This window comes from Desulfoluna butyratoxydans, assembly GCF_900699765.1.
Lineage (GTDB): Bacteria > Desulfobacterota > Desulfobacteria > Desulfobacterales > Desulfolunaceae > Desulfoluna > Desulfoluna butyratoxydans.
Genome location: NZ_CAADHO010000006.1, coordinates 57,672 through 465,183, shown reverse-complemented (window position 1 = coordinate 465,183; position 407,512 = coordinate 57,672). Strand labels below are relative to the sequence as shown.

Sequence of the window (407,512 nt, the reverse complement as noted above, 5' to 3'; positions counted from 1 at the left end):
GGAATAGGGAATAGGGAATAGGGAATAGGGAATAGGGAATAGGGAATAGGGAATAGGGAATAGGGAATAGGGAATAGGGAATAGGGAATAGGGAATAGGGAATAGGGAATAGGGAATGAAAACATGGAGATCGCCATCTTACAAGACTTTTGCAGCTTTTTTTGGGACCTTGAGACTGGCTTCCCGGAAAGTTTCGGTTTCCGGTACGTTTTAAAGAACCGCTGCCTTTCGGTTTCGGTGCGTGGAACGCACCCTACGGGCTGCGGAGCTTCCAGTGGTTCTGGTGTGTTCGGTACGCGCCGCAGGGTGAGACATCACTGCCAGTCCGATTTGGCTTTCTTCCCACCCCGGGGATTCAAATCAATTCGGGTATAAACGATCCCGGTCGTTAGGCGACGGCCCGTAGGGTGCACTCTGTGCACCATGGACGGATCCCCGGAAGGAAGCGGTTTCCGGCACGTTTTGAAGGACCGTTGCCTCTCGGTTTCGGTGCGTGGGACGCACCCTACGGGCTGCGGGGCTTCCAGTGGTCTGGAGCCTTCGGATCGTAGCCCGTCAGGAGTGAGAAACGCTTTGCCTCAGGGCCCTCACGCAACGGGTGATGTGGCCGTGGGGGCCTTTGCCCAGAAAGGAGTCCAGGGGCTCGTCGAAAAAAGGAAACGGGGCGGTGCCGTCGCAGGCAAGGGCGGTGAGACGGTCTGCCTCGGAGCCGAAAATACGTCCCAGCTCCGGTAAGTCCGTCTCCCTTATCGCGGCTTCCAGGCGGGCTTCCAGGCACCGGAAAAAAAGGCGGCGGCCCGAGGGGATCTCCATCTGGGACGCCATGGCACTCCAGCGGGCGGCCCCTTCCCGGTCCCCGGCCCGGAGGCTGCACAGGGCGCTCATCTCCGCCACCCGGGCATCTGCCCAGGCGTAACCCGGCGTCACCTCCACGCCCACGAGTTCACACACCAGGGCTTCAGGCCCCCACCCGCCCTCTTCCAAAAGGTCGGCGAGGCGTTCCGCCTCCCCCGGCTCCAGGGCTTGAAGCCGAATCAGACCATGGCGCACCTCGGCCTGCCTGCTGCGATTTTCCCAGAGAAGGTCCTCCACAGGATAGATCTCGGACATTCCCGGCACCACCATGCGGCAACATGGCATGCCCAGGTGGGTGGTTACCCAGCTGTAGATCTGAAACCCCTCGTCATGGATCCGCGACACCAGAAGATCGTACTCACGGCCCCTGCCGCCGTCTGTTCCTTCCTCCAGGCCCCAGGGGACAAAGGAAAAATCAGGGGTCTGTTTGAAAAAATCCCAGTGGAGCACACCCGCAGAATCCACGAAGTGCTCCTCTATATTGGTGGGAGACGCCACCAGCTCCGAATCAAAACTCGGAGCGGGAAAGCCTTTGATCTCGCTGCGTCCCTGGAGCATCTCGGTGAAGGTGCGCTCCAGGGCCACGCCGAACAGGGGGTGAGCACCGAAGGCTGCAAACACGCCGCCGTCCTCGGGGTTCACCGCGGCAATACAGATCACGGGCCAGCGGCCCCCCAGGGAGGCATCCCGTGCGTAAATGACAAGGCCCCTGGCTTCCAGTTCTGCCAGGGCGGCCTGCACCACCGGATACCGGCTCAGCACCTCCCGGGGGATATCCGGCAAGGCAATGCCCTCGGCAATGATCCGGCCTTTCACATAGCGTTCCACCACCTCGGAGAGGGCCTGGACCTTGGCTTCGAGAAGGGTGTTGCCCGCAGACATCCCGTTGGAGACATACAGGTTTTCCAGTACCGCCACGGGAAAGAGCACCGGAGCACCGCCCTCCTTTTCAAAGGGAAGACAGCACACACCCTGAGCACCGCCGGTGTTGAAATCCATGAAATGACGTACGCCGAGTTCTTCCTCCGGGTCGTAAAAATCCCAGAGCGCAGGGGAAAGCGCATCCTGCTTCAGGGATTCCATGTCGGCAGAAAGCCACACCTCCCCGGGTCCATGAAAAAATCCACCGTTTGCAGGCGGCTCAGGAAGGTAAAGGTCCGAGAGCAGGTACCCGGTGCTCAAACGCTCAAAAAGCTCTCCGTACGCGCTGGCAAGGGCCGCCCCTTCGGAGCTCCCTTTTCCGTTGGTATACAGGTTCGGGCAGTCCGAAAGGCGCAGGTTCACGGACCACGCTCCGTCCACAGGATGCAGCCAGGCGCGCTCCTCCACGGCAATCCCCAGGTCCAGCAGCTTTGCCCGCATCATATCAATGGACACCCCAAACCCGGCGTCCTTGCCCAGGGGCAATGTCATTGTCTCGTGTTTCATATCTCTGTCTCGTCCCATAAATAAACGGCTCCCTCCGGAGCCACCAGATTGCGCCTCATTCACCTTCAGCCCTTCCCCTTCAGCCCTTCCCCTTCAGCCCTTCCCCTTCAGCCCTTCCCCTTCAGCCCTTCCCCTTCAGCCCTTCCCCTTTAGCCCTTCCCCTTCAGCCCTTCCCCTTCAGCCCTTCCCCTTTAGCCTTTCCCCTTTAGCCTTTCCCCTTTAGCCTTTCCCCTTTAGCCCTTCGCCCTAAGCCTTTTAGCCCTTAGCCCCCCCTACCCACTATTCCCCACCCCTGCCGAATAATCTCCACTCCCCATCCCCTCTCACCTATGCCCTATCACCTGTCTTACCTGCTCACCCTCACCCAATACCAGACGCTCACCACGATAAACCAGACGGCCAGGCACTCGAAAAAAAGAAAGATCAGGTAATACCAGAGGCGGGTCACCAGGCCCAGGGGAAAGAGGATCCCGGCGGCCACCACGATAAGGCAGAACAGGGAATAGAAGGTGTAATAGTAGCCCTCGTCGATGACAAGGCCCGTTGCAAAAAAAAGAGAGAGGTTGGCCACCACCAGAAGGGCGTTGAGGTGGGACAAACCCGTCCAGTAGATGACGGCGTGCCGGGCAAAGGTGTCCGACAGGTGGCGATAGAGCGACATGTCCCGGTCTCCCATTTTTTTTGCAGGTATGGTAATTTAATGAACGACGCGGCCCACAGGGGTCCTCACCTGAAAAGAGCTCCGTATCACGGCCCTCACCGCAGGCCCGGCGTCCCACGGAGCCGTCTCACGACTGCCAACCCGCCTGCCGATCACGGGTGCCCGACCCCTTTTTACGAAACAAAAGCGTCCCACCAGAGCAAAAAAACGCTCCATTTCATGATTATAGTCAAGCCTTCAGGGGCCATTCAAGAAAAATACCGCCGAATTACGTCTTCTGGCACTGCCTTTGCTTTCACCATTTTTAACGCGCTTTGGCCGCAGCCCCTCTTCGGGGGACGGCCCACAACGCATCAACCAAAGGAGCCTGCCGCATGAACCGCCACATGAAACTCATCGTTATTCTTATCATCGCCATTCTGGTCGTGCTCTTTTTCGCCTTCGATGTCGGGGAGCTGCTTACCCTGTCGTCCCTGAAGGCAAAGCAGGCTGAGTTCGGAGCCTTTTACAAGGAACACGCCATCTTCACCCTCACCGTCTACTTTCTCATCTACGTGGCGGTGGCCGCCCTCTCCCTTCCGGGCGCGGCCGTGATGACCCTGGCGGGCGGGGCCCTGTTCGGCTTTCTTACCGGCCTTGTGGCGGTCTCCTTTGCCAGCACCATCGGGGCCACCCTGGCCTTTCTCGTCTCCCGGTTTCTCTTGAGGGACCTGGTGCAGACCAAGTTCGGGGACCGCTTAGGGGCCTTCAATGAAGGGATGAAAAAAGACGGGGCCTTCTACCTGTTTACCCTGCGCCTGGTGCCCATCTTTCCCTTCTTTGTCATCAACCTCGTCATGGGCCTGACCCCCATCCGCACCCTCACCTTTTACTGGGTGAGCCAGCTCGGCATGCTGGCCGGCACCATGGTCTACGTCAACGCAGGGACCCAGCTCGCACGCATTGACTCGTTGTCCGGGATCCTCTCACCGGGACTGCTCTTCTCCTTTGCCCTGTTGGGCGTCTTTCCCCTGGCGGCACGGAAAATCATCGATGTCGTCAAGGCCAGGCGGGTCTTCAAGGCCTACGACAAACCCAAGCGTTTTGACTACAACCTCGTGGTCATCGGAGCAGGATCGGCGGGCCTGGTTTCGGCCTACATCGCAGCGGCGGTCAAGGCAAAGGTAGCCCTTGTGGAACGGGACAAAATGGGCGGGGACTGCCTCAACACCGGCTGTGTGCCCAGCAAGGCCCTGATCCGATCATCCAAGATGCTCGCCTACACGAGGCGGGCCAAAGAGTTCGGATTCAAGGAAGCCAACGTCGAGTTTGATTTTGCAGAAGTCATGGAGCGGGTCCACACCATCATCTCCAAAGTGGAACCCCATGACTCCATCGAACGCTACACCAAACTCGGGGTGGAATGCGTCCAGGGCGCTGCCGAGATCATCTCTCCCTTTGAGGTGCAGGTGAACGGTCGGGTGCTCACCACCAAGAGCATCATCATTGCCACGGGCGCAAGGCCCTTTGTGCCGCCCATCAAGGGCCTGGACCTCATCACCCCCCTGACCAGCGACACGGTCTGGGGTCTCACAGAACTTCCCAAGCGCCTTGTGGTGCTGGGGGGCGGCCCCATCGGCTGCGAGCTGGCCCAGTGCTTTGCCCGCTTCGGCTCCGACGTCACCCAGGTGGAGATGGCGCCAAAGCTCATGGGCCGGGAAGACCCCGAGGTGGCGGAGATGATTGCCCGCAAGTTCCGGCGCGAAGGAATCCGTGTCCTCACCGGTCATGCGGCCACGGAGATCCGGGTAGAGGATGGCGAAAAGATCCTGGTCTGTGACGCCGAAGGCCAGGCCGTAACCGTTCCCTTTGACGAGATCATCGTGGCCGTGGGGCGAAAGCCCAACACCGAAGGATTTGGCATGGAAAAGCTGGGCATCACCCTTGATCCCCGGGGGACCGTGGAGACCGATCCCTTCCTGGCCACCTCCGTACCCAACATTTTCTGCGCCGGGGACGTGGCAGGGCCTTACCAGTTCACCCACACGGCCTCCCACCAGGCCTGGTACGCCTCGGTAAACGCCCTCTTCGGGTTTATCAAGCGATTCAAGGCCGACTACAGCGTGATCCCCTGGTGCACCTACACCGACCCGGAGGTGGCCCGGGTGGGCCTGTCCGAAACCGAGGCACAGGAGAAAAACATCCCCCATGAGGTGACGGTCTACGAAATCGGCGAGGTGGACCGGGCCATTGCGGACTCCGAAGACCACGGCTTTGTCAAGGTGATCACCGCCAAAGGAAACGACCGCATCCTGGGGGCCACCATCGTGGGCCACCACGCAGGAGACATCATCGCTGAATTTGTGCTGGCCATGCGCCACAAGCTCGGGCTCAACAAAATCCTGGGCACCATCCACATCTACCCGACCCTCTCCGAGATGGTCAAAGGCACGGCCGGCACGTGGAAAAACGCCCATAAACCGGAAAAGGTCCTCAACACCTTACAGAAAATCCACGCATGGAGGCGCGCATGATGAGCCATCACACCACACCCAAACGGCCCGTTCACCCAACTCGGCACCACACCCCCAAGATCCTGGCCCAGGCAAGGCCCGGCCCCTCACCGACCCTTGCCCTCTGGGCGGTCCTTTTGATGGCCCTTGTCTTTGCCCTGGTGACAGGCGCCCGGGCCGAAACATACGACCACGCCCCCTTTGACGACCTCCTGGCAACCCACGTTCGCGGCGGCGGCATCGACTACGACGGCCTGGCAGACGAGGAAGACAAGCTGGATGCCTACCTGGCTCCGGCCGCGTCTTACAGCGCGGAGGGGCTCTCCCGGGAAGAGGCCATGGCCTTCTGGATCAACATGTACAACGCCTGGACCCTGAAGCTCATCCTCACCAAATACCCGGAGATTGAATCCATCAAGGACCTGGGCTCGGTTTTCTCTTCTCCCTGGAAAAAAGAATTCGTCAAGATCGGGGGTAAGACCCTCACCTTGAATGAGATCGAGCACGCCATCCTGAGGGAAAAGTACCAGGATCCCCGGATTCACTTTGCCGTCAACTGCGCTTCCAGAAGCTGCCCCCCCCTGCTGGCGGAGGCCTACCTGGGCGATACCCTGGACGCCCAGCTTGACGCAGCCACCATCGATTTTATCAACAACAGCGCCAACACCCGGGTTGAGGGAAACCGGCTCGTCGTGAGCCGGATATTCAAATGGTACAAAGAGGACTTCGGAGACGACATTGCCGCTTACATCGGCCGATACGCCGAAGGCCCCCTCAAAGCAGCCATGGCACAGGCACAAGGAGACTTAAAGGTATCCTTCATGGCATACGACTGGTCCCTCAACGTACCGGATGCCTGAAAATGAAACATCACCACAACATGACAGAGACAAGCAAGACGATGAAACACACAGAGGTGACCCATGAACCTCAATAAATCGACATTAAAAACCTTTGCCATCATCCTGGCAATCTCTTGGACCCTTATCACAGGAGTCGCGCACGTCATGGCAACCGACACCCAAAAGGCCACCTTCGCCGGCGGCTGCTTCTGGTGCATGGAGCACCCCTTTGAATCCCTGGACGGTGTGATCTCCGTGGTTTCCGGATACATCGGAGGCCATGAGGAGGCCCCCACCTACAAAGAGGTCTCCGCAGGAAAAACCGGGCATGCCGAGGCCGTGGAGATCACCTACGACCCGGATAAAATATCCTACGAAGAGCTCCTTGAGGTCTTCTGGAGACAGGTGGACCCCACCGACGGCGGCGGCCAGTTTGTGGATAGGGGCAGCCAGTACCGCACCGGCATCTTCTACCATGACGATGCCCAGAAAAAGGCGGCCCTGGCTTCAAAAGAGGCCCTGGGTAAGAAAAGAATCTTCGGGAAACCCATTGTCACGGAGATCACCCGCGCCACCACCTTCTATCCGGCCGAGGAGTACCATCAGGACTACTACAAGGAGAACCCCATCCGGTACAAATTCTACCGAAGCCGCTCCGGAAGGGATGACTTCCTTGAAAAGCACTGGACCAAAGACGGGAAAGGCATCAAGCAAACCACCTGGACAGAGGAAGAGCTCAAAGAAAGGCTCACCCCCCTTCAGTACAAGGTGACCCGCAAAAACGGCACGGAGCGTCCCTTTGACAACGCCTACTGGGACAACAAGCAGGAGGGCATCTATGTGGACATCATCAGCGGCGCCCCCCTGTTCAGTTCCACCGACAAATTCGTCTCCGGCACCGGCTGGCCCAGTTTCACCCGTCCCTTGAAAACCGCCGACATCGACGAAGTGGAGGACTCCTCCTTTTTCATGAAACGGGTGGAGGTCCGCAGTGGCCACAGCGACTCCCACCTGGGCCATGTCTTCACCGACGGCCCGGCCCCCACGGGCCTTCGCTACTGCATCAACTCCGCGGCCCTGCGGTTCGTCCCCAAAAAGGACCTGAAAAAAGAGGGCTACGAGCATTACCTGCCTCTCTTCGAATAAAACCTGAACCTTAGCCTCCGGCACCCCTGCCGGAGGCTCTCCCCACAAATCAACGACCCAAAAAGGGTGCATGCCGTCAGCCCGTGGGGTGCGTTCCACGCACCAGCGCCAAAGGAAAGCAAATCAGAAACCCTATTTCACCATGTACCGACCAGCCATGATGCACAGAGTGCACCCTACGGATCGTTGTTTAGGGACTGGTATCGACATAATCCCGGGATAAAAAAAGCCGCACCGGAGTGCGGTGCTCCATCATGATGCGTCACCATGTGCGGTATGGTGCAAATCGATTTACCCCCTGGTCTGGGGCATGGCTTTAAGGACCGGCCCTTGGCCGTGTTCCGAAGGGGCCGCCTCGCCTGGGAGAGGGGTTTCGTGGAACCTGCCGAACACCCAGAAGGTGGCCAGGGCGAACAGGGCCGCAAAGGTGCCGATGGCTGCGCTCCAGAGGGAAGGGGCCACCAGGGCAATGAGGATCAGGACCGTGACCACGGCAAAGCCGGAATTGCGAAAGGCCACCCGGTAGTTGTGGCCGTGGCGCAGGGAGAGCAGCACAATAAGGATGTTGCTCAGAACCAGAAGGGTGTAGACGGTCTCAAAGGCAGGCGGGGTGGGAACGCCCGAAAAATAGCCCATAAGGCTGCGCAGGGCGATGAGGTGAAACGCCGCCAGCAGGGCCAGGGCAATGCACTTCTTGGCAGCGATGAAGCTCTGCCGGTCCTCCTCGTGCTCGGAAAGGGTAGAGCTTGTCTTGATCCTGTAATAGAGGGAGAGAAGAGCGAACACCACCAGGGCTCCGGTGACCGCCGCGGCAATGCCGGGCAATCCGCCTCGCAGGGATTCCCAGGAGAGGGGATTGTGGTGAGAGATCTCCTTAAAGACGTTTCGCAACAAGATCAGGGAAAGAATCTCCAGCTGACGCCCCACCGAGGTGCTCACCGAATGGACCATGCTGAAAACAAGGCCCATGACCTCGATGATGAGAAGCAGGGTCAGGGCGATGCCGATGGAAGCCAGATGATTTTTCGGAACCAGGTGGGCCAGGGCTTCGGGGAGCTCCAGGACGCGTCCCAGCTCCACGCTCATGAGGCAGATCAGAAAGGTTCCCACCAGAAGGCTTCCGGCTAGGCGATGGCCCGAAGGCCCCTCCCAGCAGGCTTCCAGGGTATCATACAGGGTCAGGACAGGTCGAATAAGGGACATGGCTTTTTTCTCCACAGGATCATTGTTACCGAGTCGTAAACATCAAACCGCAATCCTTGCACAGTTGCACATCCCGCGCCAGCCCCTTGATAAAAAGAAGAAAAACACGCCCCCCCTTGCCCTCTCCCCCTTGCCCTCTCCCCTTTAGCCTCTCCCCTTTAGCCTTTAGCCCTTTAACCTTTCGCCTTTCCCCTTTCCCCTTCCCCCCCTGTCCCCCCCTCCCCTGGGCCACCCCTGTCTCATTTTCAACCTGAGACACACATTTTACCCTGTATTTTCAAACTGTTTTTATGTTTCATCCGCCACACCTGCCGTATCACCGTGTCGAAGTACCACGGCGAGACAGGCGTTGATACACGTCGCGGCCCCCACGGAAGGCGCCTCCGGCACCACTCGACAGCATCCATATATATTCAAAAGGTTATGCATCACACACCAATTAATTTCACCCTCCACCGCATTTTTTATTTCACTTTGGCACAGCACTCGCATACTACCCAGACACAACGCGACGCTGCCAAGCTCGCATGAATGATGCAAACAAAACCAAAACGATCTGAAATCAACTTTTGACCATTGGATCTCGAATTCTTGAAGGAGAAATGAACCATGTCCAAGTATGTATGTACTGTCTGCGGTTATGTCCACGAAGGTGAAAACGCTCCCGAAAAATGCCCCCAGTGCGCAGCCCCCGCCGCCAAGTTCAAGGCGCAGGCAGAAGGCCCCCTGGCCTGGGCCGATGAGCACGTCATCGGTGTGGCCGAAGGCGTAGACCCTGAAATCGTTGAAGGCCTCCGCGCCAACTTCACCGGCGAATGCACCGAAATCGGCATGTACCTGGCCATGAGCCGCCAGGCCGACCGCGAAGGCTACCCCGAAGTGGCCGAAGCCTACAAGCGCATCGCCTTTGAAGAAGCCGAGCACGCTGCCAAGTTTGCCGAGCTCCTGGGCGAAGTGGTCACCGGCGACACCAAGACCAACCTCACCATGCGCGTAGAGGCAGAGCACGGCGCCTGTCAGGGCAAAAAAGACCTGGCCACCCGCGCCAAGCAGCTCAACCTCGACGCCATCCACGACACCGTCCATGAGATGTGCAAAGACGAAGCACGCCACGGCCAGGCCTTTGCAGGCCTGCTGAAGCGCTACTTCGATTAACGATCCCTGTTCCTTTCCTCTCCCAGACCCGGAACAGAAAAAGGGCCTGCGGCTTCCCCGGCCGCAGGCCCAACCATCTTTTGAACTATTTCGAATTACGTGATATAGTCCCGAAAGTTTTACGCAATACCGTTTTAACCCTATGGAGGTTTATCCATGAAGCGTGTCCCGACTGTCGAGCTTTCCGACTGCGTCCTCTGCGAATTGTGCACCGACCTCTGCCCCGAGGTCTTTGTTATCAACACCAACGATTACGTGCAGGTGACGGACCTGGACACCTACCCCCAGGCAGAGGTTGATGACGTCATCAAGAACTGCCCTGCGGACTGCATCACGTGGGAAGAACAACCCTGACGGAGGCACCCCATGGCTCTTTCCGTTGTTGATCTGTACCGTGATATCCTGCCCAAAACAAACTGCGGGGAGTGCGGCCACCCCACCTGCATCGCCTTTGCGGGCCAGGTGGTCGCCGATGGTCTCTCCCTTTCCGAATGCCCCTACCTCTCCGCCGAAACCGTGGAGCGCTGCACCGTTGAGCTCAAGGAACAATACGCCAAAGGCAAGTGGGTCCGAAGAGACATGGCCGAAGACGCCCTGGCCTGGGCAAGGGAGCGCGCCTCAAACATGGACCCCGCCACCTTTCCTGCCCGGCTCGGCGGCGAGCTGATCATGGAGGAAGGGAGGCCGGTGTTTCATCTCCCCTATTTTGCCGACACCCTCCGTATCCGGGAGTTGGCCATCGCCACCCGAACAGAGATCCCCCTCACCCGCTGGGAGCAGGTATTCATCCTCAACCACCTTGCCCAGGGCGGCACGACATCCCCCACGGGAAAATGGAAGGGGTTCATTGAGCTTCCCAACACCACCTCCAAAATCAAGAACATGGTGGACAGCGTGGAAAACCCCATTTCCAAAGCGTTTTCCGACAACCTCCTCCTGCTGAAGGAGAGGGCCCTGGACTTAGGTGGCATCGTGGAAACCGAACACGCCGGCTCTGCGGACATCGCCTTTCGCTTCTTTGCCTTTCCCAAAGTCCCGGTCATTCTCCTCTTCTGGGATGCCGACGTGGACGAGGGCTTTGAAGCCAAGGCAAAACTCATGTTCGACGAGACCGTCACCGATCACCTGGACATCGAGTCCATCGTATTTCTGGGGGAAGAACTTGCCAGGAGACTGGTGGAATCGACCTCATAACAACGACAGCCCCATTTTCTTCAAGTAAAAAAGTTGTAATTATTCAGCCTATGCCTCCGGCGGCCCTGTCGGGGGCTAAACCTTTAAAAAAGCTTAACAAACAGGTTATAAAAAAAGGGACATGAATGCCGTTTTAAATGCAGATGTGATTTGACCCGAGGAACGAGGGGCAAATGACATCTGCCATCTGCTTTCAAGGTGGCACACCTTGCCGCCGGAGGCTGTTTTTTGGAGCTGAATAGTTACAATAAGTTGTGCATTGACTTCATTTAGAGTAAACGCAATACGGTGGAATTTGAGAAATCTTCACGCCCTCCACACTCTTTTCATGAAGCAATGGAGAACACCATGCTCGACTACATCATTCGACCTGAACACGCCTTGATCCTTATCTGGAACCGGGGGGAGACGTCTCCAGAGGAGACCATCGAACAACTGGACATCATGCGTGCGGACCCCAATTATTCCCATGGGTTCGACACCCTCTCCGATATCACGGATCTGACAACAGACTTTACCCGGCAGGAGATCGTGCACATGGCACGATACGCCGAAGATCTCCCGCGGCCCGAGACTGCTGGCCCCACCAAAAACGCCATCGTCGCCCCTGCGGACCGTACCTTCGGCACCAGCCGCATGTTCGAACAGCTCACCAACGGATTCGTCCCCTTCAAGGTGGGCGTGTTCAGGGACCGGGCCTCTGCCCTCACATGGCTCGATAAAGACCCCGGGGCCATGGAGCATCTCCTGAGCATCGGCTGCCCCCATCCTTGAAGCAAGACACCTCTCCCAGACAAGCGCTCCTCATTTCGCCACGCCTTCCCTATCAATTTTTGTTTGCATTTCTCAGCGTTCCGGGCATAGAAATCTAAGACAGATTCCTGATGATGACCTTTGCCGTCGCGTCTTTCTCCATCACTGATTTTACCCGGAGGTTTGTGCCATGTCCGTCTTCGATCTCATCGATGTCCCCGCCCTTCTTGACTCCACCAACCAGTGCATCCAGTGCGAAGCCTGCCTGGAGGTATGCTGCACCTCCGATACCGCGGACGGCCCTGCCATGAACCCCATGGAGCGCCTCACCGTCATAGGCCGGAGCCTCAAAGGCTATGCGCCCCTGCCCGATGAGGTAAAGGCTCTTTACTACTGCACAGAATGCGGACGGTGCGACACGGTGTGCCCCCAGGAGATCCCCATCTCCCAGACCATTGCCGACGGAAAGGTGATGATGGTCAAAAAGGGATTCGGCCCCTTGGCCAAACACGAAAAAATGATCGCGGGCCTCCTTAAAAACCGCAACGCCGTGGGAAAACCTTCAGAAGAGCGCCTGGACTGGGTTCCCGAGCACCTCAGGGAAAAAATCCGGTTCGAAGACGCCGAAGGGGACACCCTCCTGTACGTGGGCTGCCTCTCCTCCTACATGGACAAGGCAACTGCCGCCGCCTCCCTTACGATCCTCCTGGCCGCAGGGGAAAACGTAAAACTTCTGCGGGATGAATACTGCTGCGGCATCTATCCGTACAACGCCGGAAAATGGAACGAGGCAAAAGCCATCTTCACGGAGATGGCCGAGACCTTTAAAAAATCCGGAATCAAACGCATTATCGTGCCCTGTGCGGGCTGTCACCGCGCCTTCTCCAGCTACTACCCGAGGCTCTTGGAGGACTTCGACATCAAGGTCCTGCACATCGCCGAGGTAATCAAAGAGCTCCTGGACGCAGGCCGCCTCACCCTGGCCCCGAAAACCCGAAACGTCACCGTCCACGATGCCTGCAAAATGGGTCGAAAATACGGCCTCTACGACATCCCCCGTGAGCTCCTGGCCGCCTGCGGCGCCACCCTCACAGAGCTTCCCGAAAACCGGGACCATGCCCTCTGCTGCGGCTCCGGTGCCGGGGTGCGCTCCCTTGACGCCCCCCTCTCCATGAAGATTGCAGGCAAGGTCCTGAGCACAGCCGAGGCAGACACCCTGGTCTCCACCTGCCCCTTCTGCATCTTCAACATGAACTACACCTCCCGAAAAACTGAGGCCGGCAAAAAAGCCGTGCATATCGCAACCCTGGTCCAATCGGCCCTGGTCCAATAGAGAAAAAACGATGACGGGCCCCGGTCGGGGCTCGTCTCCGCCCTGCTGTGCCCATGGTTGGCCCGCACTTCAAAACTGTGCCCACACCAAATCCCGGAAATTGTGTCTTTTCTCCCGGAGCATCCCGCAGTAAGGTAACAGGCTCACACCTAACCCGGATATTTCACGAGTCGAGTGCACCCATATTCAAAGCTCTGATAGCGCAGAAGATGGGTGAGAAAATCAAACAGCAAACGCTAATTTACATTTTGAATTTTCAAAATAGCTGATATTTTTTACTGTAGCTATTCGAAATTATATCAATTTTATTTTAATTAGTTGTTTTCTCATGAAATATCCGGGCCAACGATGGAGGAGACGACCATGGGCCCTGTGATCTGGTTCCCCGGCCATGAAAAGCTGCTGGGCACCATCGCCAGCGCAACAAACTGCAGCCTCTTCGACGAGAACGGCAAACGATACACAGACCTGGAGTCCGGGGTGTGGTGCACCTCGGTGGGACACGCCCACCCGCGAATCCTCGGGGTCATGGCCGAACAGGCCGCTCGCCTTGCCCACACGGGCTTCAGCTATTCGACCCGGGTGGTGGAAGCAGCCGCCGAAGAGATCCTTGCCCTCCACGGGTTTGAGGGCGGGGCCTGCACCTTCCTCTGCTCGGGCAGCGAAGCCGTGGAGTACGGGGTCAGGGCGGCAAGGCAGCTTTCGGAGCGCCCCCTCTTTCTCACCATGTCCGACTCCTACTTCGGCGCCTATGGCTCGGCCAGTACCCGGAGCACGGACCACTGGACCCTCTTTGACTGGTCCGGGTGCGACACCTGCCCCCACGCCGGTCCCTGCGACAGCACGTGCCCGACATGGAAAAAAATCCCCTTTGGCCGCATCGGAGCCTTTCTCTTCGAACCCGGCAGCTCCTCGGGGTTTGTGCGCTTTCCCCCGGAAAAGCTCATCAACGGTATTGCCCGAACCGTCCGCCAGAACGGCGGGCTGCTCATCGTCAACGAAGTCACCACCGGTATCGGCCGCACAGGCCGCTGGTTCGGCTATCAGCACTACGATGTGACGCCGGACATTGTGGCCATGGGCAAAGCCATCGGAAACGGCTACCCGGTCAGCGTCACCGCCTTATCAAGCACCGTCACGAAGCGGCTGAACGCCACCCCCGTCCCCTACGCCCAATCCCACCAGAACGACCCCCTGGGGGCCGCCATCGCACGTGAGGTGATCCGCATCATCCATGACGACAACCTCATCTACCGAAGCTCCGAGCTTTCGACACTCCTTACCCAGGAGTTACTGGCCATGCGGAAAAAACGCCGTCTCCAGGCCTTCCGGGCCAGGGGCCTCATGGTCGCCATGGATATAGAGGATCGCCCCGGCGCCCCTGTAACCGGCCGGATCCACCGCCGCCTTCTGGACGAAGGCTACGTTGTGGGGCGCAGGCCCGGCACCAACACCCTGCGCATCGACCCGAGCCTCACCATCGAAGAGGAGGACCTCCGGGGATTTCTCACAACCTTTGACGCCCTGCTCACCGCAGAAGAGACGGACCATGCCTGACTCATCCCCCGCACCGTTACACACAAAGGCCGGTATCGCCTGCCTCATGGTCATGACCGCCGTTGCCACGGTGTTCATGACCCAATCCATCTTCCTGGAGATTTCCCAGGCCTTTCACATGGACATCTCAAAGGCCCGGTTTGCCTTCAGCGGGGCGTCCCTGTGCTATGCGGCGGCCTTCTTCGTCATCGGCCCCCTGGCAGACCGCTTTGACCTGCCCAGAATGGCCCTCATGGGCCTTGGGGCCCTTTTGGCTGCCATCCTCTTTGCCTCAACGGCTCCGGGCTTTACCACCTTTGTCATAGCCATGGGGCTCATCGGCTTCAGCGCGGCCCTGGTCCCGGCCTCCATGATCCCCCACATGACCCGGCTGGCCCCTCCGGACAAGCGAGGCCTCTATGTGGGCGCAGTGGTGGCCTCCGGCACCCTGGGCATCGTCTTCGGACGCGTGGCCGTGGGACTCCTCACCGCCCACCTGGGCTGGCGCGTGGCCTTTCGCATCGTCGCCCTTTTTCTCCTGATCCTTTCCGCGGCAGGCTATGCCCGGCTGTTAGAGCCCGCCCCAAAGGAGAAACGCCCCGGGTATCCCCTTTGGGATCTCTACCTCAACGCCGTCCGCCTCGTGTGCCGTCCCCGGCCCCTGGCCCTTCTGGCCACCGGGTTCTTTCTCTTCTTCGGGTTCCTCGGCATGGTCACCTTCCTCACCTACCGTCTCACGGCCCCGCCCTTTCTCTTCACCGCAGGGGAAGTAGGCTGGATCAGCCTGGCAGGACTCACCGCCCTCATCGCCCCCTTTGCTGGAAGCCTCTCCCAAAAGGCAGGGCCTTACCGGATCAGCCTGCCGGGCCTTGGCATCTGCCTGGTGGCCATGCAGCTCATGGGCTGGTCCCAGTCCGTGCCCCTCATCACCCTGGGCCTGCTCCTGCTCTTTGCAGGCGCCTACTGCTGCCAGCCCCTGATCTTTCTCCTCATAGGCGCCAGCGTCCCGGACTCTGCCCTGGGCAGCGCCTCCTCCCTGTACATCCTCGTGTGCATCGGCGGCGGCAGCCTCTCCTCCATGGTCCTGGGTCCGGTTTGGGCCCACTGGGGCTGGACCGGCGTCACCGTTGCCTGCTCCCTCTCCCTGGCCGCCGCAGCAGGGGTCCTGGGCACCCTGGCCAGCCGGGAGCCCCACCACGGCAAGGATGCGGAGACCGTGCCATTGCCCCTCAAGTAAACAGTGACTTACGGTTAAAGCGACCGACAAAAAGAGTGCCTCCGGCGGCGAGGTGAGCCACCTCGAAAGCATATTGCCCCTGCGCATACGACCCGCCGGAGGCAACGGGACCGTTACCCGAACCGTTGCAAAAAACCTGTTGAACCCGCCCCGCAACTCACGTAGTATAAGTAAAGATATCAACAACAACCACTTCACTACCTTTCTGAGTTCCACCCACCGGGAATCCGCAAGGGCCATTCCTGATTCGGTGGGCCCCTTCACATCGTCGACATCACTCTTCATCACCCAGCCTGATGCGTCTTTGTCACGCACCATGGTCTCCCCCAGAGCTACCCACCTGCGGCAAGGCGCCGCCCCACGGGGAGTCCCACGTCATACCCTGATATTTTTCTGGTGATATGCCGGAGCCACCTCACCGGCAATGCACCCCTGTTACCCGCTATGTTTTCAGGAGGGATATCCATGCAGCACACCTACGATGCCGTTGTGGTGGGGTCCGGCCCCGGCGGAGCCACCGTGGCCCGGGGCCTTGCCATGGCCGGAAAAAAAGTGGCGCTCCTTGAAAAGGGAAAGGAGCACCGGAACCTGGGCACCTACGCAGGGGCCTTGAGCATTGTGGAAAAAGCCGGTTTCTTCAAAAGCAAAGAGGGCGTTGCCATGCTCATGGCCTCCTCCACGGGGGGGGCCACCACGGTCTACTCGGCCTCGGCCGCCATGCCGCCCCCCTGGCTCAAAGAGCGCTACCACATCGACCTTGGCCCCTATGCCGATCAGACCTGGACGGAACTCAAGGCAGCCCCCCTTCCCGAATCCCTTCTGGGGAACGCCTCCCGCCGCATCATGGAGACAGCCAACCACCTGGGCTACGACTGGACCCCCACCCCCAAGCTGTATAACCGGGACAAGGTGGAATCCGGGTGCCGGTGCGGGGCGGGCACCTCCTTGGGCTGCTCCTGCGGCGCCAAATGGACGGCCCGCGAGTACATCAAAGATGCGGTGACCCACGGCGCCCATTTACGAACCCGGGCCGAATGCACCGAGATCCTGGTAAGAAACGGCAAAGCCACAGGCGTGCGGGTACACCTTGCGGGCCGGGATACCGAAGAGTTCTACGCAGACAAAATCATCCTGGCCGCAGGGGGCATCCCCACACCGGGCCTTCTCCTCAAGGCGGGCATTCAAAGTGCGGGCAGGCAATGCGTCATCGATCCCACCGTACTTCTCTACGGCATCTCCCCCTTTGAAGGCTCCCACACCGACCCCCTGGTGAGCGTGGACACCTGGGAGTTCTGTGACAGCCACGGCGTCCGCATGGGCACCCTCATCGACCCGAAACTCATGACCCTCATCAGCCTGGGGAAAACCGGCCTCAGGCACCTGCCCAAAGGCCGCCACTACCATCACATGGTGGGCATCCTCATCAAGATCAAGGACACCCCGGGAGGCTGGGTGGACGCCTCCGGCCAGGTCTCCAAAGAGCTCACCAAAGCCGACTTCGACAAGCTTGCCATGGGCAAAGAGATCGCCTCAGAGATCCTCACGGCCTCGGGATGCCACCCCTCGACCCTCGTGGCAAGCCCGGTGCGGGGAGCCCACCCCAGCGGCACCTGCGGCATCGGCACCGTGGTGGACACCAACCTCCAGACCGCCATAGACAACCTCTATGTCTGCGACGCCAGTATCTTCCCCGAAGCCCTGGATCGCCCCACGGTCATTACCCTCATCGCCTTCGGCAAACGCCTGGTGGATCACCTGGTAAACGGAAAAAATGCGTAAAAACGCCATACCTGATGCAAAAAACAACAGGAGCCAAGCATGCACATCATGGAAACAGATACGGTGGTGATCGGAACCGGGCCGGGGGGAGCAACGGTGGCGCGGGAGCTTGCGAAAAAGGGGAAAAGCGTTGTGCTTCTGGAGAAGGGAAAGGCCCGGGACTGGTCCGTGGGCAACCCCCTGGCCTATGCGGCCATGTACGATATACGCAGATCACGGCAGGGAATTCTGGTGCGGCGGGGCATCACCCCGGGTGGTTCCACCATGATCTACTCCGGCAATGCCTACGATCCGCCGTCGTTTTTAAAAAGCGACTTCGGCATCGACCTGGCCACCGAGGTCGCCGTCATCAAAGAAGAGCTGAACATCCGCCCCGTGCCCGACCATTTTTACCAGCACTACCCGGGCACCCGGAGGCTCGTGGAAGCCGCCGGTGAGCTCGGCCATGCCATGAAACCCCAGGCACGGTTCATCGACTCCGACCTCTGCGATCCCCATTGCGACAGGTGCCTTTTCGGGTGCAAGCGGGGCGCCAAGTGGACCGCCCGATCTTACGTCAACGATGCGGTGGATGCAGGGGCCCGCCTTGTGACGGGCTGCGACGTCCGGGAGATCCTCCATGTCAACGGCACGGCCAACGGGGTTGCGGCCGAAACCGACCGAGGCCCCCTTGCGGTCTTCAGCCGCCGTGTCGTCCTTGCGGCAGGGGGCATGGGGACCCCTGAAATCCTCCACCGGTCCGGCATCAAGGGGGCCGGTACCCACTTTTTCACCGACCCCATGGCCGTGCTCCTCGGCGAAATGAGGGAGGGCCCGGGCACCTTTCGGGAGATCACCTACACCTTTGCCGACGAATCCCGCAAAGGGGAGTTTGTCTTCGGCAACGTGGGGGCGGTCAACGCCTTTGTGGCCCAGCTGGCCGCAAAAAATATCTCCTCCTGGCCCCGGGGCGTCCGCATGAAAAAGCTGACAGGCATGTTCGTCAAGCTTTGCGACGAGCCCTCAGGTGAAATCCGGGCCGACGGCTCCTTTCACAAGGCCTTCACCCCCAAAGATGAGGCCCTCATGGCCAAAGGCATTGAGGCGGCAAAGGCGGTCATGGTGCAAGCAGGGGTCCGGGCCGACACCATCGCGGTGGCCAAGGGCATCGGCGGCCACCCGGGGGGCACCGCAGCCATGGGTCGGGTGGTGGGCCCCGACCTGCAGACAGCCATCGAGAACCTCTACGTCTGCGACAACAGCATCATGCCTGTCTCAGGGGGCACGCCCCCGGTTCTCACCCTCATCGCCCTGGCCAGGCAGTTTGCCGCCAGGCTCGGTTGAAAAGCCGGACCATCGCAGCCAACATTACGTTGATAGCGCATTGAAATTAAGATATATTCATACATAACACACGAGATTACGCTGCGACCTCATCCGGCATCACGCGTTGTGACGGCCGATTCCATCGACCGGGCTTTCCATGCCTTCCCAAATGGCTCTCCGCCTCAACGGCCACGCCCCGCCGTTAAAAAACAGGCAATGTTCAATCACTAAAAAATCCGTTTTTCTTGAGCCCTCTTTGAGCTGCCCCGCATACCCGTAAACCATGACACACATGGGGAGGCTATGTGATGCCAAAGAAAATCATAGAAAACGCCGAGGCTCTGAACCTTTCGGAGCTGAAGAACATGATACTGGCAGCGGAGAATCATAATATTCCCATCATGCCGGCCGAAGGACCGTGTGGTGGCTGTGACCTTGTCATCAAAACACCTGTAAAAACAGCTGAAGGGCCCTGCGGCGGGTGCGATGTTGTGACCCCGCCAAAGAATCAGGCCGAGGGCCCCTGCGGCGGATGCGACCTGATGAAAACCGTGTAGTACCTTGATATCACCAGCAACACCCGGGGCAGCTCAAATCCTTATACCCAACCACCCGCCTTCTTTGAAAGGATCCGCCATGGACGCAAACTGGACCCATCCGCCGAAGATCTTCCAGTGGGACACCACCTCGTCGTGCAACCTCAATTGCCGCCACTGCCGAGCCAGCAACCTGGATCGCAACGACAGGGATCTCTCCTTTGACGAGGCCGTGGACATGCTCAACCAGGCAGACCAGATGGCCCCGGGCGCTGCCCTGGCCATGGCCGGTGGAGAGCCCCTCATGCGGGACGACCTCATTGCCCTGATGGACCACATCAAGACAAACCTCAGCCTCTCCATCGAGTTGCTCACCAATGCCACCCTCATCACAAAGGACAACGAAGAGGAGTTGTGCCGGTATGTGGACGGATTCAATATCAGTATGGAAGGGTCAACGGCGGAGGTGCACGATCCGGTGAGGGGCAAGGGATCATTTGCACGAACCCTTTCGGCCGTGGATCTTCTCACCGCCCGGGGGGTCCCCCTTGCCATTCGCATGACCTACTTCGGACAAGGCAAAGAGGAGGTGGAAAAACTTCTGGTCATGATCAAGGAACACGGCGTAACCACATTCAACTTCCGCTACGTGGTGCCCGTGGGCAACGCCGCCGGGGCCGTCTCCGATCCCCTGGAGCACAGGGACGTCAGCCGCTTTGTGTGGGAAAAGGGAAATGAGCTGGGTCTCACCGTGGGCTTCAGCGACCCCTTCCCGGAGCTCCTCGTAAGCCCCGGGCGCTTGAACGAAGTGGAGTCCGACGAGGAACTCTTTAACGGTGTGGCCGTCACAGGGTGCTCCGTGGCCTTCTCCCTCATGTACATCAACCCCCAGGGGGTGGTGCAGTTCTGCCCTTACTTCCCCGTGGTGGTGGACCGGATCCAGAACCGCCCCCTTAAAGAGATCTGGTTTGAAAACGAAAAATTCAACACCTTCCGCTACTCCCGCTCCTTTTTAAGCGGCCAGTGCGGTGAATGCCGGTACAAATTCGCATGCGGCGGCTGCCGGGGTGCAGCCTACGCCACCGGTGACTACCTGGGCTCGGATCCGCGCTGCTGGCTGACCAAAGAGGAATCACGCCAGCTTCAGGAGACCCTTCCCAAAGAGTGAAGAATAAAATAACGACCCGAAATCCAATGCCTCCGGCGGGTCGCTTTTTTGAAAAAAAGCTCCGCAAAAAACTTTCCGGTAGAAAGGTCAGAACAGTCAGAATCGCTGGAATTCATGGAAAAGCTGTCAAAGCCTGTTTGTCAAACTTTTCAAAAGCTTGGCCCCCGGCAGGGCCGCCGGAGGCTTTGTTGATCTGAATAGTTACGATAAAATCAAATCAATGCCGCCCCAGGGTCCCCAAAACTTGCTCGATGACGCTCGTGACACGGCTTTCAAGGGATTCCGCCTCTTCTCCGGGCTCTGACGACGCAGAGGTTTCGTCAAAGGGATTTTCCGGAGCCCCATGGCCATCACCATGGCCTGTCGCCGCATCCTCAATGCCCCTTTCCATTTTTTCATCACCCGCCCCAGGGATCTCCACGGCGTCTTCCCCACCTTGGGTCCCGTGCCAGTACCCGAACAACGCCTCCAGGCTCTCCTGCTGAAAGGCCCGCACCTTCCCCCGCACGCTTTCAGCCACCTTGTCGGCATTGACGGAGAGCAGCCAGCCACTGAGCTGATACAGAGGCAGACAGAGAAACTCCCGGGTCCTGCCGTCCGTGCCGTCCATGGCCAGGAAACGGCAGGTAAGCTTCGGGTCGTGCTTCAGGCGGCTCCGCTCCCCGGCCCAGCTCAGGCCCAGCCCCTCGCACAGGGGTTTCAGGGGCACCCAGTCCAGCTCGTCCTGTCGGAGAAGGGAAAGGGGAGCCCCATCCAGAATATGGGTAACCAGGGCGGGGCACAGGGCCGGTGAATCAACTGTTACCATGTGGTGTCACTCCTTGCAGGCGTTTGAAGGTCTTGTCGAGAGGTGTTCCTATCACAAATCGCCTGCGTTTTCATTTCCCTTCTCAGCCCCGCCCGGGCCATCAGCCCCTCACCTGCCTCCAGGCCCGGGTCCCCGGCATGCCCTCCTCCCACCGGTCCACCATGGCCGTAAACAACTCAACGGGAACGGTATAGGTGACCTCGCCTTTGCCCAGGTAACGCAGGCCGTTGGTGTCAAACCCTCCGATGACGGCCCACTGCCGTCCCTCATCGCGATACCGCCGCGGCCAGGTGATCATCCCGCAGCAGCTCTGGCCGAAGGGCACCCGCACGGCCTCTGTGTCTCCCGTCAGGAACACAGTCAGGGCGTTTAAGGCAACCATGGCCTCGCGCTGTGGAAACAGAACCACGACCTCCGGCATATCTCCGTCCTCAAAAAGGCTCAGGGGCTGAATCACAAGGTTTGTCCCCGAGGCCTTAGGGGGCTTGATCCCGTCGTAAAAGGCCTTTCCCTTTTCCGGGGAGTCCAGGTAACACTCGCCCTGCATCTCTCCTGGGATCCCCGTGGAGATCAGGGCGGGCTCAAAGGGCTCATAATAAGGCTTGAACCCCATGTAAAAGGCGGCACCCAGGCACCCGTAATGAGTCTCGTCAAAACAGGCCGGGGCCTTTTTCCGGCGCGCCCGCCTCACCGTACCCAGGGCGCACGACAGCCAGTTGATGCCCCCGTCTGACTCTTCCGGCAGGCGACTCACCGGTACCTGCGCCTTGGGAGACACCGCGCCAGGGGGTTTTCTTTCCGTGTAAAAAAGCCCCATGGGCTCTTCATTCAAACCAAGGACGTCCATAAACGCCCGAAGTCTCCCCTTAAACTCTGCGCTGTTTATCGTCTTTTTTTTCATTTCTCCTCCCCAATATTAAAGTGACCGGCCAAAAGCGTGCCTCCGGCGGCGAGGTGAGCCACCTCGAAAGCATATAGCCCTTGCGCTTTGTCCCTCGTTCCTCGGGTCAAAGCGCAAGGGCCTTCGGCTCGGGCTTCGCCCGACATAAACTCCGATGGTTTATGCGGGCTGGCTCTGCAGCCAGGCCATGGTTACGATGCAAAGAAAAAAATGGCCGCAAAGGCGCTGAGGATGCCCAGGCCTTCCTTGAGGGTCACGGGCTCTTTGAGCACAAGGCAACCCAGGGCCACAGTGATGATGGGGGACATGGAGGTAAACATCGCCACCACGGCCACCTTCCCGGACTTCACGGCAAAGAGAAACCCCAGGGCACCGGTGAGGCCGATGATCCCGGTGGTGATGCCGAGGCACACCCCTTTCACATGGACCTCCGGCCGAAAATCCACCAGGGTGAGGACAACCAGCCCCACGATGGCGGCCCCGATTGTTTCGTAGATCATGGCGCTCATGGGGCTGATGTACTGGGTGGTCAGCTTGGGGATAAATCCCCACAATCCCCAGCACACCAGGGTCACAAGCGCAGGTGCTATCCAGTTGGCACTCATCGGATTCCCCTCCTTACATGTCTGTGTACGATGATGTCGTGTTGAACCGTTTACTCCCACCTTAGCAGGCCACCGTCCCCCAAACGTCCCTGACCCGGACATTTCATGCCAAAGCAAACAGCCAGAATGAAAGCTGTATGATTTCAGAATACTACAACCAAAATGCCAGCTATTTTAAAAATGCAAAATGTAAATGAGGGGTTGCTGTTTGATCTTCTCACCCTTCGGGGGATCCGGGCTGAGAGGGTTTGGGCATGGAAAGCAAACCAAGGACGTGAAAAAAATTGTGAAACGCGGATCGTTAAGATACTTTCTCCACAGGAGAAAAGACCATGACGATGTTGCACATACACTGTTTTGGCGTTCCCCGGTTCACGGTGGACACAGAGCCCGTAAGGATTCCCCGGCGCAAGTCCGCTGCCCTGGCGGTCTACCTTGCCGTCACGGGCAGAGCCCATACCCGGGAAAAGCTGGCCGACCTGCTGTGGCCGGACCAGGAGCAGGACAAAGGGCGTGCCTCCCTTCGGCGCGCCCTGTCGGACATCACCCGGACCCTTGGGAGGTCCTGGCTGGCCGCGGACCGGGAGACCATCGGGGCCCTTGCCAGCGATCTGGTGCAGGTGGATGTGACCAGGTTCCGAACCCTGCTGGGCATGGGCCGGACAGGAAGCCTTTCGGCCATGGAAGAGGCGTTAAGCCTCTACACGGGCTCTTTTCTCTCGGGCTTTCATCTTAATGGCGCACCCGATTTCGATCACTGGCGGCTGGAGCAGGCCGAGCGCCTCGACCGCGAGGCCGCCGAGATCATGAAGGCCCTTTCCGAACGGTACATGACCCTGGGAAAAAAGGGAGAAGCCCTGGAGGTTGCCAGACGCCTGGCGGCCCTGGATCCCCTGGACGAAGAGGCCCACAGGCGGCTCATGGACCTTTTTGTGCAGGCCGGTCGGCGGGATGCAGCCCTGCGCCAGTATGAGACATGCAGGGCGCTGCTCCGAACCGAGCTGGCCGTCGACCCGGATCAAGAGACCGAGGCGCTGGCAGACGCCATCCGAAGCCACCAAAAACCCGTCAAAAAACAGAAGCCAAACCTGCCAATATCCAACCTGCCGGCCCAGGCCACAGCCTTTGTGGGGCGAGCAGGGGAGGTCACCGGCCTCGTGGAGCGAATCACCTCCCCGGAGGTAAGGCTCCTGACCCTCACCGGACCGGGGGGCATGGGAAAAACCCGGTTGGCCCTCCAGGTGGCCTCCTTGACGGCGGACCGCTTTGCCCACGGCGTCTTTTTCATCTCCCTTGCAGACCTTGACGCCAAAGAAGCCCTGGTACGAGAACTCATCAGGGTCTTCGGGCTCAGCGAAGGGGAGACAGCCCACCCCATGGGACGGATCGCGGATTTTCTGCGACCAAAAAAGATCCTGTTGCTCCTGGACAACTGCGAACACCTGCCCGAAGGGGCACTGGTGGCGGCTGAGTTGCTGGAGGCTGCGCCCCACCTCACCATCCTGGCCACCTCCAGGACCCGGCTGATGCTCAAGGGAGAGCACCTCTTTGCCCTCTCGGGCCTGTCCCATCCCGATATCGCGAAAAAGGCCCCGGACGGCGAAGACCTGAAAAACGCGGAGACGACCTATGATGCCCTGGCCCTTTTCCTGGCAACGGCCAGGATGGTCAACCCGGACACCGAGCTGACCTCCTCAAATTATCCTGCCCTTGCCCAGATCTGTGACATGACCGCAGGCATGCCCCTGGCCCTGATCCTGGCCGCCGGGTGGATGGACACCCTGACGCCTTCGGACATTGCCGGTGAGATCCGGAACAACCTGGATTTTCTCAACGCAAAAATGCAGGACCTGCCCCCGCGCCACCGGAGCATGCGCGCCGTGTTTGACTCCTCCTGGAAACGGTTGACGGAAAAGGAAAAAACGGCCCTGCAAAGGCTCACGGTATTCCGGGACGGCTTTACCCTGGACGCCGTGGCAAAGGTGACGGGCATGGATAAAGGGGCGGCTGCCGAGACAACGGCAAGCCTGGCGAGAAAATCGATCCTCAGGGCCGATCCGGAAACCGGCCGGTTCGGCATCCACCCACTCCTGAGACAGTACACCGACGATCACCTGGGAGACCCCGGCCACGGCCACCCCATGGAGGACGCCCATATGGGGTATTACCTCGCCCTGGTCCAGAGCCGCGAAAAAGAGCTGACGAGCCGGGACATGCCCGCCTGCAGACGTGCCATGGATGCGGACATGGCCAACATCCGTCAGGCATGGCTCCGCGCAGCAGCCACAGGGGCCTTGGACGCCCTGGGCCGGTCAGCCACAGGCCTGTATGCCTACTTTGACATGCACACCCGGTATCACGAAGGGGAGGCCCTGTTCCGCCCGGCCAAAGAGTGCGTGATGGATGCCTCATCAAACCGGCCGGATGCCCGCCTGTGCCTCGTTCTCTTGTGCTGGTTCGACATGCAGACCCAAGGATTCCCACCCAAAAACCAGGAAAACGCCCCATGCCCCGGAGATGAAGAGGCCCGGGTGGAAAGGGTCGCCCGAAACACCTTAAGGCAAGCCGTCTCAACAGGAGACATCCGCGGCAGGGCATGGGCCTTTCTGCTGCTTGGGGCCCTGGCCCACCGCCGGAAACGCCATGGGCAGGCCATTCGGCTCTTTCGCCTGAGCCTTACGGCCCACCCCGGTATTGAGCACGCCTTCTGGGTATCCCTTCGCATCGGGCTGTGCCTGCGCTCCCTGGGCAGAATCGGAGAGGCCATAGACAGGTTCCGGGCAAGCCATCAATGGGCAACCCGTACAGGAGACCACATCAAAACCGCCTGGGCCATGGGCAATATCGGCTCCGCAGCCCTGTGTCTGGGAGACCTGCACACCGCAGAGACCTGCCTTAAGGAAGCCGCAACCGCTTTCCGAAAGCTCAACGCCCCCATCGGCATGGTGATCTCCTGCGAAGAGCTGGGACTCATCGCTTTTTTGAAAGGAGACCTGGAGCAGGCCGCAGCCCTTGCCGAAGAAGCCCTTGGCGTTGCCAGGGCCTCGGGCTTTGCCCGGGCCAGGTATCAGAGGGCCCAGGCGTTAAAAGGGCTCATCTTGGTCGCATCAGGATCCACGGACAAGGCCCGCCCATGCCTTGAAGCGGTTCTGGAAACCGGCCTCTCCCGGTTTTCCGCCCACCTGGCCATGGTCTTCTGCGCCTGCCGGGCCAAAGACCGAGAAACCGCAACCACCCACCTGGCCCAGGCCCACCAGCTGGCCCCAAAGGTCCATAAAACCCACCTTCTTCTGCTCTTAACCCTTGCCCAAGCGTCTGTTTCGGCCCTTTCGGAAGACCACGATGAGGCAACACACCACCTCAATCAGGCACGGCATCACCCCGGCTTCGATGCAGGACTCTTTCAGGCATGGAGCATGGGTACAGAATCATAACGCCTTAAGGCGAATGTATGGAGGCAGTCATCATACAAACGCCTTCAGGGCATTCGCGTCGTGTGCGACCTATGGCTGCCGTTTTTGCAGAAGAGGCTCATTTCATTCTTCTGTAACCACGAGACACACTGCCCACCGACCAAGTAACCGACTAAGTAGCCGACCAAGTAGTCTCACTGAAGGATCCCCTCACGTGGCCACCACTCCATATGTACTTTTTCTCCTGCCTGTGAGATCATAAGGAAAGCCCGGACATCTTTTTTGCTGAGTCATTGAGACCTCATCCCTTATCAGGAGGCCCCATGCTTACAGCCTTTGTTGTTCTGCTGGTCTGTACCGTCACCGCCCTGGTTGCGCTGCGCCTGATCTATACCCCGGACGGCCCCCTCACCGGCCAGGATGACGAAGAGGAAATCCCCTTTCAGGTGATCATCACACCCCACGAGCTCTCCTGCGAGCACCCCATGAGGGAACGGGAGGCCGTTCCCTGGAGAGAAATCCACGAAATCGTTCTCATCAACGCCCAGGAAGCCCCGCCCATCCCTCCCTACTGGCTGGTCTTCGTGGGGGACGGCAAGGGATGCTCCGTCCCCACCGAGGCCCAGGGATTCTCCCGGCTCTGGGACGAAATCGAGGCCCGGTTTCCCGGTTTTGATTTCAATGCCGTCCTCGAACCGGAAGCAGGCATCACCAAGAAAAGCGTCTGGCGAAAACCCGAGGTTCCCCACTGACCATAGGGAATTAACCTTTCCCCGTCATAGCCATGTCCCTTTTGATCCGGTAAAGATCGAAAGGGTGCCTTGTGTACTTTTTTCTCCATGTATGAGAAAGTATATCCATACATTACCATCCCTTCGTGAATCACCCCCGTGTTCAACACAACCCAGCCCCGTCCCTGAGTGTTCCGACCGAGCCATGAAACGCCTAGCCCAAGACGGCTTGCGTGCCCCTTTGCCAGGAGGAGACATGAAAAAACCCGACAACGCCCCTAAAAAGACCGCCCATACGCACAGCCACAAAAAACTTGGGGACATCCTCATCGAAGCCGGAGTCATTGAACCCAAGGACCTCCAGAAAGCCTTGCACGCCCAAGCCACGTCGCCGAAAAAAATAGGCCAGATCCTCATGGACATGGGGATCGTGGATGATATCCAGATTGCCCGGGCCCTGTCCGAGCAGTTGAACATTCCCTACCTCCACCTGCCCGATATAAAAATCGCGCCGGAGGTGATCGCCCAGGTCTCCGCTGAAATCGCCGAAACCTATCTTCTCCTGCCCACCAAAGAGGAAAACGACGAGCTTGTGGTCACCATGGCCAACCCCCTGGAGTTCTACGCCCTGGACGATTTGCGCTTCATGACACAAAAGCGCATCAAGATAGCGGTCTCGCCCCAAAGCGAGGTGCTCACCGCCATTGACACCTACTACCCCAAAAAAGGGCTCCACCTTGATGAAGCCCTTCAAAACGAAGTCCAGATTGAGGTGATCAAAACCACCGAAGCCAATGAAAAAGAGCTGGACAAGGGCGCCCTGACCTCCATCGCCGAAGACCCGCCCGTGGTGCGATTTGCCAACAGCATCCTGGCCGATGCCGTGAAGCTCAAGGCCAGTGACATCCATATCGAGCCCCGACAGGCGTCGGTTATCATCCGGTACCGCATCGACGGGATCATGCGTGAAATCCTCAAGACCGACAAACTCATCCACTCCGCCCTGGTCTCACGCATCAAGGTGTTCTCCTCCATGGACATCTCCATCCGGCGCAAGCCCCAGGATGGTCGCGCCCAGGTAAAGTACGGGGGGATTGCCTATGACTTGCGGGTCTCCTCGTTTCCCACATCCTACGGCGAAAAAATCACCATACGGATCCTCAACCCGGAATCCGCCAAGATGAGTTTTGAAAACTTAGGGCTCCAGGGGACGCACTACAAAGATCTGGAAAGCAGCATTCAGTTGCCCCAGGGCATTATCCTGGTCACCGGGCCCACGGGCAGCGGAAAATCAACCACCCTGTATGCCTGCCTGAACCGCCTCAACTCTCCGGAGGTCAACATCATCACGGTGGAGGACCCTGTGGAGTACAAGGTGGACGGCATCAACCAGGGCCAGATCAATCCCAAGGCGGGCATCACCTTTCCCGCGGCCCTGCGGTCCATCCTGAGGCAAGACCCGGACATCGTCATGGTGGGGGAGATCCGGGACGGAGAAACCGCGGGTATCGCGTGCCAGGCGGCGCAGACCGGACACCTTGTCCTCTCCACCCTGCATACCAACGACTCGCCTTCGGCCGTCACCCGGCTCCTGGACCTCGGAGTGGATGCCTTTGTGGTGGCGGACTCCGTGGTGGCATGCATCGGCCAACGGCTGGTCCGGCGCATCTGTGATAAATGCAAAACCACGGACACCCTGTCGGCCCAGCTGCTTGAAAAGATTCCTTCGGGGGAAAACGGGGATGAAGATGTCAGGTACTACAAAGGGGAAGGGTGCGAAGCATGTCGGTATTCAGGGTATGTGGGGCGGATCGGCATCTACGAAATCCTGCGCATCACGCCGTCTATCCAGTCCCTCATCAAAAAAGACGTGTCAGCGGCCACCATCAAGGCCCAGGCCATGAAGGAGGGATTCCAGCCGTTTTTCATGGATGGGGTCATGAAGGCCCGGCAAGGCCTCACCACCTTAGGGGAGGTTCTCCGGGTGGCCGGCCCGGACACCTCGCCTACAGAGGCTGCAGCCCCGGCCTCGGCAGCCCCTCCCGACCCCGCAGCCGTCACGTCGATGCCAGCCTTTGACCCCACGTCCCATGTGACGGTGGTGGGGCACCCCACGGTCCTGGTAGTGGATGACAACGAGATCGAGCTGGAAATGATGTCCCACCTCCTAAAAACCCAGAACTATCGTATCGTCAAAGCAACGAACGGTGTGGAAGCCTTGAAATCGGTCTATCATGCCATGCCGGACCTCATCGTGACAGACTACGTCATGCCGGAAATGGACGGGTTCACCCTCATCAAAAAGCTGAAAGAGGAGATCGCCACCCGCATGATTCCCGTAATCATGCTCACGGCCAACGAGGACCTCAAATCCGAGGTGGAGGTGCTCAATGTGGGCGCGGACGATTACATGACCAAGCCCGTCAACTACGAACGGTTCATCGCAAGGGTCAACAGGCTCCTTCAGCGACGGATGGAGGCCCCCAAGGGGTGAGACGCCCTACTCGAAGGTATCCGTGGCAATGACCTCGACTTTGTCTATGAGGGTTCCCAGCCCGTTGCTTTGCCCTGCGATCTCCGACAGGGACAGATCAATGGGGTCGCCGGTTCCCGTCACCTGAACCGTGTACTCTTTCCACTCGTTGGTGGGCGGCGTAAAGGTCTCCACCTCATCGCCTCCCCATCCCACGGAAAAATCCGATGAGTTGGCGCGCCTGGCCCGGGCCGTGATTTTGATTTCATAGACCCTGCCCGCTTCGGTCTGCACGCTCTGGGAGATGGTATCATTGGCCCTGCCGCCGTCGAGTTCCACGATATGGCCTCCGTTGGGGGAGCTGTACCCCAAAAACCCATCCCTCCAGATTTCGATGGCCCCTGTGTTGGACTCCCATCCGTTGATCCTTCCGGTGGGCACCGGGGCCCATCGTTTCACGTTCCTGTTCACCGAATCAAAGGTTGAGTTGTCCAAAAGGTTCTCCCCTGCGGGGATGTCGGACTGAACCTGCGATGCCGACGTATGGTGCAACGAGCACTGCACCTGGCCGTACTCGGGCACCTCGATGGAAGAGCTGGACCAGGTATAGACGCCACCCCGGGGGCACTGGTAGGAGTCAATGAAGTCCGGCGTAAAGGCTTCATGCTCGAAGTAGTAACTCTGGGTCTGGGTCTCGATGTCTCTTCTGAGCAGGAGGCAGTTGGCGGCGTAGACCTTCTCCTTGTAGTTGAGATATCGCGGAATGGCGATGGAGCTCAGCACCCCGACGATGGCCACGGTCACCATGAGTTCCAGAAGAGAAAATCCGGCATTGTGCGTGGTTTGAGGGGTCATGGCACAAGCTCCGGTATGGGTTTGGCGGTGCTGATACGAACGTGGGAGAACCCGTGGCGATGGGCATTGGGACACTCCACGACATAGGCGCCCTTTTCCCGGTGGACTTTATAGGGGGCTCCGCTCACGGGGCAGGTAAAGCCCTCCACATCCGTCTCCCCGAGTTGCAGTGCCCGGACCACCTTCCACAGGTTGTGGACGCAGGCATCTGTCTGCATGTCGGTGTCTGCCGTGCCCACACGAAGGGGTTTTGCGTGTTCATGGCGCAGGGAGAATATCCTGGGGACCTGAAAGGCCAAAACCACGATGCTGAGGGCCAGGAGGACATAATAGAGGGGGCGGCGGTCTTTTTTCTTTTTTTTCTCCTGCTGCTGTTGCTCCCGCTCGGCCTCTCCTTTGGCAAAATCGGCGATGGCGTCCTTGGCAATATCCGTATCCTTGTGATCGTCCATAATAAATCCAAAATCCCATGGGTTGATGTGATGACGGAAAAATGCTCTCCAGGCTCGGCCTGAGGCACAGACATGTCATGAATGGAGGGAAAACACGGCGATCTTTCAATGGAATGGTTGCTTATCCACAAGTATACTGAACCAGAGGTGTTTTTTCAAAAAAATAAAGATCTTTGCGTCAGTCTTTATAGACAGTACTCATTCACAGGAGCCTCAGCCTGGGCACCGTCTGACCCGGTTCGACGCTTTTCTGTCCGGGTCCTTTCTTGATGATAGCGGTTGATTTGAACCCCGGATAACGGGATAAAGGGTATCATGCAACGACGACTCTGCCTTCTCTTACTGTTCGGGTTCCTCTGCCTGCCGGCCACGGTGCGGGCCGAACCCGCCGTCACCGTCAGGACGGAATATTACGACATCTACGGATGGACGGCGCAAGAGCTACGCCAGGAGATGGGGCGCCTGGGAACCGTATGGCGGGACGGAAAAACCTACGATGCCCTGACCACCTGGATGGCCAGGTGGTGGTTCACCTGGGAGTCCGGTCCCGGCAGCTGCCGGGTTACAGGCGTTGAGACCTCGGTGGAAGTACTGCACCGCTACCCCAGGTGGGCAAATCAGGATGAGGCGGCCCCCGAATTGCAGCATCACTGGGCCCGTTACATGAAAAACCTCAAGATCCATGAAGACGGCCACAAACGCATCGGCATCGCGGCAACGGCTGCCATTGAGGAGGCCATCCGGCAGATGCCCCCGCATCCCAGCTGCCGCAACCTGGAAACCGCGGCCAACGCCCTGGCTGACGAGATACTGGACACCTACAGGGCCAGGGAAGCCGACTACGACAAAAAAACCGGTCACGGAAAGACCCAGGGAGCGGTGTTTCCCTGACACACAACACACGGGGACCGAAGCCCCGGGCAGGACAACCCCATGAACATCACACAAGACGACAAACAGACCCTGAAGGTTGAAGAAAAGAACCGCACCATCGTGGCCATCGCAGGGATTGCCATCGCCTTTTGCCTGGTCCGCACCGCCTTTTCGGTGCACACCTTCGGCCTTGAGTACGCCTACTACCTCCACTGGATTTTCCTGGCGGCGGTGGCGGCCTTTGCCGGGTGGCGGTTCACCGAAGAAGTCACCTTCACCTTTGACCGCACGGCTAAAACCGTTACCTGGCGGCGTAAAAAACTCCTCGGCACGGCCCAGGAAGGGACCCTCGCCTTTGACGAGGTGGAGGATGTCCGGATCGGGTACCGCGGGAGTGGAAAACGCGCCTCCTACCGCATTGAATTCGTTGTCAAAGGCGCCCCTTTTCCCCTGTCCGATCTCTACGCCCAGGGCCAACGGGGTCAGGAAGCCTGTAACGCCGTTGCCCGGCGCATGCTGGAAGTGATGTCCCGAACCGTAAAATAAAACGCCACAAGCGCCCAAAACAAAACCCCAATCCATGGCACTGGATTGGGGTTTTTTCACGCGCAGGCAGATCGGGATGTGTGGGTTGACCTGCGCGGTCCTTCCTTAAACGTTTACAAAGGGTTCCTGTCAGGCCCGGCTGGGATCCAGGGTGGGCAGGTTGATGCAGGTGGCCGCCGCCTCCATGCCCCTGGGGCACTCCTGAAGGGCCATGGGCAGGGGATGGGCCGCAGATTGAAACCAGACCCCCACATGTGCCCCCAGGCGTTTCTCCAGGTATGCGTAATTTTTCTTGATGGCCGGATCCACGCGCACGGGAAACCGCAGCCAGGTCGGGGTGGCATCCGGCGACGGCTTCGGGGGCTCCAGACCGTTTCTCAGGCACCAGACCGCCCACTTTTCGGCCGCACGCCGCCTCTCGGCCAGCTGGCGGTCCACCCGGGAGAGTTGCTGCATCATCAAGGGCGCCACCGCATGGGGCAGGCTCCAGTGATATTGGCTGCACGGAGCGCCCGCCAGCTCTTCGTCATGCATCTGGGGCACAAGCCGGTCCGAAAGAAGCCCTTCGGCCAGGCCGGAGGTCACAAACCGAAACGGGCAGCTGTGGGTAAAATAGCTGTGGATGAGGGTCCAGAGAATCCGCCGGGTAAACTCCGGCGGGGCCGGGGTGAGGCGCGCTGCGTCCTCTTCCAGGCGGCGGCCGATCTCCGGGTTGTCGGTGACCACAAACCCGCCGTGGATGGTGTTGATGATCTTGGAACGCTCACTGCTGAAAAACCCGATATCCCCCAGGGTCCCCAGGAGTTTCCCGCGCCAGCGGCCGCCCGTGGCATGGGCGCAGTCCTCGATGACATAGAGACCGCGGCCCCTGGCAAGGGCAAGGAGGTTCTCCAGATCCCGACCGGGCATGCCGAAGGTGTGCTGGATGAGTATGGCGCGGGTCTTGTCCGTCAGCGCCCGCTCCACAAGGGAGGCGTCCATGCCGTAGGTGTCAAGTTCGATGTCCACGTAGACGGGTTCGATCCCTTCATACCGAAGGGCGTTGACCACGCACTGGCAGGTAAAGGCAGGAATAAGCACCTCGTCCCCCGGGGTAAGCCCCAGGGCGCGGACCACCGCACACAACGACGCCCTGCCCCCCATGTAAAACCCGGCGTGGGCCACGCTGAACCGCGCCTTCACCGCCCGGGCGAGCCGTTGCAGCCCATCCCCGCCTGAACGGGTTCCCGGACGCATCAGGGCCCTTGCCGCCAGAATCACATCGGCCATGCGCAAGGTGGCCGAAAGCAGCGGCACCGGCATCACGCGCTGGCGGCGCTTGAGTCGCTTCACATTGATCCCCTGCTGGCGGGCAAGGCATCGGATCGTACGTCCCAGCCTTTCCATGATCACCCTCCTTCGCTAAGCACTAACCAAACATCTCATGTTCTCATGGGGTAGCACAGTAAACCGGGATACTCAACTATCACAATATCGCTTGAAAACTAATTTCCTACCTATATCCCCAACCATAGCTCTTTAAAATCCAAGAGGATCCTGAATATCACAATCCCTTTTTCATATCCTCAAATAAATTCAGGATAATATTTTCCTATGGACAATTGTGCCATGCTTCTATATCAAATTACTTATCAGCACCTGGCTTGTATCACGATGCCAAAAACATTTACTCTTCGGAAGACATTCAAAATGTTCCCCGACACCTGTTTTTGCATTGTCATACAACCGACTTGAAGGGACAGGCACATACGTGAATCGTCCGCGCCATGCGAGTATTCCCAAGACGATTCGTATCGCACGACGCGATATCCCGCCGTTCGCACCCACGCGACAGGAAGCGATTCAAAGGAGCCATGTCCTCAATTCGCGACGCCATCATCACATCTTACGTGCTGCATCATGGGGAGTTGAAAGGCGACGCAGCGCCGGGCACCGCAATGCCGTACCGGACCGTTTTTAAGGCGACCAACCGCCCATGCAGGCAAAAACGCTCCTGACAAGCCCCGAAAGACATGACGTGATAAGCGGTTGTCGCAAGTCACACAATTTTTTGAGGAGGAGATGTGGATATTTTCAGCAACCGTTTCGAGATGAGATGGGCCGCCATCATCCTAACCATGTACGGCCTCATCATGATTCCCTTTCCCTGGTATTTCAACGAAACCTACGTGCCTGGTTTCGGGGGGGTCCCCCGGTTTGTGTATGCCTGGGTCCTTCACGGCATTGCCGTGCTGATCCTGGTCTGGCGCTTCAGCCGCGAGGCACTGAAGCGCCCCGAGTACCGGAACTTCGAAGACATTCAACCTGAGAAGTAGAAAGGAGCAAGCAATACCATGGCTGACCCCGCAACATTGGTGACCCCCACACCGGTCCCGTTTTTCGTATCCATTGCCATCTACTTTGCCCTCATCGGCTATATCGGCTGGCGAGCGGCCAAATCCACCAAAACCCTGAGCGATTTTTTCGTCATGAGCGGCAAAGCCGGCGCCCTGGTGGGCGGCTTTGCCTATTTCGCCTCCCAGTACAGCATGAGCACCTTCATGGGCGTGCCTGCGGTCACCTACTCCACAGGCTTTTCCGGCATGAGCATCTCGGTGCCGGGCCTTGCCTTCTCCATGATCATCCCCGCCCTCTTTGTGGGGCGCAAGCTGATGATCATGGGTAAAAAGTACGGTTTCCTCACCATGACCGACTACCTCTCGGACCGTTACGAATCCAACGCCATCCGGGCGGTTCACGCCGTGATGATGATCGCCTTTCTCGTGGCCATCATGGGGGCCCAGACCGTGGGCGCAGGCGTTATCCTCAACACCTTCACCGGCCTTCCCCAGTGGATGGGCGTGGTGGGTATGGGAATCATCGTCATCTGCTACTGCATGGCCGGCGGCATGAAAGGCGCCATGATGACCGACGTCCTCCAGGGCTTTCTCATGGTGACCACAGCCATCGTCACCTTTATCGTCTCGGTGAAGGCCGGAGGCGGGCTCAGCCAGATCACCACGACCCTTGCCGACGCCAACCCTGCTTACCTTACCCACCCCGGCGCCAAGGGCAACTTCCCCTGGGCCTCCTACATGTCCATGATCGTCATGTGGAGCTTTTTCACCATCGGGCAGCCCACCCTCTTCACCAAGTTTTTCACCATGAAAAACTACGAGACCATGTTCAAGGCTGTCATCCTGGGTACCCTGGGCATGCTGCTCTCCGCAACACTCATCGAGTGGGCCGGGGCCAACGCCATCGTCTCCGTACCCGGGCTTACCGGCAAGCAGACGGACTTCATCGTCCCCATGCTCCTCCAGGGCAATCTCAACCCCATCCTGGCCTCCATCCTCATCGCAGGGGTGGTCTCGGCCGGTATGAGCACCATCGACGCCCTGCTTGTGGTGGCCACGGGCGGCGTCACCCGGGATATCTACCAGAACCTCATCAACCCGAAGGCCTCCGAGAGCCAGATCTTTGCCCTCTCCCGCTGGGTCACCGTGGTCATCGGCGCCTGCGGCATCGCCATCGGCATCATCAAGCCCGCCACCATCTTCGGACTCATCAAGTTCGCCTTCGGCGGACTGGGCATCTGGGTGGCCCCCGTGATCCTTGGCATGTACTGGAAAAAAGCCTCCCGCACCGGGGCCATCGCCGCGGTGATCTTCGGGGAGGCCCTCTACATCTCCATGAAGCTCTGGTTCAAAACCTGGTCCTTCGGCTTTGACCCCCTCATCGTCTGCTGGGCCGCCACCATGTGGGTCATGGTTCTCATCAGCCTCTTTACCCGCCCCGCGGGCCAGGAGACCATCGAGCGCCACTTTGACCGGCTGGTTCCAACGGCCGGTGCCCCGGAAGAGGCCGCGGCCACCCCGCAGCCCAACGTCGCCTGACAGAATCCATGCGGGAGGGCCACGGCGCCTTCCCGCACCTTTACCCATAACAAAACACATTCAACCGTCGAGCCGCCGGGCTCAGTCTCCCGGGAGGAGTTGTGAAGATCACCATTGACAAAACCCTGCCTGTCTCCATATCCGTCCAGATCGAAGGCGCCGTGGAATTCGGCATCATGGCCGGTGCCTATCGCGAGAACAACCAGCTGCCCACGGTGCGAGCCCTGAGCAGCGAGCTCGGGGTGGCCCCCATGACCGTCACCAAGGCATACAAATCCCTGAAGGCCAAAGGCCTTCTGGAGTCGGTCACAGGCAGGGGGACCTTCGTGGTGAGGGATCCCAGGGAGCTCAAACACCAGAACCGCCTGGAGATCCTTCGCCGGGAGTTTCTGGCCCTGCTGGAAAAAGCAAGGATCCTGGAGGTGGACCCCGCGCTTTTCATCGGCATGTTCAACCAGCGGGAAGCCGAGATGGAAGCCCCGGTGCCCCTTCGCATTCTCATGGTGGGGAACTCCCGGCGCATCAACGAGTGCTACATCCGGAGAATTCGGGATTTCCTCGGCCGGGAGCCCCGGTTCGACAACATGGATTTCGCCCAATTCAACACGTTGACGGACACCAGGGCCCGCAACTACAACCTCATCCTCACCATCCCCCACTGCATGGCCCGAATCCGGCTCAAGGTGGGGGATACCGTCCCGGTGATGGCCCCGTACCTCATCCCCTCCAAGGAGACACGGGAAGCCCTCGCCGCCCTGCCCCCCGGCACCACCGTGGGAGCCATCTCCCATTTTGCGTCCTTTGTCCCGGCCATGGCCGAAGGGATCCGGCGTTTTGCCCCCCAGGTGGGAACCATCCGCATGGAACTGGCCAGCAGCCCGAAGCTGCAGGAGCTCGCCGATGTCACCGACGTCCTGATCTACAGCACCAGCAGCCTGGGGACAGCCAAAGCCTTAACGGGCGTACGCCTTATGTTCGAGTACGCCCACACACCAGAAACACGGTACCTGCGGGAGATCCTGGTCCCTGCGGTCCAACACATCCAAAAAGAAGTACAGCTATGAAGATCGCCGACATGAACTGGTTCCAGGTCGAATCCTACCTGAAAGCCGACGACCGGGTGGTCCTGCCCCTGGGAAGCACCGAGCAGCACGCTTACCTGAGCCTCTGCACCGATTTCATCCTCTCTAACAAACTGGCCGTAGAGACCGGTGAGGGGTGCGGTGTTCCGGTTTACCCGGGCCTGCCCTACGGCATCGCCCCTTACTTTTCCGCCTACCCGGGGACCGTCACCATCCGCCCAGAGACCTATGGCGACTTTGTGACGGACATCCTCAACAGCCTTGTAAAAAGTGGTTTCAGACGCGTGCTTATCATCAACGGGCACGGGGGCAACAGCCCGGTGGAGGAGATCATCCGCTCCCGCATGGCCACCGTACCCGAGTGCCAAATTCTCTTCCACAACTGGTGGTCGTCCGAGGATGTGATGGGGGCGGTCCACGCCGTGAGCCCCAACGCCTCCCACGCCTCCTGGATGGAGAACTTCCCCTGGACCCGCCTTGAGAGGGTCTCCCTCCCCCCCCGGGAGAAGGCCCCGTGCGATCCCCCGAACCTGAGACAGCTTCCCCCCACCGAGGTGCGCTCCCTTCTGGGGGACGGCAACTACGGGGGCGCCTACCAGGCCGACGATGATGCCATGCTCTCTATATGGCGCACGGCCGTGGCCGAGACCACGAAGCTCCTGGACACCGGCTGGGAGAACTGACCGTCCCGCCCCAGCCCCTGCAGGGGGCTGTTCCGCCCACAAAAAAACCCCGCCTCTTTTGCAAAAGGCGGGGTTTTTTCTATGGAGTCACGGGCCTGCGGTGGCAGGCCGCGGGATCTTTTTTACTTCTGGTCTTTGACCTCTTCGAAGTCGGCATCCACCACGTCGTCGTCGGCGGGTGCGGCCCCGGCGCCTTCGGCACCGGCCTGGCCCTCTTCGGCGGCCTTCTTGTAGGCAGCTTCAGCGATCTTGTGGGAGGCCTGGGTCAGTTCCTCGGTGAGCTTGGTGATCTCCTCGACGTCTTCCCCTTCCATGGCCTTCTTGAGCTTTTCGATCACCTCGGCCACATTGGCCTTGGTGGCTTCGTCAGCGCCCTCGCCCACTTCCTTGACGGCCTTTTCGGTCTGGTAGACCAGGGCGTCTGCGGTGTTGCGGGCTTCCACAAGGGCCTTCTTCTGCTTGTCTTCGTCGGCGTGGAGCTCAGCGTCCTTGACCATCTGCTGGATCTCTTCTTCAGAGAGACCGCTGTCGCTGGTGATCTTGATGGACTGCTCTTTGCCCGTGGCCTTGTCCTTGGCGGAGACGGAGACAATGCCGTTGGAGTCAATGTCAAAGGTCACTTCGATCTGGGGCACGCCGCGGGGTGCGGGGGGAATGTCAGACAAGTCGAAGCGGCCCAGGGTCTTGTTGGTTTCAGCCATCTCGCGCTCACCCTGGAGCACGTGGATGGACACGGCGGGCTGGTTGTCGGCAGCCGTGGAGAAAACCTGGCTCTTACGGGTGGGGATGGTGGTGTTCTTTTCGATGAGCTTGGTCATCACGCCGCCCAGGGTCTCGATACCCAGGGACAGGGGCGTAACGTCCAGAAGAAGCACGTCATCCACGTCGCCTTTAAGGACGCCGCCCTGGATGGCGGCACCAAGGGCAACCACCTCGTCGGGGTTCACGCCTTTGTGGGGCTCTTTGCCGAAGATGGACTTCACGCGGTCCTGAACAGCGGGCATACGGGTCATGCCGCCCACCAGGATGACTTCGTTGATCTCGCCTGCGGAAAGGCCGGCGTCCTTCATGGCGGTGACGCAGGGCTTGGCCAGGTTCTCCAGGAGGTCAGCCACCAGGGACTCCAGCTTGGCGCGGGAGAGCTTCACGTTCAGGTGCTTGGGACCGGAAGCGTCGGCGGTGATGAAGGGCAGGTTGATGTCGGTCTCCATGGCGGAGGAGAGCTCCATCTTGGCCTTTTCAGCAGCCTCTTTCAGGCGCTGCAAGGCCATCTTGTCGCCGCGCAGGTCGATGCCCTGCTCACGCTTGAACTCGTCGGCCAGGAAATCGATGATGCGAAGGTCGAAGTCTTCGCCGCCCAGGTGGGTGTCGCCGTTGGTGGACTTCACCTCGAACACCCCGTCGCCGATCTCGAGGATGGAGACGTCGAAGGTACCGCCGCCGAGGTCGAAGACAGCGATCTTCTCTTCGGACTTCTTGTCGAGGCCGTAGGCAAGGGAGGCTGCCGTGGGCTCGTTGATGATACGCAGTACGTTGAGGCCTGCGATGCGGCCTGCGTCCTTGGTGGCCTGGCGCTGGCTGTCGTTAAAGTAGGCGGGCACGGTGATGACGGCGTCAGTCACCTCTTCCCCGACGTACTCTTCGGCGGTCTTCTTGATGTTGGCCAGGATAAACGAGGAGATCTCTGCGGGGCTGTGCAGGCTGCCGCGCAGATCAATGCGCACGTCACCGTTGTCTGCTTTTTTCAGTTCGTAGGGCAGGATCTTTGCGTCACGCTGTACTTCGCCGGAGTCGAACTTGCGTCCGATGAGGCGCTTCACGCCAAACACGGTGTTTTCGGGGTTCGTGATGGCCTGACGCTTGGCAATCTGGCCCACGAGGCGCTCGCCGCTCTCAGAGACGGCAACGGTGGACGGTGTGGTGCGCCCCCCTTCGGTGTTGGTGATGACTTTGGCGTCTCCGCCTTCCATGATCGCGACACACGAGTTGGTTGTTCCCAGATCGATACCAATAACTTTACCCATTTTTTCCTCCATGCCTGTGCATCCGAGAGCAGGCTTCCAAATAAGTCTTTCCTGATAACTGTTCTGATGTGTATGGCCCGGGACTTGGTCTATTCGGCCTCGGCCTTTTCGTTTTCACCTGCGCTGAGAGCAGCCGCCTTTGAGACGACCACCATGGCCGGGCGAATAAGCCTGTCATGGAGCAGGTAACCCTTCTGCATCTCTTTCACAACGGTGTTTTCAGGGACCGCATTGGTCTCTTCCTGAATCACCGCCTGGTGAAAGTTGGGGTCAAAGGGCTTGCCTTCGGACTCCAGTGGCTTAAGGTGAAACTTTTCGAACACTTTCGTTATTTCAGTCAGGGTCATTTTGACCCCTTCAATGACGCCCTGTCCGGACTCGTCACTGCCATCCCCGGTGGACTCTACAGCCCTTTCGAGGTTGTCGATGACGGGAAGAAGCTGCTTGATAAACGCCTCGTTGGCGTACTTCTTCGACTCCTGAAACTCCCGGGCGGAACGTTTCTTAAAATTCTCAAATTCGGCGGTGGACCGAAGCAGGCGGTCGTAACTCTCAGCCGCCTTGGCCTCTGCTTCCTTGACTTTCTCTTCCATCAACTCCTCAGGGCTTTTGGCGACCTCTTCGGCCTCAGCTTCTTCGGCAGGGGCCTCGTCGACAGCGGTCTCCTCTCCGGTGACCTCTTCAACGGCCTCACTCGCCTGTGCTACGGTTTCTTCTCCAGGCGTCTCGCCTTTTGCGTCTGTATGGTTCTGACTATTTTTGGCCAATGCTCACTCCTGATTCTCTCGACCCGGAAAACTCCGTCGCGCTCCGTGAAACCACCTGACTGGGTCTCCAAAAACCATCCGGATTTTCAGCCGGACAGCCGCGTCTCACAAGCAACCGATTCACAGTCCCATGAATATGAGGATTCGGGGCCACGCAGTTGAACCGGGTCTTTCACCCGGATATTTATAAAGGACAAACAGTCGAACTTTTTGCCTAAACCATTAATGAACCGCCTGCATCATGCGATTCGAGCAAAAAGTAATACGTATTGATCAGTTGTCAATGGGGGATTTACGCAAAAAAATGGGGAAAAGGGCTCTGAAGGGGGCCTAGATGGGAGATCACCGGGAAAATACGGCAAAAAAAAACCTGACCGCATCCGCCGACCGGGATCGATCCACGACACAGACCACATCCCTTAGTGCTGCTTCCTTCCGGATCTGACACGGTTCGAGCGGGGCTGTTGCATGGCGGCCGGTCGGCAGGACACGGCCAGGAGAGATACATATACGTCGAACGACGGACCATTTCAAGCCCCTTTTTAACCAAAGGTGAGGTCTGAAGGAATCTTTGTCCCGTCCCGGAAGCGCTCCAATCAAGAGCATCCCCTTTAGAATCAAGCCACAAGGCACATTTCACTCCAACCTTCACACGCCTCCCCGGTTGACACCGGGCAGGGGGTATTCTACCCTCATCATCAGCCGGTGGGCCGCGTCACACAATACGGCCAAACGCCCTAACCCCAACCTCAACCCCCCAAAAAAACCGTTTCATGACACGACACCCCCAGACAAGGCCCGTACAGACCGTTCGCGACACACTGGCACGCCACGCCATGTGCCGGCCGGGCGATCACCTGCTGGTGGCCCTCTCAGGAGGCCCCGACTCCATGGCCCTGCTGCATATCCTTCACCTGCTGGCCCCCGGGCTGGACCTTACCCTTTCGGTGGCCCACCTCAACCACGGCATCCGGGGCGAGGCCGCGGACAGGGACCAGGCCTTTTCCAGGCAGGCGGCAGAAGACCTGGGCCTTCCCTTCGTCACGCAGACCATGGATGTCCCGGCCCTGGCCCGCCAGTCCGGCACGGGCCTGGAAGAAGCGGCCCGGGACGCCCGCCGCGCCTTTCTCCGTGAAGCGGCCCTCTCCTGCGGGGCCCGGCGCATTGCCGTGGGCCACCACAAAGGCGACATGGCCGAGCAGGTGTTGATGAACCTGTTGCGCGGCTCGGGCCTCAAGGGGCTGGGCGCCATGGACCCGGTGACCTCCGACGGCATCATCCGCCCCCTCATGGAACTCTCCCGAAACGAGATCACAGGCTGGCTGAGCCACCGGGGCATCGGCCATGTCACAGACGCCTCCAACAGCGACACCGCTTACACCCGAAACCGAATCCGCCACCGGCTCATCCCCATGCTGGAAGCCGAGTTCAACCCCTCGGCCGTGGACACCCTGGCACGGACAGCGAGCCTTCTCAGAGACGAGGAGGCCTGGCTCCGGGACCTGACCGAATCCCTGTTTAATGACTGCACCGTCTCCCGGGAAGACGGGCACCTGGAACTCTCCGCCTCCAAACTCAGGGGCCTTCACCCGGCGGCCCGTAACCGGGTACTGCGCCGGTCGGCGGCCGCCCTCTGCGGCTCCACCCGGACCCTCAGCGCCGCCCATATCCAACGCCTCACCGAGCTCCTGGACCGGGGGCAACCCGGTCACTATGCGGACCTTTCCCGGGGCCTCCGCGGTATCTTCACCCAAGGGGCCCTTCACCTCACCACGGAGACCGGCAACCTGAGGCACACCCGGCCCCAGCTCCTTTCAGGGGTTCCGGCCTTCTCCTATGAGGTACCCCGCCCTGCCCCCGGAGAGTCCTGCACCGTGCACATCGCCGAGACCGGAGACCGCCTGACCATCGGCTGGGCCCAGGCCCCGGATGAGCTTGCCACCAGCCGCAACGCCTGCAGGGTATACGTGGCCCCCGGGTCCGCGGACTTTCCCCTGACCATCCGAAACCCCCGCCCCGGGGACCGCTTCCGGCCCCAGGGCGGCAGCGGGGGCCGCAAGCTCGGCCGCTTTTTCTCCGACTGCGGCCTGGAAGCGTCGCTGCGGTCACGCGTTCCCCTGGTATTTTCAAAAAACACCCTCATCTGGGTGGCGGGATACCGCCTGGACGAGGCTGCAACCCCACCGTCTCCCGGTGCCCCTGCCCTTGAGATGGTGTTCCACCCGTATAAAAAAGGATAAATCCCCCCGGATGCGTCTCATTATGTCTTGCCTAAATTGCAATGATGATTAATATGAGGGTAACCCTGCGCTGAATTCAGGGATGAACCGATGACGAAAGATCATGGAGGACCCATTTCTTGAACCCATTCTATAAAAATCTCTCCCTCTGGCTGGTAATCATTCTGATGATGATCATGCTCTACAACATCTTCAATCAGAACCAACCCGGAGGCCAGACTGTCCCTTACTCGGAGTTTATCTCTCAGGTGGAAAGCGGGAATGTGTCCCGGGTGACCATCCAGGACCAGAACCTCCTGGTAACGAACAGCAGCAACGCCACCTACAAGGTATTTGCCCCCAACGACCTCCAGCTGATCCCCACCTTGCGGGACAAGGGCGTCATCATTGAGGCCAAGCCCCCGGCTGAGGCCCACTGGCTCGTCTCCATCATCGCCTCCTGGCTGCCCATGATCATCCTCATCGGGATCTGGATCTTCTTCATGAAGCAGATGCAGGGCGGGGCAGGCGGCAAGGCCATGAGCTTCGGCAAGAGCCGCGCCCGTCTTCTCTCCGAAGACCGTGAGCGTGTGACCTTCCGTGACGTGGCAGGGGTGGAAGAGGCCAAGGAAGAGCTCACCGAGGTGGTGGACTTCCTGCGCGACCCCAAAAAATTCACCCGCCTGGGCGGCCGCATCCCCAAAGGTGTCCTCCTTGTAGGCCCTCCGGGAACCGGCAAGACCCTTCTGGCCCGCTCCGTGGCCGGAGAGGCCGAGGTGCCCTTTTTCACCATCAGCGGCTCCGACTTTGTGGAGATGTTCGTGGGCGTGGGCGCATCCCGTGTGAGGGACCTCTTTGCCCAGGCCAAGAAAAACGCCCCCTGCATCATCTTCATCGATGAGATCGACGCTGTGGGCCGACAGCGTGGCGCAGGCCTCGGCGGCGGCCACGACGAGCGGGAGCAGACCCTGAACCAGCTCCTCGTGGAGATGGACGGCTTCGAAAGCAACGAAGGGGTTATCCTCATCTCCGCCACCAACCGCCCCGATGTTCTGGACCCTGCCCTTCTTCGCCCGGGTCGCTTCGACCGCCAGGTGGTGGTGGACCTGCCCGACATCAACGGCCGCAGGAAGATCCTGGAAGTCCACATGCGCAAGACCCCCCTGGCCGACGACGTCCACGCCCTGAACCTGGCCAAGGGGACCCCCGGTTTTTCCGGTGCGGACCTGGAGAACATGGTCAACGAAGCCGCCCTCCTGGCCGCCAAGCGGGACCAGGACAAGCTCCGCATGGTGGATTTTGAAGACGCCAAGGACAAGGTCTACATGGGCCTTGAGCGCAAATCCAAGGTCATCAAGGAAGAGGACAAGAAGACCACGGCCTACCACGAAGCGGGCCATGCCCTGGTGGCACGGTTCCTTCCCGGCACCGACGCGGTGAACAAGGTCACCATCATCCCCCGCGGCAGGGCCGCAGGCGTCACCTGGTTCCTCCCGGAAGAGCGGGACTTCAAGTACAAGGACCAGCTCGTCAGCGAGCTTTCCGTTGCCTACGGCGGACGCGTGGCCGAAGAGCTGATCTTCAACCGCATCAGCACCGGGGCTTCCAACGACATCAAGCAGGCCACGGGCCTTGCCAACAAAATGGTCCGGGACTGGGGCATGAGCGACTTAGGGCCCCTGTCCTACGCCAACTCCGACGACCATGTCTTCCTCGGCAGGGAGATCGCCCAGCACAAGGATTATTCCGAGCACACGGCCCGGCTCATCGATGAAGAGGTCACCCGTTTCATCACCGACAGCTACACCAAGGCCAAAGAGGTTCTCACCGAGAACATCGACGTGCTCCACGCCCTCTCCGAACTCCTTCTGGACAAGGAGACCATCATGGGCAAAGAGCTCGACGAGCTCATCTTTGCCATGCGCCCGGGCATCGTCCTCCCCTCCAACCCCCTGGACTCAGGCGACGATGCCGAGACACCCGACGAGGTGATCCTGGAGTCCGACAGCCAGGACGACTCCGGTACAACCGTTTAAACCGACGCTTCCAGGCGACGGGGCCTTGTTTTAAAGGCCCCGTCGCCCCTGCCCGGCCCCGTTCCGGGGCGAAAGGACCTCCCATTGCCATGATCCCCTTTGACATCTCCTGGAAAAACCACCGACTCAACCTCGGGCACCGCACCTGCATCATGGGTATCTTGAACGTCACCCCGGACTCTTTTTCCGACGGCGGCCAGTTTTTCAACGCGCAGCACGCCGTCAACCGGGCCCGCCAGATGGTGGAAGAGGGGGCTGACATCATCGACATCGGCGGCGAATCCTCCCGCCCCAACGCCGACCCCGTCTCCCTGGAAGAAGAGCTGCGACGCGTGGTGCCGGTGGTTGAAGAGCTTGTCAAACACATCGATGTGCCCATCAGCGTGGACACGGTCAAGGCAGAGGTGGCCCGGCAGGCCCTTAATGCAGGCGCCGCCATCATCAATGACATCACCGCCCTCACCGGCGACCCGGAGATGGCAAAGGTGGTGGCTGAGTTTGACGTGCCCGTGGTCCTCATGCACATGAAAGGGACCCCACGCACCATGCAGGACAGCCCCTCCTACCACGACCCCGTCGGCGAGGTCATCGCCTACCTGAAAGAGGCCATTACGCGGGCCGAGGCCGCGGGCATCGCACGGGACAAGATCATCGTGGACCCGGGCATCGGCTTCGGCAAAACCGTGGGCCACAACTACACCATCATCAAGCACCTGAAAAACCTGGAGTGCCTGAACGTGCCTGTTCTCATGGGCACCTCGCGCAAATCCTTCATTCGCAAGACCCTGGAAGAGGGCGTACGCATCGCCCCCATGGACGAGATCGAAATCGGCACCCAGGCCACGGTCTCCGCGTCCATCATGGGAGGCGCCCACATTGTCCGCGTCCATGACGTCAAATCCACGGCCGTCACGGTCAAGGTGATGGACAACGTCACGGCGGCCCGATAACCGAGCCGGGGCTTCCCGGCGAAGCCCCTTTTCCCCCACCTTCAAGAGCCCCGGAGACCACGGTGACCGCAGAGGAACATCACAACCGGAGAGACCTGTACCGATTCGCCCTGGGCTTTGGCCTTGCAGCCATTCTGGCCCTGTTCCTCCTGTCCCTTGTCCTTCTGACAGGACTTCGGCGCGAGGAGCACACCCTGGTCTCTCCCATTGAGGTCACCGGGATTCCCGAAGGCTATGTCATGGTCCGACAGTCCCACGCCCGGGCCAAGATCCGGGTAAGCGGGACGCCAGCAGACCTCGACCACATGGAGCTGCTCCGCCTCCAGGTGACCCTTCCCGACCACCCCGCCATGGAAGGCTCCTACCCCGTCACCCTGCGCCGGGAAGAAGCTCCCTCCGTGGAGATCCTTGAGATCACCCCGTCCGAAATCCATATCCGCCTGGCCGAATCCGTCCAGAAAAACATCCCGGTAACGGTTCGCCTGGTGGGCAGCCCGGCCCCGGGGTTCCGCCTGGGCGAGGTAACGGTCACCCCCGCCGTGGCCCGGGTTTCGGGCCCGTCCGAAGTGGTCCGGGACATCACGGCCATTCGCACCACCGCGGTCTCGGTCTCCGATGCCACGGCCCCGCTGTCCGTCAAGGTCCCTGCGGAACACGTCCCCGGAAAGGGCCGCCTCACCCTGTGCCCCGAGCTCTTCACCGTTCGCGTTCAGGTGAAGGAGATCCACGCCACCAGGCGCCTTGCCGGGATCCCCATCACCACCGGACCGGACGAATCCCGCCGCATCTCCATCACGCCTTCCACCGTGGACATCTCAGTGACGGGCCCGGCCCGGCTTGTGGACAAGCTCCGGGCAGCCACAGGGATCTCCGCCGTCATCGACACCCGCGGCCTGGCCTCCGGCATCTATGTTCGCAGGGCAGCCATCACCCTTCCCCGGGGCGTCGACCTCATCAGCGCCAGCCCCGAACTCTTCACCGTCACCGTTCCCGGATCCTGACTCCCGGCCCACTGCCACCACGAAAGCCCGCAACCTTTGCGCAGAAGTGTTGCCGGGGCCCGTCAAATGGGGTAGGATGCCGGGGTTTGTATGTTCCGGCAGACGGGCCCCTCGCCCTTGCCGTCCCTTGAGAAACGACGATAGAAAGAAACGGCAGCGGCGGCTTGCGCCCCAAGGGCCCTAAAGCCGCCATGATGAGGAGACTATGGTACTGGTTATCGATGTGGGAAACACCAACACGGTGATGGGCCTCTTTGAGGGCAAAACGCTGATCCACGACTGGCGAATCCGCTCCCAGAAAAACATGACGGAGGACGAATTCAACCTGCTGGTCAACGGCCTGTTCAAGGAGCGGGACATCAATCCCCAAAGCATCCGAAAGACCGTCATCTCCAGTGTGGTTCCCCGCGTCAAGGACATCCTCCAGACCTTCTGCACCAAGTACCTCGGCCACGCCCCCATCTGGGTGGACAACGAAACCACCAAAGACCTCATGCCCGTCCTCTACCGGAACCCGGCCGAGGTGGGTGCCGACCGCATCGTCAACGCCATCGCCGCCTACGAGAAATACAGCTGCGCCATCATCGCCATCGACTTCGGCACGGCCACGACCTTTGACATCATCTCCCCCAAAGGGGAATACATGGGAGGCGCCATCTCTCCGGGCGTCATGATCGCCTCCGAGGCCCTGTTTGCCAACGCCTCCAAGCTGCCCCGCGTGGAGATCTGCTCCCCGCCCGAACGGGTCATCGGCCTGGACACCGCAGAAAGCATGAAGTCCGGCATTATTTTCGGATACGCAGGCCTTGTGGACGGCATGGTGGAGCGCATCAAAAAGGAGCTGGGCTGCACGCCCAAGGTCATCGCCACAGGCGGCCTTGCCACCCTCATCAGCCACGTCTCCTCCACCATTGAGTCCGTTGAGCCCGAGCTCACCCTGGAGGGCCTCCGCATCATCAGCGAACGCCTTTAACCCGGGGAAGCGCAGCGCCTCCCCGCCATACCCTATCGGCCGAAAGAGCCCCTTTCGGCCGCCCCTTGTCCCCGGAAAACCAAAGCAAACCGTATTGATTCAGCCCCGCAGGGGCTGCTCACCTGAAACGGGATAACCCCCGAAAATTTCTGCGGAGCTTTTTTAAAAAGCACCCCGCCTAAACCAACCGATCCATAGAAACAAACCATACACGGAAGGAAAGACCATGGCCGACGTACTGAGCAACAACCTGTTTTTTGTCAAAGAGCATGTAGGCATGTTCAAGGCCGCAAGCAACTTTGATATCTTCGACCCCGAAAACGGCGACACCTGGATGGAGTGCAGGGAAGAGGGACTGGGCTTTTTCACCAAAATGTTCCGATTCACCAAATACAAGACCATGACCCCCTTTAACATCATCATCCGGGACACCGAAGGAAACCAGCTCATCCGAGTCTCCCGGGGGGTCTCCTTCTTTTTGTCCAAGGTAACGGTCTTTGATGAAAACGATGAGATGATCGGCGGGTTCAAGCAGAAGTTCCTCTCCATCGGCGGGGCCTTCAACGTGCTGGATGCCAAGGATGAAACCGTCTGTACCCTCAAGGGGAAATGGACCGGCTGGGATTTCCGTTTTCTCATGGAAGACAGGCAGCTGGCCCATGTCAGCAAAAAATGGGCGGGCATCGGCAAAGAGCTCTTCACCAGCGCCGATAACTACATGCTTGAGATCTCGGACTCGGTTCCCCAAGGCCACATCTCCCGCAAGCTGATCCTGGCAGCGGTCATGTGCATCGACCTGGTCCTCAAAGAGTAAAAGGCATCACAAAAAAACGCCGCCCCCGGGAGGACTCTCCCCGGGGCGGCGCCTTGATCTCTTCTCTGCAACATAACCTCAGGCACGGTACGGTCAGTCCATGCCCATCTCCTTTTCCAGCCGTGCGATCTCCTCTTCCAGCTCCTTCTTCTCTTCCGGGGCACATTCGCCTTGAGCCAGGCGTTTTTTCAGCCCCAGAAGCACCATCTCCTGGCGGTAATCGCCGCAGGTATACGGCGTTCCGGGTTTGCGCGGAGCCATATCACCTACCTTGAAAATTCGTTGTAAATCCGATAAAAAAGGGTATTTTCCCTTACCCCTTTCTGCAGAATCATGTCGATTTTATCGATATCCCGGTTGTTCACCACCATGTTCACGCTCTTATGGAACCCCACCATCTCATCGCGGGTGCGATGGGTGTCGGACATCAGGAACACCGTCATGTGACGCCGCGTCACCATGGGCTGGCGGTTCAGGTAGATCATCACGCCGTTAACGTCCGGGTTCCGGGTGTCGAACATGGCATCCAGCACCACCACGTCGTAGCTGTGGTACCGCATGCTCTTCAAAGCATCCCGGGTATCCGAGGCCTGGGTCACGCTGTACTCCAGAAGGTCCAGGGCAATGCGCACCTTCTCACGCCTCTCCTCATCCTTGACGCAGACAATGGCCGTGAGCCCGTCCTCCTCCATGAAGTCAAAGGGCCGCTCATCGTCGTCGTAGCTGTCCGCTTCTTTTTCGTCAAAACGGATGGCGGGCTTTCGCTCGTCATCTTCTTCAAACCCCATGGCAGTGCCCGCGGGCGTGCCCCCACGGGGCCCCACAGACAACTTGTTTCCGCACCTGGGGCAGCTCAGGGTCAGGGTCCGGTCTTCCGGGACCTTGTCATCGGGGAAATTGAATTTGCCGCCGCACTTTTCACACGTGATGTTCATGCTCGCCTCCCGGAACGCCTCACTTCATTTTCTCTTTGTACCCGTGATCGATCTCAAGGGAGTCGATGTCGGTGGTTTTTTCACCCCGGGCGCTCTTGACGGAATCGATGCCGCGTCCCACCACCGCCTTGTGGCTGGCGTAGACCATGGCGGTCTCCTGGGTGATCAGGCCCTGCTCATACAGCTGGACAATGTAATTGTCGAAGGTGGACATCCCGAAGTGCTTGCCCTGCTCCATGACGTCGTCGTAGGTCTTGCCGTCGGACTCGCCGTTTAAGATCAGGTCCTTGACCCGGAGGCTTGTGCCCAGGATCTCGAAGGCTGCCACCCGGCCGCCGCCCACCTTGGGCAAAAGGCGCTGGCAGATGATCCAGCGCACCGAATCGGCAAGCCTCAAACGAAGCTGCTTCTCCTCCTCGGACTCGAACATCCCCAGGATACGGTTGATGGTGGCACCGGCGTTGTTGGTGTGCAGGGTGGTGAGCACGAGGTGGCCGGTCTCGGCCGCCCGCAACCCGATCTCCACGGTCTCTTTGTCCCGCATTTCCCCCACAAGGACCACCTTGGGCGCCTGGCGAAGCGCCGCCCTCAGGCCGCTTGCAAAGTTTTCGAAATCGCTGCCCAGCTCCCTCTGGTTGAAGGTGGCCATCTTATGGGCGTGCTGGTATTCGATGGGGTCCTCAAGGGTGATGACGTGCACAGGCCGCGTGGCGTTGATCTCCGAAAGCACGGCGGCAAGGGAGGTGGTCTTGCCCGTACCCGTGGCCCCGGTTACAAAAACGATGCCGTTTAAAAGCTTGGGGATCTCGTAAAACGCCTTGGGCAGGTTCAGCTCCTTCACCGAAGGGACCGTGGTTTCCAGGCGACGCAGCACAATGGAATAGTTGCCCGACTGGGAAAAAATATTGACCCTGAAACGGGCCTTGCCCGGGAGGCTGTACGAAAGGTCGCATGAGCCTGTTCGAATAAGGACCTCGGTCAAGCGACGGTCCTGCCCGATGAGGTTCATGGCGATCTGCTCGGTCTGAAACGGGGTGAGCTCCTTGATGTCCGGCTCCAGGTCCACCTTGAGCAGCTTGCCCGAACTCTCCACCTGCAGGGGACGCCCCACGGTCAGGTTGAGGTCCGAGACGTTGTTGTGAGAATCGAGCATCCGCGAAAGGATGTAGTCCATCTCCTGTTTTCTCATATCCTACCCTCTATAGATGATGGCCTTGGAAAGCGACGGCCCGAGCCTCCACCACCCGTACGCAAAGCGGCGGAGGCAACAAAGCCACGCAAGGAAACGCCTTCGGCGATCGCATGGACTCCCATGGTCAACCGTCGGTGAAATCATCCGGCGCCCCTGCAAGAAGCGGCCTGAACCGCTGCTTGTCGTAGGACTTGCTGTAGGCCTCTTCGGAGCTGATCATGCCCTTGTTGTAAAGCTCCATGATGGAGTCGTCCAGGAGCTGCATCCCGAACTTCTGCCCCACCTGGATGGCCGAGGGGATCTGGTGGGTCTTGCCCTCCCGGATGAGGTTCCGAACTGCCGGGGTGGCGATCATGATCTCAAGGGCCACGCAGCGGCCCTTGCGGTCGGTACGCCGGAACAGGGTCTGGGCCACCACCGCGCGGATGCTGTCGGACAGGGTGGAGCGCACCTGGGCCTGCTGGTTGGCAGGGAAGACCTCCACCAGACGGTCCACGGTTTTGGGGGCGCTGGAGGTGTGCAGGGTGGCCAGGACCAGGTGGCCCGTGGAGGCCGCCTCAATGGCCAGGCTGATGGTCTCCAGGTCCCGCAATTCGCCCACGAGGATGATGTCCGGGTCCTCCCTCAGGGCCCCCCTGAGCGCGGCGCTGAAGCTCTGGGTGTGGTTGCCCACCTCGCGGTGGTTGATGAGGCACCCCTTGCTCTGGTGGACAAATTCGATGGGGTCTTCGATGGTGATGATGTGGTCCTGGCGCATGCGGTTGGCCACATCCAGAATGGCGGCCAGGGTGGTGGACTTGCCGCTGCCCGTGGGCCCGGTGACGAGTACCAGCCCCCTCGGCAGGGTAGCCAGGCGGGAGATCACCGAGGGAAGCCCCAGCTGCTCGGCGGTCATGATCTGGCTGGGAATCTCCCGGAACACAGCCCCGACCCCGTTTCGCTGCATGAAAAAGTTGGCCCTGTAACGGGCAAGGCCGGGGATTTCATAGCCGAAATCCACGTCGCCCGTCTCTTCAAACACCTTGATCTTGCTCTCCGGGGCGATCTCATAGATCATCCCCTTCAGGGTGTTGTTGTCCAGCACCTTGTACTTGACCCGCTCGATTTCGCCATTAATTCGCAGGGCCGGAGGCTGGCCCGCCGCAAGGTGCAGGTCGGACGCACCCTGATCGTGCATCAGCTTAAAGAACGCATCGATTTTTGCCATGGATAATCACTCCTGATTGTGTCAAATCCACGTCATACCGCCGGGGCCCCTTTGATACCCACCGCCCGTTGAGAGACGCTAAAATAAAAATGCGGCTACTAGCCAGGGGGGTTCTACATCATGCCTCGTGCCAGATGATACAAGGAATCCACCAAAAAAATTCTCAAGAAATAAATCGCGGCGATCACCACCAGGGGAGAAAGGTCGATCCCGCCCAGATACGGAATCTTCGAACGAACGCGGTAGAGGACCGGTTCGGTGGCGTTATGGATAAAGCGAACGATGGCGTTGTATGGATCCGGGTTGACCCAGGACAGGACAGCGCGGGCGATCACGATAAACAGGTAAAGGGTCAGGGCCATGTCAAGAACCACGGCCGTGGCTTTGATAAAATTGGCTAAAATAAACATAGCTTATTGGCAGCACCTTTCGAAAAAAACCTCTAACAGGGAAGACCCCGATGGCGGGGTCGGCGTGAATAGATATCTTGATAAAAATATGTTATATATCGGCGATAAGTCAAGGTATTTTGTCCGAAAACGCCAGGCTCCACCGCCACCGTCCACGCCGTGAAGCATCGGTTTTTTCCCGGAATTTTACCCCCTTTCCACCTTCAGCAACCCCTTCTCAAGGAGCAGTTCCATGAGCACATCTGACAGTCGCATCGGTTTCATCGGTGCAGGAAACATGGCCGAAGCCATGGCGGGCGCCCTGATCTCATCCGGAAACGTGCAGAGCCGGCAGCTCACCCTCTGCGATCTCAGGCAGGACCGACTCACCTACCTGGAGACCCAGTACAACGTCCACACCTCGACATCGGCCGCAGATACCTTTGCCCAGGCCACCACCGTGGTCCTGGCCGTCAAGCCCCAGGGCATGGCGTCCCTCCTCAAGGAGCTTCAGGACAAAGGGCTCACCCGGGTCAGCGAGCGAAAACAGATCATCACCATCGCCGCAGGCCTGCCCCTCTCCTTTTATGAAGAAACCCTCTATGACTGCCTCCCCGATGCCTTCGCCGCCCTCCTGCCCATCATGCGCGTCATGCCCAACACCCCGTCCCTGGTTCTGGCCGGCATGTCGGGACTCTGCGGCAACCGCCACGCCTCCGCCGAAGACATGGACCTGGCAGAGGAAGTCCTTTCGGCCATGGGCGATGTGCTGCGCGTCTCCGAAGACCAGATGGACGGGGTCACCGCCGTCTCCGGCTCCGGGCCCGCCTACTTCTTCTACGTGGTGGAGGCCATGATCAACACCGCCAGGGAGATGGGCTTTGAGGGCGAAGCCGCCAAGCGCCTTGCCTTAGGGACCATCAACGGCGCTGCAAAGCTGCTTCTGGCAAGCGACGACGAACCCGAGGACCTCCGCCGGAAGGTCACCTCTCCCGGGGGCACCACCGAGGCGGCCATCAACGAAATGAAAGCCCGGGGCGTGGCAGAGGGCATTCGGGAAGGGATGCTTGCCGCGGCACGAAGGTCCCGGGAATTAAAAGAAGAGATAGGATAGGGGCTAAAGGCTAAGGGCTAAAGGCTAAGGGCTAAGGGCTAAAGGCTAAGAGCTAAGGGCTAAGGGCTAAGGGCTAAGGGCTAAGGGCTAAGGGCGTAAATCTCATCGGCTGCGGCCTGTCAATGGAGCGTGCCTGGGTTTTCCTGCGGTTTCCACCAAGAGCCGAATGCAGAAAAGGCCACGGGATGTGAGGGTTGGCACAGGCACGGCCCTTTTATCCTCAGGGCAAACTTAAGAAAAGTTTGACAACCAGGCTTTGCTTTTATGGGCGCGTCGCAACCGTCCATATTTATTTTTCTGTTTTACCGGATTTACCGGAGAATATTTGCGGAGCTTTTTTCAAAAAGCGACCCGACGGAGGCAACTGAATTTTTAAATGCGTTGGCCCTGGCTTTTATCCTCCGGCCCTGTTGCCAAAAAGTGCGGCCTTCTATATGATCCCCGGACCGAATTGAGCGTGTTCGCACACCGTTATTAGTGTTTCACCAGGGACTCCGGGAGATCGACCATGGGATTCAAAGTGGCAGTCATCGCCGTGTACGCGGCCGTCATCGCCTTTGTGGGCATCATCAACCTCAAGAAAAACAGTTCCTTCGGGGATTTCTTCCTCGGCGGCCGGGCCATCGGCCCGTGGATGAGCGCCTTCACCTATGCCACCGCCTACTTCTCTGCAGTGCTTTTCATCGGCTTTGCCGGGAAAATCGGATGGGGCTTCGGCTACTCCGGCCTCTGGATCGCCCTGGGCAACGCCTTTGTGGGGGTCTTCGGGGTCTGGTACTTCATGGGCAGCCGCATCCGCCGCATGACCGAAGAGCTCTGCGTCCACACCATGCCCGAATTCTTCGAGGCCCGTTACAAAAGCCCGGCCTTCAAGCTCCTGGCCTCCTGCGCCGTCTTTGTCTTTTTCATCCCCTACACCTCGGCGGTGTTCATGGGGCTGAGCTACCTCTTTCAGTCTAACTTCCAGCTGCCCTACACCCTGGCCCTGGTTCTCATGGGCGGGTTCACCGCCCTTTACATGAGCATGGGCGGGTATCGCGCCATGGCCTCCCTGGACGTGCTCTTCGGCATGATCATGCTGGCCGGGGTCCTCACCCTCCTGGGCTTTACCGTCAAGGCAGGGGGTGGCTTTGAGAACCTCACCGCCTCCCTTGCCGCCGTCGATCCCAGACTCACGGCCCCTGTGGGCCCTCCGGGTGCCTGGCCCCTCTTCTGCCTGGTCTTCCTCACCAGCGCGGCCCCCTTCTGCATGCCCCAGCTCGTCCAGAAGTTCTACGCCATCCGGGACGACCGGGCCATCAAGGTGGGGATGGTTGCCTCCACCTTCTTTGCCCTGCTCATCGGCGGCATCGCCTACTTCACCGGAGCCACGGCCCGCGTCTTCCTGACCCCTGCCAACACCCCCGGGGCCTTCAAAGGCGGAAAACCCCTTTTCGACGCCCTGATGCCCGAGCTCCTGGCCAACATCATCCCCGACTCCCTGTCGGTCCTCATGCTCCTTCTGGTCCTCTCCGCCTCCATGAGCACCCTGGCCGCCCTGGTGCTGATATCCAGCTCCTCCCTGGTCAAGGACATCTACCAGGGGTTTCTCAACCAAGACGCCACGGAAAAAGGGCTCACCCGATTCATGCGCGGGGCCAGCATCTTTTTTGTGGTGGTCTCCGTGGCCCTGGCCTGGATGCGCCCGGCCACCATCGTGGCCATCCTCGGTATCTCCTGGGGCGCCATCGGCTCCCTCTTCCTCGGCCCCTTTATCTGGGGGCTCTTTGTCAAAGGATCCCCGGTCCACGGCAGGGGCGCCATGGCCGCGGCCCTGCTCTCCCTTGCCTTGTGTATCGGCCTCTACGCCACCGGCACCAGCTCCCCGGAAGCCGGCACCCTGGGCATGCTCTGCTCCCTGGCAGCAACACCCCTTTTGGGCCTTCTGCTGCCGGAGAAGTAAGCAACAAGCAGGTTGCGAATGCTATGTCCCCTTCGCTTCTCAGCGAAACATAGCATTCGCCTTTGGTTCAGATTAAATTCAATCTGTTTTTAAAACCTGTTTGTCAAACGTTTCGAAAGCTTAGCCCCCGGCAGGGCCGCCGGAGGCTTCTTTACACCATACCCCGTGCGTGGTATGACGGTTGTCACTGCTGAAGCAGGCCCTTGGCCCACGGGGCCACCCAACAGGCAGAACCCCTTACCGCACCACGGAGCCCCCATGATGTCTTCACGTCTCAACGGGTTTGGTTTCCTTGCCGGACAACCCCACCCCGACCCCAAGCGCAAAACCCTTCTCTTCATTCACGGTGCCGCACAGAACAGCCGATTCTGGGAGGCACAGGTCAGCGGGCTGGCCCCGGAATTCAACACCGTGGCCCTGGACCTTCCCGGCCACTGCCGCAGCCAGGGGCCCCTGTGCACCTCCGTTGAGGAGATGGCCTCAGCCGTCCTGGAGTTTATGGATGGGTCCGGGCTCCCCTCGGTGGTGCCCTGCGGCCTCAGCATGGGGGGCGGCATCGTCCTTCAGCTTCTCCTGGACCACCCGTCCCGGTTTCCCGAGGCCATCCTGGCCAACACCGGGGCGCGCCTTCGGGTCCTTCCCGACATCCTGGAGGCGGCACGGTCCAACTACGACGCCTACCAAAAGGCCCTGTTTCACTTTGTCGTGCCCGAACCCCGACGCACACCGGAGCTTAAGGACGCCCTGGACATGGCCACGGAGACAGGCAACGCCGCGGCCGTTACCGACCTGACGGCCTGTGACGCCTTTGACGTGATGGACCGACTCCCGGAAATCCGAAGCCGTGTGCTTGTCCTTGCCGCAGAAAAAGATATCTCCACTCCCCTAAAGTACGGACGCCTTTTGAGCGATAAGATACCCGATGCATCCATGAAAGTGATTCAAGGGTGCGGCCATTTCTCCCCCATGGAATCCCCGGAGGAGTTCAATAATCACATTGCGACGTTTCTCGCTTGATGCGGCATAAGGTTCGCGGCACATTCGGCCCGGCCCGGGAACCGCCCCTTTTTTTGAGCGTTTCCACCCTCGGGCGACACCATGATGTCCCCCCCTTGCGGCGTCGTCCTCTTTTGATCACCCTGGAGTGTCGAGTCAATGAAAGTCACATGCAGCGGATGCGGCAAAAGCTATACTGTAAACGATGAAAAAATCCCGGAGGGACGACAGATCGACATTCCCTGCCCGGGATGCAGCACACCCATCGTGGTGAAAAAACAGGAAACCGCACACACACACCACGGCCTGCCGGCCCACGGCGAAGCCCTGCTCAAAAAAATCGTCCGGGAATCAAGGGCCCTGCCCCCCATGCCCGAGGTCATGGGACGGGCCCTTCGCGTGCTGTCCGACGAAACCTGCGGATTCAACGAAATCGGCGCGGTCATCAACACCGATCAGGCCCTGGCCACACGGGTCCTGAAAATCGCCAACTCCGCTTACTACAGCTTAAGCGTTCCGGTCTCCACGGTAAAGCAGGCGGCCGCCATCATGGGCTGCCAGGCCATCTCGGACCTGATCACCGTGGTCAGCACCTCCAGGATGCTGGGAAAAAACCTGGCGGGCTACCGCATCTCCTCACGCCACCTCTGGGAACACAGCCTGGCCTGCGCTTACACCTCCCGGCTCATTGCCGAGGCCAAACACCCTGCCCTTGCCAACGACGCCTTCAACGCCGGATTGATCCACGACTCCGGCCTGCTGATGCTCGATCCCTTCATCGGCATGCTCAAGCCCGCCTTCGACGAAGCCATGAAGCGGAACCACACCACCTTCTGCGACGCGGAAAACGAGCTCTTCGGGTTCACCCACGCTGAAGTGGCCGGCCTCTTCTTCCAAAAATGGAACCTGCCAAAGGTTCAGACCGAAGCGATTTGCTTCCAGCACACCCCGGATGAGGGCAACAGCCCCCTGGCCCACATCATTCACGTGGCTGATGCCCTGGCCATGCGCACCATGGAGAGCCCCGACCCCACCGGTGTCCACAGCCGCATGAGCCCCGGTTCGATTCAGGCTCTCGGCCTCACCCCCGAAGAGCTGGAAGAGATCGGGGCCAAAGCAAAAGAGGCCGTGGCCTCGGTCACCCAGTCCCTGGCTTGAGGCCCCGGGCCCCTTTGAAGGGGCAAAACCGGAGGCAGGGCAAAAAAAATCACGCGCCACGCGTTGCCGGACAACCCGCTGTGGGAACGGGATTTTTGGCGTTTCCACAGCTGCCCCCACGGCATTTCGGGCCCTGGCCGCAAAAATTCCGATTGACAGACCCACCCCATTTTCCCTATGTAAAGAGCCACGCGTCACCGGAACATCATCATGGACGCCACCCGATTTCGGGGCTGTAGCTCAGCTGGGAGAGCGCATGACTGGCAGTCATGAGGTCAGGGGTTCGATCCCCCTCAGCTCCACCAAATACAAAAAGCCTGCTGATCAGACGATCAGCAGGCTTTTTTTGTTTGAGGCCACTCACAGGCTTGGGCCTCACCCCCCGCTCTTTTTAAAAAACACCCACACCGCAGAAAAAAAGTAGACCACCACCAATCCCATCAGGATGGCGACATCCTTTGCCACATCCCCAAGGCCCGCCCCCATGGTGGACACCCTCAAAAACCCGTCGATGCCAGCCGTACTCGGGATCACATAGGAAAAAATTCGCAGCCAGGGGGGAAAAACCTCCACCGGCCAGGAGATGCCGGAGAGAAAAATCGCCGGCATGGAGGTGCCGATGAGCACAAAGAGGCTGGTCTCCCGGTGGGGAAAGAGCACCGAAAGGGTCAGGGCAAACAGAATGACGGAAACGAGAAACAGGGCCATCACCACAGCCATCTCACACACCGCCCCCCGCGCCACAAACCGGTAAAACCGATGCAGCACCCCGAAATAGGCCAGGGCGTGGATGCTGTAGAGGAGCAGATAAGCCACGAGCTTGGACGACACCGCGGCCACGGCCCCCAAAAGCCCCGGTCCCGGGGAAAACCAGGAGCTGTCCCCGGCCTCGGACCGGGCACCGGCCACCATTCCCACCCCCATGAGCAGGGTCTGCTGGAGAATCAGGACAAAAACCAGGGGCACCACGTAGGTTCCGTACCCCCCCGCGGGGTTGAAGAGCTGCACCGTCTGCAGGGGCAGGGGCTCCGTGGCGGCAAAGGCAGCCTCTTCGGCGAGGCCTGCCGCCCTCAGGCGCTTGATCTCGATACCCGCCGACAGGGTCCCGGAAGCACTCAACAGCCCGGTGGCCACCTGGCGGTAGGTGAAAAAGCTCAAGGCCTCGCTCCAGACAGCCACCTCAGCCTTTGTCCCTTTGAGCACCTTGCCCTGGAACCCCTCGGGCACAAGGAAGATCCCCTGAACCTCTCCGGACCGGCACAGGGCCTTGGCACGGTCCAGGGTGGCGGCCCGGGCAGCCACCCGTACCCTGTCCCCGGCGCCTGCCATGCGGATCAACTGGCGGGAGAGACTGGTGTGATCCAAATCCACCACGACCACCGGCACATGGTCCTGCACCTCCGGTGAATAGGGATAAGGGTAAAAAAACGCGTACAGCACCACCGAGCCCAGCAACAGCAGGCGGGTGGCAGAGTCTCCCAAGGCCAGACTCAACTCCCCTGCAACCAGTCGAAACCAGTTCATGACAACCCTCCCGGTGCCTGGCCAGCGGCCCACAGTCTCTGGCAAAGCCTGGCCCAGGCCGGAACCCCGCACGCCAACCCGATGGCCACAAAGGCCAGAAGGGTGCCTACGGAACCTTCAAAGGCAAGGCCCTTCAAGGCCTGCTCGTTGATCAGCCGCACCATGTGCGTCAGCGGTAAGGTCGCGTGCCAGACCCGCGCAGGAAGAGGCATGGCCGCCGCCGGAAAGGTGACCCCGGCAAAGACAAAGGCCGATCCCGCGTAAAGGCTCATCATGCTCACCGCCTTGGCAAGGCCTCCGGTAAAGGCCACCAGAAAAAGGGCGGCGGCCTGGCAGGCCGCAACAAAAAGCGCGGTGCCCCCCATAAGGGTGACCACCCGCTGGGGACGCGGAAGCTCCATGGCCCCGAAAAAAAAGGCCAGCATGGCCCAGCACACCAGGGTAAACCAGAGCGTCTGGGGTGCGAGCTTTCCCACAAGGGCTGCATGGAGCCGACCTTCGGATGCCTGGAGCCAGACGGGCACGGTCTCTGATTTCATCTCCCGGCCCACGCTCCACACCGTGGCGCTCATGATGAAAATTTTCATGAGAAAGGGGCAGATGGCCGCATAAAGATACCACCGGTAGTCAAGGTTTGGGTTGTAAAGAACCCGTGAGGCCACATGGATGCCGGAAAGGCGCTCCCTGGCCCGGGCCTCGGGCATCCCCTTTGCCAGGTTCACCCTCAGCTTCACCCCGGTGGAAGCCCCGGTAAAGACCTTCAGCATGGCACGCTTGATAACCCCTGCCGGCAGCATGATCTGGTTGTTGATGTAAAACCGGGACACCGGCGCCCTTCCGGCCACCACCTCCCTCTCCATGCCCTCGGCAAGGATCAGAAGCCCGTAGGCCCTGCCGGAGAGGATGGCTCGATGCCCGGCCTCCGGGTCGTCCACCTGCACAACGGCCATGGACGAGGAGGCATCCACCATGCGAACCACCGAGCGGGAAAGGGTGCTCCTGTCCAGATCGCACACGGCCACCGGCAGGTCTTCCGGACTTCCCTGGCGGAACAGGGCGGTGAACAGGGCCAGGGCAATCAGGGGAAACCCCACGGCCAGCAGGCGAAAGAGCCGGTCGGAAAGAAGGGCGTCCCACTCCCTGGCCACCACCGTTGCAACACGCGTCATGGCCCCCACCTCAGCTGCCCATGTCCCAGGTCACCACCGCACTCATGCCGGGACGCAACCCCTCGATTCCGTCTTCGGGTACGGCCCGCACCTCAAAGGTCTTCATGTCGAAGTCACCGGTGGCCTTGGTGGCGTGCCAGGTGGCAAAGGCCCCCAGGGCTGCGATGTGATTGACTGTCAGGGTGACCTCCCGGTTGCCCAGGGCCGGAATCTCCGCACGCAGGGTACTGCCCATGCGGATCCCGGCCAGCAGGTCCTCCCGCAGGTTGAAGGTCACCCACACATCGGCCAGGTCCACCAGGGTCACAACCGGACACCCTGTGGCGGCGAGCTCCCCGGGGTCCACCACGATATCCGACACCTCGGCGGCCCGCGGCGCCGCAAGGCGGGTCTCCTCCTCAAAGGCCTCGGCCTCGGCCAGGGCGCCTGAAGCCCTGCTCACCATGGCCAAGGCCGCCTCCTTGTCCTCTTCCCGGGCGCCTTTTTCAGCCATTTCATAGGCTGCCCGTGCCGCCTCTGCGCTGCGGCGGGCCGCTTCGAGCTGGGCAAAGGCCTCGTCGAGCTTTTGGGCAGGAAGGACGCCGTCGGCGTGAAGCTTTGCCACACGGGCATGGGTCTTTTTGGCAAGGGTAAGCCCTGCCTCGGCTTTACGCCACAGGTTGCGCGCCGCCCGGACCTCCTCTTCCCTTGCCCCACGGTTTGCCTTGGTGAGCTGGGCGTTGGCCCCTTCCACCGCGGCCCGGGCCTGGCGAACCCTGGCCCTTATCTCCGGGCTGTCAATGACAAACAGGGGCTGCCCCTTGGCCACCCGCTCCCCGCGGGCAACAAGGACCTCGGAGACGCGCCCCGGAACCTTGGAGGCCACATCAATCCGGGTGGCATCCACCTCCCCCTGGACCACCAGGGGAGCAGGATTCATACCCAAAAGGCACACAGCCCCCACGGTGGCCGCCAGCCCCACCAGAACCATCATCCACGCTGCGTAGGGTTTCTTCATCAAAAGGTCACCTCCAGTTCCTTGTCATTGCGATAGGTATGAAACGCCTGGGTCAGCCCCGCCGTTTCCAGGAGCCGTGCCAGGGCCACGTCGTATTCGTAAACAGCCAGGAGCTGCCTGACCACCACCCCGGACAGGGTGAGCCGGGCATCCACCACATCCAGGGAGGTGGCATAGCCCTCCTCAAAGGCCCGGGTCCGGACCCGCACGGCTTCACTGGCCAGAGCCCGGGAGGTTTTCAAGGCGTCGTACTGCTCCACCTGAGCCACCACCTCGTGATAGAGCTTCTCCGTCAGGGTTGCGATATCCCGTTTTGCCTGGGCGGATATGTGCGCCACCCGGGAGGTCTGGACTTGGGCCGATCGAAGGCGATTCACCGAAGAGAGCCCCTCAAACAGTGACATCTCCATCCCGACACCCGCCGCCCATTCGGGCTCAAGCATGGTCAGGTCGTCTGTCACCAGCTCTTGCCGGGCAAAAAGATAGACCTTGGGGAGCAGGGCCCCTTTCTCCGCCTTGACCCCGGCCCTTGCCTGCACACCCTTTTCATCGATTTGCTGAAGCATCGGGTTCAAGCGAAGGGCCGCAGAGACAAAGTACTCCATGGGCTCAATATCCCGGGTCAGAAACAAAGGAGACACAGGGTGAATCGCCCCGCGCCCCCCCTGCTCTTCTGCCAGGAGATTGGCAAGGGCGGTCTCTGCGATGTCCCGGTCCCGCACAGACCGCTTCAGCAAACGCTCGGCTTCGGCCCGGGACACCTCGGCGTGGAGACGCTCCGACCGGGAAATCATCCCCTGGGCCTCCAGCTGCCTGGCCTCGGACACATGCTGTTCCATCCCCTTTAAATACGCGGCACGGGCATCCACCACCTTTTTCGCAAAACGAAGGCCGTAGTAACGCGTCACCATGTCCCGCATCAACCGGCTGCCTGCCTCCCGAAGCTGGGCATCCGCCTCCTGGACCCGGGATGAGGCCGCCTGGTTGGCCGCCTGGATCCGGCCCCCTGCGTACAGGGGCAACGACGCGGTGATACGCCCTTTGACAAAGGTGTCGTCCTGGACAGGCATGGTAAACGCGGGCACATACGCCAGTCGCGAATCTCCGGGGCTCCCCGTGGCAGGATTCGGCCCATGGAGAAAACTCATGGCGTCATGAATGCCGGACAAGTCGATCTCAATGGGCTCATCGATGCGCGTCCAGCGCATGGAGGCTTTCACCGAGGGCAGGTGAAGACCAAAGGCCGCCTCCTTTTCATAGGTTTTGGCTGCTTTCTCCTCCCGGGCCGCAGCCAGGGTGTCGTTGCCCGCTTCCATGCGGGAGAGAGCCTCATCCAGGGTCAACTCACCGGCTGCGGCTGCGGCAGACCAGCACCACGCCGCCGCCAGAAGCCACGGGAGCCATTTCCAACGCCGTCTAAAACGCCCCATCACACCAGCACTCCCCGCCGGATCATGGCCTTGATGTGGGTGCGCAGGATGGCCCAGTCGTTCCCCCGGTCACTCGTGACCCGCTCGTAGAGGGTCTTCCGGATGCCCCCCAGGATAAAGTCACAGATCACCTCCCCGGGAAGGTGGGGGTTCACCACCCCCTGGGCCTGCCCCTCCGTCAGTATGGAGAGAAACGCCCCCTGGAACTCGGTGTAGTGGCGAGCAAAGCTCACCTCTTTGTTTTTCATGAAATTATTGAATTCGTTGGCAAACACGATGATCAGATTCCGATCCCCGGCAAGCACGTCGAAGATCAGGTCGATGGCTGCTTCCAGCTTCTCCAGGGGGCTCAAGTCCTCCCGGGCGGCCAGGGGCATGAGCCCGGCCCAGTCCTTTTTCCAGAGCACCTCGAAAATCCGATCAAGGATATGGTCCTTGTCGCTGTAATAAGTGTAGAGGCTCCCCGCACTCACCCCGGCCACCTCGGCGATTTTTGCCATCTTGGCTTTGTGGAACCCGTACTCGCTGATCACCTGGATGGCCGCCTTGTGGATGGCCTGCTCTTTGTCGACACTGACTGCCACGTTTCTCTCCTCCCGACGGCTGGGGCTGTGCCGCCCCGTCATTGAACCGTCGTTCAATATACAGATACATGATGCCCCCATCGCCCCCGTGATCCCGGAAGGGATGCCCCCACGGAGCCCCATCAAGGGTGCATCATTTTCGTGCGTGATTAGAGTTCTGTAAGTTTAGACGTGATCCATGGTCCCCATGGCCCCTGTCATGATTCGGGCCACGGGAACATCACTGAACATTGAATCATGATTCAATCTAAGATCACCCGCTTCCCCTGTAAAGAGGCGAACGACGTTTTTTTTCTGGATCTCGGCTCCCTGATCCGATAGGCTCCCCCATGGATTCCCTGACGGGGAACCATTTTGTAATCCATCGGCCTGTGGTATGATGAATCGTACCTTTACTGAAAGCGCCACACCCCCTCTCCTTGGTTTCGGAAGGGACGAAACCCCACGGTTTCACCCAACAATGGTGCGCCTGATTCAGATGCGGTCCCCCCGACGCCGGTGCCCGAAATGCCTCAAGGGCACCCTGGCGGATTTTCCGCCGTTCGTGACCGTACCCAGCGGAGAAGCGACAGACACCGCTTCAGGCTTCCCAAGGCCATCACCGCCATACGCCGCGCGACAATCCTGAGGCCTTTTGAAGGAACGCACCATGGAGATGCAACTCAAAACCACCCGAATCCTGGTCGTGGACGACGACCCGGCAACCCTCCTGCTTCTCAAAAAAACCATTGAAAAACAGGGCGCCCAGTGCCTCACGGCCACCTCCGGGGAGGAGGCCCTTACCGTCATGCGCACAACGCCCATGGACCTGGTGCTCACCGACATCCACATGCCGGGTATGGGGGGGCTGAGTTTCCTGAAGCAACTCAAGGAAGAGATTCCCGTAGACGTGGTGGTCATGACCGGAGACATCAAGGGGTTTCGGTACGACACCATCATCCACATGGGCGCCGTGGACTTTCTGGTCAAGCCCCTGGAACTCAACGAGGTGGTCTTGAGACTGCAACGGGTGATCCGGGAGCGGCGCCTCATGCGCGAGTTGGAGATGGCCCACACCACCATCAAGCACTCTTACCTCGATACGGTACGGCGCCTCGTGGTGGCAGCCGAGCACAAAGACGAGGGCACCGGGGACCACATCGTCCGCATGGGCGACTACTGCGTTCTCCTGGCCAGCCTGATGGACCTCTCCGATGACTTCATCGAGCAGTTGCGCTACGCATCCCCCATGCACGACATCGGAAAAATCGGGATCCCCGACGCCATCTTGTCCAAACCCGGTCGCCTCACAGACGACGAGTTCGATATTATCAAGACCCACACCACCATCGGCGCCAAGATCCTTGCCAACTCCAGCTCCGAGGTCATCCGCCTTGGCCGGGACATTGCCTTGTCCCACCACGAGCGCTGGGACGGCACCGGTTACCCCAGAGGCATCAAAGGCGAGGCCATCCCCCTGGCCGGCCGCATCGTCTGCGCCGCCGACGTGTTCGACACCCTCACGTCGCGACGCCCCTACAAATCCATCTACCCGCCCCATGTGGTCTACGAATTCTTCGAAAAACAGCGCGAAGAACACTTCGACCCCGCCCTGGCCACCCTTATCCTGGACAACTTCGACCACTTCATCGCCCTGGCCAACCTGAACCAGACCGACCCCTACCCCGGAGACTCGGACCTCTTCCGCCTGAGCGAGCGGGATATCGCTGAAATGCGTTAACCCGGCCCTTTCAAAAAACCGGCGACAACAGAAAAATAATACGTCATTACAGGACTTTGCCCTGAAAGTTTTAGACATTTAATGTAACTATTCAGCTTATGTTTGCCTCCGGCGACCCTGCCGGGGGCCAAACGGTTGAAAAGTTTGATAAACAGGTCCTGACGCCTTTTGCATGAATTTCAGCGATTTTGACTGTTCTAAATCTTTCTGCTCACTCTCTTTCTGCCCCGCAGGAGCTGAAAGAGGGTGAGCAACCTGAAAGTTTTTTGCGGAGCTTTTTTAAAAAAGCGACCCGCCGGAGGCAAGCTGAATAGTTACTATTTAATAAATACAAACTATCATTCATCGTTTTCTGGTCACGTTTCTCTCCCTTCGGGCGAGCCGAGTGCCCCCATTCTGCGTTATAAGAGCTTTTATAAAACCACGACGTCTGCAGCTCTGATGCCTTGAATATGGGAGCACTCGGCTCGTGAAATATCCGGGGCAGGGTATCAGAATGGTACGAACAACTGTCCGGCTCCCGTGCCGGCAGGCGGTTAACGCCGTTCGTATCAACGATCCCGGATCACGCACTATCAACATAACCCCCCTGAAAAACAGCCACATACCAACTATTCATTTGCGTTCCCTGACCCTCCACTGTACTATATGGTTTACAAATCACAGCGCTTTTGATTGGTATATGAGCCATTCAATGCACCGCTGAAAAAAGGGTGCATTTATAAGTAACGAAATCAACGAATTGGTCCCCCCGGACAAACCATTCCATACAGCAGAGACTCGAAAACAACTCAAACCCCGGCTACTGAAAAAATGACTCCTAAACAACTCAACCCAATGGCAAGTGCTGCCCTTCGTTTTACGTTTTATATTCTTTTTCTTGGAACCATGGTCCTTCTGGTGACCTGGGAAGCCAGGAGACAGCCCGGAGAAGTTCTCTTTAATGAAAACTCTATTCTGGAAAGCCTCCAGGCCATCCTTCTGTTCCTCACGGCTGCCTCAGCCTACCTGGCAGGCCACATCAACGAATCCGACACACCCCTGGCCTCGCTCCTGGTGGGCATCGCCAGCATTGCCGCCATCCGTGAATTCGACTTTGCCCTGGACCGATATGTCTTTGACGGTGCATGGCAAGCCCTGGCTCTCCTTGTCGCCATCCTCACCTTTGCCCTTGCCTGGCACCACCGGAAGGAATTGAAAGAAGCTGTCCTCAGCTTTCTCAGCCGTCCCAGCTTCGGCGTCATGGCCTCAGGGGCCCTCACGGTCCTGGTATTCTCACGCCTCATGGGTCGCCAGGTACTCTGGAAGGCGGTGATGCACGAAGAGTACATACGGTCCGTCAAAAACGCTGTGGAAGAGAGCTGCGAGCTTTTGGGCTACAGCCTGATCTTCTTCGGAACCCTGGAACTTCTTCACGAAGCGTTCCTGTCCCGGAAAAAGGCCCGCCAAACCAGGTCCGAGCAGACGTCCCAGGCAACGAATCCGGACAAGGCATCGCCGTACCTTCGAAAGAACTCCGAGCTCCACGTGTAGCGGATCCCCCAGCCGCGATACCTCTCCGTTTCTTGTAAGAATACCAACAAGGTGAAATGCACCCGTGCATGCCGCGGGTGCAGGCACCGCCCCTACCGGTGTCTCCACAATTTCCCCATCCCTGCCACCGGCCCCATTCCCCCTTGATATTTCTATCTGCCAAAGATATGAGTTTACCGTTACACGTTCCAAACGTCATATGTTCACCCCCCTCTCAAACGGAGACACCCACCCATGAATCGATTCTTTCGACCGCTCCTTCTTTCGGCACTTATCTGTTTTCTACCGGCATCCCTTTGGGCCGCTCCCAAAGGCAAGGTGACCATCTTCCATGCAGGCAGCCTCACCGTCCCCTTTGCAAAAATCGAAAAGGACTTTGAAGCCCTCCACCCCGACATCGACATCCAGCGGGAAGCAGGGGGCAGCACCAAAATGGCCCGCATGATCTCCGAGCTGGGCAAGCCCGCCGATATCATGGCCTCCGCCGATTACGCCGTCATCGACAAGGGCCTTATTCCGGCCCATGCGGACTGGAACATCCGCTTTGCCACCAACCGCCTGGTCCTCTGCTACACGCCCCAGAGCCGCTACGCAGGCGAAATCAACGAAGCCAACTGGCATGAGATCTTAAAGCGCACCGACGTGGTGTGGGGCCACTCCGACCCCAACCTCGACCCCTGCGGCTACCGCAGCGTCATGGCCCTTAAGCTTGCGGAAACCCATTACGGCGAAAAAGGGCTCTTTGAGGCCCTCGTCGCCAATCGCCCCAAAAAGAACATCCGCCCCAAATCCGTGGAGCTCATCTCCCTGCTCAACACCGGCAACATGGACTACGCCTTTGAGTACCTCTCCGTGGCCGTGCAACACGGCCTGAAATACGTGGAGCTTCCCAGCGCCGTCAACTTAGGGGACTACCGCTACGACGACACCTACAAAACCGCTGAGGTCAAGGTCTCCGGCAAAAAACCCGGCACCTTCATCACCCGAAGGGGAAAATCCTGCACCTACGGCATCACCCTGGTCAAAGACGCCCCCAACAAAGAGGCGGCCGTTCTCTTCCTTGACTACCTCCTGAACCCCGAAAAAGGCCTGAAGGTCCTCGAAGAGATGGGCCAGCCTCCCTTTGTCCCCTGCCGGGTTCCCTCCGATGCAGCCTTGAGCAAGCTGCCCGCCGAGCTCAAAAAAAGGGTTGAAGTGAACATGTAGGGCAACCTTCTCTGGTTAAGGCGGGCAGAAAAGGCCTGCCTCCAGCGGCCTGGGGATAATCCCCTGGACCCCAGACTGCCAAAGCCCTCCCCCTTCGTTCCCCAGGGAGAGGGCTTTGGCGAAGGTTTCTGTAAAATTGAGCAAAAACTTGTTTTTCAAACGTTTGGCCCCCGGCAGGGTCGCCGGATGCTATGTTGAGCTCAACAGCCTCAAAAAAAAGGGCCATTTTCGTGAAACGATCCTTTTCCCGCGTTCATTCGGGGCCGGCACTCTGGCTTATGATCTCTGCCAGCGTGCTGGTGGCCCTGATGATCCTGTTGCCCCTGGTCCAGATGATCACCGGACCCACCCTTGCCAACCTGGCAGAAGCATTGAAGGACCCCGACGTGCGCGGGGCCATCGGCCTGAGCCTGGCCACCTCCTTTGGGGCGGCCGCCATCTGCCTGGTCTTCGGCACCCCCTTTGCCTACCTGCTGGCCCGGAAACATTTCCCGGGAAAACACCTGGTGGAGAGCATCGTGGATCTTCCCATCATGATCCCCCATCCGGTCATCGGCATTGCCTTTCTGGGCATCGCCGGCAAAGGGCATGTCATCGGCGACCTGATGCACGGCCTGGGCATCCGCATCATGGGGACCACCACGGGTATCGTGGCGGTTCTCACCTTTGTGGGCCTGCCCTTTTTCATCGGCAGCGCGGTGAGCGGGTTCAAAAAGGTGCCCCAACGCCTGGAGAACGTGGCCCGGAGCCTGGGCGCCTCCTTTCCCCAGACCTTCCTGCGGGTCACCCTGCCCTTGTGTTGGCGCTCCATCCTCGTGGGCTTTATCATGAGCGCGGCCCGCGCCTTGAGCGAATTCGGCGCCGTCATCATCGTGGCCTACCACCCCATGACCGCGCCGGTCATGGTCTACGAGCGGTTCACCGCCTACGGCCTCTCCTACTCCCAGCCCGTGGCCTTCTGGCTTATTGCGGCAAGCCTCCTTCTCTTTGTGGCCTTGAGGGTCCTTATCCAGCGCGGAGAAACACCGGAATGATCAAAATCAACAACCTCTCCATTGACCTTCCCGATTTTGCCGTCCGGGACGTCTCCCTGTCCGTCGCCCCCGGGGAGTTCTTCATCCTTTTAGGGCCCACCGGCGCCGGGAAGAGCCTGATCCTGGAGGCCCTTGCAGGGCTGGCGCCCATCACCCACGGGGCCCTGCACTTAAACGGCACGGAGATCACACACCTGCCCCCGGAAAAACGCCACCTGGCCATCGTCTACCAGGACGGCGCCCTGTTTCCCCACCTCACCGTGGAAGAGAACATCGCCTTTGGCCTGCGCTATCAAAACAAAAAGGCGGACAACGCCCGGCAGACGGTCCATGACCTCATGGACCGCCTGGGCATCACCCGCCTTAAGACTCGAAAACCCCCGACGTTAAGCGGGGGGGAAAAGCAACGCACGGCCCTGGCCAGGGCTTTGGCCGTCAAACCCGACGTCCTGCTTCTGGACGAGCCCCTCTCCGCCCTGGACCCGGCCACGCGAAGCGAAATCTCAACCCTTCTTAAAACCCTTCACCGGGACGAGGCCATGACCTGCCTCATGGTCACCCACGACTTTGACGAGGCCCGCTACCTCGGCCAGTCCATGGCCGTGATCCGTGACGGCCGCATCGAACAATCCGGCCCGGTCCAGGCCCTCTTCCACCACCCCGAAACACCCTTTGTGGCCCGATTCCTCAAAGCGACTCTGTGATGCCTCCGGCGGGCAGGGGATAAATCCCCTGCACCCCAGGTTCGCAAATGCTCCGCCCCTTCGTTCCTCAGGGACGTCACATTTTCTGACGGGCTGCGCCCGTTCCGGTCGTGTCTTCTTCGGCCGTACAGCACCGTTGGACTGAACGACAGAAGACGATGCATGTCCGATATGTTTACAACACTCGGCTGGCTGATATCTTTCGACCGGCCAGGGACGTTCGCAAGACCTGTTTGTCAAACTTTTTAAAAGTTTGGCCCCCGGCTGGGCCGCCGGAGGCAAGCATTTGCGAACCCGGGTTAGGCATAAGATGTAGCGGGCAGGCCGGTTTCGGTGCGGATGCGGGAGGCGATGGCTTCAAGGGAAGGAGCGTCAAGGGCCGTGACATGGGAAAGTCGGGGTTGCCGTGCCACGGTGTAGACCTGGACGCCCTCGATGGCCGCCCCGGCTTGGCTCAGGCGTTTCAGGCACGCAATATAGCTGTCCACGGCTTCTGTGGCCGGGGGCCTGCCCCAGCGTTTCATGAACATGGACTGGAGGGTGACAGGAAGGATCCGGCTGGCGTCAAAGATGTTCTCTTCCAGCTTTTCAAGGGAAAACAGGGTGCTGTTGATACGGGACATGGTCTCCTGGTCCCCGGCATCCAGTTTGATCCACACCTCGCCTCCTGCGGCGGCCAGCCGGGTCAGGGCCCGCTGCCCCCAGGGGCGGTGGATAAAGGTACCGTTGGTGATGACCACCACGGGAACGTCGGTAAAGCCCAGAGTATCAAGGGTTTCCGCAGCCAGGTCGATGCAGCGGTCCAGGCATCGCACGGCCATGGGCTCGCCGTTGCCTGCAAAGGTCACGTCCCGCAGGGCCGGGGAGTGGGGAGAGAGGTCGGAGAGCATCTGGTAGAGCTCCTGGCCCAGGGCTTCCGGATCCACCCGGCCCCGGGAAACCGGCGCGCTTCGGTCCACCTCACAGTAGAGGCAGTTGTAGTTGCAGCGGTTGTCCAGACTCAGGTTGACTCCGATGGAAAGACCGTGGGATCGGCGGGAAATAACAGGATAGATGTACGTAAAATGGCCGTAAGCCCGGGAGTGGCTCAGGGTGGACAGTTGAGAGCGTTGGGTAAACACGAGACATTCCTCACACATGGCAGACCCCTGGCGGGACCCGGAAAATCAATCATGCCGGAAGAGGCGGGCAACCCCGACCATCCTCCTCTTTTTTGATATCTGATATACCACACTACCCGGCCGCATGCCACCCTTTAACAACCTGACACAAAGGCCAACGCATTTAAAAAATTCCGTTGCCCCCGGCGGGTCGCTTTTTAAAAAAAGCTCCGCAAAAACGTTCCGGTAAAATAAAAAAACAAGCGGAGTTATGGAGGGTTGCGATGCGCTTCCCCAAAAAAGCCTGTTTGTCAAACATTTCAAAAGTTTTGCCCACGGAAGGGCCTCAGGAGGCAAAATCCAAATGCGTTTGCCCTGAATCTGGCACGCAGCGATTCAACACACAGCGCCCCACCCCGTCGCTGCCGTGTCTCAAGGGACCTTCCGGATCACCACGCGGTTCCTCCCCGCCTCCTTTGCTGCGTAGAGGGCTTTATCGGCTTGCCTGATCAGGGATTCCCTGTCTTCCCCCGCGCGGGGGCATACCACGGCCCCGCCGATGCTGATACTCACATGGCCCCACGGCAGGGAGGGATGCGTCAGCCCCAAAGCCCCCACACGCCGCCTCAGGGACTCCCCCAGCACAGCCAGGGCATCGCCATTCGCGCCGGGAAAGATCACGGCAAACTCTTCGCCACCGTAGCGAGCCACCATCTCGCCCTGACGCCGTACCCCGGCCTCCAGGGATCCGGCCACCTGTTTCAGGCAATCGTCCCCGGCCTGATGCCCGTAGGTGTCGTTGTAAGCCTTGAAAAAATCGATATCCAGCATCAACAGACCAACGGGCGTTCCCCCCCTCATGGCCCGGCGCCACTCCCCTTCCAGGCCTTCGTCAAAGGCCCGCCAGTTGCTCACTCCGGTAAGCCCGTCCACATACGTAATGGCCTGGAGCCTGCCGTTGGCCTTTAAAAGCTCACGATTTGTCTCCTTAAGCTGCCGGTGCTGCTCCTCCATGGTCCGACGTGTCAGGTACCTTCCCACGCGATCGGAAAACCGGAATCGCACCATGATCAGCCCCACCAGGGTCGTCAACACCACATCCCCGATATCAAACCAGGAAAAGCCCGGCCACCCGCCTGCCCATGCCGACCCCAGGAAAAAAAACAGCAGGGCCCCCAAGTAGAGCCCCCGGGAAAAGGCAGGGGTCATCACGATAAGAAGGGAGCTCAGGAGGAGAACCGATTCGAACACAAAGGGGGCCTGCACGAGAATGGCTGTCAGGGCCGCCCCGAACAAAAGAAGAATCAGGTTCGCCCGATGGCAGACAAAGAGCCGGGTCGACCCGCCGAGGAACTTCCGGGCAAAAAGGGAAATCCCCAGGGTTAAAAACGGAGGCAAAAAGACAACGCCGAAAAAAAGGCCGCGGGGCATGGCGGGCACCATCGCCGATAAAAGGGCACCAAGATCCTCTGTTCCCCCCACCCACACCAGGGAGAGAAGGTACTGACCCAGCACCAGCAGGGCGATGACCTGCTCCCGGACAATGTTGTCGCTGGCCGTGCGACGGTTGAAGCCAGGCACCTCCCCCGGCGGTATGTCCTTTCTGTTTTTCAGGTTGCACCCCATGGCATCCCCCCTTCTTTTTGCCGGATATTGTCAACCCTATCGGATGAATGCCCACGGAACATAAGAAGGTTTTTCCATGGCTTCCCCACAAAAAAATCACGGCTACGGCAGCGCCCCCCAATCCCACGATCTTTCGTATGAAACCCGTCATGTGGCCCCGGGGTTTCCAGGGAATTACCGGGCGGACACGGATTCGCATTGCAGGGACAAGTGGGCTGGAGTATGGTAAGAAAATACCCCCCGAAGAACCAAGGAGTGCATCATGGACATACATATCGGCATCGGCATCGGCCCTATACGGTTCGGTCAGGAAGAAGAGAGCGTCACCGAACACCTGGGCCTTCCCGAATCCCGGGAGTACATCGAATTCGAAGATGCCCTGGGCGACGGCACCAAAGTCCTTGGGTACTATGGAGACGGCCTTGTCTTCAACTTCGACTCCGACGACGACTTCCGTCTCTCCACCATCGCCGTTCGCGAGCCCGGCCACACCCTGTTCGGCAAAGACCTGTTCGGGCTCACCAAGCTGCAGGTCCTCACCCACCTTGCAGGCCATATCAACGAGGCGCCCCAGGAAGAGCTTCACACCGAAGACGACGCCCCGGATTACCTGTTGGTGGAGTACGTGGACCAGAGCCTCTTTCTCTGGTTCGATGCCGACACCCTGGTTGAGATCGAAATCGGATACAGGTTCGAAAATGACGAACCCGTCTGGCCGAAGAGCAGCTGAGGTAAATGATGTCGGCCCAGTCACCGATGCAACCTGCCCCACCTGGTTCATGATGATTGATTCGACCTAACCGTGGGAGCCAGAATCCCGCGGGTTTACCCAGGCCTTAGATCAACAAAAGCGATGAGATGGATCGTCGCTTTTTTTCTTGACAAAAATAGTTAAGCAGCTTTACCATTATCCCATGAAAAAACAAGAGACCCCCATAAAGGACCTGCTCCAGAAGATCACCCAGGTCCTGCACAAATACGAACGCATGGAAAAGCTGCCCCTTGTGGTCGACGCAGGGGAAGGCACCCCGCTGACCGTCTCCACCAAGGAGGTCCACACCATCGAGGTCATCGGCGATCATCAGGAGATCAACATCACCGATGTGGCCGGGCACTTCGGCATCACCAAAAGCGGGGCCTCCCAGATGATCGCAAAACTCGAAAAAAGAGGTTTGGTGGAACGCCGCCAGTCGGCTCACTCCAACAAGGAGTACTGGCTCTACCTGACGCGGAAGGGCTGGGCCGCTTACCATGCCCATGAACGCATGCACGGCGAGGACCGGGAGGTCCTTTTCGAACACCTCTCAGAGGTGCCTATTTCCGACCTGAAAAAAACGGCGCAGATCCTGGGGATGTTTGAACAAACCCTGGACGCGCGACTGAACCAGGCGGACATGAAAAAAACGTAACACGTAGCGCCGACGCCCCTCACGGTGACCAACCAGCGTGCCTTCCATGATTAACGTGGATAAAAAAACAGGTCTCCGGCGGCCACCTTTGGCCCCGGCAGGGCGCCAAAGGGCATACCCCCCAGCGCCTGTGCCAAGGGGGCGTTAACCGAACACGTCTCTTTTTTTAAAAAAATAGTTAAGCACATTAACAAAATAGATCACCACACGGCTCCAACCCCACAGCTTAGCCTGACAGTCGTGCGCCAGATTTTTTTGAGCCCCAACGTCAGTCGGCACGAACGTGCCGGGTACCCCGGTACCCCTGCGCCCTATTTTTGCACCATATTAGTTAAGTAAATTAACCTTTTTTTTTATTTCCATGACGCAGCCCTTTCCAGGGCTGCCCCAGACCAGAACCCTTTACCCTCAAGGATTTGGAGATCCCCATGAACGGCTTGAAACGATTCCTGATCAACGCGGCCATTATCCACGCCAAAAAGGTAGCCCTTCTCATCCTGGCAGCCACCCTTGCGGCGGCGGCCTTTTTCCCCCGGGTGGTCATGGACACCGACCCGGAAAACATGCTCAAGACCACCGAACCGGCACGTCTTTTCAACGATGAGACAAAAAAAAACTTCGCCTTAAGTGAAATTGTCATCGTGGGCATCGTCAACGAGGAGGATCCCGACGGGGTCTTCAACCCCGCCACGTTGTCCAAAATCCACACCCTCACCCGATTCGCAGAAACCCTCAGGTGGCCCGATGAATCGGACCCGGACACAACCCACGGGGTCATTGCAGCAGACCTTGTGGCCCCCTCTCTGGTGGACCATATGAGCCAGGACGCTCCGGACTCCCTTCGCTTTGACTGGCTGATGCCCGAGCCCCCCACGACCCGGGAGGCAGCACGGGCCATCCGGGACAAAGCCCTTTCCAACCCCCTTCTCAAAGGCCGCATGGTCTCTGAGGACGGGCGTGCCATCAGCCTCTACCTGCCCCTCACCAAAAAACTCATCAGCTACAAGGTCTACACAGCGCTCCGGGAAAAGATCGCCGAGATCAACACCTCCCCGGAAGGCGACGTCTTCCACATCACCGGCCTGCCCGTTGCCGAAGGCGCCGTGGGCGTGGAGATGTTCACCCAGATGAGCACAGCCTCCCCCCTGGCCATGGTGGTCATCCTGGGCCTTCTGGCCCTGTTCTTCCGGAAGTGGGAGCTCATCATCCTTCCCATGATCATCGCCACGGTCTCCATTGTCATCACCATGGGCCTGATGATCGGTGCAGGGTATCCCGTCCATATCCTGAGTTCCATGCTGCCCATTTTCCTCATGTCCATCGCCATGGTGGACTCGGTGCACGTCTTGTCCGAATTCTTCGACACGTACACCCCCAGGGCCGGCCGGGCCCACACCATCCGCTCCGTCATGGAGACCCTGTTTGCCCCCATGCTCTACACATCCCTCACCACGGCCGCCGGTTTTTTGTCCCTGACCCTGGCACCCATCCCCCCGGCAAAGGTCTTCGGCGGCTTTCTCTGCATCGGGGTCATGGTGGCCTGGCTGCTGACGGTTCTCTTTGTCCCGGCGTACGTCATGATGATACCGGAAAGGCGCCTTGCATCCTTCGGCCACACTCACCAGTCCGGCCGGGAAGCAAAGGGACTGGCACGCCTCCTTTCGGCCCTGGGCCGCTTCACCTTTGCCCACGCCAAGGTCATCCTGGCCGGTTTCTGCCTGGTGGTGGCCGTCTCCGTCTGGGGGATCACCCGCATCCAGGTCAACGACAACTACGCCAAACGATTCGACACCAGCCACCCCATCCGTCAGGCAGATACCGCCTTGAACCGGCACTTTTCAGGCACCTACACCGCCTACCTGGTCCTGGGCGACACCCGGGACGAAGCCCTCGGCCAGCAGGATATCCAGGCCCTTACACACCGGTTGGACCGCTTTGCAGAGGGGCACGAAAATCCCCTGGTCCGAGCTCTGGCAATGCAGATAGCACCGAAGCTCCCGGCACTGGGTCACGGGAACCCGTCCGCCCCTGAGCTGGCTGAGCGCATTGTCGCGTCCATTGAAACGGCATCGTCCGCGGCCAACGACGCCCAATACGATGCCTGGCTCGACATTCAGACCTTTCTGGAGGTCGAGCTCCAGAACCACGCGATTTTCAAACGGCCCGATCTCCTGGCCTATGTGGCGGGCCTCCAGGCCGTAATGGACGCAAAGCCATATATCGGAAAAACCGAGTCCGCCGCCGATGTGGTCCGCAAGGTCAACCAGGAGCTCACCACGGGCCGCACCCAAGACTTCACCCTCCCGGACACCCTTCCCAAGGTGGCCGAGTGCTACCTGCAGTTCCAGCAGAGCCATCGGCCCAACGACCTGTGGCACCTGGTCACCCCGGACTACAAAAACGCCGTCATCCGCCTGCACTTCAACTGCGGGGACAGCATGGCAACCCGCAAAGCCGTGGAAGCTGTCAGCGCCTACACGGCCATCCACCCGCCCCCTGTGCCCCTCTCCTTTGAGTGGGCCGGCCTGCACTACATCAACCGCGTTCTGGAAATCAAACTGGTGGGGGGATTTCTTCGCTCCTTTGCAGGCAGTTTTCTCATGGTGCTGGTGATGATGGCCTTTCTCTTCCGCTCCCCCTTATGGGCGATGCTGTGCATGGTCCCACTGGCCATTACCCTGCCCCTGATCTACGGGGCCACCGGCCTTGCGGGCAAAGACTACGACCTGCCCATTGCCGTGATGAGTGCCCTGTCCATCGGCATGGCCGTGGACTTTGCCATCCATTTTCTGGAGCGCAGCCGAAAAGCCGTTGCCGCCACCGGCAGCTGGGAGTCGGCACTGCCTCTCGTTTTCGGCGAACCCGCCCGGGCCATCAGCCGCAATGTCCTGGTCGTCGCCTTCGGCTTTCTGCCCCTGCTCGTCGCCTCCCTGGTGCCCTACAAAACCACCGGAGCCATGCTCTTTGCCATCATGGCCGCCTCGGGCCTCATCACCCTGGTGGTTCTGCCTGCGATCCTCACCGTCTGGGAAAAGCGGTTCTTCCCCGGGAAAAAAACGACCCACTCCGGTGCCTCGGCTCGCATTCACCCCAGAAAGGTGCCTTCCATAATGGAAATAAAGAAATAAACCGCGCCTCCGGGGTGCGCCCGCAAGTAGCGTTCAAGGTGACACCCCTTGCCCCCGGAGGACGTGCGGTTAAATCGATAATGGACAAGCAACGACATCGTATCCTGTTACGTCGAAGCTTGTGATCCAGCCGACACAGACCATCCGTGTTTATGTCGGGCGAAGCGCAAGGGCAATGAGCTTTCGAGGTGGCTCACCTCGCCGCCGGAGACTTGTTTTTTGAATCGACCTTGACCATAGAAGGCATCTTTTACGAAGGAGACACCATGAACACACACAGCAAAACAATCCCGGCCGTTTTCCTGGCCCTGTGGATCCTGATCCTCACCATCCCCTGTGGCCCGGCCCTGGCGGATGACCTCACCGACGCCGATGAAATCGTCCGGCGGGCAAACCATGCCGCCCTTTACCCCGGGGACGACACCAGTGCCAGCGTCCGCATGGTCATCACGGACAAGCTCGGCCGAACCCGGAAGCGGGCCTTCAACACCCTGAGGAAGAACCACCCGGCCGAAAACGGCGACCAGTTCTACCTCATCTGCTTCAAGTCCCCGGCGGACGTGCGCAAGATGACCTTTCTGGTGCACAAGCACGACAGCCCGGCCAAAGACGACGACCGGTGGCTCTACCTGCCCAACCTGGACCTTGTGAAACGCATTGCCGCAGGGGACAAGCGGACCAGCTTTGCAGGCTCCGACTTTCTCTACGAAGACATCTCCGGGCGAAACATCCACGAGGACCGCCACGTGTTAAAGGAGGTCACCGACCGGTACTATGTCATCGACAACATCCCCCTGCGCCCGGAGAGCGTCGCCTTTTCCCACTACACCGCCACCATCGACAAAGAATCGTTCCTCCCCGTCAAACAGCAGTTCTTCGATAAAACAGGTTCCGTCACCCGGGTCATCACGGCCACCCGGGTGGAAAAAATCCCCGCATCAGAAAACGGCCAGGAGCATCACTACCCCGTCATCACCTGCTCTGTGGCCACAAACATCGCCTCGGGCAGTGTCACGGAGATGAGGGTCTCCAACGTCCGGTTCAACACCGGGGTATCCGATACCCTCTTCACGGAGCGGTACCTGCGCCGCCCCCCGCGGAGGCTCCTGAGATGAAGGGATTCTGCAGCATCGCAGGTTTAATCCTCCTCTTCCTTTGCCTGGCCGTTACGGCCCGCGCAGGACAGGCCCTGCCTGCCTGGCTCGACCCCGTGGAGTTCCACGGCTACGCCGAAGCCCGGGCGGGCTGGCGGCCTGAAAAAGGCCCGGAAGAGACGGGGTGGTCCCCCCTGGAAGCCCGTTTTCAAGGGGACCTCTCGGCCATGTACGATGGGTTTGAGCTGAAGCTGAAGGGGGATATCTGGGCGGACGGGGTCACCGAAACGGTGGAGGATGACCTGCGGGAGGCCTGGGTGTTCACACGGGTGGGGGAGCACACCGACCTGACGGTGGGACGCCAGATCCTCACCTGGGGCACCGGGGACCTGGTCTTTCTCAACGACCTCTTCCCCAAGGACTGGCAGGCCTTTTTCATCGGGCGGGACGGCGATTACCTCAAGGCGCCGTCAGACGCGGTAAAGGTGAGCATCTTCACGCCCCTTGCCGGTGTCGACCTGGTCTACACCCCTCGCTTTGACCCGGACCGCTACACGGACGGCACCTATATCTCGCCGGGGAACACCAACCCTTCGGACACACCGGATGGCTGGTTCAAAGATGATGAGATCGCCCTGCGACTCAACAGGCGGGTGGGAACCTGGGAGGTGGCGGCCTACGGCTATAAAGGGTTCTGGAAACAGCCCTCAGGCACCACGCCCCAGGGCGTGGCCCGCTTCCCGGCCCTGGAGGTCTACGGCGCCAGCGCCCGGGGCCAGTTTGGCCCGGGCATCGCCAACCTTGAGGTGGCCTGGTACCGCTCCATGGAGGACCTCTCGGGCACCGACCCACTGGTGAACAACTCGGAGCGGCGCTACCTTCTGGGCTACGCCCGGGACATGGGCCGGGAGCTGACGATAAGCTTCCAGTATTACGTGGAAGAGATCCTCGATCACGGGGCGTATGGCCACGCCCCCGGAGCCACCCGCGACCGCTTTCGCCACGTGCTCACCTGCAACATGGAGCAGCAGCTCTTCAACCAGACCCTGAGCCTTGGGTTTTCCGGTTACTGGTCCCCCACGGATGAGGACGCCTATCTCCGGCCGCTGGCCGTCTACAAGGTGTCGGACCGCGTGCAGGTCACCACCGGGGCCAATGTATTCCTGGGGTGCAGCAACACCACGTTTTTCGGGCAACTGGAAGACAACACCAACATCTACACGTCAATCCGGTTTGCCTATTGAAACAACGCCGCCGGAGTTATTCCGGTTAAAGTCAGGTCAAAAAACGAGTCTCCGGCGGCGAGGGTGGCGAAGCCACAATAGCGAAAACACCTCGAAAGCTTATTGCCCTAGCGCTTTGCCCTTCGTTCCTCAGGGCAAAGCGCTAGGGCCTTCGACGCGGGCTAAACGGATGGTTTATACGGGCTGGATAGTAACGGAAGGGTTCCGTCAAATCTGATTCTGAGCCTGGAGTTCGGCCGTGATCCATTTCTTGAAGGCCAGGACCTTGGCGTCCTGTACCTTGATCTCCGGGGTGAGGAACCAGTAGGAGATGGGCGAGATGACCCCCACCTTAAAGGGGACCACCAGGGTCCCGGACTGGACGTGGTCATGGATCTGGATGGTGCTGCCCAGGGCCACGCCCTGGCCGTTGGCAGCGGCCTGGATGGCCATGTAGAGAAGGTTGAAGGTAGGCCCCTGCCGCATCTCCATGAGGTTCATGCCCACGCTCTCAAGCCACATGGGCCAGAGGCAGAGTTCGCTGTTGCGAATCAGCAGGTGGTGCTTCAGGTTCCGGATGGTTGTCAGGCCGTGGGCCCCTTCCAGGAGTTCCGGACTGCAGACCGCATACACCCTGCCGTGGGACAATTTGGTGCAATGCACCCCGGGCCACGGTCCGGCGCCGTAGCGAATAGCCACGTCCACATCCTCTTTGCCGAACTCCGTCCGCACTGCGGTGGCGTTTATTTTCAGGTCGATATCCGGATACTCCTGACAAAACAGGTGAAACCGGGAGAGCAGCCACTGGTTGGCAAAGCTCGGGGAGACATTCACGGACAAAACGCCCCGGGCATCTTTTCGGGAAAGTGACGCCGTGGAGATGCGGATCTTGTCCAGGGCTTCGGTGACGGACGGCAGGTAGTCCACACCGGCCTGGGTCAGGCTCAGGGACTGGTGCCCCCGTCGGAACAAAGGGAGTTCCAGAAAATCTTCCAGCTTCCGGATCTGCTGGCTTACCGCTCCCTGGGTGATGCAGAGCTCGCCTGCGGCGGTGGTAAAGCTCAGATGCTTGGCCACCGTTTCAAACACGACCAGGGCGTTTAAGGGGGGTAGGTTGTGAGGCATTAGTTTTTCTAATAGTTCGTTAAGTATTAATGGTTTGTGAATTTTCGGTCCGGGAGGTATCTCTTTTGTCACTCCAACATGTAACACCCCCTGCCGGCTTCAGCCATCCTTTTGCCGGCAGGGGTCAAGAACGGATTGATTCTCCTCCTAAGTAGATTTCTGGCCGCCGGCAACGCCGGCGGCGGCCAGAAATTTTTTTTTGCCCTGCCCCTTCATGTTTCTCTCTTTTATCCCGTAGATGTCGTTCGGTACCGTTGAAGGGCATGCAAATCGTGGCAACATACAACAGGACGCGATCCGTGTACACTCACTTCGTCGGAGGCCAGGGTTAACGCATTTAGATGTTTGCCTCCAGCAGCCCTTCCGGGGGACAAACTTTTGAAAAGTTTGACAAACAGGTCTTGTTTTTTGAGGATGCGTCCCTACAAGGCATAGCCCCTCTTCTTTTTTTATTTACCGGAACGTTTTTGCGGAGCTTTTGTAACTATTCAGCTTATGTTTGCCTCCGGCGGCCCTGCCGGGGGCCAAACTTTTGAAAAGTTTGACAAACAGGGCTTGACGGCTTTGGCTTGAATTTCAGCGATTTTGACTGTTCTAATTTTTCTGAACCTGAAAGTTTTTTGCGGAGCTTTTTTTTAAAAAAGCGACCCGCCGGAGGCAAGCTGAATAGTTACGAGCTTTTTTCAAAAAGCGACCCGCCGGAGGCACCATGCCGACCAAGGTCGTCCCCCGTCCTTCACCCTGGTTCCCACCATGGCAGCTATGGTATAATATCCCCCTGAAAAAAGCGATAAAAGCCACAGGTTTCCAGAGCCTGTCGGGCATCGTTTACCCACCATCCGTGAGGACCCTTCCCCCGAGCCCCCACGTTCCCGTCCCAGGGTTCTCCCAACGCATTTTCAAGGAGAAAACCATGAAACGTTTTTCCGGTATCTTCGGGCTGTGCATGGCATGGGTTGTTATCCTTTCGGCCCCGTCCGCCTTCGCCCACTGCCAGGTTCCCTGCGGGATTTACAACGATGAGATGCGCTTTGAGATGATTTTCGAGCACATCACCACCATCGAAAAAAGCATGAAGGCCATCAACGAACTGGCCCTCTCAGACAAGGGCAACACCAACCAGATCGTCAGGTGGGTCTCAAACAAAGAGCACCATGCAGAAGAAATCCAGAAAATCGCCACCCAGTATTTTCTCGCCCAGCGAATCAAGCCCCCCAAGGACACCAAAGAGATGCCCGGTTATGTGGAGAGCCTGAAGTACATCCACCAGCTGGTGTTTTTTGCCATGAAGGCCAAACAGTCCACGGATCTTGCCCACGTCAAGGCCCTGAAGGAGACCACCGAGGCTTATCGGGCTCTCTACCGCACCATGACGGGCCATTGAGACAAGGGGCCTTACCCGCACTCACAGGCCGGATCAGAGCATCCCCCGTGGCCTCCCCTGCCGAAAAGCACGAGGCCGAAGAGGACCAGTGCGCTCACCGTGCCCACAAAGGTTCGCCCGACATGTTCGGCGCCTGCCTGCCACCCGGCGCTGAGCCCGGTGACGGCGTAGACAGCGTCCACGGCAAATCCCAGGAGAAAGGAGGAGACCATGATGCCCACCAGGTAAAGGATCATGGACTTCTTTCCCAGAATACCGGTGATGACGGAAAGGGCCGCGGCATTGGTGGCGGGTCCCGCCAGCAGAAACACCAGGGCGGCACCGGGGTTGAGCCCCTTGAGCACCAGGGCGGCGGCAATGGGTGTGGAGGCGGTGGCGCACACGTACAGGGGAGTACCGACCACCAGCATCACCAGCATGGCCACCAGGTGATTGCCGAGATAGGCCTCCACCAGCTCAGGCGACACAAAGACGGTGATGAGCCCTGCAATGCCTACGCCCACAAAAAACCATCCCGAGATATCGGTGAACAGGTCGCCGAAAGAGAACCGCATGCCCGTGCGCAGCCGTTCCATGACCGTGGGCTTGTTGGCCGGAGCGCTGCACCCGCATCCGCAGGCGTCGGGCTCGGCGCTTGCCGGAGCCATGGGGAATGCCGCCCTGGGGGCAGGGGTGTCGGTCGTCTCCTTTACGTCCGGGTCCAGGGTACGCACCAGCTGCCCGGTGACCATAGCGGTCAGAAAGGCGGAAAGGGGCCGGAGCACTGCCATCAGGGGATCCAGAAGGGCCCAGGTCACGGCAATGGAGTCCACCCCGGTTTCCGGCGTGGAGATCAAAAAGGAGGTGGTGGCGCCTTTGCTGGCACCCTGCTTGCGCAGCCCCGCGGCAGCGGGCAGCACCCCGCAGCTGCACAGGGGAATGGGCACCCCGAAAAGAGAGGCTTTCAACAGGCTCGACCCGTTCTCACGCCCGAGGTGACGGGCCACAAAATCATCCGGAATAAAGGCCTTGAGAAGGCCTGCAACAAAAAAGCCGAACAGCATGTAGGGTGCTGAGAGGCACAGGACGTTCCAGCTTTCAGCGAGAATCCGTTCCAGTAAAATCATATCGTTTCCTCTGACGCATGTGTGACCACATGTTCACATGTTGTATTAAAAAAAAGCGGGAGACCCCTCCCGCATTCGATCTGTTCCTGCTATTCGTTCACGTGCTGAAGCCCTTGTTCAAAGAGGGTATGCACATGCATATCGTCCAGACTGTAAATCGCGTTTTTCCCGTCTTTTCGGTACTTGACCAGCTTGTGGGAACGAAGCACCCGAAGCTGATGGCTCACGGCCGAGGAACTCATGTCCAGGATATCGGCCAGGGCACACACGCAAAGTTCTGAAAAGGAGAGGGCATGAAGGATCCGAACCCTTGTGGAGTCCCCCAGCGCCTTGAAGAGCTCCGCCAGATGGAACAGGGTCTCTTCAGGCTCCATCCTGGCGCCCACTTCAGCGACGATTTCGGGGTTCATGCACTCGGTCTGACAGGCATCGGGTCTGTTGTCCATTGAGGCTCCTTACATTTGAATATATGCTCACATATTCCATTACGCAACCCCTGTCAACACAATCCGGGGCTACCCGATGAAAATAATTTAATTAATCGTCCATATCAATCAGAGGACAACACCTGGTCCAACTGAATATTTCGGGGATAAAACCTCAGGCGTTTGTAAAAGGCAAGGGCCGGTTCATTGCCGTACACCACGGAGAGACTGCGGCGGGTCACCTTGTTTTCATCCATCCAGGCAAGCCCGCGACGGGCCAGGGTCTCCCCCAGGCCGCAGCCCCTGTCTCTCTCCTCCACATAGAGAGAATCAATCTCCCCCACCCCGGAAGGCGAAATCGTGCAGACGCAGTACCCCACGTCCACGGCCCCCCGGACAGCCAGGTCCACCCGCACCGCGCCGCCGTGGCACAGGATATCGGCGGTGCGATCGGCAAAGGATCGTGTGGCCAGAAGCTCAGAAAAATGAGTGGAGCGGGACGCGTGGTAGGCCTTGAGTTTTTCCCACAAAGGCCCCACCCGCCCGAAAAATTCCTCACCGCCTGTATCAAACCTCATCTCGCCCATCCCCTTACTTCCCGGACTCCAGGTATTTCAACATCTGGCGCATGGTCAGGCTCAGGCTGGAAGGCCCGCTGCGCACATAAAAGGACTCTTCCTTTTTGTTCAGGAGAAACACGGGCCGGTCCGCCCGCTCGCATTCGATGACCAGAACCGTGTGGCCGTCGATGACACCGATGTAGAGATGAAGGTACTGGGTGAACTCCAGGCCGATGTGCTGGTTCATCAGGTTTCGGAAATGGAGCCGGCACTTGTCCTCGCTTTCGAACCCGTCCGGTGCCGTGCCCACGACCTGTCCGTCGTCGTCTACGCCGATGACGATGATCCCCCCGGCCGAGTTCATGAAGGCCACCACGGTTTTCAGCCAGGCGATCTCGATGTGCTTGTCGTTCTTCTCCGTCTTGAGGTTCATGCGCATGGTGGACTTGAACTCCAGGGAGGACCCCTCACCGCGGGTAATCAGGCGGCGAACATCGTCTTCAAAATGATCATCCCGGATCACCCGGTTCGGCATATCCCGGAGCTGGTGACGGTATTTCCAGGTCAGGAACCCGGCCATGACAAACCCCGCCCCCAGGATAATCAAGCCAATGAACAGGATGCCCCACCGCCGCTCCAGAACCTTCTGCAGAAAATCCGACTGGGGCACCACAACGCCGATCCAGAACTCTTTGGTATCTGCCGTGATGGGCTGCACACCGGCCCAGTAGGCCTTGCCATCGATGGTAAAGGTGAAGGCCGCCGAAGGCTTTCCCTTGGCGTGCCAGGCACCCATGGCTTCCCGGACGTCGGGGGCTTCCACGGCGGTATGGTGCAGAAAAAACTGATGGGTCTCGGCACGTTCTTCTCCGCTCACCGGATGATAGACCGAGGCGTCCCCGTCAAAGAGAAACGCCGTGCCGTTGGGGCCGACGTCGGTTTCGGTGATCTGGTTGAACAGGTCGTTGACGGGCACATCCAGGGCCAGCACCGAGGTGAGGGGGTCCTCCCCTTCCGAGGTCCAGGCCATGACCGCCGACAACCCGGGGACTTCAATGTAGTCCAGCATGTAGGGGGGCAGCCAGGTGACATCATCCTGTTTGTCCGAGGTCAGGGAGAGGCCCTCCCTGTACCAGAACCGATTCGTCACGTCGTAGGGTTTCTCTTCCTCCCGGGTATCGATGAGCTGGCCGTTCACCCACTGTTTCCAGGTGATGACCTTGGGGCGATGGGGGGAAACGGTCCGGGTGATCCAGATGTTCTCGTTGGCCGTGAGCAGGTAAGAACGCCCCTCGGTGTCCCCGAACTTCACCGCCGCCACCTGGGGCATGTTCTCCATCATGGGGATGAGCTTGGTGGTGATGGAGGCGATATCGTCCATCTGCCAGATCCCGGCAACCCCCCATTTCTGAATCAGCAGGGCGTTGCTCCGCACCGGATCGTAAAACTGGAAGATGGCGTCGGATGTGGCCCGAAGGTTCTGGCGGATATGCTCCTGGGCGATCTCCTTGCGTATGTTGGCCCCCTGGATCAGGGTCACCGCGGTGATGGCCCCGGTGGTCAGAAGGATCACCACGATCAGGTCGCGCAGCAGCCGTTGCCGTGTACCGGCAGGATTGAGGAGTGTTTTTATCATTGAAAACCTTTCGTTTCCTTATAGGTGGCATGCAAAAAAGGCCAGTATGCCATAAAAGAACAAGAGTCAAAACCTCGGGCCAAGGCATTTGGTTCTTGCCTCCGGCGGCCCTGCCGGGGGGCAAACGTTTATAAAGTGTGACAAACAGATCTTAAATTACCATTTCCAGGCTCCGCCGAAACAATCAGCTTTCGAGGTGGCTCACCTCGCCGCCGGAGGCATGCTTTTCGGGACGTCGTTGACCATAGAAGGCAAGGGAAGAAATCAGGCCTGGCCCGCCACCCAGCGCACAATGGCCCTCTCATGGAAATCCACGATGCGCCGTCGTCCCTCCGGGGTCATCAGGAGCTGACGGCACTCCTCTTCGTTGTCCATGAAAAAATTCTCCGTCAAAACGGCGGGCATGGCCGTATGCTTCAATACGAAAAAGTTCCTGTCCTTGTCAAAATCACCGTCCCTCAAATCCGCACGCAGGGGCTTGTCCGGAAACTCCCGGACAAACTCCTCGGCAAAACAGTGGGCTGCTGCATCGCTTTTCGTCGTCCCCATGGATGAGTACACTTCAAAGCCGGAACCACCCCCTGCGTTGGCGTGGACGCTCACATAAAGGGAGGGCTTGTCCCTGAAGCGGTTCGCCCGCGTGACCCGGGTCCCGAGGGTGACGTCCCGCTGCTCCGGGGCGATGAGGACATAGGGAATGCGCCTCTGGCCCAGGCGCTCGGACAGCCCGTTGACGATCCACCGGTTGAACTCCCCTTCAAAGAGCTGGCTCCCGTCCTCCCATCGGGGCGACCGCTTCCCCGAGGTCTGGTAAACGCCATCGATCACTCCGCCATGGCCCGCGTCCAGCAAAATCAGCATCTTTTCCTCCCTTCACCCAACAAAAACCGTTGTCCCACGAAAGCAGAAGCCGGCATTCCGGCTATGGGGTCTCCTTAAAGGCAGAAGCCGGAAAAAAGCAGTAGGGACAGGCCTCCGGGGGCTCGTCTCCCTGGTGGACGTAGCCGCAGACGCGGCACCTGAAGGTTTTGCCTCCGGGGTTTTCCAGGGGATCTGTATCGCGCTGAACGGGAAGATCTTCCAAGGGGGGCATGGCCGGCTTGTAGCCGGACAGGAGCCAGCCCGAGACAATGAGGCGCTGGATCTCGCTGGTGCCCTCATAGATCCTCAGCAGGCGGATGTCCCGCATGAACTTTTCCACGGGGAACATTTTTGTGTACCCGTACCCACCCAAAATCTGCATGGCCTCGTCCACCACCTCCCAGGCGGCTTCCGTGGCATAAAATTTGGCGATGGAAGCGGCGATGGTGGGGTCTTTTCCCTCATCGGCCTTCCAGGCGGCTTTCCAGGTCAGGAGCCGGGCTGTCTCCACCTTCTGGTACATCTCGGCAAGCTTGAACTGCACGGCCTGGAACCCGGAAAGGGGCGAGCCGAAGGCGTGCCTCTTCTTGGCATAATCCAGGGCGAATTCCATGGCAGAGCGGGCCGCGCCAACGGCAAAGGCGCCGATCATGGGGCGGGTGCGGGCAAAGGTCTTCATGGCCAGGACAAAGCCCTTCCCCGGCTCGGCCAGCACGTTGGTCTTGGGCACCTTGACCCCGTCAAAGCGTACCCCCACGGTGTTGGAGCATCGCTGACCCATCTTGGGAATGGGCTTGCCCACGGTGATCCCCTTGCACCGCATGTCCACGAACAGGGCACAGATCCCTTCATGGCTTGCCTTGGGGTCCACGGTGGCAAAAACCGACATGAAATCGCAGACGCCCCCGTTGGTGATCCAGTACTTGGTGCCGGTGAGCAGGTAGTGATCCCCGGCGTCCGTTGCCCGGCACTTGATGGCCGACACATCCGAACCCATGGTGGGCTCCGAAGTAGCAAAGCTCACCCGGGCCCCCTCCACCAGCACCTGGGCGAAAATTTTCTTCTTCAACGCCTCGTTGTCCGACAGGATCAGGGGCTCCAGCCCCAGGGAGCTGTCAAAGACACTGGTGGCAATACCGGGGCATGCCGCGGCCAGCTCCTCGGTGACAAGGGCCGCGTCCACAAGGCCGTACCCACGCCCCCCGTACTCGGAGGGGATATCCGCATTCATGAACCCGGCATCCAGGGCCTTTTCCAGCACCTTCACCGGTATCTCATCTTGTTCATCGTAATGCCAGGCCACGGGCAGCACATGGTCCGCAGCAAATCTCCGGGCCCGTTCCCGAAGGGCCAGCTGAGCGTCCGTCAGATGAAAATTGAGCATGAATCGTCTCCTGTCATGGGTTGAAGGGGAGGAAAAGGGCCTGATAAAAATGAAAAAAGTATACCACAGGCAAGATCCCCTGTGCAAAGCCGGGAGCAAGGAATCGTGGAAAAAGCCCGCCCCTGTCAGGCCCGGGGGAAAGAGCGTGTGAGGAGCTCTGAAAGGGAATCGGCCAGCCACTCCGCCGCAGGGGTCAGGGGCCGCCCCTTTTCCCGGATAAAGTAGATATCGCTTTGAAAGCTCCCCCCGGCAAAGACCACGGGGAGCTCCACCAGGCGCCCTGCCCGGACATCCTCGGCCACCTGGTGCCGCGCAAGGGCGGCCCAGCCCTGTCCCTTGAGAACAAGTTCCCTGATCACATGGCTGCTCTCGCACTGCCAGATCCGCCGCCCGAACCGAAAGGCTTCGGGCTCACGCTCCCCTTTCCGGCTCACCGTCACCAGTTGCCTGTGGGGGGCCATGTCCCGGGGAGTCACCTTTTCCAGCCGGGCCAGGGGGTGGTGGGATGCCGCCATCACCGCAAAATCCATGTGCCCCAGAAGGCGCCAGTCACAGGCATCACCGGGAGCCGTAAGGGGAAGCTCAATGCCTGCGTCTACCCGTCCCGAGGCCACCATCTCGCCCACATCCCCCATCACCCCGGTGAGCAGTTCCACCTCGGTGTCTGGAAAAACATCGGAAAACCCTTCCAAAAGGTCGGACAGGATCGATGAGGGCAAAAGCTCGTCCACGGCCAGGCGAATCATGGGTTCGGCCCCACCGGCCAGGCGGTCGGCATGCTCTGAAAAAGCCCGGCAGCGCTCACGGATCTCCCGGGCCTCCCGCAGGAGAGACTCCCCTTCAGGGGTCAGGGCCGGGTACTTGCCCGAACGATCGAAAAGCAACACCCCCAGGTCGATCTCCAAATTGGCGATGGCCGTGCTCACGCGGCTCTGGGCCTTGCCAAGCCGACGTGCCGCCGCTGAAAACGACCCGGTCTCCACCGCGGCGATGAACGCGTCTATATACTCCAGGCTGAATCCCATAATGTCTCCCCTTAAACACGTATTTCCCGTGGACTGAGCGCCAGTGCGATTTCGTAACCCCTGCCATGGGCCGCCTGTTGCCATCAATCCATCCGAATATCGGATAGTATCAAACTTTCATCCAACCGAAAATGCGATTATATAATACCCAAAACGACTACCCAGGCACCGCACACCGGCGGTGCCGCCAATCCATACGGCAATAAAACCAAAGGAAGAACCATGAACACCACCATGCGAAGCACAAAGGACAGGCTACGGCACGCTCTCCTTTTTGAAACCACTCTGCTCATGATCTGCGTCCCCCTTCTCTCCTGGGTGATGCACTCCCCCATGGAAAAAATGGGCGCCTTGAGCATCACCCTGAGCCTCATGGCCATGGCCTGGAACTACCTCTACAACATCCTCTTCGACCATGCGCTGCTTCGGGCGGGCAAGCCCCTGTACCCCCGTGGGCTGGGACTGCGAGCGGCCCACGCCCTGCTCTTCGAGGCCGGGCTGATGTGCGCCACCATCCCGCTGGTGATGTGGTGGCTCCACCTCTCCTTTTTCAAGGCCCTGATGCTGGACCTGGCTTTTCTGGTGATGGTGCCCGTCTACACGATTCTTTACAACGGGCTCTACGATCGGATCTTTCCGGTGGGTGGGCTTTCCGGCAAAGGCGGAAAGATGGCGGGAAAACCGGCAGGGGTTGGGGGATAAAAGGGTTTGGAAGGGGGCCGACGGCCGGAGGGGTTATTTCCAGAACTCCCACCACCGCTTTTCAGGGTAGAAGGTCCGTTCCATGTCGATGCGCGAGTCATCATAGGTCACGTCCAGCTCCCAGAGGGTATGCATGGCAACCTTCTGGGGGTTCTCGGGCGTATTCAGGGTCTTGGCCCGGAGCTCACCGTCGTGCCAGATTCGTGAGATGGCCTGGAGCTCGGCCTGCCTGGGGCTGTCCGCTTTGATGATCATGTTCTGGAAAAAGCCCTGCCGCACGGTTTTTCCATCCACCGCCATCAGATAATTGCTGCCGTTCATCAGTAAACGGTATTTTTTCATCGTCACTCGTCAATTGTATCGGGTTACGGAGCGTGGGGAAGGATCACCAATCAACGTTCCCAAGAAAAGCACAGATCGCCGCCATAACGAGGCGGATGATTTACCGCTGAAATGGTCCTTCTGCAAAATGGCGATCCATTGCTCATGTGCCCGGTCGTGCCCGGTCCCCCCCACCAAGGGAAATGGGTACATAGCACAAGATGACTTTTCAGAGAAGAAAAAAGGCAGTATCCCCAACCGTTACCATATCCGAAGGCCACCGTCTGCCAAACATCTTCACGTTCCTCTCAGAGGCAGGCCGTGTTCCCTTCTCCCTTTATAAGAACGAGAAAAAAGGCCCGGGGACACCGGGCCTTTGATATCTCTTTGATCCATGGTTCGACAGGCTCCCTGTGTCATCCGGACGACTCCCGGGTCAACTCCACCCCGGGGGCAAGGAAGGGGACCAGCACCCCCATCACCGCATACTCCAGTGTGGTGAGGGCCCAGGCCCTGGTGTGGGTCTCCGGTGCCAGAAACCACCGCTGCCCCACCCCCTGGTAGATGGCGGCAATGGAACGGGCCACCGGTTCGGGGTCCATCCCCACAAAGAGCCCCCGGGCCATGCCCTCCTTCAGGGTCCCGGTCAGGAGCGCCACGCAGCGTTCCGCCCAGCGGGCGAACAGGGGACGGTACTCGGGGTGGTGCATGGCCTGGTACATGAAGTCGGCCACAAGGGGATAGCCTGTTTCCACCTCCTCCCGCTCCCGGTCAAACAGCAGGTGGATACGGGCAAGGCGGGAAAAAACCGAGGGTTCCTGCTCAAGCTCCCGTTGTACGGCCCCGAAGACAGCATCAAAGTAGGCGTTAAACGCCGCTTTGATAAGGGACTCTTTGGAGGAGAAGTAGTAGGCGATGCCTCCTTTTGAGAGGCCGGAACGGTGGGCGATATCGTCCATGCGAACATTGGTGCTCCCTTTATCGGCAATGGTTCGCACGGCGGCATCGAGGATCTGAGACTTACGAATCGCTTCCAGCTCGGACAGGTGGGCCATGGGTCTCCTTTTGGGCGCATGAATACACGGCATCGTCGTATCTGTGGAAGCAGGGAGGCCCCTGCGTTACGGCTGAGGAGATCGCAGAACGGGTATCCGACCATCAGGTTGACAAAACGGCTGATCGAATTTCTCTGACGTTAACATCGTTCACGCCCGTATGTCAACCCAGGGACTTTCAACGTCATGGCCCTGGGAACAAAAAAAACCGACCCGTTTCACGGATCGGTTTTTTCCCACGGGCCCTCATCGGCGCAACGCCCTTACAAGGCGGCACATCCGGGCCCTTCCAAAGAGAGTTCGGGTGGTCCCCTGTTCTCCGGGAACCTCATCCCTTTTTTCTACCCGCCGAAGTTTCCGCCCCCGATGATGCCGTCGCTGTCATCCGGGTTGTAATCAAAACCGGTGAGCACACCGCCGGGCTCCATGACGCTCTCTGCGTTTTCTGGCCCCCAGAAGGCGGGGCATTGGGTTTTCAGCTGAGTGATGCGTTCGTCCATCTCAGCCTCAAGCATCCTCAGGTCCTCCACAAACGCCTGCATGGGAAGTTTGTCCGCCGAGGACATCTTGGAAATAATTTCGTTTTCCTTGTGGATGGCATCCCGCCATCGCTGGAGTTCCAGACTCAGGTTGGCACAGTATTGCTTGGTATCCATAGCCCCTCCTTGTTTTTGTCTCCATGGGCTTCACCGTCACGCTGGAAGAGAGCCTCCCGACGCGACGTGGGCAAAACACCCAACGGCCTGGTGACCGTCAAAAAAGACGCGCGTTTTTTTATCGCATGCGTCCGTCCTGGCGATGTGCCGGTGCAACGGAAGGAAAAAAGAGGTGATGCATCATGAAAATGAGGCCGTGGCGAAGTCGAGACAGGATGGCATGGAACCATGGAAGGTGTCTTCAAAACGCGAATCGTCCCCGCGGACGTAGCCCTTGGTATGGGGCCTCGCGGTTCCGCAGGCAAATGCGTTCGGGAAAAGAGGAACGAAGCGGTGAGCATGGCTGCCCTGCCGGTCACATCTGTCCTATTTTTAATCAGGGACGGGGGCAAGTCAACAGGAAAAGACAGCAACATCCAGCATTTATACTAAATTTAGTTTACCAACTCTGACAAAGATGACGAAGCGTTACACCACAGCTCGCACCATGGCCACAATAAAGGCATACCGACCCAGTTTCCCGATAAAGACAAGCAAAGCAAACCGGAAGAAAGGCACCCGGAAAAGGCCACCCACAAGGCAAAGGGGATCCCCCACAACGGGCACCCAGGATAACAGCAGGGACCAGCTTCCCCACCGCCTGTACAGGGCCCGTGCCCGGCTCTGGGCGGCGGGATCAATGCGCAGCACCCTCTCCATGAGAAAGGGCCCTCCCCAGACCCCGATACCCCAGGTGGTGAGGGCCCCCAGCACATTGCCCGCAGTGGCCGACGCCAGGAGCATTCCGGGGTGCCCCCCTTCCGCCAGCAGGGCCACAAGCAGCCACTCAGACCCCAGGGGGACCACGGTGGCCGCAAGAAAACTCACCGCAAAAAGTGACAGGACACCGTGTTCGACAAAAAATTCCAGCATGTGGGATGGAGACCTTTCCCTGGTGTGGTGGAGCGCACGGGAGCGCCGGTTTCACGCCGTGGAACCGGCGCAGGAGACACTTGGGGGCCAAGGATACATCACCCGGTCCCACAACGCAAAAGGCTTTCCTGGGGCCCGTGCAGAGGCCCATCCTCACTCAAGCAGCCGCACCCCGAAAACCAGGGAAACAGAGACATCGAGGATATCGATCTCACTGGTGCGGCCGATTCCCGTGGTGTAGCCGGTGCTGAAACGAAGGGCAAGATGGGGGGTCAGGGCCTGGTCCACGCCGATCCCCAGCCTCGCGGCCCCGCCTGACCGGCTGGACGTGGTCGCCTTGCCCTTGGGGTCCAGGTCCATCATCCCCCCGGCAAGGTCCACGAACCCCCGGGTCTTGCTTTCAGGATTGAACAGCCAGCGGGTCTGAAGCATCAGGGTGGAGATCTCCACCTCTCCGTCGGTGATGTCATTGTCGGCTTCAAAGTTGCCCGTCTTCATAAATATGGCGCCGATCTCCACATGATCCGTCACGCCGGCGGCATAGGCAATCTGCCAGCCCACCGAGGTATCGCCCTCGGACACGTCATAGGGGGCCAGAACCCCGCCGGACAATTCGATGGACCCCACGTCACCGTAAGCCGTGCACACAGATGCACACAGCCCCAGGAGACAGATCCAGGGGATCCAACGGGAAAAAAGGATGCGCTTCATGGCGTCCTCCGAAACAAAACCCGGCTGCCGAATCACTGGGAGCACACACAAAAAACCTCAAGGCAACACGCGGAAGGCACGGGCACCGTCAATGACTGCGGCACCGTCGACCGAATTCATGAAATCAATGATGATGGGGATACCCGGAGCCTGTGATGTCCACAGCAATCCGGGGTGGAAGGCAAGCAGGACAAAGCGGAGGGAACCAACGGAACGAAACGAAGGCAAAAGATATAAGCGGGTAACGATGGGCGACTAACGATGAAAAATCCTGTAAGCCTGACGATGGTTCATTTTCTCCCAAATCGCGCGCCCTGTCAACAATAACACACTGTCTTTCCATGACATAAAGACCGTTTCAACAAAGCAGACGGCACCCGTTCTTCCCGACGATGCGAAACGCTCCCATGCGGGGAAAAGCACGCGGTCCCCGAGCCATGCCACAGCCTTTACACCCCGACCATAACCTGTTAAAAATAAGCGTATTACAAAAATCGCCGCTTATTTCGCCGGAACCGAAACGGTGCTGAAACGGCGACCGAGGCGGCCCGCCCGTCAACGCCCCATAATGCTCCGGCAATGGTGCCCAGCAAACTCGCCGGTGCCAACCTCAGACAATCCAACAGACCCGGGTCTTGCCATGCTGCAAAAACCTGCCCACATGCTTGTCTGTTCCCACATGCTGCTCAGCATCGGGGGCCTTTGCCTCCACGCCGGCCTGCACCCGCCCGTCAAGAGCCTCTTCTTCTGGTGGGCCGCCCCTGTCAGCGTGTTCAGCCTCCTGCTGCTGCCCCCCCTCTTCCTGAGGTCCGCCACCGTGGGCGTGGCCGTCCTGATGAACGCCTTTGCCGTCACCGCTGGGGTCGTGGGCATGGTGTACTTCTCCCTTCTCAACCCACCGGTGCCCCTGACGCCGACAACCCTGCTGTCGCACTCCACCCTGGCTCCCGTCTGTATCCTCCTGGGAAAACTCCCCCTGGCCCAGGCCATCTTCCTGGTCATGAAACAGGAGGCACCATGACCATCCGCACGGCTCCCATCCAAGACCGGGGCGCCCGGTACGGCCTTATCATCGGGTGCCTGGTCGTGCTGTTTCTCCTCTTGTGCGGTGCCCTTGCCATCCCTTTTCTCTTTGAATCCTTTTCCATCAAGTACAAGTTCGGCCTGGCCAAAGCCCTTCTGCGGACAGGAAAACTGGCGGGCATGGCAGCAGCCCTCCTGTTGATGGTGCAACTGATCCTGGCCTCCCGCCTCACCTGGCTCAATCGCCTGGTGGGCATGGACCGCCTCCTGACCCTGCACAAGGCCAACGGCATGCTCATCGCCCTTCTGGCACTTGCCCACCCCCTCCTTGTCTTCGGCCCCGAAGAGGTGACCTCCCTGCCCCTGAAGGCAGCCTACTGGCCGGAAATCGTAGGGGCCGGTCTGCTCATGGGCCTTTTTTACCAGGCCGCATCCGCCCTGTTTAAAAAGGCCCTGGGATTTCCCTTCCACCTCTGGATGCGAGCCCACCAGCTGGGCGGGGGCCTTGTGCTGATCCTCCTCTTCGTGCATCTCCTCTTCTCCAGCGAAACCTTTGAGGTGGGGCTTCCCCGGGCCCTTGGCCTGCTCTTCGGCGCCCTCTGCTCAGGGGTGGTCATCCATCGCCACCTCCCTGTCCTGCGCCACCTCTCCCCCTGGCGGGTCGAGAAGGTCGCCCCTGCCGGCAAGCGCGCCACCCGCATCCACCTGCAGCCCGAAGGGAAACGCCCTTTCCGTTACCTTCCCGGGCAATTTGCCTTTCTCTCCTTTCCCTCTTCCGTGGTGTCTCCCGAAGAGCATCCCTTTACCATCGCCTCGTCCCCCACCCAGCCCAACGCCCTGGAGTTCATCATCGGAAAGAGCGGAGACTGGACCCGGGCCATGGATTGCGTCAGGGAAGGGGAGCCCGTCTTCATCGACGGGCCCTACGGCAGCTTCTCCCACCTGGTGCGGGCAGACGACGCCCCCCTGGTCCTCATTGCCGGGGGCATCGGCATCACCCCCATGCTCAGCATGATCCGGTACATGAACGACACCCGGGACAACCGACCCGTCATCCTCATCTGGAGCAACCGCACCCCGGACTCCCTGTTCAACGCCGAAGAGCTGGTGCGGATCAAACGCAACCACCCCGAGCTTTCCGTACACCTTCTCTTTACAGGGGCACCGGAAAAGGAGCGACTCACCCCAGAGACCCTGCACGCCTTTATGGGTCACCTCCAAGCGCCCCAGGTGTTTGTCTGCGGACCGCCCCCCATGATGACCGCCGTTGAGGCCATGCTCAGGGAAATCGGCGTCCCGGCGCAACGCATCCATACCGAAACCTTTGGTTTTTGATACATGTCACTTGTCTATATAAAAAGGAGACCATCGCCATGAAAACCAGGCACCTTGTCATCCCCATACTGTTTCTCTGCCTCACCGCAACCGCCCAGGCCAAACCCAGTGACTGGAAGCTGGACACCGCCCACTCGGGAATCTATTTCGACTCCCGGCACATCTTCTCCACGGTGCGCGGCCATTTTGAAGACTTCTCGGCCACGCTCACCATCGACCCCGAGGCCATGGAAAACTCCCAGTGCCTTGTCACCGTCAAAGCCAAGAGCATCACCACCTTCAACCGCAAACGGGATACCCACCTGCGGTCCGATGAACTGCTGGCCGCAGGAAAGCACCCCACCCTCACCTTTCAGAGTACCCGGGTCATCCCCAAAGGGGAGAGCCAGTACCTCATTGAGGGGGACCTCACCATCCGGGGTATCACCAAAAAAGTATCAGCGCCCATGACCTTCCACGGCATCGCACCCAACCCCTTCAAGCCATCCCAGCAGGTGGCGGGTTTCACCACCGAATTCACCATCAACCGCCTCGACTTCAAGGTGGGTGACGGCACCTTCTACAAAATGGGCGTCATGGACAAGGAGGTGACCATCATCATCTCCATTGAAGCCCTGAAATAACGGGCTGCACAGGGCCCGCTGCTCCGACACCGATGCTCGCCACCACAGACACCTCACCTGGGAGACCCCATGGATATCCACGCCCTCTTCAACGCCTTTGCAGCCGACGACACCGGCGTCCACCTCACCATCCCCGCCACCTGGCTCCAGGGCCGAACCGCCTTCGGCGGCCTCGTGGCTGCGGCGGGGCTTGCCGCCATGCGCCGCCAGGTGTCCGGGGACCTTCCCTTGCGCAACCTCCTCACCGCCTTTGTGGGTCCCACGGGCACCGACGGCATCCGGGCCGAGGCCTCCCTTCTCAGGCAGGGCAACTCCGTCACCCATGTCCAGGCCCGGGTGCTTACCTCAGGCAACGAGCTGTGTGCCACCCTCCACGGGTGCTTCGGCACAAGCCGCCCCTCACGTATCCGCCACTCCGGCCCTCCGGCTCCTGACTGGCCGGCCCCGGAGGCCCTCACGGAACTGCCCTTCATGGAAGGGCTCACCCCCAGCTTCACCCGCTACTTCCGCTACCACTGGGCCGAGGGGCCCTACCCCTTTGAGGGGCGCACCGAAGGGTCCTACGGTGGCTGGATCAGCTGCCGGGGCGACACACACAAAACCCGTGAAGCCCACCTCCTCGCCTTCATGGACGCCTGGCCCTCTCCCTCCCTGTCCATGCTCGACACCGTGGCCCCGGCCAGCACCCTTACCTGGCACCTGGAGATGTGCGATGCTCCTTGCGATTTCGCCACTACTGACAGCTGGCGATTTAAGACCCGCGTGGACACAGCGGAACACGGCTACGTGGGCGAGGAGGCAAGGCTCTGGGCCCCCGACGGAAAACTGGCGGGAATCTCAAGGCAGGTGGTCACGGTGTTTGGTTGATCCCCGACCCGTGAATCAACCTGAAATTTGGGACTTATCCCGGATATTTATATTGACAATTGGTGATAATCCGATTAACCGTTATGACAATTACGGCACCATGGACCCGGCCTTGTCCCGGCGCTCCATGCATCGCGCCACACACGAGCGTTTTGAAAAGAGACATCCGTCCCAGAAGAACCCTATTCTCCGAATCTGCAGCGGGCGCCCCGCAGCCGAGCGGATCATCCAGCGGAGGTTCATCCCATGTCTGACGGCACCATTGTGATCAACGGCAACAGCCACCCCTTCAAACCCGGCCAGACCATTCTTGAGGCGGCGGAAGATGCGGGAATTCCCATTCCCACCCTCTGCCACTTAAAGGGCACCACACCCACCGGCGCCTGCCGCCTCTGCGTGGTGGAGGTCAAGGGAGCCAGAAACCTTCTGGCATCCTGCTCCACTCCGGCGGAAGACGGAATGGAGATCCAGACCGAGTCCCCCACGGTCGTCCGGTCACGAAAAATGACCCTTGAACTCCTCCTCACGTCGGGAAACCATGACTGCTTAAGCGACGGCACCGACAAAGACGCCAAGGCCCTCTTCGACGCCAGGGCCGAGGCAGACGGACACTCCGAGCACCTCTGCCCCTCCTGGGGGGATTGCAAACTCCAGGAATACGCCCTTCAGTACGGGGCCACGGGCACCGCGTATCCGAAAACCCCGCCCACCTACCCGCCCGAACTCAAAAACCCGCTGATCATCCGCGATTTCTCCAGGTGTATTCTCTGCGGACGCTGCGTCCAGGCCTGCAACGAGGTCCAGGTCAACGAAGCCATCAGCTACGGGTACAGGGGCGCTGAGAGCAAAATCGTGGCCCTCGGGGACCTGCCCCTGTCCGAATCGGCCTGTGTCTTCTGCGGTGAATGCGTCCAGGCCTGCCCCACCGGGGCCCTGGTGGAAAAGAAATCCAAGGGCGTCTGGAGGCCGTGGGATGTGACCACCGTCCGCACCACCTGTCCCTACTGCGGGGTGGGCTGTCAGCAGACCCTCCACGTCAAGGACGGAAAAATCGTCAAGGTCACCGGAGACGAGGAGGCCCTGCCCAACAAGGGCCGCCTCTGCGTGAAAGGGCGGTTCGGCTACGATTTCATCTACTCAGACGAACGGCTCACGACCCCCCTTATCCGGAAAAACGGGGAACTCCAGGAAGCCTCCTGGGACGAAGCCCTGGACCTGGTCACCGACAAGCTCAAAACCATCATCGACGAAAGCGGCCCCGACGCCGTGGCAGGGGTCAGCTGCGCACGCAGCATCAACGAAGACTCCTACCAGATGCAAAAGCTCTTTCGGTCGGTGTTCAAGACAAACAACATAGACCATTGCGCCCGCACCTGACATGCCCCCACCGTCGCCGGTCTGGCGACAAGTTTTGGTTCCGGTGCCATGACCAACTCCTTCGGGGAGTTTGATCGCGCTAAAATGTTCTTTGTCATCGGCTCCAACATGACGGAGGCCCACCCTGTTGCGTCCACCTTCCTGAAGAACGCCGTGAAAAAGGGCGCGAAACTCATCGTGGCGGACCCGCGCCGCCACAAGCTGGTGGATTACGCGGACCTTCACCTCCAGCTCAAGGTGGGCAGCGACATCGCCCTGATCAACGCCTTGATGCATGTGATCATCGAAGAAGAACTCTTTGACCCCGACTTTGTCACGGAGAACACCGAAGGGTTTACGGCCCTCTCCGCCGAGGTCTCCAAGGCCACCCCCGAGGCCATGGCGCCCATCTGCGGCATTGAGGCCGACACCATAAGGCGGGCCGCCCGCATGCTCGCCTCGGTACGCCCGGCCATGCTCTGCTACACCCTGGGCATCACCGAGCACACCTGCGGAAAGAACAACGTCATGTCCGTGGCCAACCTCCAGATGCTTTTGGGGAACATGGGCGTGGAGTGCGGGGGCGTCAACCCCCTGCGTGGCCAGAACAACGTCCAGGGAGCCTGCGACATGGGCGCCCTTCCCGGTGTCTTCCACGGCTACCAGAAGGTCACCGACCCCGCGGCCCGGGCAAAATTCGAGGAAGCCTGGAACGTCACGGGCCTTCCCGAGACCCCGGGGCTCATGATCCCCCACATGATGGAAGGCCTGGAGGACAAAAAAGTCCGGGCGTTCTGGATCTTCGGGGAGAACCTGGCCAACACCGAGCCCGATATCCGAAAAGTGGAGCATGAGCTCGCCTCGGCCGAGTTCCTCATCTGCCAGGATATCTTCCTCAACGAAACCACAAAGTTCGCCGACGTGGTCCTTCCGGCAGCGGCCTGGAGCGAAAACGACGGCACCTTCACCAACAGCGAGCGCCGGGTCAACCGCGTCCGCACGGCCTCCACCCCACCGGGTGAGGCCCGGCCCAACTGGTGGATCTTCCGGGAAATCGCCAAGCGCTTCGGCCACCAGTGGCCCTCGGCAAGCGCCCGGGAGATCTGGGACAACGAGATCTCGGCCCTGGCCCCCAACTTCAAGGGGATCACCTACGGCCGCATCGAAGGGGACGGGCTCCAGTGGCCCTGCCCGAGCGCAGACCACCCCGGCACCCCCTTCCTCCACAAGGACGGGCGATTCACCCACGGCAAGGGGATCTTCAACCCCACGGCCTGGACCCCGCCCGCCGAGGTAACCGATGAGGACTACCCCTTTGTCCTGAGCACAGGGCGGCGCCTCTACCACTACCACACCCGCACCCAGACCGGCCGATGCGACGGACTCAACGACCTCCTGGGCGAAGAGACCTGCGACATCTCACCGGCAGACGCCAGACGCCTTGGCATCCGGCAGGCAGAGCCCGTCCGGGTCTCCTCCAAACGCGGGGCCGTCACGGTGAAGGCCCGGGTGACCCCGGAGATCCCCGAAGGCATGATCTGGATGGCCTTTCACTTCCGGGAAGGCAACGCCAACTGGCTCACCAACCCGGCCTACGACCCGGAAACCCTCACCGCCGAATACAAAGCCTGTGCGGTGCAGGTGGAAAAAGTCGCCCCTGCGGCTGACGGGTCCGTAGAAACCGCGGAAAGCCTCACGGCCGCCGCCGGATCCTGATCCCTATACGGGGGGGCCACATCCGAACCGTTAAACCTGAAAAACCCTTTGCACGTATCCGTGCAAAGGGTTTTTTGTTTCAACCAGTGCCCCTGGCCTTCTATGGTTAAAGCGGGTTTGATAAGCAAGCCGATGGCCCAAACGATGATCAAGGTCGAGGTTTGTTTGAAAGGCGGATGTGATTTGCCCCGAGGAACGAGAGGCAAAGCGCATTCGCAATCTGCTTTCAAAGTGGCACACCTTGCCGCCGGAGGCATCTTTTTGGTTTTTCTCTGAGCCCTCTTGCCCCTGTAGCGCACCCGAATTTGGCTGGTGAGACAGGCTTGCATTTCACGAAAATTTATCGAAAAGGATCATTTCCTCTTCCACGCCGAGGCTTTCGAGCATGGCAAGGATCGCGTCGATCATAAGGGGAGGCCCGCAGAGATAGTACTCGATCTCGGCGGGGTCGGGGTGGTCTTTCAGGAAGTTTTCATAGACCGAGCTGTGGATGAACCCGCGAAAACCATCCCAGTCGTCTTCGGGAAGGGGGGCGGACAGGGCCACGTGGTAGTCGAAGTTGGGGTGTTCCTCGGTCAGCTGCCTGTACTCTTCGTCGTAGAACATCTCCCGTTTGGAGCGCGCCCCGTACCAGAAGCTCATGGTCCGTTTGCAGTCCAGGGCGTGCAGCTGGTGGAAGATATGGCTGCGCATGGGGGCCATGCCTGCCCCGCCGCCGATGAAGCAGAGCTCCCGCTCCGTCTCTTTGACGAAAAACTCCCCGTAGGGCCCGGAAAGGGTCACCTTGTCTCCGGGCTTTAAGTTAAACAGATAGGTGGTTCCCACCCCCGGGGGGGCGTCCGGAACGTTGGGAGGGGGCGTTGCAATGCGGACATTGAGCATCACGCGTCGGTTGTCCGCCGGGGGATTGGCCATGGAGTAAGCCCTGAAGGCATTTTCCTCGTTTTTGTGGGAGAGGGCCCACAGGTTCTGGGCATCCCAGTCTTCCCGGTACTCTTCTTCGATGTCAAAATCCGTAAACCGGATGTCGTAGGGGGGAATATCGATCTGAATGTAAGAGCCGGCCTGGAACGCCATGGTCTTGTCATCATCCAGCTCAATGATGAGCTCCTTGATGAAGGTGGAAACATTGCCGTTTGAGACCACGGTGCCGTCGTATTTGCAGATGCTGAAGATCTCGTCGGGCACATGGATCTCCAGGTCATCTTTCACCTTGAGCTGGCAGGCCATGCGCACGTTGGACATGCGCTCCTTTCGCGAAACGTGGCTGAGCTCCGTGGGCAGAAGCTCCCCTCCCCCTTTGTCCACCACGCACTTGCACATCCCGCAGGATCCGCTTCCCCCGCAGGCGGACGGCAGCAGCACCCCGCTTCCCAGAAGAGCCGAAAGCAGTGTGGGGGTGCCCTCCACCCGGATGGGGTTGCCGGTGTCGTCGTTGATGACGATGGTCCGCTCTCCCTGAATCGTGACGAGCCGCTCCACGATAATCAATACGATCACCAGAAAAAGAATGATGCCGACAAACACGGCCAAGCTCACCAGGTAAATCAAGGGTGCCTCCTTGGGTTTACGTCCCCATGCCCGAAAAGATCATGAAACTCATGGCCATGAGGCCGCTGACGATCATGGTGATACCGAACCCTTCGAGCCCGTGGGGCACATGGGCATACCGCATCTTGAAGCGGATGGCGGCCATGGTGATGATGGCCACCATCCAGCCGGTGCCGGACCCGAAGCCGAAAACCAGGGACTCCGTGAAGGTGTAATGCCTCTCCACCATGAACAGGGAGGTGCCCAAAATGGCGCAGTTAACGGCAATGAGGGGAAGAAACACACCTAAGTTGGTGTAGAGGGTGGGAGAATAGCGGTCGATGATCATCTCCACCACCTGAACCATGGCGGCGATGGTGGCGATGAAGGTGATGTACTTCAGAAAGTTGAGGTCCACGTCGGGAAGGCCCGCCCAGGCAAGGGCCCCGGGGGCCAGGAGAAAGTGGTAGATCAGCCAGTTGGCAGGGGAGGTGATGGTCAGGACAAACACCACGGCAAGCCCCAGTCCCACGGCCGTACGAAGGGTCTTGGAGACCGCCACAAAGGAACACATCCCCAAAAAGTAGGCCAGAAGGATGTTCCCCACAAACACCGAGTTAAAAAACAGGTCGAACAGGTCACCCATCGTCTAATCCTCCTCCTCCGGCATGCCGCCCTGGATCCAGACCAGGAGCCCGATGACAATAAAGGCCCCCGGTGCCAGGGTCATGAGGCCCATGTTCATGAACCCCGCGTCGTACAGGGCCTGGGGCACCACCTGAACACCGAAGATCTTGCCCGCCCCCAGAAACTCCCGCAAAAAGGCCACCCCCACCAGCACGATGGCGTACCCCATGCCGTTGCCCAGGCCGTCTGCCAGGGCAAGGGGCGGGGGGTTGGCCATGGCAAAGGACTCGGCCCGCCCCATGATGATGCAGTTGGTGATGATCAGCCCCACGAAGATGGAGAGTTGCTTGCTGATGTCGTAGAGAAAGGCTTTCAGGATCTCATCGGCCACCACCACCAGGGAGGCGATGACCGTCAGCTCCACGATCATGCGGATGTTGCGGGGAATGTGGTTGCGCAGGATGGAGATGATCACGTTGGAAGAGGTCAGCACCCCGGTCAGGGCCAGGGCCATGACCAAAGCGGTTTTCATCTGGACCGTCACGGCAAGGGCCGAGCAGATCCCCAGGATCTGGCGGGAAATGGGGTTGTCGTCCCACAGGGCCGCCTTGAATGTACGAAACCATCGAGTTCGGGTAAAGCCCATGATCACTCCAGGGATTTCAGGTTATCCAGGTGTTTTTTTATGAGGTTCTGGCGAAACCTCAGGGAAACCCTCTCATAGGTGGCCAGGTTGGTGGCCAGCCCCTCGCTGAGATACCGCCCCGTGAGGGTGGCCCCGCTGATGCCGTCCACCTCGTTTTCCGGGTCTCCCAGGACCTTGCCCTTGGCGATTTTGATAGCGGCGAATTCACCGGATTTTCCCACGATCTTCTTGCCCACAAAGTTCTTCTGGAACCAGTCGCTTTCGATCTCTCCGCCCAGGCCGGGGGTCTCCTGATGGGAGTAAACGGTAAAGCCCTTGATGGTGCTGCCGTCGGCCTCAATGGCCATGTATCCCTTGATGCGCCCCCAGAGCCCCCGGGAGTCCACGGGCAGGATGTAGGAGATGATCTCTCCGTCGTCCAGGGTCAGGTAAAGGGGCAGCCTCTGCTCGTCACCCTCGGCGGGAGCCGAATGCAGTTTTCCGTCGGAGCCGGCCCACACCTGGAAGATGTGAGCCTTGAAAAGCGCCTCGATATCGGCGGGGGACGCCGACGACGGGTCATAGGCGATGGAGGCCGCCTTGAGGATATTCTTCTGGCGGTCGATGCGCATGTTGTTCTGTTGCCGTGCCTTGAGGCCGGTGGAGGCCGCCGTGATGCATAGGCAGCAGACAAGGGCCACAATCACGGCGAACCCGACGGCCTGTTTTGTATCAGACATTGGGCACCCGCTTTCCTGTCCGGAGTTTGATCTCAATGATCTCCAGCATGGGAGAAAAGAGGTTCATAAACAGGATGGCCAGCATCACCCCTTCGGCGTAGGCCAGGTTGTAGGCCCTGACAATGACCGTCAGCACCCCGATGAGAAATCCGTAGACCCAGCGGGCCCCGTCCGTGCCCGGAGCAGACACAGGGTCGGTGGCCATAAAGGTGATGCCGAAGGCAAAGCCCCCCATGATCAGGTGGTTCACCGGGTTGATCCAGTGCCAGGGGGAGAGTTCCGAGGAGAGGAGCACCACGGCAGCGCCCATGGCGCACACCCCCAACACCCCGCCCACGATGATGCGGAAGCTCGCCACCCCCACCATGCAGAGGAAGACGGCACTCGCCAGGCAGAGCAGGGCCGAGGTCTCCCCCACGCTTCCGGGAATCTGCCCGGAAAACATGGTCCAGAAGGTATACCCGCTGCGAACCAGGGCCTCGGGCACGGCCTCTCCTTTGGCCCCCAGGGCCAGGGAGAGGGGCGTGGCTGCGGTGACGGCGTCCACGGCCTTGGTGGCCACCCACACGTTGTCCCCGCTCATGGAGACCGGATAGGAGAAAAAGAGAAACGCCCGGGCGGTCAAGGCCGGATTCAGGATGTTCCGCCCGGTGCCCCCGAACACCTCTTTTCCCACCACCACGCCAAAGGAGATCCCGGCGGCCACCTGCCAGAGGGGCACGCTGGGGGGCAGGGTCAACGGGAACAGAAGGCCGGTCACAAGAAAGCCTTCGCTGATCTTGTGCCCCCGAACCACGGCAAAAATCCCCTCCCAGGTCAGGCCCACCCCGTAGGAGACCACCAGCATGGGCAAAAAGGCCTCGGCGCCCCGGTAAACGGCATGGCCCCAGGAGGGGTCCGCCCCTTCAGCCAGCAGGGCCATGGCACCGGTGTTGTACATCCCGAAGAGGGTCTGGGGAATCAGGGCCACGATGACCAGGGACATGAACCGCTTCAGGTCCAGGCTGTCCCGCACCGCGGGCATGCGCACCGTGGCCTCCCCGGGGAGGTAAAAAATGGTGCGGATGGCATCGTAGACGGGGTGCAGGGCGTGGAGCTTTGCCCCTTCCTGAAAGTAGGTGCCCAAACGATCCAGGGCGTCTTTGACGTTCTTCATCTATCCGTCTCGCTCCTTCCGGTACTGGGCCTTGGCGGTTTTCAGGGTGTCCAGCAGCTCGATCTTTGACGGACAGACATAGCTGCAGAGCCCGCACTCGATGCAGTCCAGGAGTCCGTGGGCAAGGGCCTCCTCCACCTCCCCAGCCACCATGCATTTCATGGTGTACTGGGGCAGGATCCCCACCGGGCAAACCCGGGCGCACCGACTGCAGTTGATGCAGGGCCGTCCCTCGCCGTGCATGCCGCAATCCAGGTTCAGGGGCTTTTTGTTGAACACGGATAAAAAGGTGCGGGACTGGCTGGGCCGGGCATACCCTGCCCGCAAAAAGCCGAAGAGGTCCTCTTCATCGCCCACGGGCAAGAGGGTCAGCCCCTTGTCAAAGAAATTCATGTAGCCCGTAGCCGGCAGGAAAAGCCCGGCAAAGGGGGTGCCGCCGATGCGGCGCCTGCGCTCCTTCTGGGGATCCAGGGTGGAAACGGGGGCGCCCACCCGGGTCCGGATGTGTTCGCGTACGGTGGCCCCGTTGCCTCCCACGGCCACAACCCGCTTGGGATAGAAACGCCCTTCGGTGACAAACCGGGCCAGGGCCACCAGGTCCTGGCCTTCGATGTACCAGCTGTGATTCTCCGCGGGGTCTTTGCGAATACGGTACAGGTAATGGCCGGGATCACCGGCGGGGTAGCCCCCGCGGATGTGGGCGGTGACGGATTTCAAGATGGATTCCGGGAGCTTGCCGGAGTGGGCCGGGGTGATGACATGCACGGAAGGACAGAACCGTTTGAGGATGGCCAGGCCGTTCTGAAAGGCGGCTTCCTCCCCTTCCAGGGCCAGGGCAGGCAAAGCAAGGTGCCCCCCGGCCCATCCCAGGGTGACGATGATGTGGGCCGGACGACTGGACGGATCGGCATGATCCCGAAAGGGCAGCTCCCGAAGCAGGGGCCAGGCCCCCCCTTTGAGAAGCATGTGACGAAGGGTGTCGGCATCCGTGGACGCGATGCGCTGGGGCGACACAGGCTCGAACCGCTCCCAGCCCTCTTCCGCATCAAGGGTGATCACCACCTCGTCAATACGGCGGCGCGGGCCGTAGGCAATGCGCGACACCACCCCGCCCCCGGGGCTCGGATAGGTAACCGCGGGGTTTCGCTTGTCTTCAAACAGGGGCGCCCCCCCGTTGACGGCATCGCCTTCTTTCACCAGGAGCCGGGGCTTGACATGGGGAATCCACCCCGGCATCAACGCCACGGTGGAGGGGACCGGCGCCTCTGTCACAGACTCGGCCACCTGCCCGGAGATGTTGAGTGAAAAACCGTTGGTAAGGGTGAGGGTTTTCATCATCGGGACACAGCTTTCGGGAATGCGGCGCCTTTCTCCGGGGCATCAAGGGGAAGACGCGTTGGTTATAGGGGCATGGAAGCCATGGAGATATCACGCAATCAGACCGGAAGAGGCCCCTCGCATGCGATGGATTCAAGGGGTGCGACGGGCAATGGGGAAGAGAAAAAAAACGGGAGATTCAGGGGTTGCCCATGGCATGGGACGGTCTCACATTGTCCGACTGACAGAGTACACCAGGCAAAAACAATGTGTCAACCAAAGGAACAAAAACAAAACATAAGATAAAATTGGCGATGCTGCATGGCATTGCCGCCGGAGACCCCATGTTTAAATAAGGAGACGGGCTCAATGCCCGGGCCTGCTCAGCCGCCCCGGGCGGGGACAATGAAAGGCCCGGACAGGTTCAGGTAAGCCCAGGACAGGAGAATGCGGGTTAGCGGGACCGCTCCACCCACCCCTTTGAGGCAGACACTTCCAGGGTGCCGTCGGGTTTGCGGACGATGAGCAGGCACTCCACCCCGTCAAGCCGGTCCACCAGAGCGATCCCTTTGGCAGGGCCCATCACCATGAGGGCTGTGGCCAGCCCGTCGGCAAAGACCGTGGAATCGGCCAGGACCGAGGCACTGGTGACGCCGTTTTCCACGGGATACCCTGTGCGGGGGTCAATAACATGGGTCCAGATGCGCCCGCCCACGTTGCGGTAGTTGCGGTAATCTCCGCTGGTGGCAAGGGCCTGGCCCTGTAAAGTCCGCACCTGAAAGAGGTCCCCCACCATGGCTCCCCGACGGGGGGTGTTGATCCCCACGCGCCAGGGTTTTCCGTCCAGGCGATGGCCTTCGCAGTAAACCTCCCCGCCGATCTCCACCAGAAAGTGGGAAATCTTTTTCTCACGCAGCAAAGCGGCCACGGCATCCACCCCGTAGCCCTTGGCAATGGACCCGAAGTCCAGGAAGAGACCATCACGGTCTTTGGCCAGGGCCCCGTCACCTTTGCGTGACACAGCTGTAAAGCCCACACGGGCCAGGGCGCGAGCCACCTCGTCCTCCCGGGGAAAGCGGTCCTCGATTTTGCCCGGCCCGAACCCCCAGAGGGTGACCAGAGGACCCACGGTGGCATCCCAGGCGCCCTCGGTGAGGCTGTGGACCCGGGTCCCCACGGAAAACACGGTGAGAAGATCTTCGGAAACAGGCACGGCCACGCCTTTGCCCGCCCGGTTGAACCGGGAGATCTCGCTGTCCGGATCGTAGACAGACATGCTGCGGTTAAGGGCCTCAAGGCGCCGGGTTACGGCAAGGCTTAAGGCGTCCGCGGACATCTTGCCGGATACCACGGCCTTGATATGGTACGTGGTGCCCATGGTCCGGCCGGAGAGTACCACCTCCTGCTTTGTGTTGAACCCGGTGGTCACCCCGGCGGCCACCACCAGGGCAAACACCCCGAAGGCCACCACAATGGCCCCAAGGACCTTGTTTCTGCTTGTTTTTGTTGACGTGTGTCGCGTGTTGGTTGTGTTCATGGTCACCGTGACTCTATGCGCTTGATGATCCAGCGCTGCATTTTTTCATCATCTTCGCTGACGGCCTCGATCCCGCACTCGGCCACCACCATCTCGGCCCGGGCCATGTCCTTGTGGCCCCCGGCACTGCCATAACATCCGAAGCTCTGCTCGGCCAGGCGCCCGGCGTTTTTCCTCACCCCGTCGTTGCGGAAAATCACCACCAGCTTTTTGCCGTAGATCCCGGAGACAATGCTCCAGCTCACGGCATCCACCTTCATGAAAAAATCGGCGATGAGGACCAGCACATCGGGCGTGGGCACCGTGCCCACATGGGAATACATCCGCCCTCGCCTGATGTGCCTGTTTTTGAGGGCCCGCTGAAAGTACTTGAGGAAGCTGGGCTTGAGCTCCGCCTGTTCCACCTTCTGGAGCATGTGCACGTTGCAGAGGCGGTAGAGGTATTGAAAGGCCCTCACATCTTCCACCAGGGTCTGGCGCTGAAAGTTGTTGGTGTCGGTCTTGATGGCGTAGAAGAGGCCGGTGGCAAGACGCACCGACGGCTTGATGTGGGCCCCTCGGAGGTACTCGGTCATCATGGAGGCCGTGGCCCCGTAATCGGGGCGGATATCCGTGTACCCGTCCCGCCGCCCTCCGTCGGGGTGGTGGTCGATGACCACGTCGAAGTTGATTTTTTCAAACACTTCCGAGTGGTGGGGCTGGGAATCCACCAGCACGAACCGGTTGAACCCCTGCATGAGCGCGTGGGAACACGGCTTGATGTCGGCCTTCATGTAACGCACCAGGGCCAGGTTGTCGGGCCGCTTGATGACGTTGATGGAGGCAATGACCACATGGCTCACCCGCCGCCACAAAAGGCGCTTGAAAGCCACGGCACTGGCAATGGCATCGGGATCGGCATTGATAAGGATCAACACCTGATCGTCCCGGTTAAACCGGGAGTAAATACCTGCCAGCTTCTCTTTTATTTTTACGCTCATGAATCACGTTCCAGGTATCAGGTGTCTGTTTTTTTCAGGGTTGACCTCAAGGTTTCCGCTTTCACCGCCCGGCGAACATCGCCGACGCATCAGCGTTTCTCCGGATGGGTCTCGACACAACGGCAGTCACCTGAAAGCTTGGCCTGGGTGATTTTCGTCAGCAGCGTGGAGGTTCCATGGCGCGCAAGGTCATCGGCAATATCCCCGCGGGTCAATCCGAAACAATGGCACAGGACCTCGTGTTCATCGATAGGTTTCATAACCATTTATTATGAAGCCCCTGACTCGCCAAAAGCAAGGAGAAAGGTGGTTCCCCCAGGCGGCAACCCTTACGAACCGTTGCCTCCGGCGGTCCTGCCGGTGGCCAAAGGCTTGCCTGATTTTATGGTTTGGGTTTAACCAACAGGTCTCAAAAGATATGTCGCCTCATTAGAACGTCTTGGTTTATCGAGCAATTTGGATGTAACGGTCAAATTGTCATTCACGGTTTTCTGCTCATTCGTCTCCCCCTTCGGGCAAACCGAGGGCACTCGGCCCGTGATATATCCGGGCAAGGATGATACCGTGGAAAGTTGAAAGGAGATCCCATGCCCCTGATCATTCTCTTTGTCAAAGCCCCGGAACTCGGCAAGGTCAAAACCCGTCTGGCGACCCGTCTGGGCCATGCCACGGCCCTTGCCCTCTACCGACGCTTTGTGGAAACCACCCTTGAGCGCCTGGCCCCTTTAGGGCCCATCCGCATTGCCTACACCCCGAAAAGCAAAAAACCCCTCATGGAAGACTGGTTTCCAGGGCACCCCGACATGCGCCCCCAGCGGGGGGCCGACCTGGGGGAACGCATGAAAAACGCCCTCACCGAGGCCTTTGACGACGGACATCACCGGGCCGTCATCATCGGCGGAGACATCCCGGACCTGCCCACGAACCGTATCCGCGAAGCGTTTCATGCCCTTGAGGGCCATCAGATGGTGCTGGTGCCGGTATCAGATGGAGGGTACTGCCTGGTGGGGGCGCGCAAGGAAACCCTTCTTGCGCCTGTCTTCGACACGATGAGATGGAGTTGCGATACGGTGACGGCAGAGACGCTCAAACGGGCTGAGGCCCACGGCATCTCTCTGAAACGCCTTGACGGATGGCACGACATCGACACGGCCGATGATTTCCTGGCCTTTGTCCGGCGCCATGAAGAGACGGACGGGGTGCCCGCGCTCTACCGGGACGCCGTGCGCCTGCTTTAATGATGGTGGTGGGGCCTGTCCCCGTGGCGATGGACATGGGCGTGGCGATGCAGGTGGAGGCCTTCGTCCGTGACGACCTTGCCCCTCACCAGGCTGCACAAAGAGTCGGTCACCTGCTCCAGGAAATCAAAATCGTGGGAGATCACCACCCGGGCCACCTTGGAGGCCTGAAGAACGGCCACCAGCCGCGCGAAGGTGTCACGGTCCAGGCCCGTGGTGGGCTCATCCAGAAGAAGCAGATCAGGGTCCATGGCCAGCACCGTGGCAAGGGCCACCATGCGCTTCTCTCCGCCGGAGAGCCGAAAGGTGATGCGCTCTTCGTAACCGGAAAGCCCCAGCTCCGAAAGAACGCCCCTGGCCTTGTCCAAGGCTTCATGCCGCCCCAGGCCCAGGTTCATGGGGCCAAAGGCCACGTCCTCCAGCACCGTGGGGCTGAACAGCTGATCGTCGGCATCCTGGAACAACAGCCCCACCCGCCGCCTGACCTCCTTGAACCCCTTTTCGCCGGAAACCTCCCGCCCAAAGGCCGTGATCACCCCGGCCTCGGGTTTCAGCAGCCCCATCATCAGGTGGAACAAGGTGGTCTTTCCGCTGCCGTTGGGCGCGATGAGCCCGATGCTGGCCCCTTTGTCCACGGCAAAGTCCAGCCCGTTGATCACCGGTTCCCGGTCTCCGGGATACCGGTAGGTCAATCCTGAAAGATGCATCAACTGCTCAGCCATCGCATACCGCCTTCCTGTATTTGAATAATGGACAGGATAAAAATAAAACCGAACGATTCAGATCAAACATGCCTCCGGCGGCCCTGCCGGGGGCCAAACGTTTAGCCTGATTTATAAAACCGGGTTTGACAAACAGGTCTTAAGCTAGCCTTTCCAGGCTCCGCCGAAATAATGTCCACTTTTTCACATTAGAAACGTTTTTTGCGAAGTTTTTTTTCAAAAGGCCCCCCACCGGACGGCCACGTCAAGTCCCACAAGGGCCGCCACGCAACCTGCCATGCAGGCGGCCTGGGGAAGACACCCGGCCAGCCCCCGGGAACGTCGTGCCGCAGGCAGGCTGAACCGGCCGTCAAAGCCCCTCAATACCATGGCGCTGTACACCCGTTTTGCCCGCAGGTGGGAGCGGACCAGAAGCATGGCGGCCATGTGGGCAAAGGTCCTGTAGCTGTGCAGGGAGGTGTCGGGTTGAAACCCGCGCATGCGGGCTGCGTTCCTCAGCTTGCGGTACTCCCGCTCGATGACGGCGATGTACCGGGCGCTCATGACGATGAGAAAAGCCAGCTTCACGGGCATGCCCAGGGCATTTAAGGCATGGCCCAGGTCAAAGGTGTGCATGGTGGAGACCAGGGCCATAAGGATCAGGAGGATGGAAAAAGACTTCAGGGAGATCAAAAAGGCAAGGTCCAATCCGTCCCCTTTGACGGTCAAAGGGCCCAGGGCTTTAAGCACCGGGCCCTCTCCGGTAAAGGGAAGGACAAGCCAGAGAATCAGCAGAAACAGGCACAGGGGCAAAAGCCTCCTGGCAACCGACCCAAGGGGCAACCGCGCCAGCAGGACAAAGCAGCTTCCCAGCCCCAGGGCGGCCACGGGCACCGCAGGGCTCGCGGCAAGGGCCGTGACCAACGAAAGGGCAAAGGCCGCCGCCACCCGCACGGTGGGGGCTATCTGATGGATGGGGGAGTCGATGTCCGCAAAGGCTTCGTTCATGTGCTCCCCTTTCGGCTTCGGACCCAGGCAGCCATGCCCAGAAGGCCCACGATGTAGCCGAGCCCTCCGATGACGTCCCGAACCCGCGTCTCCTCCTGCTGCCGGTGCAGGGCCTTGGCCACGGCAGTGTCCACCACCTGCGCCAGGCGCTCCCAGTCCCGGTCCGCAAAACCCGGCTCCACGGGATGGACCTGCGGGGCGGGCTCACCGGTCACTCCGGCCGGGGCCTCAACCGCGCCGGACGGCTCCAGATCCCAGCTGTTCTTGTGGCCCATGCCGGCGTCCACCTCCACGGTGAGGGCACCGGGCTCGGGGCGGGGAAAGGTCAGCTCCCCCTTGTCGTTCGTTTCCCCGGTGAACACCACGGTACCCCCGGCGTTGTAGACCCGGATCACCCCGTGTTTCACGGGGCGCTTACCGGCAAAGGTGCTTTCGGTGTAAATCTCCCCCCCTTCGTCGAGGGCAAAGATGTTGATGCGATGGGCCAGGGCCGGGGAGGCCGCCAGAAGGAGAACACTTAAAACAAGGAGACATCGCAGGGGGTTCATCGCCCCTCCTTTCGCCCGTCCGAAGGCGACATGAGCCCTCCGAGCAGTTCAGGGTAGACCCGCAGGAGAAACGAGACCACAAAAGCGGTGAAAAGCCCTTCCACCACCATCACAGGGGCGTTGCCCACCACCGACGCCCAGGCGATCACCGTAAAATTTTCCCCGGTGAACACCAGGGAGGCGGCCAGAAGAAGGGAAGAGAATAGGACGGCGAGAAACCCGCACCCGAAGGAAGCGGCCAGGCCCACACGCCCCGAACGGGACACCAGGGGCCCGAGGATCAGATAAACGGCCACGGCAGGGGCTGCCATCACCACGGTGTTCACCCCCAGGGTGGTGAGCCCCCCGTACTGGAAGAGAAGGGCCTGCAGGAGCAGGCCCGTAAAAATGGCGGGAAAAGCTGACCAGCCCAGGACCAGGCCCACCAGCCCGTTCAGGACAAGGTGGACACTGGCCGGACCGATGTTCAGGTGGATAAGGGACGCCACGAAAAACGCGGAGGTCACCAGCGCGGCGCTGACGGTCCCCTCCCCGTCCATCCGTTTCAGCCCGTAGGCCACACCGCCCGCGGCAACGGCCGCTCCGGCCAGAAGAACCGGAGCGGACAACACCCCTTCGGAAATATGCATCACTGAATTCCTTGGTCAATCACATGTTTCTCTGGTGCCCGGTGCCCCGGATCACCCCTGCCACTTGGAAAACTCCACCCAGAGGACGGCACCAAGCTCCACGCCCTTTTTCTCCCCTTCGGCCTCCAGCTGGTAATCCGCCTCGTTGAGGGCGGAAAATCCCCACCACCCCTCGTTCGGCACGGTAAAGGAGAACACGCCGTTGGCATCGGCCTTGACCACCTGGGTCACCAGGTACTCGTTTGCGGCCTTGGCCTTGCCGTCCCGGTTGTAGAACTCCACCTCCACCTCGGCCCAGGGCACGGCCTTGCCGTCGAGCTTGACCACTCCCTGGAAGAGATTGCCGGCATACAGGCCAAAGGGCCGGGTCAGGGGAACGATCTCTGTTTTCAGGCCCAGCTCGTCATCCCAGCCCTCTTCGCTGCCGTAAGCCGGCACAATGGTCTTGGTGTAGTGGATGATGAAAAGATCTTCGGCGGGCTCCCAGTAGGGCTTCGGTGTCATGACAAAAGTATAGACCCCGGGCCGCTTGACGGCAAACGAGGATGCCCAGGAAGGCTTCCCCATGACCTCAGAAGGGGCCAGGGTTCCGGTGAGGTCCCGCTTCTTTCCGTCCACAACCACGGAAAACTCCGCTGGTTTTTCAAGGGGCATGCCCACCCCTTCAAAGGGGTGCGAAAACGAAAGGGAGAGGCCCAGCTCTTTTCCGGTTTGCCGGGATACAACGGATGTGTCAGGGATTACCATGCCGAAATGGGCAAGGGCGGACAAGGGAAGGGAGACCACAAGGGCCAGGGCAACGACTGCTGCGAAGCGTTTCATTTGGATTCCTCCATAGTTCGAAAAAGCAAAAAGCCACATAAACGTAAACCGCATGACATCACCGCAAAAAACGACACCGGCCTGGACCTATGGTTGGTCCGGGAGACGTTTTTTACGAACGCATCATCTCACGTGAAAGCCTTCGTGGCTGTTTACCTTCGTGGAGCGCCCATTCATGACAACTTCAGAACAACGACATTCGCAACAGACTTCGTGTCTGCCATTATTTAACACAGATAGCGTGAAGGAATTGCTCTTGTCAAATCCAAAGTGAAAAACAAAATCCCTTGCCTTTCGAGGCCCCAGGGCCTTTCGCCGTGCTCATCCATGGGCTGTCCGGCCGCGATGCATCACCTATAACCTGCTGAAATCCCAATTGACACGTCCACCGCCCATTCGGTATATTTGTTTAAAGCAGCCTCACATTTCAAAGAGATACCCACACCGACAAAGCCGTCGCTTTCAAGCACCCCTCTCCCGAAGACAGGTGCCCCATCACCAGACGCGAAACGCCATTTTTCCCCAGACGTCAACAGAGACTCACCGTCGGAGAATTTCCCATGGTCCCTGCCGGACCATTGCCTTTGCACTGACCATGCAATGGAGACCATCATGACCTCAACCCATAGCACCCCCCGGGGCCCCATCCTTGTCGTTGACGGAGATGCCTCGGTGATCAACACTTACGCCCCATACCTGGAAACATGCGGCTATGAAGTAATGACGGCCAGGGATGGTTTTGCCGCCACCCAGCTCATCGCCGTTCACCCGCCGGAGCTCATCATCTCTGAGCTGCGCACCCCCGCCATGGACGGGCACTCGTTCTTTCGGCACCTCCAGCGGAGGTGGCCGGAGATCCCCGTCATCGTCACCTCCACCACCTGCGAACCCACCGAGGTGGTGGCGTGTCTGCGAAAAGGGGCCAGCGATTTCCTCATCAAGCCCTTGAAAACCATGGACATGCTCTCCCTGTCCGTGACACGTACCCTTCGGGAAGTAAAACTCCGGCAACAGAACCAGAGATACAAAGAACTTCTCGAACAGCGCATCTCCCGCAACGCCGAGGAGCTAAGGAGCACCAACCGCTACCTCACCGAACTCAACCGACGCCTCACCGAGGTGGTTGACTCCTCCCGAAGGCTCTCCACCTGCGTCACCATCGAGAGCTTCGGCACCCGACTGCTCGAAGAGTTCAGCCACCACCTGGACGCATCGGGCGGAAGCCTCTATATCGCCGGTCAGGAAGGCCTGCGCCTCGTCCACTGCCTGGACGGGGGCCACGCCCCGGGGCTCATCTCCTACCCGGTGGCCAAAAGCTCACCCTTCGGCTACGCCCTGTACCGGAAAGAGCCTGTCCTCATCGGGGACATCCGCAACGAAGGGGCTCTGCGCCCCAGTGGATACGGAGGGTATCACAACGGCTCCTTTGTCATCTTCCCCCTGCAAAATCAGGAGGGCAAGCCCTTTGGGCTCGTCTCCCTCCACGGCAAAAAAAGCCCCCCCTTTGTCAATCAGGATCGCGAGGTGGGAGGTCTCCTGGCCTCGTACAGCTCCGAAACCCTGCGGGCCGTCCGGGCCATGGAGGCCCTGTCCAAAAGCGAAGAGAAGTACAGGCTCGCCGCCCTCACCGCCAGCGACCTCATCAGCGAATGGAGCCCGGCCACCGACGACCTTGTCTGGTTCGGCAACATCGACGCCGTCATCGGCTCGGAACCGGAAACCCGGCCCACCACCATGGAGGCCTGGCTCGCCCTGATCCACCCAGACGACAGGCAGCGCATTGCCGAAACCTATCGAGGCAACACCCACTGTGCCACAGCCGCACCCATGGACTATCGGGTCCGGCACCTCTCCCACGGCTGGCGCCACTTCCGCGAACGCACCACCACCATCAAAGCCAAGGGGGGGGCCACCAAAATCCTGCGCGCCTGCAACGACATCACCAGGGAAAAAAGCGCCGAAGAGGAGCGCATCATCTTCGAGCTGAAAATGCAGCATGCCCAGAAGCTCGAAAGCCTGGGCATCATCGCTGGGGGCATTGCCCACGACTTCAACAACATCCTCATGGCGGTCCTCGGCCACGCCGACATTGCCTTAGAGGAGGTGGCGGGCAACCCCGGTCCCCAGAAAGCCCTCAACAACATCGTCACCGCAGGGAAACGGGCCACGGAACTGGCCCGACAGCTCCTTGTCTACTCGGGAAAGGGAAAGCTGGAGACCAGCATCGTCGACATCAACACCCTGGTAACCGACATGATGAGCCTCATCGAGGTGTCGATCTCCAAGAAAGTGCGCATCCTCTTTCACCCGGGCCGCCACACCCCCAACGTGGAGGGTAACCTCAGCCAGCTGCGCCAGGTGATCCTCAACCTTCTCACCAACGCCTCCCAGGCCATCGGCAACGCCAGCGGCCAGATCAACATCCGCACAGGCAAAGTCTTCTGCACCCGAAGCGACCTCAACGCCTGTTCCATGCCCGTGCGACCCGGCGTGGACGCCCCCCTGCCCGAGGCCACCTACACCTTCATCGACATCGAAGACACCGGCTGCGGCATGGACGAAACCACCCGGGACAAACTCTTCGACCCCTTTTACACCACCAAAAAGACCGGCACGGGCCTGGGCATGGCTGCGGTTCTGGGCATCATCCGGCAATTGCGGGGCACCATGACCGTGGACAGCACCCCGGGTGTGGGCACCCGCGTCCGCGTGCTCCTGCCTGCGTCCCTTGCCGCCGTTGAGCACCGGAAGCAGCCCAAAGCGCCCCCGTTGGAAAAACCCATCCAGCAACAGGGCGGCCTGGTCCTCATCGCCGACGATGAGGAACCCGTGAGGAAGATCTCCCAGCGCATGGTGGAAAAGCTGGGGTTTTCCGTTATCTCGGCCAGGGACGGCAGGGAGGCGGTCGCCCTGTACAAGGCCCACCGGCAGGAGATCCGCTGCGTCATCCTCGACATGACCATGCCGGGGCTAAGCGGCAGCGAAGCTTTGGACCAGATCCGGCAGGTCGACCCCACGGCCAGGGCCATCATCGCCAGCGGCTACGGGTCGGCACCGTCCCAATCGGCCCGGGCCGAAGACGACACCTGCGCCTACCTCCAGAAGCCCTACCAGATTAACGAACTGAAGCAGGTCCTCCGTGAAATGCTCAACGGAAGCGGCCTGCAGCCCCAGCCATAACGGGACAGCAGCATATGCCCCGGGCCATGCTTTTTTCAATGACACCTGCGTTCCCTGCCGTCCCCACGAAGTCCCTGTAACCCCGTCCCGAACAGGGCAAACGCATTCAGGGCCATGCCAAGAATAAATGACACATGACGGGATCATCCCCTAAGTCCTCAGCATGATTTTTTGATCGTTGCTTCGACACATAACGAATTTAAGGCGGAGTATCGTTATGTATTATTATTTTAGGGCATAGCCCTCAGATCTGGCCTCCGGCAGCCCTGCCGGGGGCCAAACTTTTGAAACCTTGGACAAACAGGTTTCTTTTTTTTCGGGCGCGTCGCAACCCTCCCTATTCCTCTCATTTGATCGTCTATCCCGGACCGAACATTTGATTTTTTCGAGCCCCGGGCGTATATCTAGCGGACAGGTACAGGAAAACTGCGTTTATTCAAGCAAAGGAGTAAATAAGGTATGCAACGCCCGAAAAAAATGTGGGGGGTCAACGTGGCCCTGTTTGTACTGGGAGGCTTCCTTGCGGTGACAGGATTGATCAATGCGTGGATTCTTCCCCACGGCTATGAGGCCAAGGGAAGCGTGCTGGTGGACATCCGCCACGCCCTGACCGGTTTCCACGAATGGGCAGGCATCCTGTTCATTGTTGCCGTGGCAATCCACCTGGTTCTCCACGGCACGTACATCCGCAAAAACATGGCCGCCTTCGGATGGTTTGGCTGGATGAAAAAGTAGCTGTTGATGGAGGGTACCGGCCTTCGCCCCTGTCTCGCAACCTTGGCCTCAGGCCAATTCCAGAAACAGGGTGTCGGCAATGGAGAGCCGCTCAAAGGGGGGCTCTCCCTCAAAAAGCGCCTGGCAGAACATGGCATTGACGGCGGCCAGCGTCTGGTTCATGGGGTCCAGGTCGATCATGACCTCCCCTGAAAGGGAAGAGAGCCCCTGAAAGTTCTCCGGGCAGAAGTCGACCCTCCGGTTCCCCTCGCCGTCGTCAAAGAGGATGGGAAGGCCATGGGTCCGGCAAATCAAGGGCCGGTTCCCGTACAGAAGGCAGGCTCCGTCCCCGTCCAAAAGGGGGCAGGGCCCTTCATCGCTGCTTTCGGCGGCCCGGGCCAGGGCTGAAGCCTTCTGTGCCTCGGAGAGGGTGTCAAAAGCCAGGCGAAGGCTGACGGCCTCCACGGGAAAAAGAGATATATTCAGGCAACAGGCGCTGCACCCCTTGCGGCAGGCCATGTGGCCCGAAAGCGCGGCTTCGATCTCGCCGCACCGGGCGCTCACCCGCGCAAGAAGTGTCCTGTAGTTTTCAAACAATGCGTCCATGGGTCTCTCAATACCTATTAGGGGGTGTTAAAAAGAGTCTATGTAGTGCATTTACCCCCGCCAGACAAGGAAAGGAGAGACGTAACCATGGAAATATCACCCATCGGAACCCTGCATACACCCCACACGGAACTTGCATCCATGCCCATCCAGCCCAAAGGCGCCAAAGAGGTGCAGGGCCGCGCCGTCCTCCTTCCGGAATACGCCGAGGGCCTGGCCGACCTGGAGGGCTTCAGCCACATCTACCTGATCTATCACTTCCACAAGGCCACACGCACCGAACTCACCGTGGTTCCTTTCATGGACACCCGCCCCCGGGGGGTCTTCTCCACCCGTTCCCCCTTGCGCCCCACCCACCTCGGCCTCTCCATCGTCCGCGTCACCCGGGTTGAGGGAGCCACCGTGCACTTCACCGGGGCCGACATGCTTGACGGCACACCGCTCATGGACATCAAGCCCTACATCCGAAATTTCGATCATGTTGAGGAAAGCACATCGGGGTGGATGACCGCAGACGAAAAAACAGTGTCCGACAAGCGGTCCGACGACCGGTTTGTGTAACATCAAGGGACACGTTTTTTGAGGCACACTCTGTGGTCAGCGGGCCCACCACCCCTTAAGTTTCATGTACAGGGCCCTCCAGCTCTCCCCGGAACCGCCGCAGGCAGGCCGACTCATCGCTGTACAGCAACTTCCTTCAATCTTACGGACGGGCTCCCCGGTCACCGCGGTCATCTCTTCGGGGGTGGCCTCCACGGTTTCCGTGAGACGGGCCGGGTAGCCGCTCCGGGTGATGGCCCGGCCCACGGCCTCGGGGGAGGTTCCGGCGTCATGCATCACCACCACCACACCCCCGGAATAATCCCCGGTCACACGGGCCTTTTCCGCCACGTGGGCCACCCCGGTTGAAATGACGGAAAGACAGTCACCGCACGTCATCCGCTCTACGGCGTATGTTGATTTTTTTCCTGCACCCTGCGCCCAGGACAGCACCGACACAGCGCTCACAAAGAGCACCACAAGGACAAGTGTCACCCATCGCATCTTCCCTCCTTTGCGCATTGCACGCTCACCGTGAGTTTTTTTAAAGTTAGGTGCGCATCGGTTCCTTCTGCATGTGAATCTTTCATAAATCATGCCGACAAGACGAAGAATCGCCCCCTGCTGAGCCAAGGGCGTCCATAAAAAAGGGAGGGGTCCCAAGGGGCACAGGGCTGGCGAATACTCTGCACCCGCCTGAAGACTATTGGTAAGCCCCGGGGTCACATTCCCGGTTGATTTTACGGGTAACAATGATACGAAAGGCGTGTCTGTCGGCTCCGGGAAAAAACGGATCACGGAGACTTCGAGATACCACAGGTTGAGCTGCCCGTATCAGGCCAGGCTCTTCCCCAACCATCCACCATCGCTGGGAGCCCCATGGATTTTGCCCTTACCCCCGTCATCGCCCTTTGTCTTTTCGCCACCGGAACCGCCGCAGGATTTGTGGATTCCATTGCCGGTGGAGGCGGCCTTGTGGCCCTTCCCATGCTGCTCTCCGTCGGTGTGCCGCCCCAGCTGGCCCTGGGCACCAACAAGCTTCAAGGCTCCTTCGGCACCTTTTCAGCCGCCCTCACCTATATCCAGAAAGGCGAGGTAAACCTGAAAGAGGCTGCCCTGGGCATCGCCGCCACCCTCACGGGCGCCGCCACCGGTGCCTGGACCATCCAGCACATGGAGGCAGGGTTCCTCAAAGGGCTCATCCCGATTCTGCTCCTGGCGGTGCTGGCCTACACCCTGCTCTCCCCCGATTTCGGGGACGCCCAGCGCAAGCCCAAGCTCCCCGCCCCGTTCTTCTACACCCTCTGCGGCCTGCTCCTGGGCTTTTACGACGGCTTCTTCGGCCCCGGCACGGGATCCTTCTGGACCACAGGGATGGTGCTGTTCATGGGCTTTTCCATGACCCGGGCCGCAGGCTACACCCGCGTCATGAACTTCACGAGCAACGTCGTGGCCCTCTGCGTCTTCATCGCCCTGGGCAACGTCGTCTGGACCGCAGGGCTCATCATGGCCGCAGGCCAGATCATCGGCGCGCGTACCGGCTCCGCCCTGGCCATCAAAAAAGGGGCCAGGCTCATCAAGCCCATCTTTGTCACCGTGGTCTTTCTCACCACGGCCAGGCTCATCTATCAAACGTACGCGTAGTGACGCCCCCCGTTTGACGGCGCAAAAACGTGACTAAGCCATTGCCTCCGGCGGCCCTGCCGGGGGCCAAACATTTAAAAAGTTTGACAAACAGGCCTTACGAACGCCTTGGCCCCACCGAAAGTTACCGGCTGCCGGACTGTTTTGAGCGCACCGGAGGCAAAGCGGAGTCGTGACGCAAAGACAAAAAAAAACCCCGGCCTCTCCGAGAGACCGGGGCGTAAACATGACAGGGGAAGAAGCCTCCCGTTGCACAATGAATGCAAGGGGCCTTAAGAATCCAGCTCGCGTTTGAATTTTTCTGCGATGTCGTCGAACAGGTCTTTTTCTTTCTTCTTCTGCTCTTCCTGGATGGCCTTGACCTTCTGCTCGTAGATCCCGGCGGTCTTCTCCTTAAATTTTTTCAGCTCCTCTTCCATGCGGTTCTCCCGCACTTTCTTAGGAAGAGCTTCCACGGCAAGATGATCCTCCACCACAATGCAGGTGGTCTGAAAAGGGCCCTCCACCAGGGCAATAATGCCCTTGTCCGAAAGCTCCGTGCACACCCGGGAGACCCAGTCCGTGGTCATGCCGAGGATCTCGGCCACCTCTTTAAAAGAGGGGGACGTTTTTTTCGTAAACTCATGGACCCGAACGGCAGCCACCAGGGCCTGAGCCTCGTCATAAGGGGTCAACCGACTCATCACGCACCTCCCACCCGGTGGTCGCCTCCTTGGAAGCACCGGGGCAATCAAGGGCTCGGCACACGCCATTCCGGCCTTCCAAGCCCATTGTCCACATCACAGGCGAACGCGCCCTTCATACACCAGCCTGGCCGGACCGGTCTTTAAAATATGGTTGTCGGCCTCGTTCCAGGCAATGGCCAGATCGCCGCCCTTGAGCCCCACGGTCACCTCGCGGCCCGTCAGGCCCAGAAGGTGGGTTGCCACGGCCGTGGCACAGGCGCCGGTTCCGCAGGCCAGGGTCTCTCCAGCCCCACGCTCCCAGACACGCATCTTCACCTCGGAAGGCGACACCACCTCCACGAACTCCACGTTGGTCTTTTCAGGGAACAATGGGTGGACCTCAAGGGAAGGGCCGAACTCTGTGGGTTCGTCTCCGGTGAGGCGGCCCACCACAATGACGGCATGGGGATTGCCCATGGAGACGGCTGTCACGGCGTACTCTCGGCCGTCGGCGGTGACGGGAACGGACACGGCCCGATCGCCGTCCACATCAAAGGGAATCTTTGGCGGGAAGAGAATGGGCTCGCCCATATCCACGCACACCCGGGTCACGCCGTTTTGCGTTGCCTCGATGATCTCGGGGACAATGGTCCCGGCCTTGGTCTCCACGGTGAAGCGGGTCCCGGAAAGGAGCCCCCTGTCGTTGACAAAGGCGGCAAAGCAGCGCATCCCGTTGCCGCACATCTCCGCCTCGGACCCGTCGGAGTTGAAGATACGAAACCCGATGTCGCAGGTCTCCGAGGGAAGGGCCATAATAATGCCGTCGGCCCCCACGCCGAACCGCCGGTCGCAGAGCTTTCGTGCAAGCTCAGGGTACCCCATGGCGCCCAGGGCCCCGTCCATGTCGTCCAGCAGGACAAAGTCGTTTCCAATACCTTCCATTTTCGCAAACTCGAGAACCATGATACCCTCCGGGGTCGATAAAATGTTGTGATCCCATTTTCATACCGAATACGCATGTATCACACAATATGTTTGGCGGCCTAACAATAAAAACCCGCCCGAAAAGAAGACGCATAACGTCAGTTAATCAGGAACACGGCGTTTGACACAAATCCTTGTTCAAAGGTATAGTTAACCACAGACTACCCACCACACACCACACGACATAACCGCACCACATCACCCCCGTCAGGCATGTCCCCCCGCACCGCCTGTCGGACAACCCAACCATCAACGTCGAAACGGAGGTGAGCCGATGAAAACCTTTATCATCCTGACGGAATTGACCGAAGAGGGCAAAAAGGCCATCCAGAATGACCCGGCCGGCATGAAGCTCTCGGCCCAGGCCATTGAAAACCGTGGCGGCATCCTCGTGGACCAGTTTGCCCTGCTGGGGCCCTGGGACTTTCTTACCATCATCAAGGCCAAGGACGAAAAATCCATCTTCCGCATCACCACGGAGCTTGACGCCCTGGGCACCGTCAAAACCATGACCCTTCCGGCCATGCCCATCGAGGAGTTCATCGACGACATCATCACCTCCATGTGACCCCTTTCCCCCCTGATTCCCGACACACAAAAACAGCCCATGATCCGAACCGGGATCATGGGCTGATTTGTTGTATCCGAAAGCTGTTACGGAAGCTTTTTGCTACGGCCCCTTACTTTCCCGTGCGTTGCGCTTCGAGGTGGTCGATGTAGGAAGGCCGCAGGGCATCCTGATAAAAAATCCCGGTCATGAGGCGCTCGTCCCGGGCCAGGCGCAGGGCGGCTTCGTGGTCGTCGGGGTCGTGGGTGTGGGGCAGGGGAAGGGCCAGCTTCGAGAGGCGCTTCCAGGTGTAGTTCTCCTTGTCAAAGGTGACGCACGGAGAGACAAGGTGCAGAAAACTGAACCCCTTGTGCCGGATCCCCTGGTGCATGATCTGCTTCATGCCCTCCACATCCCCGGCAAAGCCCCGGGCCACAAAGGAGGCGCCGTAGGAAAGGGCCAGGGCCACGGGGTTTAAGGGGGTGTCCGGGTTGCCCCGGGGATGGGAGCCGGTGACGTTTCCCATGGGGGTGGTGGGAGACGACTGCCCCTTGGTGAGGCCGTAGATGGAGTTGTCGAAGAGAAACAGGGTGACATCGATGTTCTTCCGGGCGATGTGGGGCAGATGGCCGCCCCCGATGCCCAGGATATCCCCGTCCCCGCCCACGGTAAAGACCGTGAGATCCGGGGAGGCCAGCTTTACGCCGCTGGCGATGGGAACAGCCCGCCCGTGGAGGGTGTGGAAACCGTACACCTTCATGAAAATGGGAAACCGCCCGGCGCAGCCGATGCCGCTGACCACGCACATCTCTTCATTGCGAAGGCCCAGCTCCCCCACCACCTGCAAGAGAGCATGGGCAATGCCGAAATATCCGCACCCCGGACACCAGGTGGGCAGCTCACGGGTACGATAGTCAAGAAACCCCTCTCCCCGGACTTTTACCAGGGCGTCGCTGATGTAGGTCATGGCAACTCCGTCTTTGGTCCAAAAGCGCCTCCGGCGGCCCTGCCGGGGGCCAAACTTTTGAAAAGTTTGACAAACAGGTCTTTGGTGAGCAGTATTCGAACGCCCAGCTCAGTAACCACTTTTAATAACAGGCTATTGAATTAATCAAACCGTATTCTCATAAACTATCCGGGTTAGAACTTAAATTTCCCGATAAACTCCAGAATATCCTCGGACGCCATGGGAAGGCCGGAGATGAGGTTTAAACGGTGCACCTGCCGGTTGATGACAGGTGCCACGAGGTTGGCGTACTGACCGGTGTGGTTGAGTTCTGCCACCACCAGGGTTTTGCAGCGGTTGCTGAAGGCTTTCAAGGCCTCTTCAGGCAGGGGATAGATAACCGAAGAGTGGAAGGAAGCGATGCGGTGCCCCTTTTTCCCGGCCCTTCTCACGGCCTCTTCCGCGGCCCCGGAGGAAGATCCCCAGGAAAGGATGCCGATGTCCACCTCCCCTTCGGTGCCGGACTCCATCACGGCAGGCAGCTCGTCCTGAAGGGTCTTGAGCTTCCTGAACCGCTTCTCGGTCATGGTCAGGTGGTTCTCCCCGTCGTAGACAGGCTTGCCGTGGGTGTTGTGCTCCAGGCCGGTGGCCACGAACATCCCGTAGGGCATGCCCGGCAGGGTCCTGGGAGAGATGCCGCTGTCGGTCACCTTGAAGCGCTCGTAATCGTCCAGGGCCTCGTCCGGCGGAAACACGTTGGCGGACAGCATGGCCTCCCCGGGGGGATCGGGCTTGGGAATGTTGCGGATGCTGTTGGAAAGATAAAAATCAAGGAGAATCACCACCGGGGTCTGGTACTTCTCGGCAGCATAAAACGCCAGGCAGGTCATGGCGTAACAGTCCATGACGTCCCGGGGGGCAAAGACCACCCGGGGCGAGTCCCCGGTGCCGCCCCACACCGCAGCGGACAGATCGCTCTGCTCCATCTTGGTGGGAAGCCCGGTGCTGGGCCCGCCCCGCTGGGAGTTGACGATAACGGCGGGCACCTCGGCCATCACCGCCAGGTTGATCATCTCCCCCATGAGGGCAAACCCCGGGCCGGAGGTGGCCGTCATGGCCCGCTTCCCGGAAAAACCTGCCCCCACCACGTTGCCCGCGGCCGAGATCTCATCCTCGGTCTGGAGCATCACCCCACCGGATTCCCCCAGGCGCTTGCTCAGGATCTCCATGATCTTGGTGGCCGGGGTAATGGGATACCCGGCATAGAGACGGAGCCCGCTGTCCATGGCGGCCATGGCCACGGCCTCGTTGCCGTTCATGATCACCTGCTCACCCTCCGGGGGAACCGTGGCCGCGCCTTTGAAGGTGTAGGGATCTTCTTTGGCCACATGGCTTGCCGTCCACTCATAGCCCAGGGAAAAGGAGGCGAGGTTGCTGTCGATGATCACCTGCTTCTTGCCCTTGTAACGAGCCTCGATAAAGGCCTTCATGGCCTCGGCGTCGATGCCGAAAAGGGCGGCCACCGCGCCGATGGCCACCATGTTCCGCCCCTTGGCGTTGCCTGCTGCCTTGTTGGCAAGCTCCAGCATGGGGATGCCGTAGGCGGTCATGCCCGGCTCGGCCCACCCGGCGATGCTCTTGTCCTCTTCGTGGCAGACCGGGGGCTTGCTGTCGTAGATCAGCACCCCGTTTTTCCGAAGCCCGCCCAGCTGGGTGATGGCGTGGGCGTCGTTCAGGGCCACAAGCACGTCCGTGTATTTCCCCGGCGAAAGCACCTTGTCCGTGCTGACGCGAAAGTGGGCCACGCACTTACCGAACCCCCTGATCTCCGAAGGAAACGAATCAAAGGAGACAATGTCGTAGCCCTCGCTGCTCATGAAGCGGGTCATCACCTCGCCTGCGGAGATGGTCCCCTCCCCTGCGCTGCCACAGATCTCAATCACAATATCAACGCTGGTCGTCATCGTGTTCGCTCTCCTGTATTGAACATGCAGCACAAAAAATTATCTGCCTTCGGCGGCAAGGTGTGCCACCTTGAAAGCAAGTTACGAATGCGCTTTCCCCCTCGTCCCTCGGGGAAAATCACATTCGCCTTTGTTTTTCATGATTGGTTTTTAACCATAAAGCTCCCTTCGACACATGGGGGGGGAATACCCCACACCGCCCATCACGGGCGTAGCCCGTCAGCGAATGTGATCGGCCTGAGGAACGAAGGCCGGAAGCATTTGCGAACCCGGTTATGCGAAGGATTTCCACCAGGAGGTGCGGATGGTAACCCCGTCCATCTCAAAGATCTCCTTGGGCTGATAGTCGATGATCTTTTCCCGGCCCAGAAGGTTCATGGCGGTGATCTCCCCTTGTGCCTCGGCATTGCCCCAGCCCACGGAAACCCAGTAATCCTTGAGATCCGGGTTGTAGATCTGGGCGCAGTCCCCGCAGGCATAGACGTCTTCGTGGTTGGTGCGCATGAGGTGATCCACCAGCACCCCTTTTTCCGTGTTGATGCCGCTGCCCACGAGAAACCGGATGTTGGGTACGGAGCCGAAGAAGGAGAAGACCAGGTCCGCCGAGAGCTCAGCACCGTCGGGCAGGGTAAGGGTAAACCCCTCCCCTTCGGGCCGCACGTCTGTGACGGGCTCGGCATCGGTGATGACCGTCACCCCAAGGGAGGTAAGGCGCTTGGTCACGCTTTTCTGAATCTCGTCCTTGAGGCTCACGGGCCAGAAGAGGCTGCTGTAGAGGACAAACACCACCTCTTTGCCGGCTTTTCGCGCCTCCCGGGCAAAGCCCATGCTGGTAAGGTCCCCGCCCAGAACAGCAAGGCTGGAGGCCTTTTCCATGGCGTCTCGGACGCTCCGGGCGTCATCGAAACCGGCCAGGCAGTGAAGGTGGTCGGCAAACCCGGCGTGTGTGGGGAGCCTTCGGGCCGAGGCCCCCACGGCCAGGATGAGCTTGGTAAAATGCACCTTTTCCATGTGCCGGAGGTAGACAACCTTTTCGGCCGGATCCACCTTCTCCACGCGCTGGCCCAGGCGCAGGCGGATATGCTTCTCCTGATAGCCGCGGTAGGGACGAATCACGAGGTCCTCGGCCTCGCAGCCTCCCACGGTGTAGAGGGGCACCCGGTGCTTGTAATAGTACAGGGGCTTCTCATCGGAGATGATGGTGATCCTGGCCTCGGGGTCTTCCCGGCGCAGGGTATCGGCCGCGCTGTTACCCGCCGGGCCGTTTCCTATGATGACGTAATGGTCGTCCTTGGGCATCACTCCTCCCTGTCCACTTCCACCAGCTCGGTTTTGGTTATGGTTATGCAGTCCATGGGACAGACCTCGTAGCACTTCCCGCACCGGATACACCGCTTGTTGTCGATGGCGATGGCCACCACATCGTTCCAGTTGCCGGTTTCGTTGTACTCCCCGTAACTTCCGTCCGGGTTCTCGGCAACGCTTGTGATCATCTTGATGCAGTCCCTGGGGGCCACGTCGATGCACATGGAGCAGTAGATACACCGGGAGACATCGATCTCGTACTTCAGGCTGCAGAGGTAGCAGCGCAACGACTCCTTGACGGCCTCGGCCTCGCCGTAGCCCTTCTCCACCTCGTTGTCCGCCTCCTCAAAACGTTCCTCAACGGGCAGGGTGGGCATGGGCACCGGCTTGATAAAATCGTACTCCCGCTCCCGGTCGGTCTGTTCCGCCGGTTCAAACCGCACCAGAAGGGCCTTTCTCCTACGCCCGGCAAAGAGCTCGTCCACCTCATGGGCGGCATGGCGCCCGGCGGCCAGGGCGGAAATAACGTTGGAGGCACCGGTGACGCAATCCCCGGCTGCGTAGAGTCGGTCCACGGAGGTGAGAAAGCGGCCTGCCTTGACTCCGATGCGCTGCCCGTCCATTTCAAGGGGCTGGCCCAGGTCCACCCGGGGGTGCTGGCCGATGGCGCTGATGATGGTGTCCGCTTCCATGACAAACTCGGAGTTCTCGATGGGCACGGCGATGCGGCCCTTGCCGTCCGGCGTGTCTTCCAGGCGGGTTCGCAGGAACTCAATGCCCTCCACCCGGCCCCCAGTGCCCAGGATTCGGTGGGTGCTCACCAGGCTGTAGATGCGCCCACCCTCTACCTTGACCTCGCGGATCTCATGGTCGTCCACGGGCATGTGCTCTTCGGTGGCCAGGATATTGATGCGCACGCTTTCCGCCCCCATGCGAAGGGAGGTGCGGGCACAGTCCATGGCCGTGAAGCCGTCCCCCACAACAATGACCCGCTTGCCCGTCTCCACGTCCTGACCGAGGTTGGTGCGCACCATGTAATCCAGGCCGGAGATCACCCCCTCCATCTCCTCTCCTTCCACCCCAAGGCGATTGGGTTCCATGCAACCCACGGTGGTGATCACGGCGTCGTGCTTTTTAAGGAGGTCTTTCAGGACAATGTCGTGGCCCACCAGCACCCGGGTCTGGAGCGCCACACCCAGTCTCAGGACGTTTTCGATCTCCAGGTCCAGGATATCCCGGGGAAGCCGAAACGCCGGAATCCCGTAGCGCAGCATCCCGCCTGCTTCGGGCATGCTCTCATAAAGGGTCACGTTGTGCCCGTAGACAGCCAGATCGTGGGCCGCGCCGATGCCCGCAGGGCCGGATCCGATGACGGCCACGCTCTTGCCGGACGGGGCGTACAGGTCCTCTTTGATGCGGTGCATGGCCGGTTTCAAATCGGCTGCCGACCGCTTCAGGTGGCAGATATTCACCGGATCCCCCAGGTCGTCTTCCCCGTGGCGGCAGGCCGCCTCGCAGGGCCGGGAACAGATCCTGCCCAGGGTGGCTGGCAGGATGTTGTAGACCCGGTTCAATTCATAGGATCGTCCGTAGCGGTTCTCGGTGATGCACCGGATATACCCGGGCACGTTGGTGGCGGCGGGGCAGGCATGCTGGCAGGGAACGTTATCGGCCATGTACCCGAAATCCCTCGGGTCGTCTGAAAAGGCGATCTCCTTGATAATGCGGAGCATGCCGCTGGTCCCGTCGTTCCCGCGCTGGCTGCTGTAGATCTCTCGTTTCATCGGCTTTTCCCGTGGGGTCTTTTCTGTAAGGCTGATTGACGATTCGTGACACAAATCGTGGTGAGACGGTTACGGTCTTGATTTCAAGGAAGCGGGAAGGGCCGGGGTCGAGACGCAAGGCAAGAAGATGGAAACCGGACCAGGGGAAAAGGCCGCCCCGCAAGGGAAGAGGGCCCCTGCAGAGGTGGATCCCCGCACCAGGCCCGTGACATGGAATTGTTACCGCTAAATATACTCTCTTTTTGACAGCCACGCAAGGCGGTTACGTTTTTTTAACCTTGTGGTTATCAGGAATTTCATGTTTAATTAAGTATTCCAAGCCGCCGCACAACCGTCATAAAAACACCTTTCATATCAACTTCTTGCGGAGCTTCCACCCATCTCTCCTGCGTTTCTGCCTGCTTGCTCGCATCGCCCGAACCCGGGCCCTTTTTTGTTGCACGGTGGCGCCTCCGGAGTGTTTTGTTCAATCCGTTCCCCCCTGTGCCTCCCGCGGCACTCCGTGACGTTTTTGCCCGGGCGGATATGGCCGCACCCGGCCCCGATCCCGACCCCATGTCAACACGACCCGACGCCTAACAAGGAGGACCCCATGGACAGCAGCATCAAGAACATCGGCCTTCGCGGTGTGGTTATTGCCAGCACCAAAATCTGCGACGTGGACGGCGCCAACAGCCGTCTCGTCTACCGCGGCTTCCTCATCCAGGACCTGGCCATGGAGGCCACCTTCGCCGAAGTGGCTCATATGCTCCTGTATGACAAGATGCCCGACATCCATGAGCTGGTAAACTTCTCCAACCAGCTGGAGAGGAACCGGACCCTGCCCCCCAACCTCATCTGCGCCATGCAGACACGGCCGGTGACCACCCCCCCCATGGACATCCTCCAGGCCTGCGTCGCCCTCCTGGCACACCACGACGACACCCTCCCCGAAAACAGCCTCCCCCTGGCCCGCAACCGGGCCATGAGCCTCATCGCCAAGCTCCCCACGGTGGTGGCGGCCTGGACCCGCATCCGCCAGAGGCTGGCGCCCATCGATCCGGTGCCGGGCCTCTCCATGGCCGAAAACTTCTTTTACATGATCACGGGCAAGCGGCCGGACCGCCGCGTGGCCGAACTCTTTGACCGGGCCCTTATCCTGCACGCAGAACACGCCTTCAACGCCTCCACCTTCGCCGCCCGCGAGGTGGCCTCCACCCGGGCCCATATGTACGCCGCGGTGTCCGCGGCCATCGGCTCCCTCTCCGGAGAGCTCCACGGCGGAGCCAACACACGGGTGATGGAGATGCTTAAAGCCATTGGCAGCAAGGAAAACATCCGGCCCTTTGTGGAGGAAAAACTGGAAAAAGGCGAACTTGTCATGGGCCTGGGCCACGCCGTCTACAAAAACGGAGACCCCCGGGTGGATATCCTGCGCCCCATGAGCAAAGAGGTGGGCGAGCGGGTCGGGGACACCCACTGGTATGAAATGACCGAAGAGCTGGAGCGGGTGGGCAAGGCCCTGTTCAAAGAGAAGAAAGGCATGGAGATCTTCCCCAACGTGGACTTCTACAGTGCCTCCCTCTACCACACCATGGGTCTGCCCCACGATCTCTTCACTCCTGTGTTCGCCATGAGCCGCGTGGCCGGATGGGGCGCTCACATCATCGAAGAGCAGTTCGCCGACGAGGCCCACAAGCCCGTTCTCTACCGCCCGGAATCCGAATACATCGGCACCTACTGCGGCCCCGAAGGCTGCACCCTTGTCCCCATGGACAAACGATAATGCAAGGAGGCAACCTGTGATCTCCCTGGACTCCCTGATCCAAGACGTGGTTGTGGACGGCCGTCCTTACGCCGCTGTGCATGTGGATGGCCTTGCCGGGGTCTACAGCGCAACCCCTTCCCGGCTTCCCTATTCCCTGAAAATCCTGGCGGAGAACATGGTGCGCAACATCCTCTGGGGACGCCTTGCCCCGGAGAACCTCACCCGGCTCCTCTCCTGGCGTGCCGAAGGGTTTTCCGCCGTGGGCATCAGCTTTTACCCGGCCCGGGTTCTGATGCAGGATTTCACGGGCGTCCCCGCCCTCTGCGATTTGGCCGCCATGCGGGACGCCGCCGTTAAGGCCGGGTTTCCGGCGGAACGGGTCAACCCCGAGGTGCCCGTGGACCTGATCATCGACCACTCGGTGCAGGTGGATTTTTTCGGCATGAAAGGGGCCCTTGAAAAAAACGTGGGCTTAGAGTTCGACCGCAACCGGGAGCGCTATGCCTTTTTGAAATGGGCTCAAAAGAGCTTTGACAACCTGAAGATCGTGCCCCCCAACTCCGGCATCTGCCATCAGATCAACCTGGAAAAGCTGGGCACGGTGGCAGCCACCGCAACCCGGGACGGGCGGGCCTGGGCCTTCCTCGATTCCCTGGTGGGCACCGACTCCCACACCCCCATGATCAACGCCCTGGGCACCCTGGGCTGGGGTGTGGGCGGCATCGAGGCCGAGGCCGTGATGATGGGACAACCCCTGTCCATGCGCCTGCCCAGCGTCACCGGGGTGCGCATCTGCGGTGCCCCTGCCAAAGGGGTGACGGCAACGGACGTGGTGCTATTTATCACCGAGCGGCTTCGCCGGGAGGTGGTGGTGGAGCAGTTCGTGGAGTACTTCGGCCCCTCCTTGTCCGAACTCTCCCTGCCGGACCGGGCCACCATCGCCAACATGACCCCTGAAAACGGGGCCACCGTGGGCCTCTTCCCCGTGGACGAGGTGACCCTGGGCTACCTCAAAGCCACGGGCAGGGACGATGCCGCCCGGTTTGCCGAGGCCTACACCAAAGAGACCGCGCTCTTCCACGACCCCGCATCAGAGCCCTCCTACAACCGCATCATCGAGCTCGACCTCTCGGCCATCACGCCCTCTGTGGCAGGTCCCTCCCGCCCCCAGGACCGGATTCCGCTGCCAAAGCTCAAACCCGCCATGGAGGCCGCCTTCGACGGTCGTAAAAAGGGCCGGAGCATCTCCATGGGCGGCACCCTCTGCCGCGTGGAGGACGGCTCCGTGGTCATCGCGGCCATCACCTCCTGCACCAACACCTCCAACCCCCATGTGATGCTTGGGGCAGGCCTCATCGCCAAAAACGCCGCGGCATTCGGGCTCTCGGTACCGCCCTTTGTCAAAACCTCCCTGGCCCCGGGATCCAGGGCCGTGGTGAAATACCTTGAAGATGCGGGCCTCTTGGCTCCCCTGGAGCAGCTTGGGTTCCACCTGGCGGGCTTCGGCTGCACCACCTGCATCGGCAACAGCGGCCCCTTGCCCCCGGAGGTGGCCCACGTGGTTGAAGAGGAAAACCTCAACGTGGCCGCCGTGCTCTCGGGCAACCGGAACTTTGAGGCACGCGTCCACCAGAAGGTGCGCAGCAATTTCCTGGCCTCCCCCATGCTCGTGGTGCTCTTTGCCCTTGCCGGGCGCACCGACATCGATTTCATGCACGAGCACATCGGCTGTACCCCCGAAGGCAAGGAAATCTTCATGGCCGACCTCTGGCCCTCCCGGGAAGAGATCGAGGCGGTCGTCAACCGGTGCATCACCCCCGATACCTTCACCGCCACCTACGCCTCCCTCTACGATGGGGACGAGCACTGGCAGGCCATTGCCTCGGGCGCTGGCCTCACCTTTGACTGGGACACGGACTCCACCTACATCCGCAAGCCCCCCTTCTTCGATGATTTCTCCCTGGCGCTCCCCACCCCGGACACCATCACCGGTGCGCGAGTCCTGGCCAAACTCGGGGATTCGGTCACCACCGACCACATCTCCCCGGCAGGGGCCATCCCCCCAGCCTACCCGGCAGGGGCTTATCTCACCGGCAAGGGGGTGCCCCCGGACCAGTACAACTCCTACGGCTCGCGCAGGGGAAACCACGAAGTCATGATGCGCGGCACCTTCGGCAACATCCGCATCAAAAACGAGTTGGCCCACGGCAGGGAAGGGGCCTACACCACCCTCTTTCCCGAACACGACGAAGCCTTCATCTTCGATGCCGCCCAGGCATACGAAAAACGCCACACGCCCTTAGTCATCCTGGCCGGGACCGAGTACGGCACCGGCTCCAGCCGGGACTGGGCCGCCAAAGGCAGCCTCCTCCTGGGCGTCAGGGCCGTCATCGCCCAATCCTTTGAGCGCATCCACCGCAGCAACCTCGTGGGCATGGGCGTTCTCCCTCTGGAGTTCCTGGCAGACGAGTCCGCCCGTACCCTCAACCTGAACGGCACCGAATCCTTCTCCCTCTCAGGCCTGGACACCCTGGAAGCCGGGGGCACCCTCTCGGTCCGCGCCCAGAAAGAAAGCGGCCAGGCCATCCTCTTCGGCGTCAAGGTTCGCCTGGACACGGCCAAGGAGGTGGAAACCTACCGCCACGGCGGCATCCTGCCCATGGTGTTACGGGAGTTGCTGCAAAAATAATTTTTCCAACAAAAAAGCCTCCGGCGACCCTGCCGGGGGCTAAAAAGTCTAATCCGCCTTCGTTCCTGAAACAACAAAGGCTTATCCGTAATGATCGCCATGGAGATACGTAAGCACGCCCAACATGTCACAGGGACATGACCATCATCGCCCCCCCACCACGCCCCTTTCACCTCAATGACACCTGTATCAGAGTAAACGCCACGTCATCTGGTGGACTAGCGGGATATGGCTCCATTTGCTGCTGAAAACGCCACCCCGTTCCCATATCCACTCAGATTATTCTGCCCCCCGACCAAAAACACGCCGTTCCACGCTTGCTTTGCCTTACAAACTGTGGTCTCATTCCAATAACTGAGATCAAATCAAATAGTATTTACTTTCAAAGCATGGCGATCCGGCTACCGCTCCATATCGACCCTTTGAATACGGCACAGCTCACCTGATTATGGAATTGACATAGGAGGAGGGAGATGACTGAGACGGCCAGGGCATGTATGCATGTTCCAGCCCCAGGAAGCACCCCTTTTCACGAAGCAAACATCGTCACAATTTCAACGGGAGGGAAAAAATGACTATTTTCGCACTGATCGCAAACACCATTCAATTTTTCATCGCGATTCTGATGTTAACGCAGCTCTCTTCTCCGTGGAGTGACAGGGATGTCTTTCTTATTTTTGTCATGATTGTTGTCCCGGCTCTGAACCTGATGTGCTTTTTGCCTGTTTCGGAAAAAAAGAAGGACAAAAGCGGTTTCATCTCCATGCATTAGAACCATAAAATTTCCAGAAGCTTCACGAGTAAAGGAGAGGAGTAAGATTGGCAATCCCAGCCATTGTTCCATGCTGCTAAAAACGGCTTCTCTTATGATACATGGTTCGGTAAAAAAATAGAAAAAAATCGCCACCCCACAGAAAGGTTGGCCATGACAGCCTGATAACGACACACACCATTCGAATCGAACCATGATAACAGACACATTTGTGAAAGACCGAGTCAACACGTATTACTGAAAAGACGATTTCAACTATACAACGACAACGCTAAAAATACTGGCGGAAGTGTTTGAGATCCCCCTTGATGAGCAGGTGATCAGCTCCGCCATTGGACTGCCCGGTGCCGCTAAACACGGCGCTCTCTGCGGGCTGGTCTCCGGCACCCTCATGTTTATAGGTATCTGGGGAAGAAAACACAGTATCCCGGACTCTGAGATCTCTGATCAGTGCAACCGCTTTTCCACCGCTTTTGAGAAACGCTTTGCCAGCCTGCAATGCAGCGTCCTGAGACCCGAAGGATTTCACCCCGATAACCCGCCTCACCTCTGCGGGCCCATAACATGTCAGGCCCTTGAGCTGTCCATACAATTTCTCACAAACGTCATCCTATAACGGAAAAGGTACAGCAGGGCAGCGGCTCTCTGGGGCCCACGCAAGAATAAAACATACAAAAAAAACCATGCCTCCGGCGGCAACATATGTTGAATGAGCTCTGCTCTATATGCTGGTTTTGCAAACCTGCCCCGATTTGCTTTATACAGCTTCATAGGAAATGACAACTATCCTGATACAGAAGCGACATAAAAAAACCCGCTACAGAAATCTATCCGGAGCGGGTTAAAACTAACAGAATTTTAAATGATACTGTGTTTGATTCTTGGATCATTCAATATAAGTGGGTGCGGGCTTAACCACAACACGTAAACGCCTGCTATCACCTATTGATACAATTAAATATCAAAGCCATTGCTTTGAATGTGCTTCCAGAAAAAATTCATCTATACACTTCGAAATAGCTGCTCGAACAGCTTCTGTGTCTTGCGCCATTGTTTTAGGGGCTTTTTGATGTGCGGCCGTATTATGTGCAAATAAAACTTCTCCGGACTTGTTGCGGATTTGAAAATTAATATTTAAGTAAAAATCTACTTCTACAAAGCCAATCCAATCGTATAAAAATTTCGTAACATCAGCTTCGATAACAAAATCCGAATTATCATCTACAGTGAAACCTCCTGCGATTAATTCTTTACGCACGGCAGTTTTAATTAGATCAGTCACTGGATCAGATAGATATATAAACCCCAAAGAGCCTTCTGCTTGCTGGAACTGGTTTTCAGCAACTTTACCTTGCTCATAAGGAATATAATGAATTGTACCCACCGATATTTCTCCATCACCATTTATTGAAGACGCTGGAACATAATTTATCGGTAAGGTTGTTGAGCAAGCTGATAAAAATAAACTAAGAAAAATGGCAATTGCGAGAATACTTTTCTTCATGCTTCTCCATTGTAAATGATGTGAGAGCGACCACACTTTAATCAAACACACAACTGTCTGTTTATTATCATTAATAGAGCAACTAAATCGACATTAACAAGAAACCAATTTCGTATTTGACCAGGACCGTTCTTTAATTAATTAAAAGTTAGGAACAACAGACATTAAAATTTTATACTGCTTAATAACTGGGGAAGCAAACTGTGTCAAGGGATCTTATGAATGAAAACCGGAATCACATTCTTCTTCCCAGTGGTGTAACGTTTTTAAAATGGGCAATGGGTTGTTTGAGGTGCCTCATACAGGTGGTATGTATCGCGTTTACATTTTTCAAAATGAGAGGATTTATGTGAGGTAGGGAACACCCAAGTATGAGGAGAAAGCAGGTAGAACAGCGGTCGGTTGGAGGGGCAGTCTCAGTAAAAAAAAGGCTACCCCATTTGGGTTACATAAAAAGGGGGATTACATGGAAAAGTAAATCCAAAGCATTGGTCAATGCAACAAGAAATTCCTTCGCAACAACCATAAATAAGAGCAACTTCATTAAATACCTCTCGGTTAAAGGTTGACAAGGGGCAGACAGACCTTTAAATGAGAGTTGTGAATCTATCATTCGGGCTATCTGCCTTGATGGCCTTGTTTGGTTGAAAGAAAAGGACGGATATGGGGTGGCAGCCCTCGCCGTCCTTTTTCTTTTCTACAAGGCCAAACGACACCTACAAATTGCATATATTATAGACTTTGGCAAGGTATAAAAAAGCAATTCACCCTTTTTAAAAACGTCACAAACACCCGAATCTTAACTAAAAGTTAACCCTCAACCCTCAGCCCTCAACCCTCAACCCACTCATAAGATTCACCCCCGGCATCAATCAGTAAAATACCATACACATCTTTATCTACTCTATTTTCCTGAGCTTAACTGATTTTCTTTCCCACCATGGAACACACCGTCTTCCCGTGCTTCCGTGAGCAGCTTATCATAGAAGGCTTTCAACATGCCCCCGGATTGAAAATACGGGCCCATGTACGCTTTCACTTCTTCATGGGTCACCGACAGTTTCCTGTAGGAGGAGTGGGTCTTGTTGGTGCACAGGTTCTGGATCAGAGGCATCAGCTTGTCTGCGGATTTGACGACTTTTGCCTCTGCGGTCTCCTGGGCCATGTACTCGGCGAACAGGCCGGACAGTTTGGTTTCAAGTGCTGCAGGCAGCTTGGAAAAGAGCTTTTTGGCTGCTTTTTTCTCGTTTTCTTCCTTGTCATCGGTGTTGCCCCTGTACGGGTTCGTGTCCCCCGCGTAAATCTCCGGGAGATCATGGATCAGGGCCAACTGGAGGAGTTTCATGCGATCGACACCTTCGAGCTCGTTTTCAATGAGCATGAGAAACAGGGCCAGGTGCCACGAGTGCTCGGCATCGCTTTCAGGGCGCTCTGTACGGGTCGTGCGGCATGTTCGTTCACAGGTCTTGAAGGTTTCAACTTCTTTGAGAAACGCGATAATCTGATCATATTCCATGTTTATTTTCCTGCTTCTTCTTTCCGGGCCTCTGCACAAACAGCACTCAGTCCGTTATTCGGTCGATGCCTCTTTTTATGGCGGCGGCCAGTCCTTTGGGATTATCCCAGGCCATTGAGTGCCCGGCATCCTCTACGATTTCAATATGGATCTGTTCTTTTTTCAAGGTCTCGACGTCTGGGTCGGGAAGCGATTTTTCACCGAAAATATACGTTTTCGGGGCTTCAAGGGAGTACAGCAACTGACGCCAGCTCGGGTTTTGTCCCTCCACCAGGCACCTTGATTCCCTGTAAACAGCTTCAGGAGAACTCACCAATAGACTGGCCGTCCAGTTTTCATTGGGTGAGCCCTTGTTTTCCCGGATCATTTCAGCATGCCCTCCAGCAACATACTCCTCTTCACCATACGATGCGATTTTTTTGCTGTAGTAGCCTCCTCCTGAATCCAGGTTGGCCTCACTGAGTATGATCCCTTTGAGTTGTTTCCCGCACCTGGCTGCAAGGGAAATCGCTATGGCCCCACCCATGCTGTGTCCAAAGACAATAAACCGGTCCACATCCAAAAAACGAACAAACGCTTCAAGGTAATCCACATGATCATTAAGGGAGTAGCCAAAGTGGTCCGGCCTATCGCTGTACCCAGTTCCCAACAGATCGATCAAAATGCGTCTGTGACCTGCCAGGTGGGGCATTGACGAAACCTGGGGATAATCAAGGGACGAGGCGCAACCCAACCCGTGAATAAAAAGAATCGGTGTCTCGTTGCCTGGTAAATCATGATACCGCATTCGTGCATTCATGTGTTCTATTGGAAATTCTTTCATCGCTATCCTGTACACGTTGCCTTGATCAAAGCGTTAACCCGAAGAGACCGTGAAAAAGATACCCATGTATCCTGAAAGCCCCTTTTTTCCAAACCCCATACACAATCAATGTGTTTATTGTTACACCACCCCTTATTCTTGGGCATCCCTGAAGTGAAACGACCTCACAAACCCGTCGAACACAGGCATGTACCTGTCGTAGTTTGCTTTGCTGTTTGACGAATACACCAGCACAGCAAAGGAGTGCTCCGTCTCCATGTACACGATATCCTCTCTGTACCCCCCGTCAATGCCTGAAAAAGTGTAATGCCATGAGGCAGTGCACGGAGGCTTTATGGCCGATTTTTTCCTGGTGAAGGACAGGCTGTGTTGCTGGTTTTTAAAATCGTTTAGATCTGACTCAATAAAGTCTTGAATTGTCTGGGACCGGTCTGCTTTGTCCCAGGCCTGGGCATAGAGATAGGTCTCGGTCTTGGTCACGGCATGGGCAGGACAGAAAAAAGACAGGAGGTCGAACGCCCGGGCAGAGGGGCTGTCCGATACCCAGCCCTCAGGCGTCCTTACGGTAAAGGCATGGCCGTTTCCATATATAAATTCAAGAGCCGGGCTGTTTTCCCGGCAATAGCCCACGGCAAAGGGGGACAAAACACACATCACCACAGCAACCAGAATCACCTGTTTCATAAAAACTCCCAGAACGTCCGTATCGCCTTAGGACCGGCGCAAAAGTAAAACCTACAAAAACAGGCCTTCTATGATTAAAGTCGGATGAACGACAGGGGCAAGAGGGCTCAGAGTCAAAGCCAAAAATATGCCTCCGGCAGGTCCGCCGGAGGCCTTTTTTTCTGATGTTGACTGTGGAAGGCATGGCCTTACAAAAGCACCATTGTCGCTTTGTACAGGATCATACACCCCATGGCCCCCAGGAGGGAGAAGAGGATCTTCCGGTAGGAAAAGTCTCCGATGAGCCGGGAGATGCGAATGCCGATCCAGCCCCCGGAGACGGCAGAGGGAACCGCCACCATGGCAAGGGTGACGGAGGCGGTGCTCTGGAGGCCTGCCAGGGTCTGGGCCGTGATCATGATGATGCCTGCACACATGAAAAAGCTGCCGATGCCTGCCTTGATCTGCTCCTGCCGCCAGCCGGTCAGGGAGGTATAGACAATGGTGGGGGGTCCGCCCATGCCGAAGGAGGTTCCGATGGCCGACGAGGAGAAGCCCGCAAGGACGCCCCAGTATTTGGAGACCACGCGCCGCGAGGCGCCTTCGAAAAAGAGGCCCCAGAGGGCGTAGGTGATAAGGAAAATCCCCATGGCGAGTTTCAGGGTATCGCCGGGGAGTTTTTTCATGAGGGTCACGCCGGTGAGGGCACCGGGAAAGGCGCCGAATATCAGCGGTCGCAGCCGGTCCCAGTCTGCATATTTGCGAAAGGTAAGCCCCATCTGCATGTTCATGGCAAGGCCGATGATGGTTCCGGCGGGGATCGCTATGGGAAGCTCGATGAACTGGGTGGCAAGGGGGGTGGCCACAAGGGCGCAGCCAAAACCGGCGATGCCGTTCACAAGGCCGCCGAGGCCCCAGAAAAGGGCCATGATCAGGTAATCATTCATACAACACATCCTGCAAGGAGAGCCGGGCCAGCGCCCCGTGGCCACAATATGCCAATGCGGGGATGGCGATCAGCTCTTTACCGTGTTGTCGGACTTTTGTAAATTCTGTTCTTTTTCAACAAGGAGACGGGCTCATCTGCACCATCACCACGCATAGGAAAGATTGACCCCTGCCCCCCACTCATCCCCATGGGCATTGAGAGAGTAAAGCACGCCGCCCCGTGCCTGCACACGGCTTGAAAGAGAACTTCCCAGGCCGATGCCCACAGTCATGATGTCACTGCCCCGGTTCTGGCCTTCAAAGGCCTGGGTGAATTCCGGGTGAGAGACAAGGGAGGCGTCGATGTCGTGGGCCTCGTTGCTGTTTGCGTAAACATCATGCTCGTAGCGAATAAAGGAGAGGGGAAACACCCTCGGAGCAAACGGAAGCCCTGCAAACTGCATGTTCAACCCCACAGAGGCCACAATGGCCTGGGCATCGGCATCATCAACGGCAAGGCTGAGGTTCGAATCGCCGCTTTCGGTGAACGACTCCTGATCATAGTAAATATAACTGAGCCCCAGCTCCGGGAAAAGCGCCAGAACCTCATTGGCAAACACCTGTTTTTTAGCGCTGATGGACGTATAGACGCTGTGGCTGGAGTAGCTTGCCTCGGGCACCGTCTCCGTGTGTCCCACCATCACGTACCGCTTGGAGTCATGATCCCCATAGCTGTACCCCAGGAGCACATCAAAGAGCCATCCGTTCTGTTCCGGGAGCAGGAGATATGCTCCAAGATGATACACGGAGCTGTCAAAGCTCTCCGTAAGAGAATCGTGCTCGTCCATCTCCTGGAGGCCATAGGAAAAATAGCCCCCCAGAAACCCGTCGCCAATACGGGCAAGGGTCCCGCCCACGGTGAACCCAGTGAGGGTATAATCAAAATTGCCAAGGTGCTCATCACCGTCCACGTTTCCGTCCACGTGGCCTGCGTCAAACCAGATCCCCTTTTCCGGTTGCGGCAACCCATCGCGACCCATGGTTTCCCCTGCTGAGCGCTCAAGAAACCCATGCCGCATCACCGTACCGATAATCATATCGATTTGCTCCAAAGAGACCGTCATGTACGACGAGTAGGGTTCCGCGTGGATAAAGTCTGCATGGCCCCCCACCTGGTCGTTGGTCAGCATATTCAGCGCGGCCTGGTTCTGGGCATTCCCGGTAGTGGCGCTGTTGACCATCAGCTGCATCCCGTTTTTCTGATTGGGGGTCGTCACGCCCGGGTGAGAGAGAAGGGTGGTGTATGGCTGCGTCTCCAGCTTCACCGTCACCTTGCCGTCTGCTGAAGGCGTGGCTGTCTGCCTGGCCGTGAGCAGGGCAGGCATGCTGCCGCCCAGGGTGGCCCCAATGGCATCGCCATCCGTGGTGCTGGTGACAAAAAATACCATATCATAACGCCCGTCGGCGGCTGCTCCCCCCGACGCATAGGCATCGGCACCAAGGCCTGCCTGCAGGGCCTCAAGGGTCAGGGACAAAGCGAGCGTCCCCGTGATGTTTACATCCGTAAAGGCCACGGAGTCGTTGTATTGATTGAACCCCGGTGCAATGGGCTGGCCACCGGGCAGGACCCGGAGATGAAATTCGTTTTTCCCCGTGGCCTGAAAGGGCGCCCCGGCTGCAGCACCGGCGAAATCAAGGGACGACAGCGCATCCCCCTGCTGGTGACGCAACACCACATCGCTGTTGCTTAGGGTGAACTGCTGTGAGGTAAACCGCATGGGGCTTGTCACAAGCCTGCCGTCATGCATGGCAAAGGAGGTCAATTGGTCCGCCTCGATGCTGTTGTAATACGAGAGCGTTGAATCCCTGATGTCCAGAGAATCCAGGGTATCCAGCCCGTGAACACCGTCAATGGTGACATCGGCCTGGTTGATCAGGTTCAGGCGAGAGACCTTCAGGGCGGGATGGGTGGCAGGAACCCCGGTAAAGCTGCGTTGAAAAACCGTGGTGCCTCCGTCCACGATGAGGGTGCCGTTCACCAGGTCTGTGTCGTCATAGGACGCCGACAAAAAGGCGCCGTCGCCGAAATGTACCGTGTTGTTCCCCTGAAAGGTAAACGATCCGTTGGCAGGGGATACCCCGCTGTGGATATAGGAACGCAGGTAGGTGTTGTTGTTCAAATGGATGGTCGAATTCGTCACCTGAAGAGGGCCTGTGCTCAGGTGCGAATGGTTCAGGTCCACTGGAGACCCGGAGCCGTAAGAGCCTTTAAGTGAAAGGGTGGCGCCGGTGATCTGAGACGGTTGTGACACATAGGAAAACAACTCCAGTTCTGAATTGGCAAGATCGAGACGGCTCCCCGGGTCCATAAGGAGCTGCGACGAGCTGCTGCTGAAAATACTGGTGGCGTTGTCCAGGGTCAGAGACGCGCCTTGCAGGATGCGAACCGTCAGAGAATTACTCGATTTGAGCTCCGCGTTGATGGTGTTCTGGCCGCTCGAGGCGGTGATGGTTGCAGCACGGGGGAATTTAATGATTCCCCTGGTGGGTATATGGGACACCTTGAGGGTTGCATCATCAAGCACAATGCTTTCAATGGAACGAATGCTCACCCCGTTGACGTAGTCATCGCTTACCAGGGGGTCATCGATGATCAGCTGGGCATTGGAGATCTGCAGGGACGTCAGAAAGAGTTCATAGGGAGATGCGGGCCCCGGTAGCGGCACCCGGGGACTCGGCGCTTCGGAGATCAGATAAAGCGTGTCGGTCAACCGGTCGTTTCCTTGGATAATAAGGGTATCAAGGGCATGCAGGTTGGATGTCGGTAAATTGGCCACCACCTGCTCCTGGGAAATGGCAAAGTGGTCGGCATAGTCGGCGTGGATCCTGAGGCTGTCGTAATGGTTGATGTCCCCCGACAGGATAATCTGCACCAGCAGCTCCCCTGAGCTGGTGATGTCAGCCAGGGTATGCCCTCTGTTGGACAGCGGCACAAAGGGGTGTACCGGCTGGTTGGGGCTCAAGTCGAATTCTGCGGCAGAGGAAAGCAGGGGGATCACGAATAGGGCCACTAAAATAAGATATATTTTACGTTGTTTCATGGCGTGCTCCAATCCTTAGGTATGGACATTCAATGCCTTGGGCGTCACGAAAAAACACATCACGTGTGGCACAACCCGGAACAGTAAAGGAATCAAATAAGCACAGAGGAAAATCAGCAAAAGAGGACACCGGGCTTGCCGATGAAGATACGGTATAAAAAGATACGGCAGAGGCCTTCAGCACCGACTGGTTTTATCAATGAAATTTAAATGGATGGGAAACAATGGCATGGATACGTTCATTAAACATGAATGCCCTTGGGAGCACAAGATAAAAAGCACAAAACACCGGAGCAATCTCAGGTCGAATACCCTGTAATTTTAAACCATTCACAGAGGTACTGCCAACGTTCGGGCCATCAGAACAAGTGCCATATCGCGCCTGCCGTCAGCCTTTTATTTTAGCCCGTGGCAAAACGCTCCAATCACCACCACAGCATACCGTGGCCTGCTTCGAGGGTCCTCCCTTCTTCACCTTGTCCGGGAACAGCGCCTGTGCTAAACCGTTGTTTGAGAAGTAAGGAATCACGCACTGCGGTTTTTTTGAAAAAAAGCGCCAAGGTCGAGGGGATGCGCTCTTCTGACGTTACGTCCATGCACACCAACCGGAGGGAACCGAACATGAAAAAGATCGGCATTTTAGGCGGCCTCGCCTGGCCCGCAACCGTTGAATACTACAAAGCCATCTGTGAGTTGAGCCAGAAATACCATGCCGACGCCGGGCTCCCGGGGCCCTCCCCCATGCCGGAGATGTGCATTGAATCGGTAAATATCAACTATTCGTACAACCGGAGAGGCACCTTTGGTGACGAGGAGTCATGGACGGCCTACGATGCCTATTTTCATGCGGCGCTGAAAAGGCTTGAAGACAACGGCGTGGATTTTGCCATCATTGCCAGCAACACGCCCCACAATCGATTTGATGCCATTACAAAAGGGCTGCGCATCCCGGTGCTCAGCATTTTTGAGGCTGTGGCCGCAACATGCAAGGCCCATGGGGTGTCCGACTGCCTCATTCTGGGAACAGAGCCAACCATGGACTCCGGGATCTTCCCCGGCTACCTCAAACGACACGGGGTCAACGGATTCGCCCCGCCTGAAGCGGCCTTGAAAGCCAAGGTAACGGGGCTGATCTCCGAACTGTTCAAAGGCAAAAGCGACAATGGCAGCGCCCGCATTGATGAGGTCGTCCGTGCGTCCTGTGATCAGACGACTGGAAAGCAAAGCGTCGTGTGCCTGGCATGCACCGAGCTTCCCCTGGCCTTTGAAGGCAAGGAGCAATGCGAAACCTTCCATCACAATGGTGTTTTCTACCTAAACACAACCATGATCCACGCCAACGCCACATTTCGGTATGCTGTGGAAGGGGAAGGAGCCTGATACCGAACCCAGCTCAAAAATAAAGCAAAAAAGCAATGCCTCCGGCGGCGAGGTGTGCCACCTCGAAAGCAGGTTGCGAATGCGCTTTCCCCTTCGTTCCTCAGGGGAAATCACATTCGCCATTGATTCAGATTAAACTGAATCTATCCTTAAAACCTAACTGTTAAACTCATCGACATAAAATCAGGCAAAAATTTAGCCACCGGAGGCATCTTTAACTTGGCTGCCTCCGGCGTCAAGGCGGGGCACCTTGAAACCCTGTGGCGAAAGCCAACGCCCAAACATAAGTTGTCACTTTCCCCTTTACGGGCAGGGCAACAAGGGGATGACCTTTTCGTGATCAGCAGGGACCACTTTATTGTACTTCACTGAAAAATAGTAATCGGTCCCAGGATCATAGGAACGGTAGGCAGGATCGCCCTCAGACAGACCATATCTGGCATTATACGTGCTGATGACCTGCGCAACGTCCACAGAGACGGACTCCACGTCTCCCCTTTTCTGTTTCGGTGCCGGTTCATTGGCAACGTTCAGCGCTGCCCAGTAGTTATCGTACATATCCGGGTCGTATTGGTAGGTTCGGGTCATCTGGTTGAAATTGAGGTTTTCCACCATGGGGACCGGGGCAACCTTGAGCTGGTACCCCCGAAGCCCATCCATGGGCGCGTTCCATGTGAGGGTGTAGACGGAGCCCTGCCGCGCAACGGAAGCCGCGCTGGAATTCCCCATATCCACACGCCCATTGCCCACAGGGGTGACATAGCCTGCGACCACGTTTCGATTGTAGTAATCATGGATAAATTTTGATGAATAGGGAGAGTAGACCCGCTCTTTGCTTTGGACCACCAGCATCCTCTTATAATGGGATTTATACTGAACCAGAAAGGCGTCGTCTCCCGTCATCTCGTACCCCAGGGCCATCAGGAACGAAAGGGGGTACTCCCCAGTATCATCAGACTCATTGGTGAGATCCAGGGACAATACGTAGACCTGATGCTCCAGAGGAATGATCTCTCGCAAGCAATGGTAAGCGTCACCCAAAAGGTAGTCCCGAAAGTCTTCATACATCAAAGGATCGTCGAAATTTTCAGGTTGATACGTCCAGAACGAATTCGGAAAGATATCGTATGCCATGAACACCTTGTTGCACCTACGGCCCTCCGGACAGTTTCCGGCTTTGCTCATGTAAAAAAAACCACGATCCAGGTCCCATCCGTTCTGGTCGACGTCTAAAGGCGTTGCCCTCATGCTCATAAAATTCCGAACAATACGATAAATCTTCTCCCGCCACACATCATTGCTGGCATAGAGGCCAAAGGCTCCGGCACGCCTGAGCGCCCTCGAAAACACGCGGGGATACCCCACGTAAGTGGTCCCATCGTAATAACTTCCGACAGCGCCTTTGCCGGAGCCCTGATCGTAGAGCGTATACTCTCCGTAGTCTTTCCACCCGTCCATGAACGACTCATCCCCTGTAAGGAAATAGCCAATGGGCACGGAGATGTCATGGGAATGCTCCCTTTCAATAGACTTATAATTAAATGCCAGCTTCTCTTGATCGGGTGGTATGACTTTATTTACATTGGTAAAAAGGTCAGGACCGTCAGCATAGAAATCAAAATCATCCGAATACCGTGTTGATCCGAACATTTTATGGTGGTCCATGTTCTGGGCAGCCAGAAACGCCCCACCGTTGCCGGTCTGCAGGTAGTGAAGGTACTGACACAAATTCACATCATACTGATTGGAGCCTCCGGACTGCCCCCAGACATAATACCTGCGCATGCTGTCCACATTGGAAATCTCATAGTTTTCCAGCCCGATCTCGGCAAGAAACCTCCGCGTCTCTTCATGGGTCGCGAGCCTCTTTTCGTAATAGATGGCCCCGGTGTCCCTGTAGTGTTGAAATGCCGCTCGCCCGGTCAAGGGGTATTGTATGGCGTAAAAGGTCTCTCTCGGTAACGGGGCATCCTCCTCTTTCGAAAACTCCAGCACCACCTGCCGTTTGTCATGGGCAAAAAAGGCGAACCCGATATCATCTTTTGAGTTCCACGGACTGAAGATATCAATGAACAGATCGCCGTCTTCCTCCATGGTGAACCCAGCCGGCCACATGCCGTAAAGATTTCGGATCCCGCAGTTGATCTGCTTTTCTGACGAGTACATGGCCGCGAACCCTTCGCTGTGGTGGGTCTCGTCCCCGAGGGGGTGGATCACCGCCCCTCCGTTGGCGACTTCAAGGCCCGTATCAGGGACCAGGCGCTCCCGGAGCTTGGAGGCGCCGCCAATGTACTGGATATATTTGTGGCTGCTGTAGCCCTGGTACAGGTATGCGGTTTCGTTGATGGGGCCATGGGATTCCGTCCCCGGACCGGTGGAAAAAAGATAGCTGGGGGCAGAGACCGTGGTGGGCAGCTCAATGCGAAGGGACTCGAAGATCTTCACCGAATAGGAAGCTATCTCAGCGTTTTTGATGATCAGGTCAAGCCGGACTCGGCCGGTGTTCTTGTAAAAATACATGCGCATGGTGTAGCCGAAAAGCCACGGCCCGCTTTCAGGCAGAAGGTGCCCATCACAGCGGATCACCGCTTTAACGGGGCCGTTCTCTTCGATCTCTGCCGTGGAATCGTCATCCAGGGCCGAAGAGTAGCGGGTTATCCCGCTGACGGCCGTAATGCCCCCTGTATTTCGCACATACGATGTACCGCCCAGAACCACGGAATCAAATACGTTGTAACGCTTCTTCCTGACCACAAACCGGGCAGCGCCCGTATTCACCGTAATATGATCAGGCCCGTCAACGGCAAGGTGAGGCCCTGCACTGTTGCCGGAACCGTTGGTAAGCCAGATTGCCTTGTTGCCGCCTGCCTCAACAGACGCCAGGGTATCCACAAGCACCCACTGAATGGTGCCGTCGGGGTACCTGTGAAGCGCTCGAAATTGATAATCGGATGCCCCCACAAGACCCAACTCACCGATGGATCGAACACCATCTGACCTGTCCAGGGGGACGCCGAAGGATGCAATTGCCTGGGCTCTTTTTATGCCCTCCACGCCTTCCGGAAGGACCTCATGAACAAGAATCTTAACAGCCGGATTAATACCGCACACCCCTTGAAAAGGAGCCATTCCGGCGATACAAAGCACCATGAATAAACAGCACAAGACACGCCTCACCAGTTCACACCGTAACAACGCCATCACCATGCACTCCTAACAAGTTTGATACGTATAAGAAACGTAGGGATGGGGGGCACCTAAATAAAGCATATTGCCATTGCCATTGCGCTTACGCTTTGCCCTTTACGGACAGGGAAGCGAGGGAATTGTCTCTGCGTAGGCAGCAGGGACCACTTTATTGTACTTCACTGCGAAATAATAATCGGTCCCAGGATCGTACGAACGGTAGGCAGGGTCGCCCTCAGACAAGCCATATCTGGCATTATACGCGCTGATGACCTGCGCAACGTCCACAGAGACGGATTCGGCGTCTCCCTTTTTCTGCTTTGGGGTCGGCTCATTGGCCACGTTCAGTGCGGCCCAGTAGTTATCATACATGTCCGGGTCGTATTGGTAGTTTCGGGTCACCTGGTTGAAGTTGAGGTTTTCCACCATGGGCACCGGAGCAACCTTGATCTGGTACCCCTGGAGCCCGTCCATGGGAGCATTCCACGTGAGGGTGTAGACGGAGCCCTGGCGCGCAACGGAAGCCGCGCTGGAATTTCCCATGTCCACGCGACCGTTACCCAAAGGGGCCACATAACCTGCGACAACGTTCCGATTGTAGTAATCGTAGATAAATTTTGACGAATAGGGGGAGTAGACCCGCTCTTTGCTTTGGACCACCAGCATCCTCTTATAATGGGATTTACACTGAACCAGAAAAGCGTCGTCCCCGGTCATCTCGTACCCTAAGGCCATCAGGAAAGAAAAGGGATACTCCCCACTATCATCGGACTCATTGGCGAGATCCAGGGACAATATGTAGACCTGATGCTCCAGCGGAATGATCTCTCTCAGGCAATGGTAAGCGTCCCCTAAAAGATAGTCCCGAAAGTCTTCATACATCAAAGGATCGTCGAAGTTTTCAGGTTGATACGTCCAGAACGAATTCGGAAAGATATCGTATGCCATGAACACCTTGTTACATCTGCGGCCCTCCGGACAGTTTCCGGCTTTGCTCATGTAAAAAAAACCACGATCCAGATCCCATCCGTTCTGGTCGATGTCTAAAGGCGTTGCTCTCATGCTCATAAAATTACGGACAATGCGATAAATCTTCTCCCGCCACACATCCGTACTTGCATAGAGACCGAAGGCGCCGGCACGCCTAAGCGCCCTCGAAAACACGCGGGGATACCCCATGTAAGTGGTCCCATCGTAATAACTCCCTACAGCCCCTTTGCCGGAGCCCTGATCGTAGAGCGTATACTCCCCGTGGTCTTTCCACCCGTCCATGAACGACTCATCCCCTGTAAGGAAATAGCCAATGGGGACGGAGATATCATGAGAATGCTCTCTGTCGAAGGGCTTGTAATTAAATGACAGCTCCTCCTGCTCCGGTGGTATGACCGTATTTACATTGGGAAAAAGCTCAGGGCCGTCAACATAGAAATCAAAATCATCCGCATGCCGTGTCGACCCGAACATTTTATGATGGTCCATGTTCTGGGCAGCCAGAAACGCCCCGCCGTTACCGGTCTGCAAATAGTGAAGGTACTGGCACAAATTGACATCATACTGATTATCGCCTCCGGCCTGCCCCCAATGATAATACCTGCGTATGCTGTCCACATTGGCCATCTCATAGTTTCCCAGCCCGATCTCGGCCAGGAACCTCCGCGTCTCTTCATGGGTCGCCAGTCTCTTTTCGTAATAGACGGCTCCGGTGTCCCTGTAGTGTTGAAATGCCGCCCTCCCGGTCAAGGGGTATTGTATGGCGTAAAAGGTCTCTCTCGGTAACGGGGCATCCTCCTCTTTCGAAAACTCCAACATCACCTGCCGTTTGTCATGGGCAAAAAAGGCGAACCCGATATCATCTTTTGAGTTCCACGGACTGAAGATATCAATGAACAGATCACCGTCATCCTCCATGGTGAACCCAGCCGGCCACATACCGTAAAGATTTCGGATCCCGCAGTTGATCTGCTTTTCTGTCGAATATATGGCCGCGAACCCTTCGCTGTGGTGGGTCTCATCCCCGAGGGAGTGGATCACAGCCCCTCCGTTGGCGACCTTCAGGCCCGTGTCGGGCACCAGGCGTTCCCGAAGCATGGAGGCGCCCCCCAGGTACTGGATATACTTGTGGCTGCTGTAGGCCTGGTACAGGTATGCGGTTTCGTTGATGGGGCCGTGGGATTCCGTCCCCGGACCGGTGGAAAAAAGATAGCTGGGGGCAGAGACCGTGGTGGGCAGCTCAATGCGAAGGGACTCGAAGATCTTCACCGAATAGGAAGCTATCTCAGCGTTTTTGATGATCAGGTCAAGCCTTACTCGGCCGGTGTTCTTGTAAAAATACATGCGCATGGTGTAGCCGAAAAGCCACGGCCCGCTTTCAGGCATAAGGTGCCCGTCACAGCGGATCACCGTTTTAACGGGGCCGTTCTCTTCGATCACTGCCGTGGAATCATTATCCAGGGCCGATGAGTAGCGGGTTGATCCGCTGACGGCCGTAATCCCACCCGTACCCTGTATAAACGGGGTCCCTTCCACAACCACGGAGTCAAACACATTGTAATGATTCTTCCTGACCACAAACCGGGCAGTACCCGTATTCACCGTAATGCTATCAGGCCCATCCACGGCAAGATGGGGCCCTGCACTGTTGCCGGAACCGTTGGTAAGCCAGATCGTCTTGTTCCCACCTGCCTCGACAGACGCCAGGGTATCCACAAGCACCCACTGAATGGCGCCGTCGGGGTACCTGTGAAGCACTCGGAATTGATAATCGGATGCCCCCACAAGGCCCAATTCGCCGATGGATCGAGCACCATTTGACCTGTCTAAGGGAACGCCGAAGGATGCAACGGCGTGGGCTCTTTTTATGCCCGCCACGCCTTCCGGAAGGACCTCATGAACAAGAATCTTCATAGCCGGGTTGATACCGCACACCCCTTGAAAAGGGACCATTCCGGCGATACAGAACACCATGAAAAAATAGCACAAGACACGCCTAACCAGTTCACACCGTAAAAACGCCATCACCATGCTCTCCTAACAAGTTTGATACGTACAAGAAACGTAGGGATGGGGGGGCGTACCACATATCACGTCAAAGCAGCGTCAACCGTTTCAATGGCCGCACCGGCAGTAGGTCTTCAGATTGAGTATCCTGGCTGCCGCCGAAACAGTAACTCCGTAAAACACAACGGGCTTGCCCCGGTTCAGGAATGTCGGCAGGGAGCCGTTGACCAGGGTCGAACCCGTGGCAAAAATCGTATCGCACCAGGAAATGGCCTCTTCCGTCACCTCCGGTGGTTCGATGACGACCCCGGAAAACGCGGTGCCTATATTGCCTTCATCCATGTCCACGGCCCGGACGTTGCATTGAGCGGCAAGGTTTTCAAGGAACCGGGGCTGGTGCCCCACAAGGAGCACCTTTTGGCCCGGGGTTATGGCTTCTGCCACATGGCCTGCACACTCCAGGGGTTCGGCGTCTCTGCAGTGTACTGTTTTCTCGCAGACGTTCAGGTACCGGTACACCGCGTTGAGCCCCGCCACAAAACTGGCCCGTTTGCTGTTGGAGTTAAGGGGCATGGTCATGAGGTCGTCCACCGAGTAATCGGCCTGTTCGTACGCATCGGCAAAGGCCTGGCCCCTGGCACCGCCGAACTCCGCCTCCACCATCACCTCCCTGCCCTTGATGATGGGGTAGTCATCGTGTTCGGGGGTTCCGATGGCCTCTTTGGCCGAAAGGGCCTTGCATCTTACCTGGATCCGCTGACCTGAAAGCTGGTGTCCGCTTATTTGTTGCCCTAAGGCAACGCGCAATTCGTCAAATAAGTTCATGGAGACCTCGTCGTCCTTTTCAAAAATATCTTTCACCGTTTTCTGCTCGACTTTTTTCTCCCTCCGGGCGCGCCCCATTAATTATCTGAGCCCACCACAAGGGCTATGCCCCAAAATATCAATACATAACGATATTCCGCCTCATATTCGTTACATCTCGAAGCAACGATCAAAAAAGCATGCTGAGGACTTATGGAGTGATCTCATCATGTGTAATTTGTTCTTGGCATGGCCCTGAATTAAATATCTACACTACACAACAAAAGATATTGAATCAAACATGAAGTCAAAAAAAGAAAAGATATCTCCGCCCCCTGCCCCACATGCCTTGCCCCCACCAGGGCCTTGTGATAACTATTCGTAATTAAGCAAGACATCCTCACCTTAAGGAAGACGCGCCCCATGGCAGAAGCACACCGACAATCATGGCTTTAAGACACCTTTTACAGAGCAATCGGAGGCATTACCATGGCTGAAAAGGCTCCCGTATTTGACCAGATCAAAAAGGATTATCTCCGTCAGGTAGAGGCCCTTGAAGGGGCCCCGGACATCGCCGAAACGCTGGGCATCACCGCCGACGATAACACATGGCACATCCCGTTTTTCGGCCGGACGCACACCATCACCCCCCATGCCATATCCGATGAAGCGGGCCAGGAGGCCAATCACATCACATGGGTCCTTCTCTCCAAATACCTGCTTCTGTGCCCCGAAAATGCCCCCCAGGATGACTCCTTGGTAACATACAAGGACTTCAAAGATGCCGCACCCTATGTGGGAGGATTCAGGAACACAGCGTCGCAACCCATCGCCACCCATTTCGAAGGAGCCGTTGAGGCATTGGAGAAGCAATGCCGTGCCTTCGGCGGCCAGCCCTTTGCCACGGATGTCTCATGCGAACTTGCCTTTCGCTTCCAGGCCCTGCCCCGGATCCCGGTGGTCCTCCTCTTCAACGATGCCGACGAGGACTTCCCGGCCCAGGCCACCCTGCTGTTTCAACAAGATGCGTCCGCCTACCTGGACATGGAATGCCTTGCCATGGTGGGCTCGACACTGGCGGCTCGTCTCAAGGGGGTTTCCCTGGATTACCTCTGATGGCTCACATTGCCCATCCCTGACATGTCGGTGGATCTCCAAGGCATGCCTCCGGCGGCCCTGCCGGGGGCTAAACGTTTAAAAAGTTCAACAAACAGATCCTGAGTAAAACTTCCAGCCTCATGGGATCGGCGGAGCATACCCGGTGGCCTCCGCAAGGGGCGTCCTGCCCTTGACAAACACCCCGTTTCCCCTGCCCACTTCCCGCCCCTTTTCATCATAAAGGACAGATTCTGCAACAAACTGAGTCTTCCCGATATTGACCACACGGCCTTCGGAGCGTAAAGTACCCTGCACAACGGGCCTCAGCAGATAGGTGGTAAAGGAGCTCGTCAGGACAAAGGTTTCGTGCTCAAGGGAGTTGGCCGCGAAAAATGCGGCGTCGTCCAGCATCTTGAAGTAAACAGAGCCATGGGCGGCACCGCCTGAGTGATGGTGATGCTCGGCAAGCACCATCTCAATGGTTGCCCTGCCCTCTTCCACGGTCATGGTCGGGTGATAAAATGCCTTGTTCAACGGGGCGGCGGCATACATACGCTCCAGGGAACGATAGTGGTCGGTGGGACTCACGGTACCTCCTTGTCTTAGTCTTAATCTCTCTGGATGAAAGACGCCGGGACAAACCCAATAATTCTCCATGGGCCATAAATATTATAGTCCTATCCCACAGAAACCTGAATGACAAAGGTTTGCTATGACCCATCCCATGCGTAAGGAAAAAAGCCATGAACCCACTTGACGTTCAGACAACCTACTGGGACAGCGTTGCCTCAAAAAAAACCTTTTCCCACCCCGTCGATATCGACACACTCCGAACCTGGGTGCGCCCGGATGAAAAAATCCTCGACTACGGCTGCGGCTACGGACGAACCTGCGCCGAGCTGGCGGAAAACGGATATCGCAACGTCACCGGGGTGGACATCTCCCGTGCCATGATCAAGCGGGGCCTTGCTGCAAACCCGGCCCTTGACCTGCGGCATAGCGACGCCGAAACCCTGCCCTTCCCCGAGCACTCGTTTTCCGCGTGCACCCTTATGGCGGTCCTGACCTGCATCCCCACAGACGCAGGCCAGAAACAGGTGATGGCAGAAATCTTCCGGGTCCTTCGCCCCGGAGGCGTCCTCTACCTCAGCGATTACCCACTGCAAAACGACGAAAGAAATACCGCCAGATACCGGCAGTACGAAGCCGACTACGGACAGTACGGCGTCTTCGGGCTTCCCGAGGGCGCCGTGGTCCGGCACCATGCCATGCCCTGGATCCATGAACTCCTCTCCTCCTTTGAGCTCCTTGAGGAACAAACCATTGAGGTTGCCACCATGAACGGGAACAAGGCCACCATCTTCCAGGTCATCGCAAAAAAACCGGAACGGCGGGAGACCACCCCAGCAAAGGAAACCGCGACGTTATGAGAAACATCCTTGTGTCGGATATTTTTGGAAAAACACCGGACGTAACGGAGCTCGGCAACGAGCTCCCCGGCACCTTTGAAATTGTTGATCCCTACTGCGGCCTTTTCATGGAATTCAAAGAAGAATCCGCCGCCTACCAGTACTTCACCGAGAATATCGGCCTGGATCGTTATTGTGAGATCCTCTCAAAAAAGATCGATGAATCACCCGGCCCTGTGACCCTCATCGGGTTCAGCGCGGGGGCCTCGGCCGCCTGGCGCCTCTCTGAAACGGTTTCCCCAGACAAAGTCCGTCGTGTGGTCTGCTTCTACGGATCGCAAATCAGGAATTGGCGCGCCATTAACCCGGTGGTGCCCACGGACCTCGTCTTTGCCAGAGAAGAGCCCAGCTTTTCGGTGGCCGAGCTTGCCGAAGCCCTTTCCAGCAAAAAAAACGTCCGGGTGCACCGCTCTCAATATCTCCACGGATTCATGAACCCTGCCTCCCTCAACTTTCATGAAGCCGCCTACGCCAGCTACATCCACTGGCTCACCGGCGGGCTCGCAGAAACGGCCTATTGCGGCATCTATTGCCCGGACTGCATCCGCTACCACAACCGGTTCGAAGCCCATGCGCAGCACCTGAAAGAAGAACTCGAAAAGGTGGCCTTCCACAAATACGCGGCCGTGGACTCGCCCTTCGGGGCCAGTTTTTCTCATTACAACGAGTTCTCGGAGGTCTTAGACGCCCTGGCGGAATCCGGGTGCAAAAAGCCCTGTCGGGTGGGAGGCGGGTGCTCGGGGACACCCTGTAAAATCATGGAGTGCTGTCTCTCAAGGAAATACGAAGGGTGCTGGGAGTGTGACGAGGTGGACGCCTGCGACAAATTTGACCTGCTGGAACCCAGGTGCGGAGAGATGCCCAAAAAAAATATCCGAACCATCAAACAACACGGCCCCCAGGACTGGATTGCCTTCAGGGAGCCGTTTTATATCTGGCAACAAAAGTAAGAACGCCGTCACTGTTCAGCGATGCCTCCGGCGGGTCGCTTTTTGAAAAAAGCTCCGCAAAAACGTTTCTGTCGCGCCGTAGCCCTTGGCCAAGGCAGCCCAAACGTTTGGCCCCGACAGGGCCGTCGGAGTTTTTTTTGAGCTGAATAATGTCCTCAGACAAACGGTTAACCGCTGTCAGAGCCACCTTCTGCAAGGGTTTTCACCAGCCAGAAAAACAGGGTCGCGTTGGGCATGTCGTCGTAATCAAAGGACAAGGAGCCGTCCTTACCTGACGAAGAGAACCATCCCCTGGCTTGGGGCTTGCTGCTGTGAACGGTGATGATCCCCCGGCTCAGGCTGATAGAGCTGATATGGGCGACATCCAGCTTCAATCGCCTCTGCCCCTCATAGATATTCAGATGGCCGAGGCCGAGTTCGATGGTCAGGTCCTTGACCTGAAAAGGAATGTTCCCACCGTTTTCAAGGACCAGCAGCATCCTGTCCAGCTCATAGGAGTTCCAGGCATCTTCGGCTGCCATGCCGTAGTAGTAAAGGTGACCGGGGTCGTCGGGGCTCCCGCCTTTCTTGGTGTACGCCCCTGCAATCCGATAGCGGATGGCGCCTGTTCTGTCCTTCCACGCAAAGTCAAAGGAGGTGTCCCGGTAGATAAGCCCGCCGTAGTTCTCCGTCTTGTCTACATGGAGGGAGCACACCTCGTCAAAGCGCAACTTTTTTTCCTTGGGGACAGCACACCGGCTTCCTTTCAGGGTATATTCCGCAAGCCCCTGACTTCCCACATAGGTGCAGGTTCCCCGGAACACCCCGTGGTCCATGCCAAGCAAAAAACCGAGGATAAGCCCCGCCGTGACCCACAGAAAAAAAGGGCCCTCCCAAGGAGGCAGGTCAAGCCCCCGTGCAAGGCCGTACCCCAAAAGCGCCCCCACCCCTGTGCTGACGAGGGCAGTGGCCAGGCGTCTGCCCCACCCTTGTGGCGTATCCCCCCTCTTAAGAGAGGTGTGGGCCGAAAGGATCTCGCCGATATGCTCCGGGGGCGGAGCAAAAAAATCGCTCTCCTCCGGCTGTTCATGCCCGGAATGGGTCTGTGTATCTGTTACCATGTCTTGCCTGAGCTCTCTTTGTGTACCCAACCGTTTCTCTCTTCCTTCATGTGCGTCATGCTTGAGGACATTCTTTCTCAATGCCCCTTGTTACACCTTTTTAAAGGCTTCCTTTTTTAACCCCAGGCGCTTCATGGTCCCGTAGAGGCCCCGTGGATGGACACCTGCCAGGGTTGCGGCCTCCCCGACACGTCCCCTGGTTTTTTTAAGGGCCGCGCTGAGGTAAAGACGCTCCACCTGTTCAAGGACCTCCTGCTTGACCTCCCCCAGGGTTTTCCCCTCCCACGACGCCGGTATCGCGCCCTCCTCACCGAAAAAGGCCCCTGAGGTAACAACGCTGCGAAGGGTCATGGGCAGGTCCTCCAGTTCAATCATGCCTGTACGGCACAACAGCATCCCACGCTCAAGAACATTCATCAGCTCACGGACGTTTCCCGGCCAGCCGTACTGACACAGGGCATCAAGGGCACCACCCGACACACCCCGGATGTCGCGCCCCACCCTTTTCCTCAAAATATCCATGAACTTGATCACCAGGCCCGGGATATCTTCCCGACGGCGTCTCAACGGTGGAATGGTGAGACTCACCACGCTGAGACGATAGTAAAGATCCTTTCGAAAATGCCCCTCCCGAACAGCCTCCTCCAGGTCTCTGTTGGTGGCTGCGATAACCCGCACATCAACCCAGATGGGGCGCTCACCACCCAGGGGGACGATCTCGAAATCCTGCAACACCCTAAGGAGCTTTGCCTGGAGTTGCAGGGGCATTTCCCCGATCTCATCAAGAAAAATGGTGCCCCCATGGGCCAGTTCAAAGGCCCCCCTCCGCGCTCGTACGGCCCCGGTAAAAGCACCCTGCTCATGACCGAAAAGCTCGCTTTCCAACAAGTTATCCGGCAAGGCCGCGGTGTTGACAGAGACAAAGGGACCTGAAGATCGGAGGCTTTCCGCGTGGATGGCCCGGGCCAGATGCTCTTTGCCCACACCGGTCTCCCCGAGAATCAACAAAAGAGAGTCACTTGACGCCACCTGAAGGACCTCGTCCACAAACAATCGCATCTCATGGTTTGCAGAAGTAAAATCAGTGATCACAGGCCTTATACGGCCCCGCCGATCAAGCTGGTCTCCCCTGTTCAGTTGCCGTCGTGATTCAAGAACCCCTTCAATGGCTTCCAGAAGCTTGTCCAGCCCCACGTCCGCATGCAACACCACATCCGCCCCCTGGGCCACAAGACCGGCATACGCTTCAGGGGTATCGGATTCATGCAAAATCACGGTGGTGGGTTTTTCCGGCAAGTTGTTGAGAAGCGAGATCCCCGCTTCTTCCGGCTTGGGAATCAAGCTGCGATGAATCACAACGATGTCCCCACAACTTCGCACTACGCGCTCCCATGCCTGTCGTTTTCCCTCCACAGGGCGAACCTGAACATCCCCCCCCTCAAGGTTAGCCATTACATACCGCTGAACCTTGCGATTCTGGACAGCCAATACCAGCCGCATCAACATGTCGCCTCCCTCCCACGTGGCTTTACCACAGGCAACCCACAATTAATCGGTAATAGTAAGCCTAAAAAGCCTTGTAAGGCCATCCGTAAAGGTACTTCATTACCGTATTTTCCAATACAGGTAAATATATACCGAAATATAATCTCAAGACAGCCAACCCAGGCCCGGCCACGCCGCGCCAACCACCCTGAAACAAAAGAAAAATCAGCCCAACCCTTTCCCTGGCACACATTCTGCTAATGCTGGCTGAAAACCCGGAAAGAACCATTCCACTTTTTACATGTTCAAAGAGACAACATCATGAAAAATGACAAGGCCCCCCGAAGAAAGAGTGATGAAAAAAGAAAACGAAAACAATGGGAAGCTGAAGAACGCGAGGACGCCTTTTTTAGAGAAAAAATGAAAAAGCGGCCCTACCCGGAATCCAGAAAAAACATCTCCTATGACGATGCGGACTGGCACTGACGATCAACAACCTCAACAAGGATACTGTTTTCCATGGCAACATCCACATACCCCCCGGAAACATTCTGGGGCATGGCCTCAGCCATCGACATTTATGACTGCACTCCGGAGATCATCCGGGATGCGGATGCCATCCGGCGATTTGTGGTAGAATTATGCGACCTCATCGAAATGAAACGATTTGGAAAAACCCAGGTTATCCACTTTGGTGAAGATGAAAAAGTGGCCGGATTCTCCATGACGCAGCTCATTGAAACGTCTCTGATATCAGGGCATTTCGCCAACCTGACGAACACTGTCTACCTGGATGTATTCAGCTGCAAACCTTACCCACCGGAAACGGTACGGCAATTTGCCCAACATTTTTTCGGTGGCATCAGCAGCCGCCTCAACGTCACCTACAGACATTGATCCTTCGGTCCCCTTCAGAACCAGAGAAGGGGATCGTATGCTTTTTAACGAGGCACCATGATCACCATCGATACCGTAACAGATCCCCGTACATGCAGGAGCCTCTGGGAGCACTGCACGCCCAACGACTCTTTTTTCGACCTCTGGCCCGTGCGCTGGGCCTTTGCCCATCACTTCAAGCATCCGCTGTGCTTCATCCACGCTCGGGACGGCCACAAAACCCTGGGATTTCTGCCCTTGTGCCACGAACCTGAAGCGGACCGCTATGTCTACTTCCCCGGGGAGACCTGGGGCGGCAAAACATGGCTTGAACAAAACCGGATTACTGCCGACTCACACACCGTGTGGCAGGCCATGCTGGAATCGGCACCCGGAGAGGTGAACCTGAACTATCTCCTGCCCCCATCCATAACAGGCCTGCTCCCTTTGATTCATAAGGACGACACAGGGTACCTTTTTTACCCGGGGACCTCTGGTTTTCATGTGGAAAACCATTTGCGGGGATTTTCGACCAAGTCTCTCAAAAACATGGCAAAAGAGCTCTCCGGTTTTGCCCGAAGGGGCCTCACCTTACACCTTGACCGTTTTGAGGATCTTGACACACTGTTTTCCATGAACAGAGAACGATTCGGAGCCTCTTCCTACTTCTCCGACCCGAGATTCCTCAACGCCTTTAAAAGCCTGGCCACCTGGTTGAAAATCCAGGGCCTCCTGCGTGTGGTGACCCTTTGTGTCGAAGGCAACATCGCAGCCGTGGACATGGCGGCCCTCTGGAAGGATCAGTATGTGGTCCTGGCCGGAGGAACTCACCCCGACTATCCAGGCATCGCCAAGGCGATCAACCTTTATCACATGGACTGGGCCTGCCGAACCCATCTGCGCGAAGTGGATTTTCTCTGCGGAGACTTTAACTGGAAAGAAAGATTCCACCTGACCCCACGCCCCCTGTACGCCCTGTCGAGCCTGAGGAAAGAAGACTTACAGAAAAGGGAGCCCCTCAGTGCATAAAGATCAGCGAACCCTTGTGGTAGGAACGACACCGGACTATGTGGACTGGATCCGCACGTCCCGGCCTGGCCAGGCTCTTTTTCTCACCCGTCCCCACCTTCGCCATGGCGCAACGGAAACGCCGCCACTTTCAAACGAAGAGATTCTCGAGGACATGAGTGACACAGCCACCACGCTGGCGAGCCTTACCACACACCTGAAGCGTTGGGGCCAAACCCTCTCCGGTGTGGTTGCCTTCGACTGTGAGTCTCTGCTTCCGGCAGCCCGCCTGGCCAAAGCCCTGGGACTTACGTTTCCATCACCGGAGGCTGTTTGCATTTGCCGAAACAAAATCGCCACGCGGAGAGTGTGGAAACATGCAGGTCTACCCACACCGGAGATGCATGCTTTAACCGGTCCATGCCAGGCCTCGGACTGCTTTGCCCATACCCCGGCGGTACTCAAACCCGCCTTCGGGTCCGGCAGTGAGTTGGTTTTTTACTGCACGGACGCGCCATCAAGGAGACGCGCCTTTCAATGCATTGCCCGGGGCCTCTCCAAACGGCATGCAGATCCGCTTTATGCCATGCGCCGCCCCCCCTCGGAAGCGTGCATCCTCGGGGAGGCCTTTGCGGCGGGGCCTGAGTTCAGCTGCGACCTTCTCCTGTCTCCACAAAAGGCACAGATCATCCGGTTGACGGAAAAACTCCGGGACCCGGCGCTCCCTTTTGGAACCGCCATGGCCTATCTTCTGCAGGACCGAATTCCAGAACGCCTGAAACGTTCCGAACTGGAAGCACTTTTTACCAAAGCAGCGCACACCCTCGGCCTGACATCGGGCATCGCCATGGTCGACTTTATCCTTACAGAAAAAGGCCCTCTGCTCCTGGAAATGACCCCACGCCCCGGAGGGGACTGCCTGCCCTGGCTGATCCGAAACGCTTTGGGCATCGATACCCTTACCCTGGCCCTGGATGCTGCAGACGGACAATGCCGCATCCCCACGTTCCGGCCCCCTGAGTCCCCTGTGGCAGGACTTCGTCTCCATGCCACCCAAAAGGGACGCATCTCCGGAATCGTGTCGGCTCCCCTGCTCAGCGACCCCAGGGTAAGGGCCCTCCATTTGACAAAAACACTCGGAGACATCATCAACCTCCCCCCGGAGGATTACGACAGCTGGGTCCTCGGACATGTCATCTTTACGCCGCAAAACTCGCACTCTGTTACTGAAGAGTGCATCAACCTGAAACACCGACTAAAATGGGTATTTGAAACACCATGAACACCGTCTCTCTTATGAACCGGACACACCAAATAGAAGCAATGCTAACCCACAACCATCTGCCATTGTCCAAAGGACTGGTCTCTACCCTCGTCAATGGCATCCTTAACGAACGGGCGCTCTATACAGACCCGACCCACCCCTCTCCATTTTACTATCTGAACCGCAGTGTCCTTTCACAACGGGCCAAGACCTTTCGAAAAGTCTTTGAAAATCACCTGCCCAAAACGGAGTTCTTTTATGCTGTCAAAAGCAACTCCCACCCCATGGTGGCAAAAACCCTCATGAACGAAGGCTTCGGCCTGGATATTTCCAGCGGAGAAGAGCTCAAAAATGCCCTCTCCTGGGATGCAGCTCGTATCGTCTTCAGCGGCCCTGGAAAAACAGACGAAGAGCTCAAAAAAGCAGCATGGAATAATGACAGGGTCTGCGTCCTCATCGATAGTTTCGGTGAACTCGAACGTCTCCAGACCATTGCGAAAGAGCTCAAGGTGGTAGTCCGGGCCGGCATCCGCCTCACCACCAACCCCGACGGAGCCTGGCGGAAATTCGGTATTCCCCTGGACCAGCTTCCAGCCTTTTGGAACCGCTGCAGGCAGCTTCCCAATGTCTATCTCCAGGGGTTACAGTTCCACACCAGCTGGAACCTCACCCCCGGCTCCCAAGTCAGCTTCATTGCCCAACTGGGAAAGGCCCTCGCTGACATGCCTGACTCTTTTAAGAAGCGCATCACATTTGTGGACATCGGCGGCGGCTACTGGCCCGAGGAGGGCGAGTGGCTCCAGCCCGATGCAACACCCGGAGGAAAAATTCGCTTGGCACTTGGCGAAGCAACCAACGCCGCCATGTCTCCGGTCCACGAACCGGGGACATGCATCACCACCTTTGCGCAAACCCTGTCCCATGCCCTGCGGCATCACATCTTCCCCCACCTCACCTGCAAGGTCTGTTTCGAACCGGGGCGCTGGCTCGTCAGCCACGCCATGCACCTTGTTGTCACGGTGGTGGATAAAAAAGCCGAAGACCTTGTTATCACCGATGCCGGCACCAACGCCATCGGGTGGGAACGCTTCGAAACGGACTACGCCCCCATTGTCAACCTGAGCCGCCCCGGGCTCGTTGAGCAACCCTGCCATGTCCTGGGCTCCCTTTGTACACCCCACGACCTCTGGGGATACAGCTACTGGGGGACCGCCATCGAACCCGGGGATCGTCTCCTCATCCCCAGGCAGGGAGCGTACACTTACAGCCTGAGACAGCATTTCATCAAACCGGTACCCACCGTCGTTATCTCATGATCCTAGCCGGAGGCGGTTCACCCGAAGTCCATCCCAATGCAGGGTAAACCGCCTCCCAAAAGCCCATAGCAACGCTTGGTGCCAAAGCCAGTGCCTGGGCGCTGTGTTTTTCTCTTACCTCCCATTATCCGCACAGCATCCCACGAATAAAGCGACGAAGCCTGTAATTCGGTACCCAACCGGTTGAGACCCGCAAAAAGAAATTCATTTTTAAAGAAAAAACCGTTACGATTTGGACCCGTCAACGTCACACGGCCATGCGAAAACCTCAACCTCCGGTCCCTGAAGCAACCAAAGGACCACAAGCCCCCCTCGGGAGCCTACGATGCCCACACTTTTTGCCATGCTTGCCGCAAGCGCCTCTGCCTACACGGTCACCGGGTTATTTGGAGAGCACAAAGGGGTTTTCTCTTTTTTCCTCTCCTTCCTGGTGTGGATCCTGGTCTTTTGCCTGCTCAAACGATGGCTCAAGGAGCTGCGCCCGTAACCCCCAAGCCCGGATATTTCATGAGAAAACAACCAAGCAAAAAAATACTATTATTTTGAATGGTTACAATAAAAAATGTCAACTGTTTTGAAAATACAAAATATAAATCGACGTTAGCTGTTTGATTTTCTCACCCTTCGGGCGAGCCGAGTGCACCCATCTTCTGCGTTATCAGAGCTTTGAGGTAAACCACTACATCTGCAGCTCTGATGCCTTGAATATGGGTGCACTCGACTCGTGAAATATCCAGGCAAGGAGATGTATCGTGACCAAACAAGGCCCGCCACCCAACCGGGAGGAGTTGCTCCAAAGGCGTAAAGAGCTCAAGGCACGACTTGAGCGGGAACGGCGCATGGCCCTCATTGAAGACCTTGCAGCCAGCCTGAAAGCCCTGAATGTCTCCTTTGCCGTCCACCTGGACCGCGAGGCCGTGGGGTGGATCTTCGACCATTTTCCCGTGGTGTTTTCCGGTATCGACTGGAAAAAGGTGCCGGGGAGCACCACCCGCCCCTATATCGAAGACGAGGAAAAAGACCGGTTGATCGCAAGCATCGTCTCGGACCACCTCGCCCCGGGCGATGGGGTCACCGTGATTTTCGGCAATGCCGACACCCCCTGCCTGAGCCTGGAGGCCCGGGCGGTGATTCGCCACACCGACCTGTTTACCGACGAATGCGAAGACCTGTGGGTCGTCTGCCCGGAAAAGGGATTCTGCCTGGAGTGCTACCACGAGGGGTATGTGGGGTATAAGGTGGGGGAATAGGGAAAAAAGGTCAGAGGCAATAACAGGTCATAGGTAATAGGTTATGGAGATCGGCACACAGGCCTGACGACCATACTCTTTATGCCGAAGTGATTTAGCCCGATGAACGAGGGTTAAAACGCTACGGTAATAAGCTTTCACGGTGGTGTACCTTGCCGCCGAAGGCTTCTCGTGTGGAGCGCCGCACTCCTGTGCGGCTTTTTTGCATGGGCGGAGCGTCTGCCACACGGGCGTGCGGCGCTCCATCTTTTGTTACTATTCAGCCTGCCTTCGGCGTGACAAGCCTCAAAAAACTATCTTAATGCACCCACCCTTCGTGTTGATCGCCCTTCAGGGCGACCAACACGAAGGGTGGGTGAGAAACAGGCCAAATTATTTCGGCGGAGCCTGGAAGCCCTTTTTAAGACCTGTTTGTCAAACTTTCTAAAAGTTTGGCCCCCGGCAGGGCCGCCGGAGGCTTTTTAGCCCTATGTGCAGGGAAGCTACTCTCCGGCCAGCCCAAAGGGCCTGATCACCCGGTCCAGGAGCCCCTGGACCTTGGAGATGGCCACCCCGTAGTTGGTGATGGGCACGCCCCGCCTCCGGCACTCGCGGACGCGCCGGAGCATGGCCGTGCGGTTGAGCATGCAGCCCCCGCAGTGGACGGCCAGGGCGTATTTTTCCAGGTCTTCGGGAAAATCGTTGCCGGAGTAAAACTCAAAGTTGAGATCCAGGCCGGTGTACTGGGTAATCCAGCGGGGAATTTTCACCCGGCCGATGTCGTCGGCCACCTCGTGGTGGGAGCAGGCCTCGCCCATGAGGATGGTGTCCCCGTCTTTGAGCTTGTCCAGCATGTCGGCCCCTTCCACCAGGGCCTCAAGGTCCCCCTTGTACCGCGCCATGAGCGTGGAGAAGGTGGTAAAGGGCACGTCCTCCGGCACGTCGGCGGCCACTTTGAGGACCGCCTGGGAATCGGTGATGACCAGAGCTGGTTTCTTGCCCATGTTGGAGAGGGTCTCTTCCACCTCCCGCTCCTTGACCACCAGGCCCACGGCATCGGCATCCAGAATATCGCGCAACACCATCACCTGGGGCAGGATCAGGCGCCCCTTGGGAGCCGCCAAGTCGATGGGCACCACGCAGACCACCCAGTCCCCTTCGTTCACAAGATCCCGCACAAGCAGGGGCTCCTCCCGAAACTCCGCCGGGGCCATGGCAATGAGTGCCTCTTTAAGCTCCCGCACCCCGTCCCCGCCGTTGGCAGAAACGGCCAGGACGTTAATACCCTCCTCGGCGCACCACCGGACATCGGCCTCGGTGTCGTCCCGCAGATCCCTTTTGTTCAAGGCCACCAGAAAGGTGATACCCATGCGGCGAAGCTCGGCGATGACCTCTTTTTCATAGTCCGTGATCCCCTCTTCACCGGCCACCACCACGGCCACGTCCGTCCGGAACAGCACTTTCCTGGCCGCCTGGATCCTCAGCTCACCCAGGGCACCCTCGTCGTCCAGGCCCGCGGTATCGTAAAAGGTCACCGGCCCCAGAGGCAACAGCTCATGGTGCCGGGCCACCGGGTCCGTTGTGGTGCCGGGCATCTCCGAGACAATGGCGATCTCCTCCCCGCAGATGGCGTTGATGAGCGATGATTTTCCCGCATTGCGGCGCCCGGTGAGCGTGATCACCAACCGAACCCCCTTGGGTGCTTTCACAGACATCTCTTACTCCTTCATATTAAAACAGAAACGCTTTCCCTGAACTTTTTTTTTAAAAAAACCCGCCTCCGGCGGCAAGGTGTGCCACCTTGAAAGCAGGTGGCGGATGCGCTTTGCCCCTCGCCTGTCGCGCCGTAGCCCATTGATGATGGTCGAATGGTGACGCATCGATATGGGCGTAGGCGGATTCCTCGGGTCAAATCACATCCGCCTTTCAAACAAAATTCGGCATTGATCTTCGTTTGGGCCATGGTCGTATTTACATGAGACCCCGCCCCACCTGCCCCTGGAGCGCCGCACTCCTGTGCGGCACGGGTAACGACGGACTAAAAAGCCGCACCGGAGTGCAGCGCTCCGTTTCGGTCGATCTTTTTCAGCTTTTTTGAGAGTCGCAGCCCAAACGATAACCAAGGCCCGGACTTCGTGCAAAAAATAACATGGGCATCTCCTGCAGAGGTACCTGCAAAACGTCACACGTCACGCAAATGCCCCGGCAGCACCCGCATAACCGCGGTCTCCATGCATTTGCCATAGGTTTTCAAGGTGCCCCCACCTTGCCCACCTTGGATCCTCCAAGGCTTGAGGATGGGGAAAGCCCCATGCTCCGAATGAGTTCCCGGGCCTTTTGCACGGTGTGGGCTGCGGTGCGGGTCTCCTGGTTTTTGCCCGGGTAGATGGCGTAGTTTTTCCGCACCGAGGCCGGGGTAACGGAGAACATGAGCACGTTGGCTCCGGCGTCGATCCCCTGTTTTCGGCCCTCTTCCCGCACGGTTTCCAGGGCGCTGGTGGCCGGAATGTTGGCATGGGGGTTGAGGAGTCTCAGGATGGCCATGGTGCGCAGGGCAAGCTGGGGATCCCCCGGACTCTCGGCGCCGAAGGGGGTCTGGGGATGGGGCACAAAGGGACCGGCGGAGATCATGTCCAACGCCAGATCGGTAACGGCCAGGATATCGTCAGCCAGGGTCTCCAGGGTCATGCCGGGCAGGCCGGTGATGATGCCGGAGCCTGCTTCGTACCCCAGCCGCTGAAGGGTGCGCACCCCTGCCAGGCGCTGCTGGAAATCGCACCCGGGGCGATAGGTGCCGTAAAGAGATTCATCCAGGGTCTCCATCTTCAGAAGGTAGCGGTCGGCCCCGCACTCCCGCCAGTGGGAAAAGGCCTCGGGCCCCCGTTCTCCGAGAGAAAGGGTCACGGCGATGGCATGGCGCGCCTTGATGCTTCGGACGATACGCCCGATAAAGGCCACATCGTAGTGGGGATCTTCCCCGCCCTGAAGCACCACCGTGGGAAGGTCCAGGGCCGCCAGCTCGTCCACGGCGTCCAGGATCTCTGCTTCGGTGAGCCGGTAGCGAAACACCTCGTCGTTGGGCGCTCGCAGCCCGCAGTAGTTGCAGCGGCACCGACAGAAGCTGGTAAACTCCACGATGCCCCTTAAATAGATCTCGTCCCCGAAGATTTCGCGCCGAACAGCCCGTGCCCCGGCAAAGAGCCCGGCATCGTCCTTTCCTTTCAGGTAGGCAAGAATCTCATCTCTGGTCATGGTTTCTCTCCTTTGAAGAGGGCTTCATCTGCTGCGTCAAAGCCCAGCTTCTGCATGCGCTTGGGAGAAAGCACCGCCGCCACCTGCTCGCTGCTCAGCACGCCCTCTTCCACCACGAGGTCGGCAACGGAGCGCCCCGTGGCCCGTGCCTTTTCAACCAGCCCGGCCACCCGGTCATACCCGATAAAGGGGACCAGGGCCGTAAGCAGGGTGTCGCTTGACGCCACGTGGGCCTTGCAGGCCTCGGCGTTGGGGGTGATCCCTTCCACGCAGAAAACCCGAAAGCTTTTTACCGCTCCGTTTAACAGGGTGAGGGACTCCAGCAGCCCGTGGGCCACCAGGGGCATGAGGTGGTTTAAGTCCAGCTGGCCCATGGAGGCTGCGGCCCCGATCATCTGGTCGTTGGCCATGGTGCGCAGCCCCACCTGGATCACCGCCTCCGGGATCACCGGGTTCACCTTTCCCGCCATGATAGACGAGCCTGCCTGGCGCGGCGGCAGGTTGATCTCCCCCAGGCCGCCGTGGGGACCGCTGCTCAACAGCCGCAGGTCCGAGGCGATCTTCACCAGGTTGGCGGCGTAAGCCTTTAAGATACCGGAGACCTCCACAAAGGAGTCGAGGTTCTGGGTGGCGTCCACCAGGTTCTCCGACCGGGCGATGACCACGCCGGTCAGGGCCTTGAGACGCTCCACAACCTTAAAGATGTAAGCCCTCGGAGCGCCCAGCCCCGTGCCCACGGCCGTGCCGCCCAAGTTCACCTGCTTGAGCCGCTCCCGGCACTTGAACACCCGCCAGCGATCCCGGGCAATGGCCTCCCCAAAGGCGCCGAACTCCATGCCCAGGGTCATGGGCACGGCGTCCATCATCTGGGTGCGCCCCAGCTTCACCACCGAAGAAAACGCGGTCTCCTTCAGTTGAAAGGCCTGCTGCAGGTGGCCGGTTTCCGTCTCCAGCTCTTTCAGAAGAAACAGCGCCGCCACCTTCAGGGCCGTGGGATACACATCGTTGGTGGACTGATGGAGGTTCACATGATCCAGGGGCGAGACGAGCTCGCGATCCCCCCGGTGCGACCCGAGCAGCTCCGCAGCCCGCCCGGCGATCACCTCATTGACGTTCATGTTGGTGGACGTGCCTGCCCCGCCCTGAAAAGGGTCCACCACAATCTGAAGCCCCAAATCTCCTTGGGCCAGCTCGTCGCAGGCAGCGCAAATGGCCTCCCCAACAGAGGCGTCCAGGTACTTCAGGGAAACATTGGTTTCGGCACAGGCCCGCTTCACCAGGGCCAGGGCCCGGACAAAGGGCCCTGGAATCCTCTGGCCCGACGAAGGAAAATGGTCCAGGGCTCGCCGGGTGTGCGCGCCCCAATACGCCGAGGCAGGCACCGCCACCTCCCCCAGGCTGTCCGTCTCTATCCGTGTGTCAGGACATGTCACGTCCATGGCATCTGTCATCTAAGGTATCCACCGTTGTGTCGTTTTTTCGTTCGCCCTCTATGGTCTAAATCCCAGTCCCCAAAAAGCCAAAAGCATGCCTCCGGCAGGCAGGGGATAAATCCCCTGCACCCCAGGTTCGCAAATGCTCAGGGGCTGCGCCCGTGTTCAATACCGAGATCAAGGGGCTGTTTCGTTCCCAGGCTCCGCCTGGGAATGATCCACGGAGGCTCTGCCTCCACACTTGAAGCCGTTTTCCCCTGTACGTTTTAGGGCCATGCCAAGAATAAATGACACATGACGGAATCATCCCATAAGTCCTCAGCATCATTTTTTGATCGGTGCTTCGAGACATAGCAAATATGAGGTGAAATATCGTTATGTATCATCATGTTAGGGCATAGCCCTTATCCGCTATGCCCCTATGCTTCACTCGGCAAGGCGGAGCCTTGCCATCGACACTCCCAGGCAGAGCCTGGGAGCGAGTGAAACGTGTTACGATAACGAATCGTGGCCCTTCAAGGCTTGTCGTATCGCTCGTACAAACCATCAGCCTATGTTTCGGGCGAAGCCCGAGCCGAAGGCCCTTGCGCATTGGCCCGAGGAACGAGGGACAACGCGCAAGGGCAATATGCTTTCGAGGTGGCTCACCTCGCCGCCGGAGGCAGGCTTTTTCATGCACTTCAACCATAGAAGGCACCAGCGACATTTAAAAATACAGATCCCTCTCACCGTCGGTGACGCGTTTTAAGAGCTTGGAGAACTCTTTGCCGCACTTGCGCTGGGCCATGGTCTCTTCGCTCCTGGCCAGAAGGGCTTCGCCCGCGGCCCGGGTTTCGGGGCTGGCGTAGTCGCTCAAGTACTCACGTAGGGTCAACAGGGCGTTGGGGATGCAGAACTCCTGGATAAAACCCTGCTTGGCAAGGCCCATGAAGTGGTCGCCGGTGCGCCCTTTGCGATAACAGGCCGTGCACCAGGAGGGAGTAAACCCGTTTTCCGCCATTTCGCGGATCACTTCGTCCAGGGAGCGGTTGTCGCCGAGGCAGAACTGCTGAACATCGGGGCGGTCGTATTCGGGATCGGAGTAGGCTCCGGGGTAGGTACGGGACCCGGCGCTCATCTGGGAGACGCCAAGTTCCATGAGCTCGCGCCTAAGCTCCCCGTTTTCACGGGTGCTCATGATAAGGCCGGTGTAGGGAACGGCCAGGCGCGTGATGGCCACAATCTTTTTAAAACGGTGGTCGGTGATCACATCGGGAGGGTTGGTGGACATCTCGGAACCCAGGGCGGGCTCGATGCGGGGAAAGGAGATGGTATGGGGCCCGACGCCGGTGTCTGCTTCCAGCTGCTGGGCGTGGGCAAGCAGGGCCAGCAGTTCGAACCGGTGATCAAAGAGGCCGAAGAGCGCCCCCATGCCCACGTCGTCGATGCCGCCTTCCATGGCCCGGTGCATGGCGTGGAGCCGCCAGAGATAGTCGGTCTTTTTGCCTTTGAGGTGAACCTTGGCGTAGGTCTCTCGGTGGTAGGTTTCCTGAAAGCACTGGTAGGTGCCGATACCGGCGGAGGCCAGGGTCTTGAAGCCATCGACGGACAAAGGCGCGCAGTTGATGTTGACCCGGCGGATCTCCCCGCTCTTTTCCGACTGGGTGGCGTAGACCGCTTCCACGGTCTCTTTCATCCACTCGGCGCCGAACCGGGGGTGCTCGCCGTAGACCAGCAGCAGGCGCTTGTGGCCCTGGTCTTCCAGCACCCTCACCTCGTCCTTGATCTCATCCATGGTGAGGGTTCGGCGGGTCAGCTCTTTGTTCGTGGCGTTAAACCCGCAGTAGCTGCAGCAGTTGCAGCACTCATTGGTGATGTACAGAGGCGCGAAGAGCACCATACGGTTGCCGTAGATGCTCTCTTTGACCCTCTTTGCCGTGGCGAAAATCTCGTCGTCCAGGCCGGTGTCTTCACAGGCGAGAAGGACAGCGGCCTCTTCAAGGGTCAGCCCTTTCATCTCGCCGGCCTTGGCCAGGACCTCCCGGACCCTCTCGGGTGCCGGGTTGCTTGCTGTTTCTATGTGGTTCCAGATGCTCGCCGCATCGATAAAATCCTCGGGGTGCTCAGGGTCATACGTCATCTCATCCATCCAGTGGCATGGTGCCGCGGCACCACACCGAAAGTCCCGGGCGCCGGCAGATATACAGGCGTCAAGGCTTCCCGCAATCTAATGTGTTATTACAAAGGCTCCAACGGACCATCGGGTCCATGGGGACAACCGTGGCGATTGCCCCCATGGCAAATAGCATATTTTGTGCCAGAAGGCTCATACAATACGAGAATCCGAAGAAAAAACGCCCTTCAGCCACAAGAGACATGGTGTCAACAGGGCTTTTGTCCGCAGACGGGGAACCGATTCGTTCCTCTCGTTAGCGGCGCAGCCCTCGGATGCTCGCGATATCGCCGCTCCTGTCCCGGTACCGGGTATGGAGCAGCTCATGGGAAAGGTGCCCACCCGGGCCCTCCTTCAAAAACCCGTCGTCGGTGTACAGGGCCTTTACCATGGGGTTGTCCTGGGATTTTCGGTACGGGTATACGGCCGGATCCGCATCGGCCTCATAGACCGAATCCTGACGGATCCTGATCATGTCAAGGACCTTGGCCACCCCTTCCTTTGCCGTGTTCACGCCAAAAAGAGCGTACCCACAGATCAATCCGGAGGCTTTCATAAAACTGCGTCGTGAAAGATCCCACCTCATCTTTTTCATTGCCTGCCTCCCTGGGTTACGAAATTTTTCTCATGTTAAAGCGTCTGTTCACACCGGCCACCATCTTTCTAAAGACCGATGCCTCAAGGTGAGCGGGGTCCAGGGGCTGACCGCCTCCGTTGACGCACCCGCCGGAACACGCCATCACCTCAATGAAATGGTAATCCGCTCTTCCGGAGCGCACTTTGTCGCAGAGCATGGCTGCCTTGTTCAGGTCGCTCACCACGGCCACGCGGAGAGGGCCGAAGCCCGGAACCTGAAGCTCCACCCGCGTCAACCCCCGCTCCGTGCGTACGGCTTCAATGTCGGGATCGTTCAAGGTCTCACCGGACAGGGCCTCGTAGGCATATCGCAAGGCCGCCTCCATCACCCCGCCGCTGGTACCAAACAGGGTGCCTGCCCCGGAAGAAACCCCAAGTGCGGGGTCGGCGTCTTCGTCGGGGAGGGTGTGAAACGAAATCCCGGCGCTCTTGATCAGGTATGCCAGCTCCCGGGTGTTGAGGGTGGCATCGATATCCCTCTGGCCGCTGGCGTTCAGCTCCGGGCGAAGCCCTTCGTATTTCTTGGCGACGCAGGGCATCACGGAGACGGTGTAGACCTTCTCCGGTGCAACGCCGGTCTGCTCGCTGCCGTAAGTCTTGGCCAGGGCTCCCAGCATCCCCACCGGAGATTTGCAGGTGGAAAGATGGGGAATCAGCTCAGGATAAAAGGTCTCACAGAATTTGATCCAGCCCGGGCAACACGAGGTGAACTGAGGCAGGGGCCTGTCCGCGGTTCCCCCCGAGGTAATTCGCTCGACCAGCTCTGTCGCCTCCTCCATCACCGTGACGTCCGCAGCCCACTCGTTGTCCCAGATATAATCAAACCCCAGGCGCCTCAGGCTGGCGTGCATCTTGCCCTCCACGTAGGTGCCCGTGGGCATGCCGAAGCACTCTCCCAGGGCATACCTCACGGCAGGGGCCGTCATGGCAACGACCACGGTATCGGGGTCTTTCAATTTCTCAATGAGTTCGGGAAGACAGGAAGCCCCTTCCCCAATGGCTCGATAAGGACAAACGATCACGCATTGCCCGCAATTCACGCAGGCCGCCGGGTCCACGGTTTCCCGGGTGCCGTCCGGCTGCCTCTGCCTTGCACCCGTGGGGCACTGGACCTGGCACTTGCCGCATCCCTGGCACCGGCCGGGGTCTGTTTCAACAAACGATACACTATCCAGGTTGCCGACATCCGGATAACCGAGCCTGTAGTTGACTCCCTCCATCTCTTGAAAGGTCCCGGAAAGCCCGGGCAGGGTTACCGGGTCCTCGTTGGTACTTGCATCTGGCATCTGTTCTGCTCCTTAACTCAATAAAAACGATCCGATCAGGTAAACGCACACTATCGCAAGTGTGTTACACAAACCGGCAGAGAAAAAGCAACACAATGGCACAAAAAATGTTCCTTCAATACTCACACATTGAAACAACACAAAAACAGACACGCGCTACAGCTACCATTGTTTTTAAAATCGTCTGCCCCAGCGAAATTTTAACCCACCCATCTTTTTTGCCCTCACCAAAAGGAATTCGCCGGATTTTCCAAAGTGACAGATCACGATCCGTATCCGCCTTTCCAGGGGCTTCCGACGCACCGGTCATGCTCCGACATGCGTTCAACAATAAAAATAACATGTCTCTTGCAAGAACAAAGCACACGCCCAGATCTTTATTTCGGAGCAAACCGGACACTCTTCCAGGGAACCATACGTTACATTCGAATGCCGGGACTCCCTGAACCGCCTTTCCCCCACCCCAGAAAAATCACAGGGAGATACGCACCTCGAAAGCCCCGGCACGACGCATCAAAAGGACAACTCGATCCCCTTTGCCTTCAAGGCACGGATGTGAGCACTCCTGTCCTCGTAAGTGGTGTGAAGCAGGTGGTGGGAGCGATGCCCGCAGGGCCCCTCCTCAAGAAAGCCGCCCCGGGCGTAGAGAGCCTTCACCATGGGGTTGTCCTGGGACTTGCGAAGCGCGTATTTGCGGGGATCTGCATCGGCATCGTAGACGGCCCGCTGCCGAATGTCCAAAAGCTCCAGAACCGCTGCCGCACTTTTCTTAGCCATGCCCGCACCCACCACGGCGTACCCGCAGGCCAGGCCCGCGGCCTTGATAAAACTGCGCCTGGAGAGATCCCATCTTCCTTTTTTCATAGCCTTGCCTCCTTTACCCCACCTGTCTCATGTTGAACCGCTTGTTGACCGTGGCCATCATCTTCTTGAACAGAGAGGCCTCCATAATGGAATCATCCACGGGCTGACCGCCCCCGTTGACGCAGCCCCCCGGGCAGGTCATCACTTCGATGAAGTGCAGGTCGCTGGTTCCGGCCCGCACCTCCTCACACACCCTGGCCGCCTCCTGCAGGCCGCTCACCACGGCCACGCGCACAGGCCCGAAGCCCGGCACGTCCACGGACACCTTGTTGATGCCCTTGCCGGTGCGCACGGCCTTGATGGACGGATCCGCAAGGGTCTTGCCGGAGATGGCTTCGTAGGCAAAACGCAGGGCCGCCTCCATGACCCCGCCGCTGGTGCCGAAAAGGGTGGCGGCCCCGGTGGCCATGCCCAGGATGGGGTCGGCCTCCTCGTCGGGAAGAGAGGCAAAGGAGATCCCCGCTTTTTTGATGATGTAGGCCAGCTCCCGGGTATTGATGGTGGCGTCGATGTCCCGGCGGCCACTGTCGGCCATCTCCGGCCGCAGCCCTTCGTATTTCTTGGCGATACAGGGCATGATGGAGACGGTGTAGACCTTTTTGGGATCAGTGCCGGTCTGCTGGGCCCCGTAGGTCTTGGCCAGGGGCCCCAGCATGGCCACGGGGGACTTGCAGGTGGAAAGATGGGGAATCAGGTCGGGGTAAAAGGTCTCGCAGAACTTGATCCATCCCGGACAGCAGGAGGTGAACTGGGGAAGGGGCTTGTCGCCTTTGCCCCCGTTTTTCACGCGCTCAAGAAGTTCGGTGCCCTCTTCCATGATGGTGACATCGGCGGTCCACTCGTTGTCCCAGATGTAATCGAAACCCAGGCGCCGCAACACCGCATGCACCTTGCCCCCCACCCAGGTGCCCGTGGGCATGCCGAAACACTCACCCAGGGCGTATCGCACGGCAGGGGCTGTCATGGACACCACCACCGTATCCGGGTCTTTGAGCTTTTCCAGGACCTCGCTTACATAGGAGACACGCTCGGTCACGGCGCCGTAGGGGCAATGGGTCAGGCACTGGCCGCAGTTCATGCAGACGGAAGGATCCACGATGTGTCGCGTGCCGTCCCCGGTCTCCTGGATCGCGCCGGTGGGGCAATGATGGGAGCACTCCCCGCACCCCTGGCACACCGCAGGGTCCACCTCCACGAAATAGAGGGTGTTGGGGTCTGTTGCCCCCGGCGAGTAAACGGTATTGCGGATTCCTTCCATGGTTCGAACCGCCCCGGGCGGATCCACCCGGACCCCGGACAGGTCCATGGCGCGAGTTGCGGGTCTTTTCCTGGTTTCTTCTGTCATGTTGCGTGCTTCTCCTCCCATGTGGGTAAAGGGCAACCCCCCGTCGTAGACTGTATTCCTTATATTTAAGTTGCCTACCCACGCCGATGGGAAAATGCAACAGGGATATGTGTCCGGAAAAACAAACCAGGTCGCGTACCGCGTTAAGCCGCCGAAACACCTGACACATCTCGACACGCCTCTTTTTGTTCAATAATTTCTATTATTCCCTTCAATTTCATTAAAAAGTCATTTTTTGCCACTGAAATAGCGGTATCGCAGGATAACTTATGCAAGCCAACGGCAATTCGCATCGTCCACCGGACATCTTTGCTTAAAACGCCTCCCGAGGCCTTAAAAAAGGACTCCAAGTACGAAAAACAGGCCGCCATTTCAGCCTTTTCCCCATGTCTGTTTTTTTGTTCCACACTCGTTCGGGCTTTTGCGATCCGTTCCTTCGTCACACCCCGCAACAAGCAAACACAAGCAAAACAGCGTTTGCCCTCTTCCAAAAACCACCCCCGGACACCGATGTGCGTTGGTACCGTTCCTTGATCGGTAACATTCAGACGAACAAGTAGTTTTGGGAATTGTGTTTTTAATAAAACGGAATTTTACCCGGCTTTTTTTACATAAACAGCACATCACTCCGGCGGCGGCCCCGCAGCCCCTTCATGCCCCTCCCCACCGGCAGACTGTCGAAAATCCTTGAATATTCGTTCTAAACTTTTCCAGAAGAGCCGCCGATAGCATGAAGGTAATGGAGGTCGTCTATTCCATCACCGCAGGTTCAGGGCCACCGCAAGCAGATCAGGACGCACCGCTCTCAAGACATGGGATGGGTGATTCGGTGCATTACCATGAGGAGCCGAGACATGACCGATACAGGACACGCGGTAATACCCCTCACAGAGATTCCTGTCTCCCGGCGGGAGCAGGCCAAGGCCGATATCCTCGAAAGCTACCTGTTCAGCTCCCAGGTCCACACGCTCCAGACCCTCACCGTCACCATCACGGCCGGCATAAAGCCGGGTGAAGAAAAAATCAACGCCCTGGCACTGCTCCAGCTCCTGCAGCGATTTCACCTGGAGACTGTCAAAATCAGCGCCCTGATTATCCACGGCGTGCTGGCCGAAGAACCCTTTGACGAATCCCTTTACGTCCCCTGGGACGACGACGGCCTCGGCCGAACCGTGCGCCTGGTTTCCAAGAACAACGACATCACCCTCACCGTCTCCGGCACCCTGCCCCGGGGCGGAAAAAGCGGCCGCATCACCCGCACCTTTTTCGACAAGGGTTCCAACGCAGGCAAGATCCTCTCCGACGGACGCATCGACTTCCGGGAGATGCTCCGCTACCCCTCGGCCAAGGCCGGGGATCTCCTCTTGCAGGTCTCCCTGCCCGACACCGCCAAAGACGGCCTCTCCCATGACGGCACCCCGGTCCAGCCCCCCGTGGCCAAAGAGTACCCCCTGAAGCTGGGAAAAAACGTGGAGCAGGTCTACATCACCACCGACGAAGGCGAACCGGGATACGATGTAAAGGCGAGCCGGGACGGCGTGGTCATCACCCACCTCGGCCCGGAAGGGATCTCGGCCATTGACATCACCGATCGCATTGTGGTGGGGGATATCGATTTTTCCGTGGGAAACATCGGCAGCGATGTGGTCTGCCCGGTGAGCATGCAGGCGGAATCGGTCAACGAGGGGTTCCAGGTAAAGGTGGCGGGGTCGGTGACCATCCGCACCATCAACGGCGGCCATGTGGAGTCCGGCAAAAAGGCGACGGTGGATCAGATGCTGCCCGAAAGTCACCTCATCAGCGACGGGGACGTTGCCTGCCGAAGCGTCTCCTCCTCCACCATCTCCTGCGAGCACGGCACCGTGTCCATTCAGCGGGAAGCCATCGACGCCACCATCCATGCCCACCGGGTGGCCATCAACACCTCGGCGGCCCTGCTGCTTAACTCCCACCTCCACACCTGCGTGGCGGACCTGGACAATGTACGGGTCAGCGGCAAAAACCACCTGATCCTGGGCCCGGGCCTCTTTGCGAAACGCGATGAGCTCACCCTTGAAAAACGCCGGATCAACACAGCCCTTCACGAGCTGGAGGAGACCCTCAACAAAGCCAAGGCATCCCTTGTGGCCGAACTCAAGAGCCTGTCCGCCGAGTTTGGAGAAGACGAATCCGTCAGGCCGGTGTTCAAGAAAATTGTCGCCTCCCTCAAGGCCTATGAGTTCGAAGGGGTCCCCCGGCTGATGGCCTCCCTGAAGCGTGGCAACACCTGCCTGGCCGTCAGCGGTGCCATGCAGACCATCGAGCATACCCGCACCCTGTGCGGACGGTTCTGGGACCTTGAGGCCCAGGCCAAGGCCCTCCATGGTAAGATCTCAGAGGTGGAAGAGGCGCTCAGAAGCATCAGTTTCAGCCTCAACGCACGCCTGCGTCCCTCCGCTGTCATCGCCATCCACCTCGGCAGCAACGACCCCGCGCCCCTCACCCTGGAGGCCCCTCCGGGCAGCGACCACGACCACGCCGTCAACATCAAGGGCAAATTCACCGTTGAAGAGGGGCTGGTGACCTCACAGCGTTCGCGTTAGCCCGGCATCCCCCCGGATGTTGACAGCCTGTCGGCGGCCCCGTATCCTGAACAAAACCGACACCATCAAGACGTTTATCAGCAGCCGCCCCGGCCTTCCGTCATGGGCTCCCCGCCCGGCCAGGGCCACTCCGTCCCCCACATCATACAGGTGCCCCATGCCCTTGGAACCCCGTCTAAAAAAAGAGATCGGCGCCATGCTCCGCGCCGCCCGCACAGCCGGCCGGGACATGCTCTTCGAGCATGAAGTGTACGCCATTCTCCGTGCCATGGACATCGAGGTCCCCCGCCATGCCCTCGTCACCTCGGCCCATGCGGTCACCCGAGAGCTTCTCCACGGCATCGGGGGGCCTGAACTGGTGATGAAAATCGTCTCACCGGCCGTCACCCACAAAGCGAGCGCCGGCGGCGTGTGCATGGTCCACGCCGACCCGGACTTTGTCCGCTACACCTTCGAGAAGATGACCTCTGCGTTTCGGGACATGGGCGTCCCGGTGGAAGGGGTGCTCATCACCGAAAAGGTGGACTACCAGCCCGAGCTGGGCAATGAAATCCTCCTCGGGTTTCGGGAGAGCGAGACCTTCGGGCCGGTGCTCTCCTTTTCCAAAGGGGGCAGCGACGCCGAATTTTTTGCCAGGCACTTTTCCCAGCCCAACCTCATCCTCGCCCCGGTGGACCGGGACTGGGCAAGGGCCCTTTTGGAGTCCTCCCACATCCACGAAAAATTCAAGGCCTGGAACCGCGAGGCGGACGTGGGACGCATCGTGGACGTGGGCGTGGCCTTCTCCGACCTGGCTGTTGCCTTCTCCTCCTATTTCAACACCGGCTCCGACCACGTCATCACGGAGTTCGAGGTCAACCCCCTGGTCTTTGCCACCGACGGCCGGTTTGTGGCCGTGGACGGCTTTGCCCGTTTCAAAACCCGGGGGCCCCTGCCCGACCTGTCCATCGCCCCCGAAGCCACCATGAGGCCCTTTTTCGAACCCAGGGGCATCGCCGTGGTGGGAGTCTCCACATCGGACCCCACCAAGGCGGGGAACATCATCGTCGAAAACCTCATCCGCATGGAACGGCCCGACATCTTCTGCATCAACCCCCGGGGAGGCACCCTCTCCGCAGGATCCCGGGAATTTCCCGTCCACACCGGCCTGGAGGCCATCGACGCCCCCGTGGAGCTTGTCATCGTCACGGTGCCGGCAAGCGCCACCCTGCCCGTCATCGAAGGGTGTGTAAAAAAAGGGGTCAAGGCCGTCATCCTCATCCCCGGGGGCTTTGCCGAGGTGGACAAAAACAGGGATCTGGAAGAGGAGATCTCCCGCCTCGCCAAAGAGGGCGGGTTTCGCCTCATCGGACCCAACTGTTTGGGCATCGTCTACGAGGGAAGCCCCACCGCCAAAGGCCTCAACACCTTCTTCATTCCCGAAGACAAATTCTCCGTGAGCATGGAACGCGAGAACAAGGTGGCCATCCTGAGCCAGAGCGGGGCCCTGGGCATCATCGAGATCGACAACCTGAAAAACGCCATCTCCCCCAAGGTGATCGTCAGCTACGGCAACCAGCTCGATGTGGATCCCTGCGACCTGGTCACCTATTTTCAGGACGATCCCAGGATCAACGTCATCGGCTGCTACATCGAAGGGTTCAAGCGCCACGCGGGGCGCAAGTTCTTCGACGCCGTCAGGGCCGGGACCAAACCGGTCATCGTCTACAAGGCCGGGCGCACCGAGGAGGGGCGAAAGGCCACGGAGTCCCACACCGCCAGCATCGCAGGGGAGTACGCCGTGGCCCGTGCCGCCATGAAGCAGGCCGGAGCCATCGTGGCCGACACCATGGTGGACCACGGGGACTTCATCAAGACCTTTGCCCTCATGAACGACTTTGTGGTCTCGGGCAACCGCGTGGCCATCATCGCCAATGCCGGGTATGAAAAGACCTATGCCGCAGACAATTTGGGGGACCTGGTCCCGGCGGATTTCGATGAGGCCACCCTTTCGGCCTTAAGGGCCATCATCCCCCCCATGGCCGAGGCATCTCCCCTTCTGGACCTCACCCCCATGGCCGATGACGCCATCTTTGCAGGCGCCGTCGAGACCATGCTCAAATCACCGGACGTGGACGCCCTCATGGTCTCCATCGTGCCCCAGAGCGCCCTGATCCATACCACCGACGATGAGATCCGAACCAACCCGGACAATATCGCCGCCCGCATCATCCGGCTGGTCCATGCCTACAAAAAACCCGTAGCCGTCTCCGTCAACGTGGTGAGCCGGGCCGATGCCGTCTACAACGAACTGGGACGCACCCTGGATGCGGGCGGGGTCCCCACCTACCTCACCGCCAACCGGGCCATGGTCTGCCTCAACGCCTTTATCCGCCACCGCATGAGCCGGGACAAGACCCGGCCCTTAAGCCACCGGCTGAAATAAGGCACAAAAAAACGCCGTGCGAGTGACTTCGCACGGCGTCTCATGGTCCTTTCAACACATCAAACAGGAAAAAACCGATGGATCACTGCAGGGGCCTGAGTTCCACCCGACGGTTCTGCTTGCGACCTTCCTCGGTCTCATTGTCCGCCACGGGATTTTCCTCTCCAAAGCCCTGATACTCCAGGCGCCCTTCGGCAACACCTTTGCTTACAAAATACTCCTGTACGGCCTTGGCCCGCCCTTCGGAAATGCGCTGGTTGGCCGAATCACTCCCCTGGCTGTCGGTGTAGCCTTCGATGGAAACCCGCACATCGGGGTTGGTCATCAGAATCTCCACCACCTCGTTGAGCAGGGGAAGGAAATCAGACTTGATGCGGGTCTCGCCCGTATCAAAGGTCAACCCCTGGATCACCCAGCACCCACGGCTGTCCACCACGGCCCCCTGGGGTGTGTCCGGACAACGGTCCATGCTGTCTTCAACCCCGTCACCGTCCGCATCGGCTATCACGGGGCAGCCCAGCTCATCCACGGGCTGGCCTGCGGGGGTGTTCGGGCACACATCCATGTCGTCGGGGACCCCGTCCCCATCGGAATCCAGCACCACAGGACAGCCCAGCTCATCCACGACCTGACCGGCGGGGGTATTGGGGCAGGCGTCCACATCATCGGGAACCCCGTCGCCGTCGCTGTCCATCACGGCCATGGGCTCCTCTTCTGCGGCGGCCTCACGCTTGCCGAAACGCCAGCTGATCCCAAGCTGCCAGGCAAGGTTGTTGTAAAAGTCATCAAAGGGCATGACGTGGCGAAGCTCGGCCCTCAAATCCAGATTGTCCATGATGGCGTATTTGAGGCCCGCTCCGTACTCGGCCATGAAATCGGTCTCGGAGTCCCCCACATCCGGATCCAGGCGCAAGGCACCCGCCCCGATAAGCACAAAGGGCCTCAAGGCCTCTTCGGGCATGAAGTGGTAAAGGGCGTCCAGGGAATAGCGCTGACCGTCCACGTCCACATCGAACTTTTTCGTCTCCGTGGAGATCCAGGTAAATCCGCCTTCCAGCGTGCACCGCTGGTTTATGGCATACCCCAGGGCAAGCCCCATGGTATACCCGTCATCCAGATTCTGGTTCCCCTCGAAAATGTGCCCTCCCACCATGGGGGAGAGGTCAAAACGATAGTCCGATCCTTCGGCACTCGGCTGCCCTGCCCAGACCATCACCACGGCAACCAGAGCCAGGGCTTTCATGCATCGTTTCATACTGCCTCCTTTGTCCTTTGTATCGTGGATTGCCTTGCGAAGCCGTTTCAACGAAAAAACATGCCTTGCCGACCAAACCTCAGGAACCTGAGACCAGTATGCGCGAGATGACGTGTCGATGTACGCCGGGGACGTAGAAAAATGCAGTTCAAAAAAAGGTGCTGTAAGGAAGAATTCCTGACGCCGAATCCTAATGGCCGGTGCCAAGGACATTGAAAAAAAGCTGAGATGTTACGATATATATCCGGGCAAGGCGGGTAACTGCCCCTTTGATACGGCGGAAAAGGGACCGCGGCTTAAAGCAGCCCCCTTTCCCCGGTTAATGGAGGAAGTATACACCAACGGCACGCCGATATTCAATCAGCAATCCCTTAAATTCATTAAAAAAACCATTTCACAGCAGAACACACTGCCCCATCCTGGCCCTGGGCGGGGGAAAGATCAGTTGAGACAGGTGTGTCGCCTGACGTGGGCCGCGATAATAGGGTTCACCTTGGGGCCGTGGGTCAGGGGCGCCATGTGGCCGGCATCCACGAGGTGATAGTCCACATGGGGAATCACCCCGGACAGGGCGCGGGAGATTTCATAGGAAAGATCCGGGCTCCGGCGCCCTGCCATGAGGCAGGTGGGGGCCGAAAGCTTTCCGTAGCGCCCCATGCGGAGTCCTTTGTGCGCGGAGGCAAAATAGTCCAGGGGCATCTTTTTGACGCACCCTGCCAGCGCCTCCTGGACCTCCGGGGGCAACAGGTCGAACAGCCCCTCCCCACTGAAGAAGTCCACGAACATGGAAGCCCCCGTCTTGAGATTTCCCCGGTTGATCTCCTCGATGACCGATCCCATGAGGGTTTTCTGCTTTTCGTAGAGGGCGTCGTCTATTTCACGAACCACGTGGTTGGCCATGGGCTCATACAGGGAAATGCTGCGAATGCGCTCGGGCATCTCCAGGGCCAGGTGCATGGCCACGGCCCCGCCGTAGGAGTGCCCCACCAGGTGAAACGGGGTGTCGCCGGGAACATCATGGGCAAGGGCCCGGCGAATAAGGGTCAGCTCATCATCCAGGGTAAAGCCCCCCGCCTGTTCATCGGAAACGGCCGGGGCATCCCCATACCCCCAGAGATCCACCGCCACCACCCGATGGGTCTGCTTCAACTCTTCCATCAGGGTAACCCACTGCACCTTCGAACTCATGGAGCTATGGAGCAGCACCACAGCCTCCCCTTCACCTTCGGACAACCAGCCCATGCCTATCCCCCTTGATTTGCCGTAATAAATAAAAAACCCTGATGCCTCATTCGGTCATCAGGGTTCATGTTAAAGGCCTTGCACGGCATGTCAAGGATGTTGGGCCCGCGCCCGCTGTCAAGCCGTGAAACATTGCCGGAGGCGTCACCGATCCCGTTTGAAAGCTAGGCCCCGATGGCTGAGGGGACCCGTTCGGTACAACCAGTAAGCCTCCAGCTGCTCGGGGGTAAGAACATCCTGAATCGGTCGGGGCATCTCGTCACCGCCCTCGGCGGCCCGCTCCATCCGAAGGGAATCAAAGCCATCTGAGGTCAGCATCACCCGAGCCACGACCTTCTGGGCTTTCACTCGACGGGCCACCAGGGGTTTCAGGGCCTCCTGCTGGTCCGGGGTCAGGGAGAGGACCGCCGTCAACTCTTCCATCACCTCTTCGACGCTCTTGTCTGCCCAGGGCAGGCGCCAGCTGGTGCGAAACATGTTGAAACGCTTTGCCTTCCGGCCCTCAGCGAGAAGCAGCTGATACTGGGAGGGCGTCAACAGCTCCACAATCCGGGAGTACCGTCGCCGGATAATCGCGTTGACTTCGGCCATGGAGCGGTCGTGAAGCTCCACCAGTTCTCCCCGCAGCCCGGTAAGAATGGGGTCAATGGCCCGGCCCTGATCCGGGGTCAGGTCGATGCGGCCCACCATGCGCGCAATGATCATGGCCGCAGGGGGGCCTCCGTGGACAAACCGACGCACCTTATGATGCGTCACCTGGCGAGCCGTAAAAAAACCGGCCAGGGCCCCCAGTGAAAAAATCAACCCCACCCCCACCATGAGCTTTACTCGTTTCATGACAACCTCGATCAAAACATGTAAGCGATCAGGTGCTCGACATACACCGACGTGTCTATCAGCGCCAGGTTCAACAAGTCTTCACTCCCATGGGACAAAAGCGCCAGTATCACGGCGAGTCCGCCCGCCGCAAGGGAGGTCAGGGGAACAAGCCGCCAGACGGCCTCGGAAAAGCCCTCCTCCTGCGGTCTTTTCGGGTGAACCCGGAGACGGGTCACGTCTCTCATCACCCCGGCCTGGAAGGCCTCCGTCTCCTGCCGGCTCTGCCACAGCCCCGACGAGGCCTGTCGGTCTTTCAAGGCCCGCATCAGACGGATATCCCACTGTTTTTCTCTCATCACACGTATCTCCTCCCGGTCCACTCACCGGGCCGACGCCCTTCAGGTGATTTTTTCAAGAACAAGGCGCAGTTTCCTGCGGCTTCGAAAGGCGTTGATTTTCACATTGGCCATGCTCATGTTCAGAAAAAGCGCCACCTCACGGGTCGAGTACCCCTCCAGGTAATAAAGCTCCATGATCATGCGCTCCCGGGCGGACAAGGCGCCGAGGGCAAAGGAAAGCACCTCTTCAGCGGTCTTCCGGGTTTCATCGGCGTGGAAGCGGCGGTGGGAATCGGCGGACAGCACAGCATCCATCCACTCCGCCGAAGGCAGGTCCCCCCCGGGCACAAGGGAGCTCACCGGCGTCTCTTTGCAGCGCATCTCCCTTCGCCAGAAATCATAGCAGGTGCGCACGGCCACCGTGGTCAGCCATGCCCGGAACGACCGCCCCAGGGTAAAGGAGCCAAGGGACCCGTAGGCCCTGACAAAGACGTCATGGGCCACCTCCTCGGCCTGGTCAAAGGGCACATGCCTGCCGACAACACGCCCCACATGCGAGGTATACTTCACCAGCAATGCCTCGTAGGCATTGGCATCCCCCGCCAGCACGCGTCTCACCACCTCGTCGTCGCATGTGTCAGGCATCTCGTCTTTCGGATAATTCTCCATCGCCCGCTCAACCCAACCCGTTCCGCGCCACAGTCTTTCCGGCCTGGTCCCCCTTGCGGACCCTGTCCGGAATCCCCCCGCCGTTTTCAGAGATATTCTCCTTATGGGTCGTACGGGACAGACAAAGCGTTACAAAAAAACGTCCGTCGTCACCCCAGGCCGGGGGCTTTTACTGTTTTTTCCTCCTCCCATGTAACCTCCGGCCGGTTGCAGGCGACTACAACAACAGAACACCGTGCCGTTCGGTTAAACAGACCGTCATGGGCATCTCACCTTGCGGCAACGGCAATGGCGGCAGGACGCCAACCCGTGACCAGGCGTTGCCTTACTTCCCCCCAGAAAAGAGGCGCCATCACCTGGTCACCCCCCGCAAGCCCCTGCCGACACAAGCGCCCCGCCATGCAGTCTGCATGACGGGGCGTTTAAATTTCCATACCGCAGAGCAAACCAGCCAGCCAGCCCTTCAGGCTGTCAGGCGATCACAGGCTCGATGTCGTCTTCTTCGATCAGCTTCCCGCTGAAAAACATCAGGTAGAGAAACACGCCGTAGCCCGCCGTGGCAGCCACCGCCATGGCGGGGATGGCATCCCCCAGGGGAACGGCCACGGCCACGAGGAGCCAGTGGCCTGCGATGAGCTGTTTCGAGTTGAGGCGAATGGGAAAGTCAAAGCGCCGGTAGATCACCGCCAGCCCGCTCAGGTTCCACCCGTAAAGGGCGGCCACCGCGTGCAGCCGAAGCAGGAGATCCCCCCAGCGAAGGTAGCCGTCGGACATGATCTCAAGGAGAATGTACGCAATGCCGGTGATGGCCGTGTACAAAAGAAACAGCATGCCCGACACGAGAAAGCTCTTCTGCTGCAACCCCTTCACGTAGGTAACAAACAGCACAAAGATGAGGATGACCGTGAAAAAAAGCACCAGGGTCACGGCCACCTGGGGCCACAGGGACCCTGCCACGATGAAAAGAAAAAAAACGATCACGCCCAGGTTCACCGCCCAGAATGCAAACTGGCTGGCCGCGTTCATGAAGGGTTTTTTCAGATCCGGTATCAGGGAAAACATGACGCTCATGGTAATCAGGGACACCGGAAAGGAGAACCCCAGGAAAAAGGTGTCGATGCTCAGGGTCTCCAGGGTAAAAAGATGAAGCCAGGCATCGTTTAAAATCACCATCACCGAGGTGAGGAGCCCAAGGACAAGGCAGAGCAGGGAGGCATGGGCAAACCGGTCGGACGTGCTGTACCCCCGTAAGAAAAACTCCTTGGGAAAAAACGAGTAGGCCTTGCAGCGCACGCTCTCGGCGATGATTGCCAGGCCCAGGCCGCAGACGGCAGCCGGGACAAAGAGCTCCAGCCAGGCAAAAACAGCAAAGACCACGGAGAAAACCAGAAAAAAACGCACCCGCACCGACATCCCTTTTTTGTTTTCGATATAGTACAGGATGGAGGTCCCGCCTGAGGTGAGATTGAACAAAAAGATATGGAGGCGCTCAAAGTTGTGGGTACCCGGCACCAGGTGGTGCAGGTAGCCGAACCCCAGAGCAGCCACCATGATGATCATAAACAGCAGTCGGTATCGTTTCCTCACGGCATATCTCCTAAAGCACTTCGGAAAGAGCGTCGGCAAGGGTGGGATGAACAAACCCGTACCCGCTCTGTTCTAGAACGCCGGGCAGGGCTTTAACGCCTTCCAGCAACACCTCCCGCCCCATCTCCCCAAAGGCACCGGTAATAACCGCCGCAGGAAGGGTGGTGAAGGAGCAACGGTTCACACTCGATGCAAGAATCCGGGCAAAGTCCCGGTTGGTAACGGGATAAGGCGCGGTAAGGTTCACCGGACCTTCCAGGGCCGGGGTCCGCAAAATATGGCCCACGGCCCCCAGGACATCTTCCATGGAGACCCAGCTCATGTACTGCTTACCGCTGCCGAAGGTCCCCCCCAGCCCGGCCTTGAACACCGGAAGCAGCCGCGCCAGCGCTCCGCCTGCAGGGGTCAGCACCACCCCGATGCGCAGGGTGACCAGCCGACCGCCCGGACGGGTCCAGTTGGCGGCGGCAGCCTCTTCCCACCGCCTGCACACCTCCGACACAAAGGACCCGCCGCAGGAAGCGGCCTCGGTCACCGCCTCGTCACACCGGTCCCCGTAAAACCCCACGGCCGACGCCGACAGGAAAACCCTCGGGCCGTCTTTGTGCCGGGAGGCGGCCCGGGCCAGAAGGGCGGTGCCATCTAAACGGCTCTTCATGATCCGCTCACGCTTTGCCGGGGTCCACCGGGCGTTGCCGATGTTTTCTCCGGCCAGGTGAATCAGGACATCACAGCCCTTGAATTTTTCGTGCTCCACAGTCCCTGCCACCGGGTCCCAGGCGATCTCATGGTCCCCAGGGGCCTTTCCCCTCACCAGGGGTTTCACCCGATGGCCCTGGCTTCTCAACCACGGCACCAGGGCCGAGCCGATGATCCCGCAGGCACCGGAAACGGCAATGGTAAGACGAGGCTCACCCGCAGCGGCAAGGCGCGAGGCAATGTCCCGCGCGGTGACGGCATGGCGATAACGAAACATCCGCTCCAGCTCTTTGTCCGCAAAGGACCCGGCCACGGCGTGGGATAGGGGCGCAAGGGGAAGGCGGTATTCAATGGTATCGGTGAGAAGGCAGCCCCCGTCGTCTTCGTCAAACCGGTGGGCATGCTCAAAGGACGCAAAGGGCCCCCTGACCATGGTGTCGGTGAACCCCCGGTCCCGGGAACAGGCGGTATGAACGGAGTGCCAGTGAATGGGCAGGGGCCCGAGTTTCAGGGTCAGGGAGGTGGTGGCACCCTCTTCCAGCCCCCCGCGCCGCCTCAGGTCCCGGTAAGCCACCCAGGGCGGGGTCAGGCGCTGGACAACCCCGTCGCCCCCGTGCCAGTCAAAAACGTCACGGGCTGAACAGTGCAGTCGAAGCTGCCGTATAAATCGTCGATGCATCCAGGCCCCCATGGGGTTGATGTGTCGGTCTGAAAGCGATGAAAAAGGCGCGAAGGGCCGGAGCCTTGTTATGCAACACAGGGCCCGGTCGTGGGACGGGTAGGCTTGAATCGTTCCGTTATCCCGGGTTCTTCGTGCCTTGTAACCATACCAGAGGCATAGTACAGGACCGGGGACACACGCAACACAAAACCCCCTTGGACCGCATGGGCCTGGAAGAAAAACAAACGGACCGTTGCGTGCCACAAGCCACTTGCAACGGCCCGTTATCGGGCAATCCGGTCAGACGGAGGCCTTAGTCCGCGCGGGACCCTTCCGGCGGCCGGGCAGCACTTCCGGCCGCAAGACCCGAGCCCCCCTCCTTCTCCTCTTCACGCTCCAGGGGCACCTCAACAACGATCTCACACCCCTTCTCCGGGGACGAATAGATACGAAAGGTTCCCTTCATGAGACGGGCCCGCTCCTCCATGTTCCGAAGCCCCATGTGTCGCCCGCAGGACGCCCCTCCCTCCAGGGCCTGGGGCATGAACCCGCTGCCGTTGTCGCGAATGCGAAGGATCAGGTTGGGGTGAGAAAAGACCAGGCGGATGAAGACCTTGTCGGCGTAGGCATGCTTGTAGATATTGGTCAGGGATTCCTGAATGATGCGGAAGAAGTTGATTTTCGTGTCGTACTCAAGAAGGGCCTCGCGGACCCCTGCCACCCGGAAATCCACCTCCACCCCGTATTTGTCCGAGTAATCCGCGGCGTACACCTTGATGGTATGCACCAGGCCGAACTGAGCCAAAGACGGCGGCTGCAGATCGTAGGCGATATTGCGGACCGAATCGATGGAGCCCTTCAACACCGACACAAAGGCCTGGAGGTCCCCCGGTGGCACCGCCTCTTTCCGGGACGCCATCTCCTGCATCATCCGCGCCGTAATCATCAGGGAGCCCAGATCCTGGGCCACATGGTCGTGGAGATCAAAGGCGATGCGTCGCCGCTCATCTTCCAGGCCCTTTTGCACCTGCTTGCGATAGCGCCGCTCCCGTTCAGCCAGCTCCCGCCGCTTGCCCACGTTGTCGATGCTGAGCCCCACCTGGGTGGCCACCCCGATGAGCAGGCTCAGGTCTCCCTGGGTCAGGGCCCGCTTGCCGTGGAGGTTTGCCGCCACCAACACCCCGGAGATCCGCCCTTCCATGGCAACAGGCACCACCAGAAGGCTCTCCAGGGACTGGACATCGGGAAAGTCTGGGCCGAACAAGGTGGTCTCGGAAAACCCCTTCACCCCGTTGACCACAATGTTCTCTTTGTTCCAGAGCACCCGGGTCATGGACTCGGTCCGGCAGATGATCCCCCCCTGCTCCTTGAAATGATCCACCTGGGCCGGGGTGTATCCCACCTGGGATGCCAGCTTCAGCCGCTTGCCGTCATAAAAAAAGAAGGCGATGCGGTCGTAATCGAGGTGCCGGGCCATGACATTGATCACCCCCTGGGCTCCGACCTCCTGGGAGTCGGTCATGGCCGCTTCCTGGCTGATGCTCTTGATCAACAGCGAGTGCCGGTTGCGGATGTTGTCGTCTTCTGCCAGGTCCCCGGCATAATTTCCCTGGGCCTGGATGATATTGAGCAGCTCCTCTTCCCGCTTGTGATGAGCCACCCCCCCAAGCCCCGCGATCGCGAGAAAAAGAGAACAGCTGAGCAGCAGGACAAGGGGTGACGGAAACAGCACCGCCATCCCGATGCCCAGGGGCGCACCCACCACAAAGGCACGATTTCGCATCCGACGCCACACCACAGAAGGCGCCGCGCTCCAGGTCACCTCAAACCGGCAGGCCTCGCCCCCTTTATGGATGCACTCCGTGTGCTTCACATGGGCAAAGGCATTGGTAAAAAGAAGCCCGACAGCCTCCAGGATACCCACGCACACATCGCACTGATAGGGTTTGATGGCGGTCCCGGGCGCCGGGCGACAAGTCATCTCCGCCGACTCTTTTCCCGTGAGGTGGGCCGTGGCATGAACGCCGCGGCTCACCTTGCAGTAATTGCGCTCAATGGTGGAAAAAAAGGCGGACGGAGAGACCATGCCCAGAATGAACTGCCGGACCACCCACATCTCCTTGGAGCGGATGATATACCGACCGGCTTCCCTGGCGAACTCCGGGCTGCCGCACATATCCATAAGAGAAAAGTAATACTTGTCGCACTGATCCTGGGTAAACCAGTGGCCCGGGTCGTCGATCTCGTACTTGCGAATTCCGGCGGCTTGATACACCGGTTCCAGGCTCAACAGTGCATACTTCTCACGGGCGTAGTTATCACAGAACTTAAGCAGACGGCTGTTGTACAACGCCCCGGAGGATGCATTCTTTTTTTTACACACATGCAATGCGCCTGTCATCATCTCTCCAGTGTCCACCCTGAGCCCTTGGCATCACCTTCACCGAGACCCCTGGCGTGTTTATGAAATATCCGGGAGCATCTGCGGCTCCCGGTTCATCCGGCGAATAAATAGGACGCATCTCAAATACTGCCAGAAAAGATAGAGATGAAACTTCTTCCGGAACAGGTACTTCACAAAAAGCGGCTGCAATTCGTCGCAGCTGGAGACCGGTGTCCTGTTGGCACGCAAAAACCGGACGTAGGTGCTGCCCATGAGGGCCCGGACACCCTTGCCGTTCTTCCTGGCTTTGAGCATCTGGTCGTCAATGGACGGTACCGGGCAGGAAACGTTGAGGATATCGTTGGGGTCTAAGTGCAGCATGGCGTGGTTCTTGCCGTCCCAGTCCACCAGCTTGGCCGTGGGGTTGAAATGCCCGGTGGCCCGGCAAAAATCGTAATCATCTGAAGGATCCACCTGAACCCAGCGCCCCTCAAGAAAAACCGCGGCATAGACGTGCACGGACTCTGCGCTCATGAACTGCTGGAACAACGGAAGCATCACCGGACCGAAGTAACTCTTCCCCTTGACCCGAAGCACACCGTACCCGGCAGGAAGCCCGGCGGCACGACACATGGCCACAAACAGGTTCGCTGCGTTGGTGCAGGTCCCTTCACGCTCGTACAGGGTTTCGGAAGCCCGCTTGTGCCAGTCTCCCACGCGATAGAGAATTTTATCGCGCACCCAGTAAAAAATCGCCACGGCTTTTTCCGTGTCGTTTGTGATGGTCGCTGTCACGGCTCGTGCCTGCCGGATCACATCGGGATGATCGTAATCGCAAAACCGGGTCGTCTTGAGATACTCTGCCTGAGGATGAGTCATGTCCGCCTCCGCTTTGGTTTTTGGAATAACGTTGTCAAATCAGACTTAACGACATCAAATAGCTATAGGTATTACGAACCAGGGCTATCGCCTGGTGATAATGCATGGCGGCATGGGCCCATGACTGAATCCGGGGACCTTGGCGGTCTGCGGCCCATGTAAGGTAGATCTCAAAGTATTGTTATGCGTTCAGAAATGCCGTTTGTGCTTTCAAAGTCCCAGGGTCCATGACGGTAGGGTTCACCCTTGTCGAACAGGCATGGGGACTTGGAAAAAAGGGAATACCGGCAGGATTGCGAAGAAAGCAATACAAGGAAAGAAAATCGCACGGGGACACGAAAGCAAGCCAGTGCATCAATGTCAGATGCCTGCTGACAGGTTAACAACCCGTTGTTGCGGGGCATCGTCTCGGTGATTGATGCCCTTCGCCATGACGATGTCATGGTTCCCAAGCCCCAGGCCATTGTCACGCTATTCCGACATGGAGATGTATTGCGGGATCATTACTATGCAAGGTGTTGACTACTCGACAGGCCGGCACACCCGATCTTATGGACAAACACTATAGCACAAAGCAATCATAAATGGGCATATTTTTACTCACAAAACAAAGTATTTATTCTCTCGCGACACCCAAAGAGTATTTCCAGACACATCATATATCGCGGTATCGCAATGGGCGAAAGGCCATCAATCGCCGACGGGCGGGCCCCGCTGTTTTCTCCGGGGGCAATATCTGCTATACGTACGCCTATGAAAGATGACACATCATATCCAGAAGACGGCTTTTCATCCCTGACCCCGGACGTCCTGCTTGGCGCCGTGGAACAGGCCGTGGGCGAGCGCCTCACCGGGCTCACCTCCCCCTTGCCGAGCTACATCAACCGGGTCTATGAACTGTTGGCGTTTTCTGGCAAGCGCTATGTGGTGAAATTTTACCGCCCCGGGCGCTGGAAAAAAGAGGCCATCGAAGATGAGCATCGCTTCATGATGGACTGCGTGGCAAACGAGATTCCTGTGGTCCCCCCCCTTGCCCTTTCCGACGGGTGCACCCTGGGCGAGGTGAACGGCATCCTCTTTGCCGTCTTTGACAAGCGCTCCGGCAGGGAGATGGAACTCAACACCGACGAAGACTGGCGCAGGGTCGGCACCCTCCTGGGCAGGGTCCACATGACGGGCTCAGCCGGTTCAAGCCCCCACCGGGTCCACCTTCACCCGGAAAAATCCCTGAAAGACGACATCGACTGGCTCCTCTCCGGCCAGGACATCCCGCCCCACATGACCCCGGAGGTCAGAAAGGTTCTGGAATCGGTCCACGACGAAGCACGCCGGGCCTTTGATGCGGTCCCGGATGCGGACATCATTCGCCTCCACGGGGACTGCCACCTCAAAAACTTCCTGTCCAGAGACCACGAGGGCCTGCTCATCATCGACTTCGACGACATGGCCACGGGCCCGGCCGTCCAGGACATCTGGCTGCTCCTGCCCGACCGGGTGGCAAGCTGCCGCCGGGAGTTCAACCTCCTGCTCGAAGGCTACGAGCAGTTCCGGGAATTCGACGACCGCACCCTGCGCCTTGTGGAGCCCCTGCGCGCCATGCGCATGATCTACTTTCTGGCCTGGTGCAGTCGCCAGAGGCAGGACTACCGCTTTAAGACCCTCTTTCCCGACTGGGGCTCAGAAAACTTCTGGCGCGCCGAAATGAACGACCTCACCCGGCAACTGGACCACATGGGCGAATCAGCCCCTTCGGGTAACATGTAAAGGGCGCACAACAAACCGTCTATCGCACCATCAGGGTTCCCACCGCCATTTCCGCCACCTCCATGAAAAACTGGGGAAAAATTCCCACCAGGAGGATGGCGGCCATGAGGCCGATGCCGAGAAGGGAAGCGGGCTTGCCCACAGGCAGGGTTTCGCCCGGGTCCTCTGCTGGGGAGTAGGCAGCGCGAACCAGCTTCAGATAGTAAAAAGCGGAAATCCCGGCGTTGATCACGGTGATGATCACCAGAGCGTAAAGGGATTTTTGAATGGCGGCGGTAAAGATGAACAGCTTGCCGAAAAAACCCACCGTGGGCGGAATCCCGGCCATGCCAAAGGCCCCCACGGCCAGGACCAGAGCCAGCATGGGAGAACGTCGGTACAACCCGGTCAGGGAGTCCATGGTCACGTTTTCCCCCTCCTGCCCCACATGGTACACCACGTAAAAACAGGCCAGGTTCATCATCATGTACCCGGCGATGTAGTAGACTGCCGTGGCAAATCCCAGAAGGTTCACGCAGAGCAGCGCCACCATCACGTACCCGGCGTGGGCAATGCTGGAGTAAGCCAGAAGACGCTTCACGTCCTCCTGCACCAGGGCCGACAGGTTGCCCAGAACCATGGAAAAAACCGCAAAAGAGGCCAGTATCCAGTTAAAGTCCCCAAGCTCGGTCCCGGCGGCAAGGGAGATGAATCGGATAAGAAGGGCCACGGCCCCTGCCTTGGGAATGGTGGCCACGAACCCGGCGGTCTCGTTGGCCGCCCCCTGGTAGACATCCGGCGCCCAGAAATGCATGGGAAACAAGGCCAGCTTGAAGAAAAACCCGGCCAGCATCATCACCAGCCCCACAATGAGCATGGGGCTTGCCCCAAGCAGGCCCGGGACCACGGCCCCCAGCTCGGCAAGGTACGTGGTGTGGGCGATGCCGAAAACATAGCTCATGCCGAACAGAGAAATGCCGCTGGCAATGGCCCCGAACAGCACGTACTTGATCCCCGCCTCCATCTGCTCCCGATGCCTGGCCCCTGCCTTTCGAAAAGGAATGATCACATACAGGGCAAAGGAAGAGACCTCCAGGCTGATGAAGATGGTGATGAGCTCCACGGCGCTGGAGAGAAACACCAGCCCTGCCGCGCTCACCGTCACAAAAAGAAAGTACTCGGGCCGCAGCCTCTCCTCAATGCCCTTGAGCCCCTCCCCCATGACCAGCACCACAAACAGCCCCATGGTAATGACAATCTTGAAGAGCTGGGAAAAAGCGTCCACCTGATACGCCCCGAAAAACAGGTCCCCCTCCTGGCCCCAGGACGCCACCGCGCACACAACCACCGTGGCCCCCATCACAAGGGACGCCCCGTACACACGCGTCACATTCCAGGAGGCAAGGCTCGCGAAAAAAAGCACCAGCGCCATGGCCATCAACGCACACTCAGGCAGAAAAATCAGCATGTTCATCCCATCCCCAATTCAGCTTATGCCTCCGGCGGCCCTGCCGGGGGCCAAACTTTTGAAAAGTTTGACAAACAGGTTTTAAGAACGATTTCGGCTCACTCGAATGTCATCGTCTACCAATCGGTTTAGCCTGACGCGTAACCGGAAAGTTTTTGCGGAGCTTTTTTCAAAAAGCGACCCGCCGGAGGCAGGCTTTTTTCGTTAAGCCTACGGCTGTGCCCCGTCCATGCAACGCCCCGGTTCCAGTGAAGAGTGCAAGGTGCCATGGGGGAGCTCACGTGCCTCCTCCACCTGCTGGAGCAGATGGGCGAGGCTGGGCTCCATGACACGGATCAGGGGCTTGGGGTTCAGGCCGATCCAGAAGACAAAGACCAGCAAAAAGCCCAGGGTCACGATTTCTCGCAGGTTCAGATCCCAGAGTGTGTGGCCCTTGCCGTCATCAGCGTGGGCGTGCCCGTCGGAGTCGGCCCAGACCATGGCCTGCACAAGGCGCAGCATGTAGGCCGCGGCCAGGATGGCCCCTAAGATGGCGATGAGCCCCACGGTGGTGCTCACCTTAAAGGCCGAGACAAGCACGAGAAACTCCCCCACAAAGCTGTTGGTCCCCGGAAACCCGAAGGAGGCCAGGGAGAAGACGACCAGGTAGGAGACATAGGCGGGCATCAGCATGCCCAGGGCCTTGTTGTCCTCGATCTCCCGGCTGTGGGTACGCTCGTAGATAATCCCCACCAGGATAAAGAGAGCGCCGGTGACAATGCCGTGGTTGATCATCTGGAGCATGGCCCCCTGGAGCCCCCCTGTGGTCAACAGAAAAATCCCCAGGGTCACAAACCCCATGTGCCCCACACTGGAATAGGCGATCAGCTTTTTCACGTCGCTCTGGCCCAGGGCCAGATACCCCCCGGCCACGATGGAGACCAGGGAAAGCCCGATGAGCCAGGGCACAAAATAGAGGGTGGCCGCAGGCGCCATGGGCAGGCAGAACCGCAAAAAACCGTAGCCCCCCATCTTCAGCAGGATGCTGGCAAGGATAACGGAGCCGGCCACCGGGGCCTCCACGTGGGCCGCCGGAAGCCAGGTGTGCAGGGGAAACATGGGGATCTTGATGGCAAAGGCCAGGGTAAAGGCCAGAAAGAGCCACACCTGAAAGCCAAAGGGAAAGCCCACGTCCATCAAAGCCGGAATGAAAAAGGTCCCGCACCGGATGTAGAGCACCGCAATGGAGACCAGCAGAAACACACTGCCCAAAAGGGTGTAGAGAAAAAACTTGATGGAAGCGTAGTCCCGACGCTCCCCGCCCCAGACAGCGATGAGCAGGTACATGGGAACCAGCATCGCCTCCCAGAAGATAAAAAAGAGGACCAGGTTCAGGCTCACAAAGACCCCGATCATGGAAGCCTCCATGAGAAGCAGCACACAGATGAACTCCTTGTGGCGCTCCGTAATGTACGTCCAGGAACAGAGAACGCATAAAGGCATGATAAGGCTCGTCAACAGCACCAGAAGCACACTGATGCCGTCCACCCCCACCACGTAACTCAGATCAAGGAAGGGAAACCAATGGGCCACCTCGGCAAACTGGTACAGGGCCGTGTCATGCTGAAAGGCCGTGTACAAAGGCAACGAAAGCACCGCCGTGGTCGTGGTCACCACAAGCCCCCACCCCTTCAGCACCTTCTCCCCCTGAAGAAAAAAGGTCACCAGCCCCCCCACGAGCGGCAACAACACAAGGATCGATAAAACAGGATAGCCCAACGTGTTTGCAATCAGATAGGTGTCCATACGTCCCCAATGTCAGTTAAACGAGAAGAAAACGCTTTGTATGCTCAAAGTAGCCTGAAAAAACCTACCTTCTATGGGTAAAAAGCATGCCTCCGGCGGCGAGGTGAGCCACCTCGAAAGCATATTGCCCTTGCGGTTTGTCCCTCGTTCCTCGGGCCAAATCGCAAGGGCCTTCGGCTCGGGCTTCGCCCGACACAAACGCTGATGGTTTTTACGGACTGTTTCACAAACTCTGAATTACCCACGGGCAAAGCCCGTCAGCGAATGTGACGGGGTGAGGAACGAACCCCGGAACATTCGCGAACCTGGGGTCCAGGGGATTTATCCCCTGGCCGCCGGAGGCCCCCCTGCGGTTAGACAAAGAAGACGACAGCAGCCAGGATCACGAAGATAGCGGCCACGGCGCTGCCGATGTACTGCTGGACCTGACCGGTCTGGACCTGCCGGAGTTTGTTGCCGCCTTCCACCACCTGCCGTGCGGACCCGTCGATGGTAAAATCGATCCCCTCTTTGTCGAACCAGGTAAAGGCCCTGGCCAGGGCCATGGAAAGGGGGGTACCGATGGTGCGGTAGACGTTGTCCATCCATTCGTTAAAGGCGTGGATGGGTTTTGACGCCACCCACATAAACACGCGGGCCCCTTTTCGATAGAACCAGTCGAGGTCCAGGCTCATGTGGTCTTCGGGAGTCAGTTTCTTCACCATGAGGTAGAAACCTAAGCCTGTGAAACTTAAAATCTGAAACGTCTCGGAAAGATGATAGGCGCTGTAGGGATGGTAGCCCACGCCAAAGGGGAGCATCTGGTAGAGCCAGCTTGTGCCGGGCCCGAAGCCAAGGAAGAAGCAGAAAAAGGCGGCGATGAGCATGGCCAGGTTCATGTTCCAGGGGGCCTCGCGCCCTTCCACACCGGAGTCTTTGCCGAACCAGATATAGTAGGGCAACTTGATGCCCACGGACAGGAAGGTCCCCACCGAGGCCAGGGTGAGCATCACCAGCAGCACGGGGCGGTGGGCCTCCCCGGCCCCTGCGATGATCATGGATTTACTCACGAATCCGCTGGTCAACGGAAAACCCGAGATGGAGATGCCGCCGATGACGGTAAAAACCATGGCCCAGGGCATGTGTTTCCACATGCCCCCCAACTCGCTCAGCTTGGACTTTCCGGTCATCTCCAGGACGGCCCCCACGCCCATGAAGAGGAGGGCCTTGTAGAGGATGTGGGCGTAGGCGTGGGCGCAGGCGCCGTTGATGCTCATGGCGGTCCCGATGCCGATGCCGCACACCATGTAGCCCACCTGGCTGACGATGTGATACGCGAGGATCCGCCTGGCGTCGTTTTCGATAACGGCGTAGGCAACACCGTAGAGGGTCATGATGGCCCCCAGGATGGCCAGGGCCTCGAACCCGGGAAAGGCCCGGGCCAGGACATAAACGGCGGTCTTGGTGGTAAAGGCGCACATAAAGACGGCCCCTGCCACGGTGGCTTCTGGGTAGGCATCGGGGAGCCAGGCGTGGATGGGGGGCACGGCGGCGTTCAGCATAAAGCCGATCATGATGAGGTAGTCGGCCAGAGTGGCCCCGTCCCGGGCGATCTGCTCAAAGGCCAGCCCTTCGAGGCCCACGTTCTGGTAGCGCAGGAAGATACCCGCCAGAAGCACCAGCCCCCCTGCGGTGTGCACCAGCAGATAACGGAACCCTGCCTCAACGGATTTTTTCTTTTTGCGGTACCAGACGAGAAAGGTGGAGGCAAAAGCCATGAGCTCCCAAAAGGCAAACAGGGTAAAATAATCCCCGCAGAGGGTCACCCCGAGGGAGCCGGCCACGTAGAGAAAGGCGGCCGTATGATGGCCGCTCTCTTTGACGTGGAGGCTGTAAAAGCCCCCGATAAGGGCCATGAGGGTAAAGACATTCAAAAAGACAAAGGTCAGCTTGTCCACCCGGCCGAAGACAAGGTCAAATCCCATCCAGGTCACCGTGCCGAAGCTCTCCGGAAGCTGGTAGATCAACACGATGGAAAGGGCTGGCACTCCCACCAGCGCCAGCTTCATGAGCACGGGGTGGATCCGCTTTAACAGGGGCATGGCCACCGCTGCCAGGAAAAACCAGGTGGTGGGGTGCATGAACAGCTCATGACTTGTCATAGTAGTCCTCATCCTGCATCAGCCAAAGGTGATAGATCCCCTTGCAGACAAACGCCATGGCAAGGCAGCCCAACAGCCCGAAGGCCGACCAGAACCCGATGACGGTGTCCCCGAAAAAATGGGGGTCATGCCGGGAGACCGTGACGTCAAACAGCACGGTAAAGCCCAGCCAGAGGAAAAAGAGCCAGGTAAGAAGCCCGGACCGGTTTCGTAAAAAGCCTATGAATCTGACCATCACAACCCCGCTGTCGCCTGAGTCAGCCCGGTGAAAAAGCCCACATCAAGCACCGAGATGAGTTTGAAAAAAAGATCCGGATAGAGCCCGAACAGCACCGAAAAAATAGCGGTGACCGTCAAGGGCACCACCATGAAACGGGCCAGGGGCGTCTTCTCCAGGCTTCCTGTCTTGCCCTGGTCTTCGGGCAGGGGCACGCCGTAAAAGGCCTTGATCACCACCGGAACAAAATATCCCGCATTAAGAAGGCTGCTCACCAGAAGCACGGTGAGCAAAATCCCGTTGTGGATCTCCATGGTGCCCAGGGCAAGGTACCACTTGCTCACAAACCCGCTCACCGGCGGCACCCCGATCATGGAAAGGGAAGCCAGGGCAAAGGCCCCCATGGTCCAGGGCATGCGGTACCCCAGCCCGCCCATCTCCCGGATATCGCTCTTGCCCGAGACCACGAAGATGGCCCCGGCGCAGAAGAAGAGCGTGATCTTGGAAAAGGCGTGGTTGGTGATGTGTACGATGCCTCCGGTGACTCCCGTGGGTGTCAGAAGGGCCACTCCCAACAGGATGTAGGAGAGCTGGCTCACCGTGGAGTAGGCAAGGCGGGCCTTGAGGTTGGTTTTCGTCAGGGCGATGACCGAAGCACACAGGATGGTAAAGCTGACGAAGTAAGCGGTGAAAAGCCCCAGGCCCGTGCTGTGGAGAAGGTTTACCCCGTAAACCGAAAGCATGACCCGGGCCGTGGAAAAGACCCCGACCTTGACCACCACCACCGCGTGGAGCAGGGCCGACACCGGGGTGGGAGCCACCATGGCCGAGGGCAGCCAGTTGTGAAAGGGCATGACCCCGGACTTGGCAAACCCGAAGAGAAAAAGAAGGAAACTCGATACCACCAGAACCTTCCCGGTGCCCGCCGGAAAAATCCCGTCCATGATGCCGGAGCCGAAATCCAGGGTCCCTGCCGTAAGGTAGACCAGGGCCATGCCCGTCAGCAGAAAAGCCTTGGAAGTGAAAAAGAGGTAGATAAGGTACTTCCTCCCCCCTTCGTAGCCTTCTGCGTCCTGATGATGCATCACCAGGGGGTAGGTGACCACCGAGACGATCTCGTAAAAAAGGTAGAGGGTAAACAGGTTCCCTGCAAAGGCAGCACCCATGGCCGCCCCCACCGCCGCCGCATAGCAGACGTAAAACCGGGTCTGGGCGTGTTCCTCAAGGCCCCGCATGTACCCCACGCAGTAAAAGGCCGCCAGGATCCAGAGAAACGAGGAAGTGCCCGCAAAGATGAGCCCCAGGCCGTCGAGCTTCAAGGTCACCCCCACCCCGGGCAGAATCTCCGCATAGGTATAGGAGAGGACCTCCCCTGCCAGTACCCTGGGCGCCAGGTTCACCACCGAGGCAAAGGTCAGCACCGCCCCCACCACAGACCACGCCTCGCGGAGGTTGGGCCGCCTGCCCGAGATCATCACCAGAAAAGCCGCCACCATGGGAATGACAGCGGTGAGTATCAACATGCCGGGAGTCGTCTCAATCATCTCTATCAGCCTTGTGAGGGTCACTGTTTGGGTTAGAAAAAGCGTAACTATTCAGATCAAAAAAGCCTCCGGCGGCAAGGTGGGGGCACCTTGAAACCCTGAGGCGAATGCATGGAGGTAGCCATTCTACCTGCGTTATCGGGGCATTCGCGTGATGTGTGACACTTGGCAACCGTCTTTGCAGAGAAGCCCATTTCATTCTTCTAAAAACACGCTGAAGAATTTTTGGGATTCTCTTGCCTTTAACCGGACTAACTCCGGCGGCGAATGTGATCAGCCCGAGGAAAGAGGGCTGGGAGCATTCGCAATCTGGGGTCCAGGGGATGTATCCCCTGGCCGCCGGAGGCAAGTTTATTTTCAACTACCCTTTCAAATCGGTCACGTCCCTGGGGTCGCCGGAGGAGAACTTTCTGTAGACCGCCAGGATGAAGCTGATGGCGATGGCGGCTTCGGCGGCGGCGATGCCCATGATAAAGAGGGTAAAGATCTGGCCCACGGCGGGGTCCGGGGCCAGGAATTTATTGAAGGCCATGAAGTTGAGGCCTGCGCCGTTCAGGACCAGCTCCGTTGAGATCAGCATGCCGATGAAGGTCTTGTGGCGGATCATGCCGTAGATGCCCGTCATCAGGAGAAAGAGGGCCAGGATCAGGTAGGTGTCCAGGGTGGCGTGAAAGCTCATGGATTCACCTCCTCGCGCCCGCCCCGGGCCAGGATAATGGCCCCCACGATGGCCACCAGGAGCACCACGGAGATCATCTCAAAGGCAAGGCACCAGGTAAGAAGAAGGCCTTTGCCCACGTGCTCGATGGAAAAATCCCCCAGGCGTTCCGCTGCCGGGACCCAGTCGGTTTGACCGATGACCATAACCATGAGGAAGAAGGCAGCGGCCCCGGAGGCCACAAGGCCCAGGAAGGCGTAGCGGCCCATGGGCACCTTTTCCGCCACCTCGTTGGGGGTGTAGCCCACCATGATGCCGAAGACGAGCACCACGCAGATGGCCCCCACGTAGATGAGCACCTGCATGAGGGTGAGAAAGGGGCTCCCCAGGTAGAGGTAGAGGCCGGCCACCCCGAGCAGGGAGACGGCCAGGCCCAGGACGGCATGCATGAGCACCCCGGCCCGCACGGCCAGCAAGGCCCCTGCCATGGTCAGCACGAGAAAGCCAAAGAATAAGAGATCCATCAACACGTTCATTCCCGCTCCTTTACGCGTTTCAGGAGGTCATAGAAGAACTCCTCCCGGGAGAAGCCCGCCAGTTCGTACTCACTGGAAAAATCGATGGCCCGGGGTTTACAGGATTCCACGCAGAGGCCGCAGAGGCTGCATTTGGTAAAATCCAGGGTAAACAGGGTCAGCACCTTGCCCTTGACGCCCTCCTGTTTCTCCCCTTCCACGGTGATGCACTGGCAGGGGCAGATCTTCATGCAGGAGAGGCAGACAATACACCGATGGGTCCCTGAAGTCTCGTCCTTCACCAGGTCGATGTGGCCCCTGACCGACGGGGTCACGTCGATCTTCTCCCGGGGGTACTGCACCGTCACCACGGGCGAGACCATGGCTTTGAAGGTGACCCCAAGGCCCACCAGCAGGCTCTTGCTTCCGGTTATCAGATCGCTGAAGTATCCACTCATAGCAACGCCACCACCAACGCGGTTAAAAGAAGGTTCACCAGAGAAAAGGGAATCAGGTATTTCCAGGCAAGGTTCATGAGCTGATCGAACCGCACCCTCGGATAGGTCCAGCGGACCCAGATCATGATGAGCATCAGCAGAAACACCTTCAAAAGGAACCAGAGGGCCCCCAAGTACTCCCCACTGAAGGGGCCGTGCCACCCGCCGAAAAAAAGCACCGTGGCCACGGCGCAGACGATGAACATGTTGCCGTACTCGGCGATCATGAACAGGGAGAACCCGAACCCGCTGTACTCGGTGTGGTACCCGGCGGTGAGTTCGCTTTCGGCCTCGGGCAGGTCAAAGGGGGCCCGGTTGGTCTCGGCCGTGGCCGAGATCAGGTAGATGAGGCAGGCCACGGGTTGAATCAGGACGAACCACACCTTCCCCTGGGCGGCCACGATGCCCTGCATGCTGAAGGTATTGGTGATGAGCACCACCGAGAGCAGGGACAAAAGGATGGGGATCTCGTAGGCGATGTTCTGGGAGACCGAGCGCACCGCCCCGAAGAGGGAGTACTTGTTGTTGGAGGCCCACCCCGCAACAAAAATGGAGAGCACGTTGATGGAGGAGACCGCCAGCACGAAGATGAGCCCCAGGTTGATGTCCCGCCCCGACAGCGCTTTGGAAAAAGGCATCACCAGAAAGGGAAGCACCACCGGGGTAAAGGAGAGCAGAGGCGCCACGCGAAAAACGGTGCGATCGGCGTCCCTGGGGACGATGAGCTGCTTGGCGATGATCTTGATGCCGTCGATGACCATCTGGAGCCATCCCTGGACACCCACCTCCATGGGTCCCCAGCGCCGCTGGATCCTGGCCGCCACCTTGCGCTCCAGGTAGCCCATGACCAGTGCGTTGATGAACACCAGGGAGATGAGCATCACAAAAGCGATCACCAGCCGCATCATGTCGCCGAATGAAAAGTGCATCGTGTCCATAATCACCTGTCGATTTCCGGGATCACAAGGTCCAGGCTCCCCATGGCCGTCACCAGGTCCGAAAGGAGCATCCCTTTGCAGAGTTCGGGAAGGGGGCTCAGGTTGCTGTAGGAGGGCACCCTCACCTTGAGGCGGTAGGGGGTGTCACTGCCGTCCCCAATCAGGTAGTACGAGAGGGACCCGCGGGCCGCCTCCACGGTAAAGTTACAGGCCCCGGCAGGCAGCTTCAGTTTTTTGGTCTTCTCCATGACGGGCCCTCCGGGCAGGCCGTCCAGGGCCTGTTCGATGATGCGCAGGCTCTGCTCGATCTCCCGGATCCGGACGATGTACCGGTCGAACGAGTCGCCGTTTTCGCCCACGGGAACGTCAAAATCAAAGCGGTCGTAAATGGAGTAGGGCTCGCTTTTGCGCACGTCGTAGGCGATGCCCGAGCCTCGCAGCACGGGGCCGGTCACCCCGTATCGCGCGGCCATGTCCCGATCGATGATGCCGATGCCCTTGGTGCGCCGCAAAAAGATGATGTTGTCGGTGACCAGGTCCCGGTACATGGGGAGCCTTGAGCGCATGCGGTCGATAAAGCTGCGGGTCCTTCGGATAAAGGTGTCGTCGATGTCTTTTGTCACCCCGCCCACCCGAAAGTAGCAGTAAGTCAGGCGCGAGCCCGTGATCTCCTCGAGGATATCGAGGATCTTTTCGCGATCGTCAAAGGCGTAGAGGATGGGGGTAAAGGCCCCCAGGTCCAGGACATAGGCACCGATGCCCACCAGGTGGCTGGCGATGCGGTTAAGCTCTGAGGTGATCACCCGCACGTACTCGGCCCGCTCGGGGACGGCAACCTTGCACATACGCTCCAGAAGCCCCACGTAGCCATGGTTGAAGAGAATCGCCCCCAGATAATCCATGCGCCCGGTGTTGGGATAAAAGCCGTTGTAGGGCCTGCCTTCGGCCATCTTCTCATGCATACGGTGCCCGTAGCCCAAAACAGGGTCCAGGGCCATGGCGTATTCACCGTCCATCTCCAGCACCACACGCAGGACCCCGTGGGTACTGGGGTGCTGTGGCCCCATGTTAAGCAGGAACCGGTGCCTTGGACCGGCGATCTTTTCGAGCTTGGTTACCATGGCTGCTCCGTGTTGGTGTGCCGTTTCACGCCGGGGCCCTGTTTATCCGCCAAGGGCCCTCCGGCGGGCTATCCCCATCCGAGACTGTCCGCGGCCTTGCGCTTTGCCTCGGTCTTGAGCAGGGGCTTTAAGTCTTTGTCTTCGTCGCAGAGAATCAGGGGAGTCAGGTTGGGGTGCCCGGAAAAGACCACCCCGAAAAAATCCCGGGTCTCCCGTTCGTGCCAGTCCGCCCCCTGGAAGATGTCGCTGATGGTCTCCAGGGTCCCCGATGCGGGCAGCGGAGTCCTGCCGTTGATGCGGCAGGGGGCATCGTAATGGGCAAACTGGTAGATAACCTGAAGGGCGGGAGAGACGTCCACGGCCGTGACAAAGTCGATGAAAAACCCTGCCCCCTTCAGCCACTCGGCAAAGGGACGCACCTGCTCTGCCGAAAGGGTCACCAGGACATGGACCCCGGTTTCATGGACGGCTGAGGATTCTGCGGAAAACCCGGCCTCCGTCAATTTTGCCACCGCATCGCTTGCCTTCACACTGCACCTCACAGATCACGCCGCACGAAGTCGTGCGCCGCAGACTCAGTCAATGGGATGAATTCTCGTCTCTTTCTTGAACCGCCGCTGGGGCCAGGGGTGACGCTTGCCCGCGATCTTCTCTTGAAGCTTAAGGATTCCCTCGATGAGGGCCTCGGGCCGTGGGGGGCACCCGGGGATGTAGATATCCACGGGAATCAGGGTGTCCACCCCTTCGATGACGCTGTAGTTCTCTTCCACCTTGAAGGGACCGCCGGAGATGGCGCAGTTGCCCATGGCGATGACCCACTTGGGGGCGGGCATCTGCTCATAAAGAGTCATGAGGGCCGGCGCCATTTTCTTGGTCACGGTGCCGGAGACAATAAGCAGGTCGCACTGACGGGCCGAGGGCCGGAAGACCTCGGCGCCGTAGCGTGCCATGTCCATACGGGCCATGCCCGTGGCCATCATCTCAATGGCGCAGCAGGCCAGGCCGAAGGTCATGGGCCACAGGGAGTTGGCCTGGCAGACCTGGAGTACCTGCCGGGTCAGGGGAAATCCAAGGATGCCGCCCCCCTCTTCGACGACGGCACCGGCTTCGGCTTCATGCCTCAACGATTGGGCGTAGCGTTCGACCTCTTTCATTGCTTTCTCTTCTCCCAGGTAAAGACCCCTTTGGCCCAGGCGTAGACCACGGCCAGGCTGAGAATGCCGATAAAAATTGAAAATTCCACGGCCCCGCGTATGCCCGGGACGGCGTTGAACACCGTGGCCACGGGAAAGAGGTAGAGGACGTCCACGTCAAAGGCCAGAAAGATCAGGGCATAGAGGTAATAAGAAATTCCGAAGCGGTAGTCCCACATCTGGTTGAAGGGCTCGATACCGCACTCGTAGGTCTGGTGGGTCCGGGTGGTGACGACAGTTGCGGGACGGAGCATCCAGGCGATGACAAAAGGAAGGAAGGCGGCGATAAACCCGCCGAGAATAAAAAACATGACATAGATGTAATCCAGAGCCAATGTCGATTCCATAAGCGATTCTCCATACCGTCTCGCGAACATCGTTACATACCGACACAAAAAAAAAGCCAAAGGGTCAGGTGCTGCCGGTGTGGTCGTGAACTTTCGGGGGTGAAGCGTTCTGCAAAAATCGAAGGGCCCTCTTTAAGGGAGGGGCTAGGCATTTCGGATAAATCTCATTCATGCTTAGTCCCACAACAGGGGAGATGTCAAGGCATTTTCCAAGGAACAACATAGAAATAACCAGGAGGGAACATGACGGGTGTTATGAGGAAAAGAAAAGGGGTGGCCCCCCTTGAAGGCGGCATCTGCTTAAGAAAGAGGCGCTCCGCCTTAAGGGGACAACAGGGAGACAACGGTGGAAAAATCCACGGGCAGCGGTGCCTGCCACGTCATCCTCTGCCCTGTTGCAGGGTGGGTAAGCGAAAGGGTGTGGGCGTGGAGCAGCTGCCCGGAAAGCCCACGGATGGCAGACCGCAGGGGTGCGGTCTGGGGCAGCCCCCGATCGGCCTTACGCCGCGTGTAGACAGGGTCCCCCACCACGGGGTGACCGAGCCAGTGGGTATGCACGCGGATCTGATGGGTCCGGCCGGTTTTCAGGTCCACGTCCAGCAGGGTGGCGCCGGGAAAACGGTCCAGAACGGTATAATGGGTTTCCGAGGGCCTGCCCACCGGGCTGTTGACCCCCATGCGCTTGCGATCCCTGGGGTCCCTGCCGATGGGCTGGTCGATGATACCCCGGTCCTCGGGCACCTCTCCGTACACCAGGGCGCGGTACCGCTTGCTCACCTCCCGTTCTTTGAACTGGCGGGTGAGTTCCAGGTGGGTTTTCTGGTTCAGGGCCACCACCAGAAGGCCCGTGGTGTCCTTGTCCAGGCGGTGAACGATCCCGGGGCGCAGCTCCCCGCCGATCCCTTCCATGTCGGGAAAGTGATACAGCAGGGCGTTGACCAGGGTGCCCGACTCATGACCGGCGGCCGGATGCACCACCAGCCCCCGGGGCTTGTTGACCACCACCAGGTCCCCGTCGGCATGGACGATGTCCAGGTCAATGGCTTCGGGTTCCACGGTGAGGGGCTTGGCTTCGGGTACCACCACCCGCACGCACTCGCCGCAGCGCACCTTGTGTTTGGGCTTGCGCACGTCACCGTCCACGGTGACAAAACCGTTTTTGATGAAGTGGGCGGACTGGCTGCGTGAAAGCACCAGTCCTTTGTCCGCCACAAACAGATCAAGGCGCCGTCCGTGATCTTCGGTGGATACCGTCACGGAACAGGCGCCTTGCTGATCCAAACTTTCGATATGGGTCGTCAATGGATTTTACGTCAGCTCAGGTTGCGGTCCGCCCAGGCCCTCATCGCTGAAGAGGGACTCGATCTCCTTCATCATGGACTTCTCGTCCGTCTGCTTGGCCATGCACAGCTCCTTCAGGAGAAGGCTCTGGGCGGTATCCAGCAGTTTGCGCTCCCCAAAGGAGAGGTCCTTGGTCAGCCTCAAGAGGAACAGGTCCCGAAACACCTCAGCCACGTCGAAAAGGGAGCCTGTTTTGATTTTTTCCATGTATTCGCGGTAACGACGGTTCCAGGTCTGGTTGTCGAAGGCGCACTCGCGCTTCTGGGTCATCACTTCGTAGACCTTGGGGATCTCATGCTCCTTGATTACCCGCCGGAGCCCCACAGACTCCACATTGGCGGTGGGGATCATGATCACCATGCCGTTTTCAAGAACTTTCATAATGTAAAAGGTCATATCCTCTCCACCGATTTCTTTGATTTCGATGGATTCGATACGTCCCACACCGTGTGCCGGATATACCGCGAGGTCACCTACCTGAAACTCCAGATTATCTGTATGTCCCATGTCCTCACCTGTTGCTACTCAAACGACGGCATCAAAAGCTTCATTCGATGAATTTACAGAAAAGCTATTGACAGAAGATTCGAATCGTCGTATGCAATCGTCGAGTCAAATAGTAAATTAGGATAAATGTAACTGGTAAATCGTCATCTCAAGAAATATATCACACCCCTGTGCCATTATCAATGGCAAAGATGATCATTGCCCCCAGCAACCCACTAAAATGAAGATGTTTTTCCTTCACCGCACGCCCTGAGAGCCTCTCTCCCCGGGCACGAGACCCGGAAAAGCCTTCGGTGGCACCCGGCCCTACAGCCATGGGTTCCCCCAAAAATCCCCCAACGCCCCGATAAAATCACAAAAATCCATACCCCGGGACATCTGCCGCCGTAAGACGGCCCCACGCCCTGATAACGCACCCCGCATCAATGGTGTTTTGCGCATGGGTACGGGCGGTTTTTCCCGTGCCCGAAGGCGATAAAACCGCAATAAAAAATGGCTGCCCCCTTTAAGGGGACAGCCATCGTTGACTTACGATCCGTACCAAAGGAGCCCGACCTCACCTGAGCGGCAGGCCCCTTTTCTCGGAAAGGTCAGGTGCCGTTAGGCAAATACTTTTTCCAGGTTGGGCACAACCTGCTTCTTACGGCTCAGCACGCCGTCGAGCCACATCTTGGAGTCCGCAGACTGGCCGTTGAAGGCCTTTTCGATGATGGCAGTGTCGTCGGAGGCGATGAGGAGCTCGGAGCCCTCTTTCATGATGTCGGTAAGGAGAAGCAGCACGCTGTGGCGATCGCCTTCGGCCTTGAGCTCGTTGATGTCCTTGAGCAGGTCAGCCTTGATGTCGTCGAAGATAGCCAGGTCCACAACCTCAAGCTGGCCCACGCCCACTTTCTTGCCGCCCATGTCGAAATCCTTGTAGTCGCGCTTGACCAGGTCACGGATGGGGGTACCGGCAACGGCAGACTTCACGTTGAACATCTCAACACCCAGGGCAACCACGTCCTCGACGCCGGCGATGGCCGCAAGCTCTTCAACGGCTTTCTTGTCGGCGGGGGTGCAGGTGGGGGACTTGAAGATGACGGTGTCGCTCAGGATGGCGCAAAGCATGATGCCGGCGATGTCCTTGGGAATCTCAACGCCGTTTGCGTCGAACATCTCCTTGACGATGGTGCCGGTACAGCCCACGGGGCGGATCCAGCACTCGAGGGGCTCGCTGGTGGTGACGTCGCCGAGTTTGTGGTGATCCACGATTCCCAGCACTTTGGCGTCGCCCAGGTCGTCGGGGCTCTGGGCCAGGTCGGAGTGGTCCACGAGGTAAACAGACTCACCGGCAAAGGAGGTCTTCATCTCGGGAGCGGCCACGCCAAATTTGTCGAGGATAAAGGTGGTCTCGGGGTTGAGGTCACCCTGCACGGCGGCCACGGTGTCTTCACCGAGTTTGCTCTTCAGGTAAGCCAGGGCGATGGGGGAACAAACGGAATCTGAATCAGGAATCTTGTGTCCAATTACATAAATACTCATGATTTTGTCCTTTCTCTTGTTAAACGTGTATCTTATATAGTTATATAGTCGAACCTTGGGTACACAAGGTTGTAAAATCACATACAGATACCCCCGATACGCCGCGGGCCACACCCTTCACGCAAAAAAGGCAGCATATCAGAAACCGGGCCACAAATCGACTGACGCGGGCAGCGGCCTCAAAAACAGATTGTAAACATCGGGAAAATATCAGAAACGAGAAGAGACGGGGCCGGTCAGCCACCGTTGGAGAAAAAAAGCAAAGAAACCCACCATCACGGGACAAACCAGAACCGGTGGTGTGTCGAAAGCCGGGGAGCATCCCGGAGAAGAAGGCGCGTCCCACAAAGGAGGCAAGGAGCATGAGGAGGACCGGCCCCGCGAGGCCCGCGTAAATACCCACCGTCGGTAGATTTTCCATTCGCCCCTCCATCATGTTGTGGAAAAATCGAAACGCACCCTACTTTACGCAGTTAAAGGCATTCATCCCCTTGATCAACCCTCGGGACAAAATGGTCTCCACTGCATCGGCGGACCGGTCGATGAAAGGATCCAGGTCCGCTGCTTCATCGGCGGAAAACTTGCCGAGAACCCAGTCGCTCACCTCAATCCTGGGATCCGGCCTGCCAACCCCCATGCGGATCCGGGCAAAGGCCCTGTCCTTGAGGTTGTCGATCAGGGATCGGACACCGTTGTGACCGCCGTGCCCCCCCTTGGCAACAATTTTCATGCGGCCATAGGGCAGATCGATTTCGTCGTACACAACGAGGATCTCCCCGGGGGCAATGTCAAAATAGTCGGCAAGGGCCCGAACAGGGCCACCGCTCAAATTCATGAAGGACTGGGGCTTAACAAGTATCAGCTCCCGGCCTTCATGGCGCCCCTTGGCATAGAGGGCGTCAAAACGAGATCGGGTTACCGACATGCCGAGACGCTCTGCCAGGCGATCAATAACCCGAAATCCGATATTATGTCGTGTGTTTTCGTAGCGGGCACCCGGGTTACCGAGCCCCACCACCAGCCTGACCGAAGATTCATTCATAATGATAACCAGTTACAGACAGAAACGCTTTTCCATCAACGCCGCAGGAAGAAAATCTTCTATGCGGCGGAATGAAGGAACCTTCAGTTCGAAGGCGCAGAGCCCTCTTGTGACCAGGCATTGGGTTCAGCCATGGCGACCGTAGCCGCCATGGGCTGGGAAAAAGGCCTAAGCCTCTTCTTCCCCTGCTTCCCCTTCCTCTTCATCGGTAAGGCTCATGCCTTTGGGAGGAACAACGGTGACAACAGTGAAGTTGACGTTGTGGGGAATCTCGACGCCGTCGATCTTGATCTCATCCACGTGGATGGACTTGCCGATCTTGAGGTCGGTAACATCCACCTTGATGGAGGTGGGGATGGCAAGGGGCAGGCAGAGTACGTCGAGCTGACGACGGATAACCTGGAGAATGCCGCCCATTTCGAGGCCTGCGGCTTTACCGACGGTCTCAACGGGAGCAACGGCCTTGATCTTCTTGTCAAGGGCCACCACCTGGAAATCCACGTGACGGAATTCACCGCGGGTGGGGTCGGTCTGCACATCCTTGATGATGGCGACCTTGGGCTCGGCATCGCCCACCTTCAGGTTAACAACAACCTGAATGGTTTCGCTCTGCTTGAAAGCCTCTTCCACGTCGGCAACGAGAACGTCCACAGCAACGGCGTCCATGTTGTCACCGTACACAACGGCAGGAACCCGGCCCTCATTGCGAATAACGCGCGCGGCGTTCTTGCCTCTGGTTTCCCTTATATTTGTCTTAAGTTCGAAAAGTTCCAAATCGATCCTCCTGAAGAACCTGCTTAATTTTTCAAAATGGTGTCATTACACAAACAGCGTCGTAACCGAGTCACCCCGATGGCTTCGAATGATGGCCTCACCCACCAGCGGGGCGACGGAGAGGACCTTGATCTTGTCACATGCCTTCGCCTCTTCGCTTAAGGGGATGGTGTCCGTTGCAACAAGACTCTTCAACGCTGATTTCTCAATACGTTCCACGGCAGGTCCGGAGAGAACCGGATGCGTGCAGCATGCGTGGACTTCCTTGGCACCCATTTCGCTGATGGCGTTGGACGCTTCAGTCAGTGTGCCGGCCGTGTCGACCATATCATCAAGAATGATAGCCGTCTTGCCTTCCACATCACCAATAACCGCCATGGCCTTGGCTTCGTTGGGACGGTCACGACGCTTGTCCACGATGGCCAGCCCGCATCCCAGGCGCTTGGCAAAGGCCCGGGCTCGTTCCACACCACCTGCATCGGGAGATACGATCACCAGGTCTTCCCCGGCGAAATCTTCTCGAATGCGTTCGATGATGATGGGAGCGGCGTAGAGGTTGTCCACGGGAATATTGAAAAAACCCTGGATCTGGCCTGCATGGAGGTCCATGGTGATGATACGGCATGAACCGGAGTGGGTAAGAAGATCAGCAATCAGCTTGGCCGAGATGGGAACCCGCGGTGCCACCTTCTTATCCTGACGCGCATAACCGAAGTAGGGAATGACGGCCGTGATACGAGACGCAGACGATCGGCGCATGGCGTCGATCATCAGAAGCAGTTCCATAAGGTTGTCGTTCACGGGAGAGCATGTGGACTGGATGATGTACACATCCTTTTTCCGTACATTCTCCTCAATTTCAATCTGGATCTCGCCGTCGCTGAAGCGATTCACCTTTGCGCTTCCAAGATCTTTAAAAAGATACTTGGACACCTTCTGGGCAAGCTCTTTGTTGGAGTTCCCCGTAAATATGGAAAGATCGTTCATTCCATTCCCGTTTTCCCGGAAACACTGCCGGTATAAATAAATTTGGCAGGGGCGGCAGGATTCGAACCTGCGAATGCTGGAATCAAAATCCAGTGTCTTACCACTTGACGACGCCCCTGCAATGTATATTCAAAATGTCAACAACAATTCAGCCAAAAAAACCTGCCATCCGGCATACTCTTCCGGCCTATCCCCCCTCAGGCACATCAGCAGCGTTTCCCCCGCCTGCGCCCCTTGTGGCTCACGGAAAAGGCCGAAAACCGACGAACCGCTCCCGGACATCAGCACGCCTTCCGCTCCGGCCTTTTCCAAGGCCGCTTTGGCGTCCCCGACAGCCGGTGACAGCTTCTGCGCAGGGGGTTCCAAGTCGTTATGAAGATGGTGGAGAGGATCGATCACCCCTTCATTCAACAGACGACTTTTAATTTTTTTTTCACTTTTTGTCAATCCCAATTTGAGATTTTTATACACTTCTTCCGTGGATAACCCCGTGCCCGGATAGATAATAAGCAGGTGATACGGCTTGATGGGCGGCAGGGACTCAAAACATTCCCCCACCCCCGTGGCCAAAACCGGGGCACATCGGATAAAAAAAGGGACATCGGCCCCAAGCTGAAGGGCCAGGGCCTCCAGGGCCGTCTCATCAAAGGGACTACCGTACAGGGTGTTGAGCCCCTTGAGGACCGTTGCCGCGTTTCCGCTGCCGCCCCCGAGCCCGGCCCCGGGCGGGATGCGCTTGTCGATGGCAATGCGGCAGCCACCGTCAATGCCCGCGGCCTCGAAAAAGAGGACGGCGGCACGCCAGGCCAGGTTGGTTTCATCCTCGGGGACCCCGGGGTACGCACAGGAGAGGGAAATACCCGCATCCGAGGGCTCGATGACAACCCGGTCGTACAGGCCGACACCGCACATCAGCGAACAGAGATCATGGTACCCGTTTTCCCGCCTGCCCGTGACGTGCAGGAAAAGGTTCACCTTGGCAGGACTCTTGAGTTCCACTTACGCCCCCTGCTCCTTGAGCTTGACATACATCATGCGCAGATCATGGAGCATGTTGGACAACAGGTTGATCTCCTCGTCGGTGAGGTTGCCGGAGGTCTTTTCCTCGAGCATCCCCAGAATGTCGATGGTCTGCTTGGCCAGGGGCAAATTGATGGCCTTGGCCCCGCCACCGGGTGCGGTGATCATACCCAGATGCACCAGCGCCGAAGAGTTCAGGGAAAAAATAAACGTGGAGAAGTTGATGCCGGGCAAGGGAGGGGCTTCCTGCCCGCCCTTGGCTCCGGACGCCTCGTGGCCAGAGTTATCCTGTTTTTCCATGGTGCCTTGTCCTTGCCGATTGGTTTAAAAGCGCCTGCCGCCCATGCCGTCCGCCGGGGACCCCGCCGGATCGGGCACGCGAAGACTGCCCCACTATAAAAAAACCGCCCTCCGACATCAAGGATGAGTTCCCCCCCCCCCCGCTACAGAAGCCCCAGCTGGTTCAACAGCGGGCGCGGGTCCACCAGGTGCTTTTTGACCCAGTTCTCGTAACCGGGCAGCCGGGCGGCCATGCCGATAAGCTCAGAAATATAGAAGACCGGCAGGGGCTCCACCTCCTTGCCCCGGAGTTCCAGGTTTACCTGGCACAAGGGACAAAAGGCGATGATGCAGTTGGCGCCGGCCCGCCGGGCATGATCACGAATCCGGTCCACCATGCCGTCCACCATATCGGGTTTTGTCACGGCCAGGTGGGAGCCGCAGCACTGCTTGCTGTAACTCCAGTCCGGGGTCTCCACGTCCAGCACGTTGACCAGGCGCTTGAGCTTCTTTTCATAAGGACGGATGTCAAAGCCGGTGATCCACTCGGGCCGCGTCAGCAGGCACCCGAAGTAGAGCACGCCGCGGAGCCCCTCCAGGGGATTAACCACCGCCTTTTCAAACACGATGGGGGCATCGGAGAGAATCTCCGGGGTAAACTTCAGGCGAACGCCCCCCTCATACTCCCGGCCACAGGCCTTGGCGAGCTTGGCGTTCATGGAGGCATCGGTGGCCAGGATCTTCTCGGCCGTACGAAGGCGCACAAAGCAGCTGGGGCAGACCACATAGAGGTCGTCGATGCCCTGGCGCTCGGCAAGAAGAATGTTCCGCCCGGCAAGGAGGGTGGCATAATCGGGGTTGACGCTGTGGGCGGGCGAGGCACCGCAGCAGTTCCAGTCCTCCAGGGGCTCCACCCAGGTCCCCATGAGGCGAAACATCTGGAACAGGGAGGTGCCGAAATCCCGGGCCGACGACATCAGGGAGCATCCGGGGTAGTAGTGCACACGACGCAGCCTCTTTTCTCCGGTGCTTTTTGCGTTACTCATCGCAGGCCTCCCTGATTTTTTTCATGATCTCTTTGTGCTTCACACTGCTGGGCAAAAGCTCCAGCCGCCCGAGGCGGAACATCTTCATCCCCATGGCCACATCCTGAAACAAATTGCCGGTGGCCAGCTTGTAGCGCGCCATGAATTCGAGTTCGTAGATGCGGCCCCGCTTGTCCACCTGCTTCAAGAACTCCCGATGGAAAGCCCAGATGTCTTTTTCACCGACATTGACCTGCTCGGTCAGGGCGATCTCACGCAGGGCGTCCATCATGTAGGGGATATGCACCCGGTTGGGGCACTCGGTAACGCAGGCGTAGCACCCGACACAGACCCAGATGGCCCGACTCTCCAGAACCTCCTGCTTCATGCCCAGCTGGATCATGCGCAGGATCTGGTTGGGCAGATAGTCCATGCCGTGGGCCACCGGACAACCGCCCGAGCAGCACATGCAGTGAAAGCACCTGGAGAGGTCCTGGCCGCTTTTGGCCGAAACCTCCTCGAAAAAAGAATGATCAACCTTCATATCAGCCCACCCGGATCGTTCACCGCGACAGCACGCCCGCCGGAGCAGCGGCATCATCGGTGAGGTTGCAATAAGACTGGCACCCGGCTTCCCCCTTACAACTGCGTCGCCCGACCGGACCGCACCGAAAAAAAAGATGCACACAGCCCTCTGACCATCAAGGGCCGACACCAGCTGCTTCCCGGGACACACTCCGCCCCGACGGAAAGAAAAGGGGGTATGTCATTTTCTAATTGTTCGCTTATCCTGTCAAGCCATTGTCCCCTGCCGGGAACACGAAGGCAATCCCGCGGCCCGCGACCCTAAAAAAATCCCCAACAATGGCAATAAGTAACACACACAACAGGGTCCGCGTTTATACCTAGCAGTCAAAAAAATGTCAACACGACCACTCACCGCCGTTTACCACACGGTAAATTTATCTCCGGGAGATCTTTAAGTTTTTTAATTGATTAACTTGATAAGCAATATTACTAACATCGCCCAAACGTTACCTGCACCAGAACAGTCAAACGAGTTATCCCGACGGCAGTAACACGGACCGCCATCAAAAGGCACAATCAGAAACCCGAACAGGGTACGCCCGGGGCTTTCCCGTCACCTGTCGCCGGACAACCTCACCACGGCATCATACACCTCCCCTTTGGGGAGCCCCAGGCGCTTGGCCAGAGATTTGGCAAGGCGGGACGGTGACTCATCGGAGTCGGCCAGAGCCCGGCGGATCTCTTCATCAAGATCCACCACAACAGGAGCGGCACTCTCCGTGGCGCCCCCCACCATCAAGGTACACTCCCCCTTTACAGAGGAGCGTGAGGCCAGCTCACCGGCAATGGAGGAGAGCGTCCCCCTCAAAAACTCTTCATGGCGCTTGGTCAGCTCGCGGGCCAGCACCGCCGGACGATCCCCAAGAACATCGGCCAGCTCGCCAAGGAGCCGTTCAATGCGGGAGGGGGCCTCATAGAGAACAAAGGTATGGGAAAGGGATGCAAGGGCCGAAAGGATGTCGCGCCTTTTGCCCTGCTTTTTGGGAAGGAACCCCTGGTAATGAAAGGCATCGGTGGGAAGGCCCGCAGCAGCAAGACCCGCCAGGAGGGCTGACGCCCCGGGAACCGGAACCACCCGAACCCCTTGACGGGACGCCGCAGACACCAGGCGGTAGCCGGGGTCTGAAATACACGGGGTGCCCGCATCCGTGACCAGGGCCACGCTCTCACCGGCCAGCACCTTGTCGATGACGCGGCTGGCACGCTCCTCCTCGTTGTGCTCGTGGAGGGCCGTCATGCGCGTGGTGATCTCGTAGGCGGACAGGAGCTTTCGTGTATGCCGCGTGTCTTCGGCGGCAATAAGGGAAACCTCTTTGAGGATGCGAAGTGCCCGGAGGGTGATATCCTCCAGGTTGCCGATGGGGGTTGAAACAATATAGAGGGCAGGACCGTCGTCCTGCTTATCGGATGGGGATGGGAAAGGCATTTTCAATCACCTGAACCTCCGAGGTGCCGCCGGCCATGATGGCCACCACATCAAACCGTGCCGGTCTCGAAAGGGCATCGCGGCTTTTCAGCCAGTAAAGGGCGGCGCGGCCCAGGGTGGCCTGCTTGGCCCGGGTGACAGCTTCTTCGGGGTGTCCGAACAAGAGGGTGGTTCGCGCCTTGACCTCCACAAACACAAGGGTCTCTCCGTCCTCGGCCACAATATCGATCTCCCCTACGGGGGTCACGGCGTTCATGGCAAGGATTCGGTACCCACGACGTTTCAGGTGGCGGGCCGCCCGCTTTTCACTGCGTCGGCCGAACCGCATGCGGGAAAAGGACATGGTCCCTCGAAAGAGGTCGATTGGGAACAGGTTTGTCAGGCGACGTGCTCAGCAACGCCCCTGAAGGTCTTGCGGTGGATGGGGGTGGGCCCGAAGGTCGCAATGGCCTCTTTGTGGGCCTTGGTGGGGTAACCTTTGTGCCCGGCAAACCCATACTCAGGATAGGTTTCGGCGTATTCCGCCATCATCCGGTCCCGAATCACCTTGGCCACAATGGAGGCCGAGGCAATGGAGGCCGACCGGGAGTCCCCCTTCACCAGGGCTTCCTGGGCAAGGGGCATGGGCACCTCGAATTTTCCGTCCACAAGGAGGAAATCCGGAGCGTCGCCAAGATCCATGACCGCTTCCCTCATGGCAGCAAGGCTCGCCTGGAGGATGTTGACGGTGTCAATGGTTTCGGCATCCACAATCCCGACACCCACGGCCGTTGCTTCGGCCCGGATGTAATCATAGAGGCGATCCCGCTTTTTGGGGGTGAGCTTTTTGGAGTCGGTGATCTCCCCGACCTCAAAGCCTGAGGGCAAAACCACCGCTGCAGCCACCACCGGCCCTGCCAGGGGGCCCCTTCCGGCCTCGTCCACTCCCGCAACACGCAAAAAGCCGTTTGAAACGGCTTTTTTCTCATAGGTCCACATAGGTGCAACCCTTTATCGCAATGCTGATGACCATGGCACGCGGCCCGGATTGAATCAATCCGGACCAGCCACGGATCGGAATTAGTGAAGGCGACGCTCTTTGATACGCGCTGCCTTGCCTCGCAGGTTGCGGAGGTAGTAGATGCGGGCACGACGAACACGGCCGCGGGTCACCACTTCAATGTGGTCGACGCTGGGGGAGTGCAGGGGAAAAACCCTCTCCACACCGATGCCGTTGGAGATCTTACGCACGGTGAAACGTGCATTGACCCCGCCCTTGCTCTTGCTGATTACAACCCCTTCAAATACCTGAATACGGGTTTTTTCACCCTCGACAATTTTCACATGAACCCGAATCGTATCGCCGGCCACAAAGTGAGGTACGTCGAGACGCATCTGCTCTTTTTCAATTTTAGTAATTATATCCATTATTTACTCCCAAACGTAAAATTGGTCACCGTATAGTCTAACAAATCCGGTAATCAATATCAGACATCCCACAGGGCGTCAATATCGATCAACAAGAAAAACACCGACGCATCCATTTCCGCTATCGCCGACCGAGGAGGCGATCCAGAATAATCGCCACTGCGGCCCGCACCGGAAGATGATTGTAATGCGTACCCCCGTCAACGGGTTCCAGCACATGATCCGCCGAAGCAATCACCTCATCGGTGACGCCCCAGGCTGTTCCGAAGATCAGAATCATGGGCCTGCCGCCTTCGCTCAGGCACGCTCGACCCGCCTGCCACGACAGGGCATCGGCGTATTGCCGTGCCGACGTGGCCACCACACGGGGCGCCAGCCCCGAATCGCTGCGAATCTCCGCCACCACCTCATCCAGGGACCCACGAATCTTGACAAGCTCAAGGGCCTCTTTTCGAGCGGGGTTGAGTTCGCCACCCCGACCGGTGGTCCAGTGGGCGACGATCTTTTCCGTCAGCACCTTCTGATCTTCCAGGGTGGTCACGATGTAGTACCCCTTGACACCGAAGGTCCGTGAGGTCCTCGCAATGTCGTGGATATCCAGGTTCGTCACCGCCGAACAGATGGTCTCACCGGTTTTGTTACGCACCGGATGATGAACCAGAACCACATGAAGGTCCGCCTGTGTTACGTTACCGTCACCCGACAAGATCTTCAATCCTTCTGCACCATTCGGTTAACACGTGTTTTTCCTCGCGGCTGAATTCCCGCTGTTCAAGCAGGTCCGGCCTTTTGAGAAAAGTACGGATGAGGGAAGTTTCCCTGCGCCACTTCTCAATCTCGGCGTGGTTTCCGGACATGAGAACATCCGGCACCCCTTCGCCGTCAAAGACAGATGGCCTGGTGTAGTGCGCGTGTTCCAGAAGCCCGCCGGAAAAGGAATCCTTTTCGGCCGACTCGTCTCCCCCCAGCACTCCGGGTAAAAGGCGTGTCACCGCATCAACGATCACCATGGCAGCGAGTTCCCCGCCGGTCATCACGTAATCACCGATGGACACCTCTTCGTCTACCATGCCCTGGCAGATTCTCTCGTCCACCCCTTCGTAACGGCCACAAATAAAAATCAGACCATCAGACGCTGCAAAGTCCTGCGCCATGGCCTGATCAAAGGGCCGCCCCTGGGGAGTCAGGAGAATCCGTCTTGCAGTGGGAGCTATCTCAGAGGCCGCCCCAATGGCCCGGGAGAGCGGTTCCGGCTTCATCACCATCCCGCATCCGCCGCCATAGGGCTTGTCGTCGGTTACTCTGTGCTTTCCTTCGGCATAGTCACGGATGTTCAACGCCCGGGCATCAATAATTCCACGTTCCACGGCCAGCCGAAGCATGCCGTTTTCCAGAAACGGGTTGATCATCTCGGGAAAGATCGTCAGAACTACAAACTTCACAACAACCCCTCCGGAAGATCCACCACCATGATCCCCTGATCCAGATCGATCTCCTTCAATACCGACGCAAGGGCCGGCACAAGGATCTCTTTTTTTCCATCCTTGACCACATACACATCGTTGCTTCCCGTGGGGAAAATGGAGTCCACCTTCCCGAGGAAATCCCCGTCCACCGTCTCCACCCGAAGCCCGATGATGTCCACCCAGTAATAGGATCCATCCTCAGGTTCCGGGAGGTCGGCTCGATCCACAAAGAGCTCGCTACCGACCAACGGTTCCAGGTCATTGATGTGCCCCACCTCTTTAAAGGTGAGGAGCAGCCCCTTTTTATGGGGAGCTGCACTCTGCACGGTCAGTTCGACATCACCGGACGGTGCCGCAACGGTCAGCTGCATACCCTTGGCGTAGGAGTCCGTGGACTCCGCCCAGGAGTAGACACGCGCGCCGCCTTTCAGCCCGTGGGTGCCGATGATTTTGCCGATGGCTATACGCCTGTTTCCCGAATCGCTCTTACTCGACAATTTCCAGAACAGTCCTCTTCTTCACCTTAGCAGATGCTGCACTGAGAATTGTCCTCATAGCGCGTGCAGTACGTCCCTGTTTACCTATCACTTTTCCCAAATCCTCTTTCGCCACCTTCAACTCGAGAACAGACGTCTGATTGCCTTCCACTTCAGAAACCACAACTTCATCCGGGTTGTCCACAAGGGCCTGGGCAATATAGTTGATCAGCTCTTTCATCTCGCATCTCCTTTCGGGCATATGAGAATTGGGTTGGTGCGTAGATTAGCTGGCGGTAGCCGGCTCGCCTTCCTTTTTCAGGATGTCGCGAACCGTATCAGTCGGAATGGCACCTTCGCCAAGCCAGTAACCCACGCGGTCATGTTTAACAGTCACTTTTGCAGGGTCCTTGAGCGGATCGTAGGTCCCGACGATCTCAAGAAACCGGCCGTCTCGCCGTGCTTCTGAATCGGCCACAACAATACGGTAAAAAGGCTTCTTCTTGGCCCCACCCCTTGCTAATCGGATCTTTACTGCCATTGCTTTTTCTTTCTCCTCATCTAAAATGGAAGCATGCCCCGTAAGGATCGCATGCCGCCTTTATTGAACTTTTTCATCATTTTCATCATCTGGGTGTAGTTCTTCAGGAGCTTGTTCACATCCTGTACCGACGTCCCGCTACCCATGGCGATACGCTTCCGGCGGCTGCCATTGACAATGGCATGTTTGCGCCGCTCTTCCGCCGTCATGGAATTGATGATGGCCTCAATGCGGACAATCTCCCGATCATCCACCTCCAGGTTCTTCAGCTGTTTATTTCCCGACACCCCGGGAAGCATCTTCAGCATATCACCCAGCGACCCCATCTTGCGGATGGAAACCAGCTGATCCCTGAAATCCTCCAGAGTGAATTGATTCTTACGCAACTTTTTCTCAAGGTCCTGGGCCTTCTTCTCATCCACCATCTCGGCGGCCTTCTCGATGAGAGTGAGGGTGTCCCCCATCCCCAGAATACGAGACGCCATCCGATCGGGATGAAACGGTTCCAGAGCACTTGATTTTTCACCGGTACCGATGAACTTGATCGGTTTGCCGGTAACGGCCTTGATGGAGAGGGCCGCCCCTCCCCGCGCATCGCCGTCCATCTTGGTCAAGACCACACCGCCGAGGTCCAGAGCACCGTCAAAGGACTTGGCGATGTTCACGGCATCCTGACCGGTCATGGCATCGGCCACCAGAAGAATGTCCGAAGGGGTTACCTCGGACTTGATCCGGACCAGCTCGGCCATAAGCTCCTCGTCCACGTGGAGCCGACCCGCCGTATCCAGGATCAGGGTGTCACACCCGTTCTGCTGGGCCGCGGCCCGTGCCGACCGACAGATATCAACCGGGTCCATACCCACTTCGGAATCAAAGACGGGCACATCCAGCTGAGACGCCAGTTTTTTCAATTGATCGATGGCCGCGGGGCGATACACGTCCGCAGGCACCAGGAAGGGTTTTCTGCCCTTTTTGCGGAGATAAAGCGCCAGCTTACCGGCCGTGGTTGTCTTACCGGAACCCTGGAGCCCTGTCAACATCACAGAGACCGGTTTCTCTCCGGCAAGGACCAGATCCTCATGGCTTGACCCCATGAGGTCGGCCAGGGAATCGTTGACAATCTTGACCACCTGCTGGCCGGGAGTGAGACTTTCCATGACCTCGTGACCGAGGGCACGCTCCTTGACCTCACCCACAAAGGTCTTGGCTACCTTATAATGGACATCCGCCTCAAGGAGCGCCATGCGCACCTCTTTGAGGGCGCCGTCGATGTTCTTCTCCGTGAGTTTCCCATGGCCCCTCAGGTCTTTAAGGACCGACGTCAGCTTTTCGGTTAAATTATCGAACATACAACCTTAAATCATTATCAGAGGCGTCAGGGGCGCATGAAAGTCATTGAAATTTTTACCGGATAAGGGTATACCAAGAAAACGAAACTCCTTATTATACACGATTCCCATGGAAAATATATGAAAAAAAGAGATATTAAAGATTTTTCCCGGCCCGAGCTTGAAGCCTGGCTCAAAGAGCGCAACATCGCTCCATATAGAGCTGGACAGATTTTCAAATGGATTTACATCCGTCAGGCCGACTCCTTTGAGGAGATGACGGATCTTGGCAAAGAATTAAGGGCATTGCTTGACGAAAACTATACCATACCCCGTCTCGAAAAAGCAAACGTAGAAATTTCCTCTGACGGAACACGAAAATACCTGTTCCGCCTTGCCGACGGGGAATACACCGAGTCGGTCCTCATCCCCGGAAAGGACAGAAAAACCCTGTGCATTTCCAGCCAGGTAGGGTGCGCCCAGGGGTGTAAATTCTGCCTCACCGCCCAGGGGGGATTCAAGCGAAACCTTACCGCAGGGGAGATCATCGGCCAGGTGCGCGACGTCCTGTCCGACCTGCCCATGGACGAGGATGCGGCCGAGACTGAAAAGCCCTTTCAAAACATCGTCTTCATGGGCATGGGCGAACCCCTGGCCAACCTGCCCCGGGTCCTTACCGCCCTGTCCGTTCTCACGGACAGCGACTACGGCCTGCGCTTCTCCGCCCGGCGGATCACGGTCTCCACCTGCGGCCTGGTGGGACGGCTTCCAGAGCTGGGAGCCAACAGCCCGGTGAACCTTGCCGTCTCCCTCAACGCCTCGGATAACGCCACCCGCAGCGCCCTGATGCCGGTAAACGACACCTACCCCATCGAAGCGCTCCTGGCGGCCCTGGCAAAATACCCCCTGCGCCAGCGGGAGAAGATCACCATCGAGTACATCCTCATGAAAGGGGTCAACGACAGCGACGCCGATGCCGCCCGACTCATCCGCATGCTCCGTCCCCTGTCGGTGAAGATCAACCTCCTGCCCTTCAACGAGCACGAGGCCAGCGACCTTAAACGCCCCGACGACGCCACCGTGGATCACTTTCTCCAGCTGCTCCACGACGCGGGCTACACCGCCATCGTGCGCCAGAGCAAGGGGCGAGACATCTCAGCGGCCTGCGGGCAGCTGAGGGCCAACCAGCTCAAAAAGACACCGGAGGCCTGAAAACAGCGCGAGCCTCACTCGCCTTCGGCGGAAGCTTTTTTCAAAAAAAGAGCAGCAAAAGCCACTCCCCATGCAGCCGCACCTCGCTTTGATCGTCCTTTGGGGCGATCAAAGCGAGGTGCGGAGGCAAAGCCCTAAAAAAAAGAGAGCAAAAAAAAACAGCCCGACGGGGTCCTTCCCCCATCGGGCTGTCTTTTTTTTCAAATCTGTCCTGAACCGCTTAAAGGCGTCAGATGATGCTGTCCCGGAAATCGGCGGGATCCACCGAAGCCACGGAGATCACGCGACGGCCGCCTGCTGACTTCACCACCGCTTCCACCACCTCGCCGGGGGGCACTTTGGCATACCCAGCACAGAGGGCGGCACCCACCTCAATGGTCTCCTCGGAGGCGTCAACATCCACCAGCACCGTTGGGCTCCCCTTGCCCTTGAGATCGATGAGCAGATGACGCTCGGGCTCGTGGTAGGTGATGATCCAGCGGTTGTCCCCTTTGGTGCGGCCCACAATCACCTTCTCACCGCCGGGCAGGCGAAGGTGCCGCCCCTGCTTGAGCAGGTGAAGGTCGCTCGGCGCGTAGGCCTTGCCGCTGGCAAACAGGTCCCGCAGCCGGTCCGAATATTTCTTATCCGTCAGCAGGCACCCGCCGGCAGGTGACGGGTACTCCTCGATGCCGTACGCCTTGGCCAGAGCCATCTGCTCCTTTCGGGAGCGCCCCTGGATACCGAGGAGCCGCTCACGGTCCACCAGGCCCAGGGTCTCCACCTCGGTCTCGGGCAGCACCTTGGCCGACAGGGGCCGAAGCACCTTTCCGTCGAAACCGGAGCGTTTCTCAACGTAACGAAGGGCCTGCTTGTTCTGGGACAGGGGCCGCTGACCGGCCACCTCTCCGCTGAAGAGGAAGTCGTACCCCCCTTTTTCCAGCTCTTCGCCTGCCAGGCGAAACATCAGGGCATGGCAATCCCTGCAGGGGTTCATGTGCTTTCCGTACCCGCACGGGGGGTCGGTGAGCATCTCCAGGTAAGTCTCGGTAATCTCTTTTACAATGAGGGGAATCCCCGTCATCTCTGAAGCTTTCCGTGCCTTGTCCGCAGGGAAAAACGGGGTCTCGAAACAGATCCACGTCACGTCGATCCCCTGGTCTTTCAGTACCAGGCCTGCCAGGATGCTGTCCAGTCCCCCGGAACAGAGCCCGATGGCCCGTACACTCTTCTTCTTATCTGTCATGGAATGGGTTCCTTACGATGGTCAATTCAAGGCGGGCCCGGCCCCTGAAGGGACCCGGGATACCGGCTGCTCCATGCGCCCGGTCAAAAGGGACGGGTCTTTGGTCGCCACACCGTGGCCCAACAGCCCGTTGAGGAACACAGGGTCCCCCCCGGCCATGAGGGACTCCACATGCGTGGAGAGAATCCCCGCCACCAGCTCCTCGCGGTCCAGGCCCCGGACATAGTCACCGTCCATCATGGAAGCGCGCTTCTGGTCAGGGGCCACCAACGCCTCCAGCTGCTTGCCGAAAACCGTCCTGAGCCCCTGGTCCCCCGTGGCCCTGACTCGGTTCACAAGCCCTGCCAGCTCCGTGGGTTCGGGGACATTGGGGGAGGTGAGAAACCGTCCCAGGTGCGCTGCAAACCGTTCGATCCCATCGGCAATGTGATGGGGGCGCACCATGTTTTTGCCCATCCACCCGGCATTGAGCCACTTGCACGACACAGCCGTAAGGGTGCCTGAGCCAGGAGAATCCTCAAGGTAGACGGTAATGGCGATGGAGGTGTAAATGTAAGAGTCCACCCAGCCGAGGCCCGTCTTGGTGAGCCCCTTCTTCCCGGAATAGCAGTAAAGGGTCCCTCCGTCACGGGTCGCAACAGGGTATCCCTTTTTGCCCACATCCGAAGGAGCGGTCTGGCGGGATGCCGTCAGGAGAAACCGCCGCCCGTTTCGCGAAGAAAGCAGGGTCAGCTCGTTCTGGTCGTAGCCATAGTACGCCCCGGAGTTTCCATCCGGGGTAATCTCCATGACGTAGCGGCTGCGCACCACCACAGGGGTTTCAAGCCCCCCGCCCTCTTCACCCAGACGGGCGTAGCTCCCCTTGCAGGCCTCCGTGCTCCCGGCATCGCGAACCAGGCGCACCACACCCGGCACCACCGCGCTCACCGGAATATTCGGATCGTACATGTACCGGATAAACCGGTCCATGGAGGAGGGGACGGCAAAGGCAACACCCACGCCGGTGCCCCGGCCCTTACGGGTTTCTTCCCAGACAGTGCCGGATGTGGAGATGTTGTCGACAAAGGCGAAAAGGGTGTCCAAAGACTCGGCGTCCGGTGCCCCCGACGGGGCGCCCACGCTCTTTTCGAGGTGATCAAAGGCGGTAAAAAGCGCTTTCTCAGAAGGGGCGTCCGCATAAACGGTCGTCCCGAGCACACACAGGAGAAAGGCAAGACAAATCAACAAAACTTTTTGTGTCATAAACCATCCCGGTTCCCTGTTGGGAATCCCGGCTCTGTAGGTCTGTTACGGTTGGGCCGCAGTCAGATAAAAGGCGTTTAGAAAGTGGTACTTGCGCTTACGCACCTGGAGGGCCCGTCGAAAGGTGAAGAAATAATAACGCCCGTTTTTTTTAACATACCGCGACCATGGGTCGAGACCATCTTTTTAACCCAATTGCGATCATTTTGCAAACACCCCCACTGTGCCCCGGGGAACATCCCCTTTTTCCCCACGGCCCCCGGCAACAAAAAAAGGCGGCCCCCGCGCCTGAGGACCGCCCTTCTCGCCGTTATGGAGTCACCGGCTTATTTGCTTCCGAAGCCTTCTTCCGAGATGCCGATTACCGCATCGTCCATGCCCTCGATGGCGGCAAGGCGCCCCAGCGTCACGGCAAGGGTGTTGTTGATGTAATAGGCGCAGGTCTTGATCTGGCCCTCGTAGAAGGGGAGATCCTTTTTCTTGGGTTTGCCGGCCAGGGCCTTTTCCGCGGTGAGGGCACGCCAGAGCAGCAGCCAGCCGAAGGTCAGGTCACCGGTGACCGTCAGCAGGGGGTGGGACTGGGCAAAGGCGCTCTGGACCTTCTCGCCCATGGCCGCGTTGGCAAGGGCCACCACCACCTCGTTGAACCGGGTGTAGACCTCTTCGAGTTTGGCTGCAAGGGGCTTCAGCTCCGCAGACTCCTTGGCCTCGTCGATGGTCTTTTTGATGCGGGCCAGAAAGCTCATGAAGGGCTTGCCCTTGCTCATGCCCACCTTGCGGCCCAGAAGGTCCATGGACTGGATGCCGTTGGTGCCCTCGTAAATCTGGAAAATCCGGCTGTCCCTCAGGAGCTGCTCCACCGGAAAGTCCTTGCAGTACCCGTAGCCGCCGTAGACCTGGACACCGTGGCTGCACACTTCATTGGCCTTGTCCGTGACATACCCTTTGATGATGGGGGTCAGCACCTCCAGGAGCTGGCTGTACTCCAGACGGGTCTCCTCGTCTTCGGCCAGCTTGACCATGTCGTGACAGATGCCGGAAAAGTAGATGAGGCTGCGCATGCCTTCCACATTGGCCTTCATTTCCAGGAGCTGGCGCCGCACGTCCGGGTGCTGGATGATGGGAACGCTGCCCTCCCTGGGCTTCACCATGTTGGCCCCCTGGACCCGCTCACGGGCGTAGGCCAGGGCGTGCATGTAGCTGGCCGTGGCCACGCCGAAGCCCTGCAAGCCCACCAGCTGCCGGGCATCATTCATCATGATGAACATGTTGCGCATGCCCTTGTTTTCCTCGCCCAGGAGCTCACCGATACAGTTTCCGCTGCCCCCCAGGGTCAGGGAGCAGGTGGCGCTGCCGTTGATGCCCATCTTGTGCTCGATGCCGGTGCAGACCACGTCGTTGAATTCACCCAGGGACCCGTCGTCGTTGACACGGTACTTGGGAACCAGAAAAAGGCTGATGCCCCGGGTCCCGGCAGGGGCGCCCTCGATGCGGGCAAGAACAGGGTGGACGATGTTGGGCGTCATGCTGTGCTCGCCGCCGGAGATAAAGATCTTGCTGCCGGTGATGGAATAAGTCCCGTCCGGGTTCTTTTTGGCCGTGGTCTCAAGGGCCCCCACATCGGACCCGGCACACGCTTCGGTGAGGAGCATGGTCCCGGCCCACTCACCGGAGTAAAGTTTTTTCAGGTAGAGTTTTTTCTGCTTTTCGTTACCGATCTCCTCCACCATCTTGGCCGCCCCGTGGGTGAGGCCGTGGTAGAGCATAAAGGCCACGTTGGCCCCGATGAAATACTCATTGGCGGCCAGGGCCACGGTCTTGGGCATGCCCTGCCCGCCCCACTCCGGGGAATCGGACATGGCGAGCCACTCCCCTTCGATGAAAAGCTCCCAGGGCCGTGAGTAACACTCCGGCAGGGTCACAGTGCCCCCTTCAAAGTCACACCCGGCGTCTCCGGGCTCCTGGGTGGGCATGATCTCCTTGATGGCAAGGGAACGTGCCTCGGAGACAATCATGTCGATGGTTTTTTTGTTGAATTCGGCGAAGGTCTCGTTGTCCGTCAGCCGGGTTACCTCCATCTGTTCATGGAGAACAAAGTCTACATCCCGTCGATCGGCAATGGGTTGGGCCATGAAACATCTCCTTTCATTATGAAATCATCTGTCCGTGTTTATCCTGTCGGCAAAACCGGGCGCCTCCCCTGTCCCAGGACATCCGGGAGGCGGATCAAACCGGATCCGTGCCCAGGGGTGCCACCTGTCCTGCTTGACACCCCCTCTTTTCATACCATCATTGCGGGTTGATAGGTCAAGGATTCCGACCCTTTCACGAAAGGCACATGAATACGCAACTGTAAACAATGTACCGAAAGAAATGAGATAGTAATAAATGTGATTGGGGATGTCAAGCTGAGGGAGCATTTGCCGCAGCAAAACAGCGCTCCCATTCGGACCTTCGGACGCCCCTCATATCCTGAAATATGACGTGCACCTAGTGAAATGTCTGGTGCCTCCAAAAGAGCGTCATCAGGCAAAGTGACGCCACGGGCCACATGCACCTTGTCTGATACCTGCCCTATGCGCTATGCTGTCTCACAATGCCTCAACCCAAGGCGTCAACAGGCCATTTTTATTCAACCCGCATGGGAAAACACCCATGCCATGACCCTGAGGGACCGACATGTACATCAAGTGCTGGGGCTCCCGCGGCTCGATCCCAGTCTCCGGACCGGGCTACCTGACCTACGGCGGCGAGACAACCTGTCTGGAAATACGAAGCGAAACCAACGACCTTGTCATCATCGACGCAGGAACCGGGATTCGCAACCTCGGCAGCCTCATGGCCCGGGAGGGATGCCGTTCCTGCCACCTCCTGTTCACCCACGTCCACTGGGACCACCTCATGGGCCTCACCGCCTTTGCCCCCCTGTTCTCCGACACCTGCCAGATCACCATACCGCGCCTGCCCTTCGGGGGAAGCTACATCGAAGAGGCCCTGGACACCCTCTTCTCTCCGCCACGGTTTCCCGTCCCCTACCGGGACATCAAAAAGCACATCCGCTTTGCTGATTTCCCCCTGGATCACTTCACCATCGGGAGCCTCACCTTCGACACCATCCCCATCAGCCACCCCAACGGGGGCCTGGGCTACCGCATCCGGGAAAACGACCGTCAGGCAGTGTTCCTCACCGACAACGAACTGGGCCACACCCACGAAGGCGGGGGAGCCTTTGACGACTACGTCGCCTTTGTCCGCGGCAGCGATCTGCTCCTGCACGACGCCGAATACACCCAAGAGGAGTACGAGCCCCGCAAGGGCTGGGGGCACTCGGCCTGGCCCGACACCCTGCGCCTGGCCCTGGCAGCGGAGGTGGGCCGCCTGGGACTTATCCACCACAACGCCGAACACACCGACGATGCCATCGACGATATCGTCAACGCCTGCAGGGACGAGATCCTCCGGGCGGAGTCGCCCCTGGACTGCTTTGCCGTGGGGTCCGACACCGTCATGTCGGTATAAGAGCCTTAGGAGAATAACATGGAGACAAACATCCTCGACGCGGTACACGCCCTGACCCGAAGCCGCCTCACCGTGGCCCTCACCGGCGCGGGCATTTCCGTTGAGAGCGGCATCCCGCCCTTCAGGGGACCGGGGAGCCTCTGGGAGAAAATCGACCCCACGGAGTTTGCCCATATCGATGCCTTCATGAAAAACCCGGCCAGGGTATGGGAAGTGCTCATGGGGGCCATGAAAAAGGTCCTGGACACCGCCAGGCCTAACAAAGCCCATCTGGCCCTGGCCGAATTCGAGCGCCGGGGCCTGCTCTCGGCCGTCATCACCCAGAACGTCGATTCCCTCCACCAGAAAGCCGGAAGCCAGGATGTCATTGAGTTCCACGGCACCTTTGCCACCCTGGTCTGCATGGCGTGCGGTAAGGCCACCCCCAGCGAAGAGATCGGCCTTGAGAGCCTTCCTCCGCTCTGCGCCTGCGGGGGCATCTACCGGCCCGACTGCGTCTTTTTCGGGGAAAATATCCCCATGGAGGCCCTGGGCCGATCCCGGGAGTTCGCCTCCCAGTGCGAGGCCATGCTCGTGGTGGGCACCTCGGCCACGGTCCAGCCCGCGGCCATGATGCCGGTCCTGGCCAAACAGAACGGGGCCACCATCATCGAGGTGAACCCCACCCCCACGCCCCTCACCGCCGGAGTCACCGACATCTTCCTCAAGGGAAACGCAGGGGCCGTTCTCTCCCGGCTGGCCGAGGCCATCCCCATCCCGGCCAGGGGATAACACCCCTTCAAGGGCGGCCTGCCCCAGGCAAGGCGAACCAAAATAAAAACGGGCCGTCCATGATGCGCATCATGGACGGCCCGTCGCGTTTTGTCCTTCCTTGCCCGGGCCAAGTCACACCCGGCTTTACCTCAGCTTACCTTTACCACCAGCACGGCCATGCCCTCCAAGGCCCGCACCAGCTTGATGCTGGCGTCCCCAAGAACAAATTCCTCGGCCTTGCTCATGCGCTTGCGGCCGATGACCACCAGGGAGGGGTTGACCCGCCGGGCCTGGTCGATGATGCCGTCGGCAATGGTGTCGTAGGGTTCGGTGACCATGAGGAGGGTGATGTTCTCCGGGGGCACCCCCTTCTCCACAAACCGGTCCCTGGCCTGTTCCAGTACCTCCATGTACCGGGCAGGCTGCTTTTTCATGAACTTCTGCCCCATGAGGGCTTCCCCGCCCGACTGCTTGCGGAACACATGGAGCAGGGTCACCTGCAGATCCTCGGGGCACCAGGCCATGGCCAGAACATATTCCAGCACCGCCTTGGAACTCATGGAATCACTTAAGGCAATCAACATGGAATCCATGCCCACCTCCGATTGGTCACTCCCGTTAGAAGATAGAATAAAGGCAGCGTGTCACGTCTTCAATCAGCTCGTCCGTGTTTTCGTAATACACCTCGCACCCCCGTGAAAAATGCAGCAGGATGTTGTTCAGCGCCTTGGGGATGTAAGGGTAGACCTTGCGCAGGTTCATCACCCGGTTGCCGTCCAGGATCGACAGGTCGGTGGCCACCAGCGAGTCAAAGAGATCGCCGTAGATGCGGGTGTCGTACTTGATCATGTGAAGGGTGTGAAACCCCTTTCCGATGGCGTAAAGCAGGATATTTCCCATGCCGAAAATATCCAGCCCGAAGGGGTTCTCCGTGGCCTGGTAGTCGTAGTCGAAATCGATCCAGGTGTAGTTGCCGGACTCGTTGTCGATGATGATGTGGTCATTCCTCACATCCCCGTGCCGGAACCCGTTCACATGCAGGTACCTCAGGGCCTCGAAGGCCTTGACCAGCCCCTTGAGGATCCCGGGGAGCACCTCCTCAAAGTAGACTTTATGGGGCATGTGCAGCCCCTCGATGTAAAAATAGAAATTTTCTCCCCGCACCACGTCGATGATCCGAACGCTGTTGTCCCGGTTGTCGTTGAACTCCACCCCCTGCATGAAATAAGGATGGTCCTTGACCAGGGAAAGGATCTTCCCCTCCTTGACCGGGTCCCGGAAGCAGCGGATCTTCACGCCTCCCAGGGAGGTGACAAAGGTCTCGAAAAAGACCAGCTTCATCACCTTGCGATCCCCGGTGGCCTCATCCACCACCCACTTCACCCACATCTTGGGGTCTTCCACCCCGAAGCGCCCCTCCCGCGCGTTTCCGGTGACCCGGTACTCCCGGCCCCCCACCGCCACGCGGTCCCCGATATCAATGGACATGAAATCGGAGGTATCGGTCACCAGCCGCCCGGCCACCTTACAACCCTTTGAGCTTGCGGAGGGGAAGGCTTCCCATGGCCACCTTCACCTCATTCAGAAAATTCTGGAGACCGTTGTTCTCAATGACAAGGCCGTACTGCTCGGCCAAGACCGCCACACTCATGATGTCCTCGTCATGGAGAATCCAGTGTTCGGAGTTGTAGAGCTTGAGCAGCCCGAGGATGTTGTCGCTGCGCTTGATGGGAACCGACAGCATGGAGGCGATGCCCTCTTTTTTCACGGCTTCCCTGTTTTTCACCCTCGGGTCGTTGGCAAAGTCTTCGAAGTAGACCCAGCGCCCCTGGGTGAACTCCTGAAACATATCGGAGAACTCGGGCACCACGCGATTGTACTCCTGACTGAGCCCGTGGCTGCAGACATTGAAGAGCATCTTTTCCCGGTCATCGAAAAGAAGGATGCTGGCCGCCTTGATCTCAAAGGAGATGCAGATACTCTCCACCAGGTGATGGCCCAGCATGGTGACGTCTTCATAACGGGAAATGGCGTGGCTGATGGCTCGGAACTGAGGCAGCCCGATCTTCCTTTCCGGTTCAAAGGTCATGGAACCTCCTAAAAGCGACGCCCACAAAAGGGGAGCCATTCACGAAGGAACAAAATCAGAACATGGATGAAGCAACGAAGCTGTGGTGATTGTCCGGCAGGAATGGGCATACGCAGGCAGAAGGGCACCGGACCCAGAAAGAGAAAAAAAAGAGAGAAACATGTACGCGTCGTGTAACCGGAGATGCCAAAGGCCGTCAGGCAAAGGGCAACCCACGGGAAGTCATGGATAAAATGCTACTCCAGATCCCCTTGGTGAGTCAATACCCTTTTCGGCGGAGACACCTCGAAACAGACGGCGGATCAAGGGACGGGGGGCAAGGAGCCCCCCGTCGCCATGGGAAGAAAAGTAGTCAAACCCGGAACCACTGTGTGGAAGAAAAAGTCGGAAACTACTCGGAACGGGTCAGGAAAAGCTGCATAAACCGGGCATCGACCTGCTGGGGGTCCAGGTGGGCATACTCGTCGGCCACTTCCCCGAAAAGGCGCTCCAGCCCCCGGGCCAGCCTCTCGCTGAGTTCCACCCGGCTCAAGCCTGTTTCCTCGGAGAGCCAGGCCAGGCAGTGGGCCTTGGCCTCGTCCGAAACCTGCCTGGTGCCCCCCTCATCGGTCCAGATGCCGGAGAGAAGCCGTTTCACCTGGTCCAGGGTAAGGGGCCCCCCATGGTCACCCTCCCCCAGCCACGCGGCAGCCCACAGGGTCAGCAACAGGCTCTTGATGGTAAAGTCGGGCCCCTTAAAGGGCTCGGGATCCGGATCCAGCAGGCTGAGCACGGCGTCGATGCCCGTCACATCGGAGAGCACCGCCTCGGTGGCCTCGATATCGGCCAGACTCTCAAACTCCCGGTACAGGGAGCCGCTCCGGTAGTTGTCGTAAAAGAGGGGCCGGTTGAGAAGCAGGCCTCCGGTGACGCCCATCCACGCCTCCCCCAGAAGGGAGAGGGAGAGGCCGCGGCCCAGGAGCCAGCTCTCTTTGCGCCAGCGATCCGCCTTGAACTTCAGCCCCATGGCCAGACCGTAGCCCACCCTGAAGATCTCTTCCAGGCCGGTTTCAGCAAGCCATGCGGCCAGGCCCTTATTCATCTCCGCGTCGCGGTTCAGCGCCTCAAGGCCCAGGGAGATGTACCCGCACACCTTCTTCACCACCGAAGAGAGCTCGGCACGCTCCCGCACCGGCTTCTGGTCGGCGGCAATGACGCGGTTGCACAAAACGGCAAACTCCATCTGAAGGGCGGACAAAAGCGTCACGTCGTCCAGCTCCGCCAGGGCATCTGAGAACAGGGAGCCCTCGGGCACCTCACCGGTGTGGGCGTGGGGTACCACGGTGGCCGCATCCAGGGGAGGTGTCTTTTTAAGGCCCTTGCGCAGGGACTCCGCATCCAGGGGCGCATAAACCCCCAGGGCCTCTTCAAAGGGCAGAAAGCCCTTTTCGGAAAGCCGCACGTTGCGCAGGCGATAGCTCTCCTCCTCCACCTCGGCGGAGAGGACGCTCATGGCCTCCAGCATCACGGCCTGAAAGCGCGGGTGATCCTCTTTGGAAAGGGTCTGGAGCAGGGAGAAGACCACGTCGTTTCGGTCGTCCGGGTGGATGTACGGCGCGCCGTCCTCCACCGGCTCGTCCGGGACCTCGCGATGCCGGATGTAAAACCAGTCGTCAAAGGTGAACCAGCCGGGCCCGAACTCGGACGGATCCTCGTTTTTCTCACGGACCCTCACCTCGATGTGCCTGGCCAGGTAATCCTCGAAAAAAGCGGTGTGCTCCACGACCATCCAGTTGACGCATCGCTTGGGGTCGGCCTTGAGGAGGAGATCAAACCAGCGGGTCAAGCCGTCCACGTCCAGCAGGTCCCGCTGCCACACCTCCGCGTCCACAAAGTACTCCCACTGCTCGGACGAGGCCACGGCCAGTACGGGCAAGGCGTCCTCTGCCCCGATGTCGTTGACAAGGAAGTAGAGGTCCTGATGGGGAAAGGACTGCACCAGGGCCGCAGGGGTCGGATCGCTGATGATGGCGTCCAGTGCCTTCTCCGGCTCCATGCCCATGATTTTCAGGCGACGCTCGTAGCGCGCCGCATCCGCGGGAGAGAGGCTCCCGTTCAACTCCATTTTCTCTTCAAGATTCATCTGTTTTCCTCGTATGGCATGGACCGAGCTGCTCGTGCAGCATCAGGCCGGAATAAGGGTCGGCTAACCACCCGTGGCCGGGGGGACGCCCCGGTCTTTCCCGGGACCACCTAAAGTAATGCCGGTGGGGCGGTCTGTCAAAAACCCGGCCCCTTCTCCGGGAAACACGGGGGTGCACCAGGGCTCATCACGGCCGCCAGAGCCGGGAGATCAGGTACGCGATGACCGCAGCCACAAAGATCAGCCCCCCTGCCTGGGCGTACCGAAGGAACATGAGGCTCCCCACGCCAAAGCAGAAGGCGTAAACCCCCACGGCCCCCATGCCCCAGAGCAGGCAGGCCCGCCCAAAATTGGGACGCCACCCAAGATGGGGGTATCGCCTGTAAATAGGCCCCCAAAAGGCGGGAAACGGCCTCACCCGCTCGCAAAAGGCCACAAGGTGGGCCTCGTCGTCCGGCTCCGTCAGGAAACAGACCACCACCCAGCTGACGGTGCAGATCCCCACCACGATAAGAAACCGGTACTGCCACCGGATATCGGGCATGGCCTCCCAATACCCCAGGGCCTGGGCAAACTTGGGCGACAACACCGTGCTGGTGATCCCCGAGGTGGCAAGGGCCGTGATCTCGGCCCAGGCGTTCACTCGCCACCAGAACCAGCGGATCACGATGACAATGCCGTACCCCGCTGTGATCATGGACATATAATACCAGGCATCGGCCACGGAATCGAGGTTGTAAGCCACCACCACGGAAACGAGGAGCATCAGCACCGTGCTTACCTGGGAGGCGCGCACATAATGGGTCTCTGAGGCCTCCTTCACCATAAACCGGCGATAGATGTCGTTGACCATGTACGAGGCCCCGTAGTTGATGTGGGTGTCCACCGTGGACATGAAGGCCGCCATAAGGGAGGCCATCATGAGCCCCAGCATGCCCGAGGGCAACAGGGTCGTCAGCAGCATGGCGTAGCCCGTCTCCGGGCTTGACGCATCGGGAAAGGCGATGAGGGAAACCATGGCGGCAAAAATCATGGGCCAGTAGTTGAACCCGAAGGCCAGCACCGCAAAAAAGAGGGTGGCCTTGGAGGCGTCCTGCTCGTTTTTGGAGGCGATGATGCGCTGGGTGATGGCAGGGGGCGGGTTGCCCCACCACTTCAGGGTCATGAACACCACAAAGGTGACAAAAAACGGGGTCCCCACCTCCGGGAGGAAGGAGAGGCGAAGGCCTGCGTCCGCGGCCCCGTATTTTTCCGTGAACCCGATCACCACCTGGTCGATGCCGCCAATGTACCGCCAGGCGTAAAAGGCCAGGAGAAAGGAGCCCACGCTCCCGATGACAAACTGGATAAAGTCGGTGGCGGCGATGCCCCAGAGCCCGCTCATGGCCGTGTAGATAAGGGTGAACAAAAGCAGCACAAAAAGCAACAGGTCCCGGTTCACCCCCGGGACCACCACCTCCGAGAGGGTCCACACCGCCTTTAAGATCCACCCCAGGGTAATGGCGTTGGCGAACACCCCGAAGTAGAGGCCCTTAAAGGCCCGTAGCACCGCTGCCTGGGGCCCGGAGTACCTCAGTTCGATGAGCTCTGCCGTGGTGATGATGCGGGACCGGCGCAGCATGGCGGAAAAGAGGAAGGCCCCCAGGGTACCCGCGCCCCCCAGCACAAAGGACCAGGCAAACCAGACCCCCGGGATGCCGTTTTCCGCCACCAGCCCGGTAATGCCCAGAGGGGTGTCGATGGCAAAGGCCGAAGCCACCATGGAGACCCCTGCAAGCCACCAGGGAAAGGAACGGCCCGAGACAAAATAGTCGTCCACGCTCTTGAGGGCCCGGCGTGAAAAATAGAGGCCGAGGGCCACGCTGAACAGCAGGTAGCCCCCGACAATCGCCCAATCCAGATGGGACATAACACCTCCACATGCAATTGATAACAGTTCCGTCCCACCCATATCAGAATTGGGACAGGGTAGCACGCGAATCCATGGGACCATGCAAGGCAAACGCGTCTAACAGTGAGTTGCCTCTGGCAGAACCGCCGGAGCTATTCCGGTTAAAGTCAAACGACTCCCATATTCATTTCATCGTGTTTCCAGAAGAATGAAATGGGCCTCTCCTGCAAAGGCAGTTGCTATATGCCACACATCGCGCGAATGCTCTGATACCGCATGCAGAATGGTTGCCGCCATGCATTCGCCATAGGGTTCCCAGGTGCCCCCACCTGGCCGCCGGAGGCAAAATCCAAAGGCACCTCCCCCCAAAAAAAAGGCCCCGCTCGATCGCCATCGAGCGGGGCCTTCGCCGTTTTCAGCATGGGTCTATCTAAGCGGCGTTTTTCTCCTTGAGTGCCTCGGGGCTCACAACGGCACCGAAGCTCTCCTTGAGGGCTTCAAGGCCCTGCTTCTGTTCCTTGAGAACCTCGAAGAAACGGGCGGGAATGTCCTCTTCCTTGCCGTAGGCTTCATTCTGCAGGTCGATACGGGACATGATGTTGTCCACGTACAGGGAGAACTGCTTGGTGTAGAGGTCCATGGGGTAGGGCTTGTCCAGAATGTCGGTGAACAGGGCCTTCAGGTCCTCGTACTCGGGGATGATGCCGATGGGGGTCTCGATGCCGCCCACCTCGCCGTGGAAACGACGCTCCAGCCATGCCAGCCAGACCTTTACATCCCTTTTTTCGCCCAGGAGCTTGGTGGACTCGCCGCCGCGGGCCTGGTGGGTCAGGAAGTAGTTGAGGCCTGCCATGAGGGGACGCTTGCCGTCGGCAATGCGCTCGTTGGCCCAGAAGGTAAACTGCGCGTCCATGTACTCGCCCAGGGCGCCGGGGATAAAGGGAGCGTTGGCCCAGGGGGCACGCTTCACGCCGGTGGCCCCTACCTCGGTGGCGGTGGCGGCGGAGACGATGCACGCGCCGATGGCCACGCCGTGGTCGGAATTCTTGGCGACCCATACAGGGGGCATGGTGTCGGCATCGCGACCGGAGTAGGTGATGACGCTGGTTTCAACACCGCTGGGGTCTTCGGAAGAGGGGGAGTAGTTGGCCAGGGAGCTGGCCACCAGAGTGGCGCGGGAGTTGGGGTGGGAAACGGGAACGGGCTTGCCCTTCTCGTCCACCATGCCGGCTTTCCACTCGCCCTGGAAGTTGCGACCCTTTGTGGGGGCCTCTTCGCCGTTACCGGTCCAGTGGGGCTTGCCGTCGTCATCGATGAGGACGTTGGACCAGATTACCTCGGTGCCCTCTTCGCGAAGCAGAGGCATCAGGCCGGGATCGCCTTCCCAGTTCACATCTTCCACGATGCCGAAGATCCCGCTCTCCGGGTTGATGCTGCGCACGGTGCCGTCTTCGGCAATCCACATCTGGGCCAGGTCATCCCCCACAAAGTGGTGGCCGGCCATGGCGGTGGTGGTCTTGCCGCAACCGCTGGGGGCGGCGCCTGCAAACCAGGTGGTCCGCTTGCCGGGGCCTTCGATGCCCGTGATGAACATGTGCTCGGAGAGCTCGTTGCCGCGGTTCTTCACTGCCTTGTCCACGGAGAAACGATGGTTGCCCTTCTTCATCAGCAGGGTGTTGCCCGCGTAGGTGCAGTTGATGGAGTAGGTGGTCTGGTCGTTTCGGTCCATGTAGACCCTGGCGTTGGGAAGGTCTTCCGTTCGGTTCAGACCCTGGGAGTGGATGTTGGTGTAGAAGTACCCCAGACGCTCCACTTCGTTGTCAAAGTCGTTGAACCGGTTGCGGTAGAGCATCTCCGCGCTGTGGGCCACGTAAAAGGAGCTGGTGATCTGAAGGGAGGGGTTGGAGCCCAGGGCGCCAACGGGTCCCCTCATGTAGAGGCCCACGATCATGGTCATGCCCTTCATGATCCCGCCCATCTTGGTCTTGACGTCGTCAAGGCCTTCGGACCGGTCGATGCGGTTGGCCAGGGAGCTGACCTTCTCTTCGGGCTCGGCCAGGTAGAAGGTGCGGTCGGTGATACGGCCCTGCTCCTCCTTGAGCTCGAAATGGATCGTGTGGTTCGGCATGGGAAGAGCGTCCTCCTCCCCGTTGGCCAAAGCGCCTGCACGAACGGCTTTTCCGTCCGCATCGGATCCAGTGTTGATGAAGATGCTGTCCGGCGTGCAGAGTTTCGCAGCGTTGGCGATGGTTTTCACCACCTCTTCGGTGCGAATCTGTTTCAATTTCGCCAGGGTCTCAGCGTCCATGCGAGCCTCGAGGAAGGCCAGGGCCTCCTCAAGCGTCTCGATCCCCCCAATCATCTCTTTTTTCTGTGCCATGTTCTTCCTGATCCTGAAAAGTGTGATGACAACCCGAAGCCCCCGTCGCCGGGCAATACTTCACACCCGACCTTCTCACGCGCCTTTGTGCCGCAACCCCATGCGGATAAAAAGGCCTGAGAGGCTCTGTTCGAGTCATCATACGTTGGAATGTGAATACATCTTTAAATTAAGCGCGTTCTGTTCGCCGAGACAGCGGACATCAACAGGTCACATGGCCCATAAGAACAAACCCCATCGTTCCACGGGCCATATGTGCATCAGGGCCTGATCAGCACCCCTTGCACTCAAACCGCTCCTGAACCGGCGTGTGCATGTCGATCCAGGTCAGCACCTTGTCGAATTCGTCCGCCACTTCTTTCAAGGCCCGACCCCTGTGGCTGATCTCCCCTTTCTCTTCCATGGTCAGCTCCGCAAAGGTTTTCCCTTTGTCGGGGCAGAAAAAGAGCGGGTCGTAGCCAAAGCCGCCCTCTCCCGAAGGTGCCTGGGCAATCACCCCGTCGCAGCGACCTTCATAGGTTAGGGCCTGCCCGGTGGGCATGGCGATGGAGAGAACACACTGAAACGCCGCTCTGCGATCTTCAACACCAGCCATCTGTTCCAGAAGCTTGGCGTTATTGGCTGCGTCGTCAGCGTTCTCCCCGGCATATCGGGCCGAGTAGACCCCGGGCTCACCATTCAGGGCCTCCACCACCAGCCCCGAATCATCGGCGATGGCAGGGTAGCCCAGAACACGAGCCGTAAAACTCGCCTTTTTATAGGCGTTATCGTCAAAGGTGTCCCCATCCTCAATCACTTCGGGAATGGGCCCGAAGTCGTCGAGGTTCTTCAATTCAACCGGGAACCCGGCCAGCAGGGCCCGGATCTCTTCGGTCTTTCCCTTGTTCCGTGTGGCCAGAACAAGAATAACGGATTTACTCATAGGAGCGTACCACCCTTCCCAGACAACGGGGCCGGCCTTAACGCGGCGACACCGTTGCGTAAATATATGTTGACGGGCATCTCAAGCGTCTGTTCCTTTGGAAAAAACAACACCAAACGGCCCGATCTTAAACAAATTACACTTCCTCTTAATGTATAACCAGAGGCCTTGTAAAGGGTTTTGGGCCATGACAGGCGAAGGTTTTCCAAGACGAACATTTCCGCACTTTTTTACCTCTCGAAACGAACATCTTGTTCATTTTCGAACCTTCTTTTTAACCCATCTGCACCGAAAAGAACACCGCCTGAAGACAGGGTGCCCATCCGGCAGAGAAACGGTCCGAAACCCCTCCTTATTATGACCGTCCGAAGAGAAGGCAACCCCCGCGTCTTCCTGTTTTTCCCCGGCGTCAGTGGCCCAAGGCCTTGACATTCGGGGCTATCACGTCTAAAAAAATGGAGATTTAACTTTAACGAGAACGTCAACACCCATCCATAAGGAATTTTGCCATGCACAAGCTTCTCACAGACAACCCGGGCCAGAAGATGCTCATGCTGGGCAACGAGGCCATTGCACGGGGCGCCATTGAAGCCGGCGTCGCGTTTACCGCCTCTTATCCCGGGACGCCTTCGTCGGAGATTTCCCTCAACTTTTTTCAGATGTCGAAAGAAAGCGATCTCTATTTCGAGTACAGCATCAATGAAAAGGTCTCCGTGGAGGTGTCTGCGGCAGCGGCGAACTGCGGCGTACGAAGCATGTGCGTGATGAAGCACGTGGGGATGAACGTGGCGGCCGACGCCCTTCTCACCCTTGCCTACATCGGCGTCACCGGCGGCATGGTGATCTTAACCGCCGACGACCCCTTTATGTTCTCCAGCCAGAACGAGCAGGACAACCGCTACTACGGCAAGCTCGCCGGGCTCCCCGTGCTGGAGCCCTCCTCCGTTGCCGAAGCCAAGGAGATGACCAAGCAGGCCTTTGAACTCTCCGAAGCCCTGGGCGAGCCCGTGATCCTGAGGACCACCACCCGCATCAACCACTCCACCGGCGTGGTGGAGCTGGGCGAGATCACCGAACGCAAAACCAAGGGCGACTTCACCAAGGACCCCATGCGCTGCGTCACCGTTCCCGCCGTCTCACGGGGCCTCCACGTAAAGCTCCTGGCCAACCTGGACAAAGCAGAAGAGATCGCCTGCACCTCCCCCCTCAACAAGGTGGACGGAAGCGGATCGTTGGGCGTCATCGTCAACGGTGTCAGCTACAGCTACGTCAAAGACGGCCTCAAGGACTTAGGCGCCACCGACAAGGTAAAAATCCTGCGCATCGGCTTCTCCAACCCCCTGCCCAAAGCCCTGGTCCTCGATTTCATCAAGGGCTGCGACAAGGTCCTCGTGGTGGAAGAGGGCGAGCCCTTCATGGAAGAGGCGGTCAAGGCCGTGGCCCAGGAGAACGGGCTCACCCTGCCCATCTGCGGCAAAGGGGAACACCTCTTCTCCCGCCTCTACGAATTCGACCCCAAGATGGTCCGCAACGTCATGGCCTCCTATTTTGAGCTGGCCCCGGTCCCCAGCCAGAGCGTGGACACCTCCAACGTACCCGAAATCCCCAACCGTCCCCCCAACCTCTGCGCCGGCTGTTCCCACCGGGCAACATTCTACGCGGTGAAGCAGGCCACCCAGGGCATGGACGTCATGTTCCCCTCGGACATCGGCTGCTACACCCTGGGCTTTATGCCTCCCCTTGCCACCGGGGACTTTGTGCTCTGCATGGGCGCCTCCACCAGCACCTCGGCAGGTTTTTCCACGGTGACGGACAAGAAGGTCATCTCCTTTGTCGGAGACTCCACCTTCTTCCACTCCGGCATCATGGGCCTGATGAACGCGGTGTTCAACAACCACAACTTCACCCTGGTGATCCTTGACAACCGCATCACCGGTATGACGGGCCACCAGCCCAACCCCGGCGTGGACATGGACGAGATGGGTTTTGAAGGGTACAACTCCATCGACATCGAAGGGCTCGTGAAAGCCGCAGGCGTCAAGCACGTCTCCGTGGTCCGTCCCTACAACCTCAAGAAGAGCATCGCTGCCATCAAGGAAGCCGTGGAGTTTGAAGGGGTCTCGGTGGTCATCGCCAAGGAGAAGTGCACCCTCTACGCCAAGAGCCTCAAGCAGCTCACCGGCAAGAAGTTCCAGGTGAACCCCGAGAAGTGCAAGAACCACAGGGACTGCATCGACACCATCGCCTGCCCCGCCTTCACCACCGAAGGGGGACGGGTCCGGATCAACGAGGATATGTGCGCCGGCTGCGCCATCTGCGCCCAGATCTGCCCTGAAAACGCCATCCTGCCCGTGAAAAAGTAGGCAGAGCGGCTCCATGAACGACACCGGCCACGCCCGTTTCCAAAAAAACGGGCATAGCCTTCGTCATAACCTTTTTTCAACACAAGGTGACACCCATATGGATACCAAAAGACTGATCATCGTGGCGGTGGGCGGACAGGGCAACCTCCTGGCGTCCCGGGTTCTGGGCGAAGCGGCTCTGCTCCAGGGCATCCCCGTGCACATGAGCGAGATACACGGCATGGCCCAGAGGGGCGGGGTGGTGGAATCCTCCATCGTCTTCGGCGATGCCGAAAGCACCATCATCTCTGACGGCGAAGCCGATGTCTTCGTCAGCTTTGAGCCCTCCGAGGCCCTCCGGGCCCTGGGACGCTGCAAAGAAGAGACCGTGACCATCACCAACCTCTCCCCCCTGCCCCCCTTTACCGTGGCCATCGGCAAAGGGGTGTACCCGGAGATCGACAAGGTCACCGAGCTGCTGGCAAACAAAACCAGGCGCCTCATCGCCTTTGACGCCGTCAAGCTCGCCGAAGAGGCCGGCAACGTCCTTTCGGTGAACATGGTGCTCCTGGGCGCCCTCATTGAGACCGGCGTCCTGCCCATCAGCGCCGACGCCATCCGCGAGGCCATCTCCACCAAGACCAAAAAAGCCTTTGTGGACGTGAACCTGAAAGCCTTTGAGCTTGGCTTTGCCGAAGCGGCAAAGCACTAAAGCTCCGCGAATCACGACAGGGTCCGGGGAGGCTTATGCCCCCCGGACCTGAACACGCCTTCCCGGGCCCCCGCCCATGGAAAAAAAATCTCCGGCCATCGATTTCACGGCCAATTTGTGTCACCTTATTATTAGACATAAAACGTGCATTCTTACGAAGCGCACCGTAACGGCCACCGTCTTTCAAAGACATCGACACACGAACCACCCCAAGCCGCTTAGCCCGAGGGGCATTCGCAAACCCGGGAACGCTCCCCGGAGGAGGCACCGTCCATGATTCAGAAGCGAATCACCACCTTTCTGCTGGGCATCCTCGTGGTGGTGGCCATCGGCACCGCCGGCTACTTCCTCATCTTCCATGGCCAGGAGCGCTGGATCGACTGCCTCTACATGACGGTCATCTCCATCACCAGTGTGGGCTACGGAGAGATCCTGGACGTCTCCAGCAGCATCGCGGCCCAGATCTTCACCATGGGCCTCATCACCTTCGGCATGGGGTTCATTCTCTATGCCATCAGCTCCATCACCGCCTTTCTCATCGAAGGGGAACTTTCCGGTGTGCGAAGGAGAAGACGCATGAACCGAGAGATCAATCGCCTCACCGGTCACATCATCCTGGTGGGGGGTGGCGAAACAGGACGCCCCCTGGCCAACGAGCTGCTCACCTGCGGAGAGCAGGTGGTGATCATCGAGCAGGAAAACGACCCTGCCGCAGCAAGCCTTTCGGCACACCACATCCTCTTTATCGAGGGGGACCCCACCGACGACGCCAACCTGGAAAAGGCTGGCATCGACCGGGCCAAGGGGGTGGTCATTGCCCTGCCCCAGGACAAGGACAGCCTCTACGTCACCATGACCGCCCGTATGATGAACAAAGACCTGCGCATCGTCGCCCAGGTAAGCGACCCGAAAATGGCCCCCAAGTTCACCAAGGCAGGGGCCGACAGCATCGTCTCCCCCAACACCATCGGTGCCCTGCGCATGGCCTCGGAAATGGTCCGGCCAGCCGCCGTGGACTTTCTGGATCAGATGCTGCGCAGCGAACAGGGCCCCTTACGGATCCACGAGCTGCCCATCACCCCGGGCTCCCCCATGGACGGCCGGCGACTCTCCGAAACCGACCTGAGGCGGGAACACGACCTTCTGGTCCTGGGGCTCAAGGACAAAGAGACCACCCTCTTCAACCCCAAGGCCGACACCCTGCTGGCCTCGGGCATGACCCTGGTGGTCATGGGCAACATCGACGAAATCAAACGCCTCCAGGCCAGGGTGAGCTGAGATGCCGCGGCCGTGGATCCTCCTCCTCGCCGCAGCCCTCCTGTGCGCCCGGTGCGCCCCGCCCGTCACGCACACCGCCCCCCTTGCGCCAGCGGACACCGTGGAGATCCTCGAACCCCTCGAAGGGGCGATCTACCCCCGGGACATGGCCCCGCCCCTATTTGAATGGAGGGGGTCCGGTCAAAACGAAGCACCCTGGCTCGTGGAGATCCGCCTTCCCAAAAGCCCTCCCATCCGCCGGGAGGTACCAGCCGCCCCCTGGCAGCCCGACCCGGGCCTGTGGCACCGCATCAAGCAAGAAGCCACCGGCGCCCCCGTTACCCTTTGCATCTCACGGGCAGGCAGCCCCGGCATGGCCCCTTCAACGCGGCGCTTTTTTATCTCCAACGACCCGGTGAACGCCTCCATCCTCTACCGCCAGCTCCCCCTGCCCTATGGATTTTCAGAAGACGATATCCGGCGCATCACCTGGAAGCTCGGCGCGGTGGATGCCAACCACGCCCCCAAAACCGTCATGACGGGCCAGCCCACCTGTAGCGGCTGCCACCAGGCCACCACCGACGGCCGCCTCCTTGCCATGGAGATGAATGTGAAAGGAGACAGCGGTGCCCAGTGGGTGAAACCCGTTTCCCGAGTCATGGAGATCACCCATAACGACACCATGAGCTGGAGCGACTACCCCACGCCTCCGTTCTTCCCGCCCCCACGGGGAAGTTTCGCAAGGATCTCCCCTTCAGGACGCTTTATGGTGGGGCCGGTGAACGACATCGGCTTCATGGTCACCACCGGCGATGCCGCCTACTCCCAGCTCTTTTTCCCCACCTTCGGCTTCCTGGGGACCTACGACCGGCACACACAAACCTTTGCTCCGCTGAAAGGCGCAGACGACTGGGACTTTACCCACACCGATCCCAGCTGGACCCCGGACGGATCCGCCCTGCTCTTTGCCCGGGCCGAGACCAAAAACGCTTACCACCCGAACCTCGGCAACATCCGTATCCTCTCCTCCCCCAAGGGCATCGACGCACTCAACCGGCAATACCCGATCCGGTTCGATATCTGCCGCCTTCCCTTTGATAACGGAAAAGGGGGCATGGCCACCCCCCTTGAAGGCGCCAGCAACAACGGCATGAGCAACTACTTTGCCCGGGTCTCCCCGGACGGAAACTGGGTGGTCTTCACCCAAAGCCGGAGCGGGCTCATGCTCCAGCCGGACAGCACCCTTCACATCGTTCCGGCCACCGGGGGCTCCCCCCGAAAAATGACCTGCAACCGCACCGGCATGAACTCCTGGCACGCCTGGTCCCCCAACGGCAAATGGCTCGTCTTTGCGTCCAAAAACCGCGCCATGACAACGGAGCTTTTTCTCACCCATGTCAATGAAGACGGCACCGACGCCCCGGCCATCCGGCTCCACCGATTCAGCCACCCCACCATGGCGGCCAATATCCCGGAATTCGTGCCCTTCAAACCGGAGGCCATCGATACCATACGATTGAAGTAACAGAAAAAAACAGTCTCCGCCGGGCAGGGGATAAATTCCCTGCACCCCAGGATTGCACATGCTCCGTCCCTTCGTTCCTCAGGGACGTCACATGTGCTGATGGGCTTCGCCCGTAATGGACAGTATGGGGTCGTGTTGACATGTTCATTCGATTTTACAGCAGCCCTCTCCGTCAGCCCTGCAGGGGCTGACGGAGAGGGCTGCTACCGAAACGTTTTTGCGGAGCTTATTTCAAAAAGCGACCCGCTGGAGGCTTTTTCCTTTTTCACTATCAGGGAGGCACCATGGGAAAACAATGGAAGGCGTTACTCTTGTGTGTGGGACTCTTTCTCATCGGCTGCGGCGTGCAGCAGGCCAAGGTCTTCAACGACAGGTACGGGCCGGAACAGGTTGTCTCCCGGGTAGACGGGGAGCCGAGGACAGGGCTCACCTATTATGAAGACATCCGACCCATCCTGGAAAAACGGTGCAGCGCCTGCCACAGCTGTTACGATGCCCCCTGCCAGCTGAAGCTCACCTCCTTTGAAGGGGTGGACCGGGGGGCCACCTCGCTCATGGTGTACAACGCCTCCCGCATCACGGCAGACGATCCCACCCGACTCTTCATCGACGCGGACACCACCCCGGGGTGGCGGGACAGGGGGTTTCACCCGGTCCTTAACGAACGCACCCAGGAGCCTTCCGTCAACCGGGAGAACTCCGTCCTGGCCCGGATGCTGGAATTAAAGGCGAAAAACCCCCAGCCAAAAAAGGAGCTTCTGCCCCAGTCCTTTGACCTCTCCCTGGCCAAGGCCAACAACTGCGAACCCAGCGAGTCCTTTGACAGCTTTGAGGAGCGCTATCCCCTGTGGGGCATGCCCTACGCCCTGCCCGGGCTCACCAGGGAGGAACACGACGCCATCCTGAAATGGATCGCAGACGGCGGGCTCATGAGACAACCAGAAACAACATCACCGCAGGCAGCCGACATCATCGCCCGCTGGGAGCTCTTTTTTAACGGCACCTCCTTGCGGGAACAGCTCGTAAGCCGCTACATCTACGAGCACCTCTTCATCGCCCATATCCACTTTGAGGGCCTGCCCAGCCGGGAGTTCTACCGCCTGGTGCGCTCCACCACACCTCCCGGAGAGCCCGTGGACGAAATTCCCAGCGTGCGCCCCTACGACGCCCCGGGCATCCGCCCCTTTTATTACCGGTTGAAAAAGACCCCCGCCGTGGTGGTGAAGGACCACACCGTCTACCGGCTTTCCGATACCAAGATGAGACGCTTCAACGACCTCTTTTTTTCGCCAGCCTATGAGGTCTCCAGCCTGCCCTCCTTCGACCCGAACACCGCAGCCAACCCCTTGCGGGCCTTTGCCCAGCTCCCGGCCGCCTCCCGGTACCGGTTTCTCCTGGACGATGCCCACTTTTTTGTGAACGGATTTATCAAAGGACCGGTCTGCAGGGGCCAGGTGGCCCTCAACGTGATCAACGACCATTTTTTCGTGGCCTTTTTCGACCCGGACAAGGACATGATCAGCAACGACTCCGACTTCCTCGCGGAGGTGAGCCCCTTGCTGGCCCTTCCCGGAGAAAAGGAAAACACCCTCAACATTCTCAGCATCTGGTTCACCTACTCCCGCAACCAGAAAAAGTACCTCAAGACCAAAGACGACTATATCGACCGCCTCCACCCCGACCACATCGGCAACGACATCACCCACATCTGGGACGGAGACGGTGGCACCAACGACAACGCCCTGCTCACCGTGTTCCGTCACTTCGACAGCGCCACCGTCCTCAAAGGCCTGGTGGGCCAGGTCCCCAAGACCGCCTGGGTGGTGGACTTTCCCCTGCTGGAGAGAATCCACTACCTGCTTGTGGCGGGCTTTGATGTCTACGGCAACGTGGGGCACCAGGCCGTCACCCGCCTCTACATGGACTTTCTCCGCATGGAAGGCGAAAACAACTTTTTAAGCTTCATGCCCAGCAACCGACGCGAAGAGATGCGAAAAGACTGGTACCAGGGCACCCGCGCCGATCTCAAAAACCACCTCGAAAACCCCTTGCTGGGCCTCTCCCGCGAAACAGGCGTCACCTATGGAACCCAGGCCCCGAAAGACGAATTTTTTGAACAGGTACTGGCCCATGTGGGACCCGTCATCCCGCAACAGGACCCCATCAACCGCTGCCCCTCCGGGCATTGCCCCACCGAGGGGGACACCCCGCAAAGGCTCGCCGTTGAAAAATCCCTGCGCCGCATCACCGCTATCAAAGGAAGAAAGACCGAGGTGTTCCCGGACGTCTCCTTTCTCCGGGTGGTCACCCCGCCCAATCAGGAGGATCTGGCCTATACCATCATCAAGAACAAGGCCCTGAGCAACAACTCCTTCATGTTCGGCGAAGAGAGGCGCCGCCGCCCCGAAGACGACACCCTGAGCATCGTTCGCGGCCACGTGGGAAGCTACCCCAACGCCTTTGTGCGCATCGACGTTGACAAGGTGGACACCCTGGCCAACCGCTACCTCAAGGTCAAAGACGAGGTCACCTACTACCTCATGGCCAGGCGCCACGTGGTCCGCCGCACCAGCCCCGACTTCTGGGACGAATACGACTGGCACTGCCGGACCTTTCTCAACGCCCACCCCGTGGAAGGGGGCACCTTCGACCTCTACCGGTACATCCGCATCGCCGAAAAAGAGGACGGGACCCTGGTGGAGTGGTGAAAAAGCAGCACCCTCTGGCCAAAGCCAGTCAAAAGCCTTGCCTCCAGCGGCCAGGGGATAAATCCCCTGGACCCCAGGTCCACAAATGTTAGGGGGCTAAAGCCCCTCCGCATTTGCCTTTGGGCTTTGCCCGTAAATAAGGTGACGGCTTATTGAAGCACCTTCATGTTGCCCGAAGTTTTTTTCATGTTTTCACGGGCGAAGCCCGTCAGGGAATATGATGAGCCTGAGGAACGAAGGCGAAAGAGCATTCCCGAACCTGGAGGCCTGCTTTTTTTACCCACATTGACCATAGAAACGGCCCTATCTTAATAAATCCAGCCCAAAAGCGGCCTTGACCTTTTGGGCGGTCTCTTCGGTTTCTGCCCGGGCTTTCTCCGTGCCCGCGCGCAGGATGTTCATCAGCCCGGCCGGGTCTGCGAGAAAACGAGCCCTGCGCCTGCGGATGGGAGCCAACAGCTCCTGCAGGCATTCTGTAAGAAGGGATTTCAGCTTGCTGTCGGCCAGGCCGCCGCGTCGGTAGTCCTCTTTGAGGCTTGCCACAAGGGCTTCATCCGGGCAGAACGCATCGAGATAGGTGAAAACCACGTTGCCCTCCACGGACCCGGGATCTTCGATGCGCAGGTGGTTGGGGTCGGTGTACATCTTCTTCACGGCCCCCTCGATCTCGGCGTCGCCGCTCCCCAGGGAGATGACGTTGCCCAGGGACTTGGACATCTTGGCCTTGCCGTCCACCCCGGGCAGGCGGGAGACCTTGCTGAGAAGGGGGCGGCACTCCACCAGCACCTCGCTGCCCGCGACCTGGTTGACCTTGCGCACCACCTCATTGGTCAACTCAATCATGGGCAGCTGATCATCCCCCACAGGGACAAGGTCCGCCCGAAACGCGGTAATATCTGCCGCCTGGCTGATGGGATACGAAAGAAAGCCAGCCGGGATGGACGCACCGAACTGCTTTCCGGCAATTTCGGCTTTTACCGTGGGGTTTCTCTGAAGACGGGAGACCGTCACGAGGTTGGCGTAGTACATGGTGAGTTCGGCCAGGGCAGGCAGCCCCGACTGAAGGCAGATCACGGTGCGATCGGGGTCAATGCCCACGGCCAGGTAATCGGCCAGCACATTGAGGATGTTGCCGGACACCTTGGCAGGGGTGTGCCCGTTGTCCGTCAGGCCCTGCATGTCCGCAATGAGAATGGTCTGGGAAGAGGTGTCCTGCAGCGCCACGCGCTGTGTAAGGGAGCCGACGTAGTGGCCGAGGTGAAGGGAACCGGTGGGGCGATCGCCCGTAAGGATTTTTTGAGACATCTTGTTCTCCTTGGATGTGTTTAACACCACCGAAGGAGACGATTGCACGCACGTGTCAATTCATTCGTCGCCCTTCGGCGGCAAATGAAGACAATACAAGTCCATGTGCCGCTCCGTCAGGAGCGCCACCAGAACATGCGCGTCGTTACTGTCTGTGTCTCTGTGTTTTTCATACCCACGACCTACCACCCTTCCCACAAAAGAGCAACAAATGCATGCCTCCGGCGGCAAGGTGTGCCAGCTTGAAAGCTGGTTGCGAATGCGCTTTCCCCCCTCGTTCCTCGGGGAAAATCACATTCGCCTTTCCTTCAAGGCTTTTGAGGAGACCTTGCAAGACACCATTTGTCGAGGGTTTCAAAAGCCTGCCCCCAGGCCAAGGAGGCTTTCCACGGGCCAAGCCCGTAAGCAAGTGTAAAGGGCTTTAGCCCCGGGGCATGTGCGAACCTGGGGTTACGCTTTGGCGTCGTTGTCAAACGCGGGCTTGCAGAGGATCTCGCGGATTTTCATCTTGAAGAAGTCGGCGGTATTGACGGCGCGCAAAACCACGGCGGTATCGGCGCCCCTGCCGGAGCCCCCCACGCAGATGACATGTTCGCCGGCAGGGATCAAACCGGCGTCGGCGGCCATGAGGCTCACCTCCACGGCCACTTTGAGTCCCGCTCCGAAGAGCTTTAAGGTTTCGGCAATGACCTCGTCCACCTGGTAGGTGTTGAACCGCAGGCGCACGGCCCTGCCGATGCCGAAAAAGGTATGACCGCAGGTGAGGACCTTGACGCCCGAGGCTTCAAGCTGCCCCCGCGTGTCCGGGTCCAGCTCCTGGACATTGGGCCCTTTAAGGCCCGTAAAATGGGTGACGGCAACCACCTCGAACCCCTTAAGGATCTCTGCGGCCCGCTGGGCCGTGTAACCACTTGTCGTTGCCAAAACGCAGGTTTTGATGCCCAGGGCCTCGCCTTGCTCCCTGACGCACCGCAGCACATCGTCGGTATTGGTTTTTCCGGGCTGGTCAAAAAGAATCATACGGTATCCATGTGTCTGGTGGGTGGTTACTTATGGCAGAAGGATTCGCGCCCTCCCGGGACAGCACGGCGGCTACCCCTCGTCTACGCGTTTTCGGCTCTTGCGGGTGGTGGTCCCCTTGAGCCAGGCAGCGTAAATGGCCTCCTGCTCGTCCAGGATATCCCTGAGCACCTCCATGGTGGTCAGAGGATTCATGAGAACACAGCGAAGGACAACGACCTTGCCCTCGGGATACCCCGGAAAGACGGTCTCATGCTCCAGCACGGTCCGGGAGACAAAGCTGTTGCCCGCTTCCCGCTGTTCCTGCTGAAGGGCGCGGTTCACTTCGTTGAAATGCTCGTTGATCTCAAGGATCCGCTCGGGGGAGGCCTGGGCCATCTCCTCCTGGAAGGGGGTCGGGCAGACGCGATAGGTGAGAATGTTGAGTTCGGGCCGGGTCACCAGCTGGAAGATGTTACGGCGCTCGATCTCCTCGGCAAAACTTCGGGCCAGCTCAATGCCGTGGTTGATAAGCATGCCGTAGCCCCGGCTGCCCATGATCTTGAAGGCGCTGTCCAGAATAAGGCAATTGGCCTCCCGGGATCCTGAAAGGGTCTTGCTGCCTAAGTCCACGCTCCCTTTGCGGATGATGTAGTTGGCGTGGTAGGCCACGGCGTCCAGGCTGGTGGGGTCTTTGAAAAAGACCATGCCCGAGCTCATGGGCATGTAAAACTGCTTGTGGGCGTCGATGGTGACGGAGTCCACCTCTTCGATGCCCTTGAGCAGGTGGGCGTAGGTCTCGCTCATGAGGGTGGGACCGCCCCAGGCCGCGTCGGCGTGGAGATGGATGCCCTCTTTACGGCACAGGGCGCTGATCTCGGGAATGGGGTCCACGTTACCGGTCTCGGTGGTCCCTGCCACGGTGACCACAGCGGCCACCCGGGTCCGTCCCTCCTTTTTAAAGCCCTCCAGCATCTCTTTCAGGCAATCCACCCGCATGCGGTTGGTGTTGTCCACGGGCACGGGGATGATGTTGCCGTTGCCGATACCCAGGATCCCGCCGCATTTTCGAAGGGAGTAGTGGCACCGCCTGGAGACGAGGATCACGCATCGGTCGATGCTGTGAGCGGCATAAGCAGCGGCCAGCCCCTCGATTTCCACGCCCTCAAAGGAATCCGTGGGACCAAGGGCCCTGTTCCTGGCCACCCAGAGGGCCGTAAGGTTGGCCGTGGTGCCCCCTTCGGTGAAGGAGCCCAGGGAGGTGTGGGTGTTCTGGACGTGCTCCCGGTAAAAGGCTTCATCTTTTTGATAGATGATGCGGTGCACCTTGGCCACCACCTGCTTCTCCAGCACGGAGAGCATTTTGGAGGTTTCCAGCTTCACCACGTTCTGGTTCAGGGCAGCCACAATGGCCTTTAAGTGCACCATAAAATAGGGAATGGCAGCCGTCATGTGCCCAACAAAATAGGGAGAGGCCACGTTCACGGCGTGGGGTGCGATATCTTCGAATACCCCGCTGACCACATCAGCCAGGCGCTTTTCCGGCAGGCTGTTCATCACGGTATCGGTGCACCGGTCCGCGATCTCCTTAAGGCTCACAGCCTCGGTGATCCCCACGTTCTGGATCAGAAAGTCGTGGAGTTCAAACAGGATCTGGCGCATGTGGTGCACCAGAACGTCCCGTGTTTTTTCATCTTCAGGACTTGTAAACACCCGAATCAGGTTAACCCACTCCTGCTGCTTGCCGTCGTTTATCACTGCACTGCCCTGTTCTTCCATGCCCCTTCTCAAACCCCCTGTTTCAAGACCCAACCATCCATCATGATGGCATATATCCCGTTTACGCAAAAATAACAACGACGACCGAAAAAAAAGCCCATGGGCAGCCCCCGTCTTTCAAGGGTTTCTGCCCTCCCCTGACCCTTTCCTCCCCTTCGGCCCCATGGCAGGCCTCAAAAGCCCCTGGGGCCGGGGCAGCCCTCAGACGTACTAAAATACGTGAATACAGGAGCAATCCCGTGCCTCATTTCTTGACAACCTTTTCATTATAGCCTAAATTTTGCTGGCTCACAGCGGCACCCACCCCCACCGGTACCCGAACCGTCGCCAACGGCCCGGAACCCATGGGATTCCGTACCAAGGGTTCCGCTCACCCTGCCTGGGGACTGTTCCCGGGCAGACGCACACTTGAGACACCGGGACGCAATCCCCGGGCAAGGCAACAGGGAGCCATGACCGAAGACGGTAAAGGACAAACCGGGGTTTTTGTGGCAGCAGCCGTGGCAACGCTGGTCATCGTGGCCATCTTCTCCTTTTTCTCGGGCCCCGACGCCGCCCAGAGGAACATCACGGAGGCCCCCATTCCGGCCAGCCACTCGGGACGCATCGAAGAGGAGAGCTTTTTCCTCTACTTTGCCCAGCGCGACGGCCGTTTCCTCACCTCCGAGGAGCGTACCGTCTCCACCACAAAAGATCCCTGGCAGCTGAGCCAGAAGATCATCGCGGCCCTCATTGACGGCCCCGAACGCGGCAGTGCCCGAACCCTGCCGGCAACCACCCGCCTGCGGGCCCTGTACATCACCGACCCCAAGGTGGCGGTGGTGGATTTTTCCCGCGAGATCCGGGAGGAGCCCATGGGCGCGGCCTCGGAACTGCTGACCGTCTATTCGGTGGTCAACTCCCTGGCCGTCAACATCCCGGAGATCGATGCCGTCCGGATCCTCATCGAGGGCGAGCGGGCAGAGACCCTGGCCGGCCACATCGACATCTCCGAGCCCCTTGCCCCCGACATGCTCATGGTTCGATAGGGACCGGCATGGGAAAAAGCAGCACGTAACACAACAGCCACATGCCCCTAACACGGGACCGGCTGTGTCATCATATTAAAGGAAGAGTGACGGACGACGGGAACCTCCCGCCCCGTTTGCAACATAAAGATCGAAAAAAAGTCAATATCACGCGCCCGGGCCATGAGGCCGCACAGCGGGCTGGTGACCCATCGCATCGCTGGTGAACCCCACCACCTTTTGCCAGACTTTTTTTGAGGCCATCAGGAAAAACACGCACACATGAAAAAGACCAAAATAGAACAGATACGAAACATCGGCATCATGGCCCACATCGATGCGGGAAAAACCACCGTCACCGAGCGCATCCTTTACTACACGGGTCGGTCCCACAAAATCGGTGAGGTCCACGACGGCGAAGCCACCATGGACTGGATGACCGACGAGCAGGAGCGGGGCATCACCATCACCTCGGCGGTCACCACCTGCCAGTGGAAAAACAAGCAGATCCAGATCATCGACACCCCGGGCCACGTGGACTTCACCATTGAGGTGGAGCGGTCCCTGCGCGTTCTGGACGGCGCCATCGGCGTCTTCTGCGCCGTGGGCGGGGTTCAGCCCCAGTCCGAAACGGTGTGGCGGCAGGCCGACAAGTACGAGGTTCCCCGCATCGCCTTCATCAACAAGCTGGACCGCATCGGCGCCGACTTCAACGGCGCGGTGACCGCCATCCGTGAAAAACTGGGGGCCAACCCCGTGGTAATCCAGCTCCCCGTGGGTGCCGAAGAGTCCTTCCAGGGCGTCATCGACCTCATCGCCATGGAGATGATCGCCTGGAACGACGACTCCCTGGGCGCTGAATTCGAAACCAGCCCCATCCCCGAGGCCATGATCGACGACGCCGAAGCCGCCCGGGATGCCATGATCGAAGCCCTCTCCGACGTGGACGAGGAGATCATGGAGGCCTACCTGGCCGAGGAGCCCGTCACCAACGACCAGATCAAGGCAGCCCTGCGCCAGGGGACCATCGACCTCTCCATCGTGCCGGTCCTTTGCGGCACGGCCCTGAGGAACAAGGGCATCCAGCCCCTGCTTGACGCCATCTGCGACTACCTGCCCAACCCCGTGGACATCCCGTCCGCCCACGGCACCAACCCCACCACGGGCGAGCCCCTCACCTTTGAGCAGAAGGTCAAAGAGCCTCTGTCCGCCCTGGTGTTCAAGGTCTCCATGATTGAAGGCCGCAAGCTCTCCTTTGCCCGCATCTACAGCGGCAAGCTCATCGCAGGCAGCGAGGTGTTCAACCCCCTCCTGAAAAAGAAGGAGAAACTCTCCCGCATCCTCCAGATGCACGCAAATCGAAAAGAGCGGGTGGCCGAAGCAGGCCCGGGAAGCATCGTGGGCATCGTGGGCCTCAAGGACACCTCCACCGGAGACACCCTCTGCAACGCCGACAACCAGATCATTCTGGAGCGCATCGACACCTACGAGCCGGTGATCTCCATCGCCGTGGAGCCCAAGACCCACGCCGACCAGGACAAGCTGGACACGGTCCTGGCCAAGTTCACGGCCGAGGACCCCACCTTGAAGGTCCGCACCGACGAGGACACCGGCCAGACCATCCTCTCGGGCATGGGCGAGCTGCACCTGGAGATCATCATCAGCCGCATGCAGCGTGAGTTCAACACCGACGTCAACGTGGGCAAACCCCAGGTGGTCTACCGGGAGAGCATCACAAACGAGACCTCCGCCACCGCCACCTTTGATCGCGAGATGGCCGGCCAGAGCCACTACGGTCAGGTCTCTCTCACCCTCAAGCCCCTGGCCCTGGGCGAGGGCAACCGGTTCGTCAACAGCCTCTCCGAAGAGGAGCTGCCGCCCCAGTTCAGCGCAGCCATCGAAAAAGGGGTCATGGACGCCCTGGACAGCGGTACCCTCCTGGGCTACCCGGTGGTGGACGTGGAAGCCACGGTCACCGGAGCCGACACCCGGGAAGGCCACGGCACCGAGCTTGCCTTCTCCGTCAGCGCCTCCATGGCCATGCGGGAGGCCCTTTCAAACGGCGCCCCCTTCCTGCTGGAGCCTGTGATGGCCGTGGAGGTCTTTGTACCCGACGACTTCATGGGCGAGGTCATCGGCGACCTCAACTCCCGTGGCGGCAAAATCGAAGCCATCAACCCCAACGCGGGCATCCAGGAGATCAACGCAGCCGTGGCCCTGTCCAGGATGTTCGGCTACTCCACCGCCCTTCGTTCAGCCACCCAGGGCCGGGGCAACTTCACCATGAAGTTCTCCCACTTCGACCGCGCCGTGGACAAATAACGGGTCGCCTCACGGCACCCACCCGCATCGCATAAAACATAAAAAAGGGCCGCCTCCCCATGGGAAAGCGGCCCTTTGTTATGTGCGGTGCCTCGCTTAAAAAAAATTCAGTGCCTATTCACCACTCACAATTCACTATTCACCACTTACGTCCCCTTCCGGTTTCGGCTCTTCGGCCTTCTCTTTCTTCTTCTTTTTCTTGCCCGTAATCGATACAAGGGCTTTTTCCACCTCTTTGCGGGAGGCGTCGTCAGGCGCCATCTCCTTGGCGCGCTTCAGCTGGAACACGGCGTTGCGAAGATCCCCTGAAGCCCGATAGGAGAGGCCGAGGTGGTAGGCGGAATCAAAGGTCTTGCCCAGTTTGGCATAGGCATTGCCCAGGTCGTAATGGGCCCGGGCCCCGGGGCCGTAATCCCTTGCCAGGGGCAGAAGGCGGTCCACCGCTCCGTCGTAGTCCCCCTCTTCAATAAGGAGGCGCCCCATCCAGAGGTTGCTCTCAAAATCATCCGGGTCCATGCTCAGGGCGCCCTCCAGCAGGCGGCGAGACTCCGCAAGCTTGCCCTGATGAAAATAGATCCAACCCAGCCCTTTGAGTGCGTCCTTGTCAAAGGCTCTTTTTTCCAGGACACGCCGCATGTGAACGGCCGCCTTGTCGTATTTCCCCATGCGATCCATGAGAAGGGCCAGGCCGTACTCGGTATACAAGGGGGCATCGCCCCGCTCCATGGCGTTCAAAAACCGCTCTTCCGCCTGGTCCACCGGGGTGTACAGGGCCGTGAGGCGCGCCTTGATCTTCAGGAACTCGGACTGATCGATGACCTTCCTTCGGGCGTCGAGCTCCTCTTTATGGGCCTCGATCCAGTTGCCGATATAAACAAGCCGGTCTTCCAGGGCGGGGTGGGTGGTGAGGTACGTGGGGATCTCGGAAGGCCCGAACCACTGCTTGGAGCGAATGGTCTTCAGGGCCGTGAGCATCTCCTCTCCGCCGTACCCGGCCTCCATCATATAGGTCATGCCCACCTGATCGGCCTGCATTTCGTCTTCCCGGCTGTAGGCCAGGGCCGCGCTCTGGGAGCCCGCCAGGGATCCCAGGGTCAGGGCTCCGGCAGCCTCGGAGTTCCCCCCGGCCACCCCCACGAGGATACCGGCGGCCACACCGGCCAGGGTCCCCAGGCCGATCTTTTTGGAACGCTCGATGCGGTCGGAAATGTGCCGGCTGTAGACATGGGAGATTTCGTGGGCCACGATGCCCGCCAGGGCCTCTTCCGAAGGGAGCCCCTGGATCAGCCCGCTATGGAAAAACACGTGCCCCCCGGGTCCTGCAAAGGCGTTGTACACGTCGCTTTGCACCACATAAAAATGGTACTTGAAGTGCTGCTCCGGAAAGGCCGAGAGAATACGGTTCCCCAAGGTGTTGATGTAATCGTTGACCACGGGATCGTCCACAATCCGGTACTGGGCTCGTATCATCCGGATGAACTCTCCGGCCACTTCGTTCTCCTCGCGGATGGTGATGGCCGAGGCCACCTGACCGCAGAGAAACACACATATTATCGCCATGGAGACAGCCCGTAGAAAAGGTCGTCTTCTTTTTTTCATGCACACCTCAATATTGCGCTCGTTTCGTCCTGCAACGGCCCTTTCAGGCCCGACAAAATACGGCAGGTTCCTTTAAAATGTCATACCTTGCGCCATGCGCCTAGTCTGTGATGCGGGTCACAACCGGGGCTCCCGGCCTCCGACCCGCATCACAGCCAGCCCACTTTAGCACACCCCCTGCTGCCCCACAACCGGCCCCCGGTGGCCCCCCGGCAGGACCCTCCGGGGTGGACGTGCCCATTCCACAGGAAACTAACACACTAATTATACGAGCAATACCTGCGCCGCCGATTTTTGCTCATTTTCTTTGCAAAACCCCTTTTTTATGCTAATCTCCACGACCATGGCACAGATTATCTGCATAGCAAACCAGAAAGGCGGCGTGGGTAAAACCACCACATCCATCAACCTGGCGACGGCCCTGGCCAAGATCGGGAAACGCACCCTCCTCGTGGACTGCGACCCCCAGGCCAACGCCACCACCGGCATCGGGATCGACAAGACAGCCCTCCGGGAAAACCTGTATCACGGCCTCATCGGTGACGCGGACGCACAGGCGCTCATTCACCCCACGGCCGTGGAGGGACTCTCCGTGATTCCTGCCCGGGTGGAGCTCATCGGCTTCGAGGTGGAGATGATGGCCCACGAAGGCCGGGAGCTGGTGATGCGCGAGCTCCTGGACGAAGTAAAGGAGGCCTTTGATTACATCGTCATCGACTGCCCTCCCTCCTTGAGCCTGCTCACACTCAACGCCATGGCCTCGGCCGACTCCATTCTGGTCCCCCTGCAGAGTGAATTTTATGCCCTGGAAGGGCTCACCCAGCTCATCGACACGGTAAAACGCATCAAGGCCAGCTTGAATCCGCGCCTTCGCATCAGCGGCATCCTGCTCACCATGTTCGACCGCCGCACCAACCTCTCCTTTCAGGTGGCGGAAGAGGCTGAAAAACACTTCAACGACCTGGTCTTCACCACGCGTATCCCAAGGAGCGTCCGGCTCTCCGAAGCGCCGAGTTACGGCGAACCCATCTTTCTGTACGACCCCTCCTCCGTGGGAGCCAAGAGTTACCTGGCCCTGGCCAAAGAGGTGGTCGAGCGGTGATGACACCGTAAGCCCCGACGCCCGACGCGATGTGACCGGTTCACAACCACCGCCACAAACGCGCCCTTCCATTTTCCGGCCGCCCATGGCCGGAACCTTCGGACGAAATGTCTCGTCCACCATTCAGACACATGGCGCCCGATGGGGGCAAGGCCCGCCCGGACCTTGCCCCTGTTGAACCGGGACCTTGAGCAGACCCTGCCGCGCAGGGCCGATAACCTTCACCAAGAGAGACGGTGAGATAAAAAACATGACCACTACCGCCAAATCACGCAAAAAAAAGGGCCTGGGCCGAGGCCTCTCCGCCCTGATCCCGGAAAGCAGCCTTCAGCTGGACGACGCCACAGAATCGTCCCAGGAGTTCTTTCGCTGCGACATCCACCGTATCAGCCCCAACCGGTACCAGCCCCGGCACACCTTTTCCGATGAAGAGCTTTCGGAACTTGCCGACTCCATCCGGGAGCAGGGCATCATCCAGCCCCTGGTGGTCCGCGCCGCCGAGGCCGGTGCCTACGAGCTGGTGGCCGGAGAAAGGCGCCTGCGCGCCGCAAAACTGGCGGAACTTGACACGGTCCCCGTGGTGGTCCGCGAGGTCTCCGATGCCAAGCTCCTGGAGGTGGCCATCGTGGAGAACATCCAGCGCGAAAACCTGAACCCCATTGAGGAAGCCGACGCGTACCACCGACTCATGGAACTCTTCTCCCTCACCCAGGAGGAGATGGCCGCCAAGGTGGGCAAGAGCCGCCCGGCCGTGGCCAACTTCCTGCGCCTGCGCCAGCTTCCGCCGGAGATCAAGGCCTGCATTCAGGACGGCCGCCTCAGCATGGGACACGCCCGGGCCCTTTTGGGAACGGACAACCCCCTCACCCAGAAAGAGGCCTTTCGCACCGTTCTGGAAAAAGCCCTCTCCGTCAGACAGACGGAAGCGCTGGTCCGTCGCCTCAAAACCGAAAACCAGCAACCCGAAAAAGAGCCCGAGGTGCCTTCTGCGCACCAACTCCAGCTCGACACCATTGCCGAACGCCTGAGCCACCGGTTCGGCAACAGGGTCCAGATCAAGCAACGGGGAAAAAAGGGCCGACTTGAAATCGAGTTTTACGGCGATGACGACTTCAATCGCCTGCTCACGCTTCTGGAACCAGCCTAACATGAAAATTATCATCGCGCGCACCGCCGGATTTTGCATGGGCGTCAGACGAGCCGTGGAAACGGCCCTGGACGCCTCCAACGGCCAGGACGGCCCCATCTGCACCTACGGCCCCCTGATCCACAACCCCCAGGTCCTGGACCTGCTCAAAGAAAAAGGGGTCCCCGCCATCTCGGAGATCCCTGAACAGGGCGACGGCACCGTGGTGATCCGTGCCCACGGGGTTCCGCCCGAGGCCAAAGAGGCCCTCAAGGGCGCGGGCTTTTCCGTCATCGACTCCACCTGCCCGCGGGTCATCAAAGTGCAGCGCATCATCCATCGCTACGCAAAAAAAGGCCACCACGCCATCATCATCGGGGACCGGGACCACCCCGAGGTCATCGGGCTCAACGGCTACGCCCACGGCCTGGGCCATGTGGTGGAAACCCTTGACGAGGTCAAGGCCCTCCCGGATTTTGAAAATGCCATCCTCGTGGCCCAGACCACCCAGAACGTGCACTTTTACGACGAGGTCAAGGCGTGGATCGCCAGCACCCACCCCCACTACCTCACCTTCGATACCATCTGCGACTCCACGGAAAAAAGGCAGGCGGACATCCTGTCCATCGCCCAGAACGTCGACGCCGTGGTGGTGGTGGGCGGCAAAAGCAGCGGCAACACCCAGCGCCTGGCAGAACTGGCCAGGGAATCGGGCAAGCTCACCTTTCACATCGAGGACACCGACGAGCTGGACTTAAGCCGGATCAAGCACTTAAAATCCGTTGCCATCACCGCAGGGGCCTCCACCCCCAACTGGATCATCAACAAGGTCTACCGTTTTATTGAAAGCGGCACGGCAAGTGAGAAGGATCTTTTCGGCATTCCGGTTTCGGCCCTGAAGATGGCCTTGCTGCGCAGCAACGCTTACCTCGCCCTGGGGGCGGCCTTTCTCTCCTATGCCTGCTCCATGCTCCAGGGCATCGACCGCTGGCTCATCCCCGCGGCCGTGGCCATGCTCTACGTCCTGTCCATGCACATCTTCAACCACCTCACCGCCATCTCCTCGGACCGCTACAACGACCCGGAGCGGGCCGATTTCTACGACCGGAACAAATGGCCCCTGGCGGGATTTGCCTTCACCGGCGGCGGCGTGGGCCTTCTCCTGGCCTACAGCCAGGGCCTCTTTGCCTTTCTCGTGCTGCTGGGCATGAGCCTGGCGGGCCTCTCCTACAACGCCCCGGTGATCCCCAAGCGCTTTTTCCAAGGCAGGTACCGATGCCTGCGGGACATCCCCGGCTCCAAGACCATCCTCATCACCGCGGCCTGGGGCACGGTCACCGCCCTGCTGCCTGCCCTCACCAGCGACAACGGGTTCGGCCTCGCCACCCTTCCCGCCCTGATTTTTGCCTGCGGCATGGTCTTTGCCCGGACAGTCTTTTTTGACATTCTCGACATGCAAGGGGACCGCATCGTTGGCCAGGAGACCTTCCCCATCATCCTGGGGGACAAAAAAACCATCCGCCTGCTCAAGAACCTGCTGGTGACCCTGGCCGTGATGCTCCCGCTAATAAGCGCCCTGGGCATCTTCTCAAGCCTGGGCCTTCTCCTCTGGATCTGCCCGGTGCTGATGTTTACCCTGCTCATCGCCTACCAGAACCATCTTCTCCTAGCAGGCGTGCAGCTTGAACTCCTCATCGAAAGCCATCTGGTGCTGGCGGGGGTCCTGGCTCTCACCTGGAGCCTCTGCATCGGGTAACATGGCTGCCTCTGGCGGCCAACCTTATTAAAAAGGTTGCCACACAGGTTTTACAGATGGATTGGCCATCGTCTCAAGACGTTGCTATCACAAGCGGACGTGGCAATCCGCAACCATTCGTTTCCCCACAACCACAACGGGCCACCACCGATTCCCATGAATCGGTGATGGCCCGTTTTTTTTATACCCCGAGATCCCTCTTGCGTTACGCCTGCCAGACCACGCTGAGCTGGTAGCCGTCCCGGAAGGCAGGGGTGTCCCAGGCGATGCCTGTCACCACCTCGCCGTTATGGCAGATGCCGCGGTTCAGGATCTCCACTTTTTTAAGGCTCTCGTGAAAGCCCTTGGCGATGTATTTAAGGTAGGCCTCTTTGAGGGTCCAGCGCCGGTACCACTCGGCATCGGAGGCGCCGTTCAGCTCGGCGATCTCACGGGGGGTAAAGGCCACGCGGGCCACGTGGGGCATGCGACCGGCCTCCACCTGTTCCAGGTCCACGGCCACGCGCCGTTCCTTTCGGGTGGACACCACGGCCACGGCGTGGTCCCCGGAGTGGCTGATGGAGATGTGGGTGGCTGAATGGTCCGCCAGAAAGGGAGCCCCTTCGGGCTCGGTGTCCACGGTGACGCCCCGGGGTGAAACAGACAACACCTCTGCCGCAGCCTGCTTCACGGCCAGCCTCCCGCAGAGCCACTCCGCCTGCTTTTTCAGCACGCGGAACCCCGATGCGCGCTCGATTTCGGCATCGGTAAACAAGGCGGAAAGGCCGGTGACAGCCTGCAGGTCCACACCGGGCAGGCCCCGTTTACCGGACGGAAATTCAGGGAGAAAGGCCCCCATAAAAGCGGCAATATCCACGTCGGCAAGCACCATTCCCCCGTCAAGCCGGGATAAGCGCACCATCTGTTCCAGGGAAGGGTTCACGTCTCATGACTCCTGAATAAGGTTGCGGTTCGTGCCCGGTTTCCTCTTCGGGCAGGGTATGGTGCCATGTTTCCCCACGGTTGTCAAAACAGGCCTAAGAGAAGAAGCGATTCGGAAAAACAGGCCAAAAGACGAATAAAAAAAGGAAATCAAGCCCCCTTGCCGTTACCTTAAGAAGAACATTTTCTCACACATCGCCGCACACCCCGATACGTCGCGATGCCTCGCTCCGAATCCAAACATTTGCCGCGTGTTACCATGCCACCGAATTTTCTTCATACAAACGACGTGTTATAACTAACCGCCACACAAACCCCGGGGACCGGACAAAGGCTTCAGTCGGGACGCTTATCGCCACAGATTACCCATTCGAGGAATTGACAAGTATTTGACACCCGGAGAACAATATTCTATAATTCCGCGACCCAGTGATCAGGAGATATTCCGATCACCCCCAAGCCGCCTCCAGGACATCCCGCCCATGCGTTTCAAGCAAGGGGTATCCCAACGGCCCTCCGCTTCCAGCGTTTTCATGACCCACAATGCTCGTCCCCTAAGTGACGACCGACATTGTGATATCAACTGGTTTTACAGGGAGACGACACATGATTCGAATCAACGAACACTACACAAAACTCAAAGCATCCTATCTCTTTTCGGATATCGCCAAGCGCGTCTCCGCCTTTCAGGAGGCCAACCCTGAAATGGATGTCATCAAACTCGGCATCGGGGACGTGACCCGAGCCCTTCCCCAGGCCTGTGTCGAGGCATTTCACAAGGCCGTGGACGACATGGCCAGCGAAGAGGGATTCCACGGATACGGCCCCGAGCAGGGGTACGCCTTCCTGCGGGACGCCATCGCCGAAAACGATTTCCAGAGCCGGGGCGCCGACATCTCCCCCGATGAGATCTTCATCAGCGACGGGGCCAAGTGCGACACCGGCAACATCCAGGAGATCTTCTCCGGGGACGCCACCATCGCCATCCCCGACCCGGTCTACCCGGTTTACCTGGACACCAACGTCATGGCCGGGCGCACCGGCGCCAACACCGACGGACGCTATGACGGGGTGGTCTACCTCGACTGCCGGGAAGAAAACGGCTTTATCCCCGCCCTGCCCGAAAAGCCCGTAGACCTCATCTACCTGTGCTTCCCCAACAACCCCACGGGCACCACCGTCACCAAAGAGCAGCTCAAGGCCTGGGTGGATTACGCCAAAGAGAACCGCGCCATCATTTTATACGATGCCGCCTACGAGGCCTTTGTCACCGACCCGAGCATTCCCCGCTCCATCTACGAGGTGGAGGGCGCCAAAGAGGTGGCCATCGAATTCCGCAGCTTCTCCAAGACCGCCGGGTTCACCGGTACCCGCTGCGCCTTCACCGTGGTTCCCAAAGAGCTCAAGGCCTGGGACACCGACGGCAACGCCCATTCGGTCCACGCCCTCTGGAACCGCCGCCACTGCACCAAGTTCAACGGCGTCTCCTACCCCGTCCAGAAAGCGGCGGCAGCCGTCTACTCCGAGGAGGGCAAGGCCCAGGTCAAGGGACTGGTGGACTACTACCTCAACAACGCGGCCATCATCCGCAAGGAGATGGCAGCCCTGGGGTACGAGCTGGTGGGAGGGGACAACTCCCCGTACATCTGGATCAACGGCAAATGCGACTCCTGGGAGTTCTTTGACCTGCTTCTCACCAAGGCGGGAGTCGTCTGTACCCCGGGGGCCGGTTTCGGCTCCTGCGGAAACGGGTTTATCCGTATCAGTGCCTTCAACAGCCTGGAAAACGTCGAAAAGGCCATGGCCCAAATTCGCGAGGCATTGAACTAATGTTCACGCCCCCCGCACCTGACCGGCGCGGGGGGCCCACACAGGAGCATCCTAAATGAACAGATGGCTTTTCCTGAGTATGGTTGTGCTCTTCACCGTGGCAGCCGGTTGCACCCAGCCCGCGGACAAGGAAACCACCGACACCAAAAAAAGGACCGCCTTTGTCACCATCGGCACAGGTGACATCACCGGGGTGTACTACCCCACCGGTGGGGCCATCGCCAAGATTGTCAATAAAAAGAGGGAGACCTACGGCATTCGGACCACGGTGGAGGCCACCATCGGATCGGTCTACAACGTCAATGCCATCATGTCCGGAGACCTGGAGTTCGGCATTGTCCAGTCCGACCGCCAGTACCAGGCCATCAACGGCATGAAAGAGTGGGACGGAGCGCCCCAGAAAGACCTGCGCGCCGTTTTCTCCATTCACCCGGAATCGGTGACCCTCCTTGCCGCGGTGGACGCCGACATCAAAACCATCTCAGACCTCAAGGGCAAGCAGGTTAACATCGGCAACCCCGGATCCGGCCAGCGGGGCAACGCCATCGACGCCTTAGAGGCTGCGGGCATCAACTGGCAGACCGACATCAAAGCCAAGTCCGTTGAGGCGGCCAAAGCGCCGGGCCTGCTCCAGGACAAGAAAATCGACGCCTTCTTCTACACCGTGGGCCACCCCAGCAGCGCCTTCAAGGAGGCCACCTCCGGAAGCCGCCCCACGCGGTTTGTGGCCATCACCGAAATCGACGACCTCATCAGGCGCTTCCCCTATTACGCCAAGTCTTACATCCCGGCCGGGCTCTATCCCGGTGCCGCCAACGAAGAGGACAACCCCACCTTCGGGGTAAAGGCCACCTTCTGCACATCGGCCAAGATGCCCGACGACGTGGTGTACGCCATCACCAAAGAGGTGTTCGAAAACTTCGAGGAGTTCAAAAGGCTCCACCCGGCCTATCAGGTGATCACCAAGAAAAGCATGCTTGAAGGCCTCTCCGCCCCCTTGCACCCCGGGGCCGTCCGCTACTACAAAGAAGCGGGCCTTATGTAACGCACCTTGGCCATTGGCCAGACTTTTTTCCCACGGGACACCCGACCCTGCTCAGCCCAGGGGCACCATGCCCCAGCAACAGGCACCGGGGCCGACGTTGACGGAGATGGCTGCTCCGGCCTCCACCACGTGGATGGTGTGCACCTCCTTTCCCAGGGCATCGGCCAGCCTGTTCCGCAGGTAAAAGGCGCTTGCCTCGGCATCGCAATGGCACACCCACACCTCCAGGGGCCCTTCGCCCCGCAGGCGGGCGGCACAGGCGACCATCTCGTCCAGGGTCCGGGTCATGCCCCGGACCTTGCAGACCAGGGCCAGCCCTCCGTCCCGCATTTCCAGGATGGGTTTGATATCCAGCATGCCACCCAGCACCGCCGAAAGCCCCCCCAGCTTTTTCCCCCGTCTGAGCCAGGACAGATCGTCCACGACAACCTGGATCACCCCCGAGGCAAAGGCCGTTCCCAATGCCTCCCTCATCCCCTCCATGCGCCCGTATTTTTTCAGGTACCGAACAGCCATCAGGGTGTACATGGCCTGGCCGATGCTTACCGAGCAGGTATCGACCACCGTCACGCGTTCGGCATCGGCCGGATCAAGGAGCGTCAGGGCGTTGCCCGCGGATTCCCGGCAATCCGAAAGCCTGGCCGAGAGATGAAAGGAGATCACCCGGTCATATCGGGCCAGGAGCGAATCGTAGAGGTCCGCATACGCGGCAGGTGCCGCGGCACGGGTGACGACCTCGGCCCCCTGCTTCATATGCACCAGCAGCTCGGAGGGGGTGATGGTGACCCCGTCCAAATGGTCCACCCCGTCCACCACAACATGCACGGGCACGCACCGTATCCCCAGTTTTTCAGCCACCCCGGCCGGAAAGTCCGCGGTGGAATCCGTGACGATGGCTATTCTCTGTCCCATGGGGCTCCTGCGTCCTTTGTTTCGGGTATTCTATGGTTAATGTCCGTCTCAAAAGCGTGCCTCCGGCGCGAGGTGAGCCACGTCGAAAGCTCATTGCCCTTGGGCGTTGCCCGTGAATTGAGGGGCAAACCGGCTTGCCGGTAAGGTCCAGACGGTTAAACCGGTGCCTCTGTGGTGTTGCGACGGGCACGCCCCGCTGTTTTCTCCTTCCGGCTGTAGCAGATCAGCCTGCCGGAAGGCTCCACCCCCGGACGCATGATCAACACGCCCTTTCCGTCGCCGTTGACCCGGGCCAGGGGGATGTCCCCTTCCCTGAGCTCCTCCACCTCCTTCTCCGTGAGAAAGGCCTGGCCCTTCTCCATGCGCCTCACCGCCTCAATGATAAAAAACCCGTCGGAAAAGGCCACATGGGCCACGTTGTCCTTGCCGGTGAGAAGAGTCTCTTCAGCCCTGCGGGCCACCCCCCGGTACACCCGCCCCGGGGACATGTGAGAGGCCGCGCGCAAGGCCACCAGCTCGTTCAGGGCGTTGTTCCGCGTCAGGGCCACCAGCCGGTCGTATCCCTCCCGTGACGCCTCCTCATACACATCGGCACTGAGCATATCCGCGCACACGGTCTGAAACCCCTGATCCGTAGCCAGAGAACAGGCATCCCGCCGCGTCTCAAGGAATGCCACGGGCACGTGGAAGGAAAGAAGCCGGGCAAACTCCCGGCTCATGGGGTTTGAACCCACCAGGAGGATACCGGTCTGGGCATGGGGAACCCTGACCTTCAGAAGGGAAGCCAGGGGGCGGCACAGCACCGTGGCCACCACACCGGAAAAAAAGATGATGGCCATGGTCTGGTTAAGAATCACCTCCATCTCGTAAGGAAAGCCGGGGAGCTCAAAGGCCGCATAGGAGGCCGTGGCCACCGCCACGATGCCCCTGGGCCCGATGATGCCCATGTACCAGCGTTCCCGAAGGGTCACATCCGACCCGGCCATGGCCAGGTGTACGGCCAGGGGCCGCACCACGGCCCCCAGGATAATGGCCACGGCCAGCATGGTGGGCCAGAGGTGCAGCAGCTCCAGTGGGTTGACAAAGGCGGAGAGCATCACAAACATGGTGCTGATAAAGAGGCTGGCGATCTGGTCCTTGAAATGGCGGATCCCCACCACCGCGTCACCGCACTTCAAAGAGAGGTACATGCCGGCAACCACAACGGCCAGGGGCCCGGAGGACTCCACCAGCTCACCGGAGAGAAAAAAAAGGGCCACGGCCCCGCCAAAGGAGGCGATGCCCGACAAGGTGGGGTCTTTCAACTTTTCCAGCCATGCCACAATGTGCTTGAGCAGCACGCCCCCCGCAAGGCCCACAAGGCTTCCGGCAAAGGTTCCCAGAAGCAGATGGGAAAAAACCCCGGCGGTGATCACCCCGCCCTTGGAGACGAGGATCAGCTCCAGGGCCAGGGCACTCACCATGACCCCGATGACGTCCCCCCAGAGGGACTCCCAGTTCAACAGCGTCTCCAGCCGCTGGTTCAGGGCCACGCTCTTGAGAATGGACCCGATGACCGTGGGACCTGTCACCACGATAAGGGCGCCGAAAAAAATGGCAAAAAGCCAGGGAATGCCCGTGAGGTAGTGGCAGAGAAAGGCTGCAGCCCCTCCGGTGACGGGAATGGTGATAAACAGAAGGCGCCTGATGGCCTTCTTCTCCATGCGAAACCCCTGGATGGAAAGGGAGAGCCCGCCTTCAAAGAGAATGATGGCAACGGCGATCTCCACCATGGGGGCGATGCCCCCGCCGATGGCCGCCTCCGTGCGGATCAGGTTGAGCCCGGCCGGGCCGAAGACAAAGCCGCAGACCAGATAGAACACAATGGCGGGAATTTTGTACGCCCTTGAGATAATGTACGAAAAGACCCCCAAGGCGATGGAAAGAGAAATCGTCTGGAATGCGTCGTGGGACATCACCACCCCTGTCGTTCATGAGTGTTTTTCCATGGGATTGCCTGGGAGAGGCGGGAGAGACACACCGGGTTTCCCGGGCACGGGACACAACCGAACAGCGCCGTGAACAAGCGTCACCTTCAAAAAAAATACCACACGCCACAGGGCGAATCCATCCCTTTTCGCAACTATTCAGTTGCGCCTCCGGTGGGTCGCTTTCTTGAAAAAAGCACCGCAAAAACCGTTTCTCATGCCAAACAGATCGACACGATGTCGGCGGGGCCCGGAAAGGATGGCTTAAGGCCTGGTGTCATTTTTTTAAACGCTTGGCCCCCAACAGGGCCGCCGGAGGCTTTTTTGATTGACGTGGCTTCCCTTGCCTAGCTCAGAAGTCCGGCAAGCCGACCCCGGATCAGGTCCTCGGCCTCGGAAACGATACGATGGACAAGCTCGGCCACCGTGGGGACATCGCGAATCAGCCCGGTCACCATCCCGGCGGTCCAGACACCGGCGTCCAGGTCCCCGGTTTCATACACCGCGGCCCCGCGCTTGCCGCTCACCAGGGGAGCCAGCTCTTCAATGGTAACGTCCCCCCGCTTCTCCAGGGCCATCACCTCCTCGGCGATCCTGTTCCTGTAAATACGGGCGGTGTTGCTGAAAGAACGCAAGATGAGGGCCGTCTGGCGCTCGTCGGCATCCACCAGAGCCTGCTTTACATTGTCGTGGATCGCCGCTTCCCGGGTGGCCAGGAACCGGGTGCCCATGTTCACGGCATCGGCCCCCAGGGAAAGGGCCGCGGCCAGGCCACGCCCGTCGGCAAACCCGCCGGAAGCGATGATGGGGATGGAGACGGCATCGGCTGCCAGGGGCAACAGCACCAGGGCCGGGATGTCGTCTTCCCCGGGGTGTCCGGCACACTCGAACCCGTCCACGCTCACCGCCGCGCATCCGAGTTTTTGGGCTTTCAGGGCGTGGCGCACCGAGGTGCACTTGTGGATCACCTTGATGCCGGCCTTTTTAAACAAAGGCATAAAGGGCTCGGGGCTGCGCCCGGCGGTCTCCACAATGGTGAGGCCTTCTGCCACCATCACCTCCACATAGGCCTCGTAGGAGACGGGCTTCAGGGTGGGCAGCAGGGTGAGGTTCACCCCGAAGGGTTTGGCTGTAAGGGACCTTACCGCAGCGATCTCGTCGGCCAGGCCCTCGGGGGTCGGATGACTCAGGGCGGTGATGATCCCCAGCCCCCCGGCCTCGGACACGGCGGCCGCCAGCCCCGCGCGTCCCACCCACTGCATTCCGCCCTCGATGACGGGGTGCTCAATGCCCAACAGATCCGTTACCCGTGTCTTCATAAAGGCCTCCTGTTCATCCTAAAAAATTAAATACGACGATGACATCAACCAGCCCCATTGCCCTGGGGTTGTCAGCGTTGATAATAAGGCGCCTCCGGCTTTCAAAAACAGACCGGGACCATCATCAATCCTTCGTTTCTTTTCAACTGTGTACATAGTAAGATCACATATTCCCATGTCAATCATACAGCAAAGGTGATCCCGGGCACAGACATGCCCCCCGCCTTGTGATAAGGTTTCCCGGCACCACAAAAGGCTTGTCCCTGCCCTCCCGGGCACACCCCGTACAAGCCGCTCCGGGCACGTTGGAGGCCCGGCCCCGGCGGTGGGAAGCCACCGGTGCCAAGGCCATTGGCACCCCGGCCTTCTTGACACCACGGGGAGCGTCAACTAATCTATGGAATGCGACTGTTTAACACCACCTGCCGGGCCAGGCCCCGGCAGATAACGACGATGCGCCTCCCCCCCTGCCCAAAGAGAGGGCTCGGCACCAAGATAAGGCTCTGCGCGACGTCACGGAGGACCCATGATAAAAAAAACAGTGATGACCACCCTCGTCCTTTTCCTGCTCCTGGTGCAGACCGCCGGTGCCGTGGGAACGGACACCGTGGAAGCCCTGCTGAAAGGGAAACTCGATTTTATCTTCTTTACCCTGAAGAGAAACGATATCCAGCTTGAAAAGAAAAAAGCCCTCATCGTGGAGAATGTCTCCCCCATCTTCGATTTTTCCCTCATGGGCAAACTCACCCTGGGCAAGAAAAACTGGTCCGGGCTCACCAAGGAGCAGCGAAAAACCTTTATCCACACCTTCACGGAGGTGATGAAGAGCTCCTATTCGGATAAGCTCTCCCTGTACACCGATGAAGAGATCGTCATCCTTCCCGTACAAAAGGCCAACAGCAAAAAGGTGGTCATCCCCACGGAGCTCATCTCCAAGGAAAACCGCTACGCCATGAACTACAAATTTTATAAATCCAAGGCGGGCTGGAAGATCTACGACATCGAGCTCCAGGGGGTCAGCATCGTCAAGACCTACCAGAGCCAGTTCAACCAGGTCCTCAACGAAGAAGGCTTTGACGAGCTCATCACCAAGCTCAACCACATCAAGGTCTGATACCAGACACGCGCCGTCGGATTCACGGATCCTTCGGCGCGCCTTTGCCCGATGCTGCCTTCCCCCACAGACACCTTGAAAAGGCCCGATCCCCATGGAGCGATTCAACCACCTCATCGAACGTACGTACCGCAACACCATCTTGAAATACCCCATCCTCACCCTGGTGTTGCTTGCTGCCCTCACCCTCTTTTTCGCTTATGAGATGAAGGATTTCCGGCTGGACGCCTCGGCCGAAACCCTGGTGCTGGACAACGACGAAGACCTGAACTACTTTCGCCAGATCAGCGAGCGCTTCGGGCAGCAGGACTACCTCATCATCGCTTACAAGCCCAAAGGGGACCTCTTCTCCGAGGAGGTTTACGAGGACCTTAACACCCTCAAGGCAGAACTCGCCGAGGTAAGCCTGGTGGAGTCGGTCCTCACCCTCCTGGACGTGCCCCTGCTGGAAAGCCCTCCCCTGCCCGTCAAGGAGCTGGCCGCCAACATACGGACCCTCACCTCCCCTGAGACCGACCAGGCCATGGCCCGGGATGAGATCCTCCAAAGCCCCGTTTACAGGGATCTTCTTGTCAGCCCCGACGGCACCATCACCTCGGTGATCATCAACCTCAAGTACGACCACACCTACATGGAACTCCTGGGCAAACGCGACGCCCTGAAAAACATCGCCCGGGAGCGAGCCCTCACCCGAGAGGAGAAATCGGCCCTCAAACAGGCCGAGACCACCTTCTGGCAGTACAGGGAAGAGGCGCGGAGCCTCCGTCACGACGACATCGCCGCCATTCGTGCCATCATGGACACCCACCGGGACAAGGCCGACCTCTTCCTCGGCGGGGTCTCCATGATCGCCGACGACCTCATCACCTTCATCAAAAACGACATCCGTCTCTTCGGCGGGGGCATGGCCCTTTTTCTCGTGGTCACCCTGGGCCTCATCTTCGGCCAGGTCCGCTGGGTGATCCTGCCCATGCTCTGCTGCTTTGTCTCGGTGATCCACATGTCGGGCATCCTGGGCTTCATGGGCTGGGAGGTGACCGTCATCTCATCGAACTTCATCTCCCTGCAGCTCATCATCACCATGGCCATTGCCATCCACCTCATCGTGCGCCACAGAGAGCTCCACAAAGCCAACCCCCAGTGGAGCCAGATGGATCTTACGGCCCGGGCCGCGGCCCTCATGGCCACCCCCTGCCTTTTTGCAACCCTCACCACCATCGCAGGTTTCGGCTCGCTTATCTCCAGCGATATCCTGCCCGTCATCACCTTCGGCTGGATGATGAGCGCAGGGATCCTGGTCTCGCTATGCGTCACCTTCATCCTCTTGCCCGCCCTGCTGGTGCTCATTCCCAAGGGACGCCCCCCAAAGCGCCTCACCCTGCGATTCCCGTTGCCCGAGATCCTCGGCGGCTTCACCGAGCGGCACGGTCGCGGCATCCTCACGGCCTCAGTCCTGGCCCTCCTCTTCTGCCTCACCGGCATGATGCGCCTGGAGGTGGAAAACAGCTTCATCGACTACTTCAAAAAATCCACGGAGATCTACCAGGGCATGAAGCTCATCGACGACCACCTGGGCGGCACCACTCCCCTGGACGTGGTCATCACCTTTGACGAGGCCGAGCAGGCCCCGGAAGAGGCCTCCGAGGCAGTTGAAGACGAAGAGGCCAACGGGGACTTTGCCGATTTCGAAGAGTTTGAGGAGATCGAAACCGGAGACAAATACTGGTTTACCCAGGACAAGGTGGCCCTGGTGGACAAGGTCCACACCTACCTCGATGCCCTGCCCGAGACCGGGAAGATTCTCTCCCTGGCCTCCCTTACCCGCATCGCGGAAAAACTCAATGACGGAAAGCCCCTGGACAACTTTGCCCTGGCCCTTCTCTACAGCGAGATTCCCGAGCAGTACCGGGAGCTCCTTTTAAAGCCCTACGTCTCGGTGGAGCACAACGAAGCCCATCTGTCCATCCGCATCAAGGACTCGGCGCCGGAGCTGCGCCGGGATGAGTTCCTGAAACAGGTCAACGCAGGGCTCATCCATGAGGTGGGGCTGGCCCCGGACAAGGTCAAGCTCAACGGCATGCTGGTGCTCTACAACAACATGCTCCAGAGCCTCTTCTCCTCCCAGATCCTTACCCTGGGCATCGTGCTGGCGGCCCTGGCCGGGATGTTCCTCCTTCTGTTCCGCTCTCCGGTCATCGCCCTCATCGCCCTTCTCCCCAATATCCTCTCCATCGGCGTGGTGTTGGGGCTCATGGGCTGGCTGGGCATCCCCCTGGACATGATGACCATCACCATCGCGGCCATCAGCGTGGGCATCGCCGTGGACGACACCATCCACTACATCCACCGGTTCAAGTCGGAGCTGGAAAAGGACGGGGACTACATGGCCACCATGCACCGCTGCCACGGCTCCATCGGCCACGCCATGTACTTTACCTCCATCACCATCATCTCGGGGTTCTCCATCCTGGTCCTCTCCAACTTCATCCCGAGCATCCTCTTCGGGCTGCTCACGGGCCTGGCCATGGCCATCGCCCTGATCTCGGCCCTGACCCTTTTGCCCAGGCTGATCCTCATCCTTCAGCCCTTCGGAAAGGAAGCATCCGCCTCTTGAGGAAAAGAGGCACACACCTTATCTTCCGGCAACGGGGCCATGGCTCCGTTGCCGGTATTTCTCCCCCCGTCGTTCCAACATCCCAACACCACGGCAAAGGTGACCAAAATCAACTTACTCGAAGCACCTGCAAGTAGAAAAAGATCTACCTTCAAACATTGACAACACGTCAAACCCTGCATAGATTTACTCGTTCAGTGATGCTTCCCCTTGCAAGGTTTTCCTTCTTCGGGCCCGACACGCTGAGTTCAATGACATAACACCGAACCCAAGGGCCGCCATGACGCTTCGAATGACACCACGATTCCTCTCCCGCTTCACCCTCTTCCTGCTTACCCTGCTGGTGGTCTCGTTTTCCGTAAGCGATGCCGACGCCAGGCGATCCAGTCGCTCCAGCCGGTCAAGCCGCTCCAGCCATTCCAGCCACTCCTCCTCCTTTTCGAAGAGTTCCAAGAGCTGGTCCAAATCGTCCAGCCCCAGCAAAAAAGTATGGGGCCAGCGGGACGGCGGCGGCATATACGGAAAGCAGAAAACCAAACAAACGAGCCAGAAATCGTCCGGCTACACCAAACCGGGAAGCACCCAGCCGAAGCAATCGGTGGCGGCCCAGAAAAAAAGCTCGTCAAACGGCTACAGCAAGCCCGGGGCCACGCCCCCGAAAAAGAAGTTCACCAGCACCTCGTCCTTTGACAAAAAGACCGCCACGGCCCTGAAGAAAAAAAAGGCCGCAGCGTCTTATTCGGCCTACAAGAAGGAAACGGGTAAGTTCAAACAGAAGAGCGAGACCGTCAAGGCCTCCTCCTATGCATCAAACCCCATCTACCGAAAGACAAAAACATACAGCGATTTTGACTATCGCACCCATTACCAGCGCCGAAACAGCTACTACCGCGGGCGGGGCTGGACGCCTCCGCGCTACGCCTACCGGAGCCGATCCCACTTCGGCATGTGGGATGCCATGGTCTGGTGGATGGTCCTGGACAACCTGGGAAGCCGGAACAGCTACGCCATGGCCTACCACCACGCCGACGACCCCGGCTACCGCCAGTGGCGCCAGGAGGCCGATCGCATGGCCCAAGACGACGCTCAATTGCGGGCCAAGCTGAACGAACTCGACGCCAGGGTGGCCACCCTGGACGGCACCCCCAGGCAATCCGGCTACCTGCCCGAGGGCATGCCCCCGGAAGTGGCCCTCTCCGCCGAAGCCCTTGCCAGCAAGAGCGTGGACAGGCCCACCCTCACTTTGGCCACCGCATCACCAGGCGGCAACTACACGGCCTTCGGAACCATGCTGAAGGAGTCGGCCCCGTCCGTTGACGTGAACCTGCGCACCACCGCAGGCTCCATGGAAAACCTGCGCCTTCTGGTTGCCAAGGAAGTGGACGCCGCCATTGTCCAGTCCGACGCCTTTGAGGTGTTCCAGCGCAGCTTTCCCAAAATGTCCCTTGCCGCCTCCGAGCAGGTGGCCCTCTACCCGGAGGTGGTGCAGATGATCGCCAACCGGAAGTCTGGGATCCAGACCGTTCAGGACATTGAGCCCGACGGAGAACACATCCTCTACATCGGCCCCCGGGGCTCCGGTACGGCCATGACCTGGGAAGGCCTCTGCCTCCAGGACAAAGGCTACCGAAAGATCCGGACTAAACACGCCAGCTACGACGAGGCCCTGCAGCAGGTCATCAACAACCCCAGGGCCGTCATGATGTTTGTCTCCGGCCTTAACTCGGACCTTCTGGCCAGGGCCGAAGCCGTGGCCAAAGAGACCAAAAAAATCCGCCTCGTCCAGGTGGACGACTGGGACTTCAACGACGCCCGGGACCGCAACTGGAACCGCATCTACGAGTTTGTCACCATCCCGTCCAAAACCTACCCGGGACTCCAGAAAGGATTTATCCTGGGCAGTGACGTCGAAAGCATCGCCGTTTCCGCCGTTCTCGTGGTCCGCACGGACTGGGCCCGGCAGTACGGCCCCGAAGCCATGGACGCCCTCTCCTTTGCCATCATGGAGAGCAAGCCCGAAATCCAGAGGCGAACCAACGGGTTGGACCGCTAATTTACGTTTAAGGAGTTGTTTTGGGAGTATTTAACCTGTTCAAGGCCGTGGCCGGAAAAAAAATGGACACCGCAAAGGAGACGTTCACCAAGGGGAATAAGGAGCCCGTGGACACCCAGTTGCCCCTCCAGATCCACCTGGGCAGCAGCCTGGCGCTGGACACCACGCCATTCCTGATCCACGGCGAAGCCATCACCCAGCCCCGACCCGGGGCCGAGTCCGTGGTGGTTGGCTACGGGCGCATCGACCTGGACGGGTCTGTGGCCCATCGGTTCTACCTGGAGTCGACCGATGACCCCGAAGCCAAATCCATGCTCCAAATGGTGGAAGGCGACGGCATCGAAGAGTGCCGCCTCTTTGCCTGCCTGGGCGAGGTGTACCCCGAGTCCGAAGAGGAATGGGCCTTCTGGATCGGGGACGAAGACGGCTACATCGGGCTCCCCGCCTTTGAAGACAAAAAGGGCAACCTCTACGACCGGGCCTGGGGAGACGGCGAGGGCCGCATGGATCCCAACGAATTCAGCGAAACCCTCTTCCTCGACCGCTTCGGAGACAAGACCGTCTCCCTTGACCACGCTGCCATGCTCTACGGCCGCTGGATCGACGAGGCAAGCGAGATGGCTGAGTACATCCTGGTCTCCAGGGAAGAGAACACCGACGGAAGCGCCCTCGTCCGGATCTCCACCGGCATCGACGTGATCCCCGAGTCCATCTCCGTCAAATACTAAACCGGTGGACAATCCCCTGGTTCACGAATACTCAACCCCCTCGAGCCTCGGGGTGTGGCACTCGCTGACGGAGGCTGTTTTATAATTTGATTATCGCATCCCGCAACCATGACAGATAAGGAGTAACATTCCATGGGTTTTTTCAGTTTTGTAACATCATTCGGCAAAAAAAAGAGCGAAAACGTCGGCCAGAGCATTGTCCAGATCCTGGCCTCCTGGGACCCCGAAACCGCCTCCAAGGCAGAGCTTGAGCAGATGGAAAAACGGCTCAACAAGCTGGTCCAGGAAGTGGGAGAGGCCCGCCAGGTATACAAGAAAGAGCAGGCCGAAGCCGACGCCATCAAGGGCCTTTACGACCAGCGCCTCAAGGCGGCTGAGATCCTTCAGACGCGCCTTGCAGAGGAACCGGGAAACGCCGACGCCGAAAAGGCCCTCACCGAGCTGGTGCAGCTCCTCGAAGAGATGCAGCCTGAAATGGAAGTGGAAGAGCAGGAAGCCGTGGAAGCCAAGGCCTTCATGGAGGAACTCGAAGAGGTGGCGTCCCTCTCCGCCGAAAAACTGAAAACAGCCAAGAAAAGCCTTGAAAAAGCGGTTCAGGACATGAAACGGGCCAAGGTCCGGGAAGAGCGGGCCAAAGACTCTGCGGAACGCGCCGCCAAACTCGCCGGCCTGCGCGACGAGTCCGACCAGCTGGGCAGCGCCCTCTCCGCCATGCGTAAAAACGCGGACGCGGCCAACGCCAAAGCCGAGGCCGCCCGCATGAAGGCCAAGCTCCTGGCCCCCGGCAAGGTTGAAAAAGAGAACGACCTCATCGCCTCTGCCATGAAAGAGGCGGGCGGTTCCGCCCCGGCCACCAGCTCCATCTCTGACCGCCTGGCCGCGTTGAAAAAATAACCCACCAGGGGCTAACGCCCCGGGTTTGCATATGCTTCGCGCCATCGTTCCCAGGCTCTGCCTGGGAACGATTCGTACCCCCTTTCCCCTCCCTTGCCTCCATCCATGGATTCCCTCCCCGACGCGCCACACAAAGCCCCTTTACTTCAGGCATCAATCAAAGATATTCTTTGGTGAATAATTTCAGATCACTGTAAACGCATCCGGTCTTTCCTTTTCACACCCGACAGACCCTCAGGGAGCTGCCCATGGACAATCACCCCACGCCGCCTGAACAACCGGCATCCCAGGATAACGTCACAGCACCCGTCAAAAAAAAGTCCCGCCTGAAGAGGTGGCTGGTCCGCCTCTCTGCCCTGCTCACCATTTCCGCCACAGCCCACACCATCGGGGCCTGGACCTCGGTCCACGCCATCATGGAGACCCGCACCGCCCAGGGGGCCGTTGCCTGGGCCGTCTCCCTGAACACCTTTCCTTACCTGGCCGTCCCCCTCTACTGGGTCTTCGGACGCAGCGAATTCCAGGGCTACACCACGGCCCGCCACCGGGTGGACGAAGAGCTGCTGGCCCTGGAGCCGGAGGTGGAGGCCGCAGGGGACAGCTTTCTCGTAACGCCCAAAGATCCCCGGGGGAGCCACCGGGTCCTCACCCGCATGACCGAGCTGCCCATGACCACAGGCAACGACGTGGAGCTGCTCATCGACGGTGACCAAACCTTTGAGAGCATCTTTACGGGCATGGATGCGGCCAAAGAGTACATCCTCGTCCAGTTTTTCATCGTCAAAAACGACGGGCTGGGCCAGCGCCTCAGGGACAAGATGATCGAAAGGGCCCGGGCAGGCATTGATGTCTATTTCCTTTACGACGAAATCGGCTGCCACTCCCTGCCCCGGAGCTACTTAAACGCTCTGCGCGAAGCAGGGGTCGAGGTCTCGGCCTTCGGCACCACCCAGGGACGGGGCAACCGCTTTCAGCTCAACTTCCGCAACCACCGCAAGATCGTGGTAACCGACGGCACCACGGCCTGGGTCGGGGGCCACAACGTGGGGGACCAGTACCTGGGCCTCTCCCCCAAATTCGGCCATTGGCGGGACACCCACGTCCGCATCGTGGGCCCCTCCGTCCTTGCGGTGCAGCTCGCCTTCCTCGAAGACTGGTACTGGGCCACCCGCAGCTTTGTGGAGCTCGACTGGCTGGCCGCCCTCACGCGGCAGGGAGACAAGGTAGTCCACATCATCCCCTCCTCACCGGCCGATCCCCAGGAGACCACCGGCCTCCTGTTTCTGGAGGCCATCACCACGGCCCGGGACCGGATCTGGATTGCCAGCCCCTACTTCGTCCCGGACGAAGGGATCATCGCCGCCCTGAAGCTCGCCGACTTAAGGGGCGTGGAGGTAAAGATCCTCATCCCCGACGACCCGGACCACAAGCTCGTCTACCTCACGGCCTTCACCTTCCTGCGGGACCTCAAGGGAACAGACATCAAAATCTTCCGCTACCAGAAGGGGTTTCTCCACCAGAAGGTGATGCTCGTGGACCACGATGCCGCCGTGGTGGGCACAGCCAACCTCGACAACCGCTCGTTCCGGCTGAACTTCGAAATCTCCGCCCTGGTGGTGGATGCCCCCTTTGCCGCCAAAGTGGAGGCCATGCTCAAAGAGGATTTTGCCCACTCCCGCCTCATGACCCCCACGGAACTGGACGACAAACCCTTCTGGTTCCGGTTTGCCGCCCGTGCAGCCCGGCTTACGGCGCCGGTGCAATAACAAACAACCACCTCAGCTCAAAATGGCCTCCGGCACCACTGCCGGGGGCCGACATTTTTTTGCACCGGTCTCACTCCCCCAGGAAGGGGTAATCGGTATACCCCTTTTCATCCCCCCCGTAGTAGGTCTCCTCATCCGCCTCGGCCAGGGGCGCGTCCTGCTCAAAGCGTGCCACCAGATCCGGGTTTGCGATGTACAGAGACCCAAAGGAGACAAGGTCGGCCACGCCGTCTCGAAGGGACGCTTCGGCCCGCTCTTTTGTGTAGCCCGCGTTGGCCATGTACGGCCCTCGGAACCGCTCCTTGAGCCGTGAGTAATCCAGGTTCGCTTCCCCGGAGACAAAATCACCCTCCACCACGTGGAGATAGGCCAGGCGATAAAAACTCAGCATCTCGGCCACGGCGTCAAAGGTGGCCTGGGGGTCGCTGTCCCGGATGTCGTTGAAGCTGTTCTCAGGGGATAGCCGCACCCCCACCCTGCCCGGCTCCACCACCTTCAGCACCGCCTCGGTCACCTCCCGCAAAAAGCGCCCCCTGTTCTCCACAGAGCCACCGTAAGCGTCGACCCGGTGGTTGGTACCGTCCCTTAAAAACTGATCGATGAGGTACCCGTTGGCCCCGTGGATCTCCACCCCGTCAAAGCCCGCGGCCATGGCGTTTTCCGCTGCCGCGGCGTACTGGGCCACAATGCAGGGGATCTCTTCGGAGCCCAGCTCCCGGGGCGCCTCAAAAGGCGCCATGCCCGTCGGGGTAAAGCTCTCTCCGGCAGGGACAATGGCCGACGGCGCCACGGGTTTTTCGCCGTTGGGCTGAAGGGACGGGTGGGACACCCGCCCCACATGCCAGAGCTGGAGAAAAATGCGCCCCCCCTTGTTATGCACGGCCCCTGTCACCTGGGCCCAGCCCGCCACCTGCTCCGGCGAATGAATCCCGGGGGTGCCGGGATACCCCACGCCCTGGGGCGAAATCTGGGTGGCCTCGCTGATGATAATCCCTGCCGTGGCCCGCTGGGCATAATACTCGACATTCAGGGCATGGGGGACGTTGCCCTCCCCTGCCCTGCTCCTCGTCAAAGGCGCCATCACCACGCGGTTGGGAAGGGTCAAGGGACCGATGTGAAACGGGGAAAAGAGCATCTCACGGGACATGGCCTGATCTCCTGTTTTTTTGGGGTTGGACAACGAAGGGTAAGGGCGGAGCCAAAAAAGCCTCCGGCGGCAAGGTGAGCCACCTTGAAAGCTGGTTACCGCTGTGCTTTCCCCCTCGTTCCTCGGGCGAAATCACAGCGGTATGCTTGTGGAGATGTGTACATGCACGATGCAAGCACCCTCCACAAAATGAATTATTTCTTTATCATACCTCATCACAGGGCAAGACGATACCATGTAACGCACAACATGGCCCGCACTCCGGCAACGTCACGGCCCGCCGGCACCTGAGGAAGAGACTTTCAGCCCGAGGTATATACGAATCAGTATTCCAGAAGAATGACATGGGCCTTTTCTGCAAAACCGGTTGCCACATGTCGCACATCACGCGAATGCCCCGAAAGCGAATGCATGATGTCTGCCTTCATGCATTCGCCACAGGGTTTCCAGGTGCCCCCACCTGGCCGCCGGAGGCCTGCTTTTTCCACCCACGATCCCAATAGAAGGCAGACTATTTGAAACGGCTGTCAGCGGGGCCAGATCACCGTGGCCGTGCCGTCCAGCACCAGGGTCCCGTCCTGGTTGGTGCAGGTGGTCTTGAGGTGGGTGAGCCCTTTGTCGGTGGGGGGCTCGGTGACCTCCACCCGGGCGGTGATGGTGTCGTTGACCTTCACCGGGGCGGTGAAGGTGAGGTTCTGGCTCAGGTAAATGGTCCCGGGCCCTGGGAGCCTCGTGCCGATGACGTTGGAGATAAGGCCCGCCGTCAGCATGCCGTGGGCGATGCGTCCTTTAAAGCGGGTGGCCCCCGCATAGACATCGTTGATGTGCACGGGATTAAAATCCCCGGTGATACCAGCGTATCCGTTGATGTCGCACTCCGTGATGGTCTTGGCAAACTCTGCGCAGGTGCCCTGCGCTGAACGTGTGGTCATGAGAGGCCTCCATGTATCCTTACTTTTTTCGAAGAGTTCAGGCAAAAAAACACATATTTTCGTTGTGCCTGAATGCCGCAGTGATTTAACCCGAGGAACGAGGGTTAAAGCGCTGCGGCAACCAGCTTTCAAGGTGGCTCACCTTGCCGCCGGAGGCATCGTTTTTATATGTTTTGCTCTTGTCCCGTCCTTTACATACCCAGGCTCACCGTCCGTAGACATAGGACCCCGGGGCAACGCAGCCTTCTCCCTCCCCAGAAAACCGACCCGGGGCCGGGGGCGCGCCTTTCTGCCCGGATCCGGCCATGAGCCATTTCTGCCAGTCCACCCACCAGGAGCCCTCCTTGACCGGCGTACTGCCGAGCCAGCGTTCGGGAGGCACGTAGATCTCCCCTTCCCGCCGGGTGGCGATGCGGTAGGATCGCCCGGCGTGGCCGGGCTCGCTCACGATGCCCGAGTTATGGCCCCCTGCGGTGAGCACAAAGGTGATGCTGCGGGCATCGGCGGCCAGGTGGAACTTATAGACCGAGGTCCAGGGGGCCACATGGTCCTTCTGGGTGGCCACCAGGAAGATGGGGACATGGATGTCGCTGATCACCACGGGCCGCCCCTTGACCTCGAAGCGCCCCTCGGAGAAGTCGTTGTCCAGGAACAGCTCCCGAAGGTAGCGGCTGTGCATCCGGCTGGGCATGCGCGTGGCGTCGGCGTTCCAGGTCATCAGGGCGTTCAAGGGCCGTCGCTCGCCCTTTAAGTACCGGGCCACGGCCTGGGACCAGATAAGGTCATAGGCCCGCAGCAGCTGAAAGGCCCCGGCCATCTGCCCGGTGTCCAGGTAGCCCTGGAAGCGCATGATGTCCTCCAGGAAACTGAGCTGGGCCGGGTCGATGAAGAGCATGAGCTCTCCGGCTTCGGTGAAGTCGGTCTGGGCAGCCATGAGGGTGAGGCTCTTGAGCCGCTCGTCCCCGTCCCGGGCCATGGCCGCGGCGGCGATGGCAAAAAGGGTGCCCCCCAGGCAATACCCTACGCCGTGGACCTTTCGGTCCGGCACCACCTCCTCCAGCTTGTCCAGGGCCGCCATGATCCCTAAGTCCATGTAGTCTTCCAGGTCCAGATCCCGGTCGCCTGTGGCCGGGTTCTTCCAGGAAACCATGAACACGGTGTGCCCCTGGTCCACGAGGTACTTCACCATGGAGTTTTCAGCGGAAAGATCCAGGATGTAGTACTTCATGATCCAGGCTGGGACGATAAGCACGGGGTCCGCAAACACCTCCGAGGTGGAGGGGCGGTACTGGATCAGCTCCATGAGCCGGTTGCGGTAGATCACCTCCCCGTCTGTGACGGCCAGGTTACGGCCCACCTCAAAGGCACCGGCCTCGGCCGGGGGCATGCCCTGAAGCAGGCGGCTCATGTCCTCGGCGTAGTGGTAAAGGCCCCGCATGAGATTGCCCCCCTTCTCCTCTCGGGTCAGGCGAAGCAGCTCGGGGTTGGTGGCCAGGTAGTTGTATGGAGACCCCAGCTCCAGCACCTGGCGCCCCATAAAGGCCATGAACTCGCCGTGGTGGGGCTCCACCCCGGGCACCCCCACGGCCAGGGTGCCCCATGCCCGGCAGGCCAGGCTGTAGAGGCTCCGAAAGGTGCAGAAGGGCTCCTGAGCCCAGCCATCGCCGTTAAACCGACGGTCGGCTGCGCCGCCTTCTGCCTCCACGGCATGGGCCTTTTCTGCCTGAAGGGCGGCAGGCAGGGTGGCCAGGGCCATCCAGAGCTCGGTCTGCTTTGCCGGGGAGTTGGCCAGGTGCATGGCCCAGTCCCCGGCGGCCAGGGCGGTGGCCACCGGGGAGAAGTTCATGGTCCCCCGCCCCTGCAGGGCGTGCCACAGGGTATCCAGTGCCTGAAACGGCCGTTCTGTCTGTGTATCGCGTCTCATCTCCGTCCCTCTCTTCCGTTGGGACCGCCGGGCGGTCCCGCGTATCATGCGGCGGCCGTGGCCTTCTCTTTGTCGCCCTTGGTTTTGCGGACCTCTGCCCCGTCACGCTCCTTGAGCCACCCCGCGATATGGGGCACGAAGTCTCTCTGGCATTTTGAGCTCACGTAAATGCCGATATGGCCGGTGTCGAGGCAGAGATCCTGAACGTCGGCGCTTCCCACGGCCTTGGTAAACCGGTCGCAGGCCGAAGGAGGCACCAGATGATCGTATTTGGCGTAGATGTTCAAAACGGGCATGGTGATGCGGGTAACGTCCACGGCCTTGCCCCCCAGGGTGAAGCTGCCGTTGAGCAGGCGGTTTTCCCGGTAAAAAGCCGTGATAAATTCCAGAAAGGTCTCCCCGGGGACGTCCGGGCTGTCGAAGATCCACTTCTCCATGCGGATGAAGTTCTCGAGGAAATCCTTGTCGTTGAGGTTGGCCATAAGGCCGTGGTACTTCTCCACCACCAGCTTGGCCGGGTTGAGCATGAGAAAGCCCAGGTTCATGACGTCGCCGGGCATGTTGCCGCACGCCTCCACCACCCTCTCCACATGGGTCTCCTTCATCCAGAGATGGAGCAGCCCCTCTTCGGTATCAAACCAGGTGGGGGTCACCGTGGTGATGAGGTTCTTCACCTTTTCCGGGTGCAAAGAGGCATACACCACGCCCATGGTGCCCCCCATGCAGATGCCCATGAGGTTGAGCTTGGCCAGGCGCTTGGTTTTCAGGATATGATCCACCACATGGTCCATGTACCCCTCGATGTGGTCCTCCAGGGTGAGCCAGCGATCCTTGCGCATGGGGTAGCCCCACTCCAGCACATAGACGTCCACGCCCTCCTCCAGGAAATTCCTGATCACGCTCTTGTCCGGCTGGAGGTCCAGCATGGTCTCCCGGTTTATCAGGGCGTAGACAATAAGAAGCGGGGTCTTGAGCCCTTTTCCCCGGGTCTTCTTGGGGCAGTAATGCTTGAGCCGGATCCGGTCTTCGGTGTACACCACCTCAAAGGGGGTGGTGGCAATATCGGTATCCAGGTTTTCAGAGAGGTTGCGAAGGCTCTCCTCCGCGTAAGCCATGCCCTGGCTGAAGGTTCGCATGGACTCCCGGGCAAGGGACTCGGCTGTCTGTATAGTGGAAAAATTCATGGGGTCCTCCGTTTTCATGCAGGCTGTTTTGACTGGGGCCGCACCGCAACAACGCCGCGACCGGATTCACACCAACTGAATGGCACACTAAGCGCCCTGAAGGGTCGGTCACGCGGACTTCTGGGACGCGCCGTCCTCTTTTTCCAGGACCCCCACCCGTTTTTTCAGCTGATACACATCCCTGGACAGGGCGTCCATCTCCCGCAGGGACGGCACCCCCGACGCCTGGAGAAGGTCCTCCCCCACCCCCATCATCCGGTGCCGGGCCTCTCCGGCCGTCACCATGAGCATGTCCAGGGCATCCAGATACCCCTTGCTCGTAAACAGCCCCTGGTACCCCTCCTCCATATGGCGCATCATGTGCTCGCCAAAGGCCTTCCAATCCTCGGGAGTGTTCGCGCTGCCCACCTCCTTGACGGCATGCTTGAAGGCGGCCTCCACGGGCAGCATCATGTAGGCGGTGAACTCCAGGAGCGCCGCGTTCAGAGCCCCCAGGTGCTTCACGGCCCCGTCCACCTTCTCCTGATGAAAACACGCCGGTCCGATACGACCGGGAAACCCGCCCGTCAGAAACCGCTCCATGGCTTTTCCACCGGACTCTCGCCAAAAAGAGGTAAACCCTGTCATTCCGTCATTTCCTAAGGACCCCATGGACTCGGACATGCTGTTCCACAGGGTGGCATTCTGCTTGAACAACTCCTCGTAAAAAGCCGCCATCTTTTTTTCCTCGCTGTGTTATCGGGGTGGAAACCGGTCGGCTTTGCTCCGGCTCACCCGAAATGGACGTCACCGGAACCAACCAGCCTCCGGCATTCGGGCCAACCCATCGGCCCGGGATCGCATCGCTGACGCTTAGAAGCAATGCGTTACAATGCAAACGAGCAAAAACAATGCCATATCTTTGTTATCAATTTTCACAGAAGACAGCAGGCAGGTACGGATTATGGGGAATCGGCGCGGAGGACGGGGAAATTCACGGTTTCGCAAGGAGTGGAACAGAAGGGAGAACAAAGGGAGAAAATGGATCGGAAACGCCCTGTAGGAAATGGCCTGCGGGACGTCAGGGAAAGCCCAGGGTTTTCAGGGTGTCAGAAAATTTTACAGCCCCACGCAAGGCCCGCCCCCAGAGCCTCGCGGATGGCCGGGAAACGGAAGCGGGCCGGAAGCCACGGATCAGGCGGTGCAGTAGGCAATGGCCGCCGTGAGCTTCTCCTGAAGGGCTTCGGAGGCCAGGGCGAGATTGGCCAGAAACTCCTCCTGGGTGGGGGTCTCGGTGTCCACCAGATCCGTGACGGACTTCAGGGCAAGGAGCGGCACATGATAAAGATCCGCCACCCAGGCAATGGCCGCGGCCTCCATCTCCTTGACGTCGGCCCCGTTGGCCCGAAGCCGCTCCAGGTCCTCGGGGACCATATCCAGAGAGTTGCCCGTTGAAATAATCCCACGCTTCAAACCAAGGGCCCGTGCAAGGCCCTTGAACTCGGGAACCGGATAAGACCCCACGCCATAGGCGTCCATGCCGGGGATGGGAATGCGACGATCGTGGAACCGGATGCACCCGCTCCCCAGGTAAACATCCCCGATGTGGGCCCCCCGGCCGCGAAAGCCCCCTGCCGTGCCCGCGTTGATAAGAAGGTCCGGCTTGAACCGCTCGATGGCCAGGTACGCGGCCAGGGTAGCAGGCTGGGTGGCCACGCAATCCACGCCGTGGCGCGGGTCCTTTCCCCCCACAATGAGCACGAGGTCCGCGGTCCCCGCCTTTCCGGCGTAAACGTCCAAGGGCAACGGGCCGTCAATGGCGGCCTCCACTGGGGCAAGGCCCATCTCTCGAATAAACGGCTCGGCCTCTTCGGCCATGGCCATGATGACGGCAATGGTTGAAATCTGCATATGCAACGTCCTTAATCTTAAAACTATTCCGCTTATGCCTCCGGCGGCCCTGCCGGGGGCTAAACTTTTAAAAAGTTTAACAAACAGGTCATAAAAAACATTTTTACGGGTGTCGCTTCAAAGGCGGATGTGATTTGACCCGAGGAACGAGGGGCAAAACGCATCCGCTACCAGCTTTCAAGGTGGCACACCTTGCCGCCGGAGGCTGTTTTTTTTTGAGCTGAATTGAACTGAATAGTGACCTATCTGTTCATGTATGGACCCCGGATCAAATCCTGGGCCAGGGCTTTCAGGGCGCTGTAGAATTCGTAGAACCCGGCCAGGATGTCCAGATCAAACCGGAACGTGGCCCCTTGCTTGCGCAAGGCAAGGAGGCGGGCATCGCAGGCGGAGAGGGCCAGCCGAAGATCCCGGCAGTCCACGGGCTCATCCGTGTCCCGCATGCGGGTGAGGGTCACGGCGCAGGCTTCGGCAAGGTCCAGGATCTCTTTTTCCATGTGGAACCGCTCTTTGAGCAGGGCCTCTTTTTCCAGGGCGTGGGCCATGACGGCAAGGTGCTCTGCGGTGCGTTCCAGGCCGTTGATGACCGATTCCAGGGTGTCCCCCCTTTTTCTGCGCACGAAAAGAAACTCGTGGTGGGTGATGCCGGAGAGGGTATCCCGGTTTTTCCTGATCTCTGCCGAGAGGGCCTGCATCCCGTGAAACGGCGGAGAGGCTACCCCGTGGACAAAGGCGGCGGTGAGCTCCCGGCAGAGGTCTGCGGCCTGGCCTTTCTGGTTGTTCAGCCGCTCGCTCAGGTGTTTTTCCAGGCGCTCGGGAAAAACAAGGACCGACACAAGAAAGGCGGTGCCCACGCCCAGGGTGATCTCCAGGACCCGCCAGAGGGCATAGACGATCCGCTCGTCCATGGGGGAGCCGAAGCTGCCCACAAAGACCACGGAAACCGTAATGGCCGCCATGCGGAACCGAGGGCTGTACCGGGTCATAAACCCGCAGAACCCCAGGGTCAGGGCAATGGCCGCGTCGTTCCAGAGGTCCCCCGGCGGAAAGGCCCAGATGGAAAAAATGCCGATGGCCGCGCCCATGGCCGTGCCGAAAAAACGGTAGAGGCACATCCTCACGGAGTCTGCCACGTAGACCTGCATGACAATGACCGTGGAGATGACCGCCCAGTAACCGTAGGGAAGGCCCATGGCACGGCTCGCCTCATAGGAGATGAGGGAGGCCAGGCCGGTTTTCAAGCCGTGCCGCAGATGGGCGGCGGGGATGCGTTCAAAAAAAGAGGCGATGCTCATGATCGGGGGATCCCTTGTCTGGGGTCTTGGGTACAATCGGGCCACGTGCGGCCGATCCGCCCTTGTCGTTATACCGGCCTGCCCTGTTTGTCAAACGTTTCAAAAGTTTGCCACCGGCAGGACGTTCTGAGGCTTTTGGGGAACTGAATAGATACCTTTTTTTACTTGCATCAACAGGCTTCGTTGACACCCCGCATCCCCTGCCATATGTTTAAAAAACATCCAAAACCCGGATTACCGGGCACAACAGCAGCCAGCTCGACAAACAAGGGTTAACTATCTTCCCCAACCCGTTTTTTAGGTGGCTTACCTTGCCGCCATATCCCATGCCGCTCCGGCGACTGGCCGGGGTGAAAGGAGTCTTCCATGCATGTCACGTTCTACGGTGCCATTCGCGAAGTCACCGGGTCCATGCACCTGCTTGAGGCAGGCAAAGACCGCATCCTGCTGGACTGCGGGCTCTTTCAGGGCCGACGCAAAGAGACCGAGGCCAAAAACCGCGTCTTCCCCGTGGACCCCGAGTTCATCACCAACATGATCCTCTCCCACGCCCACATCGACCACTCCGGGCGTATCCCCCTGCTGGTCAAAGGAGGCTTCAACGGCCGAGTGATCACCACCCGCACCACGGCCGACGCCTGCTCCTTCCTGCTGCGGGACTCCGCCCACATCCAGGAGTCCGATGCCCTTTACCTCAACTACAAAACCGTCCGCGGTCACCTCTACAACCTGGCCAACGGGAAGAACAAGCTCACCAACCGGGAGCGCTCGGAGATCACCAAGCTCCTCAAGCACAACGGCCTGCGCCTCAACAAGGGAGCCATCGCAGAGCTCCTGACCAAGCACAACCTCAACAGCGTGGAGCCCCTCTACACCATGGACGACGCCGAGGCAGCCCTCTCCGCCTTTGACGGCTACCCCTACAACACGCCCATCACCGTGGGCAAGGGAATGACCGTCACCTTTTTCGAGGCCGGCCACATCCTGGGATCCGCCCTGTGCCTGATCTCCTTCCGGGAGCGGGGACGGCGCTTCAACGTCATCTACACCGGGGACATCGGGCGCTTCGGACGGCCCATCCTGAAAAACCCCACCCTCCACTTCCCGGACGACATCGGCCCCATCGACCTCATGATCATGGAGAGCACCTACGGCGCGCGGCACCACGAGCCCGCCGAAGAGCTCAAGGACAGGCTGGCCGAGGTGATCAACGACACCTTCGATAAAAAAGGCGTGGTGGTGATCCCTGCCTTTGCCTTCGGAAGAACCCAGGACGTGGTCTACATCATCCACGAGCTGAGAAATGAAGGACGCATCCCCAAGTTCCCCGTGTTCGTGGACTCCCCCCTGGCCGGTAACCTCACCCGGGTCTTTGCCGAACACCCGGAGGTCTACGACAAGGAAGCCCACCGCACCTTCCTGGAAAAAGGGATGAACCCCTTCGAGTTCAAAGGGCTCTCCTACATCAGCACCGTGGCCGAATCCATGGAGTGCATGAAGTCCATCACCCCCCACATCATCATCTCCTCCTCGGGCATGTGCGAAGCAGGCCGCATCCTCCACCACCTGCGGTACCGGGTCCACAACCCCAACAACACCATCGTCATCGTGGGGTACATGGCCCAGCACACCCTGGGACGCCGCATCATGGAACTGGGCTGGGACTACAAGCAAAACGGCCGAAAAGGCAAGCCCCCCATGGTCAAAATCCTGGGCAAGGAGTACCCCCTCAAAGCCGACGTGGTGAAAATCGGCGGGTTCTCCGCCCACGCCGACCGCGAAGAGATGCACACCTTTCTCAAAAAATCGAACCTCCAGGTGAAAAACATCGCCGTGGTCCACGGCGAAGAAGACCAATCCAAAGCCTTTGCCGCCTTCCTCAAGGAAAAAGGCCTCAACGCCTTTGTGCCCAAACGGGGACAGACCATCACCATGGAATAGCCTCCGGCAGCCAGGGGATAAATCCCCTGGACCCCAGGTTCGCAAATGCTCCGGGGCTTCGCCCCTTCACATTTGCTGACGGGCTCCGCCCGTGCTGAGTTCATAGTCAAGGGGCAATACATCGCACCTGGGTATCTTTCGCTCCCAGGCTCTGCCTGGGTGTGTTTAAAGCAAGGCTCTGCCTTGCCGGTATATAAAATTCGATGACTGGCGCTTGGCGCAGGCTTTCTCGACATCAAATATGGAGGCAGAGCCTCCGAAGAGCATTCCCAGGCAGAGCCTGGGAACGAGCCCATACACACAACACAAAAGCCCCACCTGCATGCAGGCGGGGCTTTTGTATAGAACCGTTCATCACGGGCGTAGCCCGTCAGGGAATGTGATGAGCCTGAGGAACGAAGGCGAAAGAACATTCCCGAACCTGGGGTCAAGGGGCTTTAGCCCCTTGCCGCCGGAGGCACGTTTTTTCACCGTTACAACAGCCCCCGTTCTCCGAGGTTGCCGTAGCGGTGGTAGTTGTCGCAGATGCTCTGTTCACGGACGTACTGGAGCAGTTCGAGGCGGCCTTCGGCCAGGACCTTGGTCCTGGCGATGTAGAAGCCGGTCTCGGCGGCTTTGGCCAGGAGGGCGCCGGGCACGCGGTCCGGGGCGGCAAAGCGCATGCGGTCTGCGGTTTTGAGATAAGCGGTCAGGGAGGTTTCCCCCTCTTTGACCACGGTGATCCCGGCAAGGAGGCGCTCTCCGTCGGCGCTCTCGACAAAGTCGAAAACCTCTTCAGGGGCATCGGGCGACAGGCTCAGGGTCACCTTGTTTTGGGTGACGCGGGCGGCCGAGCACATGGCAAGGATGTCTGCGAGTGCGTCGTCCTTTGTGGCGCGCACCACCACGTGGCCCACGGGCAGGTAGCGCACGATGTTGTCCTGGCCCCTCAGGCGGAAGTGGTCGGTCTCTTTTTCAAACTCGGCCTCGTACCATCCCATGTAGCTGAAGGCCGACCGGACGAACCGGGTGATCTCCGTACCCATGGCGCCGAAGCCTCCCCAGGCGGCCTTGGCCTCCAGGTCCTGGCAGCAGCGGTAGAGGGCGGTCTCCTTCTGCACCGGGGGAAAGACCGGTGTCGGGGTCTCCTCCACGGCCATGAACTGGCTGACGTAGTTGGGGCTGCCCGCCTTGATGCCCGAGCCGATGGCAGACTTGCCCATGCCGCCGAAGGGCTGGCGCAGGACGATGGCTCCGGTGGTGCCTCGGTTGATGTAGAGGTTTCCTGCTTTGATGCTGTTCTTCCAGAGGGACTGTTCCCGGTCGTCCAGGCTCTCGATGCCCGAAGTAAGGCCGTAGCCGGTCTGGTTCACCAGGCTGATGGCGTGCTCCAGGTTATCGGCTTTCATCACCCCAAGCACGGGCCCGAAGAATTCGGTCATGTGGGTGTAGCTGCCGGGCTTGACGTTGTACTTGATGCCCGGGCTCCAGAGGTAGGGGTTGTCCCCTACCTGGGCGGGTTTCAGGGCCCACTCCTCTCCGGGCTCCAGCTCGGTGAGGCCGCGCTTCAGGTCCCCTGAGGGCGGGTTCACCAGGGTTCCCATGCTGTTTTTGTACTCCCAGGCAGAGCCCACGTACCAGCTTCGGGCCGCGTCCACCAGCTGCTGGCGGAACTGGGCGTCTTCGTACACGTCCTTTTCCAGGATCAGCAGGGAGGTGGCCGAGCACTTCTGGCCGGTGTTGCCAAAGGCCGAGTGGATGATGTTCTTGATGGCCTGGTCCCTATCGGACATGGAGGTGACGATGGTGGCGTTCTTGCCCCCGGTCTCGGCGGAGAGGGCCAGGGTGGGTTTTGCCTTTAAAAGGGCCAGCCCGGTGTCGGTGCCGCCGGTGAGAATCACGTAATCCACCCTGTTGTCCGTGGCCAGTTTCTGGCCGGTGGTGGCCCCGGAGCAGGGCATGAACTGGAGAACCTTTTTGGACACCCCGGCGCGCCAGAAGCAGTTGCAGAGGATCCAGGCGGGCAGCACCGCATCCGACGCGGGCTTGAAGATCACGGTGTTGCCTGCGGCAAGGGAGGCGGAGATGCCGCCGCAGGGAATGGCGATGGGAAAGTTCCAGGGAGAGATCACAAGGCCTACGCCCTTGCCCGTTGCGGTGACGCCGTTAAGGCCGGCTAGCTTGCGGGCGCTCAAGGGGTAGAACTCCACAAAATCGATGGCCTCGGAGACCTCCACGTCGGCCTCGGTGAGGAGCTTGCCCGTGGACGCGGCGGCCGCGCCCATGAGGTCTGCCCTTGCCTTGCGGATCTCCACGGCCACCCGGGAGAGGACCTCGTGACGGCCTTCCCAGCCCAGGGCCCGCCATCCGTCGGGATCGGCCAGGGCTGTTTCCAGGGCCTCTTCAGCGTCGGCGTCGTCTGCCATGGCGTAGCGGGCGCTGACGATGTTCTCCTTTTTCTTTTCGCTGAACTGGCAGGGGTCCATGCCTTCGCGGATCTTTTTGCCCTCAAAGCGCTCGTCGCCTGCCACCACCACGGGAATTTCGTGGGGGGCTTTGTCCGCTGCGGGCATCCAGGCATCCCGGATCCCTTCGGCCCAGGCCCGGTTTCCGGAAAGTGCCCAGTCCGTGTCGGCCTCGTTGATAAAGCGCCCGGTGTGATGGCTGCCGCCCTCAAAATCGTCCCAGGTTTCTATCTGGCGATCCTGGACGCGATTGGAGGTTTTGGGCGCTTTTTCCCGCAATTCAAGGGAAGCCCTGAACCCCTTTTCAAGAAAGGTCCACTCTTTGGACCCCGGTTTCAAGTCGTTGGCGTACCGCAGAAAGTTCTCCGGGGCCGTGTTCTCGTCCAGGCGGCGAATCAGGTAAGCGATGGCGTTAATGAACTGCTCTTTTCCGGCCACCGGCGCGTAGAGGAGCACGTCCCCGGTGGTCTCCAGAATGGCCCGGCGCACATGGTCGGCCATGCCTTCGAGCATTTCAAAGCCGAAGTACTCGGTGACCTGGTTCTCTTTGGCCATGGCATAGGCAAAGGCCAGCTCAAAGAGGTTGTGGGAGGCGATGCCCAGGCGCACGGCCTGGATGTTCTCGGGCTCCATGGCGTATTCGGCCATGCGCTTGTAGTTGGCGTCCACAAAGGGCTTGTTGTCGAAGGGGGCCAGGGGCCAGTTGTGCAGGGCCGATTCCACCTGCTCCATCTCCATGTTGGCGCCCTTGACGATGCGCAGCTTGATGGGCGCCCCGCCGTCTGCCACGCGCTCTTTGGCCCACTCGGTGAGCCTGCGCTGCATGGCCCAGGAGTCCGGGAGATAGGCCTGAAGCACGATGCCCGCGGCGTGGTTTTTCAGCTCCTTCTGCTCCAGGGTCTCCATGAAGGCCCGGGCCGTAAGCTCCAGGTCCCTGTACTCCTCCATGTCCAGGTTCACGAACTTTTTCACCGTGGTGCCGTCTTTGCGGGTGTAGGTGTGGTTCTCGGCCGTGGTAAAAAGCACGGTGAGGCGTTTTTTCAGCTCTGCCACGGTGTCGTCCATGGCCAGGGAGGAGATCTGGGAGTAGATGGTGGAGATCTTGACGGAGATGTACTCGATGTCCGGGCTGGAGAGGTCCCGCACATAGGCTTCAAGACGGTGCTCCGCCTCCTCTTCCCCCAGCACGGCCTCGCCGATGTGGTTGATGTTCATGCGGACCCCTTCTTCTTTGCGCTTGGCAAGATGGGCCTTGAAGGGGCCCTCCTCGCCGGGGACCACGGCCCGGCTGCTCTGCTTTCGGATCTGCTCCACCATCTGGGGCACGGAGACCCAGGGGATGTGGCGCCCCACCCCCATGAAAAGCATCATCAGCGATTTTTCCAGGGGCCCCATGAACTTGGGGATCCCCTTCTCCTTCAGGAGGGTGTAGACCCGATCCGCCACTTTGGGAGTGAGGCTCGACCGAAAACTCTCGTCGATCATCCGCGTGAGGATCACCTTGTCCATGGGGTGGGTGAGAAGCCGACTCATCATCTTTTGAATCTTCTTCTCATCCGGGGTCAACAACTCGTTGGCGCGGGTCTGCCACTGCTCGGCCAGAGCCACCGCCTCCTGAACCAGTCTCGCTTCTGTCTGCTTTTCCATGATCCTTCCTTCCTATGTCATATAAGTCACAATCTATCTTTTCTGGTTAACATGCATAAAAACCAGGGGATACATCCCCTGGACCCCAGGTTCGGGAATGCTCTTTCGCCTTCGTTCCTCAGGCTCATCACATTCCCTGACGGGTTTCGCCCGTGGTGAGTTCCGAGTGCAAGGGCAATCAGCTTTCGAGGTGTTTTCGCTACCGTGGCTTCGCAACCCTCGCCGTCGCGGGCTACGGCGCGACAGGCGAGGTAGGGGTATTCACGAGCTTTGTCATATGGCGGTCGAATTTAACCACGTGGCTGCCCATGAGGGCAGCGGCGCGGACGCCGTTGCCGTCTTTAACTGCGTGAAAGAGATCGATGAGGTCCTGGTGGTTCTCGACCAGGATCTCTTTTTTCCTTGCCAGATAGGCCTCGTAATACTCGTGGATGTTTTCGTGGACGGCCTTCTGGACCAGGGAGAAGAGGCGATTGCGGGCGATGCGGGCCAGCTCCTGGTGGAACCTGCCGTCGGCGGCGATGAAGGCGTCCCAGTCGTAGTGGTCTTCCAGGTGGACCCGGGTCTCTTCCAGGATTTCGGCAAGGAAGACCATGTCCTCGTCGGTGCGGCGCTGGGCGGCCAAAGAGGCGATGTCCGCCTCCACGGAGCTTCGAAACTCCTGCAGGTTTTCAAAGGGGATCTCTTTTCGCCGCACCATAAGGGAGAGGCTCTCCAGCATGGGCTCGGTGGAGGCCTGCTTGACGATGGCCCCGCCATGGACGCCCAGGCGAATCTCGATAAGCCCTTTCTGCTCCAGGACCCGAAGGGCTTCTCTTAGGGTGCCCCGGCTGATGTTGAAGGTCTCTTTGAGCTCCCGCTCGGAGGGCAGCTTCTCGCCGGGTTTGATGCGCCCGTCCAGGATGGCTTCCTGGATCTGGTCCACCACGTCTTGGAAAATGCGACTCTGTTTTGCTTTCTCAAACATATGTCTTTCACGGCTCCCTGGCCGGTAATGGATGCACGGATCAACAGAACAAAGCCCGTCCGACTCTGTTTTCCCAGGCGATGTCAGCTCGGAAAAGGGGAGGAAACGGGCACGAGAATTAAATGGTTTAACCATTAGATACTTTACACACCCAGCCTTTGTCAAGAAAGACAACACTCTGAAAAAGTTCTTTATAGACGAGCAAGCATCTGAGGAGCGGTGAGCTGAACGTTTCGATTGCCTTCTTATGTGCAACATAGAAAAAAAGCGCGCCTCCGGCAGGAGCACCGGAGTTATTCCGGCTAAAGTCAAGCGATGTCCAACTGCCTTTCATCCGTCTCCAGAAGAATGAAATGGGCCTCTCCTGCAAGACCGGTTGCCACACCTCACGCGAATGCCCCGAAAACGCGTGCATCAGGACTGCCTTCATCCATTCGCCACAGGGTTTCAAGGTGCCCCCACCTTGCCGTCGTAGGCAATCCGGTTAAAGCTGATAACCAACGAGTTACGATAACGAATTCTAATCCTTCAAGGCTTGTCGTATCGCTCGCACAAACCACCAGCATATGCTTCGGGCGAAGCCCGAGCCGAAGGCCGTTGCGATTTGGCCCGAGGAACGAGGGACAAAACGCAACGGCAATAAGCTTTCGAGGTGGCTCACCTCGCCGCCGGAGGCAGGTACGAGTCACCCTCATATCCACTGGTGCAGCTGTTCCAAGAGGCCGTCGAGTTCTTCGTTCCTGAAGCAGTATCGCATCTGGGTGAACCGGCCCCTGAAGGCCGCCACCTCGTCCCGGACGCCCTTGCCGTTGATGAGGACATCTGCCATGAGTTCGGCCAGGGCGCCGAAATCCTCTTTTTCCATACCGAAGCGGGTCATCTCCTGGACGCCGGTACGCAGGGCGCCGGAGGCGGTGAAGCCCTCCTCTTCGGGGACGGCCTGGTAGTTCACCAGGATGTTGTTCTCTTCCAGGTGCCGGGCGGCTTCCGGGCCTTTGGCGTAGCCCACCTTGATGATCACCTGGTGGGTCTCGGTGTAGCCTTCGGCCGGGTCACCGGCCACCTCCAGGCCGCAGTCGGCAAGGGCCTGAGCAAAGTAGCGGGCATTTTCCAGCACCTTCTTCTGATAGGTCTGTTTAAAGGCGTTCATCTCCATGGCCGCGGCGCAGAGCCCCAAAAGGGTTCCCAGGTGATGGTTGCTCACGCTGCCGGGAAAGGTGCGACGGGTGATGGCGTCCCACAGGGGAAGCCGGGGATCGTCGTCGGCCATGTCGGCGGTGATCACGCCCCGCTGGGGGCCGAAAAAGGTTTTGTGGGTGGAGCCGGTGACAAGGTCGGCCCCTTCGGCAAAGGGCTCCTGGAACCAGGGCCCGGCAAGACCCAGGACGTGGGCCATGTCGTACATGAGGACGGCATCGAGGCCCAGCTCGTCCACCATGGCACGGATCTCCCGCACCGGCTCTTTGTGCAGGACCATGCTCTTGCCAAAGATGATCAGCTCAGGCTTTTCGGCCTCCAGAAGCCACCTGCAGGCATCCACGTCCACCTTGAACGGGTTGTGGCCAAGGACGGGAAAGTTGACCACCGCGGGTTTTTCGGTGCGCGGGTCCCGGGCGATAAAGTCCCTTAAAGCGCCCATGGGCTGAGCGCTCAGGTGTCCCCCCTTCATGATGTGGTGGTTCATGACGCGACGCATGCGGCGCTGCTCGGTTTTGCGGTCGGCCCGGTTGAGGTAATCCACCATGGCGCTGAAGACCGCGGTGTTGGCCATCTGGCCGGAGATCACACGGGTTTCGGCCTGGGCGCACCCCAGGAAAGTCCGCATCTCCACTTCAAGCTGCGCCTCTGCCCGGGCGATGAAGTCGGTGCCCTGATAATAAAAGACCTCGGCATCTTTTAAGGCCGCCACCTTTTTGTGCTCGGCATAGCGCCCGGCCGGATCCATGACCGAGAGGAGCTTGACCACCGGAGAGACCGACTGTTCGGAGGGGATCAGGTTGATGCAGGCACCCTGGCGCCAGGCCGTGTTGTCTGCGGCCTCCTTTATCAAGGCCCGAACCTTGGGCATCACCTCGCCCATGGCGTCCTGATCGTCCTGATGCGGGGCTGTGTCCGCCAGCACCGGCCGGGCGTACGGCGGGGCATCGCTCCGCATGTGGCAGGGCACGATGACGGCCTCGCTCATTTTTCCCCGGATCTCCACCTCCAGGGCCTGCCCTTCCCTTAAATCGCTGTCCACCATGGCGATGCAGATGGCCCGCCGCCCCTTCTCCCCGGTCAAATGCGTACGGATGCCCTCACCGTCCATCACCCAGTAGGGAACCATGGTCCCGCTGCTCACATAGCCCACCGGGGCACCGCGCCTGAAGACACGGCATCCCTGCCGGGCGATGCCTTTGCCGGTAAGGGCCAGGGGCTTAGCCATGCGGGGCAGATCCCCTTTGAGGGAGTCATCACCGGCCACAAGGCAGGAAAACGCCCTGTGTTGCCGTGTCAGGGCCTCCCGCCCCACAAAATCGCCTTTCAGGGGGCTCAAGCTCACGGCAAACCGCGCAAGGGGGCATGCAAACACGGGAATCTCTCCCCCGTCGGGGTCCTGCCCCAGCTCGTGGCCGTACAGGGGCAGGCCCGCTTCCAGGCGCAGGGTATCCCGTGCCCCCAGGCCGATGGGTTCGGCGCCTTCTGCCACGAGCATCTCCCAGAGTGCCTCGGCATGGGCCGTGTCGCAGAAGAGCTCGAAGCACAGGGGTTCGCCTGTGTACCCGGTGCGGGCCAGTCGCACGGGCACGCCTTTAAGTTTCACCTCGGAGAGGGCATTGCGCCTGGGCTCGGGCAGGGCACCCTCCTCCAGCAAGCCGCCAAGGAGGGTTTTGGAAGCAGGACCCTGGAGGCTCAGCATGGCCTGATCAAAGGTGGCGTCATGCAGGGAGACATTCTGGAACGCCTCCAGATGAGCCTGAAAATGGTGCCAGTCCCTGGTCCGGTTGGCGGCGTTGACCACCAGGAGAAAGCCCTCCTGTTGAAACCGATAGAGGTAGGCATCGTCCACGGCCCCGCCCCCTTCGGTGGGGATCATGGTGTACTGGGCCTCCCCCACGGCGAGGGCGGCGGCGTTGTTGGTGAGGACATGCTGAAGAAAGCCGAGGGCATCGTCTCCGGAGACGACAAAACGCCCCATGTGGGAGACGTCAAAGAGCCCGGCCTTTTTTCGGGTGGTGAGGTGCTCGGCCACGATGCCCGATGGGTACTCCAGGGGCATCTCCCATCCCCCGAAGGGAACGAGTCGGGCTCCGGCCCGAAGGTGGCAGGTGAAAAACGGCGTGCGGTGAAGTTCCGTCATGGTCGTCTCCTCCTCTGGCCTGTGTCATTACCCGGGAATTTTCAGATGGGTACATCCGGTGCGGATGGGCCATTGTACCACCGAGACCCCTCAAAAGGAACCATTGGGATGTCACCCCCCAGAGTCAACGCATTTGAACATTCAGTTGCCTCCGGCGGGTCGCTTTTTGAAAAAAGCTCCGCAAAAACGTTCCGGTAATAAAGAAAGAAGAGGGGCTATGCCTTGTAGGGACGCATCCTCAAAAAACAAAACCTGTTTGTCAAACTTTTCAAAAGTTTGGCCCCCGGCAGGGCCGCCGGAGGCAAAAATCTAAATGCGTGAACCCTGTGTCACCCCCGCATCACCGACTGACGTGCAAGGGGAGACACCCGATGCACTTTCGTCTCACGGCGGCGGTCCATCCCCCCTTGCCCTGCCCGCCGAAGAGCTGGTATAATCCCACAAACCGTCAAAATACCATCTTTTTCACATCTTCCTGCGTGGGCCCTTGCGCCCCGGCACACATCTTGTATACCCATCTTCATCGACGCTGTTCATCAATGCATGGCGGCACCACAACGCCTTAACCCTCAAGGAGAGAACACATGGCAGTGATCATGATCGGCGGCACACCCGCCAACACCACAGGCAACCTCCCCGATGTGGGCTCCAAAGCCCCGGGGTTCACCCTGACCAAGACCGACCTGACGGATGTGAGCCTTCCTGACCTGGCGGGCAAACGCATCGTCTTGAATATCTTCCCCAGCATCGACACGCCGGTCTGCTCGGCGTCGGTGCGCCGGTTCAACCAGGAGGCCGCTTCCCTTGCCAACACCCAGGTTCTGAGCGTCTCCGCCGACCTGCCCTTTGCCCACAAGCGGTTCTGCGAAACCGAGGGCATCGACGGGGTCACCCCGGTGTCCGAGCTCCGCACCCGCGGGTTCGGGGATGCCTACGGGGTCCGCATTGCCGAAGGACCCCTGCAGGGGCTCCTTGCCCGGGCCGTGGTGGTCCTTGACGAAGAGGGCACCGTCATCTATTCATCCTTTTCAAAGGACCTGAAGGAAGAGCCCCCCTACGACGAGATCCTGGCCTCCCTGGCCTGATGCGGATGGCCCCTTTAAAGGGGCCGCCGTTAACCGATGATTGCGCAGAGAAAGGACAACGATGGGATCGGACAACGTGCGATTGGTATCATGGAATGTCAACGGCCTGCGGGCCGTCTGGAAAAAGGATTTTCAAGGGGCCGCAGAGCGACTCGGGGCCGACGTGCTCATGGTCCAGGAGACCAAGCTCCAGGAGCCCCAGCTCACCCCGGAGATGACAGCCCTCAACGGCTCCAAGGCTCACTGGTCGTTTTCCACGGTCAAAAAAGGGTACAGCGGGGTCGGGGCCTGGACAAAAACCGCCCCCGTGGCCGTGCGACACGGCATTGGGACCCCGGAGTTTGACGATGAAGGGCGTATCCTGGAGCTTGAGTACGAAAAGTTCACCCTCTTCAACGTCTATTTTCCCAACGGCCAGCAGAGCGATGAACGGCTGGACTACAAGCTCCGGTTCTACGATGCGTTCTTTGCCTACACCAACGCCCTCAGGGACAAGGGACGCCCCGTCATCATCTGCGGGGACGTCAACACGGCCCACAACGAAATCGACTTGCGGCACCCCAAGGCCAACTCCAAACGCTCGGGTTTCCTTCCCGTTGAGCGGGAGTGGCTGGACCGTATCCTCGCCATGGGCTACGTGGACACCTTCCGCCACCTCTACCCGGAGGAGGAGAAGTACTCCTGGTGGTCCTATCGATTCAACGCCCGCAAAAACAACGCGGGGTGGCGCATCGACTACTTTTACGTCAGCCGGGACATTGCCGAGGGCGGCTGGATCAAAGACGCCTGGATCGATAACGATATCTTCGGCTCGGACCACTGTCCCATCGGTCTTGATCTTGTGATCCCTTGAAAAAAGGCCCCGGACCCTGATTTTTTTAGGCGGAAACCGTAAAGATTCCTCCACATGCAGCCGATATCAACAATCAGAAATCGTGCGGCCCATTGGGGGAGGCCGCATGACGTTGTTTTGATGTCATTTTTCCAGAGTGTGATGTGTGGGGGTATGGGGGACTTCATTCAAGTCAAGGAGAGCCAGGTTCATTATTACCGTTCGGTTCCTCTCTATTGCAAGGCGGACAGCGGCGACTTCGTGTTGTACAAGCCCAAGGGCAAACGCATCAACTTCACCGAAGACGCCCGGACCCGCCCTCCCCGGATTTATATCCACAAGCGCGACAGCCAGGCTGCCGTGGATGAGCTGCAGACAAGTTTCAACACCCACCTGCGGCAGAGCCTGACCCCCGGCGGGCTCACCAAGGTCAAGACCATCCTCTGCGACATTGTCTCCGAGGCCATGGCCAAGCCCTCGGAGAATTCCCTGTCCCAGCTCCCCGAAACCATCGACATTGTCTTTGACGGCTACGGAAACAACTCCCTGATCTTAAAACAGCTGGCCGAAAGCTCCACCGTGGACCGGTCCATCATGGACCACTCCATCAACACCATGGCCATCACCATGCTCTACTGCACCCACTGCAAGCTCTCCCCGGACGAGGCACGGCAGCTGGCCCTGGCCGCCCTTCTCCACGACATCGGAAAAACCCGCCTGGACCCCAACATCGTCATCACAAACCGCAAGCTCACCACCAAAGAGTTTGATGAGTACAAGACCCACGCCGCCATCGGCCACGACATCATCAAGGAGACAGGCTCCTTTGATTTCTCCATCTCCCGGGCCATCCTGGAGCACCACGAGCGCCTGGACGGCAGCGGGTACCCCAGGGGCATCGCCCACATCGGCTTCGAAGCCCAGCTCATAGGGCTCATCGACAGCTACGAGAACCTCACCCACCGGGAAAAAACCTACCGCAAAATCAAAAGCCCCTTTGATACCCTGAACCTCATCAAACACGAGGTGGTCACCAAAGGGGCCTTTGATAAAACCCTCTTCAAAGATCTCTGTACCTGCCTGGCCTGATCCGGCTTCTCAGCTTCCGGCGCTGCCCTGGGTCAGGCCGTTGAGCCCGTTTTCGGGAAGATTCAGGTGAAGATCGCGCTGGGGAAAGGGAATGGAGATGCCCTTGGCGTCAAAGCTCTTCTTGATGGCTTCCTGAAGGGAAAACCAGGTGCTCCAGTAGTCGGCGGTCTTCACCCAGGGACGCACCACAAAGTTGACGCTGCTCTCCCCCAGCTCACTCACCGCGATGGTGGGGGCGGGGCTTTCAAGGACCATGGGCTCATTTTTCAGGATATCCTCCAGGGTCTGTCTCACCTCATCCAGGTTATCCCCGTACCCGACACCGGCCACCAGGTCCACCCGGCGAATATCCTCGGCCGTGTGGTTGACGATGATGCCGCCGGTCACCTGGGCGTTGGGGATGATGATCCGCTTGTTGTCCACGCTCTTGATGACGGTGCTGAACATGCCGATCTCCTTCACCGTGCCCTGGGTGCCACCGGCCTCCACAAAATGCCCCACCTTAAACGGGGTAAAGACCACCAGAAGGACCCCGGAGGCGAAGTTGGCCAATGAGCCCTGCAGGGCCAGGCCCACGGCAAGGCCTGCGGCACCGAGCACCGCGATGAACGAGGTGGTCTGCATCCCCAGCTTGCCCAGGGCCGCGATGATCACAAAAGCCATGAGGCCCACGTACACCACGCTGCAGACAAAGGAGATAAGGGTGGGCTCCACCTTCCCCTTGATCATGATGTTTCGAAGCACGCGTCGAAGAATGCCTGCGGCAATACGCCCCAGCACGAGAATCACCAGGGCCGCCACCACTTTCAAACCATAAAACGCCAGCCACTCCTGAAGCTTCATCACAATGGATTCCATTGGATCCTCCTTAGGTTGATGGGTCTTAAATGAGATGGCAATGACAAGACAAAAAGATGCGTCAGCGTGCCGGAAAGGATGTCACCGGGACGGAGCGGCACATGACGGGATACATGAAGGGACGATGTAATGATTCAACAAGCCTCCGGCGGGGCCGCCGGAGGCTTGTTTGATCTGAATGGTTACACCGGGGAAAGAATCACATCAGGGCATGTGCACGATGCTGCGCCCGGTGCGGTCTCCCCTGAGCATGCGCTCGATCTGGTCATCGAGTTCCTCCAACCCGTTGAAACTCTCCACCATGGCATCGAGATTTTCAGGCTTCCAGGCATCGGCAAGCTGGGCCCAGACCGCCTGGCGCTCGTCCATGGGGCAGGTTGCCGAGTCAATGCCGCACAAAGAGACCCCGCGCAGGATAAAGGGATAGATGGAGGAGGTGAGTTCATCGGAGCGGACGTTCCCGCAGCAGGTCACCACCCCGCGGTGCATGGTGTTCTTGATGGCCGTGGCAAGGACATCTCCGCCAACGGCGTCCACCACACCGGCCCAGAGTTTTCCTCCCAAGGCCTTGCCGCTCGTGTCCACGGCCTCGGCAAGGGAGAGCACCCGGTCCACGCCGATGGAAGAGAGGTAGGCCCCTTTGTCCTCCCTCCCGCTGACGCCCGCCACCACAAAGCCGAGTTTCTTGAGTATCCCCACGGCCAGGCTCCCGACGCCTCCGGAGGCCCCGGTAACGAGAACCGTGCCCATCTCAGGGGTCACCCCATGGTCCAGGAGGCGCTTGACGGAAAGCCCCGCCGTAAACCCGGCGGTTCCCAGCATCATGGACTCCTTTCTGGTCAACCCCGCAGGAAGTTTCACCACCCAGGATTCAGGCACACGGATGTATTCGGAAAACCCTCCGGCCGTGTTCATGCCCAGGTCGTACCCGGTCACGATCACCTTGTCCCCTTTGTGGAACCCCTCGGTGGTGCATTCAGCGACAATCCCTGCGGCATCGATGCCCGGCGTATGGGGGTAGCGCCGGGTCACACCGGGATTCCCCATGGCCGACAGGCAGTCCTTCCAGTTGAGGGACGAAAAGGCCACCCGGATCAGCACGTCCCCGGGGGGCAAATCCCCAACGGCAAGGGTCTCGATGCGTCGTACAAAGGTCCCCTCCTCCTCGGAGACGACCATCGCATGATAGGTCACGTTCTCCCAACTCGCATGTTCCATGGCTCACCTCCGTTTTGTATCCGTATTCAGCGAGATGACACACATATTGTACGACGGAAACCCAAAAATGTCATTGTGGAATCCACACCGCGTGAGGGAACCCTTCCTGTGGAAATGTCCCCCCTGCCGCTGGCTAACTTTGCTCCCTCACAAGGCACAATTCCGAACAACAAATCTTTCAAAAAGGCCCAACAGGTAACATAACCCCGCCCAAAAAGTGAATCCACGGACACACACACGCCCCACGAAACCACCCCGGTAACCTTTCAAGTTAACTTTATATCTTCGCAGCGCCCCAGGCACAAAAAGGCACATCTTCCCCTGGAAGGATCAATACCTTCCATTTTCCTCTAAAGAAATCTTAGGTTCATCCGAACTAATTTCTATTCGACTCTCACATAGAATCAACCATGAACCCGGCCCTGACAACAGCAGATAGAGCCCTGAAGCCAGTGACCCTTTCGATAAACATGTGCAATATTGAGTCAAGGAGAAAATTTATGCAAAATTATCTCAGAAACACGATCATCGTTTCTATCCTGACAGCCCTCACCATCCTGTTGACCACGGTTACCGGAGCCTTTGCCGCCCAGCCGTTGAAGCTCTCCGTCCTGTGTGACGACAAGGCGGCCGCCGACGGTTTTGCCACGGAGCACGGCGTCTCCATCTCCATTGAGCTGCCCAACGGGCATCACTGGCTGCTGGACACCGGCACCACCAACATCTACCTTGAAAACGCCGAGCGCATGGGCATCAGCCTGGACGACCTCTCCGGCATCGCCATCAGCCACGGCCACGACGACCACACCGGCGGCCTCACCTTCTACCCCCGCCTCAAAGGGGCACCCCCGGTCTACGGACACCCCTACATCTGGCACAAGCAGTACGGTGTCAAAAAAGGCGCACCGGTCCGCATCTGCGGGATGCCCTACCTGGCACGCAAATACACCCAGGCCACCTTCAAGCCCATCAACAACGTCACCGAGCTGGACGAGGGCCTCTACTTTTTCACGGACGTCCCCAGGGAGGCGGGCAGCTACCAGCCCATCCAGGGTAAATTCTTCAACGAAGACGGCACCGGCCCCTGCCCCATCATCGACGACGCCACCCTGGCCATCAAGACCCCCAAGGGCATCGTTGCCGTCTTCGGGTGCGGCCATGCCGGCTACATCAACATCCTCAAGGCCATCAAGAAAAAATTCCCCAATGAGAAGATCCTCTCGGTGGTGGGCGGACTACACCTGAAAAAGGCATCCCCTGACGTGCTGGAAAAAGCCGTGGCATACACCGACGCCGTTAAAGCCAAAGGGTTTACGTTTTACGGCGGTCACTGCACCGGAGAAAACGCCATCGCCCATTTTCGCAAAGTCTATGGAGACAAGGTGGTCAAGCCCCTGGGCGCCGGCCGCGTGATCACCTATTGATAAAATGGAATAAAACCGATTCACGGAAAAGGACCCCCCATGAAAAAATGCATTTCAATCCTTGTCATCGCCCTGTTCCTGGGCCTTCCCGGCCTCTGCACCGCCAACCCCGCCGTTGAAGCGATGCTGGCCAAGGTCGCCAAGGACATCGACGCCGCCCCCAAAGGCTCAGATGCCTTGAAAGCCTTTACCAAAACCACCCTGATCCCCTTGTGCGTCACCAAAGAGCTCGTGGATGCGGCCAAGGCAAGCAACGCCAAGGGCACCACCTTAGCCGAGATCCAGAAGATCGACGAAGAGTGGCAGGAAGCCGAAGAGGAGCTCCCCATCATGGAAGAGCTCCTGACCAACGACTGCGGCAAGGCGCTCCAGGCCCTGGCCAACCGGACCCCGGCCATGGCCAAGGGCTTTGCCTTCGACAACCAGGGCGCAACGGTGGGCTCCCACAGAACCCCCAACGACTACTGGCAGGGAGATGAAGGCAAGTACAAACGCACCGTCAAGGACCAGAGCATCGAGGTCGGCCCCGTGAAGTTCGACAAGGCCGAAAACACGCAGCTCCAGCACGTGGCCCTTCCCCTCATCGACGAAGACGGCACCGTGGTGGGCGGAGTCCTCGTGGGTGTATTCCTCGACAAACTTTAATGCCCTCGGGCCGCCCGGGGCGGTATGACGCTCCGGGCGGTCCGCAACCGACTGCACCGGGAGATTTTCCAGGAGAAAAATAACGTGAGCTTAAATCGAAAGTGCATCCTCATCATCGGCGTCCCCGTGTTTTCCCTGTTCCTGCTGATCGGCCTCGGCAGGTGGGCCCTGGGAATCTTGTCGGATGACCTCAACGACATCGTAACCAATCAGTTTTCAGGGCTCATCGAGCAACAGATCCTGCCCTTGATCACCGACGACATGCTGCCCCTCATCAACAGGGACATCCCGCAGCTCCAGGAACTCCAGGCAAGCATCAAGGCCATGATGAAAGCAGACCGGGACATCACCCAGGCCGCCATCGCGGAAAAGATGTCCCTGGTGGCCAGCGAGCCGTCAGAGATCAAGGCCGCCCAGGAGGCAAGCCGCCTCAGCATGGAGGAGACCGAGGCAAACATGCAGAAGGCCTCGGCCAAATTCGACACCGAGGAGACCCAGGCCCTTTATTCCCGGTTCACGGAGCGCTTTGAGCACTGGCAGAAAAAAAGCCAGCGGGTATTCGTCCTGGCCAACACCCCGGGGAAACTCCGTTTCGCAAGAAAAGCCAGCGACACCGGCTCGGCCTTCAAGGCCTTCACCGAGGTCCGGGGCATCATCGCCGAACTCCAGGCCATCCAGGAGAACCGGATCCAGCAGGCCATCGCCGATATCGAAGGCAAAAAGGCCCACATCAACGATCAGGAGCACCTCATCGAAACCAACCGGCGCCAGGTGTTTGCCGCCGGGGCTGCCACCCGGAAAAACGCCTCCCGCATGACCCGCCTCTTTTTCGCCATCGGCCTGCTCTCCGCGGCCGTGGCCCTGGCCGTTGCCTGGTATGTGGCCCGCCTCATCACCCGCCCTGTGAACCGCGTGGTGGACGGCCTCAAAGACATCGCCGAAGGGGACGGGGACCTCACCACCCGCCTTGAAGTCACCAGCCGCGACGAGGTGGGGGAACTCTCCCGGTGGTTCAACACCTTCATCGGCCAGCTCCAGGAGATGATCCGCCAGATCAACGACAACGCAGGCACCCTCCTGTCCGCCTCCAGCGGGCTTTCCGACCTGTCCCATGGCATGTCCACGGACACCGAGGCCATGTCCGGCAAGTCCACCACCGTTGCCGGCGCCGCCGACGAGATGAGCAGCCACTTCACCGCCATTGCCGCCACCATGGAGCAGACCGCAGCCAACATCGCCATGATCGCCGCGGCCACCGAAGAGATGACAGGCTCCCTGGGCGAGATCGCCCGCAACTCCGAAGAGGCCAGCCAGGCAACCGGCCTGGCCGTGGGCCAGGCCAACAGCGCCTCCACCCAGGTGGAAGAGCTGGGCACCTCCGCCCAGGAGATCGGCAAGGTGGTGGAAACCATCACCGACATCTCCGAGCAGACCAAGCTCCTGGCCCTCAACGCCACCATCGAGGCAGCCCGGGCCGGGGACGCGGGCAAGGGGTTTGCCGTGGTGGCCTCGGAGATCAAGGAGCTTGCCGAGCTCACGGCACGGGCCACCCAGGAGATCCGGGAAAAGATCGAAACCAACCAGCGGTCGGCTTCAGGCACGGTGCGGGACATCAACGAGATCAACAAGTCCATCCACAACGTCAATGAGATGGTGGGGGCCATTGCCGCGGCCGTGGAAGAGCAGTCCGCCACCACCCGGGAGATCGCCGAAAACGTCAACCAGGCGGCCCAGGGGGTCGACGACGTCAACTCCAACATCGCCCAGAACGCCACCGTGGCCGGGGAAATCGCCACGGACATTGCCGAGGTCAACCAGCTCATCGGCGATGTGGCCACCCGCAGCGCCCGCGTCAACACCGGCACCGCCGACCAGGCCAGATCCGCCGAAGAACTCAAATCCCTGGTGGGAAAATTCAAAGTGTAACGTCACTATTCAGCGATGCCTCCGGCGGGTCGCTTTTTTAAAAAAAAGCTCCGCAAAAAACGCTTCTAAGGCGTGCGAAAATGTCGACATTGTTTCGGCGTAGCCTGTAAGGCTTACTTAAGACCTGTTTGTCAAACCCGACTCATAAAATCGGGCAAAAGTTTGGCCCCCGGCAGGGCCGCCGCAGGCAATTTTAAGCTGAACAGTTACAGTGTAACAACCAAAAAGGGCGGCGGGCCAAGGGCCCGCCGCCCATATACAAAACCCTCAAGATCCGTCGCCGGTTAGCTGGCGGTGGCCCTTTCAGGTATCCCTGCTTGTGCCTCTCCCTTCCTTTAGTAGACCTTCCGTTTGGAAAAATTGGCACCGATGACGCTGAAGGTGTTCTCCACGATAAAGAGAGCCTCCTCGTCCTTGGTGAAAACGATCTCCTCCAGGCGCTTGAGCTGGATATTGTTGATCACGGTCATGAGGATCTTCTTGTCCCGACCGGTGTAGGCGCCCTGGCCGTTTAAAAAGGTGGTGCTGATCTTGAGCTTGTCGATGATCTCCTTTGAAATACACTCCGGCTTCTCCGTGACCACCAGGACCATCTTCCTCTGGTTGAACATGGACAGGGCATAGTCCATGCTCACGGAGGTGACGAACACCGAAATGATGGAGGCGATGACCAGGTCGGTGTTCATGGTGGCAAAACTGAAGCTGTAGAGCACCACGTTGAAGATGATGTAAAACTTGCCGAGGCCCACGTTGAACTTCTGGTAGAGGGTCACCGCGATAATGTCCAGTCCGCCGTTGGACCCCAGGGACCTCAGCACGATGCCGGACCCGATCCCCACAAACACCCCGCAGGTCACCGCCGCATAAAGCTGATTCACGATGCCCAGGTCCACCTGGATGAAGTTGTAGGTAACCGAGGAGACCACCATGGCCAGAAAGCTGTAGGCCAGAAAGCGCCCGCTGATGCACATCCTGCCCACAATGAACATGGGAATGTTCAGCAGGGCGAAGATGATCCCCGGGTTCATCCAGTCGGACAGGTAGTAAAGATAAAAGGCGAGGCCGAAAAGACCTCCGGGCACGAAGCTGTGGGGGTCGGCAATCCCTTTGAGCCCGATCACGTAGATCAGGGTTCCGAAAATAATGAGAAAACAGTTCCAGAAGACGGAGTAGGTGAAATCTTTCTTGAGCATGGCTGAACCTCCAGACGCACCGGATCCTGCAGGCCATGCAACGGAAGGCGCGAAACATATCGCGTCAACGCTGCCGGATCCCTAAAAATGGTGAGTCAATTTTCAAAAATCAGATCAACTTATCAAATGGATAATCGGGCGGTTCGAGCTGTGGGACCCACCCTGTCGGATAACGGCATAAGATGCACGGAATAGGCGCTCCGTACGGGCAAAAGGATATCAAGGAAAACACCGTAATCCAAAGGGATATGGACCACGGCACCCACACAACGTGTGGCGCTTTATGGCAGAGCAAAAAAGGCGTGTCAAGAAAATTTATTCCATCTGTTTCACTTTTTTTAACTCCGAAATACCGGAATTGATTTTTGCTGTATTTTTAAATCTTTGCGAGCGATGCCGATCGGCATATTTCTTGTTTTGTTCAGGAGAAACAGTCAAAAATACCAGCCGCCCCCAAAAACGGGTGGAGATTGTGTCGCGTTAAAAAGCGGGGACCAGGGCTCTCCGGCCAGTGAAGCGGGCACATAAAAAAGGGGACCGGCCTGTTTCGGCCGATCCCCTTTTCCAAACAACAGAGTATGCGGGTGCCCCCCTTAAAGGAGGCACCTTCGTTTTGCTGCTACACCGCAGCCAGCAGGCCGGTGATGCTCTCTTTGGCGTCACCAAAGAGCATGCGGGTGTTCTCTTTAAAAAAGAGGGGGTTTTCCACCCCGGCGTAGCCTGTTGCCATGCTGCGTTTCAGCACCACAACGGTAGCGGCGTTCCACACCTCAAGGACGGGCATGCCTGCGATGGGGCTGTTGGGGTCCTCCAGGGCCGAGGGGTTGACAATGTCGTTGGCCCCGATGACCAGCACGGCATCGGTGTCCCCTAAGTCGTCGTTGATCTCGTCCATCTCCAGAACAATGTCGTAGGGCACGCGGGCTTCGGCCAGAAGCACGTTCATGTGCCCGGGCATGCGCCCTGCCACCGGGTGGATGGCAAAACGGACGTTCACCCCGGCCTTTGTGAGGCGCTCGGTGAGTTCAAAGACCGGGTGCTGGGCCTGGGCCACGGCCATGCCGTAGCCGGGAACGATCACCACATTTTTGGCGTCTTTCAGAAGCTCGGCGGTCTCCTCCAGGCTGGTGGCCACGGCCTCGCCCTGCTGGCCCCCGTCCACCACGGTGCCCCCGGAGGTTCCGAAGCCCCCTAAGATCACGTTGGCCAGACTCCGGTTCATGGCCTTGCACATGATGTAAGAGAGGATGGCCCCGCTGGAGCCCACCAGGGCCCCTGCAATGATGAGCAGGTCATTGCCCAGCATGAACCCGGTGGCGGCGGCTGCCCACCCCGAGTAGGAGTTGAGCATGGAGATGACCACGGGCATGTCCGCCCCGCCGATGGCCATGACCATGTGCCAGCCCAGGCCAAAGGCAATGAAGGTCATGATAAAGAGCCCGAACAGGGGGTACCCCGTGCCTTCGGCCCCAACAAAAAGGACGCCGATGCCCAACGTCACAAGGAGCCCGGCCAGGTTGATGAGGTGCCGGAAGGGCAGAAGCAACGGGCGGCTGCCGATGGTGCCCCGGAGCTTGCCAAAGGCCACCACCGAGCCCGTAAAGGTCACGGCCCCGATAAAGACCCCGAGAAAAACCTCCACCTCATGGATGGTTTTTTCAATGCCCGTGTAATGCATCTCGGGATCCAGATACCCGGCAATACCCACCAACACGGCGGCCATGCCCACAAAGCTGTGGAGAATGGCCACCAGCTCGGGCATCTGGGTCATCTGGACCTTGCGGGAGACCATGACGCCGATGCCGCCGCCGATGCCCATGGTCACGATGATGAGGGCATAGCCCGTCACCTCATGGCCGAGAATGGTGGCCAGAAGGGCGATGGCCATGCCGAGGATGCCGTAGAGGTTGCCCCGCCGGGCCGTCTCCTGGTTGCTCAGGCCCCCCAATGAGAGAATAAAGAGAACGCCTGCCGCAATGTAGGCTGTGGTGATGAGGCCGCTACTCATTGTCGCCTCCTTTCCTGAACATCTTCAGCATGCGCTGGGTCACGAAAAAACCTCCGAACACGTTGATGGTGGCGATAAGAACGGCAAAGGCCGCCAGCCAGGTCTTCAAGCTGAAAAAAGGCCCGGAGATCTGCAGGAGCGCCCCGATGACGATGATGCCGCTGATGGCATTGGTGACGCTCATGAGGGGCGTGTGAAGGGAGGGGGTGACGTTCCAGATCACCATGTACCCCACAAAGCAGGCCAAAACAAATACCGTCATGTGCTGCAGAAACGCCTGGGGCACCACCGTGCCCATCTCATAAAGAAAAAAACCGCCTGCGGCCAGCAGGACAAAGGGCATCACCTGGGGCCACCAGCGCCGCCAGGCCTTCTTCATGGCGTTCGGTTCCGGGGCAGGGGCCTCCGGCTCAGGCGTGGGGGCCTGGGGCGCCGGACCCGAGGCCTTGGGGGCGGGGGGCGGCCACGTGACCTCCCCGTCTTTGGTGACCATCATGCCGCGTACCACCTCGTCCTCCATGTCGAAGGCTGCCTCCCCGCCTTTGTCCGGGGTGAGGTTGTCCAGAAGGTGGGTGAGGTTGGTGGCGTAGAGGCGGCTGGCCTGGTTGGCCAGGCGGCTCACCATGTCCGTATAGCCGATGAGGGTGACCCCCTCCTTCACCACGGCCGCACCGGGTTCGGTGAGCTCGCAGTTGCCCCCCTGTTCGGCGGCCAGATCCACGATGACGCTCCCGGGCTTCATGGAGGCCACCATCTCTTTGGTGATGAGGACCGGGGCTTTTTTCCCGGGGATCATGGCGGTGGTGACGATGATGTCCACCTCCTTTGCCTGCTCGGCAAACAAAGCCATCTCCGCCTCGATAAAGGCCTTGCTCATCTCCTTGGCGTACCCGCCGGTACCGCTGCCCTCCTCGGCCACGTCCAGCAGGAGAAAGGACGCGCCCATGCTCTCCACCTGCTCTTTGACCTCCGGGCGGGTGTCAAAGGCCCGCACCACGGCCCCTAAGCCCCCTGCGGTGCCGATGGCCGAAAGCCCGGCCACCCCGGCCCCGATGACCAGAACCGTTGCCGGAGGCACCTTGCCTGCGGCCGTGACCTGGCCGGTGAAAAAGCGCCCGAAGGCCCCGGCCGCTTCCACCACGGCCCGGTACCCGGCGATGTTGGCCATGGAGCTTAAGGCATCGAGCTTCTGGGCACGGGTGATGCGCGGCACCTGGTCCATGGCAAGGGCGGTGATTCGTCTGGTTTTCAGCAACTCCACCAGTTCGGGGTTCACAGCGGGCTGGACAAAGGCGACCAGGGCGGCCCCCTCTTTCATCTGCTCTGCCTCGGCAAGGGCCGGGGGCCGCACCTTGAGCACCATGTCCGAGGCGGTCCACACCGCCTCTGCGTCGGTTAGTGCCGCACCGGCGGCCTCATAGGCGCCGTCAACGAATCCGGCGGCCTCTCCGGCACCGGATTCCACGGACACGTCGTACCCCAGGCGGATCAGGGTCTTCACGCTCTCCGGCGTGGCTGCCACCCGTTTCTCGTCGTCGTGGGTCTCTCTGGGAATACCAATGTTCACAGGTTATCTCCTCTTTTCCAGGTATAGATAGGGCGTTGATGCCCTCTGAGGACATCTGAGGGGATTACAGATCCGGGCCAGCCGACGGGACGGCATCGTGGAAGGGGTCTTCCGGTAACTCACAGGATATACCGGCGATGGAATCGACCATGGGGCCAGGCAGGGAGCAAACCGCTCAGAACGAACCCGCCGCCACATCATGGCCCGGGTTCACGGTCACAATATGACAACGGATCTTCATTTTTCAATGGTCAGACATTGAGAGCCGTCATTATACATAATGAGAAAACATGAGGAAAGAGGAACCCGTTAGTAAAGAGGTGCTTCGTCAGGGAAAAACGGAAACCCCGTTTCTGTCCACACCCAGGCCGTAGGTTTCTCCCTCCAGAAGGGAGCACCGGGGACCGGCCTCGACCTTGACCCGCTCCCCCGAGGGCAATGTGAACAGGCAACTGCGGCCCGGGCCTCGAAAGCAACTCTTCTCCAGCCGCGCCAACGCCCCGTCACCGGAAGGGGCGATGCGAATCGCCTCGGGCCGCACAAAAACCCGGACCCGCTTAGCAGATTCCATACCCGGCGTGTCCCCCACGGACAAAGCGCCCAGACCAAAATCCAGGGTCCCGTCCGGGGAGAGGGTCCCGGTAAGGAGGCTCCCTTCCCCGATAAACCGGGCCACGTCAAGGTCCTTCGGGGCGTGGTACAGCCCCTCGGGGGTGTCCCACTGGAGAATGGTGCCGCCCATCATCACCCCGATGCGATCGGCCATGGCAAAGGCCTCGTGCTGGTTGTGGGTCACCATGAGGGCGGTGATGCCGAAGCGCTTGAGGATCTCCCGCACCTCGGCCGAGAGGCTCTCCCTTAAGGTGACGTCCAGGTTGGAAAAAGGCTCGTCCATGAGCAGGCACCGGGGCTTGGGGGCGATGGCCCGGGCCAGGGCCACCCGCTGCTGCTGGCCGCCGGAGAGTTCGTGGGGGTAGCGGTTCTCCGCCCCGGCAAGGCCGGTGACCTCAAGGAGTTCGCCGATGGTCTCCCGGCGTTCTGCCCTGCCGGTGCCCTGCATGCCGAAGGCGATGTTTTCCCGGACGGTGAGATGGGGAAACAGGGCATAATCCTGAAACACCATGCCGATCTTCCGATCTTCGGCGGCAAGGCCTTTGCCCTCGTCCCACAAGGGTCGGCCGCCCAGGTAGACGGCCCCGTCGTCCGGTTCTTCAAACCCGGCGATCATGCGGAGCAAGGTGGTCTTGCCACAGCCGCTGGGCCCCAGAAGGGCCCCGAGCTCGCCCCGGCCAAGGGAAAAACCGACCTTGCGGGCCACACAGGTCTCCCCGAAGTGTTTTGTGACTGCGCTAACATCCAGATACATCATGTTTTCCCCTTTTCCTTTTGCCACACCAGCAGCCCCACGGGAATGAGCCCCGCCACCACCAGCGCCACGGCGGGAATCGCCGCCCTCTCCCACTCCCCTTCGGAGGTGAGTTCAAAAATCTTCACGGCCAGGGTGTCCCAGCCAAAGGGCCGGGTCATCAGGGTCAGGGGCATCTCTTTCATGACATCCACAAACACCAGGATCGCCCCGGTCACCATGCCGCCCCGAATCAGGGGCAGGTGCACCTGCCGCACCAGGGAGATGCCGCTCACCCCCAGGGTCCTGGCCGCCTCATCCATGGACAGGGAGACCCTGCCCAGGCTGCCGGACACCGCACTGAACCCCACGGAGAGAAACCGCACCATGTAAGCCACGGGCATCATCCACACCGTCCCTTGAAAAAGAGGGCCGGAGAGCCCTGCGCCAAACATGGCAAAGGCCCCGGCCACCATCTGGTCCATCCCCCCAAGGACCCGCACCATGCCCACGGCAAGGACGGTGCCGGGCAGGGCGTAACCCAACAGGGAGAGCCGGGTAAGGACGGCAGGCAGGCGTCCCCTGGCCCTTCGCCCGGCAAAGGCAATGGACAGGGCCGCCGCCAGGGTGAATAGGGCCCCGGCCCCGGAGAGAATGAGGGAGTTGGCAAACAGCCTTCCGTAACCCAGGTGCAGCTCTTCCTGCCACGCCTCGCCCACCCAGACGAGCAGCTGGGCCATGGGCACCACAAAGGCCACGGCAAAGAGCCCGCCCAGAAACAAGAGGGCCCCGGCCGCCTGCCTCCCGGTCAGGGGCATGCGCCTGGCGCGACGCCCGTCACGGCCCCGCACATAACGCATGCGCCGCCTGCTCCAGCTTTCGGCGGTGAGTACCAGAAGGGCCAGCATCACGAGAATGGAGGCGAGCTGGGAGGCGGTGTCGATGGAGAAAAAACCGAACCACGCCTTGTAGATAGCCGTGGTAAAGGTGTCGTAGTTGAACACGGACACCGCCCCGAAGTCCGCCAGGGTCTCCATGAGCACCAGAATGAGCCCGGCCAGGATAAAGGGCCGTGCCATGGGAAGCAGCACCCGGAAAAAGAGGCGCCACCGGCCCAGCCCCATGCAGCGCGAGGCCTCCAGCACCCGCTCCCCCTGGGAAGCGAATCCCCCGGCGGCCAGTAGAAACACATACGGATACAGGGCCAGGGACAACACGAGGATGACCCCGCCCGTGGACCGGATGGGCGGCAGCAAAGGTGCCACGGCAGGCAGGTGCTGCCGCAGGAAGGTGGCCACCGGTCCCGAAAAATCGAGAAGGCCGGTGTAGACAAAGGCCATTACATAGGTAGGAACAGCAAGGGGCAACAGCAGGGCCCAGGAGAAAAAGCGCCGCCCCGGAAACTCGCACAGGGCCGTCAGGTACGCGGCCGACACCCCGAAAAAACCGGTCAAGGCCAACACCCCGGCGGAGAGTACCGCGGTGTTGACCAAGAGCCCGGACAACAGGTTCTCCCTGAGGTGCCCCCAAATCTCCCGGGTGTCCGCGCTTACCGAGGCCATCACCAGCACAATGGGCAGCAGCACCACCAGGGCCACCACAGCCATGGGCACAAGGGAGGGCTCCGCTTGGCCACGCCATCGGAACGCTCCGGCAAACCGTTCAGCTGCCATTTTTGACTCACACCATTCCATACAACTCCCTGCACCACGTTACCCATCACACGACGTCACTGCTCAGCTTGAAAAGCAAGCCTCCGACGGCCAGGGGCTTTTTAGCCTAAGTGGCTTCGCCACCCCTGGCCCCCAGGTTGCGAAAGCCCTCCCCCCTTCGTTCCTCAGGGGAAGTGCTTCCGCAAAGATTTTCGTGAAATTGAGCAAAAACCTGTTTGTCAAGCTTTTCAAAAACTTGGCCGCCGACAGGGCCGCCGGAGGCTTTTTTTACTCGCCTTATTTGTAACCTGCGCGATCCATGAGTTTGATGGCGTCGGCCTGGAGTTCACCGGCTTTTTCAAGGCCGAGATCCGAGCCCTTGAAGTCACCCCAGGCTGCCACGGCCCCATGGGGCTTCACGGCGGGGTTCACGGGGTACTCCATGTTGGCGTCGGCAAAGAGGTTCTGGGCTTCGGGGCCGGAGAGCCACTCCAGAAAGGCCTTGGCCGCCTCGGGGTGGCTGGCGTGCTTGGTCACACCGGCGCCGGAAACGTTGACATGGACGCCCCCTGCCTTCTGGTTGGGCCAGAAAATGGCCAGGGGAAGGCCGGGGTTCTTCTTCTGGAGACGGCCAAAGTAGTAGGTGTTGACCACAGCCACGTCCCCCTGCCCTGCCATAATGGCCTCAAGGGCCTTGGTGTCGCTGGAGAAGGGCGGCGCAGCCAGGTTGCTCACCCACCCTTCCACCAGGGCCTGGGTGTCTGCTTCGCCGTGCTCGGCCATGAGCATGGCCACCAGGGACTGGTTGTAGACCTTCTTGGAGGTGCGGAGGATCAGGCGGCCTTTCCAGGCGGGATCGGCCAGGTTCTCATAGGTGGACAGCTCGGAAGGGGTGACCCGCTCAGTGCTGTAAACGATGGTGCGGGCCCGCTTGGAGAGGCCGAACCACCGATTCTGAGGGTCCCGCAGATTGGCCGGGACATTGGCCGCCAGCACCTCGGATGAGACAGGCTGCAACACCCCCTCGTTGGCCGCATGCCAGAGGTTGCCCGCGTCCACGGTCATGAGGATGTCGGCAGGGGTCCGGCTCCCTTCGGACTTGAGGCGCTCCAGCAGCACCGGGGCCTTGCCGGTGACGTAGCGGACGGTGACACCGGTCTTCTTTTCATAGGCGTCGAACAGGGGCTTGATCAGGTGCTCCTTGCGGGCCGAGTAGACCACGAGTTCCTGGGAAAAGGCCTGGGACAGGCCGGTAAACGTCACCATGGCGGCGCACAGGGCGCTGAGTATAATCTTCATCGTTGCTCCATATTTTTTTTGTAACCATTCCGTTGCCTCCGGCGGCCAGCTATTTGAAAAGCATGGCCCCGGCAGGATACCCTCCGGGCCGCTGCACGTTCCGCAGCGAGGAACTATTTACCCCGAAGCATTTTTTGAATCAAGCACATTTTTTGGAGCAACAAACTTTCTTTCGATATCAACACACCACAGAACCCTTGCCCTCCATGGCGTTGACCGCCCTTCAGCACCCCACAAAAAAAAATCCCGCCGGACGCATCATGCATCCGGCGGGATAAACAGCTCCACAGCCGCGGAAAATCTCTCCCGTGGCCTCACTATGTTCGTGGCTTTTTCGTTACCCTTCGCCCAGTGCTCTGGCCATCCAGGCTCTCTTCTCGGCCTCGGGAAGGAAGCTCGCCTCAAAGCTGTTGGCGGCCAGGCGGCGGGCCTGGGCCTCGGTCATGTTCAGGTCCTGCGCCAGCCCCTGGAAGTTGGCGTTCATGTAGCCGCCGAAGTAGGCCGGGTCGTCGGAGTTCACCGTGACACAGGCGCCCTGGTCCAGCATGGCCAGGATGTTGTGGTCGGCAAGGGTCTCAAAGACCTTGAGCTTGACGTTGGAGAAGGGGCAGACCGTCAGGGGCATGCGCTCGCTGATGAGGCGGGCCATCAGGGCCGGATCTTCAACGGCCCGCACCCCGTGGTCGATGCGTGCCACCTTCAACAGGTCCAGGGCCTGATAGATGTACGCAGGGGGGCCCTCTTCCCCGGCATGGGCCACGGGGATGAACCCTTCCTGACGGGCCTTTTCAAAGACCCGTTCAAACATCTCCGGGGGAAACCCCGCCTCCGAGGAGTCGAGGCCCACGCCGATGATACGGTCCTTGTGGGGAAGTGCCGCTTCAAGGGTCTCAAAGGCGCTCTCTTCGGGCAGGTGCCGCAGAAACGACATGATAAGATGGCTGGTAATCCCCAGTTTTTCCCGGGCGTCTTCAAGGGCTTTGTCGATGCCCTCAAGCACGGTGTCAAAGGCGATACCCCGCTCCGTGTGGGTCTGGGGATCAAAAAAGATCTCGGTATGGACCACGTTGTCCTCTTTGCAGCGCTCGAGGTAGGCCCAGGTAAGGTCGTAAAAGTCCCGGGCGGTCTGGAGCACACCGGCCCCGGCGTAGTAGATATCGAGAAAACTCTGGAGGTTGGTAAACTGATAGGCCTGTCGAATCGCCTCGGTGTCTTTGTAAGGCAGCGCAATGCCGTTTCGCTCGGCAAGGACGACCATCAGCTCCGGCTCAAGGGTGCCTTCTATATGGAGGTGCAACTCGGCCTTGGGCAGGTTGCGAATAAATGAGATGTCCATGGGAATCTCCCGGAAGGATTGTTTTGGATTGTGGCATAACGTCAGGGAAACCGGGCGGGTCGTGGGCCGGGTTCGCGCCTTTGCGTCCGGCGGGGCGTCCCGGCCCCTGCTGGCTTTTCTGCCATGGTATCCCGCCTGGCCCGAAAAGGAAATGTTGAACCTGGCCACGGCAGGGGATCATCCGCCCCTTTGCCGCCCCGGCATCCCCATTTTTGCCTCCGGCGGCCCTGCCGACATCCCCACGGCCCCTTGCCACCGGCTTCCCCATACGATATAAGACGTCAGGAATACAGCTCAATGGAAGCAGCCCGAAACGAATAACGGCAAACGGTACTCAGACCTCAATTTACCGGCGCCCTTACCCGGATATTTCACGAGTCGAGTGCACCCATATTCAAAGCATCAGAGCCGCAGGTGTCGTTGTTTACCTCAACGCTCTGATAGCGCAGAAGAGGGAGACTCTCGGCTCGCCCGAAGGGTGAGAAATTCGATCAGAAAACGCTGAAATAATGGATTATTAATCTAACCTGATCGTTTTCCCATGAACTATTCGGGCTTACGCCCTCATCGCCCACAGGATACAGCCATGAAACGAATCGCCCTCCTCCTTGCCGCCCTCATGTTTTCCACCGGATGTGCCATGCTCCAGCCGGATCAAACCGTGGTCCTGAGCCCCCGGCTCACAGAACTCGACCACGACAGCTTTGCCATTCTCCCCTTTGTGGACGAGCGGTCGGGCCGGAAGGACAACTTCGGGTTTGACGTCTCGGACGTGGTGACCGACGCCTTTGAAACCGCCTTCATGAAATCCGGCTACAAAATCGTCGAACGAAGCAGCGTGGAAAAAATCCTGGGCGAGATGAAGTTCTCCTACATGGGCCACGTGGACGAGACCCAGCTCAAGGAGATCGGAAAAATGACCAACGCCAACGTTGTCATCCTGGGCATGGTTCGCGATTTCAAAAAAGCGAAATACGAGCGGGTAAAGGGAAAGATGAAAACGGTCTCCTGCACCACCTTGAGCTATTCGGTCAAAGCCGTGCATATCGAAACAGGGGAGGTCCTCTGGAAGGGGGCCATCACCCGCAGTTCGGGCATGAAGGGCGACATGTTTTCCCCCTGCGACTGCAACGGCGTCCGCTTTGCCGACCGCACCTCCAAAAGCCTGGTGAAAAAGATCCTCTCCAGCACCGACTCTGCCCTGAAGACCACGAGCGAAGAGTACGACATGTTTCCGTCCCTGTAACAGCCCCCCGCCGCGGGGGCCGGTGCAGCCCCCGCCAGCCGGATCAGCACCTCATGGTGCTGCGGGCTGTTGCGCCCTGTGAGACGCGCTTTTCGCCTTGACACCGGGCCGTGCCCCTCCTAATCTAATACATTAAAAACATGAGACAATCGCAAAATGAGACCGCGACATCCCGTTGAGCCCCATCGCATCCCCCTGCCCAAGGAGGCCCCATGATCCAGCTGGTTGCCAATCTTTTAAAACTGTTGAACTCCGAGGCGGAACCGGCCCAGATCAGCCTGGCCATCTGCCTTTCCATGGTGCTGGGCTTCACCCCGCTCTTCTCCCTGCACAACCTTGTCATCCTCTTTGCCGTGTGCGTCATCCGGGTCAACCTCTCGGCCTTTCTCCTGGGATGGGGGGTCTTTTCCGGCATGGCCTGGCTCCTGGATCCCCTCTTCCACGGCCTCGGCAAGCAGGTCCTCACCCTGCCGGCCCTAAACGGCACCTGGACGGCCCTGTACAACATCTCCCTGTTTCGCCTGGCGCGATTCAACAACACCGTGGTCATGGGCAGCCTCATCACCTCCCTGGCCCTTTTTGTGCCCCTTTTTCTCGTGTTGAACCGGCTCATCCTCGCCTACCGGGACCATCTTCTGGCCTGGGTCGATAAGAGCCGCGTCATGCAGTTCTTCAAGGCATCCAAAATTTACGCCGCTTACAAGGCCCTGGCCTGACCCCAAGGAGGTTTCCCATGAAAAAATGGATTCGCATCAAGGGTGTGGCCGCCTTTGCCGTGATCACCGCGGCCCTGGTCCTCTTTTTCGTTCTCTTTGCCGACGCCCTCGTCAAAAAGGCCATCGAAACCACGGGCACCCTCATTGTGGGGGCCCGGGTGGAACTGGCCGACGCCGACCTCAGCCTTTTCCCTGCGGGGCTTGACCTCAAGGGCCTTGCCGTCACCAACCCCGACGCCCCCATGCGAAACGCGGTGGAAGCACGGCACATCGTCCTCACGGTGTCCACCGCCCCCCTCTTCTTCCGTAAGTGCATTGTCCCGACCATGGCGGCCACGGGCATCCGCTTCGACACCGAGCGGAGTTACTCCGGGGCCGTGATCAAAAGAAAAGAGGCCGCCCCTGAAAAAACCGAGGAGAAAACGTCCACCCTCTCCCTGCCTTCCCTGGATATAAAGGACCCGAAAAAGATCCTGGAGCAGGAGACCCTGGCCAGCGTGGAAGAGGCCGAAAAGATAAGGGAGGACATCAAAAAGCTGAAAGGCGAATTCAAACAGCGCATCGCCGACCTGCCCGATGAAGAGGACTTCAAGGCCTACGAAAAACGCATCGAGGAGCTCACCAGCGGCAAATCCGACTGGACAGCCCTCCTCACCAAGGCCGCAGACATTCAAAAAATCGCCGATGAGGTGGAGGCCGATATCCAGGCCATCAAGTCAGTCAAAAAAGACCTGGAAAACGAAATCGCAGGCCTTGAAAAACGGATAAAAAACCTGCCCAAGCTGGCCCGTGCGGACTACACCCGCCTCAAAGAGACCTACGGACCTTCGGCCGTGGGCGCCGGGAACATCACCGGCCTGCTTTTCGGGGATGCATACAAAGGCAAGGTGGAAACCGCGATCCGATGGTACCAAAAGCTCCAGCCCATGCTGGAAAAGGATCCGTCGGATGAAGAGGGAAAACCACAAGAAAAGGGTATGGACAAAGGGGAAGCGCCCAGGCGCATCCGGGGCAAAGGCGTGGACATCGCCTTTGCGGAGAAGCGCCCCCTGCCGGAATTTCTCATCTCACGGGGCGCCCTTGAGGTGGAAATCCCTGCCGGCATCCTGTCGGGCACCGTGGAAAACGTCACCGCCCAGCAGCCCCTGGTGGGCAAGCCCATGGCCCTGACGCTGGCGGGACGTGATCTCAAAGGGATCGAGGCCGTTGACCTCACCGCCACCATGGATCGCGTCAGCCCGCAGACCGCCGGGGACCGGTTCGTTTTCTCCGGCAGCGGCATCGGAATCCGCCCGGTGGGGTCCGCAGACACCATCCGCATGGAAGGGGCCTCGGCCTCGGTCACGGGCCATGCGGACATCACCGGGGGCGAGGCCCTGGACGCTGCCGTCTCCGCACAGATGACCCAGGTGCGTTTTGCCGACCCCACCGACCCCGGTGCCCTCCAGCAGGCCCTGGGCCGGACCCTCAAGGGTGTGACGGAATTCTCGGTTCAGGGCAGCGCCACGGGCCCCCTGGACAACTACGACCTGAACGTCACCTCAAATCTGGACACCATCATGAAACAGGCCTTCCAAAACGCCACCAAGGAACTCACCGCGGACTTTGATAAGGAGCTCCAGGCCGCCATCAGCGAAAAAACAGGGGGGGCTTTCTCCGCGGCAGACACCGGCCTGGGCGGCATCACAGCCCTGGATGACGACCTCGCAAAAAAAATCGAAGAGGGCAAAGGGCTTCTCTAACCAAATGGCGCCCCATGCATTCAAGATCAGAGGAAACGTTCTATGGCTGAAGTGGGGCAGGAAGAGCCTGTCTTCGGCGGCCAGGGGGAGATCCCCTGACTCCCAGGTTGCGGCGTTTCTCTGATGGCTGTTTGTTCAACTTTTCAGGTAACGATTCAGATCAAAAAAGCCTCCGGCGGCCCTGCCGGGGGCCAAGCGTTTAAAACGTTTGACAAACAGGTCTCAAGTAATCATTCATAGGCTCCGCCGAAACAATTCCGACATTTTCTTAGAAACGTTTTTTGCGGAGCTTTTTTTCAAAAAAGCGACCCGCCGGAGGCATAAGCTGGATGGCTGCAATCAGAGAAGGTTTCGCAGGATCAGTGCCAGGCCCCCGAAGCTGACAAGCACCAGAAGAGCCGGGCGCAAAAAGGCGCGATCCAGAAAGCGGGCAAAGGGCCCGGCCAGGAGACTGCCGGTGAGGATCCCGGGAAGGAGCGAAAAGCCGAGGAGGGCGTGGAGCCCACCGAAGCGCCCCGACAAATAGAGGGCGGTGATGGAGGCAAAGCTCCCGCACATGAAGGTGATCCCAAGGTTGGCCCGGATCTGGACACCGACCTCGTTCTGGAGAAGAAGAATCAGCGGCGGGCCGGGCACACCGGCCACCGTGGACATCATGCCGGCAACAGCACCACCGCCCACAAGGGTGTTGCGCCCCACGGTCACGCGAACCCCCACGGCACTCATGGCAACGGCAAAGAGAATGGTAAACCCGATGGCCAGCTCGACCCCCGGCCCTTTCAGGTTTTTCAACACAAAATAGGCGGCCACAGATCCCATGACGATGCCGGGCAGGATGGCCCTCAACCAGTCCGGGCGGAGCCCCCGTCGGTTCCTGACCACCATAACGCTGTTTTGAAACATACTGGCAAGAAGAAAGGAGCCCGGCGCAAAAACCGGGTCAATGAGGGTGAGCAGGGGCACGCACAGAAGTCCCATGCCGAACCCGGTGCCGCTTTGGATAAAGGCCCCGAAGGTCGCGGCCACATTGGCGGCCAGGATTTGCCAGAGTTCAGGCTGTTCAAACACGTACCGAGTCTCCTTCATGCGCCCGCCACCGCGCCATGGACACAAAATAAAAGCCCACAGGCACCGACGGAACAGCTTACGCGGGCATGAAACGGTGTCCCAACGCCTTCCGAAGGCCATCGTCATGATCCCAGACAAAAAGGAAAAAAATCTACCATCCGGTTCTTCTGGCTGTCAACATTTCATAACCTATTTTATGTAATAACAGAGGCCAACGAAGGGCCCCACCCCTTCAATACCCAGCCGCCAAAGTCGGCGTAAGGCAAAGACGCTGCCCGCAATCAAAACCTTTTTTCCCTTGGCCGGTGTCTGTGGTACACAACAGCGACGGGACATGACCGAGGCCTCTGTCTTTTTTGAGGCCGCCTTACCGGCATACATGCCTCGCGCCCGGCACCCAACGCTGACCACTCACCCCCGGAGGGCCCATGACCACCCCAGAGATTGTCGCATCCGCCTATGACCAGGCCCTGCTCACCCGCCAGGTGGGAGACCTCCTGGACCGCCACCTGCCCAAGGCTCCGAGCGCCGGCGAGGAGGTCCTCATCAAACCCAACCTCCTGCTGGCAGCCCCGCCGGACAAGGCCATCCTCACCCACCCCCTGGTGGTGCGGGCCACGGCCGCATGGGTACTGGACCGCGGGGCAAGGCCCCTCATCGCGGACAGCCCCGCCGTGGGGAGCGTGGCAAAAATCTGGAGAATGGGAGGATTCGAGGACGCCCTTAAGGGAATGGACGTTGAAGTGCGGGGATTCGAGACGGCAGCGCCGGTGGATATCGGGGCACCCTTCGGCACCATCGGGCTGGCCCAAGAGGCCCTGGAGACCTCCATGGTCATCAACCTGCCCAAGTTCAAGACCCATGCCATGATGACCTTGACCCTGGGGGTTAAAAACCTCTTCGGGTGCGTGGTGGGATTTGAAAAACCCAGATGGCACGCACGGGCCGGGATCCAGAGAGAACAGTTCGCAAAACTCCTGGTGGGCATCGCCGAAGCGGTTCGGCCCACGGTCACCCTGGTGGACGCTGTCACGGGCCTGGAAGGCCAGGGCCCCGGCAAGAGCGGCACCCCAAGGCCCATGGGCTTTCTCGTGGCCGGGTCACACGTTCACGAGGTGGATGCCACCTGCGCCCACATGGCAGGCCTTGCCCCTGAGACACTGCCCACCCTGGCCGCGGCCCTGGCTTCAGGGCTCTTAACGGACATGCCGCCTCTGCCTGTGCCCGAGGCCGTCTTCAAGGACTTCAAGCTCCCGACCCAGAGCCCGGTGACCTTCGGCCCGTCGTTTCTCAAGCACCTGATCCGGAAACACATGGTCCAGCGCCCCGTGGTGAACCCGGCCGCCTGCCAGAAGTGCAACCACTGCCTGTCCTACTGCCCGGTGGACGCCATCTCCGAGACCCCCGAGGCCGTGGCCTTCGACCTTGAAACGTGCATCCGGTGCTACTGCTGCGTGGAGGTCTGCCCCCACGCGGCCCTGGAAGCCGTTGACACCCGCCTCGGGACATGGCTCCAGAAGGGCAAACGGCTTGTGGATCGGGTACTTTAAAAAACGGAACTATTCTGAACCCAAAACAGCCTTCTACGGCTAAAGAGGGTAAAAAAACAAGCCTCCGGCGGCAAGGTGGGGGCACCTTGAAACCCTATGGCGAATGCATGGAGGTCGCTGTTATACGAATGCTCACAAGGCATTCGCGTGATGTACGCCATGGGGCAACCGCTTATGCTGAAGAGGCCTATTTCATTCTTCAGGAATCACGATGAAGGGCTTTTGCAATTCGCTTGACTTTAACCGGAATAACTCCGGCGGCAAAGTGGGGGCGCTTTGAAACCCTATGGCGAATGCACGACGGCAGACATCATGCAACCGCTTTCGGGGCATTCGCGTGGTGTGTGACATGCGGCAGTCGTATTTGCAAGAGAGGCCCATTTCATTTTTCTGGAAACACAATAAAGGGCACTTGGCACGAGCTTGACGTTAGCCGAAAGAACTCCGGTGGCCCTGGTGGGGGGCATACGTTTCATCCGCCTTCGCCAAGGGCTGCGGCGGGACACGAACGTTTGCCAAACAGGCCTTGCGAAGGCCTCAGAATGGCCGAACATTATCGGCAAACCGACTGCTTTTCACCGTATCGGCCATACATCGTCTTCTGCCGCCCAGACCTGTTGGGTCTGAGCAGAAGAAGACGATCCAACTGGGACGGTTTTGCGGAGCTTTTTTTAAAAAGCGACCCGCCCGAAGCAAGCCGAATAGCAACAGAAAAACCAACCAAAAGGTTCCCCATGAAAAACATCTTCTCAGCCGCCCTGGCCCTGTCCATTGCCCTTTTAGCGGGTTCCCTGGCCTGGCTGGCGTACAGCATCCAGGGCGTCGCCCGGGAAGTGCCCGGTGTGTTGACCCGGGTCGACGACATCGTGGCCACCATCCCTTTGATCACCGAAGAGATCCCCCCCATTGTGGCAGAGGTGGGAAAGGTCAGGGAGACCGTGCCCCCCATCCTCACGGAAGTGGGCAAAATCCGGGAGACCATTCCGCCGATTCTCTCCGAGGTGGAGCAGCTCCGTGAGGCGCTGCCCTCCATCCTGGCCAGGGTTGATGCCATCCAGGCCCAGGTCGCAGAGCTGGAAAAGCAGCTCCCCCTCATCTACGAAACCGTGAACACCGTCACCGATCAGATGGATGAGGTCCTGCCACGGGTCGACAAAGCCCTTGAGGAGGCCGAGGCCGTTCGCAAGGACATCCCGGGAATCCTCACCCGGGTGGAGGCCATTGTGGCCGAAGCCCAGACCATCGTCGGCAGGGCTTCCCAGGATGCCGTCACCGGTGTCTTCAAAGGGGTCATCACCTCTCCGTACAGGCTCCTCAAAGATGCGGGCAAAAGCATCTCCGGCTCCCTGTTTTCCGCCAGTGGGATCACCCCGGAGGACGAGGAAAAAGTGGTGGAAGCCGCCACCGACCTGCTCCAAAACCTGGAGCGTCAATCGGTTAAGTGGTCCAACCGCAAATCAAAGAACAGCGGCAAGGTCTCTTTGGTCCGGGCCTTTAAAGAAGACGGGACCTCCTGTGTCGACCTTCGGTTTGACCTCAAGCCCAGGTCCGGCAAAAAAGAGACAAACATCCGAACGATCTGCTTAGACTCCGACGGGCACTGGCAGGTAAAAGAGGATGGCAAAAAGTAAGGGCAACGAATCAGGTGCCTCCGTCGGATCGCCGAAGTGTTTTTAAGGGCCATGCCAAGAATAAAATACACATGACGAATTTGAGATGCAGCATCGTTATGTATTATTATTTTGGGGCATAGCCCTAAGCTGAATTGTTACCCAGCGAATACCGTCCACCGTTAGCCCACTGAAGCAGACGGGTTTTCTCCCTGGACCACCGGCTCCATCCCTTCATCCAGGTATTTTTGGGCGAGATCGATGTAGATCTGTTTGCCGAAGTCCCAGAGGGCCTTGTCATCGGCCGACACCTTGCGGATCACCTTTGCCGGGTTCCCTGCGGCAACCACATGGTCCGGGATGCACTGGTTGGCCTTGACGATGCCCCCTTCGGCAACGATGGCACCCGTGCCCACGTCCGAAAGAATGCTCAGCACAGCCCCCATGCCGATGACGGCTCCGTCCCCTATGGCCTTGCCGTGAATCACTGCGTTGTGGCCCAGGGTCACGCGAATCCCAATGCGGTTGACCGCACCGGGGGGAGCGTGAATAATCACCCCCTCTTCCACGGCAGTGCCGTCTCCGATCTCAATCCTGCCGTAATCCCCCCTGACAATGGCCCCGTGACCGATGTAGCAATTGTCGCCGATCACCACGTCACCGATGACGCTGGCCAGCTCGCTGACGTAGGTGTTTTTTCCCACGGAGGGCTGTTTTCCGTCGAATTTGTAGAGCATTGGGACTCCTTACATTTTAAAGACTCAATTGGGTTGCCGTCTGCTGCCTTCATGCTGCCACACGCATGGAATCCAGGCAGGTGAAAAGGTGTCGCCCTTGCCACCTGCAGGATCAAAGAAACATAGTTCTTTCCTCAGATCAACAAAAAGCATGCAATGATACATGAACCTGTCCCTTGCTGCATACTCACACCGGGCCCTGTTTCTGGCCCACGATCAGGAGCCTGCTCGACACCGCCATGACCCCGGGATCCTCCGACACGGCCTGAAAGATGTTGGACACCTGATTAAACAGGGTGTCATCGTCCAGGATGGCCACCTGCTCCCGGGAGGGAGGCACATCGAAAAACGGGGTAATGGCCGCGGTCCGGCAGGCATCGAACCCCTCATCGGCAAAGAGGGAGACAAGCTCATCCGGGCTGAAGCAATGGTGAGTCAACCCGGAATCTGCCACCACACGTCCAGTGTTCAAGGCATTGAACATTTGAGTCATGTTCTTTTTCCGGGCCATGTCCAGGGCCGTTCGGTGACGGTTCATGGCATCGCACACCACATGCCCCCCCGGCCTGACGATCCTGAACATCTCCCCTGCGGCCTTTACGGGGTCGCTACACAGGGACAGGGGCATGCCCAGGGCAAGGACCAGGTCGTAGCCGTTGTCCGGCAAGGCGCTCATGTCGCAGAGGTCCCGGACGTGATATCCGAGCACAAGCCCGCCCAGCCCCTGGCGCGTGACATGGGTTTCGGCGTGCTGGATCATCTCGGCTGAAAAATCCAGGAGCTCCATCCGGTACCCCATGGGGGCCAGGTGATAGACCCACCGCCCTGTGCCGCACCCCGCCTCCAGAATGAGGCTGCCCTCCTTTGGGGGCAGTACCGGTTCGATATACCGCCAGCAGCTTGTCTCATAGAGGTCCGTCATACGCCGATGTTGCTGCCTCCGCTCATCCGAGGCAAAAAAACCGGCCTTCTCATCCCAGTACTCTCTTGGCGTTTTTGATTTGATGGCTGTCACGGTCGTCCTCCTTCATTTTTTATGCAGGGACAGGCTCTTTTGATGCCCCTGCCTGTTCATGCGCACCAGGCGCTCAATGAGTCCACGAGGCCCCCCACCTTGTGCTCGACAACGGCCAGATCGGCGGCATTGGGCCGGTCCTCGATGTTGCCCAGGCGGCCGCTCAGGTTGATCTCCTTGTTGTGGTGGTGCCTTCCCACCACAAGCCACTGGTCCAGGGCGGCGTAACCCAGGTGCTCAAGAAAGGAGTTAAGCCACATGGTCATGGGCAGGGCCTCCTTCTCACCGATATGGGGCCCGGCAAAGGTCCCGAAGCTGACACCGAATTTCCCGGGCAACAGGGGAGACGAAGGCTTGACCACGCCTTGCCTGGCATAGGCCTTCATTTTTCGTTTCACAAAATCCATCAGGGGTTTTGTGGGCAACCAGTCAATGACAGGGGACCCGATAAAGACCAGGTCGTAATCAAACACGTCGATATCAAGGTCTTTGTCCACCTTGACCAGGTCAGTGGCCATGGCACGGGCCCCGAGGGCCTTTTCAATGGTCTCGGCAACGAGGGCGGTGTTGCCCCCCATGGAATCATAGAGGATAAGGGATTTCATCAGTAGTGCCTCCTTTGCATCGTAACCAAGCGACAACAGCACGCTCACCCCGAAAGGTTTACGGCCGACTCTTTACGCCCTTTGCACGTTGCAACCCATGTGCCACAGCAAATGAACAAAAGGGGACAGGTTCTTGTATCCTCTCGATCCAAACCGACTAGACGTCGGCGACCGCGCCTAAAAGCACATCGCATAAACCATGTGATAAAAGCACATTGAACGACACCACTGAATAGTTATGAGGTTATTTGTCGAAGGATTCTTTAGGGGACAGGTTTAAAATGATACGGGACAGAACGTTGCAAGGAAGAATCATTTCTATGGAAAGGGTGCTGAGAACGGCATAGGTTTACGTTAACTTTCATCACGCGTTTCGTTAACCCACCACAAGCAACCGTTAACCTGATTTCACCAAAGCGACCAAAACAAATGGAATTACTTGCATGAAGCCATGTCAAAGCGTACCATACGAGTTAACGTTTCGGCCCACCGGACACTCTGGAACCCCACATGGAAGAACCCGGCTTCCTTTCCATTTCTCACAGATTCAGGAGCGTTGACGTGAAAAGCTTACTCCGCGAAATGAACGACCACCCGGCCCTGAAACAGATCATCGACACCATCGCCGACGGGGTCTTCACCCTGGACATCACCGGACACATCACCTTCTGGAGCAAATCCATGGAGCAGATCACCGGATTTTCGGCGGCTGAGGCCCTTGGCAAAACCTGCCGGACCCTGAAGATCTCCAATTGTCTCGGTGTCCTGGGAACCGGGGACCCCACCCGCTGCGGCATTCTGGAAGGAAACATAACCGGTGCCCGCGAGTGTTTCCTCAAACACAAAGACGGCCACGACATCCCGGCCATCAAAAACGCCACGGCAGTCAAAGATGAAAACGGAAAGGTGATCGGGATCGTGGAGGCCATCACAGATCTCACAAAGCTGGAAAAGGCACGGACGACCCTTGAGGAAGCCACCCGCCGACTTGGGGATCGCCACCGGCTGGACCGGATCATCGGAAAAAGTGATTGCATGCAGGCGGTGTTCATGGCCATCAAGGCCACGGCGGCAAGCCAGGCCACCATCCTGATCCAGGGGGAGAGCGGCACCGGCAAAGAGCTGGTGGCAGGGGCTATCCACTACAACTCCGAGCGGGCCAGGGGCCCCTTTGTCATCGTCAACTGCTCGGCCCTTTCGGAATCCCTTCTGGAGAGCGAGCTCTTCGGTCACGCCAAAGGAGCCTTTACAGGAGCCTCCACCGACCGCGTCGGTCGCCTGGAGAAAGCAAACCACGGCACGGTGTTTCTGGACGAAATCGGCGAACTGAGTCCCCTGGTACAGGTCAAGCTCCTCAGGGTCCTTCAGGAACGCACCATCGAGCGCATCGGAGAGTCCCGGCAGCGCAGGCTGGACATCCGGGTCATCACGGCAACCCACCGGGACCTGTATGCCCTTGTGAAAGAGGGAAAATTCAGGGAGGACCTCTACTACCGCCTCAAGGTCTTCCCCATCGGCGTCCCCCCGTTGCGGGAGAGAAAAACCGACATCCCCCTGCTGGTGCGCCATTTCTGTCACTGGTTAAACACAGAGACGGAAAAAAACATCCAGAAGATATCCCCCACGGCCATGCAGAGGCTCCTGGACCACCACTGGCCGGGCAACGTGCGAGAGCTGGAAAACGCCATCGAACACGCCTTTGTGCTGTGCAACGCCCGCACCATCCTCCCGGACCACCTGCCCCTCGAAATCAGAGAAAAGACCTGTACTCCCATCGGACCAGGCGCTGCCATTGTGGAGCCCCCCACCCTCCCCTCCGGCCCCCTGACCCGGGAACTGCTGACAGCCCGCCTCCATGAAACCAACTGGAACAAGGCCGAGGCGGCAAGGCGGCTCGGTGTCAGCAGAACCGCCGTGTGGAAACGAATGAAGCAATGGGGAATCCCCCTCCGCCAACCCTGAGTCAAAGAGGTTAGATCACAGGGGACAGGTTCTTTTTCTACGCCATCAGATATCTTATTGAACGCGGCTTCATGGGCAAGGAGGCAAGGGGTGACTCAGGTATCCGCAAGCCGCTTCAAAGAAAACAGGCCCTCAATGCCTTCAACGGCTTCAGGAATTTTCTCCCGCCTTGTCTGATAACGCCCCTTGAAAAGGCCGTACGTTGTTTCCACGAACGCACGAGAACCGATGATCCCCGAATCCGTAAAATACCGGGACTTATACATGAGACGGGCCGCCTGAGGCAGCTTAAAGCCCTTGGAGGTCTCTTTACCAAGGATCTTCTGTGAAATATTAGCCTTACCTCTCTTTTCTATGGCCCCCATGTGATACAGAAACTCGCGATAGCTCCCAACCTGCGTTGCAGGATCAGCGCCCCCGAACTCAGGGGTTCCCAGCTCTGATGAGAGAAACCCCTCCCGATTTCCGGTTTGGATGCGGTACCCGATGGAGCACCACCTGTAGGCTTCCGGTCGGTTTACAATGCCTGCGCGCACGGCGTTCAAGTCGATATACGCCAGGCAATTGATCAGCGCATTTCCCTCCTGGACGATGACGCTTTTGAACCGCTCGCCCCACAGGGTTCCTTTTCGCTTCTTCCGCTTGTTGTAAAAAGTGGAAAAGGTCTGCTTGATGTCTTTGATGTACGCAGACAGACTGGAAAACCGGTCCCGGAATTCGCTCAATCGCGCTTCCGGGAAACCGGTGCCTTCACCGTAGAGAAGATGATAACGCCGCACCATCTCCCCGGGCGTCACCACCACGAGGAGATGAAAGTGCGACCCCATGATGGCGTACCCAACGACGTCCACGGCATACACCGCCGAATAACGCTGGATGATTCGCACCAGTTCGTCTTTCTCCACCTGTTTGAAGGGAAGCCCGTCCAGCGCGGTCCTGCTGATCACATGGTATGCGGTCTTTTGGCCGGGGTCCGTTACGACCATACGAGGAATCCGTGGCATCGCGTTCTCCTTATCTGGTCATTCACAATTTTTACACAGCAAGATTAAATAGAAATGAATTATGGCGTGTTACCATTCCGACAACTTTTACACACACCAGCACAGTGAGTCCAGAATAAAATAACCTGTCCCCTGCACTTGGAAGTTATCGGGGCCTTGATCCTTTCCCGTGTTTGATATAATCATGTTCTACCAATGAAACGATGATTACATCACTTATCAAAGAAGAGGCAGCCCCATGACATCGAACCATCCCGCGGAGTTCCAGGCTTTCCTTCAGCAAGAGCAACACATCGCCCGAATGATCCGAAAGCGCATCCCCATATACGGCAATAAAGTGGCCTTGAAGGACAGGGCCGACGGCCCCTGGGTCTCGGTGACCTGGGAAGATATGGGCGAGATGGCAGATGGCCTGGCCAGGGCACTGATCTCCTGCGGCGTCAAGGTGGGGGACCGGGTGGGAATTTTTTCACAAAATCGTGCGGCCTGGACCCTGGCCGACCTGGCGATCCTCTCCATTCGCGGGGTAACGGTGCCTGTCTACCCCACCAACTCGGCGGATGAGACCGCCTACATCGCGGAAGACGCAGGCATCAAAGTCCTCTTTGTCAACGACCAGACACAATACGACAAGGCCCTTGAAGTGCAGAAGAAAAACCACGACCTTGACGTCATTGTGGCTTTTTCTGATTCGGTACAACTCAAAAAGAACACCCAAAGCTTTTCACTTGCCGAGTTTATCGCCCTTGGCAAACAGGGAGATGCCCAAAAAGAGCTCGAAAAGCGCCTGGAAGAAGCCGCCGCCTCGGATCTCTACACCCTCATCTACACCTCCGGCACCACGGGCCCGCCCAAGGGAGCCATGCTCACCCACGAGAATATCCTCGCCTCCCTGTACGGCACCGGGTACCCCATGCCCGTAAAGCCCACCGATGTCTCCTTTGCATTTCTCCCCCTGAGCCACGTCTTCGAGAGAAGCTGGACCTGGTTCATGCTCTCCCGGGGGGCCGAAAACCACTACTGCCACGACACCCACCAGGTAAAAGAGTTCTTTGCCGAGGTGCGGCCCCATTACATGGTGAGCGTCCCCAGGGTCTGGGAAAAAATCTACGCCACCATCCAGGACGGTGTGCAAAAGGCCCCCAACCTGAGAAAAAATCTCTTCCACTGGGCCATACGGACTGGTGGGGAATACCACCGGCTCATCAACGCCAAGGGGCAGCCCGACCGGTTCCTCAACCTGAAATACGCCCTGGCAGACCGCCTGGTCCTCTCCAAAATCCGAGACGTGGTGGGAGGACGCGCCAAGTTCTTCCACGCGGGCGGAGCAGCCCTGAACCCTGAAATCAACCAGTTCTTCGTCAATGCAGGCATCCGCCTCGGGGTGGGCTACGGCCTGACGGAGATCTTTCCCATCTGCGTCTGCACCCCGGAAGACATCGGCTTCGGCACCAGCGGCAAGCCCATCCCCCTCATGCAGGTCCGCATTGCCGAAAGCGGAGAACTCCAGGCCAAGAGCCCGTCCCTCATGAAAGGCTACTGGAACAACCCCGAGGCATCCAAGGAAGCCCTCACCCGGGACGACTGGTTCAAGACCGGAGACATCGGCGAAATCACGGACAAAGGCTACATCCGGGTCACCGACCGCATCAAAGAGATCCTCATCACCGCCGGGGGCAAAAACATCTCCCCCCAGACCATCGAAACCGCCATCAAAGAGGATCTCTACGTGGAACAGGCCGTGGCCGTGGGTGACGGCAAGCCCTACATCTCGGCCCTTGTGGTCCCCTCCTTCCCCATGCTTGACGCCCTTGCCGATATCCTGGGGCTCCAGGGCCTCTCCCGAAAAGAGCTTGTGGCCCACCCGGAGATCATCGGCTTCTACAGGGAACGCATCGATCACCACACCCGGCACCTTGGACGCGTTGAAAAAATCAAGCGGTTCACCCTCCTGCCCGCTGAATTGACCCAGGCCGCCGGAGAACTCACCCCCACCTCCAAACTCAAACGAAAAATCATCCTGCAGCGCTATGCAGACACCATTGAGGCCATGTACGCAGAGCCCCGCCTGAAGGCCTCGTAACCAGAAGGCCTCCGGCGGCGAGGTGAGTCACCTCGAAAGCTGATTGCCATTGTGATTTGCCCTTCGTTCCTCAGGGCAAAGCGCAATGGCCTTCGGCTCGGGCTGCGCCCGACAGGAACGTTGAGGGCTTGTGCGGGCTGGCTTACAAGCTTCGACGTAACAGGGTACGTTGTGGCAACGTGCCCATTATGGATTGAACCGCACGGCCTCCAACAGCAAGGGGAGCACCCTCAAAAGCTGCATGCCGCCGCCCCCCCGTTCCATGCACTTAATCGCGGCGACATGCCCATTGAGAGTGTCCGTATCGTTTGTTTCAACCCAAGAAACCGGCCCGTTTAAAAAGAACCTGTCCCCATCAACCGACCCAAAAAACCGGCCCCGACAAAAAGAACCTGTCCCCATAAAAGACCATAAAAAAACCCTTTCTCCGCAGACGGGGAAAGGGTTTTTACATCCTGAAAGATGTCCGGAAAGGCGCGACCTGCTTAGGCGGCAGCCTTTTCACCGGCCACTGCGGCCTTGACAACGTCCAGGCCGATGCGGTCGATCATGCGGCCCATGCGCTCGGCCTTGTTGGCGTTCTCTTTGTAATAGGTGATGAGACGGTCGAACATGGCCAGGGCCTCCTCGGTGTCGAGGTCCTCGGCAATGATATCTGCAAGGCGCGGACGGCCCGTGCCCACACCACCGGCCATGAGGGTCCAGCCATCTTTGGTTCCGGCCAGGGAAGCATCCTTGATGCAGTTTTCCGCGCACTGGTTCTTGCAGCCAGACACACTCATCTTGGTTTTGCTGGGCAGTTCCATGCCGTGGTACTTCTCATCCAGGGCCATGCCGATGGTCAGAGCATCCTGCTTGGCCATGGCGCAAAAGGTGGTGCCGGGGCAGGCCTTGACGCTTCGAACCACCTTGCCCACGGCCTGGCCGGGGACCATGGCCAGGTCGTCCCAGGCCTTGGGCACGTCGTCCTCTTTGAGGCCCACGATGGCGATACGGGCGGCGCTGGTGATCTTCAGGGCAGCGGCATCGTACTTTTCTGAGACATCTGCAATCTTCCTCAGGGTGTCGGGGGTGACGACGCCACAGGGTACGTGGGGAACCACGGCATAGGTCTCTTTGTCTCTCTGGCGAACAATGGAATTCTTCTGGTTTGTCATGAAAGGTATCCCTATATTATGGACTTAAATCAATTGGGGTATGAAATAATCGGCAGGGCAATCGGATCCCATCCGGCTGCGTCATCGAAGAGCGTCACGGTCCCTGCCCCACCCGGTGTCTGTATCCAGATGAAGCTCCTGCCAGGGAAACCGGGATCTCTCCACGGAAAATCTATCCTGCCTGTTGCAACGGCCTCGCTCAAACTGCGAATGGGTGCCTCGCGGTCCCGCATCACGGGGTGCGCCACTGCCCGGGCATGGGCCTGTGCCCCGCAAAAAGCCCCGATGTCCAGTGGATCAACGAGGCCCGGCGCTTTGATCATGACACGACATCACGGATCAAAGGGGTTTTATATAATTTTGCTTGAAAAATCAAACGTCATGGTTGGATAAACGACTGGGCCGGGAGGACATTCTCCCGTCCGCCGACATCACCTGCCCATGGCCTCGGCACTTGCCTGGCGCAGGATGCGGTTTACCACATGGGCAATGATGGCCTCTTCACCGGGCTCGATGGAGTCGCTTACAGCGGCAACCACAGCTTCCAGGGTCACCTCTTCCAGGGATTCTTCATATCGGGTCGTTCGTGATTCGATGGCGTTCATGCCTCACCTCCGTATATGGGGTTAATGATGCGTCGTACCATCAAAAGATATGCAGAATGCGTGCCAAAGAAAAACAAAAAGGCAATAACCCCTGTTTTTAGGGCATTGCGCGCCACGCCCCTGCCCCGTCTTACCGTCCCATCGGGACATCATGCAGACATGTCTCATAAAATTGCGACACTGTGTAAAGAAAAACCACCACCCACGCCGCACTGATACACATTGCCCCACTCTGCCCCGCAACCCGTATAAAAAAGATACACCCTCACCCCAGACGCCTCACCCGCCGTCGCAGCACCCCGAGGGCCCCGAAAGCACACAGGGCGCTCACGCACATCACCCAGGCCAGGGGGCGCAGGCTGCCGTCGTGGAAATGACTCACGGTGATACCGGCCACCGCGCCCCCCAGGCAGTTGACCACCCCCATGAGGGCATGGGCGGTGCCGCTTTTCTCGGGAAAATACTGCAGATTCCCGGACACGGTGTTCCCCATGACAAGGCCCAGGGAACCGATAAAAAAAAGATTCAGCCCCACCGTCACCCAGAGAACAGGAACAAAAAACGTGGCCTGGATGGCCAGGGCCGTTCCGCACACCACCTGCAAAAGGATCCCGCAGGTCAGAAGGTCCATGGGGTGAACCCGCCGGACAAGACGCGCGTTGAGGCGGGCCAAAAGGATCACCACCCCCACCCCGGAGCTGAAAAGAACAGGAAACAGCTCCTTGGACACATGAAAATACCCCATGTACATGAAGGCCGACTCCGTTAAAAACGCATACAGCCCCCCGCAACCAAAGGTGTGTACCAGCATGAAAAGAGGCGAGACAGGGTGAAGGAGGACACCGGCATACTGACGCGCCACAGCCCTGGGGCTCATGGCCTCGGTATGCGGGGCAGGGCGCCCCTCCCCGGGGTAGTGCCGGGTCAACACAGCCATGAGAAACAGGGCGTAGCCGCAGAGAAAAAGGAAAATGGCGTGCCAGGAGAATCCGGCGAGAAGGGCCGTGCCCACGGCCGGGGCCACCAGGGGCGCACCCATGGTGACGGACTGAACCAGGGACATCATGCGCGCCCCCTCCCTGCCCTCGTAAAGATCCCGCACCGTAGCCCCTGCCACCACGGTGGCAAACCCGCCCCCCACGGCCTGGAGGGTACGAAGGGCCAGGAGCTGCCAGACGCTCTTTGAAAAAATCAGCAGAAAGCTGGCCACCAGGAAAAACGAAAGCCCCATGAGGGCCACCCGCCTGCGCCCCAGGCGATCGGACAGCGGCCCGCCGAACAGCTGCCCCAGGGCGTAGCCGATGAAAAAGGTGCTGATGGAAAGCTCCACCTTGTGAATGGGAGCCGACAGGGCCCGGGCCATGGTGGGGATGGCAGGGATATAGGTGTCGATGGAAAAAGCGGCAATGGCGGACAGGGCCGCCAGGGTCATCACGGTCCGTGTGGGGGAATGTGTCTGTTGCATCCCCCCTCCTTAGTCGTGATCTCCCGTGCAGTCAAGAACCTATGGCGCCCTGCACCATGTTTCCAGGTCGCGAGTCTGCTCAAACAGGCTCTCCGCCTGCAAGGCGGGCACCGTGAAACCCTTTGGCCACGGCACGGAGACAGTCGCGTTATACACACTTTCGGGGCACTCACGTGATGTGTGACACATGGCAACCGGTGTTTCAGAAGAGGCCTGTGCCACTCGTCTGGAAACGCCGTGGCAGGCCGTTGGAATTCGTCTGACCTTAACCGGGAAAACCCCACGGAAAGGGCCGCCCCCGTGCCCCAGACCCCAGATGGCCGAAAACAGGACACCCACCGGGAACAGGGTTAACGCATTTAGATTATTGCCTCCGGGGGCCAAACTTTTGAAACGTTTGACACACAGGTTTTGTTTTTTGAGGATGCGTCCCTACAGGGCACAGCCCCTCTTCTTTTTTAATTTATCAAGGCGCTTACATTCACTCCCGCAGAGGCTGGAGATAAGCGTCTTGATTACCGGAACGTTTTTGCGGAGCTTTTTTCAAAAAGCGATCCGCCGGAGGCAACTGATTTTTTAAATGTGTTGACCCTGCCACCGGGCATCGAAGCTGTTTACTTTACCTTCAAATTTGATATCTTGGTGACTGTTGTGTTCCCCCATGGTGGTGGCCACAAAAAATTCACGGCACACCCCGGTCTCCCCTGCTGTCATACCGAAACACCCATATTCCGGATGCATGCACCCGCCGGCAGCGCCGCTACGCCTCATCGGCCCTTTTTCCACCGGCCTGGGGCGTTTTCATTGCGGGGACAAAACCGCCGCGAACCATAAGACAACATAAGGAGTCACACCATGCCGGAAAGCGGCATTGCCCATACCCCCCCGAAAATCCTGGCCCCCGCCGGCAGCAAGGACGCCTTTCTGGCTGCCCTGGCCGCAGGGGCCGACGCTGTATACTGCGGCCTGAAGAGCTTCTCCGCCCGCATGGAGGCCGACAACTTCGCCATGGAAGAGCTGGGTGCCCTGACCCGCCTTGCCCACCAGAAAAACGTCGAAGTGTACGTCACCATGAACACCATGCTCAAGGAGCACGAGCTGGAGCGCGCCCTGAGCCAGCTGGAAAAAATGGCCCGCATCGTCAACCCCGATGCCATCATCTTTGCGGATCCGGCCATCCCGGCCCTGGCCGAAGCCGCCGGGTTCAAAGGGGAGCTCCACCTCTCCACCCTGGCCAACGTCTCCTTTACCCAGGGTTTTTCAGAGGCCATTGAAGCCACAGGCGCCAACCGCATTGTCCTGCCCCGTGAGCTCAACGTGGAAGAGATCAAAACCGCGGCCGAGGCCGTGCCCAAAGGCGTGGACCTGGAGGTCTTCATCCACGGCGCCCTGTGCTACGGGGTGTCGGGGCGCTGCTACTGGAGCAGCTACATGGGCGGCAAAAGCGGCCTGAGGGGCCGGTGCGTCCAGCCCTGCAGGCGGGTCTACAAGCAGGGGCACAAAAACGAGCGTTTCTTCTCCTGCCAGGACCTCTCCCTGGACACCCTGGTCAAGGTCCTCCTGGACATCCCCCAGGTCACCACCTGGAAAATCGAGGGCCGCAAAAAAGGCCCCCACTACGTCTACTACACCACCCTGGCCTACAAGATGCTGCGGGACAACGGCAAGGATCCCAAGACCAAGAAAAACGCCCAGGCCCTCCTGGAGCTGGCCCTGGGACGTTCCGGTACCCACTACAACTTCCTGCCCCACCGCCCCTACAACCCCGTGGACGTCAAGGCCCAGACCGGCTCCGGCCTCATGCTCGGCAGGCTCCAGGGCTCCTTTAAAGCCCCCTGGTTCAGCCCCAGGGAGCCCCTGCTCCCCGGCGACCTCCTGCGCATCGGCTACGAAGATGAACGGGGCCACCTCATCCGCCGCGTCAAAGCCAGCGTCCCCAAAAAAGGGAAATTCCACATCGCGCCCCAGAAAGAGCGCATCCCCCCCAAGGGAACTCCGGTCTTTCTCATCGACCGACGGGAAAAAGGGCTCAAAGACGCCATCGCCGAGCTGGCCAAAGAGGCCGAAGCCTTCTCCCCCAAGCCGGTGACCGCCACCACGGCGCGACTTCCCAAGGTCATGCGCCACAGGCCGAAAAAAGCGCCCCGCGCCACCACCCTCTACCTCTTCCGGGAGGACAGGCACGGCCCCAAAAACACGGAAAAGGCCACCTGGGTCTCGGAAAAAGCAGTACCCAAAACCCGCAAAGGGGGCGTGGGTAACCGCTGGTGGTGGCTCTCCCCCGTCATCTGGCCCGATGAGGAGAAAGAGTACGCGGCCCTGGTCCGGCGCCTCATCAACTTCGGCGCCAAACACTTTGTCCTGGGCGCCCCCTGGCAGATGGCCCTCTTTCCCGAGGCCAAACGAAAAGGGCTCCACCTCTGGGCGGGCCCCTTTTGCAACATCGCCAACGCCCTGGCAGCAGAATCCCTGAAACAGCGCGGGTTCACAGGGGTCATGGCCTCACCGGAGCTCTCACGGGAAGATTTCAGGGACCTGGCCAAGGCCTCTCCCCTTCCCTCTGGCGTGGTGGTGGCCGGCTACTACCCCCTGACCCTCGCCCGGACCCTGACACCGGACCTCAACCCCCACGACGCCTTTGCCAGCCCCAAAGGCGAAGAGTCCTGGGTGGCCAAACACGGGGAGAACCACTGGCTCTACCCCAACTGGCGGGTGGACATCACGGACAAGTCCGCAGAACTCAAGAAATGGGGCTACTCCGTCTTCGTTCATATGCACGAGCCCATTCCCAAAGGCGTAAAGCTCAAAAAACGCCCCGGAGAGTGGAACTGGAACATCCGGCTGCTTTAGGAAAAAATGCCTCCGGCAGAGCTGCCGGAGGCATATAAACCAACTCGGTATCTGTTCTGCTGTCGTTTGCCTCCGGCGGGTCGCTTTTTTGAAAAAAGCTCCGCAAAAAACGTTCCTAATGCTTGCGAATGTGCCTGGATTGTTTCGGCGGAGCCTTGAAATGATGGTTTAAAACCTGTTTGTCAAACGTTTCAAACGTTTGGCCCCCGGCAGGGCCGCCGGAGGCATAAGCTGAATCGTTACCTTATTTTTAGTCATCACCCATGATGCTGAACTGGAGACACCCATGGACTGCACCCTGGAAAAAAACCGCGCCAACTGCCCCTGTACCTACGACTGCGACAAAAAAGGCGCCTGCTGCCAGTGCGTCGCCTACCACCGGGGCAAAAACCAGCTCCCCGCCTGTTTCTTTCCCCCGGAAGCAGAAAAGACCTTTGACCGAAGCTATGCGCACTTTGCACGACTCGTTGCTGAAGGCACCGCCTGAGATATCAAGGCACACCCCCCAAACCCATCGCCTGTTTTCCCTGCATATGAGGAGGCCCCATGACACCCGATCCCACCGTCACCCTCGACCGACACCAGGGCACGGCCCTGCTCAAGCTGGCCCGCAAAACCCTGGCCGAAGCCCTTCGGATTCCCTGGGACACAGCGGATGAAGAATCAAGCCTCGACGACCATCCGTCCCTTGAGCGCAGGCAGGCCACCTTCGTGACCCTGACCCGCCAGGGGCTTCTCCGGGGATGCATCGGCACCCTTTTGCCCGTCACCACCCTGCGGGAGTCGGTCCGGGAAAACACCTATGCCGCGGCCTTTCGCGATCAGCGTTTCAACCCGGTGGAGGCCGGGGAATTTGATGAGCTCCATATCGAGCTGAGCCTCCTCACCGAGCCGGAGCCCCTGGAATTCACGACCCCAGAAACCCTGCTCACAAGCCTTCGCACCGGCCTTGACGGGGTCCTCATAAAAAAAGGCGGCGCATCGGCCACCTTTCTTCCCCAGGTATGGGACCAGATTCCCAGCCCCGAGGCGTTTCTTTCCCAACTTTGCCTCAAGGCCGGCCTCTCCAGGACAGCCTGGCGGGAGCCGGGCCTTGACGTCTTTACGTACCAGGTTCAGCACTTTCACGAGTAGCGGCGTCCTCAAGCACCCGCCCCAGGGAGTCGACAATGGTCTCCGGGCAGTCCTCCTGAAGATAGTGGGAGGCGTTGTCCACCCGTACGGTGAAGATATCCGGGAAATAGGTCCGCCATCGGTAAATATACTTGTTGCTGCCGAAGGCGGGGTCCTTCATGGCCCAGACCATCTCCTTGGGCACCCCCCTCAGGAGCTTCAGCCGCTTCTCGATGGAGGCCAGCCAGTCACCGGACTTTCGAATCTGGTGGGGAAACTCTGCGGTGCCCCTTCGGTACTCGTAGGTGGAAAAAGGAGAGAGATAGGCTGATATGACGTCGGGATCGTGCTTGGACGGCCCGGCAATACCCCAGGGAACCACCTTGCGGGCAAACACATTGTGCTTCTGGTGCATCCACTCCCTGAAGGGCCCCCCCATCACCCAGGAAAACGCCCTGGCGTTCATGGGGGCCGGCCAGCACCAGGTGTTCAGCAAGAGCAGCCCCGCCACCTTCTCCGGGGCCTCCACCCCGATGGAGAGCCCGATGGGCCCGCCCCAGTCCTGCATCACCAGCACATAACGATCCAGCTTGAGGTGTCCCAGGAGCGCCTTGACCCACCCGGCGTGCTCCCTGGGGGTGTAGCCGTACCCTTTGGGGTGGTCCGAGAACCCGAAACCCGGATAATCCGGGGCAATGCACCGACACCGCCCCCGCAGCTTGCGGATCACCTTTCGGTAGAGAAAGGACCAGGTCGGATTGCCGTGGAGCATCACCACAGGCACCCCCTCTCCCTCATCCACATAGTGCATGCACGCCCCGTCCCACTCATACCAGTGGGACTCGAACGGATAAAGCACATCATCCACCTCAAAACGGCGTACCCCAGGCATAGGCCCTCCTGATTGTCGGTGAAGAGATATTGACGGTTCCCATTTTCAAATCGTTGTATTAACATACCCTTTTCTTTTCAGAAAAGGAATACCAGGCCATGGGAATCACCGGAACCCTCTTCGATATCAAACCCTTTACCGTCCACGACGGACCGGGCATCCGCACCACCGTCTTTTTCAAGGGCTGTCCCTTGCGATGCGCCTGGTGCCACAACCCCGAAGGCCTGCTGCCCTCGATTCATCTTCTGGTCCGGCCCGATCGCTGCATCGGCTGCGGGGAGTGCCGCACAGCCTGCCCGGACCAGACGCCCACCCCGGAGACCTCCCTGGCCCCCGCCTGCAGGGTCTGCGGAGCCTGCGTTGTGGCCTGCCCGGCCGAAGCCAGGGAGCTTGTGGGCCGCACGGCAACCGTGGACGACGTCATGGAGCGGCTCCTCAAAGACCGCCCCTTCTACGAAGAGTCCGGGGGCGGGGTCACCTTTTCCGGGGGCGAGCCCCTGGCCCAGCCCGACTTTCTCCTGGCCCTCCTGTCCGCCTGCGCCAAAGAGAGCCTTCACACAGCCGTGGACACCTCGGGCCACGCCCCGCGGGCCGTGGTGGCCGATGTGGCGGCCAGGGCCGACCTGGTGCTCTGCGACCTCAAGCACATGGACCCCGAAACACACCGCCGCCTCACCGGGGTGCCCAACGAGGGCATCCTCTCCAACCTCAGGTACCTGGCAGGTACCGGAACACCCCTTGCCGTGAGGATTCCCCTGGTGCCGGGCATCACCGACGGCGAGGAGAACCTGAACGAGGCGGGTCGGTTTTTAAGCGGTTTGGACAACCCGCCCCCCGTGCACCTGCTGCCCTACCACAGCTACCAGACAAGCAAATACACCCTTCTCACCCTCCCCTATCCCCTGGAAGGGAGAGACATCGCCCCTGCCCGGTCACCTGTGGAAGCCGCCGCACGCCTGGAAAGCATGGGGCTCACGGTGAATGTCGGAGGGTGAGTGCCAATACGCCTTCTATGGTTAACGGGAGTGGAACAAGAAGGCCTCCGGCGGCCCTGCCGGGGGCCAAACTTTTGAAAAGTTTGACAAACAGATTTTGTTTTTTGAGGATGCGGCCCTAAAGGGCACCCTTATTTTTTAATTACCGGAAAGTTTTTGCGGAGCTTTTTTCAAAAAGCGACCCGCCGGAGGCTTTTTGGTTTCATTGTACCAACCAAACGATTGCGGGAAGGAAATCCCCCCATCATGGAGACCACTGTATGACACCGCGCGTCCGGAGACTCAAATCTGAAAGTGTTGCAGCCACCCCGTCCATCTCCATTGAGCGGGCCCTCCTTGTCACGGAGTTCTACAAGCAGGAGGCGGGCAAGCACAGCACCCCGGTGATGCGGGCGAAAAACTTTGCCCATCTCTGCGAGCATCAGACCCTGTACCTGGGCGACGGGGAGCTCATCGTGGGGGAGCGGGGACCGGCACCCAAGGCTGTCTCCACCTTCCCGGAGCTCACCTGCCACACGGCCGAAGACCTGCGCATCTTAAATGACCGGCCCATGGCGCGATACCGGGTGGCCCCCGAAGACATCGCCGCCTATGAACGGGAGGTGATCCCCTACTGGACCGGCCGCAGCCTGCGGGACCGCCTCTTTGCCCACGTGCCCGAGGCGTGGACCAGGGCTTACGAGGCAGGCCTCTTCACCGAGTTCATGGAGCAGCGGGCCCCGGGCCACACCGCCCTGGACGGCCTCATTTACGAAAAAGGGCTCCTTGCGATCTGCCACGACATTCAGGAGTCCTTAGAGACCTTAAACTACCTCACCGACCCGGAGGCTGCAGACAAGGCCGATGAGCTCAGGGCCATGGCCATTGCCTGCACGGCCTCCATCCGTTTTGCCGAGCGCCACGCCGAGCTGGCAGAGACCCTTGCCGCCGACACCGAAGAGGCAGGCCGCCGGGCAGAGCTCCGGGAAATCGCCCGCATCTGCCGCAAGGTCCCGGCCCATGCCCCGGAGACCTTCCACGAGGCCCTTCAGATGTACTGGTTCGTGCACCTGGGCACCATCACCGAACTCAACGGCTGGGACGCCATGAGCCCCGGCCACCTGGACCAGCACCTGGCGCCCTTTTACGACAAGGAGCTGCGCCAGGGCTCCCTCACCCGGGAGGAAGCCAAAGAGCTCCTCTGCTGCTTCTGGATCAAGTTCAACAACCAGCCCGCCCCGCCCAAGGTGGGGGTGACGGCCCTGGAGAGCGGTACCTACAACGATTTTACCAACATCAACATCGGCGGCCTGACAACAGAGGGACAAGACGGCTCCAGCGAGGTCTCGCACCTGCTTCTGGAGGTGGCCGCCGAGTTGGCCCTGCTCCAGCCCCAGTGCAACGTCCAGGTGAGCCATCGCACCCCCCATCGCCTGCTCAAGGCTGCTGCGCGGGTCATCAAAAAGGGGCTCGGCTACCCCTCCCTGTTCAACGCCGATGCCGTGGTCATGGAACAGGTGCGGGCCGGAAAATCCGTGGAAGACGCCCGGGAAGGCGGCACCAGCGGCTGCATCGAGACCGGCGCCTTCGGCAAGGAGGCCTACATCCTCACCGGGTACCTGAACATCCCGAAGATCCTTGAGGTGACCTTAAACAACGGGGTGGATCCTCTCACAGGGGTGCAGGTGGGTCCCGCCACCGGCGATGCAGCCTCACTGACCTCCTTCGATGCCCTCTACCGCGCCTTTGAGACCCAGCTCCAGGCCGTGGTGGACATCAAGGTGGCCGTCAACAACACCATCGAGCGCATGGTGGCCCGGTACGCGCCGGCCCCTTTTCTCTCCTCGGTGATCCGCGACTGCGTGAAAAACGGCAAAGACTATTACAACGGCGGCCCCCGCTACAACACCACCTACATCCAGTGCTGCGGTATCGGCACAGTCACCGACAGCCTCTCTGCCCTGAAGGTCCACGTGTATGGGGGCACCCGCAGCCTGCCCGATCTGGTGGAGGCCCTCAACGCCGACTTCCAGGGAAGCGAGGCCCTGCGACTCACCCTCAAAAACAAAACCCCCTTCTTCGGAAACGACGACGACCGGGCCGACGATCTCATGAAACAGGTCTACGCCTCCCTCTTCAACGCCATCGACGGACGGCCCAACACCAAAGGGGGGCGCTATCACCTCAACATGCTCTCCACCACCTGCCACGTCTACTTCGGCAAGATGCTCGGGGCCACCCCCAACGGACGGCAGGCACACCAGCCAGCCTCGGACGGCACCTCCCCCTCCCACGGCGCGGACAAAAACGGCCCCACGGCCGTCATGAAGTCCCTTGCCAAGATGGACCAGGTCAAATCCGGGGGGACCCTGCTCAACATGCGCTTCATGCCCCGGCTTTTAGAGAGCGACACCGACCTCGAAAACCTCACCCGCCTGGTCCGCACCTACTTCGGGCTGGGGGGGCACCACGTGCAGTTCAACATCGTGGACACGCACACCCTTGAGGAGGCGCGAAAGCACCCGGAAGATCACCGCGACCTCCTGGTGCGGGTGGCAGGCTACAGCGACTACTTCGTGGACCTCGACGACGACCACCAGCGTGAGATCATCGCCCGCACCCCGCACGACGCCTGGGGATAAATGTCAAAGTGGGTGGAAAAATCGGGCCTCCGGCGGCGAGGTGAGCCACCTCGAAAGCTGATTGCCTTTGCGCTTCGCTCCTCGGGCCAAAGCGCAAAGGCCTTCTACTGCGAGTTTTACGGACTGGATCAGATAAGCGCCTTGATTACCGGAATATTTTTGCGAAGCTTTTTTCAAAAAGCGACCCGCCGGAGGCAACTCGATGTTTAAATGCGTTGGCCCTGCGACCCCGGGCGTCCCCCCTTGACCCGCCCCCCTGATCCAGCTAAAATACTACAAATACAGGCAGGTATTGGGCATCCTCCACCGCCCCACTACCCCTTGCCCCCTTCCCCGTCTCTTCGCCCACAGGGTTTTACCCCCGAGAACCAGGCGCCCCCGTCTTCCATGGCACCGTGCCCATCACGGATGTCAGGTCACCGCCCTTGTCCGCCACCATCTGTCCGGCGGTTCCGGCGCCACACCAAACCTCACCCAAGCCATAGGTGGCCCCATGTCCCTGAAACCCAACCCATTGGAGCTGGAACACCAGATCAGGCTCCTTGCGCAGCAACGGGACACCTACATCCAGATCACCGAAGAGCTGAAGGAAAACGAAAAAAAATACCGCACCATCTTTGAAAACATCGCGGACAGCTACCTCGAAGTGGACCTCAAGGGAAACTTTATCTTCTTCAACCAGGCCTTCTGTAAGCTCCTGGGGTACACCAGAGAAGAGCTCCAGGGCCGAAACAACCAGGATTTTCTTGATAAAGAAAATGCGAAAACCGTCTTCGAAATCTTCACCGGGGTCTACAAATCCAACGAATCGGTCATGGGAGCGTCCTGGGAGATGATCCGCAAGGACGGCTCCAAACGCCGGGTGGAGACCTCGGTCTCCCTGGTAAGGGACCCGTCAGGGGAAATTGTGGGGTTTCGGGGTATCGGAAGGGACGTCACGGACCAGAAAGAGACCGAACGGATCCTGGCCCTCAACGAAGCCCGCTTTCGGGACATCTCCCTGAGCATGGCGGACTGGATCTGGGAGGTGGACACCCGGGGGATCTACACCTTTACGGCTGGCAACATCGGCAAGGTCCTGGGGTACACCCCGGAAGAGATGATCGGCAAGACGCCCATGGACTTCATGCCCCGGGACCAGGCCGACAGCGTGGCGAAAAAGATGTCGAAAATCTTCGCCCTGAAGCACCCCATCGTGGACCTGAAAAACTGGTGCCTGAAAAAGGACGGCACCCGGGTCTGCATGCTCACCAACGGGGTCCCCATCATGGGAGAAGACGGTGAATGGCTTGGCTACCGCGGGGTGGACAAGGACATCACCCGCAGCCTCATGGTGGAAGAGAAGCTCAAAAAATCCCTGGAGAGCACCGAGACCATCATCAACACCCTGCCCATCGGCGTGATGATCGTAAGCAAGGACCATATCGTGCGCCGCATCAACAACGCGGCCCTTAAGATGACAGGCCACGACTCCGAGGCCGACATCGTCGGCCGCACCTGTCACCGCACCATCTGTCCCGCAGATGAGGGCCACTGCCACCTCAAAAACCTCGGAAACCAGGTCGATCAGTCCGAAAAAATGATCATCCACAAGGATGGACGGCGGATTCCGGTCTTTAAAACAGCCCTGCAGGTGGAACTCGACGGCAGCGATGTCATCCTTGAAGCCTTCATGGACATCAGCGCCATCAAAAAAGCCGAAAAAAAGATCCGGGAGAGTGAAGAGAGGATCCGGACGGTCATGGAGACCATCGTGGATCCGGTGGCTGTGTTCAACACCCTGGGGCGAGCCACCTACGTCAACCCCGCCTTTACCCAGGTGTTCGGGTGGACCGCCGAAGAGCTCGGGGACCCTGCCTGCACGTTCATCCCCGATCCCCTGCTCCCGGAAATCCGCCACGCCATCCGAAAGGTGCTGGGAGGAGCCCACATCAAAGGGCTGGAGACGAGGCGCACCACCAAGACAGGCCGTACCATCGATGTCCGGCTGGGTGCGGCCCTGCTTCGCAACGCCTCCGGAGAATCCAGCGGCATCGTGGCCAACTTCCAGGACATCACCCGGGAAAAGCAGGCAAAAAAAGAGCTCAAACAGATCAACCGAGAGCTTGAAAAGGCCATTGAACACGCCCACACCCTCACCCAGCGGGCCGAAATGGCCAGCGCCGCCAAAAGCGAATTTTTAGCCAACATGAGCCATGAAATCCGAACCCCCATGAACGGCATCATCGGCATGACGGACCTGGTCCTGGGCACCCCCCTCACCGGGGAGCAGCGGGAATACCTGGAGATGGCGCAGATGTCGGCCAACGCTCTCTTAGGCCTGCTCAACGACATTCTGGATGTCTCCAAGATCGAAGCCGGAAAGATGGAGCTTGAAACCATCGAGTTCAATCTGCGGATCACCCTGGAAAATGCCGTGAATACCCTGGCCCTGAAAGCCCATGAAAAGGGCCTGGAGCTTGTCTGCCACATCCGTCCGGACGTGCCCACCGCCCTGAAGGGAGACCCGGGCAGGCTTCGTCAGATCATCGTCAACCTGGCAGGCAACGCCATCAAGTTCACGGAAAAAGGGGAGGTGGTGATCCGCGTGGAAAAAGAGAGCCAGACCGACACCACCGTCACCCTGCGCTTTGCCGTCTCCGACACCGGCATCGGTATCCCCGTCGACACCCTGGACACCATCTTCCACAGCTTTAAGCAGGCCGACGGATCTGCCACCCGAAAATACGGTGGCACGGGCCTGGGGCTCTCCATCTCCCGGCAACTGGTCAAACTCATGGGAGGGGCCATCCGGGCCGAAAGTCCCAACCCCTTTGCAGGGGACGAGCCCGTGCCTGACCTCTACCGGGGCTCCCCCGAAGGAGGCCCGGGAAGCATCTTCCATTTCACGGCCGTCTTTGAATTGAACCGTTCGGAAGAGCCCCCCTCCCTGCGCCTCAACAGGCAGGACCTGGCCGGGCTGCCCACCCTCATTGTGGACGACAACGCCACCAACCGCTTTCTTCTACAGGAGATGCTCACCACCTGGGGACTCTCTCCTTCAAGCGCAGCCGACGGCCGGGAGGCCCTGGGCCTTGCCGCCAAGGCCCTTGAAAACGGGAAACCCTTTCGGTTGGCCCTTCTGGATATGCAGATGCCGGAAATCAACGGATTCGAGCTTGCCCAAAAGATCAAGGAGGCGCCCTTCGGGGAGGGGATGAAAATGATCATGATCTCGTCCATGGGAGAAAAAGAAGACGCCCGGCGCTGCAGGGAGACGGGAATCTCAGGGTACCTGTCCAAACCCGTCAGGCAATCGGAGCTCCTCAACACCATCCTCATCACCATGGGCCTTCAGGAAGGAGAAAACACAACGGTCGTCACCCGCCACACCGTGTGCGACCTGCAGGAACGACTCAAGATCCTGCTGGCCGAAGACAACCGGGTCAACCAGGTCCTTGCCGTCAACCTCCTCAAATCCAAGGGGCATCAGGTCACCCTGGCGGTCAACGGCCAAGAGGCTGTGACAGCTTACAAACGCGAGAACTTCGATCTCATCCTCATGGATGTCCAAATGCCCGAAATGGACGGCTTTGAGGCCACCCGAATCATCCGCGGCCTCTCTGAAAAGGGCGCCGCGATTCCCATCATCGCCATGACGGCCCATGCCATGAAGGGCGATCAGGAAAAATGCCTGGAGGCGGGCATGAATGCCTATGTTGCCAAGCCCATCAACCCCGCCACGCTTTTCGAGACCGTGGACCGGGTCCTCGGCGGGGCCGACCCCCTTGGAAAGCCCTTTGTCGCCACGACCTTCGACATGGCCTCGGCCATGGAAAATGTCCTGGACGACCCCGAACTGTTCCGGGAAATCACCGATATTTTTTTAAAGGAGCTTCCCGGCAACCTGGCCACCCTCCGTCAGGTCCTGTTGACCAAAGACGGGCCGGCCATCGCCCGGTTGGCCCACAGCATCAAGGGGGCTGTGGTCAATTTTGCCGCCACCGAGGCCCACGAAACAGCCCAGCGCCTGGAAACCCACGGAAACGACGGACACTTTGACCTGGCAGAAGAAGAGGCCGCAGCCCTGGAAACCACACTCCATGACCTGGCCCATGAACTCACCCTCACCCTCAAGGGAATGGCCCATGAAAATCATGATCGCCGAAGATGACCTGATCTCCAGACGCGTCCTTCAAACCAACCTGATGAAGTGGGGCTACGATATCGACGTGGCCGTCAACGGCCGGGAAGCCTTTGAGATGATCACCCGCCCCAGCCCCCCGAGCCTGCTCATCTCGGACTGGATGATGCCCCTCATGGACGGGCCCACACTCTGCAGGGCCATTCGTGACCTGGACATTGCTCGGTACATCTACATCATCCTGCTCACCACCAAGGGTGAGAAAAAAGACATCATCCACGGCCTGGAAGCAGGCGCCGATGATTTCCTCACCAAACCCTTCAACCAGGAAGAGCTCAAGTACCGCATCCGCATCGGAGAGCGCATCATCAACCTGGAACACCGCATCCTCCAGCTGGCCAACACCGACGCCTTGACCGGCATGATGAACCGGCGGGCCTTTATGGAGCGCCTTGAGCAGGAGATCGAACGGGCCCATCGCGAGCAGACCGCCCTCTCTTTTCTCATCTCCGACATCGACTACTTCAAACGGGTCAACGACACCTACGGGCACCAGGTAGGGGACCTGGTACTCCAGTGCTTCTGCCAGACCCTGAAGGAAATCCTCCGGCCGTATGACTTTCTGGGGCGTTACGGGGGGGAGGAATTTGTGGTGTGCATGCCGGGCACCATGGATGACCAGGCCCGATCTGTTGCGGAACGGCTACGAAAAGCGGTGGAGGAAAAAGAGATCATCCACCCCGAGACCGGGGAGCTCATCGCCATCACCTCAAGCTTTGGCACCGCCACCTGCAGGCTGGCCTTGCGGGAAAGAACAGATGACCTCATCAAGCGAGCCGATGAGGCCCTGTACCGGGCAAAAGAAGAGGGACGAAACCGGGTGGTGAGCGGAGAGTCCACGGCCTGATGCAGGGCATCAGGCATCGGCAGAGCCGTTAATCCCGTACTTTTCAAGGCGGTAGATAAGAACATGACGGGGGATGCCCAGAAGCCTGGCAGCCTGGGAACGGTTGCCCCCGGAGCGGGAAAGGGCCTGGCGGATGAGGTCCTCTTCCAGGTCCGGCAGGCTCAGCCCGCCCTCCGGCAGACGAAACTCACCGCCCGGAGCGGTGCCGGAAGAACCGGCCAGGGCAAGGTCGGTGGTGTCGATGGCATGGCCGGAGGCCAGAATGGCGCAACGCTCCACCACATTCTTCAGCTCTCGGATGTTGCCGGGCCAGGGGTGAGCCACCAGAGCGCCTGAAGCGCCCTTTGTAAAGGCAAGGGAATGGCCGGAATGGGAACCGAAGGCGGCAAGGAAATGGTTCGCCATGGGCACGATCTCTTCGGGGCGCTCCCGCAAGGGGGGGATGTGCAGGGGCACCACGCCGATACGGTAGAAGAGATCTTCCCGGAACGCCCCTTCCACAATGGCCTTGGCAAGGTCCCGGTGGGTGGCCGAGATCAGGCGGATATCGCACGAGATCACCTTCTGACTCCCCACGGGCTCCACCTCCTTCTCCTGAATGGCACGCAGGAGCTTGGCCTGAATGGCCAGGGGCAGGTCCCCGATCTCGTCAAGGAACAGCGTGCCCCCGTTTGCCGCCCGAAACTTTCCAGGCTGATCGGAGACAGCCCCGGTAAAGGCCCCCTTCACGTGGCCGAACAGCTCGCTCTCCACCAGGTTTTCAGGGATGGCGGCGCAGTTAACCGTAATCAGGGGGCCGCTGCGTCTCGGGCTCTCCCGGTGGATCAACCGGGCGATGACCTCTTTGCCGGTCCCCGATTCGCCGGTGATCAGGACAGGGGCATCGCTGTTGGCCACACGGCGTGCCGTGGCCACGAGCTGCTCCATCACCGGAGATGCCACCACAGGCGCTTCCTTGCCCCGGATGGCCTCGATCTCATCGGTGAGCTCTCGGTTCTTTCGCTGGAGGGACCCCATCTCCAGTGCCTTTCGACAGGAGAGCCGCAAGGCGTCCCGGCTGAAGGGCTTGGTGATAAAGGTAAACGCCCCCTGCTTCATGGCCTCCACCGCCATTTCGATGGTGCCGTGGGCGGTGATGACGATGACCGGGATATCGGGGTTGATCTCCTTGACGGCGGCAAGGACGGAAAGACCGTCCATGCCCGATAGCTTCACGTCCGTCACCACCAGATCCACCCATTTTTTCGCGAACAGGGCCAGGCCTTCCTCTCCGCTGCGCGCCTCAAGCACGGAAAACCCCCCGGTGGACAAATTATGCGACGTCACTTCCAGAAGGCTTTCGTCGTCGTCAATCAAAAGCAGATGACCGGCCATGTGAATTCTCCTGACATCAAAGGCAATCAAACGTACCCGTTGGTTTTGGTTCGAACACCCCTGCCACGCGCCCCATATCCGAAGGCCCTCACTCCGTCAGGCAGGGAAAGGAAAAACAAAACTCCGCACCGCCTTCATCACGGTTTCTGGCCTCCAGGCTGCCACCCAGGCTCTGGGCAATGCGGCGGGAGATGGGAAGCCCCAGCCCTGTGCCCTCCTTGCTCCCGGAGACAAAAGGCTCAAAGAGCCTCGGGAAAAAATCCGGGGCAATGCCGGGGCCGTCGTCGCTGACGGTCACGGAACACACCCCTTCCGAAACCGTGGCCGTCACATCGATGCGCCCCCCCTTGCCCACCACCGCCACCGCGTTCAGCACCAGGTTCACCAGAACCTGGGACACCTTCTCCCCTTCCACCCTCACCCCCCTGGCGTTGTCCCCACAGGCCATGGTCAGGCGCACCTGCCGATCCTTCAATCGGATGGACATGGTGTCGTTGACATGATCCACCACCTCCGAAAGGGTACGCTCCACCTCCTGGGTGCCGCTCTCCCTGGACGTTGCCATGGCGAGCATCCCGGCAAGGGTCTTGTCCAGACGCTCCGTCTCTTTAATAAGGATCCCCGCAAACTTCCGGGAAAGCCCCTCCTCCGGCGCCTCGTCCAGGATAATCTCCGCCGCCCCCCGGATGGCCCCCAGAGGGTTTTTGATCTCATGGGCCAGGGAAGAGGAGAGCTCCCCTGCCACCGCCCGTTTCTGGCTCACCCGTAACTGATCTTCCAGGCTCAAAAGGGTCCGGGCATCGTCCTTGACCCGCTTAAGGGACTTCTCAAGCTGTTCGGAGACGGCCCGGTACTGTTCGGACACCTGCTTCTCCTTTCCCGACACAACGCCCACAAGGATTCCCGCGGCAAAATAGAGCCCCACCTCGGTGAGTTCGCTGCGATAGGTCACGGGGTTGCGGCCCATGTACAGGAGAAGATGGGGGATAAAGGCGAGGGAATTGAGCAGGGCCATGATGATCCCCCCCCGGAGGCCGTAAAACAAGGCCCCCACGGCAATGGGAAAGTAGCTGAGGCGCCGCCAGGTGTCATGGAGGAACATGTCATGGCCCGGGGTGACAAAATGCAGCACCCCGATCCCGGCGGAGGCCAGCACAAGCAATATGGGAAGCAGTCGTTTCATGGGACCTCATGTCCTGTGTCAGGCTGTACCCACCAACACGGCATCCCCCACCCGAAGGAGGCCGCCTTCTATCACTTTTCCGAAAATCCCCTCCCGGGGCATGATGCAGTCTCCGGCCCGGTGAAAAATGGCGCAGGGCTTGTGGCAGGTCTTGCCGATCTGGGTGATCTCAAGGACCACGGTATCGCCTATGGCCACCCGGGTGCCCACCGGCACCTTGAGCCAGTCAATGCCCTCGGTGGCCACGTTCTCGGCAAAATCGCCGAATCCCACGGTGAGGCCCTTGGCCACCATGGTCTCAATCCCTTCCCGGGCCAAAAGGCTCACCTGGCGGTGCCAGGGGCCGGCATGGGCGTCCCCTTCGATGCCGTGGTCTTCCACCACGGTCACCTCGGTGACGCAGGTCTTGGGAATGCCTTTTTTCGTGCTGACGGCAAGGGAAACCACCTTGCCTGTCTGGTGCGGTGCGTGTGCCATGGTCTAACCGTCCTTCACGTGTCAAAGAAGGGCTCAACGCCCGATGAGATAAATTCCGTAAGTGGCCCGCAGGTTGGGGCACACCCTCACTCGGGTGCCGGTAACCCGGATGTCCCGGGAGTTGATGGCCGCCTCCCTTCGAATGGAAAAGCCCACCTCGTCTGCGAACCGGCGAAAATCGTTTAAAGAAAGCACCCGGATGTTGGGGGTGTCATGCCATTCGTAGGGCAGCTCCCGGGTTCGGGGGACGTGCCCTGAGGCAAGCATCTGGAGCCGGATGCGCCAGTGGCAGAAGTTGGGAAAGGAGACCACGGCGTGCTTGCCGATGCGCAGCATCTCCCGGATCAACCCCGACGGGTCGTAGGCCTGCTGAAGGGTCTGGCTGCAGATCACGTAATCAAAAAAGTCGTCGGGGTAGTCCCTGACCTCCTCGTTCATGTCCCCCTGGACCACGGTGAGACCCCGCTCGATGCAGCGGGCCACCTGGGCTTCATCGATCTCGATGCCGGTCTCCGACACATTTTTGTGGCGTTTCAGGGCGTAGAGCAGCTCACCGTCCCCGCAGCCCAGCCCCAGGACGCGGGACCCGGGCCTCACCCAGGAAGCGATGATGGACAGGTCAAAGCGCAGGTTTTTCAAACTCTCAGGCATGGGCCCCCTTTCCCAGAAATCCGGTGAGGATGGTGGAGAGGCGATCGCTGGGCAAAAGAAAAGCGTCGTGACCGCAGCTCGCCTTGATCTCGCAGAAACTCACGTCCACCCCGTGGCGCTTGAAAAGACTCACGATGGCCCGGTTCTGGTAGGTGGGATAGAGCCAGTCAGAGGTATAGGACACCACCAGAAAAGGGTGCCCCATCTCGGCCATGCGCTCCAGGGCCCCGCCGTCGCGAAAGCCCTCCTCCACGTCGAAATAGTCGGCGGCTTTGGTGATGTAGAGCAGGGAGTTGGCGTCAAAACGGTCCACAAACTTGGCGCCCTGGTAGTGAAGATAACTCTCCACCTGGAACTCAGCGTCAAAATCAAAGGCGAACTCATCGCTGTTCTGGAGCCGCCGCCCGAACTTTCGATGCATGGCGTCGTCGGACAGATAGGTGATGTGGCCGATCATGCGGGCCACGGACAGTCCCAGGGCCGGCTTCTCCCCTCCGTAGTAATGCCCCTTGTTCCAGTTGGGGTCAGAAACAATGGACTGGCGGGCCACCTCGTTGAAGGCAATGGACAACGCCGAATGACGCATGGTGGTGGCAAGGGCCACCCCGGAGCCCACCCGCTCCGGAAACTGACGGCACCAGGAGAGCACCTGCATGCCCCCCACGGAGCCCCCGATGACCGCATGAAGACGCCCGATGCCAAGATGATCCACCAGCCCCGCCTGAACCCTCACCATGTCCCCGATGGTCACCACCGGGAAATCGGTTCCAAAGGGACGCCCCGTCTCCGGATTAACGGAAGAAGGCCCGGTGGTACCCATGCAGCCCCCCAGCACGTTGGAACAGATGACGAAATAGCGGTCCGTATCAATGGCCCGCCCCGGCCCCACCATGGTCTCCCACCACCCGGGCAGCTCCTCCCCCGGCGCAGATGCCGCGTGGGAATCCCCGGTGAGGGCATGGCAGATCAAAATGGCGTTGCCCTTGTCCTCATCCAGGGTCCCCCAGGTCTCAAAAGCAACCGTCACCTCCGGCAGGGCCTCCCCGCTCTCAAGGGTCATCGGCCCGTCCAGGGTATGCACCTGCAGCCCTGAAAGCCCCTGCTTCACCGCGTGCACCATCGACTTTCCTTCCTCATGTTTCAGTTCAAACAAGCCTCCGGCGGCCCTGCCGGGGGCTAAACTTTTAAAAAGTTTAACAAATAGGTCATAAAAAAACAGTTGCCTGAATGCCGTTATAAATGCGGATGTGATTTGACCCGAGGAACGAGGGGCAAGTCACATCCGCTATCTGCTTTCAAGGTGGCACACCTTGCCGCCGGAGGCTGTTTTTTGGAGCTGAATAGTTACTTTCACAGAAACCTTCGCGAAAGCTCTTCCCCTGAGGAACGAAGGGGGAGGGCTTTCGCAACCTGGGGTCCAGGGGATCATCCCCTGGCCGCCGGAGGCGCTTTTTTCTCGTATTTTTCACCAGAAGAAACCGCTGTTTTGAACCCTATCCCCTGCCCATCTCAATGGCCTGGTCCAGGTCTTCGATAATGTCTTCCACGGCCTCGATGCCCACGGAGAGGCGCAGCATGTCGGGGCGGATCCCCAGGGCTGTTTTCTCGTCGGGCTCGAAGGAGACGTACTGGGTGGACCAGGGGTGGATCATCAGGCTTTTGCAGTCTCCGATGTTGGCCAGGTGATAGATCATGGAGAGGCCATCGATGGTTTTGCGACAGGCAGCTTCGCTTTCAAGGCCAAAGGTGAGCATGGCGCCGAAGCCTTTGCCGCCGAACTGTTTCTGGGCCACCTCCCGGTTGGGGTGGCCGTGGAGACCGGGAAAGTTGACCCAGGCGACTTTGGGGTGGGCCTCTAAAAAGCGGGCCACGGCCAGGGCGTTTTCCAGGTGCCGCTCCATGCGCAGGGCCAGGGTATCGAGCCCCACCATGGTGAGGTAGCTGTTCATGGGGGCCTGGGTGGTGCCGTGGTTGATGTGGTGTTCCCGCCAGATGCGGTCCAGGAGCGCCAGTTTCCCTTTTTTTTCCACAAAGGGGGCAAAATCGGCGAATTTTTCCGTGGCCCAGTCAAAGGAGCCCCCATCCACCACCACCCCGCCCGTGGCGTTGCCGTGGCCGCTGATGTACTTGGTGGTGGAGTGCACCACGGCGTCGGCGCCCAGCTCCAGGGGCCGGACGAGAAAGGGGGTGCCCAGGGTGTTGTCCACCACCAGGGGAAGACCGTGGGCGTGGGCCAGGGCCGCGGTTTGTTCGATATCCGGCACGTCCATGGCCGGGTTGCCGATGCTCTCGATGTAGAGAAAGCGGGTCTTCTCGGTAATGGCGGCTTCCATGGCATCCAGGTCCGTGGGATCGGCCAGGCGGGCGGTGATGCCGTATTTCTTAAAAATGCGGGTAAAGAGCAGCCAGGTGGACATGAACAGGGAACGACCGGCCACAAACTCGTCCCCGGCCCGCAAAAGGGCCATGCAGGTGTTGCTGACGGCGGCCATGCCCGAGGCCATGACAAGGGATCCACGGCCCTGCTCCAGGTCGCTGAGCTTGGCTTCGAGGACGTCGTTGGTGGGGTTGGAGAGGCGGCCGTAGATATGGCCCCCCTGGCCTGAAAAGGCATCGGAGAGGCTCTCGGCCGTGGGGTGCCTGTGGGAGGCGCTTTGATAGACGGGGGGCAGGGTGGCCCCCTCCCAGGCGTGGGTCTCCTGGCCGCTATGGATCACGCGGGTGGCAAACTTCCGTTTCAAGGGGTCGGTCATGGTGTTCTCTCAATCCGAGGAGGGTTGTGTAGTTCAAGACGGGGCAGCGCCGACACTGCTTCATCTTCTCTTCCCAGGAGAGGGGCCCCTGGGTATCGCAGGAGGTTCCCGAGAGAAACCAGCACATGTCCCCTGCCTGGAATTCCCAGGCAGGGCACCTCCTTTTCCGCGCGGGGTCACACCCCTTCACCGCCCAGCAGGGAGAAGCGCTCTGCCCCCTTCTCCGGGCCAGCAGAAAGAGGAGCTGTTTCTCCACATGGGCGGGGACGGATCGCCACCCCTGTTCGTAGCTGTGGACCGCCTTGACCGACAGGCCCAGCAGTGCCGCCATCTCTTTCTGGGTCTTGGCCAACCGGCCGCGTATGGCCGCGAACTCTTTACTGTCCATGGATTCTCCGATAAAATTTGGTATCGAGCAACGTTGCCCCAAGCTACCACAATGTGGTATGTACGTCAATTAAGGCCGGGCAGGTATGAATGCCGCTTGACCCCACCAACTATTGATCACCTTTTATCGGAGCATACCAGTCCCATGAACCCAATATATCCCCAGGAAGCAGACCGCTGCCGTTCGGAAAACGAATCCATCGCACGATTTCGCCGGTTGATGCCCGACATCACCCGAGAGATCATCGACAGCTGCAACGAGCCCGAGTGCTTCAAGCATGTGGGCTACGAGCCCATCCCCTCCCGGCACGACGCCAAGAGGATCATCAAGGTGGGCATGCAGGTCCTCTTCCCCGGCTACTTTGCCGGGAAAAAGATCGACCCGTTGAACCTGACGTACCGCATCGGCCAGCTCACCACCACCTTGTATGACCTGCTCACCGAGCAGGTGGTGCTCTCCTTCAGGCACGACTGCTACCGTTACAACAAGTCCTGCACCTCCTGCGCCAGCGAAGGCCACGAGGCGGTCCTCGAATTCTTCCGGGCCATCCCCGACATCAAGCGCACCCTGGCCGAAGACGTCCGGGCCACCCGTGACGGCGACCCCGCCGCCCACAGCGTGGACGAGATCATCTTCAGTTACCCCGGGGTTTACGCCATCAGCGTCTACCGCATGGCCCACAAGCTCTACGAGCTCGGAGTGCCCATCCTGCCGCGCATCATGACCGAGATCGCCCACAGCGCCACGGGCATCGACATTCACCCCGGGGCCCGCATCGGCAAACGCTTTGCCATCGACCACGGCACCGGCGTGGTTATCGGAGAGACCACCCTCGTGGGTGAAAACGTGCGCATCTACCAGGGCGTCACCTTAGGGGCTCTCTCTCTGCCCCCGGGCGCAGGTGAACACCTCAAGGGGAAAAAGCGCCACCCCACCATCGAGGACAACGCCATCATCTACTCCGGCGCCACGATCCTGGGCGGCAAGACCACCATCGGCAGGAACTGCACCATCGGCGGCAACGTCTGGCTCACCACCTCGGTGCCCGCGGACACCAAGGTCTTCATCGAAACCCCGGAGCTCATCTACATGGACTCCAACGGGTCAAAAACGAGGTGAGCCACCTCGAAAGCTGGTTCGCGAATGTTCCAACCCTCGTACCTCGGGTTGTCACATTCGCTGACGGGCTGTGCCCGTGTCAGGCGGTAGCGGTTAAGTCAGCCTTACCGGCGATATCGGCTTTACTGCCCCCCAATGCTGGACATGGTATCGCTACGCCCGAACCGCCACGATGTTAGCCCGTAACGGTCCAAAGCGTCACGCAAATCAAAGGAGACCTCATGTTTAAATATAACACCGTAGACCAATCCATCGGCAGGACCCCACTGGTCCGCCTCAACCGCATGGCCGAAGGCTTGCCCGTGGAGATCTACGCCAAGCTGGAGTTTTTCAACCCCGGGGGAAGCGTCAAGGACCGCCTGGGCTTTGCCATGATCGAGGCAGGAATCCGGGACGGGCGCATCAACGACGAGACCCTTATCGTGGAGCCCACCAGCGGCAACACCGGCATCGCCCTGGCCATGCTCTGCGCCCGCCGCGGCTTGCGCCTCTGCCTCACCATGCCGGAGACCATGAGCGTTGAGCGGCGCAAGCTCCTCACCCACTTCGGGGCAAAACTGATCCTCACCCCCGGGGACAAGGGCATGAAGGGCTCCATCGATGCGGCCATGGACCTCGTGGAAAAAAGCGGAAACGCCTTTTTGCCCAACCAGTTCGAGAACCCCGCCAACCAGGAGATCCACCGAAAGACAACAGCCCCCGAGATCCTGAACGCCCTGAGCGGCGAGGTGGACATGGTGGTGGCCGGGGTGGGCACGGGCGGCACCATCTCCGGCATCAGCCAGGTGCTGAAGCGGGTCAACCCGGATTTCAAAGCCATTGCCGTGGAACCGGCCGAGTCCCCCATCCTTTCAGGCGGTGCTGCCGCCCCCCACAAAATCCAGGGCATCGGCGCCGGGTTTGTCCCGGGGGCCCTGGACCTGTCCGTGGTGGACGAGGTGGTCACCGTACCCTCGGAAGAGGCCTTTGTCACGGCCCGGCTCCTGGCCAAACAGGAGGGGCTCCTCTGCGGCATCTCATCCGGTGCCGCCGTCCATGCCGCCCTTGCCGTGGCCCGGCGCCCGGAGTCCAAAGGAAAACGCATGGTGGTGATTCTCCCCAGCACCGGGGAACGCTATCTCTCTACTCCCCTTTTTGAACTCACCTGACCGGCTGAGGGGATGCCCGGTCCCAAAAATACCGCGGCATCCCCGCACCACCTCACGCCCCTGTCACCGCCGCAGTAATCTGGCGCCACACCAGGGCCTCCTCCACCAGCTCCCGGAAGGCCCGCTCCTGCCACGGCATCACCACGAAACGATAGATCCCCGCCTGCTCCCGATGGGCAACCAGAGCCTCCAGCCGGTTGAAGGGGCAGAGCATGAGCCGGACAGCCCGGGGCGCAAACTCCCGGCTGAGCCACAGGCACTCGGCCCCGGTCATGTCCCTGAGGGACTCCCCAAGCAGGATCATCTCCACGGGCCCGGCCTCCATCTGGTTGAACACCTCTTCGCCGGAGCCCACCACCGTCAACTGCACCGGGCAGGGAGCAAGGCTTCGCACCAGGGCATGGCAAAGGGAGGCTGAGGCGTCCCCCGCCACCAGGGAAGGGGTGAACCAGGGACGAAACAAGGTGGTCCGCCCCCGGCTCACAGGCACCATTTTCTCTCGGATCATGGCCAGGAAGGTGTCGGTAAGCTCCGGGTCAAAACGACTTCCCCGGCCGCTTCGCATGACGCCCAGGGCGGCCTGTACCGGCATCTGCTTTCGATAGGGGCGATGGGTGGTCAAGGCATCAAACACATCCACCAGGGTGATGATCCGCGAGCAGATATGTATCTCCTCCTCCCGCAGCCCGTCGGGATATCCCTGCCCGTCCCAGCGCTCATGGTGCTGACGGATAAAGAGCGAGGCAGTCTCCAGGGGCCCCACACACCGGGTGATGGCATGGCCCCGCTCGGAGTGCAGGCCCATCAGGCGCATCTGGGCGGGGGTCAGGGGCCCCGGCTTTTGCAGGATATGGTCCGACACCCCGCCCTTGCCGCAATCGTGGAGCAGGCTGCCGAACACCAGGTGGGGAAACACGACGCGGGGCAGCTTAACCCGCCGGGCCAGGGCCAGGGCATAATCCATCACCCGCAGGCTGTGCCCCCGGGTGACAGGGTCCCTGGGCAAAATGGCCCGGGCCAGGTCCAGGGCGGCATCCATCTCCTCCCGATCCAGGGTCCGGCCCGACCGGCAGGCACTTTTTGCCCCATCACCCAACGTGTTAACCCCGTGTTCGTCCACGCCCTCGCCCCTCCGCCCCCATCATGGTTTCTCCCGTTCCCCCATGACCCGGACGATCACCTCTTCGAGCTCTTTTTTCTTGATGGGCTTGGTGATGTACTCATCCATGCCCGCCTCCAGAAACCGTTCCCGGTCCCCGGCCATGGCGTTGGCCGTCACCGCGATAATGGGCACAGGCCCGTGCCCCGGTTCCGGAATCTCCAGGGCCTCCTGCTCCAGCTGCCGAATGGCCAGGGTCGCCTCCAGCCCGTCCATCACCGGCATCTGCCCGTCCATGAGCACCAGGTCAAAGTCTTCACTGCCGAAGGCGTCCACCGCCTCCAGTCCGTTGCTCACCACCTTCACCGTATGCCCCAGCTTCTTTAACATGCTCACGGCCACCCGCTGGTTCATGGGATTGTCTTCGGCCAGCAGCACGTGGATGGCGGGAATCCCGGGCATGGTTTCCACCGACACACCGCGGGCCTTTGTCTCCCGATCCCGAAGATCCGGGCTCTGGTCCCCTGCCTCACCACGATGCAGGACCTGATTCAGCCGCTCATACAGGTCTTTCTTTCGCACCGGCTTGGTCAGGCAGGCGGAAAAACCCAGCTCCGCCATGTGCGCGGCATCGCCTTTCTGGCCGATGGAGGTGGCCATCAAAAGCGGGATCTGGCGGGTGGTCTCCCCGTCTTTGAAACACCGCCCCAAAGACGCCCCGTCCATACCCGGCATCTGCATGTCGATGATGGCCGCATCAAAGGGCGTTCCGTCCTTGCGAGCCTGTTCCGCCATCAGAAGGGCGCTCTCCCCGGACTCCGCCTCGGTGACCCGGCTTCCCCACGATCGGGCATACTCGCGAAATACCCACCGGTTCACGGCGTTGTCGTCCACCACGAGGAGGTGGGCGTTCTCAAGGACGTCGCTGGAGTTGAACCACTCCTCCCGGGCCTCTGCCTGGATGTCGAACTCTGCGGTGAACCAGAAGGTGGTCCCATGGCCCGGACGGCTCTCCACCCCGATGTTGCCGTTCATCAGGCAGGTGAGCTGCCGGGAGATGGAGAGCCCCAGCCCCGTGCCTCCGTACCGCCTGGTGGTGGAAACGTCCCCTTGTGAAAAGGAGTCGAAGATCCTGGAGCGGGCCTCTTCCTCTATGCCGATGCCCGTGTCCGCCACCTCGAAAAAGAGCCTCACGCCCTTGGCCGTCTTCTCCTTCAGGGCCACCCGGATCATGACACTGCCCTTTTCCACAAACTTGACGGCATTTCCGGCCAGGTTGGTCAAGATCTGCCGCAATCGCACCGGGTCCCCGTTGAGGTGCACCGGTACGTTGTCCTGGATCAGGCAGCCAAAGGCGATGCTCTTTTCCCCGGCCTTGATGGCCATGACATCGCTGAGGGGCTCCAGCACATGGCGCAGGTTGAAATCAATGGCCTCGATGTCCAGCTTGCCCGCCTCGATCTTGGAGAGATCAAGGATATCGTTGATGAGAATCAACAGGGCATCGGCACTGGCCTTCACCGATTCGGCGTACTCCTTCTGCTCCGGGGTGAGGCCGGTGTCCAAAAGGATGTCGATCATGCCGATGACCCCGTTCATGGGGGTACGGATTTCGTGGCTCATGTTGGCCAGAAAAGCACTCTTGGCCCGGGTGGCGGCCTCGGCTTCTTCTTTGGCGCGCTTCAGGATCGCTTCGGCATGCTTCTGGGTGCTGATCTCACGGCAAATCCAGACAATGCCGATGGGGTTGTTTTCATGGTCCGCCATAAGGGACGAGCTCATCCAGGTGGGAAACTCCCGGCCGTTGCGGGCCACGTGGTCGATCTCCCCCTCGCAGCTGCCGTAGCGGGTCACCTTTTTCAAAAAATCCCGCAAGGGGCCTTGGGCCTGCTCCCGCGTATGAAACGACTCCAGGTTCACCCCCACCAGCTCCTCGGTTCGGTACCCGTGCATCTTGGCCCAGGAAGGATTCACAAACTCCACCACCCCTTCCAGGTCTGCCACGGCAATGCCGTCCACGGACTGCTCCATGGCCGCCTTGAAGCGCAGCAGGGAGTTCTCGTTGAGCTTGCGCTCGGTGATGTCCTGCACCGTACCGATGAGGGAAACCACCTCCCCGGATCGCCGAAACTCCTTCACCTCCGGCACCTCGGCCCGGATCCAGCGGATATCCCCGTTGCCCCGGACAATACGATATTCCAGTGGCTCTCCCGTGCCGGTCTCGGCCATCCTTCGCCCGGCCCGGACCACCATCTCCGAATCATCCGGGTGCACCATGCGTTGTATGACCTCCTCAAACCGACCCTCAATCCTGCTGCTTTCGCTCTTATCTTCGCCCTTATAGATGGCCACCATCACATCGGAGAGCACCACCTTGTCCTCCATCAGGAACCACTCCCAGCTTCCCACCCCGGCAATACGGTTGGCGCGCTTGAACGAGGTCTCGTTCTCACGGAGCCGCTTTTCCGCAAACCGTTTTTCCTCCAGTTCCCGCACCAGGGTGTCGTTGACCACCTCCAGCTGGAGGGTCCTCCTGTTCACCACCCCCTCCAGGGTCTCCCGGTGTTTGATGAGCACCAGCTCCGCCTGCTGGCGCCTGCGCACCGTGGCCCAGAGGCTGATCACCAGGGTCACCAGCAAGAGCCCCGCCAGGTAACCGACCCGGGTCATCATCAACTGCCCCGGGGGAAAGGGCGGGTACGGATCGCCGGAGAACAGCCCCACCACCGTCCACCGAAAAGCGGGTATGGTCTCGGACACGACGTCATACCGCACCGACCCCACCGACACCTCGGGCTGTCCGGGGTCCCACCCCAGGAGTTTCAGGGGCTTCCCCCCGAACTGCCGCTTCAGGTCCACGCCTGCACTCTTCGCCTCCAAAGGGTGCTCGACAACGTGAAAGAGCCACTCCGGTGTGTTGCTGGCAAACACCACCCCAAAAGAATCCATGAGGACAACGGGGGACGATAGCTCCTGAAACAGGGCATCCACCACCTCTAGGTCCAGCTTGAACACCAGAACACCAACGGGATCCATGCCCCGGTCCCAGACAGGAATGGACATGTAGATCCCCCGCCGATGGGTGGTCACCCCCACGGCCGGGTACACCATGCGCCGCCCGGTCATGGCGTACTTGAAATAGGGCCGGAACCGATAGTTCAGCCCCGTCACCCTCTTCTCCCCGTCGTAGGCAGAACTCGCCACAGTGAGCCCTTCGCTGTTCATCAGATAGATAAGGGCCACGTGCTCGGCATGGGCCAGCATGTCAAGCAGGTGTTCCAGCTCAGTGCTGGGGCTACCGGAGAGCACCTCACGGAGCATGGGCTCGGTGCTCAGGCTCTCGATCACCTCCCAGCGATGGGAAATCATCTCCCCGAGCTCTGCGCGATACCCCCTAAGAATGGCCACACGCTCCTTGTGACGCATTTCTCCCTTCAGAAAGTACACGCCGAACCAGAGCCCCACCGAAAGGACGGCCACCAGAAGGACCCAGAACAAAATGTAACGCCATAACTTCATAGGGCATGAAACTCCGGCGCAGGGGATTTTAGGTAACAGGAGACAGGCTGCACATGGCCCCACCGCGTTCAAAACGCCGTGTGGTGTGCCCTTTTGCAGGCCATGCCGCTCTCAGCGGCGTCACACGGGGAACCGTTTTTCGCGGAGGGCACGCAGCCGTCCGATGGGTGTCGACGGGGAAAGAAAAAAAAGGAAAGGGACCAGGTATCTCAGCTGCCCTTCACATCTCCATGCCCCGGAAGAGACAACAGGAGGAAAGACGTTGTTCGAGGGTAACCATTCACCTCGACGGTGCATCCGGCGGCAAAACGTTTCATCTGCGGACCATCCGAAAGAGATCAGCAAGCCGACGGGTTTAAACATACCGGATGTTCAACCGAAACGTTTTTGCGGAGATTTTTTTTTTACAAAAGCGCCCCGCCGGAGGCAACGGCATGGTTACGCTTGAGCAACAACAATGCGTGTTGAACCAGTATACACGCAGCCGCAAGGCAACGTCAATTTGTTTGGGATGTCCGTCGGTTACCCTACCAGACCACGGGAAGGCGCACCAGGGTGCGGGCTTTGTTCTGGAAAAGAAGGTACCCCTTGTCGCGACCGTAAAGGTAGAGATCGCGGGTCAGGGCCACGTCTTTCTGGCAGTAGGATTCGATGAGGTCCAGGCGGCCCTCCTTCCACCAGGCCAGGGCGGCCAGGCCGTCGGCGCTCTTTTCAGCCCCCAGGGTGTGGCTGGAGAGATGGTCCAGGGAGAGGCGGTACCCGAGGCGCTTGTGTACCTCGTCGAGCATATCCAGGGTGGGGAGCCTGTGAAAGTCGGCACCGCACACCCCCGAGAGCACATCGTAGTCAAACCGGCGGATGTTGAACCCCACCACCAGGTCCATCTTCTTTAAAAGCCGGGCCATCTCCGGGATTTGATCCTCGGTCCAGGCAGTAAAGGCATCGGTCTTGGAATCGTAGAGCACGGCCACGCTCACCCCCATGAACCGGGCGCGTCCCCAGCCGCCCACCTCTTCGGCGGATCGCCTTGTCTCCACGTCCAGCACGGCATAGCGTTTCGGGATCGGGGGCTTGCCGCTTGCGTCCTCGGGTTTGGGTGCGGGGAACCGGGGGACAGGCTCCCCTGAGAGAAGGGCCGGGGCAAGGGGTGTTTTCAGTTTTTCCAAAAGGACCCGGGAGGCCTCCTTGTCGATGGGCCGGTTCCCGGAGCCGCACTTGGGCGAATGGACACACGCCGGACACCCGGTCTCACAGGGGCAGTCCCGGATCACCGACAGGGTCCTGTCGAACAGGGCCTCGGCCTGGCCGAACACCCCGGAGCAGATGCCGATACCCCCGGGAAAGCCGTCGTAGATAAAAACCGCGCCCTTTCCAAGCTGGGGGTGGTGGGGAATGGAGATGCCCCCGATGTCGTTTCGGTCCGCCATGGCAAACAGCGGCAGAATCCCGATGGCTGCATGCTCCACGGCGTGGATGCCTCCCATGAAGTGACGCTGCTCTTTTTCCATCTCCACCCGTACGGCCTCGGGCACCTCCAGCCAGAGCCCCTCGGTCTCGAACACCTGGGGAGGAAGGTCCAGGGGAATCACGGTGAGGAGCCGCTGGCCCTTGACCAGACGTTTTTCGTAACCCGTGATGGTCTCGGTGACTTTCAGCTTGCCCACACCCACCCAGGCATTGCCCAGGGGCTTGCGATGGCTCACCTCAAGGATCTCCGTGGCCTTGTGACTGCGGATGCGGGTAAAATAGTGAACGCGCTGCTTCTGGGCCACGGCCGTGCGCTTGTCCAGGTCCAGCTCCGTCACCACGTAGGAGTCCCCCCGATGGATGTACACCGCCCCGGGATAGGTCTCCCGCACGGCCCGGTGCCCGTCCACGCTGCCGATAAGCTCCCGGCTCTGGGCATCGACGATGTCGAAGGTATCTCCCGTGCCCCGCAGGGCCACGGACCGCTGGGGAAACTTCCGATGAGAAAAGAGAAGGTCACCGTCCGCGCTGGCCAAAAGGGACCCGAAGGCCTCCATACGGGCAAGTTTATCGGCAACGGCCTCCTGGCGACACAAGGGCTCGCCCCGCCGCAGGGGAAGCTCGGCTGCCGCGCAGTCCAGGTGCTTGGCCATGAGCACCTCGTTGGCCGGGTTCACCACCGCCTTTTCCGGATCCATGGAGAAAAAAAGATCCGGGTGGGTCATCATGTACTGGTCCAGGGCATCCTCCTGGGCGATGAGCACCACCAACGAGTCGCGGCCGCTTCGCCCCACGCGCCCGGCCCGCTGCCAGGTTGCCATGATGCTTCCCGGGTAGCCCACGAGGATGCAGAGATCCAGGCCGCCGATGTCGATGCCCAGCTCCAGTGCGCTGGTGGAAACCACCGTCAGGAGCTCCCCTTCGGCCATCTTTCGCTCGATATCCCGACGCTCCTCCGGCAGAAATCCGGACCGATAGGCCGTAATCTTCTCCCCGAAATCCGCCTTTTTGGAGGCCGCCCACATGGCAATGAGCTCGGTCATCTTCCGGGACTGGCAGTAGACGATGGTGCGAAGCTCCCGGTGCATGGCCGAATGGATCAGCTTGATGGCCGCCTGGGAGGCCCCTTCCGGGGTGTTGAGGAGGATAAAATGCTTGGTGGAGGCAGGGGACCCGCTCTGGGTGATGGCCGACACCTCCACATCGGCAAGGCTTGAGGCGTGCTCCGCCGGATTGCCGATGGTGGCCGAAGAAAACACAAAACAGGGGTCTGAACCGTAGTACCGGCAGATGCGCTTGAGGCGCCGGAACACCCAGGCCATGTGGGAGCCCATCACCCCTTTTAAGGTATGGACCTCGTCCACCACCACAAAGCGCAGGCCCCGCAGAAACGTGGCCCAGGAGGCATGGTAGGGAAGGATGGAGAGATGCAGCATCTCCGGGTTGGTCATGAGGACATGGGGCGGACGGGTGCGGATCTTCTTGCGCGCATGGGGCGGGGTGTCACCGTCGTAGATGGCCGCCGTCACCGGATCCGCCGCAAACACGGCAGAGGTAAGACGCTCAAGGCCCCTGAGCTGATCCTGGGCCAGGGCTTTCAGAGGGAAAAGGTAGAGGGCGTGGGTGTCGGGAGTCTCCAGCACCGCCTCCATCACCGGGAGGTTGTAAATAAGGCTCTTGCCGCTGGCCGTGGGCGTGGCCACCACCGTGTGCTCACCCCGCCTGATGGCCTCGATGGCTGCCACCTGATGGCTGTACAGGCGCTCCACCCCCATCCCCTTTACCGCTGCATCAAGGGCACCGGGCAACGGCGGGTTAAGCTCCCCGAGGGAAGCTTCTCGCCCCGGGATGACCTTGTGGGCGGCAATATGGTGCGAGAACACCTCGTGCCCGGTCATGCCCCGGATGTAATCATCCACCGCCATCTACTCCTCCGTCATGGTTGCCATGCGTGATACGCGCTCTAAAAATAAGGTCTTCGACTCCTCGGGCAGCCTCACCGACAGCCCCACTACCGCCGTGAACAACTCGCTGAGCACCTCGCCGCCGTGGGCCTCCACCTCCCGCTTCACCGCCGAAAGGTCTGCGTAGGCCACGGTCAGGGCCACCGGCTCAGAGGTGGCGAAAAAAGTGGTGGGAATCTCCTCCAGACACCGTTTTACCATGCCCCCGTATGCCCGCACCAGCCCACCCGTGCCCAGCTTGGTGCCTCCGTAATACCGGGTCACCACCACAGCGATCTCACCGATGCCGCAATGGACAAGCACCTGATGCATGGGCGGCCCGGCCGTGCCCCGGGGCTCTCCGTCGTCCCCCATGCCCGAGGCCGAAGCCCCCGGTGGCCCGGCCACAAAGGCGTGGCAGTTGTGGGTGGCGTCTCGAAACTCACGCTTCATGGCATCCACAAACCCCTTTGCCTCCTCCGCGGACGAGACCCTCTCGGCCGTTGCGATAAACAGGCTCCCCCCGATCTTCTCTTCCACCCGGTGCCTTCCCACCGGAACCCTGTACCCATCCATACCACCGCCTGTTTCTCATCGTGGGGTTAAAAATGAAACAACAAAATCAAAGGCCACCCGAACCTCCCACCTTTAGCCCTTAGCCCTTAGCCCTTTGCCCTTTGCCCTTAGCCCTTCGCCTTTTGCCTTTTGCCTTAGCGTCAGCTCTCAGCCATCTATATCCCCCCCACTAAAAGGATGCAACCGGCCCCGCTTTTTGTCCTTGGTTTTTCGCCGATTTCGTGGTTTTCTGAACATTGTGATGATGCTTTGATGAGAACACACGAGATGACAGACACCACATATGCCATCATACAAAAGGGTTCCGCGCGACCACCCCATGCAGTGGGGAAAGGTGAGGCCCCTTCGGCCAGCCCCCCTTGAAAAAAGTCTGCTTCCACACCGTTCTGATATCTGATATATCAGAACTGCGACATCATCCATGCAGCCGCCTCACAGGCACACCGGCTTATTTAAACATCAGAACCATGAGGAGATGTGACCCATGCCCAACCATCAGACCATTCGTATCCAGGAAACCGATATCTTTCTTCGCAGGAGCGGCGAAGAAAACAAACAAAGCGTGATCTTCCTTCACGGGATGCGTTTTTCATCCCTTAACTGGGAAGAGCTGGGTACCCTTGATCTGCTCGCAGACAAAGGCTTCGACGCCATCGCCGTGGACCTGCCCGGCTACGGCCAGTCCCCTGCCGCCGACATCGCAAAAGAGCAGGTCCTCCCCCTGATCATCGAGGCCCTGGGCGTCACCGCCCCCATCATCGTGGCCCCCTCCTTCAGCGGCGAGTACGCCCTGCCCGTCATCTCCGAGCACCCCTCGGATTTTGCCGCCGTGGTGGCTCCCGCGCCCCTGGGCATCCCCGAAAACGCCGGCGCCCTCAAGGGCACCTCCCTGCCCTTCCTCATCATCTGGGGCGACAACGACCCCATCGTCCCCGTGGAAAACGCCCACATCCTGGACAGCGTCCTGGCCGACAGCGAAGTGGTGATCCTCCCCGAAGGCGGTCACCCCACCTACCTCAACCAGACCGAAACCTTCCATCGCCACCTGGTAAGGTTCCTGGAAAAATTGTAGGCGTGTAGCCCACTGCCGCATGGACCCGGGATGTGACCATGCCCCCCTAAGACAAAAGCCCTCGGCTGATCTCCATAGATCGGCTGAGGGCTTTTTTGTATCATTCAGGCCAAACAAGCCTCCGGCGGCCCTGCCGGGGGCCAACCTTTTGAAAAGTTTGATAAACAGGTTTTGTTTTTTGAGAATGCGTCCCTACAGGGCATAGCCCCTTCTTTTTTTATTACCGGAAAGTTTCTGCGGAGCTTTTTTCAAAAAGCGACCCGCCGGAGGCAACTGAATTTTTAAATGCGTTGACCCTGCGGGCGTAGCCCGCCAGCACATGTGACGCCCCTGAGGAACGAAGGGAAGGAGCATGTGCGAACTGGGGTCCAGGGAATTCATTCCCTGGCCGCCGGAGGCAAACTGAGCCAGGTACAGGAGACCCGAGGTTATGCGCTTTGACCATCCAGAATCACCCCGATGGCTTCTCCGGCGGCCTTGAGTCCAAAAATGGCGGTCAGGTAAGAAATGCTGCCGAGGACCGGAGCGATGCGCTGGCCGTCGTCGGTGGGTTCTTCGCCGGTGGTGGAGGGATTCTTGCGGGCGGGTTCGGTGGAGTAGACGCAGCGGACGCCGTCAAACACCCCTTTTTTGTGGAGCCGTCGGCGCACGCTCTTGGCCAGGGGGCAGATACGGGTCTCGGAGATGTCGCCGGAGGTGATGAGGTTGGCGTCGAGCTTTCCTGCGGCCCCCATGCTGGCCACGATGGGGATGTTGCGCTCTTTGGCGTTGATGATGAGAAACACTTTTGAAGAGAGGCTGTCGATGGCGTCCACCACCACGTCCATGGGACGGTCCAGAATGGTGTCCGTGGTCTCTTCGTTGATGAAGCAGTCGAAGACCGTCACCTCGCACTCCGGGTTGATGTCCTTGATGCGCGCCTCGGCCACGGCCGATTTTTTCATGCCCACCGTGGAGGAGAGGGCGTAGAGCTGGCGGTTGATGTTGCTCTCGCTCACCACGTCGTAGTCCACGAGGGTCAGCTTCCCCACCCCGGCCCGGGCCAGGGCCTCGGCCGCAAAGGAGCCAACAGCCCCCAGCCCGCAGATGGTTACGTGGGCTTCCCGCAATCTATCCAGCCCATCTCGCCCGAGAAGCTGCTCTGTTCGCGCATGGCGCGTTGGTGTCGTCATATCTGAAATCGTTGCCTTCTATGGTTAAAGTGCATGGAAAAGCCTGCCTCCGGCGGCGAGGTGAGCCACCTCGAAAGCATATAGCCCTTGCGCTTTGCCCCTCGTTCCTCGGGCCAAAGCGCAAGGGCCTTCGGCTCGGGCTTCGCCCGAAACATATGCTGGTGGTTTGTACGAGCGATACGACAAGCCTTGAAGGGCTAAGATTCATTATCGGAACTCGTTAATTATCAGCTTTAACCGGACTACCTCCAAGGAGGAGGGGCAATTTTAAAGTCTGTTTGTCAAGCTTTTCAAAAGCTTGCCCCCCGGCAGGGCCACCGGAGGCTTTTTGGCGCTGATTAGTTACCTCCAAACAACCGCACCGCATTCTCCCAGGTGGTTTGGGCGATCTCGTCAGGGGTGGTTTCGCGTACGGCGGCCAGTGTGTTCACGACGTGTATCACATGGGCGGGCTCATTCAAAGGCCCGGGAACCTCAGCCGGGAGCATGTCCGGGCTGTCGGTTTCAATCAAAAGCCGATGGTCCGGCACGGCAGCCGCGGCTTTTTTGGCTTTGTGGTTGGCCGGGCGGGTGATGGAGCCGGAAAAAGAGAAAAAGGCGCCGAGGCGCAGGCACTCACGGACCATCTCCACGGAGCCGGAGAAGGCATGGATGGCGCCGCCATGGGGCAGGCCCCCTTCCTGTTTTAAAAGCTCCACCAGGCGGCCCCACGCCTTGCGGCAGTGCATGGAGACAGGCCGCCTCAAGGCCTTGGCCAGCCGAAGCTGGGAGAGAAACACCGCCTCCTGCTTGCCCCGGTCCAGGCCGTCCACGGCAAAATCAAGGCCGATCTCCCCCACGGCGGCCGCATCGTTTGTCATGCGCTGCCCTAAAGCATTGACCCAGTCCGGGGAAAGGGTCTCGATGAACCAGGGGTGCACCCCGAACGCAGGAAGGATCTCGGGATGGCGGCCGGCAAGCCCTGCCAGCGCCCCCCAGTCCTCTTCCCGGGTACCGCAAGAAAGGACGCGGGCAACCCCAACGGAGCGGGCCCGGGCCATCATGGCGTCCATATCCCCTGCCACACGGGGATCCTGAAGGTGGGCATGGGTATCAAAGAGTTTCATATTCATGGGGGTATTTTACAGTCGGAAGGGCACCTTTTCAAGCGATGCCTCCCAGGTTCGCACATGCTCCGAACCCTCGTGCCTCGGGTTCGTCACATGTGCTGACGGGCTTTGCCCGTAAAAACCAATGAGAAGGGGGACGTTACGCTTGTTTCAAGCAAAAAAAAATGCCGCTGCGATTCACCCCATGGGCACATCACAACGGCATTTCAATCAATCAAGGAAATTCAGGTATCACAGGCCACGGATCTTGCGTGCGGCCTTTCAGCGTAAGCTGGAACGCTTGCCAGCTCAGGCTGTCGGAAATAAATAATCACACAATGGTTCTCCAGAATACCGCTGGGATTTGACCCGAGGAACGAGGGACAAAGCCCGGCGGTAATTTGCTTTCAAGGTGGCACACCTTGCCGCCGGAGGCTGTTTTTTGTGCTTTTATTTTTTTTGCAGCCTTAGCCGCCCATGATGGCCCGGGTGACCTGGTAGGCCATCACCGAGAGCACAAAGGCAAAGCCTGTGTTGAAGACCACGCTGAAGGTGGCCCATTTCCAGGAGGTCTCCCGTGCGATGACCACCACCGTGACAAAACAGGGTGCGTAGAGCATCACAAAGACCAGGAGGGCCACGGCGGTTGCCACGCTCCAGGAGGGGTCGGCTGCCAGTCGCGTGGAGAGCCCTTCGGCCTCTTCGGCGTCCACCTCGCCCAGGGAGTAGGCAGTGCCCAGGGTGGAGACAATGACCTCTTTGGCGGCAAAGCCGCCCAGCAGGGCGATGTTGGTTCGCCAGTCAAATCCGGCAAGCTGGGTGAGGGACTCCATGCCGGTGCCGATCCTGCCTGCAACGGAGTGCTTGAGGGCGTGCTGGGACTCGAGGTTGTCGATCTCGGAGAGACGTGCCTCAAGGGCGTCGGCGCTCAGGGTGGATTCTGCCACCGTGCGCTGGGACGCGTACTGAGCCGTCTCGTTTTCGGGCAGACCGGGGAAGGTCATCATGGCCCAGATGAGGATGGAGATCCCCAGGATCACGGTACCCGCCTTTTTAATGTAAGACCAGGCACGCTCCCAGGTGTGGATGAGAAGCCCTCTCAGGGTGGGCATACGGTAAGGCGGCAGTTCCATGACAAAGGGGGTGGACTCGCCCTTGATCACCGTGGATCGCAGGAGCTTGGCCACCACCAGGGCAGCGGCCCATCCGCCCAGTACTGTCCAGAACATCACCGAGGCGGAGTTCTCGAAAAAAGCGGCGGATATGAGGATAATGACAGGCACCTTGGCGCCGCAGCTCATAAAGGGAGCCGTGAGAACGGTCGCAAGCTTCTCTTTGGGGCTCCTCAAGGTCCGGGTGGCCATGACGCCGGGCACGGCGCAGCCGCCTGCGATACCGCCGGAGACGATAAAGGGCATAACCGAAGAGCCGTGCAGGCCGAAGGCGCGCATAACGCGGTCCATCATGTAAGCCATACGGGCCATGTAGCCGGAGTCTTCAAGGAAGGCGATCATCATAAACATGACCATGATCAGGGGCACAAAGCCCAGGACACCGCCCACGCCGCCGATGATGCCGTCCACCACAAGGGACTGAAGCAAGCCCTCGGGCAGAACAGCCGTGGCCACGTCCGAGAACCAGGCGAAAAAGTTCTCCACCCATCCCATGGGGATCTCGCCCAGGGTAAAGGTGGCAAAGAAGATGGTATAGAGGATGCCCACCATAATGGCCGGCCCCATGAACTGCTGGGTAAGGACCTTGTCCAGCTGGTCGGAAAACTGAAGGCGCGCCTGGGGACGTACCGCACGGACCACGCCTTCTTTCATCAGGGCGGCGATGTATCCGTACCGGTAATCGGCAATGAGGGATTCGGGGCTGATCTTTAAGGTGGAGCGGCAATGCCGGGCCACGGATTCAGCCATCTTGATGAGGACGGCGGCGGTCTCGGGGTCTTTTCTCTCCCCCATCTTGATCACCTGCTCGTCGTTCTCCAGGTACTTGATGGCCACCCAGCGGGCCGGTGCGCGGTTGGCCAGGAAGGCCTTCTTCTCCACTTCGGCCACCATCTCGTCAATGACAGGGTCGAGGTCCGGGCCGTAGGAGATGGCAAGGGGAGCCCACTCGCCCTGCTTCTCTTGGGCAAACCGGATGGCCTCTTCCATGAGCTGGTCTTTGCCGTCGCCGGTACGGGCAACGGTTTCCACAACGGGAAGCCCGAGGCGCTGGGAGAGAAGAGCGGTGTCGATCTCTTTGCCCTGCTTTCTCACAGCGTCCATCATGTTAAGGGCCAGGACCACAGGGACCCCGAGTTCCATGAACTGAAGGCTTAAGTAAAGGTTTCGCTCCAGGCTGGTGGCGTCAAGAATGTTTACCACGGCCTGGGGACGACGCTCCACAATGTAGTCCCGGGCCACGAGCTCCTCGGGGGTGTAGGCGGTGAGGGAATAGGTGCCGGGAAGGTCCACGATGGTGAGTTCGTGACCGTTATGGCGGGCATCTCCCTCGCGGTGCTCCACGGTGATGCCCGGATAGTTTCCAACCCTCTGGCGTGCGCCGGTGAGGGAGTTGTACATGGTGGTCTTCCCGGAGTTCGGGTTGCCGGCCAGTGCCAGCGTCAAGTGCTTATCCATGATAATTCTGCTTACCTGCTGTAAGATGTCCATGTCATGCGCCCAGGCCGCTCCTTGATTAAATCAGACGAAGCGCCTTGTGCAGGGCTGCCGGTGCTACGCCTCTAAGGCGTCCACAAAAATAAAGTCCGCTTCACTGTTCCGGAGGGTCAGGGTAAAATCCCTGAGCCGGATGGCCACGGGGTCTTTAAGGGGGGCCTTGCCCACCACCGTAAACTCGGTGTTGGGAACGATGCCCATGTCACGGATCCTCCGGCCCAGTTCGCCTTCGCCGGTGACCATGCGGATCACGCCTTTCTGATCCACCTTCATCTTACGTAAACTCATCATCTCTGCCATTGTTGCCTCACTTCATGCCAGTGTCACACTGCCGTTAAGAAAAGATAAAACGGGGCTTCATGCCCCACGCCGTCGCTGCCTGTCTCCGTATCGGGACAGGCGCCCCCGGTCCGCGTGCCTGCCGCTTCTCATCTGCGGGGAGGTGCCTTCGGGGTACGATGACCTCACGGTTCCTTCGGGAAGCCTCTTTTTTGGCAAGCCAAAGTTTTTATGGGGTTGATAGCACACCACTTCACCCCATGCAACTCTTTTTTTCAACGATTTCAACCGTTCAACCCGGTATCCCGCACTGCTGCCACGCACAAATAAAATCATCATTTCAAATCGTTGTGACAAAACTTCACTTAAAAAAGAAGACCGAAGACCTTCTTTTTTTCTAAAATGTTTTTTGGATAGCCTAACTTTTTACATTGACACATCCACTGCCACCCCCTATCTTTCTGATGCACCCGAAAGGGGTGCCAAGCGGCTTACACCGCCCCTGTGCCCATCAACACCATGGGCCGTAACCCCTTTAATAGAGAGGCCGATTTCATGCTTGACACAGCTATCGTCATTCTGGTGGTGGCCGCCGCTTTTTTCTTTACCGCGCGGTCCCTCTACCACACGTTCACCGGTAAAAAGAAAGGGTGCAGCTGCGACTGCTCCCAATGCGGTACCAGCAACACCTGCGACATCCCCGACGACAAGCGGCTGCTGTAACACAGCGTTCCCGTTTATTTCCTTTATTAAACATGAAAAGGCCCGCAGACGGTCCCTTCCGGGAACCGCTTACGGGCCTTTTTATTTTAAGACCAGGCGTCACTCTCTGCGTCTATGCTCCGGTGTAACGAAGGAACGTCGCATGTGGGAACCCGGTTAGAACCGCTTTCCGCCCCGGGGGTAGGCGCCTGCTTCCATCAGCAAGGGACCGTCCCACGATGTGTAGGCCTCGTCTCGGGCCAGGGTGTCTCCCACATCCCGGATGCCCAAACGGCCATAGGTCTCGGCCGTGGGCAACCCGGTGTCCGGGTCGTAACCGTTCTCCCGGTACCAGGACCGCACCAGGTCCATGTGCTCTTCCCGCTCTTTGGCCCCTTCCGGGGAGTGCTTGAAGTCCGGGCGCTGGGGCAGCATGTCGTGGGTGATGGTGATGCCCTGGCGTGCGTTGAAGGCGCGCTCCACGGCACCGATGCGGTCGGAGACCTCCTCCACCATGGCGCCGGTGTAGGCAACCCCCGTGGCCTTGGTGAGCATGTCGGCCAGGCCGTCGAAGAGGGACCCTTTCCAGATAAGGGGCAAGGCGCAGGTCCAGGTGTTCACCGCGCCTTTGCAGCGCCCGATGGTGTCGGCCAGGGTGGTCACCCGCTCTCCGTGGATCATGGAGTGGACCGGATCGTCGGTGATGATGCCTTTTTCCATGAGGTCCTTGAGCACGTCCTCATCGGAGTTTTCCCCGCAGGACCAGCTTCGGCCGCGCAGGTGGTCGGCGCCCCGTGTGGCGATGGCGTGGGCCAGGGAGAAGAGGCCAGCAGGGTACACCCCGCGCCCCAGCCCCTTGGTGTGGTAGCAATACTCCATGGCCCCGTTGCCCACGATCTTGGCCAGGGAGTACATGCCCTCAGCGATGAGGTTGCCGAAGCCTTCGCGCATGACGGTCTTGTGGACCAGCTCCACCTGGTCTTCGGCGTTTTCCCAGGAGAGGTCGAGGCCGCCCGTCACCTCATCGTCGATGATGCCCCGGTTGTAGAGATCCTTGGCCAGGGCGATGGTGTTGCCGATGGCGATGACATCCACGCCGTAGGCATCGCAGAGATTCTCCATCTCCATGATGGCCACCGGGTCGTCCACCCCGCAGTTGGTGCCCAGGCAGTAGACGGCCTCGTACTCCAGGCCTTCCCCCACCTCGCCTTTGCGCTCTCCCCTGGGGATCTTATAGAGGTTCTTGCACTTGATGTGGCAGCTCTGGCAGCCCACGCGGTCGATCTCGTACTCTTTCCACGCGTCGTGGCGAATCTGGGCAGGAACCTCCTCGGGGGAAAGTTCCTTTTCAAAGTTGCGGTACCCGGGGTACCAGTGGGTGATGCCGTAGTGTGAGCCGTAGACCGCCGCCACCTCCTGCTGCACCCGGTCCTTGGCCATGAACTGCTTGTCTTCTTTGGACAGGGCCAGGAACCCGGGCCGGTCAAAGAGCTCAGGGCGCCCGGTGCCCCTCAATACAATGGCTTTCAGGTTTTTAGAGCCCCACACCGCCCCGCTGCCCCGGGAGGCCGAGGCGTACTTGTCCACCATGGTGGAGGCAAGGCGCACAAGGTTCTCGCCGGCCTGGCCGATGCAGGCCACGCTCACTCCCTTGCCGTGACGCTCCACAAGGATGTCGGTGGTGGCCCAGGTGTCCAGGCCCCAGAGGTCCCCGGCGTCATGGAGGGAAACCTCCCCGTCTTCGATGAGGAGATAGACGGGCGTCTCCGAGGCACCTTTCACCACGAGCTGATCGTAGCCTGCGCGCTTCATCACGTTGCCCATGGTCCCGCCGACGTTGCCATCCCCCATGATCCCGCTGTAAGGGGACAGGGTGCTGACATGGAGACGGCTGGAGAGCCCCATGGTGGTGGCCGTCAGGGTGCCGGTGGCAAAACAGAGAAGGTTCTCCGGCCCCAGGGGGTCCACTCCGGGTCCCACCTCGTCAAACAGGGTTTTTGCGTTGAGGCCCCGGCCCCCAAGGAAGGCCTTGGCCACCTCACGGTCCAGCTCTTTTTTTTCCAGGGTCCCGTGGGTCAGGTCCACACGAAGCACGGTTCCGCACCATCCGAACATAACGACACTCCCCGGGCGATGGGTCACCGCCCTGTTGCAATCCAATCGATATTTACGAAGAAATTCCCCATTCTTATCGTATCCCGCAGGCAGACACAAGCCCGCACCACAATCTTCTTTACGGTGCCATGCCGGGGGCCTATACTAACATGTTTGGGCATTGTTCAGATTGCCTTCCATGGATAAAGCGGGTTGAAAAAGCAGGCCTCCGGCGGCCAGGTGGGGCACCTGGAAACCCTATGGCGAATGCATGGAGGGACACATCATGCTGACGTTTTCGAGGCATTCGCGTGGCCTGTGACATATGGCAACCGCTTTTGCAGGAGAGGCCCATTTTATTTTTCTGCAAACCCGATGAAGGGCATTAGGGAGCCGCTTGCCTTTAACCGAAATAACTCCTGCGGCGAGGTGTGACACCTCGAAGACAGGGGGCGAATGCGCTTTCCCTCTCGCTTGTCGCGCCGTACCCCTTGGACATGGGCGAAGGCGGATTAAACGTTGGGTCCCCGGCAGGGCAATACGGTTAAGTCGATAATGGACAAGCAGCGACATCATATCCTCCAACTTCGAAGCGTGTGAACCAGCTCGCATAAACCATCAGCGTTTATGTCGGGCGAAGCCCGAGGCTAAGGCCCTTGCGCTTTGGCCCGAGGAACGAGGGACGAAGCGCAAGGGTTACCAGCTTTCGAGGTGGCTCACCTCGCCGCCGGAGGCACGCTTTTAGGGCCAAACTTTAACCATAGAAGACATTTTTAAACTGAATGGATCATCGATACACGATATCCACCTTGAAAAACGAAGGCCTCCCGGTATCGCCCGGGTGGTGCCAGGAAGGAGTCTCTCTACATATGGACGCAACCATCGACATCAAGCAGGAGGTCCTGGATTCGGCCCTCTGGCTTTCGGAAAACAACTACTTCGGCTCCCACCTCAGCTCCGGGGGCAACGTTTCAGCGCGGGTGCCCGGTGAAAACCTTTTTGCCGTCACCCCGTCGTCCGTGCCTTACAACGAACTCTCCCCAGAGGACATCTGCCTGCTGGACTTCGACCTCAACCGGCTGGAAGGGGACCTGAAGCCCTCCATCGAGGCGGGGATGCACGCCGCCATTTACAAGGCGCGCCCGGACGTGGGGGCTGTGGCCCACACCCACCAGTTCCACGCCAGCATCTTTTCGGTGCTCAACACCCCCATCCCGCCCCTTTTTGACGAGATCACCATGCACATCGGCAACCAGGTGGCGGTGATCCCCTATGCCATCAGCGGCACCGACGCCCTGGCCGCCCAGGTGGGCGATGCCGTCACCAATGGCTGCGCCTGCTTTATCATGCAGAACCACGGCGCCCTGAACTTAGGGGGATCCCTCAAGCAGGCCCTGAGGAACGCCGAGTTCCTCGAAAAAATCGCCAAGGTCTACCACAGCGCCCTGGCCACGGGGCGCCCCGTCTCCACCCTGCCGGACCATGCCCTGGCCTTCTGGGACGAAATCCGGCAAACCCTGTGACCCCGGCTCGGGGGTGCTGTTTTTTCCGGTGGCATCCCCCGGCCTCTTTCTGATAAGAAGCGGGCACAACAAAGAGATACAGGAAGCCATCGCAACGCACCCTTTGATTCGTTTTGCGGTGACATCCGTCACCCATAGAACCGAAGAATAAGGGATACCCCCCATGACCCATAGCGACACGGACAACCACGAACACGACCAGAAGGAGGAGCTTGAGGCCCTGCTGAAACAGGTGCTTCCCTTAAACCTCCCCCACGTCCACTTCAAGGACATCGCCGCCATCGAGCGGGTGATGCCCCAGGAAAACTTCACGGAGATCCTCACCGACCTGGCCCATGGGAAAAAAGGGCCCTACACCCTCATTGACGTGAGGTCCGAGGCCGAGTTTGAACGGGAGCGCCTCCCCTTTGCCGTGAACATCCCCATCCTCACCAACGAAGAGCGGCACAACGTGGGGCTCATCTACAAGCGCCACGACAAGGACCTGGCCCTCTCCTACGCCTGGCACCTGGCCCGGCAAAAGGAAGAGGCCTACCTTGAAAAGGTCCGGGAGCTGGCCCAGGGCGGGCCCGTGATCCTCTACTGCTGGCGGGGCGGAGGCCGAAGCCGCTACACCACCAGCATGCTCAACCAGAACGGCATCGACGCCGTGCGCCTCAACGGCGGGCAAAAGGCCTTCCGCAAAGAGGTGCACACCATGCTGTACGAAACCACGCTGACCCTCTACCCCTTTTCCGGTCAGACCGGCTGCGGGAAATCCGAGCTGCTGGAGTACATCCAGGCTCACCACCCGGACCTGCCCGTCCTCCACCTGGAAGCTGCGGCAGGCCACGCCGCCTCGGTCTTCGGGGAGATCCGCTTCAACCTCATGGGGGAGTCCCTGGCCAAGAGCCAGCGGGACTTCGAGACCAACCTCTACGTCAACATCCTGCAGCACCGAAACCCCGACGGCAGCCTGCCCCCCTTTCTCACCGAGATGGAGAGCTCCAAAATCGGCCGGTTCAACCTGCCCCCGTCCGTCTGCAAGGCCCTTGAAAAGGAGACCCATATCGGCCTCACCTGCCCCCTTGAGACCCGACTGGCCCGGCTGGAAAAAGAGTACTTCGGCAAAGGGGGCAAAGAGGTGGAGGAGATGGTCAAGGACGCGGTGCGGTTCCTTACGCGACGGGTGGGCAAAGAGACGGTGGAGCGATGGTGCGCGGCCATCGACGCCGGGGACTATCGCGGGTTTCTCAATGAGGTGATGGTGGACTACTACGACAAGGTCTACAAGGCCGTGGACGCCCCGCCCCTGTTCACCGTGCCCAACGTCGACCCGGCCGAAGCGGCGGCAGCCATTGCCGCGTGGTACCACAGCGCGAAAAAATAAACAGGGGAATTATGCCTCCGGCGGCCCTGCCGGGGGCCAAACTTTTGAAACGTTTAACAAACAGGCCTTCCCTGCGAAAGCGGCCACTTGATGTCAGCCGTCAAGCATTCGCCACAGGGTTTCCAGGTGCCCCACCTGGCCGCCGGAGGCTTTTTTGATCTGAATAGTTACCTGAACCGATACCAAAAGGAGTCCATGTTTTGCCAATCATGATCACACAGCGACTCTCCCTTGGTGACGACGAGGTGGAGATCTCCGCCGTCAAGGCGTCGGGCCCGGGGGGCCAGCACGTCAACACCTCGGCTACGGCCATTCACCTGAGGTTCGACATCCGGGCCTCCTCCCTGCCCGAGGTGTACAAGGAGCGGCTCCTGGCCCTGTCCGACCACCGCATCACCGACGAGGGCATGGTGATCATCAAGTCCCGGGAGCACCGCAGCCGGGAGATGAACCGACAGGCCGCCCTGGAGCGCCTCATCAGCCTGATCCGGGGGGTGACCGCGGCGCCGAAAAAAAGGCGCCCTACCCGGCCGTCGAAAAATGCCAGGGAGAGGCGCCTCAAGGCCAAGACCCGTCGCGGCGACCTGAAAAAATCACGGGGAAAAGTTTCCCACGAATAGACGCCCCCAACGCGCAGCTGAGGCTACGACACATGATCATCTATCTTATCGGCATGATGGGCATTGCCGCCTTTTCCGTCACCGGAGTGGTGGCGGCGGGCAAAAAGGACATGGACCTGTTCAGCATCATCCTCCTTGGGGTGGTGACGGCCCTTGGCGGCGGCACCATCCGGGACATCCTCATGGACGCCAACCCCATCTTCTGGATCGGGGACGAGACCTACCTCTGGGTCTCCGTGGCAGCCGCCCTCATCGCCTTTTTCTTCATCCGCTTTGTCAGCAACACCTACACCCTGTTTCTCTATGCCGACTCCTTCGGTATGTGCCTGTTCACCATCACCGCCGCGGAAAAGGCCCTCTCCCTGGGCTTTTCCTATCCGGTGGCCGTGCTCATGGGCCTGACCACCGGCATCGCCGGGGGCATGATCCGCGACATCCTCACCGGCAAGATGCCCCTGCTTTTGGGCCGGGAGTTCTACGCCACCCCGGCCCTTCTCGGCGCCTCCCTCTTCTGCCTTCTCCTCCACCTGGCACCCGACCACGCCTTAAACCGCTACTACGGCCTGGCCCTGGCCTTTGGCCTGCGATGCGCATCCATCCACTGGGATCTCTATTATCCGCGATTTCTTTTGTACAAGGGAAATGCGTAACCACAGGATGTCAAGGCGTCCCCACCTTGCCCCAGCCGGAGAGAATATAGGCGGCACAGCCCACGCCGGGCTTGGCGGAAGCTGAGGCCACCGGGCAGTTCCGGGCGCAGCCCCCGCAGGCCAGGCAGTTGTCTTGACGGGTGGCGCGCATTTCAGGCCCCTCCCTGGCAAGGTCGCCCTGGGGGCAGACCACGATGCAAAAATCGCACCCCGCACAAAGGTCGGTGTGGAGTTCAAGGGTTGCCATGTTTCCGACAGGACGAAGCTCTTTCATCAAAGCACCTCCTTGACCTGTGAACGGCACCGTCACCCGGCTGTGATTCCGGGCCCGACTTCAGTATACCCGGAAAGGGAACCCTTAAGCCACCCTTTGCGTGTTCCCCCACCCATCCCATCATTACCATCCCCGCCCTGTGAGCAACCCGTCCTCACAATTTCTAAATCTTCAGAAGAATCAAATATAATATTAACCCCATACCACCAAAAAGCCGACAACGAAGGCCTTAATTCAAGGAACATTTAAGCAAGTCAATACAGGGCAATCCATAGAAAAAACTTGATGTTTTATGAAAATAGAAGTTAAATGACCCTTCGTAAGGACAACCCAACCCCAACGCTGTATCCAGCTATCCACGTACCGTTTCCATAAAGCGTTGTGGCAATGTGCCCATGGGTTCATCGGCTTATGCACGGGCCTCGTCATATCTCGTTACTAACGCATAATAGTAATATGAGACAACTTGACGCAAAGAGACCAGTAGGCATGACCGGGCAGGGCAAACAGGCGGTCGGCCCCCGGCCGACACCGGTTTGCATGACCTTCGTCGCCTGCCCGCCCGGATCCGGACAGAGACCGGCTCCCGTCACACCGAGACCAACAATGAGGAGATGTGTTTATGAAAAGAGTTCTGTTTCTTGCCTTGTGTTTTTCCCTGACGGCATCCATTGCCGCGGCCGCCACCATCAAGATCGGCCTCATGTGTCCCCTCACCGGTTCCTGGGCCAGCGAAGGCCAGGACATGAAACAAATCGTCGAGCTCCTGGCCGATGAGGTCAACGCCAAGGGCGGGCTCCTCGGCAAGCAGGTGGAGATCATCACCGAAGACGATGCCGGCGATCCCCGTACGGCCGCCCTGGCCGCCCAGCGCCTGGCCACCCGCGACATCATTGCCGTCATCGGCACCTACGGTTCCTCCATCACCGAAGCCTCCCAGAACATTTACGACGAAGAGGAGATCATCCAGATCGCCAACGGCTCCACGGCCATCCGCCTCTCGGAAAAGGGACTGGACTACTTCTTCCGCTCCTGCCCCAGGGACGACGAGCAGGGCAAGGTGGCGGTGAAGACCCTCATGACCATGGGCTTCAAAAAAGTAGCCATCCTCCACGACAACACCACCTACGCCAAGGGCCTGGCCGACGAAGCCAAGGCGCTGCTGAAAAAAGAGCCTGCGGAAATCGTCTTTTACGAAGCCCTCACCGCCGGGGAGCGTGATTACAGCGCCATCCTCACCAAGATGAAGGCCTCGGCCCCCGACGCCGTCCTCTTCACCGGTTACTACCCCGAAGCGGGCCTTCTCCTTCGCCAGAAGATGGAGATGGGCTGGGATGTGCCCTTCATCGGCGGCGACGCCACCAACAACCCCGACCTGGTCAAAATCGCCGGTAAAAAAGCCGCCGAAGGCTTCTTCTTCCTGAGCCCCCCCGTTCCCCAGGACCTGGACTCCGCCGAAGCCAAGGCCTTCCTTGCCGCCTACACCAAGAAGTACAACGGGGTCCCCGGCTCAGTCTGGGCGGTTCTTTCCGGTGACGGGTTCAACGCCATCGCAGCCGCCATCAAGGCCACCGGGTCCACCGACACCAAGATCCTTGCCAAATACCTCCACAAAGAGCTCAAGGACATGCCCGGCCTCACCGGCAAGCTCTCCTTCAACGAAAAAGGGGACCGCGTGGGCGATCTCTACCGTCTCTACAAGGTTGACGGCAAGGGAAGCTTCGTGCTGCAGCCGTAAGGGGTGACAGCCTCGCCCGGACAGACAGAATACGGCGAGGCGCCTCGCATGCTTATCACCCCGGCGACAACCTTAAATCAAAGGGTGCATGCAATCGCCGGGTTGATAGAAATCCCAACACGCATCAGAGGCATCGGGTTCCCGGTGCCTCTGCCGCGTGGCGTACCACCGGAGAAGTAAGATGGAACTGTTTTTTCAACAGCTGACCAACGGCCTGGCCGTGGGGGGCATTTACGCCCTCATCGCCCTGGGCTACACCATGGTCTACGGCGTCTTGAAACTGATCAACTTTGCCCACGGCGATCTCTTCACCATCGGGGCGTACCTGGGGCTCACCCTGCTCTCCGCCCTGGGCCTCACCGACCGGCTGGGCCCCTTCGGCGTGGTCCTTGCCCTGGCCATCATGGTCATGGGCCTCGTGGCCGTGGTGGGCATCATCCTGGAACGCATCGCCTACCGCCCCTTGCGCGAATCCCACCGGCTCTCGGCCGTGGTCTCGGCCCTGGGCGCCTCCATCTTCTTCCAGAACGCCGTCATGCTCATCTACGGCGCCCGCTACCAGGTCTACCCCCACGACATCCTGCCCAAGGTGGTCATCCCCATCTTCGGCCTCAACGTGCCGTTGCTGCGCATCCTGATCCTGCTCACCTCCGTGGTGATGATGGCCGCCCTCTACTTCTTCATCCAGAAGACCAAAACAGGCACAGCCATCCGGGCCGTTGCCATCGACCAGGGCGCGGCCAAGCTCATGGGCATCAACGTCAACGCCGTCATCATGATCGTCTTTCTCATCGGTCCGGCCTTAGGGGGCGCGGCCGGTCTCATGGTGGGCCTCTACTACGGGCAGATCAACTTCACCATGGGCTGGATTTACGGTCTCAAGGCCTTTACCGCGGCCATCCTGGGCGGTATCGGCAACATCCCCGGGGCCATGCTCGGCGGCCTGCTCCTGGGAGTCATCGAAGCCCTGGGCGCGGCGTATATCTCCATTGCCTGGAAGGACGCCATCGCCTTTGTCGTGTTGATCCTCATCCTCATCGTTCGTCCCACCGGCCTCCTGGGCGAACGGGTTGCGGAAAAAGTGTGACGGGACCTGTCCCGCACGTGGGCCGTCCACGGCCCGCCACCACGCCTTTATCAACCCTGGACCGAATTTTTTACAGCGAGGCCATGACCGTATGAAACGAAACGCCATTTACATTGCACTTGCATCACTGCTGGCCATCTCACCGGCCTTTCTCAACGCCTACTGGGTGGACGTGCTGAACAGCGTCGGCATGTACGCCCTGCTGGCCCTGAGCCTGAACATCATCCTGGGCCACGCCGGCCTGTTCCACATGGGCCACGCCGCCTTCTACGCGGTGGGGGCCTACACCACCGCCATCTTAAACACCACCTTTGACATCCCCGTGCTCTGGCTCATGCCCGTGGCAGGGCTCATGGCAGGGCTCGTGGCCCTGATCGTGGCGCGCCCCATCATCCATCTGCGGGGAGATTACCTCCTCATCGTCACCATCGGCTTTGTGGAGATCGTGCGCATCGCCCTCATCAACAACGTCTTCGGCATCACCGGAGGGGCCAACGGCATCTTCGGCATCGACCGGCCGTACATCTTCGGCTTCAAGATCCGAAAACCCCACGAGTTCTTCTACCTCATCTGGGGGTTCATGGCCGTGACGGTCTTTCTCTTCCACCGCCTGGAAAACTCCCGGTTCGGCCGGGCCTTGAACTACCTGCGGGAAGACGACGTGGCCGCCGAGGGCAGCGGCATCAACACCACCTACTACAAGCTCATCGCCTTTGTGCTGGGGGCGGTGTGGGCCGGCATGGTGGGCACCATCTACGCAGCCAAGATGACCATCATCGCCCCGGAGTCCTTTAACTTCTGGGAGTCGGTGGTGATGTTCATGATCGTGATCTTAGGGGGCTCCGGCAGCATCCGGGGGGTCATCCTAGGGGCCTTTCTCGTCATCGGCCTTCCCGAGATCTTCCGAAGCATGAGCGCCGTCAGCGACCTCATCAACAGCCTCTTTGCACACTTCGGCGTCACCCTCTCCCTGGACTTCGGGAACTTCAGCCAGGCCCGCATGCTGATCTTCGGCGCGGCCATGGTGATCATGATGATTTTCAGAAACGAAGGGCTCCTGCCTCCACGGCCCAGGACGTACCCCCTTGACAAGATACGGGAGGAGATGCCGTGAGCCTGTTAACACTGGACAACCTCATCAAGGACTTCGGCGGCTTACGGGCCGTGGACGAGGTCTCCTTCGACGTGGAGGCCGGGGACGTCTTCGGCCTCATCGGCCCCAACGGGGCGGGCAAGACCACGGTCTTCAACCTCATCACCGGCAACTACGTGCCCAACCAGGGCAAGGTGATCTTTAACGGACACGTCTTAAACGGGCTGGCCCCCAACAGAATCGTCTCCATGGGCGTGGCCCGGACCTTCCAGACCATCCGGCTCTTCAAGACCCTCTCGGCCCTGGAAAATGTCCTGGCCGGGTGCCACTGCCGCATGACGTCCGGTTCCATCGCCGCCATGCTGAAAACGCCCTTTCAAAAGCGGGAAGAAAAAGAGGCCATCAAGCTGGCCCTTGCCGAGCTGGACTTCGTGGGCCTCTCGGAAGATGTCGAAACCCGGTCCGACAGCCTCTCCTACGGCAACCAGCGCCTCCTGGAGATCGCCAGGGCCCTGGCCACCCAGCCCAAGCTGCTCATCCTGGACGAACCGGCAGGGGGCATGAACGAACAGGAGACCGACGCCTTAATCGACATCATCGCCCGCATCAAGGCCCGCGGCATCACCGTGCTTCTCATCGAGCACGACATGAGCCTGGTGATGCAGGCCTGCGAAAAACTGGTGGTGATTGAGTACGGCAAGAAAATCGCCGAAGGACTGCCCGAAGAGATAAAGACCAACAAGAAGGTCATCGAAGCCTACCTGGGCACCGACGACGATGAGGAGGAGGAGGGCGAAACGTGCTTTTAGACGTAAAAAATCTCCATGTGAAATACGGCACCGTGGAGGCCCTTCACGGCATCAACCTGCACGTGGACGAGGGAGAAATCGTCACCATCCTCGGGGCCAACGGCGCCGGGAAATCCACCACCCTCATGACCATCAGCGGGCTCTTGAAACCCTCGGAAGGCGAGATCTGGTTCGACGGAAAACCCATCCACACCATGCCCGCCCACAAGGTGGTGGAGGAAAAGCTCACCCAGTCCCCGGAGGGCCGCCGCGTCTTCTCCACCTTAACCGTCCAGGAGAACCTCAACCTGGGCGCTTTTACCGCCAAAAACCACAAACGGGTGGAAGAGACCCGACGCTGGATTTTTGACCTGTTCCCCCGCCTCAAGGAGCGGAAAAGCCAGCTGGCAGGCACCCTCTCCGGCGGCGAACAGCAGATGCTCGCCATCGGCAGGGCCCTCATGAACAATCCCCGAATCCTCCTTCTGGACGAGCCGAGCTTAGGCCTTGCCCCCATTCTGGTGAAAGCCATCTTCGAAACCGTGGCCGAGATCAACAAAAGCGGGGTCACCGTGGTCCTGGTGGAACAAAACGCCAAGGCCGCCCTCAAACTCGCCCACCGGGGCTACGTCATGGAGGTGGGCCGCATCGTCCTGGAAGACGACGCCGACGCCCTCCTGGCCAACCCCAGCGTCCGGGAAGCCTACCTGGGCGGGGGGAAAAAATAAGGAAAAAAGAAAAAAGCCTCCGGCGGCCCTGCCGGGGGCTAAACTTTTGCCAATTTAGATGCCTTGGGTTTAACAAACAGGTCATAAAAAAAATATTTGCATGAATGTCGTTTTACTAATGGGGTCATATTACACCCGACATTCGATTGATCCTAAGGCACTGAATATAATCACAACCAAAGCCATGGGTATGTCGACTGAGATTCGGTCTCATTAATAAATGCGGAAGTGATTTGCCCCGAGGAACGAGGGTCAAATCACTTCCGCTACCTGCTTTCAAGGTGGCACACCTTGCCTCTGGAGGCTGTTTTTTGGAGCTGAATAGTTACAAAAAGATTTAGGTCATCTCCACATTGGTTGGCACGTCGTATGCTCTCAATCGGCAACCGGAACGTATTTCCGGCTTGTTGCGCCATGGTCCTCATCGAAGAGCGCCAGGCGCATCATGAGCCTGCAGGAGACAGGGCCTTGTGCTCCTCGGGCAACAGCGCATCCAGAATGTGGGCAATGGCCATGAGCCCCGTCAGGTTCATCACCAGTCGGCACAGCATGAAATCCCAGCCCATGGATGAGGCTTCAAAGAGAAGCATGGGAACCTTGGTGGTGGACCAGGCCCCGATAAAGATCATGATATTCGAAAAGCGCGCCCCTTTTTTGATCAGCACCCCGGCCACGGGAAACGCTGCGTAAAGCGGTCCTGCAGCAAACGAGCCCAGACAGAGGGCCAGAAGCGTGCCCTTGGCACCGGACTCCCCGCCCATGAGCCTCACGATGGTTTCCCGAGGCACCCACACATCAAAAATGCCCAAAAGCACAAAAATGGGTGGAATCACCAGCAGCATCTCCACGAGGTAATCCACGGAGTGCCCCAGGGAGCGTGCTGCAAGGTCTGCGTTAACGTAACCAAGGCCACCCAAGGCTACGAGCATCAAAAGAAAAACACGGTAGCGTTTAAGCAAGGGTATCATGTAAGCACCACCCCCATGACCACGGCCACTCCAAAGGCCAGCAGCACGTTTAACAGGTTGCGGGCCAGGGAGACCCGCAGCCCGAAAATCCCCATTTCAACGGGAAGGGTCACCACGCCCACCCCCATGAGGGTGGATACAAAGACGGCCAGCTGCATGAGCCCTCCCCCGTGTTCGTATAGGGCCGCCGTAAGCGGAAAGGCCACAAAGCCGGGAATAAGGGTCACAGACCCGATGAGGGCTGCCATGCCCATCCCCACCCAGCCGGAATTCTGCCCCAATAGCTGTGTGATGGTTTCTGGGCCGACGGCCGCCAGGAGAAACCCGATGACCAGCAGAATGACGAGGAACTGGGGCATCAGGTTCTCAAACGACTTCCAGGCTTTCATCAGAGCCTTCCGTGTCTTTCCTTTGTCTTTGGCATAGGAGACCAGAAGCAGCACAAAAGCTGCCAGGTACAACATGATGTTAAACATAAGCACTTCCCCGTAATGTTAGCACGCTAGGTTTTACAATAAAAAAAGGGGACCGAAGGCTAATGGGAACTGGAGAGATTTTCACGCACCCTTTCAAGCACCGCGATGACCCGCTCGATCTCTTCAGGAGCCACGCCTTGATAGGCCTGGGCCAGCATCTCCTTTGAAACCACCGAGATGGTTGCCCAGACCTCATGGGCCTTTTCCGTGGGGACAAGCATTTTACGCCTGCTGTCCTCGGGGTCCGGCTCCCGCGTTACCCAGCCGTCCCGCTCCATGCGATCCACCAGGCGCACGCCGGTGGGCGTGGCAATGCCCAGCCGCTTCACCAGGTCGGTGAGGGGCAAAGGCCCCAGGGCGATGAGGTGAGCCAGGGCCCGGTGCTGAGACGGCGACACCCCGGTCCCTTTGAGTTTCTCTTCAAGGGCTCCCACAAAGGCTTTCACCGTGAGATTGCATTGGAAACCGAGGCTTTCGTTGGGGTCTATCCCTTTCATGATATCTTCCTTGGGTAAAATGAGACGGCAGAATGGCCAATCCACTTTTTTGTTAGCATGCTAGCTTATCAGGTAAAAAAAATCAATCTGTTTCATAACCATCCCAGTCGATTCTTCCAGGCATCGCAATCATGGGGGAAGCACAAGGGCAATCCGCTTTTAAAACAGGGCCAACGCGTGTGCCAACTCAGTTGCCTCCGGCGGGTCGCTTTTTGAAAAAAGCTCCGCAAAAACATTTCGATACAGACCCCATACGTTTGATACGGTCGGCGTGCTGATAACGTTCAGCGGAGCCGAGACCGTCACAAGACCTGTTTGTCAAACTTTTTAAAAGTTTGGCCCCCGGCAGGGCCGCCGGAGGCTTTTTTTGAGCTGAACAGTGGCAACGGGCTTAGATCAGGGGAACCTGGACCTCCGTCAGGTAGTTATTCGGGTCTCCTTCAAGGAGAGGACCGGGGCCTTTGTGGACCACCTGGCGGGTGGGCAGGCCGGCTTTGCGGCCCGAGGCGTCGATCCAGTCAAAGACCCGGAGGTAGCTCTCTCCCAAGGTTTCAAAGGGGCCCCGGTGCAGCAGGGTGGCGAATTCGCCCCCTTCGAGGGTGCGGCAGGTCCAGGGGCTTTCCACGGGCTGTGACAGGGGCATGCACACCTCAATGTCGGCGTCGAATTCTTTGTACTCATCGTTGTAGCAGAGGTTTACCACAGGGCCTGAAATCGCCTGTTCCGCTGCGCCCCGCAGTTTGAGCACCACCTCGCCGATCTCCTGCCACGCCCCGGTCCAGCGGTGGGCAACCACCAGCTGGGGTTCCACGCATTTTACTTCCACCTCAAATGTTTTTCCTTGCATCTTAATGACCTCTCTTTCTCGGTTGATGATGCGGTCAATGACAGAAGAGATGTCGTGGAGCCTTGCGATCTCGGCCTGGAGGGTCTCCCTTTTGTTCTGGAGGAATCCCACCAGGTCGGACTCATCGGCGCAGTGGGCCATGACGTGCCGGATCTCCGACAAGGAGCAGTCCATGGCCTTCAAGGCCACCACCACGCGGGCCCTGGCCGCGTCGTCCCGGTTGTAGTACCGGTAGCCGCTCTTCTCGTCCACAAAGCGGGGCACCAGAATGCCCCGTTCGTGGTAGAGCCTGAGGGCTTTGATGGTCAGGCCCGTGATCCGTGAAAATGTGCCGATATTGTACATACTCCGCCTTCTCTTTTCTGTTGTTCCGCGTTCACATGACCACCACCCTGAAGCCCGCCCCTGGGGGAGAGTCAAAGAAAAAAATCACGGCCCTGCCATGTTCCGGGTGGTGGCCATGCCGGAGAGGTCGTCATCATGGAATACTAAATTTTATAAAATAAATTATTATTGATATTCTATTTGACTACAAAGTGTGCCATCATATCGCCATACTTACACCATCATCATGGGATATCAGGATATTATGCGCTCACTTATCACTGTCACCAACAGGCTGTGTGCCATGATCTGCACAGTTGCGGGAACCGGTTTGGCGGCCACGCTCCTGCCTGGGGCGGCCTTTGCCGAAACACCCCTTTCCCAGCCGCCTTCCCCTTTGTCCCCGGCCCTTCTCCTTGCCGTTGCCGCATGCGGGCTTGCCATGGCCTGGAACCTCACCCTGCGCAAACGGCTCAATGCAAAAAACCGGGAGCTCACCCTTGAGCTGGCCCAACGGCAATCCGCGGAAAAAGAGCTGCGGGCGAGCCGCCACAGGCTGGCCACCCTGGTAAGCAACCTCCCGGGCATGGCCTTCAGCCACCGCGTGGACAAAGAGAACTGGCCCATGGACTACACCAGCGAGGGGTGCCAGGAGCTCACCGGCTACAAGAGCCTGTGCGCACCGGGCATGGAGCTCTGTTACGCCCAAAAAGTGGTCCACCCCGACGACATCGGTCCCAACCGGGAGACCATCATGGAGGCCCTGGCGGAAAAAAAACCGTATCGGCTGATCTACCGCATCACCACGGCATCAGGGGAAAAAAAGTGGGTCTGGGAGCAGGGGGTGGGGCTTTACGGCCCCCGGGACGAGTTCCTCTCCGTGGACGGGTTTGTCACCGACATCACGGAATTCAAACGGGCGGAAAAGGCCCTGAAGGCAAGCCGAAAGCAGTTCCTTGACCTGGTCGTCAACTCACCGGTGGGCATCTCCATCATCCAGGGCAACCGCGTGGTCTATCAGAACCCGGAACAGGAGAGGCTCTTCGGCCCCATGCAGGACAACGGAGACGTCTTCAGCCACATTGCCCCCCACGATGACGACAGGGAGAGCATCAAACGGTTTATCGAGGTGGTGCAAAGCGGCGAGGTCACCTGCAACGAGTCCGACTTCTGTTTCCTGCCGTCCACCGAGGGCGACAAAGGGCCCAAAACAAGGTGGGTCCACTGCCGGGCGGCTCGCATCGTCTACCAGGAAAAGGAGTCTGTCCTGCTCAACATGATCGACGTCACCCGGGCCAAGGAGCTGGAGCACATGGTGGGCATCAAGGACAAGATGGCTTCCCTGGGACGGGTGACCGCAGGCATCGCCCATGAGATCCGCAACCCCTTGTCCGGCATCAACCTCTACCTGGGCGTCCTGGAGAAAGTCGCCGGGGACCCCGGCCAGGAAGAAAAGACCCAAAAATGCATCCGCCAGCTCAAGGAGGCATCCTGCGACATTGAAACGGTCATCAGGCGGGCCATGGACTTTCTCAAGCCGGGCATGCCCCTGTTCAGGGTGATGGATGCAAACGAACCCGTCACCCATGCCCTGGGGCTCACCGAGGCCTCCCTTCGAAAAAACGACATCCGCGTGGAGACAAGCCTCAGCAAAGAGCCCCTCCCCTGCTACGCAGACAGCAACCTGCTGCTTCGGGTGATGATGAACCTGATCCACAACGCCGCCGAAGCCATGGAAGAGCTGCCCGGCCCCCGGGTCATCCAGGTGAACACAACCATGGAATCGGGACGGGTACTCATCAGCGTCTCGGACTCCGGTCCCGGCGTGCCCCAGCGAATCCGGGACTGCGTGTTCGACCCGTTTTACACCACCAAAAGCGACGGCACCGGCATCGGACTCAGCCTCAGCCAGCGCATCGTCATGGATCACAACGGCACCATCCGCATCGGCCAGGGGGACCTCGGGGGGGCCAGCTTTGTCATTGACATACCGGCCCGGCAGGCCATGACAGAGGAATAGCCCGAATCGTTACGAAGACGGGGGCAGGGTGCCGGACTCCTCGTTGTACAGGGCGTCGGCGTCCCCGTCGGCATCCTCCTCTTCATCAAACAGGTAGGGGTAACGCTGCTTCATGCATTCGGTGCAGATACCGTGGCTGAAGCGGGCCTTGGTGTGGCTTTCGATGTAGCTCTCCAGCTTCTCCCAGTACCCCTTGTCGTTTCTTACCTTAAAGCAGCTGGAACAGATGGGGAGCAGCCCGTTGAGTTCCCGGACCTCTTCCAGGGCCTGGGTCAGCTCTGTGATGAGCTGCTCGCGCTCCTCCTCGCTCTGGATACGCCGACAGATTTCCGCCCGCATCCTCCGATTGTAAAAACAGAGACAGACCCCCACGGAGACGGCCAGAATCAGGGCTACCCCGCCCCCCCTCACCGCCCAGTGGTCCCAGTTAAAAGGGAGCGGGGCGGCAGCCTTGTAGAAGAACCCGGACAAATCGTACCCCGGGTCTGCCAGGCCGATGCGCACAAGGGTCTCGGCCATGTGGTTCCAGCGCCCTTCGTTCATGTGGCCCAGCTCCACCAGACGGGGAAGAACAAGCTGTTTCATCTCCTCGAATTCATAGGCGAGGTGCTCGCGGGAGGGGCTGCCCGCCCCTTTGACGTAGGTCCCAAGGATGAGGTCGATGATCTCATCGGGATGCTCGAAGGCGTAGCGCCACCCCTTCATGGACGCCCGCACCATACGGCGGGCCCGATCGGGGTGCCTGCGCACTTCCGCTTCGGTTGTAAACAGGGTATCGCCGTAAAAATCGATGCCGTATTGAAGGGGACGGATCACGCGGTAGGGAATCTTTTTCTGACGCATCACAAAAGGATCGGTGGTGACGTAGGTGGAGAGCCCGTCCACCCGTTTTGCGATGAGATCCTCAATTGAAAAATCATTCTGGACCCGTGTAAACTGGTCCGGATTCAGCCCTTCGGCCCGGATCATGGCCCAGACTTCAGCATCGTTGGCTTTTTCGCCCATTTCGAGACGACGCCCTGCAAAATCCTGGGGAGATGAGATCCCCGAATCCTGCCGCACGAGCATCACCGTGGCAGAGTGCTGGAACACCGGAGCAAGGGCCACAACGGGCATCCCATTGAGACGCCACAAAAGCAGCTCCGAACCGGCCACGCCGTAAGTGGCCTTTCCCTGGGTCACGGCCTTCACCGGACCCTGCTTTCGGGAGCCGCCTTCCAGGAGAGTCACCTCAAGCCCCTCGTCTTCGTAAAAGCCCTTTTCCAGGGCGGCATAGTACCCTGCAAATTGAAAATAATGGGTCCACTTCAGCTGAAGGGACACCGGCTCCAGAGCGCAGGCGCAGATCGGCGACAGAAGGACGCACAGCGCCCCCAGCAGCAACGACGGACCATGCCCGGCCCTCCCATTCCGTAAAAGATGCATTGCCCCCCCAGACCCGGCCCGGGAAGCCCGTGCCGGTATTTCCCACCAAAAAAGCCACATGAAAGCCACCCTTGGGGCAAGGACGGCGACGGGCCTTAAAACATACCAAACCGTTCAAGTCATCGGCTTTTCGCCACCGTTTCTGAACCCTATACGGCTTTTTTTCATTATTTTATGCTGACAAGGACAGTGCACCCGGAAAAAACAGGGGCTGGCAAGATGCATTCCGCATTGATTCGAAGGTTCAACAAGGGGAGGCTGGCAATCCAGAGGAAGCAGAAAAAGCCGCCGGAAAAACACGGCCCCAGGCATCGCGCACCCTGCGGCCGGTTTTTTATCCGGAGCATCTACACGGCGGCGACGATGGAGATCTCCACGAGGAGCTCTTCACGTGCCATGGCAGCCTGAACACAGGCGCGGGCAGGTGCCATCCCCGGGGTGACCCAGGCATCCCAGACAGCGTTCATGTCCGCAAAGTACGCCATGTCCTTGATGTAGATGGTGGCGGACAGGATCTTGTCCTTGTCGGACCCCACGCTCTCAAGGAGTTCCTCGATCTTTTCGAGGGTGGTGGCGGTCTGCTCGGTGATGTCCTTTGAGGCGTCCTTGGCCACCTGGCCGCAGAGGTAGACGGTGTTGTTGTAAACCACGGCGCGGCTCATGCGGGCCTTGGTTTCATAGCGCTTGATCTCCATATGGTGCTCCCTTGCTACACAGCCTGACGGAACAGGCGGTTGGTATGAATGCCGGCAGGTGCCAGGTCCCGAAACGTCTCCGGGTCGATCTGACAACCACCATGTTCTGAATCTGATGACTATACCCAAACGCCTCTCAACGGATCAAGCCCCTTTTTCTCCGCCCCGGGACCCAATCCGCCGGCCGAGCTTGCGATCCGGCCAAATCGCCCGTATACTGGGAAAAATTTCGGTCATGCAGAGGCCCCGCCATCAAGCCGTGGGGCGTTTAACTGATCCCACCCGACACACCCGTCAGAGAAAAGGACAGCCACACCATGAGCAAATGGAAATTCGGATTCGGAGCCGCAGTGGTGCTCATCATCGCCGGATGGATCGCCTGGACCTTCTTTATCCCCAGTGAGGACATCAAAAAAAGCGTCAAGGATTTAAGGGCCGACGCCGTGGGCCTGGACCGGGTCATCACCCACACCCTCTACGACGGCTCGAAAAAGACCTGGGAGGGTCGCTTCAAGGTCTTTCCCTTCCCCTCCGAAGGCGGTGGCGGCGGCGGTTTCTCCTTCATCGATGAAAAAGGCAAAAAGATCATCTGCGGCCCCGGCTGGCGCATCGAGGAACAATAGATTCATCAACGGCCGAAACCGGGCCGACTCATCCGTCAAACAAGGCAGGACGGCCATGCACACCCTGAGGCAAAGCCAGCTCCTTCCCACCACCCTTGACAAGGCGTGGGCCTTTGTTCAGGCCCCGGCCAACCTCGACACCATCACCCCGCCCTGGCTCCGGTTCGAGATCGTCTCGGACGTTCCGGAGGTCATGGAAGACGGGCTGATCATCGAGTACCGCATCGGCCTGCCCGTTCTCGGGCGCAGGCGGTGGGTGACGGAGATCAAGCACATCAAGGCCCCGTTTCGCTTTGTGGACGAACAGCGCCTCGGCCCCTACCGGTTCTGGTACCATCACCATGAACTCCGGGAGGTGCCGGGGGGTGTCCTCATGACAGACACCGTGCGCTACCGCCTTCCCTTCGGCCCTTTGGGCGAGCTGGTCCACGCCCTGGTGATCCGCAGGACCCTTGAACGTATTTTTGCCCACCGGCGTCACCGCTTCACCGCCCTTTTTCCTGCCCCATCCCCTTGAGGCCGTCTCGTGCCAACCCGGGCACGACACCTTGGCAAGCCCACGGACACCCCTGACAACAAGGGGTTCCCCACGTTGTGTTCGCCTCGCCTTCCCCGGCGCGGATGCCTGTGGCGTTTCCGCGCCGCCTCGCCAGCCCCCATCCCCCTGAAATCGAAACAAAACGCATCAACACAGCCATAAAGCGAAACAACGCCGTTTCCGCAAAAAGCCACGGAACCAGAAGTCCGGCACGCTTTGTGTACTTTTCCTTCGTGTCAGTAAAGGTCTATCACCACATTCACCGCTGCCACGCTAAAAAAGGAGAGACACCATGACACGACGCGTTCTACTGATTGCCGGCCTGCTCGCCCTGCTCATCCAGCCCGCCTTTGCAGAAAAAGGGGACACTTTTATGGGGGTGGGAGGCCACTTTGCCGGCAAAAACTTTGAATTCGACAAATCCTCGGGGGCCAGCTTTGTGGCCGGGCACCACATCCACAACGACTGGGCCCTGCTCCTGGAGACCCTGTTCCTCGATGATTTCGACATCTCCAACCCCCTTACCGACGACGATGTGGACGTCCGGCAGGTCGCCGTCATGCTCCGCTGGTACCCCGTCTCCTCGGACCGCGCACGGGCTTATCTTTCTGCGGGCCTGGGCTATCTGGACATCCATGTCAGCGATGACGGCACCGCCAACCATGGAAAACTCTCCCGCTCCGATGCCTGCGCACGGGGCAACATGGGTATTGACTGGCCCCTCAACGACACCCTCTCCCTCGAAGTGGAGCTGGCAGGCACCGCCGGCATAGACGACCTCTCCCTGGTCAGTTTCCACGACTGGAACATGAAGCTTATCTACACTTTCTGACCCTGGATGCACCCATCGCCCTGAAAACAGCACCGGGCGCGCAGCCCCGATGCCACGCCTCCGGCCGACCGCCCCCCTCATTCCGGTCGGCCGGGCCGAAAAAGAGAGGAAAGGTGCATTTCTCCTTGATTCCACAGCACCATTTGATTACTCATGGAAGCACTGACAATCCGGCGAATCACAGGACGGCTTCCGCCTCCCCCGGATATTTCATGGAAAACCGATCGCGCCAGGGCAATCCTGTTCCATTACAGCTTGTTGTGGGGTGCACTCGACTCGTGAAAGATTCGGACCGAAGGGTATGGCCGTCTCGGCATGGACATGCGTTAGACAGGGCGACAGACCGCCCGCAGACACTGGAGGTTTCATGAAGTCCAATGGTTTGTCCCAAGAGGAGATCAGCATGCGTCTTGAGGAATTGAACGACGCATGTCAGGTGCCCTGGCACCTGGAGGGAAACACCCTGAAAAAGCGGTTTGCCTTCAAAAACTTCAACGCGGCCTTCGGATTCATGACCCGTGTGGCCATCAAGGCCGAAAAAGAAGATCACCACCCGGAGTGGAGCAATGTATACGGGCGGGTGGACGTCACCCTCACCACCTTCGACACCGAGGGGATCACGGAAAAAGACTTTGCCATGGCCGCCTTTATGGACCGCATATCAGGTCTCTGATCCGCGCACGGAGGCGGTGCCTTCAACGGGAAGGCTGATAGAGACCGTTGTCCCCTCACCAGGCCGGGAATCCACGGTAAGGGTTCCCCGGTGGCGTGTGACCACCGCGTGGGTCACGGCAAGGCCGAAGCCCATGCCTTTGCGGGAGCTTCGCTCCTTGGTCGTGTAATACGGATCAAAGATATGGGGCAGATGCTCCTCGGCGATGCCGCACCCCGAGTCACGTATCGTCACGTCCACACAAGGCGCCCCGCCGGGAGCAGGCAGCTTCCGCTGTCCCCTGTCGGACCAGGCGCAGCTCACCCATACCGTCCCTTTCCCGCCGCAGGCCTCCAGGGCATTCTTCAGTACGGCATCGATGGCCTGTCCCATCTGGGCCCCGTCCACGGCCACCGGCGGCGCTTCGGGTTCCAGGTCAAGATGCACACCGGCCCCCTGGCCCCCGGCCTGCTTCACGCACCGACGAAGCACCTCCTGAATCGAAACCGTGGCATCCACCCTCTCCCCCCGGCTCGACATGGTGATCATCTGTTCCACCAGATCCCGGGCCCGCTGCACGGCCTCATCCATGGTCGCCAGATGCTTTCTGGCCGGTGATTCCTCATCAAGGCAGAGGGATGCCAGCTCCACCCGCCCCACCATGACGGCAAGCAGGTTGTTGAAGTCATGGGCGATGCCTCCGATAAAGGAACCGATCAGATCGAGTTTGCCCTGCTTGAGAAGGGTCTCCTGCATGGCGCGATACTCCGTCACATCGGCAAGGCTTGCCCGGATGCCCACCACAGCGCTGTTTTTGACGATGGGGGCCGAGTGCAGCAACACCCGCCTCTCCTCTCCATCCCGGCTGATCATGCGGTACTCGGCGGGCTCCACGTCCCCTCCGGCCAGGGTGATCTCCACACGCCCCATGACCCGCGGCCGGTCGTCCGGGTGAAAGGGATCAAGGGCGATGCCCGGGGTCTCGAAATCTTCCGGCTGAATCTGAAAGGCCTTGAGCGCCAGGCTGTTGACGTAGGTGACTCGAAGGGCCAGGTCCACTTCGCACACAATGCAGGGCAGCAGTTCGGCCATCTCCCGGAACCGCTCCTCGCTCTCACGGATCGCCTGCTCCGAGGCCTTGCGCTCGGAGATGTCGTCCACCACCCAGAGCACCCCTTTGTTGAGATCCGGAGGCACATGGGTATCCACGGCCTTTCCCGAAAGACTGCACCACACCGCAGAGCCGTCCCGGCGTTTCAGGCGGTACTCGATCTGGGTCCTGCCCCCGTGAACCAGGGCGTCGTAATGATGGGCCCCGTACTTTCTGAAGGCATCTTCGCTGAGGTGGAGTTCCCTCATGGAGAGCCCCTCCATTTCCCCGGGGGTATCGTAACCGAGGATCTCAGCCATTCTGTCGTTGGCTTTCCAGAGGGTCCGCCCCCCCTTGAGCAGCATGATCCCCACCATGCTGTTTGAAAAAATGGTGGTCAGCTCCGTCACCACGGTGTGAAGCTCACGGGCCTTCTCCTCCACCTCCCGAGTCCGGGACCGCACCATGGCCTCCAGGTGCTCTGTGGTCCGCTCCTGAAAAGCCCGCCCCTCTTTGAGCGAATCGATCATGCTGCTAAAGGAGCAAGCCAGGCGAGCCATCTCATCTTTTCCCGACAGGGAGACGGTCTTTCCGTCGAAATCCCCCCTGCTCACCCGCTGCGCCTGCCGCTCCAGAACCCGAAGCGGGCGGACCAGGCGTTCCCTCAGCACAAAATAGAAGAGCCCCAGGGCCAGGGAGGTAAAAATCACGGCCCCCATCACGATCTCCCAGCCCATGCGCCGTGTGTCCCTGCCGTAGGCGGCCCGGGTCTTTTCCAGGCCGGCAAAAAGAGCATCCTCGGGCACGGCGCTTCCCAGCACCCACCCGATGCCCGGCAACACATGGTGGGAGACAATCCAGATCCGCCCGCCAAGCCGGAGGTGCCCCACCCCTTTGTCCAGGCTCATCACCCCGTGGGCATATCGCCTGACCTCACTGAACGAGGAGGTCAAAAGGCTGCCCATGCCGTTTCCGTCGGATGGGGCCGGAACCCCGAACATCGCCAAGGCCCGCTTCGGAAACACCAGCGGGGTCCCCCCTTCGTCCACAAGGAACCAGAACATCCCCTCCACATCCTTGGAACCGGCTTCTTCATGGACCAGGGTGTCGAAAATATCGGACACGGGCAGGTCGATACCGGCGATGCCCTTGAATTCGCCGCTCCGTGTAACCACAGGGGTAGACGCCGTGGCCACCACCCCGCCCATGGCGTCATCTTTGTACACGGGGGTCCAGACCGTCGCCAAAGACGGGTTCTCCTCCGGGGTGGCCGCCGAAAACCACCGCTCCTTCACAAGACCCTCCATGGTGAACCCGGCAAAGGCCTCCCGGGACACGGTGTTCGGGTAGTATTGGGAAAATCCGCTGGTGTAGATGACGTAGGATGCGGCGGTGGGCATGGAGGTGTGACCGAAAATTTCAAGATAGGGGAGAAGGCAGGCGTGACGATCGCTTGGCGGGAAATCCCCATGGGCGTCACCGCCCGGCAGGCGCAGCATAAGGGAGGGTGCGTCCGAAGGGCCCGCAAGGACCCCGGTGGAAAGGGGTGATAAAGGGGGAAGGGTTCCACAGGCCGAGGGCCCGCCGGGGCCCTCTTCAAAAACAAGGTCACGGGCTTTTTCGGCGAGCAGCGCCGAGTTCCGGGCGACCTTTTCAAAGAAATGGTTGTAATGGAGAGCCCGCTGCCGGACCCGCTCCGTCAGGTTCAACTCCACCCGATGGTGCAGGGTATTCACGGCCCGGTCGGCATAGGTGTCCCCGAACTGCTGGACATGGCGGGTCGTGAACATGGCGAAAAGAACCGCAAAAAGCAAAAGCACCATCGAAAGAGTGACCGTCAGCTGTACACCGATGCTCGACTTGAATCGAATCACACCCATCTTTTTGCCACACCCCACCAACCAAATCGTCTACACACAAATACATCCCCCGCCAAATTTAATTAAAAACCAGACACCACCCGGCATCGTCAACCATAAAAGGCCCCGTCCGGGGACCATCCTTCCAAGAGAGCCCACCCGTGGCCCTGTGACCCGGGCGGAAAAAAGCATGCCACCTGTTCCACAACCGGGAAACGACCCATGGGACGAGATCCCCCGAAGGTTTGTTCCCCTGAGCCGGCTCGCCCGAAGGGTGAGATAAACGACCTGAAAACGATGAACTATTTATCCGCACCCATCGTTTCCCCATGAAATATCCGGGCTAACGGCCCTTGCCGGAGTCCGACATCTTCACCAGGGAGTTGGGAAACGGCTCCAGGATCACCTGGCTCAGGAGGTACGCCTGTTCAAAGCGAACGGCATACCCCTTGATCAGACGAAGCAGGGCGGCAAGGGGAATCCGTTCATCCCGATACTCTTCCAGGCTCTGAAGGAAATAGGCCTTCTCTTCCCTGGAGAGGCCGTCGGAGACCCAGCCAAAGGCGTGCAACAGGGTGTTGATCATGGAAGGAGCCCGTGGCCGCGCGGCCAGGGCTTTTTTAAGCTCCTCCTCGTACAGGGAGAACACCTCGGCCACGGGGCGCTTTTCATGGTTGGCCGTAATCTTGCCGCAGGCGCGGAACCGGGTCTGGTTCCAGGCCATGAGCAAGAGCTTATGGGTGCTGTGAAAGGCCACCAGGTCACGCATCCGGCCACTCTGTCGGGCCTTGCGGAACCGGGCCAGGGAAAAGATCCGGATCAGGAACTGCTCCCGAAGCTCGAAATTCTTCAGGCGCCCTTCGTCCTCCACGGGAAGACCGGGGAAGCGGTCAAAAACGGCGGAGGCGAAAAACCCGCTGCCCCGCTTTGCCTTGGCGGACTTGGCCAGGCCCTCGTACACCTTGACGTCTGACGGGCCGCAGGAGGGGGACCGGTTTTTCAGGAGAAACCCATCCACCTCGGGAAGTGCCTCGAGGCAGGTTTGGGAAAACGCCGCCATGGTATCGGTAAGGACCTTTTCCGTTGCGGGCTGGTAAAGGTGCAGCTTCTTCTCGATCCTGGCAAGGCGAATGGGGGGACGCGGCACCCCGAGGCCGATCTCCACCTCGGGACAGACAGGGGTAAACGTCACATGGGGTTTCAGCTGAGTCACAAAGGAATCGGAGAGTGCCTGCCCATTGTAACGACACGCTTCGAAGCCCAGGCACTTGCTCACCAAAAGGGTGGGTTTGACAACCATGGAAGGATATCCTTATGGAAAAAAGCCATGCGTTGAGAAACACTCAAAGGAAGGAGGGGTCTTTTAAAAATACGCCCTGGACCCTTATTTTTCAAGCACTTATACATTTGCCCAAGCCAAAGGGATCTGATAGAGATGGATCAGGGGCGTAGAAGGGGTTTTATGACCCATGGCTGTCAGGCGACTTTGCAGGGTGTCAGCATGTTTCACCCGTTTCCCGCCCATGCACCGGCTCCCAGGGGCTGTGCCCTTTGCCGGAGACCGGTTGGGTTCCCATGGCATCGCCGCGGTGAAGCGTTGGTTTTCCATGGTTTTCACCGGTGTGACGCGTCCCCGGGCAAGCCCTTTCACCTCCCCGGGCCCACCAGGCACGGATTTTGATCTGTTCCTGTCAAAAGCCCCATTGACCCGCCGCGTCCCTATCCAAGCGGCCACCCCACACGGAGGTACGCCATGATCCACCCTCCCCGGCAACACAACACCGACCTTTTTACCTGCGAGCGGATCGAAGAAGTGGAGGTCCTCACCTTTCACAAGCACCTGCTCCACCACCTCACGGACCTCACGGCAAAAAACCGGATTCTGGACTATCTGGAGTCCGTCTCCAGGGACCCCACCATCCGCGTCTTCCTGATCCTGGCCTCCCCCCAGCGCCTGGACAAAGAGAGGTTCCTGGAGTTCTACCGCCAGTACCTGGGAACCACCTCCATCGCCGACCAGACCCTGCTCAAGCGCCTCTACAACGGCCTCAACCAGTTCATCATGAAGCTTTACAAAATCAACCCCTTTGTGGTGCACGCTGGGGGCGGGGACACCGCCTTTCTCTTCATGAACCTCTCTTTGGCCTGCGACTATCGCATCGCCACCGAAGAGACCCTCTTTCAAAACCCCGGCATGGAGCTGGGCCTGCCCCCCAAGGGCGGGGGAGTCTTTTTTCTCTCCCACCTCCTGGGCCCCGCCAAGTGCGCGGAGATCCTCTACTCGGGGCGGGACATCAACATGGAAGAGGCCCTGGGCATGGGCCTTGTCAACCGCGTCGTCAAACAAAAGGACCTTCGCACCAGCGCCCTGGAGACCGCCCACGCCTTCGCCCATCGCAGCCCCCAGGCCCTGTTCGGGATCAAAAAGCTGCTGAACTACGGCATGAAAGACCTGGAAGAGTTTCTGGAGTATGAAAACAAGGTCCTGGAGACCACCCTGAGGCGTCACCAGCACGAGCAAATGTAAGGGTGCCCTTGCCTTTGGAAACAAAAGGGTTATCTTTATTTTTTTGGGGAAAGGGCCCGGTCCCTACCGTGTGGAGACTTTCCGTGCCCTGCCCCTGACCCGTCACCCAAGCGCAAGGAGCCGTCATGAGCCTTCCCACCCGTACCGACGCACTGGAACTTTTCAAAACCTACAACACCTCCGAGAGCCTCACCCGCCACGCCCTCTCCGTGGAGGGCGTCATGCGTCATTTTGCCGAAAAATTCGGAGAAGATCCCGACGAGTGGGGGATCATCGGCCTTGTCCACGACATCGACTACGAAATGTATCCGGATAAGCACTGCAAAAAGGCGGAAGAGATCCTCTCGGGCGCCGGATGGCCCCAGGCATGGGTCCGGGCCGTGGTGAGCCACGGCTGGGGGATCGTCACCGACGTGAAGCCTGAAACCAAACTGGAGCAGACCCTCTACGCCATTGACGAGCTCACCGGCCTGGTGGCTTCCACCGCCCTGGTGCGCCCCTCCCGAAGCGTCATGGACATGAAGGCGAAATCCGTGAAGAAAAAATGGAAGGACAAGAGCTTTGCCGCGGGTGTGGACCGGAGCATCATTGAAAAAGGGGCCGAGATGCTCGGCATGGAGATCTCCGAGCTCATCACCGAGACCATTCTGGGCATGCGAAAGGTGGCAGACGACATCGGCCTGGGCATGGCCGAAGCAGACAAAGCCATATAGATTAAAAAACAGGCCTCCGGAGGCTTATTTGAGCTGAACAGTTACTGCAGTTTTTCTCAGTAAGGCTGTCGAAAGCAAATAATCACACAATGGATTGCCAGAATACCGCTGGGATTTGACCCGAGGAACGAGGGGCAAAGCCCGGCGGTAATTTGCTTTCAAGGTGGCACACCTTGCCGCCGGAGGCTTGCTTTTGCTACCCACTTTAACCATAGAAGGCTGATTTTTGTGCTTTTATTTTATTCTTGCAGCCTAACCAGTTGTCATGACATTTTATCGATTTGACCTGGGCGTTTTCTCATGAAATATCCGGGTTAGGAGTTGCCAATCCTCGCCAGCGTGCTATAACCACACGTGATACAAATCAATCCACCATGCGGACTCCATACTCTTATTTCTCTTCTGTGTGTCTGCTGCAAGCCATCAAACCCCGACGTGCAGCATCACATATGGAGATCCGCCCATGGCAAGCCCTGCCCATGCCTTTGTCCTCTCATTCTACACCCGCTTTCCCGGTCGGGTCGCCCTCAGCGTGGGGTACGGCCCCGGCCTCACGGAGATCTTCCCTTTTGTCTTTGAAGCCCTCTGCGGCACCCCCATCGGCATCGTGGCCCTGGCCGTGATGACCCAGCAGGACCGTGAAGTGGTGCACCTCTACCATGTGGGGGCCTTCACCCCCGGCAGCGGCCACGGCACCACCATGCTGGACGAGCTCTGCAGCCAGGCAAACCGCTTCAGCGTGGCCCTCAGCCTCAGCCCCGTTCCCTGCCCCACCGAGATCCCGCCCCCCTTGGGCAGCGACGCCCTGGATGCCTGGTACCGACGGTTCGGTTTCCAGGGAGACGGCCACCTGGTGAGAGAACCCGTTGACGGCCCGTAAAGGCCATCAATACCCCTGCTCAAAATCCACGGGATACGAAAGCGCCGAGCCATTTTGCCAGGCCTCAACATTTCGGATAAAAATCCCGGCCACCTCTTCGGGAAAACTGCAGGCGGCGATATGTGGGGTCACCACCACCTGGTCTGAGGTCCACAACGGGCTCTCCGGGCTCAGGGGCTCCTCTTCAAAGACATCCAGCACAGCCCCTGCGATCTGCCGTTCCGCAAGGGCATTGAGAAGGTCCGCTTCGCAGACCGTGCTTCCGCGCCCCACGTTCATAAACACCGAAGAGGGCTTCATGGCGGAAAAGGCTTTCCTGTCAAACAGATGGCGGGTGGCCGGAGTGGCGGGAAGAACGGACACCACGTAGTCGCACCGGGCCAGGAACCCATGGAATGCATCCCCCGAATAGAGATGGTCAACGCCGGAAAACGATTTGGGGCTACGGCGGTAGCCCACCACCTTCATGCCGAAATGACGGGCGGTCTCCGCCACATGGGCGCCGATGGAACCCAGCCCGCACACCCCCAGGGTCACCCCCCGAAGGCTCCGGTACGGCACAGGCTGCCAGGTACACCGCTGCTGATGGGCCCGCACCTCGAACACCTGTCGCTCCCGGGCCAGGATGTACCCGAAGACGTATTCGCTCATCAAGGGCCCGAAGATCCCCTTGACCCCGGTCAGAAGATAGTCCCTGCGAAGCCCGGGGGCGCACAGGGCATCCACCCCGGCAAAGGTCGACTGCACCCACACCAGCTTTTCGGCCTCGGGAAGCACCCGAGCCACCATGTCCGGCTGGCCCAGAATCACCTCGCAGCCACCCACGGTCTCCATGGCCTCGGCCACCGTCTCGCAGGCATGCAAAACCACGCCAGGCAATCCTGCAGCCTCCACCAGCGGCCGGTATACCTGGGCGTCCCTTGCCAGAATCATCATACGCGTCATCCCACAGTCTCCTTTTCCAGATGAATTTGTTTGCACCTCTGTTTGTGCTACGGTACACATGGTTGGTAAAAGTCTCCAGGGCATCGTGTCATCCGGGCACATGCCATCTGCGTCACCGAATTTAACCAGTTGACCTTACAAGGCTTACATATTTTGATACCCCTTGCTTTACTTGCTGTCATTTCCGGCCTGGCCCTCCTTGTCTGGAGCGCAGACCGTTTTGTGGACGGAGCCGCCGCCACCGCACGGCACCTGGGCATGCCTCCCCTTCTCATCGGCATGGTGATCCTTGGCTTCGGTACCTCGGCACCGGAAATGGTGGTCTCGGCCCTTGCCGCCACCCAGGGCAACCCCGGCCTGGCCCTGGGCAACGCCTACGGCTCCAACATCACCAACATCGCCCTGATCCTGGGCGTCACGGCCCTCATCGCCCCCATCACCGTCCAGTCCCAGGTCCTGAAAAAAGAGCTGCCCCTCCTCACGGCCATCACCGCCCTGTCCGCCTTCCAGATCGCCGACGGCCACATCAGCGCCACGGACGCCTGGGTCCTTCTGGGCATCTTCGGGGGGCTCATGGCCTGGACCATCCACCAGGGCCTCAGGCGACGGGGGGACACCCTGGCCGATGAGACAGAGCAGGGCATGGCATCGGATACCAAGACCCTCTCCCAGGCCCTGGTCCTGCTTGGCACCGGCCTGGTGGCCCTTGTGATAGCCTCACGAATCCTGGTCTGGGGCGCCGTGGAACTGGCCCATGCCTTCGGGGTCAACGACCTGATCATCGGACTCACCATCGTGGCCGTGGGCACCTCCCTTCCCGAGCTGGCCTCCTCGGTCATCGCCACCCGCAAGGGAGAACACGACATCGCCCTGGGCAACGTCCTGGGCTCAAACCTCTTCAACACCCTTGCCGTGGTGGGCATCGCAGGGGCCATCCACCCCCTGAACGTGGGACGGGAGGTCCTCACCCGGGACGCCCTCACCATGGGAGCCCTGACCCTCTCCCTTTTTGTCATCGGCTACGGGTTCAAGGGGTCGGGCCGCATCAACCGATTCGAAGGTGCCGCCCTGGTGGCCGCCTACATCGGCTACAACACCTGGGTGGCCATGGAACTTTTCCGCTAAAAAAACGGTAACGAGTCAACTCAAAACTGCCTCCGTCGGCCCTGCCGGGGGCAAATGGTTCATTTGGTTTTCCGATTATTTTTCACATAACGAGCATGCAACCGGAACGTTTTTGCGGAGCTTTTTTCAATAAGCGACCCGCCGGAGGCCAACTGAATCGTTGCCCAAAAATCAAAAAAGGCCGCCCTCCATGGGCGGCCTTTTTTATTGTTCGCTGTTGATCGTGTTTTAGCAAAACACACGGTCACTGTTTTATTCCGTACGATAAGCCCAAGGCTTAGACACCGTATTTCTTTCCGTAGTTTTCCACCACAAAGTCGATGTCTTTATCACCACGGCCGGAGAGGTTGATGAGGATGGACTCCTCTTTGGGGAGATCCTTGGCCAGGGTCATGGCGTAGGCCACGGCGTGGGCGCTCTCGATGGCGGGGATGATCCCTTCGGTGCGGGAGAGCTCGAAGAGGGCGTCGATGGTCTCTTCATCACCGGCGGTGACGTACTCCACCCGCTCAATGTCCTTCAGGAGGCTGTGCTGGGGCCCGACCCCGGGGTAATCAAGGCCGCTGGCAACAGAGTAGACAGGCAGGGGCTCGCCGGCGTCGTCCTGGAGGAGATAGGACTTGAAGCCGTGCAGGGTCCCGGGCTTGCCCAGGGTGAGGGTGGCTGCGTGCTTGCCGTCTTCAAGGCCTTTCCCCGAAGGCTCCACCCCGTGGATCTTGACGCTCTTGTCTTCGAGAAAAGCGGTGAAAAGCCCCATGGCGTTGGAACCGCCCCCCACACAGGCCACGATATGATTGGGCAGCGTGCCGTATTTTTCCTGGAACTGGGCCCTGGCCTCAATACCGATGATCTTCTGGAAGTCACGTACCATCATGGGAAAGGGGTGGGGCCCCACCACGGAGCCGATGGCGTAGAGCTGGGTCACCGGATCGGCGAGATAGGCTTCAAAGGCGGCGTCCACGGCGTCCTTGAGGGTCTGGGTCCCCCGGGTCACGGGAATCACGTTGGCGCCGAGGATCTTCATGCGGGTGACGTTGGGCTTCTCTTTCTCAATGTCGATAATCCCCATGTAAATATCGCACTCCAGGCCCACGAGGACAGCGGCCGTGGCCAGGGCCACGCCGTGCTGCCCGGCACCGGTCTCGGCAATGAGTTTTTTCTTGCCCATGCGCTTGGCCAGAAGGGCCTCGCCGAGGCAGTGGTTGATCTTATGGGCGCCGGTGTGGTTCAGGTCTTCACGCTTCAGGTAGATCTGAGCGCCCCCGATCTTGTCGGAGAGATTTTTGCAATGGAACAGAGCGCTGGGGCGGCCCACAAAGTCCTTCATGAGGGTGGTCAGCTCCGCCACAAATGCGGGGTCGTCCTTGATCTCGTTGTATGCGACGGTGATCTCGTCGAGGATGGCCTGGAGTTCGGGGGGCACAAAGCTTCCGCCGTAATCTCCGAAGTAACCTTCGGCGTTGGGCATTTCAAGGCTGCGGATGTCGGTGGTCATATCTACTCTCCTGGGTCTGTATCGTCTCTTTCGCGGTCCTGCCCTTACCGGTCCGGCCGCCCTTTTTGTTTCTACGAGCAGAAACATGCCCCAACCCCCGGCCTTTTGCAACCTTTTTTTGCTCCAAAAGCGGAAAAACCGCCAATCACCTTGCCTTTCGCCCCCAAACCCACCTATAGTGATCTTTCTGTCAATTTAACCGCATACAGGTGACTCTCGTGATCTCCAAACCTCTCATCGAGGCCATCGTTGCTCAGTACGTCCAACCCCTGGAAGGACGTCACGGCCTTGCCCACTGGGCCCGGGTCCTTGAAAACGGGCGCCTGCTGGCCGACCTCACCGACGCTGACCTCGCCGTTGTGGAACACTTTGCCGTGTTCCACGATGCCTGCAGAAAAACCGAAAGCTTTGACCCCGGCCACGGAGCCCGGGGCGCTGAGCTGGCCCGCCGCCTCCACAAAGAGGGGCTCGTTCCCCTGAACGAAGACCAGCTCGCCCTTCTCACCCACGCCTGCGAAGCCCACACCGACGGCCTCATCACCGGCGACCTCGCCGTGCGGGTCTGCTGGGACTCGGACCGCCTCGACCTGGGCCGTGCCGGCATTCGCCCCGCCCAGGGCCTCCTGTGCACCGGCGCCGCCCGGGACAGCGAGCTCATGCAGTGGGCAGGCGAGCGAAGCCTTGCCGGCCACCGGCCCGACCTCCTTGCAACGGAGTGGGGCATTACCCTCAAAGACGAAATACCCGCATAAAACAACGTAAGCTGTCGCCACGTCGTCACCATGCCTCCGGCAAAGCCGCCGGAGGCAAAAATGAACGCACGGCCCTCAGCTGATTCCCATGATCAACATCCCGCTCAGGACCCTACCCATGCACCTGTTCAACGCCATTGCCATCCTGATCTCCCTGGCCGCTCTTTTCAGCTTCATCAACAACCGCTTCATCAAGCTCCCATCCACCATCGGCATCATGATGATCGCCATGCTCATGTCCCTGGGGCTCATCCTCGTGGCACCCTTCGGGCTGGACCCGGGGGTGGCAAAGCTCATCTCCGGCATTGACTTCAATACCACCCTCATGGTGGGGATGCTCTCCTTTCTCCTGTTTGCGGGGGCCCTGCATGTGGAGATGGACGACCTGCTGGAAAACAAGATTGAAATCGCCCTTTTTGCCACCGTGGGGGTGGTGGCCTCCACCTTTGTCACCGCTGTGCTGGTCTACGGGGCGGCAGGCCTCATGGGCCTGGAGCTGGCCTTCATCCACTGCCTCCTCTTCGGGGCCCTCATCTCTCCCACGGACCCGGTGGCCGTGCTGGGTATCCTCAAATCAGCGGGAGCGCCCAAAAGCCTGGAGGTCAAGATCACCGGGGAATCTCTCTTTAACGACGGCATCGGGGTGGTGGTCTTCCTCACCATCCTGGAGATTGCCACAGGTGAGGCAGAACTCTCCTTCGGCCACGTGGCGGCCCTGTTCGCCACAGAGGTGGCCGGCGGACTCATCCTGGGGCTGGTCACCGGCTGGGTCGCCTACCTGATGCTCGCCAAGGTGGACAACTACCAAGTGGAGGTCCTCATCACCCTGGCCCTGGTCACCGGCAGCTACGCCCTGGCCCTTGCCCTTCACCTCTCCGGCCCCATCGCCATCGTCGTGGCCGGCCTCCTCATCGGCAACCGGGGGCGGGCCTTTGCCATGAGCGACAAAACCCGGGAGCACCTCGACACCTTCTGGGAACTCCTGGACGAGACCCTCAACGCCGTCCTCTTCCTGCTCATTGGCTTTGAGATCCTCATCCTCACCGTAAGCAAGCGATTCCTGGCCCTGGGTGTCCTGGCCTTCGGCATCGTCCTTGTGGCCCGATTCGCCTCCCTCACAGGGGCCCTGGCCCTACTCAAGCCCTTCCGTCCCTTTGCCAAGGGCGCCCTCTCCATCCTCACCTGGGGAGGCCTCAGGGGCGGTATCTCCGTGGCCCTTGCCCTCTCCCTGCCCGCCACCATCCCGGTGCGCGACGGCCTGGTCACCATGACCTACGTGGTGGTGATCTTCTCCATCGTGGTCCAGGGCCTCACCATCGGAAAGCTCATCCGACGGCACCATTAACAATTCCTAAAGGCAAATAAACATGCCTCCGGCGGCAAGGTGAGCCACCTTGAAAGCAGCTTGCCATAGCGCTCTCCCCTTCGTTCCTCAGGGCAAAGCGCTATGGCATTCACGCCGTCCTTCCCCCTTTTGCCCTTCCCCCTTTTGCCCTTCGCCCTTCGCCCTTTTGCCCCCCACCTTTTTACCCTTCGCCTTTTACCCTTCGCCCTTCGCCCTTCGCCTTTTGCCTTTCGCCTTTTACCCTATTACCTATCCCCTATTTCCTATTTCCTATTCACAAAAAAAACACCGCCGTCCCTCAAAACGAGCAACGGCGGTGCATTGAAAAAAAGCTCTGGCTCACAGCACGGTGGAACCCCCAACGCGGTCGGACGTTCGGGGCAGGAAGAAATGCTGGTACAATTCATGGGTCACATCGATGCAGAGAACCGAAACATCATGAATTAAGGAGAGATTTGAGCCAGAACATCGGTGGGGGCCACCCGTTACAGGCGGCCCCGATAATCGGTGGTGCTTAGCGTCCCCCTTCCGGGTCCAGGGTAAATTTCCATGCGCAGACCCAGGTGTCGGGGTGGGCGTCCGGAGGGCATCCCACACACTCGGTGCGGATGCGCGGGTCAATGGCCCTGGCAAAAGAGGGGTATTCCACAAGCCCTGCTGATTTGCAGGGGTAGTCGTCCAGCCCTTTTCTCTGCCGCGCGGTCTGGACCCGGCACTTGTTCATCTGAAAAACAAAGCTGTTTTCCTCTTCCTCCACAATGGACTGCTCGTTGATCCGCGCGTACATGCGGAATTTCAAGGCCGCCTTGAGCCCTTCCAGCCCGGGCTTTTCGGAGAGCCCCAGAAACCGTTTCACGGCCGAGGCCTCAAAGGGTGAAAAGTGCGCCCAGCAGGAGTCGTTGCAGCGCTTGGCGTCGTTCATCCCGTGGGTGAACTCCACGGACTGGAACCACACCCCGTCGTTGGCCAGCCAGTTGATGGAGATGGACTCCAGAAATGCGTCCATGGCCTCGTCATCCAGGTTAAGGAGCGCATCGGGAATGCCGTCTGTAAGGCCGAAGCCCAGGGTCTTGGAGAGGCGTTTCAGCTGGATACCCCGGCTTGTCTCCAAAGCCTTCCAGAGGGTGTCGTGGGCTTTTTCCGTGCCCATCTGATGCCTCACCTCCGTAAACCACAGGACGTGATGCATGATAATGCGATGCATCATGTCCATGGCCAGCGTCGCCTTCTCTTTGCTGCCCAACCCTTCCAGTGCCGTCTTGGTCGTGTCCGTCATCTTGTGCCTATCCCGTTAAGGGCTATGCCCTAAAATAAATGCCATGCATGGTGTCACACGATTCCCGGGGCATCTCCCAACGCAAAAACCATTTCCCATGTGCCCCCGGCGGCCAGGGCAATCATCGCCCCCGGCCTCCAGGGTGCAGGCCCCTTTGGCCTTCGGTCCGGAACACCAAACGGGACTGCCTGTTGCACAGGAGTTTTACTTACAAAAAAACAACATCATCATAAAATATATCAATACACACAGCCTTCGGGATCCCGCATCGGCCACCACGCTTTACCCGTACAAAGCAGATGGATAACTCTTCACAACTATTTCCGATCCGGGATCCGGGGGCAAGCCTTTTTGCAAAAAGGCTCCCCCCGGCTTTCCTCTCTCAACAGCAAGGAGGCCCCGAAGTGGCGGCGGGGCCCGTCATGCTATTTCCCCCCGAATCCTGCGTCGTCCATGGCGGTCACGGCACCATCGCAGGTTTGAATCGCATCCATTTTGCCCATGGCGGCGGGCAGCATGGTGTTGATGAAGAACCGGGCGGTGGTGACCTGACCCTTGTAATATGCGGCATCCTTTTTCTTCTTCTCCACAAGGGGAGCGGCCACGGTGGCGCGCCACAGGAGCATCCAGGCCATGGTGAGATCGCCGGTCACCTCCAGGAGCGGATGGGAGAAGGCATAGGCGTCCAGCACCTTGTCGGACATGGCTGCCTTGCTGATGGCGGCGGTCACTTCGGTGTACTTGGTGAAAAAAGCCTGGAGGTTCTCGGCCAGGAGCGCCACGTCGGGAATCTCTTTGGCCTGGTCGATGGTGTGGTGGATGGTCTCCAGAAAGTCCATGAAGGGCTTGCCCTTTTTCATGCCGAGCTTGCGGCCCAGAAGGTCCATGGACTGAATGCCGTTGGTGCCTTCGTAGATCATGAAGATACGCGAATCCCTCAAAAGCTGGGCCACGGGGAACTCTTCCACGTAGCCGTAGCCGCCGTACACCTGGATGCCGTGGCTGCAGACCTCAAAGGCCTTGTCCGTGATGTAGCCCTTGATGACCGGGGTGAGCACTTCCAGAAGGAGGCTGTACTTGCTGCGCTCGTCCGGGTCCTCGCTCATGGCGATCTTGTCGTGGCAGAGGCCGCCGAAGTAGATGAGGCTTCGCATGCCGTCCACGTAAGACTTCATGATGAGGAGCTGACGCTTGACGTCCGGGTGGTGGATGATGGTCACGGGGGCGGACCCGGACGGATCGGTGAGCCCCTTGGTCTGGACCCTTTCACGGGCGTAGTTCAGGGCGTGGATGTAGGAAGCCGTGGCGTTGGCAAAGCCCTGAAGCCCCACCATCTGACGGGCTTCGTTCATCATCTGGAACATGGCGGCCATGCCCTTGTTCTCTTCGCCCAGAAGGGTGCCGATGCACTGGCCTTTGCCGCCCAGGGTCAGGGAGCAGGTGCAGTTGCCGTGGAGGCCCATCTTCTCTTCGATGCCGGTGCAGACCACGTCGTTGAACTCGCCCAGGCTGCCGTCCTCGTTGATGCGGTACTTGGGAACCATGAACAGGGAGATACCGCGGGTGCCTTCCGGGGCCCCTTCAATGCGGGCCAGGACCGGGTGGATGATGTTTTCCACCATGTTCTGTTCACCGCCGGAGATGAAGATCTTGCTGCCGGAGATGGAGTAGGTGCCGTCGTCGTTTTTCGTGGCCACGGTGGTGAGGGCCCCCACGTCGGAGCCTGCCTCGGGCTCGGTGAGGAGCATGGTCCCGGACCACTCACCGGAGAACATCTTCTTCAGAACCTGCTTCTTCTGGGCCTCGGTGCCGTAGCTCTCGATGAGCTTGGCCGCGCCGTGGGAGAGCATGTTGTAGAGCATAAAGGCGTTGCAGGCACCGTAGAAGTACTCGTTGGCCGCCATGGAGACCGCATGGGGAAGCCCCTGACCGCCCCACTCCGGGTCGTCGCTCATGGCCAGCCATTCGCCTTCGCAGTAGAGGTCGTAGGCGTGCTTGAACCCTTCGGGCACGGTGACGGTGCCCGCGTCAAAAGTACATCCGTCATCCCCCACCTTCTGCAGGGGGAGCATCTCCTTGATCCCCAGATTCCGGGCCTCACCGATGATCA

At 59.4% G+C, this 407,512-nt stretch carries 338 protein-coding genes, 2 tRNA genes and 1 other RNA gene (1 of these 341 running past the window's edge); 143 read left to right on the top strand and 198 right to left on the bottom strand.

Annotated elements, in window-relative coordinates; translation table 11 throughout:
• Positions 1–555 precede the first annotated feature (555 nt).
• On the bottom strand, positions 556–2,283 hold the full coding sequence (locus tag MSL71_RS26730; protein ID WP_180143011.1) for a YcaO-like family protein: 1,728 nt from the start codon (positions 2,281–2,283) through the stop codon (positions 556–558).
• Between the two features lie 346 nt (positions 2,284–2,629).
• Positions 2,630–2,944, bottom strand: coding sequence for a hypothetical protein (locus MSL71_RS18010; RefSeq protein ID WP_180143009.1), 315 nt, complete (start codon positions 2,942–2,944; stop codon positions 2,630–2,632).
• A gap of 374 nt (positions 2,945–3,318) precedes the next feature.
• On the opposite strand from MSL71_RS18010, the gene lpdA reads away from it, so the two are divergent.
• The 3 genes from lpdA (at position 3,319) to msrA (ending at position 7,424) form a co-directional block, all read left to right on the top strand.
• Positions 3,319–5,457: a dihydrolipoyl dehydrogenase gene (gene lpdA, locus MSL71_RS18005; RefSeq protein ID WP_180143006.1), complete on the top strand. Its 2,139-nt coding sequence runs from the start codon at positions 3,319–3,321 to the stop codon at positions 5,455–5,457.
• Positions 5,454–6,296 carry a DUF547 domain-containing protein gene (locus MSL71_RS18000; RefSeq protein ID WP_180143004.1) on the top strand — a complete coding sequence of 281 codons (843 nt, stop codon included), beginning with the start codon at positions 5,454–5,456 and terminating at the stop codon, positions 6,294–6,296. Before lpdA ends, MSL71_RS18000 begins: the two co-directional genes overlap by 4 nt.
• 147 nt (positions 6,297–6,443) lie before the next feature.
• Positions 6,444–7,424 carry a peptide-methionine (S)-S-oxide reductase MsrA gene (gene msrA, locus MSL71_RS17995; RefSeq protein WP_180143002.1) on the top strand — a complete coding sequence of 327 codons (981 nt, stop codon included), beginning with the start codon at positions 6,444–6,446 and terminating at the stop codon, positions 7,422–7,424.
• Between the two features lie 291 nt (positions 7,425–7,715).
• Here the strand turns inward: msrA and MSL71_RS17990 are convergent, their stop codons facing one another.
• Positions 7,716–8,627 (bottom strand): hypothetical protein, encoded by a 912-nt coding sequence (locus tag MSL71_RS17990; RefSeq protein ID WP_180143000.1) that lies wholly within the window; start codon positions 8,625–8,627, stop codon positions 7,716–7,718.
• Between the two features lie 609 nt (positions 8,628–9,236).
• Here MSL71_RS17990 and MSL71_RS17985 point away from each other — a divergent pair.
• The 11 genes from MSL71_RS17985 (at position 9,237) to MSL71_RS17935 (ending at position 20,623) form a co-directional block, all read left to right on the top strand.
• Positions 9,237–9,782, top strand: coding sequence for an NADH peroxidase (locus MSL71_RS17985; protein ID WP_180142998.1), 546 nt, complete (start codon positions 9,237–9,239; stop codon positions 9,780–9,782).
• A gap of 156 nt (positions 9,783–9,938) precedes the next feature.
• A complete protein-coding gene (locus MSL71_RS17980) occupies positions 9,939–10,136 on the top strand; it encodes a ferredoxin (protein WP_180142996.1) in 198 nt (65 codons plus the stop codon).
• Between the two features lie 12 nt (positions 10,137–10,148).
• Positions 10,149–10,976: a DUF3786 domain-containing protein gene (locus MSL71_RS17975; RefSeq protein WP_180142994.1), complete on the top strand. Its 828-nt coding sequence runs from the start codon at positions 10,149–10,151 to the stop codon at positions 10,974–10,976.
• A gap of 348 nt (positions 10,977–11,324) precedes the next feature.
• Positions 11,325–11,750 (top strand): hypothetical protein, encoded by a 426-nt coding sequence (locus MSL71_RS17970; protein WP_180142992.1) that lies wholly within the window; start codon positions 11,325–11,327, stop codon positions 11,748–11,750.
• A 169-nt stretch (positions 11,751–11,919) separates the two neighbouring features.
• Positions 11,920–13,062 carry a (Fe-S)-binding protein gene (locus tag MSL71_RS17965; protein WP_180142990.1) on the top strand — a complete coding sequence of 381 codons (1,143 nt, stop codon included), beginning with the start codon at positions 11,920–11,922 and terminating at the stop codon, positions 13,060–13,062.
• A gap of 363 nt (positions 13,063–13,425) precedes the next feature.
• On the top strand, positions 13,426–14,619 hold the full coding sequence (locus tag MSL71_RS17960; protein ID WP_180142988.1) for an aminotransferase class III-fold pyridoxal phosphate-dependent enzyme: 1,194 nt from the start codon (positions 13,426–13,428) through the stop codon (positions 14,617–14,619).
• Positions 14,612–15,835 carry an MFS transporter gene (locus MSL71_RS17955; RefSeq protein WP_180142986.1) on the top strand — a complete coding sequence of 408 codons (1,224 nt, stop codon included), beginning with the start codon at positions 14,612–14,614 and terminating at the stop codon, positions 15,833–15,835. The genes MSL71_RS17960 and MSL71_RS17955 overlap by 8 nt, the downstream gene beginning before the upstream one ends.
• A 465-nt stretch (positions 15,836–16,300) precedes the next feature.
• The gene (locus tag MSL71_RS17950) at positions 16,301–17,614 is read left to right on the top strand and encodes an FAD-dependent oxidoreductase (RefSeq protein WP_180142984.1); all 1,314 of its coding nucleotides are present in this window, start codon (positions 16,301–16,303) and stop codon (positions 17,612–17,614) included.
• 39 nt (positions 17,615–17,653) lie between these two features.
• Positions 17,654–18,937 carry an FAD-dependent oxidoreductase gene (locus tag MSL71_RS17945; protein ID WP_180142982.1) on the top strand — a complete coding sequence of 428 codons (1,284 nt, stop codon included), beginning with the start codon at positions 17,654–17,656 and terminating at the stop codon, positions 18,935–18,937.
• Positions 18,938–19,227: 290 nt separating this feature from the next.
• The gene (locus MSL71_RS17940; protein ID WP_180142980.1) at positions 19,228–19,476 is read left to right on the top strand and encodes a hypothetical protein; all 249 of its coding nucleotides are present in this window, start codon (positions 19,228–19,230) and stop codon (positions 19,474–19,476) included.
• Positions 19,477–19,555: 79 nt separating this feature from the next.
• A complete protein-coding gene (locus MSL71_RS17935) occupies positions 19,556–20,623 on the top strand; it encodes a radical SAM/SPASM domain-containing protein (RefSeq protein WP_180142978.1) in 1,068 nt (355 codons plus the stop codon).
• Between the two features lie 217 nt (positions 20,624–20,840).
• On the opposite strand, the gene MSL71_RS17930 is transcribed toward MSL71_RS17935, so the two are convergent.
• The 3 genes from MSL71_RS17930 to MSL71_RS17920 form a co-directional block, all read right to left on the bottom strand.
• On the bottom strand, positions 20,841–21,431 hold the full coding sequence (locus tag MSL71_RS17930) for a phage antirepressor N-terminal domain-containing protein (RefSeq protein ID WP_180142976.1): 591 nt from the start codon (positions 21,429–21,431) through the stop codon (positions 20,841–20,843).
• A 100-nt stretch (positions 21,432–21,531) separates the two neighbouring features.
• Positions 21,532–22,332, bottom strand: a complete 801-nt coding sequence (locus MSL71_RS17925; protein ID WP_180142974.1) for a DUF169 domain-containing protein — start codon at positions 22,330–22,332, stop codon at positions 21,532–21,534.
• A gap of 191 nt (positions 22,333–22,523) precedes the next feature.
• Positions 22,524–22,937: an EamA family transporter gene (locus tag MSL71_RS17920; protein ID WP_180142972.1), complete on the bottom strand. Its 414-nt coding sequence runs from the start codon at positions 22,935–22,937 to the stop codon at positions 22,524–22,526.
• A 332-nt stretch (positions 22,938–23,269) separates the two neighbouring features.
• Between MSL71_RS17920 and MSL71_RS17915 the strand changes: the two genes are divergently transcribed.
• From MSL71_RS17915 to MSL71_RS17905, 3 genes are all read left to right on the top strand, one after another.
• Positions 23,270–26,371: an AfsR/SARP family transcriptional regulator gene (locus tag MSL71_RS17915; RefSeq protein WP_180142970.1), complete on the top strand. Its 3,102-nt coding sequence runs from the start codon at positions 23,270–23,272 to the stop codon at positions 26,369–26,371.
• Between the two features lie 302 nt (positions 26,372–26,673).
• A complete protein-coding gene (locus MSL71_RS17910; RefSeq protein WP_180142968.1) occupies positions 26,674–27,102 on the top strand; it encodes a hypothetical protein in 429 nt (142 codons plus the stop codon).
• A 235-nt stretch (positions 27,103–27,337) separates the two neighbouring features.
• The gene (locus MSL71_RS17905) at positions 27,338–29,575 is read left to right on the top strand and encodes an ATPase, T2SS/T4P/T4SS family (protein ID WP_180142966.1); all 2,238 of its coding nucleotides are present in this window, start codon (positions 27,338–27,340) and stop codon (positions 29,573–29,575) included.
• 6 nt (positions 29,576–29,581) lie between these two features.
• Here the strand turns inward: MSL71_RS17905 and MSL71_RS17900 are convergent, their stop codons facing one another.
• Positions 29,582–30,409, bottom strand: coding sequence for a type IV pilin protein (locus MSL71_RS17900; protein WP_180142964.1), 828 nt, complete (start codon positions 30,407–30,409; stop codon positions 29,582–29,584).
• Complete coding sequence (locus tag MSL71_RS17895) at positions 30,406–30,861, bottom strand: hypothetical protein (RefSeq protein ID WP_180142962.1); 456 nt, start codon at positions 30,859–30,861, stop codon at positions 30,406–30,408. The genes MSL71_RS17900 and MSL71_RS17895 overlap by 4 nt, the downstream gene beginning before the upstream one ends.
• A 315-nt stretch (positions 30,862–31,176) precedes the next feature.
• On the opposite strand from MSL71_RS17895, the gene MSL71_RS17890 reads away from it, so the two are divergent.
• Positions 31,177–31,752: a DUF922 domain-containing protein gene (locus tag MSL71_RS17890; protein WP_180142960.1), complete on the top strand. Its 576-nt coding sequence runs from the start codon at positions 31,177–31,179 to the stop codon at positions 31,750–31,752.
• A 42-nt stretch (positions 31,753–31,794) separates the two neighbouring features.
• The gene (locus MSL71_RS17885) at positions 31,795–32,280 is read left to right on the top strand and encodes a hypothetical protein (protein ID WP_180142958.1); all 486 of its coding nucleotides are present in this window, start codon (positions 31,795–31,797) and stop codon (positions 32,278–32,280) included.
• Positions 32,281–32,409: 129 nt separating this feature from the next.
• Here the strand turns inward: MSL71_RS17885 and MSL71_RS17880 are convergent, their stop codons facing one another.
• Positions 32,410–33,666, bottom strand: coding sequence for a DegT/DnrJ/EryC1/StrS family aminotransferase (locus tag MSL71_RS17880; RefSeq protein WP_180142956.1), 1,257 nt, complete (start codon positions 33,664–33,666; stop codon positions 32,410–32,412).
• 677 nt (positions 33,667–34,343) lie between these two features.
• Between MSL71_RS17880 and MSL71_RS17875 the strand changes: the two genes are divergently transcribed.
• The 4 genes from MSL71_RS17875 (at position 34,344) to MSL71_RS17860 (ending at position 37,920) form a co-directional block, all read left to right on the top strand.
• Positions 34,344–34,595 carry a hypothetical protein gene (locus MSL71_RS17875; protein ID WP_180142954.1) on the top strand — a complete coding sequence of 84 codons (252 nt, stop codon included), beginning with the start codon at positions 34,344–34,346 and terminating at the stop codon, positions 34,593–34,595.
• A gap of 18 nt (positions 34,596–34,613) precedes the next feature.
• Positions 34,614–36,155 (top strand): sodium:solute symporter family protein, encoded by a 1,542-nt coding sequence (locus MSL71_RS17870; RefSeq protein WP_180142952.1) that lies wholly within the window; start codon positions 34,614–34,616, stop codon positions 36,153–36,155.
• A 101-nt stretch (positions 36,156–36,256) separates the two neighbouring features.
• Positions 36,257–37,219, top strand: a complete 963-nt coding sequence (locus MSL71_RS17865; protein WP_180142950.1) for a GntR family transcriptional regulator — start codon at positions 36,257–36,259, stop codon at positions 37,217–37,219.
• Positions 37,216–37,920 carry a creatininase family protein gene (locus MSL71_RS17860; protein WP_180142948.1) on the top strand — a complete coding sequence of 235 codons (705 nt, stop codon included), beginning with the start codon at positions 37,216–37,218 and terminating at the stop codon, positions 37,918–37,920. The genes MSL71_RS17865 and MSL71_RS17860 overlap by 4 nt, the downstream gene beginning before the upstream one ends.
• 122 nt (positions 37,921–38,042) lie before the next feature.
• On the opposite strand, the gene dnaK is transcribed toward MSL71_RS17860, so the two are convergent.
• The 3 genes from dnaK to ffs form a co-directional block, all read right to left on the bottom strand.
• Positions 38,043–39,944 carry a molecular chaperone DnaK gene (gene dnaK / locus MSL71_RS17855; protein WP_180142946.1) on the bottom strand — a complete coding sequence of 634 codons (1,902 nt, stop codon included), beginning with the start codon at positions 39,942–39,944 and terminating at the stop codon, positions 38,043–38,045.
• 89 nt (positions 39,945–40,033) lie between these two features.
• Entirely contained in the window at positions 40,034–40,711 is a 678-nt protein-coding gene (grpE, locus tag MSL71_RS17850) for a nucleotide exchange factor GrpE (protein WP_180142944.1), read from the bottom strand.
• Positions 40,712–41,103: 392 nt separating this feature from the next.
• Positions 41,104–41,186: signal recognition particle sRNA small type (gene ffs / locus MSL71_RS17845), an RNA gene on the bottom strand.
• Between the two features lie 298 nt (positions 41,187–41,484).
• Between ffs and tilS the strand changes: the two genes are divergently transcribed.
• The 6 genes from tilS (at position 41,485) to MSL71_RS17815 (ending at position 48,704) form a co-directional block, all read left to right on the top strand.
• Positions 41,485–42,951 carry a tRNA lysidine(34) synthetase TilS gene (gene tilS / locus MSL71_RS17840; RefSeq protein ID WP_180142942.1) on the top strand — a complete coding sequence of 489 codons (1,467 nt, stop codon included), beginning with the start codon at positions 41,485–41,487 and terminating at the stop codon, positions 42,949–42,951.
• Between the two features lie 119 nt (positions 42,952–43,070).
• Positions 43,071–44,966 carry an ATP-dependent zinc metalloprotease FtsH gene (gene ftsH, locus MSL71_RS17835; RefSeq protein ID WP_180142941.1) on the top strand — a complete coding sequence of 632 codons (1,896 nt, stop codon included), beginning with the start codon at positions 43,071–43,073 and terminating at the stop codon, positions 44,964–44,966.
• A gap of 89 nt (positions 44,967–45,055) precedes the next feature.
• Positions 45,056–45,916, top strand: a complete 861-nt coding sequence (gene folP, locus MSL71_RS17830) for a dihydropteroate synthase (protein WP_180142939.1) — start codon at positions 45,056–45,058, stop codon at positions 45,914–45,916.
• A gap of 62 nt (positions 45,917–45,978) precedes the next feature.
• Complete coding sequence (locus MSL71_RS17825) at positions 45,979–46,917, top strand: CdaR family protein (RefSeq protein ID WP_180142937.1); 939 nt, start codon at positions 45,979–45,981, stop codon at positions 46,915–46,917.
• A gap of 205 nt (positions 46,918–47,122) precedes the next feature.
• Positions 47,123–47,890: a type III pantothenate kinase gene (locus MSL71_RS17820; protein WP_180142935.1), complete on the top strand. Its 768-nt coding sequence runs from the start codon at positions 47,123–47,125 to the stop codon at positions 47,888–47,890.
• A 226-nt stretch (positions 47,891–48,116) separates the two neighbouring features.
• Positions 48,117–48,704, top strand: a complete 588-nt coding sequence (locus MSL71_RS17815) for an LURP-one-related family protein (protein WP_180142933.1) — start codon at positions 48,117–48,119, stop codon at positions 48,702–48,704.
• A gap of 93 nt (positions 48,705–48,797) precedes the next feature.
• Here the strand turns inward: MSL71_RS17815 and MSL71_RS17810 are convergent, their stop codons facing one another.
• The 5 genes from MSL71_RS17810 to MSL71_RS17790 form a co-directional block, all read right to left on the bottom strand.
• Positions 48,798–48,965, bottom strand: coding sequence for a hypothetical protein (locus MSL71_RS17810; RefSeq protein ID WP_180142931.1), 168 nt, complete (start codon positions 48,963–48,965; stop codon positions 48,798–48,800).
• A gap of 5 nt (positions 48,966–48,970) precedes the next feature.
• Positions 48,971–49,639, bottom strand: a complete 669-nt coding sequence (locus tag MSL71_RS17805; RefSeq protein WP_180142929.1) for a zinc-ribbon domain-containing protein — start codon at positions 49,637–49,639, stop codon at positions 48,971–48,973.
• A 19-nt stretch (positions 49,640–49,658) separates the two neighbouring features.
• Positions 49,659–50,828 (bottom strand): type IV pilus twitching motility protein PilT, encoded by a 1,170-nt coding sequence (locus MSL71_RS17800; protein ID WP_180142927.1) that lies wholly within the window; start codon positions 50,826–50,828, stop codon positions 49,659–49,661.
• Between the two features lie 127 nt (positions 50,829–50,955).
• Entirely contained in the window at positions 50,956–52,038 is a 1,083-nt protein-coding gene (locus MSL71_RS17795; RefSeq protein WP_180142925.1) for a type IV pilus twitching motility protein PilT, read from the bottom strand.
• A 113-nt stretch (positions 52,039–52,151) separates the two neighbouring features.
• Entirely contained in the window at positions 52,152–52,448 is a 297-nt protein-coding gene (locus MSL71_RS17790; protein WP_180142923.1) for a YggT family protein, read from the bottom strand.
• 232 nt (positions 52,449–52,680) lie between these two features.
• Here MSL71_RS17790 and proC point away from each other — a divergent pair, with 232 nt between their 5' ends.
• The 5 genes from proC (at position 52,681) to MSL71_RS17765 (ending at position 57,942) form a co-directional block, all read left to right on the top strand.
• Positions 52,681–53,541, top strand: coding sequence for a pyrroline-5-carboxylate reductase (gene proC, locus MSL71_RS17785; protein WP_180142921.1), 861 nt, complete (start codon positions 52,681–52,683; stop codon positions 53,539–53,541).
• 508 nt (positions 53,542–54,049) lie between these two features.
• Complete coding sequence (locus MSL71_RS17780; protein ID WP_180142919.1) at positions 54,050–55,483, top strand: sodium:solute symporter family protein; 1,434 nt, start codon at positions 54,050–54,052, stop codon at positions 55,481–55,483.
• 258 nt (positions 55,484–55,741) lie between these two features.
• Complete coding sequence (locus MSL71_RS17775) at positions 55,742–56,500, top strand: alpha/beta fold hydrolase (protein ID WP_180142917.1); 759 nt, start codon at positions 55,742–55,744, stop codon at positions 56,498–56,500.
• A gap of 138 nt (positions 56,501–56,638) precedes the next feature.
• The gene (locus tag MSL71_RS17770) at positions 56,639–57,637 is read left to right on the top strand and encodes an HDOD domain-containing protein (RefSeq protein ID WP_180143048.1); all 999 of its coding nucleotides are present in this window, start codon (positions 56,639–56,641) and stop codon (positions 57,635–57,637) included.
• A gap of 229 nt (positions 57,638–57,866) precedes the next feature.
• A tRNA-Ala gene (locus tag MSL71_RS17765) sits at positions 57,867–57,942 on the top strand.
• Between the two features lie 70 nt (positions 57,943–58,012).
• Here the strand turns inward: MSL71_RS17765 and MSL71_RS17760 are convergent.
• Genes MSL71_RS17760 through MSL71_RS17740 form a run of 5 tightly spaced genes read right to left on the bottom strand, consistent with a single transcriptional unit; the run spans position 58,013 to position 63,341 of the window.
• Positions 58,013–59,161, bottom strand: a complete 1,149-nt coding sequence (locus tag MSL71_RS17760; protein ID WP_180142915.1) for an ABC transporter permease — start codon at positions 59,159–59,161, stop codon at positions 58,013–58,015.
• Positions 59,158–60,330 carry an ABC transporter permease gene (locus MSL71_RS17755; protein WP_180142913.1) on the bottom strand — a complete coding sequence of 391 codons (1,173 nt, stop codon included), beginning with the start codon at positions 60,328–60,330 and terminating at the stop codon, positions 59,158–59,160. The genes MSL71_RS17760 and MSL71_RS17755 overlap by 4 nt, the downstream gene beginning before the upstream one ends.
• A gap of 10 nt (positions 60,331–60,340) precedes the next feature.
• Positions 60,341–61,327, bottom strand: coding sequence for an HlyD family secretion protein (locus tag MSL71_RS17750; protein ID WP_180142910.1), 987 nt, complete (start codon positions 61,325–61,327; stop codon positions 60,341–60,343).
• A complete protein-coding gene (locus MSL71_RS17745; protein WP_180142908.1) occupies positions 61,327–62,757 on the bottom strand; it encodes a TolC family protein in 1,431 nt (476 codons plus the stop codon). The genes MSL71_RS17750 and MSL71_RS17745 overlap by 1 nt, the downstream gene beginning before the upstream one ends.
• Positions 62,757–63,341 (bottom strand): TetR/AcrR family transcriptional regulator, encoded by a 585-nt coding sequence (locus MSL71_RS17740; RefSeq protein ID WP_180142906.1) that lies wholly within the window; start codon positions 63,339–63,341, stop codon positions 62,757–62,759. Before MSL71_RS17740 ends, MSL71_RS17745 begins: the two co-directional genes overlap by 1 nt.
• 649 nt (positions 63,342–63,990) lie before the next feature.
• Here MSL71_RS17740 and MSL71_RS17735 point away from each other — a divergent pair.
• The 5 genes from MSL71_RS17735 (at position 63,991) to MSL71_RS17715 (ending at position 69,538) form a co-directional block, all read left to right on the top strand.
• A complete protein-coding gene (locus MSL71_RS17735; RefSeq protein WP_180142904.1) occupies positions 63,991–65,061 on the top strand; it encodes an HD-GYP domain-containing protein in 1,071 nt (356 codons plus the stop codon).
• An 813-nt stretch (positions 65,062–65,874) separates the two neighbouring features.
• Positions 65,875–66,594: a hypothetical protein gene (locus tag MSL71_RS17730; RefSeq protein WP_180142902.1), complete on the top strand. Its 720-nt coding sequence runs from the start codon at positions 65,875–65,877 to the stop codon at positions 66,592–66,594.
• A gap of 234 nt (positions 66,595–66,828) precedes the next feature.
• A complete protein-coding gene (gene wtpA / locus MSL71_RS17725; RefSeq protein WP_180142900.1) occupies positions 66,829–67,800 on the top strand; it encodes a tungstate ABC transporter substrate-binding protein WtpA in 972 nt (323 codons plus the stop codon).
• A 278-nt stretch (positions 67,801–68,078) separates the two neighbouring features.
• Positions 68,079–68,834, top strand: a complete 756-nt coding sequence (locus MSL71_RS17720) for an ABC transporter permease (protein ID WP_246317820.1) — start codon at positions 68,079–68,081, stop codon at positions 68,832–68,834.
• The gene (locus MSL71_RS17715) at positions 68,831–69,538 is read left to right on the top strand and encodes an ABC transporter ATP-binding protein (protein ID WP_180142896.1); all 708 of its coding nucleotides are present in this window, start codon (positions 68,831–68,833) and stop codon (positions 69,536–69,538) included. Before MSL71_RS17720 ends, MSL71_RS17715 begins: the two co-directional genes overlap by 4 nt.
• A 299-nt stretch (positions 69,539–69,837) precedes the next feature.
• Here MSL71_RS17715 and MSL71_RS17710 read toward each other — a convergent pair whose 3' ends face one another.
• Together MSL71_RS17710 and MSL71_RS17705 are read right to left on the bottom strand one after the other, a co-directional pair.
• On the bottom strand, positions 69,838–70,677 hold the full coding sequence (locus MSL71_RS17710; RefSeq protein WP_180142894.1) for a radical SAM protein: 840 nt from the start codon (positions 70,675–70,677) through the stop codon (positions 69,838–69,840).
• A gap of 393 nt (positions 70,678–71,070) precedes the next feature.
• Positions 71,071–72,264, bottom strand: a complete 1,194-nt coding sequence (locus MSL71_RS17705; protein WP_180142892.1) for a GGDEF domain-containing protein — start codon at positions 72,262–72,264, stop codon at positions 71,071–71,073.
• Between the two features lie 262 nt (positions 72,265–72,526).
• Here MSL71_RS17705 and MSL71_RS17700 point away from each other — a divergent pair, with 262 nt between their 5' ends.
• From MSL71_RS17700 to MSL71_RS17680, 5 genes are all read left to right on the top strand, one after another.
• Entirely contained in the window at positions 72,527–72,994 is a 468-nt protein-coding gene (locus MSL71_RS17700; protein WP_180142890.1) for a hypothetical protein, read from the top strand.
• A 184-nt stretch (positions 72,995–73,178) separates the two neighbouring features.
• A complete protein-coding gene (locus MSL71_RS17695; protein ID WP_180142888.1) occupies positions 73,179–73,673 on the top strand; it encodes a MarR family winged helix-turn-helix transcriptional regulator in 495 nt (164 codons plus the stop codon).
• 428 nt (positions 73,674–74,101) lie between these two features.
• Positions 74,102–76,801 carry an efflux RND transporter permease subunit gene (locus tag MSL71_RS17690; RefSeq protein WP_180142886.1) on the top strand — a complete coding sequence of 900 codons (2,700 nt, stop codon included), beginning with the start codon at positions 74,102–74,104 and terminating at the stop codon, positions 76,799–76,801.
• 266 nt (positions 76,802–77,067) lie between these two features.
• Positions 77,068–77,916, top strand: coding sequence for an outer membrane lipoprotein-sorting protein (locus MSL71_RS17685; protein WP_180142884.1), 849 nt, complete (start codon positions 77,068–77,070; stop codon positions 77,914–77,916).
• Positions 77,913–79,139, top strand: a complete 1,227-nt coding sequence (locus tag MSL71_RS17680) for a hypothetical protein (protein ID WP_180142882.1) — start codon at positions 77,913–77,915, stop codon at positions 79,137–79,139. Before MSL71_RS17685 ends, MSL71_RS17680 begins: the two co-directional genes overlap by 4 nt.
• Positions 79,140–79,346: 207 nt before the next feature.
• Here the strand turns inward: MSL71_RS17680 and gcvA are convergent, their stop codons facing one another.
• On the bottom strand, positions 79,347–80,243 hold the full coding sequence (gene gcvA / locus MSL71_RS17675; RefSeq protein WP_180142880.1) for a transcriptional regulator GcvA: 897 nt from the start codon (positions 80,241–80,243) through the stop codon (positions 79,347–79,349).
• 913 nt (positions 80,244–81,156) lie between these two features.
• On the opposite strand from gcvA, the gene MSL71_RS17670 reads away from it, so the two are divergent.
• Positions 81,157–81,627, top strand: a complete 471-nt coding sequence (locus tag MSL71_RS17670) for a superoxide dismutase, Ni (protein ID WP_246317819.1) — start codon at positions 81,157–81,159, stop codon at positions 81,625–81,627.
• Between the two features lie 11 nt (positions 81,628–81,638).
• Here MSL71_RS17670 and MSL71_RS17665 read toward each other — a convergent pair whose 3' ends face one another.
• From MSL71_RS17665 to MSL71_RS17635, 7 genes are all read right to left on the bottom strand, one after another.
• Positions 81,639–82,733 (bottom strand): SO_0444 family Cu/Zn efflux transporter, encoded by a 1,095-nt coding sequence (locus MSL71_RS17665; protein ID WP_180142878.1) that lies wholly within the window; start codon positions 82,731–82,733, stop codon positions 81,639–81,641.
• 89 nt (positions 82,734–82,822) lie between these two features.
• Positions 82,823–83,179: an ArsR/SmtB family transcription factor gene (locus tag MSL71_RS17660; protein WP_180142876.1), complete on the bottom strand. Its 357-nt coding sequence runs from the start codon at positions 83,177–83,179 to the stop codon at positions 82,823–82,825.
• Between the two features lie 104 nt (positions 83,180–83,283).
• Positions 83,284–83,736, bottom strand: a complete 453-nt coding sequence (locus MSL71_RS17655) for a GNAT family N-acetyltransferase (protein ID WP_180142874.1) — start codon at positions 83,734–83,736, stop codon at positions 83,284–83,286.
• A gap of 13 nt (positions 83,737–83,749) precedes the next feature.
• The gene (locus MSL71_RS17650; RefSeq protein WP_180142872.1) at positions 83,750–85,354 is read right to left on the bottom strand and encodes an RNA-binding domain-containing protein; all 1,605 of its coding nucleotides are present in this window, start codon (positions 85,352–85,354) and stop codon (positions 83,750–83,752) included.
• A 264-nt stretch (positions 85,355–85,618) separates the two neighbouring features.
• Positions 85,619–86,215 (bottom strand): N-acetylmuramoyl-L-alanine amidase, encoded by a 597-nt coding sequence (locus MSL71_RS17645; protein ID WP_180142870.1) that lies wholly within the window; start codon positions 86,213–86,215, stop codon positions 85,619–85,621.
• A gap of 61 nt (positions 86,216–86,276) precedes the next feature.
• Positions 86,277–87,599 carry an acyl-CoA dehydrogenase family protein gene (locus MSL71_RS17640; protein WP_180142868.1) on the bottom strand — a complete coding sequence of 441 codons (1,323 nt, stop codon included), beginning with the start codon at positions 87,597–87,599 and terminating at the stop codon, positions 86,277–86,279.
• A 125-nt stretch (positions 87,600–87,724) separates the two neighbouring features.
• Positions 87,725–88,624 (bottom strand): LysR family transcriptional regulator, encoded by a 900-nt coding sequence (locus tag MSL71_RS17635; RefSeq protein ID WP_180142866.1) that lies wholly within the window; start codon positions 88,622–88,624, stop codon positions 87,725–87,727.
• Positions 88,625–88,846: 222 nt separating this feature from the next.
• Here MSL71_RS17635 and MSL71_RS17630 point away from each other — a divergent pair, with 222 nt between their 5' ends.
• Positions 88,847–89,326: a PACE efflux transporter gene (locus MSL71_RS17630; RefSeq protein WP_180142864.1), complete on the top strand. Its 480-nt coding sequence runs from the start codon at positions 88,847–88,849 to the stop codon at positions 89,324–89,326.
• A gap of 33 nt (positions 89,327–89,359) precedes the next feature.
• Here the strand turns inward: MSL71_RS17630 and MSL71_RS17625 are convergent, their stop codons facing one another.
• The 5 genes from MSL71_RS17625 to MSL71_RS17605 all read right to left on the bottom strand — a co-directional run bounded on the left by MSL71_RS17625 (position 89,360) and on the right by MSL71_RS17605 (position 92,981).
• On the bottom strand, positions 89,360–89,668 hold the full coding sequence (locus MSL71_RS17625; protein ID WP_180142862.1) for a hypothetical protein: 309 nt from the start codon (positions 89,666–89,668) through the stop codon (positions 89,360–89,362).
• 395 nt (positions 89,669–90,063) lie between these two features.
• Positions 90,064–90,702, bottom strand: coding sequence for a TetR/AcrR family transcriptional regulator (locus tag MSL71_RS17620; protein WP_180142860.1), 639 nt, complete (start codon positions 90,700–90,702; stop codon positions 90,064–90,066).
• Between the two features lie 341 nt (positions 90,703–91,043).
• Complete coding sequence (locus tag MSL71_RS17615; protein ID WP_180142858.1) at positions 91,044–91,358, bottom strand: hypothetical protein; 315 nt, start codon at positions 91,356–91,358, stop codon at positions 91,044–91,046.
• A gap of 468 nt (positions 91,359–91,826) precedes the next feature.
• Entirely contained in the window at positions 91,827–92,270 is a 444-nt protein-coding gene (locus tag MSL71_RS17610) for a YqaA family protein (RefSeq protein ID WP_180142856.1), read from the bottom strand.
• A gap of 153 nt (positions 92,271–92,423) precedes the next feature.
• Positions 92,424–92,981 (bottom strand): outer membrane beta-barrel protein, encoded by a 558-nt coding sequence (locus tag MSL71_RS17605; RefSeq protein WP_180142854.1) that lies wholly within the window; start codon positions 92,979–92,981, stop codon positions 92,424–92,426.
• Positions 92,982–93,621: 640 nt separating this feature from the next.
• Between MSL71_RS17605 and MSL71_RS17600 the strand changes: the two genes are divergently transcribed.
• The 5 genes from MSL71_RS17600 (at position 93,622) to fdhF (ending at position 99,901) form a co-directional block, all read left to right on the top strand.
• A complete protein-coding gene (locus MSL71_RS17600) occupies positions 93,622–94,002 on the top strand; it encodes a hypothetical protein (RefSeq protein ID WP_180142852.1) in 381 nt (126 codons plus the stop codon).
• Positions 93,999–95,339, top strand: coding sequence for a ferredoxin reductase family protein (locus MSL71_RS17595; RefSeq protein ID WP_180142850.1), 1,341 nt, complete (start codon positions 93,999–94,001; stop codon positions 95,337–95,339). The genes MSL71_RS17600 and MSL71_RS17595 overlap by 4 nt, the downstream gene beginning before the upstream one ends.
• A gap of 38 nt (positions 95,340–95,377) precedes the next feature.
• Positions 95,378–95,962, top strand: a complete 585-nt coding sequence (locus MSL71_RS17590) for a YceI family protein (RefSeq protein WP_180142848.1) — start codon at positions 95,378–95,380, stop codon at positions 95,960–95,962.
• 69 nt (positions 95,963–96,031) lie between these two features.
• A complete protein-coding gene (locus MSL71_RS17585) occupies positions 96,032–96,829 on the top strand; it encodes a thioesterase family protein (RefSeq protein ID WP_180142846.1) in 798 nt (265 codons plus the stop codon).
• A 246-nt stretch (positions 96,830–97,075) separates the two neighbouring features.
• Positions 97,076–99,901, top strand: coding sequence for a formate dehydrogenase subunit alpha (fdhF, locus tag MSL71_RS17580; RefSeq protein ID WP_180142844.1), 2,826 nt, complete (start codon positions 97,076–97,078; stop codon positions 99,899–99,901).
• 330 nt (positions 99,902–100,231) lie between these two features.
• Here the strand turns inward: fdhF and nqrF are convergent, their stop codons facing one another.
• From nqrF to MSL71_RS17535, 9 genes are all read right to left on the bottom strand, one after another.
• The gene (gene nqrF, locus MSL71_RS17575; RefSeq protein ID WP_218951069.1) at positions 100,232–101,452 is read right to left on the bottom strand and encodes an NADH:ubiquinone reductase (Na(+)-transporting) subunit F; all 1,221 of its coding nucleotides are present in this window, start codon (positions 101,450–101,452) and stop codon (positions 100,232–100,234) included.
• 16 nt (positions 101,453–101,468) lie between these two features.
• Complete coding sequence (nqrE, locus tag MSL71_RS17570) at positions 101,469–102,077, bottom strand: NADH:ubiquinone reductase (Na(+)-transporting) subunit E (RefSeq protein ID WP_180142842.1); 609 nt, start codon at positions 102,075–102,077, stop codon at positions 101,469–101,471.
• A 3-nt stretch (positions 102,078–102,080) separates the two neighbouring features.
• Positions 102,081–102,704, bottom strand: coding sequence for an NADH:ubiquinone reductase (Na(+)-transporting) subunit D (locus MSL71_RS17565; protein ID WP_180142840.1), 624 nt, complete (start codon positions 102,702–102,704; stop codon positions 102,081–102,083).
• Positions 102,705–102,706: 2 nt separating this feature from the next.
• Positions 102,707–103,423: an FMN-binding protein gene (locus MSL71_RS17560; protein ID WP_180142837.1), complete on the bottom strand. Its 717-nt coding sequence runs from the start codon at positions 103,421–103,423 to the stop codon at positions 102,707–102,709.
• Positions 103,416–104,579, bottom strand: a complete 1,164-nt coding sequence (locus tag MSL71_RS17555) for an NADH:ubiquinone reductase (Na(+)-transporting) subunit B (RefSeq protein WP_180142835.1) — start codon at positions 104,577–104,579, stop codon at positions 103,416–103,418. The genes MSL71_RS17560 and MSL71_RS17555 overlap by 8 nt, the downstream gene beginning before the upstream one ends.
• The gene (locus tag MSL71_RS17550) at positions 104,580–105,917 is read right to left on the bottom strand and encodes a 4Fe-4S dicluster domain-containing protein (RefSeq protein ID WP_180142833.1); all 1,338 of its coding nucleotides are present in this window, start codon (positions 105,915–105,917) and stop codon (positions 104,580–104,582) included. It lies immediately after the preceding gene.
• Between the two features lie 433 nt (positions 105,918–106,350).
• Positions 106,351–107,433 carry an FAD:protein FMN transferase gene (locus MSL71_RS17545; RefSeq protein ID WP_180142831.1) on the bottom strand — a complete coding sequence of 361 codons (1,083 nt, stop codon included), beginning with the start codon at positions 107,431–107,433 and terminating at the stop codon, positions 106,351–106,353.
• 2 nt (positions 107,434–107,435) lie between these two features.
• Positions 107,436–108,413, bottom strand: a complete 978-nt coding sequence (locus MSL71_RS17540) for a DHH family phosphoesterase (protein WP_180142829.1) — start codon at positions 108,411–108,413, stop codon at positions 107,436–107,438.
• Positions 108,414–108,502: 89 nt separating this feature from the next.
• A complete protein-coding gene (locus MSL71_RS17535) occupies positions 108,503–108,679 on the bottom strand; it encodes a bacterioferritin-associated ferredoxin (protein ID WP_180142827.1) in 177 nt (58 codons plus the stop codon).
• Positions 108,680–109,000: 321 nt separating this feature from the next.
• Between MSL71_RS17535 and MSL71_RS17530 the strand changes: the two genes are divergently transcribed.
• Positions 109,001–109,651 (top strand): TIGR04282 family arsenosugar biosynthesis glycosyltransferase, encoded by a 651-nt coding sequence (locus MSL71_RS17530; protein ID WP_180142825.1) that lies wholly within the window; start codon positions 109,001–109,003, stop codon positions 109,649–109,651.
• On the opposite strand, the gene MSL71_RS17525 is transcribed toward MSL71_RS17530, so the two are convergent.
• The 5 genes from MSL71_RS17525 to MSL71_RS17505 form a co-directional block, all read right to left on the bottom strand.
• Positions 109,648–110,373, bottom strand: coding sequence for an energy-coupling factor ABC transporter ATP-binding protein (locus MSL71_RS17525; RefSeq protein ID WP_180142812.1), 726 nt, complete (start codon positions 110,371–110,373; stop codon positions 109,648–109,650). The two genes, MSL71_RS17530 and MSL71_RS17525, sit on opposite strands and share 4 nt — an antisense overlap.
• A gap of 216 nt (positions 110,374–110,589) precedes the next feature.
• Positions 110,590–111,360, bottom strand: coding sequence for a cobalt ECF transporter T component CbiQ (gene cbiQ, locus MSL71_RS17520; RefSeq protein ID WP_180142810.1), 771 nt, complete (start codon positions 111,358–111,360; stop codon positions 110,590–110,592).
• Positions 111,357–111,908, bottom strand: a complete 552-nt coding sequence (locus MSL71_RS17515) for a hypothetical protein (protein ID WP_180142808.1) — start codon at positions 111,906–111,908, stop codon at positions 111,357–111,359. Before MSL71_RS17515 ends, cbiQ begins: the two co-directional genes overlap by 4 nt.
• The gene (gene cbiM / locus MSL71_RS17510) at positions 111,905–112,537 is read right to left on the bottom strand and encodes a cobalt transporter CbiM (RefSeq protein WP_180142806.1); all 633 of its coding nucleotides are present in this window, start codon (positions 112,535–112,537) and stop codon (positions 111,905–111,907) included. The genes MSL71_RS17515 and cbiM overlap by 4 nt, the downstream gene beginning before the upstream one ends.
• Positions 112,538–112,588: 51 nt before the next feature.
• A complete protein-coding gene (locus tag MSL71_RS17505) occupies positions 112,589–113,359 on the bottom strand; it encodes a DUF4198 domain-containing protein (RefSeq protein WP_180142804.1) in 771 nt (256 codons plus the stop codon).
• A gap of 612 nt (positions 113,360–113,971) precedes the next feature.
• Between MSL71_RS17505 and MSL71_RS17500 the strand changes: the two genes are divergently transcribed.
• Both MSL71_RS17500 and MSL71_RS17495 read left to right on the top strand, forming a co-directional pair.
• Positions 113,972–116,539 (top strand): response regulator, encoded by a 2,568-nt coding sequence (locus tag MSL71_RS17500; RefSeq protein ID WP_180142802.1) that lies wholly within the window; start codon positions 113,972–113,974, stop codon positions 116,537–116,539.
• Between the two features lie 459 nt (positions 116,540–116,998).
• Complete coding sequence (locus MSL71_RS17495) at positions 116,999–117,274, top strand: DUF4405 domain-containing protein (protein ID WP_180142800.1); 276 nt, start codon at positions 116,999–117,001, stop codon at positions 117,272–117,274.
• A 48-nt stretch (positions 117,275–117,322) separates the two neighbouring features.
• Here the strand turns inward: MSL71_RS17495 and MSL71_RS17490 are convergent, their stop codons facing one another.
• Entirely contained in the window at positions 117,323–117,859 is a 537-nt protein-coding gene (locus MSL71_RS17490; protein WP_180142797.1) for a YkgJ family cysteine cluster protein, read from the bottom strand.
• A gap of 87 nt (positions 117,860–117,946) precedes the next feature.
• On the opposite strand from MSL71_RS17490, the gene tsaA reads away from it, so the two are divergent.
• Positions 117,947–118,420 (top strand): tRNA (N6-threonylcarbamoyladenosine(37)-N6)-methyltransferase TrmO, encoded by a 474-nt coding sequence (gene tsaA / locus MSL71_RS17485; protein WP_180142795.1) that lies wholly within the window; start codon positions 117,947–117,949, stop codon positions 118,418–118,420.
• Positions 118,421–118,456: 36 nt separating this feature from the next.
• Here the strand turns inward: tsaA and MSL71_RS17480 are convergent, their stop codons facing one another.
• Entirely contained in the window at positions 118,457–118,903 is a 447-nt protein-coding gene (locus tag MSL71_RS17480) for a heavy-metal-associated domain-containing protein (protein ID WP_180142793.1), read from the bottom strand.
• 375 nt (positions 118,904–119,278) lie between these two features.
• On the opposite strand from MSL71_RS17480, the gene MSL71_RS17475 reads away from it, so the two are divergent.
• Positions 119,279–120,043 carry a TSUP family transporter gene (locus tag MSL71_RS17475; RefSeq protein ID WP_180142791.1) on the top strand — a complete coding sequence of 255 codons (765 nt, stop codon included), beginning with the start codon at positions 119,279–119,281 and terminating at the stop codon, positions 120,041–120,043.
• Between the two features lie 272 nt (positions 120,044–120,315).
• On the opposite strand, the gene MSL71_RS17470 is transcribed toward MSL71_RS17475, so the two are convergent.
• Both MSL71_RS17470 and dapF read right to left on the bottom strand, forming a co-directional pair.
• A complete protein-coding gene (locus tag MSL71_RS17470; RefSeq protein ID WP_180142789.1) occupies positions 120,316–120,726 on the bottom strand; it encodes a hypothetical protein in 411 nt (136 codons plus the stop codon).
• A 96-nt stretch (positions 120,727–120,822) separates the two neighbouring features.
• Positions 120,823–121,671 (bottom strand): diaminopimelate epimerase, encoded by an 849-nt coding sequence (gene dapF, locus MSL71_RS17465; protein ID WP_180142787.1) that lies wholly within the window; start codon positions 121,669–121,671, stop codon positions 120,823–120,825.
• Between the two features lie 295 nt (positions 121,672–121,966).
• Between dapF and MSL71_RS17460 the strand changes: the two genes are divergently transcribed.
• Positions 121,967–122,260, top strand: a complete 294-nt coding sequence (locus MSL71_RS17460; protein ID WP_180142785.1) for a GYD domain-containing protein — start codon at positions 121,967–121,969, stop codon at positions 122,258–122,260.
• Positions 122,261–122,372: 112 nt separating this feature from the next.
• Here MSL71_RS17460 and MSL71_RS17455 read toward each other — a convergent pair whose 3' ends face one another.
• The 4 genes from MSL71_RS17455 to MSL71_RS17440 all read right to left on the bottom strand — a co-directional run bounded on the left by MSL71_RS17455 (position 122,373) and on the right by MSL71_RS17440 (position 128,238).
• Positions 122,373–123,206, bottom strand: coding sequence for a thiamine pyrophosphate-dependent enzyme (locus MSL71_RS17455; protein WP_180142783.1), 834 nt, complete (start codon positions 123,204–123,206; stop codon positions 122,373–122,375).
• 173 nt (positions 123,207–123,379) lie between these two features.
• Positions 123,380–125,149: a 2-oxoacid:acceptor oxidoreductase subunit alpha gene (locus MSL71_RS17450; protein WP_180142781.1), complete on the bottom strand. Its 1,770-nt coding sequence runs from the start codon at positions 125,147–125,149 to the stop codon at positions 123,380–123,382.
• Between the two features lie 273 nt (positions 125,150–125,422).
• Positions 125,423–126,448, bottom strand: a complete 1,026-nt coding sequence (locus MSL71_RS17445) for an NAD(P)/FAD-dependent oxidoreductase (RefSeq protein WP_180142779.1) — start codon at positions 126,446–126,448, stop codon at positions 125,423–125,425.
• Positions 126,448–128,238 (bottom strand): FAD-dependent oxidoreductase, encoded by a 1,791-nt coding sequence (locus tag MSL71_RS17440; RefSeq protein WP_218951068.1) that lies wholly within the window; start codon positions 128,236–128,238, stop codon positions 126,448–126,450. The genes MSL71_RS17445 and MSL71_RS17440 overlap by 1 nt, the downstream gene beginning before the upstream one ends.
• A gap of 592 nt (positions 128,239–128,830) precedes the next feature.
• Between MSL71_RS17440 and MSL71_RS17435 the strand changes: the two genes are divergently transcribed.
• From MSL71_RS17435 to MSL71_RS26965, 4 genes are all read left to right on the top strand, one after another.
• The gene (locus MSL71_RS17435) at positions 128,831–130,003 is read left to right on the top strand and encodes a citrate/2-methylcitrate synthase (RefSeq protein ID WP_180142777.1); all 1,173 of its coding nucleotides are present in this window, start codon (positions 128,831–128,833) and stop codon (positions 130,001–130,003) included.
• Positions 130,004–130,019: 16 nt separating this feature from the next.
• Positions 130,020–132,674 carry an aconitate hydratase AcnA gene (gene acnA / locus MSL71_RS17430; protein WP_180142775.1) on the top strand — a complete coding sequence of 885 codons (2,655 nt, stop codon included), beginning with the start codon at positions 130,020–130,022 and terminating at the stop codon, positions 132,672–132,674.
• 571 nt (positions 132,675–133,245) lie between these two features.
• Positions 133,246–133,446, top strand: a complete 201-nt coding sequence (locus MSL71_RS17425) for a hypothetical protein (protein ID WP_180142773.1) — start codon at positions 133,246–133,248, stop codon at positions 133,444–133,446.
• Positions 133,447–133,723: 277 nt separating this feature from the next.
• Complete coding sequence (locus tag MSL71_RS26965; RefSeq protein ID WP_425484438.1) at positions 133,724–134,062, top strand: C-GCAxxG-C-C family (seleno)protein; 339 nt, start codon at positions 133,724–133,726, stop codon at positions 134,060–134,062.
• Between the two features lie 345 nt (positions 134,063–134,407).
• Here the strand turns inward: MSL71_RS26965 and MSL71_RS17415 are convergent, their stop codons facing one another.
• The 6 genes from MSL71_RS17415 to MSL71_RS17390 form a co-directional block, all read right to left on the bottom strand.
• A complete protein-coding gene (locus MSL71_RS17415) occupies positions 134,408–134,950 on the bottom strand; it encodes a YajG family lipoprotein (RefSeq protein WP_180142771.1) in 543 nt (180 codons plus the stop codon).
• Between the two features lie 904 nt (positions 134,951–135,854).
• Positions 135,855–136,466: an HD domain-containing protein gene (locus MSL71_RS17410; RefSeq protein WP_180142769.1), complete on the bottom strand. Its 612-nt coding sequence runs from the start codon at positions 136,464–136,466 to the stop codon at positions 135,855–135,857.
• A 46-nt stretch (positions 136,467–136,512) separates the two neighbouring features.
• Positions 136,513–137,289: an alpha/beta fold hydrolase gene (locus MSL71_RS17405; RefSeq protein WP_180142766.1), complete on the bottom strand. Its 777-nt coding sequence runs from the start codon at positions 137,287–137,289 to the stop codon at positions 136,513–136,515.
• Positions 137,290–137,421: 132 nt separating this feature from the next.
• Positions 137,422–137,973: a hypothetical protein gene (locus MSL71_RS17400; protein WP_180142764.1), complete on the bottom strand. Its 552-nt coding sequence runs from the start codon at positions 137,971–137,973 to the stop codon at positions 137,422–137,424.
• 188 nt (positions 137,974–138,161) lie between these two features.
• Positions 138,162–138,899, bottom strand: a complete 738-nt coding sequence (locus tag MSL71_RS17395) for a sulfite exporter TauE/SafE family protein (RefSeq protein ID WP_180142762.1) — start codon at positions 138,897–138,899, stop codon at positions 138,162–138,164.
• A 144-nt stretch (positions 138,900–139,043) separates the two neighbouring features.
• Positions 139,044–141,980 carry an autotransporter family protein gene (locus tag MSL71_RS17390; protein WP_180142760.1) on the bottom strand — a complete coding sequence of 979 codons (2,937 nt, stop codon included), beginning with the start codon at positions 141,978–141,980 and terminating at the stop codon, positions 139,044–139,046.
• 621 nt (positions 141,981–142,601) lie between these two features.
• On the opposite strand from MSL71_RS17390, the gene MSL71_RS17385 reads away from it, so the two are divergent.
• Positions 142,602–143,360, top strand: coding sequence for an aspartate/glutamate racemase family protein (locus MSL71_RS17385; RefSeq protein ID WP_180142758.1), 759 nt, complete (start codon positions 142,602–142,604; stop codon positions 143,358–143,360).
• A 303-nt stretch (positions 143,361–143,663) separates the two neighbouring features.
• Here MSL71_RS17385 and MSL71_RS17380 read toward each other — a convergent pair whose 3' ends face one another.
• From MSL71_RS17380 to MSL71_RS17370, 3 genes are all read right to left on the bottom strand, one after another.
• Positions 143,664–146,414, bottom strand: a complete 2,751-nt coding sequence (locus MSL71_RS17380) for an exo-rhamnogalacturonan lyase family protein (RefSeq protein ID WP_180142756.1) — start codon at positions 146,412–146,414, stop codon at positions 143,664–143,666.
• Between the two features lie 249 nt (positions 146,415–146,663).
• Positions 146,664–149,450, bottom strand: a complete 2,787-nt coding sequence (locus MSL71_RS17375; RefSeq protein WP_180142754.1) for an exo-rhamnogalacturonan lyase family protein — start codon at positions 149,448–149,450, stop codon at positions 146,664–146,666.
• A gap of 201 nt (positions 149,451–149,651) precedes the next feature.
• Positions 149,652–150,404 carry a Rossmann-like domain-containing protein gene (locus tag MSL71_RS17370; RefSeq protein WP_246317818.1) on the bottom strand — a complete coding sequence of 251 codons (753 nt, stop codon included), beginning with the start codon at positions 150,402–150,404 and terminating at the stop codon, positions 149,652–149,654.
• A gap of 432 nt (positions 150,405–150,836) precedes the next feature.
• Here MSL71_RS17370 and MSL71_RS17365 point away from each other — a divergent pair, with 432 nt between their 5' ends.
• Complete coding sequence (locus MSL71_RS17365; protein ID WP_180142752.1) at positions 150,837–151,463, top strand: DUF3786 domain-containing protein; 627 nt, start codon at positions 150,837–150,839, stop codon at positions 151,461–151,463.
• 120 nt (positions 151,464–151,583) lie between these two features.
• Here the strand turns inward: MSL71_RS17365 and MSL71_RS17360 are convergent, their stop codons facing one another.
• Positions 151,584–152,033, bottom strand: a complete 450-nt coding sequence (locus MSL71_RS17360; RefSeq protein WP_218951066.1) for a PaaI family thioesterase — start codon at positions 152,031–152,033, stop codon at positions 151,584–151,586.
• Positions 152,034–152,188: 155 nt separating this feature from the next.
• Between MSL71_RS17360 and MSL71_RS17355 the strand changes: the two genes are divergently transcribed.
• Positions 152,189–152,875 (top strand): class I SAM-dependent methyltransferase, encoded by a 687-nt coding sequence (locus tag MSL71_RS17355; protein ID WP_180142748.1) that lies wholly within the window; start codon positions 152,189–152,191, stop codon positions 152,873–152,875.
• Positions 152,872–153,864: a DUF3795 domain-containing protein gene (locus MSL71_RS17350; RefSeq protein ID WP_180142746.1), complete on the top strand. Its 993-nt coding sequence runs from the start codon at positions 152,872–152,874 to the stop codon at positions 153,862–153,864. Before MSL71_RS17355 ends, MSL71_RS17350 begins: the two co-directional genes overlap by 4 nt.
• 167 nt (positions 153,865–154,031) lie before the next feature.
• Here the strand turns inward: MSL71_RS17350 and MSL71_RS17345 are convergent, their stop codons facing one another.
• Together MSL71_RS17345 and MSL71_RS17340 are read right to left on the bottom strand one after the other, a co-directional pair.
• Complete coding sequence (locus tag MSL71_RS17345; RefSeq protein WP_180142744.1) at positions 154,032–154,964, bottom strand: hypothetical protein; 933 nt, start codon at positions 154,962–154,964, stop codon at positions 154,032–154,034.
• A 90-nt stretch (positions 154,965–155,054) separates the two neighbouring features.
• Positions 155,055–156,320: a sigma-54 interaction domain-containing protein gene (locus MSL71_RS17340; RefSeq protein ID WP_343052737.1), complete on the bottom strand. Its 1,266-nt coding sequence runs from the start codon at positions 156,318–156,320 to the stop codon at positions 155,055–155,057.
• 450 nt (positions 156,321–156,770) lie between these two features.
• Here MSL71_RS17340 and MSL71_RS17335 point away from each other — a divergent pair, with 450 nt between their 5' ends.
• The 7 genes from MSL71_RS17335 (at position 156,771) to MSL71_RS17305 (ending at position 162,163) form a co-directional block, all read left to right on the top strand.
• A complete protein-coding gene (locus MSL71_RS17335) occupies positions 156,771–156,935 on the top strand; it encodes a hypothetical protein (protein WP_180142740.1) in 165 nt (54 codons plus the stop codon).
• 33 nt (positions 156,936–156,968) lie between these two features.
• Positions 156,969–157,346: an S-adenosylmethionine decarboxylase gene (gene speD, locus MSL71_RS17330; protein WP_180142738.1), complete on the top strand. Its 378-nt coding sequence runs from the start codon at positions 156,969–156,971 to the stop codon at positions 157,344–157,346.
• Between the two features lie 57 nt (positions 157,347–157,403).
• Positions 157,404–158,354 (top strand): GNAT family N-acetyltransferase, encoded by a 951-nt coding sequence (locus MSL71_RS17325; RefSeq protein WP_180142736.1) that lies wholly within the window; start codon positions 157,404–157,406, stop codon positions 158,352–158,354.
• Positions 158,347–159,615 carry an ATP-grasp domain-containing protein gene (locus tag MSL71_RS17320; RefSeq protein WP_180142734.1) on the top strand — a complete coding sequence of 423 codons (1,269 nt, stop codon included), beginning with the start codon at positions 158,347–158,349 and terminating at the stop codon, positions 159,613–159,615. Before MSL71_RS17325 ends, MSL71_RS17320 begins: the two co-directional genes overlap by 8 nt.
• A gap of 41 nt (positions 159,616–159,656) precedes the next feature.
• Complete coding sequence (locus tag MSL71_RS17315) at positions 159,657–160,913, top strand: diaminopimelate decarboxylase family protein (protein WP_180142732.1); 1,257 nt, start codon at positions 159,657–159,659, stop codon at positions 160,911–160,913.
• Positions 160,914–161,238: 325 nt separating this feature from the next.
• The gene (locus tag MSL71_RS17310; RefSeq protein ID WP_180142730.1) at positions 161,239–161,400 is read left to right on the top strand and encodes a hypothetical protein; all 162 of its coding nucleotides are present in this window, start codon (positions 161,239–161,241) and stop codon (positions 161,398–161,400) included.
• Positions 161,401–161,665: 265 nt separating this feature from the next.
• Positions 161,666–162,163 (top strand): hypothetical protein, encoded by a 498-nt coding sequence (locus tag MSL71_RS17305; protein WP_180142728.1) that lies wholly within the window; start codon positions 161,666–161,668, stop codon positions 162,161–162,163.
• Between the two features lie 482 nt (positions 162,164–162,645).
• Here the strand turns inward: MSL71_RS17305 and hydF are convergent, their stop codons facing one another.
• From hydF to MSL71_RS17260, 9 genes are all read right to left on the bottom strand, one after another.
• Entirely contained in the window at positions 162,646–163,857 is a 1,212-nt protein-coding gene (hydF, locus tag MSL71_RS17300) for a [FeFe] hydrogenase H-cluster maturation GTPase HydF (RefSeq protein ID WP_180142726.1), read from the bottom strand.
• A gap of 535 nt (positions 163,858–164,392) precedes the next feature.
• Positions 164,393–165,394 carry a [FeFe] hydrogenase H-cluster radical SAM maturase HydE gene (hydE, locus tag MSL71_RS17295; protein ID WP_180142723.1) on the bottom strand — a complete coding sequence of 334 codons (1,002 nt, stop codon included), beginning with the start codon at positions 165,392–165,394 and terminating at the stop codon, positions 164,393–164,395.
• On the bottom strand, positions 165,391–166,845 hold the full coding sequence (locus tag MSL71_RS17290; protein ID WP_218951065.1) for an aspartate ammonia-lyase: 1,455 nt from the start codon (positions 166,843–166,845) through the stop codon (positions 165,391–165,393). Before MSL71_RS17290 ends, hydE begins: the two co-directional genes overlap by 4 nt.
• Positions 166,846–167,533: 688 nt before the next feature.
• Complete coding sequence (hydG, locus tag MSL71_RS17285; RefSeq protein ID WP_180142721.1) at positions 167,534–168,946, bottom strand: [FeFe] hydrogenase H-cluster radical SAM maturase HydG; 1,413 nt, start codon at positions 168,944–168,946, stop codon at positions 167,534–167,536.
• A gap of 289 nt (positions 168,947–169,235) precedes the next feature.
• Entirely contained in the window at positions 169,236–169,574 is a 339-nt protein-coding gene (locus MSL71_RS17280; RefSeq protein ID WP_180142719.1) for an iron hydrogenase small subunit, read from the bottom strand.
• A gap of 16 nt (positions 169,575–169,590) precedes the next feature.
• Positions 169,591–170,901 (bottom strand): [FeFe] hydrogenase, group A, encoded by a 1,311-nt coding sequence (locus tag MSL71_RS17275; RefSeq protein ID WP_180142717.1) that lies wholly within the window; start codon positions 170,899–170,901, stop codon positions 169,591–169,593.
• 513 nt (positions 170,902–171,414) lie between these two features.
• A complete protein-coding gene (locus tag MSL71_RS17270) occupies positions 171,415–171,765 on the bottom strand; it encodes an iron hydrogenase small subunit (protein WP_180142715.1) in 351 nt (116 codons plus the stop codon).
• A 13-nt stretch (positions 171,766–171,778) separates the two neighbouring features.
• A complete protein-coding gene (locus MSL71_RS17265) occupies positions 171,779–173,110 on the bottom strand; it encodes a [FeFe] hydrogenase, group A (RefSeq protein ID WP_246317817.1) in 1,332 nt (443 codons plus the stop codon).
• A 143-nt stretch (positions 173,111–173,253) separates the two neighbouring features.
• Complete coding sequence (locus MSL71_RS17260; protein ID WP_180142713.1) at positions 173,254–173,601, bottom strand: hypothetical protein; 348 nt, start codon at positions 173,599–173,601, stop codon at positions 173,254–173,256.
• A 363-nt stretch (positions 173,602–173,964) separates the two neighbouring features.
• On the opposite strand from MSL71_RS17260, the gene MSL71_RS17255 reads away from it, so the two are divergent.
• Together MSL71_RS17255 and MSL71_RS17250 are read left to right on the top strand one after the other, a co-directional pair.
• Complete coding sequence (locus MSL71_RS17255) at positions 173,965–175,692, top strand: flagellar assembly protein A (RefSeq protein WP_180142711.1); 1,728 nt, start codon at positions 173,965–173,967, stop codon at positions 175,690–175,692.
• A gap of 157 nt (positions 175,693–175,849) precedes the next feature.
• Positions 175,850–178,117 (top strand): acetate--CoA ligase family protein, encoded by a 2,268-nt coding sequence (locus tag MSL71_RS17250; protein WP_180142709.1) that lies wholly within the window; start codon positions 175,850–175,852, stop codon positions 178,115–178,117.
• A gap of 82 nt (positions 178,118–178,199) precedes the next feature.
• On the opposite strand, the gene MSL71_RS17245 is transcribed toward MSL71_RS17250, so the two are convergent.
• The 9 genes from MSL71_RS17245 to MSL71_RS17205 form a co-directional block, all read right to left on the bottom strand.
• Positions 178,200–179,372, bottom strand: a complete 1,173-nt coding sequence (locus tag MSL71_RS17245; protein ID WP_180142707.1) for an OmpA family protein — start codon at positions 179,370–179,372, stop codon at positions 178,200–178,202.
• A gap of 441 nt (positions 179,373–179,813) precedes the next feature.
• On the bottom strand, positions 179,814–180,614 hold the full coding sequence (locus MSL71_RS17240) for an alpha/beta fold hydrolase (protein ID WP_180142705.1): 801 nt from the start codon (positions 180,612–180,614) through the stop codon (positions 179,814–179,816).
• Positions 180,615–180,758: 144 nt separating this feature from the next.
• On the bottom strand, positions 180,759–181,451 hold the full coding sequence (locus tag MSL71_RS17235; protein ID WP_180142704.1) for a hypothetical protein: 693 nt from the start codon (positions 181,449–181,451) through the stop codon (positions 180,759–180,761).
• A gap of 11 nt (positions 181,452–181,462) precedes the next feature.
• On the bottom strand, positions 181,463–181,789 hold the full coding sequence (locus MSL71_RS17230) for a hypothetical protein (RefSeq protein WP_180142702.1): 327 nt from the start codon (positions 181,787–181,789) through the stop codon (positions 181,463–181,465).
• A 42-nt stretch (positions 181,790–181,831) separates the two neighbouring features.
• Positions 181,832–182,440, bottom strand: coding sequence for an RNA polymerase sigma factor (locus MSL71_RS17225; protein WP_180142700.1), 609 nt, complete (start codon positions 182,438–182,440; stop codon positions 181,832–181,834).
• Between the two features lie 471 nt (positions 182,441–182,911).
• On the bottom strand, positions 182,912–184,027 hold the full coding sequence (locus MSL71_RS17220) for a hypothetical protein (RefSeq protein WP_180142698.1): 1,116 nt from the start codon (positions 184,025–184,027) through the stop codon (positions 182,912–182,914).
• Between the two features lie 10 nt (positions 184,028–184,037).
• The gene (locus tag MSL71_RS17215) at positions 184,038–185,405 is read right to left on the bottom strand and encodes a TIGR01777 family oxidoreductase (protein WP_180142696.1); all 1,368 of its coding nucleotides are present in this window, start codon (positions 185,403–185,405) and stop codon (positions 184,038–184,040) included.
• Between the two features lie 295 nt (positions 185,406–185,700).
• Entirely contained in the window at positions 185,701–187,770 is a 2,070-nt protein-coding gene (locus MSL71_RS17210) for an ATP-binding protein (protein WP_180142694.1), read from the bottom strand.
• Between the two features lie 78 nt (positions 187,771–187,848).
• Positions 187,849–188,649 carry a transglutaminase-like domain-containing protein gene (locus MSL71_RS17205; RefSeq protein WP_180142692.1) on the bottom strand — a complete coding sequence of 267 codons (801 nt, stop codon included), beginning with the start codon at positions 188,647–188,649 and terminating at the stop codon, positions 187,849–187,851.
• Positions 188,650–189,402: 753 nt separating this feature from the next.
• Between MSL71_RS17205 and MSL71_RS17200 the strand changes: the two genes are divergently transcribed.
• Positions 189,403–190,413 carry a serine/threonine protein kinase gene (locus MSL71_RS17200; RefSeq protein ID WP_180142690.1) on the top strand — a complete coding sequence of 337 codons (1,011 nt, stop codon included), beginning with the start codon at positions 189,403–189,405 and terminating at the stop codon, positions 190,411–190,413.
• A 19-nt stretch (positions 190,414–190,432) separates the two neighbouring features.
• Here the strand turns inward: MSL71_RS17200 and MSL71_RS17195 are convergent, their stop codons facing one another.
• The 34 genes from MSL71_RS17195 to ffh all read right to left on the bottom strand — a co-directional run bounded on the left by MSL71_RS17195 (position 190,433) and on the right by ffh (position 218,565).
• Positions 190,433–191,860, bottom strand: a complete 1,428-nt coding sequence (locus tag MSL71_RS17195) for an NADH-quinone oxidoreductase subunit N (protein WP_180142688.1) — start codon at positions 191,858–191,860, stop codon at positions 190,433–190,435.
• A 210-nt stretch (positions 191,861–192,070) separates the two neighbouring features.
• Positions 192,071–193,645 (bottom strand): complex I subunit 4 family protein, encoded by a 1,575-nt coding sequence (locus MSL71_RS17190; RefSeq protein WP_180142686.1) that lies wholly within the window; start codon positions 193,643–193,645, stop codon positions 192,071–192,073.
• 353 nt (positions 193,646–193,998) lie between these two features.
• The gene (locus MSL71_RS17185; RefSeq protein ID WP_180142684.1) at positions 193,999–195,786 is read right to left on the bottom strand and encodes a Na(+)/H(+) antiporter subunit D; all 1,788 of its coding nucleotides are present in this window, start codon (positions 195,784–195,786) and stop codon (positions 193,999–194,001) included.
• Positions 195,773–196,021, bottom strand: a complete 249-nt coding sequence (locus tag MSL71_RS17180; RefSeq protein ID WP_180142682.1) for a hypothetical protein — start codon at positions 196,019–196,021, stop codon at positions 195,773–195,775. Before MSL71_RS17180 ends, MSL71_RS17185 begins: the two co-directional genes overlap by 14 nt.
• Positions 196,021–197,547, bottom strand: coding sequence for a monovalent cation/H+ antiporter subunit D family protein (locus MSL71_RS17175; protein WP_180142680.1), 1,527 nt, complete (start codon positions 197,545–197,547; stop codon positions 196,021–196,023). The genes MSL71_RS17180 and MSL71_RS17175 overlap by 1 nt, the downstream gene beginning before the upstream one ends.
• A 361-nt stretch (positions 197,548–197,908) precedes the next feature.
• The gene (gene nuoK / locus MSL71_RS17170) at positions 197,909–198,226 is read right to left on the bottom strand and encodes an NADH-quinone oxidoreductase subunit NuoK (RefSeq protein ID WP_180142678.1); all 318 of its coding nucleotides are present in this window, start codon (positions 198,224–198,226) and stop codon (positions 197,909–197,911) included.
• Positions 198,223–198,741 carry an NADH-quinone oxidoreductase subunit J family protein gene (locus tag MSL71_RS17165; protein WP_180142676.1) on the bottom strand — a complete coding sequence of 173 codons (519 nt, stop codon included), beginning with the start codon at positions 198,739–198,741 and terminating at the stop codon, positions 198,223–198,225. The genes nuoK and MSL71_RS17165 overlap by 4 nt, the downstream gene beginning before the upstream one ends.
• Complete coding sequence (locus MSL71_RS17160) at positions 198,738–199,178, bottom strand: NuoI/complex I 23 kDa subunit family protein (protein ID WP_180142674.1); 441 nt, start codon at positions 199,176–199,178, stop codon at positions 198,738–198,740. The genes MSL71_RS17165 and MSL71_RS17160 overlap by 4 nt, the downstream gene beginning before the upstream one ends.
• Positions 199,175–200,155, bottom strand: coding sequence for an NADH-quinone oxidoreductase subunit NuoH (gene nuoH, locus MSL71_RS17155; protein ID WP_180142672.1), 981 nt, complete (start codon positions 200,153–200,155; stop codon positions 199,175–199,177). The genes MSL71_RS17160 and nuoH overlap by 4 nt, the downstream gene beginning before the upstream one ends.
• 2 nt (positions 200,156–200,157) lie before the next feature.
• Positions 200,158–201,276: an NADH-quinone oxidoreductase subunit D gene (locus MSL71_RS17150; protein ID WP_180142670.1), complete on the bottom strand. Its 1,119-nt coding sequence runs from the start codon at positions 201,274–201,276 to the stop codon at positions 200,158–200,160.
• A 68-nt stretch (positions 201,277–201,344) separates the two neighbouring features.
• Entirely contained in the window at positions 201,345–201,806 is a 462-nt protein-coding gene (locus MSL71_RS17145) for an NADH-quinone oxidoreductase subunit C (protein WP_180142668.1), read from the bottom strand.
• Between the two features lie 45 nt (positions 201,807–201,851).
• A complete protein-coding gene (locus tag MSL71_RS17140; RefSeq protein ID WP_180142667.1) occupies positions 201,852–202,430 on the bottom strand; it encodes an NADH-quinone oxidoreductase subunit B in 579 nt (192 codons plus the stop codon).
• Positions 202,427–202,816 (bottom strand): NADH-quinone oxidoreductase subunit A, encoded by a 390-nt coding sequence (locus tag MSL71_RS17135; protein ID WP_180142665.1) that lies wholly within the window; start codon positions 202,814–202,816, stop codon positions 202,427–202,429. The genes MSL71_RS17140 and MSL71_RS17135 overlap by 4 nt, the downstream gene beginning before the upstream one ends.
• Before the next feature lie 321 nt (positions 202,817–203,137).
• The gene (locus MSL71_RS17130) at positions 203,138–204,073 is read right to left on the bottom strand and encodes an RluA family pseudouridine synthase (protein WP_180142663.1); all 936 of its coding nucleotides are present in this window, start codon (positions 204,071–204,073) and stop codon (positions 203,138–203,140) included.
• Positions 204,074–204,124: 51 nt separating this feature from the next.
• A complete protein-coding gene (locus tag MSL71_RS17125) occupies positions 204,125–204,664 on the bottom strand; it encodes a CarD family transcriptional regulator (RefSeq protein ID WP_180142661.1) in 540 nt (179 codons plus the stop codon).
• Between the two features lie 600 nt (positions 204,665–205,264).
• Complete coding sequence (locus tag MSL71_RS17120) at positions 205,265–206,185, bottom strand: manganese-dependent inorganic pyrophosphatase (protein WP_180142659.1); 921 nt, start codon at positions 206,183–206,185, stop codon at positions 205,265–205,267.
• A 460-nt stretch (positions 206,186–206,645) separates the two neighbouring features.
• On the bottom strand, positions 206,646–207,227 hold the full coding sequence (gene pth, locus MSL71_RS17115; RefSeq protein WP_180142657.1) for an aminoacyl-tRNA hydrolase: 582 nt from the start codon (positions 207,225–207,227) through the stop codon (positions 206,646–206,648).
• A gap of 168 nt (positions 207,228–207,395) precedes the next feature.
• Complete coding sequence (locus tag MSL71_RS17110) at positions 207,396–208,001, bottom strand: 50S ribosomal protein L25 (protein ID WP_180142654.1); 606 nt, start codon at positions 207,999–208,001, stop codon at positions 207,396–207,398.
• A 45-nt stretch (positions 208,002–208,046) separates the two neighbouring features.
• Positions 208,047–208,988, bottom strand: coding sequence for a ribose-phosphate diphosphokinase (locus tag MSL71_RS17105; protein WP_180142652.1), 942 nt, complete (start codon positions 208,986–208,988; stop codon positions 208,047–208,049).
• Positions 208,989–209,031: 43 nt separating this feature from the next.
• Positions 209,032–209,106 (bottom strand) — tRNA-Gln (locus MSL71_RS17100).
• Positions 209,107–209,117: 11 nt separating this feature from the next.
• Positions 209,118–209,987 (bottom strand): 4-(cytidine 5'-diphospho)-2-C-methyl-D-erythritol kinase, encoded by an 870-nt coding sequence (ispE, locus tag MSL71_RS17095; RefSeq protein ID WP_180142650.1) that lies wholly within the window; start codon positions 209,985–209,987, stop codon positions 209,118–209,120.
• Positions 209,988–210,308 carry a DUF1844 domain-containing protein gene (locus tag MSL71_RS17090; RefSeq protein ID WP_180142648.1) on the bottom strand — a complete coding sequence of 107 codons (321 nt, stop codon included), beginning with the start codon at positions 210,306–210,308 and terminating at the stop codon, positions 209,988–209,990. It lies immediately after the preceding gene.
• A gap of 143 nt (positions 210,309–210,451) precedes the next feature.
• Positions 210,452–211,333, bottom strand: coding sequence for a heterodisulfide reductase-related iron-sulfur binding cluster (locus MSL71_RS17085; protein ID WP_180142646.1), 882 nt, complete (start codon positions 211,331–211,333; stop codon positions 210,452–210,454).
• Entirely contained in the window at positions 211,326–211,856 is a 531-nt protein-coding gene (locus MSL71_RS17080) for a 4Fe-4S dicluster domain-containing protein (protein WP_180142644.1), read from the bottom strand. Before MSL71_RS17080 ends, MSL71_RS17085 begins: the two co-directional genes overlap by 8 nt.
• A 597-nt stretch (positions 211,857–212,453) precedes the next feature.
• On the bottom strand, positions 212,454–213,326 hold the full coding sequence (gene rsmI, locus MSL71_RS17075) for a 16S rRNA (cytidine(1402)-2'-O)-methyltransferase (RefSeq protein WP_180142642.1): 873 nt from the start codon (positions 213,324–213,326) through the stop codon (positions 212,454–212,456).
• A complete protein-coding gene (locus MSL71_RS17070) occupies positions 213,301–213,669 on the bottom strand; it encodes a YraN family protein (protein ID WP_218951062.1) in 369 nt (122 codons plus the stop codon). Before MSL71_RS17070 ends, rsmI begins: the two co-directional genes overlap by 26 nt.
• Positions 213,670–213,704: 35 nt before the next feature.
• Positions 213,705–214,304 carry a ribonuclease HII gene (locus tag MSL71_RS17065; RefSeq protein WP_180142640.1) on the bottom strand — a complete coding sequence of 200 codons (600 nt, stop codon included), beginning with the start codon at positions 214,302–214,304 and terminating at the stop codon, positions 213,705–213,707.
• Between the two features lie 81 nt (positions 214,305–214,385).
• Entirely contained in the window at positions 214,386–214,733 is a 348-nt protein-coding gene (gene rplS / locus MSL71_RS17060) for a 50S ribosomal protein L19 (protein ID WP_092211417.1), read from the bottom strand.
• Between the two features lie 121 nt (positions 214,734–214,854).
• Positions 214,855–215,439, bottom strand: a complete 585-nt coding sequence (locus tag MSL71_RS17055) for an RNA methyltransferase (RefSeq protein WP_246317815.1) — start codon at positions 215,437–215,439, stop codon at positions 214,855–214,857.
• Entirely contained in the window at positions 215,429–216,175 is a 747-nt protein-coding gene (gene trmD, locus MSL71_RS17050; RefSeq protein ID WP_180142638.1) for a tRNA (guanosine(37)-N1)-methyltransferase TrmD, read from the bottom strand. The genes MSL71_RS17055 and trmD overlap by 11 nt, the downstream gene beginning before the upstream one ends.
• The gene (gene rimM / locus MSL71_RS17045) at positions 216,172–216,696 is read right to left on the bottom strand and encodes a ribosome maturation factor RimM (RefSeq protein WP_180142636.1); all 525 of its coding nucleotides are present in this window, start codon (positions 216,694–216,696) and stop codon (positions 216,172–216,174) included. The genes trmD and rimM overlap by 4 nt, the downstream gene beginning before the upstream one ends.
• Positions 216,686–216,916, bottom strand: a complete 231-nt coding sequence (locus MSL71_RS17040) for a KH domain-containing protein (protein WP_092211420.1) — start codon at positions 216,914–216,916, stop codon at positions 216,686–216,688. Before MSL71_RS17040 ends, rimM begins: the two co-directional genes overlap by 11 nt.
• A gap of 45 nt (positions 216,917–216,961) precedes the next feature.
• Positions 216,962–217,216: a 30S ribosomal protein S16 gene (rpsP, locus tag MSL71_RS17035; RefSeq protein ID WP_180142634.1), complete on the bottom strand. Its 255-nt coding sequence runs from the start codon at positions 217,214–217,216 to the stop codon at positions 216,962–216,964.
• A gap of 20 nt (positions 217,217–217,236) precedes the next feature.
• Positions 217,237–218,565, bottom strand: coding sequence for a signal recognition particle protein (ffh, locus tag MSL71_RS17030; RefSeq protein WP_180142632.1), 1,329 nt, complete (start codon positions 218,563–218,565; stop codon positions 217,237–217,239).
• 120 nt (positions 218,566–218,685) lie between these two features.
• Between ffh and rlmN the strand changes: the two genes are divergently transcribed.
• Positions 218,686–219,756, top strand: a complete 1,071-nt coding sequence (gene rlmN / locus MSL71_RS17025) for a dual-specificity RNA methyltransferase RlmN (RefSeq protein WP_180142630.1) — start codon at positions 218,686–218,688, stop codon at positions 219,754–219,756.
• A 229-nt stretch (positions 219,757–219,985) separates the two neighbouring features.
• On the opposite strand, the gene MSL71_RS17020 is transcribed toward rlmN, so the two are convergent.
• The 3 genes from MSL71_RS17020 to MSL71_RS17010 form a co-directional block, all read right to left on the bottom strand.
• The gene (locus tag MSL71_RS17020; protein ID WP_180142628.1) at positions 219,986–220,981 is read right to left on the bottom strand and encodes a tRNA 4-thiouridine(8) synthase ThiI; all 996 of its coding nucleotides are present in this window, start codon (positions 220,979–220,981) and stop codon (positions 219,986–219,988) included.
• A 21-nt stretch (positions 220,982–221,002) separates the two neighbouring features.
• The gene (locus tag MSL71_RS17015; RefSeq protein ID WP_180142626.1) at positions 221,003–222,223 is read right to left on the bottom strand and encodes a hypothetical protein; all 1,221 of its coding nucleotides are present in this window, start codon (positions 222,221–222,223) and stop codon (positions 221,003–221,005) included.
• 326 nt (positions 222,224–222,549) lie between these two features.
• Positions 222,550–224,355 (bottom strand): acyl-CoA dehydrogenase, encoded by a 1,806-nt coding sequence (locus MSL71_RS17010; protein ID WP_180142624.1) that lies wholly within the window; start codon positions 224,353–224,355, stop codon positions 222,550–222,552.
• A gap of 547 nt (positions 224,356–224,902) precedes the next feature.
• Between MSL71_RS17010 and MSL71_RS17005 the strand changes: the two genes are divergently transcribed.
• Positions 224,903–225,742 (top strand): MBL fold metallo-hydrolase, encoded by an 840-nt coding sequence (locus tag MSL71_RS17005; RefSeq protein ID WP_180142622.1) that lies wholly within the window; start codon positions 224,903–224,905, stop codon positions 225,740–225,742.
• An 18-nt stretch (positions 225,743–225,760) separates the two neighbouring features.
• A complete protein-coding gene (locus MSL71_RS17000) occupies positions 225,761–226,513 on the top strand; it encodes an SIR2 family NAD-dependent protein deacylase (protein ID WP_180142620.1) in 753 nt (250 codons plus the stop codon).
• A gap of 131 nt (positions 226,514–226,644) precedes the next feature.
• Here the strand turns inward: MSL71_RS17000 and MSL71_RS16995 are convergent, their stop codons facing one another.
• The 7 genes from MSL71_RS16995 to MSL71_RS16965 form a co-directional block, all read right to left on the bottom strand.
• On the bottom strand, positions 226,645–227,088 hold the full coding sequence (locus tag MSL71_RS16995; RefSeq protein ID WP_180142618.1) for a universal stress protein: 444 nt from the start codon (positions 227,086–227,088) through the stop codon (positions 226,645–226,647).
• A gap of 25 nt (positions 227,089–227,113) precedes the next feature.
• A complete protein-coding gene (locus MSL71_RS16990) occupies positions 227,114–228,004 on the bottom strand; it encodes a serine/threonine-protein kinase (RefSeq protein ID WP_246317814.1) in 891 nt (296 codons plus the stop codon).
• A 16-nt stretch (positions 228,005–228,020) separates the two neighbouring features.
• Positions 228,021–228,584, bottom strand: a complete 564-nt coding sequence (locus MSL71_RS16985; protein ID WP_180142616.1) for a GAF domain-containing protein — start codon at positions 228,582–228,584, stop codon at positions 228,021–228,023.
• 391 nt (positions 228,585–228,975) lie between these two features.
• Complete coding sequence (locus tag MSL71_RS16980) at positions 228,976–230,706, bottom strand: DUF6178 family protein (RefSeq protein WP_180142614.1); 1,731 nt, start codon at positions 230,704–230,706, stop codon at positions 228,976–228,978.
• Positions 230,707–230,893: 187 nt separating this feature from the next.
• Positions 230,894–232,615 (bottom strand): sodium:solute symporter family protein, encoded by a 1,722-nt coding sequence (locus tag MSL71_RS16975; protein ID WP_180142612.1) that lies wholly within the window; start codon positions 232,613–232,615, stop codon positions 230,894–230,896.
• Positions 232,616–233,027: 412 nt separating this feature from the next.
• Positions 233,028–234,977 carry a phosphoenolpyruvate carboxykinase (GTP) gene (locus MSL71_RS16970; protein ID WP_180142610.1) on the bottom strand — a complete coding sequence of 650 codons (1,950 nt, stop codon included), beginning with the start codon at positions 234,975–234,977 and terminating at the stop codon, positions 233,028–233,030.
• 271 nt (positions 234,978–235,248) lie between these two features.
• A complete protein-coding gene (locus MSL71_RS16965) occupies positions 235,249–235,899 on the bottom strand; it encodes an XTP/dITP diphosphatase (RefSeq protein ID WP_180142608.1) in 651 nt (216 codons plus the stop codon).
• Positions 235,900–236,408: 509 nt separating this feature from the next.
• Between MSL71_RS16965 and iorA the strand changes: the two genes are divergently transcribed.
• The 5 genes from iorA (at position 236,409) to MSL71_RS16940 (ending at position 244,443) form a co-directional block, all read left to right on the top strand.
• Positions 236,409–238,262, top strand: a complete 1,854-nt coding sequence (gene iorA, locus MSL71_RS16960; protein WP_180142606.1) for an indolepyruvate ferredoxin oxidoreductase subunit alpha — start codon at positions 236,409–236,411, stop codon at positions 238,260–238,262.
• A 97-nt stretch (positions 238,263–238,359) separates the two neighbouring features.
• Complete coding sequence (locus tag MSL71_RS16955; protein ID WP_180142604.1) at positions 238,360–238,953, top strand: indolepyruvate oxidoreductase subunit beta; 594 nt, start codon at positions 238,360–238,362, stop codon at positions 238,951–238,953.
• Positions 238,954–239,226: 273 nt separating this feature from the next.
• The gene (locus tag MSL71_RS16950) at positions 239,227–240,231 is read left to right on the top strand and encodes a potassium channel family protein (RefSeq protein WP_180142602.1); all 1,005 of its coding nucleotides are present in this window, start codon (positions 239,227–239,229) and stop codon (positions 240,229–240,231) included.
• Position 240,232: 1 nt separating this feature from the next.
• Positions 240,233–241,735: a TolB family protein gene (locus tag MSL71_RS16945; protein WP_180142600.1), complete on the top strand. Its 1,503-nt coding sequence runs from the start codon at positions 240,233–240,235 to the stop codon at positions 241,733–241,735.
• A 284-nt stretch (positions 241,736–242,019) separates the two neighbouring features.
• Positions 242,020–244,443: a fatty acid cis/trans isomerase gene (locus MSL71_RS16940; protein WP_180142598.1), complete on the top strand. Its 2,424-nt coding sequence runs from the start codon at positions 242,020–242,022 to the stop codon at positions 244,441–244,443.
• A gap of 303 nt (positions 244,444–244,746) precedes the next feature.
• On the opposite strand, the gene trpS is transcribed toward MSL71_RS16940, so the two are convergent.
• The 3 genes from trpS to MSL71_RS16925 form a co-directional block, all read right to left on the bottom strand.
• Positions 244,747–245,748 carry a tryptophan--tRNA ligase gene (gene trpS, locus MSL71_RS16935; RefSeq protein WP_180142597.1) on the bottom strand — a complete coding sequence of 334 codons (1,002 nt, stop codon included), beginning with the start codon at positions 245,746–245,748 and terminating at the stop codon, positions 244,747–244,749.
• 450 nt (positions 245,749–246,198) lie between these two features.
• Positions 246,199–246,768, bottom strand: a complete 570-nt coding sequence (locus tag MSL71_RS16930; RefSeq protein ID WP_180142595.1) for a pyruvate kinase alpha/beta domain-containing protein — start codon at positions 246,766–246,768, stop codon at positions 246,199–246,201.
• A gap of 72 nt (positions 246,769–246,840) precedes the next feature.
• Positions 246,841–248,526: a pyridoxal-dependent decarboxylase gene (locus MSL71_RS16925; RefSeq protein ID WP_180142592.1), complete on the bottom strand. Its 1,686-nt coding sequence runs from the start codon at positions 248,524–248,526 to the stop codon at positions 246,841–246,843.
• A gap of 452 nt (positions 248,527–248,978) precedes the next feature.
• Here MSL71_RS16925 and MSL71_RS16920 point away from each other — a divergent pair, with 452 nt between their 5' ends.
• Both MSL71_RS16920 and fusA read left to right on the top strand, forming a co-directional pair.
• Positions 248,979–249,554, top strand: coding sequence for a GerMN domain-containing protein (locus MSL71_RS16920; RefSeq protein ID WP_180142590.1), 576 nt, complete (start codon positions 248,979–248,981; stop codon positions 249,552–249,554).
• 261 nt (positions 249,555–249,815) lie between these two features.
• A complete protein-coding gene (gene fusA, locus MSL71_RS16915) occupies positions 249,816–251,855 on the top strand; it encodes an elongation factor G (protein ID WP_180142588.1) in 2,040 nt (679 codons plus the stop codon).
• 135 nt (positions 251,856–251,990) lie between these two features.
• Here fusA and MSL71_RS16910 read toward each other — a convergent pair whose 3' ends face one another.
• Positions 251,991–253,415, bottom strand: coding sequence for a M48 family metallopeptidase (locus MSL71_RS16910; protein WP_180142586.1), 1,425 nt, complete (start codon positions 253,413–253,415; stop codon positions 251,991–251,993).
• 382 nt (positions 253,416–253,797) lie between these two features.
• Between MSL71_RS16910 and MSL71_RS16905 the strand changes: the two genes are divergently transcribed.
• The 3 genes from MSL71_RS16905 to ispH all read left to right on the top strand — a co-directional run bounded on the left by MSL71_RS16905 (position 253,798) and on the right by ispH (position 257,438).
• The gene (locus MSL71_RS16905; protein WP_180142584.1) at positions 253,798–254,556 is read left to right on the top strand and encodes a ParA family protein; all 759 of its coding nucleotides are present in this window, start codon (positions 253,798–253,800) and stop codon (positions 254,554–254,556) included.
• A gap of 250 nt (positions 254,557–254,806) precedes the next feature.
• Entirely contained in the window at positions 254,807–255,703 is an 897-nt protein-coding gene (locus MSL71_RS16900; RefSeq protein ID WP_180142582.1) for a ParB/RepB/Spo0J family partition protein, read from the top strand.
• Between the two features lies 1 nt (position 255,704).
• Positions 255,705–257,438: a 4-hydroxy-3-methylbut-2-enyl diphosphate reductase gene (ispH, locus tag MSL71_RS16895; RefSeq protein ID WP_180142580.1), complete on the top strand. Its 1,734-nt coding sequence runs from the start codon at positions 255,705–255,707 to the stop codon at positions 257,436–257,438.
• 205 nt (positions 257,439–257,643) lie between these two features.
• On the opposite strand, the gene MSL71_RS16890 is transcribed toward ispH, so the two are convergent.
• Complete coding sequence (locus MSL71_RS16890) at positions 257,644–258,360, bottom strand: 4'-phosphopantetheinyl transferase family protein (protein WP_180142578.1); 717 nt, start codon at positions 258,358–258,360, stop codon at positions 257,644–257,646.
• 605 nt (positions 258,361–258,965) lie between these two features.
• On the opposite strand from MSL71_RS16890, the gene MSL71_RS16885 reads away from it, so the two are divergent.
• Both MSL71_RS16885 and MSL71_RS16880 read left to right on the top strand, forming a co-directional pair.
• Positions 258,966–260,189, top strand: coding sequence for an LL-diaminopimelate aminotransferase (locus MSL71_RS16885; RefSeq protein WP_180142576.1), 1,224 nt, complete (start codon positions 258,966–258,968; stop codon positions 260,187–260,189).
• 55 nt (positions 260,190–260,244) lie between these two features.
• Entirely contained in the window at positions 260,245–261,234 is a 990-nt protein-coding gene (locus MSL71_RS16880) for a TAXI family TRAP transporter solute-binding subunit (protein WP_180142574.1), read from the top strand.
• 51 nt (positions 261,235–261,285) lie between these two features.
• On the opposite strand, the gene MSL71_RS16875 is transcribed toward MSL71_RS16880, so the two are convergent.
• The gene (locus tag MSL71_RS16875) at positions 261,286–262,146 is read right to left on the bottom strand and encodes a DegV family protein (RefSeq protein WP_180142571.1); all 861 of its coding nucleotides are present in this window, start codon (positions 262,144–262,146) and stop codon (positions 261,286–261,288) included.
• 155 nt (positions 262,147–262,301) lie between these two features.
• Positions 262,302–264,101 (bottom strand): cation:proton antiporter, encoded by a 1,800-nt coding sequence (locus tag MSL71_RS16870; RefSeq protein ID WP_180142569.1) that lies wholly within the window; start codon positions 264,099–264,101, stop codon positions 262,302–262,304.
• Positions 264,102–264,203: 102 nt separating this feature from the next.
• Between MSL71_RS16870 and MSL71_RS16865 the strand changes: the two genes are divergently transcribed.
• Positions 264,204–264,464, top strand: coding sequence for a hypothetical protein (locus tag MSL71_RS16865; protein ID WP_180142567.1), 261 nt, complete (start codon positions 264,204–264,206; stop codon positions 264,462–264,464).
• Here MSL71_RS16865 and MSL71_RS16860 read toward each other — a convergent pair.
• On the bottom strand, positions 264,461–265,432 hold the full coding sequence (locus tag MSL71_RS16860; RefSeq protein WP_180142565.1) for an NAD(P)H-dependent flavin oxidoreductase: 972 nt from the start codon (positions 265,430–265,432) through the stop codon (positions 264,461–264,463). The genes MSL71_RS16865 and MSL71_RS16860 overlap by 4 nt on opposite strands.
• 526 nt (positions 265,433–265,958) lie before the next feature.
• Between MSL71_RS16860 and MSL71_RS16855 the strand changes: the two genes are divergently transcribed.
• The 6 genes from MSL71_RS16855 to cls all read left to right on the top strand — a co-directional run bounded on the left by MSL71_RS16855 (position 265,959) and on the right by cls (position 274,601).
• Entirely contained in the window at positions 265,959–266,546 is a 588-nt protein-coding gene (locus MSL71_RS16855; protein ID WP_180142563.1) for an MlaC/ttg2D family ABC transporter substrate-binding protein, read from the top strand.
• Between the two features lie 94 nt (positions 266,547–266,640).
• Positions 266,641–269,160: an efflux RND transporter permease subunit gene (locus MSL71_RS16850; RefSeq protein ID WP_180142561.1), complete on the top strand. Its 2,520-nt coding sequence runs from the start codon at positions 266,641–266,643 to the stop codon at positions 269,158–269,160.
• 292 nt (positions 269,161–269,452) lie between these two features.
• Complete coding sequence (locus MSL71_RS16845) at positions 269,453–271,213, top strand: TAXI family TRAP transporter solute-binding subunit (protein WP_180142559.1); 1,761 nt, start codon at positions 269,453–269,455, stop codon at positions 271,211–271,213.
• A 20-nt stretch (positions 271,214–271,233) separates the two neighbouring features.
• On the top strand, positions 271,234–271,941 hold the full coding sequence (locus MSL71_RS16840; RefSeq protein WP_180142557.1) for a DUF2491 family protein: 708 nt from the start codon (positions 271,234–271,236) through the stop codon (positions 271,939–271,941).
• Positions 271,942–272,073: 132 nt separating this feature from the next.
• Positions 272,074–272,835, top strand: a complete 762-nt coding sequence (locus tag MSL71_RS16835; RefSeq protein ID WP_180142555.1) for a hypothetical protein — start codon at positions 272,074–272,076, stop codon at positions 272,833–272,835.
• A gap of 248 nt (positions 272,836–273,083) precedes the next feature.
• Positions 273,084–274,601 (top strand): cardiolipin synthase, encoded by a 1,518-nt coding sequence (gene cls, locus MSL71_RS16830; RefSeq protein ID WP_180142553.1) that lies wholly within the window; start codon positions 273,084–273,086, stop codon positions 274,599–274,601.
• Positions 274,602–274,671: 70 nt separating this feature from the next.
• Here cls and MSL71_RS16825 read toward each other — a convergent pair whose 3' ends face one another.
• The 7 genes from MSL71_RS16825 to MSL71_RS16795 all read right to left on the bottom strand — a co-directional run bounded on the left by MSL71_RS16825 (position 274,672) and on the right by MSL71_RS16795 (position 282,973).
• Positions 274,672–275,748: an alkene reductase gene (locus MSL71_RS16825; protein ID WP_180142551.1), complete on the bottom strand. Its 1,077-nt coding sequence runs from the start codon at positions 275,746–275,748 to the stop codon at positions 274,672–274,674.
• Positions 275,749–276,275: 527 nt separating this feature from the next.
• Positions 276,276–276,680: a MaoC family dehydratase gene (locus MSL71_RS16820; RefSeq protein ID WP_180142549.1), complete on the bottom strand. Its 405-nt coding sequence runs from the start codon at positions 276,678–276,680 to the stop codon at positions 276,276–276,278.
• A gap of 205 nt (positions 276,681–276,885) precedes the next feature.
• Positions 276,886–278,604 carry a PHA/PHB synthase family protein gene (locus MSL71_RS16815; protein WP_180142547.1) on the bottom strand — a complete coding sequence of 573 codons (1,719 nt, stop codon included), beginning with the start codon at positions 278,602–278,604 and terminating at the stop codon, positions 276,886–276,888.
• Between the two features lie 44 nt (positions 278,605–278,648).
• Positions 278,649–279,788 carry a class III poly(R)-hydroxyalkanoic acid synthase subunit PhaC gene (gene phaC, locus MSL71_RS16810; protein WP_246317813.1) on the bottom strand — a complete coding sequence of 380 codons (1,140 nt, stop codon included), beginning with the start codon at positions 279,786–279,788 and terminating at the stop codon, positions 278,649–278,651.
• Positions 279,789–279,896: 108 nt separating this feature from the next.
• On the bottom strand, positions 279,897–280,505 hold the full coding sequence (locus MSL71_RS16805; protein ID WP_180142545.1) for a poly(R)-hydroxyalkanoic acid synthase subunit PhaE: 609 nt from the start codon (positions 280,503–280,505) through the stop codon (positions 279,897–279,899).
• Between the two features lie 456 nt (positions 280,506–280,961).
• Positions 280,962–281,678 (bottom strand): phosphorylase family protein, encoded by a 717-nt coding sequence (locus MSL71_RS16800; RefSeq protein WP_180142542.1) that lies wholly within the window; start codon positions 281,676–281,678, stop codon positions 280,962–280,964.
• Between the two features lie 242 nt (positions 281,679–281,920).
• Positions 281,921–282,973, bottom strand: coding sequence for an FUSC family protein (locus MSL71_RS16795; protein ID WP_180142540.1), 1,053 nt, complete (start codon positions 282,971–282,973; stop codon positions 281,921–281,923).
• Positions 282,974–283,339: 366 nt separating this feature from the next.
• Here MSL71_RS16795 and MSL71_RS16790 point away from each other — a divergent pair, with 366 nt between their 5' ends.
• The gene (locus tag MSL71_RS16790; protein ID WP_180142538.1) at positions 283,340–284,914 is read left to right on the top strand and encodes an MBL fold metallo-hydrolase RNA specificity domain-containing protein; all 1,575 of its coding nucleotides are present in this window, start codon (positions 283,340–283,342) and stop codon (positions 284,912–284,914) included.
• Between the two features lie 473 nt (positions 284,915–285,387).
• Here the strand turns inward: MSL71_RS16790 and MSL71_RS16785 are convergent, their stop codons facing one another.
• The 3 genes from MSL71_RS16785 to gcvT form a co-directional block, all read right to left on the bottom strand.
• The gene (locus MSL71_RS16785) at positions 285,388–289,005 is read right to left on the bottom strand and encodes a bifunctional proline dehydrogenase/L-glutamate gamma-semialdehyde dehydrogenase (protein ID WP_180142536.1); all 3,618 of its coding nucleotides are present in this window, start codon (positions 289,003–289,005) and stop codon (positions 285,388–285,390) included.
• Between the two features lie 232 nt (positions 289,006–289,237).
• Positions 289,238–289,972, bottom strand: coding sequence for a FadR/GntR family transcriptional regulator (locus MSL71_RS16780; RefSeq protein WP_180142534.1), 735 nt, complete (start codon positions 289,970–289,972; stop codon positions 289,238–289,240).
• Between the two features lie 691 nt (positions 289,973–290,663).
• Positions 290,664–293,312 carry a glycine cleavage system aminomethyltransferase GcvT gene (gcvT, locus tag MSL71_RS16775; protein WP_180142532.1) on the bottom strand — a complete coding sequence of 883 codons (2,649 nt, stop codon included), beginning with the start codon at positions 293,310–293,312 and terminating at the stop codon, positions 290,664–290,666.
• 584 nt (positions 293,313–293,896) lie between these two features.
• Here gcvT and tpx point away from each other — a divergent pair.
• From tpx to MSL71_RS16760, 3 genes are all read left to right on the top strand, one after another.
• Entirely contained in the window at positions 293,897–294,397 is a 501-nt protein-coding gene (tpx, locus tag MSL71_RS16770; RefSeq protein WP_180142530.1) for a thiol peroxidase, read from the top strand.
• A gap of 76 nt (positions 294,398–294,473) precedes the next feature.
• Positions 294,474–295,250, top strand: coding sequence for an exodeoxyribonuclease III (locus MSL71_RS16765; RefSeq protein ID WP_246317812.1), 777 nt, complete (start codon positions 294,474–294,476; stop codon positions 295,248–295,250).
• A gap of 153 nt (positions 295,251–295,403) precedes the next feature.
• A complete protein-coding gene (locus tag MSL71_RS16760) occupies positions 295,404–296,318 on the top strand; it encodes an HD-GYP domain-containing protein (RefSeq protein ID WP_180142526.1) in 915 nt (304 codons plus the stop codon).
• Positions 296,319–296,327: 9 nt separating this feature from the next.
• Here the strand turns inward: MSL71_RS16760 and MSL71_RS16755 are convergent, their stop codons facing one another.
• Entirely contained in the window at positions 296,328–297,176 is an 849-nt protein-coding gene (locus MSL71_RS16755) for a mechanosensitive ion channel family protein (RefSeq protein ID WP_180142524.1), read from the bottom strand.
• 204 nt (positions 297,177–297,380) lie between these two features.
• Complete coding sequence (locus tag MSL71_RS16750) at positions 297,381–298,394, bottom strand: YhdH/YhfP family quinone oxidoreductase (RefSeq protein WP_180142522.1); 1,014 nt, start codon at positions 298,392–298,394, stop codon at positions 297,381–297,383.
• A 500-nt stretch (positions 298,395–298,894) separates the two neighbouring features.
• Between MSL71_RS16750 and MSL71_RS16745 the strand changes: the two genes are divergently transcribed.
• From MSL71_RS16745 to MSL71_RS16735, 3 genes are all read left to right on the top strand, one after another.
• Positions 298,895–299,818 (top strand): MBL fold metallo-hydrolase, encoded by a 924-nt coding sequence (locus MSL71_RS16745; RefSeq protein ID WP_218951060.1) that lies wholly within the window; start codon positions 298,895–298,897, stop codon positions 299,816–299,818.
• Positions 299,819–299,857: 39 nt separating this feature from the next.
• Positions 299,858–300,463, top strand: coding sequence for a hypothetical protein (locus MSL71_RS16740; RefSeq protein WP_180142520.1), 606 nt, complete (start codon positions 299,858–299,860; stop codon positions 300,461–300,463).
• Between the two features lie 84 nt (positions 300,464–300,547).
• Entirely contained in the window at positions 300,548–302,389 is a 1,842-nt protein-coding gene (locus MSL71_RS16735) for a methyl-accepting chemotaxis protein (RefSeq protein ID WP_180142518.1), read from the top strand.
• Between the two features lie 335 nt (positions 302,390–302,724).
• Here the strand turns inward: MSL71_RS16735 and MSL71_RS16730 are convergent, their stop codons facing one another.
• From MSL71_RS16730 to MSL71_RS16700, 7 genes are all read right to left on the bottom strand, one after another.
• Entirely contained in the window at positions 302,725–303,582 is an 858-nt protein-coding gene (locus tag MSL71_RS16730; RefSeq protein WP_180142516.1) for a YitT family protein, read from the bottom strand.
• A 619-nt stretch (positions 303,583–304,201) separates the two neighbouring features.
• Complete coding sequence (pntB, locus tag MSL71_RS16725; RefSeq protein WP_180142514.1) at positions 304,202–305,590, bottom strand: Re/Si-specific NAD(P)(+) transhydrogenase subunit beta; 1,389 nt, start codon at positions 305,588–305,590, stop codon at positions 304,202–304,204.
• Entirely contained in the window at positions 305,583–307,157 is a 1,575-nt protein-coding gene (locus tag MSL71_RS16720; protein WP_180142511.1) for a Re/Si-specific NAD(P)(+) transhydrogenase subunit alpha, read from the bottom strand. The genes pntB and MSL71_RS16720 overlap by 8 nt, the downstream gene beginning before the upstream one ends.
• Before the next feature lie 328 nt (positions 307,158–307,485).
• Positions 307,486–308,526, bottom strand: a complete 1,041-nt coding sequence (locus MSL71_RS16715) for an ABC transporter ATP-binding protein (RefSeq protein ID WP_180142509.1) — start codon at positions 308,524–308,526, stop codon at positions 307,486–307,488.
• Positions 308,523–310,175, bottom strand: a complete 1,653-nt coding sequence (locus tag MSL71_RS16710) for an ABC transporter permease (protein ID WP_218951059.1) — start codon at positions 310,173–310,175, stop codon at positions 308,523–308,525. The genes MSL71_RS16715 and MSL71_RS16710 overlap by 4 nt, the downstream gene beginning before the upstream one ends.
• A gap of 276 nt (positions 310,176–310,451) precedes the next feature.
• Positions 310,452–311,453 (bottom strand): Fe(3+) ABC transporter substrate-binding protein, encoded by a 1,002-nt coding sequence (locus MSL71_RS16705; RefSeq protein WP_180142507.1) that lies wholly within the window; start codon positions 311,451–311,453, stop codon positions 310,452–310,454.
• 337 nt (positions 311,454–311,790) lie between these two features.
• Positions 311,791–312,789 (bottom strand): adenosine deaminase, encoded by a 999-nt coding sequence (locus MSL71_RS16700; RefSeq protein ID WP_180142505.1) that lies wholly within the window; start codon positions 312,787–312,789, stop codon positions 311,791–311,793.
• Here MSL71_RS16700 and MSL71_RS16695 point away from each other — a divergent pair.
• The 4 genes from MSL71_RS16695 to MSL71_RS16680 all read left to right on the top strand — a co-directional run bounded on the left by MSL71_RS16695 (position 312,788) and on the right by MSL71_RS16680 (position 316,493).
• Positions 312,788–313,066: a hypothetical protein gene (locus tag MSL71_RS16695; RefSeq protein ID WP_180142503.1), complete on the top strand. Its 279-nt coding sequence runs from the start codon at positions 312,788–312,790 to the stop codon at positions 313,064–313,066. The genes MSL71_RS16700 and MSL71_RS16695 overlap by 2 nt on opposite strands.
• Positions 313,067–313,375: 309 nt before the next feature.
• Entirely contained in the window at positions 313,376–314,035 is a 660-nt protein-coding gene (locus MSL71_RS16690; protein ID WP_180142501.1) for a CsgG/HfaB family protein, read from the top strand.
• A gap of 212 nt (positions 314,036–314,247) precedes the next feature.
• The gene (locus tag MSL71_RS16685; protein WP_180142499.1) at positions 314,248–314,751 is read left to right on the top strand and encodes a TIGR03546 family protein; all 504 of its coding nucleotides are present in this window, start codon (positions 314,248–314,250) and stop codon (positions 314,749–314,751) included.
• A gap of 17 nt (positions 314,752–314,768) precedes the next feature.
• A complete protein-coding gene (locus MSL71_RS16680) occupies positions 314,769–316,493 on the top strand; it encodes a TIGR03545 family protein (protein WP_180142497.1) in 1,725 nt (574 codons plus the stop codon).
• A 339-nt stretch (positions 316,494–316,832) separates the two neighbouring features.
• Here the strand turns inward: MSL71_RS16680 and MSL71_RS16675 are convergent, their stop codons facing one another.
• Positions 316,833–317,561 carry a sulfite exporter TauE/SafE family protein gene (locus MSL71_RS16675; RefSeq protein WP_180142496.1) on the bottom strand — a complete coding sequence of 243 codons (729 nt, stop codon included), beginning with the start codon at positions 317,559–317,561 and terminating at the stop codon, positions 316,833–316,835.
• 428 nt (positions 317,562–317,989) lie between these two features.
• On the opposite strand from MSL71_RS16675, the gene MSL71_RS16670 reads away from it, so the two are divergent.
• Positions 317,990–319,111: a DUF362 domain-containing protein gene (locus MSL71_RS16670; protein WP_180142494.1), complete on the top strand. Its 1,122-nt coding sequence runs from the start codon at positions 317,990–317,992 to the stop codon at positions 319,109–319,111.
• 734 nt (positions 319,112–319,845) lie between these two features.
• Complete coding sequence (locus tag MSL71_RS16665; RefSeq protein WP_180142492.1) at positions 319,846–320,742, top strand: hypothetical protein; 897 nt, start codon at positions 319,846–319,848, stop codon at positions 320,740–320,742.
• 161 nt (positions 320,743–320,903) lie between these two features.
• Here the strand turns inward: MSL71_RS16665 and MSL71_RS16660 are convergent, their stop codons facing one another.
• The 3 genes from MSL71_RS16660 to MSL71_RS16650 all read right to left on the bottom strand — a co-directional run bounded on the left by MSL71_RS16660 (position 320,904) and on the right by MSL71_RS16650 (position 323,078).
• Positions 320,904–321,458 (bottom strand): gamma carbonic anhydrase family protein, encoded by a 555-nt coding sequence (locus MSL71_RS16660; protein ID WP_180142490.1) that lies wholly within the window; start codon positions 321,456–321,458, stop codon positions 320,904–320,906.
• 187 nt (positions 321,459–321,645) lie between these two features.
• Positions 321,646–322,473: a class I SAM-dependent methyltransferase gene (locus tag MSL71_RS16655; RefSeq protein ID WP_180142488.1), complete on the bottom strand. Its 828-nt coding sequence runs from the start codon at positions 322,471–322,473 to the stop codon at positions 321,646–321,648.
• A 56-nt stretch (positions 322,474–322,529) separates the two neighbouring features.
• A complete protein-coding gene (locus MSL71_RS16650; protein ID WP_180142486.1) occupies positions 322,530–323,078 on the bottom strand; it encodes a flavodoxin family protein in 549 nt (182 codons plus the stop codon).
• Between the two features lie 561 nt (positions 323,079–323,639).
• Between MSL71_RS16650 and MSL71_RS16645 the strand changes: the two genes are divergently transcribed.
• Positions 323,640–325,040: a sigma-54 interaction domain-containing protein gene (locus tag MSL71_RS16645; protein ID WP_246317811.1), complete on the top strand. Its 1,401-nt coding sequence runs from the start codon at positions 323,640–323,642 to the stop codon at positions 325,038–325,040.
• 95 nt (positions 325,041–325,135) lie between these two features.
• Here the strand turns inward: MSL71_RS16645 and MSL71_RS16640 are convergent, their stop codons facing one another.
• Positions 325,136–326,044 (bottom strand): transposase, encoded by a 909-nt coding sequence (locus MSL71_RS16640; RefSeq protein WP_180142484.1) that lies wholly within the window; start codon positions 326,042–326,044, stop codon positions 325,136–325,138.
• Between the two features lie 238 nt (positions 326,045–326,282).
• Between MSL71_RS16640 and MSL71_RS16635 the strand changes: the two genes are divergently transcribed.
• Positions 326,283–328,127 carry an AMP-dependent synthetase/ligase gene (locus MSL71_RS16635; protein ID WP_180142482.1) on the top strand — a complete coding sequence of 615 codons (1,845 nt, stop codon included), beginning with the start codon at positions 326,283–326,285 and terminating at the stop codon, positions 328,125–328,127.
• 485 nt (positions 328,128–328,612) lie between these two features.
• Here MSL71_RS16635 and MSL71_RS16630 read toward each other — a convergent pair whose 3' ends face one another.
• From MSL71_RS16630 to MSL71_RS16620, 3 genes are all read right to left on the bottom strand, one after another.
• Positions 328,613–329,284: a nitrite/sulfite reductase domain-containing protein gene (locus MSL71_RS16630; RefSeq protein ID WP_180142480.1), complete on the bottom strand. Its 672-nt coding sequence runs from the start codon at positions 329,282–329,284 to the stop codon at positions 328,613–328,615.
• Positions 329,285–329,715: 431 nt separating this feature from the next.
• Entirely contained in the window at positions 329,716–329,889 is a 174-nt protein-coding gene (locus tag MSL71_RS16625; protein ID WP_180142479.1) for a hypothetical protein, read from the bottom strand.
• Positions 329,890–330,154: 265 nt separating this feature from the next.
• Positions 330,155–331,354: a multidrug effflux MFS transporter gene (locus tag MSL71_RS16620; RefSeq protein ID WP_180142477.1), complete on the bottom strand. Its 1,200-nt coding sequence runs from the start codon at positions 331,352–331,354 to the stop codon at positions 330,155–330,157.
• An 855-nt stretch (positions 331,355–332,209) separates the two neighbouring features.
• Between MSL71_RS16620 and MSL71_RS16615 the strand changes: the two genes are divergently transcribed.
• The 3 genes from MSL71_RS16615 (at position 332,210) to amrA (ending at position 335,338) form a co-directional block, all read left to right on the top strand.
• A complete protein-coding gene (locus tag MSL71_RS16615; protein WP_180142475.1) occupies positions 332,210–334,204 on the top strand; it encodes a U32 family peptidase in 1,995 nt (664 codons plus the stop codon).
• Between the two features lie 286 nt (positions 334,205–334,490).
• Positions 334,491–334,691: a DUF6485 family protein gene (locus MSL71_RS16610; protein ID WP_180142473.1), complete on the top strand. Its 201-nt coding sequence runs from the start codon at positions 334,491–334,493 to the stop codon at positions 334,689–334,691.
• 59 nt (positions 334,692–334,750) lie between these two features.
• Positions 334,751–335,338, top strand: a complete 588-nt coding sequence (gene amrA, locus MSL71_RS16605) for an AmmeMemoRadiSam system protein A (RefSeq protein WP_180142471.1) — start codon at positions 334,751–334,753, stop codon at positions 335,336–335,338.
• Here the strand turns inward: amrA and MSL71_RS16600 are convergent.
• Positions 335,307–336,209: an alpha/beta fold hydrolase gene (locus tag MSL71_RS16600; protein ID WP_180142469.1), complete on the bottom strand. Its 903-nt coding sequence runs from the start codon at positions 336,207–336,209 to the stop codon at positions 335,307–335,309. The two genes, amrA and MSL71_RS16600, sit on opposite strands and share 32 nt — an antisense overlap.
• A 98-nt stretch (positions 336,210–336,307) precedes the next feature.
• Between MSL71_RS16600 and MSL71_RS16595 the strand changes: the two genes are divergently transcribed.
• From MSL71_RS16595 to MSL71_RS16580, 4 genes are all read left to right on the top strand, one after another.
• Complete coding sequence (locus tag MSL71_RS16595; RefSeq protein WP_180142467.1) at positions 336,308–337,204, top strand: glycyl-radical enzyme activating protein; 897 nt, start codon at positions 336,308–336,310, stop codon at positions 337,202–337,204.
• 260 nt (positions 337,205–337,464) lie between these two features.
• Positions 337,465–339,825 (top strand): trans-4-hydroxy-L-proline dehydratase, encoded by a 2,361-nt coding sequence (gene hypD / locus MSL71_RS16590; RefSeq protein ID WP_180142465.1) that lies wholly within the window; start codon positions 337,465–337,467, stop codon positions 339,823–339,825.
• Between the two features lie 493 nt (positions 339,826–340,318).
• A complete protein-coding gene (locus MSL71_RS16585; protein ID WP_180142463.1) occupies positions 340,319–343,978 on the top strand; it encodes a PAS domain-containing hybrid sensor histidine kinase/response regulator in 3,660 nt (1,219 codons plus the stop codon).
• Complete coding sequence (locus MSL71_RS16580) at positions 343,953–344,855, top strand: diguanylate cyclase (RefSeq protein ID WP_180142461.1); 903 nt, start codon at positions 343,953–343,955, stop codon at positions 344,853–344,855. Before MSL71_RS16585 ends, MSL71_RS16580 begins: the two co-directional genes overlap by 26 nt.
• A 9-nt stretch (positions 344,856–344,864) precedes the next feature.
• On the opposite strand, the gene MSL71_RS16575 is transcribed toward MSL71_RS16580, so the two are convergent.
• From MSL71_RS16575 to MSL71_RS16545, 7 genes are all read right to left on the bottom strand, one after another.
• Positions 344,865–346,229, bottom strand: a complete 1,365-nt coding sequence (locus MSL71_RS16575; RefSeq protein WP_180142459.1) for a sigma-54-dependent transcriptional regulator — start codon at positions 346,227–346,229, stop codon at positions 344,865–344,867.
• An 88-nt stretch (positions 346,230–346,317) separates the two neighbouring features.
• A complete protein-coding gene (locus MSL71_RS16570) occupies positions 346,318–347,412 on the bottom strand; it encodes a sensor histidine kinase (protein ID WP_180142457.1) in 1,095 nt (364 codons plus the stop codon).
• 18 nt (positions 347,413–347,430) lie between these two features.
• Positions 347,431–347,889: an MOSC domain-containing protein gene (locus MSL71_RS16565; RefSeq protein ID WP_180142455.1), complete on the bottom strand. Its 459-nt coding sequence runs from the start codon at positions 347,887–347,889 to the stop codon at positions 347,431–347,433.
• 33 nt (positions 347,890–347,922) lie between these two features.
• On the bottom strand, positions 347,923–348,540 hold the full coding sequence (gene metW / locus MSL71_RS16560) for a methionine biosynthesis protein MetW (protein WP_180142453.1): 618 nt from the start codon (positions 348,538–348,540) through the stop codon (positions 347,923–347,925).
• Positions 348,533–349,660 (bottom strand): homoserine O-acetyltransferase MetX, encoded by a 1,128-nt coding sequence (metX, locus tag MSL71_RS16555; protein ID WP_180142451.1) that lies wholly within the window; start codon positions 349,658–349,660, stop codon positions 348,533–348,535. The genes metW and metX overlap by 8 nt, the downstream gene beginning before the upstream one ends.
• A gap of 373 nt (positions 349,661–350,033) precedes the next feature.
• Entirely contained in the window at positions 350,034–351,293 is a 1,260-nt protein-coding gene (locus MSL71_RS16550) for an O-acetylhomoserine aminocarboxypropyltransferase/cysteine synthase family protein (RefSeq protein ID WP_180142449.1), read from the bottom strand.
• Positions 351,247–351,681 (bottom strand): helix-turn-helix domain-containing protein, encoded by a 435-nt coding sequence (locus MSL71_RS16545; RefSeq protein WP_246317810.1) that lies wholly within the window; start codon positions 351,679–351,681, stop codon positions 351,247–351,249. Before MSL71_RS16545 ends, MSL71_RS16550 begins: the two co-directional genes overlap by 47 nt.
• A 144-nt stretch (positions 351,682–351,825) precedes the next feature.
• On the opposite strand from MSL71_RS16545, the gene epsC reads away from it, so the two are divergent.
• Together epsC and cysK are read left to right on the top strand one after the other, a co-directional pair.
• Positions 351,826–352,800: a serine O-acetyltransferase EpsC gene (gene epsC, locus MSL71_RS16540; protein ID WP_180142447.1), complete on the top strand. Its 975-nt coding sequence runs from the start codon at positions 351,826–351,828 to the stop codon at positions 352,798–352,800.
• A gap of 221 nt (positions 352,801–353,021) precedes the next feature.
• On the top strand, positions 353,022–353,948 hold the full coding sequence (gene cysK / locus MSL71_RS16535) for a cysteine synthase A (protein ID WP_180142445.1): 927 nt from the start codon (positions 353,022–353,024) through the stop codon (positions 353,946–353,948).
• Positions 353,949–354,000: 52 nt separating this feature from the next.
• Here cysK and MSL71_RS16530 read toward each other — a convergent pair whose 3' ends face one another.
• The 4 genes from MSL71_RS16530 to MSL71_RS16515 all read right to left on the bottom strand — a co-directional run bounded on the left by MSL71_RS16530 (position 354,001) and on the right by MSL71_RS16515 (position 362,552).
• A complete protein-coding gene (locus tag MSL71_RS16530; protein ID WP_180142443.1) occupies positions 354,001–355,068 on the bottom strand; it encodes an HD domain-containing phosphohydrolase in 1,068 nt (355 codons plus the stop codon).
• A gap of 21 nt (positions 355,069–355,089) precedes the next feature.
• A complete protein-coding gene (locus MSL71_RS16525; protein WP_180142441.1) occupies positions 355,090–358,566 on the bottom strand; it encodes a response regulator in 3,477 nt (1,158 codons plus the stop codon).
• Positions 358,567–359,093: 527 nt separating this feature from the next.
• A complete protein-coding gene (locus tag MSL71_RS16520; RefSeq protein ID WP_180142439.1) occupies positions 359,094–361,958 on the bottom strand; it encodes a DEAD/DEAH box helicase in 2,865 nt (954 codons plus the stop codon).
• Positions 361,959–362,552, bottom strand: coding sequence for an IMPACT family protein (locus tag MSL71_RS16515; protein ID WP_180142437.1), 594 nt, complete (start codon positions 362,550–362,552; stop codon positions 361,959–361,961).
• Between the two features lie 484 nt (positions 362,553–363,036).
• Here MSL71_RS16515 and MSL71_RS16510 point away from each other — a divergent pair, with 484 nt between their 5' ends.
• Positions 363,037–363,624: an alpha/beta fold hydrolase gene (locus MSL71_RS16510; RefSeq protein WP_180142435.1), complete on the top strand. Its 588-nt coding sequence runs from the start codon at positions 363,037–363,039 to the stop codon at positions 363,622–363,624.
• Between the two features lie 428 nt (positions 363,625–364,052).
• Here the strand turns inward: MSL71_RS16510 and MSL71_RS16505 are convergent, their stop codons facing one another.
• The 4 genes from MSL71_RS16505 to MSL71_RS16490 form a co-directional block, all read right to left on the bottom strand.
• Complete coding sequence (locus MSL71_RS16505; protein WP_180142432.1) at positions 364,053–364,796, bottom strand: tRNA threonylcarbamoyladenosine dehydratase; 744 nt, start codon at positions 364,794–364,796, stop codon at positions 364,053–364,055.
• A 338-nt stretch (positions 364,797–365,134) separates the two neighbouring features.
• On the bottom strand, positions 365,135–365,908 hold the full coding sequence (locus tag MSL71_RS16500) for a TatD family hydrolase (RefSeq protein ID WP_180142430.1): 774 nt from the start codon (positions 365,906–365,908) through the stop codon (positions 365,135–365,137).
• A 443-nt stretch (positions 365,909–366,351) separates the two neighbouring features.
• Complete coding sequence (gene feoB, locus MSL71_RS16495; protein ID WP_180142428.1) at positions 366,352–368,514, bottom strand: ferrous iron transport protein B; 2,163 nt, start codon at positions 368,512–368,514, stop codon at positions 366,352–366,354.
• Positions 368,515–368,610: 96 nt separating this feature from the next.
• The gene (locus tag MSL71_RS16490; protein ID WP_281374520.1) at positions 368,611–368,844 is read right to left on the bottom strand and encodes a FeoA family protein; all 234 of its coding nucleotides are present in this window, start codon (positions 368,842–368,844) and stop codon (positions 368,611–368,613) included.
• Between the two features lie 543 nt (positions 368,845–369,387).
• Here MSL71_RS16490 and MSL71_RS16485 point away from each other — a divergent pair.
• Positions 369,388–369,555 (top strand): FeoB-associated Cys-rich membrane protein, encoded by a 168-nt coding sequence (locus MSL71_RS16485; RefSeq protein ID WP_180142424.1) that lies wholly within the window; start codon positions 369,388–369,390, stop codon positions 369,553–369,555.
• Positions 369,556–369,711: 156 nt separating this feature from the next.
• On the opposite strand, the gene MSL71_RS16480 is transcribed toward MSL71_RS16485, so the two are convergent.
• The gene (locus MSL71_RS16480) at positions 369,712–371,649 is read right to left on the bottom strand and encodes an aldehyde ferredoxin oxidoreductase family protein (protein WP_180142423.1); all 1,938 of its coding nucleotides are present in this window, start codon (positions 371,647–371,649) and stop codon (positions 369,712–369,714) included.
• An 848-nt stretch (positions 371,650–372,497) separates the two neighbouring features.
• Between MSL71_RS16480 and MSL71_RS16475 the strand changes: the two genes are divergently transcribed.
• The 4 genes from MSL71_RS16475 to MSL71_RS16460 all read left to right on the top strand — a co-directional run bounded on the left by MSL71_RS16475 (position 372,498) and on the right by MSL71_RS16460 (position 375,790).
• The gene (locus MSL71_RS16475; protein WP_180142421.1) at positions 372,498–373,151 is read left to right on the top strand and encodes a class II aldolase/adducin family protein; all 654 of its coding nucleotides are present in this window, start codon (positions 372,498–372,500) and stop codon (positions 373,149–373,151) included.
• 163 nt (positions 373,152–373,314) lie between these two features.
• Entirely contained in the window at positions 373,315–374,520 is a 1,206-nt protein-coding gene (mnmH, locus tag MSL71_RS16470; RefSeq protein ID WP_180142418.1) for a tRNA 2-selenouridine(34) synthase MnmH, read from the top strand.
• Positions 374,521–374,729: 209 nt separating this feature from the next.
• Positions 374,730–375,140, top strand: coding sequence for an alternative ribosome rescue aminoacyl-tRNA hydrolase ArfB (gene arfB / locus MSL71_RS16465; protein WP_180143019.1), 411 nt, complete (start codon positions 374,730–374,732; stop codon positions 375,138–375,140).
• A 32-nt stretch (positions 375,141–375,172) separates the two neighbouring features.
• Positions 375,173–375,790: a trimeric intracellular cation channel family protein gene (locus tag MSL71_RS16460; RefSeq protein ID WP_180142414.1), complete on the top strand. Its 618-nt coding sequence runs from the start codon at positions 375,173–375,175 to the stop codon at positions 375,788–375,790.
• A 10-nt stretch (positions 375,791–375,800) separates the two neighbouring features.
• Here the strand turns inward: MSL71_RS16460 and MSL71_RS16455 are convergent, their stop codons facing one another.
• Positions 375,801–376,064, bottom strand: a complete 264-nt coding sequence (locus MSL71_RS16455) for a 4Fe-4S dicluster domain-containing protein (protein WP_180142411.1) — start codon at positions 376,062–376,064, stop codon at positions 375,801–375,803.
• 622 nt (positions 376,065–376,686) lie between these two features.
• Between MSL71_RS16455 and MSL71_RS16450 the strand changes: the two genes are divergently transcribed.
• From MSL71_RS16450 to MSL71_RS16430, 5 genes are all read left to right on the top strand, one after another.
• Positions 376,687–377,802 (top strand): branched-chain amino acid ABC transporter substrate-binding protein, encoded by a 1,116-nt coding sequence (locus MSL71_RS16450; protein WP_180142408.1) that lies wholly within the window; start codon positions 376,687–376,689, stop codon positions 377,800–377,802.
• A 181-nt stretch (positions 377,803–377,983) separates the two neighbouring features.
• Positions 377,984–378,889 carry a branched-chain amino acid ABC transporter permease gene (locus MSL71_RS16445; RefSeq protein ID WP_180142405.1) on the top strand — a complete coding sequence of 302 codons (906 nt, stop codon included), beginning with the start codon at positions 377,984–377,986 and terminating at the stop codon, positions 378,887–378,889.
• Between the two features lie 91 nt (positions 378,890–378,980).
• A complete protein-coding gene (locus tag MSL71_RS16440) occupies positions 378,981–380,003 on the top strand; it encodes a branched-chain amino acid ABC transporter permease (protein ID WP_180142402.1) in 1,023 nt (340 codons plus the stop codon).
• Positions 380,000–380,791: an ABC transporter ATP-binding protein gene (locus tag MSL71_RS16435; RefSeq protein WP_180142400.1), complete on the top strand. Its 792-nt coding sequence runs from the start codon at positions 380,000–380,002 to the stop codon at positions 380,789–380,791. Before MSL71_RS16440 ends, MSL71_RS16435 begins: the two co-directional genes overlap by 4 nt.
• Positions 380,782–381,498, top strand: coding sequence for an ABC transporter ATP-binding protein (locus tag MSL71_RS16430; protein ID WP_180142397.1), 717 nt, complete (start codon positions 380,782–380,784; stop codon positions 381,496–381,498). The genes MSL71_RS16435 and MSL71_RS16430 overlap by 10 nt, the downstream gene beginning before the upstream one ends.
• Positions 381,499–381,941: 443 nt before the next feature.
• On the opposite strand, the gene MSL71_RS16425 is transcribed toward MSL71_RS16430, so the two are convergent.
• From MSL71_RS16425 to MSL71_RS16410, 4 genes are all read right to left on the bottom strand, one after another.
• The gene (locus MSL71_RS16425) at positions 381,942–382,466 is read right to left on the bottom strand and encodes a permease (RefSeq protein WP_180142393.1); all 525 of its coding nucleotides are present in this window, start codon (positions 382,464–382,466) and stop codon (positions 381,942–381,944) included.
• A complete protein-coding gene (locus tag MSL71_RS16420) occupies positions 382,463–382,942 on the bottom strand; it encodes a permease (protein ID WP_180142390.1) in 480 nt (159 codons plus the stop codon). The genes MSL71_RS16425 and MSL71_RS16420 overlap by 4 nt, the downstream gene beginning before the upstream one ends.
• 59 nt (positions 382,943–383,001) lie before the next feature.
• Positions 383,002–383,439 (bottom strand): MarR family winged helix-turn-helix transcriptional regulator, encoded by a 438-nt coding sequence (locus tag MSL71_RS16415; protein ID WP_180142387.1) that lies wholly within the window; start codon positions 383,437–383,439, stop codon positions 383,002–383,004.
• Between the two features lie 391 nt (positions 383,440–383,830).
• On the bottom strand, positions 383,831–384,631 hold the full coding sequence (locus MSL71_RS16410) for a MerR family transcriptional regulator (RefSeq protein WP_180142384.1): 801 nt from the start codon (positions 384,629–384,631) through the stop codon (positions 383,831–383,833).
• A gap of 244 nt (positions 384,632–384,875) precedes the next feature.
• On the opposite strand from MSL71_RS16410, the gene MSL71_RS16405 reads away from it, so the two are divergent.
• Complete coding sequence (locus MSL71_RS16405; protein ID WP_180142381.1) at positions 384,876–386,630, top strand: ATP-binding protein; 1,755 nt, start codon at positions 384,876–384,878, stop codon at positions 386,628–386,630.
• Between the two features lie 9 nt (positions 386,631–386,639).
• On the opposite strand, the gene MSL71_RS16400 is transcribed toward MSL71_RS16405, so the two are convergent.
• Entirely contained in the window at positions 386,640–388,055 is a 1,416-nt protein-coding gene (locus MSL71_RS16400) for an ABC transporter substrate-binding protein (RefSeq protein ID WP_180142378.1), read from the bottom strand.
• A 347-nt stretch (positions 388,056–388,402) separates the two neighbouring features.
• A complete protein-coding gene (locus tag MSL71_RS16395) occupies positions 388,403–388,750 on the bottom strand; it encodes a RidA family protein (protein ID WP_180142376.1) in 348 nt (115 codons plus the stop codon).
• 317 nt (positions 388,751–389,067) lie between these two features.
• On the opposite strand from MSL71_RS16395, the gene MSL71_RS16390 reads away from it, so the two are divergent.
• The 4 genes from MSL71_RS16390 (at position 389,068) to MSL71_RS16375 (ending at position 391,416) form a co-directional block, all read left to right on the top strand.
• On the top strand, positions 389,068–389,373 hold the full coding sequence (locus MSL71_RS16390; RefSeq protein WP_180142373.1) for a hypothetical protein: 306 nt from the start codon (positions 389,068–389,070) through the stop codon (positions 389,371–389,373).
• 55 nt (positions 389,374–389,428) lie between these two features.
• The gene (locus tag MSL71_RS16385) at positions 389,429–389,890 is read left to right on the top strand and encodes an SRPBCC family protein (RefSeq protein WP_180142370.1); all 462 of its coding nucleotides are present in this window, start codon (positions 389,429–389,431) and stop codon (positions 389,888–389,890) included.
• A gap of 313 nt (positions 389,891–390,203) precedes the next feature.
• On the top strand, positions 390,204–390,743 hold the full coding sequence (locus MSL71_RS16380; protein ID WP_180142367.1) for an outer membrane beta-barrel protein: 540 nt from the start codon (positions 390,204–390,206) through the stop codon (positions 390,741–390,743).
• Between the two features lie 367 nt (positions 390,744–391,110).
• Positions 391,111–391,416 (top strand): 4a-hydroxytetrahydrobiopterin dehydratase, encoded by a 306-nt coding sequence (locus MSL71_RS16375; protein WP_180142364.1) that lies wholly within the window; start codon positions 391,111–391,113, stop codon positions 391,414–391,416.
• Here MSL71_RS16375 and MSL71_RS16370 read toward each other — a convergent pair.
• Positions 391,405–394,365: a PAS domain S-box protein gene (locus MSL71_RS16370; RefSeq protein ID WP_180142360.1), complete on the bottom strand. Its 2,961-nt coding sequence runs from the start codon at positions 394,363–394,365 to the stop codon at positions 391,405–391,407. The two genes, MSL71_RS16375 and MSL71_RS16370, sit on opposite strands and share 12 nt — an antisense overlap.
• 322 nt (positions 394,366–394,687) lie before the next feature.
• The gene (locus tag MSL71_RS16365; RefSeq protein ID WP_180142357.1) at positions 394,688–395,644 is read right to left on the bottom strand and encodes a YbgA family protein; all 957 of its coding nucleotides are present in this window, start codon (positions 395,642–395,644) and stop codon (positions 394,688–394,690) included.
• Between the two features lie 453 nt (positions 395,645–396,097).
• Here MSL71_RS16365 and MSL71_RS16360 point away from each other — a divergent pair, with 453 nt between their 5' ends.
• From MSL71_RS16360 to MSL71_RS16350, 3 genes are all read left to right on the top strand, one after another.
• The gene (locus tag MSL71_RS16360; protein ID WP_180142354.1) at positions 396,098–396,871 is read left to right on the top strand and encodes an enoyl-CoA hydratase/isomerase family protein; all 774 of its coding nucleotides are present in this window, start codon (positions 396,098–396,100) and stop codon (positions 396,869–396,871) included.
• Between the two features lie 125 nt (positions 396,872–396,996).
• Positions 396,997–397,584, top strand: a complete 588-nt coding sequence (locus MSL71_RS16355) for an HD domain-containing protein (RefSeq protein ID WP_180142352.1) — start codon at positions 396,997–396,999, stop codon at positions 397,582–397,584.
• A gap of 463 nt (positions 397,585–398,047) precedes the next feature.
• Positions 398,048–398,464, top strand: a complete 417-nt coding sequence (locus tag MSL71_RS16350) for a hypothetical protein (RefSeq protein WP_180142349.1) — start codon at positions 398,048–398,050, stop codon at positions 398,462–398,464.
• Between the two features lie 6 nt (positions 398,465–398,470).
• On the opposite strand, the gene MSL71_RS16345 is transcribed toward MSL71_RS16350, so the two are convergent.
• Positions 398,471–399,409, bottom strand: a complete 939-nt coding sequence (locus MSL71_RS16345; protein WP_180142347.1) for a D-2-hydroxyacid dehydrogenase — start codon at positions 399,407–399,409, stop codon at positions 398,471–398,473.
• 153 nt (positions 399,410–399,562) lie between these two features.
• Here MSL71_RS16345 and MSL71_RS16340 point away from each other — a divergent pair, with 153 nt between their 5' ends.
• Entirely contained in the window at positions 399,563–400,534 is a 972-nt protein-coding gene (locus MSL71_RS16340; protein WP_218951058.1) for a calcium/sodium antiporter, read from the top strand.
• 277 nt (positions 400,535–400,811) lie between these two features.
• Here the strand turns inward: MSL71_RS16340 and trpB are convergent, their stop codons facing one another.
• On the bottom strand, positions 400,812–402,029 hold the full coding sequence (gene trpB / locus MSL71_RS16335; protein WP_180142344.1) for a tryptophan synthase subunit beta: 1,218 nt from the start codon (positions 402,027–402,029) through the stop codon (positions 400,812–400,814).
• Between the two features lie 218 nt (positions 402,030–402,247).
• On the opposite strand from trpB, the gene MSL71_RS16330 reads away from it, so the two are divergent.
• Complete coding sequence (locus MSL71_RS16330; RefSeq protein WP_180142341.1) at positions 402,248–402,781, top strand: HD domain-containing protein; 534 nt, start codon at positions 402,248–402,250, stop codon at positions 402,779–402,781.
• 88 nt (positions 402,782–402,869) lie between these two features.
• Positions 402,870–404,126, top strand: a complete 1,257-nt coding sequence (locus MSL71_RS16325; protein WP_246317809.1) for a cation:proton antiporter — start codon at positions 402,870–402,872, stop codon at positions 404,124–404,126.
• Positions 404,127–404,640: 514 nt separating this feature from the next.
• Here the strand turns inward: MSL71_RS16325 and MSL71_RS16320 are convergent.
• Positions 404,641–405,402, bottom strand: a complete 762-nt coding sequence (locus tag MSL71_RS16320) for a DUF6125 family protein (RefSeq protein WP_180142338.1) — start codon at positions 405,400–405,402, stop codon at positions 404,641–404,643.
• A 425-nt stretch (positions 405,403–405,827) separates the two neighbouring features.
• Positions 405,828–407,512: the 3' portion of an acyl-CoA dehydrogenase gene (locus MSL71_RS16315; protein ID WP_180142335.1), read on the bottom strand. The gene runs 118 nt beyond the window's last position; the window shows 1,685 of its 1,803 coding nt (coding positions 119–1,803); the start codon falls outside the window, past its right edge; its stop codon occupies positions 405,828–405,830.

Coding starts and splice junctions, on each gene's coding strand:
- MSL71_RS16500 (WP_180142430.1), bottom strand. CDS start 365,908: ATGAATATGAAACTCTTTGATACCCATGCCCACCTTCAGGATCCCCGT.
- MSL71_RS18010 (WP_180143009.1), bottom strand. CDS start 2,944: ATGTCGCTCTATCGCCACCTGTCGGACACCTTTGCCCGGCACGCCGTC.
- MSL71_RS16900 (WP_180142582.1), top strand. CDS start 254,807: ATGACCACTACCGCCAAATCACGCAAAAAAAAGGGCCTGGGCCGAGGC.
- MSL71_RS16585 (WP_180142463.1), top strand. CDS start 340,319: ATGTCCCTGAAACCCAACCCATTGGAGCTGGAACACCAGATCAGGCTC.
- MSL71_RS16870 (WP_180142569.1), bottom strand. CDS start 264,101: ATGTCCCACGACGCATTCCAGACGATTTCTCTTTCCATCGCCTTGGGG.
- MSL71_RS16475 (WP_180142421.1), top strand. CDS start 372,498: ATGGACGCAACCATCGACATCAAGCAGGAGGTCCTGGATTCGGCCCTC.
- MSL71_RS16600 (WP_180142469.1), bottom strand. CDS start 336,209: ATGCCTGGGGTACGCCGTTTTGAGGTGGATGATGTGCTTTATCCGTTC.
- MSL71_RS17990 (WP_180143000.1), bottom strand. CDS start 8,627: ATGTCCCTTATTCGACCTGTCCTGACCCTGTATGATACCCTGGAAGCC.
- MSL71_RS17795 (WP_180142925.1), bottom strand. CDS start 52,038: ATGGCAAAAATCGATGCGTTCTTTAAGCTGATGCACGATCAGGGTGCG.
- MSL71_RS16380 (WP_180142367.1), top strand. CDS start 390,204: ATGACACGACGCGTTCTACTGATTGCCGGCCTGCTCGCCCTGCTCATC.
- nqrE (WP_180142842.1), bottom strand. CDS start 102,077: ATGGGTGACCTGTTCGACCTGTTTTTTAACTCGGTGTTTGTGGGGAAC.
- MSL71_RS17230 (WP_180142702.1), bottom strand. CDS start 181,789: ATGAGAGAAAAACAGTGGGATATCCGTCTGATGCGGGCCTTGAAAGAC.
- MSL71_RS17435 (WP_180142777.1), top strand. CDS start 128,831: ATGGACAGCAGCATCAAGAACATCGGCCTTCGCGGTGTGGTTATTGCC.
- metX (WP_180142451.1), bottom strand. CDS start 349,660: ATGGTGCACGCGGTGAAGCAGGGGCTTTCAGGGCTGCAGGTGCATACC.
- MSL71_RS17085 (WP_180142646.1), bottom strand. CDS start 211,333: ATGAGTAACGCAAAAAGCACCGGAGAAAAGAGGCTGCGTCGTGTGCAC.
- MSL71_RS16815 (WP_180142547.1), bottom strand. CDS start 278,604: ATGAGACGCGATACACAGACAGAACGGCCGTTTCAGGCACTGGATACC.
- MSL71_RS16485 (WP_180142424.1), top strand. CDS start 369,388: ATGCTTGACACAGCTATCGTCATTCTGGTGGTGGCCGCCGCTTTTTTC.
- MSL71_RS17815 (WP_180142933.1), top strand. CDS start 48,117: ATGGCCGACGTACTGAGCAACAACCTGTTTTTTGTCAAAGAGCATGTA.
- MSL71_RS16975 (WP_180142612.1), bottom strand. CDS start 232,615: ATGTCCCATCTGGATTGGGCGATTGTCGGGGGCTACCTGCTGTTCAGC.
- MSL71_RS17695 (WP_180142888.1), top strand. CDS start 73,179: ATGAAAAAACAAGAGACCCCCATAAAGGACCTGCTCCAGAAGATCACC.
- MSL71_RS17185 (WP_180142684.1), bottom strand. CDS start 195,786: ATGACAAGTCATGAGCTGTTCATGCACCCCACCACCTGGTTTTTCCTG.
- MSL71_RS17780 (WP_180142919.1), top strand. CDS start 54,050: ATGGGATTCAAAGTGGCAGTCATCGCCGTGTACGCGGCCGTCATCGCC.
- MSL71_RS17405 (WP_180142766.1), bottom strand. CDS start 137,289: ATGAAAGAATTTCCAATAGAACACATGAATGCACGAATGCGGTATCAT.
- MSL71_RS17770 (WP_180143048.1), top strand. CDS start 56,639: ATGAAAGTCACATGCAGCGGATGCGGCAAAAGCTATACTGTAAACGAT.
- MSL71_RS17125 (WP_180142661.1), bottom strand. CDS start 204,664: ATGGGACATACAGATAATCTGGAGTTTCAGGTAGGTGACCTCGCGGTA.
- MSL71_RS17310 (WP_180142730.1), top strand. CDS start 161,239: ATGCCCACACTTTTTGCCATGCTTGCCGCAAGCGCCTCTGCCTACACG.
- MSL71_RS17455 (WP_180142783.1), bottom strand. CDS start 123,206: ATGACCTACATCAGCGACGCCCTGGTAAAAGTCCGGGGAGAGGGGTTT.
- MSL71_RS17190 (WP_180142686.1), bottom strand. CDS start 193,645: ATGGACACCTATCTGATTGCAAACACGTTGGGCTATCCTGTTTTATCG.
- MSL71_RS16385 (WP_180142370.1), top strand. CDS start 389,429: ATGCACACCCTGAGGCAAAGCCAGCTCCTTCCCACCACCCTTGACAAG.
- MSL71_RS17205 (WP_180142692.1), bottom strand. CDS start 188,649: ATGACTCATCCTCAGGCAGAGTATCTCAAGACGACCCGGTTTTGCGAT.
- MSL71_RS16415 (WP_180142387.1), bottom strand. CDS start 383,439: ATGAAAGGGATAGACCCCAACGAAAGCCTCGGTTTCCAATGCAATCTC.
- MSL71_RS17315 (WP_180142732.1), top strand. CDS start 159,657: ATGCTAACCCACAACCATCTGCCATTGTCCAAAGGACTGGTCTCTACC.
- MSL71_RS16670 (WP_180142494.1), top strand. CDS start 317,990: ATGACCACCCCAGAGATTGTCGCATCCGCCTATGACCAGGCCCTGCTC.
- hydF (WP_180142726.1), bottom strand. CDS start 163,857: ATGTCTGTGAAAGCACCCAAGGGGGTTCGGTTGGTGATCACGCTCACC.
- MSL71_RS17925 (WP_180142974.1), bottom strand. CDS start 22,332: ATGAAAAAAAAGACGATAAACAGCGCAGAGTTTAAGGGGAGACTTCGG.
- MSL71_RS16625 (WP_180142479.1), bottom strand. CDS start 329,889: ATGAACGCCATCGAATCACGAACGACCCGATATGAAGAATCCCTGGAA.
- MSL71_RS17595 (WP_180142850.1), top strand. CDS start 93,999: ATGACCATCCGCACGGCTCCCATCCAAGACCGGGGCGCCCGGTACGGC.
- MSL71_RS16680 (WP_180142497.1), top strand. CDS start 314,769: ATGAAAAAATGGATTCGCATCAAGGGTGTGGCCGCCTTTGCCGTGATC.
- MSL71_RS17930 (WP_180142976.1), bottom strand. CDS start 21,431: ATGGTAACAGTTGATTCACCGGCCCTGTGCCCCGCCCTGGTTACCCAT.
- msrA (WP_180143002.1), top strand. CDS start 6,444: ATGGCAACCGACACCCAAAAGGCCACCTTCGCCGGCGGCTGCTTCTGG.
- ffh (WP_180142632.1), bottom strand. CDS start 218,565: ATGTTCGATAATTTAACCGAAAAGCTGACGTCGGTCCTTAAAGACCTG.
- MSL71_RS17970 (WP_180142992.1), top strand. CDS start 11,325: ATGCTCGACTACATCATTCGACCTGAACACGCCTTGATCCTTATCTGG.
- MSL71_RS16660 (WP_180142490.1), bottom strand. CDS start 321,458: ATGCTCTACAAATTCGACGGAAAACAGCCCTCCGTGGGAAAAAACACC.
- MSL71_RS17585 (WP_180142846.1), top strand. CDS start 96,032: ATGGATATCCACGCCCTCTTCAACGCCTTTGCAGCCGACGACACCGGC.
- MSL71_RS17245 (WP_180142707.1), bottom strand. CDS start 179,372: ATGAAACGATGCATGAAAGCCCTGGCTCTGGTTGCCGTGGTGATGGTC.
- MSL71_RS16400 (WP_180142378.1), bottom strand. CDS start 388,055: ATGCATCTTTTACGGAATGGGAGGGCCGGGCATGGTCCGTCGTTGCTG.
- MSL71_RS17070 (WP_218951062.1), bottom strand. CDS start 213,669: ATGTCCTTTTCCCGCATGCGGTTCGGCCGACGCAGTGAAAAGCGGGCG.
- MSL71_RS17590 (WP_180142848.1), top strand. CDS start 95,378: ATGAAAACCAGGCACCTTGTCATCCCCATACTGTTTCTCTGCCTCACC.
- MSL71_RS16700 (WP_180142505.1), bottom strand. CDS start 312,789: ATGGACATCTCATTTATTCGCAACCTGCCCAAGGCCGAGTTGCACCTC.
- MSL71_RS16420 (WP_180142390.1), bottom strand. CDS start 382,942: ATGTTTAACATCATGTTGTACCTGGCAGCTTTTGTGCTGCTTCTGGTC.
- MSL71_RS16650 (WP_180142486.1), bottom strand. CDS start 323,078: ATGAAATCCCTTATCCTCTATGATTCCATGGGGGGCAACACCGCCCTC.
- MSL71_RS16360 (WP_180142354.1), top strand. CDS start 396,098: ATGATCCACCCTCCCCGGCAACACAACACCGACCTTTTTACCTGCGAG.
- MSL71_RS17880 (WP_180142956.1), bottom strand. CDS start 33,666: ATGGAAAGGCTGGGACGTACGATCCGATGCCTTGCCCGCCAGCAGGGG.
- MSL71_RS17355 (WP_180142748.1), top strand. CDS start 152,189: ATGAACCCACTTGACGTTCAGACAACCTACTGGGACAGCGTTGCCTCA.
- speD (WP_180142738.1), top strand. CDS start 156,969: ATGGCAACATCCACATACCCCCCGGAAACATTCTGGGGCATGGCCTCA.
- MSL71_RS17005 (WP_180142622.1), top strand. CDS start 224,903: ATGTACATCAAGTGCTGGGGCTCCCGCGGCTCGATCCCAGTCTCCGGA.
- MSL71_RS16950 (WP_180142602.1), top strand. CDS start 239,227: ATGATTCAGAAGCGAATCACCACCTTTCTGCTGGGCATCCTCGTGGTG.
- MSL71_RS16410 (WP_180142384.1), bottom strand. CDS start 384,631: ATGTACAATATCGGCACATTTTCACGGATCACGGGCCTGACCATCAAA.
- MSL71_RS16710 (WP_218951059.1), bottom strand. CDS start 310,175: ATGGCAGCTGAACGGTTTGCCGGAGCGTTCCGATGGCGTGGCCAAGCG.
- MSL71_RS17010 (WP_180142624.1), bottom strand. CDS start 224,355: ATGGCCCAACCCATTGCCGATCGACGGGATGTAGACTTTGTTCTCCAT.
- MSL71_RS16520 (WP_180142439.1), bottom strand. CDS start 361,958: ATGGCGGTGGATGATTACATCCGGGGCATGACCGGGCACGAGGTGTTC.
- MSL71_RS17870 (WP_180142952.1), top strand. CDS start 34,614: ATGGCTGACCCCGCAACATTGGTGACCCCCACACCGGTCCCGTTTTTC.
- MSL71_RS17650 (WP_180142872.1), bottom strand. CDS start 85,354: ATGATAAAAACACTCCTCAATCCTGCCGGTACACGGCAACGGCTGCTG.
- MSL71_RS17960 (WP_180142988.1), top strand. CDS start 13,426: ATGGGCCCTGTGATCTGGTTCCCCGGCCATGAAAAGCTGCTGGGCACC.
- MSL71_RS17620 (WP_180142860.1), bottom strand. CDS start 90,702: ATGGCCCACCTGTCCGAGCTGGAAGCGATTCGTAAGTCTCAGATCCTC.
- trpB (WP_180142344.1), bottom strand. CDS start 402,029: ATGACCACCGACATCCGCAGCCTTGAAATGCCCAACGCCGAAGGTTAC.
- MSL71_RS17400 (WP_180142764.1), bottom strand. CDS start 137,973: ATGAAACAGGTGATTCTGGTTGCTGTGGTGATGTGTGTTTTGTCCCCC.
- MSL71_RS17470 (WP_180142789.1), bottom strand. CDS start 120,726: ATGAGTCGGTTGACCCCTTATGACGAGGCTCAGGCCCTGGTGGCTGCC.
- MSL71_RS17890 (WP_180142960.1), top strand. CDS start 31,177: ATGCAACGACGACTCTGCCTTCTCTTACTGTTCGGGTTCCTCTGCCTG.
- MSL71_RS16790 (WP_180142538.1), top strand. CDS start 283,340: ATGCATGTCACGTTCTACGGTGCCATTCGCGAAGTCACCGGGTCCATG.
- MSL71_RS17515 (WP_180142808.1), bottom strand. CDS start 111,908: ATGAACCCCCTGCGATGTCTCCTTGTTTTAAGTGTTCTCCTTCTGGCG.
- MSL71_RS17625 (WP_180142862.1), bottom strand. CDS start 89,668: ATGAAAAAATACCGTTTACTGATGAACGGCAGCAATTATCTGATGGCG.
- MSL71_RS17755 (WP_180142913.1), bottom strand. CDS start 60,330: ATGACGCGTGTTGCAACGGTGGTGGCCAGGGAGTGGGACGCCCTTCTT.
- MSL71_RS17640 (WP_180142868.1), bottom strand. CDS start 87,599: ATGCTCAATTTTCATCTGACGGACGCTCAGCTGGCCCTTCGGGAACGG.
- MSL71_RS16925 (WP_180142592.1), bottom strand. CDS start 248,526: ATGGAAGAACAGGGCAGTGCAGTGATAAACGACGGCAAGCAGCAGGAG.
- MSL71_RS16885 (WP_180142576.1), top strand. CDS start 258,966: ATGATTCGAATCAACGAACACTACACAAAACTCAAAGCATCCTATCTC.
- MSL71_RS17615 (WP_180142858.1), bottom strand. CDS start 91,358: ATGGATACCAAGCAATACTGTGCCAACCTGAGTCTGGAACTCCAGCGA.
- MSL71_RS17555 (WP_180142835.1), bottom strand. CDS start 104,579: ATGAAGAACGTCAAAGACGCCCTGGATCGTTTGGGCACCTACTTTCAG.
- MSL71_RS16350 (WP_180142349.1), top strand. CDS start 398,048: ATGGCAAGCCCTGCCCATGCCTTTGTCCTCTCATTCTACACCCGCTTT.
- MSL71_RS16780 (WP_180142534.1), bottom strand. CDS start 289,972: ATGTTTGAGAAAGCAAAACAGAGTCGCATTTTCCAAGACGTGGTGGAC.
- MSL71_RS17275 (WP_180142717.1), bottom strand. CDS start 170,901: ATGCCAGATGCAAGTACCAACGAGGACCCGGTAACCCTGCCCGGGCTT.
- MSL71_RS17895 (WP_180142962.1), bottom strand. CDS start 30,861: ATGGACGATCACAAGGATACGGATATTGCCAAGGACGCCATCGCCGAT.
- MSL71_RS16425 (WP_180142393.1), bottom strand. CDS start 382,466: ATGATACCCTTGCTTAAACGCTACCGTGTTTTTCTTTTGATGCTCGTA.
- tpx (WP_180142530.1), top strand. CDS start 293,897: ATGGCAGTGATCATGATCGGCGGCACACCCGCCAACACCACAGGCAAC.
- MSL71_RS17425 (WP_180142773.1), top strand. CDS start 133,246: ATGACTATTTTCGCACTGATCGCAAACACCATTCAATTTTTCATCGCG.
- MSL71_RS16805 (WP_180142545.1), bottom strand. CDS start 280,505: ATGGCGGCTTTTTACGAGGAGTTGTTCAAGCAGAATGCCACCCTGTGG.
- MSL71_RS17950 (WP_180142984.1), top strand. CDS start 16,301: ATGCAGCACACCTACGATGCCGTTGTGGTGGGGTCCGGCCCCGGCGGA.
- MSL71_RS17940 (WP_180142980.1), top strand. CDS start 19,228: ATGCCAAAGAAAATCATAGAAAACGCCGAGGCTCTGAACCTTTCGGAG.
- MSL71_RS16390 (WP_180142373.1), top strand. CDS start 389,068: ATGAGCAAATGGAAATTCGGATTCGGAGCCGCAGTGGTGCTCATCATC.
- hydG (WP_180142721.1), bottom strand. CDS start 168,946: ATGACGTATGACCCTGAGCACCCCGAGGATTTTATCGATGCGGCGAGC.
- MSL71_RS17540 (WP_180142829.1), bottom strand. CDS start 108,413: ATGAGCGTAAAAATAAAAGAGAAGCTGGCAGGTATTTACTCCCGGTTT.
- MSL71_RS17800 (WP_180142927.1), bottom strand. CDS start 50,828: ATGAGAAAACAGGAGATGGACTACATCCTTTCGCGGATGCTCGATTCT.
- MSL71_RS17410 (WP_180142769.1), bottom strand. CDS start 136,466: ATGGAATATGATCAGATTATCGCGTTTCTCAAAGAAGTTGAAACCTTC.
- MSL71_RS17505 (WP_180142804.1), bottom strand. CDS start 113,359: ATGAAACGCTTCGCAGCAGTCGTTGCCCTGGCCCTTGTGGTCTCCCTT.
- MSL71_RS16620 (WP_180142477.1), bottom strand. CDS start 331,354: ATGCAACAGACACATTCCCCCACACGGACCGTGATGACCCTGGCGGCC.
- MSL71_RS17195 (WP_180142688.1), bottom strand. CDS start 191,860: ATGCTGATTTTTCTGCCTGAGTGTGCGTTGATGGCCATGGCGCTGGTG.
- MSL71_RS16510 (WP_180142435.1), top strand. CDS start 363,037: ATGCCCAACCATCAGACCATTCGTATCCAGGAAACCGATATCTTTCTT.
- MSL71_RS16750 (WP_180142522.1), bottom strand. CDS start 298,394: ATGGAACATGCGAGTTGGGAGAACGTGACCTATCATGCGATGGTCGTC.
- MSL71_RS16640 (WP_180142484.1), bottom strand. CDS start 326,044: ATGCCACGGATTCCTCGTATGGTCGTAACGGACCCCGGCCAAAAGACC.
- MSL71_RS17920 (WP_180142972.1), bottom strand. CDS start 22,937: ATGAGTGCCAACTGGATAGCACCTGCGCTTGTGACCCTGGTGTGCTGG.
- MSL71_RS16850 (WP_180142561.1), top strand. CDS start 266,641: ATGGAGCGATTCAACCACCTCATCGAACGTACGTACCGCAACACCATC.
- MSL71_RS16685 (WP_180142499.1), top strand. CDS start 314,248: ATGATCCAGCTGGTTGCCAATCTTTTAAAACTGTTGAACTCCGAGGCG.
- MSL71_RS17000 (WP_180142620.1), top strand. CDS start 225,761: ATGGAGACAAACATCCTCGACGCGGTACACGCCCTGACCCGAAGCCGC.
- MSL71_RS17415 (WP_180142771.1), bottom strand. CDS start 134,950: ATGAAGAAAAGTATTCTCGCAATTGCCATTTTTCTTAGTTTATTTTTA.
- ispH (WP_180142580.1), top strand. CDS start 255,705: ATGAAAATTATCATCGCGCGCACCGCCGGATTTTGCATGGGCGTCAGA.
- MSL71_RS17390 (WP_180142760.1), bottom strand. CDS start 141,980: ATGAAACAACGTAAAATATATCTTATTTTAGTGGCCCTATTCGTGATC.
- folP (WP_180142939.1), top strand. CDS start 45,056: ATGATCCCCTTTGACATCTCCTGGAAAAACCACCGACTCAACCTCGGG.
- MSL71_RS17655 (WP_180142874.1), bottom strand. CDS start 83,736: ATGAGGTTTGATACAGGCGGTGAGGAATTTTTCGGGCGGGTGGGGCCT.
- MSL71_RS16370 (WP_180142360.1), bottom strand. CDS start 394,365: ATGGGTGTGATTCGATTCAAGTCGAGCATCGGTGTACAGCTGACGGTC.
- MSL71_RS16940 (WP_180142598.1), top strand. CDS start 242,020: ATGGGAAAACAATGGAAGGCGTTACTCTTGTGTGTGGGACTCTTTCTC.
- MSL71_RS17020 (WP_180142628.1), bottom strand. CDS start 220,981: ATGACAGATAAGAAGAAGAGTGTACGGGCCATCGGGCTCTGTTCCGGG.
- MSL71_RS16405 (WP_180142381.1), top strand. CDS start 384,876: ATGCGCTCACTTATCACTGTCACCAACAGGCTGTGTGCCATGATCTGC.
- MSL71_RS16450 (WP_180142408.1), top strand. CDS start 376,687: ATGAAAAGAGTTCTGTTTCTTGCCTTGTGTTTTTCCCTGACGGCATCC.
- tsaA (WP_180142795.1), top strand. CDS start 117,947: ATGGAAATATCACCCATCGGAACCCTGCATACACCCCACACGGAACTT.
- MSL71_RS16580 (WP_180142461.1), top strand. CDS start 343,953: ATGAAAATCATGATCGCCGAAGATGACCTGATCTCCAGACGCGTCCTT.
- MSL71_RS16630 (WP_180142480.1), bottom strand. CDS start 329,284: ATGACAAACCAGAAGAATTCCATTGTTCGCCAGAGAGACAAAGAGACC.
- MSL71_RS17775 (WP_180142917.1), top strand. CDS start 55,742: ATGATGTCTTCACGTCTCAACGGGTTTGGTTTCCTTGCCGGACAACCC.
- MSL71_RS17560 (WP_180142837.1), bottom strand. CDS start 103,423: ATGTCTGATACAAAACAGGCCGTCGGGTTCGCCGTGATTGTGGCCCTT.
- gcvT (WP_180142532.1), bottom strand. CDS start 293,312: ATGACGGAACTTCACCGCACGCCGTTTTTCACCTGCCACCTTCGGGCC.
- MSL71_RS16980 (WP_180142614.1), bottom strand. CDS start 230,706: ATGAATCTTGAAGAGAAAATGGAGTTGAACGGGAGCCTCTCTCCCGCG.
- MSL71_RS17225 (WP_180142700.1), bottom strand. CDS start 182,440: ATGGAGAATTATCCGAAAGACGAGATGCCTGACACATGCGACGACGAG.
- MSL71_RS16695 (WP_180142503.1), top strand. CDS start 312,788: ATGGGAATCTCCCGGAAGGATTGTTTTGGATTGTGGCATAACGTCAGG.
- MSL71_RS17460 (WP_180142785.1), top strand. CDS start 121,967: ATGAAAACCTTTATCATCCTGACGGAATTGACCGAAGAGGGCAAAAAG.
- MSL71_RS16345 (WP_180142347.1), bottom strand. CDS start 399,409: ATGACGCGTATGATGATTCTGGCAAGGGACGCCCAGGTATACCGGCCG.
- MSL71_RS16460 (WP_180142414.1), top strand. CDS start 375,173: ATGATCATCTATCTTATCGGCATGATGGGCATTGCCGCCTTTTCCGTC.
- trpS (WP_180142597.1), bottom strand. CDS start 245,748: ATGTCTCAAAAAATCCTTACGGGCGATCGCCCCACCGGTTCCCTTCAC.
- MSL71_RS17325 (WP_180142736.1), top strand. CDS start 157,404: ATGATCACCATCGATACCGTAACAGATCCCCGTACATGCAGGAGCCTC.
- MSL71_RS17375 (WP_180142754.1), bottom strand. CDS start 149,450: ATGAAGATTCTTGTTCATGAGGTCCTTCCGGAAGGCGTGGCGGGCATA.
- MSL71_RS16860 (WP_180142565.1), bottom strand. CDS start 265,432: ATGAAGACACGGGTAACGGATCTGTTGGGCATTGAGCACCCCGTCATC.
- MSL71_RS17255 (WP_180142711.1), top strand. CDS start 173,965: ATGACCGATACAGGACACGCGGTAATACCCCTCACAGAGATTCCTGTC.
- MSL71_RS17140 (WP_180142667.1), bottom strand. CDS start 202,430: ATGAAAGAGGTCGAACGCTACGCCCAATCGTTGAGGCATGAAGCCGAA.
- MSL71_RS16955 (WP_180142604.1), top strand. CDS start 238,360: ATGGATACCAAAAGACTGATCATCGTGGCGGTGGGCGGACAGGGCAAC.
- MSL71_RS18000 (WP_180143004.1), top strand. CDS start 5,454: ATGATGAGCCATCACACCACACCCAAACGGCCCGTTCACCCAACTCGG.
- MSL71_RS17790 (WP_180142923.1), bottom strand. CDS start 52,448: ATGTTTATTTTAGCCAATTTTATCAAAGCCACGGCCGTGGTTCTTGAC.
- MSL71_RS17745 (WP_180142908.1), bottom strand. CDS start 62,757: ATGGGGCGTTTTAGACGGCGTTGGAAATGGCTCCCGTGGCTTCTGGCG.
- MSL71_RS26730 (WP_180143011.1), bottom strand. CDS start 2,283: ATGAAACACGAGACAATGACATTGCCCCTGGGCAAGGACGCCGGGTTT.
- gcvA (WP_180142880.1), bottom strand. CDS start 80,243: ATGCCTCACAACCTACCCCCCTTAAACGCCCTGGTCGTGTTTGAAACG.
- MSL71_RS16480 (WP_180142423.1), bottom strand. CDS start 371,649: ATGTTCGGATGGTGCGGAACCGTGCTTCGTGTGGACCTGACCCACGGG.
- tilS (WP_180142942.1), top strand. CDS start 41,485: ATGACACGACACCCCCAGACAAGGCCCGTACAGACCGTTCGCGACACA.
- MSL71_RS17120 (WP_180142659.1), bottom strand. CDS start 206,185: ATGAGTATTTATGTAATTGGACACAAGATTCCTGATTCAGATTCCGTT.
- MSL71_RS16505 (WP_180142432.1), bottom strand. CDS start 364,796: ATGACGACACCAACGCGCCATGCGCGAACAGAGCAGCTTCTCGGGCGA.
- MSL71_RS17530 (WP_180142825.1), top strand. CDS start 109,001: ATGCCCCTGATCATTCTCTTTGTCAAAGCCCCGGAACTCGGCAAGGTC.
- MSL71_RS17805 (WP_180142929.1), bottom strand. CDS start 49,639: ATGAACATCACGTGTGAAAAGTGCGGCGGCAAATTCAATTTCCCCGAT.
- MSL71_RS17270 (WP_180142715.1), bottom strand. CDS start 171,765: ATGAAAAAAGGAAGATGGGATCTCTCCAGGCGCAGTTTTATCAAGGCC.
- MSL71_RS17710 (WP_180142894.1), bottom strand. CDS start 70,677: ATGTGTGAGGAATGTCTCGTGTTTACCCAACGCTCTCAACTGTCCACC.
- MSL71_RS17750 (WP_180142910.1), bottom strand. CDS start 61,327: ATGAAGAAACCCTACGCAGCGTGGATGATGGTTCTGGTGGGGCTGGCG.
- MSL71_RS16715 (WP_180142509.1), bottom strand. CDS start 308,526: ATGATGTATCTGGATGTTAGCGCAGTCACAAAACACTTCGGGGAGACC.
- MSL71_RS17900 (WP_180142964.1), bottom strand. CDS start 30,409: ATGACCCCTCAAACCACGCACAATGCCGGATTTTCTCTTCTGGAACTC.
- MSL71_RS17685 (WP_180142884.1), top strand. CDS start 77,068: ATGAACACACACAGCAAAACAATCCCGGCCGTTTTCCTGGCCCTGTGG.
- nuoK (WP_180142678.1), bottom strand. CDS start 198,226: ATGAGCTTTCACGCCACCCTGGACACCTACCTGATCCTGGCCCTCTTT.
- MSL71_RS16545 (WP_246317810.1), bottom strand. CDS start 351,681: ATGGACAGTAAAGAGTTCGCGGCCATACGCGGCCGGTTGGCCAAGACC.
- MSL71_RS17980 (WP_180142996.1), top strand. CDS start 9,939: ATGAAGCGTGTCCCGACTGTCGAGCTTTCCGACTGCGTCCTCTGCGAA.
- MSL71_RS16550 (WP_180142449.1), bottom strand. CDS start 351,293: ATGACCGACCCCTTGAAACGGAAGTTTGCCACCCGCGTGATCCATAGC.
- MSL71_RS16375 (WP_180142364.1), top strand. CDS start 391,111: ATGAAGTCCAATGGTTTGTCCCAAGAGGAGATCAGCATGCGTCTTGAG.
- cysK (WP_180142445.1), top strand. CDS start 353,022: ATGTTTAAATATAACACCGTAGACCAATCCATCGGCAGGACCCCACTG.
- MSL71_RS17975 (WP_180142994.1), top strand. CDS start 10,149: ATGGCTCTTTCCGTTGTTGATCTGTACCGTGATATCCTGCCCAAAACA.
- MSL71_RS17500 (WP_180142802.1), top strand. CDS start 113,972: ATGACCTCAACCCATAGCACCCCCCGGGGCCCCATCCTTGTCGTTGAC.
- MSL71_RS17955 (WP_180142986.1), top strand. CDS start 14,612: ATGCCTGACTCATCCCCCGCACCGTTACACACAAAGGCCGGTATCGCC.
- MSL71_RS17645 (WP_180142870.1), bottom strand. CDS start 86,215: ATGCTGATTTTGCTGGACGCGGGCCATGGCGGAGTGATCGATGGCGTT.
- MSL71_RS17215 (WP_180142696.1), bottom strand. CDS start 185,405: ATGCATCGACGATTTATACGGCAGCTTCGACTGCACTGTTCAGCCCGT.
- MSL71_RS17065 (WP_180142640.1), bottom strand. CDS start 214,304: ATGTGGACCTATGAGAAAAAAGCCGTTTCAAACGGCTTTTTGCGTGTT.
- MSL71_RS17150 (WP_180142670.1), bottom strand. CDS start 201,276: ATGGTAACCAAGCTCGAAAAGATCGCCGGTCCAAGGCACCGGTTCCTG.
- MSL71_RS16845 (WP_180142559.1), top strand. CDS start 269,453: ATGACACCACGATTCCTCTCCCGCTTCACCCTCTTCCTGCTTACCCTG.
- rpsP (WP_180142634.1), bottom strand. CDS start 217,216: ATGGCAGTAAAGATCCGATTAGCAAGGGGTGGGGCCAAGAAGAAGCCT.
- MSL71_RS17860 (WP_180142948.1), top strand. CDS start 37,216: ATGAAGATCGCCGACATGAACTGGTTCCAGGTCGAATCCTACCTGAAA.
- MSL71_RS16570 (WP_180142457.1), bottom strand. CDS start 347,412: ATGAAACGACTGCTTCCCATATTGCTTGTGCTGGCCTCCGCCGGGATC.
- MSL71_RS16795 (WP_180142540.1), bottom strand. CDS start 282,973: ATGAGCATCGCCTCTTTTTTTGAACGCATCCCCGCCGCCCATCTGCGG.
- rplS (WP_092211417.1), bottom strand. CDS start 214,733: ATGGATATAATTACTAAAATTGAAAAAGAGCAGATGCGTCTCGACGTA.
- MSL71_RS17365 (WP_180142752.1), top strand. CDS start 150,837: ATGGCTGAAAAGGCTCCCGTATTTGACCAGATCAAAAAGGATTATCTC.
- MSL71_RS17660 (WP_180142876.1), bottom strand. CDS start 83,179: ATGGACAACAGACCCGATGCCTGTCAGACCGAGTGCATGAACCCCGAA.
- MSL71_RS17525 (WP_180142812.1), bottom strand. CDS start 110,373: ATGGCTGAGCAGTTGATGCATCTTTCAGGATTGACCTACCGGTATCCC.
- MSL71_RS17165 (WP_180142676.1), bottom strand. CDS start 198,741: ATGAACGTGTTGATGGATCTCTTATTCTTTGGCTTTCTCGTGCTGACC.
- MSL71_RS17395 (WP_180142762.1), bottom strand. CDS start 138,899: ATGAATGATTACCTGATCATGGCCCTTTTCTGGGGCCTCGGCGGCCTT.
- dapF (WP_180142787.1), bottom strand. CDS start 121,671: ATGGTTCTCGAGTTTGCGAAAATGGAAGGTATTGGAAACGACTTTGTC.
- lpdA (WP_180143006.1), top strand. CDS start 3,319: ATGAACCGCCACATGAAACTCATCGTTATTCTTATCATCGCCATTCTG.
- MSL71_RS17705 (WP_180142892.1), bottom strand. CDS start 72,264: ATGGGGTGCAACCTGAAAAACAGAAAGGACATACCGCCGGGGGAGGTG.
- MSL71_RS16985 (WP_180142616.1), bottom strand. CDS start 228,584: ATGACCTTTGAACCGGAAAGGAAGATCGGGCTGCCTCAGTTCCGAGCC.
- MSL71_RS17135 (WP_180142665.1), bottom strand. CDS start 202,816: ATGGAATCGACATTGGCTCTGGATTACATCTATGTCATGTTTTTTATT.
- MSL71_RS17180 (WP_180142682.1), bottom strand. CDS start 196,021: ATGGTCAGATTCATAGGCTTTTTACGAAACCGGTCCGGGCTTCTTACC.
- MSL71_RS16320 (WP_180142338.1), bottom strand. CDS start 405,402: ATGACGGACACGACCAAGACGGCACTGGAAGGGTTGGGCAGCAAAGAG.
- MSL71_RS16525 (WP_180142441.1), bottom strand. CDS start 358,566: ATGAAGTTATGGCGTTACATTTTGTTCTGGGTCCTTCTGGTGGCCGTC.
- rlmN (WP_180142630.1), top strand. CDS start 218,686: ATGAAAAAAAGAGATATTAAAGATTTTTCCCGGCCCGAGCTTGAAGCC.
- MSL71_RS17610 (WP_180142856.1), bottom strand. CDS start 92,270: ATGCTGGAATTTTTTGTCGAACACGGTGTCCTGTCACTTTTTGCGGTG.
- amrA (WP_180142471.1), top strand. CDS start 334,751: ATGACACCCGATCCCACCGTCACCCTCGACCGACACCAGGGCACGGCC.
- MSL71_RS17965 (WP_180142990.1), top strand. CDS start 11,920: ATGTCCGTCTTCGATCTCATCGATGTCCCCGCCCTTCTTGACTCCACC.
- MSL71_RS17440 (WP_218951068.1), bottom strand. CDS start 128,238: ATGAAACGAGAGATCTACAGCAGCCAGCGCGGGAACGACGGGACCAGC.
- MSL71_RS16920 (WP_180142590.1), top strand. CDS start 248,979: ATGACCGAAGACGGTAAAGGACAAACCGGGGTTTTTGTGGCAGCAGCC.
- wtpA (WP_180142900.1), top strand. CDS start 66,829: ATGAATCGATTCTTTCGACCGCTCCTTCTTTCGGCACTTATCTGTTTT.
- MSL71_RS17690 (WP_180142886.1), top strand. CDS start 74,102: ATGAACGGCTTGAAACGATTCCTGATCAACGCGGCCATTATCCACGCC.
- MSL71_RS17885 (WP_180142958.1), top strand. CDS start 31,795: ATGAACATCACACAAGACGACAAACAGACCCTGAAGGTTGAAGAAAAG.
- MSL71_RS16665 (WP_180142492.1), top strand. CDS start 319,846: ATGAAAAACATCTTCTCAGCCGCCCTGGCCCTGTCCATTGCCCTTTTA.
- MSL71_RS16395 (WP_180142376.1), bottom strand. CDS start 388,750: ATGGAGATCAAGCGCTATGAAACCAAGGCCCGCATGAGCCGCGCCGTG.
- MSL71_RS16705 (WP_180142507.1), bottom strand. CDS start 311,453: ATGAAGATTATACTCAGCGCCCTGTGCGCCGCCATGGTGACGTTTACC.
- MSL71_RS16910 (WP_180142586.1), bottom strand. CDS start 253,415: ATGGCGATAATATGTGTGTTTCTCTGCGGTCAGGTGGCCTCGGCCATC.
- MSL71_RS17250 (WP_180142709.1), top strand. CDS start 175,850: ATGCCCTTGGAACCCCGTCTAAAAAAAGAGATCGGCGCCATGCTCCGC.
- MSL71_RS16490 (WP_281374520.1), bottom strand. CDS start 368,844: ATGATGAGTTTACGTAAGATGAAGGTGGATCAGAAAGGCGTGATCCGC.
- MSL71_RS16820 (WP_180142549.1), bottom strand. CDS start 276,680: ATGACCACACGTTCAGCGCAGGGCACCTGCGCAGAGTTTGCCAAGACC.
- MSL71_RS16970 (WP_180142610.1), bottom strand. CDS start 234,977: ATGGCACAGAAAAAAGAGATGATTGGGGGGATCGAGACGCTTGAGGAG.
- MSL71_RS17635 (WP_180142866.1), bottom strand. CDS start 88,624: ATGGGATTCAGCCTGGAGTATATAGACGCGTTCATCGCCGCGGTGGAG.
- MSL71_RS17105 (WP_180142652.1), bottom strand. CDS start 208,988: ATGAACGATCTTTCCATATTTACGGGGAACTCCAACAAAGAGCTTGCC.
- MSL71_RS17350 (WP_180142746.1), top strand. CDS start 152,872: ATGAGAAACATCCTTGTGTCGGATATTTTTGGAAAAACACCGGACGTA.
- MSL71_RS16855 (WP_180142563.1), top strand. CDS start 265,959: ATGATAAAAAAAACAGTGATGACCACCCTCGTCCTTTTCCTGCTCCTG.
- MSL71_RS16945 (WP_180142600.1), top strand. CDS start 240,233: ATGCCGCGGCCGTGGATCCTCCTCCTCGCCGCAGCCCTCCTGTGCGCC.
- hydE (WP_180142723.1), bottom strand. CDS start 165,394: ATGACCAGAGATGAGATTCTTGCCTACCTGAAAGGAAAGGACGATGCC.
- MSL71_RS17450 (WP_180142781.1), bottom strand. CDS start 125,149: ATGACGACCAGCGTTGATATTGTGATTGAGATCTGTGGCAGCGCAGGG.
- MSL71_RS17600 (WP_180142852.1), top strand. CDS start 93,622: ATGCTGCAAAAACCTGCCCACATGCTTGTCTGTTCCCACATGCTGCTC.
- arfB (WP_180143019.1), top strand. CDS start 374,730: ATGATCACACAGCGACTCTCCCTTGGTGACGACGAGGTGGAGATCTCC.
- MSL71_RS16565 (WP_180142455.1), bottom strand. CDS start 347,889: ATGGCACACGCACCGCACCAGACAGGCAAGGTGGTTTCCCTTGCCGTC.
- MSL71_RS17235 (WP_180142704.1), bottom strand. CDS start 181,451: ATGAAACGAGTAAAGCTCATGGTGGGGGTGGGGTTGATTTTTTCACTG.
- MSL71_RS17080 (WP_180142644.1), bottom strand. CDS start 211,856: ATGAAGGTTGATCATTCTTTTTTCGAGGAGGTTTCGGCCAAAAGCGGC.
- MSL71_RS16365 (WP_180142357.1), bottom strand. CDS start 395,644: ATGGTTGTCAAACCCACCCTTTTGGTGAGCAAGTGCCTGGGCTTCGAA.
- epsC (WP_180142447.1), top strand. CDS start 351,826: ATGAACCCAATATATCCCCAGGAAGCAGACCGCTGCCGTTCGGAAAAC.
- MSL71_RS16755 (WP_180142524.1), bottom strand. CDS start 297,176: ATGGAATCCATTGTGATGAAGCTTCAGGAGTGGCTGGCGTTTTATGGT.
- MSL71_RS16825 (WP_180142551.1), bottom strand. CDS start 275,748: ATGTCCCGTGAGATGCTCTTTTCCCCGTTTCACATCGGTCCCTTGACC.
- MSL71_RS17550 (WP_180142833.1), bottom strand. CDS start 105,917: ATGATGAAAACCCTCACCCTTACCAACGGTTTTTCACTCAACATCTCC.
- MSL71_RS17040 (WP_092211420.1), bottom strand. CDS start 216,916: ATGAAAGAGCTGATCAACTATATTGCCCAGGCCCTTGTGGACAACCCG.
- mnmH (WP_180142418.1), top strand. CDS start 373,315: ATGACCCATAGCGACACGGACAACCACGAACACGACCAGAAGGAGGAG.
- MSL71_RS17345 (WP_180142744.1), bottom strand. CDS start 154,964: ATGGTAACAGATACACAGACCCATTCCGGGCATGAACAGCCGGAGGAG.
- MSL71_RS17385 (WP_180142758.1), top strand. CDS start 142,602: ATGAAAAAGATCGGCATTTTAGGCGGCCTCGCCTGGCCCGCAACCGTT.
- MSL71_RS16440 (WP_180142402.1), top strand. CDS start 378,981: ATGAAACGAAACGCCATTTACATTGCACTTGCATCACTGCTGGCCATC.
- MSL71_RS17335 (WP_180142740.1), top strand. CDS start 156,771: ATGAAAAATGACAAGGCCCCCCGAAGAAAGAGTGATGAAAAAAGAAAA.
- MSL71_RS17200 (WP_180142690.1), top strand. CDS start 189,403: ATGAAAGATGACACATCATATCCAGAAGACGGCTTTTCATCCCTGACC.
- proC (WP_180142921.1), top strand. CDS start 52,681: ATGAGCACATCTGACAGTCGCATCGGTTTCATCGGTGCAGGAAACATG.
- MSL71_RS16595 (WP_180142467.1), top strand. CDS start 336,308: ATGGGAATCACCGGAACCCTCTTCGATATCAAACCCTTTACCGTCCAC.
- nuoH (WP_180142672.1), bottom strand. CDS start 200,155: ATGGACACGATGCACTTTTCATTCGGCGACATGATGCGGCTGGTGATC.
- MSL71_RS17680 (WP_180142882.1), top strand. CDS start 77,913: ATGAAGGGATTCTGCAGCATCGCAGGTTTAATCCTCCTCTTCCTTTGC.
- MSL71_RS17760 (WP_180142915.1), bottom strand. CDS start 59,161: ATGAACTGGTTTCGACTGGTTGCAGGGGAGTTGAGTCTGGCCTTGGGA.
- cbiM (WP_180142806.1), bottom strand. CDS start 112,537: ATGCATATTTCCGAAGGGGTGTTGTCCGCTCCGGTTCTTCTGGCCGGA.
- MSL71_RS17715 (WP_180142896.1), top strand. CDS start 68,831: ATGATCAAAATCAACAACCTCTCCATTGACCTTCCCGATTTTGCCGTC.
- MSL71_RS16635 (WP_180142482.1), top strand. CDS start 326,283: ATGACATCGAACCATCCCGCGGAGTTCCAGGCTTTCCTTCAGCAAGAG.
- MSL71_RS17280 (WP_180142719.1), bottom strand. CDS start 169,574: ATGAAAAAGATGAGGTGGGATCTTTCACGACGCAGTTTTATGAAAGCC.
- MSL71_RS17490 (WP_180142797.1), bottom strand. CDS start 117,859: ATGGACGCATTGTTTGAAAACTACAGGACACTTCTTGCGCGGGTGAGC.
- MSL71_RS16965 (WP_180142608.1), bottom strand. CDS start 235,899: ATGAGTAAATCCGTTATTCTTGTTCTGGCCACACGGAACAAGGGAAAG.
- MSL71_RS17265 (WP_246317817.1), bottom strand. CDS start 173,110: ATGACAGAAGAAACCAGGAAAAGACCCGCAACTCGCGCCATGGACCTG.
- pntB (WP_180142514.1), bottom strand. CDS start 305,590: ATGAGTAGCGGCCTCATCACCACAGCCTACATTGCGGCAGGCGTTCTC.
- MSL71_RS17605 (WP_180142854.1), bottom strand. CDS start 92,981: ATGAAGCGCATCCTTTTTTCCCGTTGGATCCCCTGGATCTGTCTCCTG.
- MSL71_RS16690 (WP_180142501.1), top strand. CDS start 313,376: ATGAAACGAATCGCCCTCCTCCTTGCCGCCCTCATGTTTTCCACCGGA.
- MSL71_RS16455 (WP_180142411.1), bottom strand. CDS start 376,064: ATGAAAGAGCTTCGTCCTGTCGGAAACATGGCAACCCTTGAACTCCAC.
- MSL71_RS16325 (WP_246317809.1), top strand. CDS start 402,870: ATGATCAACATCCCGCTCAGGACCCTACCCATGCACCTGTTCAACGCC.
- MSL71_RS17495 (WP_180142800.1), top strand. CDS start 116,999: ATGCAACGCCCGAAAAAAATGTGGGGGGTCAACGTGGCCCTGTTTGTA.
- MSL71_RS17910 (WP_180142968.1), top strand. CDS start 26,674: ATGCTTACAGCCTTTGTTGTTCTGCTGGTCTGTACCGTCACCGCCCTG.
- MSL71_RS17915 (WP_180142970.1), top strand. CDS start 23,270: ATGACGATGTTGCACATACACTGTTTTGGCGTTCCCCGGTTCACGGTG.
- MSL71_RS16835 (WP_180142555.1), top strand. CDS start 272,074: ATGGGTTTTTTCAGTTTTGTAACATCATTCGGCAAAAAAAAGAGCGAA.
- MSL71_RS16760 (WP_180142526.1), top strand. CDS start 295,404: ATGGGGGACTTCATTCAAGTCAAGGAGAGCCAGGTTCATTATTACCGT.
- MSL71_RS17985 (WP_180142998.1), top strand. CDS start 9,237: ATGTCCAAGTATGTATGTACTGTCTGCGGTTATGTCCACGAAGGTGAA.
- rsmI (WP_180142642.1), bottom strand. CDS start 213,326: ATGCCTTTCCCATCCCCATCCGATAAGCAGGACGACGGTCCTGCCCTC.
- MSL71_RS16875 (WP_180142571.1), bottom strand. CDS start 262,146: ATGGGACAGAGAATAGCCATCGTCACGGATTCCACCGCGGACTTTCCG.
- MSL71_RS17935 (WP_180142978.1), top strand. CDS start 19,556: ATGGACGCAAACTGGACCCATCCGCCGAAGATCTTCCAGTGGGACACC.
- MSL71_RS17290 (WP_218951065.1), bottom strand. CDS start 166,845: ATGACAGATGCCATGGACGTGACATGTCCTGACACACGGATAGAGACG.
- phaC (WP_246317813.1), bottom strand. CDS start 279,788: ATGAATTTTTCCACTATACAGACAGCCGAGTCCCTTGCCCGGGAGTCC.
- metW (WP_180142453.1), bottom strand. CDS start 348,540: ATGCCTGAGAGTTTGAAAAACCTGCGCTTTGACCTGTCCATCATCGCT.
- MSL71_RS16740 (WP_180142520.1), top strand. CDS start 299,858: ATGAAAAAATGCATTTCAATCCTTGTCATCGCCCTGTTCCTGGGCCTT.
- MSL71_RS17735 (WP_180142904.1), top strand. CDS start 63,991: ATGGAGATGCAACTCAAAACCACCCGAATCCTGGTCGTGGACGACGAC.
- MSL71_RS17730 (WP_180142902.1), top strand. CDS start 65,875: ATGACTCCTAAACAACTCAACCCAATGGCAAGTGCTGCCCTTCGTTTT.
- MSL71_RS17945 (WP_180142982.1), top strand. CDS start 17,654: ATGCACATCATGGAAACAGATACGGTGGTGATCGGAACCGGGCCGGGG.
- iorA (WP_180142606.1), top strand. CDS start 236,409: ATGCACAAGCTTCTCACAGACAACCCGGGCCAGAAGATGCTCATGCTG.
- MSL71_RS17720 (WP_246317820.1), top strand. CDS start 68,079: ATGATCTCTGCCAGCGTGCTGGTGGCCCTGATGATCCTGTTGCCCCTG.
- MSL71_RS16610 (WP_180142473.1), top strand. CDS start 334,491: ATGGACTGCACCCTGGAAAAAAACCGCGCCAACTGCCCCTGTACCTAC.
- MSL71_RS16615 (WP_180142475.1), top strand. CDS start 332,210: ATGCCGGAAAGCGGCATTGCCCATACCCCCCCGAAAATCCTGGCCCCC.
- MSL71_RS16995 (WP_180142618.1), bottom strand. CDS start 227,088: ATGGATTCCATGTTGATTGCCTTAAGTGATTCCATGAGTTCCAAGGCG.
- MSL71_RS16880 (WP_180142574.1), top strand. CDS start 260,245: ATGAACAGATGGCTTTTCCTGAGTATGGTTGTGCTCTTCACCGTGGCA.
- MSL71_RS16905 (WP_180142584.1), top strand. CDS start 253,798: ATGGCACAGATTATCTGCATAGCAAACCAGAAAGGCGGCGTGGGTAAA.
- MSL71_RS16355 (WP_180142352.1), top strand. CDS start 396,997: ATGAGCCTTCCCACCCGTACCGACGCACTGGAACTTTTCAAAACCTAC.
- MSL71_RS17630 (WP_180142864.1), top strand. CDS start 88,847: ATGAACACCACCATGCGAAGCACAAAGGACAGGCTACGGCACGCTCTC.
- MSL71_RS17565 (WP_180142840.1), bottom strand. CDS start 102,704: ATGGGCTTTACCCGAACTCGATGGTTTCGTACATTCAAGGCGGCCCTG.
- MSL71_RS16575 (WP_180142459.1), bottom strand. CDS start 346,229: ATGGCCGGTCATCTGCTTTTGATTGACGACGACGAAAGCCTTCTGGAA.
- MSL71_RS17090 (WP_180142648.1), bottom strand. CDS start 210,308: ATGGAAAAACAGGATAACTCTGGCCACGAGGCGTCCGGAGCCAAGGGC.
- MSL71_RS17015 (WP_180142626.1), bottom strand. CDS start 222,223: ATGACACAAAAAGTTTTGTTGATTTGTCTTGCCTTTCTCCTGTGTGTG.
- MSL71_RS16515 (WP_180142437.1), bottom strand. CDS start 362,552: ATGGATGGGTACAGGGTTCCGGTGGGAAGGCACCGGGTGGAAGAGAAG.
- feoB (WP_180142428.1), bottom strand. CDS start 368,514: ATGGATAAGCACTTGACGCTGGCACTGGCCGGCAACCCGAACTCCGGG.
- pth (WP_180142657.1), bottom strand. CDS start 207,227: ATGAATGAATCTTCGGTCAGGCTGGTGGTGGGGCTCGGTAACCCGGGT.
- hypD (WP_180142465.1), top strand. CDS start 337,465: ATGACACCGCGCGTCCGGAGACTCAAATCTGAAAGTGTTGCAGCCACC.
- cbiQ (WP_180142810.1), bottom strand. CDS start 111,360: ATGAACGAAGCCTTTGCGGACATCGACTCCCCCATCCATCAGATAGCC.
- cls (WP_180142553.1), top strand. CDS start 273,084: ATGGACAATCACCCCACGCCGCCTGAACAACCGGCATCCCAGGATAAC.
- MSL71_RS16785 (WP_180142536.1), bottom strand. CDS start 289,005: ATGGAAAAGCAGACAGAAGCGAGACTGGTTCAGGAGGCGGTGGCTCTG.
- MSL71_RS17820 (WP_180142935.1), top strand. CDS start 47,123: ATGGTACTGGTTATCGATGTGGGAAACACCAACACGGTGATGGGCCTC.
- MSL71_RS16930 (WP_180142595.1), bottom strand. CDS start 246,768: ATGATTCTTTTTGACCAGCCCGGAAAAACCAATACCGACGATGTGCTG.
- MSL71_RS17160 (WP_180142674.1), bottom strand. CDS start 199,178: ATGAGTGGATACTTCAGCGATCTGATAACCGGAAGCAAGAGCCTGCTG.
- MSL71_RS17480 (WP_180142793.1), bottom strand. CDS start 118,903: ATGCGATGGGTGACACTTGTCCTTGTGGTGCTCTTTGTGAGCGCTGTG.
- MSL71_RS16745 (WP_218951060.1), top strand. CDS start 298,895: ATGCAAAATTATCTCAGAAACACGATCATCGTTTCTATCCTGACAGCC.
- MSL71_RS16730 (WP_180142516.1), bottom strand. CDS start 303,582: ATGCTCAAGAAAGATTTCACCTACTCCGTCTTCTGGAACTGTTTTCTC.
- MSL71_RS17175 (WP_180142680.1), bottom strand. CDS start 197,547: ATGATTGAGACGACTCCCGGCATGTTGATACTCACCGCTGTCATTCCC.
- MSL71_RS17905 (WP_180142966.1), top strand. CDS start 27,338: ATGAAAAAACCCGACAACGCCCCTAAAAAGACCGCCCATACGCACAGC.
- MSL71_RS16445 (WP_180142405.1), top strand. CDS start 377,984: ATGGAACTGTTTTTTCAACAGCTGACCAACGGCCTGGCCGTGGGGGGC.
- MSL71_RS17670 (WP_246317819.1), top strand. CDS start 81,157: ATGAAACGTTTTTCCGGTATCTTCGGGCTGTGCATGGCATGGGTTGTT.
- MSL71_RS17475 (WP_180142791.1), top strand. CDS start 119,279: ATGGATTTTGCCCTTACCCCCGTCATCGCCCTTTGTCTTTTCGCCACC.
- MSL71_RS17535 (WP_180142827.1), bottom strand. CDS start 108,679: ATGGTTATGAAACCTATCGATGAACACGAGGTCCTGTGCCATTGTTTC.
- MSL71_RS17445 (WP_180142779.1), bottom strand. CDS start 126,448: ATGCCCAAGGACGACCATTACGTCATCATAGGAAACGGCCCGGCGGGT.
- MSL71_RS17665 (WP_180142878.1), bottom strand. CDS start 82,733: ATGATTTTACTGGAACGGATTCTCGCTGAAAGCTGGAACGTCCTGTGC.
- MSL71_RS17810 (WP_180142931.1), bottom strand. CDS start 48,965: ATGGCTCCGCGCAAACCCGGAACGCCGTATACCTGCGGCGATTACCGC.
- dnaK (WP_180142946.1), bottom strand. CDS start 39,944: ATGGGTAAAGTTATTGGTATCGATCTGGGAACAACCAACTCGTGTGTC.
- MSL71_RS17240 (WP_180142705.1), bottom strand. CDS start 180,614: ATGGGCTGGTTGTCCGAAGGTGAAGGGGAGGCTGTGGTGCTGCTCCAT.
- MSL71_RS17545 (WP_180142831.1), bottom strand. CDS start 107,433: ATGAACACAACCAACACGCGACACACGTCAACAAAAACAAGCAGAAAC.
- MSL71_RS17700 (WP_180142890.1), top strand. CDS start 72,527: ATGGACATACATATCGGCATCGGCATCGGCCCTATACGGTTCGGTCAG.
- fusA (WP_180142588.1), top strand. CDS start 249,816: ATGAAAAAGACCAAAATAGAACAGATACGAAACATCGGCATCATGGCC.
- MSL71_RS16800 (WP_180142542.1), bottom strand. CDS start 281,678: ATGCAGATTTCAACCATTGCCGTCATCATGGCCATGGCCGAAGAGGCC.